At 48.2% G+C, this 461,373-nt stretch carries 359 protein-coding genes, 2 tRNA genes, 2 other RNA genes and 6 pseudogenes (1 of these 369 only partly in view); 165 read left to right on the top strand and 204 right to left on the bottom strand.

The window, feature by feature from the left end; translation table 11 throughout:
- Positions 1 to 193: 193 nt before the first annotated feature.
- Positions 194 to 580: a nitrogen fixation protein NifZ gene (locus tag MEALZ_RS21940; protein ID WP_014148830.1), complete on the top strand. Its 387-nt coding sequence runs from the start codon at positions 194 to 196 to the stop codon at positions 578 to 580.
- 274 nt (positions 581 to 854) lie between these two features.
- Here the strand turns inward: MEALZ_RS21940 and MEALZ_RS11620 are convergent, their stop codons facing one another.
- Together MEALZ_RS11620 and MEALZ_RS11625 are read right to left on the bottom strand one after the other, a co-directional pair.
- The gene (locus tag MEALZ_RS11620; RefSeq protein WP_014148831.1) at positions 855 to 1,688 is read right to left on the bottom strand and encodes a TOBE domain-containing protein; all 834 of its coding nucleotides are present in this window, start codon (positions 1,686 to 1,688) and stop codon (positions 855 to 857) included.
- 440 nt (positions 1,689 to 2,128) lie between these two features.
- Positions 2,129 to 3,658, bottom strand: coding sequence for an alginate export family protein (locus MEALZ_RS11625; RefSeq protein WP_014148832.1), 1,530 nt, complete (start codon positions 3,656 to 3,658; stop codon positions 2,129 to 2,131).
- Between the two features lie 266 nt (positions 3,659 to 3,924).
- Here MEALZ_RS11625 and MEALZ_RS11630 point away from each other — a divergent pair, with 266 nt between their 5' ends.
- The 5 genes from MEALZ_RS11630 (at position 3,925) to modC (ending at position 7,979) form a co-directional block, all read left to right on the top strand.
- A complete protein-coding gene (locus tag MEALZ_RS11630; RefSeq protein ID WP_046061557.1) occupies positions 3,925 to 4,323 on the top strand; it encodes a winged helix-turn-helix domain-containing protein in 399 nt (132 codons plus the stop codon).
- Between the two features lie 224 nt (positions 4,324 to 4,547).
- Positions 4,548 to 5,294 carry a molybdate ABC transporter substrate-binding protein gene (gene modA, locus MEALZ_RS11635; protein WP_014148834.1) on the top strand — a complete coding sequence of 249 codons (747 nt, stop codon included), beginning with the start codon at positions 4,548 to 4,550 and terminating at the stop codon, positions 5,292 to 5,294.
- Between the two features lie 24 nt (positions 5,295 to 5,318).
- On the top strand, positions 5,319 to 6,089 hold the full coding sequence (gene modA, locus MEALZ_RS11640; protein WP_014148835.1) for a molybdate ABC transporter substrate-binding protein: 771 nt from the start codon (positions 5,319 to 5,321) through the stop codon (positions 6,087 to 6,089).
- Positions 6,090 to 6,221: 132 nt separating this feature from the next.
- The gene (gene modB / locus MEALZ_RS11645) at positions 6,222 to 6,899 is read left to right on the top strand and encodes a molybdate ABC transporter permease subunit (protein ID WP_014148836.1); all 678 of its coding nucleotides are present in this window, start codon (positions 6,222 to 6,224) and stop codon (positions 6,897 to 6,899) included.
- Positions 6,900 to 6,902: 3 nt separating this feature from the next.
- Complete coding sequence (gene modC / locus MEALZ_RS11650) at positions 6,903 to 7,979, top strand: molybdenum ABC transporter ATP-binding protein (RefSeq protein ID WP_014148837.1); 1,077 nt, start codon at positions 6,903 to 6,905, stop codon at positions 7,977 to 7,979.
- 398 nt (positions 7,980 to 8,377) lie between these two features.
- Here the strand turns inward: modC and mazG are convergent, their stop codons facing one another.
- The 4 genes from mazG to gcvH form a co-directional block, all read right to left on the bottom strand.
- Positions 8,378 to 9,181, bottom strand: coding sequence for a nucleoside triphosphate pyrophosphohydrolase (gene mazG / locus MEALZ_RS11655; protein ID WP_014148839.1), 804 nt, complete (start codon positions 9,179 to 9,181; stop codon positions 8,378 to 8,380).
- Positions 9,178 to 10,110, bottom strand: a complete 933-nt coding sequence (locus tag MEALZ_RS11660; protein WP_014148840.1) for a carbohydrate kinase family protein — start codon at positions 10,108 to 10,110, stop codon at positions 9,178 to 9,180. The genes mazG and MEALZ_RS11660 overlap by 4 nt, the downstream gene beginning before the upstream one ends.
- A gap of 8 nt (positions 10,111 to 10,118) precedes the next feature.
- The gene (locus MEALZ_RS11665) at positions 10,119 to 10,481 is read right to left on the bottom strand and encodes a diacylglycerol kinase (protein WP_014148841.1); all 363 of its coding nucleotides are present in this window, start codon (positions 10,479 to 10,481) and stop codon (positions 10,119 to 10,121) included.
- 509 nt (positions 10,482 to 10,990) lie between these two features.
- The gene (gene gcvH, locus MEALZ_RS11670; RefSeq protein WP_014148843.1) at positions 10,991 to 11,374 is read right to left on the bottom strand and encodes a glycine cleavage system protein GcvH; all 384 of its coding nucleotides are present in this window, start codon (positions 11,372 to 11,374) and stop codon (positions 10,991 to 10,993) included.
- A gap of 124 nt (positions 11,375 to 11,498) precedes the next feature.
- Between gcvH and MEALZ_RS11675 the strand changes: the two genes are divergently transcribed.
- From MEALZ_RS11675 to MEALZ_RS21015, 3 genes are all read left to right on the top strand, one after another.
- Complete coding sequence (locus tag MEALZ_RS11675; protein WP_014148844.1) at positions 11,499 to 12,584, top strand: efflux RND transporter periplasmic adaptor subunit; 1,086 nt, start codon at positions 11,499 to 11,501, stop codon at positions 12,582 to 12,584.
- 45 nt (positions 12,585 to 12,629) lie between these two features.
- The gene (locus tag MEALZ_RS11680) at positions 12,630 to 15,716 is read left to right on the top strand and encodes an efflux RND transporter permease subunit (RefSeq protein ID WP_014148845.1); all 3,087 of its coding nucleotides are present in this window, start codon (positions 12,630 to 12,632) and stop codon (positions 15,714 to 15,716) included.
- A gap of 213 nt (positions 15,717 to 15,929) precedes the next feature.
- On the top strand, positions 15,930 to 17,462 hold the full coding sequence (locus tag MEALZ_RS21015) for a methyl-accepting chemotaxis protein (RefSeq protein WP_014148846.1): 1,533 nt from the start codon (positions 15,930 to 15,932) through the stop codon (positions 17,460 to 17,462).
- Positions 17,463 to 18,095: 633 nt separating this feature from the next.
- Here MEALZ_RS21015 and MEALZ_RS11690 read toward each other — a convergent pair.
- Entirely contained in the window at positions 18,096 to 22,499 is a 4,404-nt protein-coding gene (locus MEALZ_RS11690) for an ABC transporter substrate-binding protein (protein ID WP_223842298.1), read from the bottom strand.
- Positions 22,500 to 22,519: 20 nt separating this feature from the next.
- On the bottom strand, positions 22,520 to 23,575 hold the full coding sequence (locus MEALZ_RS11695; RefSeq protein ID WP_014148848.1) for an HD domain-containing phosphohydrolase: 1,056 nt from the start codon (positions 23,573 to 23,575) through the stop codon (positions 22,520 to 22,522).
- 392 nt (positions 23,576 to 23,967) lie between these two features.
- Here MEALZ_RS11695 and MEALZ_RS11700 point away from each other — a divergent pair, with 392 nt between their 5' ends.
- The 3 genes from MEALZ_RS11700 to MEALZ_RS11710 all read left to right on the top strand — a co-directional run bounded on the left by MEALZ_RS11700 (position 23,968) and on the right by MEALZ_RS11710 (position 30,295).
- Complete coding sequence (locus MEALZ_RS11700) at positions 23,968 to 26,766, top strand: bifunctional diguanylate cyclase/phosphodiesterase (RefSeq protein WP_052712524.1); 2,799 nt, start codon at positions 23,968 to 23,970, stop codon at positions 26,764 to 26,766.
- Positions 26,767 to 27,315: 549 nt separating this feature from the next.
- On the top strand, positions 27,316 to 29,553 hold the full coding sequence (locus MEALZ_RS11705) for a spermidine synthase (protein WP_014148850.1): 2,238 nt from the start codon (positions 27,316 to 27,318) through the stop codon (positions 29,551 to 29,553).
- A 1-nt stretch (position 29,554) separates the two neighbouring features.
- Complete coding sequence (locus MEALZ_RS11710; protein ID WP_014148851.1) at positions 29,555 to 30,295, top strand: DUF5020 family protein; 741 nt, start codon at positions 29,555 to 29,557, stop codon at positions 30,293 to 30,295.
- A gap of 86 nt (positions 30,296 to 30,381) precedes the next feature.
- Here the strand turns inward: MEALZ_RS11710 and nhaD are convergent, their stop codons facing one another.
- The 3 genes from nhaD to MEALZ_RS11725 form a co-directional block, all read right to left on the bottom strand.
- Positions 30,382 to 31,788, bottom strand: a complete 1,407-nt coding sequence (nhaD, locus tag MEALZ_RS11715; RefSeq protein WP_046061126.1) for a sodium:proton antiporter NhaD — start codon at positions 31,786 to 31,788, stop codon at positions 30,382 to 30,384.
- A 449-nt stretch (positions 31,789 to 32,237) separates the two neighbouring features.
- Positions 32,238 to 32,741 carry a glycine zipper family protein gene (locus MEALZ_RS11720; RefSeq protein WP_014148853.1) on the bottom strand — a complete coding sequence of 168 codons (504 nt, stop codon included), beginning with the start codon at positions 32,739 to 32,741 and terminating at the stop codon, positions 32,238 to 32,240.
- A 188-nt stretch (positions 32,742 to 32,929) separates the two neighbouring features.
- Positions 32,930 to 35,017 carry a cation:proton antiporter domain-containing protein gene (locus MEALZ_RS11725; RefSeq protein WP_014148854.1) on the bottom strand — a complete coding sequence of 696 codons (2,088 nt, stop codon included), beginning with the start codon at positions 35,015 to 35,017 and terminating at the stop codon, positions 32,930 to 32,932.
- A 353-nt stretch (positions 35,018 to 35,370) separates the two neighbouring features.
- Here MEALZ_RS11725 and MEALZ_RS11730 point away from each other — a divergent pair, with 353 nt between their 5' ends.
- From MEALZ_RS11730 to MEALZ_RS11740, 3 genes are all read left to right on the top strand, one after another.
- Positions 35,371 to 35,967, top strand: a complete 597-nt coding sequence (locus MEALZ_RS11730) for a hypothetical protein (protein ID WP_014148855.1) — start codon at positions 35,371 to 35,373, stop codon at positions 35,965 to 35,967.
- Positions 35,968 to 36,702: 735 nt separating this feature from the next.
- A complete protein-coding gene (locus MEALZ_RS11735; RefSeq protein WP_014148856.1) occupies positions 36,703 to 38,364 on the top strand; it encodes a putative transporter in 1,662 nt (553 codons plus the stop codon).
- A gap of 7 nt (positions 38,365 to 38,371) precedes the next feature.
- Positions 38,372 to 39,313 (top strand): zinc metalloprotease HtpX, encoded by a 942-nt coding sequence (locus MEALZ_RS11740; protein ID WP_014148857.1) that lies wholly within the window; start codon positions 38,372 to 38,374, stop codon positions 39,311 to 39,313.
- A gap of 259 nt (positions 39,314 to 39,572) precedes the next feature.
- Here MEALZ_RS11740 and MEALZ_RS11745 read toward each other — a convergent pair whose 3' ends face one another.
- The 10 genes from MEALZ_RS11745 to MEALZ_RS11785 form a co-directional block, all read right to left on the bottom strand.
- Complete coding sequence (locus tag MEALZ_RS11745; RefSeq protein WP_014148858.1) at positions 39,573 to 40,319, bottom strand: tRNA threonylcarbamoyladenosine dehydratase; 747 nt, start codon at positions 40,317 to 40,319, stop codon at positions 39,573 to 39,575.
- Positions 40,312 to 40,974, bottom strand: coding sequence for a TatD family hydrolase (locus tag MEALZ_RS11750; protein ID WP_014148859.1), 663 nt, complete (start codon positions 40,972 to 40,974; stop codon positions 40,312 to 40,314). The genes MEALZ_RS11745 and MEALZ_RS11750 overlap by 8 nt, the downstream gene beginning before the upstream one ends.
- 24 nt (positions 40,975 to 40,998) lie before the next feature.
- Positions 40,999 to 41,949, bottom strand: a complete 951-nt coding sequence (gene cysK, locus MEALZ_RS11755; RefSeq protein ID WP_014148860.1) for a cysteine synthase A — start codon at positions 41,947 to 41,949, stop codon at positions 40,999 to 41,001.
- A 129-nt stretch (positions 41,950 to 42,078) separates the two neighbouring features.
- On the bottom strand, positions 42,079 to 42,417 hold the full coding sequence (locus MEALZ_RS11760; protein WP_014148861.1) for a histidine triad nucleotide-binding protein: 339 nt from the start codon (positions 42,415 to 42,417) through the stop codon (positions 42,079 to 42,081).
- 10 nt (positions 42,418 to 42,427) lie between these two features.
- Positions 42,428 to 43,024 carry a recombination mediator RecR gene (gene recR, locus MEALZ_RS11765; protein WP_014148862.1) on the bottom strand — a complete coding sequence of 199 codons (597 nt, stop codon included), beginning with the start codon at positions 43,022 to 43,024 and terminating at the stop codon, positions 42,428 to 42,430.
- Between the two features lies 1 nt (position 43,025).
- Positions 43,026 to 43,349, bottom strand: a complete 324-nt coding sequence (locus tag MEALZ_RS11770) for a YbaB/EbfC family nucleoid-associated protein (RefSeq protein ID WP_014148863.1) — start codon at positions 43,347 to 43,349, stop codon at positions 43,026 to 43,028.
- Positions 43,346 to 44,974 (bottom strand): DNA polymerase III subunit gamma/tau, encoded by a 1,629-nt coding sequence (gene dnaX, locus MEALZ_RS11775; protein WP_014148864.1) that lies wholly within the window; start codon positions 44,972 to 44,974, stop codon positions 43,346 to 43,348. The genes MEALZ_RS11770 and dnaX overlap by 4 nt, the downstream gene beginning before the upstream one ends.
- Positions 44,975 to 45,015: 41 nt before the next feature.
- Positions 45,016 to 45,112: signal recognition particle sRNA small type (gene ffs, locus MEALZ_RS21200), an RNA gene on the bottom strand.
- A gap of 452 nt (positions 45,113 to 45,564) precedes the next feature.
- Positions 45,565 to 45,900: a hypothetical protein gene (locus tag MEALZ_RS11780; RefSeq protein WP_014148866.1), complete on the bottom strand. Its 336-nt coding sequence runs from the start codon at positions 45,898 to 45,900 to the stop codon at positions 45,565 to 45,567.
- Positions 45,901 to 46,006: 106 nt separating this feature from the next.
- Positions 46,007 to 47,350, bottom strand: coding sequence for an ATP-binding protein (locus tag MEALZ_RS11785; protein WP_014148867.1), 1,344 nt, complete (start codon positions 47,348 to 47,350; stop codon positions 46,007 to 46,009).
- Between the two features lie 643 nt (positions 47,351 to 47,993).
- Here MEALZ_RS11785 and MEALZ_RS11790 point away from each other — a divergent pair.
- From MEALZ_RS11790 to MEALZ_RS21020, 6 genes are all read left to right on the top strand, one after another.
- Positions 47,994 to 48,641, top strand: coding sequence for a response regulator transcription factor (locus tag MEALZ_RS11790; RefSeq protein ID WP_014148868.1), 648 nt, complete (start codon positions 47,994 to 47,996; stop codon positions 48,639 to 48,641).
- Between the two features lie 313 nt (positions 48,642 to 48,954).
- The gene (locus tag MEALZ_RS11795; RefSeq protein ID WP_014148869.1) at positions 48,955 to 49,569 is read left to right on the top strand and encodes a TetR/AcrR family transcriptional regulator; all 615 of its coding nucleotides are present in this window, start codon (positions 48,955 to 48,957) and stop codon (positions 49,567 to 49,569) included.
- Entirely contained in the window at positions 49,556 to 50,833 is a 1,278-nt protein-coding gene (locus MEALZ_RS11800) for a TolC family protein (protein WP_014148870.1), read from the top strand. The genes MEALZ_RS11795 and MEALZ_RS11800 overlap by 14 nt, the downstream gene beginning before the upstream one ends.
- 253 nt (positions 50,834 to 51,086) lie before the next feature.
- The gene (locus MEALZ_RS11805) at positions 51,087 to 52,154 is read left to right on the top strand and encodes an efflux RND transporter periplasmic adaptor subunit (protein ID WP_014148871.1); all 1,068 of its coding nucleotides are present in this window, start codon (positions 51,087 to 51,089) and stop codon (positions 52,152 to 52,154) included.
- Positions 52,155 to 52,165: 11 nt separating this feature from the next.
- Positions 52,166 to 55,216: an efflux RND transporter permease subunit gene (locus MEALZ_RS11810; RefSeq protein WP_014148872.1), complete on the top strand. Its 3,051-nt coding sequence runs from the start codon at positions 52,166 to 52,168 to the stop codon at positions 55,214 to 55,216.
- Positions 55,217 to 55,514: 298 nt separating this feature from the next.
- Positions 55,515 to 57,284, top strand: coding sequence for a DUF3300 domain-containing protein (locus MEALZ_RS21020; protein WP_052712525.1), 1,770 nt, complete (start codon positions 55,515 to 55,517; stop codon positions 57,282 to 57,284).
- Between the two features lie 658 nt (positions 57,285 to 57,942).
- On the opposite strand, the gene MEALZ_RS11825 is transcribed toward MEALZ_RS21020, so the two are convergent.
- Complete coding sequence (locus MEALZ_RS11825; protein ID WP_014148875.1) at positions 57,943 to 59,328, bottom strand: sensor histidine kinase; 1,386 nt, start codon at positions 59,326 to 59,328, stop codon at positions 57,943 to 57,945.
- Positions 59,315 to 59,995, bottom strand: coding sequence for a response regulator (locus tag MEALZ_RS11830; RefSeq protein ID WP_014148876.1), 681 nt, complete (start codon positions 59,993 to 59,995; stop codon positions 59,315 to 59,317). The genes MEALZ_RS11825 and MEALZ_RS11830 overlap by 14 nt, the downstream gene beginning before the upstream one ends.
- Before the next feature lie 1,481 nt (positions 59,996 to 61,476).
- Between MEALZ_RS11830 and can the strand changes: the two genes are divergently transcribed.
- From can to fae, 9 genes are all read left to right on the top strand, one after another.
- Positions 61,477 to 62,121 (top strand): carbonate dehydratase, encoded by a 645-nt coding sequence (can, locus tag MEALZ_RS11835; protein ID WP_014148878.1) that lies wholly within the window; start codon positions 61,477 to 61,479, stop codon positions 62,119 to 62,121.
- 43 nt (positions 62,122 to 62,164) lie between these two features.
- On the top strand, positions 62,165 to 64,480 hold the full coding sequence (locus MEALZ_RS11840) for a SulP family inorganic anion transporter (RefSeq protein ID WP_014148879.1): 2,316 nt from the start codon (positions 62,165 to 62,167) through the stop codon (positions 64,478 to 64,480).
- 301 nt (positions 64,481 to 64,781) lie between these two features.
- A complete protein-coding gene (locus MEALZ_RS11845) occupies positions 64,782 to 67,535 on the top strand; it encodes a cation-transporting P-type ATPase (RefSeq protein ID WP_014148880.1) in 2,754 nt (917 codons plus the stop codon).
- A 296-nt stretch (positions 67,536 to 67,831) separates the two neighbouring features.
- Positions 67,832 to 68,788, top strand: coding sequence for a beta-ribofuranosylaminobenzene 5'-phosphate synthase family protein (locus MEALZ_RS11850; RefSeq protein ID WP_014148881.1), 957 nt, complete (start codon positions 67,832 to 67,834; stop codon positions 68,786 to 68,788).
- Positions 68,789 to 68,861: 73 nt separating this feature from the next.
- On the top strand, positions 68,862 to 69,956 hold the full coding sequence (locus MEALZ_RS11855) for an ATP-grasp domain-containing protein (protein ID WP_046061129.1): 1,095 nt from the start codon (positions 68,862 to 68,864) through the stop codon (positions 69,954 to 69,956).
- A 14-nt stretch (positions 69,957 to 69,970) separates the two neighbouring features.
- Positions 69,971 to 70,954 (top strand): methenyltetrahydromethanopterin cyclohydrolase, encoded by a 984-nt coding sequence (gene mch, locus MEALZ_RS11860; RefSeq protein WP_014148883.1) that lies wholly within the window; start codon positions 69,971 to 69,973, stop codon positions 70,952 to 70,954.
- 12 nt (positions 70,955 to 70,966) lie between these two features.
- A complete protein-coding gene (locus MEALZ_RS11865; protein ID WP_014148884.1) occupies positions 70,967 to 71,887 on the top strand; it encodes an ATP-grasp domain-containing protein in 921 nt (306 codons plus the stop codon).
- Positions 71,884 to 72,744, top strand: coding sequence for a triphosphoribosyl-dephospho-CoA synthase (locus MEALZ_RS11870; RefSeq protein WP_014148885.1), 861 nt, complete (start codon positions 71,884 to 71,886; stop codon positions 72,742 to 72,744). The genes MEALZ_RS11865 and MEALZ_RS11870 overlap by 4 nt, the downstream gene beginning before the upstream one ends.
- Before the next feature lie 82 nt (positions 72,745 to 72,826).
- Positions 72,827 to 73,336 (top strand): formaldehyde-activating enzyme, encoded by a 510-nt coding sequence (gene fae, locus MEALZ_RS11875; RefSeq protein WP_014148886.1) that lies wholly within the window; start codon positions 72,827 to 72,829, stop codon positions 73,334 to 73,336.
- A 384-nt stretch (positions 73,337 to 73,720) separates the two neighbouring features.
- Here fae and MEALZ_RS11880 read toward each other — a convergent pair whose 3' ends face one another.
- A complete protein-coding gene (locus MEALZ_RS11880) occupies positions 73,721 to 75,019 on the bottom strand; it encodes a transposase (protein WP_046061100.1) in 1,299 nt (432 codons plus the stop codon).
- Between the two features lie 246 nt (positions 75,020 to 75,265).
- Between MEALZ_RS11880 and MEALZ_RS11885 the strand changes: the two genes are divergently transcribed.
- Positions 75,266 to 77,668 (top strand): penicillin acylase family protein, encoded by a 2,403-nt coding sequence (locus MEALZ_RS11885; RefSeq protein WP_014148887.1) that lies wholly within the window; start codon positions 75,266 to 75,268, stop codon positions 77,666 to 77,668.
- 292 nt (positions 77,669 to 77,960) lie between these two features.
- Here MEALZ_RS11885 and MEALZ_RS11890 read toward each other — a convergent pair whose 3' ends face one another.
- Positions 77,961 to 78,668, bottom strand: a complete 708-nt coding sequence (locus MEALZ_RS11890) for a HisA/HisF-related TIM barrel protein (RefSeq protein WP_014148888.1) — start codon at positions 78,666 to 78,668, stop codon at positions 77,961 to 77,963.
- A 291-nt stretch (positions 78,669 to 78,959) separates the two neighbouring features.
- Between MEALZ_RS11890 and MEALZ_RS11895 the strand changes: the two genes are divergently transcribed.
- Both MEALZ_RS11895 and MEALZ_RS11900 read left to right on the top strand, forming a co-directional pair.
- Positions 78,960 to 79,970, top strand: a complete 1,011-nt coding sequence (locus MEALZ_RS11895) for an ATP-grasp domain-containing protein (RefSeq protein ID WP_014148889.1) — start codon at positions 78,960 to 78,962, stop codon at positions 79,968 to 79,970.
- Positions 79,960 to 81,009 carry a hydantoinase/oxoprolinase family protein gene (locus MEALZ_RS11900; RefSeq protein ID WP_014148890.1) on the top strand — a complete coding sequence of 350 codons (1,050 nt, stop codon included), beginning with the start codon at positions 79,960 to 79,962 and terminating at the stop codon, positions 81,007 to 81,009. Before MEALZ_RS11895 ends, MEALZ_RS11900 begins: the two co-directional genes overlap by 11 nt.
- A 226-nt stretch (positions 81,010 to 81,235) precedes the next feature.
- On the opposite strand, the gene MEALZ_RS11905 is transcribed toward MEALZ_RS11900, so the two are convergent.
- From MEALZ_RS11905 to MEALZ_RS11920, 4 genes are all read right to left on the bottom strand, one after another.
- Positions 81,236 to 81,670, bottom strand: coding sequence for a DNA-binding transcriptional response regulator (locus MEALZ_RS11905; protein WP_014148891.1), 435 nt, complete (start codon positions 81,668 to 81,670; stop codon positions 81,236 to 81,238).
- 484 nt (positions 81,671 to 82,154) lie between these two features.
- A complete protein-coding gene (gene alr, locus MEALZ_RS11910) occupies positions 82,155 to 83,231 on the bottom strand; it encodes an alanine racemase (protein ID WP_014148892.1) in 1,077 nt (358 codons plus the stop codon).
- Entirely contained in the window at positions 83,228 to 84,622 is a 1,395-nt protein-coding gene (gene dnaB / locus MEALZ_RS11915; RefSeq protein WP_046061130.1) for a replicative DNA helicase, read from the bottom strand. The genes alr and dnaB overlap by 4 nt, the downstream gene beginning before the upstream one ends.
- 537 nt (positions 84,623 to 85,159) lie before the next feature.
- The gene (locus MEALZ_RS11920; RefSeq protein WP_014148894.1) at positions 85,160 to 86,173 is read right to left on the bottom strand and encodes a tryptophan--tRNA ligase; all 1,014 of its coding nucleotides are present in this window, start codon (positions 86,171 to 86,173) and stop codon (positions 85,160 to 85,162) included.
- A gap of 434 nt (positions 86,174 to 86,607) precedes the next feature.
- Here MEALZ_RS11920 and MEALZ_RS11925 point away from each other — a divergent pair, with 434 nt between their 5' ends.
- From MEALZ_RS11925 to MEALZ_RS11955, 7 genes are all read left to right on the top strand, one after another.
- Positions 86,608 to 87,018, top strand: a complete 411-nt coding sequence (locus MEALZ_RS11925) for a PilZ domain-containing protein (RefSeq protein WP_223842299.1) — start codon at positions 86,608 to 86,610, stop codon at positions 87,016 to 87,018.
- Positions 87,019 to 87,054: 36 nt separating this feature from the next.
- Positions 87,055 to 87,459 carry a 6-pyruvoyl trahydropterin synthase family protein gene (locus MEALZ_RS11930; protein WP_014148896.1) on the top strand — a complete coding sequence of 135 codons (405 nt, stop codon included), beginning with the start codon at positions 87,055 to 87,057 and terminating at the stop codon, positions 87,457 to 87,459.
- A gap of 6 nt (positions 87,460 to 87,465) precedes the next feature.
- Entirely contained in the window at positions 87,466 to 87,918 is a 453-nt protein-coding gene (locus tag MEALZ_RS11935) for a DUF1249 domain-containing protein (protein WP_014148897.1), read from the top strand.
- A 424-nt stretch (positions 87,919 to 88,342) separates the two neighbouring features.
- Positions 88,343 to 89,014 (top strand): CerR family C-terminal domain-containing protein, encoded by a 672-nt coding sequence (locus MEALZ_RS11940; RefSeq protein ID WP_014148898.1) that lies wholly within the window; start codon positions 88,343 to 88,345, stop codon positions 89,012 to 89,014.
- The gene (locus tag MEALZ_RS11945) at positions 89,002 to 90,399 is read left to right on the top strand and encodes an efflux transporter outer membrane subunit (RefSeq protein ID WP_014148899.1); all 1,398 of its coding nucleotides are present in this window, start codon (positions 89,002 to 89,004) and stop codon (positions 90,397 to 90,399) included. The genes MEALZ_RS11940 and MEALZ_RS11945 overlap by 13 nt, the downstream gene beginning before the upstream one ends.
- Positions 90,392 to 91,600: an efflux RND transporter periplasmic adaptor subunit gene (locus MEALZ_RS11950; protein ID WP_014148900.1), complete on the top strand. Its 1,209-nt coding sequence runs from the start codon at positions 90,392 to 90,394 to the stop codon at positions 91,598 to 91,600. Before MEALZ_RS11945 ends, MEALZ_RS11950 begins: the two co-directional genes overlap by 8 nt.
- A gap of 5 nt (positions 91,601 to 91,605) precedes the next feature.
- Positions 91,606 to 94,761: an efflux RND transporter permease subunit gene (locus tag MEALZ_RS11955; RefSeq protein WP_014148901.1), complete on the top strand. Its 3,156-nt coding sequence runs from the start codon at positions 91,606 to 91,608 to the stop codon at positions 94,759 to 94,761.
- Positions 94,762 to 94,833: 72 nt separating this feature from the next.
- Here MEALZ_RS11955 and MEALZ_RS11960 read toward each other — a convergent pair whose 3' ends face one another.
- The 3 genes from MEALZ_RS11960 to MEALZ_RS11970 all read right to left on the bottom strand — a co-directional run bounded on the left by MEALZ_RS11960 (position 94,834) and on the right by MEALZ_RS11970 (position 100,069).
- Positions 94,834 to 95,628: an adenine nucleotide alpha hydrolase family protein gene (locus MEALZ_RS11960; protein ID WP_014148902.1), complete on the bottom strand. Its 795-nt coding sequence runs from the start codon at positions 95,626 to 95,628 to the stop codon at positions 94,834 to 94,836.
- Positions 95,621 to 98,020 carry a Lon protease family protein gene (locus MEALZ_RS11965; protein WP_014148903.1) on the bottom strand — a complete coding sequence of 800 codons (2,400 nt, stop codon included), beginning with the start codon at positions 98,018 to 98,020 and terminating at the stop codon, positions 95,621 to 95,623. Before MEALZ_RS11965 ends, MEALZ_RS11960 begins: the two co-directional genes overlap by 8 nt.
- A 309-nt stretch (positions 98,021 to 98,329) precedes the next feature.
- Positions 98,330 to 100,069 (bottom strand): putative bifunctional diguanylate cyclase/phosphodiesterase, encoded by a 1,740-nt coding sequence (locus tag MEALZ_RS11970; RefSeq protein ID WP_014148904.1) that lies wholly within the window; start codon positions 100,067 to 100,069, stop codon positions 98,330 to 98,332.
- 307 nt (positions 100,070 to 100,376) lie between these two features.
- Here MEALZ_RS11970 and MEALZ_RS11975 point away from each other — a divergent pair, with 307 nt between their 5' ends.
- A complete protein-coding gene (locus tag MEALZ_RS11975) occupies positions 100,377 to 101,951 on the top strand; it encodes a PAS domain-containing protein (protein WP_014148905.1) in 1,575 nt (524 codons plus the stop codon).
- 1,087 nt (positions 101,952 to 103,038) lie between these two features.
- On the top strand, positions 103,039 to 103,635 hold the full coding sequence (locus MEALZ_RS11980) for an ANTAR domain-containing response regulator (RefSeq protein ID WP_014148906.1): 597 nt from the start codon (positions 103,039 to 103,041) through the stop codon (positions 103,633 to 103,635).
- Positions 103,636 to 104,089: 454 nt separating this feature from the next.
- Here MEALZ_RS11980 and MEALZ_RS21025 read toward each other — a convergent pair whose 3' ends face one another.
- The 5 genes from MEALZ_RS21025 to MEALZ_RS12005 all read right to left on the bottom strand — a co-directional run bounded on the left by MEALZ_RS21025 (position 104,090) and on the right by MEALZ_RS12005 (position 117,672).
- Positions 104,090 to 107,614: a bifunctional diguanylate cyclase/phosphodiesterase gene (locus MEALZ_RS21025; RefSeq protein WP_014148907.1), complete on the bottom strand. Its 3,525-nt coding sequence runs from the start codon at positions 107,612 to 107,614 to the stop codon at positions 104,090 to 104,092.
- Entirely contained in the window at positions 107,611 to 110,604 is a 2,994-nt protein-coding gene (locus tag MEALZ_RS11990; protein WP_014148908.1) for a chemotaxis protein CheB, read from the bottom strand. Before MEALZ_RS11990 ends, MEALZ_RS21025 begins: the two co-directional genes overlap by 4 nt.
- Before the next feature lie 651 nt (positions 110,605 to 111,255).
- Positions 111,256 to 111,801, bottom strand: a complete 546-nt coding sequence (locus MEALZ_RS11995) for a PAS domain-containing protein (RefSeq protein ID WP_162472951.1) — start codon at positions 111,799 to 111,801, stop codon at positions 111,256 to 111,258.
- A 4-nt stretch (positions 111,802 to 111,805) separates the two neighbouring features.
- The gene (locus MEALZ_RS21030) at positions 111,806 to 116,560 is read right to left on the bottom strand and encodes a PAS domain S-box protein (RefSeq protein ID WP_014148910.1); all 4,755 of its coding nucleotides are present in this window, start codon (positions 116,558 to 116,560) and stop codon (positions 111,806 to 111,808) included.
- On the bottom strand, positions 116,557 to 117,672 hold the full coding sequence (locus MEALZ_RS12005) for a response regulator (protein WP_014148911.1): 1,116 nt from the start codon (positions 117,670 to 117,672) through the stop codon (positions 116,557 to 116,559). The genes MEALZ_RS21030 and MEALZ_RS12005 overlap by 4 nt, the downstream gene beginning before the upstream one ends.
- Positions 117,673 to 118,652: 980 nt before the next feature.
- Here MEALZ_RS12005 and MEALZ_RS12010 point away from each other — a divergent pair.
- Both MEALZ_RS12010 and MEALZ_RS12015 read left to right on the top strand, forming a co-directional pair.
- A complete protein-coding gene (locus tag MEALZ_RS12010) occupies positions 118,653 to 119,594 on the top strand; it encodes an L-threonine 3-dehydrogenase (RefSeq protein ID WP_014148912.1) in 942 nt (313 codons plus the stop codon).
- Between the two features lie 140 nt (positions 119,595 to 119,734).
- Positions 119,735 to 120,958: an aminotransferase class I/II-fold pyridoxal phosphate-dependent enzyme gene (locus MEALZ_RS12015; protein ID WP_014148913.1), complete on the top strand. Its 1,224-nt coding sequence runs from the start codon at positions 119,735 to 119,737 to the stop codon at positions 120,956 to 120,958.
- A 215-nt stretch (positions 120,959 to 121,173) separates the two neighbouring features.
- Here the strand turns inward: MEALZ_RS12015 and MEALZ_RS12020 are convergent, their stop codons facing one another.
- Both MEALZ_RS12020 and cobO read right to left on the bottom strand, forming a co-directional pair.
- Complete coding sequence (locus MEALZ_RS12020; protein ID WP_014148914.1) at positions 121,174 to 121,539, bottom strand: hypothetical protein; 366 nt, start codon at positions 121,537 to 121,539, stop codon at positions 121,174 to 121,176.
- Between the two features lie 121 nt (positions 121,540 to 121,660).
- Positions 121,661 to 122,197, bottom strand: a complete 537-nt coding sequence (cobO, locus tag MEALZ_RS12025) for a cob(I)yrinic acid a,c-diamide adenosyltransferase (RefSeq protein WP_014148915.1) — start codon at positions 122,195 to 122,197, stop codon at positions 121,661 to 121,663.
- 379 nt (positions 122,198 to 122,576) lie between these two features.
- Here cobO and MEALZ_RS12030 point away from each other — a divergent pair, with 379 nt between their 5' ends.
- Positions 122,577 to 123,404, top strand: a complete 828-nt coding sequence (locus tag MEALZ_RS12030; RefSeq protein ID WP_014148916.1) for an alpha/beta hydrolase — start codon at positions 122,577 to 122,579, stop codon at positions 123,402 to 123,404.
- 267 nt (positions 123,405 to 123,671) lie between these two features.
- Entirely contained in the window at positions 123,672 to 124,175 is a 504-nt protein-coding gene (locus MEALZ_RS12035; RefSeq protein ID WP_046061132.1) for a hydrogenase maturation protease, read from the top strand.
- A 209-nt stretch (positions 124,176 to 124,384) separates the two neighbouring features.
- On the opposite strand, the gene MEALZ_RS12040 is transcribed toward MEALZ_RS12035, so the two are convergent.
- The 9 genes from MEALZ_RS12040 to MEALZ_RS12080 form a co-directional block, all read right to left on the bottom strand.
- Positions 124,385 to 125,131 carry a phosphate/phosphite/phosphonate ABC transporter substrate-binding protein gene (locus MEALZ_RS12040; RefSeq protein WP_014148918.1) on the bottom strand — a complete coding sequence of 249 codons (747 nt, stop codon included), beginning with the start codon at positions 125,129 to 125,131 and terminating at the stop codon, positions 124,385 to 124,387.
- The gene (locus MEALZ_RS12045) at positions 125,128 to 125,619 is read right to left on the bottom strand and encodes a PAS domain-containing protein (RefSeq protein ID WP_046061133.1); all 492 of its coding nucleotides are present in this window, start codon (positions 125,617 to 125,619) and stop codon (positions 125,128 to 125,130) included. The genes MEALZ_RS12040 and MEALZ_RS12045 overlap by 4 nt, the downstream gene beginning before the upstream one ends.
- A gap of 28 nt (positions 125,620 to 125,647) precedes the next feature.
- Complete coding sequence (locus tag MEALZ_RS12050; RefSeq protein ID WP_014148920.1) at positions 125,648 to 126,010, bottom strand: roadblock/LC7 domain-containing protein; 363 nt, start codon at positions 126,008 to 126,010, stop codon at positions 125,648 to 125,650.
- 256 nt (positions 126,011 to 126,266) lie between these two features.
- Positions 126,267 to 126,911: a hypothetical protein gene (locus MEALZ_RS12055; protein WP_014148921.1), complete on the bottom strand. Its 645-nt coding sequence runs from the start codon at positions 126,909 to 126,911 to the stop codon at positions 126,267 to 126,269.
- 1 nt (position 126,912) lies between these two features.
- Positions 126,913 to 127,449 (bottom strand): GTP-binding protein, encoded by a 537-nt coding sequence (locus MEALZ_RS12060; RefSeq protein ID WP_014148922.1) that lies wholly within the window; start codon positions 127,447 to 127,449, stop codon positions 126,913 to 126,915.
- Positions 127,436 to 128,695 carry a hypothetical protein gene (locus MEALZ_RS12065; protein WP_014148923.1) on the bottom strand — a complete coding sequence of 420 codons (1,260 nt, stop codon included), beginning with the start codon at positions 128,693 to 128,695 and terminating at the stop codon, positions 127,436 to 127,438. Before MEALZ_RS12065 ends, MEALZ_RS12060 begins: the two co-directional genes overlap by 14 nt.
- Positions 128,676 to 129,416, bottom strand: coding sequence for a type IV pilus assembly protein FimV (locus MEALZ_RS12070; RefSeq protein ID WP_014148924.1), 741 nt, complete (start codon positions 129,414 to 129,416; stop codon positions 128,676 to 128,678). The genes MEALZ_RS12065 and MEALZ_RS12070 overlap by 20 nt, the downstream gene beginning before the upstream one ends.
- Before the next feature lie 471 nt (positions 129,417 to 129,887).
- Complete coding sequence (locus MEALZ_RS12075; RefSeq protein ID WP_014148925.1) at positions 129,888 to 131,543, bottom strand: SPOR domain-containing protein; 1,656 nt, start codon at positions 131,541 to 131,543, stop codon at positions 129,888 to 129,890.
- A gap of 134 nt (positions 131,544 to 131,677) precedes the next feature.
- Positions 131,678 to 132,103, bottom strand: a complete 426-nt coding sequence (locus MEALZ_RS12080) for an LEA type 2 family protein (RefSeq protein WP_162472952.1) — start codon at positions 132,101 to 132,103, stop codon at positions 131,678 to 131,680.
- A 165-nt stretch (positions 132,104 to 132,268) separates the two neighbouring features.
- On the opposite strand from MEALZ_RS12080, the gene MEALZ_RS12085 reads away from it, so the two are divergent.
- The 3 genes from MEALZ_RS12085 (at position 132,269) to mtnC (ending at position 134,448) form a co-directional block, all read left to right on the top strand.
- Positions 132,269 to 132,889: a methylthioribulose 1-phosphate dehydratase gene (locus MEALZ_RS12085; RefSeq protein WP_014148927.1), complete on the top strand. Its 621-nt coding sequence runs from the start codon at positions 132,269 to 132,271 to the stop codon at positions 132,887 to 132,889.
- The gene (locus tag MEALZ_RS12090; RefSeq protein ID WP_014148928.1) at positions 132,886 to 133,446 is read left to right on the top strand and encodes a 1,2-dihydroxy-3-keto-5-methylthiopentene dioxygenase; all 561 of its coding nucleotides are present in this window, start codon (positions 132,886 to 132,888) and stop codon (positions 133,444 to 133,446) included. Before MEALZ_RS12085 ends, MEALZ_RS12090 begins: the two co-directional genes overlap by 4 nt.
- Before the next feature lie 327 nt (positions 133,447 to 133,773).
- On the top strand, positions 133,774 to 134,448 hold the full coding sequence (gene mtnC / locus MEALZ_RS12095) for an acireductone synthase (protein WP_014148929.1): 675 nt from the start codon (positions 133,774 to 133,776) through the stop codon (positions 134,446 to 134,448).
- Positions 134,449 to 135,006: 558 nt separating this feature from the next.
- Here mtnC and MEALZ_RS12100 read toward each other — a convergent pair.
- Entirely contained in the window at positions 135,007 to 135,624 is a 618-nt protein-coding gene (locus tag MEALZ_RS12100; RefSeq protein WP_014148930.1) for a FlgO family outer membrane protein, read from the bottom strand.
- Positions 135,625 to 136,518: 894 nt separating this feature from the next.
- Here MEALZ_RS12100 and MEALZ_RS12105 point away from each other — a divergent pair.
- Together MEALZ_RS12105 and MEALZ_RS21035 are read left to right on the top strand one after the other, a co-directional pair.
- Positions 136,519 to 138,174, top strand: coding sequence for a L,D-transpeptidase family protein (locus MEALZ_RS12105; RefSeq protein WP_014148931.1), 1,656 nt, complete (start codon positions 136,519 to 136,521; stop codon positions 138,172 to 138,174).
- Positions 138,175 to 138,200: 26 nt separating this feature from the next.
- On the top strand, positions 138,201 to 139,175 hold the full coding sequence (locus MEALZ_RS21035; protein ID WP_014148932.1) for a D-Ala-D-Ala carboxypeptidase family metallohydrolase: 975 nt from the start codon (positions 138,201 to 138,203) through the stop codon (positions 139,173 to 139,175).
- A 292-nt stretch (positions 139,176 to 139,467) separates the two neighbouring features.
- Here the strand turns inward: MEALZ_RS21035 and MEALZ_RS12115 are convergent, their stop codons facing one another.
- The 8 genes from MEALZ_RS12115 to trkA form a co-directional block, all read right to left on the bottom strand.
- Positions 139,468 to 139,758, bottom strand: a complete 291-nt coding sequence (locus MEALZ_RS12115; RefSeq protein ID WP_046061136.1) for a hypothetical protein — start codon at positions 139,756 to 139,758, stop codon at positions 139,468 to 139,470.
- On the bottom strand, positions 139,759 to 140,388 hold the full coding sequence (locus MEALZ_RS12120) for a MarC family protein (RefSeq protein WP_014148933.1): 630 nt from the start codon (positions 140,386 to 140,388) through the stop codon (positions 139,759 to 139,761).
- Between the two features lie 24 nt (positions 140,389 to 140,412).
- Entirely contained in the window at positions 140,413 to 140,829 is a 417-nt protein-coding gene (locus MEALZ_RS12125; protein WP_014148934.1) for a hypothetical protein, read from the bottom strand.
- Positions 140,830 to 141,068: 239 nt separating this feature from the next.
- The gene (locus tag MEALZ_RS12130) at positions 141,069 to 142,373 is read right to left on the bottom strand and encodes a TrkH family potassium uptake protein (protein WP_223842300.1); all 1,305 of its coding nucleotides are present in this window, start codon (positions 142,371 to 142,373) and stop codon (positions 141,069 to 141,071) included.
- 70 nt (positions 142,374 to 142,443) lie between these two features.
- Complete coding sequence (locus tag MEALZ_RS12135) at positions 142,444 to 143,097, bottom strand: potassium channel family protein (protein ID WP_014148936.1); 654 nt, start codon at positions 143,095 to 143,097, stop codon at positions 142,444 to 142,446.
- A 263-nt stretch (positions 143,098 to 143,360) separates the two neighbouring features.
- Complete coding sequence (locus MEALZ_RS12140; protein ID WP_017840250.1) at positions 143,361 to 143,675, bottom strand: hypothetical protein; 315 nt, start codon at positions 143,673 to 143,675, stop codon at positions 143,361 to 143,363.
- A 34-nt stretch (positions 143,676 to 143,709) separates the two neighbouring features.
- Entirely contained in the window at positions 143,710 to 145,164 is a 1,455-nt protein-coding gene (locus MEALZ_RS12145) for a TrkH family potassium uptake protein (protein ID WP_014148937.1), read from the bottom strand.
- Between the two features lie 11 nt (positions 145,165 to 145,175).
- Positions 145,176 to 146,543 (bottom strand): Trk system potassium transporter TrkA, encoded by a 1,368-nt coding sequence (trkA, locus tag MEALZ_RS12150; RefSeq protein ID WP_014148938.1) that lies wholly within the window; start codon positions 146,541 to 146,543, stop codon positions 145,176 to 145,178.
- Positions 146,544 to 146,745: 202 nt separating this feature from the next.
- On the opposite strand from trkA, the gene MEALZ_RS12155 reads away from it, so the two are divergent.
- Both MEALZ_RS12155 and MEALZ_RS12160 read left to right on the top strand, forming a co-directional pair.
- The gene (locus MEALZ_RS12155) at positions 146,746 to 147,882 is read left to right on the top strand and encodes a fused response regulator/phosphatase (RefSeq protein WP_014148939.1); all 1,137 of its coding nucleotides are present in this window, start codon (positions 146,746 to 146,748) and stop codon (positions 147,880 to 147,882) included.
- A gap of 266 nt (positions 147,883 to 148,148) precedes the next feature.
- The gene (locus MEALZ_RS12160) at positions 148,149 to 148,685 is read left to right on the top strand and encodes a putative metalloprotease CJM1_0395 family protein (protein ID WP_014148940.1); all 537 of its coding nucleotides are present in this window, start codon (positions 148,149 to 148,151) and stop codon (positions 148,683 to 148,685) included.
- A gap of 243 nt (positions 148,686 to 148,928) precedes the next feature.
- On the opposite strand, the gene MEALZ_RS12165 is transcribed toward MEALZ_RS12160, so the two are convergent.
- The 14 genes from MEALZ_RS12165 to gyrA all read right to left on the bottom strand — a co-directional run bounded on the left by MEALZ_RS12165 (position 148,929) and on the right by gyrA (position 165,807).
- Positions 148,929 to 150,593, bottom strand: coding sequence for an ATP-binding protein (locus MEALZ_RS12165; protein ID WP_014148941.1), 1,665 nt, complete (start codon positions 150,591 to 150,593; stop codon positions 148,929 to 148,931).
- 279 nt (positions 150,594 to 150,872) lie between these two features.
- Positions 150,873 to 151,094, bottom strand: a complete 222-nt coding sequence (locus tag MEALZ_RS12170) for a FeoC-like transcriptional regulator (RefSeq protein WP_014148942.1) — start codon at positions 151,092 to 151,094, stop codon at positions 150,873 to 150,875.
- Positions 151,075 to 153,399: a Fe(2+) transporter permease subunit FeoB gene (gene feoB / locus MEALZ_RS12175; protein WP_014148943.1), complete on the bottom strand. Its 2,325-nt coding sequence runs from the start codon at positions 153,397 to 153,399 to the stop codon at positions 151,075 to 151,077. The genes MEALZ_RS12170 and feoB overlap by 20 nt, the downstream gene beginning before the upstream one ends.
- Positions 153,399 to 153,632, bottom strand: a complete 234-nt coding sequence (locus MEALZ_RS12180; RefSeq protein ID WP_014148944.1) for a FeoA family protein — start codon at positions 153,630 to 153,632, stop codon at positions 153,399 to 153,401. Before MEALZ_RS12180 ends, feoB begins: the two co-directional genes overlap by 1 nt.
- 832 nt (positions 153,633 to 154,464) lie before the next feature.
- Positions 154,465 to 154,710 (bottom strand): lipopolysaccharide assembly protein LapA domain-containing protein, encoded by a 246-nt coding sequence (locus MEALZ_RS12185; RefSeq protein ID WP_014148945.1) that lies wholly within the window; start codon positions 154,708 to 154,710, stop codon positions 154,465 to 154,467.
- Between the two features lie 89 nt (positions 154,711 to 154,799).
- Positions 154,800 to 155,105, bottom strand: coding sequence for an integration host factor subunit beta (locus tag MEALZ_RS12190; protein WP_014148946.1), 306 nt, complete (start codon positions 155,103 to 155,105; stop codon positions 154,800 to 154,802).
- A 66-nt stretch (positions 155,106 to 155,171) separates the two neighbouring features.
- The gene (rpsA, locus tag MEALZ_RS12195; RefSeq protein WP_014148947.1) at positions 155,172 to 156,833 is read right to left on the bottom strand and encodes a 30S ribosomal protein S1; all 1,662 of its coding nucleotides are present in this window, start codon (positions 156,831 to 156,833) and stop codon (positions 155,172 to 155,174) included.
- A 109-nt stretch (positions 156,834 to 156,942) separates the two neighbouring features.
- Positions 156,943 to 157,599 carry a (d)CMP kinase gene (cmk, locus tag MEALZ_RS12200; RefSeq protein WP_014148948.1) on the bottom strand — a complete coding sequence of 219 codons (657 nt, stop codon included), beginning with the start codon at positions 157,597 to 157,599 and terminating at the stop codon, positions 156,943 to 156,945.
- Positions 157,599 to 158,918, bottom strand: a complete 1,320-nt coding sequence (gene aroA, locus MEALZ_RS12205; protein ID WP_014148949.1) for a 3-phosphoshikimate 1-carboxyvinyltransferase — start codon at positions 158,916 to 158,918, stop codon at positions 157,599 to 157,601. The genes cmk and aroA overlap by 1 nt, the downstream gene beginning before the upstream one ends.
- Position 158,919: 1 nt before the next feature.
- The gene (locus MEALZ_RS12210) at positions 158,920 to 159,795 is read right to left on the bottom strand and encodes a prephenate dehydrogenase (RefSeq protein ID WP_014148950.1); all 876 of its coding nucleotides are present in this window, start codon (positions 159,793 to 159,795) and stop codon (positions 158,920 to 158,922) included.
- Positions 159,788 to 160,900, bottom strand: coding sequence for a histidinol-phosphate transaminase (gene hisC / locus MEALZ_RS12215; RefSeq protein WP_014148951.1), 1,113 nt, complete (start codon positions 160,898 to 160,900; stop codon positions 159,788 to 159,790). Before hisC ends, MEALZ_RS12210 begins: the two co-directional genes overlap by 8 nt.
- A 107-nt stretch (positions 160,901 to 161,007) precedes the next feature.
- Positions 161,008 to 162,093 (bottom strand): prephenate dehydratase, encoded by a 1,086-nt coding sequence (gene pheA, locus MEALZ_RS12220; RefSeq protein ID WP_014148952.1) that lies wholly within the window; start codon positions 162,091 to 162,093, stop codon positions 161,008 to 161,010.
- A 10-nt stretch (positions 162,094 to 162,103) separates the two neighbouring features.
- Entirely contained in the window at positions 162,104 to 163,186 is a 1,083-nt protein-coding gene (gene serC / locus MEALZ_RS12225) for a 3-phosphoserine/phosphohydroxythreonine transaminase (protein WP_014148953.1), read from the bottom strand.
- Positions 163,186 to 165,807: a DNA gyrase subunit A gene (gyrA, locus tag MEALZ_RS12230; protein ID WP_014148954.1), complete on the bottom strand. Its 2,622-nt coding sequence runs from the start codon at positions 165,805 to 165,807 to the stop codon at positions 163,186 to 163,188. The genes serC and gyrA overlap by 1 nt, the downstream gene beginning before the upstream one ends.
- Positions 165,808 to 166,222: 415 nt before the next feature.
- Between gyrA and MEALZ_RS12240 the strand changes: the two genes are divergently transcribed.
- Positions 166,223 to 166,429 carry a hypothetical protein gene (locus MEALZ_RS12240; RefSeq protein WP_014148955.1) on the top strand — a complete coding sequence of 69 codons (207 nt, stop codon included), beginning with the start codon at positions 166,223 to 166,225 and terminating at the stop codon, positions 166,427 to 166,429.
- Between the two features lie 99 nt (positions 166,430 to 166,528).
- On the opposite strand, the gene hemN is transcribed toward MEALZ_RS12240, so the two are convergent.
- The 17 genes from hemN to MEALZ_RS12325 form a co-directional block, all read right to left on the bottom strand.
- On the bottom strand, positions 166,529 to 167,905 hold the full coding sequence (hemN, locus tag MEALZ_RS12245; protein ID WP_014148956.1) for an oxygen-independent coproporphyrinogen III oxidase: 1,377 nt from the start codon (positions 167,903 to 167,905) through the stop codon (positions 166,529 to 166,531).
- Entirely contained in the window at positions 167,905 to 169,110 is a 1,206-nt protein-coding gene (gene ccmI, locus MEALZ_RS12250; RefSeq protein ID WP_014148957.1) for a c-type cytochrome biogenesis protein CcmI, read from the bottom strand. Before ccmI ends, hemN begins: the two co-directional genes overlap by 1 nt.
- Positions 169,107 to 169,607 (bottom strand): cytochrome c-type biogenesis protein, encoded by a 501-nt coding sequence (locus tag MEALZ_RS12255; protein WP_014148958.1) that lies wholly within the window; start codon positions 169,605 to 169,607, stop codon positions 169,107 to 169,109. Before MEALZ_RS12255 ends, ccmI begins: the two co-directional genes overlap by 4 nt.
- A gap of 66 nt (positions 169,608 to 169,673) precedes the next feature.
- Entirely contained in the window at positions 169,674 to 170,435 is a 762-nt protein-coding gene (locus MEALZ_RS12260) for a hypothetical protein (protein ID WP_162472953.1), read from the bottom strand.
- Positions 170,436 to 170,524: 89 nt separating this feature from the next.
- Entirely contained in the window at positions 170,525 to 171,052 is a 528-nt protein-coding gene (locus MEALZ_RS12265; RefSeq protein WP_014148960.1) for a DsbE family thiol:disulfide interchange protein, read from the bottom strand.
- Positions 171,045 to 173,003 carry a heme lyase CcmF/NrfE family subunit gene (locus MEALZ_RS12270; RefSeq protein WP_014148961.1) on the bottom strand — a complete coding sequence of 653 codons (1,959 nt, stop codon included), beginning with the start codon at positions 173,001 to 173,003 and terminating at the stop codon, positions 171,045 to 171,047. The genes MEALZ_RS12265 and MEALZ_RS12270 overlap by 8 nt, the downstream gene beginning before the upstream one ends.
- Positions 173,000 to 173,449 (bottom strand): cytochrome c maturation protein CcmE, encoded by a 450-nt coding sequence (gene ccmE, locus MEALZ_RS12275; protein WP_014148962.1) that lies wholly within the window; start codon positions 173,447 to 173,449, stop codon positions 173,000 to 173,002. The genes MEALZ_RS12270 and ccmE overlap by 4 nt, the downstream gene beginning before the upstream one ends.
- Positions 173,446 to 173,613: a heme exporter protein CcmD gene (gene ccmD / locus MEALZ_RS12280; RefSeq protein ID WP_014148963.1), complete on the bottom strand. Its 168-nt coding sequence runs from the start codon at positions 173,611 to 173,613 to the stop codon at positions 173,446 to 173,448. The genes ccmE and ccmD overlap by 4 nt, the downstream gene beginning before the upstream one ends.
- Positions 173,610 to 174,362 carry a heme ABC transporter permease gene (locus MEALZ_RS12285; protein ID WP_014148964.1) on the bottom strand — a complete coding sequence of 251 codons (753 nt, stop codon included), beginning with the start codon at positions 174,360 to 174,362 and terminating at the stop codon, positions 173,610 to 173,612. Before MEALZ_RS12285 ends, ccmD begins: the two co-directional genes overlap by 4 nt.
- A gap of 124 nt (positions 174,363 to 174,486) precedes the next feature.
- The gene (gene ccmB, locus MEALZ_RS12290; RefSeq protein ID WP_014148965.1) at positions 174,487 to 175,164 is read right to left on the bottom strand and encodes a heme exporter protein CcmB; all 678 of its coding nucleotides are present in this window, start codon (positions 175,162 to 175,164) and stop codon (positions 174,487 to 174,489) included.
- On the bottom strand, positions 175,164 to 175,781 hold the full coding sequence (gene ccmA / locus MEALZ_RS12295) for a cytochrome c biogenesis heme-transporting ATPase CcmA (protein WP_014148966.1): 618 nt from the start codon (positions 175,779 to 175,781) through the stop codon (positions 175,164 to 175,166). Before ccmA ends, ccmB begins: the two co-directional genes overlap by 1 nt.
- A gap of 1,015 nt (positions 175,782 to 176,796) precedes the next feature.
- Positions 176,797 to 177,156 carry a Thivi_2564 family membrane protein gene (locus MEALZ_RS23460; protein ID WP_014148967.1) on the bottom strand — a complete coding sequence of 120 codons (360 nt, stop codon included), beginning with the start codon at positions 177,154 to 177,156 and terminating at the stop codon, positions 176,797 to 176,799.
- Positions 177,157 to 177,232: 76 nt separating this feature from the next.
- Positions 177,233 to 185,959: a GH36-type glycosyl hydrolase domain-containing protein gene (locus MEALZ_RS12305; protein ID WP_014148968.1), complete on the bottom strand. Its 8,727-nt coding sequence runs from the start codon at positions 185,957 to 185,959 to the stop codon at positions 177,233 to 177,235.
- Positions 185,960 to 186,229: 270 nt separating this feature from the next.
- Entirely contained in the window at positions 186,230 to 186,388 is a 159-nt protein-coding gene (locus MEALZ_RS21205) for a DUF3309 family protein (RefSeq protein ID WP_017838813.1), read from the bottom strand.
- A 69-nt stretch (positions 186,389 to 186,457) separates the two neighbouring features.
- The gene (locus MEALZ_RS21980) at positions 186,458 to 186,601 is read right to left on the bottom strand and encodes a DUF3096 domain-containing protein (RefSeq protein ID WP_014148969.1); all 144 of its coding nucleotides are present in this window, start codon (positions 186,599 to 186,601) and stop codon (positions 186,458 to 186,460) included.
- A 354-nt stretch (positions 186,602 to 186,955) separates the two neighbouring features.
- Positions 186,956 to 187,357, bottom strand: a complete 402-nt coding sequence (locus MEALZ_RS12315; protein ID WP_014148970.1) for a hypothetical protein — start codon at positions 187,355 to 187,357, stop codon at positions 186,956 to 186,958.
- Positions 187,358 to 188,525: 1,168 nt separating this feature from the next.
- Positions 188,526 to 189,185 carry a polysaccharide deacetylase family protein gene (locus MEALZ_RS12325; protein ID WP_014148971.1) on the bottom strand — a complete coding sequence of 220 codons (660 nt, stop codon included), beginning with the start codon at positions 189,183 to 189,185 and terminating at the stop codon, positions 188,526 to 188,528.
- An 885-nt stretch (positions 189,186 to 190,070) separates the two neighbouring features.
- On the opposite strand from MEALZ_RS12325, the gene MEALZ_RS12330 reads away from it, so the two are divergent.
- A complete protein-coding gene (locus MEALZ_RS12330) occupies positions 190,071 to 190,277 on the top strand; it encodes a hypothetical protein (RefSeq protein WP_014148973.1) in 207 nt (68 codons plus the stop codon).
- Positions 190,278 to 190,693: 416 nt separating this feature from the next.
- The gene (locus MEALZ_RS23060) at positions 190,694 to 191,122 is read left to right on the top strand and encodes a TRL-like family protein (protein WP_014148974.1); all 429 of its coding nucleotides are present in this window, start codon (positions 190,694 to 190,696) and stop codon (positions 191,120 to 191,122) included.
- A 53-nt stretch (positions 191,123 to 191,175) separates the two neighbouring features.
- Here the strand turns inward: MEALZ_RS23060 and MEALZ_RS22925 are convergent, their stop codons facing one another.
- Complete coding sequence (locus MEALZ_RS22925; RefSeq protein ID WP_046061140.1) at positions 191,176 to 191,400, bottom strand: hypothetical protein; 225 nt, start codon at positions 191,398 to 191,400, stop codon at positions 191,176 to 191,178.
- On the opposite strand from MEALZ_RS22925, the gene MEALZ_RS12345 reads away from it, so the two are divergent.
- Positions 191,399 to 192,292 carry an LpxL/LpxP family acyltransferase gene (locus MEALZ_RS12345; RefSeq protein ID WP_014148975.1) on the top strand — a complete coding sequence of 298 codons (894 nt, stop codon included), beginning with the start codon at positions 191,399 to 191,401 and terminating at the stop codon, positions 192,290 to 192,292. The two genes, MEALZ_RS22925 and MEALZ_RS12345, sit on opposite strands and share 2 nt — an antisense overlap.
- 292 nt (positions 192,293 to 192,584) lie before the next feature.
- Positions 192,585 to 193,334 carry a glycosyltransferase family 2 protein gene (locus tag MEALZ_RS12350; RefSeq protein WP_014148976.1) on the top strand — a complete coding sequence of 250 codons (750 nt, stop codon included), beginning with the start codon at positions 192,585 to 192,587 and terminating at the stop codon, positions 193,332 to 193,334.
- A gap of 89 nt (positions 193,335 to 193,423) precedes the next feature.
- Here the strand turns inward: MEALZ_RS12350 and shc are convergent, their stop codons facing one another.
- Positions 193,424 to 195,391: a squalene--hopene cyclase gene (shc, locus tag MEALZ_RS12355; protein ID WP_014148977.1), complete on the bottom strand. Its 1,968-nt coding sequence runs from the start codon at positions 195,389 to 195,391 to the stop codon at positions 193,424 to 193,426.
- 911 nt (positions 195,392 to 196,302) lie between these two features.
- Between shc and MEALZ_RS12360 the strand changes: the two genes are divergently transcribed.
- Both MEALZ_RS12360 and MEALZ_RS12365 read left to right on the top strand, forming a co-directional pair.
- The gene (locus MEALZ_RS12360) at positions 196,303 to 197,055 is read left to right on the top strand and encodes a Crp/Fnr family transcriptional regulator (protein WP_014148978.1); all 753 of its coding nucleotides are present in this window, start codon (positions 196,303 to 196,305) and stop codon (positions 197,053 to 197,055) included.
- A gap of 283 nt (positions 197,056 to 197,338) precedes the next feature.
- Entirely contained in the window at positions 197,339 to 198,052 is a 714-nt protein-coding gene (locus MEALZ_RS12365) for a Crp/Fnr family transcriptional regulator (protein WP_014148979.1), read from the top strand.
- 123 nt (positions 198,053 to 198,175) lie between these two features.
- Here MEALZ_RS12365 and MEALZ_RS12370 read toward each other — a convergent pair whose 3' ends face one another.
- The 3 genes from MEALZ_RS12370 to MEALZ_RS12385 all read right to left on the bottom strand — a co-directional run bounded on the left by MEALZ_RS12370 (position 198,176) and on the right by MEALZ_RS12385 (position 201,145).
- Entirely contained in the window at positions 198,176 to 198,754 is a 579-nt protein-coding gene (locus MEALZ_RS12370; protein WP_014148980.1) for a PAS domain-containing protein, read from the bottom strand.
- A 235-nt stretch (positions 198,755 to 198,989) separates the two neighbouring features.
- Positions 198,990 to 199,811: an alpha/beta fold hydrolase gene (locus tag MEALZ_RS12380; RefSeq protein ID WP_014148981.1), complete on the bottom strand. Its 822-nt coding sequence runs from the start codon at positions 199,809 to 199,811 to the stop codon at positions 198,990 to 198,992.
- A gap of 182 nt (positions 199,812 to 199,993) precedes the next feature.
- Entirely contained in the window at positions 199,994 to 201,145 is a 1,152-nt protein-coding gene (locus MEALZ_RS12385) for a PQQ-dependent sugar dehydrogenase (RefSeq protein ID WP_014148982.1), read from the bottom strand.
- Between the two features lie 52 nt (positions 201,146 to 201,197).
- Here MEALZ_RS12385 and MEALZ_RS22720 point away from each other — a divergent pair, with 52 nt between their 5' ends.
- Positions 201,198 to 201,731: a hypothetical protein gene (locus MEALZ_RS22720; RefSeq protein WP_198482300.1), complete on the top strand. Its 534-nt coding sequence runs from the start codon at positions 201,198 to 201,200 to the stop codon at positions 201,729 to 201,731.
- Positions 201,732 to 201,976: 245 nt separating this feature from the next.
- Here the strand turns inward: MEALZ_RS22720 and MEALZ_RS23465 are convergent, their stop codons facing one another.
- The 7 genes from MEALZ_RS23465 to MEALZ_RS12425 form a co-directional block, all read right to left on the bottom strand.
- Positions 201,977 to 202,255: a CsbD family protein gene (locus MEALZ_RS23465; protein WP_014148983.1), complete on the bottom strand. Its 279-nt coding sequence runs from the start codon at positions 202,253 to 202,255 to the stop codon at positions 201,977 to 201,979.
- A gap of 86 nt (positions 202,256 to 202,341) precedes the next feature.
- Positions 202,342 to 202,524, bottom strand: a complete 183-nt coding sequence (locus tag MEALZ_RS12400; RefSeq protein ID WP_014148984.1) for a CsbD family protein — start codon at positions 202,522 to 202,524, stop codon at positions 202,342 to 202,344.
- 856 nt (positions 202,525 to 203,380) lie between these two features.
- The gene (locus MEALZ_RS12405) at positions 203,381 to 204,430 is read right to left on the bottom strand and encodes an AI-2E family transporter (protein ID WP_014148986.1); all 1,050 of its coding nucleotides are present in this window, start codon (positions 204,428 to 204,430) and stop codon (positions 203,381 to 203,383) included.
- 407 nt (positions 204,431 to 204,837) lie between these two features.
- Positions 204,838 to 205,629 carry an OmpA family protein gene (locus MEALZ_RS12410; protein ID WP_014148987.1) on the bottom strand — a complete coding sequence of 264 codons (792 nt, stop codon included), beginning with the start codon at positions 205,627 to 205,629 and terminating at the stop codon, positions 204,838 to 204,840.
- A gap of 55 nt (positions 205,630 to 205,684) precedes the next feature.
- Positions 205,685 to 206,071, bottom strand: coding sequence for a DUF4398 domain-containing protein (locus MEALZ_RS12415; protein ID WP_014148988.1), 387 nt, complete (start codon positions 206,069 to 206,071; stop codon positions 205,685 to 205,687).
- A 1,034-nt stretch (positions 206,072 to 207,105) separates the two neighbouring features.
- Entirely contained in the window at positions 207,106 to 208,104 is a 999-nt protein-coding gene (locus MEALZ_RS12420; protein WP_014148990.1) for a sterol desaturase family protein, read from the bottom strand.
- Between the two features lie 574 nt (positions 208,105 to 208,678).
- A complete protein-coding gene (locus MEALZ_RS12425) occupies positions 208,679 to 209,359 on the bottom strand; it encodes a hypothetical protein (RefSeq protein ID WP_014148991.1) in 681 nt (226 codons plus the stop codon).
- Between the two features lie 1,994 nt (positions 209,360 to 211,353).
- Here MEALZ_RS12425 and glgP point away from each other — a divergent pair.
- Positions 211,354 to 213,090 carry an alpha-glucan family phosphorylase gene (gene glgP, locus MEALZ_RS12435; protein ID WP_014148992.1) on the top strand — a complete coding sequence of 579 codons (1,737 nt, stop codon included), beginning with the start codon at positions 211,354 to 211,356 and terminating at the stop codon, positions 213,088 to 213,090.
- Positions 213,091 to 213,515: 425 nt separating this feature from the next.
- Here the strand turns inward: glgP and MEALZ_RS12440 are convergent, their stop codons facing one another.
- The 6 genes from MEALZ_RS12440 to MEALZ_RS12465 all read right to left on the bottom strand — a co-directional run bounded on the left by MEALZ_RS12440 (position 213,516) and on the right by MEALZ_RS12465 (position 223,563).
- Complete coding sequence (locus MEALZ_RS12440) at positions 213,516 to 215,723, bottom strand: sensor domain-containing protein (RefSeq protein ID WP_014148993.1); 2,208 nt, start codon at positions 215,721 to 215,723, stop codon at positions 213,516 to 213,518.
- The gene (locus tag MEALZ_RS12445; RefSeq protein WP_014148994.1) at positions 215,707 to 218,346 is read right to left on the bottom strand and encodes a chemotaxis protein CheB; all 2,640 of its coding nucleotides are present in this window, start codon (positions 218,344 to 218,346) and stop codon (positions 215,707 to 215,709) included. The genes MEALZ_RS12440 and MEALZ_RS12445 overlap by 17 nt, the downstream gene beginning before the upstream one ends.
- A 400-nt stretch (positions 218,347 to 218,746) precedes the next feature.
- A complete protein-coding gene (locus MEALZ_RS12450) occupies positions 218,747 to 219,868 on the bottom strand; it encodes a DUF1207 domain-containing protein (RefSeq protein ID WP_014148995.1) in 1,122 nt (373 codons plus the stop codon).
- A complete protein-coding gene (locus MEALZ_RS12455) occupies positions 219,868 to 220,488 on the bottom strand; it encodes a BON domain-containing protein (protein ID WP_046061574.1) in 621 nt (206 codons plus the stop codon). Before MEALZ_RS12455 ends, MEALZ_RS12450 begins: the two co-directional genes overlap by 1 nt.
- Positions 220,489 to 221,414: 926 nt before the next feature.
- Positions 221,415 to 222,488: an OmpA family protein gene (locus MEALZ_RS12460; RefSeq protein ID WP_014148997.1), complete on the bottom strand. Its 1,074-nt coding sequence runs from the start codon at positions 222,486 to 222,488 to the stop codon at positions 221,415 to 221,417.
- A gap of 694 nt (positions 222,489 to 223,182) precedes the next feature.
- Positions 223,183 to 223,563 carry a hypothetical protein gene (locus tag MEALZ_RS12465; protein ID WP_014148998.1) on the bottom strand — a complete coding sequence of 127 codons (381 nt, stop codon included), beginning with the start codon at positions 223,561 to 223,563 and terminating at the stop codon, positions 223,183 to 223,185.
- Between the two features lie 111 nt (positions 223,564 to 223,674).
- Between MEALZ_RS12465 and MEALZ_RS12470 the strand changes: the two genes are divergently transcribed.
- The 9 genes from MEALZ_RS12470 to MEALZ_RS12510 all read left to right on the top strand — a co-directional run bounded on the left by MEALZ_RS12470 (position 223,675) and on the right by MEALZ_RS12510 (position 232,796).
- A complete protein-coding gene (locus tag MEALZ_RS12470) occupies positions 223,675 to 224,835 on the top strand; it encodes a baeRF3 domain-containing protein (RefSeq protein WP_046061147.1) in 1,161 nt (386 codons plus the stop codon).
- Between the two features lie 467 nt (positions 224,836 to 225,302).
- Positions 225,303 to 225,620 (top strand): HPF/RaiA family ribosome-associated protein, encoded by a 318-nt coding sequence (locus tag MEALZ_RS12475; protein WP_014149000.1) that lies wholly within the window; start codon positions 225,303 to 225,305, stop codon positions 225,618 to 225,620.
- Between the two features lie 942 nt (positions 225,621 to 226,562).
- Entirely contained in the window at positions 226,563 to 227,501 is a 939-nt protein-coding gene (locus MEALZ_RS12480) for a hypothetical protein (RefSeq protein WP_014149001.1), read from the top strand.
- 767 nt (positions 227,502 to 228,268) lie between these two features.
- Complete coding sequence (locus tag MEALZ_RS12485) at positions 228,269 to 228,682, top strand: BON domain-containing protein (protein ID WP_014149002.1); 414 nt, start codon at positions 228,269 to 228,271, stop codon at positions 228,680 to 228,682.
- A 17-nt stretch (positions 228,683 to 228,699) separates the two neighbouring features.
- Complete coding sequence (locus MEALZ_RS12490) at positions 228,700 to 229,215, top strand: hypothetical protein (protein ID WP_014149003.1); 516 nt, start codon at positions 228,700 to 228,702, stop codon at positions 229,213 to 229,215.
- A gap of 53 nt (positions 229,216 to 229,268) precedes the next feature.
- The gene (locus MEALZ_RS12495) at positions 229,269 to 229,712 is read left to right on the top strand and encodes a DUF2383 domain-containing protein (RefSeq protein WP_014149004.1); all 444 of its coding nucleotides are present in this window, start codon (positions 229,269 to 229,271) and stop codon (positions 229,710 to 229,712) included.
- A 587-nt stretch (positions 229,713 to 230,299) separates the two neighbouring features.
- Positions 230,300 to 230,716 (top strand): DUF2892 domain-containing protein, encoded by a 417-nt coding sequence (locus tag MEALZ_RS12500; RefSeq protein ID WP_014149005.1) that lies wholly within the window; start codon positions 230,300 to 230,302, stop codon positions 230,714 to 230,716.
- 165 nt (positions 230,717 to 230,881) lie between these two features.
- Positions 230,882 to 231,304 (top strand): EF-hand domain-containing protein, encoded by a 423-nt coding sequence (locus MEALZ_RS12505; RefSeq protein ID WP_014149006.1) that lies wholly within the window; start codon positions 230,882 to 230,884, stop codon positions 231,302 to 231,304.
- 151 nt (positions 231,305 to 231,455) lie between these two features.
- Positions 231,456 to 232,796: a DUF2254 domain-containing protein gene (locus MEALZ_RS12510; protein WP_014149007.1), complete on the top strand. Its 1,341-nt coding sequence runs from the start codon at positions 231,456 to 231,458 to the stop codon at positions 232,794 to 232,796.
- 212 nt (positions 232,797 to 233,008) lie between these two features.
- Here MEALZ_RS12510 and MEALZ_RS12515 read toward each other — a convergent pair whose 3' ends face one another.
- Positions 233,009 to 234,019, bottom strand: a complete 1,011-nt coding sequence (locus tag MEALZ_RS12515; RefSeq protein WP_014149008.1) for a YihY/virulence factor BrkB family protein — start codon at positions 234,017 to 234,019, stop codon at positions 233,009 to 233,011.
- A complete protein-coding gene (locus MEALZ_RS12520; RefSeq protein WP_014149009.1) occupies positions 234,010 to 234,273 on the bottom strand; it encodes a hypothetical protein in 264 nt (87 codons plus the stop codon). The genes MEALZ_RS12515 and MEALZ_RS12520 overlap by 10 nt, the downstream gene beginning before the upstream one ends.
- Before the next feature lie 550 nt (positions 234,274 to 234,823).
- Between MEALZ_RS12520 and MEALZ_RS12525 the strand changes: the two genes are divergently transcribed.
- Positions 234,824 to 235,072, top strand: coding sequence for a DUF2171 domain-containing protein (locus MEALZ_RS12525; protein WP_014149011.1), 249 nt, complete (start codon positions 234,824 to 234,826; stop codon positions 235,070 to 235,072).
- Positions 235,073 to 235,246: 174 nt separating this feature from the next.
- On the opposite strand, the gene MEALZ_RS12530 is transcribed toward MEALZ_RS12525, so the two are convergent.
- A protein-coding gene (locus MEALZ_RS12530) for an IS3 family transposase (protein WP_408607020.1) occupies positions 235,247 to 236,751 on the bottom strand; the annotation gives its coding sequence in 2 pieces (ribosomal slippage) (positions 235,247 to 236,313 and positions 236,313 to 236,751; 1,506 coding nt in all).
- Between the two features lie 375 nt (positions 236,752 to 237,126).
- On the opposite strand from MEALZ_RS12530, the gene MEALZ_RS12540 reads away from it, so the two are divergent.
- A complete protein-coding gene (locus tag MEALZ_RS12540; protein WP_014149012.1) occupies positions 237,127 to 237,771 on the top strand; it encodes a DUF502 domain-containing protein in 645 nt (214 codons plus the stop codon).
- A 100-nt stretch (positions 237,772 to 237,871) separates the two neighbouring features.
- Positions 237,872 to 238,444, top strand: coding sequence for a GGDEF domain-containing protein (locus MEALZ_RS12545; protein WP_223842301.1), 573 nt, complete (start codon positions 237,872 to 237,874; stop codon positions 238,442 to 238,444).
- Positions 238,445 to 238,978: 534 nt separating this feature from the next.
- On the opposite strand, the gene MEALZ_RS12550 is transcribed toward MEALZ_RS12545, so the two are convergent.
- From MEALZ_RS12550 to MEALZ_RS12565, 3 genes are all read right to left on the bottom strand, one after another.
- Positions 238,979 to 241,093 (bottom strand): catalase, encoded by a 2,115-nt coding sequence (locus MEALZ_RS12550; RefSeq protein WP_014149014.1) that lies wholly within the window; start codon positions 241,091 to 241,093, stop codon positions 238,979 to 238,981.
- Positions 241,094 to 241,539: 446 nt separating this feature from the next.
- Positions 241,540 to 241,770 (bottom strand): DUF883 family protein, encoded by a 231-nt coding sequence (locus MEALZ_RS12560; RefSeq protein ID WP_014149017.1) that lies wholly within the window; start codon positions 241,768 to 241,770, stop codon positions 241,540 to 241,542.
- A gap of 166 nt (positions 241,771 to 241,936) precedes the next feature.
- Positions 241,937 to 242,422 carry a hemerythrin domain-containing protein gene (locus MEALZ_RS12565; protein WP_014149018.1) on the bottom strand — a complete coding sequence of 162 codons (486 nt, stop codon included), beginning with the start codon at positions 242,420 to 242,422 and terminating at the stop codon, positions 241,937 to 241,939.
- Positions 242,423 to 242,862: 440 nt separating this feature from the next.
- On the opposite strand from MEALZ_RS12565, the gene MEALZ_RS12570 reads away from it, so the two are divergent.
- Positions 242,863 to 243,276, top strand: a complete 414-nt coding sequence (locus tag MEALZ_RS12570) for a BON domain-containing protein (protein ID WP_014149019.1) — start codon at positions 242,863 to 242,865, stop codon at positions 243,274 to 243,276.
- A 17-nt stretch (positions 243,277 to 243,293) separates the two neighbouring features.
- The gene (locus MEALZ_RS12575; protein WP_014149020.1) at positions 243,294 to 243,809 is read left to right on the top strand and encodes a hypothetical protein; all 516 of its coding nucleotides are present in this window, start codon (positions 243,294 to 243,296) and stop codon (positions 243,807 to 243,809) included.
- A gap of 378 nt (positions 243,810 to 244,187) precedes the next feature.
- Here the strand turns inward: MEALZ_RS12575 and MEALZ_RS12580 are convergent, their stop codons facing one another.
- From MEALZ_RS12580 to MEALZ_RS12595, 4 genes are all read right to left on the bottom strand, one after another.
- On the bottom strand, positions 244,188 to 246,542 hold the full coding sequence (locus tag MEALZ_RS12580; protein ID WP_014149021.1) for a phosphoketolase family protein: 2,355 nt from the start codon (positions 246,540 to 246,542) through the stop codon (positions 244,188 to 244,190).
- The gene (locus MEALZ_RS12585) at positions 246,539 to 250,162 is read right to left on the bottom strand and encodes an HAD-IC family P-type ATPase (RefSeq protein ID WP_014149022.1); all 3,624 of its coding nucleotides are present in this window, start codon (positions 250,160 to 250,162) and stop codon (positions 246,539 to 246,541) included. Before MEALZ_RS12585 ends, MEALZ_RS12580 begins: the two co-directional genes overlap by 4 nt.
- A 153-nt stretch (positions 250,163 to 250,315) precedes the next feature.
- Positions 250,316 to 251,086, bottom strand: coding sequence for a PRC-barrel domain-containing protein (locus MEALZ_RS12590; RefSeq protein ID WP_014149023.1), 771 nt, complete (start codon positions 251,084 to 251,086; stop codon positions 250,316 to 250,318).
- Positions 251,087 to 251,393: 307 nt separating this feature from the next.
- Positions 251,394 to 251,780 (bottom strand): DUF302 domain-containing protein, encoded by a 387-nt coding sequence (locus tag MEALZ_RS12595; protein WP_014149025.1) that lies wholly within the window; start codon positions 251,778 to 251,780, stop codon positions 251,394 to 251,396.
- Positions 251,781 to 252,369: 589 nt separating this feature from the next.
- Here MEALZ_RS12595 and MEALZ_RS12605 point away from each other — a divergent pair.
- A protein-coding gene (locus tag MEALZ_RS12605; RefSeq protein ID WP_408607020.1) for an IS3 family transposase occupies positions 252,370 to 253,874 on the top strand; the annotation gives its coding sequence in 2 pieces (ribosomal slippage) (positions 252,370 to 252,808 and positions 252,808 to 253,874; 1,506 coding nt in all).
- A gap of 618 nt (positions 253,875 to 254,492) precedes the next feature.
- Positions 254,493 to 254,693: a CsbD family protein gene (locus tag MEALZ_RS12610; RefSeq protein ID WP_014149027.1), complete on the top strand. Its 201-nt coding sequence runs from the start codon at positions 254,493 to 254,495 to the stop codon at positions 254,691 to 254,693.
- Between the two features lie 750 nt (positions 254,694 to 255,443).
- On the opposite strand, the gene MEALZ_RS12615 is transcribed toward MEALZ_RS12610, so the two are convergent.
- The gene (locus MEALZ_RS12615) at positions 255,444 to 256,277 is read right to left on the bottom strand and encodes a GGDEF domain-containing protein (RefSeq protein WP_223842302.1); all 834 of its coding nucleotides are present in this window, start codon (positions 256,275 to 256,277) and stop codon (positions 255,444 to 255,446) included.
- 750 nt (positions 256,278 to 257,027) lie between these two features.
- Here MEALZ_RS12615 and MEALZ_RS12625 point away from each other — a divergent pair.
- From MEALZ_RS12625 to MEALZ_RS12645, 5 genes are all read left to right on the top strand, one after another.
- Positions 257,028 to 257,342 carry a BON domain-containing protein gene (locus MEALZ_RS12625; RefSeq protein ID WP_014149030.1) on the top strand — a complete coding sequence of 105 codons (315 nt, stop codon included), beginning with the start codon at positions 257,028 to 257,030 and terminating at the stop codon, positions 257,340 to 257,342.
- Between the two features lie 11 nt (positions 257,343 to 257,353).
- Positions 257,354 to 257,590, top strand: a complete 237-nt coding sequence (locus MEALZ_RS12630; protein ID WP_014149031.1) for a DUF883 family protein — start codon at positions 257,354 to 257,356, stop codon at positions 257,588 to 257,590.
- Positions 257,591 to 257,656: 66 nt separating this feature from the next.
- Entirely contained in the window at positions 257,657 to 257,887 is a 231-nt protein-coding gene (locus MEALZ_RS12635) for a DUF883 family protein (protein WP_014149032.1), read from the top strand.
- A 10-nt stretch (positions 257,888 to 257,897) separates the two neighbouring features.
- Positions 257,898 to 258,341, top strand: coding sequence for a phage holin family protein (locus tag MEALZ_RS12640; RefSeq protein WP_014149033.1), 444 nt, complete (start codon positions 257,898 to 257,900; stop codon positions 258,339 to 258,341).
- A complete protein-coding gene (locus tag MEALZ_RS12645; protein ID WP_014149034.1) occupies positions 258,341 to 258,721 on the top strand; it encodes a hypothetical protein in 381 nt (126 codons plus the stop codon). Before MEALZ_RS12640 ends, MEALZ_RS12645 begins: the two co-directional genes overlap by 1 nt.
- A gap of 35 nt (positions 258,722 to 258,756) precedes the next feature.
- On the opposite strand, the gene MEALZ_RS12650 is transcribed toward MEALZ_RS12645, so the two are convergent.
- From MEALZ_RS12650 to MEALZ_RS12655, 3 genes are all read right to left on the bottom strand, one after another.
- Positions 258,757 to 258,978, bottom strand: a complete 222-nt coding sequence (locus tag MEALZ_RS12650) for a hypothetical protein (protein ID WP_014149035.1) — start codon at positions 258,976 to 258,978, stop codon at positions 258,757 to 258,759.
- 306 nt (positions 258,979 to 259,284) lie between these two features.
- Complete coding sequence (locus MEALZ_RS22730; protein WP_014149036.1) at positions 259,285 to 259,434, bottom strand: lmo0937 family membrane protein; 150 nt, start codon at positions 259,432 to 259,434, stop codon at positions 259,285 to 259,287.
- Positions 259,435 to 259,532: 98 nt separating this feature from the next.
- Positions 259,533 to 259,718 carry a CsbD family protein gene (locus MEALZ_RS12655; RefSeq protein ID WP_014149037.1) on the bottom strand — a complete coding sequence of 62 codons (186 nt, stop codon included), beginning with the start codon at positions 259,716 to 259,718 and terminating at the stop codon, positions 259,533 to 259,535.
- Positions 259,719 to 260,197: 479 nt separating this feature from the next.
- Here MEALZ_RS12655 and infA point away from each other — a divergent pair, with 479 nt between their 5' ends.
- Positions 260,198 to 260,416, top strand: coding sequence for a translation initiation factor IF-1 (gene infA, locus MEALZ_RS12660; protein ID WP_014149038.1), 219 nt, complete (start codon positions 260,198 to 260,200; stop codon positions 260,414 to 260,416).
- A 35-nt stretch (positions 260,417 to 260,451) separates the two neighbouring features.
- On the opposite strand, the gene clpA is transcribed toward infA, so the two are convergent.
- Together clpA and clpS are read right to left on the bottom strand one after the other, a co-directional pair.
- Positions 260,452 to 262,722 (bottom strand): ATP-dependent Clp protease ATP-binding subunit ClpA, encoded by a 2,271-nt coding sequence (gene clpA, locus MEALZ_RS12665; protein ID WP_014149039.1) that lies wholly within the window; start codon positions 262,720 to 262,722, stop codon positions 260,452 to 260,454.
- 12 nt (positions 262,723 to 262,734) lie between these two features.
- Positions 262,735 to 263,058: an ATP-dependent Clp protease adapter ClpS gene (gene clpS, locus MEALZ_RS12670; RefSeq protein ID WP_014149040.1), complete on the bottom strand. Its 324-nt coding sequence runs from the start codon at positions 263,056 to 263,058 to the stop codon at positions 262,735 to 262,737.
- A 134-nt stretch (positions 263,059 to 263,192) separates the two neighbouring features.
- Between clpS and MEALZ_RS12675 the strand changes: the two genes are divergently transcribed.
- From MEALZ_RS12675 to purB, 3 genes are all read left to right on the top strand, one after another.
- Positions 263,193 to 263,651: an NUDIX hydrolase gene (locus MEALZ_RS12675; RefSeq protein WP_014149041.1), complete on the top strand. Its 459-nt coding sequence runs from the start codon at positions 263,193 to 263,195 to the stop codon at positions 263,649 to 263,651.
- Positions 263,648 to 264,781 (top strand): tRNA 2-thiouridine(34) synthase MnmA, encoded by a 1,134-nt coding sequence (gene mnmA / locus MEALZ_RS12680; protein ID WP_014149042.1) that lies wholly within the window; start codon positions 263,648 to 263,650, stop codon positions 264,779 to 264,781. The genes MEALZ_RS12675 and mnmA overlap by 4 nt, the downstream gene beginning before the upstream one ends.
- Before the next feature lie 64 nt (positions 264,782 to 264,845).
- A complete protein-coding gene (gene purB, locus MEALZ_RS12685; RefSeq protein ID WP_014149043.1) occupies positions 264,846 to 266,210 on the top strand; it encodes an adenylosuccinate lyase in 1,365 nt (454 codons plus the stop codon).
- 447 nt (positions 266,211 to 266,657) lie between these two features.
- Here purB and queA read toward each other — a convergent pair whose 3' ends face one another.
- Positions 266,658 to 267,752 carry a tRNA preQ1(34) S-adenosylmethionine ribosyltransferase-isomerase QueA gene (queA, locus tag MEALZ_RS12690; protein ID WP_014149045.1) on the bottom strand — a complete coding sequence of 365 codons (1,095 nt, stop codon included), beginning with the start codon at positions 267,750 to 267,752 and terminating at the stop codon, positions 266,658 to 266,660.
- Between the two features lie 17 nt (positions 267,753 to 267,769).
- Between queA and MEALZ_RS12695 the strand changes: the two genes are divergently transcribed.
- The 3 genes and pseudogenes from MEALZ_RS12695 to MEALZ_RS23870 all read left to right on the top strand — a co-directional run.
- A tRNA-Leu gene (locus MEALZ_RS12695) sits at positions 267,770 to 267,856 on the top strand.
- Positions 267,857 to 268,053: 197 nt separating this feature from the next.
- Complete coding sequence (locus tag MEALZ_RS23175) at positions 268,054 to 268,380, top strand: transposase (RefSeq protein WP_223842303.1); 327 nt, start codon at positions 268,054 to 268,056, stop codon at positions 268,378 to 268,380.
- 113 nt (positions 268,381 to 268,493) lie between these two features.
- Positions 268,494 to 268,949: pseudogene (locus tag MEALZ_RS23870) on the top strand (transposase); the annotation flags it as partial.
- A gap of 159 nt (positions 268,950 to 269,108) precedes the next feature.
- On the opposite strand, the gene MEALZ_RS12710 reads toward MEALZ_RS23870, so the two are convergent.
- The 7 genes from MEALZ_RS12710 to MEALZ_RS12725 all read right to left on the bottom strand — a co-directional run bounded on the left by MEALZ_RS12710 (position 269,109) and on the right by MEALZ_RS12725 (position 274,744).
- Complete coding sequence (locus tag MEALZ_RS12710; protein WP_162472955.1) at positions 269,109 to 269,297, bottom strand: hypothetical protein; 189 nt, start codon at positions 269,295 to 269,297, stop codon at positions 269,109 to 269,111.
- 14 nt (positions 269,298 to 269,311) lie between these two features.
- Positions 269,312 to 270,181 carry a PDDEXK nuclease domain-containing protein gene (locus MEALZ_RS12715; RefSeq protein ID WP_198482302.1) on the bottom strand — a complete coding sequence of 290 codons (870 nt, stop codon included), beginning with the start codon at positions 270,179 to 270,181 and terminating at the stop codon, positions 269,312 to 269,314.
- The gene (locus MEALZ_RS23945) at positions 270,090 to 270,359 is read right to left on the bottom strand and encodes a DUF1016 N-terminal domain-containing protein (protein ID WP_198482371.1); all 270 of its coding nucleotides are present in this window, start codon (positions 270,357 to 270,359) and stop codon (positions 270,090 to 270,092) included. Before MEALZ_RS23945 ends, MEALZ_RS12715 begins: the two co-directional genes overlap by 92 nt.
- A gap of 228 nt (positions 270,360 to 270,587) precedes the next feature.
- Positions 270,588 to 270,962: a transfer-messenger RNA gene (gene ssrA / locus MEALZ_RS21210) on the bottom strand.
- 276 nt (positions 270,963 to 271,238) lie between these two features.
- Positions 271,239 to 271,409 carry a hypothetical protein gene (locus MEALZ_RS22740; protein ID WP_162472957.1) on the bottom strand — a complete coding sequence of 57 codons (171 nt, stop codon included), beginning with the start codon at positions 271,407 to 271,409 and terminating at the stop codon, positions 271,239 to 271,241.
- 31 nt (positions 271,410 to 271,440) lie between these two features.
- Positions 271,441 to 273,027 carry a GTPase gene (locus MEALZ_RS12720; RefSeq protein WP_014149048.1) on the bottom strand — a complete coding sequence of 529 codons (1,587 nt, stop codon included), beginning with the start codon at positions 273,025 to 273,027 and terminating at the stop codon, positions 271,441 to 271,443.
- Positions 273,008 to 274,744, bottom strand: a complete 1,737-nt coding sequence (locus MEALZ_RS12725) for a GTPase (RefSeq protein WP_014149049.1) — start codon at positions 274,742 to 274,744, stop codon at positions 273,008 to 273,010. Before MEALZ_RS12725 ends, MEALZ_RS12720 begins: the two co-directional genes overlap by 20 nt.
- 157 nt (positions 274,745 to 274,901) lie before the next feature.
- Here MEALZ_RS12725 and MEALZ_RS12730 point away from each other — a divergent pair, with 157 nt between their 5' ends.
- Positions 274,902 to 275,321: a hypothetical protein gene (locus MEALZ_RS12730; protein WP_014149050.1), complete on the top strand. Its 420-nt coding sequence runs from the start codon at positions 274,902 to 274,904 to the stop codon at positions 275,319 to 275,321.
- 318 nt (positions 275,322 to 275,639) lie between these two features.
- Here the strand turns inward: MEALZ_RS12730 and MEALZ_RS12735 are convergent, their stop codons facing one another.
- Positions 275,640 to 276,314 carry a DUF2959 domain-containing protein gene (locus tag MEALZ_RS12735; RefSeq protein WP_014149051.1) on the bottom strand — a complete coding sequence of 225 codons (675 nt, stop codon included), beginning with the start codon at positions 276,312 to 276,314 and terminating at the stop codon, positions 275,640 to 275,642.
- A 566-nt stretch (positions 276,315 to 276,880) separates the two neighbouring features.
- On the opposite strand from MEALZ_RS12735, the gene MEALZ_RS12740 reads away from it, so the two are divergent.
- Genes MEALZ_RS12740 through MEALZ_RS12750 form a run of 3 tightly spaced genes read left to right on the top strand, consistent with a single transcriptional unit; the run spans position 276,881 to position 282,654 of the window.
- The gene (locus MEALZ_RS12740) at positions 276,881 to 278,164 is read left to right on the top strand and encodes a TolC family protein (RefSeq protein WP_084685449.1); all 1,284 of its coding nucleotides are present in this window, start codon (positions 276,881 to 276,883) and stop codon (positions 278,162 to 278,164) included.
- On the top strand, positions 278,157 to 279,497 hold the full coding sequence (locus tag MEALZ_RS12745) for an efflux RND transporter periplasmic adaptor subunit (RefSeq protein WP_014149054.1): 1,341 nt from the start codon (positions 278,157 to 278,159) through the stop codon (positions 279,495 to 279,497). The genes MEALZ_RS12740 and MEALZ_RS12745 overlap by 8 nt, the downstream gene beginning before the upstream one ends.
- Positions 279,490 to 282,654: an efflux RND transporter permease subunit gene (locus tag MEALZ_RS12750; protein ID WP_014149055.1), complete on the top strand. Its 3,165-nt coding sequence runs from the start codon at positions 279,490 to 279,492 to the stop codon at positions 282,652 to 282,654. Before MEALZ_RS12745 ends, MEALZ_RS12750 begins: the two co-directional genes overlap by 8 nt.
- 516 nt (positions 282,655 to 283,170) lie before the next feature.
- Here MEALZ_RS12750 and MEALZ_RS12755 read toward each other — a convergent pair.
- A complete protein-coding gene (locus MEALZ_RS12755; RefSeq protein ID WP_014149056.1) occupies positions 283,171 to 284,067 on the bottom strand; it encodes a dihydrodipicolinate synthase family protein in 897 nt (298 codons plus the stop codon).
- A 28-nt stretch (positions 284,068 to 284,095) separates the two neighbouring features.
- Between MEALZ_RS12755 and MEALZ_RS12760 the strand changes: the two genes are divergently transcribed.
- Positions 284,096 to 284,422 (top strand): DUF1840 domain-containing protein, encoded by a 327-nt coding sequence (locus MEALZ_RS12760; RefSeq protein WP_014149057.1) that lies wholly within the window; start codon positions 284,096 to 284,098, stop codon positions 284,420 to 284,422.
- 311 nt (positions 284,423 to 284,733) lie between these two features.
- Positions 284,734 to 285,390: a pyridoxamine 5'-phosphate oxidase family protein gene (locus tag MEALZ_RS12765; protein WP_014149058.1), complete on the top strand. Its 657-nt coding sequence runs from the start codon at positions 284,734 to 284,736 to the stop codon at positions 285,388 to 285,390.
- Here MEALZ_RS12765 and MEALZ_RS23065 read toward each other — a convergent pair.
- Complete coding sequence (locus MEALZ_RS23065) at positions 285,344 to 285,706, bottom strand: hypothetical protein (protein WP_014149059.1); 363 nt, start codon at positions 285,704 to 285,706, stop codon at positions 285,344 to 285,346. The genes MEALZ_RS12765 and MEALZ_RS23065 overlap by 47 nt on opposite strands.
- 187 nt (positions 285,707 to 285,893) lie before the next feature.
- Between MEALZ_RS23065 and MEALZ_RS12775 the strand changes: the two genes are divergently transcribed.
- Positions 285,894 to 286,124 (top strand): hypothetical protein, encoded by a 231-nt coding sequence (locus MEALZ_RS12775; protein WP_014149060.1) that lies wholly within the window; start codon positions 285,894 to 285,896, stop codon positions 286,122 to 286,124.
- 313 nt (positions 286,125 to 286,437) lie between these two features.
- Positions 286,438 to 286,896, top strand: a complete 459-nt coding sequence (locus tag MEALZ_RS12780; RefSeq protein ID WP_014149062.1) for a hypothetical protein — start codon at positions 286,438 to 286,440, stop codon at positions 286,894 to 286,896.
- 1,065 nt (positions 286,897 to 287,961) lie between these two features.
- On the opposite strand, the gene MEALZ_RS12785 is transcribed toward MEALZ_RS12780, so the two are convergent.
- The 7 genes from MEALZ_RS12785 to MEALZ_RS12815 form a co-directional block, all read right to left on the bottom strand.
- A tRNA-Ser gene (locus MEALZ_RS12785) sits at positions 287,962 to 288,052 on the bottom strand.
- A 125-nt stretch (positions 288,053 to 288,177) separates the two neighbouring features.
- Positions 288,178 to 291,789: a hydantoinase B/oxoprolinase family protein gene (locus MEALZ_RS12790; protein WP_014149064.1), complete on the bottom strand. Its 3,612-nt coding sequence runs from the start codon at positions 291,787 to 291,789 to the stop codon at positions 288,178 to 288,180.
- The gene (locus tag MEALZ_RS12795; protein WP_014149065.1) at positions 291,782 to 292,513 is read right to left on the bottom strand and encodes an SAM hydrolase/SAM-dependent halogenase family protein; all 732 of its coding nucleotides are present in this window, start codon (positions 292,511 to 292,513) and stop codon (positions 291,782 to 291,784) included. Before MEALZ_RS12795 ends, MEALZ_RS12790 begins: the two co-directional genes overlap by 8 nt.
- On the bottom strand, positions 292,514 to 293,374 hold the full coding sequence (gene ttcA / locus MEALZ_RS12800) for a tRNA 2-thiocytidine(32) synthetase TtcA (protein WP_014149066.1): 861 nt from the start codon (positions 293,372 to 293,374) through the stop codon (positions 292,514 to 292,516).
- 455 nt (positions 293,375 to 293,829) lie between these two features.
- Entirely contained in the window at positions 293,830 to 295,050 is a 1,221-nt protein-coding gene (fabB, locus tag MEALZ_RS12805; RefSeq protein WP_014149067.1) for a beta-ketoacyl-ACP synthase I, read from the bottom strand.
- Positions 295,051 to 295,061: 11 nt separating this feature from the next.
- Positions 295,062 to 295,577 carry a 3-hydroxyacyl-[acyl-carrier-protein] dehydratase FabA gene (gene fabA, locus MEALZ_RS12810; RefSeq protein WP_014149068.1) on the bottom strand — a complete coding sequence of 172 codons (516 nt, stop codon included), beginning with the start codon at positions 295,575 to 295,577 and terminating at the stop codon, positions 295,062 to 295,064.
- 364 nt (positions 295,578 to 295,941) lie between these two features.
- Complete coding sequence (locus MEALZ_RS12815) at positions 295,942 to 297,846, bottom strand: lytic transglycosylase domain-containing protein (RefSeq protein ID WP_014149069.1); 1,905 nt, start codon at positions 297,844 to 297,846, stop codon at positions 295,942 to 295,944.
- Between the two features lie 73 nt (positions 297,847 to 297,919).
- Here MEALZ_RS12815 and MEALZ_RS12820 point away from each other — a divergent pair, with 73 nt between their 5' ends.
- The 12 genes from MEALZ_RS12820 (at position 297,920) to MEALZ_RS12875 (ending at position 315,384) form a co-directional block, all read left to right on the top strand.
- On the top strand, positions 297,920 to 299,719 hold the full coding sequence (locus tag MEALZ_RS12820) for an ABC transporter ATP-binding protein (RefSeq protein ID WP_014149070.1): 1,800 nt from the start codon (positions 297,920 to 297,922) through the stop codon (positions 299,717 to 299,719).
- A 149-nt stretch (positions 299,720 to 299,868) separates the two neighbouring features.
- Complete coding sequence (locus tag MEALZ_RS12825; RefSeq protein WP_014149071.1) at positions 299,869 to 300,711, top strand: PHP domain-containing protein; 843 nt, start codon at positions 299,869 to 299,871, stop codon at positions 300,709 to 300,711.
- A gap of 89 nt (positions 300,712 to 300,800) precedes the next feature.
- Positions 300,801 to 302,234: a hypothetical protein gene (locus tag MEALZ_RS12830; RefSeq protein ID WP_014149072.1), complete on the top strand. Its 1,434-nt coding sequence runs from the start codon at positions 300,801 to 300,803 to the stop codon at positions 302,232 to 302,234.
- Positions 302,235 to 302,245: 11 nt separating this feature from the next.
- The gene (locus MEALZ_RS12835) at positions 302,246 to 303,277 is read left to right on the top strand and encodes a M14 family metallopeptidase (protein ID WP_014149073.1); all 1,032 of its coding nucleotides are present in this window, start codon (positions 302,246 to 302,248) and stop codon (positions 303,275 to 303,277) included.
- The gene (locus tag MEALZ_RS12840) at positions 303,265 to 303,702 is read left to right on the top strand and encodes a YcgN family cysteine cluster protein (protein WP_046061151.1); all 438 of its coding nucleotides are present in this window, start codon (positions 303,265 to 303,267) and stop codon (positions 303,700 to 303,702) included. Before MEALZ_RS12835 ends, MEALZ_RS12840 begins: the two co-directional genes overlap by 13 nt.
- Before the next feature lie 278 nt (positions 303,703 to 303,980).
- A complete protein-coding gene (locus MEALZ_RS12845) occupies positions 303,981 to 304,745 on the top strand; it encodes an exodeoxyribonuclease III (protein ID WP_014149075.1) in 765 nt (254 codons plus the stop codon).
- Positions 304,746 to 304,747: 2 nt separating this feature from the next.
- On the top strand, positions 304,748 to 305,377 hold the full coding sequence (locus tag MEALZ_RS12850; RefSeq protein ID WP_014149076.1) for a uracil-DNA glycosylase family protein: 630 nt from the start codon (positions 304,748 to 304,750) through the stop codon (positions 305,375 to 305,377).
- A 600-nt stretch (positions 305,378 to 305,977) separates the two neighbouring features.
- Complete coding sequence (locus MEALZ_RS23950; protein ID WP_014149077.1) at positions 305,978 to 306,151, top strand: DUF4160 domain-containing protein; 174 nt, start codon at positions 305,978 to 305,980, stop codon at positions 306,149 to 306,151.
- Positions 306,111 to 306,377 (top strand): DUF2442 domain-containing protein, encoded by a 267-nt coding sequence (locus MEALZ_RS12855; RefSeq protein WP_046061152.1) that lies wholly within the window; start codon positions 306,111 to 306,113, stop codon positions 306,375 to 306,377. The genes MEALZ_RS23950 and MEALZ_RS12855 overlap by 41 nt, the downstream gene beginning before the upstream one ends.
- A gap of 117 nt (positions 306,378 to 306,494) precedes the next feature.
- A protein-coding gene (locus tag MEALZ_RS12865; RefSeq protein WP_408607025.1) for an IS3 family transposase occupies positions 306,495 to 307,999 on the top strand; the annotation gives its coding sequence in 2 pieces (ribosomal slippage) (positions 306,495 to 306,933 and positions 306,933 to 307,999; 1,506 coding nt in all).
- Positions 308,000 to 308,890: 891 nt separating this feature from the next.
- The gene (locus tag MEALZ_RS20775; protein ID WP_014149080.1) at positions 308,891 to 312,079 is read left to right on the top strand and encodes a PAS domain S-box protein; all 3,189 of its coding nucleotides are present in this window, start codon (positions 308,891 to 308,893) and stop codon (positions 312,077 to 312,079) included.
- Positions 312,055 to 315,384: an EAL domain-containing protein gene (locus tag MEALZ_RS12875; RefSeq protein ID WP_014149081.1), complete on the top strand. Its 3,330-nt coding sequence runs from the start codon at positions 312,055 to 312,057 to the stop codon at positions 315,382 to 315,384. The genes MEALZ_RS20775 and MEALZ_RS12875 overlap by 25 nt, the downstream gene beginning before the upstream one ends.
- Positions 315,385 to 315,770: 386 nt before the next feature.
- Here MEALZ_RS12875 and MEALZ_RS12880 read toward each other — a convergent pair whose 3' ends face one another.
- The gene (locus tag MEALZ_RS12880; protein WP_014149082.1) at positions 315,771 to 316,001 is read right to left on the bottom strand and encodes a sulfurtransferase TusA family protein; all 231 of its coding nucleotides are present in this window, start codon (positions 315,999 to 316,001) and stop codon (positions 315,771 to 315,773) included.
- Positions 316,002 to 316,243: 242 nt separating this feature from the next.
- Between MEALZ_RS12880 and cysG the strand changes: the two genes are divergently transcribed.
- The 3 genes from cysG (at position 316,244) to MEALZ_RS12895 (ending at position 319,848) form a co-directional block, all read left to right on the top strand.
- Positions 316,244 to 317,647 (top strand): siroheme synthase CysG, encoded by a 1,404-nt coding sequence (gene cysG / locus MEALZ_RS12885; protein ID WP_014149083.1) that lies wholly within the window; start codon positions 316,244 to 316,246, stop codon positions 317,645 to 317,647.
- On the top strand, positions 317,598 to 318,605 hold the full coding sequence (locus MEALZ_RS12890) for a WD40 repeat domain-containing protein (protein ID WP_014149084.1): 1,008 nt from the start codon (positions 317,598 to 317,600) through the stop codon (positions 318,603 to 318,605). Before cysG ends, MEALZ_RS12890 begins: the two co-directional genes overlap by 50 nt.
- Before the next feature lie 907 nt (positions 318,606 to 319,512).
- On the top strand, positions 319,513 to 319,848 hold the full coding sequence (locus MEALZ_RS12895; protein ID WP_014149085.1) for a c-type cytochrome: 336 nt from the start codon (positions 319,513 to 319,515) through the stop codon (positions 319,846 to 319,848).
- Between the two features lie 624 nt (positions 319,849 to 320,472).
- Here the strand turns inward: MEALZ_RS12895 and MEALZ_RS12900 are convergent.
- From MEALZ_RS12900 to cas6, 5 genes are all read right to left on the bottom strand, one after another.
- Positions 320,473 to 321,075 carry a hypothetical protein gene (locus MEALZ_RS12900; RefSeq protein ID WP_014149086.1) on the bottom strand — a complete coding sequence of 201 codons (603 nt, stop codon included), beginning with the start codon at positions 321,073 to 321,075 and terminating at the stop codon, positions 320,473 to 320,475.
- A gap of 233 nt (positions 321,076 to 321,308) precedes the next feature.
- Complete coding sequence (locus tag MEALZ_RS12905) at positions 321,309 to 322,520, bottom strand: argininosuccinate synthase (protein ID WP_014149087.1); 1,212 nt, start codon at positions 322,518 to 322,520, stop codon at positions 321,309 to 321,311.
- A gap of 80 nt (positions 322,521 to 322,600) precedes the next feature.
- On the bottom strand, positions 322,601 to 322,867 hold the full coding sequence (locus MEALZ_RS12910) for a GIY-YIG nuclease family protein (protein ID WP_014149088.1): 267 nt from the start codon (positions 322,865 to 322,867) through the stop codon (positions 322,601 to 322,603).
- Positions 322,868 to 322,873: 6 nt separating this feature from the next.
- Entirely contained in the window at positions 322,874 to 323,209 is a 336-nt protein-coding gene (locus MEALZ_RS12915) for an ASCH domain-containing protein (protein WP_017839251.1), read from the bottom strand.
- Positions 323,210 to 324,287: 1,078 nt separating this feature from the next.
- The gene (gene cas6, locus MEALZ_RS12925; protein WP_014149090.1) at positions 324,288 to 325,268 is read right to left on the bottom strand and encodes a CRISPR system precrRNA processing endoribonuclease RAMP protein Cas6; all 981 of its coding nucleotides are present in this window, start codon (positions 325,266 to 325,268) and stop codon (positions 324,288 to 324,290) included.
- Between the two features lie 441 nt (positions 325,269 to 325,709).
- On the opposite strand from cas6, the gene MEALZ_RS12930 reads away from it, so the two are divergent.
- From MEALZ_RS12930 to MEALZ_RS12975, 9 genes are all read left to right on the top strand, one after another.
- Complete coding sequence (locus MEALZ_RS12930; RefSeq protein ID WP_014149091.1) at positions 325,710 to 327,272, top strand: Re/Si-specific NAD(P)(+) transhydrogenase subunit alpha; 1,563 nt, start codon at positions 325,710 to 325,712, stop codon at positions 327,270 to 327,272.
- A 9-nt stretch (positions 327,273 to 327,281) separates the two neighbouring features.
- Entirely contained in the window at positions 327,282 to 328,673 is a 1,392-nt protein-coding gene (pntB, locus tag MEALZ_RS12935; protein ID WP_026130081.1) for a Re/Si-specific NAD(P)(+) transhydrogenase subunit beta, read from the top strand.
- 571 nt (positions 328,674 to 329,244) lie between these two features.
- Positions 329,245 to 330,309 carry a response regulator gene (locus MEALZ_RS12940; protein ID WP_014149093.1) on the top strand — a complete coding sequence of 355 codons (1,065 nt, stop codon included), beginning with the start codon at positions 329,245 to 329,247 and terminating at the stop codon, positions 330,307 to 330,309.
- Positions 330,310 to 330,383: 74 nt separating this feature from the next.
- On the top strand, positions 330,384 to 331,709 hold the full coding sequence (locus MEALZ_RS12945) for a serine hydrolase domain-containing protein (RefSeq protein WP_014149094.1): 1,326 nt from the start codon (positions 330,384 to 330,386) through the stop codon (positions 331,707 to 331,709).
- 13 nt (positions 331,710 to 331,722) lie between these two features.
- Positions 331,723 to 332,556 (top strand): substrate-binding periplasmic protein, encoded by an 834-nt coding sequence (locus MEALZ_RS12950; RefSeq protein WP_014149095.1) that lies wholly within the window; start codon positions 331,723 to 331,725, stop codon positions 332,554 to 332,556.
- A 7-nt stretch (positions 332,557 to 332,563) separates the two neighbouring features.
- Positions 332,564 to 333,352: a substrate-binding periplasmic protein gene (locus MEALZ_RS12955; RefSeq protein WP_014149096.1), complete on the top strand. Its 789-nt coding sequence runs from the start codon at positions 332,564 to 332,566 to the stop codon at positions 333,350 to 333,352.
- A gap of 8 nt (positions 333,353 to 333,360) precedes the next feature.
- A complete protein-coding gene (locus MEALZ_RS12960; protein WP_014149097.1) occupies positions 333,361 to 335,673 on the top strand; it encodes an ATP-binding response regulator in 2,313 nt (770 codons plus the stop codon).
- A 1,039-nt stretch (positions 335,674 to 336,712) separates the two neighbouring features.
- Positions 336,713 to 337,900, top strand: coding sequence for a polysaccharide deacetylase family protein (locus MEALZ_RS12970; protein ID WP_014149099.1), 1,188 nt, complete (start codon positions 336,713 to 336,715; stop codon positions 337,898 to 337,900).
- Between the two features lie 395 nt (positions 337,901 to 338,295).
- Complete coding sequence (locus MEALZ_RS12975) at positions 338,296 to 339,759, top strand: hypothetical protein (RefSeq protein ID WP_014149100.1); 1,464 nt, start codon at positions 338,296 to 338,298, stop codon at positions 339,757 to 339,759.
- Positions 339,760 to 340,917: 1,158 nt separating this feature from the next.
- Here MEALZ_RS12975 and MEALZ_RS12980 read toward each other — a convergent pair.
- From MEALZ_RS12980 to MEALZ_RS13000, 5 genes are all read right to left on the bottom strand, one after another.
- Complete coding sequence (locus tag MEALZ_RS12980; RefSeq protein WP_014149101.1) at positions 340,918 to 341,523, bottom strand: alpha-ketoglutarate-dependent dioxygenase AlkB family protein; 606 nt, start codon at positions 341,521 to 341,523, stop codon at positions 340,918 to 340,920.
- A gap of 34 nt (positions 341,524 to 341,557) precedes the next feature.
- On the bottom strand, positions 341,558 to 343,936 hold the full coding sequence (locus tag MEALZ_RS12985) for an EAL domain-containing protein (RefSeq protein ID WP_014149102.1): 2,379 nt from the start codon (positions 343,934 to 343,936) through the stop codon (positions 341,558 to 341,560).
- A gap of 92 nt (positions 343,937 to 344,028) precedes the next feature.
- Complete coding sequence (locus MEALZ_RS12990) at positions 344,029 to 345,330, bottom strand: M18 family aminopeptidase (protein WP_014149103.1); 1,302 nt, start codon at positions 345,328 to 345,330, stop codon at positions 344,029 to 344,031.
- On the bottom strand, positions 345,327 to 345,716 hold the full coding sequence (gene msrB, locus MEALZ_RS12995) for a peptide-methionine (R)-S-oxide reductase MsrB (RefSeq protein WP_014149104.1): 390 nt from the start codon (positions 345,714 to 345,716) through the stop codon (positions 345,327 to 345,329). Before msrB ends, MEALZ_RS12990 begins: the two co-directional genes overlap by 4 nt.
- Positions 345,713 to 346,237 (bottom strand): O-acetyl-ADP-ribose deacetylase, encoded by a 525-nt coding sequence (locus MEALZ_RS13000; protein WP_014149105.1) that lies wholly within the window; start codon positions 346,235 to 346,237, stop codon positions 345,713 to 345,715. The genes msrB and MEALZ_RS13000 overlap by 4 nt, the downstream gene beginning before the upstream one ends.
- A gap of 537 nt (positions 346,238 to 346,774) precedes the next feature.
- On the opposite strand from MEALZ_RS13000, the gene MEALZ_RS13005 reads away from it, so the two are divergent.
- Positions 346,775 to 347,038 (top strand): OadG family protein, encoded by a 264-nt coding sequence (locus tag MEALZ_RS13005; RefSeq protein WP_014149106.1) that lies wholly within the window; start codon positions 346,775 to 346,777, stop codon positions 347,036 to 347,038.
- Between the two features lie 572 nt (positions 347,039 to 347,610).
- Here MEALZ_RS13005 and MEALZ_RS13010 read toward each other — a convergent pair.
- The 5 genes from MEALZ_RS13010 to MEALZ_RS13030 all read right to left on the bottom strand — a co-directional run bounded on the left by MEALZ_RS13010 (position 347,611) and on the right by MEALZ_RS13030 (position 355,816).
- Positions 347,611 to 348,882, bottom strand: coding sequence for an O-antigen ligase family protein (locus MEALZ_RS13010; RefSeq protein ID WP_014149107.1), 1,272 nt, complete (start codon positions 348,880 to 348,882; stop codon positions 347,611 to 347,613).
- A 1,137-nt stretch (positions 348,883 to 350,019) separates the two neighbouring features.
- On the bottom strand, positions 350,020 to 350,940 hold the full coding sequence (locus MEALZ_RS13015) for a branched-chain amino acid transaminase (protein ID WP_014149108.1): 921 nt from the start codon (positions 350,938 to 350,940) through the stop codon (positions 350,020 to 350,022).
- Positions 350,941 to 350,977: 37 nt separating this feature from the next.
- The gene (gene glnE / locus MEALZ_RS13020) at positions 350,978 to 353,848 is read right to left on the bottom strand and encodes a bifunctional [glutamate--ammonia ligase]-adenylyl-L-tyrosine phosphorylase/[glutamate--ammonia-ligase] adenylyltransferase (protein WP_014149109.1); all 2,871 of its coding nucleotides are present in this window, start codon (positions 353,846 to 353,848) and stop codon (positions 350,978 to 350,980) included.
- 274 nt (positions 353,849 to 354,122) lie between these two features.
- The gene (locus tag MEALZ_RS13025; protein WP_014149110.1) at positions 354,123 to 354,887 is read right to left on the bottom strand and encodes an ABC transporter permease; all 765 of its coding nucleotides are present in this window, start codon (positions 354,885 to 354,887) and stop codon (positions 354,123 to 354,125) included.
- Positions 354,887 to 355,816 (bottom strand): ABC transporter ATP-binding protein, encoded by a 930-nt coding sequence (locus tag MEALZ_RS13030; protein ID WP_014149111.1) that lies wholly within the window; start codon positions 355,814 to 355,816, stop codon positions 354,887 to 354,889. The genes MEALZ_RS13025 and MEALZ_RS13030 overlap by 1 nt, the downstream gene beginning before the upstream one ends.
- A 371-nt stretch (positions 355,817 to 356,187) precedes the next feature.
- Here MEALZ_RS13030 and ppx point away from each other — a divergent pair, with 371 nt between their 5' ends.
- Both ppx and MEALZ_RS13040 read left to right on the top strand, forming a co-directional pair.
- Positions 356,188 to 357,687: an exopolyphosphatase gene (gene ppx / locus MEALZ_RS13035; RefSeq protein WP_014149112.1), complete on the top strand. Its 1,500-nt coding sequence runs from the start codon at positions 356,188 to 356,190 to the stop codon at positions 357,685 to 357,687.
- Between the two features lie 241 nt (positions 357,688 to 357,928).
- Entirely contained in the window at positions 357,929 to 359,179 is a 1,251-nt protein-coding gene (locus MEALZ_RS13040) for a hypothetical protein (RefSeq protein WP_014149113.1), read from the top strand.
- Positions 359,180 to 359,224: 45 nt separating this feature from the next.
- Here the strand turns inward: MEALZ_RS13040 and MEALZ_RS13045 are convergent, their stop codons facing one another.
- The gene (locus tag MEALZ_RS13045) at positions 359,225 to 360,229 is read right to left on the bottom strand and encodes a cytochrome-c peroxidase (protein WP_014149114.1); all 1,005 of its coding nucleotides are present in this window, start codon (positions 360,227 to 360,229) and stop codon (positions 359,225 to 359,227) included.
- 349 nt (positions 360,230 to 360,578) lie between these two features.
- Complete coding sequence (locus tag MEALZ_RS13050) at positions 360,579 to 361,061, bottom strand: flavin reductase family protein (RefSeq protein WP_014149115.1); 483 nt, start codon at positions 361,059 to 361,061, stop codon at positions 360,579 to 360,581.
- A gap of 716 nt (positions 361,062 to 361,777) precedes the next feature.
- Between MEALZ_RS13050 and MEALZ_RS13060 the strand changes: the two genes are divergently transcribed.
- A protein-coding gene (locus MEALZ_RS13060) for an IS3 family transposase (RefSeq protein ID WP_408607020.1) occupies positions 361,778 to 363,282 on the top strand; the annotation gives its coding sequence in 2 pieces (ribosomal slippage) (positions 361,778 to 362,216 and positions 362,216 to 363,282; 1,506 coding nt in all).
- Positions 363,283 to 363,573: 291 nt separating this feature from the next.
- Here the strand turns inward: MEALZ_RS13060 and MEALZ_RS13065 are convergent.
- The 8 genes from MEALZ_RS13065 to MEALZ_RS22030 all read right to left on the bottom strand — a co-directional run bounded on the left by MEALZ_RS13065 (position 363,574) and on the right by MEALZ_RS22030 (position 369,162).
- A complete protein-coding gene (locus tag MEALZ_RS13065) occupies positions 363,574 to 363,876 on the bottom strand; it encodes a chaperone modulator CbpM (protein WP_014149117.1) in 303 nt (100 codons plus the stop codon).
- A 1-nt stretch (position 363,877) separates the two neighbouring features.
- On the bottom strand, positions 363,878 to 364,831 hold the full coding sequence (locus MEALZ_RS13070) for a DnaJ C-terminal domain-containing protein (RefSeq protein ID WP_014149118.1): 954 nt from the start codon (positions 364,829 to 364,831) through the stop codon (positions 363,878 to 363,880).
- Positions 364,832 to 365,340: 509 nt separating this feature from the next.
- Complete coding sequence (locus MEALZ_RS13075; RefSeq protein ID WP_014149119.1) at positions 365,341 to 365,589, bottom strand: FAD assembly factor SdhE; 249 nt, start codon at positions 365,587 to 365,589, stop codon at positions 365,341 to 365,343.
- A complete protein-coding gene (locus MEALZ_RS13080) occupies positions 365,589 to 366,374 on the bottom strand; it encodes a succinate dehydrogenase iron-sulfur subunit (protein WP_014149120.1) in 786 nt (261 codons plus the stop codon). Before MEALZ_RS13080 ends, MEALZ_RS13075 begins: the two co-directional genes overlap by 1 nt.
- Positions 366,374 to 368,158, bottom strand: coding sequence for a succinate dehydrogenase flavoprotein subunit (sdhA, locus tag MEALZ_RS13085; protein WP_014149121.1), 1,785 nt, complete (start codon positions 368,156 to 368,158; stop codon positions 366,374 to 366,376). The genes MEALZ_RS13080 and sdhA overlap by 1 nt, the downstream gene beginning before the upstream one ends.
- Positions 368,159 to 368,160: 2 nt before the next feature.
- On the bottom strand, positions 368,161 to 368,541 hold the full coding sequence (gene sdhD, locus MEALZ_RS13090) for a succinate dehydrogenase, hydrophobic membrane anchor protein (RefSeq protein WP_014149122.1): 381 nt from the start codon (positions 368,539 to 368,541) through the stop codon (positions 368,161 to 368,163).
- Positions 368,542 to 368,550: 9 nt separating this feature from the next.
- The gene (gene sdhC, locus MEALZ_RS13095) at positions 368,551 to 368,931 is read right to left on the bottom strand and encodes a succinate dehydrogenase, cytochrome b556 subunit (RefSeq protein ID WP_014149123.1); all 381 of its coding nucleotides are present in this window, start codon (positions 368,929 to 368,931) and stop codon (positions 368,551 to 368,553) included.
- Positions 368,932 to 368,991: 60 nt separating this feature from the next.
- Positions 368,992 to 369,162, bottom strand: coding sequence for a DUF1674 domain-containing protein (locus tag MEALZ_RS22030; RefSeq protein WP_014149124.1), 171 nt, complete (start codon positions 369,160 to 369,162; stop codon positions 368,992 to 368,994).
- A gap of 490 nt (positions 369,163 to 369,652) precedes the next feature.
- Between MEALZ_RS22030 and MEALZ_RS13100 the strand changes: the two genes are divergently transcribed.
- On the top strand, positions 369,653 to 370,537 hold the full coding sequence (locus MEALZ_RS13100) for a GGDEF domain-containing protein (protein WP_014149125.1): 885 nt from the start codon (positions 369,653 to 369,655) through the stop codon (positions 370,535 to 370,537).
- A 208-nt stretch (positions 370,538 to 370,745) separates the two neighbouring features.
- Here the strand turns inward: MEALZ_RS13100 and MEALZ_RS13105 are convergent, their stop codons facing one another.
- From MEALZ_RS13105 to MEALZ_RS13115, 3 genes are all read right to left on the bottom strand, one after another.
- Complete coding sequence (locus tag MEALZ_RS13105; protein ID WP_014149126.1) at positions 370,746 to 371,279, bottom strand: REP-associated tyrosine transposase; 534 nt, start codon at positions 371,277 to 371,279, stop codon at positions 370,746 to 370,748.
- Between the two features lie 110 nt (positions 371,280 to 371,389).
- Entirely contained in the window at positions 371,390 to 373,189 is a 1,800-nt protein-coding gene (locus MEALZ_RS13110; RefSeq protein WP_014149127.1) for an asparagine synthetase B family protein, read from the bottom strand.
- Between the two features lie 185 nt (positions 373,190 to 373,374).
- Positions 373,375 to 374,580: a TIGR04063 family PEP-CTERM/XrtA system glycosyltransferase gene (locus MEALZ_RS13115; RefSeq protein WP_014149128.1), complete on the bottom strand. Its 1,206-nt coding sequence runs from the start codon at positions 374,578 to 374,580 to the stop codon at positions 373,375 to 373,377.
- Between the two features lie 763 nt (positions 374,581 to 375,343).
- Between MEALZ_RS13115 and MEALZ_RS13120 the strand changes: the two genes are divergently transcribed.
- The 4 genes from MEALZ_RS13120 to MEALZ_RS13135 all read left to right on the top strand — a co-directional run bounded on the left by MEALZ_RS13120 (position 375,344) and on the right by MEALZ_RS13135 (position 380,154).
- Positions 375,344 to 376,588 (top strand): hypothetical protein, encoded by a 1,245-nt coding sequence (locus MEALZ_RS13120; protein ID WP_014149130.1) that lies wholly within the window; start codon positions 375,344 to 375,346, stop codon positions 376,586 to 376,588.
- Complete coding sequence (locus MEALZ_RS13125) at positions 376,585 to 377,532, top strand: glycosyltransferase family 2 protein (RefSeq protein ID WP_014149131.1); 948 nt, start codon at positions 376,585 to 376,587, stop codon at positions 377,530 to 377,532. Before MEALZ_RS13120 ends, MEALZ_RS13125 begins: the two co-directional genes overlap by 4 nt.
- A gap of 484 nt (positions 377,533 to 378,016) precedes the next feature.
- Positions 378,017 to 378,922 carry an Rpn family recombination-promoting nuclease/putative transposase gene (locus MEALZ_RS13130; RefSeq protein WP_014149132.1) on the top strand — a complete coding sequence of 302 codons (906 nt, stop codon included), beginning with the start codon at positions 378,017 to 378,019 and terminating at the stop codon, positions 378,920 to 378,922.
- A gap of 563 nt (positions 378,923 to 379,485) precedes the next feature.
- Positions 379,486 to 380,154: a hypothetical protein gene (locus tag MEALZ_RS13135; RefSeq protein WP_014149133.1), complete on the top strand. Its 669-nt coding sequence runs from the start codon at positions 379,486 to 379,488 to the stop codon at positions 380,152 to 380,154.
- A 49-nt stretch (positions 380,155 to 380,203) separates the two neighbouring features.
- Here the strand turns inward: MEALZ_RS13135 and MEALZ_RS13140 are convergent, their stop codons facing one another.
- Positions 380,204 to 380,794 (bottom strand): Uma2 family endonuclease, encoded by a 591-nt coding sequence (locus MEALZ_RS13140; RefSeq protein ID WP_014149134.1) that lies wholly within the window; start codon positions 380,792 to 380,794, stop codon positions 380,204 to 380,206.
- Between the two features lie 409 nt (positions 380,795 to 381,203).
- Here MEALZ_RS13140 and MEALZ_RS13145 point away from each other — a divergent pair, with 409 nt between their 5' ends.
- The 6 genes from MEALZ_RS13145 to MEALZ_RS13170 all read left to right on the top strand — a co-directional run bounded on the left by MEALZ_RS13145 (position 381,204) and on the right by MEALZ_RS13170 (position 387,208).
- Complete coding sequence (locus MEALZ_RS13145) at positions 381,204 to 381,746, top strand: hypothetical protein (RefSeq protein WP_014149135.1); 543 nt, start codon at positions 381,204 to 381,206, stop codon at positions 381,744 to 381,746.
- Positions 381,747 to 382,307: 561 nt separating this feature from the next.
- Positions 382,308 to 383,228 carry an Rpn family recombination-promoting nuclease/putative transposase gene (locus MEALZ_RS13150; protein ID WP_014149136.1) on the top strand — a complete coding sequence of 307 codons (921 nt, stop codon included), beginning with the start codon at positions 382,308 to 382,310 and terminating at the stop codon, positions 383,226 to 383,228.
- A 237-nt stretch (positions 383,229 to 383,465) separates the two neighbouring features.
- A complete protein-coding gene (locus tag MEALZ_RS13155; protein WP_014149137.1) occupies positions 383,466 to 383,645 on the top strand; it encodes a hypothetical protein in 180 nt (59 codons plus the stop codon).
- Positions 383,646 to 384,224: 579 nt separating this feature from the next.
- Positions 384,225 to 384,527 (top strand): hypothetical protein, encoded by a 303-nt coding sequence (locus MEALZ_RS22755; protein WP_162472959.1) that lies wholly within the window; start codon positions 384,225 to 384,227, stop codon positions 384,525 to 384,527.
- 259 nt (positions 384,528 to 384,786) lie between these two features.
- On the top strand, positions 384,787 to 385,071 hold the full coding sequence (locus tag MEALZ_RS13160; RefSeq protein WP_223842304.1) for a nucleotidyltransferase domain-containing protein: 285 nt from the start codon (positions 384,787 to 384,789) through the stop codon (positions 385,069 to 385,071).
- Positions 385,072 to 386,296: 1,225 nt separating this feature from the next.
- Positions 386,297 to 387,208 carry a methyltransferase domain-containing protein gene (locus MEALZ_RS13170; protein WP_014149140.1) on the top strand — a complete coding sequence of 304 codons (912 nt, stop codon included), beginning with the start codon at positions 386,297 to 386,299 and terminating at the stop codon, positions 387,206 to 387,208.
- 195 nt (positions 387,209 to 387,403) lie between these two features.
- Here MEALZ_RS13170 and MEALZ_RS23475 read toward each other — a convergent pair.
- Positions 387,404 to 387,829 (bottom strand): annotated as a pseudogene (locus MEALZ_RS23475) (IS1595 family transposase).
- A 362-nt stretch (positions 387,830 to 388,191) separates the two neighbouring features.
- Between MEALZ_RS23475 and MEALZ_RS13175 the strand changes: the two are divergent.
- The 3 genes from MEALZ_RS13175 to MEALZ_RS13185 all read left to right on the top strand — a co-directional run bounded on the left by MEALZ_RS13175 (position 388,192) and on the right by MEALZ_RS13185 (position 390,793).
- The gene (locus tag MEALZ_RS13175) at positions 388,192 to 389,394 is read left to right on the top strand and encodes a prenyltransferase/squalene oxidase repeat-containing protein (RefSeq protein WP_014149143.1); all 1,203 of its coding nucleotides are present in this window, start codon (positions 388,192 to 388,194) and stop codon (positions 389,392 to 389,394) included.
- Positions 389,395 to 389,398: 4 nt separating this feature from the next.
- On the top strand, positions 389,399 to 390,211 hold the full coding sequence (locus tag MEALZ_RS13180; protein ID WP_014149144.1) for a formyl transferase: 813 nt from the start codon (positions 389,399 to 389,401) through the stop codon (positions 390,209 to 390,211).
- 243 nt (positions 390,212 to 390,454) lie between these two features.
- The gene (locus tag MEALZ_RS13185; RefSeq protein WP_162472961.1) at positions 390,455 to 390,793 is read left to right on the top strand and encodes a hypothetical protein; all 339 of its coding nucleotides are present in this window, start codon (positions 390,455 to 390,457) and stop codon (positions 390,791 to 390,793) included.
- 519 nt (positions 390,794 to 391,312) lie between these two features.
- On the opposite strand, the gene MEALZ_RS13190 is transcribed toward MEALZ_RS13185, so the two are convergent.
- Positions 391,313 to 392,656: a phenylacetate--CoA ligase family protein gene (locus MEALZ_RS13190; protein WP_014149146.1), complete on the bottom strand. Its 1,344-nt coding sequence runs from the start codon at positions 392,654 to 392,656 to the stop codon at positions 391,313 to 391,315.
- A 1,855-nt stretch (positions 392,657 to 394,511) separates the two neighbouring features.
- Here MEALZ_RS13190 and MEALZ_RS13195 point away from each other — a divergent pair.
- The 15 genes and pseudogenes from MEALZ_RS13195 (at position 394,512) to MEALZ_RS13265 (ending at position 410,687) form a co-directional block, all read left to right on the top strand.
- Complete coding sequence (locus MEALZ_RS13195; RefSeq protein ID WP_046061583.1) at positions 394,512 to 396,092, top strand: acyl-CoA ligase (AMP-forming), exosortase A system-associated; 1,581 nt, start codon at positions 394,512 to 394,514, stop codon at positions 396,090 to 396,092.
- A 159-nt stretch (positions 396,093 to 396,251) separates the two neighbouring features.
- Positions 396,252 to 397,487 (top strand): pyridoxal-dependent decarboxylase, exosortase A system-associated, encoded by a 1,236-nt coding sequence (locus tag MEALZ_RS13200; RefSeq protein WP_014149148.1) that lies wholly within the window; start codon positions 396,252 to 396,254, stop codon positions 397,485 to 397,487.
- 70 nt (positions 397,488 to 397,557) lie between these two features.
- Positions 397,558 to 399,111, top strand: coding sequence for a lipopolysaccharide biosynthesis protein (locus MEALZ_RS13205; RefSeq protein ID WP_014149149.1), 1,554 nt, complete (start codon positions 397,558 to 397,560; stop codon positions 399,109 to 399,111).
- Positions 399,080 to 400,318 carry a glycosyltransferase family 4 protein gene (locus MEALZ_RS13210; protein ID WP_046061156.1) on the top strand — a complete coding sequence of 413 codons (1,239 nt, stop codon included), beginning with the start codon at positions 399,080 to 399,082 and terminating at the stop codon, positions 400,316 to 400,318. The genes MEALZ_RS13205 and MEALZ_RS13210 overlap by 32 nt, the downstream gene beginning before the upstream one ends.
- Positions 400,319 to 400,374: 56 nt before the next feature.
- On the top strand, positions 400,375 to 401,142 hold the full coding sequence (locus MEALZ_RS13215; protein WP_162472962.1) for a methyltransferase domain-containing protein: 768 nt from the start codon (positions 400,375 to 400,377) through the stop codon (positions 401,140 to 401,142).
- A 9-nt stretch (positions 401,143 to 401,151) separates the two neighbouring features.
- Positions 401,152 to 401,919 (top strand): methyltransferase domain-containing protein, encoded by a 768-nt coding sequence (locus MEALZ_RS13220; protein ID WP_014149152.1) that lies wholly within the window; start codon positions 401,152 to 401,154, stop codon positions 401,917 to 401,919.
- An 87-nt stretch (positions 401,920 to 402,006) separates the two neighbouring features.
- Positions 402,007 to 402,291 (top strand): transposase, encoded by a 285-nt coding sequence (locus MEALZ_RS13225; protein ID WP_014149153.1) that lies wholly within the window; start codon positions 402,007 to 402,009, stop codon positions 402,289 to 402,291.
- 434 nt (positions 402,292 to 402,725) lie between these two features.
- A pseudogene (locus tag MEALZ_RS23480) lies at positions 402,726 to 403,410 on the top strand (IS3 family transposase); the annotation flags it as partial.
- 220 nt (positions 403,411 to 403,630) lie between these two features.
- Entirely contained in the window at positions 403,631 to 403,873 is a 243-nt protein-coding gene (locus MEALZ_RS13235; protein WP_162472964.1) for a hypothetical protein, read from the top strand.
- A 378-nt stretch (positions 403,874 to 404,251) separates the two neighbouring features.
- Positions 404,252 to 405,493 carry a glycosyltransferase family 4 protein gene (locus MEALZ_RS13240; RefSeq protein ID WP_084685459.1) on the top strand — a complete coding sequence of 414 codons (1,242 nt, stop codon included), beginning with the start codon at positions 404,252 to 404,254 and terminating at the stop codon, positions 405,491 to 405,493.
- Complete coding sequence (locus MEALZ_RS13245) at positions 405,490 to 406,890, top strand: glycosyltransferase (protein WP_014149158.1); 1,401 nt, start codon at positions 405,490 to 405,492, stop codon at positions 406,888 to 406,890. Before MEALZ_RS13240 ends, MEALZ_RS13245 begins: the two co-directional genes overlap by 4 nt.
- A gap of 239 nt (positions 406,891 to 407,129) precedes the next feature.
- Positions 407,130 to 407,741: a tetratricopeptide repeat protein gene (locus MEALZ_RS13250; RefSeq protein WP_014149159.1), complete on the top strand. Its 612-nt coding sequence runs from the start codon at positions 407,130 to 407,132 to the stop codon at positions 407,739 to 407,741.
- 363 nt (positions 407,742 to 408,104) lie between these two features.
- Positions 408,105 to 409,319 carry a pectate lyase gene (locus MEALZ_RS13255; protein ID WP_162472965.1) on the top strand — a complete coding sequence of 405 codons (1,215 nt, stop codon included), beginning with the start codon at positions 408,105 to 408,107 and terminating at the stop codon, positions 409,317 to 409,319.
- Positions 409,320 to 409,587: 268 nt separating this feature from the next.
- On the top strand, positions 409,588 to 409,845 hold the full coding sequence (locus tag MEALZ_RS13260) for a phosphopantetheine-binding protein (protein WP_046061158.1): 258 nt from the start codon (positions 409,588 to 409,590) through the stop codon (positions 409,843 to 409,845).
- 35 nt (positions 409,846 to 409,880) lie between these two features.
- Entirely contained in the window at positions 409,881 to 410,687 is an 807-nt protein-coding gene (locus tag MEALZ_RS13265) for a sulfotransferase domain-containing protein (protein ID WP_014149162.1), read from the top strand.
- Between the two features lie 316 nt (positions 410,688 to 411,003).
- On the opposite strand, the gene MEALZ_RS13270 is transcribed toward MEALZ_RS13265, so the two are convergent.
- A complete protein-coding gene (locus MEALZ_RS13270; protein WP_046061159.1) occupies positions 411,004 to 411,831 on the bottom strand; it encodes an AAC(3) family N-acetyltransferase in 828 nt (275 codons plus the stop codon).
- A gap of 49 nt (positions 411,832 to 411,880) precedes the next feature.
- On the opposite strand from MEALZ_RS13270, the pseudogene MEALZ_RS23485 reads away from it, so the two are divergent.
- The 4 genes and pseudogenes from MEALZ_RS23485 (at position 411,881) to MEALZ_RS20780 (ending at position 415,301) form a co-directional block, all read left to right on the top strand.
- Positions 411,881 to 412,497 (top strand): annotated as a pseudogene (locus MEALZ_RS23485) (oligosaccharide flippase family protein).
- Between the two features lie 105 nt (positions 412,498 to 412,602).
- A pseudogene (locus MEALZ_RS13285) lies at positions 412,603 to 413,436 on the top strand (oligosaccharide flippase family protein); the annotation flags it as partial.
- Between the two features lie 134 nt (positions 413,437 to 413,570).
- Complete coding sequence (locus tag MEALZ_RS13290; RefSeq protein WP_162472966.1) at positions 413,571 to 414,089, top strand: class I SAM-dependent methyltransferase; 519 nt, start codon at positions 413,571 to 413,573, stop codon at positions 414,087 to 414,089.
- Positions 414,090 to 414,122: 33 nt separating this feature from the next.
- The gene (locus MEALZ_RS20780; protein ID WP_084685462.1) at positions 414,123 to 415,301 is read left to right on the top strand and encodes a glycosyltransferase; all 1,179 of its coding nucleotides are present in this window, start codon (positions 414,123 to 414,125) and stop codon (positions 415,299 to 415,301) included.
- 97 nt (positions 415,302 to 415,398) lie between these two features.
- Here MEALZ_RS20780 and MEALZ_RS22055 read toward each other — a convergent pair.
- The 23 genes and pseudogenes from MEALZ_RS22055 to MEALZ_RS13395 form a co-directional block, all read right to left on the bottom strand.
- Positions 415,399 to 415,562: pseudogene (locus MEALZ_RS22055) on the bottom strand (transposase); the annotation flags it as partial.
- Between the two features lie 79 nt (positions 415,563 to 415,641).
- Positions 415,642 to 415,764 (bottom strand): hypothetical protein, encoded by a 123-nt coding sequence (locus tag MEALZ_RS23785; RefSeq protein ID WP_269844344.1) that lies wholly within the window; start codon positions 415,762 to 415,764, stop codon positions 415,642 to 415,644.
- An 811-nt stretch (positions 415,765 to 416,575) separates the two neighbouring features.
- Positions 416,576 to 417,871 (bottom strand): putative O-glycosylation ligase, exosortase A system-associated, encoded by a 1,296-nt coding sequence (locus MEALZ_RS13300; protein WP_014149169.1) that lies wholly within the window; start codon positions 417,869 to 417,871, stop codon positions 416,576 to 416,578.
- An 11-nt stretch (positions 417,872 to 417,882) separates the two neighbouring features.
- Positions 417,883 to 418,521, bottom strand: a complete 639-nt coding sequence (locus MEALZ_RS23490) for a phenylacetate--CoA ligase family protein (protein WP_014149170.1) — start codon at positions 418,519 to 418,521, stop codon at positions 417,883 to 417,885.
- Positions 418,522 to 418,530: 9 nt separating this feature from the next.
- Positions 418,531 to 419,223, bottom strand: a complete 693-nt coding sequence (locus tag MEALZ_RS23495; protein ID WP_014149171.1) for a capsular polysaccharide biosynthesis protein CapK — start codon at positions 419,221 to 419,223, stop codon at positions 418,531 to 418,533.
- 2 nt (positions 419,224 to 419,225) lie between these two features.
- On the bottom strand, positions 419,226 to 420,302 hold the full coding sequence (locus MEALZ_RS13310; protein WP_046061162.1) for a glycosyltransferase family 4 protein: 1,077 nt from the start codon (positions 420,300 to 420,302) through the stop codon (positions 419,226 to 419,228).
- Positions 420,289 to 421,446, bottom strand: coding sequence for a TIGR03088 family PEP-CTERM/XrtA system glycosyltransferase (locus MEALZ_RS13315; RefSeq protein WP_014149173.1), 1,158 nt, complete (start codon positions 421,444 to 421,446; stop codon positions 420,289 to 420,291). The genes MEALZ_RS13310 and MEALZ_RS13315 overlap by 14 nt, the downstream gene beginning before the upstream one ends.
- Before the next feature lie 130 nt (positions 421,447 to 421,576).
- Positions 421,577 to 421,816 (bottom strand): sulfatase-like hydrolase/transferase, encoded by a 240-nt coding sequence (locus MEALZ_RS23500; protein ID WP_014149174.1) that lies wholly within the window; start codon positions 421,814 to 421,816, stop codon positions 421,577 to 421,579.
- Positions 421,817 to 422,123: 307 nt separating this feature from the next.
- On the bottom strand, positions 422,124 to 423,833 hold the full coding sequence (locus MEALZ_RS13325; RefSeq protein ID WP_014149175.1) for a glycosyltransferase family 39 protein: 1,710 nt from the start codon (positions 423,831 to 423,833) through the stop codon (positions 422,124 to 422,126).
- A 103-nt stretch (positions 423,834 to 423,936) separates the two neighbouring features.
- Positions 423,937 to 424,545 carry a hypothetical protein gene (locus MEALZ_RS13330; RefSeq protein ID WP_046061164.1) on the bottom strand — a complete coding sequence of 203 codons (609 nt, stop codon included), beginning with the start codon at positions 424,543 to 424,545 and terminating at the stop codon, positions 423,937 to 423,939.
- A 35-nt stretch (positions 424,546 to 424,580) separates the two neighbouring features.
- Positions 424,581 to 425,093 (bottom strand): hypothetical protein, encoded by a 513-nt coding sequence (locus MEALZ_RS13335; protein ID WP_046061165.1) that lies wholly within the window; start codon positions 425,091 to 425,093, stop codon positions 424,581 to 424,583.
- Between the two features lie 91 nt (positions 425,094 to 425,184).
- On the bottom strand, positions 425,185 to 426,312 hold the full coding sequence (rffA, locus tag MEALZ_RS13340) for a dTDP-4-amino-4,6-dideoxygalactose transaminase (protein WP_014149177.1): 1,128 nt from the start codon (positions 426,310 to 426,312) through the stop codon (positions 425,185 to 425,187).
- Between the two features lie 45 nt (positions 426,313 to 426,357).
- Positions 426,358 to 427,326, bottom strand: coding sequence for a lysylphosphatidylglycerol synthase transmembrane domain-containing protein (locus MEALZ_RS13345; protein WP_014149178.1), 969 nt, complete (start codon positions 427,324 to 427,326; stop codon positions 426,358 to 426,360).
- 24 nt (positions 427,327 to 427,350) lie between these two features.
- On the bottom strand, positions 427,351 to 428,082 hold the full coding sequence (locus MEALZ_RS13350; protein ID WP_014149179.1) for a class I SAM-dependent methyltransferase: 732 nt from the start codon (positions 428,080 to 428,082) through the stop codon (positions 427,351 to 427,353).
- Positions 428,083 to 428,119: 37 nt separating this feature from the next.
- A complete protein-coding gene (locus MEALZ_RS13355; protein WP_014149180.1) occupies positions 428,120 to 429,313 on the bottom strand; it encodes an ATP-grasp domain-containing protein in 1,194 nt (397 codons plus the stop codon).
- A gap of 13 nt (positions 429,314 to 429,326) precedes the next feature.
- Positions 429,327 to 430,064: a WbqC family protein gene (locus tag MEALZ_RS13360; RefSeq protein WP_014149181.1), complete on the bottom strand. Its 738-nt coding sequence runs from the start codon at positions 430,062 to 430,064 to the stop codon at positions 429,327 to 429,329.
- Positions 430,065 to 430,068: 4 nt separating this feature from the next.
- On the bottom strand, positions 430,069 to 431,070 hold the full coding sequence (locus MEALZ_RS13365) for a glycosyltransferase family 2 protein (RefSeq protein WP_014149182.1): 1,002 nt from the start codon (positions 431,068 to 431,070) through the stop codon (positions 430,069 to 430,071).
- Positions 431,071 to 431,118: 48 nt separating this feature from the next.
- Positions 431,119 to 432,006, bottom strand: coding sequence for a glucose-1-phosphate thymidylyltransferase RfbA (gene rfbA / locus MEALZ_RS13370; protein WP_014149183.1), 888 nt, complete (start codon positions 432,004 to 432,006; stop codon positions 431,119 to 431,121).
- 1,667 nt (positions 432,007 to 433,673) lie between these two features.
- Positions 433,674 to 435,227 carry an ATP-binding protein gene (locus tag MEALZ_RS13375; RefSeq protein ID WP_014149184.1) on the bottom strand — a complete coding sequence of 518 codons (1,554 nt, stop codon included), beginning with the start codon at positions 435,225 to 435,227 and terminating at the stop codon, positions 433,674 to 433,676.
- A 193-nt stretch (positions 435,228 to 435,420) separates the two neighbouring features.
- Positions 435,421 to 436,023: a Uma2 family endonuclease gene (locus MEALZ_RS13380; RefSeq protein ID WP_014149185.1), complete on the bottom strand. Its 603-nt coding sequence runs from the start codon at positions 436,021 to 436,023 to the stop codon at positions 435,421 to 435,423.
- A gap of 1,226 nt (positions 436,024 to 437,249) precedes the next feature.
- Entirely contained in the window at positions 437,250 to 439,286 is a 2,037-nt protein-coding gene (locus MEALZ_RS13385; protein WP_014149186.1) for a sulfatase-like hydrolase/transferase, read from the bottom strand.
- A gap of 293 nt (positions 439,287 to 439,579) precedes the next feature.
- Entirely contained in the window at positions 439,580 to 442,642 is a 3,063-nt protein-coding gene (locus tag MEALZ_RS13390; RefSeq protein ID WP_014149187.1) for an SbcC/MukB-like Walker B domain-containing protein, read from the bottom strand.
- Entirely contained in the window at positions 442,639 to 443,784 is a 1,146-nt protein-coding gene (locus MEALZ_RS13395) for an exonuclease SbcCD subunit D (protein WP_014149188.1), read from the bottom strand. The genes MEALZ_RS13390 and MEALZ_RS13395 overlap by 4 nt, the downstream gene beginning before the upstream one ends.
- 284 nt (positions 443,785 to 444,068) lie before the next feature.
- Between MEALZ_RS13395 and MEALZ_RS13400 the strand changes: the two genes are divergently transcribed.
- Positions 444,069 to 445,373, top strand: a complete 1,305-nt coding sequence (locus tag MEALZ_RS13400) for an HD domain-containing phosphohydrolase (RefSeq protein WP_014149189.1) — start codon at positions 444,069 to 444,071, stop codon at positions 445,371 to 445,373.
- 413 nt (positions 445,374 to 445,786) lie between these two features.
- Here the strand turns inward: MEALZ_RS13400 and MEALZ_RS13405 are convergent, their stop codons facing one another.
- Positions 445,787 to 446,326, bottom strand: coding sequence for a response regulator (locus MEALZ_RS13405; RefSeq protein ID WP_014149190.1), 540 nt, complete (start codon positions 446,324 to 446,326; stop codon positions 445,787 to 445,789).
- A gap of 289 nt (positions 446,327 to 446,615) precedes the next feature.
- Here MEALZ_RS13405 and MEALZ_RS13410 point away from each other — a divergent pair, with 289 nt between their 5' ends.
- Complete coding sequence (locus MEALZ_RS13410; RefSeq protein WP_014149191.1) at positions 446,616 to 447,332, top strand: DUF6901 family protein; 717 nt, start codon at positions 446,616 to 446,618, stop codon at positions 447,330 to 447,332.
- Positions 447,333 to 448,233: 901 nt separating this feature from the next.
- Here the strand turns inward: MEALZ_RS13410 and galU are convergent.
- Positions 448,234 to 449,115 (bottom strand): UTP--glucose-1-phosphate uridylyltransferase GalU, encoded by an 882-nt coding sequence (galU, locus tag MEALZ_RS13415; RefSeq protein WP_014149192.1) that lies wholly within the window; start codon positions 449,113 to 449,115, stop codon positions 448,234 to 448,236.
- Positions 449,116 to 449,272: 157 nt separating this feature from the next.
- Positions 449,273 to 450,670 (bottom strand): mannose-1-phosphate guanylyltransferase/mannose-6-phosphate isomerase, encoded by a 1,398-nt coding sequence (locus MEALZ_RS13420; protein ID WP_014149193.1) that lies wholly within the window; start codon positions 450,668 to 450,670, stop codon positions 449,273 to 449,275.
- A 381-nt stretch (positions 450,671 to 451,051) separates the two neighbouring features.
- Here MEALZ_RS13420 and MEALZ_RS13425 point away from each other — a divergent pair, with 381 nt between their 5' ends.
- Positions 451,052 to 452,017: a DHH family phosphoesterase gene (locus MEALZ_RS13425; RefSeq protein ID WP_014149194.1), complete on the top strand. Its 966-nt coding sequence runs from the start codon at positions 451,052 to 451,054 to the stop codon at positions 452,015 to 452,017.
- A 20-nt stretch (positions 452,018 to 452,037) separates the two neighbouring features.
- The gene (gene cysC, locus MEALZ_RS13430) at positions 452,038 to 452,649 is read left to right on the top strand and encodes an adenylyl-sulfate kinase (protein ID WP_014149195.1); all 612 of its coding nucleotides are present in this window, start codon (positions 452,038 to 452,040) and stop codon (positions 452,647 to 452,649) included.
- A 395-nt stretch (positions 452,650 to 453,044) separates the two neighbouring features.
- Here cysC and galE read toward each other — a convergent pair whose 3' ends face one another.
- The 3 genes from galE to MEALZ_RS13445 form a co-directional block, all read right to left on the bottom strand.
- Positions 453,045 to 454,094, bottom strand: coding sequence for a UDP-glucose 4-epimerase GalE (gene galE, locus MEALZ_RS13435; protein ID WP_223842305.1), 1,050 nt, complete (start codon positions 454,092 to 454,094; stop codon positions 453,045 to 453,047).
- 102 nt (positions 454,095 to 454,196) lie between these two features.
- Positions 454,197 to 455,585 (bottom strand): TIGR03013 family XrtA/PEP-CTERM system glycosyltransferase, encoded by a 1,389-nt coding sequence (locus MEALZ_RS13440; protein ID WP_014149197.1) that lies wholly within the window; start codon positions 455,583 to 455,585, stop codon positions 454,197 to 454,199.
- Positions 455,586 to 456,140: 555 nt separating this feature from the next.
- Positions 456,141 to 456,938, bottom strand: coding sequence for a S1 family peptidase (locus tag MEALZ_RS13445; RefSeq protein WP_223842306.1), 798 nt, complete (start codon positions 456,936 to 456,938; stop codon positions 456,141 to 456,143).
- A gap of 330 nt (positions 456,939 to 457,268) precedes the next feature.
- Between MEALZ_RS13445 and MEALZ_RS13450 the strand changes: the two genes are divergently transcribed.
- Both MEALZ_RS13450 and MEALZ_RS13455 read left to right on the top strand, forming a co-directional pair.
- Complete coding sequence (locus MEALZ_RS13450; protein ID WP_223842307.1) at positions 457,269 to 458,150, top strand: exosortase/archaeosortase family protein; 882 nt, start codon at positions 457,269 to 457,271, stop codon at positions 458,148 to 458,150.
- 1 nt (position 458,151) lies between these two features.
- The gene (locus tag MEALZ_RS13455) at positions 458,152 to 458,772 is read left to right on the top strand and encodes a hypothetical protein (protein ID WP_014149201.1); all 621 of its coding nucleotides are present in this window, start codon (positions 458,152 to 458,154) and stop codon (positions 458,770 to 458,772) included.
- A gap of 585 nt (positions 458,773 to 459,357) precedes the next feature.
- On the opposite strand, the gene MEALZ_RS13460 is transcribed toward MEALZ_RS13455, so the two are convergent.
- Together MEALZ_RS13460 and MEALZ_RS13465 are read right to left on the bottom strand one after the other, a co-directional pair.
- A complete protein-coding gene (locus tag MEALZ_RS13460; RefSeq protein ID WP_014149202.1) occupies positions 459,358 to 459,582 on the bottom strand; it encodes a PA3496 family putative envelope integrity protein in 225 nt (74 codons plus the stop codon).
- A gap of 255 nt (positions 459,583 to 459,837) precedes the next feature.
- Positions 459,838 to 461,373, bottom strand: partial view of a porin gene (locus tag MEALZ_RS13465; protein ID WP_014149203.1) — the 3' portion only. Its footprint extends 15 nt past the window's final position; only the last 1,536 of its 1,551 coding nucleotides appear in the window; its start codon lies beyond the right edge, outside the window; its stop codon occupies positions 459,838 to 459,840.

Here is a 461,373-nt window from a genome sequence, read left to right on the forward strand (position 1 = left end):
ATTGAGTCTCCTGAACGATTTGGCATTGATTTTGTTAATGTATAAAGCAACGCTCATGCCATACCCAATTCAATATTTTAACCAATTGAAATTAAGAGAAGTTTTGTTACTCCCGGGGTGGCTTGCAGGCGCGATTAACGACAATCACAAATGCTTTGTCGCATTTACTACAAAACCCAGATAGGAGATGACAGTGAAAATAACAAAACTTGACATCGGCGATGTCGTTTATGCCGCAAACGATATCACCGACGACGGATCGATGCCCGATCACAGCGAAGGCGAACTCTTGGCCTTGGCCGGCGCACGCGGAATCATAGTCATGAAAGGCCTCATCGAAGAGGCGCCGCAACGGCAAGTATTTCTAGTCCGTTTCGAAGACGCAACCCTGACGTTGGGAGGAGGATTTGTCTTCCGAAGGAAAATAAACCCAAACCGGCTCAGCCGGACCAACCAAAAAACAATTCTTTTGGCAAGGAACGAGCATGAAATAACTTCTTCAAATGTCGGAAAGGGGTTCGGTGGCTCGATTGACAGGTGTCGGCGGCAGGGCAGATTTTTGCTCCTCGGCAATTGCTGAGTTACATGGATGTAATGAATGCAGAAAATGCAGGAGCATTTTTCTGCCCTGCATTGCCCTACTACACGTCATCCTTGGCGTAATGCAAAATCTGCATTCATGCCATCCATGGCAATCAGATTCCGCCGTCAAGACTACAAGGATGTATTTACGGCGTCCTGTCAAGCGAGTCACCGAATCTCCACAAAGCTTACTGTTTCTGGAAGTTATTTTGCGCATATTCCTAAAACGGTGCGAGGTTGGCCTGCAAACCTCGCACCTTATGCATTGTCGATCAAGAAGCAACCGCCAAAAACACCGCATTGGCTTTAAAGGCCGCAACGACGCCGTTTCCTTCGGCAAGCCCCAGCTCCTCGATGCTGTCGTTGGTCACCGTCGCATAGACCGAATTACCACCGGGGAGCCCAACGACGACTTCGGTATTCACCGCACCTTTTTGCAACCTCGACACCGTTCCCGACAATTGGTTACGCGCGCTCAGCCGGTACGGCCCCAAATCGGTCACGATCAGCACCTGCGGCGCCTTGATCAGCGCCACGACCTCGACGCCTTCCGCTACACCCAGGTTTTTCATCGACTCCTGGGTTATCGCGGCAACTAACGTGTCCCCGCCCTTCAATGCAATGACGATTTCGACATTGATACCGCCTTCGTGAATCTCGCTGACGGTTCCGAAAAATTGATTACGTGCACTGGCTTTCATCAACGTTCTCCTGATTAAGTAATTGAATTCTGTATCGGCTTCCAATTCGCGGTTGATGCGATCCAGAAATCGATCGTGCTCCTTACGCAGCCTGGCCAACAGTTTCAACAGGCTTTTTCCGGCGTCGGTCAAAACACTGCCGCCGCCGTGTTTGCCGCCGATTGCGGTCGTCACCAATAGTCGCGGCGAAAGATTGTTGGCGCGCTCCAAGATTTCCCACGCCCCCTTGTAACTCAACCCGACCTTTTTCGCGGCGCGACTGAGCGAACCGGTCGATTCGATAGCGCTCAGTAAATTACACAACTTCCAAGTAAATCCTCCGGCAATGCGTAACTCGCCCTCGACAAGCCGTTCGAACGGCTTTTCTTTCGCGATAGCGGAGGATGGTTTTTCTGTTTCTTTCATGGTCGACATCCCTTAATTTTGCTGTAGACAATTCGAATTTTAATTGGAAACGTCACAACGATTCCAAAAATAGAACGACGTAAGCGTTCGTACCGTCGGCTATACAGGTTGATACTGCCGCCCAAAGTATGAAAATTATTGTTTAGCAAAGTTATTTTGGATTTGGTCATAAATAACTTCTCTATTTTATGGAGGGTTCGGTAACTCGATTGGCAGGTGTCGGCGGCAGGGAAAGCCGCCGTCAAGCTTACACGGACGTATTCACAGCGTCCTGTCAAGCGAGTTACCGAACCCTCAACAAAGCTCATGGCTCCAGGACGTTATTAATAACGAAATCCTTTGTGCATATTCTTTAATGTTCGCATAAACCACCCACAAAAATAGTTACACCCTCTACTAGTGTAATTTCGGTGTATAACTCGTCAGGAAAAAGTCTGTTGTTACGGCTTGCCGTCGCCAAATGCGTTAAGCGCCACCTCGAAGTAAAAGAAATTGGTGGGCTCGGTCGTATAAGGGCCGGTGCCGGCCTTGGCTTGGGATTTGGTGAAATCGCCCGGCGTGAAGCGGGCATAACTCAAACTCCAATCGACATAGGGATTGAGATGATGCCGAATGCGGATGTCGAATTCATGCCCTAAAAAACTGCCGCTATCGCCGGTCGAATCGCGCAGGTTCGCCCGGTTCCAGGCGTCGGTTTCGCTTTCCAACCAATAGGCGTGGTAGCCGGTATCGATGCGCACATCCCGGTGCGGCGTCAATTCCAGGCGAAGCTTCGGCGCATGCATGTTGTCCCAAGCAAAATAATCATTGCGAGAAACCGGTTGATTGAATCCGTAAAAAATATCCATCCGTTGGTTGATATTATCGTCCGGACTCTTGTCGCCGGTACCGAAGCCGTAATAGATACTGGTCCTGGGCTTCCAATCATGCGCGAAGGTATAGCCCAGCTCCAGCGAATACGCGAGCGCATCGTGTTGTTGCAGGGTTTGAGTCGCGCTATTTCTCGGCCTCATGCCGAAACGGCCGAATTGCTTATTGATGTCGGCATCGAAATCGAAACCGCTATCTCCGAATAAACCGTAAACCCTTAGGCCCGGCGCATAAATGTCCATGTTGGGCCTGCGCTTGTGTTCGATAGGGTGATGGATATCGCCGTCGACTTTGCGCCCGAAGAAGTAAGGCTGTATCGTGATGATTTTCGACCACTGCCGCCAACTGAATACGCCGCCATAAATTATAGTATCCCCGTCGGCTCGATCGAAGCGGTTTTTGAAGCGCTCGACCGGATGAAACGCAAATGTTTCCAAATCCCAATTATTCTGTTTTTTACCGAAAAACAGCCGAATGCCTTCGAAGCTATTGGTGGTATTACGAAACTGATTATTGCCTATTAAACGCTTGTCCAACAATTCCAGATGCATCCTGCCCACGCGAATACTCAACGGCCGGTCGTCACCTAAGGCGTTTTTGAAATATAGCTCGCCGTAGCCTTGAATCAGCTCGAATTCGTTGACATCAGCGACCGATGTTTCATAAAGACCGTTGTAACTGCGCGCGTCCTCGAACTCGACCGCAAAGCGAAACGGATCGAGAATATCGTGAATGCCGACATAGGCCCGCGATCTCAGCAGCCATAGATTATCGGGATCGGGCCGGAATTTCTTTACCGGCGCACCGGAAGACTTATCCGTCCATGGACGATAATCGTTTTCGCGGTATTCGTAACGGGTACGAAAATCCAATCCGACATCCAACCAGTCGATATCGCTGTATGTTGCGAGCGGCGTATTACTCAGGTTATAGACATAAGCCGGCGGCTCGGGAGCCGGCTCGACGCGATAGCCCCGCGTCTTGACGTAGAAGTCCTCAGCCGCCGCAGGAACCGCCGAAACCGACAAGAACCCGATCGCACCGATCGACCGTTGAAGCGGCTTCAATCCGCTTTTAATTAGCCTAATTAAAATAGTCATAACCTATTCTTCCAACTATCGATAGCAATTAAACGTTATAACGAATCCGAGAACAATCTATGCAATATGTTCCATTTCATACCTGAATATCCGGCTTTGTAGGAAACACGACACACAGAAAGCCGATTTTTCATCTTTTCGCTATAACAATGAGTATACAACGTGAACTAAACGCTCCCAAAATACGTTCAGCAAAAAATAAGTCACATCTCTTTATTCGACACTTCTGCGTGACGATGCCGGCCGATTTTGATAGGCTGCCGGGCATGAAGACATCGACGAACAAACCGAACCTGGTGCGCCCGCGCATCTATATCGGTGACACCATTGCGCTGGGTCCCGGCAAGATCGATTTGCTGCGCTTGATCGATCAAACCCGTTCGATCGCCGCCGCAGCCAGAGCGCTCAAAATGCCCTACAAACGCGCCTGGCTGCTGATAGACAGCCTGAACCAAGGCTTCGGGCGACCGGTCGTCAGCACGGCGAGCGGCGGCAAAGGGGGCGGCGGGGCCGTCCTAACGACTTTGGGGCAGGATTTATTGGATCGCTACACCGCGCTGGAGGAACGCATCAACAGCGCATCCCACCGGGAAATCGAAGCGTTATGCGCCTTGGCATATCTACAGGAAGCTTCGGTTTTCGATGAAGAATCGCCCTCTTCGTAACCCTCTATCCGCCATCAAATGGCTGTTTGACTCGTAATCTTCGGGTATCACAGCTCTTCCGTCTCAAAAATTACGCATTGCGCGTTTAACTGCCAACAAAAAACATCGCCCGATACGCATCCTGCCTCTTTGGCATTTTGTTTGCTTAATGTTTATCGTTATGACATTTTTGACCTAACGATGTCCGGAATGCGACAATTCAACCGCCTATCAGGAGACTTCCCATGCTTAGCAAGCTTTTCACGCTGTTTGCTCTCTTTTTTATTCACTGTTCAAGTCAGGCCGGCGAAGTCAATGTCGCCGTTGCGGCCAATTTCACCGGACCGATGCAACACATTGCGCCGGCTTTCGAAAAGGTTACCGGTCATAAAACCATCATCGCCTACGGCACGGTCGGTAAGTTTTATGCGCAAATCCACAACGGCGCACCGTTCGACGTGCTGATTTCGGCGGACCGGGAAACGCCGGCTCGGCTCGAACATGACGGGCTGGCGCTTGCCGACAGTCGCTTTACTTATGCGATAGGCAAACTGGTTCTGTGGAGCGCCCGCTCCGGCTTTGTCGATGATCGAGGCGAGGTGCTAAAGCATGGCGATTTCAGACATTTGGCCATCGCCAATCCCAAAGTCGCGGTATACGGTGCGGCCGCGATCGAAACGCTCAGCAAACTGGGACTGAAGAAACATCTACAAGCCCGTTTCGTATTGGGCGAAAACATCACTCAAGCCTATCAATTCGTCGCCACCGGAAACGCCGAGCTCGGTTTTGTCGACTGGTCGCATATCTATGAAGAAGGCCGCGAAGCCCAAGGCTCATATTGGCCGGTTCCCGAGGATCTCTACCCGCATATCCGGCAAGACGCCGTTTTACTCATACGCGGCAAGGACAACGATGCGGCGAAAGATTTATTGACCTATCTAGGCAGCGATGCCGCTAAATCCATCATCCGCCGCTACGGCTACGACAACTAAGTTTCGGTACTCGGAGACAAATTGATGAACGCCATTAAATTTCTGTTATTGACCGGCCTATTGCTGACCGCTTCGGCAGCCTGTGCCGAAAAGATTCTCATAGCGGCCGCGGCCGACCTCAAGTTCGCGCTGGATGAAATTGCCGCCGAATTCCGCCAAGACCACCCCGATGACACGATCGAAATTGTCTACGGCTCGTCGGGCAAGTTTTTCACGCAGATTCAGCAGGACGCGCCCTACGATCTGTATTTTTCGGCCGACATCGGTTTTCCGAAACAATTGGCGCAAGACGATTTCGCGGCAAGCGAAGTCAAGCCTTATGCCGTCGGCCGTATCGTCTTATGGAGCGCTACGCTCGATGCCTCTATGCTGACACTGGAAAACCTGACCGATTCCTCGATCAAACGGATTGCCATCGCCAATCCGAAACACGCCCCTTACGGTAAACGGGCCGAGGAAGCGCTCCGCTCGACGGGAATTTGGGCGGCCGTGGAACCGAAACTGGTGTACGGCGAAAATATCGCGCATACCGCGCAATTCGTACAAACCGGCAACGCCCAGACCGGCATTATCGCGCTGTCGTTGGCCTTGAATCCCGAGCTATCCAAGCAAGGCGGCCATTATTTGATCCCGGACACGTTGCACGAACCGCTCGAACAAGGCTACATCATCACCCGGCGTGCTGCGAACAATGTCTTGGCCAAAAATTTTGCCGAGTTCATTGCATCGCCGCAGGCCCGTAACGTGATGACCCGCTATGGCTTTATCCTGCCGGATCAAATCGGTAACCCTTAGCAACAAGAACAGCGACATGTCTTACCTTTATCGCAACGGTCAAAGTTTTGCCACCGGTTCCGTCAGCGCTCTGAGCAGTTTGATACGTTACCGAAGAAGCTCAAATTCGTATCCCGGCACTCGAGGTGCGCAATGCTGTTGAGCGATAGCGACATTCAAGCCATTGTTTTGACGCTGAGATTGGCCTTCGCCGTAACTGCCATCTTGCTGGTCGTAGGCACTCCAATCGCTTGGTGGCTGGCACGCACGCCGTCGCGCTGGAAAGGCCCGATCGGCGCCGTCGTGGCTCTGCCGTTGGTTTTGCCGCCTTCGGTGTTGGGCTTTTATTTGTTGCTGGCGATGGGACCGAACGGCCCGGTCGGCCGGTTGACAAGCGCGCTGGGCATCGATCCGTTACCATTCACGTTTGAAGGTCTGGTGCTGGCATCGGTATTCTATTCGCTGCCGTTCATGGTGCAACCGCTGCAAAACGCCTTCGAAGCCATCGGCGACAGGCCCTTGGAAGCGGCCGCGACATTACGCGCCTCGCCGTTGAACGCGTTTTTTACCGTCGCGCTGCCGTTGGCCTTGCCCGGTTTCCTGACCGCCGGCGTGCTGACGTTCGCGCACACGGTCGGCGAATTCGGCGTCGTATTGATGATCGGCGGTAACATTCCAGGTATCACCCGCGTCGCGTCGGTGCAGATTTACGATCACGTCGAAGCGTTGGAATACGGCGAGGCGCACAGTTTGGCCGCAGTCATGCTGATTTTTTCTTTCCTGGTGCTGCTGACTGTCTACGCCTGGCGACCCGGCGCGGAAAAGGCTTGAACGATGACGAAAGACCAAATCGAAGCCCGCTTTTTATTGAATTGGCCGGGCTTTTCGCTCGATATCGACCTGACTTTGCCGGGACGCGGCGTCACAGCGTTGTTCGGACAGTCCGGTTCCGGCAAGACCACGCTGCTGCGCTGCATGGCGGGACTGGAACGCGCCGATGAAGGATTCTTGTCGTTCAAAGGCGAAATCTGGCAAAACGGCAAGACCTGGTTACCGGCGCACCGACGGCCGATCGGGTATGTCTTTCAGGAAGCGAGTTTATTTGAGCACATGACCGTGCGGAATAATTTGCATTACGGCCGAAAAAGAATTCCCGCTGCCCGGCAAACCGATCTCGATCCGATCATCGAGTTGTTCGGCATCGGCCATTTATTGGGCCGCAAACCGGACCGCCTGTCCGGGGGCGAACGTCAGCGCGTCGGCATTGCCCGCGCGCTCGCGGTCAATCCGCGCATGCTGCTGATGGACGAACCGCTCAGCGCCCTGGACTCGGCTCGAAAGCAAGAGATTTTGCCTTATTTGGAAAAGCTCCGCGATCGACTCGATATTCCTATCGTTTATGTCAGCCATTCGCCCGAGGAAGTCGCCCGGCTGGCCGATTATCTGGTTGCGATGAATAACGGCAAGGTCATGGCTCATGGACCGCTCAAAGAAACACTGGCGCGAATTGATTTGCCGATACGCCTCGGCGAAGAGGCCGGCGTCGTGCTCGACGCGGTCGTCGCGGAACGTGACTCAAGCTGGCATTTGGCAAAATTGGATTTTTCCGGAGGTAGTCTATGGACGCGGGACAAAGGCATTGCACTCGGCCGCCGCGTTCGCGTCAGAGTGCTGGCAAGAGATATCAGTCTAGCCCGCGACAATCGAGAACATTCCAGTATTCAGAACGTACTGCCCGGCGAGGTGGAAGCCATCGCGGACGACGAACATCCGGGATTGGCCTTGGTCAGCGTCAAAGTCGGCCCAAGCGTTTTGGTTGCACGACTGACCAAGCGTGCCGCGCACATGCTCGAAATAGCACCCGGACAAGCGATCTGGCTTCAGATTAAATCGGTGGCGTTGATGGAATAACATTTTGTCCACAGAAATGTCAAAATTGATCTATAAATTTCCTGGCTCCCTTACTCTTGCGCTGATTGTTACTAAGCCAATGCGACTTCGATACCATCTATTGCCGCCTAACGTTTGCGGCTTCGACATCGCGATCTGGGGATCGCTCCCACAGAGCTTCCCGTCCCTTGTAGCAGCAACGACTTCGTCGCGATTGCTGAAGCCACTGATGCTCAATATCTGCATATTTCGCGCATTCCCACACTCTTTGCTTGGGAAAGCAGTGAGAGAAGCTCCAGCTTCTCGAAGGCGGCAAGCTTAGAGTTTGCGGGAATAGTATCCCAATCCTGAATTTGAGGATCGGAGAATAGAGAATCGATCAACTCGCATGTCGGGTTGCGGCTTACGCCTAACCCGACCTACTTCTTTTTCAACGCCTGTTTCGCTTGGTTCCATAAGGCATCGAGTTCGGCCAGTTTGCAGTCTCTCAAATCGCGCCCGGATTCTTGAACGTGTTTTTCGATATATTGAAACCGCGCCGAAAATTTTTTCGTGCTTTCGCGGAGCGCGATTTCGGGATTGACTTTCAGATGCCTGGCCAGATTGACCGCGACCAAGAGCAGATCGCCGATTTCTTCCTGAATATGGGCTTGATCGCCCGACTCCCACGCATCCCTGACTTCCTCTAATTCTTCGGTAACTTTATCGAACACCGGCAAGACTTCGGGCCAATCGAAACCATGACTCGCGGCGCGGTTCTGGATTTTTTCGCATTGCACCAATGCCGGCAGATTTCCCGGAACGCCATCGAGCACACTGTCCGGTAATTCAGCGGAGCGTTTCGATTGACGCTCCTCTAGCTTAGCTTGCTCCCAGGCCTGTTTACGCTCTTCGTCGCTCTGATAGACAGCATCGCCGAAGACATGCGGATGCCGTCTGACCAGCTTTTCGGCGATGCTGCCCGCTACTTGTTCGAAGTCGAACAGACCTCGCTCCTCGGCGATGCGCGAGTGGAAGACGACCTGCAATAACAAATCGCCGAGTTCCAAGCGCAAGTCGTCCAAATCGCCGCGCTCGATCGCATCGGCAACCTCATAAGCTTCCTCGATCGTGTACGGGATCAAGCTGTAGAAATCCTGCTCGATATCCCAGGCGCAACCGCCGTCCGGCGAGCGTAGCTGCGCCATGATACCGAGCAATTTTTCGGTATTGCTTAAACTCAAAACGACGCCCCGAAGGTCTCGCGGTAACGGTCCTTAAAAGAATCGATGTCGAAGCTGTGATTTTGCGTGCCGTGATGCTCAATTTTAATCGAGCCCATCAACGAAGCGATCCTGCCGGTCGTCGGCCAACCCAAATCGTTCATCAAACCGTATAAGAGTCCGGCGCGGTAGGCATCGCCGCAACCGGTCGGATCGACAACCGCGGCAGGCTTAACCGGCGGAATCTCGATACACTCGCCGCCGACGTATATTTTCGAACCGTTACCGCCCAAGGTAACAATTAACGCCTCGACCTTATCGGCCATTTCATCCAAGGACAAACCGGTGCGCTGCTGCATCATTTCGGATTCGTAATCGTTTAGCGTGACCCAATTCGCCAGTTCCAAAAACTTCAGCAGCTCGTCGCCGTCGAACATCGGCATGCCTTGGCCCGGGTCGAATATGAACGGAATGCCCTGTTCGGCGAATTGCTCGGCGTGCTGCAGCATGCCTTCCTTGCCGTCCGGAGAAACGATGCCGATGCTGATCGAACCGTCGGTCGGCACCGAATTCAAATGCGAGAAATTCATCGCACCGGGATGGAACGCCGTAATTTGATTGTCTTCCTGATCGGTCGTGATGTAAGCCTGACCTGTGTAATTGTCGTCGAGAATGCGAATGAATTCGCTGGACAAGCCGCATTGAGACAACCACTGCGAATACGGCTCGAAATCGTGTCCTACCGTCGCCATGATCAAAGGCTCTTCGCCAAGCAAGTTGAGGTTATAGGCGATATTGCCGGCACAACCGCCGTATTCGCGGCGCATGACCGGCACCAAAAACGAAACATTAAGAATGTGGACTTTTTCCGGCAGGATATGATTCCTGAAATTATCATGAAAGACCATGATGGTATCGTAAGCCATCGAACCACAGATTAATGCACTCATTGTTTCTCCTAAAAAAATAAAATCAATATCCAGGTCGCCGCAGCCCAAACCAAGGAAAGCATGACAGCGGCCGAACCGATGTCCTTGGCCCGGCCGGACAGTTCATGATGCTCGAATCCGACTCGATCTACGACCGCTTCAACCGCCGAATTCAGTAGTTCCACCAATAAAACCAGGACCATGCTGCCGATAAGCAGCAATTTCTCAATGTTTGTCTCGCCGAGCCAAACGGCCAACGGCGTCGTGACTATAAACAACCAAACCTCTTGCCTAAACGCCTCTTCATGAAACCAAGTGGCCTTAAAGCCCGACAGCGAAAAGAAAAAAGCGTTTACGATGCGTTTAAAACCTTTTGCGTTTTGATTTGCCATAGTTTGATACAAGTTTCGGTAGATTAAAACGCCAGATTACACAAGCCTTTTGTCATTTTAATTACAATGATTTTACAGCGTCTTAATAAGCTTGATAATTTTTATAAGTCATTGTTTATTAATTATATTATATTCCGACCAATACTTGTTCGATTTGTAAAAACGCCTGCTAAGTCAAATTGTTGAGAACCTTCTCAAGACGCTATCCACAGAGTTATCCACAGATTTTGTGGAAAACTGACAAACGGACGCATCACTATACAAGCAAAGTACCGGCCAACTCACATCCTTTCTTTCTCAAGTTGCTATTCAAGTATGTAGCCGGTATGCAGCGTAGCGAAATACGGGAATGGCGTGGCCCCGAGCTACCCGGATTGCGCTTCGCTCCATCCGGGCTACGCTACTTGGACCCGCCGGAAGCGGTCGGTAGCGATTTAGCAACGGTGACCTGTGCTTAGCTTGAGCGTATGACCGCCTCCCCCCAAAACGCGTCAAACAACGCTTTCTGCTTATTCAGCGATTAATTGGCCATAGGCCGAAGCATCCAGCAAGGAATCCAATTCTGCCGGATTATCGGCCTTCACGCAAAACAGCCAAGCATCGTAGGCATCGTCGTTAACCTGCTCCGGCGCATCGGATAGCTCTTCATTAACCGAAACGATTTCTCCGGACACGGGGCTGAATAAATCCGAAGCGGTTTTGACCGACTCGACGACAGCGCATTGCTCGCCCGCTTTAACGACACGCCCGACTTTAGGCAGTTCGATAAAAACTAAATCGCCGAGTTCGGCTTGCGCGAATTCGGTAATACCTACGCGCACCACATTGTCGCTTTCCAGTTTTGCCCATTCATGGGTTTTTGCATACTTCAAATTTTCCGGCAAATCGCTCATCGATAGTTCTCCGTTCAATAGTGCCTAACGGCGCAAACCGTAAAGAATAACGCGATCAATTATAAAAACAACAAATAATTTCGGTTACGCCCCTTCCGGCCCTTATAATTTGCTCATGCCGCACATGAAATTCTCCTTTATTAGCCTCGTTAGTTATCCCATAACCTTGTTGGGCGGTTTGAAATGGCCGACTTTGATTACCGTAGCGCTTGCATTAAGCGATAACGGCATTGCCTTTGCGACGAATCAAGACAAAGAAGCCGCTCCCGTTCGAACCGAAACCGATGTTGACGACTACGGGAAGGAAGGCACTCTGAACATCGACTCGGCGTCCCAAACTCGCTCCGGGTTGCAAACAATAAAACTCGAACCTCATCGGTATCGTCCGGAACTGACTGCTTACGGCAATGTCGTTGCGTTACAACCGCTGCTGGATTTGAGAAACCGTTACCTCGCCGCACTCAGCGGGCATGAGAGTGCCAAGTCTCGACTAACGCTGGCTCAACAATCGATCGACCGAACCCGGCTTTTACACCGCGGCGGCGCCGTTTCCGGGCGCAGTCTGCAAGAACAACAGTCGCAATGGCAATCGGAACAAGCGTTAACTCAAGGCAGTCGCCTACAAATCGAAACCGTTCGCAATGAGGCGATACTCAATTGGGGCCAAGCGATTGCCGAATTGTTCCTTGATGCCAATACCGACACCCTGCTCCCCTATTTGTCGGGGCAAAAAAATTTATTGCATATCTCGTTGCCGCCTAATAATAAACCGGTCGATACGCTCGACGAAATCCGGGTCTCACGCTACGGCGATCGAAACCGAGCCGAACCGGCGCGTTTTATATCGCCCGCACCGCAAACCGACCCGCTCACCCAAGGGGAAAGTTATTTTTTCGAAACCGAACACGGCGGCATTCGAACCGGCATGCGCATCGCCGCCTTCATTCCATTGCAGGAAAACGCCGAAAACGGCGTCTTAATACCGGCATCATCCGTCATTCGCCATCTCGGTCAAGCTTTCGTTTACGTCAAAACGTCTCCGGAACATTTTCAACGACTGACTATTACCGGATTTATCGACACACATGCCGGCTATTTCGTCACGGACGGTTTGCATGCGGGTCAGGAATTAGTCGTAAGCGGTGCGCAAATGCTGCTTTCGGAGGAATTCAAAAGCCAAATTCCCGATGAAGATGATGACGATGATTGAATTGCAGAACCTTGAAACGCCGGGCGGCGGGAAATCCGTTTTAAAATGCTAAGCGCCTTAATCCGCTTTGCGATCCGTCAACATGGCATCGTGGTCGTCGCTGCAATACTGCTATTCGTCTACGGCTTTTATCGTTTCACCGTAGCAGGCCTCGACATTTTTCCGGAGTTCTCGCCGAAGCAAGTTGTCATCCAAACCGAAGCGCCCGGCTATTCCGCCGAGCAAGTCGAAACGCTGGTCACGCAAGCGATTGAAAGCTCAATCTCGGGGCTAATCGGCTTAAAAACGGTCCGTTCGGAATCGATACAGGGCTTATCGGTCGTGACCGCGCTTTTTGAAGAAAGTAGCGATATCCACCGTAACCGACAGATGGTCGGCGAACGCCTGGCCGGTATCGCCAATCGCCTGCCGCAAGGCATCGGCCCGCCTCTGGCAGTCCCCTTGTCTTCGTCATCGGCAACGGTTTTGACAATCGGTCTGCATTCGGATCGACAGGATTTAATGGCCCTGAGAAGCCTTGCCGATTGGACGATCGTCCCGCGATTAATGGCTGTCCCAGGCGTTGCCGACGTCAATGTATTCGGCGGTGAAATTCGGCAATTGCAAATTCAAGTCGACTCCGCCCGTTTGCAGCGCTTCGGCTTGGCGCTCGACGAAATCGTTCAAGCCGCATCGGAATCGACGAACCTTCAAGGCGGCGGTTTCATCGAAACCGACAATCAGCGTTTTAGCATCACGCTTTCCGGCCAAAATCTCAACCCGGAACGACTTCAAGACATTATTGTCAGGCATACTCAAGGCCGAAGTGTCAGACTCGCCGATGTCGCCGATATTCGCTATGGGCCGGAACCGCCGATCGGCGCCGCACAAATCATGGGCCATCCGGGTATCGTCATGATGGTCATCGGCCAATACGGCGCCAATACACTCACCGTTTCGAAACAAGTCGAAAAAGCCTTGAGCGAATTCAATACGCTATTCGCCAAGCAAGCGATCGATTTTTATCCGAACTTATTCCGTCCGGCCGATTACATCGAAACCTCGTTGCATAACCTATCGGGACATTTATTAATCGGCGGCTTGTGCGTTCTGATCGTGCTTTATCTATTTCTATTCGAAATACGGACCGCCTTCATCGCCGCGACGGCAATACCGGTATCGCTGATTGCCGCTGTTCTATTGCTACTCGAATTCGGCGTCAATTTGAACATCATGGTCTTGGGCGGACTTGCCATTGCGCTTGGAGAAGTCGTCGACGATGCGATCATCGATACCGAAAATATCTTTCGTCGGCTGCGCGAAAATCGGCTTTCGGCAGTACCGCGTCCGGTTTCCGAAGTCATCTACTCCGCCTCGATGGAAGTGAGGGGCTCGGTGGTCTATGCCAGCTTCATCGTCGCACTGGTTTTCGTGCCGCTGCTAACTTTGACCGGCGTCGCCGGACGTCTGTTTTCACCGCTGGGTATGTCCTACATTCTTGCCATACTCATGTCGCTAATCGCGGCATTAACGCTAACTCCGGCGCTGTGCTTCATGTTATTGGGCAAAAACGACTCAAGCGTTAAAGAACCGCCATTGATCCGGTACTTAAAACCGGTTTACCGGCGTTGGCTCAGTTTCGTTAGCCGGCATTTTAAACTAGCGATAGCGACTGCCGTGCTAATCTGTATCACCGGCCTGGCTGCTTTGTTTTTCACGAACAGCCGATTTCTACCGCCGCTGCGTGAAGGTCATTATATTGTGCATACCAGCAGTATTCCCGGCACGGCGCTGAAGGAATCGATCCGAATCGGTACGAAAATCACCGAGCAATTTTTAGAAATTGCGGGCGTCGTTTCGGTTTCGCAATGGGCCGGGCGCGCGGAGCGTGGGGCCGATACCTACGGCAGTCATTACAGCGAGTATGAAGTGCGACTGGCGCCGATGTCCGGTCCGGAACAGCAACAAGTCTTAAACCGACTGCGCAAGACTTTGGACGGCGTACCGGGCATCGTGTACGAAGCCAATACCTTTTTGACCGAACGGGTCGACGAAACCATCTCCGGCTATACGTCGCCTCTCGTGGTCAATGTTTACGGTAATGACTTAGCGTTTCTCGACAGGAAAGCCGAGGATATCGCGGGGCTGCTACGATCAATGCCGGGTGCGGCCGATGTAACGGTCCGTTCGCCTCCCGGCACGCCGATGCTCGAAATCCGGTTACAATCGGACAAGCTGGCGTTTTGGGGCTTGCGGCCGACTCACGTCATGAGCACCGTACAAAGCGCCTATGAAGGCCGCATCGTCGGCAAGCATATCGAGGGTAACCGTATTGACAACATTGCGGTTACCCTCGATGCCAATCTCCGCAATAAGCCCGAAGCACTTGAAAAACTGCCGATACGCGCCCCGGACGGTACGCTCGTGACGCTCGGGCAAGTCGCCGCTATCGAGCAAAGCTCCGGGCGATACAATATCCTGCATGAAGGAGCGCAAAGACGGCAGACCGTTACCGCAAACATTATCGACCGGGATTACGAATCGTTCGTCGCCGAATTAAAGCAAAGAGTATTCGACGAAATCCCATTTCCGGCCGATATGTATCCGGAATTTACCGGCGCCGCGATCGAACAAGCCGAGGCGCGCCGAGAATTGGTCTTGCATTCGTTGTTGGCCGGTGCGGGCGTATTGATGCTGATCTACATTGCGATCGGCAGCTTTCGTCACACAGCATTGACACTCGTGAATCTGCCGTTTTCGTTGATCGGCGGCGTCGCGGCGGTATTATTGACCGGAGCGTCACTATCGGTCGGTTCGGTCGTCGGTTTCATCACGCTGTTCGGCATCACCGTACGTAACAGCATTATGTTGATCGCCCATTATCGGCATCTGGTCCAAACCGACGGCAAAAGTTGGGATTTCGCCACGGCCATGCAAGGGGCGGAAGAACGCCTGCCGTCGATTCTTATGACTGCATTGGTCACCGCACTAGCGATGCTGCCTATCGCATTGAACAGCGATAATCCGGGACGTGAAATCATGGGGCCGATGGCGGCAATCATCATCGGCGGCTTGGCCTCCTCGACGCTACTCAACCTACTACTCATGCCGGTTATTTTGTTACGGTTCGGCAGATTTCAGGGGAAACCTTAAGCGATGAACCTAGAAAAAGCATTTCACCATGAAGATTATGAATATTCTCTTGAAATACTTCAAGAACATCATGTACTTGATGGCTAAATTACTAAATTTAGGATAAATCGTAAAAAACCTTACGGACTGCACGATTATTTTAATAAATAGCTGCATTAATAATTTTGTACGCTAAAATTAAATAACCCTTACATCCAATATCAAGCCTCATCCATGAAACTCAGAACGCAAATTTCACTTGGCTTCGCCGGCATCCTAGTTCTGTTATTACTGACATCCGGAATCGGTATTCAACGACTTATTTCGCTAGTCGACGAAACTCGTAATGTCGTCGAAGCCGATAATCTGCGCACCGATTTGGTCGAACGAGAGGTCGATCATCTAAATTGGGCCGCCCAACTCAATGCCTTTGTTTATGACGATCATGCTCATGATTTGAATATACAGTTGGATCATACGCAATGCGCCTTCGGACGATGGTTTTACGGTCAGGAAAGACGGCACGCCGAATCGCGCTTTCCTGAATTAAAACCGCTACTCGCCGATATCGAAGAACCCCACCGACTCTTGCACGAATCGGCGAAATTAATCCGGGATGCCCGAGTCAACATAATCCGCAACGAGGACCGGAGCGAAGATCAACAAACCGGCGCGCTTTATAAAAACGAAACCGTGCCCAATCTTCAGAGCGTGCAGCATTATCTTGGGCAAATGCGCGACATCGTCAATGCTTCGGCGGCAGCCATTCAACAAGCCATGGAAAACGACAGCACTCAAGCTCGTTTCGTTTTGATTGCAATCACACTCTCCGCGGTTTTGGCGGGTATCATTCTGGCCACGGTCATCGTCAGATACATTCTCAAACAGCTCGGAGGGGAACCGGCGGAACTGGCAGCGATCTCGAAACGCATGGCTACTGGCGACTTGACGATGAAATTAAATGTCAAATCCGGCGACAGGGAAAGCTTGTATGCATCGATGGCGGAAATGATCAACAACCTTAAGCAAACGGTTGAGGAAGTAAGAAACCGTGCGGATTACTTGACCAGTGCCGCGAATGAAGTTAGCGCGACCTCGCAGAGCCTTAGCCAAAGCGCCACGGAACAAGCCTCGGGACTGGAGGAAACGACCTCAAGTTTGGAAGAATTAACAGCGTCAGTGCAGCACAATAGCGAGAATGCCGTTGCAACCAGCAAAATCGCGACAGGAACGGCAGCGGAAGCGCAACAAGGCGGCGATGCGGTATCTCGGACCGTGCAGGCAATGCGCGAAATTGCCGATAAAATCGAGATTATCGAAGACATTGCCAGAAAAACCAATTTGCTTTCGCTCAATGCCGCAATCGAAGCGGCTCGCGCCGGAGAACATGGGCGCGGCTTTTCAGTCGTCGCATCGGAAGTTCGAAATCTCGCCGAAAATAGCCGCAAAGCCGCGGAACAAATCGGGGACCTGGCCACCGACAGCGTCGATATTGCCAACCAAGCCGGGCAATTGTTACAACAAATCGTTCCGGATATCGGCAAAACCGCGACCTTGATCGAAGAAATCACATCCGCTAGTAACGAGCAAGCATCAGGTTTGGCGCAAATCAACGAAGCCATGACACAACTGGACAAGGCCACCCAACAAAATGCCGCCGCGTCCGAGCAACTTGCGGCAACGGCCGAAGAACTTTCCGGCAATGCCGAGGAACTCCAGCAAGCCATGGCTTTCTTCAAAGTCGACGATGACGTCCAAAACCGTTGATCCTTAATTCTCCAGTTTAACCATGAAGCACATGAAGTCTTTCAACGGCTTGCCATAAAATAGTGGATAACGTTACTGTGAAAGTTCGTGGATTTGAAATCTTAATCTAGTTTTTCGATATTCAATACAATGCCGGTTTCGAAGAGGGTGCGGTCGCTCGACCGACCGACAGACGTCGGCGTCCTATCGGTCGAGTAACCGCGCCCTCCCCACCCGAGAACTTTCATTTGCCGGGGCGATGGCTAGCGCGTAGGTCGGGTTAGGCGTAGCCGTAACCCGACTATCCGGAAACGTCGGGTTACGCTGGAGCTAACCCGACCTACGCGGCTTAATCTAGTTTTTCGATATTCAATACAATGCCGGTTCCGAAGAGGGGGCGGTTGCTAGATCGACAGCCGCCGTCGAGCCTACATGGGCGTATTCACCCAGCACCTAAATTCCATAGCTCATTGGCTTTGGTAAACTATCTTGGATAATTTAGGTGCTGGGTTCACGGCGTCCTGTCGGGCGAGTGACCGCACCCTCCCTACCCCAGAGAGCTTTCATTTACCGGGGCGATGGCTAGGCCTTCATGAACGTTACTGTGAAAGTTCGCGGATTTGAAACGCGGATTCAACTAACAAGTGCAATACCTTACGAATCCCGCAATTGCTCGAGTAAAGCCGAGAACTCATTCAAACCTTGCTTAATTTCGGCAATATCGAAGCTATCGATATGCCGTTCGAGACGTTCGGCGTAGTCAAGGACCGGGGTAAACCGGTAACGCTCGCCGATTGCCGACACGTTTTCGGCAAATGTTTTCATAGTCGATATGTTATTACTGAACGCTGCCTGCTCGCATTGCGGACTTAATTTTTCCAAGGCTGCCAGTACTTCGGGCAAGACAGCCTGTTGCTCCGTCGTTAATACGAGCGGATATGGCTCGACTTGTGCCGTCTCGTCTCTATCGAACGGTAAAAACTTCGCAAGCTCTTCAATCAAGTCGGCTTTCAATATCGGTTTTCTCAGATAAGCGTCGAAGTGCGCGGTTTTTACTCGATCGTATTCGTCTTTCATAACCGACGCGGTCAACGCGATAATCGGCGTATCGCTAAACGATTTTATTATCTCGGCCGCCTCGTAGCCGCTCATTACAGGCATACGAATGTCCATCAATATCAAATCGACAGGCTGCCGTTTAACCAAGTCAACGGCATCAAGCCCGTTTTCGACCGTCAAGACAGTCAAAGCGGTTCCGGAAAAGTTCTCTTGCAATAAACGCCGATTATTTTCGATATCGTCGACGACCAAAACCGTTGCCGGGTGAAACCGGATTTTTTGATGACTCGTCCCGATTGGTATTTGTTCGGATTCGTCGATGGACGCGATATCGACATTGTAAAGTCTGACGGTAAATATGGAGCCTTCGCCCAAACGGCTAGCAACAGTAATCTCGCCACCCATCATTTCGACCAAACGGCGACTGATCGCTAGCCCCAAACCGGTACCCCCATATTTCCGAATATCCTGCCCTTCCGATTGCTCAAACTCCTGAAAAATGACTTGTTGATGTTCCTGTGAAATTCCGATACCGGTATCCTCGACATCGATACATAAATCCAATCGACTGCGAATATCGTCTTCATTAGCGGTACGCGCAATCAAACGAATATGGCCCTGATCGGTAAATTTGACGGCATTGCCGATCAAGTTGAATAACACCTGGCGCAAACGCGCGGCATCGAGCACCAAGCTGCGTGGAATTGCGGGATCGACATTTAAAATCAATGCCAAATTTTTTTCTCGCATTTTCATCGTAAAAATTCCGCCTAGCTCGGTAAATAATTCATGCGGATTGCAAGCTTGCTTTTCGATACTGAGTTTACCGGCCTCGATTTTCGATAAATCCAAAATATCATTGATCAATGCCAACAGGTTTTGTCCAGCGGTTTTGATCGTTTTCACGAAAGATTTGAGATGGGGTTCCTTGATTTGCTCGTCGAGCAAATCGGTAAAACCGATAATTGCATTCATCGGCGTTCGGATTTCATGACTCATGTTCGCAAGAAAACGGGACTTGGCTTGGTTTGCCGACTCCGCTTGCTCCTTGGCTTTAGCCAGCGCGATTTCAGCATTTTTGCGCTCGCTGATATCCCAACTCACGCCAATGATTTTCCCCGGATTATTTTCGTTGCCAGTAATCCGGCTTCCGCTGTAGAGTGTGCGAATGATACCGTCCGGACGAATGATCCGATATTCGTTATGAGCTTGATCATCGCGCAGGTGTAACTGACTGATCACCCCTTGAACCAGCGACCGGTCTTCCGGATGGATACGTGCTATCCATTCGGCAAAGGCAAGACTCGGCTGTTTGGGTAGGCCGTATATGTCGAACATCCTATCGTCGAACAGCAAATTGGGTTCTCCGGTCAAATTCAACTCCCAAACGCCGATCGATGCGATTCCGGCCGCAAGCGTTAGCCGTTCGTTTAATAATGCGGCTTCTTGCTCGCTCTGCTTACGCCGGACTACTTCGTCGGCCAAACGCCGGTTCCAAAAAAACACGAACGCCAATATCAGCAAAAAGCCCCCAACGATCCATGCGATCAACCGATAATCGATTTTCTCGGCAATACTTTTGCTTGCCCAAGTATCGCGTATCTTCTGCTGTTCGCTGGGTCCGATCGTATGTAAGGCACGATTTAAAAGCGGTGCCAGTTGCGCCTGTTTCTGTGCAATGGCGAACCCCAGATCGCTGGTAAATTCGGTTTTACCTACGATGCGGATATTATGGATGCCTTGGTCTGCAATTTGATAACCGGCTGCCGCCAGCGTACAAAGCAATGCGTCTACGCTGCCTGTCGAAACCGCAGTCAAACCTTCGGCGACCGAATCTACATAGTGAAAATCGATTTCCGGATAATGATCGGCAATGGTCGATGCATAGGCGTAACTCTGGACGATCGCCAATCGACGATGCCGGATTTCCCGGATATTATCGACATAGGGCTCTCGATCGCTCATCACGATTACAACCGGGCTACTGAAAAAAGATTCGGTAAGAACCAAGCGTTTATCGTCTAAACTATCAAGCGCCTCAAACATGATGTCGACTTCGCCGAGTTCGACTTTTTGTTTGGCTTCGCGCCACGATTCAAGCGGAATAATGTCCAACTCGATACGGAGTATTTTGGCGATCCATGCCAAATAGTCGGCCGCCATGCCGATATATCGACCCTGACGATCGACGCTTTCATAAGGTAACTTATTTCTCTTGACGGCAACTCGAATGACCGGATGCTCGGCCAGCCATTTTTGCTCGTAAGACGTCATAGCGACCGTTTGTCCCTTGAATCTGGCACCGAACCATTTATCTTGTACTTGCTGCTTCTCCTGTTCGGGAATCGCCGCAAGCGCTTTATTCAAGATCGAATGCAATTCCGGCAAATCCGTACGAACCGCCATGTGCAATTGCTGAGCCTCGCCAGGAGGCAATACCTTAAACGGCCGAATTGTTGTTATCGCATTACGTTTCAACCAATAAGTGATAACCGAATGCGCATCGACCAGTAAATCCGCTTTTCTCTCAATAACGCTTTGCAAAGCTCCCATCAGATCCTCGACTTCGAGAATACTCAGTTCCGGGAACATTTTTTTTATGGTTTCATCATGCAAAAAACCTCTCGGTATCGCGATCGTTTTACCGGCTAAATCCGCCAAGGACTTGGCTTGGACATCTTCATGAATGAAAAAATAATCCAACATCCACTGATAAGGCTCGGTAAAAAGCATATAGTCGGCCCGCTCGTCGGAATAATACAGCGATGGCAGTAAGTCGATTTCCCGTTGCCGGATCTTTTGCAGAAGATTATTCCAGTCGTCGATCTCGGCTTCGAAAGTCAGTCCGGTATATTGCCCGATCAATTGCAATATATCCCGGCTCAAGCCGTTATGAACACCGTTACGATCGACAAAATCGTAAGGCGCCCAATCCCGCTCTCCCCCGTAACGGACCACCGGGTTACGTTTTATCCAGGCTCTCTCTTTCGCCGAAAAAGCCAGTACCGGACCGGTTTCGGCATTCGGCAAACGGTAAAAAAAATCATCCTCGATGAGGCTGTGCTCGACAAATCCCAAACGTTGGTAATCCTCGGCCGTCAAACGATAACGCTTTGGATCGACCGATCCCAACTGTATCAACTCGGGAATAATCATCTGCCGGGTCATGCGCGCTTCGTACTCCAAATAAGCGCGGGAAAGCTTAGGGTTATAACGATCGATAATCAACTCGATGATTTCTTTCGGGTGATCGAGCGCATACTGCCAACCTTTGATCGTCGCCCGGCTGATTTTTTCGACTCGCTCGGGATGTTCGATGATTTCATTGCGGGTAGTGAATAAATTGTCTCCGTAATAATCGATTCCGTAATTTAGCGGATTGATGACATTGACTTCAACCCCTTGCTCTTTTAGAAGAAACGGTTGGGAAGTCGCATAGGCGGTAACGACATCGATCTTGCCGTCGCGTAAATCCTGATAGGAATCTCCGGTTGCCTTGATCCGTTGAACTTTATTCAGATCGCCGAGGGTTTTCAGCAGCAGCGCATTCAGCGCCGCATCGCCCCGGCTGGATAAGTCGAGCGCGACTTTTTTGCCGATCATTTCATAAGGACTGACGATGCCCGATTCGCGGCGGGCGATGAATACCAGCGGAGAATGTTGAAAAAATTGATTGATCAGAACGACCGGATCGCCCTGTAAATGATAGATCAGCAAAGTGCTATCGGTTACGCCGTATTCCGATTCTCCGGCAAGGACCTGCTTGACGAAGTCTTTCGAATAATCGATTTCTTTTAACTGAACTTCGAGCCCTTCGTCCCGGTAAAAACCTTTCTCGATAGCAGCATAATAACCGGCAAACTGAAAACCATGTTCCCAACGTAATTGAATGCTCACCGAGTCTAGGTCTAGCGCCGATTCGTCTACTGCCGCATGCGCACTGCTTAAAAATAGATAAAAGAAGCACAACAGAATGGCAATAGCGGTTTTTACAAGCATCGGCGGCATTGAACCGGCACTCACTTCAAATCGGCGATTGCAAAAAACTCATCGACATGGCCTAAGAAAATGTCGACCAATTCCGGGTCGAACTGCGTTTCGCGATGTCCCTCAATATAATCGACAACCCGATCGCGACTCCAAACGGCTTTATAACATCGAGCATGAGTCAACGCATCGAACACATCGGCTAATGCGACGATTCGGCCGTAAATATGAATATCATTACCCTTCAATCCGCGCGGATACCCGCTACCGTCCCATTTCTCATGATGTTCATGAGCGATGACGGCGGCGGATTTAATGATTCTTCGATCCGAACGGCATAGTAATTGATAACCGTTAGTGGTATGCGACTTGATGACATTAAATTCGTCCTCGGTCAATCGCCCCGGCTTATTCAATATTTCCTTAGGTATCATCATCTTGCCGATATCATGCATCGGGGAGGCATGATACAACATATCCATATCGTGAACGGAGAGGCTTTTATGATATTTAGCCAGCAATGCTGAAATCTCGGACAAGCGCTTGATATGCTTTCCGGTTTCATCCGAAGTCGATTCCATTAATTCGGTCAGCATAAATATCATTTCTTTTTGATTTTCTTCCAACTCCGTAAGTAAGCGGACCCGCTCATAGGCGACTTTCGCTTCCAATGCGATATTATGTTCGCGCAGTATTTTTTTTGCATGAAACAAATCGATATGCGTCTTGACGCGCGCCAACAATTCATCGGCATGAAAAGGCTTGGTTATATAATCGACGCCGCCGACGGTAAAGCCTTTCGCCATCGAATCGACATCGACACGGGCAGTCAAAAAAATAATCGGCACATCTTGATAACGCGGATTGTCTTTTAAAATTCGGCAGACTTCGAAGCCGTCCATGCCCGGCATCATAATGTCCAGCAGAATCAAATCGAACGGCGCCGGATTATCTCGAATCAACCGTAACGCTTCTTCTCCGCCGCAGGCAAACGAAAGATCGTAATTGTCTTCCTTTAAAAAGTTCATGGCGACACGAATGTTATCGATGACGTCATCGACAATCAGAATACGATTGGATGTAAGCATGGAGGTTGATTCAGTTGCTGGATGTATTGGATTTTCTAAGCGTAGCAATCAAATCCGGGATTGTCTAGAGCCTGTGCTAGGCAATCAATTACTTGCCGACTTGAATGATTTTTAAATTATACAAAGGATTTCCATTGCAAATCACGAGGGGATAACCTGGAATCAATGAGGCTCTCGCGGGCTATGCTATTGAAATAAAAATATTATAAATAATATCAAATTGAACCTTACACCGCCATGCGGCTTATTTTTCAATAATTTACGATCTATAAATGTTAAGGATAGGTTCCCGGGAACCGAACTGCCTAAAACTTGCCCATACTCAATACAAAACCATCTATAATTTGTTACAAATTACGGGCATAAAACGCTTTCCGTACTCTTACTCATTCATGAATCTCATTGTGCATCTGATTATTTTTTTTATTTTACTCTTTTTATCGATGCCGTCGGTTGCCTCTGATTTAAAGACCGACTCGGCTTCAGCATCGGTTCCGGCTCCGGTTCGCACTATAACTTTGAATCCAGAAGAACAAAAGTGGCTGGAAAAGCATAAAAAAATCCGAATCGCTTTTGACGGAGACTTTCCTCCCTTTAGCTTTGTTAATGATAAAGGCATTGTCGAAGGCGTTGCCGTTGAAATCATTAGCTTACTAAGCCAGCGACTAGGTATTGACTTCGAAATTTATCCGCACACCGACTGGAGCCGGATATACGAAGCGGCCGTCGCAAGACAAACCGATATCGTGGCAACGATGGTCAACAGACCGGAGCGTCGCACATGGTTTTTCTTTACTCAACCCTATCTCAACAAGTCGCTGGTCATCATTACCCGAAAAGACAATTTCACCATCAAGCGCCGCACCGATATCGCCGGCAAAAAAATCGCTCTGGTCGACAATTACCAATATGTCGATCGAGTTCGCGAAGAGTTTCCTTCGATCAAAATACACGCGGTCGATTCTTTCCTAGAGGGTCTTAAAGCGGTGGCGAATCGCCAAGCAGATGCCGCAATCACTTTTACCGGGACCGGTCATTTTTTAATCAATAGACACCAACTCAGCGACCTTAATATAGCGGCTTTCTACGATCACAACAGCGCAAACGAAAGTATCGCGATACGTAAAGATTGGCCGGAATTGGCTTCGATATTACAAAAAGGGCTCGACTCGCTCAGCTCCGAAGAAAAACAGGCGATCTTCGAAAAATGGGTTCCCAAAGTTGAAACCGTAGTCACCGACTATGTGCTGATCGGTAAAATTGTTGCAGCATTCGCATTCGTACTACTCGTCATGTTGCTATGGATTGTTCAAGTCCGCAGACAAAATCGCCGTATCGAGCAATCCAAGGATGAAGTGTTGCTCGCAAATCAACAATTAGTCAATCTACAAAACGAATTGGAAAACTTGGTCGAGCAAAGGACTGCCGAACTTAAAGCCAGCGAACAAAAATACCGTAGTTTGGTCGAGAATCTACGCCATGAATATTTTTTCTATCGTCAAGACCCTTCGGGTTTACTGACTTATGTGAGCCCTTCGGTCAGCAATATACTCGGCTACAGTACGGAAGAGTTTATCGCTAATCACCGCGACTTCCTGACCGACAACCCCGCTAACCTAAACATCGATAAAAACACGGATTTATGCTTAAAAGGCATGCCTCAACCGCCTTACGAAGTCGAAGTTTATGATAGCAACGGTTATATCCATTGGCTTGAAGTCATGGACTCGCCAGTATTTGACCAAAACGGCCAATGCATAGGCGTCGACGGTATCGCACACGACATTACCGAGCGTAAAGAAACGCATGAATTACTCACATCGCTTTCTTATTATGACGATCTGACCGGTTTGGCCAACCGGCGTTTATTCGCCGATCGCCTACAACAAGCAATCAATCTTGCTCACCGGAACAAAACCTCAATTACGCTATTTTATCTTGATCTGGATAAGTTTAAATCGATCAATGATACGCTCGGCCATGCCGCAGGAGACGAGGTTCTTAAGGAAACGGCGCAAAAAATACTGTCAGTCATACGCGACTCCGATATTGCGGCCCGCATGGGCGGAGATGAATTCGTCATACTCCTACCTGATTCCGACGCCCAAGCCGCCCTATCGGTTGCTAACAAGCTCATTAAGGTCTTGCAACAGCCTTATTACATCGGCGAACAAATGCTTAGCATTGGAAGCAGTATCGGCATCTCTGTATATCCGGACAACGGCACCGACGGCGATAGTCTAATCAATCATGCCGATACCGCGATGTATCACGCTAAGAAGGAAAAATTGGGTTATGCATTTTATTCCGAGGACATGCAACCGGCTTTCATAAGCTCCGAACAACTGACCGAAGACTTGACGAACACCGTTAAACATTGCCTACGAATAAGCCGAACAACCTCGGCAAGTTCGATAGAAAATACTCAAAATCCAGGCATGAACGGTCACTTTTTGATTTATTATCAGAGTCGACATGCATTGATCAGCAGCGACATCATCGGTTTCGAGAGTTTAGTCCGCTGGTATCATCCCGAACAAGGCATCTTATCGCCTTCGGAATTTTTACCGCTCGCCGAAAAATCCGGTTTAATCGATAAAATTACCGACTGGGTCGTCAGGCAGGTCTGTAGTCAGGCGCTGGCTTGGGAAAAGATGAACCTCAGACCCGCCAAAATCAGCATTAATCTTTCGGTCAATCAAATTCAACAACAAAGCTTGGTAGAAAGAATGCTACGCGATATCGATAACCTCGGAGTAACTCCGAACTGGCTGGAAATTGAGATTAAAGAGAGCACGATCATGCAAAATATCGATCATGCCGTAAATATCATCGATCAACTCAATGCTGCGGGTCTGTCGGTTGCAATAGACGATATCAATTCCGACTCGCCTATTTTGGAGCAACTCGATTCCCTTCCGGCGCAAACCATCAAAATCGATCGCGCACTGATTCGTACCCTTCCGATCAATAACGAAAATGCGAACAGCGTCATATCGATCATCAAAAAAGCGCATGCCCATGGCAAAGTTGTTACGGCGGAAGGCGTGGAAAGTGAAAATCAATTGGATTTTCTCAAAACAAACCGCTGCGATAACGTGCAAGGATTCTATTTCAGCAAGCCCTTAGCAGCAGCCGACGCAGAAAACTTTCTCAAGAGTTTGTCATGGTTTCTTGATAAAAACGACTAAATTATAACTATCCACACTTCAAATTTCGGAATTGACATATCTATCTTCCTGATTAGCAAGATGCTTCAGCTTGCCGAAGCCAAGTGTCCGAGCAGGGGCCAGTCGTAGTCGCAAAAACTAAAATATGCTATTACCCAAGCTCCAGCTTGGGTAATCTGTTCAGGAAGCTCTAGCTTCCCGACAATCAAGAAAGATTGAACGAGCGAGTCGGGGTTGATTGAGAATGTGCGAAGGTTGTGTCGGTCTCAAGAAGCTGGAGCTTGGGAAAGAGCGTGATGTGGGTTGGCTGTTTTTAGCTTGACGCGCATGGCTTGCGAACCCCGCCCTGCTAAGGATATGCTGATCTTTGGGCTTTAGCTGAAGAAACTTGCTAATCAGGTCTATCTTTGCCGAAATTTGATTAGCAATGTGGCGTATATTGACTCTGTTCATCAAGGCCACATCGAGCCGGCAAACCACCTCCATTGCAAAGACCAACACCCCAATTCCATTGAAAATGCTTTATCATAGCGCACTCGAAACAGCATACTCTTACAGACGATAATAATAATGAACACCCCGTCACTCTCCTTACAAGACCGCAGACTCTCGCTCATTCTGCTTTTCGCCGCGACGCTATTCACCAGCGCCACATTGATGTTTAGCCTACAACCGATGTTCGGCAAGCTGATTTTGCCTAAATTGGGCGGCACGCCCGCGGTTTGGAATACCTGCATGGTGTTTTATCAAAGCATCCTATTCCTAGGTTATATGTATGCGCATTTTTTATCGACACGCCAAGACACTCGGCGACAGCTTCAAATCCATGCCGCCGTCTTATTCATCAGTCTGTTGATATTGCCGGTCGCTTTGCCGGATAATCTATCGCCTCCAACCGAGACCAACCCGACGTTATGGCTGCTTGGCACACTTTTCCTTGCGATCGGCCTGCCCTTCTTTGTCGTTTCGGCCACAGCACCGCTGTTGCAAAAATGGTTCGCGCAAGTCGGCCACCACACCAGTCACGACCCTTATTATCTCTATGCCGCAAGCAATGCCGGAAGCCTGTTGGCCTTATTAAGCTACCCGTTTGTGATCGAACCGAATATCGGATTGGCTTCGCAACAAATCGCTTGGAGCGGAGGCTATGCAGCTTTATGTTTGATGATTGCCGGTTGCGGGTGGAGCTTGTGGAAAAACAAGCCTCGAACGGATGCATCGGCACAGGAAGACATACTATTGTCCCCTGAGCTCGACAACAAAACCCGCCTACATTGGCTCGTCTTGGCCTTCGTGCCGTCGAGCTTACTATTGGGCTTGACTAACTTTATCAGCACCGATATCGCATCGGTACCGCTGCTGTGGATCATTCCGCTAACGCTCTATTTACTGTCTTTCATCATTGTGTTTTCGAAATGGAACCTAAAAACACATCCGATCATGACGGCACTGCAGCCGGTAATATTGCTACCGTTCATCGCTTACTCGTTCATCAATCCGGCAATCTTACCTTATTGGCTCGACCTGGTACTGCATTCAACCGCTTTTTTCCTGGCCATCATGGTTTGTCACGGCGAACTAGCCAGACTTCGCCCCCACACGCGGCATTTGACCGACTTTTATTTGATCATGTCGTTCGCCGGCATGCTCGGCGGTATGTTCAATACCTTTGTCGCGCCGTTCGTTTTCAATGCGGTTTACGAATATCCAATCATGATCATTGCGGCATTACTGCTGCGCCCCGGACTGGATATCTCGACCGGTTATCGCTGGACTCTGCAAGCCGTTTTTCCGGCCATTGTGATTGCCTGCGGATTAATCATCTATTTAACGGTCGACGATCTGCCGCAATATCTAGACACGATCGGCACGGGCTTGATTCTATTGGCCGGCCTGACTTATGCGTTCAAAAATCAACCGTTATCTTTAGCTTTGCTCGCGGGAACATTAATCTTCTTTACACAGGGTCTGCATGGTTTGGTGTCCAACACGATTTTTCAGGATAGAACCTTCTTTGGCGTACTGTCGGTGCGTGAAAATGTTTTACTCGATGAACAAAACCGTCCGGAAAAATACCACGAGCTGTTTCATGGCACGACCAAGCACGGCGCGCAACGCTTAGCAGCTCATTTGGAAACCGTTCCGTTGACCTATTACAGCCGCCCCGGACCGATGGGTCAGTTATTTAAAAGTTACGACGAACAAAACGGCGAGTGGGTCGTCGGCGCGGTCGGCCTCGGCGCCGGCGCATTGGCTTGTTACGCCAAGGATAATCAGCAATGGACTTTTTACGAAATCGATCCGTTGGTTGTCGAAATTGCCGAAAACCCGGACTATTTCACTTATCTGAAACGCTGCGCCCGCAATTTGACCCATAATATCGGCGATGCACGCCTATCGCTGGCGGAAGAACCGGACCACAAATTCGATTTGTTGATCATGGATGCGTTCAGCTCGGATGCCGTGCCGACCCACCTATTGACTCGCGAAGCGCTCGATCTGTATTTCGAAAAACTCAAACCGAATGGTATTTTGGCGTTTCATATCACCAACCGCCATTTGGCCTTGAAAAAAGTGCTGGCCGACCATGCCAAACAAATGCAATTGGCCGCATTGATCCAAGAATTTAAAACGGACGGCTCGATACCATTGGTCACGGCCACCGATTGGGTCGTGATGGCGAAAGACGAGAAGATATTGAACCCGCTCATCGCCAGTCGGCTCGGAAGTTGGGAAAAAATGCCGTTGTATTTCGGCATGCGGCCCTGGACCGACGATTTTACGAATATCATCAGCATTTGGAAGTAACATGAAAAAATCGGCAGGTTACCTACCTGCCCTGCTGCTTTGCTGCGCCTTGCCCGTTCTAGCTATCGATTGGACCGCGAGTAATGTTCAACTGTTGTACGGAGGGGATTTCGAGTTCGGCGAGCCGAAGCGAACGACGGTCACAGTCGAACATGCCCATGGCTGGCAATACGGAACCAATTTTTTCTTTGTCGACGTCATGCCCCGCAACGATGTCGGCACCGAAGTCTACGCCGAAGTCTACACCTATTTAAGCTGGAATAAAGTAACCGGGCTCAATCTGACATTGGGTCCGATCAAGGACATTTCATTGGCGCTAGGCCTTAACATCAGCAATCTACCGGCACAAGACCACTTTAAAGCCTATATGTTCGGCTTGAGCTTCGACCTGGCGAACAGTCTATTCGATTATCTGCAATTCGACGTAACCGTCTATAAAGCGGACGATGTGAGCAGTCGCTACGGCTTGCAGTTTACACCGGTGTGGAGCCTGCCCTTTTCGATGGGCTGTGTGGACTTTAAATTTCGGGGTTTTACCGACTTCAGAACCGGCAATACCAATACATCGGGAAACTTCAACATTCTGGCACAGCCGCAATTATTGGTCGACATCGGCAATTTAACCGGTTGGAAAAAAGACACGATTTACATCGGCACCGAATATTCGCACTGGTATAACAAATACGGCGTCAAGGGTGTCGACGAAAGAGCGATTCAGGCCATGATCATCGGATTTTTTTAATGCTTACTCCGGCAGAGATGCAAACTAAATGTATGTGTCGAAGCGAAACAAAAGGTTTAGATTGCATCTCTACGGGTAAATATCGATCAACCGTTAATCAGCATATGCGCGCCGATACTGGCCGCATAGCCTAATGCGATCGCAGGCGTCCATTTCAGATGACTGAAAAAGGTATAATGGCCGCGCGCCTGACCCATCAACGCGACACCGGCCGCCGAACCGACCGACAACAAACTGCCGCCAACGCCGGCAGTCAATGTAACCAGCAACCATTGTACTTCAGGCATGTCGGGATTCATCGTTAATACTGCAAACATAACCGGAATGTTATCGACAATCGCGGACATCACACCGACAATAATATTCGCGTAAGTCGCACCCAATTCGCCGTAAATGAATTCCGAAGCGATGCTCAAATAACCGATGAAACCTAAACCGCCGACACACATGATCACGCCGTAGAAAAAGAACAGCGTATCCCATTCTGCTTTAGCAATCTGGCTGAACACATTGAAACCGCTGCCTTGTCCTTCGCTGCCCGGAACAGAATCGAAGCTGGAAAACTCGCGTCGATGCTTCATGCGCAGGTAATAACCGAAAAATTTCAGATAACCGAGACCGGTCAACATGCCGAACGCCGACGGCAGATGCAAAACCTGATGAAATAGTACCGCTGTTAAGATCGTCAATAAAAATAAACCCACAATTACCAAACCGCCATGTTTGATTTCGGCGCTATCCTCTTCCGGTAAAGCTGGTAAACCCACCGGAATAAAATAATGCATGATCGCAGCAGGCACGACAAAATTGACGATCGATGGAATAAACAGCTTGAAAAAGTCCCCAAAATCGATAATGCCTTTTTGCCAAACCATTAGCGTCGTAATATCGCCAAACGGACTAAATGCGCCTCCGGCATTTGCGGCCACTACAATGTTAACGCAAGATATCGCGACAAACTCCGGCCGGCTTGCACCAACGGTCATCACAACGGTACACATAATCAGCGCGGTAGTCAGGTTATCGGCTATCGGCGAAATAAAGAAGGCGAGAATACCGGTCATCCAAAACATTTGCCGATAACTGAAGCCTTTAGAAACCAACCAGAAGTGCAATGCCTGAAAAACATCCCGCTCTATCATCGCACTGATATAGGTCATCGCCACTAACAAAAAGAAAAATAGCTCGGCATATTCCAAAAAGTTATGGCGCAACGCTTCTTCGGTTGTTTCATTTAGACCGTGCGACGCATAAACTGCGGCGATCATCGCCCAAATGATACCGGCCGCAAGCAGCACGGGTTTAGATTTTTGCAAATGTGTTTGCTCTTCGAGTATGACTAATACATAAGCAACAGCAAATATCAATAATGCAAAATAACCGACTGCATGTTCGGTCAAATTGAGCGTTTCGAGTCCTGTAGCCGAAGCGAACGCGGATACCGGTAATAACAAGAAAAATAAGATTAAAGGAATAAATCGGATAGGCAACATTTTCTTCACAGAATATATCCTAAATGACGTGAGGAGAATCGCAAGGAGAAATCGAATTCGCTTGCACAAAAAATCGCCATTATCCAATAAGTCTTAGAACGATGCAAAGTAAACGCCCGCAAAAACAGACTTAGAACATCCTTTAAAAAAGATATTTTACTTATTTTTCAAAAATATAATAAATACCAAAAAAGCATTGAATCGATACTTTTTTGCATTCATAGCCTCGAATTCCGATTCTCCTAAAAAAATCAGTTGGGTTGTCAATATCCAGGACACATGAATGTGAAGCTACGCATTGCCATCCTTGGCACTGGATTCCGCCAATCCCTGACGGAATGACGCGTTCTTTCCTTAAGTTGGCGCTTATCCCTTTATACTGAAAATCGTTCAAGCTTATTGAAGGTACTTTGTAGGCTTGAAGCATCCCCGCAAAGTTGAATAATATTTCAGTAAGAAGGAGGCATAATCGGCTCAATGCCTTCGAACTCGGCGGTTGGATGGTGCTTTTTAATCAACCGACTAATTTCATCAATTTCATTTTTATTTATATCGACCAACACTAACAGCTGTCCTTCTTCTATAGCTTGCTCGAATTGCCTTAAGCGAGAATTACCCGAATTCATCCCCGAAAGCCCTCCCATTAAAGAGCCAATGGTCGCGCCGGCTAAAAGTACGCCCAATATAGGACCTCCGGCAATCGCAAAACCTGCAAACCGTAATCCCACCAACCCCGCCAGTACGCCTGTCGAACCGCCGAGCGCTGCGCCCCGCTCGGCAGCCGCAAGAAAATCCGTTTTTATCGTCACGCCCGCTTCCGGCAGCCCTTCGAGCGGAGTATCGCGTTTCGCCAAAATATGAATATGACACTCCTCGATGCCTTCGGCCTTAAGTTCATCGACAATTTTATGCGTGGTGGCAATATCCGGAACCAAAAAATAGATTCGTCTCATGATTTTCTCCGCAAAATTAGCAGGATAACATCCCAATCGATATAAAAACTTCCTTGTCTACATTGATACTAATTAACAAGTCTCGGTTCAACAATTATTCAAAGTTGACAATAGCGACCGATTAAGAATTACGGCCTGCTCCTAACTTAAATCTTAATTCGCTTCCCCTTTCACCTTTCACCTTTCACCTATTTCCTCCCCTCGCGTAATTCATTAAACAGCATAATATAAAGCTTCGCGCTAATTATCTCGTTTTTACTCAATTTAGCCAGCGTTTCCATTTGCTGGGCATCGAGCGTTTTTTGCCCGCTAACCGAATTGAAATCCGTTAACAATTCGTAATTCGACTCAATCATCTTATCGAGGTTTTGCTTGGTATTTGAGGCCAAGGCTTTGTATAGATCGATAGTTCGACACAATGCATCGGCGTCGTCGAAAATCTCGCCTAGACTGGTATTTTGTAAACCCTCCAACCTTCCGACCACCGTTTCGAGCATTTGATATTGAGTCCGGTAATAAATATAAAGCTCTTGAGGCTGCAAATTCTGCGACGACAAAAATAACAATCTTCGCACGCCATTGATGAGACGCTCTATTCCGTCCACCGGAAACTTCTCGTCCAACTTATTTAGCTGAGAATGCCCTTTTTCGATACGGGCCATTTGAATATCCAGTAAATTGAGAATTTTCTTATAAACCTTCTCATTAATATCGCCGCGATGATAGATTTCTTTCAATTCGCTCTTTTCCATGCCCAGCACAAAAATACGCAGTAACTTCTCAGTCAATTCCGCAGCATTCGGAAACTTGCCTTTATATTCGCTCAAAGCCTTATCATGTAAACGCTGATAACTATCGCGCATCGTCCGGTATTGTTCCTCGCTGATTTTTCTATCTTGAAACAAACGTTCCAGAGAGCTCAAGACTTCATCATATATCAATGCCTTACCTTTGTAATAACTGACTTCTTCATAATCCGTCAAAGCGTCGATACCGAGCGCGTGCATCACTTTACCGATCGTGGTCGCCTTGACCAACAAGGTAAAATAAATACAACCGATCGTGATTGCGGTAACGAAATCCTTAACCGAAAAGTCATAAGTCCAACCCGGCAAGGTCGCATCGTCAGGAATCAATAAGACCATGATGACCGCTAACGACCCTCTCAAACTACCCCAGGACAACAAATGCATCCAGGAAACGAGAATCGGCTCTTCCTTCCGAGTCAGATTCAACAAACCCAGCAACGGATAAATCGACAACGCACGCCCCAGCATCACAACAACAATCGCCAGTAATATAGGCAGAATCGCAACATGCAAATCGATCGATTGTTTGACGAACAACAAACCCATTAAGATGAAAACCAGCGAATTCGTCACGAAACCGAAATAACTCCAAAACTTTTCCATGTATTCTTCGACGCCGTGCGACATTTTGAACCGGCCGAAATTACCGATCACCATCGACGCGACCAAAGTTGCGATAATCGATGAGAAGCGAAGCTGCTGACCGAATAACACAATATGCTCGGAGATCACCTCGGTCAAAATGAACGTAAAATGCGCAACCAGCAATGTCAGCGTAATTTCTAAATGCTCATGACCTTTGACCCATTCGATTAGTTTCGCGAATACAAAACCCATTAACAAGCCGAACATAATTCCGCCGAACAGCATGATAAAAAAATTCAAAAAACCGTTCGCAACCGAAGTCGATCCGGCAAAACCATGCAGTAAAATTTCAAGAAAAACCAAAAAAATAGCGAACGCGGTACCGTCGTTAAACAAGCTTTCGCCTTCGAAAATCAACGTGAGCCTTTTCGGCGCTCCGTAATCTTTGAATAAAGACAATACGGCGACCGGATCGGTCGAAGATATGATCGCGCCGAATAACAAGGTCACGATAATCGGCACTTCAAAGCCAATCCATCTGAACACATAAAAACCGGCGATACCGATAAAAAAAGTCGACACCAACATGCCCGGTATCGCCAGCAAACTGATCGCCCGGATATTGTTAATCATGTCGCCGATTTTGATGTTATAAGCCGATTCGAAAATCAAAATCGGTAAAAATACGAAAAACAACAACTCGGGCGTCAGCTCGAAACTATTGATAAACGCGAAGGCTTCGACCCGCGACAAGGGCACCAATAACGAACCGACGATCACCAACAGCACGGTATAAGGGATGCGGGCCTTTTGCGCCGCCATGTATACACCCAACGAAATTAGCATCAAGCTAAACAACGCTAAAAATACTTCAAGATTCATTCAGAGGCCTCGAATAGAGAAGAACGGCAAATGCCGGTGAGCAGCTTTTCACAAACGATTTCGGACCGGCCGGCCATTTTAACGCCCAATCGGCTTTTTACATATACTTCGCGCGGTCATGTTTGCGGATTTTATGACAAGGCCATTTTGTTCGACGCTTACTGGGAAGTCAGAGTTAGACTGTGCGAAAACTGACAGTCGACAATATCCGCAACTGTCGAACAAATGATCACATCAAATTGCTCGATGGTAAAAGTCAGCTATGTTGACTATTACCGCTATCGCAGACAATGTTTTTAAAAACCCTATTTTGCCGTATATTAGCGACTACTCTAATCGTTAGGAACGCACTTATGAGCCGACATAAAAACCCTTGGAATATTGACGGCATTATCCGGAATATCTATCTCAATGAAATTATTTTTCTAGGCCTAATCGGATTGTGTTTTATCGGCGACCTGATCGGCTACTTATCCGAACGAGCGGTGCTTTTTTACTGGTTGACGATGACGCCGATTTTTTTTATTAGCTCTGTTATTAGCGAAAAAGCCGCCGCACTGCAAAGCGGAAGAGATACGCCGCATTTTCTAAAATACGAAGCGATTTTTTGGCTGAGTGCTTTCATTGCGGTAATGCTAATCATGCTACTTTGGCATGCCAGCATTATCGAAACCGAAGCAACCGGTTTGATTATTCACATCATTCTTGCTCATACCATGCTCCTAACCGGAACGCTACTCGGTATTCGCTTCTATTTAATCGGTTTTTTTCTATTTTTAACGGCAGGACTCACGATTGCGGTAGAAGGCGAAGTCGGACGCTCGGTATTCATCGCGGTACCCGTTATTATTTTAGGACTCTATTACGAAAAATATTTTTTGTTTCCTTCCATCCGAAACAAAATCGAACAGGCTTATCGAGGCGATGAAATTTACGAAGATGAAGAGTAAACCCTGTTCGACTTCGGCAAATTTTATTTGTCGACCGCCATCTTAAAAGGCCGTCCTCTAATAATAGGCCAACATAAGATCTGTTTTGCGAGAATGCCGGTAACATTCAAACTAACGCCAAGCCTCCAGCCATACCCATCGTAGATCAAAATTCGGCACCGGGGTGCACGTCAAAGGACGCCGTGAATACGTCCCTGTAGGCTCTATGCCAGCTCCATGCTGGCAAAGCCTTTGCAATCGCCAAGGATGACGTGAATGTCGATTTTGCATTACGCCATGGATGGCGTGTATTAGGGCAATGCAGGAGCAATTGCCGAGGAGCAAAAATCGACCTAACACCCCGGCGCCTCCTCAGGCACTGCCGAAATTTGAAGTGCGAGAGGTATACTAAATTCCAGAATCTCTTGGTAATATGCGGCCATATCCTTAATATACCCATCGCAGATCCAAATTCGGTACCGGGGTGTTCGTCAAAGGGCGCAGTGAATACATCCATGTAGGCTCTATGCCAGCATCCATGCTGGCAAAGCCTTTGCAATCGCCAAGGATGGCGTGAATGTCGATTTTGCAGGAGCAAAAATCGACCTAACACCCCGGCGTCCCCTTAAACAATACCGAAATTTGAAGTGTGAAAGGTATAACTATAAAAATTTATTAAATAGGCTCCTCGCCTGTCACACTCCATGCCTTTAACCAATTTTTTTAGTCGAGCATTTAGGGAGTCATTCGTTTTCTATGAATTGGTTTATCGAGCTCATCAGCGAGGAATCGGTCCCGCACAGCCTAATCGTCATCAGTCTGGTTTCCGCGTCGGGGCTAGCCCTAGGCCGGCTCAAACTATTCAACTTTAACCTAGGAATTGCAGGCGTATTGTTTACCGGATTGGCTTTCGGCCATTTCGAGGTCACCATTTCCTCCGAAATCCTGTATTTTTTGAGAGAATTCGGCCTTATTCTGTTCGTTTATGCAATCGGACTTCAAGTCGGTCCCGGCTTTATTCATGCGTTTTATCATCACGGCATATTGTTAAACATCTTGGCCGCGACGATCGTGCTGCTTGGCGCCCTAACGGCCGTGTCGATCGGGCTGATCGAAAATATTCCGATTGCCGCGATAGTCGGTTTATTTTCGGGCGCGACGACCAATACACCGTCCCTTGCTGCGGCTCAAGAAGTCTTAGGCGGTTTACCGATGATCGACGCCGAAACCTTAAAACTCCCCGGCATGGGCTATGCGGTCGCCTATCCGTTCGGAATTATCGGCATCATTTTATCCATGCTTCTGATCAAGCGGGTTTTCAACGTGATGATTCAGCACGAAGCCGATGTGTTCTCGCGCATTCAGCGGGCCAATACTCAAGCACCGGTCTGGAAAGATCTAACGGTCGAAAATCCGAATCTTAATAATATCGCGATCGGCGAGATTTCATTTTTCGAAGCAATGGGCGTCGTGGTAACTCGAATACTTCATGACGGGCAAGTCCATGTTGCCTCAATTGACAGCAAACTGCATACCGGCGACTCGATTCGTCTAGTCGGCAGCCCGAAACAATTGGCAAAACTAAAAATGTTGATCGGCCCGGAGGCTATCGTCAATCTTCATGATATAAGCAGTAACCTTCACACCGGCCGTTTCGTCGTCACTAACAAAAAGGCCGTCGGACAATCGATCGCGCATCTTCGCGCTTTATTCGGCGTCACGATATCGAGAATACATCGGCCTGATGTGGAATTTACGCCGACCGGCGCGATGCACGTCCATTTCGGCGACGAGTTGCTGGCTGTCGGCAGCAAGGAAGGCCTGGCAGGTCTCGAGGAACTGCTGGGCAATTCGCTCGAAACTTTGAATCATCCGCAAATCGTGCCGATCTTCATCGGCATCGGCCTTGGTATCTTACTTGGTAGTTGGCCGATCTGGATTCCCGGCATGCCTTCGGCGGTCAAATTAGGCCTGGCAGGGGGACCTTTGATTATCGCGATTATATTGAGCCGCATCGGCAATTGGGGCACGATGACTTGGCATCTACCGAAAAGCTCAAACATTATTCTCAAAGATATGGGAATCGTTTTATTTCTCGCCGCAGTGGGCCTTCATTCCGGCGACAGATTCATCGAAACGCTCATTCATGGCGACGGTTTCTATTGGATGGCCTGCGCGGCATTGATTACGCTATTGCCGTTGCTGCTCGTCGGCTTTTTTGCACGATTGTTTTTTAAGCTGAATTATTTATCATTGTGCGGCTTGTTGGCCGGCAGCATGACCGATCCGCCGGCCTTGGCTTTTGCTAACGGGCTTAGCCCTTCTCCTGCCGTCTCGATCGCCTATGCAACCGTTTATCCGTTAGTCATGATTCTCAGAATCATTGCCGCACAATTGATGATCATCTTGTTAATTTAGCGAATCCATGAAACGCCATACGATCGCCAACCGTTTTTACTCCTTGATTCTGCTCTTATCGATGGCAAGCTATACGGCCTTGTTGGGCTGGCTATTTGCCGGCTTGGATGGACTGATCGCATTATCATTGTCCTGCTTGCTGGTCGTCACTTTGAATCCGACGCTGTCTCCGCATTGGCTGATGAGCCTTTATGGTGCAATTCCGATCACACCGGACAGAGCGCCCGAACTTTATCAATTATTACTGCACATCGCCCAGCGCTCAGGCCTAAAAACGTTGCCGGTTTTATACCGCGTGCCGAGCAGCACGCTCAATGCCTTTACGACCGGAGGCCAAAACCATGCCGCCATCGCCTTAACCGACGGCTTGTTCGGTCAACTAAGCTTGCGCGAATTGGCAGGCGTACTGGCCCACGAGGCCAGCCATATCCGTAATAACGACATTTGGATCATGGGCTTGGCCGATTTATTCAGCCGCGGCACCAGCCTATTATCGTTGTTCGGGCAATTGATCTTATTGATCAATTTACCGTTTGTTTTATTGACCGAAGCCCGTTTTAACTGGCCGTTGGTTTTGCTGATGATTTTCGCACCCTATATCAGTGCATTGACCCAACTGGCACTCTCGAGAACCCGAGAATTCGATGCCGATCTATGTGCGGCCGAAGTCACGGGCGACCCTCGCGGTTTGGCCTCGGCGCTGACTAAAATCGAACACGCTCAATATTCGCTCTGGGAACGAATTTTCTTTCCCGGCGGGCGCGATTCCGCCCCCTCATTACTTCGCACCCATCCGCCAACCGAAGAACGCGTGAAACGTCTGCTCGAGCTCGAAACAGACCAGTCTTTCCAAGCCATGGCCTATCCGGAGTTGATCGATTATCGAGCCCGACTCGGCGACCGAGTTGCCAAACGCCCCCGGCGCCATATCACCGGCCTGTGGTTCTAATAACTTCCCCAAAGATTCACACGCTCTGCCTCACTACCATTAAGTTAACAGAATCCCTCGTTCCGGCATGGATTACCGGAATCCAGTTGCCATGAATGACAGGCTTTTCTCGTTCCCACGGTCCTGAGACTGTGAAAGTATTCAATATAACGAACTAACCATGAAGTCCATAAAGTGACATGAAGAATTAGTTCGATGATTTTTTTGCTTTTTTCTTCATTACCTTCATGCTCTTCATGGTGAAATGCTTTTTCTAGGATTAAGGCTTTTTCGAACCGAGTGCTTGTTCCTGCATCAAAGCACGTATCACGACCGATGCGCAGACCCCGCCAAAAGCCGCCGGCAAATACGAGATCGTTCCGTAGGCGGATTTTTTATAAGGGTTGCCTTCGCTCATCATCAAGGACTCCTTAATCACGGCCTCGGGCGAAAACACGGTTTTAAGGCCGCTCCGAATACCCATTTTTCGCAAGCGAATCCGAATGAACTGCGCGAACGGGCAATGATAGGTCTTGGAAATATCGACCACTTTGATTTGCGTCGGATCAAGCTTGCCGCCAGCCCCCATCGAACTGACGATTTTCATTTTGCGCCGCTTGGCTGCCTGTATCAACGTAATTTTCGGCTTCAAACTATCGATCGCATCGACCACATAGTCGTATGGCGTGTTCAATATCTCGGGCGCGGTATCGGGCGTGATGAATTCGTGCCTGACGTGCAGTTTCAAACCGGGGTTGATCGCAAGCAGGCGCTCGCCCATGATATCGGCTTTCGATTGACCATGCGTCGTCGCCAACGCCGGCAATTGACGATTACGGTTACTCGGCTCGACCACGTCGCCGTCTACGATGGTCATTTCGCCGACACCGGCACGGCATATGAATTCGGCCGCGAACGAGCCGACTCCGCCCATACCGACCACTAAAACATGGGCCTTCTGCAAGCTCTCCAGTTTGGCAGGTCCGATCAATAATTCGGTACGGGACAGCCAGCTTAAATCAGTCATGTAAAAAAACTCGGTTAAAATTATTTTCGAGGTGTTGTTGAAGTTCGGGCAAATCGATTTGCAAAATAGCCGCCGCAGTCCGGTATATACTATCGATAGCCAGACCGGAATCGTCGGTTTCCAAAAAAAACCGGTCTCTGGACACGGCGGGCAATACCTTAGCGGCATTGCTGCTAGGATGCAACAAAGCCTTTCCGAACGATAGATAACACCCCCGATCGACCAGGCACGCCGCGATTGAAGGCTTATTGTTGAAGCCATGCACGATCCAAGGCACCGAGGATTTTCGTTTCGATTTGATACGGAGTAATTCGCTGAAAGCGCGCACGCAATGAATCACGACCGGTTTCCCGCATTGCTCGGCAAGTTCTAGCTGCGCGATGAAGATCGATTCTTGCTCGGAAAAAGGCGCGCCGGTCAATCTATCGAGACCGCATTCGCCGAGTGCCAGTAAATTCTTATCGGCTAATGCGGACTCTAGAGTTCGCAGGGACGCTCTACAATCCTGCCGTTCGATAAACCACGGATGAATTCCTAATGAATAATAACCGGTTCGCGGTTCTTGGCCGGCCCATTCCGAGGTATCGAAATTGACAATGACCCTGCCCTCGCCTTTGCCATGCCTGTGAATATCGATAAAAACATCGGGCGGCATCGATAGACTGGATTCAAGCGTGATTTAGTGGAGGGAATCGAACAACACCGAACTCAAATAGCGTTCGCCGGAATCGGGCAATATTACGACGATGGTTTTACCCGCAAATTCGTCCTCTTCGGCTAACCGAATCGCCGCCACCATAGCCGCGCCGCAGGATATACCGCAAAGAATGCCTTCCTCTTGCGCTAATCGTCTAGCCATCTCAACCGCCTCCATACTTTCGACTTGTTCGATCCGATCGACGACTGATAAATCGAGCGTATCCGGAATGAAACCGGCGCCGATACCTTGAATTTTGTGCGGTCCCGGTTGCAATTCCTGACCGGCTAATTTTTGCGAAATCACCGGACTTTCCTTCGGCTCGACCGCGACGGACAAGATATTTTTGCCTTGGGTCTGTTTGATATAGCGCGACACACCGGTGATCGTTCCACCGGTACCGACACCGCTAACTAGGACATCGACACTGCCGTCGGTATCGTTCCAAATTTCAGGACCGGTAGTTTTTTCATGAATCGCGGGATTGGCCGGATTTTTAAATTGCTGCGGCATAAAATAACGATCCGGATCGCTTTGCACGATTTCTTCGGCGCGCTGAATCGCGCCCTTCATGCCTTCGGCGCCCGGCGTCAAAAATAATTGGGCGCCGAACGCGGCCAAGACTTTACGCCGCTCGATACTCATCGTGTCGGGCATCGTCAAGGTCAATGAATAACCGCGCGCCGCGGCGACATAAGCTAGGGCAATACCGGTATTGCCGCTGGTCGGTTCGACGATTTCGATGCCGGGTTTCAAGATACCTCGTTGTTCGGCATCCCAAATCATCGCCGCGCCTATTCTGCATTTAACCGAATATGCCGGGTTCCGGCCTTCGATCTTGGCCAATACCGTAGCCTTGTTGCCGGCGATACGGTTTAGTTTCACTAATGGCGTACGGCCTATCGATAATGAATTGTCATCGAAAATATTCATATCCCCTCCTGTTTTAATTAACTTGTCGAGGGCCTGATGATTTCATTTTTGTTCCTAAGCTGGCAAGTTTTTTCTTGCCGGTCGAATACTGACAACTTGGCATTATGCGAAGAGTTTATTGCTAACCCATCACCCCGGCGGCCAGCGCATCGAACGTCCGCCGAGCAAATGCAGATGCAGATGATACACTGCTTGGCCGCCATGCTCGTTGCAGTTAATGACGGTCCGGTAACCGTCCTCGGACAAGCCTTCCTGAGCCGCCAACTTCGCTGCTGTCAGCAATAAATGACCGGCCAAGCCGGCATCGTCGAGCTCGTTCAACGTGGCGATATGAATTTTCGGAATGATCAAGATATGAACCGGCGCTTGCGGATGAATATCCCTGAACGCCAAGACTTTATCGTCTTCATAAACCGTATCCGGCTTGATCTCGCCGCTCACCATTTTGCAAAACAAACAATCTGTCATCGTAAGCTCCTCAAACTTGACGGCGTCCGTTAAACGCGTGCGATAACGTGCCGCTGTCGATATATTCCAATTCGCCGCCCATCGGCACGCCATGTGCGATACGCGTGGCCTTGACTTGATATTTCTTCGCCATCTCGGCAATTAGGTGCGCGGTCGCCTCGCCTTCAACGGTCGAATTGGTCGCTAAAATAATTTCGCCTACATCGCCTGCCGCCAATCTATTTTCCAGCAAATTCAAACCGATTTCTTCGGGACCTATGCCGTCGAGCGGAGATAGGTGTCCATGCAACACAAAATAAACGCCCTTAAAGGTTGCAGCTTGCTCGACCGCCCAAACATCGGCCGGGCTTTCGACGACGCAAACCATCGATGAATCGCGAGATTTATCGGCACACAGCCGGCATAGCTTGTCCTCGGTCAAAGTTCTGCATTGTTCGCAATAAGCGATTTTTTTGCTGGCCGATAATAATGTTTCGGCCAAGCGCATAGCGCCATCCCTGTCTCGCTGCAACAAGTAAAACGCCATTCGCTGCGCCGATTTAGGGCCGACGCCGGGCAAGGCGCATAAATCCGTAATCAGTTGCCCGAGCAATCCCTGTCTGATCATATCAGAACGGCATTTGAAAACCGGGCGGCATCGGGAATCCGGAAGTGAAAGCGGACATTTTTTCTTCCTTCATTTTAGCGACTTTGTGGACCGCATCATTAACCGCTGCCGCCACTAAATCTTCCAGCATATCCTTATCGTCACCGACCAACGAGTCATCGATGTTGATTTTTCTTACTTCCCTTTTACCGGTCATCACGACCGTTACCAGACCGCCGCCGGATTCGCCTTGTACTTGCATCAGCGCAAGTTCTTCCTGGGCTTTTTTTAATTCTTCCTGCACTTTTTGGGCTTGTTGCATTAATGAGCCTAAGGCATTTTTCATGTGTTTCTCCTGTCTTGTTGAGCAACCGGTTCTATCGTTCCGGGCAAAATTCTGGCGTCGAATCGTTCTTTAAGGGCGTGTACCGTCTCGTCGTTTTCGATAGCCTCGACCGCCGAACGCTGTAAATCTTCTCGGTCCTTTTGCAATTGCACTGCGGGCGTATCGACTTCGGCTTTCTCGGTAATAATGTTCAGCTTTATCGGTTTACCGCAAAAGTCTTGCAACGATTTTTGTAATTTCTCTACCGTTCGGGCGCCGCTTAATTGCTTATGCCCCGGGTCGAGCAGCAATGTACAGACTTTATCATCAATACTTTGCAGCACACAATTATTCGCCAATTCGCGGGTCATACCACCGATCCTCATCGCGGCTATCATGTCGGCCCATTGGCTTGTATCCGATCCGGACGGACCGGGCTCAAAAGCGTCCGCGGGTTTTATAGCGTGTTCGGCACCCTTAAGCGATGCAACGGATTTATTTGTAGTGTTTTTTGCCGGCTCGCTATTTACCGGTTGCGGGGACGACGAAGTTGGCGTCTGTAACGTGGAAGGCTTAAAGGCAAGCATCCTCAACATGACCATTTCAAAACCGCTTTTAGGATCGGGAGCCAAATCTAAATCGCGCCGGCCGATCAATGCAATTTGATAATAAAGCTGAATATCCTCGGGGCTGAGCAGTTTAGCCAACTCGACAATCATCTCTCCATCGAACTCGTGTTCGATCGAGGCAGGCACCGCTTGATAGAGCGCAATCCTGTGCAATGCTTGCAAGATTTGTTGCAATACATCGCCGAAGTCGGGAGTCAAATCGGCCATTTCGCCGATCACTTTAAGCATTTCCTGCGCATTGGCAGCCGCCAAGGCGGTCAGCAAATCATTGACGGGATGTTGTGCAATGGTTCCAAGCATCAAACACACATCGTCGAGGCCAACCTTACCGTTGCCGTAAACAATCGCTTGGTCGAGCAAACTCAAGCCGTCACGCATACTCCCATCAGCCGCGCGCGCAAGCAATCTCAGCGCCGCCGATTCCGACTCGATGCCTTCTTGCTGAAGAATAAATTCCATTTGCTTAAATACCTGCTCCGGCAGCATTCTTTTCAAATTGAACTGCAGGCAACGGGATAGTACGGTTACCGGAATTTTATGGGGATCGGTCGTAGCCAGCAAAAACTTGACGTGCGGCGGGGGTTCTTCGAGCGTTTTCAATAAGGCGTTAAAGCTATGCCCCGACAGCATATGGACTTCGTCGATCAGATAGACTTTGTAACGACCGCTATTCGGCGCATATTGCGCATTTTCGAGCAAATCTCGGGTATCTTCGACTTTGGTTCGGGAAGCGGCATCGACTTCGATTAAATCCAGAAAGCGGCCCTGGTCGAGTTGAATGCAGACATTACATTCGCCGCAAGGATTATGACCTTGAAGGTTTTCGCAGTTGATGGCCTTGGCGAGAATTCGGGCTATCGTGGTTTTACCCACGCCGCGCGTACCGGTGAATAAATAGGCATGATGTAGACGATCATGTTGCAATGCATTGATCAGCGATTTGACAACATGTTCTTGACCAACAATTTCGGAGAAATTATGAGGCCGCCATTTTCTGGCGAGAACCTGGTAAGTCATTACAGACTCGGGGAGAAGGTTACTTTAAGATTGGGCGGTAACCTTGCCAGCCACATCCCGGCACACGAATCTGCTGCTACCGTTGCTCCCTTCCGGGCCTGGCGGGGTTTACAGCGTATCGTTGCGAGAGGACCGACACGGTTACCATAATTACTTAACAGCCTGCTTGGCTGAGAAGGAGTATTATCCTTGAATCACCCATTTAATTCAACCGTAATTTTGAATTTATTTTACTTGGCCGAACTAAATTCAATGTATACCTTTCGCACTTCAAATTTCGGCAGTGCCGGAGGAGGCCTCGGGGTGCTAGGTCGATTTTTGCTCCTCGGCAATTGCTCCTGCATTGCCCTAATACACGCCATCCGTGGAGTAATGCAAAATCGACATTCACGCCATCCATAGCGTTCATAAAGGCTTTGCCAGCATGGAGCTGGCATAGAGCCTACATGGACGTATTTACAGCGTCCTTTAACGGGCACCCCGAGGCCGAATTTTCATCTATGATGAGTATACTTGTCTCGCCACCCTATTCCTTCATCACATTCAATTATCGAAAAAGCATTATCGCCAAGAAGGTTAATGATGCAAACTTAGCGGTCTTTCAACAATTGCTCGATCAACTTCCTTTGTAAATCGATAATTTCATCCTTAGCCGCAATGGTTTTATCTTTTTCCAGCAGCAATTCGTTCAGCAATTTTTCTTTTTCATTCATCTCGGGAACGGCATATTCTTTCCAATCGACCGATTTGGCCTCAACTGTCGATTCGGGCGGGTCTTTTTTTAAAAACTCCGTAATATCGACCGGATTTTTATCCCAATTCATTTGCGGCTCTTTTTTAAGTCTCGAGTAAACCCCGCCGCTCCATTCCGGTTCATTGTCATTTTCAGTTAATTCATTAGGAAACGATAATTTAGGTTCGTTCATACGATGCCTCCCCCGGAGAAGCTCAATTTTGGCCAAAAAACATAGAAATTGTTTAAAGAAGTTTAGCTAACAGTATAAATTATTAACTGAAAACTACGTATAAATTTTACGGCAAATAAACCCTCCAGCGCATACCGCCCAAACTCTGGCTTTTATCGCCCAACAATTGCCCTCCCAACAAATCGATAATTTCATTGACCACCGCCATGCCTATCCCGTGCCCATCGGTATTTTGATCGGCCCGGACACCTCTTTTAAGAATATCGTTCAGATGGTCGATAGGAATCCCAGGACCGTCGTCTTCGATTTGCAATAAAAATGAAAAACCGTCTTGCTTGATTTGATTTTTATTCAAAATACTGACCTTAACTTTTTTATCGCACCATTTGCAGGCATTATCGATTAAATTACCGGCGATTTCATAAAAATCCCCTTGTTCGCAATAAATCTTAAATTTATCGGGCTTTTTGATCTCAAAAACAATTGGCTTATCGGCATGTACTTTTTTCATTGACGCTATAATCTTATCAATCCCCATAGCGGCATCCATTGTGCCGGTTATCTTCTTTTCACCCTTAGCCGCCGCACGTTGCAGTTGATATTCAACGATTTCGTCCATACGAGAAATCTGATCGTGCACAGTTTTTTTATCCAACACCAGCGAATCAATACTCCCCCTTAAAATAGCCAGCGGAGTCTTTAAACTATGCGCCAAATCGGCCAACGTATTACGATAACGCTCTAAATGCGCTCGCTCGCTGCTGATCAACGCATTGAGATTTCCAGCCAATCCTCGCAACTCGGTCACATAACTACCGTCAAGAAGAGACTTTTCTCCTCGTTCGATCGACTCCAGATCTCTCACGATCAAACGAAGCGGACTTAAGCCCCAGCGCAATACTAAAAATTGAATCAAAATTAAAATCAAGCCCATCGCCAACAACCAAGAACCTAATGCAGTTTTAAATCGATCGACTTGCTTAGCGACAAATAAACTTTCCTCGGCCACACTGAAAACATATTTGCGCTCCTTGCCCCGGTCGTTTTCCCAAATGACTTTGTAATGCAATACATAACGACCTTGTTCGTCGAGCAAAAATACAAATTGACCAGAATCCATGTCCGGCGCTGAAGAAGCGTTCAAACCGATTGCCGAAGGAGAAAACCACACGACGTCCGCATCAACCGGCTGTATCCAAGCATAAAGACCGGAACCCGGATTAGAAAAGCGCGGCTCTCGTAACTCTTTAGGCATTTTGATTTGCCCGGCTCGAGTCAACTCAGCTGCCGACAACAGCGAGTAAACTTGAATTTTTAAGTTTTCCCGGAGCGTTTGCTCGGCACTTTCACGATAACCTTGCTCCAAGACGATGGCAACCAATATAAAAAACGAGGCCAAAACGACGCCGGCGGAAACCAATAAACGAAAACTGAGCGATTTAGAATTCAAAGCAGACCACAGTAGTAAGTGACGGGAAGTAAGGTTTTATCTTAAATTTGGCAGATCAACCATGAAGCACATGAAGTTAATGAACCATTTCAAGAAATCAACTAAACATTCCAGCTAATCTACGGATGCTGATTCCAAAAAATGTCATTTTTTTACCATGAAGAGCATGAAGGACTTGAAGATACAGCGCTTTCAATCTAAATGAGTCATGTTTCGATTACCGATCACTGAGAAAGCATACCTTTCGCAGTTCGAATTTCGGCGATGCTTAAGGAGGCGCCGGGGCGATCGGCATAGGCTTTGCCAGCATGAATGCTGGCAAAGAGCCTACATGGACGTATTCACCCAGCACCTAAATTCCATAGCCCATTGGCAATGGTTAACTATCTTGGGTAATTTAGGTGCTGGGTTCACGGCGTCCTTTGACGATCACCCCGGTGCCGAACTTTGATCTACGATGGGTATAAAAATTAACCCATCGAATTGCATGAAGAAATCATAACTCGTACCCTATATTGTCATTCGCCGGTATAATCGAAACAAATTAATCCAAGCATCCAAGCCGATCGTAAGCTCTCCTAAACGCTCGAGCCATCACATAGGCAAATCTTATGCCGGCGATTAGTTAAGGAATCAGGCAAAAGTGGCACATATTATTATTTCATCCGAAACTCCAAATCAAGCCGAACGCTGGGCAAGCATCCTCAGTAAGGAACATAAAACCAAAGTTTTGCATGATCTGAACAAAGTTTCTGAAAATACCACTCACGAGACTATTAACTTGGTCGTTATCGATGCGAAACTTCTCGATTCGAATTTTTCCACGTTAGTTTCGCTTGCGCAACTAAATCTTAAAGTACTCGTTATAGGCCAAAATTGGTCCGACGACAACCAAATCGAAGCCCTGGCTTCCGGATGCTCCGGTTATTGCGAAATGGATACCGTCGACCAATTACTCCTGAAAGCTGCGAACCACCTACTGACAGGAGATATCTGGATACAAAGACATTTAATCCCTCGTTTAATCAATGCGCTGTCAGAGTTAAGCGGAGACTTAAGAAAAAACCGACATCACCAACAAGATATTGAAAATAAATTAACCCTGCTTTCTAAACGCGAATTAGATGTTGCCGAGCTTATAAAAACCGGAGAAAGCAACAAAGCAATCGCAGCCAAGCTAAACATATCCGAAAGAACGGTCAAAGCCCATTTAACCTCTATTTTCAATAAATTAGAGATACCGGATCGACTACATCTAGCATTATTTCTAAAAGAAATGAGTTCGCCATAATAAACCGTAAAAGCGCATAAGAAACTAGTCTTACCTATCCACAAACGTCAATACCATTAAGTTAAGTCGTTCGTGGTGAGCCTGTCGAACCATGGGCGGCTTAACTTATCGACCCGGACTTTTTTCCCCTTCGACAAGACTCTCTTAAGCGCAGCCGAAGGGCCAGGTCTAACGGAAATCCTTAATTTAATGCAGTGCCCCATAGGCATGGATGTCGACGGTAAAAAATCATCACTAAGACGACAATATCCTCTTCTAAAACTAAACTGTTTAGTTTAGTATCACCGCAATCAAATTAATTTTCAGTCTATCTATGTCGTCGGAATCTTGCGAACCCAAACGAGAAGCCATTATCGAAGGCGCGACCCGCATGTTTTTAAAACATGGCTTCCATCAAGTCAGCATGGACAGAATCGCCAAAGAAGCCCCGGTTTCCAAAGCGACTCTATACCAACATTTCGAGAATAAAAACGCGCTTTTTTCCGCGGTCATTTCTGAATTATGTCGATCCTTATTGGACACGATGACTGAGATTACCCCAGAGTCGAATGAACTCGACAAAAATCTCCGTCAAATTGCCGAAGCATTCATCGATTTAATCTATACCGAGGAAGCCTTGGCGATATACCGGCTCGTAATCTCCGAATGCCGAGACTTTCCTGAACTTGGTCAAGTCGTCTACGACAGCGCACCTAAAATTGCACTAACCCAATTGGAGCATTATCTCCATAATTTAAAATCTAGCGGGCACATTGATATTCCAGATATTAAATTTTCTGCCGATGCTTTTTTCAGCCTTCTCAAAGGCGATTTGCATTTTCAATGCTTGCTTGGCATCAGTGCACCGCCCTCCCCCGAACAAAAACGTCTCTTGATCGACCAAGTTATTGAGTTTTACCTGCGAGGTGTTTTGAATGCGACCGATTAGCATTAAACAATACATTGCATTGTTGGCAATATTGCCGGTTTTTTGCGCTCAAGCCGAAACACTTGAAGAAGCTTTCGAACATGCATTGAATCAAAATCACCTAATTAAATCGGCCAAGGCCGATACCGAGGCATCCGAACAACAACTATACTCGGCGCAAAATCAACGTTTGCCATCGCTCAACATCAAAGGGGGCTACACTCAATTGAGCGAAACCCCCGCCGCGAAAACCGAGATCGAAGGTCAAGCCGCACAATTTCCGATGTCACAAGCCGGTAGCGGCCAAGCCGAAGTGATTGCGTCGGTTCCGATCTTCACTAGCGGGCGCATCAGTCATGGTATCGATGCGGCCGAAGCCGCCCTATCGGCGACACAGCAGAATGAAGTCGCAACCGCATTGACGATTAAATTACAGATAGCCGAAGCCTTTCTGGCAGTATTACGTGCGCAAAGCGCGCTGCAAGTAACGGAAAGTCACGCCGAAACGCTGAAAGCTAACGCTGCCGATGTTGAGCGCTTGCATAGCCAAGGCATGGTTTCGAAAAACGACCGACTGGCCGCCGAAGTCGAATACGCCAATGCCCGGCAACTCGTCGTGCAAAACGACAATCGGCTTGATATCGCCAAAGCGCAATACAACCGGTTACTGAATCGCCGACTCGATAACCCTGTCGAACTGGAAGAACGCTTTCCGAGTTCCCCCGACGGCGCACCGGACGAATTATCCACCCAGGCACTCGCCCAACGCCCTGAACTTAACGCATTAAACAGCCAAATTACCGCCTTGCAAGAACAAGCCAGAAGCATTCAATCCGGCCTATTACCGCAAGTCGCTGTCAACGGCGGCTATCAATACCAGGAAAACCGTTACATGGCCTTCGAAGGCATGTGGATGGTCAATGTCGGCATGGAATGGAAACTCGACGGCGGCACGCACCATCAGAGTCAATCGCTCAACAGACAAGCGTTGGCCTTGCAGGCACAGCGGGATGACATGGCTAGCATGATCGGACTTGAAGTCCGGCGCGCCTGGCTGGATATTCAGGAAACCGAAAAGCGTATCGAGGTCAGCCAACAAGCGATCGCCCAAGCCGATGAAAATTTGCGGGTCAACCGCGAACGCTATCGGCAGGGCTTATCCACGCAGACCGAAGTGCTGAAGGCCGAAGAACTCAGAATCACAACTCACAACAACTTCAATAATGCCCGTTACGATGCGGCGTTGGCGAAATTGAATTTGCGCCGTGCGCTCGGGATTTTGTAATCCGCCCAACGCATCTCGAAATATACCTTTCGCACTTCAAATTTCGGCAGTGCCTAAGGAGGCGCCGGGGTGCTCGGTCGATTTTTGCTCCTCGGCAATTGCTCCTGCATTGCCCTAATACACGCCATCCATGGCGTAATGCAAAATCGACATTCACGGCGTCCTTTGACGGGCCCCTGGTGCCGAATTTTGATCTACGATGAGTATAATCATTATCTTGACACTCTACCTATCTTTGCAAAGGAATCGTAACATGGGGAAATCCAAATCGACCGGACATGCGGTTTTATTACTTGTTATCACGGCGTTGCTCAGCGCCTGCGGCAATAACGACGGAGAACCTGAACAAGAAATCGTCCGAACCGTGCGCATCGAAACGGTCAAGGTTACCGAGGCGCTTGCGCAGCGCCGCTTCGTCGGCCGCGTGGACGCGTTAAAAACGGTCGACCTGTCGTTTCAAGTCGGCGGACGCCTGGCCGAATTGCCGGTACAACAAGGTACCGTGGTCGCCAAGGGCGGCTTGATTGCTGCGCTTGATCCGACCGATTTTCGCCTGAACGAACAAGAAGCCAAAACACAATACGCCTTCGCACAACTCGATCTCGGTCGCAAACGCAATCTCGCAGCCTCGGATACGATACCGAAGGTCATGCTGGACGAAGCCGAAACCGCCTTTAAACTGCGTCAAGTTGCACTGGACAATGCCCGCCGTAACCTATCGTATGCCCGTATCGCCGCACCATTCGATGCGTTAATTACGCGCCGCTTGATGGATATCCATACCCATGTTGCGCCGCACCAAGCCGTAGTCAGACTTCAGGACGTCAGTGCTTTACACGTCAAGATCAATGTGCCGGAAGACCTGATCAGACTAATCGGCCTTGCCGACGCAATGAGTATCGAGGCGGAGTTTCCGGGTCAGCCCGGTAAACGCCTGCCGCTACGCTATCTGGAACATGCCACTGAAGCCGATGCGGTCGCGCAAACCTACGAAGTGACACTGGAATTGCAACGCCCGCACGATATGAAGATATTACCGGGCATGACCGTCAGCGTCTCGGTCGGCAGCCCTTTCGTCAACGGATCGACCGAAATCACGATCCCGCTCTCTGCGATCGATACCGATGAACATGGCAAGACCCGAGTTTGGCTATTTGATACGCAGACCGAAACCGTCTCGCCGCACGTTATCGAAATCGGCGCCGTCGCAGCCAGCCGCGTACCGGTATTATCAGGCTTGAGCGGCGGCGAACAAATCGTCACGGCCGGCGGACATTTGCTGCATGACGGCATGACGGTACGCCTTTTTACCGGATTTTAAGGACTATCGCCATGTCTATCGATATCGCACGCGCGGCCATCGAACGCCCGGTCAATACCTGGCTGATCATCCTGACTTGCCTGATTGGAGGCCTGTGGGGCCTATCCACGGTCGGGCGCCTCGAAGACCCTGCCTTTACCATTAAACAAGCCTTAGTCATTACGCCGTATCCTGGCGCGACGGCCGAAGAGGTCGAACTGGAAGTCACGGAACCCTTGGAATCGGCGATTCAACAATTACCGCAAATCAAACACATCACCTCGCGATCCAAACCCGGCATTTCCGAAATCGAAGTCGAAATCAAGGACACTTACGATGGCAATACGATGCCGCAGGTCTGGGACGAGCTGAGGCGCAAAGTCGGCGATGCTCAAAAAACCTTGCCGGAAGGCGCGAACCCATCGACCGTCAACGACGACTTCGGCGATGTATTCGGTATTTTTTATGCAATCACCGCACCGGGATTTTCGGATCGGGAAATTTTAGATCTGGCTAAATTTTTACGCCGCGAGCTGCTGACCGTGACCAATGTAGCGAAAGTCGAGACCGCCGGCATGCGCACCGAAACCATCTATGTCGAGGTATCGAATGCCAGGCTCGCGCGTTTCGGGCTACCGATGGCTGAGGTCTTAAATACCATTTCTTCGGAAAACAGGATCGCCGATGCCGGCGCGGTCACGATCGACGACCGGCGCATCCGCATTACCACTTCCGCCGGCTTCGATTCAGTCCCCGCGATCGAAGCGTTGCGCATCGGTCGTCCCGGAAGCACGGAACAAATCAGCTTGATCGATCTTGCCGAGATCCGCCGCGAACCGACCGAAATCCCGGACCATCTCGTGCACTTCAACGGCATGCCGGCCTTTACGTTGGCGATTTCTGGCGTCACCGACGCCAACATCGTCACGATCGGCCAGGCGGTCGAGGCGCGCCTGGCCGAACTGGCGCCGCGCATTCCTTTAGGGATCGAGATTCATCCGATTTACGAGCAACACAAAGTCGTTGACCAATCGATCGATGACTTCATCGTCAATCTAATCATATCGGTCTCGATCGTGATTCTGTCGCTGTGTCTGATGATGGGCTGGCGAGTCGGATTGATCGTCGGCGCGACGTTGCTTCTGACCGTTCTCGGCACGGTGTTTTTGATGCGCGTTTTTCATATCGACATGGAGCGCATTTCGCTCGGCGCGTTGATTATCGCGATGGGCATGCTGGTCGATAACGCGATCGTGGTTGCCGAAGGCATGCTGATTAACATGCAGCACGGCATGAACGGCAAGGACGCCGCGACCATATCGGTCAAACGCACGCAACTGCCGCTGCTCGGCGCGACCGTGATCGGCATCATGGCCTTTTCCGGCATAGGCCTGTCGCCGGACGTCACCGGCGAATTTTTGTTTTCGCTGTTTGCGGTAATCGGGATGTCGCTGCTGTTAAGCTGGATCTTAGCGATCACGGTAACTCCTTTGTTCGGTCATTTATTCTTGAAAGTCGAGCAAACCGGTGAGGACCCCTACCGTGCGTGGGTCTATCAAGCCTACCGCAAAACGCTAACCGCTACCTTAAAAGCCAGAGCCTTGACCGCTTTGATCATGGTCCTTTTGACTGCGACCTGCTTCGCCGGTTTCGGCTTGGTCAAGCAAGCCTTTTTTCCCGACGCCAACACGCCGTTGTTCTACATTCATTATCAACTGCCGCAAGGCAGCGATATCCGCTCGACCGAACGCGATATCGGCGAAATCGACGCAATTATCCGCGCCAAACCGGACGTTGTGTCAGTGGCAAGCTTCATCGGCCGCGGCGCCAGCCGCTATATGCTGACTTACGCGCCGGAACAACCGAACAGCTCCTATGGACTGTTTATTGTCCGTACAGAAAACCTCGACCCCATTCCCGCCTTGGCCGCGGAATTGAAAAACGAACTGAACGCCGCCTATCCTAATGCCGAAATCCGCACCGAACGACTGATGTTCGGTCCCGGCGGCGGCGCGAAAATCGAAGCGCGTTTTTCAGGTCCCGACTCCGCCGTGCTGCGCCGGCTCGGCAACGAAGCTTTGGATATCATGCGCGCCGACGGCAATCTCATCGATCTGCGCACGAATTGGCGGCAAAAGGAACTGGTGATGAAACCTGTCTATAGTCCCGAACGCGCGCGTATTGCCGGCATCGGTTTGAGCGACTTGGCGCAGGCCCTGCAATTCGCCAGCACCGGCATCCAAGCCGGTACTTACCGCGAGGACGACAAACAAATCCCCATCGTCGTTCGCCCGCCGGATGCCGAGCGGCGCGATGCCAAACAATTGCGCGACCGCTTGGTTTGGAGCAATGCCGACCAATCTTATATCCCGATCGCGCAAATCGCCGAACATTTCGAAACGGTCAGCGAGGATACCTTAATACACCGGCGCAACCGGGTGCGTACATTGATCGCGCAGGCCGACCCGTTACCGGAACTGACCGCCGATCAAGCCTTCCGCCGCATCCGCGCGCAAATCGAAGCCATTCCGCTACCGTCCGGTTATCGCTTCGAATGGGGCGGCGAATACGAAAGCTCGACCGACGCACAAACCGCGCTCAACGCCCAGATACCGGTCGGCTTCGTCGTCATGCTAGTCATCAGTATTTTGTTGTTCGGCAAAGTGCGTCAACCGCTGATCATCTGGCTGGTCGTGCCGATGTCGGTCTGCGGCGTCGTGATCGGTCTGCTGATTTCCAATCAGCCGTTCAGCTTCATGGCCCTACTCGGCCTGTTGAGCCTGTCCGGCATGCTAATGAAAAATGCGATCGTGCTGGTCGACGAAATCGACGCGCAAATCGACGAAGGCAAACACGGCCATGCCGCGATCGTCGACGCCGGCGTTAGCCGTCTACGCCCAGTATTCCTTGCCGCCGGCACGACGATACTCGGTATGATCCCATTGTTAACCGATGCCTTTTTTGCCAGCATGGCGGTCACGATCATGGGAGGCCTGGCCTTCGCGACTGTGTTGACCCTGATCGCCGTGCCGGTGTTGTATGCGTTGTTTTTTGGGGTAAAAGCCGAAGCGGCGGCGAAATAGCTCTCTGCGGGACGGTTGCAGACTTCGAAAAAAGACAACGACAACTTGAACGACGCCGGCCTCGACATCGCGACGAAGGCGTCGCTCCCACAAAAGATTTTTCTCCTGCGGGACGGAGTTGCAAACCCCGTCCCGCCAATGAACAAAATTGTGGCTTTGGTTGCGCTCCTTATTCAGCAGAGATTAAGCGTCAAATGCGACAATTATCCAAACACGGGGAAATTGTCCGACACCGACCGCCTTCGATGACATACCTCCCTGCCTAACCCGCCAAGGCCCAAGCCTGGAGGTATATTCGATGAAAACGATTATCATGCTGCTTGTCGCGTTGATGTCTTACATACCGACCGCATCCGCTCAACAAGAGAATCCGGCTTTCAGCCAAGCCGAACTCGATCAAATGCTGGCGCCGATCGCGTTGTATCCCGACGTACTATTGTCGCAAATACTGGTGGCGGCCACCTACCCTTTAGAAGTTGTCGAAGCGGCCCGTTGGTCAGCAGCCAATCCAGGCCTAGAAGGCGAACAGGCTGTAACTGCCGTCGAACATCAAGCCTGGGACCCCAGCGTCAAAGCCTTGGTTGCATTTCCGGGTGTCCTGGACCGAATGAATGAAGACCTGAATTGGACGCGCGCGCTCGGCGACGCGTTTTTATTTCAAGAAGCGCAAGTCATGGGTAGCGTTCAGAACCTGCGGCAACGAGCCTATGAGGCGGGAAATCTCAATTCGACAGACAATGCGCGAGTCGTACGCGAAAATCAAGTTATCGTTATCGAACCGGCCAACCCTCAAGTCGTCTATGTGCCTTATTACAACCCACAGGTCGTTTACGGTTCATGGTGGTGGCCCGGCTATACGCCAGCCTTCTGGGGCCCTCCGCCTGGTATTCATTTAAACTTGGGCTTTAATTGGGGATGGGGCCGAGGCGTATTCGTATCGCCGGGATTTTTCTTCAGCAGTTTCGACTGGTATCGACGCCAGACCGTAGTTGTACACCGCCGGCATAACTACTATCACAGGCCGCATTTCGTTTCAGGAAGACATATCCGTTACGCCGACTATCCTAGATGGCGGCATAATTCGAATCACCGCCGAGGCGTTGCCTATCGTCATGATTCGCTGCAGCAGCAATTCGGAACATCCAGACGTTCCGGTAGCGGCTATGCCGATACCGGCCGAAATAAGTTCGATCGCACCGATAACATAAAGCGGCCTCAATCCGGGCGACGCAACCATGGCTGGAGCAGTTATGCAGCCACGCGAAGTCATGACAATCGATCAACAGCCCAAAGCACCGGACGGAGAAATAACCGCTCCGACACCGACAGAGTATCAACAAGAGAGCCTTGGCGCGCTAATAGCACAACCCCAACCCCACCCGACCGGCGCAATCGAGACCGGAGCAGTTATGCAGCCACGCGAAGTCATGACAATCGATCAACAACCCAAAGCACCGGACGGAGAAATAACCGCTCCGATACCGGCAGAGTATCAACAAGAGAGCGTTGGCGCCAATCCAGCAATATTTCGCCAAACAGCTTGGCAAACGATTTAAATTCGCGCAATTCCGGCTCCACCGCTCAAAACGCTTCATCCGGCAATACTCGCGGGCAAAACAGTAGCTATAATCGTGACAACGCGCGGCGCCGAGAATCTTCTTCGCGGCGAACAACCTCCGATATCTCTTCAAACCGCAAAACCGGGAATTTTCCTGCGCAACGACGCTCTAGCGCCTCTAACCGTGAAGCGAATCGAAACCAAGATTCCCGGCGTCAAATGTCTAGTGGGACAACTCTTCAAAATAGACGTGCCAGCTCATCCGGCCCATCGTCTCCAGCTGTTTCACCAGAACGTCAACGAACCCGAACCCCCAATAGCGGACGCGTAACGAGATCCGAAAACCGACGTCAGAGTCCGTCTTTCTCAACGACTGTTAACCGCGATAGAGGCGGCGCATCGACAGGTGCGCGTTATCGATCCTCAAACAGTAACAATAGCCGCGGCAATTCAGGCAATTATTCCTCCGGCAGGTCATTCAATCGAAGAGAATCATCGAATTCACGCTGACATACTTCGTGAGTAAAATCTCGCATTTAGGTTTATTCTAAAGTAGCATTTCACCATGAAGAATAAGAAGTTATACCTTTCGCACTTCAAATTTCGGCATTAGCCAACCTGATTAGCAAGATGCCTCAGCTTGCCGAAGCCAAGTGTCCGAGCAGGGGCCAGTCGTAGTCGAAAAAACTAAAATATGCCTTCTGCGGGACGGGTTATTTAACCCGTCCCCAACGTTTCGGTTTGCCCTAAACATTTCGGCTGACTTCGGCCAAAGTCAAAACGTTTAGGACGGGGTTGCAAACCCCGTCCTGCTAGGGATATGCTGGTTTTTGGGCTTTAGCTGAAGAAACTTGCTAATCAGGTTAGCCAATGGAGGTGCCGGGGTGTTCGGCAAAGGCTTTGATAGCATGGATGCTATCATAGAGCCTACATGGACGTATTTACGGCGTCCTTTAACGGACACCCCGGCACCGAAATTTGACAAGCAAAGGGTATAATACAATAACGTGTTATTCGTTTATATAGAGCTTTCATTCACGCAAGAGGTTAGCAGGAATGTTTAGATAATCTCTTAAAATACGTCAACTGCTTCATGGTTAAACTACCGAATTTAGGTTTATGCCCAACAATTCATTGCTTGGCATAAACCTAATCCGTAAAAATCAACCTACTTCTCAGTCGACGTTTGCTTGAACACCACATCGGCTTTCGTCCCACCCTTGCCTGGCGAAGTGCCGAGAACTAGCTCCGCTTGATGTAAGTCGGCAATTTCCTTGACAATCGGAAGTCCTAATCCGCAGCCATCCCCAGGACTTCCCGGAATTCGATAAAAGCGCTCGAAGATTTTATCCATTTCGGATACCGGTATGCCCGGCCCATCGTCCTCGACAGTCAACGTAGGCGAAGAACCCGGCTTTAACCTTACGATTATGCTACCGTTCTCTCGTCCGTAACAAATCGCGTTATCGAGAAGATTGACCAACAACTCGCGAATTAAAATTTCGTTGCCATTGATATAAACCGGTTGTTTAGGACCTTCGAAACTGAGTTCGATATCATTTTGCAAGGCCTTAGGAACCCATTCGCTACTGACTTCCCTCACCAGCGTCAATAGATCGAACTTTGCCAAAAGTAGCCCGCTTTCAATTGCACCCGACTTGGCTAAAGCCAAAAGCTGAGAGATGATATGAGAAACTCTGTCGGCACTGCTTTGAATTTGCAGTAAAGCCGGCTTCATTGCCACCATGTTATCTTCCCGTAACGCTCTTTCCGATTGCAATTTCAGCCCCGCCAGCGGCGTGCGAAGTTGATGCGCGGCATTGGCGATAAAGCGTTGCTGAGAAGCGATCGCGCCGTCCAAGCGCTTCAACAAACCATTAATGGTATCGGTCAAGATCCGCACTTCGGCAAAAACATGTGCTTCAGGAATCGGGCTCAAGTCTTTCGGGGAGCGCATGGCAACTTCATCGGCCAATTCGCGTAAAGGGTTCAAGCCTCGATAAACAGCCTTGCGCATATAAAAACCAATAAAAATCGCTAAAACAATCGGCGGTATCAAATCGGCCAATAAAATATCCATCATCATGTTGCGGCGCTTGTTGAGCGTCTCGGCAACATGCACGAATACGATTTCCGGAAGGTCTTCCCGCGCGACAAGGATAGAGACTCCTCGTACCGACTCGCCTCGAACCGTATCATTGAAAAAAACCGGCTTCGACCAATCGGTCGATTCATCGAAAGGCTCGGGAACGAAGCTATCTCCGGCGATCATGCCTTGATTTTCAGCGATGATTTTAAAATAAGTCTTGTCTAATTCATCCCATTTAAAAATGGTTAAAGCAGCTGGCGGCAATTCAGCAACAATCAGATTATCATTCACTTTGATTTCCTGCACCAAAGAACCTGCAGAATCCAATAGCCATCGATCGTAAGCTTCATCGACATAATGCCGCGTTACATAATAGGAACTAACGGCTTCAAACACGACAAACAGCAAAACCGGCGTGATTAACCGAATCAGTATTTCGGTTCTTAGCGTTCTATTTTGCTCCATCGCTACCCGTCTCCAGCAAGTAACCTAAACCCCGTACTGTCCGTATAACGGCGTCGTAAGGTTCGATGCGTTTTCGAACGCGGTGTACATATACTTCGATCGCATTATCGGCCAATGCATCGCCGTCCGCCGACAAACGCTGCGCGATACGATCCTTGCAAACCACTTTGCCTGCTTGTAACAACAAAATTTCGAGAACCGCCGCTTCTCGAGCCGATAACACCAGTAACTGACCATCCGCGGAAACTTGGTTATTTTGAGTATCGAGCGAAAGACGACCCACTTCGATGGTATAGCTGAAGCCCCCATAACAACGCCTGATCAAAGCGTGAATACGCGCTTCCAACTCCATTAGCTCGAAAGGTTTGGTCATATAGTCGTCCGCACCTTGACGAATACCCTCGATGCGGTCGTTCATACTTTCCCGTGCCGTCAAAATCAATATTGGCAATGAAACCTTGCGGTTACGAAATTTGCGCAATAATTCTAAACCGTCCATATCGGGCAACCCCAAGTCGAGCACAATCAAATCGAAATCTTGTGCTTCTACCAATTGCTCGGCATAACGCCCGCTTTTGGTGGCGGTAACAACGTAACCGGTTTTTTTAAGCGTATGAATCAATCCATCGGTAAGAACGGAATCATCTTCGATCAATAAAATATTCATAATAGTTAAAGCATAAACAAAACGATAAACCTAAAAAATCAGTCGGAGCGCTTGGAATTCGTTCGTGTTGAGCAAAGAGAGCCCCTCATGGACGGGTTCACCCCGCACCTAAAATTATCTAAATACTCATTTACTGTGAAAGTTCGCAAATCCGAAGTCCTTATCTAATTTTTCGATATGCACAAATCTGCTGTAAAAATGCAACAATTCCCAGTTTGAGCATTTTCGCCGATCTTAGGGTGTGGGGTATGCCTGTCGAGGAACGCCGTAAACCCATCCATGGGAGCTTGGCGTTCTAGCCGCCGTCGAGCCTGCATAGACGTATTCACCCAACACCTAAATTCCATAATCTGTTGGCTATGGTTAACTGCCTTGGATAATCAGGTGCTGGGTTCACGGCGTCCTATCGAGCGAGTAACCGCACCCTCCGTCACGCCGCGAGCTTTCATTTGCCGGGGCGATGGCCAGGCTTTCATGAACGTTAGGCTATGGAACTTTGGTACTGAGTTCATATACCTTTCGCACTTCAAATTTCGGTAGCGCCCGAGGAGGCGCCGGGATGTCCGACAAAGGCTTTGCCAGCATGGATCTGGCGTAGAGCCTACATGGACGTTTTCACGGCGTCCTTCGACGGACACCCCGGTGCCGAATTTTGATCTACTATGAGTATAACGTTCTGTAATAAGCATACCCCATACCTAACAAAATTGAACGATTATTAAGTAAGAATGGACCAGAAATCAATGTCTGATACCAAACGGCATACTCAGACTAAATAGTTATACCCATCGCACTTCAAATTTCGGCATTGACGCATGGAGGTGCCGGGGTGTTCGGCAAAGGCTTTGACAGCAGGGATGCTGTCACAGAGCCTACATGGGCGTATTCACCCAGCACCTAAATTCCATAGCCCATTGGCTATGGTTAACTATCTTGGATAATTTAGGTGCTGGGTTCACGGCGTCCTTTGACGCGGACCCCCCGGCGCCGAAATTTGACCAGCAAAGGGTATACAATCCGGTTAAAAATAAACATCGTTGAATTGAAAGCATTTTGAAAGGTAGTGTCGATACAATACCTTCCAAACCAAACTATCGGTCCTCATTAGATTCGATAATCGCTAATTGATGCGATTGGTTTAAACCAAACAAAATTAATTTGTAACAATTCGGTTTTTTGCCGGACTGGTCTAGTGTATTGATTTAACAGGAAGCGTTTCACTGACATATAAATTCTTTTTCACTGTATCGAACTTTAAGAATTTAAGCGTCCGTTGCACCTCCTCTGAAAGCTCTAAAGCATGGACTCGCAGGTCACCGCCTCGAACAAAACGAAACGAAGACCAGTGAAGAGTATATGAAGAAAATCTGTCTTGCCATATTGTAAAGCCGACAAATCAATAAGCTATAACATCCAGATTAAACAGCTCGAAGCGTTACGATTTTTAACTATAGAAAATTGCAAACAGCAAGGCGGAAACTATGAAATCATTCGAAAAGCTGTTAATGGAAAACAAAAAATGGGCCTCTGACAAGCAAAGCATAGACCCCAATTTTTTTAAACATCTTGCAAAAGAGCAAAAACCCGAATTCCTTTGGATCGGATGTTCGGATAGCCGTGTTCCGGCGGAACTCATCGTAAATGCCGAACCCGGCGAAATATTCATTCATCGCAACATTGCCAATCAGATGGTGGCGACCGACTTCAACTGCTTAAGCGTCTTGCAATATGCGGTAGCTGTGTTGAAAGTCAAGCACATTATCGTTTGCGGTCATTACAACTGCGGCGGAGTTAAAGCCGCTTTATCCAAACAACACCCAAAATTGGTGCTAACCAATAAATGGCTCATGCATATCAAAGGCATCTATCGCTTACATAAAGATGAAATCGACAGCCTTCCCTCCGAGGAACAGCGCATTAATCGACTGGTTGAGCTCAATATTCTCGAGCAAGTCCAAACTCTCGCGCATACATCGATCATTCAACAAGCCTGGCATCAAGAGCAGCGACCGGTCATTCACGGCTGGGTCTATGGCCTGGAGAACGGCTTATTAAACTCGCTAGCGACGATTTATCCGGATGCCGAAATTGACCCGATATTCAAATACGATTATCAATATGCATGAATATAGAGCGGACAATACGTCCCAAATCACGAGGAAATGAACGATGATTTTGCAACGTTTACGACTATTTAACACATTTTTCGACAGTCGCTGGGAGGACCTGACCCGCGACACTTGGATGCAAACGACCTATCGAGATTTCAGCGCCGGCTTGATCGTGGCACTGACAGCAATCCCGATGGCCATGGGCTTTGCAATGGCCATGGGCTTGCGTCCCGAACAAGGCATTATCGCCGGAGCGTTAGCTTGTGCAGTCGGGCGAACCTGGGGCGGCTCAAAATATCAAGTTTACGGCCCTACCGCAGCCTTTATTCCCTTAATTGCCGCACTGATGATGAAGTACGGTGAAACCAATGGGGGCAGCGCTCAGGAAGCCCACGGCTTTCTCGTATTAGTCTCGATCATAGCCGGCGTGATACTGATGCTAATGGGCGTCTTCGGTCTCGGCAAATACGCCAAGCTGGTCCCGAACTCGATTGTCGTCGGCTTTACGGTCGGCATCGCAATCGTGATTGCGCTCACCAACGTCGAAGATATCCTAGGCGTGGAAAACTTCAAGGATATGCTCGGCCAAGATGAGGGAATCACCGGAGGTTTGACTCATAATATTGCAGCCGCGTTTAACAATCTCCACATGATCAATGGCTGGTCTGTCGCAATAGGCTTGGGTACATTTGTCCTGACAAAGTTTTTGCTGCGCATCTCGATTTTTATTCCGGCACCGCTGATTGCAATCGCTGCCTCGACTATCGTGACCGCGACACTGCTGAAAGATAAAGGTATTATTTTAGTCGGCGATATTTACGGTTCCATTCCCAACAATTTCTTCGTCTTTACCCCGCCGGTGATGCCGACGATGACTTCGGGTGTTATGGTCGATATCGTTTATTTCACACTAGCCATCGTTTTCGTATCGGGCGTCGAAAGTTTGCTGTGTTCGTCGATGGCCGACCGCCTTGCCGATAATCGTAAAACCCCGTTCAATCCCGATAAGGAATTTTGGGGACAAGGCTTGGTACAAGTTCTGGTCCCGATGGTAAACGGCTTTCCTTGCACCGGCGCCTTGGCGAGAACCGCGACCAGCATCAAGGCCGGCGCGGTGACGCCTTTGGCCGGTTATTTCAAAGCCGTTCTCAAATTGGCGTTGGCTTATTACATCGCCAGCTATCTGGAAGCCGTGCCCATGGCTTGCATCGGCGGTATTTTATTGTGGGTGGCAACCAACATGGTCAAACCATCCGAAATGAAAGAAGTTTTGGGGCACAATAAATTCCATGCCGGCTTGATGATTTACACTGCGGTAATGGTGCCGATGACCGACTTTTTGACCGGCGTGCTTTCCGCATTGGTTATTTATGTCTTGTTGTTTAAATTTCTGGACAAGCCCGTCAAGCGCGAAGAAGAGCACGTTGCCGAGGTGGTCGGCGCGGATCAAGCCATTATTTCCGCCCCAGGCCGTTTTAACAGGGTAACGATTCCTTTGGCGATGACCGCCGAAGACGCGGAATTACTGCATTACGCCGCCAAATTGGCGGAACGCGATATTGCCAAGGAATTTCATTTCGTCCATGTCATTCCTCCGCAAAAACAACCTATTAAACCGAATCAAGAAGCATCGATCAAACAAAGTATACGCGACGAAGTCGAGAAGTATTTCGATACCGATATCGAGCATGTGACTTTTATGTCGCATGTACTGAGCGGTCCATCGCGTCTCGATAAGTTGATTGAATATACTGTCGCCTCCAATTCGGACCTGATCCTATTAGGTCACCGGAAAAACCGTACCGGACAACGCTCGTTGGGCCGCCGTCTGGCAATGGTAACCAAGGCATCTGTTTGGATGGTTCCCGAAGGCACGAGCCGGGATATCAAGCGCATTATCGCTCCGGTGGATTTCTCGCAGCCTTCGGCCGATAGCTTATCTCATGCGACTGCAATAGCTAAATTGCATGGCCTGAATGAAGTTACAGCCTTGCATGTTTATTTCGATCCGTCGACGATTCGCTATGATGAACATATCGATGAAGTCAAGTGGCACGAACAACAAGCTTTCGAAGAGTTTTTAGCTAAAATAGAAACTCACGGCATCACCGTAAAACCGGAATTTGTCGAAAGCAGTATTCCGAGCAACGCGATTCTGCATAGGGCCAAGGAACTGGATGGCGACTTGATCGTAATGAGTACCCGCGGGCGAAGCAACACCGCGACTATTCTACTCGGCAGTGCAACATCGCAAATCATGATGGACTCTCCGATTCCGATTGTTGCGATTAAGCATTACGGCGATCAATTAGATTTGCTCGATGCCTTAATCGCCAGTCGATTCTGGGAGCGCTCGGACCCGAAAACGAACTAACTATTCGTCACAACCGGCCTGCAGCTCTATCGTTGCAGGCCGTTTTTGCAATTGAATCAAGTCGCCGAAACCAAATCATGGCCTTGGTTTCCGCCCCCCCCCAAAAAAAGAAGACGTTTCCTCTATCGTTATTCAAGCTCGCAATACTTGACCGCACAGCCGCCCGTTTCACTGTTATAATCATTGCATGGCTGAGTTATCAATCTTCCTGATCGCCGCCTGATACGACCATCATATAAGGACTTACCGCGTCCGTTGAAATGATATTGTCAGCATAAAATCAACCATAAAGGAGCTTTATATGGGCAAATCAAAGCAAAAAGTCGAGAAAATAGCGAAGATCGATTGGCACGCATCATCGACCGAGGAAGTCCTCAAGCAGCTCGACGGCAACCCGGACGGACTTTCCGAACAAGAATCCGTATCCCGTCTGCAGAAATATGGCGCAAATAGTTTACCTCCGCCCAAAACCCGCGGCCCGCTGCTGCGCTTTTTTTCCCAATTTCACAACTTATTGATCTATGTCTTGATCGGTGCCGCAGTCGTCACAGCGCTACTGGATCATTGGATCGATACTTACGTGATCATCGCCGTCGTATTCGTTAATTCGATTATCGGTTTCGTTCAGGAAGGCAAGGCCGAAAAATCGCTCGAAGCCATTCGGCATATGTTAGCGCCGCGCGCGACGGCATTGCGTGACGGTAATCGAATAGGGGTTCCGGCCGAAGAATTGGTTCCCGGCGATATCGTAATTCTCGAACCGGGCGATAAAGTTCCCGCCGACCTACGCTTGCTTTCGGCGAAAGGCCTCCAAATTCAAGAGGCGGTCCTCACCGGCGAATCGGTCGCGGTCGAAAAAACAACCAAACCGGTTGAAGCAAACGCCGATTTGGGAGACCGCTTTTCGATGGCTTATTCGGGAACCATGGTTGCGGCCGGACACGGCAAAGCCATCGTCGTTGCGACCGGCGCCGATACCGAAATCGGCCGCATCAGCGGCATGATCTCGAGTATCGAGGAATTGACGACTCCTCTGCTTAAACAAATCGCGATTTTTTCCCGCTGGCTGACCTTGGCGATCATCCTGATTGCCGCAAGCGTCTTTGCTTTCGGTTTTTACATCCAGGGAACCGATCCCTCGGAAATGTTCATGACTGTGGTCGGCCTCGCTGTAGCGGCCATTCCTGAAGGTTTACCGGCAATCCTGACAGTGACATTGGCCATCGGCGTCCAACGCATGGCTTCCCGCAATGCCATTATTCGTCGTTTGCCTGCCGTCGAAACGCTGGGTGCGGTATCGATCATCTGTTCGGACAAAACCGGCACACTGACGCGTAACGAAATGACCGTCAAATCCATCGTAACGTCATCTAAACTCTTTGAAATCAGCGGCGTCGGCTATGAACCTTCCGGCGATTTTTTCTCGGGCGGCGAACATGTCGCTATCGACAAGCGCCCTATTTTGCAGCAAGTCGTTAAATTCGGCGCCTTATGCAACGATTCGTCCTTGCGCCAAAAAGACGATCAATGGATTGCCGACGGAGACCCGATGGAAGGCGCCTTATTGACCGTTGCGATGAAAGCCGGTTTCGACCCCGCCGACCTGCATCGCAACAATGCTCGAGGCGATGTAATTCCATTCGATGCCCAACACCGCTTCATGGCCACCTTGAATCACGACCACGAAAACCATCAGTATATTATCGTCAAAGGCGCGCCGGAACGGTTGATCGAGCTATGCACCTTACAAAGACAAAAGGACGGCGATACAGCAATCAATTCTGGATATTGGAGCGGCTGGATCGATGAGGTCGCCTCACTCGGACAGCGCGTTTTAGCCATCGCGTATAAACCGGTCGAAGAAGGTAAAACCGAGCTTAATTTTTCGGATCTAGATGACGGTTTGATACTATTGGGGCTTATCGGCCTAATCGACCCGCCGCGCGAGGAAGCGATACAAGCCGTCAAGGAATGCCGCGCGGCCGGTATCCGCGTCAAAATGATCACTGGCGATCACGCCGCGACTGCCCGCGCGATTGCCGCGCAATTACACCTTGAAAATCACGATGAAGTCATGACCGGCCAAGACCTGTCTTCGATCGACGACGATGCATTGATCGAAGTCGCCGCACGCGTCGACGTCTTTGCCCGAACTTCGCCGGAACACAAATTGCGCCTGGTTACTGCAATGCAGGCCGGCGGCAATGTCATTGCCATGACCGGAGACGGGGTTAACGACGCGCCCGCCTTAAAACGAGCCGATGTCGGAATAGCAATGGGCAGAACCGGAACCGAAGCCGCCAAGGAAGCTTCGGAAATGGTACTGGCGGACGACAATTTCGCATCGATCGCACGCGCAGTCCGCGAAGGCCGTACCGTCTACGATAATTTAAAGAAAGCCATCATTTTTTTATTGCCGGTCAACGGCGGCGAATCGATGAGCATCATCGTCGCGGTATTGACCGGCCTGACTTTGCCGATTACACCGCTACAAGTCCTTTGGGTCAATATGGTCAGCTCGGTCGCCTTGGCAATGGCGCTGGCCTTCGAGCCGTCCGAGCCTAGCGTCATGCAACGCCCGCCGAGACCTAAGGACGAAGCAATGTTGTCCGGCTTTTTATTGTGGCGCATCACCTTCGTTTCGCTGCTGTTTTTCTCTGGCATCTACGGCATTTTCCTTTGGAGCCAACTGCACGGCTCGACGCTCGAAGAAGCACGAACTTATGCGGTCAATACGTTGGTTATGCTGGAAGTCTTTTACCTTTTAAATGTACGTTACCTAAGCAGTTCCTCTCTATCGTTCAAACACTTATTCAGCTCTAAAGCCGTTTTAATCGCAATTTTTGTCGTTATTACGCTTCAAGCCATATTTACTTATGCACCGTTCATGGAACACTTTTTCGACACACGTCCGGTCGACTTCATCCATGGCATGGAAATCGTCGGAATCGGCCTGCTCTTGTTCATCATACTGGAATTGGAAAAATTGATTAGACGCCTATTTTCTAACCGTCGGGCTAAAGACCTTAAAGCCCAACCGAAAGCCAAGAGGTAAATCTTAAGGAACGTGCATTTTCCTGAAACAGTTTCTATGCAGAGCATCACTGCTATTAAGTTAACGGAAACTCGTCATTCCGACATGGACTGGCGGAATCCAGTGCCATGGATGGCAAGCTTTTGAGGTGTATTAGAGCCTGAATGCAAGCATTATTTATTTCTGTGATGGCTTAACTTAATGGCATTGATGTAGAGACTGGGAACCATAGACAACGCCCATGACGCTCGGACCACATTCTCGTTTACATTTAGGTATAATACCTTTTTGTTTTCAATAGAATCAGCTCATTGAACGTGCAATACTCTAAAGTTAGCGTGATAGCCCCCGCCCGTCTGCATATGGGTTTTATCGATTTGAGCGGCGCGCTGGGGCGTCACTTCGGCAGCATCGGCGTCGCGCTGAATGAAATCAACACCCGCTTAAGTATTAGACCGGCCGATCATTTGACCGTAACCGGGATGTCCGCTTCTCGAGCCGAAAAATGTGCGCGCAAACTCTGTACGGCACTCAATCTTCCCGAGTCATTCAGCATCGATGTCGAAACGTCGATCCCGGAACATGTCGGATTAGGCTCCGGTACGCAAATGTCGCTGGCGGTCGGCATGGGCTTGAACCATTATTACGGCTTAAATCTGACGGTTCGCGATATCGCGCGATTAACCGATAGAGGCATGCGTTCGGGTATCGGCATCGGTGTTTTTGAACGCGGAGGACTGGTTGTCGATGGCGGACGGGGCGAGCGAACAGTGACCCCCCCGGTATTAGCGCACATGCAAATTCCCGACGATTGGCGCTTTATTTTAGCGTTCGACAAACGCGGACAAGGCTTGCATGGTAAACAAGAAGTTCAGGCTTTCGAAGCGCTACCCCCATTTCCGCAACAAGAAGCGGCCAGGCTTTGTTATTTATTGATGATGCAAGGATTACCTGCCGTTGCCGAACAAGATCTTGTCAAATTCGGCGAAGTCGTTACGCAATTGCAGCGCTCGGTCGGCGAACATTTCGCTCCGGCACAGGGCGGCATTTTCACCAGCCCGGAAGTTGCCGAATCCATGGCATGGCTGGAAGCGCAAGGTTGCGTCGCTATCGGCCAAACTTCATGGGGGCCAACCGGCTTTTGCGCTTTGCTGGGAGCCGAGCAAGCCGAAGCGATCACCGAACAAGCGCGCCGACAATTTTCACGCCATCCTCATTTGAGTTTTGTCACGGTCGGCGTCAGTAACAGCGGCGGCCAAGTATCGGCCGTCTAATTCGCTTATTGATTCCTAAAGCCGGCACATACTCGCTTAAGCGATAGACTTTTAACATCATAAACTGCCATTTTTGAATCCCAGCATTAACAAACCTATTTTGATTATTGCCAACTCCGGCCGCATGCTGGCCGAGGCAGCCTGCCGGTCGGGGTTCATACCGTGGGTAATCGATTTGTTTGCCGACCAAGATACCCTGAAATATTCCGAACGGGTATTTCGAATCGAAGCATTGGACGAACCCTTTTTAAAAGCCATTGTTGCCGATTTCAGCTCCCTGAACCCGATGTCTCCAGCGGTATATGGCAGCGGCCTCGAGCATTATCCCAAGGCGCTCGAGCTCATTAGCTGCGAATGCGAATTAGTCGGCAACGATATAAAAACCGTTCGACTGATTCAGCAAAAAAAATGTTTTTTCGAATTACTCGATCATTTGGAGATAAACTATCCGCGCGTCTCCTTCACGGAACCGAAAGGGGCTGAGCAATGGTTGGTCAAATCCGAAAGCGGTGAAGGCGGCCACGGTATTCGCCTGTTTCGAAACGGCATGCCGACCCAAAGAAATATGTACTGGCAAAAATATATCGAAGGGACAGCCTGCTCCGCTTTATTTCTTGCAGACGGAAAAAATATTCGAATTATCGGTTTCCATGCGCAGTGGTGCGAAAACCTGAATGCCGACCAACCCTTCCTATTTGCCGGCGTCATCAATCGCTGCCCCCTGTCCGCCGAGCAAGCCGATATCATTCATTCGTGGATCACCGCCCTTGTGCGGGCAATCCCGCTTAAAGGCCTCAACACGCTCGATTTCATTATCCAAGGTGAGCGAATTTATGTATTAGAGGTCAATCCCCGCCCATCGGCCAGCATGCAATTATATGATGGCGATTTATTCGGGGCGCATCTCAATGCCTGTCGGGGCATCTTAGACAATACGAACTTTACGAGTCGTACGGTTTGCGCTTATCGAATCATTTACGCCGACAGAAGCATCACTATTCCCGATGCCTTTTGCTGGCCGAAAGCCTGCCGGGATTTACCGATTGCCGGCTCGATAATTCGCAAAGGACAGCCTATATGCAGTATCATTGCCCGCGATATAAACGTTCGGAACGTTCATCGGCAATTGAACGAAATCCGGCAAACCATTTTTCAATCATTCAATTAAAGGTGTTTTAGGTCATGGCATCAAAAGCGAGCGTTAATAGACTAGCGCAGCCTCTGGTTAGAGAACTCATCGAAAATGCGGCTAAATTACGAGTCGGCGTAGAAAAATTGGCGAACGGCTGCACCATCATCGACGCCGGCATCGACATGCCGGGCGGTTTGGAAGCAGGCCGAATCATTGCCGAAATTTGTTTGGGCGGCATGGGCTCGGTCTCTATCTCGCACAGTTGTTACACCGCGAATTGGCCATTGACAGTCAATGTGCATACCGGTAACCCGGTCTTGGCCTGTCTCGGCAGCCAATACGCCGGCTGGAGTTTGTCGCATGAAAAATATTACGCGCTCGGCTCCGGTCCTGCACGGGCCATGGCGGTCAAAATCAAGGATGGCCAACAAGAGCCTGTCGAGGAGCTATACAAAGAATTGGCCTATCGCGACGATGCGGAAAACACCGTATTGGTGATCGAAAACGATGCGATCCCGCCGCTCGAAATCGTCGAAAAAGTAGCAAACGCTTGTCAAGTAGACCCTTGCAACTTAACCATCATCGTCACGCCGACCAGCAGCCTGGCAGGCGGCGTTCAGGTCGTCGCACGGGTTTTGGAAGTTGCGATGCACAAGGCGCATGCCTTGCATTTTCCGCTGGAAAACATCGTCGATGGTAGCGGCAGCGCGCCAATCTGCCCGCCGCATCCGGATTTTATCAAGGCGATGGGGCGCACCAACGATGCGATATTGTTCGCGGGGCAAGTTCATATTTTCGTCAAAGGCAGCGACGAAGCAGCCGAGAAGCTCGCAAAAGAGTTGCCTAGCTCGACTTCGAAGGATTACGGCAAACCGTTCGCGCAAGTCTTCAAAGAATACAATTACGACTTTTTCAAGGTCGATGCAATGCTGTTCAGCCCTGCAAGTGTCATCGTGACCGCAGTCGAATCCGGTAAGAGTTTCCGCGCCGGCAAACTCGACAATGCGTTGCTCGATCAATCGTTCGGCGCTTAAGAGTTTCGACACATGGGTAGAATTGCCGTTTTCACAGACGATCCGGGTTGGCACGGCAAAGCATTGCGTCTTGCATTCGCCGCTCGCGGCTATTCGGCGGACTATGTATCGTTAACTGAGTGCCGCTTGAATCTGGTTTCGGAAGGACTTCCTGTTTCGATTCCGGGTTTCGAGCATGCCCTGCCCGACGCCGTGTTTGTCCGCGGCGTACCGGGCGGCTCCCTCGAGGAAGTCGTGTTTTATCTCGACATCCTCCATGCGCTGAAGATCATCGGCGTTCCGGTGTACAACGACGCCGGAGCAATCGAACGCAGCGTCGACAAGGCGATGACCAGCTTCCTGCTTCGGCAAAACGGTTTGCCGACGCCTCCGACCTGGGTTTTACGCGATAGAAAAGAAGCATTGGCCATCGCCGAATGCGAACTCGCGCAAGGCCGCATGATCATCAGCAAACCTTTATTCGGCTCGCAAGGCGAAGGCGTCCGACGCATCGAAAAAATGCTGGATTTGTTTTGGTTAACCGGCAGCCGCGGCATCTATTATTTGCAACGCTTTGTCGATTGTTACGGCGAAGGTTATTCCGATACGCGAGTATTCGTTATCAACGGCCGCGCGGTCGCCGCGATGCGGAGGAAAGGTACATTTTGGTTGAATAATGTTGCCAAAGGTGCTAGTTGCGAACGGGTCCAATTGGAATCCGAATTATCGAAATTAGCTATCAAGACAGCGGAAGTCGTCAAAATGGACTATGCCGGCGTCGATATCATTCGCGAAAAAAACGGCGATTACACCGTAATCGAGGTCAACAGCATTCCCGCATGGAAGGGCCTGCAAAGCGTTTGTGATATCAATATCGCCGAATTACTCGTCGAGGATTTGCTGGACAGGCATGTCGGCGATCATCGCCCCGAATTGCAAACGGTTGCCTCATGATGACTATCGAAACGCTTGAAGATTTGTACCGACAAGCTTGCGAGATCGAATTACAGGCTTTTAAGCCGGGCAACGTCAGTGTTCATGCAGACGGGCACGACATGTCCGTCGATGATTTCAGAATCAGCGCAAAGGTCAGCGCACCGCATATCGCAAATCCAAATTACTCGCTTGGCGAAAAAATTTATTATGCGATCAAGGCCACGCGCGATGCAGTCGGCTGTAATACCAATCTGGGCATTGTTTTATTATGCGCGCCACTTCTTCAAGCCGCATTATTACGAAAACCGAATTCGACGTTAAGACAAGCTTTACACGACGTATTAAATAATACGTCAGTCGACGATGCCGACTGGGTCTTCAAAGCGATCGTTTTAGCCTCTCCGGGCGGTTTAGGCCACTCATCCGAACAAGACGTTTCAGAGCGGCCGGCTGTCAATTTGACCGAAGCGATGCGAATAGCGGCCGACAAGGATCGCATCGCTTTACAGTACTGCTCGGATTATAAAGATATTTTTGATTTCGGAGTTTTAAGGTATAATGCTTGGCTAACTCGATGGGCTGAAGCTAATTGGGCGGCTGTAGCAGTCTATGTCGGGTTGCTGAGCCTTTATCCCGATAGTCATATCGAGCGGAAATACGGCAATCGCTTTACGCTTTCGGTGACATCCAAAATGGACATGGTTAACCAAGCCCTGCAAGATTCTGATAATCCGAAAGAAATCGAACCTTTACTGCGTAGGATTGACGCGGAATTTAAATCCGAAGGCATCAATCCGGGTACGACGGCCGATTTAACGGTAGCGACGATTTTAGCGGTATTTCTGGAGGATCATATTAGCAATTCGAATTGCTAATGGGTCTTCAAAACGGATTTACACTTAAAGTAAATAAATTAATTCTCACTGTTCATATTATTCTTCAAAGGAGACAACTAGCATGGCTAAAATCAACAACCTGCGCGTAGGCGAATCATTGGTAGGTGACGGCAACGAAGTTGCGCACATCGACTTGATCATCGGCCCACGCGGCTCGGCTGCCGAAACCGCTTTCGCTAACTGCTTGACTAACAACAAAGACGGTTTCTCCAGCTTGTTGGCTGTTGTTGCACCTAACCTGATGGTTAAACCTGCAACTGTTATGTTCAACAAAGTCACCATCAAAGGCTCGAAACAAGCCGTTCAAATGTTCGGCCCTGCGCAACGCGGCGTAGCCATGGCTGTTGCGGATTCAGTTGAAAACGGCACCATTCCTGCCGATGAAGCTGACAACCTGTTCATTTCTGTTGGTGTTTTCATTCACTGGATGGCTGAAGACGACGCAAAAATTCAACAATACAACTACGAAGCGACTAAAGAAGCTATCGAACGCGCTGTTGCCGGCTCTCCAACAGCTCAAGAAGTTGTTGCTGCTAAAGCCACTGCAACACACCCATTCGCTGCCAACTAAAATTTAGCTCGGCATAGAATGACCAAAAACCCCGGCTAGCCCGGGGTTTTTTTTGCCTAAAATAAATTGGATAGCGGTTAGCAGTGAGTAGTAAGCGGCAGAATCAGGGCTTTTATCCTACTACTCCCTTTATCCTGAATTCGGCAGTTTTATACCATGAAGTTCATGAAGGACTTCAAGAAATTAACTAAATCTTCTCGCTAACCATTTTGGTGAGCGAAAGCTCTATTCAAACGCGTAATAAGTTATTGAATTAACTTCCTATTCTTCATGATCTTCATGGTGAAATGCTTTTTCTAGGTTTATACTCAAAAATGGCTAACTTTATGAAGGTATGGGGGGGGTGTGGCTCATAAGCGCCAACTTAAGAATCTAAGTATTTGATTAAGTAAGACTAACGCCACCTCCCCGACCTTCAATAATGAGCTCCAAAACACGCCCCGGCAAACCCTGAAGCTTTCTCTTGCGCGGACGCTCACAGAGGCTTTTTGTGCAGTCATCGATAAATCGCTTATTTATTGGAAAACAAGCCGTAAGTCCTGCCTTGATCTCATTGGCGATCGTGCGCCATAAACGCCAATGGGTAATCGAACGATCACCGTCCATTGTGGTGGCCGCCCGGCCGAATCGGCGCTGCGCTATTTTTTGAGTCACTGCAGCAAACAGTAACTTGCCATGCAAATATAAATCCGCCAGCTTGCTGTCTTTTCGGGCGCGTAGCCGGTCGATATCAAGCAAGCTCTTTAGCCGCTTTATGACCAGCTCCACTTGCCAGCGAACCCGGTAGAGCTCAGCGATTGATTTCGTGTCGAGCAGCGCTTCGGGGAGCGAAGTAAAAATCAACACCCAGCCGCTCAGCATCAAGGTCTTTTGGCTCGCCGTGCGACCTTTATCACGCGCGCGTTGTTTCGCTTTGCGGCGTGCTTGCGCCGCCTGTTCCGGCGGTAACGGCATCGCATGCACCACGCCTTCAATACGTTTGTCTTGATGGCACAGATAAACGGGTATCGCACCCGGCTGACCATTCAAATCGCGTATGCGCTGTTCCCAATCGATTTTAACACCTTTCGGTTCGTTGCACCGTTCGTAAAGGGTCATGCTGTGTGGATTGTAGCGCAGCACGACGTGGCCGCCGCGATCAATGACCGGGACTAAAGACTTCGGTTGGTTGTAGCCTCGATCAAGCAACGCGACATCACCTGCAGTCAACTGATAGTGATCCAAGCTCTCGCCGACTTTATCGGTCGTGACGTTGACCTCGCGGAGTGTCAAGCTCATCAAGTCGATCGCCACATGCAAGCGATACGTTGTTTCTTTCGCGCCGGGTTCTTGCACGGTCGAACCGTCAATCACAATGAAATTCAAGGAGCCATTGTTAATCTGTTTATCCAATCCGAACACACGCTTCAGTAACGACTTGATCCACGCCACGCAGGCCGCCAGTCGCTTGGTCACCGCCGTGTCGCTCAAATAGCCTTGAAGCTTGGCAACTTCGCCGGCACAGCTGCGCAACGACAAGTCCAGTCCGCAATACAACAGGACTAACTGTAATAATTGCAACGGTGATCGGATTTTCCGTGCCCGTGCAAACGCCTGTAATTCATAGGCCTGCTCCTGGAAATCTGCTGGAAGCTCTTGCAAAAAGTCATCAAAAAGGGTATCTGTTAGCTGTGGCTGCTTCATAGGGATTTTCACTTTCGTCGGTAAAAATACTCTATGTTGTGGCCACATCTTGATTTTTCAACTGTGAATCAAGGTCTTGCGTCTTAAGTTGGCGCTTATGGGGGTGTGGCTGCCGACATCTTCGCCGAACACGCCCCCATACTTTCAATGAAACTTAACTATTTTCAGCAAGATATCAATAGTATCCGTATTTTAGCTGGCTCGTTTTCAATGGAACATATATCCAACAAAAAGAACTAATAAGACATGAAAAAGATAAGAAGCATTGTGCTTTATTTGACGGCATTCGCATCGCTGACAGTTCTGATAGGGCTGGGCGGCACTTATTGGTTACTGCAAGAATCGATGCCGAAACTGGACGGCGAAATCGAATTGACAGGTCTTGTCGAGCCCGTTACAGTCGACTCCGATGAATTCGGAATACCCGCCGTACACGCCGAAAATCGCCTCGACGCGATTCGGGCACTCGGCTATCTAAGTGCGCGCGACCGCATATTTCAAATGGACTTGATGAGACGAAAAACTGCAGGACGTCTAGCAGAAATATTCGGCGAAATGGCCGTCAGTAGCGACACCAGAGCCCGAACGCTCGGTTTCAATCAAGTTGCCGAAAAAACGGTAACACAACTGCCGCGACGCCATAAGCGCTTCCTCGATGCCTATGCCGAAGGCGTCAACAGCTATATCGAGCAAACTAATGCCTTAACCTTTGAGTTTAGCGTATTGAATTATCGCCCCTCCCCTTGGCAAGCCGAAGACAGCATTCTGGTCATGCTCGGCATGTTCGATACGCTCACGGGTTGGACCGAAAGAGAGGAACGCATGTTGTCCGTGATGGAAAAAACCTTGCCTCCCGATCTGATTGCATTTTTGACACCGGACACCGACCGATTTACCGAGCAATTACAAGATTATCGCGAATCATCGCGACCGGCTCGGCCCATCCCTTTAGCCTCGATGACGGCGGCCCTTGATCAATATTCACCCGACGCCTTGAAAGTAGCCGGCGCCGTGCAATTACACGACACTCTGCCGGGATCCAATGCGTGGGCCGTCAGCGGCAAGAAAACTCAGGACGGACGCGCAATACTTGCCAACGATATGCACTTAGGCATTACCGTACCCAACTTATGGTATCGAATCGAAATTCATTATGCCGAAACTCATGCAAGCGGCGTGATGCTACCCGGCGTACCGATAATAATTGCCGGCAGCAACAAGCATTTAGCTTGGGGAGCAACCAATCTTTCCGGTGATTTTCTGGATCTGGTCAGCCTTGAAATCAATCCTGACAACTCAAATGAATATCGTGTTGACGGAGGCTGGCAACGATTTGAGCAACGGCGTGAAATCATCGCCGTGAAAGGAGGGGATTCTCGAGAAATAACAGTCAAACAAACGGAGTGGGGCCCGGTTGCCACCGAACCTCTGATAGATAACTTAGTGGCCGTCCGCTGGACCGCATTGGACCCTAACGCCATCAATATCGAATTAATCGACTTGGAGCAAAATCGAACGTTGGAACAAGCCATTCCGACGATCAACCAAAGCGGCGGGCCGCAATTGAATTTTTTACTGGCCGATAAGACAGGCCGAGTCGCCTGGACGCTGATGGGACGCATACCTAAGCGGTACGGCAACGACGGTTCGGTAAGCCGCTCTTGGGCGGACGGTTCCGTGGGCTGGAACGGTTATTTGGCCCCGGAGTCATTGCCGCGCACGATCGACCCGCCGGAAGGTATTTTAGTTTCGGCCAATGATCGTCGTTTCGGCAAAGACTATCCTCATATCATCGGACGACAGTTTGCCAACGGCTATCGAGCTTATCGGATCACTGAGCGGCTTGGAGAAATCGAAATACTGAACGAACAAACGATGTTCGCATTACAACTCGATAGCAGGAGCGAATTTTATCAGTTTTACCAGCAATTGGCGTTATCGGTTCTGACGCCGAAAAATTTCGAGCAAGAACCGGAATTGACAGAATTGCGAGGCCACCTCCAGGCCTGGGACGGTAATGCAGATAGAGATAGCTTAGGGTTTGCGTTATTGGTGGAATTTCGCAAGCAACTAGCCCATTCAGTATTCGCGCCTTTTATATCGGCATGCCGCAAATCGGATAAAAAGTTCAACTATTCTTGGACATACATCGACACACCATTACAACGGCTTTTAACTGAAAAGCCGGCTGAACTGTTACCTGACCCGGCGCGTTTTCAGGATTGGGATACGTTCATTCTAAACCAATTAAAAAAAAGCCTCGGTCGACTCAAAAACCTGTACCCCGAAGCAAGCTTTCCGGAACTGACTTGGGGAAAAATCAACCGAGCGCAATATCGTCATCCATTCTCAAGGGTATTGCCATGGGTCGGACGTTTCCTTGATATGCCGACGGACCCGTTATCGGGTTGCCCTTATTGCGTTCGAGTGGCCGGTCCCGATTTCGGCGCCAGCGAACGACTTGTGGTTTCTCCACGTCATATCGATGAAGGAATTCTACACATGCCAGGCGGCCAATCGAGCCATCCTTTATCGCCCCACTATCGCGACCAACAAGCATACTGGGTCGAAGGTTTACCGATACCGCTTCAGGCAGGAAAAACTGAGCATCGATTGATTTTGCAGCCGCGGAGGGATAGTGAACAGTAAATAGTTAGCGGTAAGCGGTAAGCGGTTAGCAGTAAATAGCGAATGAAGCGATATACCCCTATAAGCGCCAACTTAAGAAAATAACGCGTCATTCCGCCAGGGATTGGCGGAATCCAGTGCCATGGATGGCAATACATAGCTTCCCCCCATGTAACTTGAATATCGGCAATCCATGCCGATATGACGAATAATGCAGTAAATACACTATAGAGTGGGTGCTAAGTTAGCGCCTATGCGATATACCACTGTGTCGAACAAATTGACAGAATCTTCTACAGAATTAACAAACAATTTATTCGAATTCATTGTTAGCGATTTGTTTAATGTCGTTCTCCGACAATGCGCCGGAATGTAAAGCGCTGGCTATCAAGACATCGTTCACGCCGATTTTTTGTAGCTCGACTAGGTCTTGTTTGTGCCGAATACCGCCGGCGGCGATGATCCGTTTTTCAGGAAACTCTCGACAATAATAGTCCAGCTTCGCGAAATCCGGACCGAGCTCGCTACCGACTTGCGCTAGCGTCATGATAATAATAGCGTTCGGCCATAACTTAGGATTGTCGAAAATCAACGACGAGCCGAGCCGGCCGTTTGCCGAATAATCGAGCGAGAGTACAAAATCTTCCGACAATCGCTCGATATGCTCGACATCGTCATCGATCAACGATTCGGAGCCGATAACCGGCAAATAATTCGCAAAACCTTGGAAATAGCGCTGGACCGCATGATTTCCCGAGTCGACCCAAAACTGCCTATCCGGATAGCGTCTGAATACATCGAGTAAAAAGCTTTGATGAACCGATTCGCAAGCGGTAATGGCATTCAGGTCGGCGATATAAAACATCTTAAAATCGTATAGCGACAAAAACGCCTCGATGACGCGATCGATATCCGGCTCTTTGCATAATGAGGAACGAACCGGCACATATTCGGCCCGATTACCTTTGACGGCATGAACGACATGATGGTCTTTGAGATCAATGACCGGAATGATTTGCATGTTACGAAACCAACCTTCTGAGTTTGTAATTATTCAGCATAAGTCATGTATGAGAAGGTGTCAGGCATTGATTTATAAGGCTGTCTGCAACAGGACGTTGCAGTCAGAGCTTACAGGGATGTATTCACCCAGCACCTAAATACCATAATCCATTTGCTATGATAAACAATTTTGGATTATTTAGGTGCTGGGTTCACGCGCCCTTAGAAATCAATGCCTGACACCAACCTACCGCATGCGCTGAATAGTTACCTGAGTTTATAAGAAATAGTATGTATTATACTGTGCGCAATGAAAATACTCGTTTTTGAATATGTTACCGGCGGCGGCTTTAACCGCGAACGCATTCCCGATACGCTCGCCACGGAAGGCCTGTTGATGCTGAAGGCTTTATTACAGGATTTATCGGAAATAGCCGATATCAAGTTGATAGTGATGCTCGATACTCGATTTGCCGACTCAATATCGGAATATGCCGGAGCTATCGAAATTGTGCCGATTGATGCGCATCAATCGGTACTCGAAACATTTCAAAAACAAGTCGTGCGTTGTGATGCGGTTTGGTCGGTCGCTCCCGAAATAAACAATATTTTGTTCGACTTAACGCGCATGATCGAACGCCTTGGGAAAAGACTGCTGTCATCTTCGTCCGAAGCCGTCGCAATCACCTCGAATAAGCTCGAAACATTTCGTTATCTGACACAACACCGGATCGAAACCGTGCCATCGGAACCATTCATTCCGCATCGCTTCCAACCGATCGGTAGACAAGTAATCAAACCGGTAGACGGCATGGGTTGCGAACGAACATTCCGAGTCGATAACGCCGAGGATTGGGCGCTCGTCAGGCCGCAACTCGGTGAAGAACCTTATATTGTTCAGCCTTACATCGACGGGACGCCGGCTAGTTTGAGTTGTTTATTCAACCATGGCAAAGGGTGGCTCTTGTGCCATAATGTGCAACGAATCGAAATCAAGGACTGCCGATTTAAGTTGAACGCTTGCCGGGTCAACGAACCCGGCGTCAAAGAAAACTATCAAGTCCTGGTCAACCGTGTCGCACATGCGTTGCCGGGCTTATCCGGTTATGCCGGCATCGATATCATAGAAACACCTGAATACATTGCGGTATTGGAAATCAATCCGCGTTTGACAACGTCTTACGCGGGGATACGAGAGGCCTTGGGAATCAATGTCGCGGCAGAGGTTTTGCGAATGCCGCAAAACCAACCAAGCGTGAGTCCCATTATCAATCGAAGCATCAATCTACTCATCGACGGAGACGAAACCTATGCAAACTAACATTATCGGCTGGGATATCGGCGGCGCCCATTTAAAAGCGGCGCTGATTAACGAATTGGGCGAAGCTCTGGCAATCGTTCAACGACCCTGCGCGTTATGGCAAGGCATCGAACAATTGCAACAAGCCGTACAAGCCGTTACCGCCGAACTGCCGGAAGCCCGATACCGGCATGCGATTACGATGACGGGGGAATTAGTCGATCATTTCGAGAGCCGAGAGCAAGGGGTTCAACGTATCGTCGAAGCCATGTCGGTTTACTTTCCAGGCGATCCGCTGTGGATTTATGCCGGCTTGTCCGGATTCATTCGAGCCGGTTCGGTGCTGCCTGAGCATAGCGAAAGCATCGCGTCGGCGAACTGGTTGGCGAGCGCATCTTTTGCCGCACGCAACATAGACAGCGGATTATTTATCGACATCGGCAGCACCACAACCGATATCATTGCGATGGCAAACGGAAAAATTAATGCCAAAGGTTTTACCGATTATAAGCGGCTCATTTCCGAAGAGTTAGTTTATACCGGCGTCGTGCGCACCCCGGTAATGGCCATCGCGCAAACAGCCATATTCAAAGGCGTCAAAATCGGCTTGATGGCCGAGTATTTCGCGACGATGGCCGATGTATACCGCATAACCGGCGAACTGGACGAAGCCCATGATCAAAACGATACCGCCGATGGCGGCGAAAAAACCGTTACGGCCAGCGCCAGGCGTTTATCGCGTATGATCGGTCATGAAGTCGAACACGAGTTGCCGGAATGCTGGCGCCATTTCGCGCTTTATCTTCGCAACCAACAATTGCACAAAATACAAATGGGCTGCGAAAGGCAAATATCCAGAATTCGTTTACCTTCAGATCAGCCTTTTGTCGGCGCCGGTGTTGGCCGCTTTTTGGTCAAACAATTAGCCGCCAACTTAGGTCACCCTTATCTGGATTTCAACGATTTATTCGAACAGTCCTTGGTCTCCTCGCCAATGTCCGCTGCCGATTGCGCGCCGGCCATCGCAGTAGCGTATTTAGCGCTGGCGCAATTCAAATAAATTACGCCCTTTTGATCGAAAAACCGTCGAAGAATAAAAGGCATGGGATGTGTCTATCGAGGACGGCCGTGAACCCTTCCATGGGGCTTGACGGCAGCAATCGAACGCCAGGGATGGCGGGTATTAGGGCAAATTGCCGAGAAGCAAAAATCTGCCCTGTCGCTAACACCTGTCAATCGAGCCCCCCCCCTTCCAACAGTTGCCTAAGTTATTTCATGCTCGTTCCTTAGGTAAAACTACCCGAATTGCACCTTGTTACCGGGCCTTGAAGTTTTTCCAACATCAACGAGATAATACGGCGGGATACCCAAGCCTCTCCTTGCTGAATGACCTTGATCGCTTTCTTAAAAAACCTAGCCAAATCGGCAAACTGTAAATAGCCTTGGGCACCCGAAACCAAACAATCGATGACTTCGCGATCGGTCAATTCAGGTGCGATCAAAATTATTTTGCTATCGGGACTCGCCGCATTCAATAACGCAATATATTCGGCGGTTTGCTGTTCGCGAAGTTCATAGCGAAGCACAACGACAAGCGGCTTGTCTCTTTCAACCGCGATCAAGGCTTTTATTTCGTCATGATCGACTCGAATGTTTAGGCTCGGATCATCGATAAACCGCAGAATGTCTTCGTCATTATCAATTATGTGCAAATCAATCATAAAGTTACCGATCGTTTAAGTTATACCTTTCGCACTTCAAATTTCGGCATTGTCGGAGGAGGCCTTGGGATGCTAGGTCGATTTTTGCTCCTCGGCAATTGCTCCTGCATTGCCCTAATACACGCCATCCGTGGCGTAATGCAAAATCGACATTCACGCCATCCATGGCGTTCATAAAGGCTTTGCCAGCATGGAGCTGGCATAGAGCCTACATGGACGTATTCACCCAGCACCTAAATTCCATAGTCCATTGGCTATGGTTAATTGTCTTGGATAATTTAGGTGCTGGGTTTACGGCGTCCTTTGACGGGCACCCCAAGGCTGAATTTTCATCTACGATGGGTATATCCAGCTTTCAAAATACCAATCCCTCCCCTCTGTGTTTGTTTGAGTTAAAACCATCCACGTTTTCAACTTAGAACAGAGTCTAGTCTGTTTTAGGCAATTGTTAACTGTACCGAAGTACTAAATCGTTCAACCTAGATCACTCTTCAACAATCTGCACTCGCTGAGTAATGCCGCAAACCAGTGTGTACGGGATGGTTCCCGACCAAGACGCTACCTCTTCGATGGGCAACGCCCCTCCCCATAGCGTCACCGGATCACCGGGCTTGGCATCGTTTTGTCCGCTTAAATCAACCGTGATCATATCCATCGATACCCTGCCGATCATCGGGACACGCCTGCCGTTAACAAGAACCGGCGTGCCGGATCTTGCATGACGAGGATAACCGTCCCCGTAACCGATTGCGACAACACCCATTGTAATCGGTCGGTCGCAAGCCCAAGTAGCGCCGTACCCCACCGTATCGCCTTGCCGTACGGATTTAACGGCAATCAACCGGGAATGCAAAGCCATGACCGGTTTTAAATCGAAATCACCTCCTGTCGTTTCGGGAAACGGGGAAATCCCATACAACATAATCCCGGGTCTTACCCAGTCGGTCAAAGCTTCCCGCCAACCTAAAATCCCGGCTGAATTCGCGATACTTCGCGGCCCTGCAAAACCCGATAATGTCCTGTTAAATAAGTCGATTTGTTTCAATGTCATTGGGTCGGATCTCAGGTCGGCATTTGCCAAATGGGTTATAAAACCAACCGGTTGCTTGATCAACGAGCTCGATCTCAAACGCTGATGAACTTTTTCGACCTCGTCAGCCGAAAACCCCAAACGGTTCATGCCGGTATCGATTTTCAACCAAGCATTGATCCCGATAGAGCCGAATTTTCGATCAATGATATCCAACTGCCCGAACGAGTGAATTAAGGGATCTAAACCGAAATCGATCAAATCGTTTAATTCTTCAGAACACGTAAAACCTTCCATGACCGCGATGCGATGCGAAATACCGGCTTGGCGTAAGCGGATCCCCTCGTCGACGCGGGCCACGGCAAAGCCGTCCGCTTCGGTTAATCGTTCTGCGACGCGCAACAAACCGTGCCCGTAAGCATTGGCTTTAATCACCGCCATGACTTTCGAGTCTGGCGCGTAGCGTCTAACCACATGCAAATTATGACGTAACGCATCCAGGTTCAATTTGACATAAGCGGCCGGCGTCATTCGTAATCGTCTCCGCCGTAAGGATTTCCGGCAAAGTTTTCAAACCGAGTGTATTGTCCGAGGAAAGTCAACCTGACCGTGCCTATCGGACCGTTACGTTGTTTACCGATGATAATTTCAGCAACACCTTTCTCCGGACTATCCGGGTTGTAAACCTCATCCCGATAAACAAATACGATCACGTCGGCATCCTGTTCGATACCTCCCGACTCACGCAAATCGGACATCACCGGCCGTTTGTTGGGCCGCTGCTCAAGGTTACGGTTCAGCTGCGAGAGCGCGATAACCGGCACGTTCAGCTCCTTGGCCAAGGCTTTCAAGCCCCTCGAGATATCCGAAATCTGTTGAACCCGATTATCGCCGCTGGCCGGCGACTGCATCAATTGCAGATAATCCAATACGATCAAACCCAACTGGCCATGTTCGCGCATCAATCGTCGCGCTCTCGAGCGGACTTCAGTCGGCGTCAAAGCCGGCGTATCGTCGATGAACAATTTCGTTTCAGCCAATAAATTAATCGCCGAAGTCAAACGAGGCCATTCGTCGTCATCGAGTTTACCGGTTCTGATCTTATGTTGATCGATACGCCCCAATGAGGACATCATCCGCATCGCTAACGAGTCGCCGGGCATTTCCATACTGAACACCGCAACCGGCTTATCGCCTTTAATTGCGACATTCTCCGCCATGTTCATCGCGATCGTAGTTTTGCCCATTGACGGCCGACCAGCAACAATAATTAAATCGGACGGCTGTAGACCCGAGGTCATTTCGTCGAAATCATTGAATCCGGTGCTGGCGCCGGTGATATTGCCTTCCTGCTCGTAAAGCATTTCGATCTTATCGACCGCTTGCGCCAGCAACGACTTGATCGACGTGAAACCGCCCTGCCCGCGTTGGCGCTGTTCAGCAATTTGAAATACTTGACGCTCGGCATTTTCGAGCAACTCCGATGTATCGCGCCCTTCCGGACTAAAAGCCGAGTCGGATATATCGGTTCCGACATGAATCAATTGCCTTAAAACCGACTTATCGCGAACTATGGTTGCATAAGCGACGATATTCGCGGCACTCGGGGTATCCTTTGCCAAGGTACCTAAATAGGCCAGACCGCCGACCTCATTCAATTGTCCGGCGGAAGCCAGTGCCTCGGATAAGGTAATGACGTCGAAAGGATCTTGTTTTTCTGCCAATTTTTCGATGGCCCGAAAAATCATTCGATGATCTTTGCGATAAAAATCGCCTTCGACAACTTTATCGGCTATCGAATCCCAGGTTTGGTTATCCAGCATCAAACCGCCGAGTACGGATTGCTCGGCTTGTATTGAATGCGGCGATACTTTTAAAGCTTCGGTTGCGTAATCGCGGTCGAATACATATTCTTCAGACATAATTTCGGTCAAGGGAAATACTGCAAAATAGAAGTTAATTGAAAATCGGTACGGGTTCCGACGCAACGAATCCCTAAACAAGAAAGTCACTGCGATTCAGTTTTGAGAAAACTCGTTTACTCCGTTCGTACCGAAAAATCGCTGAGCTTCGTTAAACATGCGGGGTGTGTTAGTGGAGCGCCGTGAACCCAGCACCTAAATCCATAGGTCATTGGCAATGATTCAAAACCATGGCTTATTTAGGTGCTGGATTTTGGCATTGGGCTTGTCAAGCGAGTAAACCGAACAGCCAAAAACATAATTCTCGTACAAGATATACCTTTCGCACTTCAAATTTCGGTAGTGCCGGAGGAGGCCTCGTGGTGTCCGGTCGATTTTCGCTCCTGCAAAATCGACATTCACGCCATCCATAGCGTTCATAAAGGCTTTGCCAGCATGGAGCTGGCATAGAGCCTACATGGACGTATTTACGGCGTCCTTTAACGAGCACCCCGAGGCCGAATTCTCATCTACGATGAGTATATATTGTGAATATTCCTAAGCACCGATACGAGAAATCCCAACTGCCTCTCTCAATTGTTTCATAAAAGGCACGCTAATCTCGCGGGCCTTTTTAGCGCCTTCCTGTAATTCGTTTTCAATATGCTCAGGCGCCTGTAATAAGGCTTCATAACGCTCTCGGGCCGGAGCAATATGGTCGTTGATATATTCGAACAACAACTTTTTCATTTCACCCCAAGCAATACCGTCCGCATAGAGCTTTCGAACTTCATCGACTTCCGAAGGCCGGGCAAAAGCCTGATAAATTCCAAACAAGGTGCAGCCATCGGGATCTTTCGGCTCGCCCGGCTCCAAAGAATTGGTCTTGATCTTGTTTATCAGTTTTCTGAGTTTCTTCTCGGGTTCGAATAACGGAATCGTATTGTTATAACTCTTACTCATTTTCCGCCCGTCTAAACCAGCTAGCGTCGCGGCATTTTCGGTCACAACCGCATCCGGGATGACAAAATGTTCGCCATAAATATGATTGAAACGTCCAGCGATATCACGCGCCATTTCGATATGCTGAATCTGATCCTTGCCTACAGGAACCTTGTGTGCATTGAATATCAAAATGTCGGCCGCCATCAGAATCGGATAACTGAACAAGCCCATCGTAATGCCTTTGTCGGGATCGTTTTCGCCGCCTTGTTCATTTTCGGCAACCGCTGCCTTATAAGCATGCGCCCTATTCATGAGCCCCTTTGCCGTAACACAAGTCAACATCCAAGCCAACTCGGTAATTTCCGGCACATCGGATTGCCGGTAAAACACCGCATTCGACGTATCCAAGCCGAGCGCCAACCAAGTCGCCGCGATTTCAAGACTCGATTGTCTGACTTTTTCCGGATCCTGACATTTGATCAAGGCATGGTAATCGGCCAAAAAATAAAATGGACTCACGTTTGCATCTTTACTGGCGGCAATAGCAGGCCTGATCGCGCCTACATAATTTCCCAAATGAGGAGTACCGGTGGTCGTGATACCGGTTAAAACGGTCGCTTTTGTCATTATAAATTAATCCCCAAAACCCTGACGGGGTTCACATCGTTAAAATCTGCAAAATATTACATGATTTACAATCAATAGCCATAGTCTATGCGAAAACTTTTACGCACAAATGAGACCTAATTGTTCAGTCTTCTACATTCAAAACATGCGAGAACTTTGCGCCCCCCTTGAAAAGACTATGTTCGCGCTAACAGTGAAAGCAGATCTTATGTCTGTGAAACAAGGAATTTAGAAAATAATCAAAATAATAATATCTTTCCAACACATCGATCTCCTTTCAACCATCGACACGGAATTGAAAAAAGAAAAGTTATTTTATGGCCAAATCCTTAACAAAAAACCAAAGATTTCCAACACTATCTTTATAAAACCGGAAAACAATGCCGAAACAGAATCTCATAATATGAAGTTACGCAACTTTCAAGGTAATTTTCATGAACAAGCATTTTATTTATAGTAAACTTCGCGCAAACAGTCTGAAAGCAAACACGGGCACTGCCATTCACGGAAAAACAATTTATCCAATTATAAAGAAGAGAGTTGACATGCTGGAATACGATGAAAAACGTAATTACATCCGAATGAGCGTCGATTGCGAACTCACCTACAAGTTAGCCGATGCAAGCGAAAGTCATTCCGGAATTTGTACATCCATTAGCGGTTCTGGTGTCTCCTTCATTGCCGATCAATCCTTCGATCCCGGAAGCGCAATGGAGGTTAATATTACGCCCAAAAACACAATCACTCCTCCCATGACCGCATATATCGAAGTCGTCAGAACGACAAAACAAGATAATGGCCGCTACGAAATTGCCGCCGCAATCAAGAGCATTAAAGGGCATTAACTTACATTATTCCAAATCGGCCGAGATTGCTAACTCATGTATACGATTACTAAGGAAGTCTATTTTTGCTATGGACATAGACTGATGAACCACCCCGGCAAGTGCCGTCATCTTCACGGACACAGCGTTAAGGCTGCTATCACGATTAAACAAGAACATCTTAACGAGCAAGGTATGGTTTGTGACTTTTCGGACATAAAAGCGTGTGTCGAAGACTATATCAACGAACATTTGGATCATAATTTTCTATTGCATAAAAACGACCCGATTATTCCGTACTTAACCGAAACCCAAGAGCGATTCATGGCTCTGGACGAGCATCCGACCGCGGAAGTACTGAGTCAAATGATTTATCAACATATTAAAGAACAAGGGTTCGATGTCGATCAAGTGACCTTATGGGAAACCGCAAGCGCTCATGCCTGTTATCGGGAAGACTGATCTATCATGAGCAGAATTCATCCGCAAAACAAAGCGGCGTGCTTGGAAGCCATTTGTGCCTCTAATTACCGAAAGTTGTTAAGCTTAATTCCGAACATCAGAAATCTGGCACAATCGGCTGTCGGAAAAGCGTCGCAAAAGCCCGACCTGCAGCTTGAGGTGCTCGAGCGCTCGGCACACACTCTTACTGTAAAACTCAGCCATCGATTCGATCAATTACCCAACGATTTATGGGTGCCGGATGTCACAGTCCGCGTATATTTGGACGCGGAACTCGTCGAAGTATTGCGCGATCATGCCAGATCAGACGTCTCGCGCGTCTACAAAGACCCCGGCAAGATCTCTGAAATCTTGAATTATAAATGGCAATTAAATTATTTTTTGCTGAAATGGCTAGATCACTGCCTGAGCATTAATTATCAATTCACTGATCGAAAAGCCACTGAAGTTATAGCCTGATTTCCCCCATAGCCTCTATCAACCCCATACACCCTCGCTAGTCAAATTTCAGGATAAGAAAATCCTGTTTAATCCAGTCACGAATCTCCATAAAGCACGCTGTTTCGGGCATTACTGTGAAAGTAAGCGAACCGAAGCGGGTGCGGTTGCTCGACTGACAGGCGTCGGCGGCAGGGAGCCGCCGCCGAGCCTACATGGACGTATTTACGGCGTCCTGTCGGGCGAGTGACCGCACCCAGCCATCCCTCGCACTTTCATTTGCCGGGGCGATGGCTAGACCTTCATGAACGTTACGGTCAAAGTTCGTAGATCAAAACACTTGGGCCAGTCGCTCAGGTTCCTGCGTCACTGAACAAGACTGAAATTTGTCTAATGAATAATTTAAATGTATATTTGAAATTTGCTTTTGAATATCTAACCCGCGATGCCCGAACCTACAGCCAAACCGTTAAAAACTCGAACCCGCTTAATTATCGCGGCCAGCCAAATTTTTGCCGAAAAAGGTTTTCAGGAAGCAACCATTGCCGAAATCTGCGAACAAGCCCAAACTAATATCGCTTCGGTCAATTATCATTTTCGAGATAAGGAAAGTCTTTATCTCGAAGCCTGGCGCCATGCGTTTCTCAAGGACCTTGAAATTTACCCGTCGGATGGCGGCGTTGCGCCCAGTGCTTCCCCCGAAAAACGCCTAGCGGGCCGCATTCGCTCTTTGATCGCCCGCATCGCCGACGACGATTCGCATTTTTTCGCGATCATCAACAAAGAAATGGCGCAACCGACCTCGTTGCTGCCGGAAATCCTCGAAAAAGAAATCAATCCGCAGCGCCAAGCCATGCTTGAACTCATTTCCGAATGCTTGGGACCTAGTGCGGATGAACGAACGATTCATTTTTGTCATGCCAGCATCATCGGCCAATGCTTTCATCTCCTGAAAGTCAAACACATGCAAAGCCACTTTCCGACACGAAAACACACTCCGGAATTGGAGAACCCGGCAGCCTTTGCCGATCATGTCGTGCATTTTTCATTAGCCGGAATTAAAGCACTGCGCGACCGTCTCGAACCAAGCCGTGGAGACGAGACATGCGAGTCATAAATCCTTCGGTTTTACTCATCTTCTTTTTTCTCAGCGCATGCAGTATTGACATCAAAGAATTCAATCCGCCGATTCCAGTCCCGGAAACCTTCTCGATTACCGGCGGAGAATCCCTTCAAGACCGCTGGTGGCTTAACTTTAACGATCCTGCGTTGAATACTCTGATCGATACGGCGCTTCAGCAAAATCTCGATCTAACCGCGGCATTCGAAAGGCTCAAACAAGCCGAAGCCGAAGCTCGCAAAGCCGGGGCCGAATTAATCCCCGCCGTTAATGCTACGACTAACGCAAATCGCTTGATCGAAGACAACGCCAATACCGGTTCGCTGACTTTCGACAACTTTTCGCTGGGCTTGATCGCCAGTTATGAAGTCGACCTATGGGGCCGAATCCGCGCCGGTACTTATGCGGCCGAACAGGAAATCAAAGCCGCCGAACAAGACATCCATACCGCCGCGATTGCCTTGTCGGCCGAGATAGCGCGTATTTGGTATCTATTGACCGAACAAAAACTACAGCTGGACTTATTGAACGAACAAATCGAAGTCAATAAGCAATACGCGGACTTAGTCGAAGTCCGATTCAGAGGCGGCCAAGCAACTGCCGCCGACGTATTTCAACAACGGCAATTGCTTGAAGGCGTGGTCGGCGACCGCTATACAGTGCTCGCGAATATCGAGGTATTAAAAAATCAACTCGCGGTCTTGACCGGACAAGCCCCCGGCACGTTGGACATTGTCGCCGGCGATCGTTTTCCCGAACTCGCAGGTCTCCCCAAAACCGGTTTGACCTCGGATTTGATTCAACGCCGCCCCGATGTCATGAAGGCCTATTATCGCCTGCAAGCGGCCGATCTTCGTATTGCCGCGGCCGTGGCCGACCGCTTTCCGAAACTCGGCTTATCGGCCAGCCTCGACACCTCGGCGCCGGACTTACAAGCCTTCTTCAATAATTGGATGGCAACGCTAGCGGGCAATCTGGTGCTGCCCTTGATCGACGGCGGACGCCGGGTGGCGGAAGTCCGGCGCACCGAGGCTGCAACAGAAGAAGCACTGAATCTCTACGGTCAGAGCGTCTTGCAATCGTTGCAGGAAGTCGAAAACGCCTTGGCACAGGAAACGCGCCAGCACGAGCGACTCGACAGCCTCAAAGATCAACTGCGCTATCTGAACGAAGCCAATGAGAACATCCGCATCCGGTCCGCCTATGGGATTTTCGATTTTTTGCGGGTACTGTCGACATTGAACAGCTTACAAGCGATGCAGCGCACACTCATTCGCGCCGAACGCGAATTGATCGATTTCAGAATTCAACTCTACCGGTCGCTTGCGGGCGGTTGGCCGCTTACCGAACCGGTTTCGAACAGGAACGATATCTATGACTAATCCCTTCAAGAAATTCGCCACACTGCTGATTTCGCTGGCAATCATCACATTTGCCGGGGCACTGTCTTATTATTGGCTAAGCAATAAACCCCGCGCGGTCCGCGCCCCCGTTACGGCCGTGGCGCCATTAGTCGAAATCATCACGCCGCAAGCCATCGATCATCAAACCACCGTTTTCGCGCTCGGCAATGTAATCCCGGCACAAAGCGTCAATCTTAATTCGCGTGTCGACGGCATGGTCGTTTCGGTCAGCGACCAGTTCATCGAAGGCGGCTTGTTGAAAAAGGACGAAGAAATCGTCCGGCTCGACCCGACCGACTACGAATTACGCGTACGCAGAGCGCAAAGCGATCTCACCCAAGCCCGTTTCAACCTAAAAATGGAATTGGGCCAACAAGCGATCGCGCAACGCGAATATCAATTGCTCGGCCAGGAATTGGACGAACTGGCTCAAGAACTGGTCCAAAGAAAACCCCATCTTGAAGCCGCCAAGGCATCGTTAAATGCCGCCGAAGCGTCGCTGGAACAAGCCAAGTTGGATCTCGAACGCACCCGCACGATCGCGCCGTTCAACGCGGTCGTCACGGCCCGCAACGCCAATATCGGTTCCTGGGTATCGACCTTCTCGACCGGCACGCCGCTCGTACAATTGGTTGCAACCGATTATTTTTGGATCGACGTTTCGCTGCCGCTCGACAAATTACGATGGATCACGATTCCCGGTTTCAACAGCGATCAAGGCTCGCCGGTCACGATCAGTTACGAAAGAGCTTGGGGACCCGATGCATTCAGAATCGGTGCCGTCAAACGTCTGAAAGCCGAAGTCGAACCCGAAGGCCGCATGGCCAAATTATTGGTCGAAGTCGAAGACCCGCTCGCCCTGACGCCGGCCAAGAAAGACGCGCCGCGTATGATGTTAGGTACATTGGTTCGCGCGGCAATTACCGGAAAAACCCTCGTCGACGTACTTCCTGTCCCGGAAACCGCCTTGCACGACGGCAACCGGCTCTGGCTAATGAACGAACAAGACACACTGGACATCGTCAAAATCACCCCCGTCTGGACCGAACAAGGCGTCGTTTATTTGCATGCCTCGGAACTACCCGATCATCCGCGCATCATCGTCAGCGATCTTTCCACACCGGTTCAAGGCATGCGTATTCGCACCACCGAAACCGACCGCACTTCATCCGCTAGGTAAGCATCATGCAGTCACATCAAGACCCAAGCCACACCGGTCCCATTGCATGGATGGCAGGTCATTCGGTCGCGGCCAATCTCGCAATGGTCGTCTTCATCATCGGAGGACTGCTGTTTCTAAACAATATCCGCCAAGAAGTATTCCCTGACTTTGAAATCGACAGCGTCAGTATCAGTGTCACTTATCCGGGCGCCAGCCCGGAAGAGGTCGAACGCGGCATTGTCCTCGCGATCGAAGACGCGGTGGGCGGCTTGGACGGCATCAAACAAATCACTTCATCGGCAAAAGAAAACGCCGGCTCGGTTACCGTCGAAGCGCTCCGCGGTACCGACATGCAAAAGTTTACACAAGACATTCAAAAAGAAATCGACCGCATTACGACTTTCCCGATCGATGCCGAAAAACCGCAAATAACCTTGATCGCCAGCAAGCGTCGAGTAATCTCAGTTGCATTATACGGAGACGCGGAAGATACCGTTTTACACGAATTGGCCGAACAACTCCGCGATCAACTCCTGCAAGACCCGGGCATCACCCAAATCGATCTCGAAGGGGTCAAACCGCTCGAAATCGCAGTCGAAATTCCGCAGGACATGCTGAGACGCTACGGTTTGTCGTTAGGCGACATCGCTCAACGAATCGCATCGGCCAGCATCGATCTTCCGGCTGGCAGCGTCAAAACCGGCAGCGGCGAAATTTTGATCCGCATCAAAGAACGCCGCGATTACGGGCGTCAATTCAGTCAACTGCCCATTATTACCACCTCCGACGGAAGCCAGATTAAACTCGGCGACATCGCTCGAATAACAGACGGCTTCGATGAAAGCGATTATTACGCGACCTTCAATGACAAGCCGGCCGTGATGCTGCAAGTCTATAGCGTCGGAGAACAAACGCCGATACAAGTGTCTGAAACGGTTCGTAACCATCTCGATAAAATTGCTCCGGAACTACCCGAAGGCATCTACACCGATGTCCGGCGCGATGCCTCGGAAGATTATGCGCAAAGGATAGACCTCTTGTTGCGAAACAGCGCCATGGGTTTGTCGCTGGTATTTATCTTGCTAGCATTGTTTCTTGAGCTACGTCTGGCTTTTTGGGTCATGATGGGGATTCCTATTGCGTTTCTCGGGTCGTTTTTATTCTTACCCAGTATCGGCGTAACGCTGAACATGATCTCATTATTCGCGTTTATCATCGCGATCGGCATTGTTGTCGACGATGCGATTATCATCGGCGAAAATATCTATCATTATCGACAGGAAGGCCTGTCTCCGCTGCAGGCGTCCATTCAAGGCGCCCGCGAAATGGCGATGCCGGTTACATTCAGCATCCTGACTAACATCGCAACCTTCATGCCGCTGCTGTTCATTCCCGGATTTACCGGCAAAATCTTTTTTATGATTCCATTGGTCGTAATCACGGTTTTCTTGCTGTCTCTCGTCGAGAGCCTATTCATCCTACCGAATCATCTCGGGCACTTGAAGCCATTAAAAAGCAAAGGTTTTCAAGCCCGGATCCATCATTATCAACAACGCTTCAGCGATGGTTTTCGACGCTGGACGCTGCACCGCTATGGCCCATTTCTCGAAAGCGTACTCGAGCATCGCTATCTAACGGTCGCCATGGCATTCTCATTATTGATTGTAGCATTGGCCTATGCCGCTAGCGGACGCATGGGCATGACCTTGTTTCCGAAGGTCGAATCCGATTATGCACAAGTCACTTTAACGATGCCGTTTGGAACGCCGGCCGAAAAAACTGAAGCCATCGCCCGACACCTGTCGGAAGCGGCTCGTCGCGTTGCATCAAACGTTCCGAACGGCGACCTATTACTGAAAGGGCAATTTACCGAACTCGGCACAATCGACAGACAACAGACGCTCGGCAGCCACTTGGCTACCGTACGCACCTATCTGGCGCCTCCCGAAGTTCGCGACGACATTCTTAGTACCGAACAGTTTACCCGGCGCTGGCGCATCGAGGCCGGCGAGATTGCCGGCATCGAAGCGATTTTATTCGAATCGGACGCCGGCGGTCCCAGCCGGGGCCCGGCAATCACCGTCGAACTTAATCACCGCGATATACAAGTCCTGGAAAAAGCAAGCAAACGCCTTGCGCAAATGCTTAGCGCCTATCCTATCGTCAATGACGTCGACAGCGGCTTGACCAGCGGCAAGGAACAATTGGATTTTACGCTGTTGCCCGAAGGGAGAAGCTTGGGCCTAACGGCACAAGATGTTGCGCGGCAAGTCAGAAATGCGTTTTTCGGCGCCGAAGTGCTTCGTCAGCAACGCGGTCGCAATGAAATCAAAATCATGGTCAGGCTGCCCGAAAACGAGCGCATGTCGCTAAAAGACGTCGAAAGCCTAATACTACGAACGCCGGCAGGAATCGAAATTCCGCTTACCGAAGCCGTGCAAATCGAACGCGGCCGCGCCTACACCGAAATCAACCGCCGTAACGGGCGGCGCAATATCCAAGTCAAATCGGGCGTCACGCCGCGCAGCCGCGCAGGTGAAATCATTAACGACCTCAAAGCCACCGAACTGCCGCGCCTGCAAGAAGAATTCCCGGGCTTGCAATATAGCTTTCAAGGGAGTCAAGCCGAAATGGCCGATAATCTTAGCAGTCTCAAAATCAGTTTTGTCTTTGCACTGTTGGCGATCTATGCGATGTTGGCGATTCCGTTTCGCAGCTACATTCTGCCGTTGATCGTCATCGTCAGCATTCCGTTCGGCATCATCGGCGCAATATTAGGGCATTTGTTGATGGGTTACGATCTGAGTATCCTCAGCATGCTCGGTATCGTCGCCCTATCCGGCATCGTCGTCAACGATTCGCTGGTATTGATTAATTATGCGAACGAACATCGCATCGGCAGCGCCAAAACACCTTTACAAGTCATCAAAGCCGCCGGAATCCAGCGCTTCAGGCCAATACTGTTAACCACGCTCACCACTTTTTTCGGCTTAATGCCGATGATTTTGGAAACATCCCGGCAAGCGCGAATGTTGATCCCGATGGCGATTTCAATCGGTTTCGGGATTTTGTTTGCGACCTTGATTACACTCGTACTGATTCCGTCGTTATATCTGGTTGCCGAAGACGTTAGAGTCTTGTTTCACAAGTTGAAAATAGCTTTTTCCGCCAAAGATTAGCAGGCTACGAAATGCGCAGAAACCATGCGCATCGAAGGCAGTGTTTATGGCAGCAATGCTGTCAAGCCCGGCTTATGCAACTAATAACACCGGACAACCGAGCCGGTCGGCAAATAACGACGCAGCACTTTGTGAAGCCTCAGGGTCGGTTCTGTCGGCGCGCAGCACGACGATACTGCAGCCACGCTCTAAGACATATTGCATGATCGAATCGTAACTTCGACTAGATTGAATAAAAAAATGAGAAGCGAGATTGCTACCCGCGAGCAAAGCTTTAACTTGTTGCTCCATTTCGGCAATGCGGTTATCGGATTGCCTCTGTAAAATAATGTTGAGCCCCGATTTTTGCGATTCAGCAATATCGATAGCCAATTTAAATGCTCGTTCCGATCCTTCCATACCATCATAAATTGCCCAAACCGGAGGACTAAACTTTTTAACGGAAATTTTTTTAATCGTCAACGACCGATTACCGCGCGGCCTATCCAAAAGCAACAAATCCATGGTAGCGGCTGCCGCCATCGCCTCGGCCAGATAATGACCGCGAACGACTGTCAACGATATCGTCAATTCGGATTGTTTCGACAACTCCTCGAGCTGTTGACGAATTCGCTTGATCCGGCGAGCCGATGCCGAACCGATTCGGTCGGCATCGAACTTAAGTTCCGCACTGGTCACTCTATCTACTTCGGTTGCAAAAGGAAGCCCCGCCAAATGAAACAAATTAATGTCTTCGATAAACAAAGCTGTCAACTGTGCCCCTTGCGACCTGGCCAAGCTTGCCGCCAACTCCAACAAGGCCGAATCTTGCAGAGCATCGACAGCGATCAACATTTTTTTTGGGGTAACAACGTTAAGGTCAATCATGGCCGTTATTTTTCGACAAAAAGGCCTGACTGATTTCGGTAAACCGGGCTAATTGCGCATCGACCTTTCCGTTCACAGAATCCTGCGGAAACACGCCGTTTTCATCAGGATCGCCCGCTACCATTCCGGTCAACAACTCCAAGGCTTCATCGACATTTTTCACCGCATAAATATGAAACTGCCCGGATTGGGCGGCATGCACGACATCCCATCGCAACATCAAATGCTTGATATTCGCCGAAGGTATGATCACGCCTTGAGTACCGGTCAGTCCTTGTTTTTTACAGATATCGAAAAAGCCTTCGATTTTTTCATTGACTCCACCGATCGCCTGCACACGTCCTAACTGATTAACTGAACCGGTCATCGCCAAATCCTGACGCAACGGGATTTGTGTCAGCGATGAAAGAATTGAGCACAATTCGGCAAGCGAGGCGCTATCGCCGTCGACACCGCCATAGGACTGCTCGAACACCAGCGTCGCCGACATCGAAAACGGCTTGCTTCGGGCGTATCGGGAGGCGATGAAACCGGCCAAAATCAATACTCCTTTCGAGTGAATCGCGCCGCCCAATTCGGTTTCCCGTTCGATATCGACCAGTTTGCCGTTACCGAGGCGCGTCGTCGCGGTAATCCGGGAGGGCTGGCCGAAACTGAATTCACCGATCTGCAACACCGACAAACCATTGATCTGTCCTGCCACGCTGCCTTGCGTATCGATCAACACCGTACCGCGCTGAATATGCTCGTAGAGCCTTTCCCTAATCCGATCCAAGCGGTAGACCTTCTGATCGATCGCCTGCTGTACATCACTGGCATTAATGCAATCGTGTCCGTTTTGTCCGGCCCAATAATCAGCCTCTATCAGTAAATCTTTAATGCTGCGCAAATGTGTCGAGAGTTTTTCGGCATCGCCGGTCATCCTGGCGCTATGTTCGATCACTCGCGCGACGGCATCCCGGCTCAAGGACTGCAATTTTTCCTGCCTTGCAATCGTTGCCAAAACTTTTGCGTATTCGATCGCCGAGTCTTCTCGGCCCACCGTATCGTCGAAATCGGCCGCGACTTTAAATAAATCCTGAAACTCAGGATCGTAATAATTCAACAAATAATAAATCAGCCTATCACCCAACAAGATCAATTTCAATTCGAGCGGAATCGGTTCCGGTTCAAGCGCCGATGTGCTAATTAGACTGAGGCTTCGCTCCAGCGATTCGATGCGGATTTCGCCGGATTGCAGCGTCCGTTTCAAGCTTTCCCAGGCATAGGGCTGCATCAATAATTTACGCGCATCGAGTATCAAATAGCCGCCGTTTGCTTTATGCAATGCTCCCGGCTTGATCATCGTGAAATCGGTAACCAGCGACCCCATGAAAGCTTCATGATCGCAGCGTCCCATCAAATTGGCGTAATTCGGATGATCTTCATAGACGACCGGCGCGGTTTTGTTATCGTTCAAGTCGACCATTAAATTCACTTGATAACGCTTGAAAGGATCGGATTGTTGAGGCATTTCCATGAACGGCAGCGCCGATTCTCGGTGAGGAATGAAATCGCGTACATGACCGATAATATCGCGCTCGATCTCGTCCAGATAATCGAGAACGGTTTGCTGGTCACCGTAAGTCTCCTTGAGCTCATGGATCGAATGGCCGACTGCAAATTCGGCCACTTCGCGGTTCAGATCTTTGATTTTACGCTTGGTTTCCTTACGCCAGGCCGGAAATTTCTTCAATAATTTTTGTAGGCGCTGCTGCAATTCGATGATCGATTGCTGAATTCGTTGCTGCTCTTCCTTGGAGAGTTGATTGAAGCGTTCGGCATCGATCACTACATCTTTTTCATCGACCGGAGCGAAGGCATAGCCGGTCGGTGTTTCGGTTAGGATGATATGGGCATTCGCGGCCTCTTCACGCAAACGGTTGATTTCTTGAAACTCGCGATGCCGCGACTCCTCCTCGATTTCCTCGACTCGGGATCGGTATTCGTCGCCTTCGAACGACGCCGGTAAGGCAATTCGAAGCTCATCAATCAATTGCTCCATATCTTTTTGGAACAATTTGCCTTTTCCGGCGGGTAAAGACAAGAGCCGAGGCTTGGCCGGTTGATCGAAGTTGAACACATAACACCAATCCGAAGGAATTTTTTTATGTGCGGCTTCTTGCTCGACCAACTGCATAACGGTCGTCATCTTGCCGGTTCCCGAGGGTGCCAATGCAAAAATATTATAGCCGGCTTTATCGACTCGTATTCCGAACCGGATCGACGCAATAGCCCGCTCCTGTCCGACGATGATTTCGACATCGTTGAGTTCGTCGGTGGTTTGAAAGTTTAAGTCGCCGACGCTACAAGGTTTATAGAGTAATGCCGTCTCCAGAGGTGCAATTTTCATTTTATCCCTGCCTTATTTATATAACCAACAGCATTAGAACATAGACTTCTCGCAGCCACAATTGATACAGCAATTCCCAATTTTAGGATAAAAAAGGTGCGGGGTGTGCTTGGCGAGGATGTCGGCGGCAGAGCAGGTTTTTGCTCCTCGGCAATTGCTCCTGCATTGCCCTACTACACGCCATCCTTGGCGTTCGAGCCGCCGTCAAGCTCCCATGGATTGGTTTACGGCGTTCCTCGACAGGCATGCCCCGCACCCTGAATACGGCGAATTTTTTCAAACTGGGAATTGCTGCAATTGATAGGTCTATCAGATGTCGTCTCGGTCTAACGGCTTACTAAAATAATATCCCTGAAAACCATCGCAACCACATCTGTACAAATGCTCTAGCTGCTCCCATGTTTCGACGCCTTCGGCAATCAAATCAAGCTTCAAGTGCTTCGACATGCCGATAATGGTCTCGACGATCACCGCATCGCTATCGTTTATTCCCAAATTGACTACAAAAGTCTTATCGATTTTCAGTTGATCGATCGGCAATCGGGTCAGGTAAGACAACGAAGAATAACCGGTGCCGAAATCGTCTATTGAAAAGCGCAAGCCTAATTGTTTTAGCGCATGCATTTTTTCGATAATGCCCTTTACATTCTGAACGATCAGCCCTTCGGTAATTTCCAGAATGATATGCCTAGGATCGACTTTAGTCGATTCAACGATACCACTAACTAAATCGACAAAGCCTGGGGAGCTAAACTGTTTAGGACTGATATTGACTGAAATATGCGGCACATTCTTGCCTGCTCGGTGCCAAGCCACCCATTGCTGGCATGCCTTCGTCAGCACTTGACTACCGATTTGGGCAATTAAACCGGTCTCTTCGGCTAGCGGAATAAAATCCTGCGGCGAAATGACGCCTTGCTCGGGATGATGCCATCTAACCAACGCCTCGTAACCGAGCAATTGTTGATTGAAATTAAATTGAGGCTGATAAACCAATCCCAGGTGATCATGAACCAATGCATTTCTAAGCTCTTTCTCCAGTTGCAGTCTTTGATTGACTTTATCTTGCATATCGGGATGAAAGAAACAATAGGTATTCTTACCGCTGTTTTTAGCGGCATACATTGCCGTATCGGCTTGTTTCAGCAAATGATCGAAGGTATCCCCGTTATTCGGAAATAAGGTAATGCCGATACTCACCGAAACGCGCAGCTCGTGACCCTCCAGTAAATATGGCATTAATAATAGATCGAGGATTTTCTCGGCGACAACTTTAAGCTGGTTCGATGCGATTGTCTTATCATAAGAAAGATTGGACAACACGATAACAAATTCGTCGCCGCCCAAACGGGCAATCATATCCTCATCTCTAAGATCCCTTCTAAGGCGATCGGCTACTTGCCTAAGCAACAAATCCCCGACTTTATGTCCCAAAGAATCATTGATGGTTTTAAAATTATCCAAATCCAAAAAAAACAATGCACCGTAAATCTTGAAACGGATCGTGGTAGCCAACTCTTGCTTTATCCTCTCCTCAAGCAAACTACGATTGGCGAGTCCGGTTAGCGAGTCGTAATGCGCCAAGGTCCACAGATCGGCCTGTGATTTCTTGATTTGAGAAATATCGCTGAACACTGATATATAGTGAGCCGGCTTGCCTTCTTCGCCGATCACATTGATCGTTTGCCAGGCCGGAAAGATATCTCCGGATTTCTTCTTGTTCCAAATTTCACCTTGCCAACGCTTATTGGTCGTGATACTTCGCCACATTCGACGGTAAAAATGGATATCTTGTTTACCTGAAGAAAGAATCTTGGGGGTTTTACCCAGAACATCCTGTTCGGTATAACCGGTAATATTTGTGAATGCGGGGTTAACATAAAGAATGCGCGTCGATTCGTCTGCAATCATCATCGCGTCTGAAGTCGCTTCGAACAATGTTTTATAGATTTCCAGCTTGATTTCAATCGACTCGGCATCCACGCTCGATAAGCTCTTTTTGTCTCCTGAGCGTCTATTCGCCGGAAATCGATGTTCTCGTTCTTGCATGCAGCCCTCATAAATACCAGTGATTCGCAAGCTTTAAAATCCAACAAAAACCGGATCATGACTCTGAAAAAATTCGACACGCCATTGGAAAACGTTACTTGGCGGCACGGGGGCTGGGGGCCGCTTCAGGGTGTCAATAGTAAATGAATTTGCCCGTTAGTAAAACAGATTTGTTCCTTATCTCACAAGGATATTTATTTTTAAAGTATTAATTAATTCAAATAACTGAGTGACACACTTGGTTATAATTTGAACATTGTTTTGCTTGAAGGTCGGTTCGCAGCCGTATTATGTACTTGGAAAACCTATGACCGATTTTAATTATTTTGCCGCGTCAGGATTCTATTTTCCGACAATCCCGCTGAGCAGTTTTTTCGAAGCCGGGTACTTTACAATGTTAGTCGCAGCCATACCTATGTGGGGCTTTACGCATTATCACCGAAAATACCGCAATCTTCTCATTGAATATCATGACCAACAGCAAAAACTCAAACATCTAAAGCTAGCCACAAACAGTGTATTTTACGAATGGAATCTCGAAACCGGAAAAATCGAAGGCGATGAGGGTTTCACCAAACTATTCGGTTTTTCCGAACACGAATATGCTGTAAACCATGATCTTTTTCTGACAAAGCTTCATCCTGACGATCAAAACCGCATAAAACGTGTTTTCGAAGACGCATTAATCCATCTTGATACATTTTCCGCTCACTATCGCTTACAAACTCCGGAACACGAAGTCATTCCTATTCATCAACACGGCAAGATCATCAGGGATCCGAGTGGTAAGCCGTTAAAAATAGACAACGTAATTCAAAGAGACGATAAGTTTGCCGATAAAGCTTCGAGCGAAGACAAGCAACTACAGAATATTGTTACAACATCGGGATTAATCGGGGTTTTAACGATTTCTCCCGAAAGCCGGATTTTATCGGCTAACGAATATATCTTCCGACTCTCAGGCCATGACGAAACTACGCTAAAGAACGCCCCATTAATGACTTTGCTCAGACTTCCGGATTTGAACGAGCACTTTTTTTTCGCCCCAAACATCGACCATAGCGGTATCGTCAACGGTCAATTAATCCATAAAAACGGCACAGTCAGCAGCGTTAAACTGTCCGTCAACTCCGTTAACAACGATTCCGGTATGATCGATTATTTTGTCTTATTACTAACCGACATTTGCGAGCATATCGAGGAAGATAGAAAGCTGTTGGAACGGGAGCAACGGCATAAAAACACCCTAATCCGAGAGGTTCACCACCGAATCAAAAACAACTTACAAGGCATTTTCGGCCTATTGCAAAATAATGCATTGGAGCACCCCGAAGCCAAAGCGATTCTCGAACAAAGCATGCTGCAGATCAATTCACTGGCAATTACTTACGGTTTGCAAAGTAAGACAGAAAACGGCGAAATTTATCTATGCGACATTGTTCATTCCTCGACAGAATTTTGTCAGCGTTTATTTTTCAGCACCTATGAAACCATCGAACTGCAAATACCTTCCGATCATCCGATTCGCGTCGATCGGGACAATGCCGTTTCGTTATCGTTAATCGTTAACGAACTATTACTCAATGCCATCAAGCACAGCCCCGGAATAAACAAAAAAATCTCGGTTTCATTGGATTTTGACAAGAATCATGCGATTTTTACCGTCAAGAACGGACCGGCTTCGCTACCCCAAGGTTTCGATTTCGAACAATCGATTAAAATCGGCACCGGACTTTCGTTAGTTAAAACATTGATGCCGGAACAATCGCAATTGTGCATTTACCAAACGAACCACACAGTCACCGCACAATTAACGATGATGCCGCCATTGATTTTTCATAAAAGCCAAAGCAATCCGTTTTATAGCTCAAGCATCAAGTAAGCCTATGATTACAAAATGCCGGTCCAATTCTTTACATCTAGATGCTTTTCAATTAGATTACCGAAATAAATACAAACCCCAGACCCCGCTTTGTATTCTCTTTATCGAATTATTGGTGCATCTTGATCGAACCAATTATGTTCGTCTAAAAGTAGTTAAACTTCAAACTTTTATATTCAGATTCTGTCTTATCTTTTTTCAACTTCGCTACTCCGCCAAGACCCTAGCCGGATACCGCTATTGCGCGGAAATGACTTAAACAAGGTAGGAATAAGTTCGCTATGTTGAATGCATGATTCACCGTAATTATTCACATCCCCTATCGTTACCACGCTCCAGCGTGGCAATAAAGTCTAAGAGGCGGGAGCGGTACTCAGGCATTCCCATGTAGAGCGACACTGCCATTAAGTTAAGCCGTTCGTGGTGAGCCTGTCGAACCATGGACGGCTTAACTTATCGGCCCAGGATTTTTCCATTCACCCTTCGACAGGCTCAGGGCGAACGGAAAAATCCTCCTGATTAGCAAGATGCTTCAGCTTGCCGAAGCCAAGTGTCAGAGCAGGGGCCAGTCGTAGTCGCAAAAACTAAAATATGCTGTTACCCAAGCTCCAGCTTGGGTAACCTGTTCAGGAAGCTCTAGCTTCCCGACAATCAAGAAAGATTGAACGAGCGAGTCGGGGTTGATTGAGAATGTGCGGAGATTGTGTCGGTCTCAGGAAGCTGGAGCTTCCGGTGTGTCTTTCCCAAGCTGGAGCTTGGGAAAGAGCGTGATGTGGGTTGGCCGTTTTTAGCTTGACGCGCATGGCTTGCGAACCTCGTCCTGCCAAAGATATGCTGATCTTTGGGCTTTAGCTGAAGAAACTTGCTAATCAGGAAAATCCTTAACTTAATGGCAGTGATGTAGAGCGAGGGAACAATAATTGCCGGTGGACTAAATAGTTACAGCCAATAACCTATAGAATTTAGTTTGTAGGTTCACGGCTTCCTTATTGAACAAAAAACTGAATCACTTACAACCATATTTTCGAAACTATTTTTAGCGATTATCTAAGCGTTTACGGCCGCACCGGCCTAAATTTAACTATTAATGAATAAAACAATACTTCTTGCCGACGATGACCGGCTCATTCTCGGAACCATGAGCCGTGGACTCCGGCTATCCGGTTATAATGTCTTAGAAGCCGCATCGGGCGATACGGCTATTAAACTTGCTCAAGATCAAAAGCCGGACATTGCGGTTTTAGATATCCGCATGCCGGGAGTGACCGGTATAGACGTTGCCAAACATCTTGTACAAATACTCGACGTTCCAGTCATATTCTTGTCCGCTTATTCCGACGAAGACACAGTAAAAGCCGCCATCGCCTCCGGATGCATGAACTATTTGGTCAAACCCTGCAGTCTCGAGCAATTGATTTTGACCATCGAAGCGGTAATCGAAAGAAACAAGGAAATAATTAATCTGAAATACGAGAACAAGCAACTCGACAAAGCGCTATCCCAAAGCAGAAGCGTCTGCATAGCGATTGGCCTAATAATGAAGAATCAACTCCTCACCGAAGAAGCCGCATTTGATTATTTGCGCAAAAACGCCAGAGACCAGCGACGAAAAATAACCGAATTGGCCGAGGAAGTCATCCAAACCTTCGCCGGTCAAGACAATCTTAGCCAGACCCACTTATAATAGCTATGTTCGCGTTGATAGTTGATACCCATTGAATGAAACTCAAAGTCAGCAGAAACCAAAAGAAGCCATGAATGCAGATAATACAGGAGCATTTTTCTACTCTGCATCGCCTAAAGCGCCTACTGTTGGCGCCTTAATACACCAGCAATTCCCAGTTTGAGCAGTTTCGCCGATTTTAGGGTGTGGGGTATGCCTGTCGAGGAACGCCGTAAACCCATCCATGGGGGCTTGACGGCGTCCTGTCAAGCGAGTAATCGTACCCTCTTCCACGCTCAGCGTATTGGAAAGCAATCATTGACTATTTCCTAAGTGGTTTATTTAGTAGGAAAGAGAATCGTTTCAACTGCTAACGCGAACATAGCCTTTTTCAAAGGGAGAGGCTAAAGTTCCAGTTTATTTTAAAACAAGGGTCTGAATAATTACTTTCGCGATGTCTTAACCGACTCTATAGTTACCGTGACTGACTACTCAATAATTGCTGCATTGCATCTACTGATAACGGTCTGCCTAATAAATACCCCTGAATTTGATCGCAGCCTAATTGGCGTAAGAAATCCGCTTGCACTTGGGTTTCCACGCCTTCGGCAATACATTTAAGGCGTAAATTGTGGGCAAGATTCACAATGGCTTCGACCAATACTTCATCGTCAGCGTCACCTGGAATATCTCTTACAAAGGATTGATCAATTTTAAGTTTGTCCACCGCGAAGCGTTTGAGATAACTTAAACTGGAATAACCGGTACCAAAATCATCAATCGAAAATTGTACGCCTCGTTGGTTTAACGTATTCACCACCTGCAACACATACTCCGGATCGGTAACCAAAATGGATTCGGTTAATTCTAATTCCAAATGGTGAGGCGGCAAACCGGTTTCTTCCAAGATTTCGATGACCGTTTGCAATAAGTTATGCCGTAAAAATTGCACGCAAGACACATTGACGGACACTCGTAAATAATGCCCTTGTAGCAACCATTGTTGCATTTGCCGACAAGCTTGACGCAGCACCGACTGCCCTAAGGTAACAATCAATCCACACTCTTCCGCAACCGGAATAAATTCTGCCGGTGAAATAATCCCCAGTTCTGCATGATGCCAGCGCGCTAAAGCTTCAGCACCGACAATCTGTCCGCTTTTAATGTCAAATTGAGGTTGATAAACCACAAAGAAATCTTCGCGCTCCAGCGACAAACGCATGGCATTTTCTAAAGACATGCGGCGCATCACCGCCACATTCATTGATTCGGTATAAAACTTATAGGTATTACGTCCATTGAATTTAGCCTGATACAGTGCCGTATCGGCTTTTTGTAGCAACCCATCAAATTCCTCTCCATCATCAGGATATAAACAGGCACCGATGCTACACGATAACTGTAGTTTATTGCCCTCAATATCAAAAGGACGTAACAGCGCGGTTAAAATTTTCGTCGAAATATCAGCTAAATTATCGACATGATGCACATTACCTAGTAAGACGACAAATTCATCGCCGCCTAAGCGACTAACGGTATCGGCTTCACGCACACAGTCTCGCAGACGGCAGGCAACTTCCAACAACAGTTTGTCGCCTATCGGGTGACCCAAGCTATCATTAACGTTTTTAAAGTGATCTAAATCCAAATATAACAAGCCCAGCTTCTTACCTTGGCGTTGCACATAGGACACCGTTTGCTGAAAACGGTCTTTTAATAAAGTACGGTTAGGCAGTGAGGTCAAGGGATCATGATGCGCGAGAAATTCAATATACTCTCGGGCTTGTTGATGTTCGGTAATATCCATAAATACAGCAATGTATTCACTCGGACGCCCCTCGGGTGTCGTACGCGCAGCCGAAATACCAAGCCATTGCGGATAGATTTCTCCATTCTTACGCCGATTCCAAATTTCCCCTTGCCAATAGTCTTCAAGATTGAGTTTCGCCCACATCTGTTGGTAAAAACTATCATCATGCTTCCCTGACTTGAGCAAACGTGGGGTTAAACCCAGCACTTCGGTTTCCGTGTAACCGGTAATTAGGGTAAAGGCAGGGTTAACTGAGAGGATCCGTTGCTCACCGTCCGTGACGACTACGGCTTCTCGGCTATAACGAAACACCATCGCATCAAGTTCGAGTTTGCGTTGTTGCCGATTACGTTGTACTAAGGCCCATGCATTATTGGCCAACATTTCTAATATGGCCAAATCACCCGCATCATAAGAGTCTTGTTTATTACCTACCCCCATAATCATCACGACATTATCGTCTTCGATAACCGGCACGCTCACGTGACGTAATAAGGTCGCATGGCCTTCCGGCAACCCTTTTTTATTATCCAATGCCGGGTAATCATTATGAATAACCGGCCGACGCAAACGAAAACAATCCGCCCACACACCGGCATTCGCTAACGGGTAATGATTATCATGCACCGCTGCACAATTTTGCAGCGTTTTACCTGACCATACCCCTAAACTAATGGTATTTTGATCGCTGTTGACAAAATGTACATAAGCGAGGTGGCTATCGGTTAACGCCTCGGCATGCTCAAGGGCAAAACGCAGCAGAGACTGTTCATCCATTTTCGTAGCTTGCCTGGTTAAACTTAATAGGGCGGCATTGCGTTGACTGGTTAAATCTTGGACTTGTTCACTGCGTATACGCGTGAGAAATAAACCAATTAATTCCGCTATGCCCTCAATAAATTGTTTTTCATCATCAAGAAACGGTTTGTTGTTTGGCAAAATATGCGGATTCCTATAACCGACGCTAATTTTACCGACCACTTGCGCGTCAACCTGAATATCGCTTTCCAGCTTATCCATTGTGGCTGAAAAGGTATCGTTGCTATAAGTTTTGGAAGGTAAATTAATAGACACCGAGACATCGTCTGTGTAATTCATGCCCATGGGTAGCAGTTTTAACACGTCGGCAAAAAAAGCATCTTGATCGCTAATTAATTGTGACGCTCGAGAAATAGCATAAATCGCTTTTAGCTCCTTTATACGCTCGCGTAAGCTCAAGGACAGATTTTCGAGAGCCTGATCGCGTTCCAGCAAGGCAAGTTCTGCCTGCTTGCGAACGGAAACATCTTCGATAATGACCACTATATAATCAAGTTGGCCGATGGCATTACGCACCCCTTGTTTGATCACATGCACATCAATGATTTCGCCGTCACTGCGAATACACCGCTTATCCAGTGTATAACCCTCATGCTTACCTGTGAGTATGTCATTAAACTGCACTAATTCGGCGTCAAGATCGCCGGGATGCGTTAAATCCATCCAGGTCAGTTTAATCAGCGCATCGCGCGAATATCCGAACAAATCACAGAGTTTATCGTTGACTTCTAGCCATTGTTTATCGGCACTGATGGCTGCCATGCCGACCGGCGCCGAATCAAAATAAGCCTGAAAGTGTCGGTGACTTTCTTCTAGCAGCACCTGTTGCTTAACCGCTGCGGTTTGATCGACAATTAAAACGACAAAGTGCTGCGCATAATTTTCTGCTAACTCGGACAATAACGAAAGATGCATATCAGCTATAAACTGTTGTTCGTCGGCCGTTTTTAATTCAATACCGGTTACCCTCGCGGAACCTTCGCTTCGAGCCCTCTGCAATAATTCCCGCAAACGACCATGCTCTTTTTTAGGTAGCAGGCGAGGAAAATAATGTGAACGTAATTGCTTGCGACTTAAGGCAAACCGTTGTTCAGCTATCGCATTACACTCATGGATGACCACAACTTCATCGATAACTAAAGCCGGTACCGGCAAAGCCGCAAACAAACTGCTAAAGCGGCGCATGGCATTTTCGGTAATGATTTGATTTTGGCGTAATTCCTCATTTTGAATTTCTAATTCCGCATGATAGATTTTAAGGTCTTCGACTAAGCGGGAAACATCCGCTTCACCACGCGCAACATCTTGTAGGGCAAAATCAAAATCGCCGCGTTGCAATGCCTCGATTGCTAATTGCTTAATACTACTCATGCCTGCTCACCCTCTACCCATGCCGTGATATTGACATGACTGACAATGATGCCACCCAACGGATGCCTCACAGGCGTGGCGTGCATCAAAAACCAGCGACGTTCTGTGGGCGAATGACAAGGATATTTAATGGAAAAATGCGCTTGCTCGCCGCTAAGAATTTGGCTAATACCTATAAGCACTTGGTGGGCAACGGTATCATCGAGTACATGTTTAATTTTACAAACATCAAGATAATTGATACCCGGGCCAGTATGCGCGAGCTCACGATCACCATTGCTTTGGGCAAAATCCCGCCAGGCTTTATTTACCATGGTAATGACGCCTTTCGAATTTAACACGGCAATATGTTCGGGTAGGGAATCTAAAATGGCTTGGAGACGCTGCGCATCTTTGATTTGGGTAATATCGACAAAAGTTAATACTGCCCCACTGATGTTTCTCGGTCGATCGATATAAGGCAAGACACGAACCAAATACCAATGATCATTGCGAGTTTTGACTTCACGCTCCATCAATTGCGCCGTACAGATCACGCGACGCAAATCGTGCAGGAACTCCGGATATTCCATTTCGTGGGCAAAATCGTCAATCGGTCGCCCAATATCACCTTCCCGAATACGAAAAATAGAACCTGCTTCAGGCGTAAAACGGGTTAAATTCAGATCACTGTCCACAAATAGGGTAGGAATCAGTGCGGCACGCGTCATATTGTCTAAATCGGCGTTCAAACGGTTTAGAATATCTATTTTTTCCTGATTTTCGGCATTAACGGTATACAACTCCTCATTGACTGATTGCAATTCTTCATTCGTGCTTTGCAGCTCCTCATTCGAGGCCATTAACTCTTCATTAGTCGCTTGCAATTCTTCGTTGGAGGTTTCCAGCTCTTCAATCGTCGCTTGCAAACTATCACGGGTGGCCGATAACTCCATTTCCAAGCTTTGAATACGGTCATTAGAAACCGCCTCTACGTCAATATTATTACTACCTGCCAAGGATATTTCTTTGGGCGCCAACACCTCAAAAGACATTAAGAAATAACGCTCTTTCGGCGCATCCTCTATTAGCGACCTCAGTACAACCCGCACCCATTCGCTTTGTTTCTTAGCCGAATCAAGCAACTGAATTTCTGAATGTAGCGGCATATTGTCTTTAGCTACCTTATGCAGCAAGGCTACACATACCGGTGCCATTTTACCCACCAACAATTTGGAAATTTCCAAACTGGCGCTGCCTGCTTGAATTTGCATATAGCGTTGAACATCGCCATAGACATGCACCAATTCGCGTTCCTCATTAATTAATAACGCTGGCGGTGCGTAACTTTGCATCAATAACATCTGGCCAGATTCGATAATACTGCTTTCGGCATTCCGATGTTTTTCGCGGTACGGCTGACTCACGCGCATGCGGTTATCATTATGGTTGGTGCTATTTTTAAAATTAAGCGGTAACGAAACGGGCCGTAAGACGCGATAAATTTTATGTTTAGCATTGATGACACTGAAATCTTTATGTAACGTGCCCAAAGATTCACTAGAGCCGAGTAACAAATAACCGTTATGCGCCAATGCATATTGAAAACAGAGCAAAGCGCGTTCTTGTGCCGCTACATCGAAATAAATCAGCGTATTTCGGCAACTGACTAGATTCATGCGGGTAAACGGCGGATCATCGAGAATATTGTGCCGCGCAAACACGATATTCTGACGAATTTCATTTTTGACGATAAATTGATTGCCACTGCGGCTAAAAAATCGTTCGAGGCGTTCTGGCGACAATTCGTTGGCTATCGCTTCCGGATATACCCCGGCACTGGCAAACTCGATGTTTTGCTGCTCAACATCGGTGGCAAATATTTTTAACTGTGGCCAGCGACGCAATTTATCGAAGGCTTCAGCAAATAAAATAGACAGCGTATAGGCTTCCTCACCGGTCGCGCAACCGGCAACCCATACCCGTAACGATTGATTATCGGGGTTATTTTCCACCAAAGTCTGAATTACCGTTTTTTCCAATAATTCAAAAGTTTCTACGTCGCGAAAATAACTGGTCACCGGAATTAGAATATCTCGCTTCAGGGTGATAATTTCGTTACGATCACTTTCCAGCAGATATAAATAATTGCTCAAATCGCGCACATGACGCACCTGCATCCGTCGCTCAATTCGACGTTGTACCGTTGCCGATTTGTACTCCTTAAAATTAATACCGCCGACTTGATACAGCAAATGCAAAATATTTTCTAAAGGATCACCATGCGACGTTTGCCCAGTATCATTCAACTTTACAGTCGGTTGAATGCTATTGCTAACATGACCGACAATTCTGGCCGCCAACATTTCAGGCGGGATAACTTCATCGACTAAGCCGGTGGCAATGACGCTACGCGGCATTCCATCGAATTTAGCGGTTTCCGGGTCTTGCGCCAAAAGAAAACCACCGGCATCATTAATGGCTACCGCGCCTCGGGTACCGTCGGAACCGGTGCCGGAGAGAATCACGCCAACCGAATGCTTGCCAAACTCCTTGGAGAGGGAGGTGAAAAATAAATCAATCGGTAAACTCAAGCCGTGCGGATTTTTGGGCAACAACCGTAGCTGGCTTCCAGCCACTGTCATATTTTTACCCGGCGGAATCAAAAATACCTGGTTAGGTTTAATTTGCATGCCGTTTTCGGCCATCAACACCGGCATGGCCGTATGCCGTGCGAGCAAATTATCCATCATGCTTTTGTGATCGGGGGAAAGATGTTGGACAACCACGAAGGCCGCTCCCGAAGTTACCGAGAGCTTGTCGAAGAAACGCTCCAAGGCGTCTAAACCACCGGCGGATGCGCCAATAGCGACCACATAACCGTTAAACAGGCGAGTAGTTTTTGGTGAGGAATTGAGAGTAGGGATTTGCGATAAATCGAGCGGGTCTTCGATAGGCGTGGCAACGCCACTAGCGATGACTCGCCTGGAGTATTTTTTGTTTCGCGCCATGATGCGAAGAAACCTATTTTAATGTTAAGAGCAATTAAACCGGCACCATTCTACCAAGGATTATAAGCCTTGGTAGAATTTTTCAAACGTTAGCTTGGTGAGGATTGTAATTGTTTTCTTCTGCGGGACGGGTTATTTAACCCGTCCCCAACGTTTCGGTTTGCCCTAAACATTTCGGCTGACTTCGGCCAAAGTCAAAACGTTTAGAACGGGGTTGCAAACCCCGTCCTGCTAGGGTTATAAGCCTTCGTAGTATTTTTCAAACGTTAATACATAAGTCATGTATTACCCTTTTGCAGTCTTAGACAATGTGACCTCGAAGCCATTTATTGTAACTTGACATTCTCGGCCTCGATATCGCGATCTGGGGATCGCTCCCACAGTGCATTAGTCACCCTCTGTGGGAGCGACGCCTTCGTCGCGACTTTCGAAGTCACTGACGCTCGATACCCACGGCTTATATCGAAGTCCTCGAAGCGACCTAAATTCAATACAAGGGCGATTTTATCGCCCTAGGCGAATGAGAACTTGCCCCTACAAGAAACTTGAGAAAGTCAGGAAGTTAGTTTTAGCGACATCCTTAGCTTGATGCGTATGGGTTGCAAACCCAGTCCTGCTAGGGTTATAAGCCTTCGTAGTATTTTTCAAACGTTAGCTTGGAGAGGATTGTAATTGTTTTAGTTGATGTTGGCACTGCGGGCAAACACCATAGATCACCGACACCGTTAATGGTTCTTTATCTTTTAGCAAGCTTTCCGCTTCAACCCACTGCTCAGCTTGCTTGAGTAAATTGCAAATACTGCAACGCACTCGTGTGTGGCGATCACGCTGGTTGGAACGTATAAAAAAAATGGGCGCCACACGCGGCTCAGTATGCAATTGGTAGTTGCTAATTCGCACTTCGCCACGCTCATTCGCCATCAGCCGCATTTGTAAATAACGGCGCAAGTTTGGCGCATCGCACCGATAATCAAAACAGGCGCTAGTATTTTTTTGCCGGACAATATCGAGTAACTTTTGCACAAACTGGCGAGTAACATTGCCGCTAATGTAATCGAACAACGATTTACCAACGACGTGTTGCTTTTTGAGTTGCGGTGCGTCATTTGCGTCGGCAAACTCATCCCAGCTACCATTAATGGCGATAATGACATTATTGGCGTCAACGCTAAATTCTAAAAGGATTGTGTCTGTCATGGCCCTAATCATCGTGCCGCTCGAGTATATCGAGCGCTTTTTCCCATTCGAATATTGAAATCAGATGCAGCAATTCGTTGCCTTGTGTTTTTCCCAAAACGCCGCGTAATAACGCCGCTTCGCGTTCGGCGATATCGATGGCCTTGATATCGCCGATGCGAAGCAAAGCTTTAAGTGGTTCGATAATTAATTCGGCCCTATCCGAATCGATCTCGATTTCTTCGGTTTGACGAACCTCGAGAACTTCAAGCCATTGTTGCATCGCCTCTTCAAGCTGTTGCGCGAGATCCCGTGTCAAATCCGTAATGTTATCGCGTTTTGTACGCACCGCAATTTCGAGCTGTGAGGCTAGTGCCGACAACGATTGCGCGCCGATATTGCCGGCAGCGCTTTTCAATGCATGGGCAAGCTGTTGAAGCCTGTGCGTATCGTTGGCTTGAAGAGCGTCATGCAGTTTCTGTACATCGTCTCGATGATGCTCGACAAATAATGACAATAATCGCTGCGGTAAATCGGGCTGCAACATCGTGCTGAGCGGTACCGGATCGGTTTGAATATACGCGGAGCTAACTGTTTTAGTCGATGCAGGAAGCCATTTCAGCAAGGTATTGTAAAGTTGCTCCAAATCGACCGGCTTGGCGATAAAGTCATTCATGCCGACCGCTAAACAAGACTTTCGATCTTCATCGAATACATTAGCACTCATCGCCAAAATCGGCGTTTCGCAGTAGCCTGGTAATTCGCGAATGGCCAGAGTCGCGGCCAATCCGTCCATATTGGGCATTTGCATGTCCATCAACACTAAATCGTAGTGTTGTCGTTTCGCTTTTTCGACAGCAGCGATGCCATCTTCGGCGACATCGACCGACAGACCGACGCTATGCAGCAGTTCGAGCGCGACTTCGCGGTTGATCGGATTGTCTTCGGCCAATAACACGCGTTGCCCCCGGCGGGTATCGCGCAATTGTTGTTCGGCGTCTATTGGTCCGGTTTCTGCATCTGCCGGTAATACGCCGTGACCTTTTTGCAGATGGACGGTGAACCAAAACGTGCTGCCTTGTCCCGGCTCACTTTCGGCGCCGGCTTCACCCCCCATTAATTCGGCAAGCCGGAGGGTAATCGACAAGCCCAATCCGGTTCCACCGTATTGCCGCGTAATCGTTTCGTCTACTTGCGTAAACGGGCGGAACAAACGTTGCAATTGTTCCGCTTCGAGACCGATACCGCTGTCTTGCACTTCGAAACGCACCCGCAAATCGTCATCGCGTGCCTCGAGTAGTTTTGCCCTTATCTCAATGCACCCATGTTCGGTGAATTTAACGGCATTACTGGCTAAATTCAATAGCGCCTGGCGCAGCCGCGTTACGTCTCCATACAGCCACTCCGGGACTGAGTCATCGTCGAGCGTAATCGCCAAATTTTTCATGTGTGCGGATTCGGCGATCAAAGACCGAACATGATCGAGTACCGCCGATAAATGAAAATCGACATGATTAAGCTGTATCTTACCCGCTTCGATTTTAGATAAATCCAAAATATCATTGATGATTGACAACAGATGCCGACCGGCGATTTCAATTTTATTCAGACGGTCGCTTTGCGCGGCGGTCGCGTCGATGCGCATTAAATGCGCCAAACCGAGTATCGCGTTCAACGGCGTTCTGATTTCATGGCTCATATTGGCGATAAACGCGCTTTTAGCTCTATTCGCAACTTCGGCTTGCTGCCGGGCCGTTTGCAGTTCCGCCGTGCGTGATTCCACCAGGGTTTCGAGATGATTGCGATACTTGTCGAGTTCGGTCGCAATTCGCTTTCTTTCGGTAATATCTTCTTTGATTGCGACATAATGTGTAATCGTCCCGTCCTGTTGACGAAGCGGCGTTATGACCGCAAATTCGATGTATTCGCCGCCGTCTTTGCGTTGGTTGTAAAACTCGCCTTTCCAGGTTTCGCCGCGCCTCAAGGTTTGCCACATCGCTTCATAATTCGTTTGCGGCGTTTTACCGGAATGCAGAATACGCGGGTTTCGCAATAGAACGTCGTCGAGCGTATAACCGGTGTTAGCGCTAAAAGCCTGATTGACGTATTCGATTTGCGCGTCGGCATTGGTAATCACGATACTCTCGGGGCTTTGCTCGACCGCGAGCGCAAGTTTTTTTAACTGTTCTTCGGCTTTTTTACGTTCGGTAATCATTTCTGTGTAGATAATGATCCCGCCAATCGAGCCGTCGGCGTTATACCAGGGCCGGCATTCCCACTGAACCCATTCCACGCTTCCGTCTTCGCGCAGATAGGTATCCTCATCGGCGAAAGAGACAATGCCTTGCAACGCTTTTTGATGAGCGTCGCGCCATTTTTGCGGCAAGTTTGGAAACACCTCATAGTGGTGCCTGCCGATAATGTCGGGATCGGAAACGCGATAGTCATCGAGATAACGCTGACTAACATATAAGTATTTCAAATCGCGATCGTGAATCGCGATGCCGCCCCGGTTATGTTCGATGACATAGCGCATCAGTTCATACGAATGCGTTAGCTCCATCTCCATTTGAATGCGCGCGGTGATATCCTCTAAGGCACCGAATAGCACCGGCTGTCCGTCATCGGTATGTTTAGTTTCGACATAAGCCGCCGATTGAATATATCGTCGTTCGCCATTGCGATGTTTTATGCTCAAAACGACATGACTCGATTTGCCGGGTTCGAGCGCGGTAATGGACCTCGAAAACAGCATTTGATCTTCGGGCGCGACATAATGGCGCCAACAACCCTGTGCCATGAGCGCGTCATTGTCGTCACCGAATATCGCCTCGGCATTGCCGACAATCCAATCCAATCGGTAATGACCATCTCGCCCCTTTTTACAGGAGTACACCAAATCGTTCGCAATCGTCGAAGCGATGCGAAAGCGCTCTTCTCTTTCCTGTAATGCCTCTTCGATTCGTTTGCGTTCTGTTAAATCGATGTCCATACAATAGATTTCTTTACCGGCTGGACCTTCTTGCATGACGTGATTAGTAAAGACCGTGACCGGTGTGCCATCTTTGCGCCGCAACGTGAGTTCTGCAGCCGGAATGCCAGGGTCGCCGGCTATCCAGCTATTGATATGGGTAATAATTTCCTCATGCATCGGGTCGGGAATGATCAAGTCTTCCAAACGACGCCCCAACGCTTCTTCGCGCGTATAGCCATATAAGGCTTCGCTTGCCCGATTCCAAAAGGTCACGCGGCGCTCTTCGTCATAACCTTGCACAGCAATGCTTGGTGTTTGTTCGAACAAAAATCGAAAGCGACGTTCACTGTCGCGCAAGGCCAGTTCCGTGCGTTTTTTTTCGGAAATATCTTGAAATGCGCCTTGCACTTTAACAATTTTACCGGTGCCGTCACGAACGGCTTCGCCGATCGCGCGAACCCAAACCCGTCGGCTTGTCGCCGTAACGATTTCCATTTCTTCATCATAAGCGGTTCCTTGCGTGGCGCAGAGATTAAATACCTCGCGGATTTTGTCGTGCCATTCCGGCGCATAAAAGCTTATGCCTTCTTCGAGTGTCGGCGAATAACCGGACGGTTTGTCATGAATCGCCGCGACCGTTTCGGACCATTTGACCCGGTTGCTGCTTAGATCGACGCTCCAGCCGCCCATGCGACCTAAGCGTTCGGCGATGCGCAAAAGCGATGCATATTCTTGTAAGGACTCTTTTTGTCCCAGGTAACGTTGAATAAGCAAATAATGATGGGGTAGTATCGCGGCGATCAGTGTCAGCAGTAATGTCATACCGAGTCCGGCCAATGCGATCCATAAAGATTGATGCGACGCAGATTCCGTAGCGCATTCAGGCGGCATTGTTGCGGTCACGGTCCAGGTGTTTCCGGCCAAGGTCAAGCTGCGGCTCAGCGACCTAGCGTCCAATGCTGTGTCGCTGTTCTGTGCGTAGAGTAAATGTTCGGGCGTAGTCGTGATACCGTCATGTATTTTCAGAGACAGCGATGAACACAGATTGTATTGTGGACGCGACAGCAAATTTTGCATCATGTCGTTGATACGCACGGCGGAGAACACCCAACCGATAAATTGGCGGTTGGATTCGGGCAAGTCCGCATTGCCGGACGTAACCGGATTATAAACGGGCATATACAGAATATATCCGGGCTGTGCTTCGGCTGCGGGCTCATGAATGAGTATCGTTTTGGCCGTCATTGCCGCACGACCACTGTCTCGGGCCCTATCCATTGCCATACGGCGCAACCTTTCCGAATAGCTGTCATAACCTAGCGCTTGCCGGTTTTGTGCGTCGAACGGTTCGATATAGACAATCGGCGCATGCATGTCATTCGGCATTTCTGGCCAGACCCGATAGCCCGGTAAGCCTTCGGCCCTTACCGCTTCGATGTGCGCGTTAAGTGCGCTGCGTTCGATCAACGGAACAAACCCGAACGCGTTGACGCCGGGAAAATAGTTTTGGATGCCGAGCCCGGTAATGAATTGCTGAAACTCCTGACGGTCTACGTGTTCGCTACTCGCGAAGAGCCCCACAATGCTACGCAAGACTTGCTCACTGTCTTCGATTCTGTCTTGAATCAGAAAGACCAATCGCTCAAATTGATGTTCGAAGTCTTGCTGGGCGTTGCTTTCTTGATTGATCCGGACTTGTTGCCAATAGAGACCCGTCAGCGTCACTCCACTAATCGCCAATAACAACGGTAATGCGATGAAAAGCCGAAAAGTTTTTCGCTGAATCGGTTTTGTCGTTTTTTTCATGTCGCTGAAATTGCCGATAACGACGCTGCGGTAACATCGTCGAATCGTTTGGCGATCTGTTTGAATGTTGTGTAACAGTATTGAAAGGCGTCGATCATATCGGAGTCGAACTGACTGCCTCGGCCGGCGACGATCAGGTCTCTCGCTTCACCGAACGGCATCGGCGGTTTGTAAACGCGCTTCATCGTCAGTGCATCGAATACGTCGGCAACGGCCATGATGCGTGCAGAAAGCGGAATCGCATCGCCGCTCAACCCATCCGGATAGCCACTACCGTCCCAGCGTTCGTGATGCCAATGCGCGATTTCTTTGGCCAGCATCAGAAAGTCGACATTTATCGCGACATCTTGTTCGGCCAGCTCGATGGCTGCCGCCCCGCGTTCGGCATGGGTTTTCATGATGACCCATTCGTCATCGGTCAGCGGCCCCGGTTTCAATAGGATATGGTCTGGAATTGCGACTTTACCGATGTCATGCAGCGGCGCCGAGCGGGTCAAGAGTTCGATATATTGATCGTCTAAGATGGCGCTGAAACGCGGATTTTGTTTCAGTTGTATCGCCAGTTCGCGCACATAATGTTGCGTGCGCAGAATATGATTGCCGGTCTCAGGGTCTCGGGTTTCCGCCAAATGGGCTAATGCGCGAATGCTGACTTGTTGGATCAAATCGTTTTCGAGCATACGTTTTTTAACTTCGCTTTCGAGCCATTTGTTTTGGTCGAACAGACGATCGTGGGCGCTTTTTAATTCGATATGCGTTTGCACTCTGGCCAAGACGACCGGCGGCATGATCGGCTTGGTAATATAATCGACCGCACCCAATTGGAAACCGTTGACTTGGTCTTCTTGGCTGTCCAAAGCGGTAATAAAGATAACCGGAATGTTTTGGGTCGAAGGCTCGGATTTGAGCGTTTGCAGAACATCGTGTCCGCTTAGATCGGGCATCATCACGTCGAGCAAGATCAAATCGGGAACGGGTTCCGCTCGGGCCAGCATAAGACCGCGAAGACCGGAATTGGCGACCCGCACGCTGTAATCGGGCTTTAGAATTTCGCTGATCAGCGCCAGGTTGGAAGGCTCGTCGTCTACGATAAGAACAGTCGGTTGAGTCATAATCTTCGAGTAAAATGCCGAGAGCTGATGGATATCATCGAACTCACTACTTTTGTAATTATTTACATCCCACCTATCGTTCCAACGCTCCAGCGTGGGAACGAAGACCGAGACGCTCTAGCGTCAAGTATCGCTAAAGCGGTACTCAGGCATTACCACGCAGAGCGTCACTGCCATTAAGTTAAGGATTTTTCCGTTCGCCCTGAGCCTGTCGAAGGGTGAATGGAAAAATCCTGGGTCGATAAGTTAAGCCGTCCATGGTTCGACAGGCTCACCACGAACGGCTTAACTTAATGGCAGTGAGGCAGAGCGTAGGAACGATAATTGCCGGGGGTCTGAATAGTTGCCTTTTATGGATTAAAGAATAACATACCTTCGAATGATTACTTAGCGCATATGATCCAAAGGACTTACAACGTTTCTTATAGCTTGGGTTATACCCGTGTAGATCAAAATTTGCCGCCTGGGTGTCCGCTAGAGGACGCCGTGAATACGTCCATATAGTCTCTATGCCAGCTCCATGCTGCCAAAGCCTTTGCGAACGCCCCGACGCCTCCATAAGCTAATGCCGAAATTTGAAGTGCGATAGGTATAAAATTACGGCACCCCCTAAACTATCGGCCTTGCTGGAGCCGAAAGGCTACATAACTACAGCAATTCCCAGTTTGAGCAGTATCGCCGATTTTAGGGTGTGGGGTATGCCTGTCGAGGAACGCCGTAAACCCATCCATGGGGGCTTGGCGGCAGCTCCCTGCTGCCGACATCCTCGCCAAGCATACCCCACACCCTTTTTGATCTCCAAATTGGGAATTGCTGACATAACTACTACAATTGCAGTTATGACTTGAATCCAATAATTGATTTTAATGCGTTTGTTCCTGTTTGAACTTTAGCTGAACGGGACAATTCCAACCAATGCCGTTTATAATTCATTCGACTTCTCGGATTTATCGCCGCTGACCGCTATTTTTTAAAAACCGATGAAAACCATCCTCGTAACCGGCGCCACCGGACAAATCGGCTCGGAATTGACGCCAGCTCTCAGACAGCGATACGGCAATGATTCCGTTATTGCCGCCGGCCACCGCAAAAAAACCGATGCCGAGATATCGAACGCAGGCCCCTATTGCCGGCTGGACATTGAAGACGTCGCGGCGTTGGCCCGAATTGTCGAGGACTATCGCATCGATACGATCATTCACCTCGCTTCGTTATTGTCCGCAGTTGCCGAAACGGACCCGCAAAGAGCATGGTCGGTCAATATCGATGGCTTGTTCAATGTTTTGGAAATCGCACGCCAACACGCTTGCTCGGTATTTTTCCCCAGTTCGATAGGCGCCTTCGGCCCGAACACGCCGGCTTTCGATACGCCCCAGGATACGATTCAACGACCCAATACTCTGTACGGCATCGGCAAGGTAACCGGCGAATTACTGTGCGATTATTATCACAAGCGCTATAACCTTGACACTCGGGGGCTTAGATTTCCGGGATTGATTTCCTATAAAACACCGCCCGGCGGCGGCACGACCGATTACGCGATCGAAATATTCAACGCTGCCGCTCGATGGCAACACTACACATGCTATCTAAAACCCGATACGCAACTGGATATGATGTACATGCCGGACGCGATCGATGCGTTTTTGCAGTTAATGACAGCCGATCCCAAACGCTTGATCCACCGCAATGCCTACAATGTGACCGCGATGAGTTTCACTCCCGAGGAACTGGCCGCAGAAATTCGCCGGCATATCCCTAATTTCAAAATAAGTTATAAAATCGACCCGCTTAGGCAAGCCATAGCGGACTCTTGGCCGCGTCACATGGATGATAGCGCCGCCCGGCAAGAATGGGGTTGGCAAGCGCGATACGACCTAGCAACGATGGTCGAAGACATGCTAGAGCACATAGCCGAATAAACCGATAATGCCCTTTCAATAAACCAAACCCCTACTCACTATTCACTATTCACTATTCACTACTTACTGCTTACCGCTTACTGCTTACTGCTTACCGCTTACTGCTTACCGCTAACCGCTAACCGCTAAAAGAGGTCATCATGACACTTGCCAAACTCGACGCACAGTTAAGGGACCGACTCTCCGCGATACAAGACAAAGGTATCGCAAAAGGCAAGGAAAAAATCATCACCGGATTCAAAACTGCCGAAAACGGCCTCGGCCCCAGGGTATTGCTTCAGAATTACCCGGATCGGACATTTTTGAGAATGAATGCCAATGCCTACCTGGGTCTATCGAGCCATCCCACTGTCATTGCCGCCGAATCGAAAGCCGCCGAAACCTTCGGTACGGGCCCCGGCGCGGTGAGGTTTATCAGCGGCACCTATCAACCTCATATCGATTTGGAAAACCGCCTGGCCGAATTTCACGATCGTCACTCGGCCATGCTATTCAGCGCGGCCTATGCGGCCATGATCGGCATCTTACCGGCGTTGATCGATGAAGACACGTTAGTCGTCAGCGATGCACTCAATCATAACTGCATTATCAATGCGATTCGTTTGGCAAAAACGGCGCGAAAAGCCGTCTTTCCGCATCTGGACCTGAGCGAACTGGAACGCATACTGATCGATAACAAAGGCCAAGCGGAACGAGTAATCATCGTCACCGACGGCGTCTTCAGTATGCGCGGCGACCATGCGCCGCTGGATAAAATCGACGCGATACGCAGAAAACATGAAGCCGATTACGCACAAGGAATTTTGACGGTCGTCGACGATTCGCACGGCATCGGCGCGCTCGGATCGTCCGGGCGCGGCACCGAGGAAATCACTGCAAGCCGAGCGGACATTTTGATTGCAACACTCGGCAAAGCGCTCGGCGTCAACGGCGGATATGTGGTGTCCAGCCGGACGGTAATCGACTATTTAAGGGAAACATCGGCGAGTTATATTTATTCCAATCCGATTACCCCTCCGGAAGCGGGGGCAGCTTTGGCCGCATTGAATATACTGGACAGCGCCGAAGGCAAAGGCCTGCTGAACCATATCCGAATGCTGGCCTTCAAGCTCAGAAGCGGATTAACTCAATTGGGATTCGAAACCTTACCCGGCGAACATCCGATCGTGCCGATCATGATTAGGAATACCGATAAAACCGGGGCCTTAGTGCAACATTGCTTCGAGCACGACATATTGGTTACCGGCTTGAATTACCCGATTGTCGCGAAAGGCGAACAAGAAATCCGGCTACAGATTTCAGCGGCTCACACTGAACAAGACATCGATTATTTTTTGGATGTTCTAAGCCAATTTAAACATTAATCTAATAAAAGCATTTCACCATGAAGACCATGAAGAATAATAATTTAATTCAAAAACTTATTATTCATATGTAAATCATTTTTGCTCTCCTACTTCTTTTGGATTGACAAATCGTCTAAGAAAAAAAGGTATAGGATGTGTCTATCGAGGAAGTAATTTTTAACCAAAGGCTATGTAGGTACTTCCATGTACCCGGTCTGAACGTTTACGAGGTTCTAATTTTTTTTCTCTTTTTTGATGATGACTTTATCGTCGATGACCAAGTCGGAAATACCACCGAGCTCTAAGCGCAAGGTGCAAGAAGCGTTTTTGAATGCATCGGTTTCACCTTGATAGTTATAAGTTACGTATGACTCCTTGTCGCTTTTCGTTTCGGATGGAAAAAACACCTGCTCGCCGGTTTCTTTCATAATTGCGGCAGGGCATTTTTTAGATGCCATTTCCTGCATCGCTACATAAGTTCTAATCATTGCCGCCGACTCTTTTTCCTCGATGGATTCTTGTTTGCTGACACCCACGACAATAAATCCGACGACAAAAACGCCGATAACCGCAATTACAATTTTAGTTGTTTCAGTCATAGCACCCTCTAGGTTGTTTATTTTTATAAGTATGATACCGAAGACATTTCAAAACATTCGGCAATACCCCATGAATTCTATGCCAATACGCTTATCTCGGCAATGCTTCGCTTAGAGCCGTTTAAAACTCAACTCCCTGCTCTGCCTTGATACCCTGGGTATACGCATGTTTAACCAGCGTCATATGGGTCACAGTATCGGCGACTTCAATGACCTCCGGCGCGGCATTGCGCCCGGTCAGCACTAAATGCATCCAGGACGGCTTCTCATTTTTAATGAACTCGGCGATTTCTTGTCCGGTGATCCATTCATAACCGCAGCAATAGTTGATTTCATCGAGCAATACGAAATCATAGGCTTCAGACTTAATTTTTTCCTTACTGAACTCCCAAATCGAGCGACTGGTTTTAATATCCTGCTCGGGATTTTTCGTATCCCAAGTAAAACCGTCGCCCAAAGCATGCCATTCGATATTGTCGAAACGTTCCGCGGCTTTGTGTTCGCCCGTTTGCCATTGACCTTTAATGTACTGAATCACGCAAACCTTCATGCCCCAGCCGGCGGCGCGAAATACCATACCCAACGCGCTCGAAGATTTGCCCTTCCCTTCGCCGGTATTGACCAACACCAAGCCACGCCGCTTATCTCTCGCTTTCATCCAATCTCCTTTACAAGTTATCAAATGTCGAGCAGAGTAACACCTTCATTCGTGAACGCAAGTTTTACCGAGCCTTCAACATCGACACTATGACTTCGCTTTATAAAGGTCCTTTACCGTTTAAAATCGACACCATGTCAATCGAAATTTCAACTTACAGGATGTGTCGATCTTTTATCCTAGAAAGAGCAGTTGGTATATGTTGTAGACCGTTCGTGCTGAGTAAAGTCGAAGCATGAAGGGTCTACAACACTTTCACCGACCTGGTGAAGCCTCAAACTCCTGTTCACCCATCGACAGGGCTCTTCTGAGCGAAGCCGAAGGGCTCAGGGCGAACGGGAGTTTGAGGCTCTCAACTGATCTTTTTAGGTTTATAGCGATGTTAATTGTATTGAGTTGCTGCGGATGCTCCGGCCTATTGTTCTATCCGAATGAACGGCAGGTTCTCAAGCCCGTATCGCTGGGTCTTCACTATCGAGACGTCTATCTGAAGACTCCGGATGATCTCACGATTCACGGCTGGTTTTTACCGGCGCAGGGTGAACTCAAAGGCAGCGTTTATTTCTTGCACGGCAATGCGCAAAATATCAGCACGCACATTCATAACGTCAAATGGCTACCGGAACAGGGCTATCAGGTTTTGTTAATCGATTACCGCGGTTTCGGGCATTCCGAAGGCAAGCCAAACCTGCCGGGAATTTTTCTCGATATCGAAACAGGATTCGATTGGCTGATCGCAAAGTCCGAATCGAAACCGCTATTTCTTTTGGGCCAAAGCCTCGGCGCCAGTCTCGGCATCTACTTTGCCGCCCGGAACCCATCTGCCCGGCAACATCTAGACGGCATCGTTAGCGATGCGGCCTTCACCGGCTATTTTCAAATTGCCCGCGATGCCGCTGCCAACCATTGGCTAACCTGGCCATTTCAATACCTGTTTGCCTGGTCGTTAAACTACCCCTACAACCCTATCGAAGTCGTCGAACATCTCACACCAATTCCGTTGCTGTTTTTTCATAGCGCCGACGACAGAATCATTCCATTCGACCACGGCAGGCAACTTTATCGAACCGCCAAGCCACCTAAACGATTCCACCCAACTCAAGGCGGTCATATACAGACTTTTAAATTTCGTCAAAACAGGGAAGTCCTTCTGGATTTTTTTGCTACGATAAGCGCTAAAAACCAATTGATTAAGGAACGAACATGAAATAACTTAGACAACTGCTGGAAGGGGGGTCGGTGGCTCGATTGACAGGTGTCGGCGGCAGGGCAGATTTTTGCTCCTGCAAAATCTGCATTCATGCCATCCATGGCAATCTGATAGCCGCCGTCAAGCCTACAGGGACGTATTCACGGCGTCCTGTCAAGCGAGTCACCGAACCTCCGCAAAGCCTACTACTTGTAGAAGTTATTTTGTGCATATTCCTAACGCCACGCGGGTCGAAATAAAATTTTTTATCGATAGGATTGCATGATGAATAAAACCTTACCCATTCTGATTTTCGGCTACGGCAACCTGAGCCGGGGCGACGACGCACTCGGCCCATTACTGCTGGAAATGATTCAAGAGCGAATAGAATTGGATTCCGTCGAAATTTTGAACGACTTTCAACTACAGATCGAACATGCCCTAGATCTTGAAGACCGAAATCTAGTGTTGTTTATCGATGCCTCGGTCGCCTGCAACGGCGCGTTCGATTTCAGGGAACTCGAGCCCGCTCACGACAAAAGTTACACCACGCATGCGATGAGCCCGGCCGCCGTGTTGCAAGTGTATCAAACCATCAAGCACCAAACCCCTCCGCCTTGTTTCTTGTTGAGCATTCAAGGCGAACAATTCGAATTAGGCAGCGATTTAAGCCCGAAAGCGCGGAAAAATTTACAACGGGCCGACCAATATGCCGAACGATTATTAAAACGGCCGAATGTCAAAATTTGGCGTGAGCTAGCCGAAAAAGCATTTCACCATGAAGAATAAAAAATCGATTTATTGATTCAGCACCTAAATTCCATAACTCAATAGCCATGATTAATTGCCTTGAATAATTTAGGTGCTGGGTTCACGGCGTCCTTTGACGGACACCCCGGTGCCGAATTTTGATCTGCGATGGGTATATTATGAAATCCTTAGACGGTTTTTCGATCAAAAGGGAGTAATATCGTATCTGCGCTTCACGAAATTTCAGATTAAACATTCAGCGTATCCATCAAATCGATCATGAATTCCATTTCTTCCTCATCGACTTTTTCCCACCCTTTAAAACCCAGGCTTTCCAATACGCCAGCCCCTTTTGTTTCCTCGACCATTTTTAACAAACACTTTTCGAATAATTCTTTTTTGTCTTTGAGTTTTGGGCCTATCATCAAGGAGTGGTGAATCACGCCGATTTGGCTTCGCACTAGAATTCGCAAACGTTTTTTGATCATTTCGGATAAATCGTCGTAAGCTTCGGCCAAGAAAATTCCGACATCGGCATCGCCTTGCAGCAAATGTTTCGCAACTAAAATATATGTATCGCAAGGTACGCCTTGTATGTTGCCGACATCCAGATCGCCCGGTTCGAGCATGATCATGCCCATTAAACGCACATCCGGATCGTCGGTATAAGAAACTCTTGTACCGGGCTTTAAATCGGTCACACATTGAATTGCGCTGTCGGCATTGACGGCAATGATCGCTTCATCGGATTCGCCTTGCGGTTTCACTAAGGGCATAAATCCTTTTTCTCGTACCAGCATGGCTGCATCGAATGGATTGGCGTAAATCAAATCGATTTGATCATGTGCAATCGCCTCTCGCTGCAATTGAAAGTCGTCATACATTTCCAGATGTATCGCCGAATCGGTTTGCCTTTGCAACCAAGTGTTGAAGATATACCAACCGGATAGATGATCCGGTGTAAAATCCGGACTGACAGTGAATTTGAAAGTCATGCGCGCTCCTGTTGTATCATGGCAGAATAGAGTTTAATGCTTTCTTCCACCTTGGTTCGGGAAGGTTTTCTTCTAACCGAAGTATAACCGACGACCTTACCTTGCCGAACATTCGGGATCACGGTGGCCTTTACCCAATAATAGCCGCCGTCTTTACGCAGATTCTTAACAAAACCCTGCCATTTTTCGCCGCGATTGACGGTATCCCAAAGATCCTTGAAGGCCGCCGAAGGCATGTCGGGATGCCTCAGTATGGAATGCGGCGCGCCAATTAATTCTGCCTCGGTATAGCCCGACATATCGACGAACGATTGATTAACATGCGTGATTATGCCTTCCGGGTCGGTTGTCGAAACGATTAACTTGCCATCCGGGTAGGGTATTTCCGATTCGGTATATAACACTCTGCGACGAATACCGCCGTAAAGCTCAAGCATCATTTCCTGGTATTCGCCCTTGATAAACTCGGGTTGCATATCGTGTATCATATCGGTCACCTAATCGTTGCTTGGCGGTCTAAAGCATTTCGGAGATATGTTGAGCGGCTCGTTTGACATCGAGAAAAATCAACCCTAGCTTGGCATTGGGCTTTGCCAGTACGGTCAACACCGCCTCTTCGCCCGCATAAGTCATCAACACATAGCCTCTGTCGCCCTTGATCAATACTTGCTCGAGAGTGCCCCGCCCCAGTTCTTGGGCTGTTCTGTCGCCTAATGAAAGCATTGCCGCACTCATTGCGCCGACCCGGTCTTCATCCATTCCGGCCGGCAATACGCAAGCCATCATCAAACCATCGGTAGATATTACACCGGATGCTTCGATATCGGCTGATGTTCCATTTAACTCAGTTAACACGGAAGTCAACATATCTGCTCGCATAGCAGTCTCCTTAGATAATCATAAAAACGATTGATAATTTGTAATTATTCAGCATAAGTCATGTATGAGAAGGTGTCAGGCATTGATTTATAAGGCTGTCTGCAACAGGACGTTGCAGTCAGAGCTTACAGGGATGTATTCACGCGTCCTTAGAAATCAATGCCTGACACCAACCTACCGCATGCGCTGAATAGTTACGATAATTTCATCCTCCAACGATGCTTTTTGTCGCTAACGCTGGAATCGAGTAGTAGTTTTATTTTCGGTTAGCCGCATAACGACTGAATAAGGCCCAAACCAGCTCGACGAATTCGGGCCGATTAAAATGAGGCATGCCGCTGATTGCAACGATAAAGCGAGTTTCGCCTATAAATAAGGGCCAAAAGCCGACCTGGCTATTGCCTGCAGCATCGACAACGGCCCACGCATGACTATTCAAGCCCATATTATTGAATAGCAATCCGGAGCGCCGCTCATGTATCGAGGCAATTTCAGCACCGAGAGCCGACAATTCTTCGGCCGTTTCATGCGCGAAACCATGACAAACCAAATAAAAACCTTGATGATCGGCCAATAACACCTTGCCGCTTTCAGTAAGGCTCCCCAGCATGTTCGGCAAAATTTGTTCGAATGCACCGGACGGAGCCTCAATAGCTTCTTCGAGGCCTTGCACCAATCCAAGCCTCTGACAATGATGCAATCGTTCGAAACAGATGTGCGATTCGTCGTTTTCCATTAACGTAAGCAAGCTATCTTCTGTCAGCGCTGGGGTTCTTTGTTGCCGAAATAAACTTCTTAAAAATTGCCGGGCTTTGTCTTGTTCCCGCGAAGCAACCGCATAATATGCGCCCGCCGGCGTCGGCAACAAAAATAAGCCTTCCGACAGTTTATAATCGGCCATGTCAAGCCTCCAAGCCAGGATCCAACGAATACAGCAGTGCCTGTATCAATAATGAAACATCGTTTTTTACTCGGGCATCGACAGTAAAAACCGGAATATTCATGTCCATTTCTTTAAGTTTTTTATGATAATCATTGATTACCGGACGGCTACTTAAATCCATTTGTGTCACGCCAATCGCGACTTGCGTTTTCTCGATAAAGTCGGAAAATGCCTCCAAAAAAAACCTCATGTCCTGAAAAGGATCGGTGCGCGTATTATCCAATAGCAATATCAAGCCGATACCGCCCGATGTCAAAATATCCCACATGAAATCAAAACGCTCTTGCCCCGGCGTGCCATACAGATGTAATTTTTCTCCGCCGGCCAAATTCATTACGCCATAATCCATCGCAACGGTTGTCGCTGCTTTTCGGCTTTTGGTCATATCGCTGGCTGCTGCGTCGGTTTTAATCGGTGCAATATCACTAATCGATTGGATCGCAGTGGTTTTTCCCGCACCGACCGGCCCGGTAAAAATAATTTTATATTGGCTCATTACTGTCTAGTCCATTGGGCTTATTGACTCTAAGTTTATCGATGATGCGGCTCAGCAAGCTCTTGTTGCGGTTAGGCTTTAGCTCGGGCGGCTGAATGACGCTATCTGCATTCCTATCGCTTTGTTTGAGCAGTCCTAACGCACTTGCCGCGCTAATGAAGACAAAGACATATTCGGGTTTTATATGGAGTAACCCGGCAATTTTTATCGGAGCGACCGGTTTATCGATCAACAATGCGGCAATTCGAAGCGCATGCGGCGTGACAACTAAGCGGGTTAAATTGGGCCATCGTCTTAAATACACCGGGCGTTCGATATCGATATGTTTTGGGTATCGCCCTTTAGAAGTCCAGCAGGCAAGTTTCCATACAATCGCCTCCATACTTTGAAACTTATCCAAGGCACCGTTAAGGATTAACTTGGGGTCCGGCCAACTAATCGACATTTTTTTAGAGCTATTTTTGTTGATCGCCAAACCGGAAAAAGCGCGTAATTGTTTATCGTCAGCATCCAACCATATTTCGTTGCTACGAGGTAGTATCAACATTAGCTTCCATCCGGTGTGCAGTTGCAACACCTGATCCCTATCCTTTGCTACTTTGATAGCCGATTGCACGAAGCCTTGAAAATATTCTTTCGGATTATAAGCCGCGCGCTTCAGTTGCTCGATATTATTGATATCCAATGGCTCAAGCCCCGCCGATAACACTGAAAACCCTTTATCGCTTAATTGCATCGCGGTTTGATGTTTAGCCGATTTATTACGCTCGCTTGCATCGACATCAAGCCGTTTCTTAGCCGGCTCCGATATCTGTGGTTTAGTGATAGAAGATGTGGGAGAGTTGCTCGACGGCTCTTTCTCTTTAAGAAGAGCGGATTTAGCCGAAGCAATTGAATGATTCTGTTGTAATTGCCGAAGCTGAGTTCTAACCTTATCGAGCGCAGCCAACACCGACTCGACTTGTACCGGTTTTTTAATATAGAAAACCCCTTCGCGACTTATTTCTTGTAATGACAAAACGATCAGAGGCCGATGCAAAGTCTCGCTAAACCGTTTATCCAATAATGACCGACCTTCTCGCAAATCCGCATCGATAATTTCCAGGTCTGCCTCTAGAAAATCGACTATCGTAACACCGGCAGCCTTACACGGACCTTGGAGATATAAAGTGAGCGTTTTTCGCGTTCGCTCATCCATCCCGGAAAGCACGACTTTTAGCGTTTCTTTAGTTGATTTCTTTTGCATCGCTGAGCTCTTTGAAATAATCATTTAATGCGATCCACGCAGCAGGCACATTGGCATTTTGTTGTCGCAACGCGGCAAAAGCGCGCGCAAACCGGGAACGATCATGGGTAGAGCGGTATAATTCCAATAAGGCATCTTGTAAATCAATACGTTCGGGCTGTTCTGTCAGTGCTTGTTCCAATATTGCCATCGCCTCGCTTAGTTGACTATATTCGACGGCGTCTTGAGCTAACTGTAAAGGATCTCGATTGCCGCTATTCGATGAACTCATTTTTTCTATCACTTGAGTGCCGCCCAGTGCCCCTTCGGTTAAAAGGCTAAAACGATTGCCCGGTAATTTTGCAATGAATTCATTATCTTCGTTGATCGCAACCATGAGAATATCTCTCTGAGACGAAGTCAATTTCGACCGTGAACCTAGAATCATTCGCCGAGCAATGACCGCTCCCCGACCATCCAATACAATCAAAAAATCGACTAACGCCGCAAACAGAGCTTCTTGCCAATCCTTGCCATAGCAAAGATAAATACGCCGAATATGATTGCTGAGGTTTTGAGGTTTCCGAACTATTTCATGGGCTAGAAATTCAGCCAATGCATCTATGTCTTGTGCGATATAGTCGAATATGCGCTCCGGTAACCCCAATATAATGCGGAACCGGTCGTTCTTAGTAGCGGTTAAGCTTGATTCATGCTCATAAATAATGAGTCGACTCTTCATGATCGTATCTTGATATCAATAATTTCCACAAAATAATAGCGAAAATTAAACTTGATTTCTGAAGTCACGATCACATTTGTAGTAATCCTGCCGTAACTACAGGCTAATTATACTCATCGTAGATGAAAATTCGGCACCGGGAGGCCGTCAAAGGGCGCCGTGAAGCCGCACCTAAGGATCAATAACTTTCCTATTTTAATTCAAGGTAAGCAGGTTCGGGGGCTCGATTGGCAGGTGTCGGCGGCAGGGCAGATTTTTGCTCCTGCAAAATCTGCATTCACGCCTTCCATGGCGTTTGCAGATTTTTGCTCCTGCAAAATCTGCATTCACGCCTTCCATGGCATTTGCAGATTTTTGCTCCTGCAAAATCTGCATTCACGCCTTCCATGGCAATCAGATTCCGCCTTCAAGCCACGGATATATAGCTTCATGGGGCACCAAGACGATTCTTAACAAAGCAACGCTCAAGAATCAATCTTTTCCAATCCATACCGAATCGAGATTATGCGTTCCTTTTACTCTGGCTGCATAAGCGGATGCCTCATCCCGGCTCTTAAATCCGGAAACCGATAACCTATACCAAGTTTGACCTTTGACTTGCACCGGAATAACCTTTGCCGGGACACCCTGTCTTGAGAATTCAGCGGCTTTTCTATTGGCGTACCAGTCTTGCTTAAACGAAATCAGATTCACCGACCAACTGGCCTGCGATGCCTTGGGTTTTGGCGGACTTCGTTTGACCGGCGCTGACGTTTTGCTTGCCGCTTTTTTGACTGGCGGAGCGGTCGCCTTAGCAAGCTTCTTTTCCAATTCTTTGATTCTAGCTTCCAATGCCGCTACTTGACCTGTCTCGTCATTAACATCGGATACCGGCGGCGAACCCTCCTCTTGCTCGATTTTCTTTTCAGTATCGGTCGGTGTTGCCTCGGTTGTGCTTGTCGCTTGAGTTAATTGCGCTTCAGAAGAAACTGTTCCATTCGCTTCCGTTTCGGTAAGTTTTAGTGATAACGGTGTTAACGGAATAACCTCAGTCTTATTGCCTTCTATAGATTCATCTTGAAAAGCCATTGGCGCAGGGCTTGTTTGAGCGGCTTCCGGCAAATTATTTTTGATCAACAAAGCATTCAATTCGGTTTGATTTTCTTCCAACGTACCGATTAATTCAGTCAAAGACTCGATTTCATTATCGCTTTGCAAAACCAAATAGGCGAACACGCCGGCTGTTAATAAAGCCACAACAGCAATGGCTATGGCCACATAAGTAATCGTCGGTATGTTAGCGCCTTTGTCGAGTTGTTTTTTTAATTGGTTTTGCGCCTTAGACAAACGATCGATTTCTTCGGTCTGCTCTTGGCTCGTCGAAGCGCTCATTGTGGTCAATTGTTGCTTTAAAATTTCCTGTTCACTAAATAATTGACTGATTTGTGTCGTAATAACATCGTCGGCGACTGTTTTATGGGGCTCTTCCGCCGTCACCGCTTCAGGAAGCTCCGAAGCATCGTCATAGACCGCAAAGTCCGGATCCGCCAGATCCGGTTCTTGCTCTAGATCTTCTGGGTCTTTCATTGCATCAGGACTTTCTTCCTCTTCCTCAAATGCTATATTTTCGTCCTGAGTCGTTGCAAATTCGTCGATTTGATCTTCCGGATCGGAAATATCGAATTCCGCTAACGTAAAGTCATCGCTATCGAAATCCGTTTCCGCCTCTCCTTCCGGCGGTGAAGAAACAGGGACCGGTTCCGGCTCGGTTTCTGCAAACTCGTCGAAACCTATATCTGAAAACTCATCGATTTCGGCCATTGCCGAATCTTCAGAAGAATCGCCCGGCTCCTGGTCTTGAGCTGAATCGGCTTCAACCCCTGAGAGATCAGTATTAGCATCTAAATCATCGGTCAGTTGATCTCCGACTGTTGAATCATCGGCAAATAACTCTCCGAATTCGTCTTCGTCATCGGACAAATCTTGCTCATCAAAAGCGCTATCCATCAGTAATTTGTCGATAGCGTCATCATCATTCATTAACTCATCGTTATCGATTGACGAAGCCGCATCATCGAGCATTGAATCTAAATCATCGGCAAAATTTTTAGACGATTCTGACTTTTTTTTATCTTCTGAGTCGGCCATGGTCGAGCGGTCTCTTTATTAAAATAGTTGAATAATATTTATTATAGTGTTTTACACAGCTTTTGTGTGTTTGCCGCTTACGATAATTCATGCTATTCGACTATAATCCATTCATCGCTGATGCCGCATGCCCATCAAAACTCCAAATCAACCTCGCCTTCATAATCGAATGGAAGTGTTATCAGACTGCGCATTAAACCTAGATGCCCGGTCAATTGGTAGCGAATGGACGCGCTATCACGTCGAGTCAATTGACGTAAAAGCGTCTTTAATTTGACGTTCACAGGCAATTCGACAACATATTCGCCATCTTCGGGAATCGTAATTTCCTGATCGCTCATGCCTTGAGCAAAATCGACACCATTAAGTTTCAGCGCATAGACCATGTCTCTTATCGCCAATTCGGAATCATTCCTATTTTGCAGGCGCAAACGTATATTAAAACGTTGTTCGAATAAGCCGAATTGTGAAGGCTCAATAGCCAATAATTTAACCTTTGGCGCTTTGAAATCGGCATACATCCATGTGCATGCATTAAGCAGCGAGACAACAATAAGCATCGCTAAAATCTGAATCCATTTCACCGATTGAAAACCTACTGTGAAAAAAAGGACTAATCCTACCTCATCTATCACTAATGCAATAGCGTTTAGATATAATCGTTTGAGCATCCGGATTCGATTATCGGTAAAATAGGTTCTGACTCGGATCCATAAACTATTAGCATGACACTCGACGACGAATTTTCTGAAAAAGCCGTACAATTAATCGAAGCCGGACGCTTTATCGACAGCAAAGGCTGGGTACCGGCAACTAGCGGTAATTTTTCCGTACGCTTATCCAATGGCAATGTAGCCATTACCGTTTCAGGCAAACATAAAGGTCGACTTAGCGCAGAAGACATCATGCTGATAGCTCCTGACGGCACGTCCCTTGACGGTAAAAAACCGTCGGCCGAAACACTATTGCATACAGCGCTATATCAAAGATTCCCGGAGGTTCAAGCCGTTTTACACCCACATTCGTTAAATGCCACGCTCATATCCAAGCTATTTAAAACCGAGCTGGTACTCGATGATTATGAACTTTTGAAAGCGTTACCCGATATCGATACACATGAAACACGCATCAGCATTCCCATTTTCGCGAATGACCAAAATATGCATAGACTTTCAGCAACGATCGATGCTTATATGGATCGACGCGAATCAACTTATGCTTATATTATCTCGGGACACGGCTATTACACATGGGGCCGGAGTGTCGAAGATGCGCTAAGGCATGTTGAAGCGTTGGAGTTTTTATTTGACTGTGAAATACGACTGTACGGAGCCTTAAACCGATGAGCGCCTTGACTGTATACCCCGATAACGCCCCGAATAACGGCAATACTTATCTTGATTTCAGCGATATACAAGCACAACTGGAACCGCTGAATGTCCGTTTCGAACGTTGGAGCGCCGGCTTCGCGCTTCCGGACGATGCCGATCAGGATGCTATATTACAAGCCTACCGGCAACCGATTGACCGCTTACAAAAAGAATACGGTTTTCAATCCGTCGATGTTATCGGGATGAGCCCGAATCACCCCGAAAAAGCGGCATTACGACAAAAGTTTTTATCCGAACACATACATGACGATTTCGAAGTTCGTTTTTTCATCGAGGGCAGAGGGTTATTTTCCTTACATGTCGACGACAAGGTGTATTGCATTTTATGCGAGCAAGGCGATTTAATCAGTGTTCCAGCAGGGGCCAAACATTGGTTCGACATGGGCAAAAATCCGAATTTCCGATGTATTCGCCTGTTCACGACACCGGACGGCTGGGTCGCGAATTTCACCGGCAGCAACATTTCCGAACAATTTCCCAGTTTCGACGACTATGTTCAACAAATAGAGTAATATTCTTTGTAACTATTCAGCGCATGCGGTAGGTTGGTGTCAGGCATTAATTTCTAAGGACGCGTGAACCCAGCACCTAAATAATCCAAAATTGTTTATCATAGCAAATGGATTATGGTATTTAGGTGCTGGGTGAATACATCCCTGTAAGCTCTGACTGCAACATCCTGTTGCAGACAGCCTTATAAATCAACACCTGACACCTTCTCATACATGACTTATGCTGAATAATTACTATTCTTTTTCCCTTAGGAATGAGTACGAAATAACATAGGTTTACCTAATTTCTACCTTTTATACCCATAGTAGATCAAACATTCGACACTTATGATCACAACCATCGTCACCGATATTGAAGGTACAACCTCATCTTTATCCTTTGTGAAGGAAGTATTATTTCCTTATGCCAGAGTCCATATTGCCGAATTCATTCGCAATCATAGCCACGAACCGGAAGTTAGCGAATTATTGCAGGATGCCGCAAAGTTAACCGACGACCCGACGAATACCGAAGCATTAATCGAACAAATGATCCAATGGATCGATCAAGATCAAAAAGTAACCCCATTAAAATCTTTACAAGGATTGATTTGGGAAAACGGTTATCGTCAAGGCGATTTCAAGGGACATATCTATGCCGATGCTGCTCAAGCCATGCAGGAATGGCACAATCAGGGCATCAAACTTTATGTGTATTCATCGGGCTCGGTCTATGCGCAAAAACTTCTATTCAAGCATACCGAATTCGGTGACTTAACCACGCTATTTTCCGGCTATTTCGATACGCACATCGGCGGTAAAAAAGAGACTGCCTCTTATTCGGCAATCGCCGAACAAATCGAAACCGAACCGGAAAATATTTTATTTTTGTCCGATATTACCGAGGAGCTTGATGCCGCTTTAAAAGCAGGATTCAAAACATGCCGATTAGTCAGGGAAGGAAAAGTCGATTCCCCAAACGATCACGACACCGTATCTAATTTTTTTGATATCAAATTGTAGCTAGTCAGCATCATATCGGCATTGATTGCCGATATACTGGTTTGTACGGAGGTGAAGCTACGCATTATCCTAAATTCGGCAGTTTAACCATGAAGCACATGAAGTTCATGAAGGATTTTAAGAAATCACCTAAGCATTCTCGTTAACCTTTTGGGTGAGCGAAAATTTTCTACAAACGTGTAATAACTTATTGAATTAACTTCCTATTCTTCACGGTGAAATGCTTTTTATAGGATTATCATTCATCGCACTGGATTCCGCCACAAATTCGTATGGAACGGATTTGCATTTACCCGAAGGGCTCCGGGCAGGATAGCCCGGAGTGACAAATCCGTATGGAACGGATTTGCATTTACCCGAAGGGCTCCGGGCAAGATAGCCCGGAGTGACAAATCCGTATGGAACGGATTTGCATTTACCCGAAGGGCTCCGGGCAGGATAGCCCGGAGTGAATCCCTGACGGAATGACGCTTCGGCGCCTCTGGGGTTTGACGGCAACTCGAACGCTAAGGATGACGGTGAATGCAGATAGGGTATCAAAATGCTTGCCACCAAGGCTCATTCAAACAAATCGAAATCGTCCATCGATTCATCAACCATCGGCATAGGCTCTTCTTCCTCCTTTGGATCCTCTTCTACCGGCTTAGGTTTCAGTAAGTTTTTAGCATCGGGCCCCATCGCAATTGAATAATCGGTAGTCGCTACAAAATATCCGCTATCGATATCGACAACTCTTAGCGACACATAAGCATTTTTCTTACCCGGCGCAAAAGTGCCTACTAACAAAGCTTGCGCGCCAATTTCGGCCAATCCGGCTTTAGTTTCATCGGACAACTGCAAAATACCGGTGTCATTTTTGACGAAAATTTCGGTCGGTAACTCCATGCCCATGACACGATAACCTGAACGATGAAATGCCGATGCAATTTGATCGGAAACGATTCGACCGAACGAAAACGATTGACTCATATCGTCTACATTGACTAACGAGTTAACGACAACCAAGCTTCCTCTAGGCAATGGCTGTCTAAGATGTTTCAATAACTCATCCACCGCATCGTAGCTGACTTCCACCAAGTCATCATCGTCGACATCCTGGGCATAATAAACCCGATTACACCCGCTCAGTGCGGTTACAGCCGAAATCAGCAAAACAATTGCCTGCTTTTTGAACATTAGGATTCTCCTTTTTAAATATGCAAACCATAAAATCCGGACAGCGATCAATACTTGTCAATGCGTTAATCGTCAAAATAGCCCATTATAGGACAATCTCAATTACGGACTTCTATTCTGTATTTTTGCGCAATGGCAGAGTGCCTCGCTTGCGACTGCCTATAGTTATTCAGGCCTCTCATCATTTTTTAACTTCTTGGAGGAAAAGGTCCGAATACATTTTCACCGCCGAAATGATAAAACCTGGAAACGGCCATGCTATGATTTTACCAGGCTACTCCCTTTTAATCGAAAAACCGTCTAAGAATAAAAGGTATGGGATGTGTCTATCGAGGACCTCCGTGAACCCAGCACCTAAATTCCATAGGTCTTTGGCAATAATTCAAAATCATGGCTTATTTAGGTGCTGGATGAATTATCCCAGATAGTTAACATAACCAATAGACTATGGAATTTAGGTGCTGGGTAAATACATCCCTGTAGGCTCTATACCAGCTCCATGCCGCGCACACCCTGGCGCCTCCTCAGGCACTGCCGAAATTTGAAGTGCGAACGGTATAGCTATTTTTTTGAGTATAAAGGGAGTAAAAAACAAAATCCTTAGCAATCATAACTACACGTCACACCCTCGAGAAATAGTTTAATAGTCTATTCGAAAAATCAATCCCGCCAATCACCCCAACGCATTGATGCGCTAATGTCGGTACTTGAAGTCTAATAGCATAATTAATGCAATAATTTAGTTGATAATGACAACTTTAAGGCACAATACTTTCAAGCAATTATAAACCAGGTAGAACTGTTTCAAAAAATACTACTCTTTTATAATTGCCGAAACCGTGACAAGGTTATCCTAAAGACTCTATTAAGCCAACGCCATCCGATCCGAAGCCAATGAAACAACCCTTACATAAATTTTTAATTGCAGTAACGATAATCGCTTTATTCTTGCCGAAAATGTCGACTGCCGAGCATCTAAGCGTTGAAGAATCGATACGCGAGCGAATTGAATCCGCGGCTGAGATTCTTGATCTTTCAATCGATAACCAACCTTTAAACTCGCAAAAGGGCCTTATCAGCTTTTACTCTGACAGGCAGTTTTCTAAAGCTTGGCTTGCCAACGGTCAACCGACTCCGCAAGCTTATCAACTGATGCAAATACTGAATAGCGCGGATCAGCATGGTCTCAACAAAAGCAATTACCATGTCACGGCAATTAATGAACGCCTGGAAAGATTAAAAGCTCCACTGAATGAATCCGAAATCTTGATACTCTCGGTCGATTTAGACTTATTATTAAGCGATGCCTTTCTGACATACGGAACCCACTTATTACAAGGACAAGTCAACCCTCAAAAGCTCCAATCGAAATGGGATACCGGTCGACGTGCAACCGATATGGTCAAAATATTGTCCGATGCGATCGACACCAATTCGATTGAGCAAAGCCTCAATGAGTTAATGCCGAAACAACCGGGCTACCGCTCTTTGGTACGAGCATTGGCCGATTATCGTGCGATCAAGGATCGTGGCGGCTGGCCTTCGGTTACGGAAGGACCTAGCCTTCGCCCTAACGAGAAAAATCCTCGCATCATCGAACTCAGAAAAAGACTGGTCGCCTCGGGCGATTTAGCTAACGATGTTGCTCTTGACAACATAGAATTCGACCAATCACTCCAACAAGCAGTTAAATATTTTCAAAAACGCCACGGCTTAGAAACCGACAGCATTGTCGGAAGAGCCACGCTTGAGGCTCTCAATGTCAGTGTCGATCATCGAATCGCACAAATTCGCGCCAATCTCGAACGATGGCGCTGGCTTCCTGAGGATCTTGGCGCGCGCCATATCATGGTCAATATTGCAGGCTTCGCACTTGATTTTGTCGGAAACGGCGAAGTCTTGCTGCACATGCCGGTCATAGTCGGTAAAACATACCGAGAAACTCCGATATTTACCGGCTCGATGACTTATTTGGTCATCAACCCTTCTTGGTACGTACCGAACAGTATCGCCGTCAAAGACAAATTGCCTATTTTGGCCAGAGACCCCTATTACATCGAACGAAATCACATGAAGCTTTACCGTGGCTGGGGGGCCAATAGAACAGAAATAAATCCATTATCGGTCAATTGGCGGCAAGTAAACCCGAATAACTTTCCCTTTCGCCTGGTCCAAAAACCCGGCCCCAAAAATGCCATGGGTAAGGTTAAATTCATGTTTCCCAATCCGCACAACGTTTATTTACACGACACATCGGAACCAAGTTTATTTAATCGGGTCGATCGTACATTCAGTTCCGGCTGTATTCGTGTCGGCAAACCTTTCGCGCTGGCAAACTTAGTGCTTGAAAACAATTCCCGCATGACGCCGGACGCCATTCGAGAGGCTTTCGACCAAAGCGATCAAAAAACCGTCACGCTGCTTAACCCGATTCCCGTGCATATCTTGTATTGGACTGCTTGGGTTGATTTGGAAGGTGTCGTTCAATTTCGCAGAGACATATACAACCGTGACGACGAACTCATCCAAAAATTACAAAAATCCTTTTAGCTCCCAACCACCTCCCAAAAGCATTGATGAAATTAAGCGCATTCTTGATAATCGTATTATTGACTTACTCCAACCTATCACAGGCAGGACATCATCGCAGCGAACGAAACAGTTTTTCAGTCACGATTCATTCTTTTTCGAAACATAGCAATAAGGACGAAACCATTCCCTTTAATACTCTTGGCATCTCTTTATTACCTAATGAGCGATTTATTCTTCAAGTCAAAACAAACAAACCCTCTGTCCCTGTAAAGCTTCAAGCCGAACAAGGCAAAACACGGCAACTTGCCCAGCAACAATGGCAATGGCAAGCACCCAATAAGCCTGGTTTGACCGTTTTACGTTTGATTCATCCCATTAGCAAGGAAACCACAGAGCTGAACGTTTTTGTCATGGTACCGGCTAGCAACGTGAAAAATGGCATGTTGAACGGGTATCAAATCGGAAGCTATCCCCGCCTACCGTTTAAAAACATGACAACCTACGAAACGCCGAAAGGTTTTATCGAAGTCACCGAAGCCAATCAAGATACTAAGGTATCGCCGCATTTTACGATCGGCGACTTCCTTTCCCATCAAAAAGGCGGCTTTCCGAAATATCTGGTGCTGCGCGAACGATTGCTGCTCAAGCTCGAACACATTATTGAAACGCTGTACAGCAAGCATTTTCCGGTCGATTCGCTGCATATCATGAGCGGTTATCGAACGCCCTGGTATAACAAATCGCTCGGACAAGGCCCCTATAGCCAACACATCTATGGCGGTGCCGCGGATATTTACATCGACGTAAATCCCAAGGACGGCTATATGGACGATCTCAACAAGGACGGCAAACGAGACTATCAAGACGCCAAGGTTTTAATCGATATCATCGAGGAAATGGAAGGTCAATCTCTATACAACAAATTCGTCGGCGGCCTAGCGCGTTACCGAAAGACGCCACACCACGGCCCATTCGTGCATATAGACGAGCGCGGTTACAAAGCGCGTTGGAATGATTAAACCGATTGGCCGGAAAGTCTGATCGACAAGGATTTTGTTAAAAATGTAGGAAGCGGTGAGCGGTGAGCGGTGAGCGGTGAGCGGTGAGCGGTGAGCGGTGAGCGGTGAGCGGTGAGCGGTGAGCGGTGAGCGGTGAGCGGTGAGCGGTGAGCGGTGAGCGGTGAGCGGTGAGATGATGCTGAATTTAACCCATTTGTCAAGCCCCCTTTCCCCTTTCCCCTTTCCCCTTTCCCCTTTCCTCTTTCCTCTTTCCTCTTTCCTCTTTCCTCTTTCCTCTTTCCTCTTTCCTCTTTCATCTTTCATCTTTCCTCTTTCCTCTTTCCTCTTTCCTCTTTCCTCTTTCCTCTTTCCTCTTTCCTCTTTCCTCTTTCCTCTTTCCTCTTTCCTCTTTCCTCTTTCCTCTTTCCTCTTTCCTCTTTCCTCTTTCCTCTTTCCTCTTTCCTCTTTCCTCTTTCCTCTTTCCTCTTTCCTCTTTCCTCTTTCCTCTTTCCTCTTTCCTCTTTCCTCTTTCCTCTTTCCTCTTTCCTCTTTCCCCTTTCCCCTTTCCCCTTTCCCCTTTCCCCTTTCCTCTTTCCTCTTTCACCTACCCCACCAAACCACTCTGTTCGATACCGTCGAAAACAAACTGAACCGCCAATGCCGAGAGTAGAATCCCCGAAATCCGGGTAATGACTTGGATGCCGGTAACACCCAAGAATCGATGAATTTGACTAGCCATTAACAAGATCGACAGCGTCAGCAACATGATAATGAACAATGACGACAAAACGACCAATTGACGGGAGAAATCGCCGGCAGAATCGGCCATTAGCAAAATAATCACACCCATAGCGCCGGGACCGGCAATCAGCGGAGTCGCCAAGGGAAAAATTGAAATATCATGCCTCAAACGGGCTTCATCGGTTTCCGCCGACGTTGTCGTAAGCGCTCCCGAAGAGCGCGCGAAAACCATATCGAGAGCAATCAAAAATAATAAAATGCCGCCCGAGGTTCTCAAGGCAGCCAGCGAAATGCCCAAACTATTCAATAAAAAGTCGCCGGCAAACGCAAAGACCAATAAAATCATGGTCGCAATCGCGACTCCGCGAACCGCATAGACCTGTCGCTCCTTGGGCGTAGCCGAAGCTGTCATCGCGGTAAAAACGGCAGCCACATCCAATGGCCCGACCGTCGTAAATAAAGCGGCTAAAGCAACCGTTGCGGTATCTATCATAATGTTATCCGGGAAGGATTTACTTTAGTCGGTATAACTAACTTTTACCCCGAAATAATTCAACTCGGCTATCAGATTGAATTTCGCCGGCTTCTCTATATCAAGCAACTCGAAAATCTCTTTCAAGCGTCTTTGCTTTAGCTTTTCAAGATCCCCGTATCGAATCGTAAACAACATATTTTGCTTACCGGGCGAATAGTGTTTTTTGATTTCGTCTATTCGGCGATTTATCGTCAGCACCGCATTTTTCAATAAAACCGAAATTTCCTCAGCCAATTCAATCGTTGCATTTTCATCGGTTAAATCTCTCGATTTCTCGAAACACTGCGTTTTCGACTCCTGCTTCGCCAATAATGTTAGCCGAGTGCTTTTGACTTGCGGCACTAAAAGACTTGATTCGGTTAAAACAATCTTTGTAGAATTTTTACGGGTCGTCATCATTTAAATTTATGGCATCAAGGTAAAAAATGAAACTATGCCCCTTTTCCTCGTTCCCATCGCTCCAGCGTGGGAATGCATACCGATCTTGCCTCAGCAACCCCGGTATGGGTTCCCACGGAGGACCGTAGGAACCAGAAAATCCAATCTCTTAATAACGCCAATATTTCGGCGAAAGCAAGACCAAAATCGTTCCTCGTTCCCACCGCTCTAGCGTGGAACCAGAAAAATTTCAGCTATGCTTAACCTACTTGGATATCTAAACTAGGGTAGTTTATCCGTCTTGGCCTGGGCGTCGCTATGACATATACAAAAGTCAATGGGCCTAAACGCCCTACAAACATTAGAATCATAATGATCCATTGGCCGGTCACCGATAATTCGCCGGTAAGCCCTCTCGATAAACCTACCGTGCCTAAGGCGGAAACGACTTCGAATAAGACATCCACCAGCGGCGCTTGCTCCGACACCGATAATAAAAGCGTCCCGATGAATACCAAGACGATGGAAATCAGCGTAATCGCAAAAGCCTTCATGACAATATTCTGGGAAATTGACCGCTGCATTAATGTCACTTCGTCCCGCCTTCCTAGAAAAGCATAGATCGCCATAAAAATGACAATAAAGGTACCTAATTTAATGCCGCTTGCGGTACTCAAGGATCCGCCCCCGACAAACATCAGCAATAAAGTCAGCAAGGTAGTCGAGTCGCTTAGCGATTCGATCGGCAACGCGTTAAATCCTGCTGTGCGAGGTGTAACCGCCTGAAACCATGAAGCGATTAATTGACTGGATAAGTGAAAATTTCCAATCGTAGCGGGATTGTGCCGCTCGAATAACCAAACCATTAACCAAGATACCAGATTAATCATCAGAGTGCCGCCGATCATGGCTTTACTGTATATTTGCAGTTTTTTCCAACCCCGGATCTGCCACAAATCCAATAATACGACGAAGCCGAGCCCTCCAGTAATAAACAGCCCACTAACAACCAGGTTGACCGGAATATTATCGACATAACGCGTCAAGCTGTCTGCAGACAGGGCAAAGCCCGCATTGTTGAAGGCTGAGACTGTATAAAAAAAAGCCTCGTAAAGCGCCTTAACCCATCCATAATCGGTACTCCATAATACGGTCAGTAAAATTAATCCTACCGCTTCAATGACAAACGCAAAATAAATTACCGCAACAGCAACTTCCCAAATTTTGTTCATACTTGTTTGGTTCAGCGCTTCAAGTGCAAGGAGTTGATGCTTGATCCCAATTCTTTTTCCGAGATTCATCGCTGTCAAAATGGAAAACGTCATAAACCCTAATCCGCCGGACTGAATGAGCAAGGCAATGATGATTTGTCCGAACAAGCTAAAATCGGTGCCGGTATCAAGCACGACAAGACCGGTTACTGTAACGGCCGACGTCGCAGTAAACAGCGCATCAAGCCAACCAATCGCTTTATTGGTCGCGATCTCAAGTTTGAGCAAAAGAGTGCCCGCAGTGATTAATCCCAGATAACCCGCAACCAGAATTGCGGGGGGACTGGCTTTCAAAACAGCGTGAGAAAATTTTAACCGGTGTTTTTTAAAATGACGCTGCAATGTGAGCTTAGTACGCATCGAATTACATTAACCTCGGCACCAACTTTGTCAATGACGGCCTGTCTCCCGCCAAAATCAGCACATCGCCGCATTCGATAACAAATTGTTCGTGAGGGGAAGGATATAATTTCTCGCGCCGCTTGATCAAAAGACAAAATACCTGGTTTTTTACCTCTGATAGCAAGTCCGCCAACGATGAGCCTGAGAGTTTTTCAACAGCAGGAATTTCAACCACATACTGCCTGTCACCCAAAGTCATGTACTCCCGTACCATCGGATAATGAAGCGCTCGTGCCGTCCTTATCCCCATTTCCTCTTCCGGGTGAATAATTCGGCTTACGTTCAAGCTTTTCAAAATAAGGTGATGTTCTTCTGTCGTGGCTTTAACCCAAATATTCTTAATACCCAGGTTTTTTAAATGGACCACGCAAATCAAACTGGCCTGCATGTCCTCGCCGATTGCGACCACCACGGCATCATAGTAATCCAAACTCAACTCTTTTAAGACCCCTTCATCCGTTACATCGGCGATCATGGCATGACTAAGGGAATTCGCCACTCGTTCGATAACCTTTCTTTCGTTATCGACACCGATCACATCATTACCCATCTTCGCCAATTGCAAAGCCAGCGTCATGCCAAAACGGCCCAAACCAATGATTGCATACTGAGCCATAGGTTCTCCTCAAATGAACTTAAATTCGTTCGATCGTAAAAAAATGAAAGCGCGACTGATTACCTAAAGCGAAATTTTATCAACAGTAATATTGCTGCTCTATTGACAATCAGCAACGATCCCGTTTCTTTCGCGTGTTAGAAGCCGGGGCACCGGTTTCACGCAGGTTCTATGAGAGCCTTATTTGCTAAGCGATTCGGCGCCTTTTACAGCATTTTATGATTCGCATTAAGCCTCATTGGAAAGCCTGCGCTTTACTGAAATTAATACAGGAACGGCGGCATGGTACGTGCATTTCGGATTTTAATTTCGGAATCTCGCAATGCAACAATGAATTCCTGTAAGGTTTTTCTGGCGCTTTGCAGATTATATTCGTCTAATTCCGGTTCTTTCGTAGTCAATTTTGTCAAAAACCGTTCAGTATTTTGTTTCTTAGAGTTCAATACCGGCGCGCATTGATCAAAGGCCATTTTCGTACTGAGATTACCCTGCACAGATACATGCCGCAATTGCTCGTATTGCTTGCACGCATTCGCGAATTCCCTCTGAATATGCTCAATTTCGCTTCGGTTATTCATAAACTTAACCCTAATTTTGTAGCTATTTACCCGTCTAGTATCGCCAGTATTTCGGCGAAAGCAATACCAAAATCGTAAATATTTCCAAGCGACCCAGCAGCATCGCAAAACAAGCCAACCACTTGACCGGGTCGCTTACTGTTCTAAAACTTGTCGCAACATCCCCCAAGCCTGGGCCGACGTTATTGATACAGGCCGCGACAGCCGAAAATGCCGTCACTTGATCGAGCCCTCCGGCCATCATCAATAGCATAATCACTACGAAGGATACGACATATAAACCGAAAAAACCCCAAACCGCCTCGATAATGCGTTCTTGCTGCACCTCCTTGCCAACCTTAACGGGAATACGGGCATTCGGATGAATCAAGCGTTGAATTTCTCGGTCACCTTGTTTATAAAGCAACATTACGCGTATGACTTTCAAGCCTCCAGCCGTCGAACCCGCACAGCCGCCGACAAAACCGATAAACACCAGCATTACCGGTACCGGCCCTGGCCAGTTATAAAAATCGGTCGTGGAAAATCCGGCTGTGGTCATAAACGAGACGATTTGAAACATGCCATGCCGCATCGCATCGAACAACGAAAAATCAGAGATGCCTTCATAATACAAAATTCCTCCGACCACTGACCCCGATAAAATCATCAGTAGCAAATAGGTACGCGCCTCGCTATCCAATAGATAAACTTTCAACGACGCGCTTTGCAATGCAGCGAAATGTAAAGCGAAATTCATACCGGATACGGCCATAAAAAAAATCGCGACGATTTCTATCGCCGGATTTTTGAAAAAGCCGATGCTGTCATCATGCGTCGAATAACCGCCATTAGCCGCCGTCGAAAATGAATGCCCGATCGCATCGAACCAATCCATACCGGCAATTCGATAAGCGATCGCACAGATTATCGTAATCCCTAAATAGATCACCCAAAGCGCCTTAGCGGTCCCGGCTATACGTGGCGTCAACTTACTATCTTTGACAGGCCCCGGAACTTCGGCCCGAAACAACTGCATGCCACCGATGCCCAATACCGGCAAAACCGCCAACGCCAACACGATAACGCCCATCCCGCCGAACCATTGCAATAATTGCCGATAAAACAAAATCGATTTCGGCATATCGTCCAAACCTTCGAGAATGGTCGCGCCGGTCGTCGTGAAACCCGAAACCGATTCGAACACGGCATCGGTAATCGATAAACTAGGCGTATCGCCTAAAATAAACGGCACGGCCCCCATCGTCCCCAGAATCATCCAAAATAAAGCGACGATCAAAAAACCGTCGCGATGATAGAGTTGACGCTTTTCATTACGGAATGGAAACCAAAGCACGGCACCCGCAGTCAATAGGATCAAAAAACTTTGCCAAAACAATGATTCGGCTTGATCCTGGTAAATATAAGAAACCAACAACGGCAGGAACAGTGTGGTGCTGAACATCATCAACATCAGTCCGATGCTTCTTAAAACGACTTTAGCTTGCATATGATAGTCCGTTAAATGCGCTGAAAATAACTTTCAATATTTTTAACGAGTTTCTTATCCAGCGCGAACATCACGATATGATCGTTCTCTTCGAAAACCGTATCGTGATGAATCGGAACGACTTCTTTATTTCGAATCAAGGCGCCCAGCACGACACCTTCGGGAAGTTTCACTTCATCGACTCTAAGCCCCACGACCGATAATGAGCGGCCGTCTTCGTCCTTATGCGCTATTGCCTCGATAGCTTCGGCGCTCCCGCCGCATAAAGAGCTTACCCTGGCGACATCGCCTTTGCGAACATGTTTGAGTATATGCCCTAAGGTTTCCTGATTCGGTTGAACCACGACATCGATTTCACTGCCCGTCAATAACTTGATATACGAGCCATGATTGAGCAAACAAATCGTTTTTTTGACTCCCAGTTTTTTTGCCAAGGCGGCGGCAATAATATTGACGCCGTCGTTATTAGTAACTGCGCAAAACAAATCGGTCTTGGCAATTAGCTCATCGACGAGTAACGTTTCCTCGGTACAGTCGCCCTGTAGTACCACAGTATTTTCGAGTTCGTTGGCAATTTTCTTAACCCGTACCGGGTCATGCTCAATAACCTTAACCTGGTGATTATGCTCCAGCGCCATCGCCAAGCGTTTGCCTATGTGGCCGCCGCCGGCAATCATGATCGTTTTGACCGGTTCTTCCAAGGTATGAAGTTCGGTCAATACTTTGCGGATTTTATGCCGCGGAGAAACGAAAAAAACTTCGTCGCCTTCGAGAATATCGGCCTCGCCATTAACCTCCAATGACTCGCCCTGTCTGAATATCGCCACGACTCGAATCTTTCCATTAGCGAGTTTTTGTTTGAGCGCCTTGATTTTTTTGCCGGTTAAAAAACCCTCGGGCACGGCCTTGATCGAAAAGAGCCTTACCAGTCCATCCGCAAATGAAGAAATATGTAAAACACCCGGGAACTTGATTAAATTATGAATCGCTTCCATCACAATCTGTTCGGGACTGATCACGATATCGATCGCGATACCATAAGGATTGAATAATTCGGGATGCTTAAGAAAATCGATAGCTCTTACCCGAGCGATCGTTTTTGGCTTACTATATAAAGTGTTGATGATCTGGCAAGCCAGCATATTGGTTTCATCCCGGTCGGTTACCGCGATGACGATATCGGTATCGCGGACACCGGCCATCTCTAATATACTGGGATGGGCCGCATTACCGGCTACCGTGGCAATATCGTAGCGTTCCTTCAACGCCGCTAATAATTCCGGTTTTCTATCGATTACAACAATATCGTTTTCTTCGCTTGCCAAAGCACTGGCAACGGACGAGCCGGTCACGCCGGCGCCTAAAATGAGTATTTTCATTAAATCATAAAGTCGTCATAGTTGAGCTAGTTCATGGCAAGCTCGAATTAAACCGCAACATCAAGGTAAACCCGCTCATTTTATAGCAATTACCGGTCTGCTTCGAGCCTTAGATTCCTTATTTTCTTGCCGGTTTTATAACGCGCAACTATTATTGACAATTGCGTCACAATAGTTCAACTCACACGAATCACATCAAGCCATGAAAATATTGGTCGTAGACGACATAGAGCAAAACAGATTGATGCTGTTTAAGCTATTATCGCGAAAAGCGCATCAAATCCTATTTGCCGAAAACGGACTCGAAGCCATCGAACAATTCAATCACGAACAGCCGGACTTAGTACTGATGGATATCATGATGCCGGTCATGGATGGCTTTGAAGCGACCGCCAAAATCAGAGCCTTGAATATCGATAAATGGGTTCCGATTCTTATTTTGAGCGCTGTCGACGGCGAGGATAATGTCGTCAAAGGCCTTGAGGCCGGCGCCGACGATTATTTGCCCAAGCCCATCAATCCAGCGATTCTCTATGCGAAGCTAACAAGTATCGAACGGTCGATCGAGATGCAAAACAGCATCATTGAAGGAAAGCGCCAACTCCAAGCTTACCAAGACCAAAATGAAGTCGAACAGCGTTTCGCGCAGACGATCTTCGATCGTTTGATTCATCAAAACGACTTACAAGACCCGCAGTTGAATTATTGGCTACTGCCAGCCAGACGTTTTAGCGGCGATTTAGTTTGCGTTAAACGTATCAGCCCCGACCGTCTCTATTTTATGTTGGCCGATTCGACCGGACACGGACTCGCTGCCGCGCTGCCGACCATCATCGTCAACCAAGTCTTTCAAGGGATGACGAAAAAAAGATTATTGGTTTCTTGCATTGCCAGAGAAATCAACAATCGCCTAAAAAAAGAATTACCAGCCGGGCATTTCGTGGCATTAGCCCTAGGCATGGTCGATAACCGTAACCAATGGATTGAAATATGGAACGGGGGCTTACCCGACCAATGGGCTCTGGATCTTCAAGGCATTCCTATCCGTGCTTTCAAATCGCAACATACATTCGCCGGCGTACTGGACAATGACGAATTTGACGATGGCACAGAAATCTGGCAATGGCAGCAAGCGTGCGAATTATTTTTCTATTCCGACGGACTCGTCGACATTGAAGACCCTCTCTCCGAATGTTCCGGCCATGATTGGCTGCTGAAAACCTTAAAGCAATCCACATCGAGAGAACGGATACAAGCCATTCAAGCCCAATTATCCGATTACATGCAAAAAAATGAAATTCACGATGATATTTCTTGTCTATCTATTCAATGCCGTTAAGGATTTGGGCATAAATAACCTCCCTATTTTTAATGCAAGGTAAGCAGGTTCGGTAGCTCGATTGGCAGGTGTCGGCGGCAGGGAAAGCCGCCGTCAAGCCTACACGGACGTATTCACGGCGTCCTGTCAAGCGAGTTACCGAACCCGCTACAAAACTCATAGCTCCAGGAAGTTATTTTTCACGAAATCCTAACCGATAAGCGGAATTTTAAACCCCTATCGAACCGTGCAGGCAAACGAATGAAACATTGGCAAAAGGTGAGCTTATGCTGTCGGACTTAACCAGCATTCAACCCGCTTTTGTAGGATTTAATTTTCGAAATACGGTAGCTGCCGAACAAAATCCTAGCGCTGACGAAAACGACACTCAAATCCAAGGACGAGACACAAGCCTTGCGGATGATGCGCAATTTTCTATCGAGGAACAGCGTCAAATCGAGGCATTAAAGGCCCGGGACGCCGAAGTCAGGGCTCATGAGCAAGCGCATCTAAATGCGGCCGCAGGCATTGCCGTCAGCGGCGCAAGCTTTTCCTATCAAACCGGTCCCGACGGAAACCGCTACGCCATCGGCGGCGAAGTCCAAATCGACACCTCCCCGGTCCCCGGCGATCCGGAGGCAACGCAGAGAAAAGCCGAATCTATTCGCAGAGCGGCACTTGCTCCGGCGCAACCATCCTCTCAAGATTTCAGTGTGGCAGCCAACGCCGCCAGAATGGCAAGCGATGCCAGAATTGAACTTCTCAAACAAACGCAGGAAAACGCCGACCCTAAGTTTGGCACCGCCATCGATATCGCCGTTTAAACCAGAAAAGAACAGTTGGCATGTGTTGTAGACCGTTCATGCTTCGACTCGGCTCAGCACGAACGGTCTACAACACTTTCACCGGCCAGGTGAAGCCTCAAACTACCGCCCATCCTTCGACGAGAGGCTCTCCTGAGCGCAGCCGAAGGGCTCAGCGCGAACGGTAGTTTGAGGCTCTCAACTGCATTTTTTAGGTTAAACGCAGGTGTGGGCCAAAATTCACCTAGAGAGTAAAAGAAGACATTATTTTCGGGTTTGAGTGCGCCATAACTGCACAATTTGATCCACATCCAAATCGTCAGGGCCTTCACGCCAACCCGTATAATAATCCACGTCATTACTTTTCGGCTCGGGATTAGGGCGATAGATCTGCACGCGCGTCGGCAACGGCGCAGCCTCACCCAGCACTAACGCCTCACCTCTTCCGAGCGAGGTTAAAATATCGGTCAAGTCGCCTTCGGCTTCCGGAACCAATCCGCGTATATAAGCTTGATCGTCCGGGTTAGTGGTTCTCAGACAGAAAAACGAACTGCATTGGGCCAACATCGTTTCCGATAACTCGGTCGGCCTTTGGCTAATGACCCCGATCGAAACGCCGTATTTTCGCCCTTCTTTTGCGATACGCTCCATCATCCTTTTTGTTCCTTCGAACTGACCGCCTTTCTCACGCGGGATATAAGCATGAGCCTCTTCGCAAATCAGCGTAATCGGAAATTCCCGGCGTCTCGGATTCCAATAATTGAATTCATAGGCCAACCGGCCCACTTGTGCGGAAACCGCCGGCCGAACATCGGTCGGCACCGAACTCAGATCGACAACGGTAATATTGGCCTTGTTATCGCCCAATCCTATGAACTGCCGCAGTAAATCGGCCATGCCGGCAGAAGTATTGCGTTTTTTCGGCTTTAATAAAAAATCGTAACGCACATCGTTGAATCGACTCTGCATTCTGACTAAAAATTCGTCAAATTGACCAAATAAAGCACCCTTGCTTTTACCGAAATCCTTACGCTCTTCATTGGCATTTTTGAACTGCATATACAATTCGGCCAGCGAAAAATAGATCGGCGTATCGATCGAAACCACGCCTAAACCGATTTCCTTTGCTTCCTTCCGCTTGAGTTGTTGCAAGATTTCACGCATGAATGCCATCTGCATCGAAGCGCCGTTATCGTTGCGATCGATAAAGAGATCGACCAGCTCTGCATAACTCATCATCCAATAAGGCATCTCCATATCCATCGCATCGACATAGTTGACCATGTCGCTAGGAAAGGCAGATTGAATTGTGCCATTATCGTCCTTCCAACAATATTCCCCGTGTAAATCCAACATAATCAAATGCGCTTTCGGCATGGCCTTGATGGTATGTTGAATCAGGCTAGTGACGGTCCAGGACTTACCCGAACCGGATTGCCCGATGATCGCGAAGTGACGCCCGAACAAGGCGCGAGGATCGAGACTGAGATGATATTCCTTATGCGATGCCAATTGGCCGATAAAAAATTCGTACTCCCTAAAGGCAGAAAAAATAGCGTTAATTTCGCTTAAGCCGACAGCGTAAACTTTCGCACCGGGCGTCGGATAATGTCTAACGCCTCGAACGAAGCTGCCGTTTTCCTGGATTTCCCCGACCGGAATCAACGAAATAAAACGATCCGCCTTGCGTATCCCGACCGAATCGAAACGATCGCGCTCCCACATTTTAAAAACCAAAGCCAGAACGCCAATTGTTCCTTGCCTTATAACGACATACGAACCAATATGACCGGCAAGGATTTCTTCGTTACCAATTCGAATAATCGGCAAGTCGGAAGAATGCTGTTCGGCTATTCTGGCCTCCATGCCATCTCCGCGCACTTCGGAAAGATAGCCGATTAGAATACTATTTAAGGGTTGCTCGGACATTATATGCTTCCTATCAATTCAAAGATATTAAGCATTCTAGACGAAATTTAAATTTTAAACTTCGTTAGAAAGTTTTTTGGCGGTCATTTCAAATTTGGAGAAAAAGTATGCTGTCAAACGATAAGAATTTAATCCGATCGTGTTTTACGTGAAAAATAGCGCCCACCTTCCTTACTTCGCGAAGCTAGAGCTTCACGTACCGGTTTCCCAAGCTGGAGCTTGGGAAACAGCGGATTCACCTTTCACCTTTCACCTTTCACCTTTCACCTTTCACCTTTTTTAATCAACCCATTCATAAAATTCGGTCAATGCCGGGTCGCATTTACAGCAACTGGTCCCGCACGACCCATTCGGCGATGACGATTTAATTTTTCCTTTACTGATCCATTTACCTAACATGCCTCTAATCGCATCGGCATCCATATCGAAATGATTGACTAAATCCACCATCGCCACTTTATGCCTTTGCTTGATATAGTTTCTAAGATCGGACAGTATCACCGGTTTTCTCCTGTTGAACGGGATTGCTGTAGTTTCGCCCGGATAAGCGCAACACTAACAACACCAATAAAAAGAAAAGACTTAGCCCAATCAACCATGTCAACGAATAACTCGGATGATCGCTAAAGGTCGATAATTGATAGAAAAATGTTGCGGTCATATAGGCAATACCGGTCGTCCAAAAGACGACAAACAATGTCCAGCCCAGATTAGTTTCTCGATAGATCGCCGCCGTCGCCGCAACGCAAGGCGCATACAATAAAATGAATAATAGGTAAGCGAAAGCCCCGGCTTGACCGTCGAAACTGACTCGCATTGCCCCGTAAGTTCCTGTATCGACTTCTTGCTCATCGACCGCCGTTTCAATGTCGAGTCCCAATGGATCCAACAGATTACCGGCGACACTCAGTAAGTTTTCAGGAATCGTCTTCACCGCCTCACTCAGGGTTGCGACCAAATCGAAACCTTGATCGTCAGCCTCTTCGCCATCGAACGCCATTTGGCTGTAAAGAGCATTCAAAGTACCGACTACGGCCTCTTTAGCCAACACGCCGGTAAAAATACCGACCGTGGCAGGCCAATTGTCTTTCTCTATGCCCATGGGTTTGAATACCGGCGTCAAACCACGACCTATTTCGCTTAGTACCGATTGATCGCTGTTTTCACGACCGAAACTACCGTCCGTACCCATCGCATTGAGAAAGTTCAAAACCAATACCATCGGCACAATCACCTTACCGGCATTGAAAATGAAAGTTTTGAGTCGATCCCAAGTTCTAAGTAAAACACTCCGCAGACGCGGAATATGATAAGCAGGCAGTTCCATGATAAATGGCGTGACCTCGCCCTTGAATAAGGTATGGCGCATAATCAGGCCGGTAAAAACCGCCACCGCAATGCCGATCAAATACAATCCGAACACTAAATTTTGTCCGCCGACCGGGAAAAAAGCCGCTGCGAACAAAGCATAAACCGGCAACCGAGCACCGCAGGACATGAACGGGTTCATCATATTGGTTAGAATACGATCACGTTGATTTTCCAGCGTTCTGGTCGCCATGATTGCAGGTACGTTACAACCGAAACCGACGATCATCGGCACGAAAGATTTTCCCGGCAAACCGATCATCCGCATAAAACGGTCCATCACGAAGGCGGCACGCGCCATGTAGCCTGAATCCTCCAAAGCGGACAACACCAAAAATAGAAACCCGACAATAGGAATAAACGTCGCGACGACTTGCACCCCTCCGCCCGCGCCTTGAGCGATTAAAACCACTAACCACTCCGGCCAATTCATTTGATTTAATACAAACGCTAAGCCATCGACAAAAAATGCTCCGGTCACTTGTTCAAAAAAATCTATGAAAGCGCTACCGATATTAATCGTGAACATGAACATCATATACATCACCAGCAAAAAAATCGGTATGCCTAAAAAGCGATTCAACACCAAGGCATCAATTCGCTCGGTAGTATGCCGATTTAATTGTTGAGTATGGATCACGCAACGCTGAGTCAATGAATTAACGAATCCGTAACGAGCGTCTGCCGCGAGAATATCGATCTCGTCATCAGCTTCGGTTTCTATTTGTCGTTGCAGAGCCGCAACAGTCCCTTTGAGTTCATGACCGGCAATTTGTTTGGCTAAAGTATCGTCTTCGAGCAAACGAACAGTCAACCAACGCCGGTCGCAACGGTGCTGTTCGGCCAGCGGTTGCAATAACGGCGATAACTTGTCGATAGCTTGTTCTAAAGCCGGCGCATAAGGAATATCGAGACTCGGAACGGGCTTATCCTGCGCGGCACGATTAATGACTTCCTTTAAATGACTTATTCCTTCTCCGGTCGATGCACTGATTGGCACAACCGGGCAACCCAATAGATTGGAAAACTCATCGACATCGATCGCCACGCCTTTTAGTCGAGCGGCATCGATCATGTTCAATGCGATCATCATCGGCACTCGCATTTCCAGGAGCTGGGAGGTCAAATAAAGATTGCGCTCGATGTTAGACGCATCGACGATATTAATGATCAAATCCGCTTCCCTAGCCGCAACATAGTCTCTGGCCACTTTCTCATCGAGAGAAACATCGTCATCGGCAGCTTCCAGGGAGTAAGTACCGGGCAAATCGACCACACGGACGATTTTATGATCGAATCGATATTCGCCGGTTTTCTTTTCGACGGTCACACCCGGCCAATTACCTACATGCTGTTTAGAGCCGGTCAAAATATTAAACAGCGTCGTTTTACCGCAATTCGGATTACCGACGACGCCTATCGTAAAGTCGATTGCCATTAAATTTTCTCGATCAATAAGACGGAAGCTTCATCCTTGCGTAATGTCAATGAAAAACCACGTAGCTTTATCTCGACAGGATCCCCCATTGGAGCAAAGCGCGTCACGCAAAACTGCGTGCCGGGCGTCAAACCCATCGCCAACAAACGTTTTCGGTAGGCCTTTGCAGATTTATCGAAGCCGGTAATGCGGCCGCAATCGCCAACGATGAGGTTTTTTAAACTTAAGTTCATTTGCTTAGCCTCTTAGTCTTGGATACCCAAAACAATATAATAAGTAATAATGATTCTCATTAAATGAACTATATCATAACTAGACTTAACGTCAAACGATGGTTGTCGAGGCTTTAACCGAGAAGTTTTAAACTGTTGGCTCAATCGCAATAGGCGCCTTGTTTTGAGCTATTTGTGAATGAACGAAAACTCAATACGACAACGCTTCGCTTGATTATTAGAATAGAATCTATTTATCGTGCTTGAGAGTCCGTCGCAGATTAACGGATTCTTACTGTGAAAGTTCGCAGTTTTGCATTCCTTATCTAATTTTTCGATATGCAAAAGACAGCTGTACAAATGCCGGTACCGAGGCATAGGTATCTACACAAGTTTTCAGCTTTATAAAACAATTAGTTAAGTTAATTTTTCTGTAATCTAGGATAAAAAAGTAGACTAAAAACTTCAATTTTTAGTCCCTGTCTTCATAAAAAACCAGAAGAAACTTTATAACAACATGATTTTAAAAGATAAAGATATGTAGATACTTATGGTACCGAGAAGGGTGCGGTTGCTCGATCGACAGGCGTCGGCGGCAGGGAAAGCCGCCGTCGAGCCTACACGGACGTATTTACCCAGCACCTAAATTATCTATTTATCTATCATGGCCAATAATCTATGGAATTTAGGTGCTGGGTTTACGGCGTCCTGTCGGGCGAGTGACCGCACCCTCCGCCACGCCCCGCACTTTCATTTGCCGGGGCGATTGCCTGGCCTTCATGAACATTATTGTAAACGACTAAAATTCAGCATGAATTCTAAGTATTTTATGGTTGAATAGCCTGGGTTTAGGCTATTGTCCTTTTTCGATTTTCTTCATTAATTTTGCATATTGGCTTTTCCATTTAAACGAACTAATACCGGAAACCAATACGCCAATGATAATACCCGCCAGCAACTCTAACGTTAAAGCCAAAGTGAGCGGCATCGAAATAGTAAAGAAATAAAAATTAATTTGAACTGAATGAAAATTCAGAATGGAAAAGATCAACGCAACAATGAAAATACTGATGAAAATAACGATCGAAAGAAATTTCATTATTGTCCAATTGTTACGTTGACTGGGGGGATATAACTGTCATTGCCTGCATTATTAAACACTGGTATAGCAAACTAACGAAACGGCAATTAATCCGTTATTTTGCAATTTTCACGAGACATATCGACCCTGTCTCGAAGCTCCTTACCAGGTTTAAAGTGGGGTACATATTTTTTGGGTAAGGCCACCGATTCACCGGTTTTTGGATTGCGTCCCATTCTAGCTTCACGTTCACGCAACGAAAAACTGCCAAACCCTCTGATTTCTATTCTTTCATTGGAAGACAACGACTGACTCATCTGTTCGATGATGCATTTGACCGCCAACTCGACATCTTTTAAAGCAAGATGCGGTTGATGTTTTGCGAGTGCTTCTATTAATTCCGATTTTGTCACATTCTATCCTGCGAAAATGAATAAAATCAAAAGGGTGCGCACTAATGCGCACCCGTCTGCATGACTTTACTTTTCCATTTGCTTGAAGATATCGCCCAAGGTAGGCGTACCTGCAGGCTGTTGAGTATAGTCTTTGAGCGCTTCGGATTCTTCATCCTGATCCTTTGCCTTAATCGACAAGGAAATCGATTTGCTCTTTTTATCGACACCGATAAATTTCGCTTCGATTTGCTCGCCTTCTTTCAGTAAAGTCCGAGCATCTTCAACGCGATCCCGTTGAATCTCGGAAGCACGCAGATAACCTTCGACATTATCGGCTAATGTGATGACAGCGCCCTTCGCATCGACTTCTTTAATCGTTCCGTTAACCAGACTGCCTTTTTCATGCAGTGCCAGGTAGTTTTGGAACGGGTCTTGCTCAAGTTGCTTAATGCCCAGGGAAATACGTTCCCGCTCGGCGTCGACTGCCAAAATAACAGTTTCTACCTCATCGCCTTTCTTGTAATCGCGCGCGACTGCTTCAGTATCGTCGGTCCAGGAAATATCGGACATATGAACCAAACCGTCAATACCCCCATCCAGTCCGATGAAAATACCGAAATCGGTGATCGATTTGATTTTTCCGGAGATTTTGTCGCCTTTGTTATGAGTCGCGGCAAATTCATCCCATGGATTAGTTTGGCATTGCTTCATACCCAACGAAATGCGGCGACGCTCTTCGTCGATTTCCAATACCATGACTTCGACTTCATCGCCCAATTGCACGACTTTGGAAGGGTTGACGTTTTTGTTGGTCCAATCCATTTCGGAAACATGCACCAAACCTTCAACGCCCTCTTCGATTTCGATGAAGCAACCGTAATCGGTCAGATTATTGACTTTACCGAATACGCGAGTACCGGCCGGGTAGCGACGAGCAATATTTTGCCATGGATCTTCACCCAATTGTTTCATGCCCAACGAAACGCGGTTTTTCTCTTTATCGAACTTCAGAACCTTGACTTTGACCTCTTGGCCTATTTCGACACACTCGGAAGGGTGACGAACACGGCGCCACGCCATATCGGTGATATGCAACAAACCATCGATGCCGCCCAGATCGATAAATGCGCCGTAATCGGTCAAGTTTTTGACGATACCGGTAACTTCGGCACCATCATGCAGAGATTTGAGTAGTTCTTCTCTTTCTTCGCTGTATTCTTTTTCAACGACTGCACGACGCGACAATACGACATTGTTACGTTTTTGGTCGATTTTAATAACCTTGAATTCCAGGTCGCGATTTTCTAGAAAAGTCGTATCTCTAATAGGACGAACATCGACTAATGAGCCTGGCAGGAACGCTCTCAACGCGCCTACGGAAACGGTAAAGCCGCCGCGAACCTTGCCGGTAATACGACCGGTAATGGTTTCTTCATTTTCAAAGGCCTGTTCCAGTTCGATCCAAGCTTTGTTTTTCTTGGCTTTATCGCGGGAAAGAAGAGTGGCACCCAGGCCGTCTTCAAATAAATCGAGAGCGACTTCGATTTCATCGCCGACTTCTACTTCCAAATCGCCATCGGCATTCAAAAACTGCCATTTAGGGATCACACCCTCTGATTTGGCTTGGGTACTGACGATCACGAATTCATTTTCGATATCGACAACGGTACCCATTAACATTGCACCAGGACGCATTTCCGTCTTGGCTAAACTTTCTTCAAATAATTCAGCAAAGCTTTCGCTCATTGTTCTTCTTTCCCAAGCTTGTTGTAAATAGGCACAAGCTTCATATAAGTTATCAAGGTTAAAAAAAAAGCCGCTTAATACTGCTTGCGGCGTATGTAAATACTACTACTCAGCGAATCAAATTTATTATCTGCTCAATGACCGTCTCGATAGACATATCGGAAGAATCGATAAAAACAGCATCATCCGCCTGCATCAACGGCGCGGCTTTGCGCTGTTGATCGCGGCGATCACGCTCTTCAATCTCTTGAGTAATAGACGAAAGATTAGCATCAATTCCTTTTTCTTTCAACTGTTTATATCGGCGCATTGCTCTTTCCTCAGCACTAGCCGTTAAAAACACCTTATTTTGAGCATCAGGAAATACGACGGTACCCATGTCCCGACCGTCTGCAACTAAGCCGGGCGGCCTTCTAAAATCCTTTTGTTTTTGCAGTAGAACCTTTCTGACTTCAGGCAAAGCAGCAACCATTGAGGCTGCATTGCCTGTACTTTCAAGACCCAATTGACCGGTTATATCCTTACCATCAAGCTTAACGGTTAATTCCTCGGCGCATTCGAACTCCAATACCATCGCTTTGGCAACTTCCGCAACGACCGTCTCGTCGCTCAAGTCGACTCCTTCTGCAATGGCAGCAATAGCCAATGATCGATAGATCGAACCGCTGTCCAAATAGTGCCAGCCCAGTTTTCTCGCAATTGCTCGACTGACCGTGCCTTTACCGGCGCCGGACGGACCGTCGATTGTCAATACCGGAACCGACATTAGCCTTGCTCGGACTGCAATTTTAAACCCAAAGCCGGAGCAATCTCTATGAACTCCGGAAAGGATGTATTGACATTTTCGCAATCATTGATGACGATTTTTCCGTCGGCTCTGAGCCCGGCGATTGAAAAAGCCATCGCGATACGATGGTCGCCATGCGACTCGACCGAACCCGAACCGATTTTTCCGCCTTGAATGATCATGCCGTCCGGCGTCGACTGAGCATCGACTCCCAAAATTTGTAAGCCATCGGCCATGACTTGAATACGGTCGGATTCCTTGACTCTGAGCTCTTCGGCGCCGGTCAAGCGGGTTTGTCCTTCGGCGCAAGCCGCAGCAACAAACAATACCGGAAATTCATCGATCGCCAGCGGAACCAATTCCTCAGGAATATCGATGCCTTTCAATGGTGCCGATTTAACATGCAGATCGGCTACCGGTTCTCCACCGACGATACGCTCGTTCAATATTTCGATATTTGCACCCATCAGTCGCAGAATATCGATCACACCGGTACGAGTAGGATTGATACCCACATGATTCAGCACGATATCGGAACCTGGCGCAATGGATGCTCCGACCAAAAAAAACGCCGCCGAAGAAATATCGCTGGGCACATCGATATCGGCCGCCGTAAGTCTGCCTTCGGCAGTAATCGTCACCTTGGCCCCTTCCTTTTCGACCGGATACGAAAAACCGCTCAGCATCCGTTCGGTATGATCGCGTGTCGGCGCCGGCTCGGTAACGCGGGTCGCCCCTTCTGCATACATTCCGGCCAATAACAAACATGACTTGACTTGAGCGCTGGCCATTGGCATTTGATAATCGATACCTTTAAGTTTGCCGTCTTGCCCTTTAATATGCAGCGGTGCCGTGCCCTTTTCCGTCGTTTCAATTACAGCACCCATTTGCGCCAACGGATCGGTAACCCGTTTCATCGGCCTCCCGGACAAGGATTTGTCGCCAGTCAATATCGAGTCGAAAGCCTGCCCCGCCAACAACCCGGACAGTAAGCGCATCGATGTGCCCGAGTTGCCTAGATACAATGGTTTTTGCGGCGCCTTCAAACCGTGTTTGCCGACCCCATGAATCGTTAATTCGCCATTTTTCGGCCCTTCGATAACGACACCCATGTCTTTAAATGCCTGCAACGTCGCCAATGCGTCTTCGGCTTCGAGAAAGCCTTTGACATGCGTGACGCCATCGGCCAGGGAACCGAGCATGATAGAACGGTGAGAAATCGACTTGTCGCCAGGGACTCTTGCCTGCCCATTTAATGAACCGCCGGGTTGTACAGTGAAAGTTATCGTTTTAGCCATTTTAATTTATCAATTGATCGAGAAAACGCTGCCGGGCTTGACCCGCGTATGTGAAGGTTTGAAAAATCTGCTGGCTATCGTCGTTTTCGAGGGCCAGTTCCATCGTATCCAGTTCTTGCTTTAGCTGTTGAATCAGCGGTATTAATTTTTGCTTATTAGCCAAACAAATATCCAACCACATGGTCGGATCGCTTGAAGCGATGCGCGTAAAATCCTTAAAACCACCGGCTGCGTATTTAAATATTTCGACTTGCTCGTCCTTACGCCCGAGTAGATCGACCAGCACAAAAGCCAGTAAATGCGGCAAATGACTGGTCGCGGCTAGCACCGCATCATGATGATCGACTTCCATGATCGACACGATCGCGCCCAACTGCTGCCAAAACTGCTGCATTGTTGCCGTCGCCTTGGGATCGGTTTGCTCAACCGGCGTGATAATCAGCCGCTTATCATCGAATAAACCGTTCACCGAAGCCGTTACACCGCTTTGTTCGGCTCCGGCAATCGGATGGGCCGGAACAAAATTACTCGGCAGGTAACCGAATACTCGTCTAGCGGCATCGACGACATTGCCCTTGGTACTGCCGACATCGGAATAAACGGCTTGCTCGGACCAATAAGGCTTCAACTCGCCAAGTACCTTTTCGATTGCGCCAACAGGCGTCGCGATAATAATGCAATCGGCACCCTGCACGGCCGCTTCGAGGTTTATAAAATACTCGTCGATGACACCCAGTCGCCGAGCTTCTTTCAGATTATCGAGATCTATTTCACGACCGTAAGCGACAATAGTCGTACATAAGCCGCGATCACGCGCGGCACGAGCTATCGAGCCGCCGATCAGCCCGACGCCAATTAGACACAGCTTGTTAAACATCGGCAAGCACAGCCTTTAACGCCTCGAGACAACGGCTATTTTCGGCGGGCGTACCGATACTAATGCGTAAATAGTCGGGCATTTCATAATTCGCGACCGGTCGTACAATGACGCCTTTTTGCAACAAAGCCTGATAAACAGCCTCTCCCGAGCGTTTGACATCGACCGATACAAAATTGCCGGCCGACGGAATCCATTCCAGTTCGAGCTGACGGAATCCATCGATTAACTGCTGCATGCCATCGTTGTTGATCGCTATCGTACGTTGCAAATGCTCATGATCTGCAAGCGCCGCTTCAGCCGCCGCCAATGCGAGCATGTTATTATTGAAGGGCTGGCGTACTCGATTCAGAAAATCGGCAATCCCCGGATTGGAAAAACTGTAACCGACACGCAGGCCCGCCAATCCGTAGGCTTTGGAAAAAGTCCGGGTCACGATCAAATTGGGATGATCAACCAACCAAGCGATTGAATCGGCACGACTTTTCGGGTCGATGAATTCGTAATAAGCTTCGTCCAAGACGCAAAGCACATGACTCGGCAATGCCGCAATAAATCGGCGCAGCTCATCGGACGCCAACAGGGTGCCGGTCGGATTATTCGGATTCGCAATAAAAACAAGCCGGGTTTTATCATTGACAGCCGCCAACATCGCATCGAGATCATGGCCGTATGCGCGCGCCGGAATAACGACGCCGGTAGCACCGACGGCCTGCGTCACAATCGGATAAACCGCGAATGCGTGCTGCGAAAAAATCACTTCATGAGTCGATGTTAAAAAAGCTCTGGCCAGTAACTCCAGAATTTCATTTGAACCGTTACCCAATGTAATTTGCGACATTTCGACGCTAAATTTTTCGGCTAACGCGCGTTTCAACTTGAAACCGTTACCATCGGGATAACGCGCCAAATCCGGCAAGGTCGCATTTATCGCCGCCAAAGCCATTGGACTCGGCCCTAGCGGGTTTTCATTCGATGCCAATTTAACGATATCGCTTAGACCTAATTCGCGTTCGAGCTCTTCGATCGGTTTACCGGGCGTATAAGGAACAAGTCGCTGCACGCCAGGCGTGGCCAAGGAATAAAAATTGTCGGTTATGTTCATTAATAAATATGATTTTAAACGTTATCGGCACACGAATGACGCTGATTAAGCCGATTATCAAGAAGCTTCGACGTTCCGGCGTTTACGCAATTTACGCGTTTCATTTTTTATAGAACCGCCTTCGGGTACGATCCTAATATATTCAACATACTGACTCGGGCGCCCAGCATTTTTAACGCCGCCGCGACATTTTCGTCCTCGGCATGACCCTCGATGTCAATAAAGAACACATAATCCCACAGACCTTGACGCGACGGCCTCGATTCGATATGCATCATGCCGATACCGTGATGCGCGAACGGCTCCAAGACTCGATAAAGCGCGCCCGGCTGATTGCCGGTCGACACCAACAGCGAGGTTTTATCCTTACCGGTCGGACCTGAAATCTGGCGACCGATAATGATGAATCGAGTGGTATTATTCGACTCGTCCTCGATGTTGCGCTCGATGACCGAGAGCCCGTAAAGTTCGGCAGCGAATTTTCCGGCTATCGCCGCCTTATCTTTGGAACCGGCAGCCAAGCGAGCCGCCTCGCCGTTACTGTTGACAGCGGTGCGTTTCGCATCGGGCAAGTGCAGATCCAACCATTGACGGCACTGCGCCAAGGATTGCTGGTGCGAAAAAACTTCCGCGATATCCGCAAGACTCCCGGCATTGCCGATGAGATTATGATGAACCCGTAATTCAACCTCGCCGCAGATCTTCAGCGGCGAACTCACGAATCGATCCAGGGTATGATTGACCACCCCTTCTGTCGAATTTTCGACCGGGACTACTCCGAACTGGCAATGCTCGTTTTCGACCGCATTGAATATTTCCGCGATCGTCATAGCGGGCACTGCATTGACCGCATGCCCGAAATGCTTGATCGCTGCCTGTTGAGTAAACGTTCCTTCCGGTCCCAAAAACGCGACATCCAATGGCTTTTCAAGCGCCAAGCAAGCCGACATCAACTCTCTAAAAAAACGCATCGCGGTTTCATCGGCAAGCGGACCTTGATTGAGCGCCTTAACCCGTCTTAATACCAATGATTCCCTATCCGGTCGGTAAAAACATCCCGACTCGCCTTCCGCCATCTTGGTTTTAGCCACCTCGATGGCACAAGACGCGCGTTGATTGATCAACTGCAGAATCTGTTCGTCGATCGCATCGATTCGCGCCCTTAAATCGGCAAGAGGAGTAATTGAAGTCATGTTGCGGTACTCAGGCTCGGGTTCTTTCGAATTCGGCCATGAATTCAATTAACGCTTTAACGCCTTCCTCGGGCATTGCATTATAAATACTCGCACGCATACCGCCTACGGAACGATGCCCCTTTAATTCGGCGAATCCATTGGCTTCGGCTTGGCTTAAAAATTCTTTATCGAGCGATGCATCGGATAAGATGAAAGGCACGTTCATTCGCGAGCGAAATTCGGTTTGCACAGGATTGCTATATAACGAAGAACGATCTATTGCGTCGTACAAACTTGCCGCTTTTCTGATATTGACGGCTTCTATCGCCCCGACGCCACCAGCCGATTTGAGCCATTTCAACACCAAACCGACCAAATACCAATTGTAAGTCGCCGGCGTATTCAGCATCGATTGATTCTTGGCCTGTACCGCGTAATTGAATACATCGGGCAAGCGGGAGTCGGTCTCACCGATCAAATCATCGCGCACGATCACGACGGTAACCCCGGCAGGTCCCATATTTTTCTGGGTTCCGGCATAGATCAAGCCGAATTGGCTTACGTCGACTTTGCGCGACAAAATATTCGACGACATATCGGACACCAACGGTAATCCTTGCGCATCCGGAATAAACGGAAATTCAACGCCATGTATCGTTTCGTTGGAGGTGTAGTGCAAATACGCCGCATCAGGTTCAATTTGCCACTCGGCAACAGCAGGAATCGTTGTAAATTTTTCCGACTCCGAACTAGCCGAGACGACGACCTCGCAGAACCGTCCGCCATCCTTGATCGCTTTCTCGGACCAGGCTCCGGTATTGATATAGCAAGCTTTGGTCTTGCCGCGCAATAGATTCAAAGGAATAAATGAAAACTGCCCGGTCGCGCCGCCTTGTAAAAACAAGACCTTATAATTATCGGGAATCGCCATCAATTCGCGCAAATCGACTTCCAATTGTTCGGCAATATTCGAAAAATGCTTGCCTCGATGACTCATTTCCATCACCGACATGCCGCTAGCCTGCCATTCAAGCATTTCATCGCGCGCCTGCCGAAGCACCGCCTCGGGTAATGCCGATGGTCCAGCGCTGAAGTTATATATTCTGGCCATTATTCTTGTTCTCCCGAGTCCTGTTCTATCTCTGTTTCATTATCGACTTCCCCACCTAAATCGGAATCCGCGTCCATTACTGCGTCCTCGTCTTCGGCCAAACCTTCTATTCGATCGACCCCAACCACTTTTTCGTTTTTGTCGAGACGAATAACCGTAACGCCTTGCGTATTCCGGCCGACGATCGATATTTCATCGACGCGGGTCCTAACCAAGGTACCGCCGTTGGTAATCAGCATGATTTCATCACGCTCGGACACCAATACCGCCCCAACGACATTACCGTTACGCTCGGACGTTTGTATCGAAATCACGCCCTGCCCGCCCCGGCCTTTGCGCACGAATTCTTTCAAATGCGTCCGTTTACCGTAGCCGTTTTCGGTGATCGTCAATACAGTGCCTTCAGCCGATACGATCAGCGAAATAACTTTTTGTCCCGGCTGCAGTCTAATGCCGCGCACACCCGCCGCAGTCCGGCCCATTGAGCGGACGTCCTCTTCGTTGAAACAAACCGCCTTGCCGTCGGTCGAGAATAATAAGATATTTTGCTGACCGTCGGTCACGGCCACACCGACTAAGGCATCCTCTTCACGCAAATCGATCGCGATTTTACCGTTGGTGCGCTGACGCTCGAATTCGGGGAGCGGCGTTTTTTTAACGGTGCCGTTCGCGGTTGCCATGAAAATGAACTTATCGGCACTGAACTCTCTTACCGGCAGCAAGGCGTTAATATTTTCCCCGGCTTCCAGCGGCAGTAAATTGACGAAAGGCTTGCCCCGCGAAGCGCGGCTCGCGACCGGCAATTGATAAACCTTAAGCCAATAGACCTTGCCTAGCGACGAGAAACAGAGAATCGTATCGTGCGTATTCGCAACGATCAATTTGTCGATAAAGTCGGTTTCCTTCGTTGCCGTCGCCGATTTGCCACGACCGCCTCGCCGTTGCGCCTTATAGTCGTCGAGCGGCTGTGCTTTGACATAACCTTCGTGCGATACGGTCACGACCATATCTTCCTCGGTAATCAAATCCTCGTCGGTCAGATCAAGGTGATCCTGCAAAATCTCTGTGCGCCGCTCGTCGCCGTATTCGGCTTTAATCGCTTCAAGCTCTTCCTTGATAACCTCCATCAACCGAACATCGCTGCCTAGAATCTCTAGATATTCGTCGATGAGTTTAAGTAAATCCCTATATTCATTGACAATTTTTTCCTGTTCAAGGCCGGTCAGACGGTGCAGGCGCAAATCTAAAATCGCGCTTGCTTGCGTTTCGGACAATCGGTAGTACCCGTCGACCAAGCCAAATTCGGGCGTTAAATCTTCGGGCCTAGACCGGTCGGCATCGGCATGATCGAGCAAGGCATTGACCAAGCCGGCTTCCCAAGTCCTAGACAAGAGTCCGGCCTTCGCTTCGGCCGAGTCTTTAGCCGATTTAATCAATGCGATCATTTCGTCAATATTGGCCAAAGCGATCGCCAAGCCTTCCAATATATGAGCCCTATCCCGCGCCTTGCGTAAATTATAAACCGTTCTGCGCGTAACGATTTCCCGGCGGTGATCGATAAAGGCCGTGAGAATCTCTTTTAGATTCATGCAATGAGGACGACCGCCTAAAAGCGCAACCATATTGATACCGAATACCGTCTGCATTTGCGTTTGCTTGTACAAATTATTCAGTATCACTTCGGGAACTTCGCCGCGCCGAAGTTCGATAACCATACGCATACCATCCTTGTCGGATTCGTCGCGCAGACCGGAGATCCCTTCCAGCTTGGCTTCCTTAACCATTTCGGCAATTTTTTCCAACAGCCTGGCCTTATTGACCTGATACGGCAACTCGGTCGTAATGATCGCATAACGGCCGCTCTCGCCGATTTCCTCGAAATGACAGCGAGCGCGTAAATAGACCTTGCCTCGACCCGTGGCATAGGCGCTACGAATCCCAGCCGCTCCGTTGATCGTTGCCGCCGTCGGAAAATCGGGCCCCGGAATAAATTGCATCAACTCGCTAATCGTAATTTCAGGATTTTCAATTTGTGCAAGACAGGCACTGACGACTTCGGTTAGGTTATGCGGCGGGATATTGGTTGCCATGCCGACTGCGATACCGGACGACCCGTTGATTAGAAGCGTCGGTACCCGAGTCGGCAAGACTTTGGGTTCGGATTCGGATTCGTCGTAATTCGCTATGAAATCGACGGTTTCTTTATCGATATCGGCCAATAATTCATGCGCAATCTTGGCCATGCGAACTTCGGTGTACCTCATCGCCGCCGGAGAATCACCGTCGACCGACCCGAAATTGCCTTGCCCGTCAATCAGCATGTAACGCAGTGAAAAAGGCTGCGCCATCCTAACGATCGTGTCGTAAACCGCGGTATCGCCATGAGGGTGATATTTACCGATAACGTCACCGACTACACGCGCTGATTTTTTATAAGCTTTGTTCCAATCATTGCCGAGTTCGCTCATTGCATAGAGAACGCGGCGATGCACCGGTTTTAGGCCGTCCCGAACATCGGGGAGCGCGCGGCCGACTATGACGCTCATGGCATAGTCGAGATAGGACTGTTTCATCTCGTCTTCGAGATTGACAGGAATAATTTCTTTAGCAAAGTCCGACATTGATCCGTTTTTTACAAAAATAAAGCCCGTTACCTAAATCGGCAAACGGTTTCCTTCAATGGGATAATTCCGAAAAGACTTAAAAAACCCTTACATCCAATGGAATTACACGAGATACCAAAACCGGGTGATTATAACAAAATGTCGAACGAGAGTCGAAGAGCTTACAACTTTATCAAAGCTTCTCAAATAGGGCTAGCGCAACAAATGGCGCAAGACTGCAAAACGTTCAGCACAAACGCCATTTTTGACACAAAAGCGTCACAGACCTGCCGTTTCTGTCACTTTTTTTTACAAAAGCCTAATACGCTCTTTAATAACATATGACTAAATCATTGAAAATACTTATTTTGATTAGATGGGCCTTGATATTGCTTCATTTATTATGAAACAACATTGATCAGAGGTGACGACAATGGAAAATCAAACTATAGAAATCACAAGCCAAGCACAGTCCGCATTCATCGAAATGCTAAGCGCTGAATTTATTGCGCAAACCGGCGTTGGTGTTTATGCCTATCTAACACCGCTTGCGATCAACAGCTTATTCAGACAATATTTACAACACAGAGAGCCGCTAAGGGCATTCACGAAGCAATACGTAAAAACCGTTTTGGTTTAATTGCAACCAAAAACAGGAAACGAAGAACGCTATAATCGGTTTTTCTGGATTTCTTAGACACGGATTTGCAAAAAACGCAAATCCCATGTCTAACGGATTTTAAATAACTTTGGAAAACTGTTGCTTTTCAGTAAGATAACGATCAAATACCATACAGATATTACGGATCAGCAAACGCCCAGCCGGTCGCACTAAAATTTGGTCGGTATCGATCGTCAAAAGTCCGTCTTCGGCCATTTTCTGCAACTCAATCAATTCCTGCTCGAAGTATGTCTTGAAATCGATTGAGAACTCGCGCTCGAGCTCTCTGAATTTAAGCTCGAAGTGACAGATTAACCCGCTGATGACCGCTCGCCTTAGCTTATCGTCCCAGCTCAATTCAAACCCTTTGAACACCGGCAAACGTCCCTGCTCTATCGTTTGCCGATAAGTGTCAAGATTTTTTACATTTTGAATGTAGGCATCGCCCACTCGACCGATTGAAGTAATCCCCAAGCCAATCAAATCGCATTCGGAGTGTGTCGAATAGCCCTGAAAATTTCGGTACAGCTTCCCTTCGCGCTGAGCAACCGCCAATTCGTCATTCGGTTTTGCGAAATGATCCATGCCGATATAAACATAACCGGCTTCGGTCAAGCGCTGAATCACCATTTGCAAAATCGCCAACTTGACTTCCGGAACCGGTATGTCGGCATCATCGATCTGGCGCTGAGTTTTGAAGCGTTGCGGCAAATGCGCATAATTAAAGACCGAAAACCGCTCGGGAGAGACCTGAAGGATCTTTTCCAATGTTCGCGAAAACGACTCGACGGTCTGTAGCGGCAATCCGTAAATCAAATCGATACTGGTCGAACGAAAACCTTCGTTGCGCGCCGCCTCCAATACCGCAAAAGTTTCCTGTTCGGTTTGAATGCGATTGACCGCTTTTTGCACATCGGGTTCAAAATCCTGCAAACCCAAGCTAATCCGGTTAAAACCCAATTCCCGCAGCACGGCTATTGTCCGATCGTCGGTTTCTCTAGGATCGACTTCGATCGAGTACTGTCCTTCGTCATCCTCGCGCAGATTGAAATGCCGACGAGTCGACACCATCAGCCGCCGCATTTGGCTCTCACTTAAGAAAGTCGGCGTTCCGCCTCCCCAATGCAATTGATCGACGACACGGCCTCGATCGAACAAAGCGCCCTGCATTTCGATTTCGCGACAAAGATCGTTCAAATACGGCTCGGCATGCGCGCGATTTTTGGTCACGATCTTATTGCACGCGCAGTAGTAACAGACCGTATCGCAAAACGGAATGTGAAAATAAAGCGATAACGGCCCTCCAAGCCTATTCGATTGCTCGATATGACGTAAATAATCCGCTTCGCCGAAATTCTCGTGTAATTCCAACGCAGTCGGATAAGACGTATATCGAGGCCCGGCCTGATCGTAACGATGGATGAGATCGAGATCGAACGTTAAGGACTGATCCATTATTGAACCTTTTGATCGATCGTTATAGTAACGCCCTCTGTTTCAGCCGGTGCAACGCTCTCCACGATACCGATCCAATCGCCTGGACGTGACTCTGCCTGGCCCGACATCGAAATCCGGGCACTAATTTTAACGCGATCGAAGTTAGACAACTTCATCGCCGGCATCATCGCCTGCTCGTCGCTCAACACAACTGTTACCGGTAAATCAGCCACTTGCATCTTAACGATCGCTAGCGGCATCGGTGGGCCCTGTAATGCCTGAGCATAAACAAATACAGTATCGGTGGCGGAAACAACGCCTTGCAATTCGTCGGAGATAGCTACATTGACTTTAAGGCCTTTCACAATAGCTGCCGGCTGCTGCTCGACAGGCGCCGTACCTAGCCTCTCCATGACTTGCGCAATCAAACCCTGAACCTCACGGTATGGCTCGGAGCCTTTCGGCATTTGCGCGGCTAATTTTTGCCAATGCCGTAAGGCTTCGTCATATTTACCCGCTTCGGCTTTAGCCATGCCCGACAACCACAATGCCGTCGAATCATCCGGTGCCAATTTAAGTGCCTTCGCAACAAATTCCGCCGGTTTCCCGGCCAACCGACCATCATTAGCCATCGCCAACGCGTCGGCGTACTGAAGCAGCACATCGGCTCTATCACCCAACAGACGATATGCCTCCGAAAAGGCTTGCGCCGATTCGGCATAGCGGTTCATATATTTGTAAGAACGCCCAAGCATCAACCAACCTTCCGCATCGTCGGGTTGGCTTTGCAAACGCTGCGCCAATCCTGAAACCATCGCATTGATTTCATCGATCTGCTGAGCGGTTCTGTCCGCTTCCGGCAACAACGCATCGGCGTTACCTAAAGTGCGGTACAAAGTCACCGAAACCAACGGAATAACAATCAATGCCAGAACGATCAACCACCGACCGGAAGATTCCGATTGCCGCGAAACCGACTCAGTTTGCAAATCATCGGCCAGCACCGATTGCAATTCTTGGTATAAGTCTTCGTATTCATCAGCCGTAATCGTTCCGGCCGAGCGCTGTTCTTTTAAATCCAACAGACGCTGCTTAGCGATATCGACATTGAAACGCTCAGTTTCGATGTCTATTGAGCCCGGTCGACGCCATAGCGGCGGCAATAAAAACGCAAACGCTATCGCAATCAAAACGCTTGCGGTCAGCCAAAATCCTGTCGTCACCGATCATCTCCTTGTTCCAATAAGCGGCGAATTTCTTCCGATTGCGCGGAATCATGCGCAGACTCGGAACGAGTCGCCAAACGTTTTTTACGCACGACACTCCAAGCCACCAATAAACCAATCACTAAAAACAATAACGGCGCCAACCATAATAAACTGGTCTTAGCCTTCATCGGAGGATTGTACAATACGAAATCGCCATAACGCTGAGTCATAAAATCGACAATCTCCTGTCTTGATTTGCCTTGTTGCAGCATTTTGTAGACTTGGGCACGCAAATCCTTCGCCAAATCGGCGTTCGAATCGGCAATAGTCTGGTTTTGACAAACCAGACAACGTAACTCGGAAATCAGCGAGTTGTAAACGCGTTCCTGCTCGGGAGTATCGAAATTTTTGACCTCGACGGCCGCAGCATTGGCCTGAACGACCCATAATAAAAAAAAGGCTAAAAATAAAATACGCATAATTGCATTGATCGGATGATTAGTAACGTGCATGAATTAACCTGAATAAGCGCCTACTTTGCCCTTCGAGAGAGGTTTGGATCAAGGAAACACCTTAGGCTATATCCGCAATAGAAAAAAACGCATGACCCGATAAATTCCGTTCATGACGAATAGAAAACCCAGCATGAATAGCAAATTAGAAACGGTCAATAATTTGGGTAAATTGATGAAATATGCAAAAAGGCCTTCCGGCTCGGTATCATAGCGGCGATTATTGATCTCCGAGTCGGCATATTGCGCGGCCAGTTTTTTGAATTCGACAGCATGGTTATTAGCTTGAGAATTACCCTCAGAAAATTGATTATCAAAACCGAGATAACTGACTCCTTGGTAAACTTTATGCGTGACCTTTTCATTCAATGTATTCCAGGCCTCGTTAACATGAAGTGCCATAGCGACCGTATCGTCGACCATTTCTCGTAAGGCTTCATCAGTAACAAGCTCATCATCGATAATTTCCAGGCTCATAATAAACTCTTTCGATACAAGTAAAGGATTAAAACCGGATTGATGATCGGAAGCGGACTGTTTAAAAATATACGGCGAAACTTCAGTCTCGGCAAACGGGTTGAAATACAGAGGGGTTTCGGCTTCGACGGCTTTAAGAGTAGAGGATTTAGCGCCAAAATCACCTTGCTTTTTTTGGGGTGCCAATTGCTGCCGATCGCCCGTTTCACGGGAAGACAATTCGGATTTTTTTTGTATTTGCCTTAAGGCATCGGCAACAAGAGACCTTTCTTCAAGTTCGGCGCCATTACCAAACCGACTTTCGGATTCGATTGTATCGAGATTGCTCGCACCACCTTGAACCTCAAGCATAATGCTAGCCGCGGTAGCGAACAGACTATAAGCGCTCAACAAAAAAAGCAGAAATAACTTCGTCACATAACCGTACCATTTCTAGGAATTTATTCAGACAGCAAAGTATTCAACAGCGGTAAGAATGTCGTTTCAATATCTTTGTCAGTCACGGGCCCTGTATGCTTGTAACGAACTACGCCCTGCTTATCGATTACAAACGTTTCCGGAACACCATAGACTCCCCAATCGATTCCAGTCAAGCCTTCCATGTCTAAAACACTGACGTCATAGGGATTACCCAATTTGGCCAGCCAGTTTTTCGCATCTTCCGGTTCATCCTTGTAGTTGAGGCCAATAATAACAGCCAATTTTTGCTCCGCCAACCGATTAAGCACCGGATGTTCGGCACGGCACGACACACACCAGGAAGCCCAAACATTCAGCAACCAAACTTGCCCCTTCAAATCCGCCGTACTCAAGGTACGAGTGGGATCATCCAAAGTCTGTAGCGTAAAAGGCGGAGCCGGCTTATCGATGAAGGGCGACGGAATTTCACGCGGATTGAGATTCAAACCGATCGCCAAAAAAATCGCCAGTACTGCAAAAATTAAAAGTGGCGTCAAAAATTTAAGCATTTTTGCTGACTCGCTGTTTTTTATTGCCTATTCGATAACGTCTGTCGCAGACAGCCCAGAGACCGCCCAATGCCATGAAAACACCGCCGATCCATATCCACCGTATAAAGGCTTTATAATAAACGCGCATACTCCATGCGCCCGAATCGCCCAACGGTTCGCCGATCGCGACAAAAAGATCGCGAAACAGACCGGCATCGATCGCGGCCTCGGTCATCGGCATTTGTTGCACGCGATAAATTCTTTTTTGAGGTTCGAGTTTAGCCACCGTCTTATCATCGTAACTGACCGTCAAGTGGCCTTGTTGCGCCCGATAATTCGGCCCATCGACTACATCGATACCATGAAATTCGAACACATAACCGGACATTTCTAGCTTGTCGCCGGGGGCCATTCTAACGTCTTTTTCGATGCTATAAACCGAGGTCAAGGTAATCCCGACGATGAAGACCGCAATACCCAAATGCGCCAAGGTCATGCCGTAAAAGGCTCTCGGCACTTTCAGCAAGGCTGTAAAATCAGGCATTTTATGCCCTAAACGCTCCGAAAAGGCCAGTCCGGTCAGCGCCGTCGTCCATAGCGCCAACGTCAAACCGATCGCGGCAGCCCACGAATAAAAGGGCATCAACAACGGCAATGCCGCGCCGAGCACCAGGCAGCCCAGCATCAGCCACCGGATTCGTAGCGCGAGCGCATTGAACTGGTCTTTTTTCCAGCGCAGCAAAACGCCGATACCCGAGACCACGGCAAGCGGTGCCATCAAAGGAATAAAAATCGCATTGAAATAAGGGGGACCGACCGAAATCTTGCCCATGCCCAAGGCATCGATAAACAAAGGATACAAGGTGCCGACCAAAATGCTGGCCGCCGTCACGACCAGCAGCACGTTATTCAACAGTAATGCGGATTCTTTCGAAATCATTTCGAAACTGGCGCTGCTTTTAACCGCCGGCGCTCTAATCGCATAGAGCAATAAAGATCCGCCGACGACAATAGCCAAAAAAATCAAAATGAACAAACCGCGGGCCGGATCGCTGGCAAAGGCATGCACCGAGGTCAATACGCCGGAACGGACCAAAAAAGTCCCCAGCAGACTTAACGAAAACGCGAAAATCGCCAACAGCACGGTCCAAGTCTTGAACACACCGCGTTTTTCACTGGCTGCCAATGAATGAATCAACGCCGTGCCGACCAGCCAAGGCATAAACGAAGCGTTCTCGACCGGGTCCCAAAACCACCAGCCGCCCCAGCCTAATTCGTAATAAGCCCACCAACTGCCCAGCGTGATGCCCAAAGTCAGAAACATCCAGGCGATATTGGTCCAAGGTCTGGACCAACGTGCCCAGGCGCTGTCCAAACGACCTTCGAGCAAGGCCGCGATCGAGAACGCAAACGCGACCGAAAAGCCGACATAACCCATGTATAACATCGGCGGATGAATCGCGAGCCCAGGGTCTTGCAACAGAGGATTCAAATCGCGGCCTTCAGGCGGCGCCGGAATCATGCGCTCGAACGGATTCGAGGTCAGCAACAAGAACAGTAGAAAACCGATACTTACCAAGCCCATCACACCGAGAACCCGTGCAATCGTCGCGTCCGGAATACTGCGGCTAAACTGCGCAACCAAACCGGTCCAGATCGTCAAACTCAAGGCCCAAAGTAACAATGAGCCTTCATGCGCGCCCCATACGCCGGAGACTAAATATAGTACCGGCAAATGAGTATTCGAATTGTTCGCGACATAGGCGACCGAAAAATCATGCGTCAAAAACGCATACGTCAGACACAAATAAGACAAGCCGACAAAGAACAATTGCCCGAACGCGGCGGGACGCGCCACGGCAATCCATCCAGGAATCGCACGAAAACTACCGACGATAGGGACAATACCCAACATCACGGCCATGCACAAAGCCAGTATTAAGGAAAAATGCCCCAGCTCAGGAATCATATACCACCCTCTGCCGGAGGCTCCGGTTGTTTTTTCAGGCTATCTGCGACTTCGGGCGGCATATAATTTTCGTCATGTTTGGCCAAGACTTCCTCGGCAACGAACACACCGTTTTCGGACAAACGACCTTTTGCGACGATGCCTTGCCCTTCCCTAAACAAATCCGGCAAAATGCCGGTATATTCCACGGTTACTTCTTTATTGAAATCGGTCAACTTAAAGCGCACAAGCAAACTCTCCGCCGGGCGATCGACACTGCCGTCGACGACCATACCGCCAATTCGAAACAAAGCGTTTTCCGGCGCCTTGCCTTCTACGACTTCGGTCGTCGAGAAAAAATACATCAAATTTTCATTGAACGATTTCAGTGCAAAGGCGACGGCAAGCCCCATACCGGCCAGCATCAATCCAATTAAAATAAGTCGTTGTCTACGAATCGGTTTCATGATTTTTTCATCCGTTTCATTTTATGAGCCAACTCTTTTAAAAAAAGTTTACGTTGAATAACGGGCAAAACCGCAATCGCAAGCAACACGAGTAAAGTCACCCCATAAGAAGTCCAAACATAAAAGGCGTAACCGCCCATTGCAAAAAATTCTTGCCAATTCATTCTATTAAGCCTTTAACCCATTGACTGTTTCGTTCGCGCTGAATCAATTCGGTCCGCGCGCGCTGCAACATCGCAACTAGATAATAAAATTTGAAGGCGACCGCCATCGTCAACAAGGGAATCAACATGCTGACATGAATCGACGGTTTATCGATCTTCGACACGGTCGGGCCTTGATGCAAGGTATTCCACCACTCGACCGAATAATGAATGATCGGAATATTGACTACACCGACAATCGCCAGAATTGCCACCGCTCTCGAAGCTGTTCGTTTGTCGTCGATCGCTCCGTACAATGCGATGACGCCCAGATACAGAAACAGCAGAATCAATTCCGAAGTCAAACGTGCATCCCAAACCCACCAGGTCCCCCACATCGGCTTACCCCATAGAGAGCCCGTTAATAGGGCGATAAAAGTAAAACCGGCGCCGACCGAGGCGCTGCTGATCATGACGATTTCGGCCAATTTGATACGCCAAACCAGTCCGATGGCGCCGGCAACCGCCATCACGACATAGATGAACAATGACATCCAGGCGCTCGGCACATGGATATAAATAATCCGGTAGCTATCGCCCTGCTGATAATCGGCGGGCGCCAAAAACAAGCCGCCATATAGACCTACGGCGGTCAAAATAATAAAAATCGCCGTCAACCAAGGCAATAATCGGCCGGTAAACGCATAAAAATGCGGTGGCGAGGCCATGCGATGGAAAAAACGGCCTACGGAATCAGGAATCAAAAACATGCGATAAGCTTATAAAGTGATCTACGATAATGAGCAAAATTGATTCAATATCGAATAGTAAATTTAGAAGACCGGGCATTCGAATATGCCCGCATGGATGAATAGGACGCTATTTTACGAAAAATTATCCATTCATACTCATTTTTAATGCGGCGGCGGCCGGTAACGGCGCCAGCACCAAGGCCGCGAATAAAATCGCCGCCAGAATATTGAGTTGCGCGCCGACCGGCAAACCGCTACCCGCCATTTCGACGGCATTGCCGGCAAAGATCAGCACCGGAATGTACAACGGCAAAACCAACAACGCCAAGATCATCCCGCCTCGTCGTAAACCCACCGTCAGCGCGACACCGATCGAACCGATCAAACTCAATACCGGCGTACCAAGCAACAAGGTCCACAGCAGCACAGGCAAGGACTGTTCGGGCATGCCCAAAAATATTGCCAATAAGGGTGAGATCAACAATAAAGGCAAGCCCGTCACCAACCAATGCGCGACGATCTTAGCCAAAATCAGCACCGAAAGCGGATGCGGGCTCAAGATAAACTGTTCCAGCGAGCCATCGTCGAAATCCGACCGAAACAATGAATCCAGCGATAGCATCGCGGCCAATAGCGCGGCAATCCAAATGATTCCCGGGGCCATCGCTTGCAATAACTTAGTTTGCGCACCTAGCCCCAACGGAAACAAGGTAATGACTAAGACAAAAAATAACAGCGGATTGGCGACTTCGGCACGCCGCCGATAAGCCAGGACCAAATCGCGTCGAATGATGGCGGTAAATGCGTTCGACAATGTCATTAAGCTAACCTGATTGTTTGCACGTCGATGCCGTGCAGCGTGATATCGTGATGCGAGGTCAAAACGACCATGCCTTCTCTGGCAATATGGTCGACCATCAGCGCCTCGAAAATGGCTATACCCTCTTTATCCAAAGAGGTGAAAGGCTCGTCGAGAATCCATAATTTATTGTCGGTAATCAATAAACGAGCTAGCGACAAACGGCGTTTTTGCCCGGCCGACAAAGATTGCACCAGCACATCGTCGTAACCGGATAAATAGACCTTCTCCAGTGTTTCCTCGATCGAATAATAGCCGGGCTTACCCAGAGCCGTGGCAATCTTGAGATTTTCCAGAACGGTCAATTCCTTTTTGACACCGTCCAAATGACCGACATAGGCCATCTGTTCAAAGAAAGTACCGTTATTAATTTCTACACCGCACCACAAAACCTCTCCGGCATCCGGCTCCCGAAAACCGCATAAAATCTTCAATAAAGAGCTTTTGCCCGAACCGTTTTGCCCTTCCAGCAATAACGCTTGCCCGGAAGAAACATTAAACGACAAATTATCGAACAACACTCTATCGTCGCGAATGCAGCATAAGTTTTTAACTTCCAGAGATAACAAACGTTCCATCCTAAATTTAAAAAAAAATGATATCGAAAAACCTTCTCATCGTGTCGCATTTCGCGACAATCAAAAAAACTCCTGATTAGCAAGTTTCTTCAGCTAAAGCCCAAAAACCAGGATATCCCTGGCAGGACGGGGTTTGCAACCCCGTCCTAAACGTTTCGACTTTGGCCGAAGTCAGCCGAAATGTTTAGGGCAAACCGAAAAGTTGGGGACGGGTTAAATAACCCGTCCCGCAGAAGTCGCTGCGGTTACGACTAGCCCGCTCGGGCACTTGGCTCCGACAAGCTGAAGCATCTTGCTAATCAGGAAAAAACTTGAGCCGGATAAAACCAAGCCCGTTATACCCAAAATCCACCAACTCGAGTAAGCCTCAAACAATAAAAAAGAGCTTAGACTTTCATCTAAACCCTTGATCATAAAACCCTAAAACAAGGATTGCGGGCATGTAGATTTAATTAGAGCAAAAATCGACCAAACTAGCCGTAACTATTCAGTCCCTCGGCAATTATCGTTCCCACGCTCTGCGTGGGAACGCCTGAGTACCGCTCCAGCGGTACGAGACGCTAGAGCGTCTCGGTCTTCATTCCCACGCTGGAGCGTGGGAACGATAGGGACATGTGAATAATTACAACTAGCCGGCACATCAACTATTAATACCGAAATTGGAATGCGCGATGAATAGCAACGACTTTATAGCCGGCCTAGATTAGGCAAAACCCCGGCATAAATCAAGCGCTTCGTTTTCTTTGTTACGAAAATGATAAAGGGCGAATAAAATCGCCCTCTATGATTTTTACGCTATCATGATCCCAAACTTAGCTCTTTGCAAAACCAAGGCACTGCCCATAGATGCCGTGAACCCAGCACCTAAATTATCCAAGATAGTTAACCATAGCCAATGGACTATGGAATTTAGGTGCTGGGTGAACGGGCGGTCCTCGATAGACACATCCCATACCTTTTATTCTTAGACGGTTTTTCGATCAAAAAGGGAGTAAGTGCTAAACACAGCTACGGATTACCCCATGCGCATACGCGGGAGCCCGCTCAAAACGCCGAACACACTCAGCAGCCACAAAATCACGGCGATGATCACCACAATGTTCAATATCTGCTTGATACGCCCGTCCATCGGAATATAACTATTGACCAGCCACAACAACAAGCCGACGACAACCAAGGCGATCACTACCGAAACCAATGCCCTAGGGAACATACCCAAAATACCGAATATGCTCAGCAACCACAATACTACCGCGATGAGCACCACGATGTTCAGTATTTCCTTGATACGGCGCTCCATCGGCAAATACCTGTTGACTAACCATAAAAGCACGCCGACGACGATAAGAACGACCACTAATGAAATAATGTCCATTGTTTTTCTCCCATAAAGTTAAAAAATATATCTCTTTCATACTTCAACAGATTGAAAGAGCACAACAATACCTAACTCATTCCAACACACTGCTACCCAACACGACCCGCACCCGATGAACTTGTCCGTCATCCGTCAAGATAATGGAATTGCCGCTTGACTGGCGTTCGCCGTCCAACTCTATCGCGGCAATCCCGCGTGTTACGCCGTCCGGATTTTCCACGGCAATTTCGTAGCGGGAATTTCCGTGCCGATAAACGATGCTGTAACCGGACCAGTTTCTGGGAATGCATGGATCGAAACACAATGTATCGTTCCGGACTTGCAGGCCCAATACCCATTCCATGCCGGCACGATAAAACCACCCCGCAGCCCCCGTGTACCAGGTCCAACCGCCGCGTCGCACATGGGGCGACTCTGAATAGATATCCGCCGACAACACATAGGGTTCGACTTTATAGGCATAAACGCCGGTTCGAGTCGTCGTGCGCTTGATCGGATTCAGCATGCTTAGCAGTTCCCCCGCTTGGTCACCTTCGCCAAGCATCGCATAGGCGATAACGGTCCAAATCGCCGCATGAGTATACTGCCCACCGTTCTCCCGTATTCCCGGCGGATAGCTTTTGATATACCCCGGGTCCCGCTCGGTCTTGTCGAAGGGCGGGGTAAACAGCAACACCAAATCGTCGCCGTAACGGACCAAGTATTCCCGTACCGAACACATCGCCCGCCGGGCTCGCTCGGTCTCCGCGAAACCTGAAATCACGCCCCAGCTCTGTGCGATTGAATCGATACGGCATTCGGCATTAGCCGCAGATCCGAGCGGCGTTCCGTCGTCGAAAAAAGCGCGTCGATACCATGCTCCGTCCCAGCCTTCCGCTTCCACCGCAAGCTTGAGTTTATCGATATGGTCGCGCCAGCGGACGGCGCGCTCGTGATCTCCCCGCCTTTCCGCCAACGCCGCGAATTCGGGGAGCGTTGCCAGTAGGAACCACGCCATCCATACGCTCTCCCCTTTACCCTGGTTGCCGACCCGATTCATACCGTCGTTCCAGTCGCCGCTTCCCATCAATGGCAATCCGTGTGAGCCCGTCTCCAGGCTCAGGTCGAGTGCAAGCGCACAATGCTCGAAAAGACTGGCTTGTTGCGATGACCCAGTGGGTTCGTAATAAAGATCGTCTTGTTCCGGCCCCAGCACAGGCCCCTCCAGAAACGGCACCTGCACATCGAGTACATCGGCATCGCCGCTTACCTTGATATAATGAGACACCGCATAAGGCAGCCAAACACGGTCGTCGGAAAAGCGTGTCCGAACGCCACGCCCTGAGGGTGGATGCCACCAATGCTGTACATCGCCTTCAATAAACTGACGACCCGCGGCACGTAGCAAATGAGCGCGGGTTAAATCGGGTCTGCTGACAACAAAGGCCATACTGTCTTGCAATTGATCGCGAAAGCCGAATGCCCCGCCCACCTGATAAAATCCGGCCCGAGCCCACATGCGGCAACTCAAGGATTGATACAACAGCCAACCGTTCAACAGCAGATCGAGCTCGCGGTCCGGCGTTTTGACTTGAACCTTATCGAGTACTTGCTCCCACGATTGTTTGACGCGAGTAAATGTAGTTTCCACCTTGGTTTCCCGATAGCGTCGGACCAAATCGCCGGCATGGGCACGATCATTTCCTTGTCCCAACAAGAATACAAGCTCGGCACTCCCGTTGGGTTCAAGTTCGATCATCGTCTGCAGCGCCGCGCAAGGATCCATTCCCGCGCCGACTCGGTTTTTCAGCGTATGGGTTACCAACAAGCCGGCCGGAGCGTCAAGACTACCGTTGCGGCCAATGAATTCAGCACGATTACCAGTCCAACACGACTGTATCCCGGAAAAATCGGCGAAGGCTATCCGTTGGCCGAACTCGGCGTCCCAGTGATTGAATGCGAACACTGCGCCCGTTTCAGTATCCAGTTCGGTAATGACATGAGGCGCAGTCATGGAACGTGAAGCGCCAAGCACCCATTCCACATAGGCCGCGACTGTCAACCGGCGGGTTCGCCCGGATTTATTTGTTAACCTCAATGAAGAAATTTTGATCGGATCGTCCGGACTAACGAATTGTAACAATTCGCTATGAATCCCGTGCGAGGCATGCTCGAAGCAGCTATATCCCTGACCGTGGCGTATGACATAACTTGCATTGTCGACCCTGATAGGCAATGCGGTCGGGCTCCATAATTCATTCGTCTCATCGTCACGAAGGTAAAAGATTTCTCCGGGAGGATCGCTAACCGGGTCGTTCGACCAAGGCGTCAATAGGTTTTCCCGGCTGTTACCGCACCACGTACAACCGCTGCCCAATTCCGAGACGATAAAGCCGAATTCGGCGTTGGCGATCACATTGACCCAGGGAGACGGTGTCCACTGTCCCTTGTCGAGTACGATCACATATTCGCGTCCATCTTCGGCAAAACCGCCCAAGCCATTGAAAAACTCAAGCTTGGGTATCGTTAGCGTCGGTGCATCGGTTTCGGGAGCCGGCAATGCTCTCGGTTCGACAAAAGCGGCGTCCGGCCGAGTGCTTCTCAACAATTGTTCCGCCAAGGTCCCTCGGTTGCTAACCAGAACCGCGCGGGCGACCACCTGTAATTGGCGTTGTTCTTCTGCCGAAAGCTGATCGCCCCGTAGCACGAATATCGCCCCACGGTTTCCATATTCACGCTCAGCTGAACGCGCCAAGTTATCCCGCACCATGCCTTCCAGTAGGGTCTGCAAATCATCGATATAAGATGCCTTCTTTTCGTTCAGAATCACGATGTCCACGGTAAGACCTTTCATGCGCCAGTACTCGTGGGCTCGCAACAATTGTTCGACGAGGGAGCGATCCTCAAGCGCTGTTATCCGGAGCAATAGGATAGGCCTATCTCCCGAGACGCCATGCCGCCATAATCCTGCAACGTTCATGTTATTCATTCGCATCAACCTTCCTGACGACCGCAGCGATGAATCGGCATAGATCAGACGGTTAGCCAGAAACTGAAATAACTGAGCCTCATCGGGCATGGTACGCAAATGATGCAATTGCACATGAGCGTGAGTCCACGCCAGTGCGGATACACGATCCCACACAGCCATGTTGTGATACTTGTCCGCCAAATCCTCCACTGCTTGGCGTGATTCAGCCATTAAGGTAGTCAAAATGATATGTTCGGTCGCGCCCGACTCTATACGAATTCGTTTGCGCAGACTGAATATCGGATCGAGAACGGCTCCAACCGTATTGGTCAGCGGCCGGTCATCCATCACCGCAACCGGATCCCGAAGCGTTTGCCCGCGCCCGACAAAACGCGCCCGATCGGTTTCATATTGAAGTCCATCGCCGGGCCGCCCATCGGCCAGCACATGGGCAGCCCAAATGTCAGGATCGCCATCGGACCGTCGGCGCCGATGCGCGACCAGTCCTTGTACCTTAGGAAAGTATTCGGTCCGGACAAACAGATTGGAAAATACCGGATGCGCAATATCCGAAGGCATCGGAGCAAGCACTACCTCCGCATAGGAAGTAATATCGATTTCACGTGCCTGCGGACCGTCATTGGTCAAAGTCAAGCGTCGGATTTCGGCATCGTCCTCCGGTGATACAATGATCTCCAGAGTAGTGACAATGCTGCCGTCCGTTCGCGTGATGCGGGCACGGTCTTCAGCGAAGACGACATCGTAATGGTCGGGAACCGCCGACGTCGGTTGATAGCCGGCCGACCAAACCTGACCGCTTGCAACATCGCGCAGATAGAGATAGCTTCCCCAAGCATCCTTTGTTACGTCTTCGCGCCAACGCGTCACAGCCAGGTTCCGCCAAACGCTGTAGCCTGATCCGGCCGCAGTGATCATGACCGCGTAACGGCCGTTGGACAAGAGGTGCGCTGAAGGTACGGAAGACGTAGGCGATGGAACAAGGCGAACCGGTGGCTGCGCGGGTTCTTTTTCTTCGGCAAGAGCCTGCAACAACGGCGTGATCTTGGTATCCGCACCGTGCGGGATCCGTTCTTGCAACAATAAGTCGGCGGATTGTATCAGCGGCGCACGATGAAAACGATGGCGCATTTCCCCGTCATGTAGAACATTGGCAATAGCCACTAAGAACATACCTTGATGGTGCGCCATGTAGCAGCGTACCATCGCAACATTTTGACCTTCCGCCAACCGGATCGGCGTGAAATCGAGCGCTTCGTAAAAACCGAACAGGCCCAATGCGCCTTTTTTTTCCAAGCGTGCAAAGTTTTCCACGGCGGCATGCGGTAAATACATCGCCGCCAAAGCCGTGGCGTAGGGAGCAATCACCAATTCTTCGCTGAGACCCCGCTTCATTCCCAGGCCAGGCACGCCAAAAGCCGAATACTGATAGGTAAAATGAAGATCGCGACCATTAAAAGCCGACTCCGAAACGCCCCACGGCACATTCCGTTCATTGCCATACTCGATCTGCCGCTTAACAACCAGGCGGCAGGTCTGATCGAGCAGACTGTATCGTGGAGTGAAAGTCACCAGGGAAGGCATCAAGTATTCAAACATCGAACCCGACCATGATAGCAACACAGTGCCATGTGCGGCGCGTGTCACCCTACGGCCCAGGTGGAACCAGTGAGATCGCGGCACATCGCGCTTGGCGATCGCAATGAAACTTGCGAGACGTGCTTCGGACGCCAGCAAATCATAATAACTGGAATCAAAAGCACCTTCCGAAACGCGGTAACCGAGCGCGAAAAGATGACAGCCTTTGTCGTAAAGAAAACTAAAATCCATTTCGCGGAACAGTGTTTCAAACCGTGCGGCCATGTTTTCCAGTCGCTCGGTGACTGATTCAACGTGGGCTCCGGCGCTCCGTAATTGCATCGCCAAAGCATTACGATCCACAGTTGCAACAGACTGTTCGGACAATGCTTCGAGGTCAGCCAGGCACTGACGATAACAGCCGGAATAGTCACTCAGCGGAGACTCAAAGGTTAGATGAGTTTGAAACAGACGAGTCATCGCGGGTTCCATACCGGTCTCGTTACGGACCGCAAAATGAATCCAAGGAACCAAACACTCCACATCGTTCGCATGCGAACGAATGTCATTCCGCATCAACGTAGCCCATACGAGTACTTCGCTGTCATCCTCATCGCCACACTCGGCGACATAGGCATGAGCCAGATCCTGCAGTGTGTCGGCGCCGTCGGTCAGCTGTCGCCACTGACGGCTCCATTCGTCCGGATCAACAGGACTCTTGGCCAAAAGCTCCCCGAGCATGACGACATTTTGCCGCAGTTCTTTCAACGGAACGATGAGTGTTCGCCGGTCATCGCTAATTTTAGCGAGCGCGTCCATCAACAACCGATGAGTATCCTTAAGGCCTTCCAATGCAGAGCAAAACGCGAGCGGTCGATTCAGCGTTTCCCGGCAGAACTGCGCCAATACCAGCAAATGACCCGCTAAGTTACCGCTGTCAACGGTTGACACATAACGTGGTTCCAGCATTTGCAAGTCGCGGGTATCGTACCAATTGTAAAAATGACCGTGTAAACGCGGCAGTACATCGAGCGTTTTCAGCGTGGCTTCGAGTCGCTCTACGGTGTCGATCAACCCGATCCAACCGAAATCACGGGCGGATACGACGGACAACAAATAGAGTCCGAAATTAGTAGGCGAACTACGATGAGCGATGACGGGTTGCGGGTCTTCCTGAAAATTATCCGGCGGCAGATAATGCTCCCCCTCGGTCACGAAGGTCGTGAAAAAGCGCCAGATACGCCTGCCGATCAAGCGCAAGCGCACAATATCCTCGGCCGGTAAGGACTCGGCCAGATCAAGCTTCGGCGGAAGACTCAACCATCGAGCGATGATCGGTGACAATATCCATAATATTAAAAACGGCGAAGCAACATAGATTCCAATCGGATTTAATAGCAAAACTATTGTGCCCGCGCCAATAACGACTATGGAGGATCGCCCCATGGGTCGAATAAGATTCTTCAGCGCATGATCCGACTGCGCCTTTGCCTGCAGGGCGGTAACCCATTTCAACAATTGCCGCCGAGTAACGAACAAGCGTACCAAAGTGGTGACAATAGCATCCGTCATCAGCCAAGCGCGTTCTGCGAGTAAGGTCAACGCCACGAAGCTGTTGCCAATTGCCCATAACGTATTTTCTCCCACCGCACGCAGATGGGTGCTCAACGCGATGCCACGACGAGGTAATGTAAACCCGCCGATGATCGCCAAGATCGCAGGAAAGGCTAATGCCGTTAGTACGAAACCGGTCAGCACTAATACCGGTGCATTCGGGATGGCCCAGATTGCGACCAGGGAGGATAAAGCTGCCGGAGCCAATAGGGAGCGACGCAAATTATCCAGCATTTTCCAACGCCCGATCATCGGCATATCCTTGCCGCGACGTCCGAAAATCCAAGGTAACAGTTGCCAATCGCCCCGAACCCAACGGTGCTCACGTGAAGCCGCAACTTCGGTGTGGGAAGGAAATTCTTCGAAAAGCTCGATATCGCTCACCAACGCGCAACGCACATAAACACTCTCGAACAAATCATGGCTGAGCTGAGTGTTGTCCGGTACACGTCCGGCCAACGCGGCCTCGAACGAGTCCACATGATACAAGCCTTTACCGCTGTAAGTACCGAGCCTAAACAAATCCTGATAAAGCTCGGATACCGAACTGGAATAGGCGTCAATTCCGGAAGCCCCGGCAAAAATCTGGTGAAACATCGAGTGCTCCCGCCGATGCGGCAAGGTCGGTGTCACGCGAGGTTGCAGAATCCCATAGCCGTCTACGACACATTGGGTGTCGGGATCGAATACCGGCTGATTGAGCGGGTGAGCGGCGACACCCACCAGTTGCGTTACGGCACCCATCGGCATCTTGGTATCGGCATCAAGAGTAATGACATAGCAAATGCCGGGCGGCGCCACGACTGGCTTACCATCGACTGGAAGAAATGACGTATCGGCAGCGCCGCGTAACAGCCGATTAAATTCGTGTAGTTTACCTCGTTTGCGCTCCCATCCCATCCACTTGCCTTCGCTTGGATTCCACAAGCGTTTTCGGTGAAAAACATAGAAGCGTTGGTCTCCATACTTGGCATTGAGTGCGGCTACACCGGCAGTGGCTATATCCAGCAACGGTGCATCGTCCGGCATGACTTCCCGATCGGCATCCGACCAATCGGACAACAGCGCGAAGCGCACCGCACCATCCGAGTTGGACAGATAGCGTACTTCAAGCTGGTTGATCTGCTCCTTGACCCCGGCCTCGTTGACGAACATCGTCGGCACGACGACGAATGTGCTCAATGCCTGAGGCACGCCGTCTTTTAGATCGATCCTTGGCAGGTGCTGCGGCGGAAGATTCGCACTGATGAAATGGTTTACTAGGCCGACAGCTATATCCGATGCCGGGAACAATCCGAACAGCGCGAGCAGGAATAGCGGTAATCCGCTGATACCAGCGGCGAAGCTCAAGCTCAACGGCAGCGCGAGCAACAAAAGTGTCAACAGAACCAAACTACCCATATATGCGAGCCCGGCATGGGCGATATAGGCACGCAAGAACTTTTTTTTGAACGAAGGTCGAAACTTAACCTCCTTTTCGAATGCGTAACGGCCAGTACCGATCAAGTGATAACCCGGTTCTTGTTGTCGTTTGTCGGCAATGGCAAGTTCGCTTCCGCATCGAACTTTATCTATCACCTTGCGAGCGATCTCCAACTCTGAATACGGCGAGCGCTTGGCGAGGTCCTCGATCGCGTGCCGGTAACGATCGCGCGTCAAAAAATCGAAAGAACAATAGCTTTCATGAACACGCAGGCACTCGTCCACGAGACTCACATCCTCGACGAATTGAGGCCACTCAAATGCAGAGATGGCGCGCATGCTGATAATGATATTCCGCACCGTCCAGTTATCGGCGATCTGATCGGCGTGCTCCCGGCTCACGATTTCATCGAGTCCTACACCTTGCCGGTTTAGCCATTCATTAAGAAAATCAAGGGAAACCACTGCGCCCAGATGCGGGTCGTGCGAGCGTTGCAAGATTTGGACGGCGTATGCTTGAATCAAGGGCTCGGCGGGTAATACCGGCACCGGTAATGGGGCGTCCGGCTTATCGCTTTGGGCGATAATTTGTTCGCATTTATCGACGAACTCGTCGGCCATCTTGCGACCGGTTTGGGAATGCAAGATACGGATCGCGAGTCGCCGAAGATTTTCGACCAGCAAGACCCGCAATGTAATCGGAATCGCCCAGAGTTCGCCGAGCGTGAGAGGATCGACACTTTGATAGGCGCGCACAAAGACTTTTAGTAACTCCGGGTCGAAGCGGCTATCCAAATGCGCAACCAATGCCCAGGCAATACCGTAAACACGAGGAAAGCCTTCGAGCACGCCTTCGTCTAACTTAGGCAGTTCCCGGTAATAGCTTTCAGGCAAGTCAACGAGAATGTCACCGACTTGCTCTTCAATGACATGAAAATTATCCAGAAGCCATTCGGCAGCCGGCGTAATGGCGTGCTTGTCACGAACTGCCTTGGCGACTGCTTTATAAGCATTAAGCAGCACAAGAGAATTATCGCGCACCCGAGGAATCAGTTTTTGCCCCTTCTTGTGGCGACTGATTTTTTTTTGCGCTTGCGCCAAAGTGATCGCATGCTGTTCGAGCCGTTCGCGACTGAATAACTCGAACCGAATAGGCGATTCATCGCTAACCGGATGATCGACTCTAACATATCGTCTTTGTTCTCGCCGTTTGGCCATGATTTGACTCTCCTGTCTATATAATCGGCATAGCTGGTTTGCATTAGCCCGAAAGGCAATGCACAAGAACGCGCATCAGGAGTCCGGTCTCCGGATATAAAGCTAAACGTCTATGGCACTGGGATATCGGCTCTTGTGTCCTATGGGTATCCCGGGGGGAAATGACGATTACCTAAATCGAAGAGTGCCTTACACTGAAGCACGAATGTGACACCCCGCATAGAGTTACGGCGCATGAAGATCCATAACGAGCAAGCGGGGTATTACAGGCTAGATGATGCCCATTAAAACTAGAATCAATATGATAATCAAAATCGTCCCTAGCCCGCCGCTCGGTCCGTATCCCCATCCTCGGCTATGCGGCCAGACTGGAATGATGCCGACCAGCATCAGAATAAGAATAATCAGTACAATTGTGCCAATTGACATAGTAGCGCTCCTGTTGGATAAAAAGCATAAGCTTGAAAATTCATTTAGGTCTAGGAACCCAATCACCTACTACAACAGATTATTATGTTGCATTAGCCCCAAGACGCCTCGAACGATCAAATAAACAGCCACGAAGTAATTTAAAAATCTAGGCACCACCAAAATTAATATCCCTATCACAAGTGCCAACATAGGTTCGATTGCAATAGTCATTTCGATCCTTGTCGAGTTAAGAGATATTACAAACTAACGGTAATAATGAACTTAGTCTGTTCGGTATCGAACACATAGCTTCTTAAAACATGACATCCTTAATTCACCGCCGAACCTGATACACTGCTAGCCTATACTCATCGCAGATTAAAATTCGGCGCTGGGGTGCCCGTCAAAGGACGCCGTGAATACGTCCATGTAGGCTCCATGCTGGCAAAGCCTTTGTCGAGCACCCCGGTGCCTCCTTAGTCTCCCGCCGAATTTTGAAGTACGAAAGGTATACTTTCAAAACTTGAATATCTGGTTACGTTGAGCCATTCAGTGTTTTCCTTGTCAGCCGTGACCCGAAAAATCTCAAGGCCGCACGTCAGCTTCCCAAGAAACGCTTGCCGGACACCATTGCCAGATTCCCAGACTAATGATTCTTGTCAGCGCTGTTGGGAAACATGCGCCTCGACCGACGATCACTTTGCGGTTAATCAATTTATCGGAGTCGCCGCACCGACTGAGATAATCATCGGCATTAATCTCATTGAGGTCGGCGTGGGGCATAAAAAATGCCAGTACAGGAATCGGTATGACGGCGATGGAGGAGTCATCGGCACCTTCACTACCGGAGCAATGAATGGTGCCTGCTTCGTCCATTCGCGTGTCATCCTTGACAAGGGTTTGAGAACAGCCGGACAAAACCACGATGGCAATACCCAAGAGTAATAGCAACCGGCTAACTTTGGCTCTTAACATGATATTTTTCATATAACCTCCAACGGTTATGGCGTACTAAAATTCAGCTAAATTACACCATGCGAATTCAATTCCGTTCCTGATTAGCAAGATGCTTCAGCTTGCTGAAGCCAATTGTCCGAGCAGTGGCCAGTCGTAGCCACTTCTGCGGGACGGGTTATTTAACCCGTCCCCAACGTTTCGGTTTGCCCTAAATATTTCGGCTAACTTCGGCCAAAGTCAAAACGTTTAGGACGGGATTGCAAACCCCGTCCTGCTAGGGATATGCTGGTTTTTGGGCTTTAGCTGAAGAAACTTGCTAATTAGGATTCCGTTTGTCATTACGATGAGTCGAAACGCTCACGGTCGTTGATACAAAATCTAACACCATCATCAGCACAAGTCTGTACGGTAGCGAACACTCGATATTCAACCAAACGATCATGAAGAGGCTGTCATCACCCCGGATAATGAAAGTACCCAGGGTATGGTCCACTGCCATTAAGTTAAGGATTTTTCCGTTCGCCCTGAGCCTGTCGAAGGGTGAATGGAAAAATCCTGGGGCGATAAGTTAAGCCGTCCATGGTTCGACAGGCTCACCACGAACGGCTTAACTTAATGGCAGTGAGGGTATGGTCAGGGTGCGGTATTTTTACAGCAGAGTTTTGCATATTGAAAAATTAAATAAGGAACGAGCATGAAATAACTTAGACAACGGTTGGAAGGGGATTTGGTGGCTCGATTGACAGGTGTCGGCGGCAGGGATAGCCGCCGTCAAGCCTACACGGACGTATTCACGGCGTCCTGTCAAGCGAGTCACCAAACCGCCACAAAGCCTACTACTTGTATAGGTTATTTTGTGCGTATTCCTAAGCAATCCAAAACTGCGCACTTTCAAAGTAATATACCTTTCGCATTTCAAATTTCGGCAGTGCCTGAGGAGGCGCCGGGGTGCTCGGCAAAAGCTTTGCCGGCATGGAGCTGGCTAGAGCCTACAGGGACGTATTCACGGCGTCCTTTGACGGGCACCCCGGTGCCGAATTTTGATCTACGATGGGTATAACTGATGTTACGAAGAATCATCACTTTTCCCACCGAATGTAGCGGTAAGAGTTTCGGGGTTTGCTCTACATGCAGTAGCGGCGCGTAACATCGGCAAATAATTTGCACCATTCACGGCAAATGAGCGTTTGCGGTTGCATTACAATCGTTTGGGATCAAAATGCACCAGCCGAAAACCTTGTTGCTGAAGATTGGCGACAATTTCATCGAGATGTCGGTAGGTGGCGGGACGATTGTCATGGAATATCAGTAGACAGGGATGCGGCTTGCTCCATGCCGCCAAAATAGACTGCGTCTTTTGTTGAATCATGGCAACCGTTGCCCCCGGATTAGAATCGCCTACCAATTCCCCCATGACGATCTGATAGCCTAATCGATCAGCCGTTTCACGCACATGGTTATTGAGAATCAAATAGGGCGATCGAAATAAACGCAAGTCCGATTTACCTAATACCCTTTCATGAATAGCCTCCCACTCGGTAAATTCGGCGAGCACAGCCTTCTTCGTATCCAGCCAAGGCCATCGAAACCATGGATGATGAGTCGTATGATTACCGATAATATGTCCTTCCTGTTTGATTCTCCGGGTAATTTCCGGATATCTTGCGATACTGCCCTTTTGAGTCCAGAGTTCGTAGGGTGCGTAATAAAGCCGCCTTCGCCAAAAATCATCGGGCGCATCGGCCAGCAAGAAAAAACCGGCTTTTACCGGTGCCCCGTCAGAAGCCTTAAGTTTTGCCAAACTATCCAACACGCGCTCGGTTGTTTCGGGCAGCGGCCCATCATCAAAGCTGAGCATAAACTCGACACTTCTCGTTGGTGTGTATCCTCGCAGATAGCTCTCGTCCCATCCTGTCACACAGCCAAATAATAGACCCGAGACCACTAGGACTAACCAAATAATAGACTTCTTGATTACGTTGATTTTTTAATTACCTTTCAATCTAGAAAAAATCAGGCGAACACGTGAAATCCGTTCGTTCTGAGCCCTTCGGCTAGGCTCAGGGCGAACGGGATTTAGAATGCTCAACTGATTTTTTAGGTTCAATTCAATAGTCACCTCGCCTAGGCAGTCGTTCATATGCCCAACCTTTTCCGATCAGCAAATATCAATCTCAGAAAACGAATTCGCCCGGAAAAATAGTTAAATTAGCGGGTGGATATTATACCTTTCGCACTTCAAATTTCTTCGGTAGTGTCTGAGGAAGCGCCGGGGCGTCCAACAAAGGCTTTGCCAGCATAGATCCTACATAGATACATTCACGGCATACTTTGACGACCCCGGCGCCGAATTTTGATCTACGATAGGTATATATCGGAAAACTTTCGCCAGTATGTACGATAGCGTACAGACCAATAAGCATCCGATACTTCACTATATCTCTCAGAGCAGATATAAAAAGCGAACCGTTTCTTGCATCCCCAACCGGATCTAACGATCCAAGTCTTATGTAGATGCCTTACGTTAATCATGTATCCATCTAAGACCAAGACAGGCACGCCAAGAGATCACGCCGATTTAGAACAGGAATCCGGTATGCCTTCAATTTCTCCTCGAGGAAAGTTGACTAGACCAAGCTTTACCTTTGAATAATTTATTAAACTATTGAAACTATTTATATTCTTTAGATGGACCTTGATATTACTTTTTATTATGAAAAATCATTGATCAGAGGTATCGACAATGGAAAATCAACCGATAGAAATCACAAGCCAAGGGCAGTCCACATTCATCGAAATGCTAAGCGGTGAATTTATTTCGCAAACCGGCATTGGCGTTTACGCCTATCTTACACCGCTTGCGATCGACAGCTTATTCCAACAATATTTACAACACAAAGAACCACTAAGGGCATTCACAAAGCAATTAGTGAAAACCGTCTTAGCTTAATTGCAGCCAAAAACAGCCACCGAAGAACGCCGAAACCGATTTTCATGCATTGCTTCGGACATGATATACCCATCGATCGTAGATCAAAATTCGGCACCGGGGGGCCAGTCAAAGGACGCCGTGAACCCAGCACCTAAATTATCCAAGATAGTTAACCATAGCCAATGGACTATGGAATTTAGGTGCTGGGTGAATACGTCCCCGTAGACTCTATGCCAGCTCCATGCCGGCAAAGCCTTTGCGAGCGCCATGGATGGCGTGTATTAGGACAATGCAGGAGCGATTGCCGAGGAGCGAAAATCGACCTAGCACAGCAGCGCCTTCTAAGGCACTACCGAAATTTGAAGGGCGAAAGGTATATTTTTAAAAACGCTAATCCCACACATCACAAACTATCAAAATTTTGGAGAACAACGATGACTTTGGATCAAATTGAAGACAAATCGGTAATATCAAAAGAGAAATTCGGGGAAACATCGAAACTTGACCTGAGCCATTCGGGAGAGCAGATGCGGCCATCCATGAGAGCAGGGTTGACGCTTGGCGTGATGAGTCTCGTAGCCGGCCTCAGCGGTTGCATGATTGTCGATGCGCCGATTAAAGGCGTTTTAGGTACCGAAGTCATCTGGGGCGACATAGCGACCGGGGAAACTACCGACCCAGCCACTTTGAAGGAAGGCAAAGCCTGCGCGGAATCCATACTTGGCTTGCTGGCCCGCGGCGATGCTAGTGTTCGCGCGGCAAAGCAAAATGGCAATATCACGGAAGTCACTTCAGTGGATCACTCGGCGAGGAACTTACTCAACATCGTCGGCGAATGGTGTACGATCGTCAGAGGCCATTAACCCCCTTTTACGTGATGGCAACGAAAGAAAGGTCACTGCGAATGAACTCCGGTTCACATCCATCTGCGCAACACAGAATGAGGAGTGACATAGCCAATTCGTATACATCGATAAAGCCCCGCATCAACCGGCTTATGAGCAACAAAGGCAACACAATCGTCATTGCGGGGCAAGCCTACCGACTGAAACCCATCCATCGCAAAAACGATCCGGTTTGTTTCAGCTGCAAATTCCTCGGCCGCGAGCAAGTTTTCGGCCCCTTCTGCATCGCGTCCCATGAAACAGGCTTGGCTTGAAGTACCGGAGCGAAGCAGCCTGTTCTGGTTAAACACCATCAAATGGATCGCCTTGCGGGCCGGGCGATGGTTGTCGCGTCTCCTGCTTTACCCGATCACAATCTATTTCGTTGTGTTCTCGTACCGCGCCCGCTCGGCATCCCGCAACTTTCTACGAAAGGTTTTGGGCAGGGATTGCGGCTGGGCCGAGGTATTCCGGCATTACCACACCTTCGCCCACACGTTGCTCGATCGGGTTTACATGTTTGCCGGACAAGGTCAGCGATTGGATATTCGCATCAAAGGCCTGGAAGTGCTGGACGAATACGCCCGTTCCGGGCGCGGCTGTCTGCTCGTAGGCGCGCATCTCGGCAGCTTCGAAATCATCCGTGCGGTAGGCAAATTACAGAGCGGATTCCATATCAAAGCGCTCGTTTATGGGGAGAGTACGCCCCAAGTTACCGGCATATTCCGAAAGTTGAACCCGGCATTGTTCGAAGATATTGTCTATGTGGGCGATATCGGTTCATTGATTGGGCTCGACGAGCACGCGCGCCAGGGCGGTCTCATCGCGCTATTGGGAGACCGCAGCGTGCGTGCCGACAAACGGATACGCTGCGAATTTTTCGGCGAGCCGGCATGGTTTCCAGAGGCTCCTGTCTTGCTGTCTCGAATTCTCGACATGCCCTTGGTTACGTTCTTCTGCCTACATCGGAATGACGGAGGCTACGACGCCTGGTTTGAACACCTGGCCGACCCGCCGCGGGTCGGCCGAAACCAGCGGGAAACAGCGGCTCGTTGCATTATGCAAAACTACGCCAACCGCCTGGAATATTATTGTCGATTGGCGCCGTACAACTGGTTCAATTTTTATGATTTTTGGAAGGACGAATAGAAACGCGGCTAATGCCTTATTGCCTGACAACGATTCGCTAAGGAACGAACATGAAATAACTTCATCAAATGTCGGAAGGGGGTTCGTTGGCTCGATTGACAGGTGTCGGCGGCAAGGCAGATTTTTGCTCCTGCAAAATCTGCATTCATGCCATCCTTGGCAATCAGATTCCGCCGTCAAGCCTACACGGACGTATTCACGGCGTCCTGTCAAGCGAGTCAACGAACCTCCACAAAGCTTACTGTTTCGCGAAGTTATTTTGTGCATATTACTTATGAATGGAGAGATCAACATGAACGGAAGAGACAAATACGTACTGGTAATCCCAGCCTATAACGAATCCGCCACCATCCGCGAGGTAGTGCAAGGCGCCTTACGGCATCTCGGCACGGTGATTGTCGTTGACGACGGCTCCAACGATGGCACTGCGGACAAACTCTCAAATTTACCGGTGACATTGCGGCGCCATCCCGAGAATCAGGGAAAGGCGGCAAGCTTGTGGAACGGCATGCAGACCGCCTTGAATCTCGGCGCGAAAGGAATCGTCACCATGGACGGGGACGGCCAGCACGATCCGGCAGACTTGCCAAGGCTCTTGATGGCGGCAAAAGTCCATCCGGACAAACTGGTGATTGGCTCACGCCTCTGGAACCGAGACGTGATTCCAAAGGCGCGCTACCGGGCCAACCGTTTCGCCAACTTCTGGATCGCCTGGGCCGCAGGACAAACCATCGAAGACAGCCAGTCGGGTTTCCGCGTGTATCCGGCACAATTGATCCGACGCTGCCGTTTCGTATTGGGCCGGAAACAGAGCTTCGTTTTCGAAAGCGAGATCATCATCGAAGCCGCCCGACACAGATTTCCATGCGCCTTCGTACCCGTGAGTACAACCTACCCCGAAAATGCCAGACCCAGTCATTTCCATCCGATGAACGATATCGCTCACATCACCCGCATGGTGGCATGGCGTTTGTTTATTCAAGGCTTTTTTCCGTCCGGATTATGGCGAAGCCTTAATGGCAGCCAAAGTCTAAAACTGTGAAAATTATTGTGCTTTCACCTATCGAAGGTATTTCGACACTTTCGCGTAAAACGTCGGGTTACGCTATCGCTAACCCGACCTACGCAACTTTATGATATAAAGTCCCCGCATTCGTTGCGGTAGCGCCCTAGCGCCCAAAGCGGAAAGTATTTTTCGTAACCGTGATATTTTAAATAAAAAAACTTGGGAAAACCCGGCGCATTAAAGCCATCGTCTTTCCAAAACCCATCGTCTTGTTGGTTTTTCAAGAGATAATTAATTCCCGATTTAACTTCGGGGCAACCCGCCTCGCCGGCCGACATCAAGGCCAGCAGCGCGAGCGCGGTATGAAATGCCGAGCCGGTTTCGCTTTCGCCGCGAACCCCGACATCGTGATAACTATCATTGTCCTCCCCCCAACCGCCGTCGGCACGCTGCTTGGATTTTAGCCAAACCACAGCTTTACGAATGTGGGAATCATGCTTCGAAATACCGGCGCTTTCGAACCCGGTCAATACAGACCAAGTTCCGTAAATGTAATTTGTTCCCCACCGACCGAACCAGGATCCGTCGGCTTCCTGCTGATTGCGCAAATAGGTAATGCAGGTGTCGATAACGGCCCGGTATTCCGGCTGTCTATCGACCAGTTTGCTCAAAAACATAACGCAGCGTCCGCTGACATCAGCGGTAGGCGGGTCGAGCAAAGCGCCGTGATCGGCGAACGGTATATGGTTGAGATAGCTATGCGTATTGTCCGCGTCAAAAGCGCCGTAGCCGCCATTGGCGGATTGCATGCCGGCAATCCATACGCCTGCCCGTTCGATATTTTCGGCAAACTCGCGATCGCCGGACTCTATCATCGCCAGCGCAACCACCGCGGTATCGTCGACATCGGGATAATGACTGTTGCCGAACTGAAAAGCCCAGCCGCCGCCCGGCAGATTGGGCCGTTGCACCCGCCAATCGCCCGGTTCGTTGCTCAATTGCCGACCGGCCAGCCAATTTAAAGCCTTAGTGAGCGATTGTTCGGCAATCGGATCACGCTCGCGGCGATCGACTTCCTGCAGAACCAGCACGGCTAGACCGGTATCCCAAACCGGTGAAACGCAAGGCTGACAGTAGGCCTTATCCGGCTTGACGACTAGCAATCGATCGATCGCTTCCCTGGCGATACGCCGCCGTTCATCGTCGGCAGGAATCCCTAAATAATCCATGGCCTCATAGGCATTAACCATGGATGTAAAGATAGCACCCAGTCCATCGTACCCATTCAATCGGGACATAAACCAATCGCGAGCCTTGATCGTTGCCTTGCGGCGAACGAAACCGGGAATCAACGGTTCCATCAAGCGGCCCATGCGGTCCGCGGCCAATATGGACTTGCCTAGCGGTGTTTTAACGTGTGCAAAATAATTTTTTTCCGACTCAGGCTGCGTGATAAAGAGCTCTGAAATCCCCACGTTATTCGGATTACGAGCCTTGACTTTATAAGTACACAAGATGAATAACGGCACCATTACGGTACGGGACCAATACGAAACTTTATCGATATGGAACGGAAACCATTTCGGTAAAAGCATGATTTCGACCGGAATAAAAGGCACGCCGCGCCAAGGGATCTGCTCGAACATCGCCATCATGATACGCGTAAAGACGTTAGCCTTGGCGCCGCCGCCCCGAGCCAGTATCCAACGGCGCGCTTTGACCATGTGCTGCGCTTGAATCGAGTCGCCGGCCAATTTCATCGCGTAATAAGCCTTGATCGTGCAACTCAGGTCTCCCGGTCCGCCTTTATAAAGCGGATAACTGCCGTCCCGGTCTTGTTGTTCGTGGAGATATTGAACGATCTTGGCCTGGTGCGTTGCATCGATTTCACCCATGAAATGCATCATCAAGATGTATTCGGAAGGAATCGTGCAATCCGCTTCGAGCTCGAAAACCCAATAGCCTTCCTCGTTTTGCAGTTCTAAAAGCCGCGCCTTGGCGCAAGTTATCGCATCGTTCAAGCTCAAACGTGGATAGGACAGGCTAGTCGATGAAGCATCCTGATCAGGATGAAAAATGGTCTCTATTAGCATGGATAGTTTTTCTGACTTCCCTTTAGTATTAGCGGTATCAGACCTGAAATAAAGTCGGTGGTGCAGGACAAAAAAAACTGCAGCAATCAATTGCCGCAGCGAGCCGGGAGGAGCGCAATAACAAAAATGAGTTTTATGATGGATTAAGTTAAGCCAACCTTTCGGCAATCCGTACCGGAATATACCTTTCGCACTTCAAATTTCGGCATTAGCCAATGGAGGTGCCGGGGTGTTAGGTCGATTTTGCTCCTCGGCAATTGCTCCTGCATTGCCCTACTACACGCCATCCTTGGCGTAATGCAAAATCGACATTCACGCCATCCATGGCGCTCGCAAAGGCTTGGATAGCATGGATGCTATCATAGAGCCTACTTGGACGTATTTACGGCGTCCTTTGACGGGCACCCCGGCACCGAAATTTGACAAGCAAAGGGTATAACGACTTAACATAATGGCACTGTTGACCAGATATGTGCCGCTGAGTTATCACGCTGTATTGCCGATTTAAGCCATCCCGGTAACATTGCTTATATGTCTGCAAATTAGTTTTCTGTCGATACGTTACTTTGCGGTAATGATAACAGTGACTTTTAAATGTCGTCGGTACGCTGCCGCACATATAACCATTTCCGGTTTTTAAGAATGCTTCCTTCTGTACCCGTGGATCAAAGTTCGGCGCCTCTTCAGGTACAGCCGAAATTTGAAGTGCGATAAGGTATACATGCACTTGCCGACAATTACTCCTCTCCGTTCGCTTGCACCCCTTAAAGTTCTCTGCTATAAATTAGTTGCCTTTATTTCCATAAAAAATACCCGGCTTTTTCTATAAGCTTATCGAGGCTACGAACCGGTTCGCCACATAAACCATTCGTAGAATATCCCCTTCCATGACTATCTAGTTTGGATTACTTATGACCGATGCATGCGATCCTCGACAAAACCATCTGCTCAACTTGCTGCCCTCAAACCAATATGAGCGGATAATACCTCATCTTGAAGGCGTATCCATGCGACTTGGCGAAGTCCTTTACGAATCCGGGGGCGAATTGAATTATGTCTATTTCCCCACGAATTGCATCGTTTCGCTGCTTTATGTCATGGAAAATGGCGCTTCGGCAGAAATTGCCGTAACCGGCAACGATGGTATTATCGGCGTTGCGGTATTCATGGGCGGAGGAACCATGCCGAACCGAGCCGTCGTACAAAGCGCTGGACATGCTTACCGACTTCGAAAAAAGTCGTTCATGCAGGAATTTAACCGATCGGGCGGCCGCCGCTCGAGTGCTTTGCAACATCTGATGCTTCGTTATGCTCAAACCTTGATCACTCAAATGTCGCAGACTGCAGTTTGCAATCGGCATCATTCGGTGGATCAGCAGCTTTGCCGATGGCTATTGCTCAGCCTCGATAGACTGCCTACCAATGAATTGCGCATGACGCAGGAGCTAATCGCCAATATGCTTGGCGTTCGCCGGGAAGGTGTCACGGAAGCCGCCGGTAAATTACAGAAAGCCGGATTGATCGAATACAGCCGTGGACGCATCATGGTAATAGATAGACCCGGATTGGAGGAACGCGTCTGCGAATGCTATGACGTCGTAAAAACCGAATTCGATCGTCTGCTCCCCCCCCCCGATCTAAACGCTGCGCTCCTTTCTTACTGAATAATCGTCCAACTTGTTGAGATTTGATGAAGGCATTTATGGGCGCTAGCGTACAGACGCTAGAAAGCTTATCCGTTAGTCTAATTTCCACTTACGGAGCCATCCACTGACATCAACCGATGTGCCGAGCCTTAACCGGTTATTCATTTCGACTACGCTCACCTGCTCCGAAGCGTCGCGTCATTCTTATCGAACCTATGTTTTTCTAATTAAAGAACATAGGTTTTCAAAAAATGTAATGACTTGAGTGATGAAAATCTAAGAGTTCCAGGAGAGCAATCCCGTGCAGACCTCCAAAGCCGGCTCAACTACGAATCAACTGTTGACGGCACTACCCTGCAAGGATCGCAAACGGTTGCTCGCACATTGCGAACCCATCGATCTTATTTTTGCCGAGGTACTCTGCCGTCCAGGAGATCTCATTACACACGTTTATTTCCCGACCGGAAGCTTTATTTCCCTGGTAACATCCATAGATAGCTCCAATTTGGAGATAGGAATGGTCGGTAACGAGGGGCTTTTCGGAATTACTCTGATGCTGGAAGTCGACATCGCCCCGTTTCATGCAGTAGTCCAAGGAGCAGGCCCTGCGTTACGCATTACAGCGGAGGCATTTCTCCATGAACTCGAACAAAGTCCCGCATTACAAAAAGAGCTAAAGCGTTACCTCTGTGCATTGATGAGACAACTTGCGCAAACGGCCGCATGCTCGCAATTCCATAGGGTAGAAGCCCGCCTCGCGCGTTCGTTGTTGATGATTCATGACCGGGCGCATTCCAATACCTTCCATGTCACGCACGTAGGTCTTGCCTATATGCTAGGCGTAAGGCGCGTCGGTATCACCAGAGCTGCGAATTCACTACAGCAACAAAAACTTATTAGTTACCGACGAGGAAACGTTAGGATTATCGACCGACCAGGTCTAGAAGCCGTTGCTTGCAGTTGTTACCGAGCCGACAATGAAATTTATGAGCGAATGATGAGATGTAGACGCTAGACATTTTAACGAAATCTTTCGAGCCCAACATAAATTCACTAGCTTCCACCCCGCGGCCGCTAGAACCGATAAATGTCGACTTCAATAACATTTACCGATTGATCAGGGATAGAAGAACACCGGTCATTCGATCTGTTCGAAAGAGGCATCTTGTTGAGTAATATCGGTCAAAGCGACCCGCAACTTCGAAGAGGCATCCAAAGATTCGCGATGCAAACAATCGAGATAACCGGAAAAAAGAGTCCCATCGGCACGCATCATCGTTAAACCGAATCTTTGCTTTTCCCCTTCAGGTTTTTCCTTCATATTCAAAAACAGTCGATACCAACGGTCACTGTCCTGAGGAGAAACAAACTTAGAGAAACGGCTATTGATCAGTTTAGCGCGATCGACACCCAACAGTGCCGCCCCGGCCAAGTTGATTTCGCTAATCAAACCATCCCTGTTAACCGTAATGTAGGCAACCGGTGCGAACTCATAGAGATCGACATATCGATCCAGCGCATCTTCCAGTGAGGTGCGAGCTTTTCGTAACTCCTGATTTTGCAGCTCCAATTCAATCTTATGAATAATGAGCTCATGCATCAAAACTTCGGCAGGACGGGCCGATTTTTCATCCACTGATAAGCTAGCCACCATGGATTCCGCATCTTTTCTTAGCGATTTACGAATCTCAACCGCCTCCATCTTTTTCTTCATCATTCATGCCTCTTTGCTGACTCATCGTCGCTTATACCTTCAGCCATCGCTTGAACCGAAAAAAACGGCCGTTTATTTGCTTTGCCGACAATGCGGCGCGCATCCGGATTTTATCAGTTATCGCCAAAAAAACGCCAGGATTCTCGACTGGCCAGTCTAGAAGCGGCGACTTGCGGATGTTACCAAGCCGATAAAGACATCAACAAGTCAATTCTGCGTTGCAACTTACCCTGTCCGCTCAGATGTCGAGAAAGGCAAGCAAGTCGGTATTCAGTTGTTCTTTATGTGTTTCGGCCAAGCCATGCGGGCCGCCTGAATAAACCTTTAGAGTCGCATTTTGAACAAGTTTTAACGACGCGTGCGCCGATGCGTCGATCGGTACAATCTGATCGTCGTCGCCATGGATAATCAAAGTCGGCCTATCGCATTTCTTGAGATCCTCGGTAAAATCCGTTTCGGAAAACGCCCTGATACAATCCAGTTGATTCTTGAGGCCGCCCTGCATGCCTTGCAACCAGAAGGCTTCACGCACGCCTTGGCTAGTTTTGGCGCCCGACCGGTTAATGCCGTAGAACGGCACCGTGAGATCCATAAAGAATTGTGAGCGGTCGGCGGCGACGCCGCTACGAATATCGTCAAACACCTTGATCGGCAAACCAGTCGGATTATTGTCCGTCTTGACCATCTGTGGAGATACCGACCCTATCAGCACGACCTTAGCGACACGTTGACTGCCGTAACGACCGATGTACCGGGCAACTTCGCCGCCGCCGGTCGAATGACCTACCAAGGTAATACCGTTCAGGTCTAAGCTTTCAATAAGTTCCGACAAATCGTCCGCGTAAGTATCCATGTCGTTGCCGTTCCATGGTTGACTCGAACGGCCGTGACCGCGTCTGTCATGCGCAATGCAGCGGTAGCCGTGGGATGCCAAAAATAACATCTGGCTTTCAAAGGCATCGGCGTTGAGTGGCCAACCGTGACTGAAGAAGACGGGTTGTCCAGCACCCCAGTCCTTGTAATAAATCTCTGTTCCGTCTTGGGTGATAATAGTGCTCATGATGAGTTTTCCTAATCTGAGTGAGTTAAACAGTTATCGTCATTGTCGGACCTGATTAGCAAGATGCTTCAGCTTGCTGAAGCCAATTGTCCGAGCAGTGGCCAGTCGTAGCCACTTCTGCGGAACGGGGTTGCAAAGCCCGATAGGCTCATACTGCGTCCGAGCCTTGCCAGTTGCTATTCTTAGTGCGCGGCTTGCGATCGGGTTGGGGCAGTAGCCGTGGTTGGCGGCGCCGTTACACGCCAGATAGTATTGCCGACATCATCAACGACCAGTAAAGCCGATTGTTTGTCGAGCGCAACCCCCACAGGCCTACCGTAAGCTTCACCGGCTTCACTAACAAAACCCGTCAATACTTCGATGGGCTCACCGAAAGGCTTGCCAACACGAAAAGGGATGAAGATGACCTGATAGCCGCTGCGTGGCTTGCGGTTCCATGAACCGTGCTGACCGATGAAAACCCCATTATCGAATGGCGCCGGCCAAATGGTACTTTTTGAATATGCCAAACCGAGTGAAGCGGTATGAGAACCCAGCGCATAATCCGGAACCCTTGCCTCAGCGACTAAGTCGGGCCGCTGAGGCTTAACGCGTATATCCACATGTTGGCCAAAGTAACTGTAAGGCCAACCGAAGAAGCTGCCATCGGGTACCGATGTCAGGTAATCCGGAACCAAGTCGCTCCCGAGCTCATCGCGCTCGTTGACTACGGTCCAAAGCGCTCCGCCACCCGGCTCCCACGCAAGTCCATTAGGATTGCGCAATCCCGATGCGTAAATGCGGTAATTGCCGTTCCTAGGATCCACCTCCCAAATGGCAGCGCGACCGACTTCTTGTTCAATCCCACTTTCGGCAATATTACTGTTAGAACCCACTGTCACATAGAGCCTTGCACCATCTTCACTGGCCAAGAGGTTTTTGGTCCAGTGGTGATTGATTGGCCCAGCCGGCAGATCCAGAACCTTGGTGCCCGGTTGAGTGATTCGAGTTGCACCTTCGGTATAGTGAAACTTCACCAGCGCATCCGTGTTCGCCACGTAGAAATCGTTGCCGACCAGCGCCATGCCGAACGGCGAGTTGAGTCCCTCGATAAACACCGTTCGTATTTCCGCTACACCGTCGCCATCGCTATCTCGCAGCAAGGTGATGCGATTAGCGCTCGGACTAGCTGCGCCAGCCTTTTTCATCGCCCGCTTCATCATCCAGCCTTTGATGCTCCAACTATCGTCGGACTGTTGCGGCGCATTGGTCTCGGCAACGAGTACATCTCCATTCGGTAACACATAGAGCCAGCGCGGATGATCGAGATTGCCGGCAAAGGCATTTACGGTCATACCAGGCGCCGGCACAGGTTTTATATTTGATGGCCAGCCCACAGCCTTAGCGATGTTTACAGTGGGAATCAACGTCGGGTTGGGTGGCGGTAATTGTGGATTAGGACCGATACCCGCAGAAATCGGCAACAGTGCCGACTCGCCGCATGCGGTCAGCACTGTCGTCATTACCGAGCATAAAAAAACTATCCTTGGATACCACATGGCCTTAATGCTGAGCGCTTATCATTTTCCGGCAACTGTCGGCACATGCTTGACACGCTTCAACACATTCGTCCATATCGCCGATTTTCTTGCAATCGGATGCGCACGCTTCGCAAATCTCGGCGCAAACTTCGTGGAGGCGATGCTGGAAACGAGAGCTACTCAGTTGGAAATTCGCCGAGGTCTGGCAAATCTCGGCACAGTTCATCATCAGACGGAAATGTTTGGCCTCGACGTGCTTTCCGCCGGTTTCCAGGCAATGATTCATAGCGGTTTGCAAGCAAACCTGATGGCAACGCGTACAAGTCTCTATGCAGGCTTGCATAGCGGAATCGGTGTGGGAAGATTGATGCATGGGGTACTCCAAAGAAAAGTTAAATGAAAGTGTGTCGTCTTGATTGACACACTCCACGCTTTATGAAAGTTGTTTTATTTATATACCCTTCGTACTTGAAAATTCGGCAGCGACTAAGAAGGCTCCAGGCTGCTAGGCCGAATTTTGATCTTCGATGGGTATAAACCAAAAAGGAATAGTAATATTGCCGATGAGCAAAAATCCGTTTTTGGAGAACTGAGTAATCGCAGCAGGATTGATCAGGTCAGACGCTCTCTCATCAAAGCTGACATTTAATTGCCTTCCTTAATATCCTTTTTAATATCGCCATAGCCTTTCTGGATCTTGCCTTTATTCTTTTGAATATTTCCTTCTATCTCCATACCTTTGTCGTCTAGTAGCTTGCCGGTGCCTTCCTTGACTGTCCCTTTCATTTCTTCGACGCGGCCTTCTACTTGATCTTCGTTCATGGGGGCTTCAATTTTGTTATCTTCGGCATAAGCGTTTAAGGATAAAAGTGCCAAAATGAAACCAGCCGATAAAACGCTGAGTTTGTTGTGTGTATGTTTCATGATTATTTCCTGTAATAATGTTGGGAATCTTAGCTCCCTCGAACAGTTAGCCCGTCATTCAGGGCTCGCTGCGCGATTCGGTATTTCTAGTTATCAGTCGCCTTCTTAACATCTTCTTTAAGATCGCCATAACCCGACTGAACCTTGCCGCGGCTTTCATCGACCTTACCTTCTAACTCCATATCCTCGTCATCCATGACTTTGCCACTGACCTTTTTGACTTTACCTTTGGCCTGTTCGACTCGACCTTTTACTTGATCTTTGTTCATGAGAGTTCCCGATAGTTGGTTGAATGGTTATTGAGCAATTTCCGAAGTTATTCCGGCGCTCGAATATAATCATACTCATAATACTGAATACAGTCGGTACGTCACCGCACATTGAGTTTTATTATTAACGACTAGTGCTGGAAAAAAAGGGTAGGAGAGATAAGGTAATTGTTAAGACTCTGCATTTAAAACAAGTTGTTACTTTGCCTCCCCCTTTGAAAAAGGGAGATGTGCATAGTAAAGCCCTACTTTTATTTAAGGTTATGTTCGTGCAGCAATTCCCAGTTTGAGCATTTTCGCCGATCTTAGGGTGTGGGGTATGCCTGTCGAGGAACGCCGTAAACCCATCCATGGGGGCTTGGCGGCAGCTCCCTGCTGCCGACATCCTCGCCAAGCACACCCCACACCCTTTTTGATCCCCAAATTGGGAATTGCTGATGTTCGTGTTAATAGTTGAAAAAATGAATACTACGCCAATGTCGAAACTTTAAGATTGTAGGATACGCTGTGCGTACCACAGCGTAATTATTCACCCCACGCTCTAGCGTGGGAATGAAGACCGAGACGCTCTAGCGTCTCGTACCGCTGGAGCGGTACTCAGGCATTCCCACGCAGAGCGTGGGAATGATAATTGTCGGGGGACTGAATAGTTACTACCACAGCTGTCCCAACCGCAGTTTAACGTGCCCTCCATGCGGATGTCTTGCGCCGGGATTCGGTATGCTGACATTAGGTACGCGTAGCGTACCCTACGATTCACTTTGAATTTTTAAGTGCTGCGGAAAGTGGTGGATGTTTTCAACTATTACCGCATACAGCGTCTTATTTAAAACGCGGCAAGCGAATTCAATAATTGTTACCGTTGACTTGCGATATTTTCTTTTCCCAATATGTCCCAACACGTAACGAACAATGCCGCAATAATAGGGCCTAATACAAATCCTGTTAATGAAAACCAAGTTAATCCACCTAAAGTGGATACGAGTACCAAATAATCTGACATTTTAATATCTTTACCTATTAGCCGGGGCCTTAGAAAATTATCTATCGTGATAATAACTAAAACAAAGACTGATAATAATATGAGTGCTCGTATAGTTTCGCCCTGTAAAAATAAAATTAATGCAGCGGGAACCCAAATCAGAATGCTTCCCACGGGCAGCAAGGATAGAACGACCATGATCGTACCCCATAAAAAAGCCGTGGGAATACCAACAAACCAAAATACCAACCCTCCAATAACCCCCTCAATAATAGCCACTATTAACCCTCCTTTAACAGTACCCCTCGCTACGCTGGTAAAACGTTTAAATAACTCTATTTCTATCCTGTCGCCTATCGGAATTAGTGAAATGAGTTTTCTTATCAAATAATGACCATCCCGTAACATAAAAAACAGCATGTAAAAAGTTAACGAAAATTGAACGACAATACTCAATATGTTCTGAGTTAATATGGGGACTTGTTGTGCTAAATATTTTACTGCTTGAGAGAATATGTCTCCTACTGCCGATCCCATTTGCTCAACACTGACAGCCTCAACATATGGAATCTTATTGAATATTGGTAAAAAAAGCTCGAGATTATCTTGAAAATAAAGCTGTGGATTTATTTCTCCGCTTTCAATTTTTTTATAAAAAGTAGTGCTTTCTTCCGCAATCATTAAGGTTATCGTTAAAATTGGAATGATAAAAACTATAATAATCACCACCAAGGTCAGAAGCACAGGCAGTATTTCGGTATTTTTAAAATATTGTTTCAACTTTTTATGAATAGGATCAAAAACTATAGCTAGAATGATTGCCCAAAAACAAGCTAATAAGAAATCCTTGATTAAAATAAAAAAAGACACCGTTACTAGCAAAATAAATATCAGAAATAAAATATATGGGGTATTCTTTTGCATTGAAGAAACCTGTGTCAAAGTAGTTATTCACCCCCCCTATCGTTCCTACGCTCCGGCGTGGGAATGAAGACCGAGACGCTCTAGCGTCTCGTACCGCTGGAGCGGTACTCAAGCGTTCCCACGCAGAGCGTGGGAACGATAATTGCCGGGGGACTGAATAGTTACGTATCAAAGAGTAAGTATTCAGACCCAGTTGGCAAACTTTATGAAGGTATGGGGGTGTGGCTAGCGAAGATGTCGGCCAGCAGGGAGCAACCGTCAAGCCCCATGGAAGGACTCACGCCGGTCCTCCCTTTTTAGTCTTAGACGTCTGTTCAATCAAAAGGGAGCAAAATCTGTCCTGCTACCGACATTCTCACCCCCGTACTTGCTGATAATTAGACTTTAATTCTCTCAGATTGGATTAACTAGCGTTCTTTAACGATGCCTGTTTCATCAGAGATGACTATTTCAACTCTGCGATTTTGTTGCCTGCCAGAGGAAGTTGTATTGGTGGCAATGGGATAAGTCTTGCCATAGCCAATAGCAGTCATACGCGCATCATCGATACCCGCATGCCGCAGTGCTCTGTGAACGGCTTCGGCTCGGCGTTCAGACAACTGCTGATTGTAAGAATCGGAACCGACACTATCCGTATGACCTTCTATGCTAACTGTTATTTCCGGATGTTGTTTTAGGAATTCAGCCAATTGACTAATTATTCTCATGCCTCCAGCTTTGACATTGGATTTGTCGTATTCGAATAATACGTCACCCATCGTCACAATCATTCCTCTTTCACTCGGTTTAGCCTTTAATTCAGCGAGTTGTCGAGCCAAGTCATCTGCTTCACGCGTGCGCGCCTTGATCTGAATTTGTTGTCTTTCTGTTTCAGCTTGAGCGATGAAATCTTTAGCAATGGCGGTATTGGCTTTTTCGCGGGCAATTTTAGTTTTGATCTCCGTCTTATAAGCTACTCTTTTGATTTCCTTATCTTTGGCACCGTCTTCAACCATCCATTTTAGTTTTGCTAATGACTCTTCGGCTTCAGCATGAGGAATGGGAGCCTTAGCTGCAACTAAAGGATCGGCATTGATTTCGTCAAAAAGCCTCTGCGCACTGACCAAGTCCGGATTAGGAGACGTTGATGCGCATCCGTATATTAATCCAGCAATACTCAGTACAGTAATAAACTTCAAGTCAGTGATTAACTGCTTCATGATAGATTCCTTATTAAATTATTGAATGACGTAAATGATGCAAACGGCCCGATGTTCAACGGGCAGGATGATATCTTTTAAGTTCTTCTTTTAAGATACGATTACCATCCTTGATCTCTTCAGCTGATTTCTGGACTTTTAATGCTTCAGCTTTTGCTTTAGCGAGCTCCCCTTCCAATTCTGCTTGAGCCGCTAAATTACGCGCTTTTTGGTAATCTTTATCATCCATGGCAGCCCGTGCGTTTTCAAGAGTTTGGCTTGCATTTCTAAGTTCGAGTGGTGCAAGTTGCCTTGCACCATCAGCCTCCGCCTCTTTAATAACATAAGAACTGCGCGTAATTTCTTCATGAGGCGGGACTCCAGCACAACCCAGGATAAACATAGAAACTCCAAAGGCTAGCCCGAGCTTAATTGTTTTTGTAACGCTTCGATAATTTTTCATATTAACAACCTCATTTTTGTTGTAGTTGGGCCTGGCAATTTAGCCGATGACAAGTTTAATTGGCGACACAAAGCGTTTCTTAATACTGATGCAAGCCAGTGACCAACCGATTATCACATGCTAATAAATATTTCGCGCTTACCTCAAATCAATAAACCTTCACTGACATTATTTGAATCATCCTATGCTTAAAATTGCGAATAATATTAAAAAGCGAGGAAAAGATTTCGCTAGAATGTAATATTTTATTTTTAGTTCAGGCTCCCCAAAAATCCTCATTTATCACTTACAATCGTAATTTTTATAACCCCTGCATTGTAATTATTCCCCCCCCTATCGTTCCCACGCTCTAGCGTGGGAACGATAATTACCGGGGGACTGAATAGTTACCTGCATTTAAGACAAGCTAGAATTTTGCCTCTCCCTTTGAAAAAAATGATTGAGGAGGATATATTTAAATAATCACCCCATACCCCATATTTTTCAAAGAGGGGAACTGAATATTTACAAGTTGGATACTACTATATTACTTAGAATTTCTCTGTTCGTTATCGAACATAACATTCCCAATTTAAGGTTTGCTGAACATATGTAATGTAACTATTCAGTCCCCCGACAATTATCGTTCCCACGCTCTACGTCACTGCCATTAAGTTAAGGATTTTTCCGTTCGCCCTGAGCCTGTCGAAGGGTGAATGAAAAAATCCTGGGTCGATAAGTTAAGCCGTCCATGGTTCGACAGGCTCACCACGAACGGCTTATACCTTTCGCACTTCAAATTTCGGCAGTGCCCGAGGAGGCGCCGGGGTGTCCGACAAAGGCTTTGCCAGCATGGATACTGTCATAGAGCCTACATGGACGTATTCACCCAGCACCTAAATTCCATAGTCCATTGGCTATGGTTAACTATCTTGGATAATTTAGGTGCTGGGTTCACGGCGTCCTTTGACGGGCACCCCGACGCCGAAATTTGACGAGCAAAGGGTATACATGAGGTGAACAATTACGGCCAAGAGGTAAATACTTACCATTAATTACTCGAGGCAAAGGCGCTCCATGACCGAACGCCGGGTATATAATTTCCGGGCTATATCCTGCTCTGCTTCCAGCCAATCGTACATTTCATTGCCCGGCTCAAAACCGCGTTTCTCGGCTTTAAAATAAGCCGCCTCGGCAATCATCGGCATGGTCTCCTGCCCCCCTACATCAAAAGGAATTGCTTTGGGCCCCTGGGTTACACCGAACTTCAACAATTTTAAAAACGTCAACGGCGGCTTGCCATTGATGCCAATTTGATTGGGCTCCAATTCGGCCAAGGTCCCGAACAGACGGTCCCAAATCGAAAACACCGCGCCGTAATTTCTGTCGTGTTCGACTCGAACCGTCGAATGATGGACCCGATGCAGATAAGGTGTAATAAACAAATACCCTAGGTTTTGTTCACGGGAAAATGCAATATTTGCGTGATGAAACATGACAAACAGCATCATCAATAATTCGTAAGCCAATACGCTGGCTTTATCGAAACCGAAAATGACTATACTGAGTACCTTAATCAGCGTTACCGCCAATATTTCCAATATATGCACACGGTATGCGGTTGAGACATTGAGATGCGGCTCGCTATGATGGACTTTATGAAATAACCATAAGCCATCGAAATCATGGCATGCCTTGTGCCAAAAATAAAATACCAAATCCAGCAACAGTAATGACAGAGCGGCTTTTATTGCCGCATTCGACATCCCGCTCAAAATTCCCGCACCGGAAAAATGTTCGGCGACGATTAGCAACGAAGCAATCGACATTATCGACAACACTAAACTGTTAAACAAAAACAATGTGATATTAACCCGGTAAGAGTTTTTCAACTCATGTGTCGGTAACTTTTTTCTAGGGCGATGCGTTTCGATGATGAACAAAATGGTAAAAAACATCAATATTGAAAATCCCGCCAGATCGAATGATGTGATCATCGACCAAACAGCCACCGCATCAAAAAGATTCATGGAAGCATTCATTGTTAGAGTCATGACTTATCCTCACTGAAGTTACAAAAAATTGTCAAACAACCGGCTAGGATTACAACAATTCCCAGTTTGAGCATTTTTTGCCGGGTTTAAAGTATGAAGTATGCCTGTCGTGGAATATCTTGCCCCTTGATTATCGAGATTCGATCCAGCAGCTAATACATTACTGATTAGCAAGATGCTTCAGCTTGCCGAAGCCAAGTGTCCGAGCAGGGGCCAGTCGTAGTCGCAAAAACTAAAATATGCTGTTACCCAAGCTCCAGCTTGGGTAACCTGTTCAGGAAGCTGGAGCTTCCGGGGGGCTTTCCCAAGCTGGAGCTTGGGAAAGCGCGTGATGTGGCGGCCGTTTTTAGCTTGACGCGCATGGCTTGCGAACCCCGTCCTGCTAGGCATATGCTGATCTTTGGGCTTTAGCTGAAGAAACTTGCTAATCAGGACAAGTTATTGAATTAACCTCATATTCTTCATGATGAAATGCTTTTTCTAGGCTCATAAAATAGGGAAGTTATTCATGACCAAACCTTAAAAAGCAAGGAGCGTATTGAGGCCTAAACTTGAAATGAGAAAGGTATAATATTTATATGAACTGAACAGTTCTTAACCTGTTGCGACGACTCCACCCGAAACCAATCAGTCCAATGCTCAGCAACCAATAGACATCTAGCTCAGGAAGCGATAACGGTGATAGATTATTGACTACTACTTCATCGAATTCGGGAAACCCCAAGATATCGAAAGCCTCTGTTTTTTGAGTTTCTCTCATAAATACCGATACATGCGAATAATTGTTAACCGACTTGCCATTGGGGTTTGTCCAGAAATTATTGAAGCTGCCTGTAATGACTGAGTCTAATTCAATTCCGCTGAATAAATAAGCAATCGTGGAATTGGCTTGTTTTATCAGTAACGTCCAGTCAACAACTTTACCTTGCCATTCGCTTGGTACGACTAATTCATAATCAAACTGATATTGGCCCGAGCTCAAGGTATCAACCTTCAGTACATTTGATTCGACACCGTTACCCTCGAATTTACCGACAAATGAAAAGGGATCGCCAGAATCCTGGAAATTGTCATTGACATAGCTTGTTTGATTGGACTTGCTCGGATTGATCTTATTGGCTTCTATACAGAGATTTGCAGTTAAACCGTTGGCTGTTGCACTACAAGTAATCATTGCCGCATGAATAGGCAATGCTCCAAAAAGAAAACATGCACTAATGACTATAACTGTCGATGGAGCTTTGATGAGTTTCATTATTAATTTCCTAAGTGTGCATAAATTAGGGAGGTAATTCTATTACTCGTGCTTCATAGAAATTGAAAATAATTTTTATGCCCAGTAACGAAAACCTGATATTGAATACATAAGACGGCTAAACTGTCCATCAGAAGTGGCATTGCTGTCATGTATTTGGCGAGGATATCGGCAACAGGGACGCCCCCATGGACGGGTTCACGGCGATCCTCGATAGACACATACCATCCCTTTTTAGTCTTAGACGGTTTTTCAATCAAAAGGGAGTAACATAACTTAACGAGTCTATTAATAACTATACTATGGCTTTGAACGCCATTTTTCTGGGACACTGTCCTCTGGAAACTTCTTAATAGATTGCTCAAAGTTTTGAGTAATTATGGATTGAAGGAACTTATAAATACTGCCCGGAAGAATGGCGGCATACCTACCTACTGATGCGATCAATTTATTCATAATATTTGCTTTTATTGGATTGTTCATTAGTATTGATAGATACGAAAACATTAACCTATAATCAAGACTCACTGTAACTATCCAGACCCCCGGCAAGTATCGTTCCCACGCTCTGCGTGGGAACGATAGGTTGGTGAATAATTACTTATAAATCGACATCTCCCTTTAAAAAAGGGGGATTAATTTAATATATCTCCCCTCTCCCCTATTTATCAAAGAGGTGGGCTGAATACTTACTAGGAATCATGGTGCCAGTCTATTAAAAAACTTTCTAACAGTCGGTGCGGTAGCGCACTTTGAACCCAATCAGTTTTTATATATTCAAGTTACAGTATTTCAGTAATCATTTAGCCCCCACCACTTGTAAGTATTCAGCCCTCATAAACGCCAACTTAAGAAAATAACGCGTCATTCCGCCAGTGATTGGCGGAATCCAGGTCCAGGGATGGCAATGCTTAGCTTCACACTCATGTAACCTGGATATCGGCAATCCATGCCGTTATGACGAATAAAGCCACAAATACACCATAATATAGGCCCTAAGTTGGCGCTTATGACCGTTTAGCCCCCCTATATTGATATTTAAGCCATTGATTGTTATGTTCTATTTTTTGAGTGATCGCAGCATAAATTTAGGATGCCAAAACTGTTAATCTATAATTTTCAATACCTTGGAATTATTTGCTGTTTGATCGTATATTATTTATACCCTTTGCTGGTCAAATTTCGGCGCCGGGGTGTCCGCCAAAGGACGCCGTGAACCCAGCACCTAAATTATCCAAGATAGTTAACCATAGCCAATGGACTATGGAATTTAGGTGCTGGGTGAATACGTCCATGAAGGCTCTATGCCAGCTCCATGCTGGCAAAGCCTTTACGAGCGCCATGGATGGCGTGAATGTCGATTTTGCATTACGCCAAGGATGGCGTGTAGTAGGGCAATGCAGGAGCAATTGCCGAGGAGCAAAAATCGACCTAGCACCCCGGCGCCGCCTCGGGCACTGCCGAAATTTGAAGCGCGAAAGGTATAAATGGTAGCGAGGCCGAGCAGGGATAATGAAGTCGACCACAGACTTGGCTATGTCGTACTGTTGCGAAGACGGCTAGCATGCGCGGCCTTTGTCAATTCTATGTGCGTTAGCGAACAGAAAATCGCCACCTTTTTACGGTTAAATTGAAAAAAAATGTGCGGAAGTGGCGTCCATAGTCTATTCATAATCTATTGGCACCGTAATTTTGCGAACTGGTAGGTAGGTTTATATGGCAATAAATTGCTCTAGAGACAGGCACCACGGAACATTGCAGCAATTCCCAATTTGGAGATCAAAAAGGGTGTGGGGTATGCTTGGCGAGGATGTCGGCAGCAGGGAGCTGCCGCCAAGCCCCCATGGATGGGTTTACGGCGTTCCTCGACAGGCATACCCCACACCCTAAAATCGTCGAAACTGCTCAAACTGGGAATTGCTGCGGAACATTGAGCCGGCACGTTCGAGTTGTACTTCCATCAATAAATTAGAATCTTCTAAGAGAGCATTGAAATGAGCAAGGCACAGCAATTCAAAATCGAGGTGGATAGCGTTACGGACGAGGCACGGATAGCCTATTTCTCAATGGAGATTGCTCTGCACCCAGCGATGCCGACTTACAGCGGCGGATTGGGAATTCTTGCCGGCGACATGATCCGCGCCGCCGCCGACCGCGAACTACCGATGGTGGCAGTCACGCTATTGCATCGCAAAGGTTATTTTTATCAAAGACTCGATAGCGGCGGCATACAGACTGAGGATTCCGTCGAATGGGTGGTCGAGGATTTTCTCCAAGAATTACCGCAACGGGCCGCGGTCTCGATAGAAAACCGGACGGTCCATTTGCGTGCCTGGCGTTATGAGGTTCGCGGGTGTACGGGCGGCATAGTGCCGGTTTATCTTCTGGACAGTAATCTTGCCGAAAATGCGGAATGGGATCGTGGCTTAACGCATTGGCTGTACGGCGGCGACCAGCATTACCGACTGTGCCAGGAAGTCGTGCTCGGTATGGGTGGCGTGTCTATGCTGCGCGCACTCGGACACCATGGCATTGAGCGCTTTCATATGAACGAAGGTCATGCCAGTTTGTTACCTATCGCGCTGCTGGACGAACAAGCCGAACGAGCCGGTCACGATCGTTTCACTCAAGAAGATGTCGAAGTGGTTCGCCGGCATTGCGTGTTCACTACCCATACACCGGTACCCGCGGGTCATGATCGCTTCCCGTCCGAGCTCATCAACCGGGTGTTGGGCCGCGTCGAGACCGAAGCTATGAAGGAAGTATTGCTCTGGGACGACTATCTCAATATGACCTATCTGGCGCTCAATCTGAGTCATTATGTCAACGGGGTTGCCAAGAAACATGCCGAAGTATTGCGGCAAATGTTTGCTCAGTACCGCATCGATTCGATTACCAATGGCGTACATGCAACGACCTGGACCAGCCCGCCGTTTCAGGCTCTGTTTGATCAGCATGTGCCCGGTTGGCGCGAGGATAATTTTACGTTGCGCTATGTCTTAGGCATTCCACCGCAGGAGGTGTGGCAGGCCCATGATCAGGCTAAACGCCAGCTGATCGACCACGTCAATCGTGTTACCAATGTGGGCATGGATGCCCAAGATTTGACGATAGGCTTTGCTCGCCGGGATGCGACTTATAAACGTGGCGACCTGATATTTCGGGATATTGAACGCTTAAAGGCCATCTCCGCCGGCGTCGGTCGTTTCCAGATCATCTATGCCGGCAAGGCTCATCCGCAGGATCAGCAAGGCAAGGATCTGATTCAGCGCATCTATCAGGCGCGGGATGCGTTGAGAGGCCATGTCAAAATTGCTTATCTGCCCAATTACGATTGGCCATTGGCGCAGTTGATGACGGCCGGCGTGGATATTTGGCTGAATACCCCGCAACCGCCGCTTGAGGCATCCGGTACCAGCGGCATGAAGGCGGCCCTCAATGGCGTGCCCAGCCTGAGCATATTGGATGGCTGGTGGATCGAAGGTTGTATCGAAGGCGTTACCGGCTGGGCAATCGGCGAGTTACAGGCCGCCGTTAACATCGAAGAGGAACGGTCGGCTCAGGATGCAGCGGCGTTATACGACAAGCTGGAGCAAGTAGTCGTTCCTTTGTTTTATCATGACCGCGAACGCTTCATCGATGTAATGCGTCACACGATTGCGCTCAATGGCTCGTTTTTTAATACTCAGCGCATGGTGTTGCAATACGTCACCAAAGCCTATATCCACTGACTATAGGAACGTCATGAGAGCGATTGTAATCACGGCGGTCCTCGATAGCCACATCCCATGCCTTTTATTCTTAGACGATTTTTCAATCAAAAGGGAGTAGAGCGAAGCGAAACCCATCATGGAAAGTCATGAGAGCCATTGTAACAATGTTTCGCGAAATTATTGCGTGCAGCGCTTTAAGATAATAACTTCTCGAACTCTTCTGCGGGACGGGTTATTTAACCCGTCCCCAACGTTTTCGGTTTGCCCTAAACATTTCAGCTGACTTCGGCCAAAGTCAAAACGTTTAGGACGGGGTTGCAAACCCCGTCCTGCTGGGGATATGCTGGTTTTTGGGCTTTAGCTGAAAAAACTTGCTAATCAGGTCATGGAAAGTCATGAGAGCCATTGTAACAATGTTTCGCGAAATTATTGCGTGCAGCGCTTTAAGATAATAACTTCTCGAACTCCTCTGCGGATACCGCTTTCGAGACCAAATTCCCTTGTCCGTAATCGCAACCCGCTTGCCGCAACAAATCGAATTGTTCCTGTGTTTCGATACCTTCAGCGATAATTTTCATATCCAGTTTGTGCGCCAACAGAATCATCGCTTCGCATAATACCAACTCGTTGGAATCGGCCGTTAGATTGGCGACGAAGGATCTGTCGATTTTCAAATAATCGATATCGTACTTTTTGAGACTGTACAGCGACGAATTACCGGTACCGAAGTCGTCAAGCGATACTTGGATACCGGCGTCCCTGAATGCAAGCAATTTTTCAGATACGATGGCGGTTGCATTCAGCAATAATCCTTCGGTAATTTCCACCGCAATACAATCTCCGGATAGGCCTCGATCCTGCAAATAAACAAACCATTCGTTTAACTTGATACCATTATTTTGAAACTGCGCGGATGAAGTATTGATGCTAATTTGAAAATCCGCATGGTAATTGGCGCGCCAAATGGCGACCTGGTCGACCGCCTGATGAAAAACCCATTCGTCGATCTCGGTTATCATGCCGTTATCTTCTGAAACGGCTATAAAATCTAACGGATGAATCCAGCCTCGCGTAGGATGTTGCCAACGAATCAAGGCTTCGGCTTTTTGGATTCGACCGGATTCGAAATCCACGATGGGTTGATAAAACAAACTCAGTTGCCGATCGGTCAGCGCATGCCGCAAATCGTTGCCTAAGCGCAACCGCATCGCCGACGCTTCTTGCATTGCCGGCATAAAGTAACAATAACGACTTCGCCCCTGATTTTTCGCGGCATACATGGCTTGATCGGCATTCTTCAGCAATTCTTCTAGGGTTTCGGCATCGCTCGGATACAAGGCAATACCGATACTGACCGAAATATAACACCGTTCTTTTTTCACGATAAACGGCGCCATCATGCATTCAACCATGTTTTGAGCGACACGATCGATGCTGTTGAACTCGTCCAATTCATCCAAAATGATCGTGAATTCATCGCCGCCGGGACGTGCCAGCGTATCGGTTTCGCGCAGACAACCTTTCAAGCGCTGTGTAGCCTCCTTGAGTAGCTCGTCCCCCGCGTCGTGACCCAAGGAGTCGTTAACATCCTTGAAATGATCCAGGTCAAGAAACATCAGGGCCAACTGCCGCCCTGTCCGGTTGGATTTATTGATAGCCCGTTGCAGACGGTCGAGAAATAAGTACCGATTAGGCAAGCCGGTCAGCTGATCGAAATGGGCTTGCTGACGAATGATTTCCTCCGTCCGTTTTTTGTCGGTAATGTCGGTAGCCGTGGCGATTCGCCGGATGACCTCGCCGTTTTGACTATACAGCGTATTAATCGATAACCATTCGAGAAATTCTTCGCCGTTTTTACGTTTGGTCCATATTTCTCCCTGCCAATGGCCTGTCGAATTCAGGCTATGCCACATCGCCTCGTAAAAAACCTTATCATGACGCCCGGATTTAAGCAGCGCGGTCGTTTGGCCGACGGCCTCATCCGACAGGTAACCCGTCAATCGTGTGAAGGCCGGATTAATGGTGACAATCCGGTTGTCTTTATCAGTCACTATAATGGCTTCCTCGAGCGTCAGAAACACAGTCGCAGCCAGTTGCAATTCTTGCTCGTTACGTTTTCGTTCACTGATATCCGACACGGCAAGAAGACAAGAATCACCCGTTTTGTCGGCAATGCCCTCGACACGTACCCATTTTTGATCGTTACCGATTTGTAAAGTCATCTCGCAGCTGTGCGAATCGGTATTCGCAAACACCTTTGCCAGAAAATTTTTAAAGAGAAGTTGAAATATATTGGTTACCCAATGGGCAAAATTTTGCCCGCATAGAGCGGAGCGCTCAATAGCCAGTAATGACTCGCTACGAAAATTGGCCTGTTGAATGATGCCTTTGCAGCATAAACTAAAATAAGCAAGCGGCGCGAAGTCGAACAGTTCGGTAAACCGTTCCAGGGCTATTTCAGACTGAATACGCGCTTCCCGCAACGCTTCATTCTGCATTTCCAGCTCGATTTGATGGACTTGCAATTCGTGCACTAACCTTTTTTCGTCGATCGCCACTCCTGCGGGCGACGCTTGTTTAACAGCAAGCCGTTGTTCCGCGCGCCAGCGTAATTCATCTGAATTATCGGGTTGTTTATTCGGATTGATCATTGAGAGCCCTTAATTTCGCTTCCAGTTGCTTGGTTTCGGAAATATCGATAAAAGTAATCACCACGCCGTCGATTACGTTGTCTTGGGTTCGATAAGGCATGATACGCACCTTGAACCATCGGTTACCGGCGGCTTCGACTTGTTTTTCGGCAAAGACCAGAGTTCGCAGCACTTCGTGCGCATCTTCCTGAAGTTGCGGATAGTCCAGATCGGTCACGAGGTCGGAAAGCGGCCGCCCGACATCGCTGCTGATCAGCTTGAATATACGACTGATATGTTTGGTGAAACGCCTGATATTAAGGGCGCTGTCCAAAAACACCGTGGCAATATCCAAGCTATTGAGTAAATTATTCATGTCGTTGCTGACCCTCGACAGGTCGTCTACTTTTGCTTGAAGCTCCGCATTCACGGTTTGCAACTCCTCGTTTAAAGACTGCATTTCTTCCTTGGACGTGGTCAATTCTTCATTGGATGACTGCAATTCCTCATTGGTCGATTGCAATTCTTCATTGGCGGAGCGCAACTCTTCTTGAGAAGACTGCATTTCCTCGCGCAAGGTTTGTATATCTTCATTGGCATGTAGAAGTTCGATCTCCAGCGTTTTCTGTTCCTCACTCGTCGATTTACGGGAGCGTTTTCTGGCCGGCAACGGAGCCGCATCGTTAAATACGACGAATAACATTCCGTTTAACGCCACTGGCTTTCTGATTGCTTGAACAGCCAGATTAACTGTTTGCGTTCCGCCATTGGTGCCTACCGTCAAGCCTTGCATGTGAATGGCTTCGGTTTGGTTCTGCGCTTTTCTCAATGCGCCGGACAAAATATGGCGCAGTCCGTCACGGGCCATTACGTAAATATTCCAGTTAGCTTTGCCGGCGGCAGGCTCCAAATACTTACCGGTACGTCCGTTAATGTAAAGAATGTCTCCGTCAGCATTGACCAAAACGGCCGCCGGCGAAAAGTGTTGTAATAAAAATTGATCCGCCAACGTTTGCAGATTATCGATCACGGGCGGCTTATAGCCGCCAGGTGCTTGCGAAATTACCGAGGAATGCTTAGTCGGAAAATCGACGTCCAAATTCCGCCGAAAACTTTCAATACGGCGGTAAAGACGTGATTTATTGTCGACCACTTCATATAAATCCCTGAAACCGCTAATGGTTTCGGAATTACCGAGCAGCAAGATGCCATTTTCGGTCAGCGCATAATGGAACAGCGGGATCAGTTTTTTTTGCAATTCTGCATTGAGATAAATCAACAAGTTGCGGCAGCAAAGCACATTCAGTTTGGTAAAAGGCGGATCCATGATGACGTTCTGCGGCGCAAAGGTCACCATCTCGCGTATTTCCTTGTTGATGCGATAGCCGTTGCCGTCGATGCTAAAAAATCGGCTTAAGCGGTCTTCGGAAACATCGACGGCAATATTGGCCGGATAAAAACCTTGCCTAGCCTTATCGATCGCATCTTGATCGAGATCCGTGGCAAAGATTTGCAAGGTCATTTGACGTTTTGATTGGATTTGCGCCAAGGCTTCCTTGAACACGATGGCCAGAGAATAAGCCTCTTCGCCTGTCGAGCAAGCCGGCACCCAAGCCCGCAGGTCCTTGTTTGTCGAAGGATTGGCCAATAGCTCGGGAATCGTGTTGGTTTTGAGTATCTCCCATACCTCCGGATCGCGAAAGAAATTGGTTACACCGATCAATAGCTCCTTGAACAAAAGATCGAGTTCCTGCGGGTTTTCGCGTAGATACCGCACATAATGAGCTATCGCATTAATTTGATGCAAGCCCATGCGGCGCTCGACGCGGCGAAAAATAGTGTTTTTTTTGTAAAGCGAAAAATCGTTGCCGGTTCTTTCCCGAAGCAGAATCACAAGTTGCTCCAAGCCGCTTTGCGATTTTTCTTCCAATTTCGTTTCGTGCGCGGTCAATAAACCGCGCGGGTTATGCTTGAGATAGGCATAGATACGCCCCCACATTTCTTGTGCCGGCACAATGATGTCGGCCAGTCCTGCATCGATCGCGCTTCGCGGCATGGAATCGAACTGAGCGGAATCCGGGGATTGCACTAGGGTGAGACCTGCGTTTTCCTTGATGGCACGCATACCTAAAGTACCATCGGAGCCCATCCCGGAAAGAATCACACCGATTGCCCGTTCATGCTGATCGTCGGCCAAGGCTCGGAAAAAACTGTCGATCGGCAAACGCAACCCACGAGGCGCGACCGGATCCAGCAAATGCAGCTTACCGTGCAGGATGGACAAATCTTTATTGGAAGGAATCACGTACACCCAATTGGGTTTAACCTGCATACCATCGCCGGCCTGGGTAACCGTCATCGGCGTGACGCGCTGCAATAATTCCGGCAGAATCCCTTGATGCGTGGGGTCGAGATGCTGAATGACGACAAACGCCGCGCCGTTAATTGCCGGAATCGGCGTAAAGAATAGTTCCAGGGCCTCCAAACCTCCTGCTGACGTACCTACCCCGATGATAGGCGGATTAGTACTGCCGGTTTTGGCGGATACCTTTCTCGCCGGGGTGGTCGTGTCCGGTTCGCCGACGGGTGTATCGGTTAGTCTTGATGGAGTCGAGCTGGATTGGTCGGGAGTAGATTTAGTCATTGTTGTCTAATGGGTTAGATTAAATTGACTGTCAATCATATCACCGCATTTTCAGTCATCGGTGCAAAAACAGCGTTGTCTTAACTGCTTTCCTTATACCTTTCGCACTTCAAATTTCGGCATTGCCGGAGGAGGCCCCGGGGTGTGCGGCAAAGGCTTTGCCAGCATGGAGCTGGCATAGAGCCTACATGGACGTATTTACCCAGCACCTAAATAAGCCATGATTTTGAATCATTGCCAAAGACCTATGGAATTTAGGTGCTGGGTTTACGGCGTCCTTTGACGGGCACCCCGGGGCCGAATTTCAGCTACGATGGGTATAATTTAACTCCTCGAAACCGAATATTTTCATCCCTCAACCCCAATGGGTATTATTAATTACGTGCTGTCACCCGCCAGGTTAAAAATGATAATGTGCACCTATGCCGACATACTCCACTTTGTCATTGTAAAACTGCCCACTGGGCGAGTAACCATTAAAGTATTCCACAAGCAACTGAAGCTTCCGGCCCAAGACTTGTAAATTTTCAAACTCGACGCCGGCTCTGGCCGATACATCGGTATTCCATTTGTTTTCTTCAAAATTCTTCAGATCGACCGCAATGATGGGACGCATGTCGGCAAATTCCATGCGCCAAGGGCTTCGAAATTCAACGCCATATTGCGCGGACCATATTTTGAGGTCGTCAGGCTCTCTGTGAAACAGCCCGCCTCCACCGCCATAAATGCGCACGCCAAAAGGAAGCTCATAGGAAAGTCTCAAGTCCACACCTTCGTAACTAAGGTTTACGCGCTCGAATTTTGTGCCGATTTGTCGTAACAGAAATTCGTCGCCAAGATGAGAACTCTGATGGTAAATGCGGCCAAACGCTGAAAACTGGCCAACCCGCATACTGGAATAGAGCGACGCAATGAAATCGGTATTGACCAAATCGGTCGATTCGGCTCCCAAGTTGAAATCGCTAAACACCGAGGCCTGAATGCCCGTTTCCCATTGCGCGGAAGTTTCTCCGAAGTTTGCACGATAAAACGGGATAGTTTCACCGAAGCTGACCGATCCTATGTCCTTGCCGTCAAAATTGTCATTCTGGTAATTACGGTAGGCGGCTGAAAAATGCGCCCAGCGAGGATCGGCCAGCAACGGCTTGAAAAGATGACCGCTCGGCAGTAGTCCTGTCGGTAAAATAATCTTATCGGTTGCCGATACGGTCTCATCTCCCGGAACCTGAAATTCATCGGCAGGTATGCTAGCCTTTGCTTGCGATATTTTTACCGCATTGACCCCTGGAATTTCGGACAATAGTTGTACCGCTTTAGCACGATCTGCGGTTTTTAAATTCCCTACAGGCAATGTAATGACGCCATCGCGGACATTTAACGGCGGCATATCGATTTTTAAACCCTGTTTCAATACGCCGGCCGCATAACCGGCGATGTATGCGTCATTCTGAGCTGCGGCATTAGCCAGCGTTGTATGCAATACCATCAAGCCCAGAATTGCCGCCAATCGATAACTCTTCATTATTCCGCGCTCGGTGCAGTTTTAACAATCAGATCGCTTTGCACTGATTTGACATTTTGCTGATTGACTGCAATTTCCAATGCCCTGTCGACATCTTGCTGGGAACCCACCGTACCGCTCAACTTCACGATGCCGTTAACGGTTGTTACCTCAATTTGGGATGCCTGAAGCATCGGATCATTGACCAATGCGGCTTTGACTTTTAGGCTAATGACCGAATCGTCGATGTACTCACCGGCCGTTTGAGCTCTGTCGATTGCCGCCTCCTTTGCGCGTTCAAGTTCTTGTCCTGCCGCCTCTGTCGTTTGTTCAATTTCATCTCCGGCTTTTTCTAACGCTTCTTTAGACGCTTCAGTCGACTCTTCGATGTACTGCGTAGTTCGATCGGCTTGTTGATCCAATGACTCCTTGGCGGCCTCTAGCTTTTGCGTTGCATCGATTCGCGATTGTTCGATTTTTTGCTCTCCCTTTTCATACGCTCGATCGATTTTTTGCCCGGCTTTTTCAGCGCTTCCTTCTTCTTGTTGGCAACCGGACAATCCGAGAACAACGGCTAAAAAAGCCGGGATTAGAACTTGATCCGCCAAAGTCATACGTTTGTATTCATTGATTGTTTTCATATGTGAATCCTTTTTTATTTTTAAAGCAGTGTGCAACCGACATAGACGCACTCCAGCTTTATATTGAAAAAACGATTTAAGGCTAACATTAAAACTAGGCGCGGTCTGTTCGATATCGAACATAAAACTAGCTTGTCTAGCGTGAACCTGCTTTTCCATCGTTCCAACGCTCTGCGTGGGAATGCAGCCTGAACCGCTATGCGGTTCGGTGGCTTCGATAAAAACCATGGCAGCTGAGCATCATTGGCTTCGATAGTCGCGACGAAGGCGTCGCTCCCACTAGGGTTTCCGAAAGCTCTGTGGGAGCGATCCCCCAAGATCGCGATTTCGAAGCCGGGTGCGTTAGGTAACAATAAAGGGTATCGAGGTCACATTAGCCAAGTTGCCAAAACACAATTCATGTATAACGGCTAGCGCAGGGCGCTGCGAATCATTTGGGGCAGTTATTTTTTACCGTAACCTTAATACCTTTCGCACTTCAAATTTCGGCAGTGCTAGAGTAGGCGCCTGGGTGTCCGGTCGATTTTCGCTCCTCGGCAATTGCTCCTGCATTGCCCTAATACACGCCATCCGTGGCGTAATGCAAAATCGACATTCACGCCATCCATGGCGCTCACAAAAGCTTTGCCAGCATGGAGCTGGCATAGAGTAAAGTGGACGTATTCACCCAGCACCTAAATTCCATAGTCCATTGGCTATGGTTAACTATCTTGGATAATTTAGGTGCTGGGTTCACGGCGTCCTTTGACGGACACCCCGGTGCCGAATTTTGATCTACGACGGGTATAGCTTGAATCGGCTTTTTACCTACCACGGCAAAGGTTAAGATATACCTCAAATCTTATGATTGCATTAACAATAAAACCCGCTTTGATAACGGGTTTTTCGTTAATTAAATTTAAGATGCTTTGGAGAAAATACGTTTATTACTCCTCGACCCAAATCAACTCGACACGGCGATTTTCGGATCGTCCCGCTTCCGTGGCGTTATCGGCAATCGGTTGTGTTTCACCGTAGCCTTTCGCAATCAGTTTGTTGGCGACACCTTTTCTTTTGAGGTAATCGACGACTGAGGCCGAACGGCGTTGCGACAATGCCATATTGTAATCATGGCTGCCTTCGCTGCTGGCGTGTCCCTGTACTTCAATGTCATTGGATTGCGGATGAGCAATGAGATTTTGCGCGACGCCATCCAGAATTCCTTGGGCGGTTGGCGTCAGTTCCTCTGAATCGAACTTAAAACCGACTCCCTTCAATACGAGCCTGATTAAACAGCCTTTAGCGTCGACTACGCCGCCTTTGATAGTGTCGGGACATTGATCCAGGCAATCGTTTACGCCGTCACCGTCCGAATCGAGAGTCGCGCAATCCGTAATGGCAACCGGTTCGACCCGAGTATCGGCTCGCTGCGCGAGTGTTTTCGGCTTGTCGCCGAACGGAATGACAAAACCCACGTTAACCGTCATATCATGAAATTCGTCCGTACCGGGCTGTACATGGGCATTGAGATTATTGTTATATCGATAGCGCACATCGCTACGGACTAAAAGGTTGTCGTGCAATTCATAAGAAAAACCGACGCCGGCTTCGCCAATGATACCCGCTCCGCAATTACCTGAGACACAACTGTTCATACCGCCCACACCGACGACCGTATAAGGCGAAAATTTATCGCGAAAGAAATAGTACTGTAAGTCCGCAGTACCACCGGTAAGGCTCCAGGCGCCATTCGTACCGTTAAAGCCTTCATAGAAGCCTTTCAATTCGACATTGAAATGTTCATCGATGATTTTACCGAAGCCCATTCCGCCGCCCCAACCGTTGCTTGCATTTCGATCGCCACCGGTGTCAACGTATGATGCGAAAGGCGCGATATACCATCGATCGTCTTGATAGTGATCGTCCCAGCGATCGGATCGATAATGATCGTCGGCCTGAACCAGCGGCTGCATACTCATGCCGGCTAATAAAGCGATTGCGAATAAATTTTGTTTCGGCATGGCGTCTTCCTTATTGAAGAAATATGAATGAGAAATGATAAAACCCGTCAATGATTTGCCAAATTCCGTTAGAACATGGTGATTCAACGCTTCAGCAAATCATGTTGCTAATAAACCTTGTTAAGTAGCTTAATCGCAACATTCGGTTTTCGTCAGTTCGTTACCGTACATAGCGTCCTTTCCGAATAAAATATTTATTAAACCCGTATCGCGCATTCAGTTCATTGACTCCGATTGTCCCGCCCAGTCTAAATAAACAGTAACTCAAGTTCTTCTATTCGTTCAGCCCCTGTATTTAAAACACTTTAGAATTTGGCATCCCCTTGAAAAAATTTTGTTTGCGTCGGTAATTGAAAAGACTTCTGCGGGACGGGTTATTTAACCCGTCCCCAATGTTTCGGTTTGCCCTAAACATTTCGGCTAACTTCGGCCAAAGTCAAAACGTTTAGGACGGGGTTGCAAACCCCGTCCTGCTAGGGAAAACTCTTCATTCCCGCATGCCGACTCATTTCCTTACCTGATTAGCAAGATGCTTCAGCTTGCCGAAGCCAACTGTCCGAGCAGTGACCAGTCGTAGCCACATCTGCGGGACGGATTATTTAACCCGTCCCCAATGTTTCGGTTTGCCCTAAACATTTCGGCTAACTTCGGCCAAAGTCAAAACGTTTAGGATGGGCTTGCAAACCCCGTCCTGCTAGGGAAAACTCTTCATTCCCGCATGACGACTCATTTCCTTATGTACGCTAACGAACTGACTGTCTTCAGTTTTAAGGTTAGAGTTTTTCAAAGTTTGCGGCGTGCATAAGTCACCGAACATGTATTTCAACGAGATAGAACGCCCAACCGTTAATCGTATCTTTACACCGTGCGACTCCTGATTTGAGCGAAAAAATCGTCTAATAAACAAAAGGTGCGGGGTATGTTTGGCTAGGAGGTCGGTATCGCCGCTGCAAATGAAAGTATTTTGGGCATCTCCCAACATGACTTTCAGAGTAACGATCATGAAGAAGCTATCATCACCCCGGCAAATGAAAGCGCTGGGGTGCTTAGGGTCGGAACCGACATTGTTTTTCATATCGAAAAATTAGATAAAGAGTCCCAATCTACGAACTTTCAAAGTAACAGTTATACGATTTTTCAGTAAAACGGGAGTATATAGAGTGGATAACGAAAGAGAGGAGAAAAAGTGAACTCACTTGACAAAGACTTTACAGCGGGACTCATGGAGAATTGTACTCCTCCTTGCCTTTCGCTTTACCAACCGACTCATCGGAACCATCCGAACAATCAGCAAGATCCGATCCGGTTCAAGAACCTCGTGAAGGCACTGGAAGAGTCGCTCCTGCAACAATTCCCGAGCGACGAAATCCAGCCATTGCTGGAACCTTTCCTGGCACTGGCTGACGACCGCAACTTCTGGAACTGCACCCATGACGGATTGGCTGTGCTGGGCGCGAAAGGCATATTCCGAGTCTACAAGCTCCAGCGTCCGGTAGCCGAATTGGCTGTTGTGGCGGATAGCTTCCACACCAAACCTCTGGTGCGGATTCTTCAGTCAGCCGATCGTTATCAGATTCTTGCTGTGAATCGCCACAAGATCAAGCTCTTCGAGGGAAACCGTGATGCTTTGGACGAGATCGAGCCGGCACTGGGTGTCCCGCGGACGATAACCGAGGCGCTGGGAGAAGAATTGACCGAGCCACACCAGACCGTCGCCTCATACGGAGGTGTCGGTGGCGGGCACTCGCCCATGCATCACACCCACGGAGGGAAAGAGTCTGAGGTAGACAGCGACTCGGAACGCTTCTTCCGCGCCGTCGACCGCGCGGTCTTGGAGCACCACTCTCAGCCATCGGGCCTGCCGCTGATTCTGGCGGCGCTGCCGGAGCATCATCATATTTTTCACGACGTCAGCCACAATTCGTTTCTGATACCGGAAAGCATCGATATCCACCCGGATTCCCTGTCGTCGACCGATGAACTGCGCCAGCGCGCTTGGCAGCTTATCGAGCCTCACTATCTAACGCGCCTGACCGCACTCGTCGAGGATTTCGGCAACGCTAGATCCAAGGGACTCAGTGACGACGACCTGACCCAGGTCGCCAAGTCTGTTGTAGAAGGGCGGGTCGCCACGCTGCTGATTGAAGCCAGCCGTGAAATTCCAGGCCGGATCAATGCAACGACCGGCGAAATCGCATTTGACGACTTGGCACATCCCCAGGTTAATGACCTGCTCGATGATCTGGGAGAATTGGTCCTGAAGATGGGTGGACAAGTGGTTGTGGTCCCCAGCGAACGGATGCCGACGGAGACTGGAATAGCTGTGATCTACCGTTATTCTGACTGAAGTTTTGATAAACATTGAAGGAACCTGATTAGCAAGTTTCTTCAGCTAAAGCCCAAAAACCAGCATATCCCTAGCAGGACGGGGTTTGCAACCCCGTCCTAAACGTTTTGACTTTGGCCGAAGTTAGCCGAAATGTTTAGGGCAAACCGAAACGTTGGGGACGGGTTAAATAACCCGTCCCGCAGAAGTGGCTACGACTGGCCACTGCTCGGACAATTGGCTTCAGCAAGCTGAAGCATCTTGCTAATCAGGTGAAGGAATGGGCAGGATACCAAGAAGAAGCGTTCTTACACGTATAAGACTGAGAAATAATGCGCAGATACAGATAAAAAGCATTCTTCACCATGAAGGTAACGAAGAAAAGATTCAAGTAATTCATGTTCTTCATGGTTATTCACTATCTAATACTTTAGTCGTCTCGTATCTCCTCCCCCTAACAACTCATAAATATATAAGTAGGCAAACACATGCATATTCAGATCAACACGGATAGCAACATCGAGGGCAATGATGCGTTGACTCAACAAATTGAAGCCCTGGCCAGAGACACCCTTGATCGCTTCAGTGAACAGATAACACGGATAGAAATCCACCTGAGCGACGAGAACAGTGACAAGAAATCCGGCACTGGAGATAACCGCTGCCTGCTGGAAGCTCGTCTCGCAGGTCTCCAGCCGATTTCAGTGAGCGACCAGGCTGCGACTCTGGAGCAGGCTGTCGACGGTGCTCTCAAGAAATTGAAGCGATCATTAGACAGCACCCTAGGACGATTGAACAACCGCTAAAAATGGGTGCGCCCACTTAAGAGACGGGACGGATTGAAGTTAAGCCTCAAAGTTGCCCCATCTTAAGAACCAAGATCATCATCGGAACTGACGGCTGGATACACTTGAGCCGCGATGAAACCCGCATACCTGCTACCAACCAGCAAGCAAGGAGGAGCTGGGCGCCCCTAAGGCGAGTCTTGCCTCGTAACGTACCTCAAAAACTCGGGGTACCCGAGTCAACCCTCACTGCCATTATACCTTTCGCACTTCAAATTTCGGCAGTGCCTAAGGAGGCGCCGGGGTGCTCGGCAAAGGCTTTGCCAGCATGGAGCTGGCATAGAGCCTACAGGGACGTATTCACCCAGCCCCTAAATTCCATAGCCCATCGGTCATGGTTAATAGTCTTACTAATTTAGGGGCTGGGTCCTTTGACGGGCACCCCGGCGCCGAATTTTGATCTCCGATGAGTATAAGTTAAGGGTAACCCGTCATTCAGCCATGGACTGGCGGAATCCAGCGCCATGGATGGCAAGCTTTTGAGGCACATTAGAGCCTGAATACGAGCATTAATTATTTCTGTGACTGCTTAACTTAACCTGATTAGCAAGTTTCTTCAGCTAAAGCCCAAAAACCAGCATATCCCTAGCAGGACGGGGTTTGCAACCACGTCCTAAACGTTTCGACTTTGGCCGAAGTAAGCCAGACACCGACATGTTTAAGGCAAACCGAAACGTTGGTGACGGGTTAAATAACCCGTCACACAGAAGCCACTCATCGTAACTTTACACCGTGCTACTCCTGAATTGAGTGAAGCTCCGGCTAATAATAAAAAGATGTGGGGTATGGATGTCGCTGAACTTCTGAAGCGGCAAATTGCTTCAGCCGAATGTGTGATAGCGTACAGACTATGGTGCCGATTCGTACAATAATTTCTCTCACATAATTCAATAGAGACTCATTATGCCCCTGCCTAATAACTCAACTGCTGACGAATACGCCTTGTCCTTACAAACTTCAGCTAGCGCAGTATCGTGGAGCGCTATTTTGGCAGGAGCTACGGCAGCCGCTGCTCTGGCATTAATCCTTTTGATGTTGGGGACGGGTTTAGGTCTGTCCTCGGTATCGCCATGGGCGTACAGCGGCGTCAGCGCAACAACTTTCGGAGTATCGTCCATTCTATGGTTGACCTTCACGCAACTCGCTGCTTCGGGGATGGGGGGGTACCTAGCCGGCAGGCTGAGAACAAGGTGGATTGCAGTACATACGGACGAGGTCTACCTCCGTGACACCGCGCACGGCTTTCTGGCCTGGGCCGTTGCCGCGCTGTTGACTGCTGCGCTACTCACTGGGGCGTCTGGATTCATCGTTAGCGGTGGAGTTCAGGCTGGAACCGCTGTAGCTGCCTCTGTAGCTAGTGGAGTAGCCACTGGAGTCGTAGCCGAGGCTGCGAAATCCGACAGCGAAAGCGAATCGATGGGTTACTTCGTGGATTCGCTGTTCCGAAGGGAGATCGGCACAACTCCATACTCCTATACTTCTGCCGAAAGCGATTCAGCACAGAAGGCAAGGTCTGTCGGGTCCGCTTCCGAAATAACCCGCATTTTCATGAATAGTATTCACACGGGCCCCCTGCCTGCAGAGGATGTGCAGTATGTCGGACAGGTTGTCGCGTTGCGTACCGGCACAAGTCAACAGGACGCTGAAAAACTGGTGAGGGATACCTATGCTCGCGCACAGACGATGCTACATGATGCGGAAATTGCTGCGAAAGAAGCGGCTGACAAAATGCGCAAGACTTCCGCCTATATGGCACTGTGGTTCTTCATATCGCTACTCATCGGTGCGTTTGCTGCCAGCTACGCTGCAATATTCGGCGGTCAGCAACGCGACATGTACTAGCCACTACAACTCGTTAACCGTTAACAAAGGAGACAAGCAATGCGTTCAATACTTTTGTATTTTCTCGGTATTCCCATACCCATCATCATTTTGATTGCTCTATTCCTATAATAGTCGTCTCGTGAGACAGACGTCGTGATGGAACGGAGAAAGCAGCATCGAAATAAGACGGGTAAGTAACGCGCATGGAATAAATCAGGGATTTGTAGGTGCGAATTCATCCTCGCACTTGTGGAAGTTATTTTATGCAGGTTCCTAAATTCATCAATCCACTCAAGTTTGCACAGCAAAAACCGCTGACTCAAAAGGTGAGCAATTAAAAAATAAAACTGGCAGGGATACCATTCAATTATCGTGACTGTTCAGCATATGTGGTTGGGTAGGTTGTCGGGTATCGATTTATAAGGCTGTCTGTTGCAGTCAGGTCTTACAAGGACTTATTCACGCGTCCTTAGAAATTAATGCCCGACACCTTTTATATACCCATCGCACTTCAAATTTCGGCATTGACGCATGGAGGCGCTGGGGTGTTCGGCAAAGGCTTTGACAGCAGGGATGCTGTCACAGAGCCTACATGGACGTATTCACCCAGCCCCTAAATTCCATAGCCCATCGGTCATGGTTAATAGTCTTACTAATTTAGGGGCTGGGTCCTTTGACGGACACCCCGGCGCCGAAATTTAACCAGCAAAGGGTATATATAAATATTATGTTGAACAATTACCAATTATCTTGAAAAAGAAACACCCAAAAGCGAGGAGATTACAATGTCTACACGATTACCGTTAGTACTATTCACTTTAACCGGTAGCCTAATACTGATAACCGGTACCGTTCAAGCCGAACAGAATACCGCCATCTATTTGGCTGACGGCCCCAGTTCGTACTTGGAAAATACCGAGCGCAATGTTCGCGACAGGGATGATGCTAATTTAACTCCGGTAGATCAAAAGGAATCCAAAAGTGATATCGACATCACGGCTACCATCCGTCAAGCCGTCGTTAGGGATAAATCGCTTTCACTCAACGCACAGAATGCAAAAATCATTACTCGTCATGGAGTCGTGACTTTGCGTGGACTGGTTGAGAGTGGAGCCGAAAAAAATAAACTGCAACAATTCGCCACGCAAACACCCGGCGTAGTGCAGGTAGATAATCAACTTGAAATTAAAGCGCCGTAAAGGCTCAGGAGAACGTCATGAGTAAAGCAGTTTTTTGTATCGCCCAAAATATCGATCATGCAGAGAGCATTGTAAATGACCTGAATGCCGCGGGTTTTTCCCACAGCGACATATCGGTTTTGTTTCCCGACAAATCCACCACCCAGGATTTTGCCCATGAAAAGAACACCAAAGCGCCGGAAGGGGCTGCAATTGGGGGGACAGTGGGTTTCGGCACCGGCGGTGCGCTCGGTTTGTTAGCCGGGATTGGCGCTTTGGCTATTCCCGGTGTGGGCCCTTTTATCGCCGCAGGCCCCATTATGGGCGCCTTGAGCGGAGCCGCAGTAGGCGCTGCCGCCGGAAGTTTGACGGGGGCTTTAATCGGACTGGGTATTCCGGAGTATGAGGCCAAACGCTATGAAGGAAAAATCAAGGGAGGTAGTGCCTTGATTTCTGTCCATACGGGAAGCAGCGAAGATGTTGATAAAGCGAAAAAAATCTTCGAGCAGGCTCATGCAGAAGATATTTCTTCGACTGAGGAAGCGTCAGTTTAAGCTTGATGATGCTATGGCACGTAATCAAGAAATAATCAACTAGGAGTTTTATCATGCATAACATAGAAACACTTAACAAATTTCTGAAAGATGAATTGTCTGCAACGGAAACTTATCAACAGGCGCTGGACAAACTTCATGAAGATGTCGTCCTTAGCGAATCGGAGCATCTAAGGACCATTTATGAGGATCATAAAGCGTCAGCTTCCAGTTTACAGTCACTCATCATTCGACTGGGAGGAACTCCCTGTGAAGATTCAGGAGCCTGGGGAACTTGGGCGCAAATAGTCCAGGGAGGCGCTAATCTGCTGGGTAAAGAAACGGCGCTAAAGTCTTTACAAAGCGGAGAAAAAAGCGGCGCAGAAGCTTATGAGGAGGCGTTGCAAGAAACTGAGCTGCCTTCAGAAATTCGCTCTTTGATTGAAACGAAGCTACTACCTGCTCAACAAGAGCATATTCGAACTTTGGATCGGCTTATAGGCGCGGAAGCCGATTAGATTTTCCAGCCCTTAGTACGCAGTTGTTAAATAAAGAAGCCAGCGTGAACTCAAATTGATTCGCGCTGGCTTTATTTATCCTGATTAGCAAGTTTCTTCAGCTAAAGCCCAAAAACCAGCATATCCCTAGCAGGACGGGGTTTGCAACCCCGTTCTAAACGTTTTGACTTTGGCCGAAGTCAGCCGAAATGTTTAGGGCAAACCGAAACGTTGGGGACGGGTTAAATAACCCGTCCCGCAGAAGTGGCTACGACTGGTCACTGCTCGGACAGTTGGCTTCGGCAAGCTGAAGCATCTTGCTAATCAGGTTATTTATTGCGTTACCGGCTTTAAATATACCCATCGCACTTCAAATTTCGGCATTGACGCGTGGAGGTGCCGGGGTGTTCGGCAAAGGCTGTGACAGCAGGGATGCTGTCACAGAGCCTACATGGACGTATTCACCCAGCCCCTAAATTCCATAGCCCATCGGTCATGGTTAATAGTCTTACTAATTTAGGGGCTGGGTCCTTTGACGGACACCCCGGCGCCGAAATTTGACCAGCAAAGGGTATATAAGTTTTTGAAGTTTTTTATTGGAGTCACTTATGTCTATATTTAATGCTGAAGATTCAACAAGATCAAGCCTGGATCGCGTTCGTAGCTCCACCGCTGCCCATGTCAACGAAGAAATAGATCTTCAAACAGATTTAAATATTCAAGAATATAAGAGCAAAAGCAAGGCGGAAATTCTTGAGCGTATTCAAATGCTGGATAAGGAATGGGATGTAGAGCGAGTGCTTGAAGTCAATGCCTCTACTTTATCCCTAACCGGTCTGATTCTTGGTTTAACCAAAAATCCGAAATGGTTATTTCTACCCGGCATTGTTTTGCCTTTTCTGTTGCAGCATGGCTTGCAAGGATGGTGTCCTCCCTTACCCCTCTTACGCCGGCTTGGTATCCGTACCCGGGGAGAAATCGACCGGGAAAAATACGCGCTTAAACTCCGGCTAGAAAAAAACTGAGTTGAATGGAAGACTTTATGTACGATATCGCACCGACTTAAATCACGCACTAAGTTTATGATTAAATTAAATTGACTTGATGGACTCATATATAGATTTATGCTTGAGCCGTATCGAGTCAATATAAAGCTGATCGCACTTAGTAAATAAATAAAGGAACCTATTATGAAAACCGATAAAAACATCAACGAAATATCTAATGCTATAAATGCCGCCCCATCGAAGGCAACAGTTCGACAATGGTTTAATTTCTTCAGTCTCCCTATCTGGACGGCGATTGCCATGAGTATCAGCCTAGTCGCTGTTACCCAGACTGCAAAGGCTGAAAAAACTTCCGGCGCGCAAAACTCACAAATTGATAGAAAAAGTAAACCGGTTGCTAACTCTGAAGACGGCGCAGGGGCATTGCCCACATTTGCTGAGGCTGATGTCAATGGCGATAACTACATAACTAAAGATGAATTGAAAAATTATCCTGATCTATTGCAAGTATTCGACAAAGTCGACGCAGGTGAGGATGGCAAGTTGGAACAACATGAATACCAAAACCTGATAACTGAAACCAAACGTGAAGGTCAAGTTAGGTAAATCGCGGGATTAGCATATTTACCTGGCGTCTTAAAACAGGCTTTTATTTTTAATTTTCCAGGCCTAATAATTTCGAGTAGCCTGAATGGGATCTAAATTCATTATTTTATCTGATTAGCAAGCTGAAACATCTCGCTAATCAGGAGCAACCATGAAGCTGCAATTAATCAACATCCGTGACGCGGTAGTCGATACTTTTTGGTTTCTACCCGCACTGATGGCGTTGCTTGCCGCAGGCGCGGCTTTGGCTACCATTGCCATTGACTCTGCCGTAGGTGATGCGTGGCTACGCGATACGAGCTGGGTATGGTTGGGAGGACCTGAAGGCGCGCGTAGCGTGCTGTCGGTTATTGCCGGCTCAATCATGACGGTGGTTTCGATCGTGTTCTCGCTAACGGTGACCACCCTGGCGCAAACGTCATCGCATTATGGGCCGCGCGTACTCAGGAATTTTACCGCCGATCGCGGGGTTCAATTTACACTCGGTACGTTTATCGCCACCTTTATCTATTGTCTGATGGTGTTGCGAACCGTGCGTTCTATCGAAAATAGCTTCGTGCCGTATATTTCAGTGAATATCGGCATGCTGTTGGCGCTGGTTTCGATGGCCGTGCTGATCTATTTCATTCATCACATTTCGCAAAACATTCAAGCCGAGAATCTGATCGCCAATGTGGGAGAACAATTCCTGGAATCACTGCCGGTTTTATTCCCCGAAGGCATCGGCCGACCCAGCGACAATACCTGCTCAGAGCAATTGCCCGATGACAGTCAATGGCAAGCCGCGTATATTGTGCTATCCGCGGCCACTGGCTATGTGCAAGTCGTGGACGATGAACAGTTAATACAGTTAGCGACGCAACACGACTTGATGCTGCAATTGGCAAGGCGCCCCGGCGATTTCGTGACCACGACCTCGACGTTGCTGCGTGTGCTGCCGCGTGCGCATATAAATCCAGATATCGAGCTTCAATTACGAGACTGCTTTAGTCTCGGAGTCCACTGCACGCCTCATCAAGACGCAAAGTATATGATGCAGCAGATGGTGGAAATCGCTGCTCATGCGCTGTCGACGGGCATCAACGAACCTTTCACCGCCTTGGCTTGTATTGACTGGATAGGCGCATCGCTATGCGGCGTGGCAAGACGCGAACTCCCCAAGGCGTTGCGTCAGGATGAACACGGCCGGTTACGCGTGATTGCTTGCACGCTCGATTTCGAGGAGCTGACCGATACCGCTTTTGACCAGATTCGTCTCTATGGCGCCCGCAATCCGGACGTGATGCTGCACCTTCTTAAAACCATCGGCGACATTGCGTCCGATGTGCGCCGAGACAGTGACCGCAACGCCTTAGTCCGACATGCTCAGCTGGTTGGTGAAGACGCAAGCCAAATCGTTAACCTAACCGACCGCCGGCGCGTAGCCGACCGGCTTCAAGAAACATTGATGACTCTGGTCCAGAGCCTTAGGAACGAGCATGAAATAACTTAGACAACTGTTTTGGAAGGGGGGTTGGTGGCTCGATTGACAGGTGTCGGCGGCAGGGCAGATTTTTGCTCCTGCAAAATCTGCATTCACACCATCCTTGGCGCTTAGCTGCCGCCAAGCCCCCATGGATGGGTTTACGGCGTTCCTCAACAGGCATACCCCACACCCTAAAATCGGCGAAACTGCTCAAACTGGGAATTGCTGAAATAATCTCCCTAATCCCTCTTTTTCAAAGAGGGAGACTGAATATTTATATACCTTTTACTCGCTCCATTGCCATGATTTTCAGATATGGTTCTAAGTTGATCGCGCGGACGCAGGCTACCAAACCGCAAAGCAAATTGGCGGGTAAACTCGGCCCCAAAAAAGAAGATCTGCGCGGAATAATAGACCCAGAGTAACAAGGCGATTACTGATCCTGCCGCGCCAAAACCTGAGGTTACGCCGCTGTTACCCAGGTACACACCAATAACGTATTTGCCAAGAGTGAACAAAAAGGCCGTAAACAGCGCACCGAACCAGGCATCCTGCCAAGCCAACGGTGCCTCCGGCAGCATTTTATAAATCACCGCAAACAAGCTGGCAATAACCCCAAAGGAAATCAACGATGCCAATGGAGACAGCACCAGGGCAGCCAAACTCCAGAGCCCGCTGAACACATACTGATGAATCACCGCCAGAGCGGTGCTGATGACCAGCGAAACCAGTAATAAAAACGCTAAAACCAGCACTAGGCCAAAACATACAACCCGGGTTTTGAATAGTACGCTGAGAGAGGAGGCTTGAGGTTTATCGGTGCCCCACATTTCATCGAGGCTATCCTTTAATTCAACGAATACACTGGTAGCACCCAGCAGCAGTAAGAGCGTGGCAATGACCGAAGCGATAACTCCAGACTCGGAGTAGTGCGCGGCAGCCAGCACAGCACTGATAGCTTGGGCGCCATTGGGTCCTACCAACGCTTGCATCTGCGTAATAATTTCTCCTTGCGCCGCCTCTGCACCAAAGAAATATCCTGCCACGGCAATGGTCAACACCAGAATGGGGGTCATCGAGAACAGGGTATAAAAGGCCACGGCAGCCCCTTTACTAGCAGTGCGATGAGCCAGCCAGGCGGTCAGTGATGGGGACAACAGTACGTATCCGCGACGCAGACCTTTGATTACAGATGAAGAAGCCTGTTTTAATGAAAGCCCCTTGAAAAAATCGGTTATGTTCACAAGCATGAGACTTTACCACCTGACATCGGCCGAGGACTCTGCGGCCGCATTAGCTGGCCAGTGATTAAACCGATTACTTTATCTCGTCCCGCATCTTGTCGACCAAGCGCCTCGGCTATGCTCAATGAGGTCATCGGTTTGCCTTGCGCATAGGAGCGGCAATATTTGAGAAATCGCTCCTCCGTGTGTTTCATTTGTTGGCCTTTTTTACACAAGGTATCTACGGCGGTTTTGAAAAGATTTTCTGCGGTTACGGTCATATGGATTCATCATACATAAGCTTTTTATATTAAAGATCCTTCATTCACCAAGTCAGATAAGTTAAAGGCTCTAGGGCGTGGACAATATGGTTGCAAAATATATAAAGTAAAATAGTTTTAGTCAGTTCGGTAACACACACAAAGGCAATCGCAACTATATCCATCGTAGATTGAAATTCGGCCTCAAAACGAATCTGGGCGGCTCTTACCATGCCTTCGCTTTCTCGAAATACGGGACGTATGACTTAGCCGGGTTCCGTTTCCGACTTAGCCGACGCTTCCATCTTAATTAGCTCCCCAAGCGCCTTATCGTTGCCGCCGGCAATACCGGATCTCGTCCGGAAGCTTGGTTGCGCCAAGCTGAAGCATCTTGCTAATCAGAATACTTTGTAAATAATTTGCTATGTGCGAAGCCGTACAGACCGATACCATTACTTGTGTATATATTCAAAAACGGGTAATGCTTCTCAAACCTTACCTGAGCTACCGACTTTAGAATGATTAATTGAACCCGCTCAGACTTTCAGACTGGGCCAACCGGAGAAAAGCTATGATTAATACCGACCAAATTAAACCTGATATGCCCGTTGTCTGCTCCCAAGACGGTCAGTTTGCCACAGTCGACCATATGGAGGGACCGAGTACGATCAAGCTGAAGAAAGATAAAACCGGTCGGCACCATTACATTCCGGTATGCTGGGTAACCTCAACAGAGGACGGTAGGGTTAAAGTAGATCGTCCAGGAGACGAAGCGATGGCAGAATGGTCGACAATTTCGCCAAATTATATAGACGAATGACTTTGCGCCACAAAACAGACAAAAGTCGGTATGGCTATTTACTTTTGTTAAGACGCTAATATCTATAAACCTCAGGCACAACATAATTGTCAACGCTCAATGTGCAGGGCAGAGATCGGTATATGTCAATGATTTTGAGACACCCATAATAAAAAATTAGTGTAGATTGTGAGTTTAGTTTTCCTGGTCGAGAGCCTCATTTGCCGTCCGTGAAGGGGGCGGGTTAATCCAAGCGGCTTCAGGTACGGCTTGGGCATGGGGTTGGCGGTTTTTGAAGCGTTCCGGATTGCGCTCGAATGCGGCATGCAGGACTTGCGTGCGCTGCGTAACTATCTCGACGGCTTGGCCGCTGTGAACGCTGGCCGGGGTTAACAGTGCAATGCCGGAGTGATAGTGGTCATGGTTGTACCAGTCGAAGAACGTTCCGCAAAAGCTTCTGGCATCTTCGATAGCGCCGAATTGAGCCGGAAAGCCCGGTCGGTATTTCAAGGTCTTGAACTGCGCCTCGGAATACGGGTTGTCGTTGGAGACATGGGGCCGTGAATGGGTTTTGGTCACGCCCAGGTCAGCCAGCAGTTGCTCGACGCCTTTGGAGGTCATACTGCTGCCGCGGTCGGCGTGAATAGTCAATTGGCCTTCACGGATAGTTTGCCGAGTACAGCTTTCGCCAATCAGTCGCTTAGCCAGCTCGGTGGATTCGCGGTGCGCTACCATCCAGCCGACCACGCAGCGGCTGAAAATGTCGATAATGACGTAGAGGTAGAAATACGTCCATTTGGCCGGGCCTTTGAGTTTGGTGATATCCCATGACCATACTTGGTTGGGCGCAGTGGCGAGTAACTCGGGCTTGGTGTAGTTGGGACGACGAAGCTGGTTGCGGCGCTCGCGCACTTCCTGGTGGCGCACCAGGATGCGATAGAGGGTGCTGATGGAGCACAGGTAAACGCCCTCGTCGAGCAGCGCCGCATAGACCTGATAAGGCGAGCAATCCATGAAACGCTCGCTGTGCAGATGCGCCAGGACGTGTAGCTCTTCGTCCGTACTCAGTGCCAGCGGCGGGCGCGGACGTTCGACCGGCCACGAAGAGCGATCTTGTTGTGCGCGATAAAACGAGGCACGGTTGAAGTTGAGCGCCTCGCAGGCGGCCTTAACGCCAACCTCACGGCTGAGTTCAAGCGTGGCCTTCATGATGCTCTCCCGGTGTGGGCTGGAATCTCGCACAAGCCCAGCAGTTGCGAAAGTTTTTTTTGGACATCGATGATAGCCTCCGCCTGTGTTAGGCATGCCTGCAAACGCTGAATTTCGGCTTGCAGACGAGCATTTTCAGCGGCTAACGGATTCTTGTCCGAAGGTTTGCGGCCACGCGGCTTGGATAGACCGGCGCGGATGGCCTGCTCACGTTCGCTGCGCCATTTGCTGAGATGTGAGGAATATAATCCCTCTGTGCGCAGCAACTTGCCGATGCAGCCCGGTTCGCTACACGCATCAGCCTGGGTCAAGATGCGCTCTTTGTATTCGGCGGTAAACGTCCGGCGGGCGGCCTTTTCAAGCACTTCGCTGGTGATGCGGGAAGGTTCCGCGGCGAACGCGGAGGACACTTCAGCCGCCCTACGGGCGTCTTGCGTGTCCTCCGCGTTCGCCGCGGCATGAGGAATAGCTTGTACGGTTGTGTCAGTCATGAGATTTTCTCCGAAAATGTTCCCTAATTAATGCATGGGGCGGTGTCTCAGGTATATTGACACAGAGGGATTCTATAGTTTTTTTTCGGATGCAAAAAAGTACAAAACACACTAGGGTTTTATGAGAATGTAGCGGAATCGCTTTCGGGTTAAATTTGTTACGGAAGTTTCCCGGTTTTCTAGGAGTGTCCAGGCTTGTAGGGGTATTATTTAATCGGTTTGCCACCGTTTACGCAAACCCCATCGATGATTCCTGTGGCCCAGGCATAATGGCAGTCTTTTTTGAAATCATTGGGAAACTTCAGGTTTATTATATAAAGCATCATTATTTTAATTATTATCCAGCGTGCGGATTACGATAATAGGACAGTTAATATGAATCCAATCAATAAAATTTTTTTCAAAGGGCTAATCGCTGTTATTCCCCTTACCCTCACTCTTTATTTGCTTTTCTGGTTTGCCGACACTGTAGAGTTGTGGCTGGAACATATATTCAAATTTTTCTTCCCCGACAACTGGTATACAAGAGGCTTGGGGCTTGTATTAGGCCTTCCTCTTGTGTTTTTTTTCGGAGCCTTCCTGGAGTCTCTAACTTTCCAAAGACTATTCAATAATTTGGAAAAACTTATTATTCAAATCCCTATTGTTAAAAGCATTTATAAATCAATACGCGATATCAGTTCTCTTTTTTCCAGCAAAAGCAAAGGGCAATTTAAACAGGTAGTTTTGGTTAAAGCACCTCACGACACTGTTCAACGAATAGGTTTTATTACTCTTACAGATTTTGGAGATGTTTTACATCCCTTTATTCCCGATGACCAGATTGCCGTATATTTACCATTAAGTTATTCGATGGGTGGCGGCACCACAATCATCATATCACGGGAAAATGTAACAGAAATAGATATGTCTATTGAGGATGCTCTGCGTTTTGTTGCAACAGCGGGAGTTGTTAGCAGTGTTCCGGATGATAAAAAAATCATTGAAGAGTTTGATTTCGACCCAAAAGAAGTACCTTGAACTTGACTTTGGAGATTGATAACACTCTAAGTTATACCCATCGTAGATCAAAATTCGGCATCGGGGTGATCATCAAAAACCCAACACATTATCCAAGACCTTGGATTCAAAAGTTCAGGAGAGAACACAGGCATTAAGTAATGCCAATTTTCAACTAGAAAAAATAGCCATGACGGATGTATTGACCGAATTACCCAATCGTCGCTACGCCATGAGTGTTTTACGCCAACTTTGGAGTTCCGTCGATGCTAAAGCTTCAATATTGACTTGCATGATGATCGATGCCGATGGTTTCAAACAGATTAATGACAATTATGGCCATGAATCCGGCGACATTGTGCTGCAGGCTTTGGCTCGGGAGTTAAGTCATAGTGTCAGAAACGACGACATTGTCTGTCGGTTGGGTGGTGATGAGTTTATCATTATTTGCACTGATACACCGTTAAATGGGGCGATGTATTTAGCAAATTTAGTCAGTAAAACGGTTGCGGAAATGAGAGTCAAAGCTGGAATGGGGGTTTGGAAAGGTAGTATTAGTATCGGCGTTGCCGTTCGCGATCATACAATGAAAAGCCCAGATTCTCTTTTAAAGGCTGCGGATGATGGGGTTTATATGGCAAAACACGATGGTAGAAATTGCGTCAGAAGTATTCAGGTTGCAACTAAAGATTAGCATGTGTCTGTTGGGAGATTAGCTATACCTTTCGTGCTTCATATTTCGGCAGAGCCTAAGGATGTCGCTAAAATTATCGTCCTAATTTGCTCAAGTTTCTTATAGGAGTCAGTTCTCATTCGCCTAGGGCGATTAAAATCGCCCTTGTATTGAATTTTGGACGCTTCGAGGACTTCGACATAAGCCGTCAGTGTCGAGCATCAGTGGCTTCGAAAGTCGCGACGAAGCCGTCGCTCCCACAGAGGGTGACTAATGCACTGTGGGAGCGATCCCAGATCGCGATTTCGAGACCGAGAATGTCAAGTTACAATAAATGGCTTCGAGGTCACATTGTCCAGGATTGCAAAAGGGCAATACATGACTTATGTATAGCGATGAGGCCGGAAATTGGGAAAGCCTACAGGTTGGCCGTTTTAGCTTGATGCGCATGCCCCGGCGCCTCCTCTGGCACTGCCGAAATTTGAAGCACGAAAGGTATAAATGCCATACCCGCGGGAGTTAAAGGTGGAGTACATCCAGCGGGAAAAGTATTTTTCAAGCCAGTATCCTGATACTGGCTTCCCGAGCCCACTGACGGGTCTTTGCTGCAGCGATGAAATCATCCAGGCAATCGATGTTAACCACACCGGCGTCTGCTTCGATCCCCGCTGTTTTCAGCAAGGCATCCCCGCCCTCGTCCACGCAAACCGCTTTCAGATGACCGAAGGCGTCGCGCACGAAATCGATGGCGGCGGCTTCCTTGCCCAATAACGCGGCGGCTTCGTCGGAGAGAATGATGGCCACCGCGTCGAACATTACCGACGGCGTACCGGCTAATTGCCCGTCGACTTTCGAAAACGAGCCATCGGCGAGCTTCGCTTCGCCAATTTTAGCGGCGATAATCTTCACTTTTGCGCCGGCTTCAGCGACCGCCTCTTTGACAGCCTCGATGGTGGCCGCGTCCGACCCGTCCGCTATCAATATCCCGACTTCACGGCCCTCAAGCGTGCTCTTCATCTTGCCGATAAGTTGCAGCGCCGGGGATAGGTCTAAATCCTGAACGGCAACAGCAGTAGTAGGCGCTTGCGGCAGCTCGCCCATACCGAGCCAGTAGGCAACCCGTTGTGCGAGGCCGTCTTCGATATGGCGTAGGTGACCGACCATCGCCTCACGAATATGCGGATGCTCGACCTTCGATAATTCAAAGACCAACGCCGAGGCTATATGCGCCTGTTCATAGACCGATTGACTGCGATAAAACTGCCGTGCCTGACTGTAATGATCGGCAAAACTCTCCGCTCGAATCCTCCCCTTTACGCCGCTTTCGGCCAACGCCGCGCTGTAAAAGCCTGCCTCCGAATGTTCGCGCGGTGAATCTGCCGCTAGGGTATTCGGTTCGTAGGACACGCGTCCGGTCGGCTGCGCCATTTGCATATGACCGTCGCGCTGGTGATTGGCGAACGGACACTGCGGTGCATTGACCGGTATCTGGTGAAAATTCGCCGACCCCAGACGGGATAACTGTGTGTCCAGATATGAGAACAATCGCCCCTGCAATAACGGATCGTTCGAGAAATCGATACCTGGCACGACATGGGACGGACAAAATGCCACCTGTTCAGTCTCCGCAAAAAAATTGTTCGGCCAGCGGTTGAGCACCATGCGACCGATAACTTGCAACGGCACCCATTCTTCCGGTATCAATTTGGTCGAATCGAGATGATCGAATGGGAAGGCATCGGCCTCTTCCTGGGAGAACAGCTGCACCGCCAATTCCCATTCCGGAAAATCCCCGACGCTGATCGCTTCAAATAAATCACGGCGATGAAAGTCGGGATCGGCGCCGGCAATCTTGACCGCCTCGTCCCAGAGGGTCGATTGCAAACCGAGTTTCGGCCGCCAATGGAATTTTACGAAGGTCGATTCGCCCGCGGCATTCACCAGACGAAAACTATGTACGCCAAAACCTTCGATCATCCGTAGCGAGCGCGGCAAGGTGCGGTCGGACATGATCCACATCACCATATGCATTGCTTCCGGTGTCAGCGAGATATAGTCCCAGAAAGTGTCATGCGCCGTCGCTGCCTGAGGAAAGCCGCGGTCGGGTTCCATTTTCACGGCATGAACGAGGTCGGGAAATTTGATGGCATCCTGAATGAAAAACACGGGGATATTATTGCCGACCAAATCCCAATTGCCCTCTTTCGTGTAAAATTTGACGGCAAAGCCGCGAACATCGCGGGGAGTATCTCGCGAGCCGGACCCGCCTGCTACGGTTGAGATGCGTGTGAACAGGGGCGTTTGTTCGCCAACTTCAGTCAGCACTTTGGCGGTCGTATATTGCTCCAAGGATTGGGTCAGTTCGAAAAAGCCGTGTGCGCCGGTACCGCGGGCATGGACGATACGCTCGGGAATTCGTTCGTGGTCGAAATGGGTGATTTTTTCCCGTAGGATGAAATCTTCCAGCAGCGTCGGACCGCTCGGATTGGTTCTCAGGGAGTTCTGATTGTCGGAAATCGGCAAACCCTGATTGGTTGTCAACGCCGGTTGATCGCCGGTGGCCGTCTGATGCCACTCTCCGCCGCTGCCGATTGAAACGGTTACTTCTTCCGGCCCGGACTTTGCCGGTTTGCCCTTGACGGGTTGAGACCCTGTATTTGCTTTAGTCATTATGAATCTCCAATTGATTTTCTGCGACGGCAGCGTGTTGCCGCGGCGCTGTGGGTAATAAACCTAAAAAGTCACTTTTAAAAAACGGTCTCGCATTGGAAGATTAAGTCCGAGCAGCAAATGCAAGTAGTATAGCGCTACTCGTAGCCACGACGTTATGATCAACGAGTTCAAGCACGGCGGCGGCCATGAGTCTTAGCCAGGCACCGATCAGCAACACACCAACCATCACTCCAGCCACGACCATGTCCACCAAGCCATTGCTCACCCGCTACGTCTCCGGCATAACAATCCGATAACGATCGTGGGTTAGCCCGCGCAGCTCATGTTATAGCGATTGCGCATCTTCCAGCATGCCGGAACCGCTCACCGTATCATCGCGCGCTGCAGCTTGCCCGGAAGTTTCATCCCCTATTATGGCACCCGGATTCATAAAGTTTGACGGTCTAACGGCCGCTCACCAAGCGGCTCAGCACAAAGCCTGCCGCTACCGCGATACTCGCCGACGTTATGGGGTTCTCACTGATATATTCACGCAAATTTTTCATCAATTGCTGCTCGGTTTTTTTCAGTTGCTCGCCTTTTTCGCCAAGCGTTTCCGCAGCCTGGCTGGTTGTATCGGCGATCTTATCGTAAGCCGCATGTGCGGAATCGGATACTTTGTCTTTAATTTCCATTGTATTTTCCTCGTCTATTTAAGTTGTTTTTCATTCTTGTCTGTCTTCGCGACTCCCGCGCCAATGCCAATATCGGCTCGGGAATTCATCAAGCCGCTGGGTGGCCTAAGCAGGATGCGCTGTCGGCAACACTCAACGCGATTGGGCTTTCTTGGCCTTAACCGGGCTATTCGGCTTCGCCTCTCTCCGCCAGTAACTCGTGCTTGCGTTGCATCAATGCTGCACCTAGAGCGTCTATGTCCACCTTGGCTTTCTTTGCCTTGGGAAACATTTTGTCCTCTACTTCCTTTACATGATGATCGAACATTTCGCCGAGCACGGTAACCGTTGCGTCGTAGTGGTCGTGTGCCGGTTCCATAGCATGTAATTGCGCGATGAGGCTCTTGACTCCGGCATGCTCTACGTGAGCTTCGTCCATCAAATCGTCGTCCTTGATGACGGCGCGAACCGCCGGGTAAAAGATTTTTTCTTCGGCTTGGGCATGGATGGTCAGCGCCAGGCATATCGCCCGAACCGCTTCTGCTTTTGCTTTATCGGTGCCGTCGCCCTTGGCGAGTTTGGCAAAATCCGCAAACAGTTTTTTTACTTTCTTGTGATCTTCAGTGAGTAACACGATGGCGTCATCATCGAGTTGCTTCGCGGGGTTAGTCATAAATTTGTCCTCAGAAATTCTAAAGGTCTGACATGGGGGGATAAAGTCACGCGGCTCTATACGGCAGCGAAATGTAGCGGGCTGTCAACCTCGCAGGACTGGCTCGGAAGTATGTCTCCGGGCGATAGTTCGTTTCGTTTGCCGGTATATTAGGACTATCTGTCCGCTAAGTCTGTTCGTTATCAAACATATACCCATCGCAGATAAAACAATCATCTTCAATGTGCGACACCGCACCGACTTTAAGACCATTTTCCCGGAAACTTTATCCTAGCTTGCATCATGATGTCTTCAATCAGCCTATTTGAATGTAAGCCAGAGTCGATGAACGATGCCGTTTGTTGTTAGGTAAAGTGGTGATCATTCGTTAAATCAGTGAGATAAAGCCGATTCCAAACAATTATTTCGAAAAAGAAACAGTCACTACTTAGGAGCTTACTATGTCTACACGATTACCGTTAGTACTATTCACTTTAACCGGTAGCCTAATACTGATGACCGGTACCGTTCAAGCCGAACAGGATAGCGTCATCTATTTGGCGGCCGACTCCAGTTCGAAAATGGACAATACCGAACGCAATGTTCGCGACAGAGATGATGCTAATTTAACCCCGGAAGATCAAAAAGAATCCAAAGGTGATATCGACATCACGGCTACCATCCGTCAAGCCGTCGTTAGGGATGAATCGCTTTCACTCAACGCAAAGAATGCAAAAATCATAACTCGTCATGGAGTCGTGACTTTGCGTGGACTGGTTGAAAGTGAAGCAGAACGTTTGACACTGCAACAAATCGCCACGCAAACACCCGGCGTAGTGCAGATAGATAATCAACTTGAAATTAAAGCGCCGTAAAGGTTCTGGAGAACGACATGAGTAAAGCAGTTTTTTGCATCGCCCAAAGTACAGAGCAGGCGGAAGGCATTGTTAATGACCTGAATGCCGCGGGTTTTTCCCACAGTGACATATCAGTTTTGTTTCCCGACAAATCCTCTACCCAGGATTTTGCGTATGAAAAGCACACCAAATCTCCGGAAGGAGCTGCTATTGGTGGGTCAGTGGGTTTAGGCACCGGCGGTGTGCTGGGTTTGTTAGCCGGAATCGGCGCTTTGGCTATTCCAGGAGTGGGCCCCTTTATCGCCGCCGGACCCATTATGGGCGCCTTGAGCGGAGCCGCAGTAGGCGCGGCCGCTGGGGGGTTGACGGGGGCTTTAATCGGACTGGGTATTCCGGAGTATGAAGCCAAACGCTATGAAGGAAAAATCAAGGGAGGTAGTGCCTTGATTTCAGTCCATACAGGAAGCAGCGAAGAGATTGATAAAGCGAAAAAGATCTTCGAGCTGGCTCATGCAGAAGACATTTCCTCAACTGGGGAAGCATCTTGCTAATCAACCTTAGTTCGGGATATACCCTTTACTGGTCAAATTTCGGCGCCGGGGTGTCCGTCAAAGGACCCAGCCCCTAAATTAGTAAGACTATTAACCATGACCGATGGGCTATGGAATTTAGGGGCTGGGTGAATACGTCCATGTAGGCTCTGTGACAGCATCCCTGCTGTCAAAGCCTTTGCCGAACACCCCGGTGCCTCCATACGTCAATGCCGAAATTTAAAGTGCGATAGGTATAAAAATACAGTATTCCAAATAGTTAAGGTGGTCTCAGGTAGCGCTGAAAGAAGTGTGCGCAGCGGGATGCTGCGCTCAAGCCTTGTATGATTAATTTGAATGAATCGTAGCCAGGAAACACTTTTCACACCACTCTCACGATCATCCTTTCCATTTCCAGTGACGAATTTCCGGCATATCCTCGCCATGCTTCCTGATGTATTGTTTGTGTTCGATGAGCTTGTCTCGCATGGCTTGCTTGGCGTAGGCAGCCCGAGCTCCCAATTGCGGGAGGCGGTCAATGACATCGCCAACCAAATGAAACCGGTCCAGGTCGTTCAATACCGTCATGTCGAAGGGCGTAGTGGTGGTGCCTTCTTCTTTGAAACCGCGCACATGCAGGTTCGAGTGGTTACTGCGACGATAGGTCAACCGATGAATGAGCAATGGATAACCGTGGAAGGCGAAGATGATCGGCTTATCCTTGGTAAAAAGTAAATCGAAATCTTTGTCGCTCAGACCATTCGGGTGTTCGCTTTGGGTCTGGAGTTTCATCAAATCGACTACATTAATCACCCTAACTTTCAGCTCTGGGAAATATTCCCGCAACAACTCGACGGCGGCCAAGGTTTCTAGCGTCGGTACGTCGCCGCAGCATGCCATGACAACATCCGGTTCGCCATCCTGATCGTTGCTGGCCCACGGCCAAATACCCAAACCAGCAGTACAGTGTTTAATGGCCTCATCCATGTCTAACCACTGCGGCGAGGGTTGCTTGCCGGCAACGATAACGTTGACATAATTGCGGCTACGCAGGCAATGATCGGTTACCGAAAGCAGCGTATTCGCATCGGGCGGCAGAAAGACACGAATGACTTCCGCCTTTTTGTTCACGACATGGTCCATGAAGCCTGGATCCTGATGACTAAAACCGTTATGATCCTGTCGCCAGACGTGCGAAGAAAGCAGATAGTTCAAAGATGCAATCGGGCGGCGCCATGGAATCTGATTCGAGACCTTGAGCCATTTGGCATGCTGGTTGAACATCGAATCAATGATGTGGATAAACGCTTCGTAGCAAGAGAAAAATCCGTGACGCCCAGTCAGCAGGTAACCTTCGAGCCAACCCTCGCACTGATGCTCGCTCAATATCTCCATCACCCGGCCATCGGGGGCAACGTGATCGTCGCCGGGCACAATTTCCGCGGTCGAACAACGGTTCGTCACTTCGAACACAGCGCCCCAGCGGTTTGAATTCGTTTCGTCCGGACTAAAGATACGGAAGTTTTCAGGGTTCCGTTTGATCACGTCGCGGATAAATTCCCCTTGCACTCGGGTGGATTCGGCCTCCACGTTTCCCGGCTTGGACACCTTAACCTCGTAGTCGTGAAAATCAGGCAGATGCAGTTGCTGTAACAAGAGCCCTCCGTTGGCGTGTGGATTGGCACTCATGCGCCGCTCTCCAGCCGGCGCCAATTCAGCCAATTCGGCAACCAATTTCCCGGTCTTGTCGAACAATTGCTTCGGATGGTAGCTTTTCAACCACTTTTCCAGAATCTTCACATGCCCCGCTTCACTCATGTCGCCCATCGGAACCTGATGCGATCGAAATGTTCCCTCGGTAGGTTTGTCATCGACTTCCTTAGGGCCGGTCCAGCCTTTCGGTGAGCGCAAGATGATCATAGGCCAATTCGGACGTTTCTTGAATCCGTTGGCGCGGGCTTCAGTTTGGATGCGTTGGATCTCGCCGACCACAGTGTCCAGCGTAGCCGCCATCAGCTGATGCATCGCCATCGGATCCTCGCCTTCGACGAAATACGGCGTGTAACCGAGGCCACGAAACATCGCGTCCAGTTCGTCATGCGGAATGCGCGCCAAAACCGTGGGGCCGGCAATTTTATAGCCATTCAAATGCAGGATGGGCAACACGGCACCGTCGTGGACCGGATTGAGAAATTTATTCGAATGCCAACTGGCAGCCAGAGGACCGGTCTCTGCTTCACCATCGCCGACGACACAAGCAACGATCAGATCGGGATTGTCGAACGCTGCCCCGTAGGCATGCGACAGCGAATAACCCAGCTCGCCTCCCTCGTGAATCGAGCCCGGTGTTTCAGGTGCAACGTGACTCGGTATGCCGCCGGGGAAGGAAAACTGTTTGAACAGCCGTTTCATCCCCGACTCATTTTGGGCGATATTGGGATACACCTCGCTGTAGGTACCCTCTAGATAGGCATTCGCCACCAGCGCGGGTCCGCCATGCCCCGGCCCGGTAATGTAGATTACGTTTAGATCATGCATCTTGATAACACGGTTCAAGTGGACGTAGGCAAAGTTTAGCCCCGGCGTCGTGCCCCAGTGCCCAAGCAGGCGCGGTTTGATGTGCGCCTGCTTGAGCGGCTTCTTCAACAGCGGATTGTCATAGAGATAAATCTGACCAACCGATAGATAGTTTGCTGCACGCCAATAGGCGTCAATTTTCCTCAGCAATTCAGGATTCAGAGTTTGTGTATTCATGGTTTATTGTCCTGTGTTAAGCGCGCCATAGGGGGATCCTCGGTGCTACGTTCTTCGGCCTGAGCGGCGCACAAGCAAGCGCCGAAGATGAAAATGCACCCGAAAAGGTAAATCCACAGCAGTAAGGCCATGATCCCGCCGAACACCCCATAGACCGCGTTCAACGTGGCGAAATCCTTGAGGTAAACAACGAAGAGATGTTCCGCTGCGTACAAAAATGCCGTAGCGCACAAAGCGGCAATCCAGACTTCGGCAAAGCGCGTGGGTCGGCTCGGAGCCAGCTGGTAAAAAAGACTTAGACTGAGAAAAACCACCAGCGAAGAGATGAAAAAGTTTCCCAAGGTATAGACCCAAGAATTGAAATCATAGATTGGAATGAGCCAATCCTGCGTCAATTTCGCCAGCACCGGCACCGCGACGCTTAAAAGTACCACGCAGACCATAATGACAAGAAAAACCAAGCTTTTAAGTGGTCGCCGCCACCAATTGGAGGTCTCGCTGCCCCATGCGCGGTTGGTGGCAGAGATCAGTGTGGTGAAGATTTGCAACGCTGCCCAAGCAAGCATGAGAAATGCCACCACTCCCATCTGACCGCGCGCTTCGACTACACCGGTCATCGCGTCAAAAATGTAACTTTCCTTATCGCCACTCATCGGAACATAAGTTTCTACATAAGCAATGATTGCTATTCCGGCCCGGTCTTGGTCAATGAAGATCGAGGCAATCGTGACAAACAGGATAACCAAAGGAAATAGCGAGAAGAATGCATAGTAGGAGAACGCTCCGGCCCACTGCGCTCCATCTATAACCGAAAACTTTTTCAGGGCAAGCCAGGGTATGGTCCAAACTCTGCTAGTCTTTTGATTGAGCCGGGTGGCAGATTCAAACGGTGCCGTCTTCCTTTGCTGTCCTGCGAGCCGCACCACCTTCACTATCTCCAAAATCAACAATGGAATGGCGCCCAAGGCGAGCAAAAGTAAACTATCGCTGAACGGCATATATGACGTCTTCAGGAAGCGACCCAGCGTTTCGTTATGCTGGCTCCACACCTGGAGGCCGAATGAAACGGCAACCACAAGCATGAGATTGATATTCGTGAATAGAGAAATACGCCACACCGGCTTGCTTTCGCTGCGAACGCCGAAGGACCGCAATAATTCAGCGAAGACCAGTACAGAAAAAGCGTAGGTGCGCGCAATTTCCGTGGTTTCCACTTTCAACATATACCAGTAAACCACGAACGCCACACCTGCCGTGAGTATACCCGTGAAGGCCATCGTACGGAGAAATTTGGGAGTCGTAATGCGCTCTGAGTGAGGGCGCGGGCTGCGATTCATTACGTCGGAATCGATGGGATCGGTAGCCAGACAAAGCGCAGGCAGACCGTCGGTCACGAGATTAATCCAAAGTAGGTGAATCGGCAGCAGCGGCGTCGGCAGGCCAATGATTACGCAGACGGTCATCAAAAGCAATTCGCCGGTGTTACCCGCCAGCAAGTATTGGAGCGTCTTGCGGATATTGTCGTAGATACCGCGCCCCTCTTCGACGGCGGCGACGATGGAGGCAAAGTTGTCATCGGTGATGATCATGTCTGCCGCCTGCTTGGTAACTTCCGTACCGGCTCGCCCCATGGCAATACCGATGTCGGCGCCTTTGATGGCCGGGGCGTCGTTAACACCGTCGCCGGTCATCGCCACGACCGCATCATTCGTTTGCCAGGCGCGAATAATGCGTAGCTTGTGCTCAGCGGTAACGCGGGCGTATACGGCTATTTCGGGCGCGTGCTGAAGAAGATCCCGGTCGGACATTTTGTCCAGCTCGATGCCCGAGACTGCTCTGTCTTCGTCTGATGCGATACCGATTTCCCGCGCAATGGCCGTTGCAGTATCGGGATGATCGCCGGTAATCATCACCACGCGAATGCCGGCTGCGCGGCATTTTGCAACAGCGTCCTTGGCTTCTTGGCGGGGTGGATCAACCATTCCCGACAGGCCCACGAATACGAGATCATGCTCCACATCGTCAGCTGTTAAGTCGGCGGCTACCGTCTTATCCAGGTCGCGATAAGCCGAACCGAGCACACGCAGGGCTTGCTGCGCCATCGCGGTATTTTGTGCGACGATGGTCTGTCGATCTTCGTCCGTCATCGGGCGAACTCCAGTGCCGGCATAAAGGTTTGTGCAGCGTTCTAACAGTACATCGGGCGCTCCGTTGATGAAGGCACGCAGTTTTCCGTCCTGCATTTTACGTATCATCGTGCTGAGTTTGCGATCGGAGTCGAAAGGTATTTCTTGTTGCTTGGGCAGTTTTCGTTCAATGCTCTCATAGTCACCGCCAGCCTTGGCGCCGGCCGCCAACAATGCACCTTCGGTGGGGTCGCCAATAACTTTCCAGTTCTCCTTTTCCTGAACCAAATGGGCGTTGTTGCAGCCAAGGATTATAGTCGCAAGTTCGAGCAACGGCGCCGCGTGCTCGACTTCCGCCTTCTTGCCCTCAAAACGTACTTCGCCTTCCGGTTCATAACCAAGGCCAGTGACCTCGTAACTTTGGTTTGCGACGTAAAGCGCACGCACGGTCATTTCGCCCATCGTCAAAGTACCGGTTTTGTCCGTGCAGATGGTCGTGGTCGATCCGAGCGTCTCGACTGCGGCCAGTTTGCGTACGAGCGCATGGCGACGGGACATGCGCAATACGCCGAGCGAGAGCGCCACCGTGACGACCGCAGGTAGTCCTTCCGGTACTGCGGCCACCGCGAGACTCACCGAAGTCAAGGATAACTCGAACAGATCCGTGCCGCGCAGCAATCCTAATCCGAACAGTAGTGCAACAATGCCCAGCGCCGCCCAAATCAGCATTTGCCCGAAAGACTCGAGTTTTTTCTCCAGCGGAGTTTGTTCCTCCTCTCCGGCCTTTTCAATCAGACCGGCAATACGGCCCAACTCGGTCTGCATGGCTGTGGCCACGACGACGGCCTGGCCAGTACCCATCGCGACGCTGGTGCCCATGAACACCATATTCTCGCGGTCGGCAAGCGGGATATCGCCTTGACCTAAAGTCACAGTCCGCTTAATCACCGCTAACAATTCACCGGTCAGCGTCGCTTCGATACACTTGAGCGAGGCCGCTTCCAAAAGCCGGGCATCGGCAGCGATCAAGTCGCCAGCTTCTAGCGCTAGAATGTCACCGCTGACGATTCCCGAAGCCGGAATCGACGTGACCTTACCATCTCGCAACACCTTGGCCTCGGGCGCGGTCATTTTCTTGAGCGCCGCGATGGACTGCTCGGCTTTGAATTCCTGGTAGAAGCCGATGACGGCGTTGAGGACGACGATGGCGAAAATCGCAATAGCATCCATCATTTCGCCCAACAGGCCAGAGACGACGCCGGCTGCGATTAGAACCCAGATGATCAGACTTTTGAACTGGTCGAAGATAATCTGCAACGGACTGATGCGCTTGCCTTCCTTCAACGCATTCGGGCCGTTGGCGGTGAGGCGAAGGCCCGCTTCCTGTACCGTTAGTCCAGCTTCTGAAGATTTGAGCTGTGCCAGCGTTTCCTCGGCGGACTGACTGTACCAGGCCTTGCCTTTTGGTAGTTCGGTGATGGGTGCTGGGGTCATGTACAGGCCCCTTCAACTGCCAGGCTTGCCCTTGGCGGGGCTTTCCTTTCGGACACTGTTCTCTCTAAGCGCGTAGCAAAACAGTACGACTGGTTCAGCCACATTCGAAAATTCCGCAACCGTAACGATAACCGCACGGAGTATGTATTTACTTCAGCGGCAATGCTTCTTGGTAACCGATTCATCTATCCAGTATCCTTGGCGATCGTAATGTTGATGCAGTTCTGTCTCATAATCTCTGGTTAGCTGAGATTCCTCCGTATATTCCGGTGATTGTTTGATGGCCTCACAGGTGAGATTAATGAAGACTGTCGATTCACTCCAACTAACCCGCTCGATCCATTTCGGTGAAACCAGGACCTTTTTTCCTGGCCACCAGTTTTGCGTATCGATGATTAAATAACGAATCGCCCAGGTCTCATCATCGATGACGAAATCCTCGACATGCCCAATATTTCCGTCAGTGGCTTGAATGTTATGCCCCATCACATCGTAAGTGCTGCGCAAATTGGGATCCCACTCTTTTTCATCTTGTTTTAGTTCTTTCCATATTTCAGGGTCATGCACAAGGTAGGGATAAGATCCCCACATGTATGTGCCGCTCCAATACATCGGCCATCCATAATACCCGTAGTAGCTCTGTTCGAATTGTCTCGAGACAGGCTTGTCACTGTCTAAGGATGGGCTGTCCTCAATCTGCTTCTTGGTCAAATTAATGGTGATGAACTGTTCTTCTTTATTCACTGCGGCCAACGCATACGGAGAGATCAAAACCCGTTTGCCGGTAAGCCAGTTGCCTGTGTCGGCGACCAAATAGCGAATCGTCCAGTACCGGTCATCGAAGTAGAATTCTTCCACTTCCCCTATTTCCCCATCGAGGCTGTGCAATTTGTAACCTTTTAGTGTTTTGACTTTGTTGAACATGGGGGTACTCCTGGTTTTTTGAGTTTGATTTTGCAATCTATTGTCGTCCGACTGACAGTCGTATTTGAAAAACCGCTACATTTTTATCTACAGTTAGCGGTCAAAGCGAGTAATCCTAACAAGAGCAGCTGGCATGTATTGAAGCCGTTCGTGCTAAGCCAAGTCGAAACATGAACGGTCTACAACACTTTCGCCAGTTTGGTGAACCTCAAACTACCCACCCTTCGACAAGGCTCTCCTGAGCAAAGACGAAGGGCTCAGGACGAGCGGTAGTTTGAGGCACTCAAATTGCTCTTTTTTAGGTTAATCAGTTTGATGCCGCTTCTTTCATGATTTTGACAAGGGTGTTTTCCACATCCCGCGCAACTATTTCCAATTGCGGCACGTTGAACATCCCCAGAAGCGTGGTCGGCTTCAATGTTGCCAGAATGGTTTTACCGCCCTCCTCGTAAATGGAAATTCGGCATGGCAGTGCGGTGGAAATACTCATGTTTTCATCGAGTACCTTCTTCGCTTGTTGAGGTTGACACACCTCAAAGATCAGACATTCGCGCGCGAACTCCACACCTTTCTTGGTCATAGTCTCTTTCAGGTTATAAACCTGCATTACGCCGAAATGATTCGCTTCAACGGCGCTCTGCAAAGCAGTAGCAGTCTCATTCACGGTTTTGTTCGTAGCTAATTGGACCAACATAGTGGTTCTCCTTTCAGGGCTAATCGTTTGCTTTCTGGTTTGTTCAATCTGTACATTAATGATCCCCTCGTTATGGCCGAACCCACCCGCTACAAACCGTTAACCAGATAATGGCCGTATTGCATCAATCGCAATCAATTGACCAGCCGCTCCGGCTAGGTTAGTTAACGCAAGAGGACTTATTTTTATTACCACATGATAATTACTCCTTTTTGATCGAAAAACCGTCTAAGAATAAAAGGTATGGGATGTGTCTATCGAGGACCGCCGTAAATCCATCCATGGAGGCTTGACGACAGCTCGAACGCCAAGGATGGCGTGTATTAGGAGCAATTGCCGAGGAGCAAAAATCTGCCCTCCTGCCGACATCCTCGCTAGCTACACCTCATACCTTCATAAAGTTAGTCATTATTTGATTATAAAAGGAGTAGTTAGCCACGATCGGATAACTATATAACTGAAGCAGAGAATGACATTGCCCACTATTTGAATTAATACACTCAACATTGAACTAGGTCGGCCCTCTGTGTCAATATACCTGAGACACCGCCCCATGCATTAATTAGGGAACATTTTCGGAGAAAATCTCATGACTGACACAACCGTACAAGCTATTCCTCATGCCGCGGCGAACGCGGAGGACACGCAAGACGCCCGTAGGGCGGCTGAAGTGTCCTCCGCGTTCGCCGCGGAACCTTCCCGCATCACCAGCGAAGTGCTTGAAAAGGCCGCCCGCCGGACGTTTACCGCCGAATACAAAGAGCGCATCTTGACCCAGGCTGATGCGTGTAGCGAACCGGGCTGCATCGGCAAGTTGCTGCGCACAGAGGGATTATATTCCTCACATCTCAGCAAATGGCGCAGCGAACGTGAGCAGGCCATCCGCGCCGGTCTATCCAAGCCGCGTGGCCGCAAACCTTCGGACAAGAATCCGTTAGCCGCTGAAAATGCTCGTCTGCAAGCCGAAATTCAGCGTTTGCAGGCATGCCTAACACAGGCGGAGGCTATCATCGATGTCCAAAAAAAACTTTCGCAACTGCTGGGCTTGTGCGAGATTCCAGCCCACACCGGGAGAGCATCATGAAGGCCACGCTTGAACTCAGCCGTGAGGTTGGCGTTAAGGCCGCCTGCGAGGCGCTCAACTTCAACCGTGCCTCGTTTTATCGCGCACAACAAGATCGCTCTTCGTGGCCGGTCGAACGTCCGCGCCCGCCGCTGGCACTGAGTACGGACGAAGAGCTACACGTCCTGGCGCATCTGCACAGCGAGCGTTTCATGGATTGCTCGCCTTATCAGGTCTATGCGGCGCTGCTCGACGAGGGCGTTTACCTGTGCTCCATCAGCACCCTCTATCGCATCCTGGTGCGCCACCAGGAAGTGCGCGAGCGCCGCAACCAGCTTCGTCGTCCCAACTACACCAAGCCCGAGTTACTCGCCACTGCGCCCAACCAAGTATGGTCATGGGATATCACCAAACTCAAAGGCCCGGCCAAATGGACGTATTTCTACCTCTACGTCATTATCGACATTTTCAGCCGCTGCGTGGTCGGCTGGATGGTAGCGCACCGCGAATCCACCGAGCTGGCTAAGCGACTGATTGGCGAAAGCTGTACTCGGCAAACTATCCGTGAAGGCCAATTGACTATTCACGCCGACCGCGGCAGCAGTATGACCTCCAAAGGCGTCGAGCAACTGCTGGCTGACCTGGGCGTGACCAAAACCCATTCACGGCCCCATGTCTCCAACGACAACCCGTATTCCGAGGCGCAGTTCAAGACCTTGAAATACCGACCGGGCTTTCCGGCTCAATTCGGCGCTATCGAAGATGCCAGAAGCTTTTGCGGAACGTTCTTCGACTGGTACAACCATGACCACTATCACTCCGGCATTGCACTGTTAACCCCGGCCAGCGTTCACAGCGGCCAAGCCGTCGAGATAGTTACGCAGCGCACGCAAGTCCTGCATGCCGCATTCGAGCGCAATCCGGAACGCTTCAAAAACCGCCAACCCCATGCCCAAGCCGTACCTGAAGCCGCTTGGATTAACCCGCCCCCTTCACGGACGGCAAATGAGGCTCTCGACCAGGAAAACTAAACTCACAATCTACACTAATTTTTTATTATGGGTGTCTCAAAATCATTGACATATACCGCGGTGCGGCAGCGAACATATCCAAGCACGACCACAGTGTGGTTTTCCAGTTAGCCCATTTATCCGATAGCTGCGTTACCTTCCGAAGTTCAGGTAAAAGCAGATATATACTCTTCGGTAAATGTCTTTACTCAATGATGCAGTCTTATGTTCGATAACGTACGGACATTATTTGATATTTGGGTTAACGTAAATTTCATGTTTGTATAACATCGCACCCCGTTAATGCTCAATCATACCAAGCTACAAATCGCTTTTAAGGAATTGGGCGAGAGTAGGAAAGCATTATTTCCTGTTGTAGCCGTATCTGTTTTTTGTGTACGACACTGGCAAATAACACCAGTGCGGCTTACATACAGCGTCTGTCGCTTGATCCTGAGTGTGGTAAAGAGGTCTATATGTTATCGTCATCTGTGGTGGGTTTTGTTGGAGGGCTAGCTTTTGCCGTTTCCCAGCAAGCCGCACCATTCGACTGAAGCTAGCCCCTAATGGGGAATGGAAAAAACAATAACGCTGATTGAAATAGCGCGAAATTATCATAAACCAAGTGGAGAACTAAAAATGAGCTGGAATCGAATAGAGGGTAATTGGAAGCAATTCAAGGGTAAGGTTAAGGAAACATGGGGCGATTTGACTGATGATGAAATCGATCAAATCGCCGGTAAACGCGATATTCTTCTTGGCAAAATCCAAGAGAAATACGGGATTGCGCAAGACGAAGCTGAAAAGAAGGTCAAAGACTTTGAGGATTCGCTCGATTGACCTTGATATGCGGCCACTATAACATTAACCGCATTCTGCGATAACTCAACAACCACCGGCTAAAAGCCGGTGGTTTCGATTAACAAATTGAAAATCCGAATACGGCGTCAATGCAGTATAAGCGAGCCAAGATTTTTCGCGAACGCTGAAATGGGTTCGTCCCATTTCAGCAGTGAAAAAGGTGAACAAGGATGCCCAGGATCACAATTACCGGCTAAAAGATTATAAATACTCAGGACGGATGATGAACTCGCTCCTGTATCCGAAAGGCTATCACCCAACACATATAAACTGGAAAAAGATGCCGCTCCGGCAGAGCCGCTTCCAAAAAATAACATCCATATTATTGTAATAACATACTTTTTGTTGTTTATTGTTATAGCTCCGGTAGAAATAACGGTGATTTAATTAAGTGCTCGATCAATCTTTGTAAGCCAAGAAAAACATCGTCCCTCGGTAAAATTGTTCTAAGCTCCTAATGTAGGAAAAAACAGGGGAAATTATTCTAAAAAAGCGCTATTTAAAACTTAAGAAATTGAATTTAAAGGGATTTAAACGACTATGCCGAGCAAATTTCGACTTTCATCCAAGAAGACATATAAATATTTGATTTTATTTGTGCAATGTTTACTTCACTGAATCAAGAAACTCTCCCAAAAAAAGTTTCATACTCGGCTTATCCGACTTAGTCTGAGCGCTACATACAAAAAATCGACCTCTGACACTGTACGCTAACCAATATAGCCACTTTCACTGTGCAAATGCATAGCTAGACTTTGTTCGTTTTGCTACGTACATCGCCTCATCGGCGCGCTTGATCAAATCGAATACGGTGATACCGTCTTTCGGACAAATCGAGATACCAATACTCGGTTTGATGATGAGTTCCCCTATGCTGAGCTGACAAGGTACTGCAATAACATTCGTGATCTTTTCCGCAATGATCTTGACGTCATTAATGTCTCCAAACTCCATCAGCAAATACAAAAACTCGTCCCCCCCGTAGCGGCTAACTGTATCGACTTCGCGAGTACCCTGTTCTAACCGTTGGGCAATGATTTTTAACACGGCATCCCCGATTTCATGTCCGTGCGTATCATTAATGTCCTTGAAATTATTAATATCGACGAACATCACTGCTAAATTCCAACCATGGCGTTTGGCCTGGGCTAATCCATGCTCCAGCCGGTTGACAAACAGCTCGCGGTTTGGCAAACCGGTCAAAGGATCATGAAAAGCCGCATGCCGTGCGGCTATCTCATCTTGGGTGACCATGTTCAGCCGTTGTTTCAATAGGTGGTGCACATCAACCTCTACCTCCAACGCCTGATTCACTGCTGATAACTCGTCTACTGCTTGCCCCATCTTGGCTTCTGTCGCTTCGTTCTTTTCAAGTAGATCTCCAACATCTGTCGGTTGATTATGAGTACCGGCTATTTCCTTACGAGTTGTGTTGACTGACGACAATTCTTCGACACACTCCTCTACCAAGTCTTTTATGTCTTCGCTTTGCTCGAGCAGTCCGGTCAGAGACTTGGTCTGTAATGCCTTTTCAGGAGTTTTTAACTTTGGGTTGGTTTTCATGGTCGATATTTCTTTTCGGCTTGTTGTGTAATGATTGGTTATGCCGACCGGTAGCCTTTCAGTCAGACTGGAAACGATCAAGTTTTTTATTGTGTGCAAATAAGTCAATGCCGTCTGTACGATAGCAAACATAACTGAATTGAGCACAACTTCTATAGTTCTCATCGAACTAGCGACCTATCAACTCCTTTTATCCTGAAAAATCGTTCAACATAATTGAAGGTGCGGTGTGTGTTTGGCGAGGATATCGGCAGCAGGGCAGATTTTAGCTCCTCGGCAATTGCTGAGTTACAAGGATGGTGTGAACGCAGTAAATGCAGGAGCATAAGAAGCCCGCCCGATTTTTTGAGCAACGATTCTTTTAGTATGTTCGCTAACGAACCGACACTAGCAAGTTTTACGATTAGGATTGGCTTAGGGTTTTGGTGAACATACATCCTTACCCTGCAATGATGATAAGGAAAAACGCCACCGACGTTTAGCAAATCCTTCTTCATTTAAATTTTTCAGCTTCTATACCTTTCGCACTTCAAATTTCGGCAGCGCCTAAGGAGGGACTGGCATAAGAGCCTACAGGGACGCATTCACGGCGTCCTTTGACGGTTACCCCGGCGCCGAATTTTAATCTACGATTAGGTATAACAGCCTCAATAAACCATTCACAACCGAGACTGCCGATAAGTGTGTAGACGATTATCACGTATGTGATTCAAACCCATCGCTTAAGGCGGATAATTTGGAGATTTAGCCATGAAACAATTTATTAGATTATTTACCGCATCTATTTTGGCCCTGACATTATTGTCAGCGGTCGGTTGCGCGACGACAGAAAAACGTTCAGGAACCGGTGAATATTTTGACGACAGCGTCATCACCACTAAAGTCAAGGCACAGTTATTAAATGAGCCCAATCTGAAATCCGCCCAGATCAATGTTGAAACCTTCAAGGGCGTCGTTCAACTTAGTGGTTTCGTGAACTCCCAGGCCGATATTAATAGAGCGGTCGAAATTGCACGTAGCGTCAATGGCGTACAGTCGGTTAAGAATGACATGAGACTGAGATAAGGAGCTCTAACATGGAAACATTTGACAAAGTATCACAATCAGCTCATGAGGCTTTCGACAAGATGGCCGATGCAACCAGCCATGCGGCAGAAGCAATCGGTGAAAAAGGAGAGCAATTTAAAAATGCTGAGCAGCAAATGGTCAAGAATTGCCGCGGTTATATCCGCGAGTATCCGATCATGTCAGTGGGTATTGCGGCAGCGGCTGGCTTTTTGCTAAGTCGGCTATTAAGCAAATCACCCTATTAACCCATCAAGTATCATGAGCCAACAAACCACAAACTTATGTCGATTCAAATTCAGGAGTAATCCATTGTGGAAACCATAGACAAAGCAGCCAGTTCAGCGCATGAGACTGTCGACAAGATCGCCAATGCAACCACGCATGCGGCTGAAGCCCTTGGCGATAAAGGTCAGCAACTGAAAAATGCAGAACAGCAATTACTCGAAAATTGTCGATGTTATGTCCGCGACAATCCAATAACTTCTCTGGGTATTGCGGTAGCGACCGGTTTTTTGTTAAGTCGCGTCATTAGCGGCCGTTAGATCTCTTTTCATGAACGCTAATGCAAAGGATGAGGCTATAGAACAACAAACTTCCTCGCGCGCCTGCCCACCTCCAAGTGAAACCGCCATTCTGGAAGACACTCAATCGCTATGGCATGAATTACATGGGCTTGCGTATGATCGTTTAAGACTCGCTACGCTTGAGACACAGCGGGCGGGTCAGAGTCTGGTGACCATGATCATTTCAGGAGTGATGATTGCTCTTTTTCTGAGTAGCGCATGGCTGGGAGTCATGGCGGTAGTGGTAGTGGAACTAATCGAAAAAGATGTCACGTTGAGTAACGCCATTCTCCTTGCCGTCGTTGTCAACTTGCTGATCGCGTTGGTTCTCTTTAACGTGATACGCCTGAAGGCACGCGATCTGGGATTTCCAGCAACTCTCCGCAGTCTTCAACCGAGACACAAGCCATCGGGGAAAGGCGTGGAGTCATAATGGTTGTCTATCGTCAAAAACAAAGTGTGTCTAGATCGCTGAAGCATCGGATCAGAGATGCGGAGGCGCAATTATTGAATCGTCAACGGAAAATCGATACACGCTCTGCAACGCTTATCCGGGATATCCGCCTACAAATAACCGCTCCGTCAACCTTGCTGTTGGCGGGCGGCATCGGCTTTATCATTGGCGAACTCACCAAGCGTCAAGACCTGAAATGCCGAGACACCACCGACAAACCGGTCGCTGCCGAGACATCACCGCTGAAAACCGCGCTGAGCCTTATGGGTTCGATGCGCACTTTATACACGGCCCTATTACCTTTAGCATGGATAATAAAATCCTATCACCAACCGGGCGAAACCAAGTCACGGGAATAGCCTAACGCTTCGACGGGATACCCAAATGATTGACGCTAACTCTTTTTGCCCGCGTAAAGCAACAATACTCCGCCGACTACAATTGCCGCCACGCCTGCCCAAACCGGTACATTGACCGTTTCGGTATCTTTAACCGTTAGCTCCAAAGGGCCAAGCTTGGCCTGCTGGGTTTCCTTGGTATAGCTGAACTGGCCATACGCTAAACCCAAGATTCCGGCTATGACCAGCACGATTGCGATTATCTTGATTGAATTCATTTCGCCCTCTATTCATACTAAAATATCGTTCGACTTCGTTAATAAATCCTAGTTATACCTTTCGCACATCAAATTTCGGTAATGCACGAGGAGACGCCGGAGTGTCCGACAAAGGCTTTGCCTCAGCATGGATCTGGCATAGAGCCTAAATGAACGTATTCATGGCGTCCTTTGACGGACACCCCGGCGCCGAATTTTGATCTACGATGATGATATATGGACTCCTCACTCTGTATCAGGCTCTGCCATAGCTTGGTTTCTTTTAGACTTTCGATAAAACAGGGTTTCCATTACGATGGCTGCAGCCTACAAGACTCTTCGGCCTTGTATGACGCGCAACACGATCAAAACAACCGCGAGTACGATCAGAATGTGAATGAATCCACCCATGGTATAAGAAGAAACCAGACCCAATGCCCAGAGGATGATTAAAATAATCGCTAGTGTTTGAAGCATTGTAATTCTCCATTGAAATTAGTTATTTGTCGGCGATAAAAATTGAAATCGAACCAACGTTTCGGTAAGCCGCCATTTTCCGGCTTATTGTATTCGTATCAATCGTCATCAAGCTCGTCCTTAACATCTTCCTTTGCATCGCCATAACCCGACTGGACTTTGCCGATGTTCTTTTGAACTTTTCCTTCAATCTCCATGCCTTCGTCGTCAAATACCTTGCCGGCAACTTCTTTGGCTTTGCCCTTGGCCTCTTCGACTCTGCCTTTTACTTGATCTTTGTTCATGAGTGTCTCCTTATTAAAATAATATAGCCATGAATAAAGCCCAGTATCGAAACTTTATATGACTGAATATAGATACTACCTATAAAAACGAGAATAGTCGGTGCGGTAACGAACAGATAGTTATCTCTACAAGATAGATAATAAAAACTTGGCATGTAAGATATCCAATGATGTACGCGCCGTAATATTATGTTAAATCTAATGCTTACCATCAAAATCTGTATCCTCTACCTAAAAAAACGAGAGGAGCTAAACGGTTAACAAATGGTTGTGATTGGTTGCATGAATTTAGAAGTTTAAAAAATCGATTATCGACGGATCGACTTGCTAACCAACAACTAACGACAGAGTTAGTCGGATCATGAAACATTGATCCGTTATCACTTACCATAAACCTGCCGCGCATTCACACACAGAATTCTGTTATTAAAAAGCTGTCTGTGCTATTATTCGCGTTTTTTAAATTTAGGACCAAGTACATGGCAAAAGAAGATCAAATCGAAATGGAAGGCAAGGTTGTCGAAACCCTACCGAATACGATGTTCAGGGTTGAACTCGAGAATGGGCATATCGTCACCGCACACATTTCCGGAAAAATGCGTAAACATTACATCCGTATTCTGACCGGAGATAAAGTTAAGGTAGAAATGACGCCTTACGATTTAAGCAAAGGAAGAATTACCTTCCGTATGCGCTAATCCCGCGCAAGTGCGGGATTAGCGAACGATAACCGCTAACTTTTTTCAGAAACAGTCAATTCCTTACTTTCTATTGCAAAAGCCAGCTCATTGTTTTCGACATAGATTCGGACATTCCCGCCCCGCACCAATTTACCAAACAATAAATCATTAGCCAGCGGTTTCTTGATTTTCTCCTGAATCAAACGCGCCATCGGCCTTGCACCCATTTTCGGATCGCAACCGTTTTCGGCAAGCCATAATCTCGCTTCAGATTCCAACATCAGCGTGACATGCTTCTCGGCCAACAAAGCCTCCAGTTCGAAGATAAATTTATCGACGACATGACCGACAATCGAAATATCCAGCGGCTTGAACTGAATCACTGCATCCAATCGATTACGGAATTCCGGAGAGAAACTTTTTTCGATCACCTTCATGCTATCCGAAGCATGATCCTGCGAGGTAAACCCGATTGATGCGCGACTTCCCTCTTCAGCACCGGCGTTTGTGGTCATAACCAATATTATGTTACGAAAATCGGCTTTGCGACCGTTATTGTCGGTTAGCGTGCCATGATCCATCACTTGCAACAGCAGATTGAAAACATCAGGATGCGCTTTCTCTAACTCGTCCAATAAAAGCACGGCGTGAGGATGCTTAGTCACTTGCTCGGTTAACAATCCGCCTTGATCGAAACCGACATAACCCGGGGGCGCACCGATCAGCCTCGATACGGTATGGCGCTCCATATATTCGGACATATCGAAACGAATTAACTCGACGCCCAGTACTTTGGCTAATTGACGAGTGACTTCGGTTTTACCGACGCCGGTCGGTCCTGCGAACAAAAACGAACCGATCGTTTTTTGCGCATCCCTAAGCCCGGCACGCGACAGCTTAATAGCTGAAGCGAGTGCCGAAATCGCCTCGTCTTGACCGAAAACCAGCATTTTGAGATTCTTTTCCAGCGCCTCAAGCTTTTCTACGTCATTGGATGAAACCGATTTAGCCGGTACTCTGGCCATTTTCGAAACGATTTCCTCTATTTCCGGCGAATCGATAATCGGTTTACGCTGATCGGTTGAAAGCAAGCGTTGACGGGCTCCTGCCTCATCGATGACATCGATGGCTTTGTCTGGCAGATGCCGGTCGGTAATATAACGGTCCGATAATTCGGCGGCCAAACGTAAAGCATCCGCAGTATATTTAATATCGTGATGTTCCTCGAAACGCGACTTCAAACCTTTCAGAATCAGGATGGTATCTTCGACCGAAGACTCGACAATATCGATTTTCTGGAAACGGCGCGCCAATGCATGATCTTTTTCGAAAATTCCGCGATATTCCTGGTAAGTTGTCGAACCGATACAACGCAACTGGCCGGAAGCCAATACCGGCTTAATCAGATTGGACGCATCCATAACCCCGCCGGAGGCAGAACCCGCGCCGATGATCGTGTGTATCTCGTCGATAAATAATATCGCTTCCGGCTGCCTTTTTAGCTGATTAACTAATGCTTTCAAACGTTTTTCGAAGTCGCCTCGATATTTGGTGCCGGCCACCAATGCGCCTAAGTCCAGTGAATAAATCACATTACCCATGAGCACATCAGGAACCTCTTCCTCGACGATTCGTTTTGCCAAGCCCTCGGCAATCGCGGTTTTTCCGACGCCGGCTTCTCCAACTAACAATGGGTTGTTTTTACGCCGGCGGCATAGCACCTGTATGGTTCTTTCAACCTCGAGTTCGCGCCCAATCAGCGGATCGATCTTACCGAGCCTCGCTTCCTCATTCAGATTAGTCGCATATTTTTCCAACGGACTTTCGGATGTATCGCCGGCCGCACTGCTCGTTTCCGGATCTCTTTCCATATCGCGCTCTCGCTCCGTCTCTAGTTTCGAAACACCATGGGCCAGATAATTGACGACATCGAGACGGGTTATATTCTGTTTATTCAACAAATAAACCGCTTGCGAGTCCTGCTCGCTAAACAATGCAACAAACAAATTGGCACCGGAAACTTCTTTCTTATCGGTCGCCTGGACATGGAACACCGCCCTCTGCAATACCCGTTGAAAACCGAGTGTCGGTTGCGTCTCGCGCTGCACTCCTTCGGGAATCAACGAAATCGTATCATCGATAAACTGCGTCAGTTCATCGTGCAGCTTTTTGAAATCGCACCCACAGGCCCGTAGCACCGCGACGGCACTGGCATTATCCAACAAGGCCAACAGTAAATGCTCGACGGTAATAAATTCATGCCGCTTTTCGTGAGCATTCTTAAAGGCGAGATTTAAAGTAATCTCCAACTCTTTGCTTAACATATTTCCTCCGACCTACGCGATTTCCATCGAACACATTAAGGGATGGTGATGTTCCCGAGAATATTCGTTGACCATGCATACTTTTGTTTCCGCGACATCCTTAGAATAGGTTCCACACACACCCACTCCCTGAGTATGCACCTGTAACATAACTTGTGTCGCTTTCTCCTCGGACATATTAAAAAACTCCATTAACACTTCAACGACAAAGTCCATCGGCGTGAAGTCGTCATTCAATAAAATAACCTTATAAAGGGGCGGCTTTTGCAACTGAGGCTTAGTCTCTTGAAGAGCCAGTTCGCCATCATTGTCTTTTAACGGGTCAAAATCAGACATACTTTTAACAATTCTAAAAGAATCAAAACGACTTAGAGTTTACCATAGTGAGCGCGCCTGTAAATTTCAATCTTTCACAACATAAATTCACCAAATAAAGTAAAATGTAGCGCTTTTTATAAACGAGTTTGCCGATGGTCTGGAAACCCCATGTCACCGTTGCAGCGATCATTGAAAACGACCGACGTTTTCTGCTCGTCGAGGAAGAAACATCCAACGGACTCGCATTCAACCAACCCGCGGGGCATTTGGAAAAAGGCGAGGACTTAATCAACGCGGTTAAACGTGAGGTTACCGAAGAAACCGCCTGGCAGTTTGAACCTGAATACATCGTTTCAGTTCAATTATGGCGAAGAAACCCGGAAAGCCCCAGTTTTCTGAGGGTTTGTTTTGCCGGCCAATGCCATTCTTTCGACCCCAATCAACCATTGGATGAAGGCATCATCGCGACACACTGGCTATCCCGCGCCGAAATCGCCGCCAAACACGATCGCTTACGCAGTCCGCTGGTCATGATCGGCATTGATGAATTCCTCTCGGGGAAACGCCATCCATTAACTTTATTAGAATCCTTTATCGATTTGGATGCATGAGTAAACACATTATCGTAGGCATGTCAGGCGGTGTCGACTCTTCCGTAACCGCTTTGAAACTGCTTGAAGAAGGCCATCGAGTCACCGGCCTATTCATGAAAAACTGGGAAGAAGACGACGGCACCGAATATTGCACCGCAATGGCTGATTTGGCAGATGCTCAACAAGTCTGCGACAAACTCGGCATCGAATTGAAAACCGTCAATTTCGCGGCCGAATACTGGGACGAAGTGTTCGAAGTCTTTTTATCCGAATTCAAGGCCGGACGCACGCCGAATCCGGACATCCTGTGCAACAAGCATGTCAAATTCAAGGCCTTTTTGGATTATGCGCTCGAAGACCTCGGCGCCGAACATATCGCGACAGGTCATTACGCGCGCGTCCGCGAACAAGACGGCGAGTTCCAGTTATTGAAAGGCTTGGACCCTAACAAGGAACAAAGCTACTTCTTGTATGCGATGGGCCAGAAAGCCTTGTCCAAAACATTGTTTCCGATCGGTCATCTGCACAAACCGGAAATCCGCGCCATCGCCGAAAAGGCTGGGTTCGCGAACAGCCGCAAGAAAGACAGCACCGGCATTTGTTTCATCGGCGAACGTAAATTCAAGGACTTCCTGCAGCGCTACCTGCCGGCCCAACCCGGCGAAATGCGCACGCCGAAAGGCCAATACATCGGGCGGCACCACGGCCTGATGTATTACACGATGGGACAGCGCCAGGGACTCGGCATCGGCGGCGTCAAAAACGCGCCGGACGAACCCTGGTTCGTACTGGACAAAGATCTCGACAACAACGTACTGATCGTCGGCCAAGGCCACGAACATCCCTTGATGATGCACACCACGCTCGAAGCCGGACAACTCGACTGGTGCGGCAACACGGGGCTGACCGAGACGCTACGCTGCGCCGCGAAGACCCGTTATCGACAGCCAGATCAGGACTGCGTCGTCGAACCGCTGGACGACGGAAACCGCGTCACAGTCCGTTTCGATCAGCCGCAACGCGCGATCACGCCGGGCCAGTCGGTCGTGTTTTACGACGGCGAAGTCTGTCTAGGCGGCGGCATCATCGAGACCAGAAAGATGGAACGTAACTATTCAGCGCATGCGGTAGGTTGGTGTCAGGCATGACTTATGCTGAATAATTACGATGGAACATTAATTTTTTGAGTTTTATTTTCAGGATACATCAACAATGACCCATACCGCCCTTACCGCCATTTCCCCGATCGACGGCCGTTATGCCGGCAAAGTCGAAGCCTTGCGCCCCATCTTCAGCGAATACGGCCTGATCCGTTTTCGCGTGCAAGTCGAAGTCCGCTGGCTGCAAGCCCTGGCCAAGCACCCACAAATTCCGGAAGTTCCCGCTTTTAGCGAGAACGCCGACAGAATACTGAACGATTTCGTCGAACAATTTTCCGAAGCGGATGCACAGCGCGTCAAAGACATCGAAAAAACGACCAACCACGACGTCAAGGCGATCGAATATTTGCTCAAAGAAAAGATCGCCGGCAACGCCGAACTTGAAAAAGTCAGTGAATTCATTCATTTCGCATGCACATCGGAAGACATCAACAACCTCTCCTACGCCTTGATGCTTAGCGAAGGACGTCAATTAATCATCGGCCAAATCGACCAATGTATTGAAGCGATCCGCAGGATAGCACACGACACGGCCGCACAACCGATGCTATCGCGCACACATGGCCAATCGGCCACCCCAACCACGGTCGGCAAAGAATTCGCGAATGTCGTTGCGAGAATGCTGCGCCAAAAAAAACAACTGGAAGCAGTCGAACTGCTCGGCAAGATCAATGGCGCGGTCGGTAATTACAATGCGCACTGTATCGCCTACCCCGACGTCGATTGGAGCGAATTTTCGAAGAACTTCGTCGAATCGCTAGGCCTAAGCTTCAATCCGTACACGATACAAATCGAGCCGCACGACTACATCGCCGAATTCTTCCATGCGCTGTCGCGTTTCAACACGATCTTGCTCGACTTCGACCGGGACGTTTGGGGTTATATCTCGCTGGGCTATTTCAAGCAAAAAACCATCGCAGGCGAAGTCGGCTCGTCGACGATGCCGCACAAGGTTAATCCGATCGATTTCGAAAACTCCGAAGGCAATCTCGGCATCGCGAACGCTGTATTTAGCTTTCTTGCCGAAAAACTCCCGATTTCCCGCTGGCAACGCGACTTAACCGACTCGACAGTACTGCGCAACATCGGCGTCGGCATCGCGCATACCAGTATCGCGATTCAATCGACGCTGAAAGGTATTTCAAAGCTAGAACTCAATAGCGATGCGCTCGAGGCCGACCTGAACGCGAATTGGGAAGTGTTAGCCGAACCGATTCAAACCGTGATGCGCCGTTACGGCATCGAAAAACCCTACGAAAAACTGAAGGAATTGACGCGCGGTCAACGCATCACGCAGGAACAAATGCGCACGTTCGTCGAAGGACTAGATATACCGCAGGATGCGAAAAATGCGCTGCTTGAATTGACGCCGCGAGCGTATACCGGTTACGCCGAGCGATTAGCTCGAACTATTTGAAATTCCGACCTCAAGCTGAGCGATCGGCAATTGCTCCTGCATTGCCCTAATACACGCCCTCCATGGCGTAATGCAAAATTTGCATTCATGCCATCCATCCGCCGTCAAGCCTACATGGACGTATTCACCCAGCACCTAAATTCCATAGCCCACTGACTATTATTATACCCATCGCAAATCAAAATTCGGCACCAGGGCGTCCGTCAAAGGATGCCGTGAATACATCCCTGTAGGCTCTCGGCCCCTCACCTAGCGTTAGGTGAGGGGCCGCACACCCTGACGCCTCCTCAGGCACTGCCGAAATTTGAAGCGCGAAAGGTATAACTATTTTGGGTAATTTAGGTGCTGGGCCTGTCAAGCGAGTTACCGAACCCGCTACAAAACTCATAGCTCCAGGAAGTTATTTTCACGAAATCCTAATTTCGGGACAACTGGCATTTTTTAAAACTACCTCATCAAAAGCATCGCATCTCCGTAACTGAAAAAACGGTATTCTTGTTCTATGGCATGCCGATAAGCCTTCATAATATTGTCGTAACCGGCAAACGCCGAAACCAGCATCAATAAGGTCGACTCGGGTAAATGAAAATTAGTCAGCAAAACATCGACTGATACAAATCGGTAACCCGGCGTAATGAACAAATCGGTATCGCCAAGACCGGGCTCAAGTCTGCCGGTCTTCGAAGCCGATTCCAATGCCCTTACCGCAGTCGTGCCGATCGCGATGACTCGACCGCCTCGCGCCTTGACTTGCTCGACTGCTTGGACCGTCTCAGGCGAAACCGCATAATATTCCTTATGCATTAGATGCTGAGACAAGTCCTCGACTCGCACCGGCTGAAACGTACCGCTTCCAACATGCAACGTCACAAACGTTTTATGCACACCCTTTGCCTCTAAACGATCGAGAATAGCCTGGCTAAAATGCAAGCCGGCGGTCGGCGCCGCCACGGCACCGGCTTCCTTCGCAAACACCGTTTGGTAGCGCTCCAAATCGACAGCATCGTCAGCCCGGTCGATATAGGGCGGCAACGGAATATGACCAATGCTTTCCAGAATATCGAGCACGCCGGCGTCGCCATCGAAGCGAAGCCTAAACAAGTCATCCTCCCTACCCCATACTTCGCAGCGATAATCTCGATCCAGCTCGATAATCGTCCCGGCTTTGGGCGATTTACTCGCCCGCACATGCGCAATGGCTTCATACCGATCGACGATGCGCTCGATCAAAATTTCCACCTTGCCGCCGGTTTGTTTTTGTCCAAATAGGCGCGCGGGAATCACCTTGGTATCATTAAACACCAATAAATCATCAGGCTCGACCAGATCGATAAAATCGCTGAACTGCCTATCGCGCAAATTCCCGTTAGCGCCATCCAAACACAACAATCGACTGCTAACACGGTCGGCCAAGGGGTATTGAGCAATTAAATGCTCCGGTAAATGATAATTAAAGTCGCTTTTTTTCATGGCGCGCGATAATACCAGGTTGTTCCGAATAATGACACTTAAAAAAACATTGGACAATTGAAAAAAATTCAATATAATATCCCTTCTTTGCCGGGGTGGCGAAACTGGTAGACGCGCTGGATTCAAAATCCAGTGGTAGCGATACCGTGCCGGTTCGATTCCGGCCCTCGGTACCAAAGAATAGTTCAACAAGGTTTTATAAAATAAAAAAAGCCCGCAAGTTTCCTAGCTTCGCGGGCTTTTTTTATGCCTTTTTTGTTCATTTAGGTTTGGCTCTTAATGTGTTCCGGGGAGCTCGAAATAACGTAGTAGAAGACTTGAAAACACAGCACAGACTCCCCATGTCAGCAGGATGATAACAATACAACACCTGGTGGATAACGCCAAATGCTATGAAAAGATTCGTGAACTGCGATGGCCCGACGACGTTTTTTGCCCTCACTGCGGTTCGAAGGCCATTACCAAACAAGGTAAAGACGAGAGTCAGCCAGATCGTCAACGTTATGATTGTAAAGACTGTCACCGCAAGTTCGATGATTTAACTTATACGATTTTCGCTGGACATCATCAACCGTTGAAAACCTGGATACTCTGCTTATACTTCATGGGGTTGAACATGTCGAATTCCGATATTGCGCGCGAATTGGACTTGAATGAATCGGACGCGCAACAAATGACACGCCACCGGTATTGTGGCTAAAAAACCGACGGTGGTTCTAGAAGGCGAAGTGTAATGCGATGAAGTCTATGTGGTCTCAGGCCACAAAGGGCAGCCCGCTAAAGTAAAAAAAAGGGCGTAAAGGTCGGCGTAACCGATTAAAAGGCGCGCGTGGACGCGGGACTTTGGCCAAGGAAAAGCCGCCAATATTCGGCATGATTCAGCGAGGCGGACAAGTCGTCATTCGCATGGTCGAGAATGTTCAGCAAGCTACCATCAAACCTTTAGTGCAACAAACGATTGCTAGCGGTACATTGATCTATACCGATGAATACACGATTTATGATCGCCTTGAACAATGGGAATACATTCGAAAAAGTGTCTGCCATGGGGCCGGAGAGTATGCGCGCGACGAGGATGGCGATGCTTTCACGAAGTCCATGTCAACACCATGGAAGGGTTCTGGTCTTTGTTACGCTCCTGGTTGCGACCTCATCGCGGTATCTCTCAAGAATATCTACCGCTCTATCTGGGCTTTTTTGAATTTATTCATAACACAAAAACGCGGCAAAGCGTTATTACAATCTCTGGTTGAATTGTTGGCGGCTTGAAACAGCACCCCGGATTCCACCATGAGCTATCGCCAATATGAGTGTATTCTGACGTAAAACCTCGAAACCCGTTGCCACCATAAACCGGATAGTCACCCGTGTCGGAAATTATTGATTCAGCCGTTATTGTCTCGCCGCTCTTCAAGGAAGTGACATACTTCAGCTTCTTTGTCTCCCAATGCGCAGGTATATCACCCAACTAACGAGTCCAGAGGATTTTAGCGGCTCATCGGGATTCAAGCCGCGAGTGACGGCGCGACTAATCAGCGCGGCGCGCTTTTCTTCCAGCAAGGCCAGCATTTTTTCCTTTTCCGCGACCAGCGCGTCAATACTCGCGATTTCGCTCAACCGCGTAGGTCGGGTTAGCGCAGCGTAACCCGACATTGCACCCGGCACCACCGATTCGGCATCTGTTCATCAATAAAACGCTGCATGGCTTGCTTATCCGGTAATTCCAGTAGATATTTAGAGACAAACAAATGATTGCCCATACCAGCCAGGGCGTATTCGGCCAGAGCATGATTCTTGTCGGTGCAAAGCAGAATACCAACCGGCGGATTGCTGTCCTCAGTCATCATATGCCGGCGATACCAGTTCACATAGGTATTGAGCTGGCCTAGATTCTCGTGGCTGAACTTTTCCAGCTTCAACTCCACTAACACATGACATTTTAAGATGCGGTGATAGAAGACCAGATCAATAAAAAAATGCTCATCGCCGATAAGAATGCGTTTCTGCCGCGCCTCAAAGCAAAAGCCGTGACCGAGCTCGAGCAGAAAAGCCTGTAATTTTTCAGTGATTTGCTCTTCTAGGTGAGATTCACTCATGACTTTGGCGAATTTCAAGCCAAGAAACTCGAAGATATAGGGGGCACGAATGTGGAGTGTGGTTTGTGTCTCGACGCCCTGCTGGGCTAGGTCGGCGAGTTTGTTTTTGTTTAGCGACAAGCCGAAACGTTCGAAGTAGAGACTGCCGACCTGACGCTTGAGCTCACGCACCGACCAGTTGCCGCGAATACTCTCGACCTCGTAAAAGCTACGCTTGGTGGAATCGTCGATGGCGATGAGTTCGACAATATGTGAAACGACAGCCTCGAAAGAATGGTGTTGGCAGTCGCTGCGGATTGTGACGACGTTGCCCCTACAATCTGGGAGACATCTCCCGAATCTGCGGGTAGGCCCGATAAAACTGACGGTAACGCCGAAGCTCGCGCTCTTTGCTTCTAGCCACATCGAGTCGTTTCAACGCCTTCGCTAATTGAGTAAACAGTTTCTCCCCGTACTCGGCCCTATCCTTGCCATTCAACTCATATTCGATAATGTAACAGCCAATTAGCCAATTGCGCAGGGTCAGGCTTATGTTAACGGTCTTACTTGCCTGTGTCGCAAGCTCACGGTGAGCGGTTTGGATACTGTCGACTAATTAGGCGAAGTGTGTTGCTTTATTCATTCCGTCACTTCCCGCAACCTCATTTGTTTTCTAAAAGATACATTTATACCCAAACATTGGCCATGTAATTAGAGATCGTAGAAACAGTCCGTAATTTGTTCGAGCAACATTAGGGGAAGCATAAACGAAAAAAGCCCGCGTTTAGCGGGCTTTTGGATGTCGATAAAGATTTATCGGCCTATAAAAATTTGGTGGAGGCGGCGGGGATTGAACCCGCGTCCGCAAGCACTCCGCCACAAGCTCTACATGCTTATCCTGATCTTTTGATTTAACCGCCGGCTACCCGTCAGGCCAAGAAAACCGTCGGCGATTCCGTTAGGATTTAGTGCGTCAGCTCCGGACAGGCATCGGCACGATCTTATGTGCTATGACCCCTGAGTGATCCGAAGATCCTACCCGCATAAGCACAGGTAGTCAGAGGAATGGTGGCTGTTTTTATGCAGCCAAAGCCATTGAGTAGTTTTCGTCGTTTGCGAATACTTTATTTCAGTAGGTTTTACGAGCTGTACTGTGCTCGGCATGCACTCAAGGTTTTGCTACCCACGTCGAAGCCATGTCGCCCCCTTTAGTGTTGCGCGATATTATCAATTAAATTCAGCATTAGCAAATGTTAATTTATTATCGCGCTTCGAACTCGCATTTTTCTATTTTTGCATCGTTCGCATATAAAGACCGTCTTAATGACCTACAGTTCCTTAAGTTTAAATTTAATTTTGGATATGTTTGGGTGAGCGGTGAGCGGTGAGCGGTGAGCGGTGAGCGGTGAGCGGTGAGCGGTGAGCGGTGAGCGGTGAGCGGTGAGCGGTGAAATGATGCGGCATTTAACACATTTGTCAAGCCCTAATTTCCTCTTTCCTCTTTCCTCTTTCCTCTTTCCTCTTTCCTCTTTCCTCTTTCCTCTTTCCTCTTTCCTCTTTCCTCTTTCCTCTTTCCTCTTTCCTCTTTCCTCTTTCCTCTTTCCTCTTTCCTCTTTCCTCTTTCCTCTTTCCTCTTTCCTCTTTCCCTGCTCACCGCTTACAACTTACTGCTTACCAAAAAAACTTTAATCAACCAACATTCTAGCTAAACGACTATCATTTCGTATCGTTTCGATACTTTCCCGACTGCTCTCGCATTGTCGTATTATTTGCTCGGCTTCTGCCGCAATTTCGCTACGCTGTTGACAAAGTCTCTCGATGGCATTGACGATTTCCGCTTCGATTTGCATCAGCGCTATCGCCGCACCTTTTTTCAAACCTTTCAATGCGGCTTTTTCGAGGGATGGCTTGAGTTTCTTCAAGATAAAAAACGGAATCAGCCAACTGAGGCCTACAAACAAACTGCTATGGATTGCAAAGTTCGCCCCCAGGTAGTTACGGTAATCCAAACTGCTATGATAATAACCGGAAAAAACCTGGTAACCGACAAAACTCATTGCACCAAGAGGAAGTACGATTTCGCAAAACCGCATACCTTTTAAAAAAGCACGATGCGCGGCATGTCCAGGATTGGCCAAGGCTCGCCTAACCGCGAGTTCGGTTTGGTCATACATGATTTTTTCGGCCTTGCCGCGTAATTGCAATAATTCGCGTTTTAACGCAGCTGTCGCCAACCCGTTGGCATCGGCATGAAGAATCAAGTCGTCGAGCGCATCCTCATAACGGCTTTGCACCCACGCGTCCCATAACTCGCTTTGTTGCTGTTTCGACGCTTTATCATGTTCGGCATAATAGCCGGCCAACTGTCGAAGCGGCCATTCGAATCCTTGCTGCAAGGTTCGACCGGCGTCCTGCCAGCTCCGACGCCAGCGCTCGGACAGCTTTCGATAATCCCGGTCATTACCGACAAGTTTCAAGCAATCGACCAAACTCGTTTTCAATACATCCTTTCGAGCCTGAGTATTTCGAGATTCTAATTGCTTGACTGTGGTTTCGGTCGCAAGTGTTGCAATCGTCTCAGCCAAGTTTTCAAATTCGTCGGGGAAATCGGGCTCGCCGCAGGCAGTCTTGAAAATAATCGGGGCGTCAAATCCGGCCACGCTTAACTGCTCTTTAAAGTCGTCGTATTGCACCGCCTCCCCGCGATCCCATTGATTCATCACAAACAGCCAAGCATGACGCCCGCCTTCGGCCAGCAATAAACGCCAAGCCTTGTTATCCCGGTATCGTTCGGGACTGACGACATAGATCAACACATCGATATGCGGCAGCCATTGCCGCACGATTTCTTGATTATGCAAGGCTGTACTATCGAAATCGGGCATATCGATCCAGATGACATTTTTATTGGTTTCGTCATCGTGCTCGGCCTGACGGATTTCATCGAACGGTAGGTTTTCCGGCAATTTCGACAATTGCACTGCGCGATGGCGGTACATCGTCACTTCTCGCGACGTCGGACGCTCGATGCCGGTTCTTGCGATCGCCTGACCGGCCAAACGGTTCAATAATGTGCTCTTGCCGACACCGGTTCCGCCCATGAATGCGACGATCAGGGGCCGGGATGACGAACGGTCGATCAGCGATTCCGGCGTTCTCGAGTCGATCGCCTCAAGTTGTCTCGCCGTATGTTGGTCTATCCATCCGGCCGCTACTGCTCGTTCGGCCCAACGTTTGGTGTTTGCGACTAAATCAGAGTAATCGTAATCCATGTTTTTTATTCTTGAGTTGCTGCTCGGCTTGTTCTAATTGCTCCGGGGTAATATTGAAATAGCTGTCCGAGGACAATTGCTCGGGCAGTTTGAACAAGGCCTCTCTAAGGCATTCGATATAAAGTTTTTGCCTGACAATTTGCAATTGCCGTTGTTTGAGTTCCGCTTCGACCTTATTCAAATAACTCCCCATCGCGCTCTCGGTCAAAAACGAAGTCACCGATAACATCGCCGGGGCTATGATTAAATCATGCAAACCCAATCCGCCGGCCTGAAGAGAAATGGCAACGGCCGCCGCATCGGTAGTCGCGCGGGTGGCTCTGAGACCGTTCAATACATAGGGCTGTTCCTGTAATTTTGCGTAGAGCCGGAAGGCCGCGCTTTCGACTTCCTGCTGAAAATCATTATGATAACGCAGCACGGCATCGTTGAATTCTGCCAATAACGTATACCGCCGATTGCGCAACAATCCGATACCACCCCGCCACCAAGCGCTATCGCCATTTTGCTCTGTTTTTTCCAGCAAGGCATCCATGATGCGAATCAATAAATGTTCTGCCAGATGATTCAATAAAGCGACCTCATGACTGCTGTCGGTAATACGAGACCTCTTCATTCCTATTTTCATGACTTGCCTAATCGGCCAGGTTAGGGCCTTGCGAGTACCGACCAAAACTCTTGCAAACCCGGGAATCTCCAATAAACTCAATAATTTCGCCAAGGCGCTTTGAAATGTTTCATAATAACGAGGATGATTCAAGTAATCGTTCTGATACTGCGTTAACGACTGTTTAATCGAAGCATCGACAAGGCTTCGCCATTCTTGCAACGCCATGTGTTCCGCGCGAACAGGCTCCAGCCATTCCTGCCAGTGCTTAAGCAGAAACTCTTGAACCACCTCATTATTACGGCGGCGATTGACTTGACGAAACAATTTCCGGACCGCCGACCGCTCGTTTTCCGGCCATGTCGGTGCGGTTTGTTTTTGATAGAATAACGGCACGATAGTAGGGCAATCGTCGCTTCTCGATTGTCGCCATTTTTCGGTTAATGAACGGATTACGATATGTTCGCTACCTTCGGCCAATTTATTCACGCAAATTAAGGTCGGTTGACGCAATGTTTCAATCGAACCCATCAGCTCCCATACCGATTGGTCGGCATATTTCTCTTTGCTGACGACCAAAATCACAATATCGGCCAATGCAATCGAACGCATTAACGCTTCACTGTAACCAATCGCGCCGATCGAATCGAAATCGGGAGTATCCCAAACCAAGCACTCGGGCAATAAATCGGATGCTCCTATATTCTCAGTCAAGGCATAACATTCGAGCCTGTCCTTACGTAATTCGTCTTGGCGCACTTGTTGAAAACGTCCAAAGAAATGCTGTACGCTTTCACAGTCTTCAAGTTTGACCGCATTACAAAAACCTTGCGCATGCACGGTAAAGCCGGCCAACGGACTCACACCAGCCTGAGAGCTGTTCAGCAATAGATTGACCAAGGTACTTTTTCCGGCTTGCGTGGGGCCGACTACGGCTACTTGCAACGGTTGAAAAGTAAAGCGTTTATGCATAGCGGCCTTGCGAATCGATGCTTCGGCCAATATTTGCCGATCGATGCGTTGCTGATACACTGCCTTGACCGCATCGCTTGCGGTATGCGAAGAAACCGTTTGATAGCGTTGCTTTAGTAATTGAATAAAATCCAGCATATTGATGTGGCTTAGGTTTATAATCGCCGAGTAATTCGAGCGTTCGACTTTACGGCGGACACCGAACAGGAAAATGGTATTTCCGAAAAATTAATTAGCTAATTAACATTATTATAAGAATAGTACACCAGACACTATAACGATTGAGGTTAACCCTATGAGGATTCTATCAGCCCTTTTGCTCTCCGTATTGACTTTATCGCTAACCGCCTGCGGTAGATCGGAACAGATTAACGGGCGAAGCAGTAGTACCGCTTACCGGTCGGTTAAAATGCTGAAGGAACGCTTGCCCCCGGAAAAACGGATTGAATTCGAAATCTCGTTCTGGACCATTCGAGACGCTTACAAAGACACCAAAGAGTTTTTGTCTCAAGTCGACGGCAAAAACCCGGACGAAATCATCGAAACAGGCCGCGAAATTTACCAGCAACGTAAAAACCAAGGCTTCAGAGAATACCAGCAATACAGTTCTTGGGAAGAAATGATCGACAAATACGCAAGGGAACGCCGCGAACAAGACCGACACATTAAACCCGATAAAAGGGATAAAGCCAACGACGTACTTTACAAATTGTAAAAGGCCGTACAAGGAAACATGTAGGGCGGATTCGTACCACGGATCCGCCCTTGCAGCTTATGTACCTTCTCGCACCTCAAATTTCGGCAGTGCCTAAAGGAGGCACCGGGGTATTCGGTCCCTCTCTTAATGCTAGACGATTTTCGTAGGGTACGCTGTGCGTACCATGGTAACCCCGCGATGTTCATGTGCCAACCGAACCGCTAGGACACGGATTTGGTACGCGCAGCGTACCCTATAATTTATGTATAACGATGAGCGCTCTAGCGTGAGATCGATAATTGCCGGGGAACTGAAGTTACATTTAATGACCGTATCTCAAGCCGCGGGCAAGGCTTTTTGCTCGACTAAACCGGCGATAAAGCGATTCGCTTCGAAAATAGTCTGCTCCATCGCTTGAACCAACTGCGTCATATCCATGCTGATTTCTATAAACTCATGCTCTATAGCGGCAATCGCCTGCGCGTTGAGATTGTGCTTCAAAAACAATACCTGATCCTTGAATGCCGCCAATACCGGGTTGATTTTACTTTCGGCTCTGTGCATCGTTTTGATTAATTTAGCGTAATGCTGCTGGGATTGTCTTAATTGCTGTCGACTTTTAGTCTTCAACGAGCGATTAGTATACTCGTCGAGCTCGGCTTCCCATTCTGTAAACAACGCACCAGTGACTTCTTCGATCGCGCGAATACGACAACCGAGCTCATCCGACTTCGCCTTACAAAAATCGTATTGTTGTTGCAATAAACGATATTTGTTTTCTAGCGTCGAATCGTCAACGACGACAATCGTTTTAAATCGATCCAGAGCGTTTTCGAAATGAATTTTGGTTTCTTGCAAGCTACCGCAGGCTTGTTCGACATGCCTCACCACCATATCCCGTTTCGGGTGCCCCATCGACTCCTTGGCCTGATAATAGGCTTGACGAGCTATCTTGCTCACTAAACGGCCGACCGAATTGAGAGTTTTTCGGGTTAAATTGTTATCTGCCATTAGAATTTATCTTTCTTGAATTCAAGCCGCCATGCGTAATAACACAGCGACCAACGAGTTTTTATAAGATTACCGGGTTTGTAGCAAACCTTATCTATACCTTTCGCGCTTCAAATTTCGGCAGTGCCTGAGGAGGCGCCGGGGTGTGCGGCCCCTCACCTAACACTAGGTGAGGGGCCGGCATGGAGCTGGCATAGAGCCTACAGGAATGTATTCACCTAGCACCTAAATTCCATAGCCCATTACCATTGTTAATGGTATTGGATAATTTAGGTGCTGAATTCACGGCATCCTTTGACGGACACCCCGGTGCCAAATTTTCATCTACGGGGGGTATGCAATCAAAAGGGAGTATGATCTCTCACCTAGCAATTAAATTCCATAGTCAATTATGATTAACTATCATATACCTTTCGCACTTCAAATTTCGGTAATGTCCGAACACCCCGGCGCCGAATTTTGATCTCCAACGGGTATAGATCCATAAATTAAACTGGACTTTTGCCATGTACCTCAGCTCTCATTATGAACCACCTACCGCTTTTTAAAGAACATAAGAGATTCTGATGCCAGCTCGAAAATTCATAATAATAAACTGCATTGCTATGGCGCTAGTCGCGGCATCTTACCTTGTAAAAGCGGAAAACGTTTTGACGCTCGAAGCGGCGCTTGCCACGGCCCTTCAAAACAATCCCAATCTGGCTCGAATCAAGGCCGCCGCAGAAGCATTGGCGGCCGTTCCCTCACAAGCAGGAACCCTGCCCGATCCTGTCATCGGTTTCAATGTCATGAATTTACCGGTCGATCATTTCGATACCCGGAAAGAACCAATGGCGCAAATCGGATTCGGTATTTCTCAGGCTATTCCGTTTCCGGGCAAACTGGCCTTGCGCGAACAAGCGGCAACTTATGAAGCGCAAGCCGCTGCCTACAACGAAGATGAATGGCGCTTGAGCCTGCTGAGTGACGTCAAAACCGTCTGGTGGCAAATGTTTTATTTGGATCGCTTACTTGAGATCACCGATAACAATCGAATACTGTTGCAGCAATTAGTCGATATTGCCGGAACTAAATACGAAGTCGGCGAAGGTTTACAGCAAGACGTCTTGCTGGCGCAACTCGAATTGTCGAAATTATTGGACCGGAAAATCAAGATCAACGGCATGCGCGCCAATGCCTCTGCAAGCTTGAATGCCCTACTGAACCGGCCAAGCAATGACGCCGTGAAACTGCCCGCAAAAGTACCGTTACAATTGCCCGAGATTTATGACGATCGAGTGCTTTATCAATTGGCCGAAACCAACAGACCCTTATTGGCAAGCGAACGGGAAAGGATCAACGCGGCAAGATCCAAGCTAGACTTGGCCAAAAAAGAGATGTTACCGGATTTTAATGTCAATGCCGCTTACGGCGCTCGCGATAATATGCCCGACGGCACCCGGCGCTCCGATTTGCTCAGCTTCGGTATCAGCATGAATGTGCCGATATTTTACGCGCAAAAACAGGCTCAGGGCGTAAGCCAGTCTACGAGCGAGTTGATGCGTGAACGATACGCGCTGCAGGATCAATGGAACGGCGTCCGCAAACAAATATCGCAAGCCGGCAACGACTACCGGCGAGCCAAGGAACAAGTGCTCTTGTATGAAACGGGCATCCTACCGCAAGCCCAGCAAACGGTCGCATCGATGTTGGCCGGATATCAGGTCAATAAAGTCGACTTTCTGAATCTGATACGCAGCCAGATCACAGTCTACGACTACGAAGCGCAGTATTGGCAGGCCTTTGCCGAAGCTAACCAAGCCTTGGCGCAACTGGTCGCCGCAACAGGCAAGGAAGACATTTATGAGTAGACGCTTATTGATCACGGGCTTATCGATGCTCGCTTTAGGTCTCGGCGCAGGCTATTGGTTGGCGGGCCGTATCGACAACCTACCCATTGAAGCACACTTACCCGAACATCGACTCGACGATAAAAAGCCGGAACACCGTCAGCCATTGTTTTACCGCCACCCGATGAACCCTGAGATTACTTCGCCGGTGCCGGCCAAGGACTCGATGGGCATGGATTACATTCCGGTTTACGCGGACGAACAAACCGCCTCCGAGCCCGGAACGGTTAGAATCGATCCTGTGACGGTACAAAACATCGGTGTGCGTACCGCAAGAGCGTCGCGTACCACGCTTTCTCGAAACGTGCGCGCGGTCGGCCGGGTCGATTACGACGAAGAGCGCATCGTCCGCCTGCATCCGAAAACGGCCGGCTGGATAGAAGCCTTGTATGTCGACAAAACAGGCCAATGGATCGGAAAAGACACCGATCTGTTGAGCATTTATTCGCCGCAACTAGTCTCTGCCCAGCAGGAATATATTCTAGCGCTGCAAAACCAGAAAATTCTGTCTGATAGCCCGTTCGAAAGCATCCGTCAGGGTGCGGACGATCTGCTGGCAAGCTCTCGGAAACGCCTGCAATTACTCGACGTGCCGGCGCATCAACTCCACGAATTAACCGTCACAAAGCGCATCTTCAAGAGCCTGCATATTCATGCGCCGACCGACGGCATCGTGATACAAATCGGCGCCCGCGAAGGCCAGTATGTCACGCCGGATACAGAAATCTTCACGATCGCCGATATCGCCAATGTCTGGGTTTATGCCGATGTATATGAATACGAGTTACCTTGGATTAGGCCGGGTGATCGAGCCGAAATCCGATTAGCCGGTGTTCCGGGACGAGTTTTCGAAAGCCGTGTCGAATTCATCTATCCCTATGCCGAAAAACGAACTCGCACAACACGAATTCGTTTGGTTCTCGATAACGCCGAAGGCTTATTGAAGCCGGATATGTTTGCCGACGTGACAATAGCCACTCAAAGGCAGATGGAAACACTAGTCGTTCCGACTGAAGCAATCATCCGCTCCGGTACCCGGAACCAAGTATTCGTGGTCAGGGAACCCGGCAAATTCGAACCCCGCCGGGTCAAACTGGGCTTGGATTCGGATGGACAAGTGGCGATTCTCGACGGTCTCGACGAAGGCGAAGAGATTGTCGTCTCGGCTCAATTCCTAATCGACTCCGAATCGAAACTGCGCGAGGCGACGGCGAAAATGCTGGGAGCACCGACGCAGCCTCAAGCCGAATCGATACCGGCGCTTCACGGTGCAGAGGGTCACAAGCATGATTGAAGCGATCATCGGCAGCGCCTTGAACAATCGCTTTCTGGTTTTACTAGCGGCGGTGCTGCTGGCCGTGACCGGATTTTGGTCGCTCAAGACCATCTCGCTGGACGCGATCCCCGATTTATCCGACGTGCAAGTCATCGTATTCACCGAATATCCGGGACAGGCGCCGCAAGTCGTCGAAACCCAGATCACTTATCCATTGACCACGGCGATGCTGGCCGTACCAAAGGCCAAAGTCGTCAGGGGCAGTTCCGATTTTGGATTATCGATCATCTATATCATTTTCGAGGACGGTACCGATATCTATTGGGCCCGGTCGCGAGTCCTGGAATATTTGAACTATATCCGCGACCGTTTGCCGCAAGGCGTCAATCCGTCGCTGGGGCCCGATGCGACCGGAGTCGGTTGGGTCTATCAATATGCCTTGGTGGATAAAACCGGACGGCACGATTTGGCGCAGCTGCGCTCGATACAGGACTGGTATTTGCGTTATCCGCTGCAAACCGTGCCGGGCGTTGCCGAAGTCGCGTCGATCGGCGGCTTTGTCAAGCAATATCAGATCGAGATCGATCCGAATGCGCTGGCCGCCTACGGCATTTCGTTGGCGCAAGTCAAACAGGCCGTCAAACGCAGTAATAACGACATCGGCGGCCGCTTGCTGGAAAAAGCCGAAACCGAATACATGGTGCGCGCGCCGGGCTATATCCGCTCATTGGAAGACATCAAGACGATTCCGCTCGGTGTCGACAATAACGGCACGCCGATCCGCATACAAGACGTGGCGCATGTACAGATCGGCCCCGAATTGCGCCGGGGCATCGCCGAGTTGAACGGCGAAGGCGAAGTCGTCGGCGGCGTCGTGATCATGCGTTACGGCGAAAACGCCCGGGCGACGATTCTCGGCGTGCGGGAAAAACTGAAAGAACTCGAACAAAGCCTTCCCGAAGGCGTCGAAATCGTCTCGGTTTACGATCGGGGCGACTTGATCGAACGTGCGGTCGATACGTTATATAAGGCCTTGTCCGAGGAGCTCATCATCGTCTGCGTGCTGGTCGGCTTGTTTCTGCTGCATCTGCGTTCGTCGCTGGTGATCGTAATCACCCTGCCGCTGGCCGTGCTGATGGCCTTCATCGTCATGAAAATGCAAGGGTTGAACGCCAACATCATGTCGCTGGGCGGCATTGCGATCGTGATCGGCGACATGGTCGATGGCGGCATCGTGATGATCGAGAACGCCCATAAGCACTTGGCCGAAGCCGCCGAAAAAAAACAGGCCGAACTGACGCAGCAAGAACGCTGGCAAGCCATTACCGCCGCATCGAAGGAAGTTGGGCCGTCACTATTTTTTTCATTGCTGGTCATCACCGTATCGTTCCTGCCCATTTTCGTAATGCAGGCGCAGGAAGGTCGTATGTTCAGCCCCCTCGCCTTCACCGCAACTTACGCGATGGCGGCCGCGGCGCTATTGACGATTACGGTCGTCCCGGTCTTGATGGGTTATTGTATTCACGGAAAAGTCATTCCCGAGCACAAGAACCCGGCCAACCGTTTTCTGCATTTCCTCCACTCGCCGGTCTTGAAATGGGCGATGCGCTATCGCGGTGTCAGTTTACTCATTGCGTTACTGATGCTGGCTAGCACGATGTACCCGCTGTCTCGGCTTGGCAGCGAGTTCATGCCGCCGCTGGATGAAGGGGATATTCTATACATGCCGACCACGTTTCCGGGTATTTCGATCACCAAAGCCAAGGAACTGCTGCAACAAACCGATAAAATCCTGAAAACCTTTCCCGAGGTGCATCATGTGTTCGGCAAGGTCGGGCGCGCCGAAACCGCGACCGACATGGCCCCGCTGTCGATGATCGAAACCATCGTGCATCTGAAGCCGCGAACGGAATGGCCCGATCCAGGCAAGCCCCAACAGGAACTCGTCGCCGAAATGGACCGGGCGATTCGCTTTCCCGGCATGGCCAATGCTTGGACCATGCCGATCAGAAACCGTATCGATATGTTATCGACCGGCATCAAAACCCCGGTCGGCATCAAAGTATCCGGCCCCGACCTGACCGTTTTACAGTCCATCACCGAACGCATCGAACAAGAATTGAAAACCTTGCCGGATACCCTATCGGCGATGGGCGACCGCGCGGTCGGCGGCTATTATCTGGACTTCATCATCGACCGCGGCGAAGCGGCGCGTTACGGTTTGACCGTCGGCGATATACAAGACGTGATACAAAGCGCGATCGGCGGAGAAAATATCACGCAAACTGTCGAAGGCTTGGAGCGTTATCCGGTCAATTTGCGTTATCCGCGCGAATTGCGCGACAACCAGGAAAACCTCAAACGCGTCCTGATACCGACGCCGCAAGGCACGCAAATCCCGTTGGCACAGGTCGCCGCGCTTGAATTGAACCGAGGCCCGCCCGGAATTAAAAGCGAAGACGCTCGACCCAACACCTGGATCTATGTCGACATCAAGACTTCCGACATCGGTGGATATGTCGAACAAGCCAAAAAAATGCTGGCGCAACAGATCGAGATACCCCAAGGTTACACTGTCAGTTGGTCGGGCCAGTTCGAGTATATGGAAAGGGCCGCCGAACGGTTGCGTATCGTGATTCCTTTGACGCTGTCGCTGATTCTGTTGCTGCTGTATTTTTCGTTCAAGAATTTCGTTGAACCGGTCCTCGTGATGTTGACGATTCCGTTCGGTCTGATCGGTAGCATCTGGATGATCTACTGGTACGACTTCAATCTGTCGGTGGCCGTCTATGTCGGCTTTATCGCGCTGGCCGGCACCGCCGCCGAAACCGGCGTGATGGTATTGAATTTCATCGATATCGAAATAGCCAAACTGCGCGCGCAAAAACAGACATCATTGACGGCTGCGGAAATCAGGGAGGCGGTCGAATCGGCCACTGCGTTGCGTGTTCGCCCGGTCGCAATCACCGCGTTCACGACAATGTTGAGCCTGATTCCGTTCATGGTGGCGACCGGCGCCGGCGCCGATGTGACCCAACGCATCGTCGTGCCGACCTTGGGCGGCATGCTGACCGTGCTGGTACTGACGCTGCTGGTGTTTCCAGTGCTTTATAGCTTGGTGTTGCAAGGCTTGGAAAAGCGAAGAGAGAAAGCCTTGGCTGCCGAAATACAATGATTCGATCAATGCTTCGTTAAACTTAGGAATACCTGATTAGCAAGTTTCTTCAACTAAAGCCCAAAAACCAGCATATCCCTAGCAGGACGGGGTTTGCAACCCCGTCCTAAACGTTTTGACTTTGGCCGAAGTTAGCCGAAATGTTTAGGGCAAACCGAAACGTTGGGGACGGGTTAAATAACCCGTCCCACAGAAGTGGCTACGACTGGCCACTGCTCGGACAATTGGCTTCAGCAAGCTGAAGCATCTTGCTAATCAGGTAGGAATATGCACAAAATAACTTCTACAGGTAGTAGACTTTGTGGCGGTTGAATCCGTTATGCGGGCGCCGATAGAGCCGGCGCCTGCAACTAACGTTGGTTTTCGCTCGTTCCCAAGCTCTTTGCTTGGTAACGCAATTCGAGAAGCTCCAGCTTCTCGAAACCGGAGTTTGAAAAAACAGCCGAGAGGATCTGAATACTTACAATTAAGCTGGTATCTCGGGCCGGATCACCAAATAATGCCCCGCCTAAGGCATTAATTTAACAGTCTAAAATCGTTCAAGCAGTTGTAAATGACTTTTCGAATTCGATCAATTACTTCAACTGGAACTGGAGTCAACGGCGGGCGAACATGCACCGGAAAACTATCGATTCGAGCGCCCATGGCCGCTTTGACCAAAGAAATTTCAGAATAGCCGCCGGTATTCCGAAACCGGTTCCAAACATCGAGACAACACTGCATCGATTGCGTTTTGCTGGCGGATAATCGGTATTCCGTTTGCATCGCGATCAACAATTCAGGCATCGGATTCGCCGCCCCAGTGACCGAACCGGATAAGCCTTTTTGCAAGACCTCGAAAACTTTTGCGTCATTGCCCAAAAATACAGCCAATTCGGGAAAATTCGACCGGTATAGCTGGGCATTGTCTATATCGCCGCTCGAATCCTTGATGCCGACTATCGAAAGACCCTGATCAAGTAGCGTAGTCACCAGATCGATACCGAGATGATTGCCGGTATGCTGGGGGAAATGGTATAGCATCGCCGGCAAAGGGGCGCCGGATATCGCGTCGATGAAAAATCGAGAGAGCCCTCTGTCCTGGCAGGCGGAATAATAATAAGGCGGTAATAATAGTATGTAGTCTGCGCAGCCTTTCGTTCCGGCGATCAGCTTGCGAACATCGCTGACGCAGGTCGCGCTGACGTTGTTGATTATAGTACCTGCGAAATATTCTCTAACGAATTCGACAACCTGCCGGCGTTCCCTTATCGTGATCGACGGGAATTCTCCGGTCGTACCATTGGCAATGACCGTCCGCACTCCCCAGGAATACAAAGACGATAAATAAGCTTTAAAGGCTTGCCATTCGATTTTTCCGCTTGCATCAAATGGTGTCAATAACGCTACAATAGGGCCATGAAGTTGAATCATAAAATCCAATGAGTTTCAGTAAAATCAAATGTTAGTAACATTCAGTTGTGATGTATACCCCAACACCACCTATTTCGGCGATATCGCGCAAACATTGCTGAAAATGATGGGAAAACGCGGCAACGTGCCGGGCGCTATTCTGGCGAAAGATGTTCCGATAGCCCTGGAGCAATTGCAAAGCGCCCTTGAAAAGCAGAAGACGCAGTCGTCGGTAAATTCAGACGATGAAACGGACGCCGGACAAAAGCACTGGAAAGAAAAACCGGTTCCTTTGGCTCATCGGGCATTGCCGCTGATCGAATTACTTACTGCCGCCGCAAAAGCCAATTGCAATGTCATGTGGGACCGGAATTAGAGCTACGCGAAGGAGTTATACCCATCGTAGATCAAAGTTCGGAGCCAGGGTTTGTGCGGCCCCTCAGGCACTGCCGAAATTTGAAGTGCGAAAGGTATAACTGATTTTTTAAGATTATTGCTTGTTTCCGTCCGTTAAGCTAAAACCATGCCGCTTATCAGATATTTGACTAAATTCCTTCCGTCAGGCACGACATGACAACGCTACACTGAACTTAATCATAGTGGAATCAAATGCCCAGGTTTTTGTTTTACCCTTCTGGAAAGGTTATGGCAGAATAAGCCGGAGAGCAATTTTGAGAGAACCGTTTAATGACCGATTTATACAGTGAACAGCACCGTCAACTGCAAGACCTTCATGATACGCGCAATCTGGCCGACCGGGTACAGGAGCTCATCGTCGAAAATCAAATAAACGAACAGCATCAGCCTTTCATCGAAAGCAGAGACTTTTTCTTCTTAACCACAATCGACCACCGAGGCTATCCCACCTGCTCCTACAAGGGCGGCAACCCGGGTTTGGTTCGCGTAGTGGACCCTCAAACGTTAGCCTTCCCTAGTTATGACGGTAACGGCATGTTTCTGTCAATGGGCAATATTCAAGGCAATCCCAAGATTGGTATGTTGTTCATCGACTTTGAAACGCCGCACCGTATCCGAGTGCATGGCGAGGCATCGATTCAAAAAGGCGACTCATTGCTATCGGAATATCCCGGTGCAGACATGATCGTCAGAGTCGAAATCGGCGAAATATTCATCAATTGCCCGCGCTATATCCATCGCATGGAGCGCATTGAAACGTCAAAATACGTCCCTCAACCCGACAATGAAACACCCATTCCACAATGGAAACGCATCGATGCGGTACAGGATGCACTTCCCGCTTCAGAACAAGGTCTTGCTGAAAAGCTGGGCGGCACGCTCACGCCGGAAGAATACGGCGCGAAGGTGATGATGGGCGAAGGATGATTTCACAATTCAAGAGCCCTGTCTTCATATCTTCAAATCCTAAACAGTTTATTCTCAGCTTTAAGAAACAGCCCCAGACCTTCGCCTTCAGTTCCAGCGTGTGCCAGTTCAGACCTTGAACCTTGACGAATTCGCTGTAGGCGATATCGAAATCCTTCAGAATCTGATGCACGTCGACGCCCTGGATGCTGGTCATGTCGATCTGGATATGCGACCAATAGCCACCCAGGACCGCCCAAAAGCCCATCGGCCAGACGAGATACAACGGCGAGACCAGGGCTGCGAGGACGCCGACGCCGACCCGGCCGGCAAGCACAAGCTGAACCTAATGCTGGAGACCGAGCGGCCAAGTTCGCGTATTCAAAAGACTGGATGCGGCGGTGGGGTTTTTGTTTGAATTGGGTTTTGGGGAAATAACGATTGTTCGGTAACCGGAGACAACGCGATGAGCGACATTCCAAACCACTGGGCACAAGGCCGGGCGTTTTTTAAATCCGGCGGCGATGGCCGATTACGACTTGGAAGGCGAATACCCGAGCCTTCAAACCACCCCGCTCGATCATGGCATCGATGCGGATTTGCTGACGGAATGTTTAAACGCGGCCGAAAGAATCCTCGCGGAACCGGAATTCAACCGCTGGCCGTCGGTGCCGGTGCGGGGTTATGGCGATGGGAACCTTCGGGCCGGGCCGTTTGTGGTGGTTTTGCCGAATGCGGCGAATGATGATCATTAGACGGGTAACGGCCAAACTCAGGCTATCAAATTCAAATCTTGCTTTGAGTCAGCCAATAGTAAGGTACTTTTGTTAAAGTCCTTAAGCTGGAATGAGAACTAATCTTTACCATTGAACTTCAAGAAATCATGACAAAAAAGCCGTATATCAAGAACCAAGACACTGGTATTCCTTGTATATCAAACAGGTATTGGAAAACTTGCATAGTTTATCCACTCAACAAGCCCAGGAACGTCTTAATACCAGTGTTCCGAACCGTTTGCCATCGCTAAAACGCCAGGGCCTTTACTTCGTTTTCTACTAGGAGAAAAGCATGAACCAAAGAAATCGCTTGCAGTGGACGGTTGCGCTCTTAAGTGGCGCTTTGGTTGTCGCTCTAGTCGTGTGGCTCTTTGGCGAGGTTTGGCGCTATGCCGGCGAATATGATAAGAATCCGTCTCACCGCAACTTGAAGAACCAATTGATGCGTCGAAAGTCAAACTCGATGCAAGATATCCTTGATGCGATCGTTCGGGGCAGACTCAACCGTGTCAATACCGCAGCCGTGGACATGGAAAGGTACGCCGCCGCGATTGATGGCTATCTGTCCACAGACGTCTACGAGAAGCATGGCAAATCCTTCAATGAAGCCATATACGACCTGAAACGAGCATCTACACAAAACGATGCAGAACTGGCCAAGGAGGCAGCGCTTAGGCTCGAGCGAGCCTGCTTGGAATGCCACATGCTGATCAACGCGCACAAGGGCCAACAGGTGCAGGGCAACGAATGAGTGAAGACCAAAATATAGGAAGTTTAAAGGCATTTTCGAACCTACTCCCTACTCCGTGGGAAAACGCCACTCCAAGCAGGCCTTTTTGGCAAGATTTTTCCTGATTAGCAAGATGCTTCAGCTTGCCGAAGTCAACTTTCCGAGAAGTGGCCAGTCGAAGCCACTTCTGCGGGACGGGTTATTTAACCCGTCCCCAACGTTTCGGTTTGCCCTAAACAATTCGGCTGACTTCGGCCAAAGTCAAAACGTTTAGGACGGGGTTGCAAACCCCGTCCTGCTAGGGGAACTTTGACAGCGACTATACGAAATTGAATTTCCTGATTAGCAAGATGCTTCAGCTTGCCGAAGCCAAGTGTCAGAGCAGGGGCCAGTCGTAGTCGCAAAAACTAAAATATGCTGTTACCCAAGCTCCAGCTTGGGTAACCTGTTCAGGAAGCTCTAGCTTCCCGACAATCAAGAAAGATTGAACGAGCGAGCGAGTCGGGGTTGATTGAGAATGTGCGGAGGTTGTGTCGGCCTCAGGAAGCTGGAGCTTCCGGGGTGTCTTTCCCAAGCTGGAGCTTGGGAAAGAGCGTGATGTGGGTTGGCCGTTTTTAGCTTGACGCGCATGGCTTGCGAACCCCGTCCTGCTAGGGATATGCTGATCTTTGAGCTTTAGCTGAAAAAACTTGCTAATCAGGTTAAATTTCAAAAGCTTCGTTAATCAATTTGCTGGATTATCAAACTTACCAACTCGGATAATCGGTAATCAATTACATTTATCCAAAAATTTAATATAGCTTCTTGTTGTTGGACATTGGAAAGGATGAGACTTCTGGACCCGATCCAGAATTATTCAACACGAATGAAAATTTTCCGAGAGAATGCTTTTTTGATAGGAATTTATTGACTTGTTCTATGGATAAAAGCAAATCAGAACAAGGATTAGATAAGTTACCTAAAATTGATAACTGGCTAACTAACTGTAAGATTTTTATCTTTAGATACGCAGACTACGGTAGAAGCTACGGCACGCTTTAAGCTAACAATTCTTTTATATATAAATCAATAGCTTGCGAGATGAATTGGCGGAGAGACAGAGATTCGAACTCTGGGTGGGCTACAAACCCACGACGGTTTTCAAGACCGCTGCCTTAAACCACTCAGCCATCTCTCCGTGAGCCGCATATGATAACGGATCGAATTTATTATTCAAGCTTTTTTTCTATTTTTCTGCCCTTCTTTTAAAGACTTTCTTTTAATGGAAGCAGTTAAGACGCCTTCATTTGGCCTTACCATCCATCAAACCACTTTACTACCGTACCCGCCGCCGCCGGGCGTTTCGATTTGCAGCACGTCCCCGGCTTGCATTTCGACTTGGGCGCAACCGCCTAAAGACTCGACGGACCCGCTTGCCCGCCATAGGCTATTTTTGCCGGCCGCGCCGGGCTCGCTGCCGTGCAGTCCGAATGGAGCAGTTGCGCGATGGCTCGACAAAATGTTAACGCTCATCGGTTCGAGAAACTTGATTCTGCGCACGACCCCGTTCCCGCCGTTGAACGCGCCTTGGCCGCCGCTGCCTTGGCGTATCGAAAATGTTTCGAGCAAAACCGGAAAACGCCATTCCAGCACTTCTGGGTCGGTAATGCGCGAATTAGTCATGTGCGTATGTACCGCGCTGCAGCCGTCGAAACCGTTGCCGGCGCCGGCTCCGCCGCAAATCGTTTCGTAATATTGATAACGCTGATTGCCGAAGGTCAGATTGTTCATCGTGCCTTGCGATCCGGCCAATACGCCCAATGCGCCGTACAAGGCGTCGACGATGATTTGCGAAGTCTCGACATTGCCGGCGACGACTGCGGCCGGGTATTTCGGATTAAGCATAGAGCCTTCCGGAATGACGATATCGAGCGGCTTGAGACAACCGGCATTGAGCGGAATGTCGTCCTGCACCAAGGTTCTGAAGACGTACAATACCGCCGCCTTGCAGACGGCCGACGGCGCATTGAAATTACCGGACTGCTGCGGCGAGGTGCCGCTGAAATCGATACGCGCGGACTCGCGTTCGCGATCGACAGTCACGTGCACGGCGATTTCGGCGCCGTCGTCGAGCGCATAACGAAATTGTCCATCCGGCAGATTGGCCAAAATCTTGCGCACCGAGGCCTCGGCATTATCCTGCACGAAGCGCATGTAGGCTTGTACGACCGCCAATGAATAATGCGCGATCATTTTATGTAGTTCTTGAGCGCCTTTTTCGTTCGCGGCGATCTGGGCCTGAAAATCGGCAATATTCTGATCGGGATTGCGCGCCGGATAGTCTCCCGACAGCAGCCATTGCCTCAAAGCCTCCTCGTTGAAACGGCCTTGTTCGACGATTTTGATGCCTGAAGTCAACACGCCCTCTTCTTCTATCGTGCGACTATGCGATGGCATCGATCCCGGCGTGATGCCGCCGATATCGGCATGATGACCGCGCGATGCGGTAAAAAACAGCAGCCTATCCCGATCGAAAACCGGCGTGATAATCGTGATATCGGGCAGATGCGTGCCGCCTCGATAAGGCGAATTGACCAGAAAGACATCGCCGCGTGCCATCGTGAAATCGCTGTTTTGCAGCAAGCATTTGACGGTCTCGCCCATCGAGCCAAGATGCACCGGAATATGCGGCGCGTTCGCGATCAACTCGCCTTGCGCATCGAACAGCGCGCATGAAAAATCCAGCCTTTCCTTGATATTGACCGAGTGCGCGGTGTTTTGCAGGACGAAACCCATCTGCTCGGCGATCGATATGAACAGTTTGTTAAAAATTTCCAACATGACCGGATCGGGCGACGCACCGGTCGCCAATGCAGCATGTTCGCTGCCTTGTTGCCGCGTCAGAATCAGATTTTGTTCCTGATCGACCGAGGCACGCCAGCCTGGGTCGATCACGAGGGTCGAGGTCGACTCGATGACGATAGCCGGCCCGTCGATGACCCTGTTCCGGTTTAACTGTTCGCGCCGATACACGGGCGTTTGCCAATGCCGTCCACGGAAAAAAACCGATTCGATCGTCAGTGGCGCGATGTCTTCGAAATCTTTGTCCTCTGCCGGTATCGATGCATCTTGCCCGCTGAGTCCGATGACTTCGACGGCCATCGATTCGATAACGAGCGGCTTGTCGGCATAGGTAAATCCGAATTGGCGCAAATATTGCAGTTCGAAATCGGCCAGCATGACCGACTGTTCGGCAAATTCGACCGCCAACGCGGTATCGGTGCCCTGGTAGCGTAAAAACAGGCGGCGAACCGCTTCGATGCGAACTTTTACAACGCCTTGCGCGGCAATCTCGGCATGCCCTTCTCGTTCCAACGCATCGAATTCGAGTCGTAAAGCGTCCAACGAAACCTTGCCCCACGGCCGTTCCAAGGCTTTTTGTCGAACCGTGCGCAAGTCTGCCAGACCCATGCCGTAGGCCGACAAGACGCCCGCGAACGGATGCAGGATAATACACCGCATCCCCAAGCGTTCGGCCACCGAGCAGGCATGTTGTCCCGCCGCCGCGCCGTAACAGCACAAGGCATATTCGGAAACGTCGTAGCCTTTTTGCACCGAGATAGTCTTGATGGCCGCCGCCATGTTTTCGACCGCGATATCGAGAAAACCTTCGGCGACTTGTTCGGGACTTCGGCTATCGCCGGTCGCCTCTTGTATGCGCTGTGAAAGTTCGGCGAACAAAACTCCAACCCGGTCCCGATCGAGTGGCAAATTGCCTTCGGTGCCGAAAACGGCCGGAAACAGCGGCAATCTCCCCAACATGATATTCGCATCGGTCACGGTCAACGGACCGCCTCGCCGGTAGCCGGCCGGCCCCGGATTCGCGCCGGCCGAATCGGGACCGACCCGGTAGCGCATGCCGTCGAAATGCAGAATCGAGCCACCGCCCGCCGCGACGGTGTGTATCGCCATCATCGGCACGCGCATTCTAACGCCCGCGACCTCGGTTTCGAAGCGGCGTTCGTATTCGCCTGCGAAATGCGCAACATCGGTCGAGGTGCCGCCCATGTCGAACGCGATGATTTTGTCGAAACCGGCCTGTTGCGCGATCGCGACCGCACCGACGATACCGCCTGCCGGGCCCGATAAAATACAATCGCGGCCTCGAAAACGCTTGGCATCGGTCAAGCCGCCGTTCGATTGCATGAACATCAAGCGAACTTCATCCGAGCGCTCGCCGCCCAAACCCGAGGCAACCTGATCGACATAGCGCTGCAACATCGGCGATAAATAGGCATCGACGACGGTCGTATCGCCGCGCCCGACGACCTTCATTAAAGGACTGACTTGATGCGAAATGGAGATTTGCGTGAAGCCGACCCTTTCGGCGATTTTCTGCAAGCGGATTTCATGCGCCGGATAACGCCAGGCATGAAGCAATACTACCGCGATCGCGCGCAAGCCTTGGTCGTAAAGCGCTTGTAACTGCCGTTCGGCAAGCTGCTCGTCCAAGGTTTTAAGCACGCTGCCTTGCGCGTCGATACGCTCGTCGATTTCAACGACGGTTCGATAAAGCTGTTCGGGCAGTTGGATATTCAGCGCGAAGATATCGGGCCGGTTCTGGTAAGCGATGCGCAAACAATCCTTGAAGCCTTTTGTGATTATTAGCGCGACGGGTTCGCCTTTGCGTTCGAGCAAGGCATTGGTGCCGACCGTCGTGCCCATTTTGACGATTTCGACGGCATCCGCCAACGGCTCTGCTGGACCCACATTCAGGATATCGCGCATGCCTTGCAACGCGGCATCCCGGTAACGTTCCGGGTTATCCGACAGTAATTTATGCGTAAGCAGGCGTCCGTCCGGGCTTTTCGCGACAACGTCGGTAAAGGTGCCGCCCCGGTCTATCCAAAATTGCCAGCGTTTGACTTCATTCATAAGCGACCTTCATGCCGATCCGAAGATCCAATTGCCGTTCGGCATGGCCTTGATTGACGGCGATTTCGACCAAGCCGCATGAATTGCAATACCAAAACGGCTCGCCTACCCCGACTTCGCTGAAGGTGCCGGCTTGCTCGAGCCTGCGTCCGTCGAACATTAACTTCCGTCCATCCAGTTCGGAACGGTAACGCAGACCGGTAAAGGCATTGCCGTAGCCGTCGAAATAAATAATTTCGGTAAGATCTTCAGGCCAATCGGCGATATCGACATGGTAAGGTTTTAAATCGTCTGCCGCTTGACCCAGAGCGAGGCGTGCCGCGACCGGCGCGAACAAATCGCGGCCGTGAAAACTCATCGAGCAATTTTCGGGACGCCAGACGATTTCAAACCAATCGCGGCGTTCGGCATGTTTGGCGACGGTATTCAACAAGCCGTTATCCGGGCCGACGAATGTTTGTCCATCCGCCTGCAATACCACGGGCTTACGCGCCCCGCCGACACCGGGATCGACGACGCAGAGAAAAACCGAATCTTGCGGAAACTGTTGCCGCAACGCGGCCAATAGATAGGCGGCAGATCGGGGATTGCCGCACGGCGCGTTACTGACGAGGTGAATGACGGGATGGGACGGCGCAAGCTGTCGAAGCACGACTTCGACCTGCCCGAGATAAGGGCCGGCCGGCCCGAAATCGGTGAACAGTGCGATAGCTGCGCCGGTCATTCACATGGCCAAGACCGACAACCCGGCGTCGACATCGATCGCTTCGCATCCGTTTAGCGGGTTCGGGTTGGCTTTGAGTCCGGCGAAATCGAACAGTTGAGTATCGGCCAATTGCGATGGCGCGATGTTTTGCAGGCTCGTGAAGATCGTCTCCAAACGCCCCGGAAACTGTTTGTCCCAGGTCTTCAGCATGATTTTCATCGCCTGGCGCTGCAGGTTTTCCTGCGAGCCGCACAGATTGCACGGAATGATCGGGTAATCGCGGAACGCGGCGAAGCGTTGTATTTCTTTTTCGCGGCAATAGGCGAGCGGCCGGATCACGATGTTTTTCTTATCGTCGCTCAAAAGTTTGGGCGGCATCGCCTTCAGTTTGCCGCCGTAAAAAATATTCAGGAAAAAAGTTTCCAAAATATCGTCGCGGTGATGGCCTAGGGCGATCTTGGTAATGCCGTTCGCCTCGGCAAAACCGTATAAGGTACCGCGCCGCAACCTCGAACACAGGCCGCAGGTCGTTTGGCCTTCGGGAATCACGCGCTTGACCACGCTATAGGTGTCTTTCTCGATGATGTGGTAAGGAACGCCGATGGATTCGAGGTATTCGGGCAAGACATGCTCGGGAAAACCCGGTTGCTTCTGATCCAGATTGACTGCCAGCAGTTCGAACTTGACCGGTGCGGTTTTTTGCAGATTCATCAAGATGTCCAGCATCGTGAACGAATCCTTGCCTCCGGACAGGCAAACCATGATTTTATCGCCGTCCTCGATCATGTTGTAATCGGCGATCGCATCGCCGACCGCATGACGCAAACGTTTCTGCAGTTTATTGAATTGGGTTCGGGATTTTTGAATCGGATGAGTCATACGAAATAAATTATAGGCTACGCATCGCGTACCCTTTTCGGGGCGCGGAAAATAATTTCAGGTTCCTACGCTGGCGAGACTGTGAAAGCATTCAATATTACGAAATAACCATGAAGCGCATGAAGAACTAGATAGTTGATTTTATCGTCTTTTAGGATTTGGTCGTAAATAACTTCCCTAATTTTACGGAGGGTTCGGTTGCTCGATTGGCAGGTGTCGGCGGCAGGGAAAGCCGCCGTCAAGCCTACACGGACGTATTTACGGCGTCCTGTCAAGCGAGTTACCGAAATCTCAACAAAGCTCATAGTTCCCGGACGTTATTTATACTCGTCGTAGATCAAAATTCGGCACCGAGGGCTCGTCAAAGGACGCCGTGAAACATCCCTGTAGGCTCTATGCCAGCTCCATGCTGGCGCCTCCTCAGGCACTGCCGAATTTGAAGTGCGAAATGTATATCAACCGTTATAACGCTGGAATATCAAAGTCGCGTTGGTGCCGCCGAAACCGAAACTATTCGACATGATCGTATTCAATGTAACGTTGTCCTTAAATTCGCGCACGATAGGAATATCGGTTGCATCGGGGTCTAGTTCGGTAATATTGGCCGAAGCGCTTAAAAAACCTTCTTCCATCATCAACAATGAATAAATCGCCTCATTGACGCCGGCAGCGCCGAGCGCATGACCGGTCAGCGACTTGGTCGAACTAACCTTAGGCACATTACCTTGTCCAAACACGGTGCGCAACGCCTCGAGTTCTTTGGTATCGCCGACCGGCGTGCTGGTGCCGTGCGCATTGATATAATCAATTTCGGCATCGACAGTCGCCATCGCCTGCTGCATACAGCGGATCGCACCTTCGCCGGAAGGCTGCACCATGTCATAACCATCCGAAGTCGCGCCGTAACCGGTTAATTCGGCATAGATTTTAGCGCCGCGCGCCTTGGCATGTTCGAGCTCTTCGATCACAAGCACGCCGCCGCCGCCGGAGATCACGAAGCCGTCGCGAGTTGCATCATAAGGGCGCGATGCAGTTTCGGGAGCGTCGTTATATTTCGACGACAATGCGCCCATGGCATCGAATAATAGCGACATTGTCCAATGTACTTCTTCGCCGCCGCCGGCGAATACGACATCTTGCTTACCCATTTGAATCAATTCCATCGCATGACCGATGCAGTGCGCGCTGGTCGCACAAGCCGAACTGATCGAATAATTGACGCCTTTAATCTTGAACGGCGTGGCCAAACAGGCGGTGTTCGTACTCGACATTGTTCTCGGCACCATGTAAGGACCGACTTTTTTAATGCCTTTTTCGCGCAAAATATCGGCAGCATCGACCAAATTCGATGTCGACGGACCGCCGGACCCCATGACTAACCCCGTTCTAAAATTAGAGATTTCAGACTCCTCAAGTCCCGAATCCTCGATCGCCTGTTGCATAGCTACATAATTGAACGCGGCGCCATCGCCCATGAAACGTTTAACTTTTCGATCTATGAATTCATTAAGATCGATATTAATCGCGCCGCGCACATGGCTTCTAAAACCAAGCTCTTGATAATCATTGGCAAACGAAATTCCGGAACGACCTTGTTTCAAGGAATCGACTACCTCTTCGCGATTATTTCCGATGCTGGAAACAATACCTAAACCGGTTACTACGACTCTTTTCATCAATTACGCCCCTAAAAATCTTCTGTTGAAGTAAACAGACCCACTCGTAAATCGGTCGCTTCGTATATTTCCTTACCGTCGACTTCCATCGTGGCATCGGCAATGCCCATGACTAATTTTCGCATAATCACCCTTTTTAAATGAATACGATATGTCACTTTTTTTGCGGTGGGACGAACTTGACCTGTGAATTTAACTTCGCCGACTCCCAATGCACGGCCTTTACCGGGCCCGCCCAACCAGCATAAATAAAACCCGACCAATTGCCACATTGCATCCAAACCGAGACACCCCGGCATGACCGGATCGCCTTGAAAATGGCATTCGAAAAACCACAAATCGGGTTTAATATCTAATTCAGCAATGATTTCACCCTTACCATACTTACCTCCTTCGTCGGAAATATGAGTGATGCGATCCATCATTAACATATTCGGTAATGGTAATTGCGCATTTTCCGGCCCGTACAACTCCCCCCTGCCGGACATTAATAATTCTTCGCGCGTAAAACTATGCTGCTTCCCCATTATTAGTACCTAAGCTTAATTTTTATTAAACGGCGTATTATCCATTAGATAACAAAAAAAATCAGCTCAATTTTTCATCCGAAATGGCGATAAGGAACGAGCGTGAAATAACTTCGACAACTGTTAAAAGCAGGTCGGCGGCTCGATTGGCAGGTGTCGGCGGCAGGGATAGCCGCCGTCAAGCCTACAAGGACGTATCCACCCAGCCCCTAAATCCCATAGCCCATCGGTCATGGTTAACAGTCTTACTAAGTTAGGGGCTGGGTCCTGTCAAGCGAGTCGCCGAACCACCGCAAAGCTTATACTTGTAAAAGTTATTTTGTGCATATTTCTAAGCCACCTTATCAATTCTTCCCGACAAGCATCAACCGGGCTGTACATCTTTCATGACATCGCCGAGCCGAATCGAATCCCGTTCCATAATGAGCTGATAAATTATCGCATAACCTAAAACCGCAGCGACATATTCCCGAGTTTCCTTAAACGGGATCGTTTCCATCCAAATATCGGCCGGCAACGTTTGATACCTCGGCAACCATCGATCGACTCTTCCCGGACCGGCGTTATAAGCGGCAGCGGCAAGGGCAAAATGACCGCCGAAACGGTCGAGCATTTGTTTGTAATAATGCGTACCATACTTAACATTTACATTGGGCTGATACAAGCTATTTTCCGATTGCCATCTTTCATTAAGTTTTCGCGCGATTTGCCGACCGGTTTGCGGCATGATTTGCATCAAACCGCGCGCGCCGGCCGGCGACCTTGCCCTAGGGTCGAAAACGCTCTCCCGACGAATCAACCCTAAGACAATAGCCGGGTCTAAGGCTTGTTGCCGCGCCTGTTTTTTGATGTCGTCGAGATAATCGAGCGGAAAGCGCAAACCAACATCGTCCCAATATTCCGCTTTCGCAATCGTAAATACCGCGGTCTGCGTCCAGCCCCACTGCTGCGCTACTTTGGCGGCAATCTGAATTTGTTGCTTATCGAGCCTACCCAGCAAATACCACCATTGCCGAAGACCGTCCTGCTCCCGACCCATGGACTTTAGTTCGGCAACGAGACTCACGGCAGGCAAGCGTTCAAAATTTGCCAATTGCTCCGCTGTCAATGCCAACGGCCGATCGGAGAGCGTCGGCGCCTTATTCAAGATTTCCGCCGCGAGAAACCCGAACAAACTGCGATCCCCGGCCAATGCTTCGAATACTTTGCGCCCTCGTTCGCGTTGTCCGGTTTCGTTTAACGCACGGGCCAACCAATATTGCCAACGGGGTTGGTTTTTTTCCTGTTCGCTTAACCCGCTCAAAGCCTCAATAACATGAGGCCAGTTTTGTTCGAGCAAGGCCGCCCTAACACGCCACTCCCTAACTACATTATCGGCATTGTTAACCCTGCTCAATCGCTCATAAGCCCCCGACCTTCTATCAAAAACCAATGATAACCCTAGCTTACGTTCGACGTTATCGACAGTCTCGACCGACATTCGATAACGATCTTTATTGGCGTCCCAAACGCTCAACGCAGCATTCACATCGGAACCGGCCAAGCGCTCGATGCCGTATGCGAAAATCGACCCAAGCATTCGATATTCTTTTTGCCATTCGGATGACTGCTCAACCATGCGAGACGACTGATGTACCCTGAGCCAAAAGTCTGCCGCCGACTGCTCGTTCGGATTGAGCAATTTTTTGACATAACTGGCCAACGAAACCCTGTTGTTTCTCAAAGCCAGCTCGAATCGCCGCCAAATCATGTCTTGCGTAAATTCATCCGATGCCATCAATTCGTTTAATAAAGCATCGCAAGCTTTTGGCTGCGAATAACCGACCGTCCAAAGTTTTTTGGCTTCCCTCAACGCGTCATCCCGAAACCCGGTTTTTAATCTGGCCCATTGATAATGACATGCCAACTCGGCATTATCAGTCGGCCGATAATGCTCGACCAACTCCTGCCATCGCTTGCCGTCCGCCAAATACTTTAACCATTCGCGTCTCAACAAGGCCGAATAGCGCATGTCCGAATAATCGTTTAAATAACGTTTAATCTCTTGATCGCGGTCCAAATTATTTTTAAGCCATTGATACTTGAGTAACGGATATAAGGGATAATCGCTGAGCGCTTCGGCACTTTTAGGAAAAGCACCGCGATTAATTGACGCAATTTGTTTCTCGGCATCTAAAAATGCCTGGCGCCGATCGTCTATATTCATTGCCGATGCGACTGAAAACGGGCTTAACAGCCCTATCAGGCAAATAATTAATTGAACATTCATTGGGTTTAGGGTTTTTAAAAAATACGACACGGCTTATAATTTTGGTTATTAATCTCAGTCAACGCGGCGGAACGTGCATAGCAAAAAGCTCAATCAAAACCCATCACTATACACTTGGAATTATATTTATCGCATCGCGCTGCTGCATAAAAAAGAATTGCTTGTTGCCCATATCATAGCGATTCTGGGAACGATTGCCAGTGTTCCCGTGCCTTTACTTATGCCACTGCTAGTCGACGAAGTGCTACTCGACAAACCCGGCCTAGTCATCGCCACGATAAATCGTTTCACGCCGGAAGCCTGGCAAGCCCCCATTCTCTATATCGTTACGATTCTATTGCTCAGCCTATTGCTGCGTATCATCTCTATCCTGTTTCACATCATTCAAGGCAAACAATTCACCTGCATCGCCAAGGATATCGTTTTTAGAATTCGCCGTAACCTGATCGACCGCCTGCAGACCATATCGATGTCCGAATACGAAAGCTTGGGCGCCGGCACGGTCGTCACGCACCTGGTCACAGACCTCGATACGATAGACAGCTTTATCGGCACCACGATCAGTCGCTTATTGGTTGCCGTGCTGACCATTCTCGGCACGGCTGCAATTTTGCTATGGATGCATTGGCAATTGGGTCTCTTTATTTTGCTGTTGAACCCTATCGTTATCTATTTCACGCGCGCGGTCGGTTCCAGAGTAAAGGACCTCAAATCGAAAGAAAATGCTTCTTACGGAGTCTTTCAACAAGCCTTGACCGAAACGCTCGAAGCGATTCATCAAATCAGAGCGAGTAACCGAGAGAAGCATTATTGCCTGCAACTGATCGACGCAGCGCGCTCGGTCAAAGACTATTCGACCGCCTTTGCCTGGAAAAGCGATGCGGCAACCCGCTTGAGTTTTTTGATTTTTTTATTCGGGTTCGACATATTCCGCGCACTGGCAATGCTGATGGTGTTTTATTCCGACCTCAGTATCGGCCAAATGCTTGCGGTATTCGGTTATCTTTGGTTCATGATGGCGCCGGTTCAGGAAATTTTGGGCATCCAATATGCCTTTTATGCCGCTAAAGGCGCGTTGAATCGAATCAATAAACTCAACGCGTTGCAACAAGAGCCCCATTATCCGCATATTAAAAACCCTTTTAGCCATAAAAAAACCGTCTCGATCCGCGTCGAAAATCTGAATTTCGGTTATAGCGACGAAAAGGTTTTGAACAACATCAAACTCACCATACCTGCAGGCGAAAAAGTTGCTTTGGTCGGTGCCAGCGGCGGCGGCAAATCGACTTTGGTACAAACCTTAATCGGCCTGTACACGCCCGATAGCGGCACCATTTATTACGACGAAGTCCCGGTCGAACAGATTGGACTCGAAGTTATCCGTGAGCATGTCGTCACGGTATTGCAGCATCCGATTTTATTTAATGACACTATTCGAACGAATCTGACGCTCGGTAAACCGGTGGATGATAGTGAACTCTGGAAAGCCCTTGAGATTGCTCAATTGAAAAGCGCCATCGACGAATTGCCCAAGGGACTCGATACCATCGTCGGTCGACAAGGCATGCGCCTGTCGGGCGGACAACGGCAAAGAATGGCGATCGCCCGCATGATCGTCGCAAACCCGAAAGTCGTGATACTCGATGAAGCCACCTCGGCGCTCGATTCCGAAACCGAACACAATCTACATCAAGCCATGGCCCAATTTCTCGAAGGCCGAACGACGATCATCATTGCGCATCGCCTGAGCGCCGTTAAACAAGCCGATCACGTCTACGTATTTGAGGAAGGCGGCATCTGCGAACAAGGCCGCCATGAAACCTTAATCGCCCAAAAAGGTCTCTATGCCAAACTCTACGGTGAATATCAATGAGAAAAGCAGGGGAAAGGTGCAAGATAAAAGGTAAAAGGTAAAAGGAATTAAAATCACCTTCAACCTTTAACCTACAAACCTTGAACCTTGAACCTTGAACCTTGAACCTTGAACCTTGAACCTTGAACCTTGAACCTTGAACCTTCATCATGCCAGAAAACTACGATCTACACAGCCATTCCACCGCATCGGACGGCGCATTGTCACCTAGCGAACTGATTCAGAGAGCTAAGGATAAAGGCGTTACATCCCTTGCATTGACCGACCATGACACGACCGATGGACTCGCCGAAGCAAAGCAAGCGGCAACCGAGGCCGGTATCGATCTGATTTCGGGCATCGAACTATCGACCTCCTGGCATAAACACTGCTTACACATCGTCGGTTTAAATATCGACACGGAAAGCCCGCGCTTGAAAGAAGGCATATACAAACTGCAAGCGATACGCCGCGAACGTGCCGAGCAAATTGCCGGAAAACTGGAAAAAAAACGTATTCTCGGTGCGCTCGACGCAGTCAAAACCGCCGCAGGCGCCGGCATGATTACTCGCACGCACTTCGCGGATTTTTTGTTATCGGAAGGCCATGTCACGACGCAACAAGAGGCTTTCGACCGATACATCGGCCAAGGTAAACCCGCCTATGTCTCGACAGAATGGGCCGGACTCGAAGAAGCTATCGGTTGGATCAAGGAATCGGGCGGGGTTGCGGTATTGGCGCATCCGATGCGTTATAAACTCACCGCTTCTTGGATGAAACGCTTATTAACCGCGTTCAAAGAAGCCGGCGGCGACGCGATCGAAGTAGTCTGCGGTCGCAACGACCCGACCGAAATTCAAACCTCGATGCAATACGCGCAAAAATTCGATCTGGCCGGCTCGAAAGGCTCGGATTTTCATAACCCCAAATACGTTTGGGTCGAACTCGGGCGCCTAAACCCGTTACCCGATCGTATCAAACCCGTTTGGGATTTGTTCGAAGCGCACGCCTAAATATTGAGCTTCAGTCACAATTACCACTATCGGTTGACGTGTTAAGCCGATTGAAATTAACATGACTCCAATTCAACCGGATAACAATTATGGGTCAGGAAATCTCAGCGTCGCATTACGATTTAGGCGATTTCGACCGGTTCCATCGAAAATTGACTCAGGAAACCTTACTCCTCAGTAAATTATTCGACCGACAAGCCTTTTCGACCCGCCATCCGGTCGCCGGTTTCGAGATTGAAGCCTGGTTGGTCGACGATAACATGGCTCCCGCACCTATTAACGATCGCTTCTTGTCCGGCTTAAACGATCCATTAGCTTGCGAGGAGTTGGCAAAATTCAATATCGAACTCAACAGCGTACCGACACCATTGGCAGGCAATCTCGGCAGCCGCCTTGCCGAACAATTGCAAACAACCTGGAATAAGGCGCGCCGTCAGGCAGAAAGCTGCAATGCTCACATCATCATGATCGGCACGCTTCCGACACTGAAACAAGCCGACCTTAACCTCGGCAATATGTCGGATCTCAATCGCTACCGCGCGCTGAACGAACAAATCCTGCATTCCCGGGGCAAACCGATACATCTCGATATCACCGGTATCGAACATCTAAAAACAGACCATTATGACGTGATGTTGGAATCGGCCACGACGTCATTCCAAATCCACACGCAGGTGCCGCTTACTATCGCGCATCATTTTTATAACGCATCGATTATCGCTTCGGCTCCGATGGTCGCGCTATGCGGCAATGCGCCGTATTTATTCGGTAAAAATCTTTGGCATGAATCGCGAATTCCGCTGTTCGAGCAAGCCATCGAAACGGGCGGCTACGCCGGCGCCGCGCAAGGACCGGTCAAACGGGTCAGCTTCGGAACCGGTTACGCTAGAAAAACGATCCTAGAATGCTTTCAAGAAAACCTGGATCATTTCCCAATCTTACTGCCCGAAGACTTAGGCCCCGTCTCGGAAATTTTCGAGCATTTAAAATTGCATAACGGGACGATTTGGCGTTGGAATAGACCGTTGATCGGTTTCGACGACGACGGAACCCCGCATATCCGCATCGAACATCGAACACCGGCAGCCGGACCGACCGTGATCGACGCAATCGCCAATGCCTTATTTTTTTATGGATTGACTAAAAATCTATGCGATGAAATCATCGACAAAGGCATCTCGGTTCCGTTTAGCCAAGCTAAAGATAATTTCTATCAAGCGGCACGATACGGCTTAGAAAGCCCGATCGTCTGGCTAGACGGCACCAAACATCGAATGCAGTCATTATTCATTGCCGAGCTCGTCGCACGCGCGGTCATAGGATTAAAATCTCTCGGCATCAGCCGCTGCGATATAGAAGACTTTCTAGGCATCGTACAGCACCGTATTGCAACCAAACAAACCGGTTCTCAATGGCAACGCGACTTCATGACGAGCAATCCGGATGATTTTACCGCGATGACCCGGCAATATCTCGACAATCAAAACCGAGACAAGCCGGTCAGCGAATGGCTAATAATGTAAACTCTATTTCAATGAATACTGCTCCATTAAATCCTGTGCAACTGAATCAATTAGACTATTTACCGGAAGGCCTATTAACTGCCTCCTCCGAAACCCTGCATGAGATACTGCCCAACCCGACGCTGATCCATTTAATAGGGAAAGACCCGGCGCCCTTGTTCATATCAGTGCTATTGCATGGCAATGAGCCGACCGGCTTACTCGCAGCACAGACCTTACTAAAAAAATACCAAGACCGCGCGCTGCCACGTTCGGTATCGATATTTTTCGGTAATACGCAAGCCGCCCGACTCGGCTTGAGAAGACTCGACCGGCAACCCGATTTCAATCGCATCTGGCCTGGTACCGAATTACCGGACTGTCCTGAAACCCGAATGACTCAACAAGTTGTCGATTCTATGCGGGCTAAAAATGTATTCGCGAGTATCGATATTCATAACAATACCGGATTGAATCCGCATTACGCCTGCGTCAATAAACTGGATGACAAATTTTTACAACTGGCCTCGCTATTCGGTCGCCTAATCGTTTATTTTACGCGTCCGAAAGGTGTGCAATCGGCCGCCTTCGCCGAACTCTGCCCATCGGTCACGTTGGAATGCGGTAAACCGGATCAACAACACGGCATCGAACATGCTTTCGAATTTCTCAATAGTTGTTTAAACTTGAGCGATTTCCCGGAACACCCGGTTTATCCGCAAGACATCGATCTTTATCATACTGTCGCACAAGTTAAAATCCCCAAATCCATAACCTTCAGCTTTCAAGAAACAGCATCCGACTTGCTGCTCAATAAAGATCTCGACCATATGAACTTTAATGAAATACCTGCGGGTACCGTTTGGGGATCCGTAGACGGCCTAAAAACTCTGCCGATTCTTGCCTTGGACGACAATGCGCAAAATATCAGCGATCGATTCTTTAAGATTCAGGACGGCGAATTGCGCATAACGCGCAAAGCCATGCCGTCCATGCTGACACTGGACGAAAAAGTCATCAAACAAGACTGTCTCTGTTATTTGATGGAAAGATTACACCCATGAGCTTCTGGAAAACCAAAAAGCTGATCGAAATGAGCGTTCAGGAATGGGAATCGTTATGCGACGGCTGCGGCAAATGTTGTTTAAATAAATTGGAAGACGAAGACACCGGCGAGATCTATCTAACCAACGCCGTTTGCGACCTGATCGACCTAAAAACTTGCCGTTGTACTCGTTATCAGGAAAGAACCCGGCTGGTGCCCGACTGCGTCGATTTAAAACAATCGACGACATGGACGGCTTTCGATTGGATGCCGGAAACGTGCGCTTATCGGCTGCTGGCAATAGGCGAAGACTTACCCGATTGGCACCCTTTGGTTAGCGGCAATCCAGACAGCGTCAAAGAAGCCGGCATATCGATTTCAAGTTTTGCGATCAAAGAATCCGAAGTCGACGATCTAGAAGATCATGTGATCGATTGGCAGTAAACAGTTATTCTTCAAACATGCCCGATAACCCTAAATTCGGCAGTTTAACCATAAAGCACATGAAGTCCGCTGCTGGATGGGATTTACAGCGTGTAGCCCGTATGCAGCGCAGCGGAATACGGGAATGGCGTTGCTCCGAATTTCTGGTTCCCACGGTCCTCCGTGGGAACCCATACCTTGACTGCAGAAGCAACATCGGTATGCATTCCAACGCGGGAGGCGTGGGAACGAGTAAAAAATAGCTTTTTAAATTCATTATTCTTTCGGACTATTCATTCATGAAAATCATCTCTTGGAACGTCAACGGCATTCGAGCCGTGATGGGCAAAGGCTTTGCCGAATCCCTGGAAAAACTCGACGCGGACTGTATTCTGTTACAGGAAACCAAGGCACAGGACGACCAAGTCCAAACGGCCCTGGAAAGTATCGACAGTTATCACATTTATTCCAACTCGGCAGGACGAAAAGGTTATTCCGGCGTCGCCCTATTAACCAAGCAAGAGCCAATACAAATTCTGCAAGATATCGGCATCGACGAACACGACCAGGAAGGTCGTGTCATCGCGGCCGAATTTGAAAATTTCATTCTGCTTAATGTCTATGTCCCCAATTCCGGCGAAAAACTGGTGCGCCTCGACTACCGAAAAATCTGGGATAAGGAATTGTTGGCCTATTTTCAGCAACTCAATAGCCGAAAACCGTTAATCGCTTGCGGCGATTTCAATGTCGCGCATCAAGAAATCGACATCGCCCGCCCGAAAGCCAATTACAATAAATCGGCCGGCTACACCCAAACCGAAATCGATGGCATAAGCCGAATGTTGGAAGCGGGTTTCGTCGATACCTTCCGGCATTTACATCCGGAAACCGTCGCCTACAGTTGGTGGAGTTACCGGGCCGGTGCGCGCGCAAAAAATATCGGTTGGCGGATCGATTATGTATTGACGAGCCAAGCATTGATCGGCAAAGTCAAGAACGCATTTATCGCGCCCGACATCTTCGGCTCGGATCACTGCCCGGTCGGCATCGAGATCGACCTTTAAGCATGACCTCATTTCAACTACGCGAACATCTCATGCGCGAGCATCGTTCGGCACTGGCCCAATGCAAGGACTGCCCGGAAATGACCGGACCGGTCGTATCGGGCAGCCAGGTCTTGTCGCCAATATTGCTGATCGGCCAAGCGCCTGGGGACAAGGAAGGCGGTTTCGGCAAACCCTTTGCCTGGACAGCCGGAAAAACCTTATTCAAATGGTTCGAAAGCATCGGCCTGAATGAAACCGAATTTCGCCGGCGTGTATACATGGCTGCAGTCTGCCGCTGTTTTCCGGGCAAGAACCCGAAAGGCGGCGACCGCGTCCCGAATCGGCAGGAAATAGAAAACTGCGCGAAATGGCTGCAAGCCGAAATGGACTTATTGAAACCCGAATTAATTCTCCCGGTCGGCAAACTTGCCATCGCTCAGTTAATGCCGGTCAAAAGACTCAACGACGTCGTCGGAGACATTCACAGCGTAAACTTTTACGGCCACCGAACCGACGCGATTCCCCTGCCCCACCCGTCCGGCGCCTCGACCTGGCACCGAACCGAACCGGGCATGGCTTTGTTAGAATCGGCCTTGGATAAGATTGAAAGCCATTCGGCTTGGAGGAAGGTAGTGAGCAGTGAGCAGTGAGCAGTGAGCAGTGAGCAGTGAGCAGTGAGCAGTGAGCAGTGAGCAGTGAAATGATTGGGTATTTCTGCTTCTTGTCAAGCGTCAACTTCTGCATGCTTTTCAAAGAAGCATCCCATTTAGCTTCTTTCCATCACTCGTGAAACTTCATGGATGGTATTTGCAACAATGCTATCTAACGAATGAGCAGCTTGCAAAACATCGTGCATAGATTGACAATGCGGAATTGAAAACGAAAGATGGCCGTAGGTCAACGTAACTGTAACGTTCATGAAAGCCCGGTCATCGCCCCGGCAAATGAAAGTTTTCTGATGGGGAGGGTGCGGTCACTCGCCCGACAGGAGGCCGTGAATACATCCATGTAGGCTCGACGGCGGCTGTCCTTGCCGCCGACGCCTGTCGATCGAGCAACCGCACCCTCTCCGGAGCCGGCATTGTGTTGAATATCGTAAAATTAAATGAAGGCATTTATTCCTCAGAATACGCTTCGCTATTCGGAGTTACGCGAACCGTGGACGTTATGTGTAGATTGAAATTATGAGTCCAACGGTATTTAGAGAAAACGGTTACAGGTTCTTCTTTTTCTCAAGAGAAGAAGAGCGAATGCACGTCCATGTAATATCTAGCGAGGGTGAGGCAAAATTTTGGTTAGAACCCGAGATTGAATTGGCAAAGAACTATCGTTATTCCCGAAAGCAACTGAAAGAAATCGAATCACTTGTGGAGGTTCACTACAATGAGCTCATTAGCGCATGGCAACAATACTTTAGAAGTTGAAGTAACAAATATATCAACACATGGTATATGGCTGCTTGCTCATGATAAAGAGCTATTCATACCATACGACAAATTCCCTTGGTTTAAGGATCAGGCAGTTAAGTCAATAATCAACGTGGAAGAGCAATCTCCCGGGCATTTTTATTGGCCGGATCTTGATGTTGATTTAACAGAGGAAATCATCAAACATCCAGCACGCTTTCCGCTTAATGCCAAAAACACATAGCAATGCTGTAAATTCGGAAGCATTTGTTGTTCATTGAGCAGTGAGCAGCCCTCTGTGTCAATATACCTGAGACACCGCCCCATGCATTAATTAGGGAACATTTTCGGAGAAAATCTCATGACTGACACAACCGTACAAGCTATTCCTCATGCCGCGGCGAACGCGGAGGACACGCAAGACGCCCGTAGGGCGGCTGAAGTGTCCTCAGCGTTCGCCGCGGAATCTTGCCTCGTTTGTAGGGAAGTGCTTGAAAAGGCCGCCCGCCGGACGTTTACCGCCGAATACAAAGAGCGCATCTTGACCCAGGCTGATGCGTGTAGCGAACCGGGCTGCATCGGCAAGTTGCTGCGCACAGAGGGATTATATTCCTCACATCTCAGCAAATGGCGCAGCGAACGTGAGCAGGCCATCCGCGCCGGTCTATCCAAGCCGCGTGGCCGCAAACCTTCGGACAAGAATCCGTTAGCCGCTGAAAATGCTCGTCTGCAAGCCGAAATTCAGCGTTTGCAGGCATGCCTAACACAGGCGGAGGCTATCATCGATGTCCAAAAAAAACTTTCGCAACTGCTGGGCTTGTGCGAGATTCCAGCCCACACCGGGAGAGCATCATGAAGGCCACGCTTGAACTCAGCCGTGAGGTTGGCGTTAAGGCCGCCTGCGAGGCGCTCAACTTCAACCGTGCCTCGTTTTATCGCGCACAACAAGATCGCTCTTCGTGGCCGGTCGAACGTCCGCGCCCGCCGCTGGCACTGAGTACGGACGAAGAGCTACACGTCCTGGCGCATCTGCACAGCGAGCGTTTCATGGATTGCTCGCCTTATCAGGTCTATGCGGCGCTGCTCGACGAGGGCGTTTACCTGTGCTCCATCAGCACCCTCTATCGCATCCTGGTGCGCCACCAGGAAGTGCGCGAGCGCCGCAACCAGCTTCGTCGTCCCAACTACACCAAGCCCGAGTTACTCGCCACTGCGCCCAACCAAGTATGGTCATGGGATATCACCAAACTCAAAGGCCCGGCCAAATGGACGTATTTCTACCTCTACGTCATTATCGACATTTTCAGCCGCTGCGTGGTCGGCTGGATGGTAGCGCACCGCGAATCCACCGAGCTGGCTAAGCGACTGATTGGCGAAAGCTGTACTCGGCAAACTATCCGTGAAGGCCAATTGACTATTCACGCCGACCGCGGCAGCAGTATGACCTCCAAAGGCGTCGAGCAACTGCTGGCTGACCTGGGCGTGACCAAAACCCATTCACGGCCCCATGTCTCCAACGACAACCCGTATTCCGAGGCGCAGTTCAAGACCTTGAAATACCGACCGGGCTTTCCGGCTCAATTCGGCGCTATCGAAGATGCCAGAAGCTTTTGCGGAACGTTCTTCGACTGGTACAACCATGACCACTATCACTCCGGCATTGCACTGTTAACCCCGGCCAGCGTTCACAGCGGCCAAGCCGTCGAGATAGTTACGCAGCGCACGCAAGTCCTGCATGCCGCATTCGAGCGCAATCCGGAACGCTTCAAAAACCGCCAACCCCATGCCCAAGCCGTACCTGAAGCCGCTTGGATTAACCCGCCCCCTTCACGGACGGCAAATGAGGCTCTCGACCAGGAAAACTAAACTCACAATCTACACTAATTTTTTATTATGGGTGTCTCAAAATCATTGACATATACCGCAGTGAGCAGTGAGCAGTGAGCAGTGAGCAGTGAGCAGTGAGCAGTGAGCAGTGAAATGATGTGGCATTTCGAGTTCTTGTCAAGCTCCACCATTCCCCCGGTAAATGTCGACGTAGTTGTCGCATGAGTTGAAAATCAAGGTACGGTAATATGATTTTAAAATCGCAAGAAATTCTGCGGGAAATGGAATTGTGTGACAAAATCCCTTATAAAAAGTAGCCTTATTATTGACAGAACGTTTTTTATTATTAAGAAGCATCGTCGGCAAACCCATAACTGATGTTGCGCAGGATCCCAAGAAGCCGATTATGTTATTTGATCGACATATACCTTTCGCACTTCAAATTTCGGCAGTGTCTTAGGAGGCGCAGGGGTGCTCGGCTAAGGCTTTGCCAGCATGGAGCTGGCATAGAGTCTACATGGATGTATTCACGGCGTCCTTTGACGGGCACCCCGGTGCCGAATTTTGATCCGCGATAAGTATAATTGAAGCTGTCCCGGCGAGCGGCGCATCAGCGATGGTAGAAGACATGCTCTATGGCTTTTTGACGGCGCGCGCCAAAAAAAATCCGGACGGACGGTAACGAAGTCATGTGTTGGCCGTATGATCATTGCAGTAGACGCTCGGCATGCGGAATCGACTTGCTCAATGCCCTAGACTAGGCAAGTCAAGGCGTTTCGCCAATCTATGAAACCCACAGCGGCATTGGCTTCTCTTAACCCGATCGAAAAATCGCCAACAAAGTTGAACGACTTACAAAGATAGCCCGACAACTGCAAGCTCTCCGGGCAGCATAAAATTTAGTTCATAAAAATTGAAACACAAGGGATTATGAAGCTTTTCAATACAAGATTTTGTTTGGATATATTGTCGATTTTTGGACTTTATTTCTTCTTCGTCAAACTGAGCGATTTGTTTGCCGGCACCTTTGCAAATCAAGAAATGATTTGGTTTCCTTCGGGTTTTGCATTGGCCTATATGTTGATAAGAGGTGCCTCTTCGGCAGTCTTGATAGTTTGCAGCGCTTTCGTAACCCACATCGTTTCTGGTGCCGATATTATACCTTCGCTCTTCTGGGCTTTAGGAAACACACTAGAGCCATTATTAGGCTTGGCCTTGTTAAGGCGCATAAACTTCGATCCGCGATTAGTCGACATTAAGTCGTATTACGTCTTGCTAATTTTTGGAGCGGGAGTCGCGTCGATATGCGCAGCTTCACTGAATATATTGGTTTGGATAGTCCTTAACGGCCTGACACTTGAAGAGTATGGCGCCTGGGCCTCATCGACTTGGTTGAGTCATACGCTTGGCATTATGTTGCTTACACCATTGATCCTGATTTTTTATTATCAACGACATGGCTTTACGCTAAAGCAACGTAAATTGGAATTCGTATTGTTCTTGCTGTTAACGCTAATTCTTGAGCGACTTAGCGCCTTTAGCCTTACGCAACATTGGCAAACGGCTCAGTTCGAGAGCTTTTGGATGTTTTTGTTGATGATCTTTACCGCGTTGCGTTTGGGACGACACGGTGTCTCGATAGGTTTGCTGATTATCGTTCTATCGTGCGGCTTGCGAGTCGAAAGTCACCACCCTATAGATTTGTCTTATTTGGATTTTTGGCTTCATCACATGGCCTTAGTCATTTGTAGTATGACACTGGCAATCGCCCTCTATGAGCAACGCTTCACCGAAAAGAAATTCGACTCCGAAGCGATCAAGTACAAAACCTTGGTGAATATGCTGCCGGACATGGTTTGGCTCAAAGATCCGCAATTGAATTATTTAGCGTGCAATCAAGCTTTCGAGCGTTTTTTACAAAATTCTTGCGATAGCATAATCGGCAAAAACGATCATGCTTTGTTCGAGAAATGGCTTGCCGATCATTACAGGGAAAGCGATCAACGAACATTGACGATGCGCGAACCGTTATTTCTGCAAGAGCAACTGCAACACAGAGAACAGGGCGACGAACGTCATCTCGAGATCGTGAAAACACCGATTTTCGGGACCGACGGAAAATTAATTTCGCTGTTGGGCGTGGCGCGCGATGTTACGGACTTCGTCAACACCAGCAACGAGTTAAAAGCCAGTGAGGCAAGAGCGCACGCCATTATCGAGGCGACGCCGGTGCCGATGGCCCTCAGTGGCGACCGAGGCCGAATCCTCTATGTCAACCCGGCTTTTAAACGAACTTTCGGATACGATCCGAGCGATGTTCAGACAGTTGACGACTGGTGGGCCAGGGCAATTCCGGACGAGGCAAAGCGGCAAGAAGCGATCGGCAAGTGGCGCAATTTACTCAACCGAACTGAATTCGAACACTCGGATGTAATCGATCGGGAGATTTCCATACAAGACAAATCAGCCGCGACACATCAAGTTTTACTGACGGTCAGTCGAGTCAATCGGAATGATTGCTTGATGGTGCTATTCGACATTACCGAACATAAACGTTTGCGCAAAAACAACAGTCGTTTTTATCGTAGCATCGCCGCCAGCATCAATGAGATCTATATATTCGAAGCCGAATCCTTGCGCTTCAGCTTCGTCAATGCAGGAGCGTTAGCTAATTTAGGCTACAGCATGGCTGAGTTGAAGAAAATAACGCCGCTGGATATCAAGCCCGCCTATTCGCTGACCGATTTCAACCGATTAATAGAGCCGCTCAAACGTCACGAGAAGCCGGGACAACTGTTCGAGACGGTGCATCGACGCAAGGACGGCAGCTTATACGACGTCGAAGTACACTTGCAATTGTTCGAACCGATTGATGAGCCGCCGTATTTTTTGGCGATCGTCTTGGATATCACCGAAATAAAACAGCTCGAAGCAAAAATGAGCACGTTGGTAGATGCCGTCAACGCCATTATTTGGTCGATCGATGCCGATTTAAGGATCGACTATGTATCGCAACAAGCTTTGCAAATATTGGGATTCGATACGACAGCAATTATTGGAAAGCCGATTATTTCGGTGCTGGAATCGGATCGGTTTCATGCAGCGGAACGGCCGGTTCTATTAAAGGCTTTCCAAGAACTACTCGAGAAGCATGTTCCAATCAAAAACCTAGAACATCGAATCAAAGACGCCAATGACCAATGGAAATGGATGGCAGTCAGCATGACGCCAATCCTGGATGCCAATCATGCGCTGCAAAAGATCGTCGGCGTCGTCCATGACCTGAGTTTGCAAAAACGGGCCGAGGAACAATTGCGCTCACTCAATTCCGAATTGGACCGGCGTGTCCGGCAAGAGGTTTTCGCTAATCGGAAAAAAGATCTGTTGCTGCAACAACAAAATAGGATGGCGGCGCTGGGCGAAATGATTGGCAACATTGCTCACCAATGGCGCCAGCCTTTAAATGCTCTGGCCATCATCCTGATGGATCTTGAAGATGCTTTCGTACATGGCGAAGCAACGGCCGAAACCATCAGACATTCTATTGACCGATCGAACGAGTTGTTGTCCAAGATGTCCTCGACCATCGACGATTTCCGCAATTTTTTTAAAAACGACAAGACACTCGAGAAAACAGAAATTTCACAAGTCGTCACCGAAACCCTTGGTTTGCTCGAGGCGACATTGACCCTTAGCCATATTCAATTGCATGTGACAGAGAAAATCCCCGGCATCACCGGATATATCCATGCCGGTGAATTATCTCAAGCCATTTTGTGCCTGATCAACAATGCCAAGGATCAAATAGTCAAAAAGCAAATGGTTCAGGGGCTTATCTATGTTGAAATCGATACTGATGACGATTGGTGCATCATACGCGTCGAGGACAATGGCGGCGGTATCGCTGAGCACGATTGGCCGAAACTATTCGATCCTTACTTTACGACTAAACCCCAAGGAAGCGGCTTGGGGCTCTACATTACCAAGTTGACGGTCGAGCAGTCGATGCATGGTAGGGTTCTTGTTGAGAATACCGACCTAGGCGCTAGGTTTAGCCTGTTTTTACCCAAACATCCCAATATGGAGCTATTCAGATGGACAGAACCGAACAACCCTTGAGTAAACCGGCATTATCGTTGAACAACGTATCGATCTTATGTGTCGAGGATGAACACGAGCCGCGCAAAGTGCTAGCCAATTACTTAAGAAGGCGAGGCGCAACGGTTTTCGAAGCCGAAAACGGACAAGAAGGTTTACGCTTATTCGAGTCCCATCGGCCGGATATTGTGGTTTCCGATATCCGTATGCCGGTCATGGACGGCATCGCGATGTGCCAAACGATCAGAAAGCTCGATGCCGACGCGGCGATGCTTTTTTTAACGGCTCACAGCGATACGGGGCTACTGCAGAAAGCGATCGATTTGGAGACGATTCAATACATCATCAAACCGGTTAATGCCGATTCGTTGAACTCCGCATTTCGAACAGCGCTGGATAAACTTCATAAAAAGCATAGCCTTAACGAAACGTTGAATCAATTGCATACGACAATCGAACTGCAGCAAGAAGAAACAGAACGACTGCAAGGTTATGTCTCTCAAATGATAGGCAATGATCGAAATATTGCCGTACACGCAATAACCCGGCCCAGGGATAAAATTAGCGGCGACTTTTACACAATCGAGCATACCGAAACCGAGCTGTATGTATTGCTTGCCGACGGTATGGGACATGGCTTGTCGGCGATTTTACCGGCGCTCAACATTCCCAAGAAATTTCGAGAATTGGCTGGCCGGGGATTCAGCTTGAGTCGAATAGCCGACGAATTGAATCAAGCCTTGTATGATCAGCATTTATCGGGACACTTTTTGGTCGCAACACTGATAAAACTCGATCCGCGACAATGCCTAATCGAGGTGGTCAATTGCGGCAATCCGCCGGTTTTACTGACGGACAGTAATGGACGGATCGTTCATACTTTTCCATCCAATCATCTGGCGTGGGGAATCGTCGGAGGTGACGATTTTCTACCTGAGGTACAAGGGTTTCATTGCGATACAACAGCGAAGTTATATATATTCAGCGATGGTTTGACCGAATTATTAGAGCATCAAACTCAAAAGCAAGGTCTTGAGACACTCATCGAACAAATAGCCGAGACCGGCCATAACAGTTATTTGAATCGAATCGACGGCTATTTGAAAAGTATCCCGAAAACGCTCTATCACGATGACATCACCCTACTCGAGATTGCGTATGGCCCGGAGTTACTGGACCAACAAGACAACAGGGTTAATGACTCCGTATTACACCTCCCTCGACAAAAAAACGATACGACCGACGATTTATCGCCGCTCAAATGGATATCGGTACTCTATGTCGAAGATGATCCCGACTCGCTAGCCTGCTTATCGAAATTTTTGCAGCGCCGTGTCGGCGTCTTATACACTGCTGAAAATGCCGAAACGGGCTTGCGCTTATACAAAAAATACCGTCCCAATTTGGTGATTTGCGATATTGTCTTGCCCGAGATGAATGGTTTGCAGTTGGTCGAACATATTCGCGTATGCGACCCCAACGTGCCCATCATCCTTATCAGCGGCATTGAACCGGGACCTGGTCGTGTCGCGCAAGTCGAAGCAATGCTTGATCTGGAAATCAATAAGTTTCTCGCCAAGCCTCTAACTGAGGACAAATTGGTTAGTACGATTCTTCAATGCATCAAGCACCTGAAATATATCAACAGCTTGAAGTTGTCGGCATCGGTTTTCATGGCTTCGCCGTTGGCGATATCAATCACAGACCACAACCGAAACATCATTGCGATCAACCCGGCTTTTACCGCGATTACCGGCTATACGTTCGCCGAAGTCGAAGGCTGTAATCCTAGAATTCTCAGTTCCGGAAAACATGACTCCGAGTTTTACCGGCAGATGTGGAAATCCTTGAATACTACCGACCGATGGTCCGGAGAGATATGGAACCGGCGTAAAAATGGCGAATTGTTTCTCGAATGGATCACGGTCAATGCTATTCGGGATGAAGAAGGCACTCTCACGCATTATGCATCGGTATTTTCGGATATTACGCAACGAGCCGTCGCGGAAGATAAAATCCGCTATTTGGCTCATCACGACCCATTGACCGGTTTACCTAATCGCGTATTGATGCTGGATCGATTGAATACCGCGATATTACAGGCGCAAAGAGATCGCAGCCAATTGGCGGTCATTTGTCTGGATATCGATAATTTTAAAACAGTCAACGATACCTTAGGGCATGGCTTTGGCGATGAGTTAGTCAAAGATTTCGCGCAATCGGTGCTGTCGTCAATCCGTGAATCCGACACACTCAGCCGCTTGGGAGGTGATGAGTTCGCGATACTGTTGCCGCGAATCAGTTCCAGGGAAGCCGCAGCAAGACTAGCCGATAAAATTTTCCACGCGGTCAAAAAAACCTATCGTTTAGCCGAACGGGAATTGCACATCAGTTTCAGCATGGGGATTAGCTTGTTTCCGGACGACGGCGACAATACCGAAGCCCTTCTGAAGCATGCCGATAGCGCGATGTATCTGGCCAAGAATAAAGGCCGCAACAATTACCAGTTTTTCAACCAAAAGCTCGAAAGCCAAGCCGAAAGGTACATGCTGATACAACATGGTTTGCATCGCGCATTGAAGTTGAAAGAGTTTTATATTCACTATCAGCCAAAATTCGCGCTCGATAGTTCCTTAATTGTCGGTGCCGAGGCATTGCTGAGATGGCGCAGTCCGACTCTCGAAGACATAACGCCCGCCGAATTTATTCCAATCGCCGAAGAGACCGGCTATATCGTCGATATCGGGTGCTGGGTGATTGAGCAGGTCTGTCAAACATTAGCCGCATGGAAGGCTACAGGTATCAATTTGGTGCCGATCGCGGTCAATATTTCGCCGATACAATTTCATCGCGGCAACATCAAGAAGGCATTGTTGAAATCGACGATCAATCACCGTTTGGATCCGTCATTGCTGCAAATCGAATTGACCGAAGGCGTAGTCATGAGCGGGCAGCAAAAAACCGTACAGCAATTGCAAGAACTCAAGGACTTGCGCTTCTCGATATCGATAGATGATTTCGGTACCGGTTATTCCAGTCTCAGCTATTTGCGAGAACTGCCGATAGACGAGCTCAAGATCGATCGCTCGTTCATCATGGAAATATCCGACGAATCGAGCTTTAATAATCCGCACTTGACCGCCATCCCTTGCGCCGTCATCGATCTCGCGAAAAATCTGGGTTTGAATCTAGTAGCCGAAGGCGTCGAAACCGAAATACAAAGCCGTTTTCTCATGCAAAAAGGTTGTAATGTCATTCAGGGGTATTTGTTTAGCGCACCAGTGGACAAGGACAGGATGTGGGAATTGTTGAAAGAGTATTCGTGAAATAGTGAGCGGTGAGCGGTGAGCGGTGAGCGGTGAGCGGTGAGCGGTGAGCGGTGAGCGGTGAGCGGTGAAATGATGCAGTATTTAATTCGCTTGTCAAGCGCCGATTTCACCTTTCACCTTTCACCTTTCACCTTTCACCTTTCACCTTTCACCTTTCACCTTTCACCTTTCACCTTTCACCTTTCACCTTTCACCTTTCACCTTTCACCTTTCACCTTTCACCTTTCACCTTTCACCTTTCACCTTTCACCTTTCACCTTTCACCTTTCACCTTTCACCTTTCACCTTTCACCTTTCACCTTTCACCTTTCACCTTTCACCTTTCACCTTTCACCTTTCACCTTTCACCTTTCACCTTTCACCTTTCACCTTTCACCTTTCACCTATTTCTTCCTTATATAAAAAATCTGTTTATTTTCTTCTTTTAAATAATCGAGAATCCGGTGCCCGGTTTGATCGGAATAAACCCCGATATCCAAATGCGCGGCGGGGTCGGTTGCGATGACTTTGACCACATGGCCGCTCATCATTTGCTGCAGAGCTTTTTTCAAACGCAACAAGGGCAATGGGCAATTTAGGCCGGAGGCATCGACTTCAATATCGTATTCAATCATGATTCAGTTTAAATTTTCAGTACAATCCGAGGAGTCGCTATAATATACTTCGCGCGGTCAAACTTGGCAGCTTTCTGACGCGCTCTTTTGTCCAGTAGCTGCGTTGCGAAAACAGTTTCATAGCTCGCTATGCGCCTGTTTTCGCGCCTTGCTACCGAACAAAATAGCATTGCCATAAAAGCCGCAAATATGGCCGTGCGAAGTATATCACTCTCGAACCCATACGCGAATCGCCAAACCCAATGGACTATTTTCCGATTTTTTTCAAATTGACCGGCCAACCCTGCCTGGTCGTCGGGGCCGGAGAAATTGCCGCCCGCAAAATCGATCTGCTCGCTAGAGCCGAAGCCGACATTACCGTCATCGCCGAAGACATCGGCGAAACGGTCGCCGCAATGGCCGAACGCTGTCAATTGACGATCAAACAAAAATCTTTTCAACCCGAAGACCTTGAAAACTTTACATTGGTCGTTTCGGCAACTAACCGGCTTGAAACCAACCAACAGGTTTCAAAATCCGCACACGAACGCAACATACCGGTCAATGTCGTAGACAGCCCGCAGCTTTGCTCGTTCATTTTTCCAGCCATTATCGATCGTTCACCGTTGATCGCAGCCGTATCGTCAGGCGGAGCCGCACCGGTGCTAGCACGTCTACTTCGCGCAAAAATCGAAACCTTGATTCCGTCAGGGTACGGCCGCTTGGCGCAACTGGCTGAGAAATTCAGACCCTTGGTTAAACGGCAAATCGACTCTCCGGCTCTGCGTAAAATTTTCTGGGAAAACACCTTTCAAGGAGCGGTGGCGGAACTCTTGTTTGCCGGAAAAGACGAAGAAGCCGAACAACAACTGCAAAAATCCTTGCACGAACATCAAAGCGCCAAGCCCCAAGGCGAAGTCTATCTAATAGGCGCCGGCCCGGGCGACCCTGACCTGCTCACATTTAAAGCCCTGCGCTTAATGCAACAAGCCGATGTCGTCGTTTACGATCGCCTGGTTGCGCCGGCCATCTTGGATCTAGCTCGCCGCGATAGCACCAAAATTTATGTCGGCAAACAGCGTAGCGAGCATAGCCTGCCGCAAGACCAGATCAACGAATTGCTGGCCGATTTAGCCAAACAAGGCAAACGCGTGGCGCGGGTTAAGGGCGGCGACCCCTTCATCTTCGGGCGCGGCGGCGAGGAAATCGAAACGCTGATGGAGCAAGGCATTCATTTTCAAGTCGTCCCCGGTATTACCGCCGCATCGGGTTGCGCATCTTATTCGGGCATTCCTTTAACCCACCGGGATCATGCGCAATCCGTTACCTTTGTCACCGGCCATTTGAAAGACGACACCATCAACCTTAACTGGCAACAACTCGCAAAACCGAATCAAACGCTCGTCATTTACATGGGCCTGGTCGGCCTACCGATTATTTGCCGCTCGCTGATCGAACACGGCGCCAGCGAAAATTTACCGGCCGCATTGATTCAACAAGGTACAACCGATCGGCAGCGCGTTTTTACCGGTACGTTGAGTACCCTGCCCGAAATTGCCGCAAAACAAGATATTACACCGCCAACATTGATCATTATCGGCACTGTCGTCTCCTTACATGAAAAACTTCAATGGTTTACCGGCAATCAAGCCGCAACCGTCTTATGAGAACGCCGATATGATCATCCGGGCTATCCTAGCACTCTGGTTTGTCGCAATATCGACCGGGTGCGACCGAACGCCGAAAGCCGATAAAACGGTGGTATTGGCTAATGACGGCATTTTTTCCGCCGCACTGACCGATCATTATGCGTTAATCGGAAGAACCTCGGGACCAGCCGAACTATGGCAATTAAAACCCAGAGCGCTATTACATAGCTGGAAGCACCTCGAAGATGAAAGCGGCATCGTCCATGCCGCCATTTCAGGAAACGAACGCTACGCCGTCACCGCGCAGCGCGACTCGATTGCTTGGTGGCGAATCGCAGACGGCGCACTGCTGAATGTTTGGAGCCTACCCGGAATCGGTTCGCTCAGCTTATCCCATGACGGCTTTCACGCCTTGATCGGACTGCCGGATAAAGCTGTCTATTTTGCATTGAATCAAGGACTAACGCTTTACGCCTTCCCGCACGACAAGGCCGTTTTAACTACCTCGCTGGACCGAATCGGTCACTATGCATTAACCGGGTCGGAAGACAGCACTGCAAAATTATGGGACTTGACCAACGGCACGCTAAAATTCAGTTGGCCGCACCACAATAAATTGGCAACTGTGGCATTAAGCGATGACGGACAATACGCATTGACCAATGCGGCCTTGAGTCAAGTTCATATTTGGAAAACATCAACCGGCAAAGTGCATAAAGACGTCGGCCCCAAACTGCTAACCTTATCCGCCGCGCGCTTTTCCCGCGATAGTAAATATGTAGTTACCGGCCGCACCTCGCAACGCATCGATCTTTGGCGAGTCAGTACCGGCAAACTCGAAAAGCTTTGGCGCCCCAAAAAAGAAGACGCCTGGCGCCCTTCGGCCGCAACTATATTGTCTCTTAGCTTTACCGATAATGAATCGAAAATATGGAGCATCGCCGCCAACGGCTACCTCCAACGCTGGAAAAAATAAGGCTGTGTCGCGTTAATATATACCTTTCGCACTTCAAATTTCGGCAGCGCCAGAGGAGGCGCCTGGGTGTCCGATAAAGGCTTTGCCAGCATGGAGCTGGCATAGAGCCTACATGGACGTATTTACCCAGCACCTAAATTCGATAGCCCATTGGCCATGGTTAATTGTCTTGGATAATTCATCCAGCACCTAAATTAAGCCATGATTTTGAATCATTGCCAAAGACCTATGGAATTTAGGTGCTGGATTTAGGTACTGGGTTTACGGCACCCTTTGACGGGCACCCTAAGGCCGAATTTTCATCTACGATGAGTATAAATAATGATTCCGGTTCAGTTTATATTCAGCCGCAATAAGAATAATACACCCCAACAAAGCGATATTTTTCAATTGAAATGCCAAAGAATCAGCCCTGCTGACTTAAATCTTTAGCATGAATTGGACAAGATCCGTTCTTTGTTTCAAAACCATACTATTATCCTCCAGCCGAAGGCAATGGCTAACCGGAACACGGAAGTACCGGAACTTTTTGTACAACGCGTTATTGCTTAATAAACTCATAGCGAATCAGTCAACTTTTTACGAGGCTCAAACCTATGATTTACGATTACCCGTATTCGCTTCATTATCGGCGATTGAGTTTGACTTCAAAACCCAGCCACATGCATTCATAGGTCGTTATAAAGCAACAATCTACAAATACATTCTTCAAATACACCGAATAGTTACAGAAACGCAACCACGCTTATCTCGGAACTCAAGCGAAGCATTTCAGGAAATAATCCTAATAAAACAAACAAATTGTATTTGAATTTTTACGTTAAATCCCCTATTCTTTGCGGCTTTAACTTTTAATCGAACCGTAACCGGGTTATGGTTCTTTTTTAATCACCAAGAGAGGTCAAAAATGAAAAAATCCTTAATCGCAGCAGCAGGTTTCGCAGCCCTGGCTTTAAGCAGTCAAGCATTCGCAGCCAGTGACGTAAAAGTCGGCAAAAAAATCTATGATCGCGCATTCGGTCGCGGCTGCGGTGCTTGCCACGATATTTCATCAAATCCGCAATTACGTGAACTAATCAAAAGCGGAGCCTTAGACCGTGCAAAATTCGGCACTGTATTGAAAGAAGGCAAAGGCGGTATGCCGAAAGCAGTCGATCAAATCATGAGCTTGGGCCCTGTCAAAAAATCAGGCATGAGCGAAGAAGAAGCAATCGATTCTGTTTACGAATACCTGAGCAAATAAATAACAATAATCGTCGGTCAAACTTAAACGTTTGACCGATTTGCTTAAAAAAGCCGCTAACAATTACCCGTTAGCGGCTTTTTTTATACATTGGATTCGACACATTGCCCTCGCTCCCATCGCTCCTGCGTGGGAATACACACCGATTTTGCCTCGCCAGCCAAGGTATAGGTTCCCACGGAGGACCGTGGGAACCAGAAAAGTTGCGCTTTTTTTGGGCGGGGGATTCGCTCTTGCTTGTTTCATCGGTCACTGGGGACGCAAAGCGTAGGAACGACGAGTAATCGGTAGGAAGCGCAGGAGTCGGCCTTAAATGCCATCCACTGGTGCCGAATTTTGATCTACGATGGATATAAACAGCCGAACTTAGGATTTCGTGTAAATAACCACCTGGAACTATGAGCTTTGTTGAGGGTTCGGTAACTCGCTTAACAGGACGCCGTGAACCCAGCACCTAAATTCCATAGTCCATTGGCTATGATTAATTATCTTAGATAATTTAGGTGCTGGGTAAATACGTCCGTGTAGGCTTGACGGCGGCTTTCCCTGCCGCCGACACCTGGCCAATCGAGCAACCGAACCCTCCATAAAATAGGGAAGTTATTTTCGACCAAATCCTTAGAATTAATGCTTACCTAAAAAACCGCGCCGGTCATTTTGGTGAACCAGCCTTCTGCGCGTTCTAAACCAAACGCCGGCAATTGCCGCAAGCATCAACCCGCAGGAACCTAAAGTCAAATAGATCAGATTCTTTAATTGCGACATTTCAGCCAACAATTGTTCGTTATTGGCTTCAGAAGGGTTGGGTTTAGCCGCATCGGAATAAGAGCGCAACATCTTGACATCGTTCTTAAGATCCGCAATCGTCCCCAAAGAATAATTGACACTACCTAATTTCACGCTCTGCTCGAGCGTTGTCAATTTACTTTCTATCGAACCGCTAATCAAGCCGATCAACTGCGCTTTGAGAGTATCGATTTCAGCGGACATGGCAGGATTCTTAGTTTTAAATGCCTGCTCCACTTGAACGGCCTTTAAATGGTTGATAGCGTCCTGAGAAGGCATAAGAAAAAAACCCATCAGAAACACCATAGTTGTTAAAAAAAACACCGCATAGATCAAAACCCGGTTCACCTTCACCAGACTCTGATGCGACGGAATTCTTTCCACAACGATCAAACCACTGTCCCGTCCATTACCAGAGTTCGAATTTAGCTTTTCGCTCATTATTTCTTCCTCTCGATACGGAAATTCCTTAGCTGACAGCTTCCCCACCGAAATTTTTTATTATTGACAAAATTGACCCGCATAAATCGCTTTCATCCGATAACCGCGCAATAATGCCTAACACTCAGCGGTTTGAGATAAAAAATTAACCTGGCAATTATACAAGTTTAAATGAAATTGTCCTTCTTTTTATCGGGATCGCCAGCCAATCGGAAAGACAACCCCTCATCGGTTCAACGGCCTTTTTTTGCTGCAATACGCATTCTCAATGCATTCAATTTGATAAAGCCTTCGGCATCCTTTTGATTGTAGGCGCCCGCGTCGTCCTCGAAAGTCGCAATCGACTCATCAAACAAACTATCGGTATCGGAAGAACGGCCGGCCACAATGACATTGCCTTTATAGAGTTTGATTCTAACGGTACCGTTAACATTGACCTGCGATGCATCGATCATTTCCTGCAACATTTTCCGCTCAGGACTCCACCAATAACCGTTATAAATCAAACTGGCGTAACGCGGCATCAACTCATCCTTCAAATGCGCGACTTCTCTATCGAGCGTCAAAGACTCGATTGCTCGATGCGCTTTGAGCATGATCGTACCCGCAGGCGTTTCATAACAGCCGCGCGACTTCATACCGACATAACGGTTCTCGACAATATCGAGCCGACCGACGCCATTGGCGCCCGCGACTTTATTCAATTTCTCCAACACTTCGGCGGGCGAATGAGGCACGCCGTCGATCGCGACGATATCGCCGCCTTGGTAAGTCAATTCGATATAAGTCGGCTCATCGGGCGCCGCTTCCGGCGAAACCGACCAACGCCACATCGACTCCTCGGGTTCCGCCCAAGGATCTTCGAGAATACCGCCTTCATAAGAAATATGCAGTAAATTAGCATCCATCGAATAAGGCGAAGCCTTGCCGCGTTTCATTTCGACCGGAATACCGTGCTGCTCGGCATAGCTAAGCAATTTTTCGCGCGAGGTCAAATCCCACTCGCGCCACGGCGCGATGATATGAATATCGGGACGCAACGCATAAGCGCCCAACTCGAAACGAACCTGATCGTTGCCCTTGCCGGTCGCACCGTGAGAAATCGCCTCGGCGCCGGTTTCATTAGCGATTTCAATCAAACGTTTCGCAATCAACGGACGGGCAATCGACGTACCGAGCAAATATTCGCCTTCGTAAATCGTATTGGCGCGGAACATCGGAAACACGAAATCGCGCGCGAATTCCTCGCGCAGATCATCGATATAAATTTCCTTGATGCCCATGGCCTGAGCTTTTGCTCGCGCCGGCTCGACCTCTTCGCCCTGGCCGATATCGGCGGTAAATGTGACCACTTCGCAAGAATATACATCCTGCAACCATTTCAAAATGACCGACGTATCCAAACCGCCGGAATAAGCCAAAACCACTTTATTAATATCGGACATATCGCCTTAAAATACCTTGAGTTGAAAAATGCCGTGAATTATACCGTAAAAAAGCCGTAACAATAGCATCGAATCCTGCGTTAACCGGTTAATTGGTTAACATCCGAACGCAATAAGAGCAGTTTATGCGCGCGTTTCAATCGCTTGATGGCGATCTCGCGTTTCGTTGCGGAACTTCGGTCGTGCCCGCCTTCCAAATAAACCAGACGCGACGCTTGCCGCCCGCGAAAATATTTGGCGCCCAGCCTACCTTCCGAATGCTCCCGAAAACGCCGTTCAATATCATTGGTAATACCGGTATAAAGTGATTCGTCGCTACACAGAATCATATACACGAACCACTGCATCGCTGATTAATCGTCCTGCTTGATCTTGAAACTATGCACCCAAACCAAATGCTCCGGCTCCCAAGTCATGCCCGGATGCATCGACAGAATCAACGCGCGATAGCTTTCCAAATTCGGATAACCTTCCGCCTTGGCGTGCTCGTCGGTCATATCGCCTAATCGCTCGCGCTGCAAATCGGTTACGACGAATGCCGTGCCGTCCAACTCGAAAACCTCTCCCGGCCAAGCATAAACGCCGTCCCGGCGTTGTTGAGTTTTCACACCGGACTTAGCGGTCTCGATAAGCTTCGGATGACGAATCAAACGATCGATGGAACAGGTTTTCTCAGGGTATTGGGACATAATGACTAATTTCCAAAAACTCGAAAGTATAGCGGACCTGTCGTTATACACAAGCACAGACGACCTGCCGTGTAAAAACGGCAACCGGGCAATGGATACCATTGAGCGTTAGTACTGATAGGGGTAGGGAAGATTTCTCTCCCCTCCCTCCGAACCGTGCATGCGGTTCTCCCGCACACGGCTCTCCAGTCGGTGGTTTCCTCATCGGGACAAGCTGGTGAGCAATGGTGTTATTAATTGGTGAACCCCATTACTCCGCGTTACCACGTCAGCCCGCAAACTCGGTTTGATTCGTTACCTTCGGCTCCCTTCAACGGCTGAGCCTCTTTAAGCCTTTTACCTGAGGTTGGCTTAATGGCCGTGACACCGAACGCTACCTCGTTTCCACCTTCCTACCCTTCTTTCCTATGGCCGGTTTTGCTAGCCGGCTTTTACCATCTTTTCCCCTCTCGGTTTAGGCTCGTGTTTGTTTTCTCTGTTTCCGCCTGGTTTCCCAGCGGTGCCACACTATCCTCGCCTTGCCTTGAGCTTCCTCGACTTACGGTAATATAAGGGTTCTGACTCCTGCCACGGTCACCTCCGTAACAGGTCTCCCCAGTTTCTTCACAATACCTTCTGAACATTCCACTCCCAACCACAAGGTAGGCCCATTTATCGTTTTATCTGCCACAACAACGTAAATGATGGTTTTCAGGCTTCGTCGACTCCCAGGGGACTCGCCGCCTTACCCTGCCGAATCGGATTCGCTTTACTGCGGACTGCTCTTTTGCCTCCAGTTGCTCTCCACCCCACCTCGCGGTGACGCAGTTACTTTCAGCTACGACGTTATGGCTTACGCCGACAGGGACTTACACCCTGCTGATTTTGTGCCCTCCTGGGCGCACTGGGAGCGACGCCTTCGTCGCGATATCGAGGCCGATGTCGTTAAACTCCCGTTGTGTTTTTCGAAGCCTGCAACGCTTAGCCGACTCTTTTTCAAAGCATTGGCGTTGCGACTTCGATTCCGTTATTCGTTTTTCGGCATTTTCGGCTTCGACGATCGCGATCTGGGGATCGCTCCCACAGGGGATGTTTGGGTTTAGTCGATGCTACTCCACTTCGTTGACTTTTCTTCACCTGGCAAGCTTGTCGGGATAATCCTGTAAGCACCAAGCCCCATGCTGGACGCCTTGCCGGCATGCGTCCATTGGCCTAGCCAAAGGTAGGGCCAAAAGGCTTCGTTGTCTTGCATCTCTAGGCTGAATCGGCCGAGCAGTCCGCCCATGTTCATTTCGGTTTGCTGTCTCGATGAGTAGCGCGTCCAGTCGTGCCATTGGAGCTTGGTTTCGGTGCAATGTGTTGCCGATGCCTGTTTGGTCAATCCGGCAAAGTCGGTTTCAAGCGGCGTGTCAGTATGAAAGTAGCTGAGCATGGATTGACGGCGCAGCAGGTTGGCGAAGAATTTGCCGAAGTTAAAATAGTCCGGCGTCAGGTTTTTTCCTTCTTGTTTGATGCGAAGAGGCGTCTCCAGAGAGATCGTAATAGATTCAGGCGGATCGGGTATCTTAGGCATCGATGCCGGCGGCCTCGGTTGCAGTTCACCCTCCCGATATAGGGTTTGTTCGCCCTCCATGGCGTCGAGGTAATCGATATGATGCAGTTCGAAGCGCTGCCTGTGCCCGCCAATGCCGTCGAGCCCGGCTTTTTGCAGGGCATGAACGATGTACGGAAAGTAGCGTTCGGCATGTCCGAACAAGATTATATCTAACGCATAGCTCGTGTCGATGGCATCTTGCTGTGGAAAACGTAATACGAAGGGATGCGGCGCTGCATTGTATTTGCGCATTTTCTCGCTACCCGGTGGCGGCGGCGTTTCGAACACGACGCTGTAGGCGCAGGCGTTTTTTAATAGACATTGCGCGCAAGGCGTATTACGAACGACGCAGACGGTCTTTTTTAAGGCATGGCCGAATGCGCCTCGCCAAGCAGAGCCGGGAAAAACCGGCAGACGAACCGGATGTTCGGTTTCGAAATGGAATCGGTAGTGATTGAACGGAATGGTGAGCGGTGTTGAATGCATGTAAGACCTCCTTGTGTGCAAGAGTAACGAATCTAACGGCTTTTGCCAGTTTCGGCAAGCTTTTCAGGTTCGTTTATTTTCATTTTCATTGCGCAGCCGACAGTTTTTTGTTCGGAAGAAAACCGGCTTTTACCTTCCTGATCTAAAACGATATCGAAGGCACTTCGTTTTACCCCAGCGACGAATTTCCTTAGCCGAAACTCCTATTTCCTAAAATTCGACTCGATTTTTCTTTCTCGCACTTATTGTCGATAGTTATTGAAATGCACTGGCGAATTGCCTATGCTCCGCTAGCGGAGTTTAATTAACTTCGTATTTCATAACGCTCGACTCGATTCACGGCACATCAACAACGATATCGCCCTATAGGCCCACAGGTCTAATCGGTCACTGGCCCTCTACCGGGACGATGTGCTTAAACAAAAACAAAAAGGAAGCACTATGAAAATTGGTATACCTAAAGAAATACACGAAGGTGAAAAGCGCGTCGCGACGACGCCCGAGGCCGCCGAAAAAATCATCAAGCTCGGTTTTTCGGTCGCGGTCGAATCCGGCGCGGGTCTCGGTGCCGATATTTCGGATGAAGCCTATCGAAAAGCCGGCGTTGAGATCATCGAAAGCCCCGAAATAATTTGGCGGGACTGCGATGTGGTCATGAAGGTACGTCCACCGCAAAAACATCCGAAACTCAAAAAAGACGAAGCCGAATTGCTCAAGGACGGCGGTCATTTAATCAGTTTCATCTGGCCCGCACAAAATGAAAAATTAATGCAGAAGCTGGCTGCGAAAAACGCTACGGTACTGGCCATGGACAGCATCCCTCGGATCTCCCGCGCGCAAAAAATGGATGCGCTCAGTTCGATGGCCAACATTGCCGGCTACCGCGCAGTGATCGAGGCGGCTCAACATTTCGGCCGCTTCTTTACCGGCCAAATCACCGCGGCCGGTAAAATTCCACCCGCCAAAGTCTTGGTCATCGGCGCAGGCGTTGCTGGGTTGGCCGCGATCGGTGCCGCGAAATCGCTCGGCGCGATCGTACGGGCTTTCGATACCCGCCCCGAAGTGAAAGAGCAAATCGAAAGCATGGACGCCGAATTCTTGATGCTGGATTTCGAGGAAGAAGGCTCCGGCACCGGCGGCTATGCCAAAACCATGTCCAAGGAATTCATTGAAGCCGAAATGGCGTTATTCGCGCAACAAGCCAAGGATGTCGACATCATCATCACGACCGCTTTGATTCCCGGAAAACTGGCACCGAAATTGATCACCAAGGCAATGGTCGAGTCGATGAAATCCGGCAGCATCGTCGTCGATCTAGCCTCGGAACAAGGCGGCAATTGCGAACTCACGCAAAAAGACAAGGTCGTTGTCGAGCATGGCGTCACGATCATCGGTTACAGTAATTTGCCCAGCCGTTTGGCCAATCAATCCAGCCAGCTCTATGCCACCAATTTGAGGCATTTATTGACCGATCTTTGCCCCGAGAAAAACGGACAGCTCAATATCGACATGGAAGACGAAGCGATACGCGGCGCCACGGTCATCAAGGAAGGCAAGATTACTTGGCCGCCGCCTCCGCCGACATTGTCTGTCGCGCCGAAAACAACGGAAGATACTAAAGTCCCGGCCGTTATCGAGAAGCCTTCAGGATTGCCGATACCGCAACCGGTCAAGCAACTGCTTCCGCTGATTCTCGGCGGCCTGGCGCTGTTCAGTGTCGGCTCGGTCGCACCGGAATCGTTCATGTCGCATTTCACCGTATTCGTACTGGCCTGCTTCATCGGCTATCAAGTGATCTGGAATGTCTCGCCATCGCTGCATACGCCGTTGATGAGCGTTACCAATGCGATTAGCGGCATCATCGTGATAGGCGCGTTGATTCAAGTCTCGGCGCCGGGCTTTTTGATGACGTTATTGGCGGGTCTCGCCGTGTTGGTCGCGTCGATCAATATCGTCGGCGGCTTTGTCGTAACGCGCCGTATGTTAGAAATGTTCAGGAAATAGGAAGGTCCCATGTCTCAAAGTCTAGTTTCAATGTCTTACATCGCGGCGGCCGTTCTGTTCATCTTGAGCCTGAGCGGACTCAGCAATCAAGAGACCGCCCGTCGCGGCAATTATTACGGCATGGCCGGCATGACCATCGCGATCTTGGCCACGGTGCTGAGCGATTCGGTCACGGCCTATGTCACGCTGATCATTGCCTTGCTAATCGGCGGTACTATCGGCGTCAAAGCCGCTCTGAAAGTCGAAATGACGCAAATGCCGGAATTGGTTGCGATCATGCATAGCCTGGTCGGGCTAGCGGCGGTTCTGGTCGGCTACGCGAATTTTATCGAGGAAGGCACTTCCCTTTTCGGAGTCGAAAAAACGATACATGAAATCGAAATTTATGTCGGCGTGCTGATCGGCGCGATTACGTTTTCCGGTTCGGTGATCGCATTCGGAAAGCTTAGCGGCCGTATCGACGGAAAACCGCTAATATTGCCCGCTCGGCACTGGCTTAATCTTAGTCTGCTGATCTTGGCTATTTTGTTCGGCAAATGGTTTCTCGCGCAAGCCGAAACCGGCGGCGGCATGCTTCCGTTACTGTTGATGACGGTTATCGCGCTGGCCTTCGGTGTACACATGGTCATGGCGATCGGCGGCGCGGATATGCCGGTCGTCGTTTCGATGCTGAACAGTTATTCCGGATGGGCCGCGGCCGCGACCGGTTTCATGCTTAGTAACGATTTATTGATCGTTACCGGCGCGTTGGTCGGTAGCAGCGGCGCGATCTTGAGCTACATCATGTGCCGTGCGATGAACCGGCATTTTCTCAGCGTGATTGCCGGCGGTTTCGGTACCGGTAGCAGCGGCGCGGCGGCTGAAATCGTCGGCGACGTCAATCCGATCACACCGGAAGAAACCGCGCAATTGCTAATGTCGGCAGGACACATCGTGATCGTTCCGGGCTACGGCATGGCAGTCGCACAGGCGCAGCATACCGTGTTTGAAATCACAAAACTGCTCCGCCACAAGGGTAAGAATGTGCGCTTCGGTATTCACCCAGTCGCGGGACGCATGCCCGGCCACATGAATGTACTGCTGGCCGAAGCCAAGGTCCCTTACGACATCGTCTTTGAAATGGAGGAAATCAACGAAGACTTTCCCCATATCGATGTCACGCTGGTGATCGGCGCAAACGATATCGTAAATCCGTCGGCGCTCGACGACCCGAACAGTCCGATCGCCGGCATGCCGGTTCTTGAAGTCTGGAAGGGTCAAACGACGATCGCGATGAAGCGCAGCATGGCCTCGGGCTACGCCGGCGTCGGCAATCCCTTGTTCGTGATGGAAAACACCCGCATGCTGTTCGGCGATGCGAACGACACGCTACAGGCGGTTTTGAAAGCGTTGAGCGCTTAAAAAGGTGCCTAGCTCCTAGCCGGCACTGCCATTAAGTTAAGCCGTTCGTGGTGAGCCTGTCGAACCATGGACGGCTTAACTTATCGACCCAGGATTTTTCCATTCACCCTTCGACAGGCTCAGGGCGAACGGAAAAATCCTTAACTTAATGGCAGTGGCTCCTAGCCGGACAGAGTCTTTGCTCCGTCCGCTTCAACCGAAGACGGCATGATTTTCCGCGCCTACTGTCGAAGCAACATATGATGTCCAATAGAATTATTTTGTCACTCCAGTTCATCTTCCTCGTTCGTTTCGATCGCGATGATTTACGAAGTGGAATTGAGCACTCGATCACATTTATTTTAAACCACTAGACTGCTGCTTGTTTGTTAGAATAATGCAATATAAATTGTAACTATTCAGCGCATGCGGTAGGTTGGTGTCAGGCACCTTCTCATACATGACTTATGCTGAATAATTACTATAAATTAAAACTTCTTGCAAAATAGACAAACGGCCTCCCCTGCTTGCATTAGGATTATTTGCTTAGCTCGACGCTCCCTTAACAAATTAAGGTTCAAGGTGATTTATCATGGACGTGAAGAACGTAGATATATTAATTGTTGACGATACCCCCGCCAACCTACACTTATTGGCCAGCATTTTAAAAGAAGAAGGCTATAAAATCAGACCCGCCGCGAATGGTGAAATGGCCTTGGCGGCGATTGCTAGCAGGGCCCCCGACTTGATCCTTCTGGACATCAAAATGCCCGGCATGAACGGCTTTGAAGTTTGCGCACGCTTGAAGTCCGACCCGTCCACTCGTAATATTCCTGTACTATTCATCAGCGCCCTAACCGACGTAAACGATAAACTCAAAGCCTTCAGTGTCGGCGGACTGGACTACATTAGCAAGCCCTTTCAGTTCGAAGAGGTCAAAGCGCGCGTTTCCACGCATTTGCAATTGAAAGAACTGCAAAATCAGATGGAACGAAAGATCGAAGATGGCGTGCGAAGGATTCAACAACTCAACCGGGAAATTATCGACACGCAACGCGAAGTCATTTTAACTCTGGGCGAAATTTGCGAAACGCGCTCTCACGAAACGGGCCTGCATGTCAGGCGCGTGGCCGAGTTCAGCTATTTGCTCGCGCAACTGCGCGGCTACGAAGAAGCGGAATTGATCAAACACGCCTCGCCGATGCACGACATCGGCAAGGTGGCGATTCCGGATTATATTCTAAACAAACCCGGCAAACTGACCGCCGAAGAATGGAAGATCATGAAAACCCATAGCGAATTGGGCTTTCAAATGTTATCGGTTTCTAATCGACCGCTATTGCGCATGGCGGCAATCATCGCGCAGCAACATCATGAGAAATGGGATGGCGGCGGCTACCCCCTGGGCTTACAAGGCAAAAATATTCATATTGCAGGCCGCATCACCGCGATCGCCGATGTCTTGGATGCCCTTGGCCACGAGCGCTGCTATAAACCGGCTTGGGCAATAGACGACATACTGGATTTTTTTAATGAACAAAGAGGCAAACACTTCGACCCGGTACTAATCGATTTGTTTATGGAAAATCTCGATCAGTTCTTGGCCAAGATAGAATTTTTTAAACAATTAGATCGATTCGACGCGACCATCGTTTGAGGCCGAAGCATGCCTTTCACACTTCGGCACCGACACTCCATACTCTGAACGCACAAAAACACAAGAGAAACCTCATGCTTTCAGCATTAAGACTATTGATTGCCCTACTCCTAACGCAAACTCCGGCTTTCGCTAAAGAAATCGCACTCCCCGTTCCTCCCGAATCTGTCGGTCTATCTTCGCCGCGATTACAGCATATCAGCCGTTTAATCGACCGGCATATCGACGAGAAAAAGATCGCCGGCGCCGTCGTACTCGTCGCGCGTAAAGGCGAGATCGCCTATTTTCGCGAAGCGGGACAAGCCGGCACCGACCAGGCCATGCAAAAAGACACTATTTTTAGAGTGGTGTCGATGACCAAACCGTTGACTAGCGTGGCGACGATGTTGCTGTACGAAGAAGGCAAGCTATTGCTGTCCGATCCCGTTTCTAAATACATCCCCGAATTCAAAGATCCCAAGGTATTGGAAATGCAACCGCCCGGCTCGGCATCCGAATATAAACTGGTGCCGGCAAAACGGGAAATAACCATTCGCGATCTACTTAGCCATACTTCCGGCTTGCTATATCTGTTTCCTAATAACTATTATCATGAACGAAACCGGCAATTAGTGGTCGACTTCTATAAAGAAGCGGGGATTACCGACGGTTTTTGCCGGCCGAACGAAACCATTGGCGACATGGTCAAACGACTTGCGCGCTTGCCGCTTTATCAGCATCCGGGCGAACTTTGGGAATACAGTCTCGCCAGCGACGTGTTGGGTTATCTGGTAGAGGTCGTATCCGGCATGCCGTTCGACCGATTCATGCAACAACGCATTTTCGATCCGCTAAAAATGCACGACAGTCATTTTTATTTGCCCAAGGAAAAAATGCACCGCCTGGCTTCCGTTTGGAAAAGCGATTGGCAAGGCTCCTTGGCTCCCGCCCCCGACAAGATGCTTGACGGCGATCTAGCCCTATGTCCATCCGATGCACTGGCCTTATCCGGAAAATACCTTACCGGCGGCGCCAATGTGCTATCCACGGCACATGACTATTACCGTTTCGCGCAAATGCTGCTCAACAAGGGCGAACTGGACGGCGTGCGCCTGTTGAGCCGTAAAACGGTGGAGTTGATGACCGCTACCAACCATATCGGCCATTTCGATGCGGACTTCTTACACGGGCCGGGCTGGAAATTCGGCTTAGGCTTCGCCATTCAGCAAGACCGCGAACATGATGTCGATTCCGGCGATCCGGGCGTATTCGAATGGGCAGGCATCTATTCGACCCGCTTTAGCATTAACCCGAAAGAAGAAACCATTACGATATTCCTGTCGCAAACCTCGCCGTTCAACTTGCATTTCGGATTGTGGGATACCTTGCTGGTGTTGACCAACTCGGCCATTATCGATTAAACGAAGGACTGACATGAAATTCACTAAAAATCCGTTTCGATTGAGCATTGCGTTAATCGCAATCTTATTGTTTTCCGCCAACTCCTCAGCGACGGGACCTCGCATCAAACTCGACATGTTCACCGACAGCGCCAATGTCATTTACGCGCTTGACGGCCCGCCCTTGATCACGACCCAGCTTAGCGGGGGCGGAGTAGCGCTCGAACTCGTCAACACGATCATGGAAAGACAAAATATCCAAGCTCCGATCAATACCCTCCCTTTATCGCGCATGCTGAAATATTACATGTTTCAAGAAAACGCCTTGGCCTTGGTCGGCTCTCCGCTTAGCTTTACTAAAGACCAACAAAAATCACTGATTTTCATTCCGCTATTGCGCTTACAGGATCATTATTTTATTTACCGCCCCAATCAATCCGAAGGATTTCCGTGGTCGGGCGACCTTACAGCCCTAGAAGGACGCGTCTATGGCGCGAACCCGGAAGAAGATGTCAGCGCTTACCGGCAAGCCGGTATTAAAACGATAACAGGCAACACACTCAATCTATTGGAAAGGTTGAAATCCGGTTCGGTCGATTTCATCGGCGATACGGAATTGACCGTCGATTGGTTTCTCGATAAAAACTTATCGACCGAAAAACCGCGTTTTATCAAGCTGGAACCCGCTGCGGGAGAGCGCAACTTATCCATTATTTTCAATAAAAAGCACCCGGAAGGCGAATCCTTGGCAAAGCAATTCAGACAAGGCCTCGATGCCATCATCGCCGACGGAACCTACCAAAAAATACTCGAACAGGCATTCGGCGAAAATAAAGCCGTAAGCACGTCCGTCTTACCTCTCAAGTAGATTGTCGATGCGTTGGTTTTTGTTATCGCTTTGGCTAGGCATCGCGATCGCGCGTGCCGATACCGATTTCGTCGTCATCGATGCGAATGAAAGCGTCCCCTATTGGTGTCGATTCACCCCCGAAGGAGGCATGGGCAGCGAGTTACTGCAAGCCATGTCGTCCGCCGCGGGCTTAACCACGCAAATTCGTTTCGTACCGCTGTCGAGAATGATTGAAGACCGGTCCAATAACGACTCGGGTAACCCCGAGTTTTTCATGTGGCAACAAGAGTTTGCCGCGATCATCCCGATCGCGATTTCGGAAATGTCGCTATTTTATTATCGCCCTCATCACTCAAAACCGCTGAAAGTCAAAGGCTTTAACGATCTTAAATCCTATAAAATCGGCGTTTTGAAAGGCATTTTGATTAATCGGAAAGCCTTGGAACAAATGGGGCTCACTTTTGAAAGCAGTTATACTCAAGCCTCCTTATTCAAAAAACTTAAAGTAGGCCGTATCGACTTGGTCATTGAAATCGATTTAGTAGGCCGGCAAATGATTAATCAACTTTATCCGGAACTTGCCGATGATTTCGTCCGCATGCCGCTATCCAATACCGTTTCGCCGATCGCGATCATGATCGATGCCAATTATCCGAACGCCGACAGTATTGCCGAACGTTATCGAGAAGGCTTAGCAAGCATTATCGCTAATGGCGAGTATCAACGAATCGTCGAACGTTATTATCCTGACGGAAAACTGCCGGATGGTTGGTTTGACAGTTTGAGCCGTTTTCAACAAATGTATGCCTATTAAGGCTCTGCATGAAATTCCGCTTAAAAAGCATCAAGTCCAGACTCACCCTCTTACTGCTGACCATTGCCGTAATGGGTTTCGGCCCTTACGAAACCTATAACTATATCCAGACAAAGCAGCGTCTCCATGATGAACTGGAAATTTCGGCCGATAGGCAAATAAGGCGCTTGAAAGAAAGTCTCATCATTCCATTATGGGAAATGGACGACCGTTGGATCGACAAATTAATCAACATCGACATGCTCAACGAGGATACCTATGCGATACAAGTATCCGGCGATGAACAATTATGGGTCGCCCGAATCCGAAATGACGAATGGCAAACCATTCCGGGAAATCGTCAACCGATCGACGGCAACTTTGTTTTTCGCGAAGGCTCGGTGAAACAGGATGATGTCGAAATCGGTCGAATAAAGCTTTATCTCAGTAAAAAGCGCTTAGATGAGCAATTGCAAGAGGCTCGATTGGTCACCACGATCAGGGGGCTAACGCTCATTTTTCTAATTGTGTTTTGCCTTCGTCTCGCTTTGGAACTGATCGTCGTCAAACCGCTGTTACAGTTGCTTGACGTAGTCAAACGAATTGCCGCCGGCAATTACAACGTCACTTTTAACCAGAGGCTACATGGCGAGTTAGGATTATTGGCGCGCGGCATTCTGCAAATGATGCAAAATCTGCATCAGCGTGAAACGGAACGCGATATCGTTACCGCCGAATTACAACAAACCAACAAAAAACTGGCTCACGAATTACACGAGCATGCCAAGGCGCAAATCGCTCTGAAAGAACTGAACGAAACCCTAGAGCAGCGCATCGATGAACGTACCAATGATTTAAATCGCAGCAATCAATCCTTACGGGAAATCAGTCTTGCCTTCGAAAAAGCCAAAAATGACGCCGAATCGGCCAATAAAGCGAAAAGCATTTTCCTAGCCAACATGACTCATGAACTGCGTACGCCAATGAATGCCGTATTGGGATTTTCCAGGTTGATGCAAAGCGATAGCGACCTAACCGCCACGCAACGCGAAAACCTCGACATCATCAATCGAAGCGGAACTTACCTGTTGGAATTAATCAATCAAGTGCTGGACATGGCTAAAATCGAATCGGGGCGCATGATCGTCGAAAACGCACCTTTCGATTTAGGCTCCGTAATCCGCAACATCATCGACATGATGCAAGAGCGCGCCAAGTCGAAAGGCTTGCAACTACGTATCGACCAATGCTCGACCTTTCCCCGGTTTATCGATGCCGACACCGCAAAATTTCGGCATATCCTGGTCAATCTTTTGAGCAATGCAATCAAATACACGAAACAGGGCGAAATCACCTTAAGGCTCAATGCGCACCGCCAAACCGACCGAGACGGTTTGATGTTGGTTTGCGAGGTTGAAGATACCGGGATTGGCATAGCCGCCGAAGACATACCCTATATTTTTGCCCCATTCGTACAGCTAGGTTCTTTATCGGATCAACAAGGTACGGGCTTAGGCCTTGTCATTACCAAGCAATATGTCGAACTCATGGAAGGCGTGATTAGCGTTCATAGTCAGCCGGGAAAAGGTTCGCTATTTCGCGTCGAGATTCCGGTCGGCGATGTCGCCGAATCTACGATCGAAGACTTTCATGACTCCATCAATAGCCGCGTTATCGGTCTGGAACCCGGCCAACCCGACTACAAAATACTGGTCGTCGAAGACAAAGCGGAAAATCGCTTGTTGTTGAAAAAAATATTGGAATCGGTCGGCTTTAACGTTATGGAGGCAACAAACGGACAAGAAGGCGTCGAGGCATTCAAACAGTGGCATCCAGATTTTATTTGGATGGACCGTCGCATGCCGGTCATGGATGGAATCGAAGCGACTAAAACCATTCTAGCCTTGCCGGAAGCCGACAAGGTCAAAATCGCCGCGGTCACGGCATCGGTTTATTTGGAAGATCGGCAAGCTTTTTTCACGGCCGGAGTCTGCGACATCGTCAATAAACCGTATCGTAACGAGGAGATTTTCGATTGCATGGCCAAGCATTTAGGGGTACGTTTTTTATATGCCGAAGACGAAGACTTAAATAAACCTAGCGATGTGGCGATGCAGGAAAATGTACTTGACCGACTCAAACATCAGTCATCAAAATGGCTCAAGTCGTTCGAACATTCGGCAATTGAACTGGACGTAGAGGGATGCTTGGAGCTAGTCAAAAGCATCGGCGCGGACGATACCGAATTAGCGGAACAATTATCGGTCATGATTAATCACTTCGAATTTGACCTTATTCTTCAGCTATTATCAACGGTCCAGCAAACTATGAAAGAAAGTTAGGATTGGATCACACTCCTTTCATACTGAAAAACCGTACGACTTGATTTATACCTTTCGCACTTCAAATTTCGGCAGTGCCCGAGTAGGCGCCGTGGCATACGCATCAAGCTAAGGATGTCGCTAAAATTAACTTACTGAATTGCCAAAGTTTCATTTAGGCCGCTTCCCCAAATATGCTGTTACCCAAGCCCCAGCTCTCATCGTTATACATAAGTCAAAAATTACCCTTTTGCAATCTTAACCAATGAGACCTCGATACCATTTATTGTCACTTCATATTAGCGGATCACCTAACGCTAGCCGAACCGCGTAGGGTACGCTGTGCGTACCATGGTAACCCCGCGATATTCATGTGCCAACCGAACCGCCAGGGCACGGCTTTGGTACGCGCAGCGTACCCTACAATTTATGTATAACGATGAGAGCCCCAGCTTGGGTAACCTGTTCAGGAAGCTCTAGCTTCCCGACAATCAAGGAAGATTGAACAAGCAAGTCAGGTTTGATTGAGAATGTGCCGAGGTTGCGTCGGTCTCAGGAAGCTGGAGCTTCCGGGGTGTCTTTCCCAAGCTGGAGCTCACTGCCATTAAGTTAAGCCGTTCGTGGTGAGCCTGTCGAACCATGGACGGCTTAACTTATCGACCCAGGATTTTTCCATTCACCCTTCGACAGGCTCAGGGCGAACGGAAAAATCCTTAACTTAATGGCAGTGCAAGCTGGAACTAGGGAAAGAGCGTGATGTGGGTTGGCCGTTTTTAGCTTTATGCGCATGGGCGCCGGGCCGAATTTTTATCTACGAAGGGTATATTTACAGGGCTGTCAATCGCATCCCTGCCCTCAAAATCATCGAACAATTTTTCAGAATGAAGGGCGCAATGAGGAACCCAAGCCTTATTCTAAACATAAGGCCGTCAAGGTTGTTGCTTATTTCGAAATGCCGGTGTTAAAGTACAGATAAGATTGATTGAATCAAGTCGCATGGCGTCTTAATAAAGGTTAGTCACATCAATTAACGGTCACACCACTTTTTACGGTTACGCTTATGATCCATCATGCCCTAGCCTTACATTTTCACCAACCAGCCGGTAACCTTGAGTTTCTTTGGGAACATGAGCCCTGGGAAGCGGAAAAAATTCTCTTCGCGCTTGACCGGATTCCGAGAACGCTTTGGCCATATCAAGGCTTGGGTAAAGTCCATATTTCATTATCGGGAACTTTGCTCGAAACCCTGTCGAACCCGTTTTTCCAACAGCTCGTATACGGAAAAGTCGACTGCGGTACGTTGCTATGGTATCTCCAAAATGAAGAGATCATCCGAGTACTCGGCTCCGCATATTACCACCCTGTTCTGCCTCTGATTCCCGTAGCCGATCGCGAGCCTCAGGTGGAGCGCTGGCTGGGTATAGGAAAACACCTTCTCAACCGCGAGAAATTTCCAGGTTTTTGGCCTCCGGAAATGGGTTTCACGATGGAGTTGATTCCACTACTCAAACGATTCGGCTACCGATATGTGTTTGTCGATAGCGAACATGTGGAGGCATTAACACCGATGAGTTGGGAAGAATTGCACTATCGGCCTCACATAGCCCGTAACGGCAACGATAGCATCGTAGTGATCGTCAGAGACAGAGACCTATCGAACGCTCAAGAGTCGGGAATGGAATACGCTTGGTTTAGCCGCGAGGTTCACGATAGAACGCGTTGGTGCCATTTTGAACCGTTAGTGACAACCTGCTCCGATGGGGACAATGGCGGCTGGTTCCGCGACACCTCACCTCATAACAACTTCTGGGGCGTGTTTTACCAAGAGTTCATGGCTCAAGCCCAAAGCGGCACCGACGATATTCGACCCGTATTTGTGGAAGATTATTTGGCCAGACACGGTACCTATGGCGAAGTCTACGTCCGCCCCGGTGCTTGGAATACCGGTTGGCATCACGGCCGCGACTTTCAACAATGGACCGGCTCGCAAGCTCAAAAAGACGCCTTGTCTCGTGTCCATGCGATAAGCAAAATCGTTCACGAAGCCCACTGGCAGAATTTAGAACAACAAAATACCGACTCTACATTGGAGGATTTACTGGAATCCACGATGTGGCACTTACTTCGTTCGGAAACCAGTTGCAACTTCTATTGGGGAGAGGACTGGGTTCATCGTTGTCATGAAGACCTTAACGACTGTGTATCGACCTTGGAAGCCATTCACGAACTTATTGCCAACCCGAGATGATTGATTAAAATAAGATCACACATAATAATTAATTTTGATAAGCAAGAGCATTAAGCCGATTGCCAAGAATAAACCTACCCAATTGACTCAGGATTTTTGTTCGACTACAACATCCGGAAAGGAGCCTAGAGTTGCGCTCTGTAACCCTTTCCGGCTTGCAGTAGTAGATGAGCCGAAAGACCATCAGTTGAGTATGTTTTTCGCCGGAAATCGCTTAAACCAACGTTTCTCGTTGGAATTCCACCCCCATCATCCCTATCGGCCGGATACCGTCGTCAAGCTTTCAAGGAAGTTAAAGCCCATTGCTATCCACGATGTCACCCCGGCAGCCTATGCCCGAGCGATAATTAACGCATATATAATCTAATGTAAACTCAACCAATGAGGAATCTCAAATGGATCAACTTCCGGAATATGTCGATGAATTTCCCAATTTTTGCGGTGCCGAAGAACAAGTCTTGAAAACCGTCCGACAAGGACGTAGTCAAGAACTCTTTCGAGAAGCCGGGAAAATAGACTTCGCCAATACTCGCGCCGCCTGCGCGATTGCACTGCACATGCATCAACCGTTGATTCCTGCCGGTGGAGACGACTTGTCGACTGCTGCCATTATCAGCAATCTGCAATATATGATGGAACACCCCGATATCGGCGACAACCACAATGCCGGCGCGTTTCATTATTGCTACAAAAGGATAGGCGAATTTATCCCGCAACTAATCAGTGAAGGCAAAAACCCTCGCGCGATGCTGGAGTATTCCGGCACGCTATTCCATGGTCTGCGTAAGATGGGCCTTCACGATGTTTTCGATACGCTCAAAACCGTCACCTGCAATCCCGAATTCAATCACGCGGTCGAATGGTTAGGCGCGCCATGGGGGCATGCCGTCGCCCCGTCGACACCGGTTCAGGATTTTCGTTTACATGTATTGGCCTGGCAACAGCATTTCGCGGCTATTTTCGGTTGGCAAGCCTTAGAGCGCGTCAGAGGCTTTTCGCCATCGGAAATGGCATTGCCCAATCACCCGGATGTCGCTTATGAATTCGTTAAAACACTTGTCGATTGCGGTTATCAATGGGTGCTCGTGCAAGAACATAGCGTCGAACATCCCGAAGACGGCAACAACCCGCGTCAGCCGCATTTACCGCATCGTCTGGTTTGCACCAACTCAGCCGGCGAAACCGCGAGCATTATCGCTATTATCAAAACTCAAGGCTCCGATACCAAACTGGTAGCGCAAATGCAGCCTTGGTACGAAGCACAAAGCCTATCGACGCTAACGCTAGCCGGACACGAGGTACCGCCATTAGTAACGCAAATCGCCGACGGCGAAAACGGCGGCGTCATGATGAACGAGTTTCCCGCCAAGTTCATGGAAGTTGCCAGAGAATCTTCTTGGAGCGATGTGCCGATGATGAATGCCAGCGAATATCTGGAGCATCTTTGGTCGATCGGCATAAAAGAAGATGACTTGCCGGCGATTCAACCGGTTTTTCAACGGGCTATTTGGCAGCGGATGAAGCCGGGAGACGGCTCGGATCGCTTAGCTAAAGTCATCGAAGAGATTAAAGGCGAAGACCATCGATTTCATATGGATGGCGGCAGTTGGACCAACGACTTGTCCTGGGTCCACGGTTATGAAAACGTGCTGGGACCGATGGAAGAAATCAGCTCGTTGTTCAATGAAAAAGTCATTAAAACGAAAATACCAAGTTCCGATGCGCGTTATCGCAACGCCCTCTTTCACTTACTTTCCTCGCAAACCAGTTGTTATCGTTACTGGGGTCAAGGCCAATGGACCGACTACGGACGGGAAATTTGCCGGCGCGCAAAAAATGTATTGGAATACGATTTTTAATCTTTCAAGCTAGAAAAAGCAGTTGGCATGTGTTGTATACCCGCCGAATTTCACGCTGTTTCCCAAGCTCCAGCTCTCGCCGTTATACACAAGTATCGGTAAACTTGCTAAACAGAACTTGGAAGCGGTGCTGTTTGATAAATCTGCGGATATTGGACATCAGTGGCTTCGAAATCGCGACGAAGGCGTCGCTCCCACAAGGGGCCGGAGGCTCTGATAGGGGTAGGGAAGATTTCTCTCCCCTCCCTCCGAACCGTGCATGCGGTTCTCCCGCACACGGCTCTCCAGTCGGTGGTTTCCTCATCGGGACAAGCTGGTGAGCAATGGTGTTATTAATTGGTGAACCCCATTACTCCGCGTTACCACGTCAGCCCGCAAACTCGGTTTGATTCGTTACCTTCGGCTCCCTTCAACGGCTGAGCCTCTTTAAGCCTTTTACCTGAGGTTGGCTTAATGGCCGTGACACCGAACGCTACCTCGTTTCCACCTTCCTACCCTTCTTTCCTATGGCCGGTTTTGCTAGCCGGCTTTTACCATCTTTTCCCCTCTCGGTTTAGGCTCGTGTTTGTTTTCTCTGTTTCCGCCTGGTTTCCCAGCGGTGCCACACTGTCCTCGCCTTGCCTTGAGCTTCCTCGACTTACGGTAATATAAGGGTTCTGACTCCTGCCACGGTCACCTCCGTAACAGGTCTCCCCAGTTTCTTCACAATACCTTCTGAACATTCCACTCCCAACCACAAGGTAGGCCCATTTATCGTTTTATCTGCCACAACAACGTAAATGATGGTTTTCAGGCTTCGTCGACTCCCAGGGGACTCGCCGCCTTACCCCGCCGAATCGGATTCGCTTTACTGCGGACTGCTCTTTTGCCTCCAGTTGCTCTCCACCCCACCTCGCGGTGACGCAGTTACTTTCAGCTACGACGTTATGGCTTACGCCGACAGGGACTTACACCCTGCTGATTTTGTGCCCTCCTGGGCGCACTGGGAGCGATCCCCTGATCGCGATTTCGAAGTCGGGCACGTTGGGCGACAAAAAATGGTATCGAGGTCTCATTGGCTAAGATTGCAAAAGGGTAATTTTTGACTTATGTATAATGATGGGAGCTCCAGCTTGGGAAACAGCGGACAGCGCGCCTCCTCGCGAGTTGAATTTTATTTTAAAAACCCCTGATTTTCCTAAACGTCAAATTGATCCGGGGCGATTTCAATTGCCCGATTTTTGGAATGGCATGGCGCCAATGATGCTGAAGCGAACCGGCCATGACCAATAAATCTCCATGACCCAGCACCAAGTCCAACTTCTCCTTAGATTTATTATGAACCAGTCTGAACAATCTTTCATCCCCCAAACTCAATGAAGCAATAGCAGGATTCATACCCAGTTCTTTTTCGTTATCGGCATGGTAACCCATCGAGTCCTGTCCGCTTCGATATAGATTCGCCAGTACGCTATTGAAAGTAAATGCAAAATCCGATTGGATTCGTTGCCGTATCGCATTCAGTTCAGCCGTCCAAGGCAATGGTTCATGCTTGACGCCGGAATAGGAATAAACCGCTTCAGGATCGCCGTACCAGCATGTCAAACGCGGCACGTTAACCGGCTTACCAAACATCAATATCGACTCTTCCTGCCAAGACAGCCTATCGAGCAATATAGCAAACAGTTTGTTCGCATCATCTGACGAGTAATATTGCTTGAGCAAAAAAACCTCGCCATCCCGAGGCGCTAAATTGTTGAGGGCGAATGAATCGAATGACGGCATTTGTTTGACGGAATGAAAAGCCAGTGATCGTTTTCTATTGAGCCTTAGCGGCCAAATCGATCAACTGAAGATCTTGTAACAACACCGGCTTGCCGATTCCGTAACCTTGCGCATAATCGACACCCAGCTCACTTAGCAGCTTTAAAATGCGCTCGTTTTCGACAAACTCGGCAATGGTTTTCTTACCCATCACATGACCGACCTCATTGATCGACCTGACCATCGCCAAATCGACCTCATCGTCAATAATGTCCTTGACGAATAAACCGTCAATCTTGAGAAAATCCACCGGTAAATTTTTCAGGTAGGCGAATGAAGACAGACCGCTACCGAAGTCATCCAACGAAAACAAACTGCCCCGATCTCTCAGCGCATGAATCGCACGCGTTGCGTTCGATAAATTGGCAATCGCGGCAGTTTCGGTGATTTCGAAACAAATTTTATCTGTCGGCACTTCCCATTGCTTAAATTGATTGGAAATATATTCCAGCATCGTTTCGTCGGATAACGATAACCCCGACAGATTAACCGAACATAACGACATTTTATCGATAAACCTGGGGCGCATCGCCAGCCATTCGAATAACGAAGCAATCACCCACTTATCTAAGGCGGCCGCCAAATTATAACGTTCCGCGGCCGGTAAAAAAGCACCTGGCGGTACGATATGCCCGGCGTCGTCTTGGTATCGAATCAAGGTTTCAAAATGTAAACCTTCATTGTTATGGCCGATAGGCACGATCGGCTGTCCGTACAAACGGAATTGATGATTTGCGATGCCTCGTTGAATTTTCTCGACCCACTGCATTTCTCCCTGCCGGGAAGCCAATTCTTGATCGTTCGGCCGAAAAATATGTACCCGGTTTCGGCCTTTTTCCTTAGCCGCATAACAAGCCGCATCGGCATCCTTAAGCGATTCTGTGCTATTGCCGCTAATACTATTGATCCCGGCAATGCCAATACTAACGCCGATCGAAAAAGTTCGATCTTCCCAAGCAAAACGAAACTCTTGTATCGCCTTTCGGATTTTTTCACAGGTAATCGCGGCCTGCGTCAACAAACAACCTTTCATCAAAATACCGAACTCGTCTCCGCCCAAGCGCGACAATAAATCATCTTGGCGGATTTGACTTTTGATCAATACGCTCAATTGCCTCAATAACTCGTCTCCGGCCACATGACCGCATGTATCGTTTACGACCTTAAATTGATCTAAATCGAGATAGCATAAGGCATATTCAGTTCTCGAATTACGTGCGGAACGCAAGGCTTGTTGTATTTGTTTATCGAATTCGGTTCGATTAAGCAGACCGGTCAAGCTATCGTGTTGCGCTTGATAGGTAATCTGCTCGGACAATTTACGCGCCTCGGTTATATCCTCGCACACCAATAAAATATTCATTTTATTTTGAGCTTGAATTACCCTCGCCGCACCTCTGACCCAAATAATACTATTGTCCTGACAAATCATACGAACTTCGATTTTATTGACCCGGAGCGGGTCCTTCACACAAAGTCCAAACATCTCCTCCATCAATTCGCGATCATCGAAATGAATGAAATTAAAAATCAACTCGCCTTGCAAGCGCCGGTCGCTATGAATTAATTGTCTCGCTCCAAATTTATTGACGGAAATAATGCGTCCGTCCGGTTCGACATTAAAAATAATCGTCGGGTTATCGTCATAAAGCAGTAAATAGCGATTCTTCGCTTCTATCAGCGCTTTATTCTGCGTTTGTACGGTCTCGATCATCGCATTGAAAGTATCGGCTAACACCCCTAACTCGTCGTCCGCAAACTTTGTTGCCCGCAACGAATAATTCCTTCCGACATCGATTTTCTTTACGGTATCGAGCAAATGATTGATCGGTGCGACGATGAATCGAGACAGTTGGATTTTCAATAGTAACGTCAACAAGATACTTGCCAACACTGTGATCGAGAACCAACGGAATAAATGAATCCGCTCCCAAAACAAGCCCGATACATCACCCGCGAGATATACCAAGCCAACAGTCTCCTTATTGGCTTTGATCGGAATACGGGCAATCGTTTGAAACCAATGATATTCTTCTATCCTATGTAAATCCGGGCATTGGTTCGAACCGTTTAAACTCGAAAAAACACTTCCCTGATTATCATAAACACACGCCAAGTTGATGGCGTTCAGTCGACTAGCCGTTTTCAATTCATGCTCGATAGACCCATGCCGACTCATTGATAAGGCCATTGCACTACGCTCGCTAATCGTCTCGGCTGCTGAAACCAGTGCAGTGGAAGACGTCTGTTTTATTGCGACCAGTTCAAAAAATGCCCACAACAGAGAAATGCATAAGCCGAGACAAAGAGCGGCGAAAAATGTCGCCATCGAAATTTTATGCTCAAGCGACAAACTACGTATCGAGCGCATCATAATGGCCTATATTGTTTGGCAGCGCTGATGTCATGACATTTCCAGCACATCCTCAGAGCAAATCTCAATCGACAACTTCGATCATAACCGAATCAATATTGAAAAAAACATTTGAACGCATCGATCATGTAACCGTGATCCAAAACACCGGCGCTTTCGCGAATACTGTGCATCGCCCACATCGGATTACCGACATCGACCGTACGGAGACCCAACTTGGCTGACGTCATCGGGCCGATGGTACTACCACAGGGCAAATCACTTCGATGAGAATATTTTTGATACGGTACGCCGGCTCGCTCGCACCAGCCCGCGAACATCGCCTCGGAAAGGCTATCCGAGGCGTAGCGTCGATTGGCATTGACTTTAATAACCGGCCCCTTGTTGACCAATACCTTATGATCGGGTTCGTAGAACATCGGAAAATTGGGTTGATAGGCATGCGCCATATCCGCGCTGATCATGAAACTTTGCGTCAATGCGCGTTGATAATCTTCGCCTTGCAATCCGGAAATCGTTGCAATCCGGCCCAACATATCCGGTAGAAAACTACCATCGGCGCCTTTGCAAGTCGTGCTGCCGATTTCTTCATGATCGAAAAACGCGCATACCAAAGTTTTACCCGATGTCAGCACCGTTTCGTCCAACAAAGCCGTTAACGCGGCATGACAAGAGGCTAAATTATCCAGCTGGCTGTCCGCATAGAATTCATCGTCCGCTCCCCAAAACGCACCTTTCTGCGTATCGTAGACGTTTAATTCAAAAGCCAGCAATTGCTCCGCCCTGATATCGGAGACTTGTTCGAGTAATTCCGAAAAATAGGTCGGCGGCAACTGCTGTTCGGCGAACAACGAGAGTATTAACGGTAGTTCGAGTTGCTTGTTTAATTTCAAGCCGTCTTCATTGACGCCTCGATTCATATGAATCGCCAAATTAGGCAAGCGCAGCAACGGCCGCTTGAAATCGATCAATTCAGTATGTATGCCATCGCCGGACTTATAACTAATTCGGCCCGCCAAACTTAAATCCCGATCGGTAAACGTAGCCAGAATCGGTCCGCCATACACTTCGACGCCAACTCTGATATAGCCATCCAATAAATTCGCGGCATTCGGCTTGACTCGAAGCCCTGGAGAATCGGTATGCGCACCGATAATCTTGAAACCGGTTTCATCGAGCGATTGATGCCCTTGTACAAACACGACGACCGATGAATCGTCGCGAACGACATAGTAGCGCCCGCCGGACTCCAGGGACCATTTAGGAGTCTCGTCCAGCTTGACGAACCCGTAAGGCAGCAAGGCTTGTTCAACCGTGCTGACGGCATGCCACGGACTCGGGCTCGTATCGATAAAATCCAGTAACTGTTGAACCTGTAGATGTGAATCGATCATTTCTTTTTCAACTCCAATGCAGCCGAATTGATGCAATAACGAAGGCCGGTCGGTTCGGGACCGTCCTCGAAAACATGCCCTAAATGCGCATGACATGATTTACACGTCACTTCGACACGGCGCATGCCATGACTGCTATCCTCCGATTGAATTAAGCTGTCGGCGGAAAAGACATCCCAAAAACTGGGCCAACCCGAACCTGAATTGTATTTAGTATCGGAATCGAAAAGCGGATTTCCGCAGCAAACGCAATGATAAATCCCCTCCTCCTTACAATCGGTATATTTTCCGGTGAACGGCGGCTCGGTCCCTTTATTCCAACAGATGTTGTACTGTTCCGGCGTCAGTTTTTCTCGTAATTTTCGATCTTGTTTAGGCTCCGTCATAGCACACCTTTAATGCAGTTAAATTGCTCATGATAAGCCTTAAGTACCGGTTCGGCAAAACAGACCAAGTATACCGTTTCCAAGTCGACACAATTTTGCAAATTATCGGCTATCGAATTAATCGCGATTGCTGCAGCCTGATCCGCTGGATAGCCGTATACGCCGCACGAAATCGCAGGAAAGGCCATCGACTTGAATCCGTGTACGGCTGCGATATCCAAACAAGAGCGATAGCAAGAAGCCAACAGCTTCGACTCATCGTTGTCGCCTCCCGACCATATCGGCCCGACGGTATGAATCACGAAACGGGCCGGCAAACGAAAGCCGGGCGTTATTTTTGCCTGACCGACTCGACAGCCATTCAGTTTTTTACAGGCTTCGAGTAACTCCGGACCCGCGGCACTATGAATCGCGCCGTCGACGCCGCCTCCGCCCAATAACGAAACATTAGCCGCGTTGACGATCGCGTCGACTTTCAGCTGGGTAATATTATCCTGGATGATTTTTATCGTCGCCGTCATAGTGCTCTCCGAATAATTTAACCTAACGTTCATGAAGGCCTAGCCATCGCCCCGGCAAATGAAAGTTCTCTGGTGGCGGAGGGTGCGGTCACTCGCCCGACAGGACGCCGTGAATACGTCCATGTAGGCTCGACGGCGGCTCCCTGCCGCCGACGCCTGTCGATCGAGCAACCGCACCCTCTCTGGAACCGGTATTGCCAGAACAGAGTTTTGTATATCGAAAAATTAGATAAAGTGTCCAAATCTACGAACTTTCACAGTAAAAAGAGCAGTTGAGAGCCTCAAACTCCCGTTCGCCCTGAGCCCCTTCGGCTACGCTCAGGAGAGCCCTGTCGAAGGGTGAACGGTAGTTTGAGGCTTCACCAGGCCGGTGAACGTGTTGTAGACCCTTCATGCTTCGACTTTACTCAGCACGAACGGTCTACAACACATGCCAACTGCTCTTTTTAGGTTTAACGCTAAAACTTTGTCCGCGCCGTGTCGCTTGGCCTTATGATACAATTTTGCGATAGTAACTTTATAGATAAATCACAAACTATGACTGAAATATTAATTAGGGGCGGTGAGTTAATGGCGATAGGCATGGGAATTGTATTTCTGTTCCTTGTGATGTTGATTTTTGCCGTCAATTCGATGTCGACACTAATCGCGCGCTTTATCGATGGACCGACAATTAATGCAGACAATACCAAACCCGCTCCCGCACCTTCTCAAGGGGACATCGATCCCAGTCTAATTGCCGCTATTTCATCCGCGGTTCATCAATATCGCAATAAAGGTCCTCAATCCACTCTTTCTTGATCGAAAAGCGTCTCACTATTTAAAGGTACGAGATATGCCTGGCGATCTCGCCTCGGCAATTGCTACTGCATTGCCCTGTACCCTTATATATACCCATCGTAGATCAAAATTCAGCACCGGGGTGTCCGTCAAAGGACGCCGTGAACCCTGCACCTAAATTATCCAAGATAGTTAATCATAGCCAATGGACTATGGAATTTAGGTGCTGGGTGAATACGTCCATGTAGGCTCTATGACAGCTCCATGCTGGCAAAGCCTTTGTCGGACACCCCGGCGCCTCCTCGGGCACTGCCGAAATTTGAAGTGCGAAAGGTATAACAAAAAATATATGCTGTTACCCAAGCTCCAGCTCTCATCGTTAAACATAAATTGTAGGGTACGCTGCGCGTACCAAAGCCGTGCCCTGGCGGTTCAATTGGCACATGAATATCGCGGGATTACCATGGTACGCACAGCGTACCCTACGCGGTTCGTCTAGCGTTAGGTGATCCGCTGATGTTAAGTGACAATAAATGGTATCGAGGTCTCATTGGTTAAGATTGCAAAAGGGTGATTTTTAACTTATGTATACTTTAATGACCTATCGTTTTCGTTTTGGTCGATGTTTTGTTTTGGTAACGGTATTCCACTGCAAATGCGATAAAAAGCAGCATCCATAACCAGGCAATGGACCGAACACCATAGAATTCCCAATGCATATTGAAAGGTAACATCATCGCCCCAGCCGCCAACCAAAACGGAAAAGCCTTGGTTTCATACCAAACCGAAACCGCAGCTTTCCAAAAAACCAAGCCAAAAGCGACTAGATAAGCAATCAAACCGATAATACCGGTCACCATCAACACATCCAGCCCGTAAAAATGAGCATGCCCGAAAGGAATAGACGTATAGCCTCTTTGAAAACCCAAATCGCCCAATGCTTTAACTCCGACACCGGTAACCGGGTAGTCGAGAAACAATTGCCAGGCGCCCTGCCATGCCTCGATTCTCAATGAAGTCGCCGTATTAATGGCTTCCGGATCGGTCGATAAGCCGCTCAAGGTTTGTTCAAGCCGGTTTTTTAGCTTATCTGAAACCAACATACTTGTGCCGATTGATACGGCCAATATCAGCAAAATTTGCCCAATGGTTTTAATATCGCGACGCCGTAAGAGAATCACGGCATATACGAACCACACGACCAACAATGTCAACCAAGCGGAACGGCTACCCGATAATAAGACGACCGCAAAATAAGGCGCTAATAATAGCCAATGCCAATTTTGCCCTGAACGCAATGACAAGCGACGGCCCGCTTCAATCAAAAACGGCGACAAATGAGCAAAGACAATGCCGATTCTTATCTTAGGATGAAAAATCCCGGTTAAACGATAGCCGTTATAGGGCCACCCAAAAAGATTATGACCAACGAAATATTGTATCAACGCATCGAATGTCCAAAACATCAAGATCGCGGCAATCCCGTAAAACAAAAAATCGGAGCTGAAGTCTTGCGCAAACCGGCGAATCACATAGACCCCGGCTACTGTATACAACATAAAATACAATACAGTAATGAGCGTTTTATCAATTTTATAGGCGCTAACGCTAGCAATCAGTAACGGTACCGTAAGCAATAAGGCGACACTCATATACAGCGATAAATCCGGTAGGCTCCGAATACCTTCCCGATAAAAGCCGTTCAGGCTAAGCAATAGTAAAATAATAACCGGCAAATAAAAGCTTTCGCCAAACGGCTGCACAACCACGAAAAGAATGACCAGCAATTCGACATGACGGCGCACAAGCCAATCCCGCCAAAATGAAGTTGACGGTGAATCCGTAAAACGGTTTTCTGGTTTCATAAGGATATGAATAGATCAAGATAACAAGATTAAATGGCCGCAAAATAGACTTATCTGACTTTTCTGGTTCCCACGGTCCTTCGCTCATCGTTATACATAAGTCAAAAATTACCCTTCCTATCGTTCCCACGCTCCGGCGTGGGAACGAAGACCGAGACGCTCTAGCGTCTCGTACCGCTGGAGCGGTACTCAGGCGTTCCCACGCAGAGCCTGGGAACGATAATTGCCGGGGGGACTGAATAGTTGCCTCGTCGTTATATACCTTTCGCACTTCAAATTTCGGCAGTGCCTAAGGAGGTGCAGGGGTGTTCGGCAAAGGCTTTGCCGGCATGGAGCCTACATGGACGTATTCACCCAGCACCTAAATTCCATAGTCCATTGGCCAAGCGCGCCAAGATTTTTCGCGAAAGCTGAAATGGGGTCCGTCCGATTTCAGCAGCGAAAAATGACTTGGCGATTATTGCCTTCGGCGGCCCCGATTCGCCCTGCGTCCGTGCCACTACGCCACATCATCGTATACTCGATGCGGCTCCGTAGCACTCCCACAAATGGCTTTACGCCGTGTCGCGATGCCTTGTATTTTGCCTCCGCCTGCGCTATTCGCGCAGACTCCGGCAAAACACCCGGCGCTACGGCTATCGGGGACTAAAAATCTTCACTTCGCTAACGCTCCGTTTCCAAGATTTTCAGCGTATGATTAACTATCTTGGATAATTTAGGTGCAGGGTTCACGGCGTCCTGTCAATCGAGCCACCACCCCCCCTTCCGACAGTTGTCTAAGTTATTTCATGCTCGTTCCTTAGCTAATGTGACTTCGGTACCATTTATTGTTACCTAACGTACCCGACTTCGAAATCGCGATCTGGGGATCGCTCCCACAGAGCACCCTACCCCCTTGTGGGAGCGACGCCTTCGTCGCGATTTCGAAGCCACTGATGTTCAATATCCGCAGATTTATCAAACAGCACCGTTTCCAGGTATACGGCGACCTCTGTTTAGCAAGTTTACCGATATTTGGGTATAACGGCGAGCGGTCCTCCATGGGAACCCATACCTTCGCTGCCGAGGCAAGATCGGTATGCATTCCCTCGCAGAGCGTAGGAACGGTAGCGAATAGGGAAGTTATACAGCCATATCCTAAACGTAACTCAACCACTCCTGATGGTCGGCGCGCCTGCCATGCACGTAGTCGAAATACAGCGTTTGCAGTTTTTCGGTTATAGGTCCTCTAGTACCGTTACCGATGGACCGGCCGTCCAATTCGCGAATCGGCGTCACTTCGGCGGCTGAACCCGTGAAGAAGGCTTCATCGGCGACATAGATTTCATCGCGCGTAATACGTTTTTCCGACACTTCCAAGCCCTGCTCTCTCGCAATCGTGATTACCGTATCGCGGGTAATGCCTTCGAGTGCCGACGTCGTTTCCGGAGTATAAATTTTACCGTTACGAACGATAAACAAATTTTCTCCGCTACCTTCCGCCGCAAAACCTTCATGATCGAGCAATAAAGCTTCGTCATAACCGGTCGCCAAAGCTTCCTGGAGAGCCAAGATCGAGTTGATATAATTACCGTTAGCCTTGGCTTTGCACATCGTACTGTTGACATGATTACGCGTGTAAGATGATGTCCTGACGCGAATGCCGCGCTCCATGTTTTCGACGCCGAGATAAGCTCCCCATTGCCAGGCCGCGATCATGACATGCACTTGCAAGTTATCGGCTCGAAGTCCCATGCCTTCCGAACCGTAAAAACACATGCTTCTGATATAGGCGGTTTCCAAATTATTCTTGGAAACAGCTTCGCAGTGCGCTTGATTGAGCTCTTCCTTGGCGTAAGGAATGGTCATGTTGAGAATTTTTGCGGAACGAAACAACCGGTCGGTATGTTCGGCCAATCTAAAAATCGCCGTGCCTTGCTCGGTCTTATAAGCGCGTAAACCCTCGAAAACGCCGGCGCCGTAATGCAGCGTATGCGTCAACACATGGACTTTGGCCTCCCGCCATTCCACCCATTTGCCGTCCAGCCAAATCAGCCCGTCTCTATCGTCCATCGTCATTATCGTGTCTCCACTTCAACTTGAAAAATGCTTGTCATTAATCCATCACCTGTTGCCATATACGTTCCACTTGAGCTCTCGATTGCGCAAAACTTTCTTCCGAAACCACGGCTTTATCGCCTTGTAGCGCTTGTTTGTGACCGTAGTCGCGATAGCAGCAATAAGCCTGTTTGAGCTGCTCGGTCACCGGCTCCGATAAAGTCCCGATTTTCGCCAACCCGTCCAACAAACGGATATTATCGGTATAGGTTACCAAGGACTCGTTGGCTGCCGCCTGATCTAAAACGCAGAATTGTACTATAAACTCAATATCCGCAATACCACCTTTGCTTTGTTTTAAGTCGAACTCGCCGGCTTTGGTCGTATCGAGATTTTCACGCATTTTTTCGCGCATGTCGCGCACTTCTTTTTTCAAGACATAATGATCCCGGGGCATGCACAGAATTCGTTTGCGAATCGCCTCGAACTCGGTTTTTATCGTCGGGTCGCCGGCGATGAAGCGGCCTCTAACCAAGGCTTGATGCTCCCAAGTCCAAGCATTATCGCGGAGATAGTCCTCGTAAACATCGACATGATTGACCAGCAAGCCGGCATTGCCGCTTGGCCGTAAACGCATATCGACTTCATACAAAATGCCGGACAACAGACGCGTATTGAGCATCTGCATGACTTTTTGCCCGAGCCTCCCGTAAAAATGCGAACAACTGATCGGTTTAGCACCGTCGGTCAGCGCATGCGTATCCTTGCTGTCATACAAAAACACCAGATCGAGGTCGGACCCGTAGCCGAGCTCGATGCCCCCCAATTTACCGAAACCCAGCACTCCGAAACCGATCGAAACATTATCGGTATTCGGCGGAACGCCGTGCTTGTCGGTCATGATCCGCCAACATAGCGAGACGGTGTGCTCGACAATTGTTTCGGCGATATAGGTCAAATAATCGCTGACCACCATGATAGGGATAATGCCCATGATATCGGCGGCGGCCACCCTAAGCAGATTGATATGCTTAAACTTACGCAGCACCATCATCAATTGCTCGGTATCTTGAATGTTGATATCGGTCAGCATCTCGGCAAGATCGGCTTGCAAGGCTTGCTTTTTCAGAGGTTCGTACAACGAACGGGTATCGAGCAACTCGTCGAATAACACCGGATAGTGAGCCAAATAATCGCAAATCCACGGGCTTGCCGCCGACAATTTAACCAATTGCGTCAGCGCTTCGGGATTTTCATAGAGCAACGATAAGTAAACATTTCGTCCCGCTACCGCTTCGAATAAACGTAAAATACGTTTCAAGGTTTCATCCAGATTTTCGACTTGCCGCACCGACTCCAGCAGTTGCGGCATCAAGCGATCCAACACGGCTGCTCCTTTGGCGGTGAGCCGCTTGACGGCCGGGGATTTTTTGAATTCACGTATTTGAAGCAACATTTCTTCGGCGCTATTAAATCCTAAATCCACCAATTGCGAACAAAGCTCTTCGTCATCCGTATGTGCCGCCCAAATCGATTCGGCCTCAAGATTTTTTTTATCTTGTTTGGACAGCGAAAACACCAGATCGAATTCGTCATGAACTTGCCCGCGAATATCATCCAACTTCGCCTTGAAACTCGGCCAGTCCGAAAAGTCCATCGAATACGCCAGGATGAGTTGAGCCTGGGGATCTTGCGGCAAATCATGAGTTTGCCGATCTTGATATTGCTGAATGTGATTTTCTGCTTCGCGCAGAAACCGGTAATGACCGATCAATTGCTCGGCATCCTCCGGCGCCAATAACTCCATCTCGCCTAGCCTCTGTAAAACTTCGACGATACGTCGATTTTGCAAAGACTTTTCCTGGCCGCCGCGGATTAATTGAAAAGCTTGTCCGATAAATTCGATTTCGCGAATGCCGCCGGGACCGAGTTTAATATTGTCGAGCCTGTCCTTGCGCTGCAACTCTTGCGTGATTTTATACTTTAACGAACGCAGTTCCTCGAACGCGCCGTAATCGAGATAACGGCGATACACAAATGCATGCAGCATCTTCATCAATTGCGGACCGGTGTATTCATCCCCTGCAACCTGACGGGCTTTGATCATCGCATAGCGTTCCCATTCGCGCGCCTGGGTCAGATAATAATTTTCCATGCCGTCGAAGGTCATGATCACAGGACCGCTATCGCCAAACGGCCGAAGCCTGATATCGGTTCTGAACACAAAACCGTCGGCAGTGGTTTCATCTAACATTTTGACCAGCTTACGGCAAATTTTGCTGAAAAATTCGCCATACGTGGTTTGTTTTCTATCGTTTAAAACCCCGTCCTCGGCGAATGCGAAAATCAAATCGATATCGGAAGAATAATTCAACTCATAGGCGCCAAGCTTACCCATGCCCAGCACCACTATTTGCTGGGCTTGGCCGTTTGCAAGCATTGGCGTGCCGAATTTATCGCAGGCTTGCCGGTATAAAAAATCCAAGACAAAACGAATGCAAGCTTCGGCTAGCCATGTCAACTCATGCAAGGTTTCTTCGAGTGTCGCCCAACCAGCCAGATCGCGCCAGGCAATACGGACCATTTCCCTATTACGCAAGCGTCGCAGCGACACCATCAATTCGGCTTCGCTCTCATCCGTCAATTTCGATAGTTTTTCGGCATACTGCGTCTCGGCATAAGCCTTAAACAACTCGTCTGATTCGATCAAATCAAACAACATTTCGGGGCGGCGAATGCAACTATCGGCCACGAAAAGGCTCGATGTCCAAACCTTAACCCACGAAGCCAATAAGGGTTCGGGATAATCCGGGCCAGTCGTGAATGATGCGGTTTTCTCGCCCCATTGCTGCAATTTTACCTGCACGTTTTCAACAAGTTCCGCAGGCAAAGTTTGCAATTGCGATTGAAGTTGGTCGATTAAAGTCATAAATAGTCGAAGAATTGAATAAGGCGGATGCACAAGAGCTTTTTATCCTAGAAACAGCATTTCACCATGAAGATCATGAAGAATAAGGGAGTCAATTTAATAACTTATTACCTGATTAGCAAGATGCTTGAGCCTGCCGAAGCCACTTCTGCGGGACGGGGTTGAAAACCCCGTCCTGCTAAGGTCTCCTGGTTTTTGGGCTCTAGCTGAAGAAACTTGCTAATCAGGACTTGTTATCCGTTTAGTATTAATTTCAACTTTACGCGAACACAGCCTAATTTTTTATACCGACACCTTTATGCAACAAATACAGACTGAATAGCGTGAGAAAAACGATAAAACCGCCGGTTATCGCAAACGCTATTTGAATATCGACATCGGTCACGTTGATCAGGCCGTAACGAAATGCATTGATCATATAGAGTATCGGATTACCCAACGAAATTTTCTGCCAGATGCCGGGCAGCATCGATACCGAATAAAACACGCCGCCGAGATAACTTAGCGGCGTCAACACAAAACTGGGAATGATCGCAATATCGTCGAAGCTCTCGGCAAATACCGCATTGATAAAGCCGGCCAACGCAAACAAAGTTGCGGTCAACACGAATACGGCAACAGTAATCCAAGGGTGCGCGACATCGATTTGAGTAAACAACAATGAAATTGCAGCGACCACCAAACCAACCATGATGCCTCTAACGATACCGCCGCAAACGTAACCGGCCAAAATCACCCAATTCGGAACCGGCGCCACTAACAACTCCTCGATATGGCGCTGAAATTTAGTCGAATAAAACGACGACACGACATTCGCGTAGGAATGACTAATCACCGACATTAAAATAATGCCGGGTACGATGTATTCCATATAACTGGCCCCATCGATCGGGCCGATACGATCGCCGATCAATTTACCGAAGATCAAAAAATACAACGCAGTCGTCACGGCCGGCGGCAAGAGTGTTTGCGGCCAAATTCGCGTAAATCGGCGCACTTCTTTCACCACGATGGTTTTGAATGCAATAGCGCTATTCATTAAGTAGCTCCTTGCTGCTTAGTCGAATCGATCAGATCCATAAACAATTGTTCAAGCCGATTCGATTTATTTTTGAGACTGGCGACCTGAATGTTTTGTTCGGACAGCAATGCAAATAATTTATTCAAACCCTCTTCTTTCGGCACCCCGACATCCAACGAAAAATCGGATAGGCGTTCGATGTGATATCCTGGTATCACCGGCACCGATACCAGTGGAGCGGCCAGATCCAAAACGAAATGATTGACATGCAAACGGGCCAATAAACCTGCCATGTCGGAATTCTCGACAATACGACCATGATTGATAATTGCAATGTTGCGGCACAGGCTTTCGGCCTCTTCGAGATAGTGCGTCGTCAAAATTATCGTCGTGCCCTGCCGGTTGACTTCCTGCATCATTTCCCACATAGAGCGCCTGATTTCGATATCGACACCGGCGGTCGGCTCGTCCAAGACCAACAACTTTGGCGAATGCACCATCGCTCTGGCAATCATTAATCGTCGCTTCATGCCCCCTGACAGACGCCTAGAAACATCGTTGCGTTTATCCCATAAATCCATTTGTTTCAGACAAGTTTCGGTGCGACGGATCGCTTCTTTCTTCGGCATGCCGTAATAACCAGCCTGATTTAGTACAATTTGCTGCGGCGTTTCGAATTGATTGAAGTTGATCTCTTGCGGCACGATGCCGATACAGCTTTTCGCGAGATCGCGTTGTTTTCTTAAATCATAATCGAATATCGTCACATCACCGCTAGTTGCGGTGACCAGAGAACTGATAATACCGATTGTGGTAGATTTACCGGCGCCGTTCGGCCCAAGCAGCGCAAAAAAGTCGCCGGCTTGTACATCCAGATCGATGCCTTGCAACGCCTGAAAACCGTTATTATAAATTTTAGTGAGATTACGAATGGATAGGGCATTCATCGGAAAAGTAAGACTTAACGCAAACCAGCAAATAAGTTAAATTAGGCGCCTGCCCACCGTATATACTTCGCGCGGCCACATTTTCGGTAAGCTAACGCGCTCTTTTGTCCGGTAGCTGCGTTACCTACATGGATGTAGGTAAGGGGCGTGAGCAGGAGCGGAAGCTTTGCGAAAACAGTTACATAGCTTAGCTTAACGCCTGTTTTCGCGCCTTGCTACCGAACAAAATAGCATTACCATAAAAGCCGAAAACATGACCGCACGGAGTATATGACGATACGCGCGTTCGGCGTCGATATTTCGATTTGGCAGAAAAAACCATGCAATTCTATCAGAAACCCAACCTTTTCGCCGACTAAACTGGAAAGACAGTGCCTCAAAAAATACCCGAAATCGTAGCCGCCGTGGACCTCGGTTCCAACAGTTTCCATATGATCGTATGCAGCCTAAAAGACGGCAAAATGCATATTATCGACCGAATCAAAGAAATGGTCCGATTGGCGTCCGGCCTCGATAAAAAAAATCATTTGGATTTGATCACACAAAAAAGAGCGCTCGAATGCCTTGAGCGATTCGGTCAACGCATTGGCAATCTTCCCTCCGAAAGCGTTCGTTGCGTCGGCACCAGCACCTTACGCAACGCGACGAATTCAAGACAATTCATTCTCAAGGCCGAGCGCGCTTTAGGCCACCCGATTCATGTCATTTCCGGCGTCGAAGAAGCGCGCTTGATTTATCAAGGTGTCGCCTACAGCTTAAGCAGCAGCGCCACCAAACGATTCGTAATGGACATCGGCGGAGGCAGCACCGAATATATCATCGGCACCGACGATAAACCGCGCATCAAGGAAAGCTTGAATATGGGCTGCGTGTCGGTCAGCAACTTGTTTTTCCCGGACGGAAAACTGTCCGCACAAGCGGTCGATGACGCACTGCTGTTTGCCCAGCAAAAACTCGATCCGCACCAAAAAAATTACAACCATAAGAACTGGGATGAAGCGATCGGCGCTTCGGGTAGCTTAAGAGCCATTCAAAAAGTTCTGGAAGCGACCGGTTGGAGCAATAACGGCATTACCTTAGAAGGCCTCGACAAACTCATGGAGCGCATCAAGTCGGTTAAGCATATCAATGACTTGAATTTACCGGAACTCGACCCGGAGCGCTTGCCGGTATTCCCTGGCGGCGCCGTGATCGTCGCAGCCACCTTCAAAGCCTTGGGCATCGAACAAATGACGGTATCCGACGGCGCATTACGCGAAGGTCTGGTCTATGATTTATTGGGGCGCATCTATAACCGGGACATCCGTTCCGAGACCGTGCAAATGCTAAGCGATCGCTATCACACCGATCAAGCTCATGCCGACCGCATCAAAAAAACATTACATACGATGCTGAAACAAATCGAACTTTTTTCGGATGACGATAACAAAGAAAACGGTATCAACTTTTTAGATTGGGCTGCCGACCTACATGAAATGGGCCGCGACATCGCTCACAGCCAATACCATAAACATGGCGCCTATATCATCGCAAATGCCGATCTGGCCGGCTTTTCCAAACAGGATCAAGCTATAGTGTCGGTTTTAATTAAATCGCATCGCAGAAAATTTTCAATGAAACGCTTCGAAGGACTGTCTGAACCATGGCAACAATATGCGCCGTTCATGACAATATTGCTGAGACTTGCGATATTGCTCCACCGCAACCGTAATGACATTGAATTACCCGAATTTTCAATAACAATCGTTAAATCCAAACTGAAATTAACCTTCCCTGAAGGTTGGCTCGACCAGTCGCCGCTGACCCGTGCCGATTTAAACAAAGAGGCCGATTATTTAAAGGCAGCCGGATTCAAACTATCCTGTTTCTAAGGAACATGCACAAAATAACAATTACAAGTATTAAGCTTTGTGGCGGTTCGGTGACTCGCTTGACAGGACGCCGTGAATACGTCCCTGTAGGCTTGACGGCGACTATCAGATTGCCAGGGATGGCATGAATGCAGATTTTGCAGGAGCAAAAATCTGCCCTGCCGCCGACACCTGTCAATCGAGCCACCAAGCCCCCTTCCAACGGTTGTCGAAGTTGTTTCATGCTCGTTGCTAACTTTTAATGTTACTGCTTACCCGTTTTTTATTCGCCTTATTCACCGCACCGCCGGTACTTTTGGCCTTAGTCATGCTGTATGCCGTAGCACCCGAACCTTCGGTTCAAGCCGATTGGCAAATGAATGACGAGGATATCGAACGGGCTAAACAAATTTTCGAAGGCAGCCCGGTTAGCGACAACATCAGAACCATCGAGCTGAACGAACGGGATTTGAACATAGCGCTGAACTACATTCTCGATAACTATCTAAACAGCAATTCAATACTGACACTTGATGATACATCGATCGGCTTTAAAATATCGCTGCACTTACCGAAGAATCTTTTCGGCAATTATCTTAATCTGCAGTTCAACTTAGCTAAGACGAACGGCTCGACACACATTCACTCATTAAAGATCGGACGCGTCGATGTCGCCGACGAGCTTGCCGGATGGCTAATTAAGAAAACGATCAAATATGCCCACCTGAAACAACACTATATATTGGTAACCGAGCAAATTTTGGACTTTCATTTCGACAAAGAAGGCCTAAGACTCACTTATTTCACCGACCCCGCTTTCGCAGAACACACAGCCGATTTATTGCATCGCGCCAAAGACCGTCAGTCGATGATCTTTTATCAACAAAAACTGACCGAAGTGATCAATACTCACGACCCTGACTGGCTTTTATCGCTCGCGGATCTAATTCAACCGCTGTTTAAACTCGCCTACCAACGATCTAGTCTCAAGACGGCTGTCAAAGAAAACCGGATCGTGATTTTTACGATCAATAGCTATGTCAACAAACATGAAACAATGCCCTATCTGCCTAGAAACATCATTGCCAAGCCGCACACTGAATATCCGGTATTTTTATATCGAAGAATCGATCTAGCAAAACATTTCATCGCATCGGCAACGCTAACGGCGACCGGCGGCGGTCATTTGGCAAATATAATAGGAATGGAGAAAGAATTGAGCGACGCAAGAAGCGGCAGCGGATTTAGTTTTGTCGATTTGGCCGGCAACCGGGCCGGCATGCGTTTCGGCCAATTGGCCGTATCGAGCCCGGAAAATGCGCGCCGTCTGCAGCAGGCGATGACTGAAATTAAAGACTATACGGCGTTCATGCCGGATGTCAGGGATTTTCCGGAAAACCTTGACCGTTCCGCATTCAAAAAACAATACGGATCGGTTTACAGTCCGAAATATCAGGAAATGTTGATGGTGATCGATAAGCGTATCGATCAACTAGAGATCTATCAAAATTAGCGAACGTCTAGCGCAACAAGCTAGACGTTCGAGTTAAATAAAAGCTTATTTTGCAACACGCCCCGGAGTACCCGGTAAAGTCGGCATGCTTTGTTTAGGAAATTGACCCGTCAGCCCATTCAAGAACGCAACGATATCTTCAATATCCTCGTCCGGTAAATCTTTGTCCAACTGCAATTTGCCCATCAATTTAACGGCTTTATCCAAAGTATCGACCGAACCGTTATGGAAATAAGGCGCGGTTAACGCTACATTGCGCAAAGTCGGTACTTTCCACATATGTTCGTCTTCTGGTTTATTGGTAACTTCGGCGCGGCCTTTGTCTCTTTTGAATTTATATTGCGCTTCAAAATAACCGTTGCTGTTGACAGGAAATTTTTGATAGGTGCCTGCACCGTTGAATGCCGGGCCGCTATGACAAGCGGTACAACCCAATTCGGCCATTTTATTCATGCCGCGAACTTGTTGCTCGGTGAGGGCCGATTTGTCGCCATTGACATATTTATCATAAGGGCTGTTAGGCGTGATCAATGTTCTTTCATAAGCCGCTATCGCTTTGGTTACGTTTTCTTGGCTGATCGAATTTTCACCGAACACCTTAGTAAACGTCTCCTGATAACCCTCGATGGCTTTTAAACGGGCAACCACATCGTCCCAGTTTTTCATGCCCATTTCGATAGGATTGGCCACGGGTCCTGCCGCCTGCTCCTCGAGACTGGCCGCACGGCCGTCCCAAAATTGAACCTTGTTGAAGGCCGCATTCCAAACGGTCGGCGCGCTTCTGCCGCCGGTCTGGGCGTTTACGCCCATCGAATTCGGGCGATTGTCATCGCCGCCGAGCATGGTGTTGTGACAAGAAGCACAAGACACAGTACCCGTTGAAGACAAGCGAGGGTCATGATAAAGCATTTGACCTAATGCCACTTTTTCAGCAGTCGTTGGATTATCGGCTGGCTCCGGCGCCTTCGTAGGTAATGCCTCCCAAGCATAAGCACCCGATACCGAACCGGCTAAAACCAGAGCTGTCACCAGCGAACGAATTTTAAACATACTATCCTCCTAATTATTATTAAACTTATTAAACGACATAAGTCGACTATACTTCGCGCGGCCACATTTTCGGCTTTCTGACTCGCTCTTTTGTCCGATAGCTGCGTTACGAAAACAGTTACAAGCTTGCTATGCGCCTGTTTTCGCGCCTTGCTACCGAACAAAATAGCATTGCCATAAAATCCGTAACCATGGCCGCGCGAAGTATAACCGGAACATCAATTCGCTATGAATGATCGAACCGGCTTTGCACACTGCACACGAATTGTATTCCAAGCAATCAGTTAGGTAAAACCGAAATCGTTACATCGCGCCAACCGCATAACGTAGCGCGCTCAATGCCTTAACCTTATTCCGACAAACCGCGATAAGCCGACCGGAAATAAAGCAACGGCGAACCTGATCGGCACACGACATCCTGTACTTCGCCAATCATAATCCAATGAGTGCCCGCTTTGACTTTTTCGACAACCTTGCATTCCAGACTTGCGAGGCAATCGTTTAAAATCGGCATACCGCAAATGCCATTTTCCCACGATACATTCGCAAAACGCTCTTCTTGACTGGCGCCGCCGGCAAATTGATTGGAAACCTCTTCTTGTTCCGCAGTGAGAATATTGACCGCGAAATGCCGACTTTCTTCAATACCGTCACCGGTATCCGCATTTTCATTGATGCAAACCAAAATTTGCGGCGGCTCCAGCGAAACGCTGCAAAAAGAAGTTGCCGTCATGCCTTGCGTGCCGTAGCGTTCGGTATTTGTTGTAATAACCGTCACACCGCTCGCCCAAAGTTGCAGAGCGTTTTTAAATTCATTTGCTTCAACAGCCATTTTTTTCTTTGTATCCTTTTTAAGTGATTGGACAGATGCCGATTGAACATAAGGCCGATCATTATAGGGTAAATTGTTTTGATGTTGAAAAACTAAGTCGGATTTCGAGACAACATGCCAACGAAACGAGGCAAATATAAACGCAAAAAATGGCTAAGGATTTCGTGAAAAATAACTTCCTAGGGAACGAGCATGAAATAACTTAGACAACTGTCGGAAGGGGGTTTGGTGGCTCGATTGACAGGTGTCGGCGGCAGGGATAGCCGCCGTCAAGCCTACATGGACGTATTCACGGCGCCCTGTCAAGCGAGTCACCAAACCGCCACAAAGCCTACTACTTGTATAAGTTATTTTGTGCATATCCCTAGGTAACTATTCAATCCCCCGGCAATTATCGTTCCCACGCTCTGCGCTCATCGTTATACATAAGTCAAAAATTACCCTTTTGCAATCTTAGCCAATGAGACCTCAATACCATTTACTGTCACTTAACACTCGCGGATCGCCAAGCGCTTGGCGATCCGCGTAGGGTACGCTGTGCGTACCATGGTAACGCCGCAATGTTCATGTGCCAACCGAGCCTGCCAGGGCACGGCTTTGGTACGCGCAGCGTACCCTACAATTTATGTATAACGATGAGCGCTCTGCCCTCTGTGTCAATATACCTGAGACACCGCCCCATGCATTAATTAGGGAACATTTTCGGAGAAAATCTCATGACTGACACAACCGTACAAGCTATTCCTCATGCCGCGGCGAACGCGGAGGACACGCAAGACGCCCGTAGGGCGGCTGAAGTGTCCTCCGCGTTCGCCGCGGAACCTTCCCGCATCACCAGCGAAGTGCTTGAAAAGGCCGCCCGCCGGACGTTTACCGCCGAATACAAAGAGCGCATCTTGACCCAGGCTGATGCGTGTAGCGAACCGGGCTGCATCGGCAAGTTGCTGCGCACAGAGGGATTATATTCCTCACATCTCAGCAAATGGCGCAGCGAACGTGAGCAGGCCATCCGCGCCGGTCTATCCAAGCCGCGTGGCCGCAAACCTTCGGACAAGAATCCGTTAGCCGCTGAAAATGCTCGTCTGCAAGCCGAAATTCAGCGTTTGCAGGCATGCCTAACACAGGCGGAGGCTATCATCGATGTCCAAAAAAAACTTTCGCAACTGCTGGGCTTGTGCGAGATTCCAGCCCACACCGGGAGAGCATCATGAAGGCCACGCTTGAACTCAGCCGTGAGGTTGGCGTTAAGGCCGCCTGCGAGGCGCTCAACTTCAACCGTGCCTCGTTTTATCGCGCACAACAAGATCGCTCTTCGTGGCCGGTCGAACGTCCGCGCCCGCCGCTGGCACTGAGTACGGACGAAGAGCTACACGTCCTGGCGCATCTGCACAGCGAGCGTTTCATGGATTGCTCGCCTTATCAGGTCTATGCGGCGCTGCTCGACGAGGGCGTTTACCTGTGCTCCATCAGCACCCTCTATCGCATCCTGGTGCGCCACCAGGAAGTGCGCGAGCGCCGCAACCAGCTTCGTCGTCCCAACTACACCAAGCCCGAGTTACTCGCCACTGCGCCCAACCAAGTATGGTCATGGGATATCACCAAACTCAAAGGCCCGGCCAAATGGACGTATTTCTACCTCTACGTCATTATCGACATTTTCAGCCGCTGCGTGGTCGGCTGGATGGTAGCGCACCGCGAATCCACCGAGCTGGCTAAGCGACTGATTGGCGAAAGCTGTACTCGGCAAACTATCCGTGAAGGCCAATTGACTATTCACGCCGACCGCGGCAGCAGTATGACCTCCAAAGGCGTCGAGCAACTGCTGGCTGACCTGGGCGTGACCAAAACCCATTCACGGCCCCATGTCTCCAACGACAACCCGTATTCCGAGGCGCAGTTCAAGACCTTGAAATACCGACCGGGCTTTCCGGCTCAATTCGGCGCTATCGAAGATGCCAGAAGCTTTTGCGGAACGTTCTTCGACTGGTACAACCATGACCACTATCACTCCGGCATTGCACTGTTAACCCCGGCCAGCGTTCACAGCGGCCAAGCCGTCGAGATAGTTACGCAGCGCACGCAAGTCCTGCATGCCGCATTCGAGCGCAATCCGGAACGCTTCAAAAACCGCCAACCCCATGCCCAAGCCGTACCTGAAGCCGCTTGGATTAACCCGCCCCCTTCACGGACGGCAAATGAGGCTCTCGACCAGGAAAACTAAACTCACAATCTACACTAATTTTTTATTATGGGTGTCTCAAAATCATTGACATATACCGCTGCGTGGGAATGCCTGAGTACCGCGCCAGCGGTACGAGACACTATTGCGTCTCGGTCTTCATTCCCGCACTGGAGCGTGAAAACAATAGGGGTGTAAATAATTACCTTCCTGGAGCTATGTGTTTTGTAGCGGGTTCGGTAACTCGCTTGACAGGACGCTATGAACCTCGGTGCCGAATTTTGATCTACAATGGGTATCGATCAAAAGGGAGTAGATTGAAAGCTTCCAAACCTAGCTTTCGTAGCGTTGCCTCAACATTTCGACTTCTTCGAGCAACTCCAGCACCAATGCCGCACCGGGGAGATTTATGCGAAGATCGCGCTGAAGCCGTTGAACGGCTTGAAGCCTTTTCAGCGCGTCCGCCCCGAAACGCCAGTCGCCGATTTCAGAACCTTCCGGCTCCAAAACGCCCTCCTCGACCAGTTCGATAACCCACTCGGCGCTGGTTTGTCCGAGCCGGCACAATTCAAGCAACGTAAAACGGGTATTATCATCCAGAACGGTTACGCTGCTTATGATGACTTCATTGCTCATACTAGACTCCCATCCCGACTCTCGGATTCAGCGGCATCGCTTTTGCCATTTGTTCGTATATCGCTTTATCGGCATCAGACTTGGCTGGAGGCACGACAACTTTCAAAACGGCAAACTGATCGCCGGGCGGATTGCCGGGTAAGCCTCGCCCTTTCAGCCGCAGCTTATGGCCGGTTTGCGAACCGGGCGGTATTTTTAATTCGACCGCGCCGCCCAGCGTCGGCACGGCAACCGTTGCGCCCAAGGCAACCTCCCAAGGCGTTACCGGCAGTTCCAAATAGATATCGAGCCCTTCGGCATGAAAAAGACGATGCTTTCTGAACGCAATTTCGAGATACAAATCGCCTTGCCGACCATTTCCGATGCCGGGCCCGCCTTGACCGGTCAATCGGATTTGTTGCCCGGTCTTCACGCCTTTGGGAATTTTGACGTTCAATGTGCGCGTTTTATTGATCATGCGCCCGGCTTCATCGAGCTCAGGGATTTGTAGACTAATTAAGCGAGAAGCGCCATGATAGGCATCTTCGAGATCGATCAGGATTTTAGCGCGATGGTCTTGTCCTTGTGCCGAAAACGACCGGCTATAGGCTTGCCTGCCTGCACCGAACGGCCCGCCTCGCCCGAACAGCGATTCGAAAAAGTCGCTGAAACCCGACGTGTCGCCGCCGGTAAAGCCGCCGCCGGAAAATTCGAAACCGACATCCCAATCGGGCGGCGGCGTAAAAGGCTGACCTTCGCGCCATTGACTGCCGATGCGGTCGTAGGCCGCTCTTTTTTGAGGATCTTTCAGGACTTCATAAGCCTCGCCGACTTCCTTGAATTTTTGTTCGGCATCGGGCTCCTTGCTGACATCGGGATGATATTTTCGCGCCAGTTTACGATAGGCGCGCTTAATCTCGTCTTGAGTCGCGGTTTTTTCGACGCCCATTATTTTGTAATAGTCTTTGTATTCCATCGATAAACCTTTCCTTATCTGTTTCTATGCTTCAGGTTTCATGGCTCCGGCGTATGGAGATGGGACGAGTACTTGTGTAGGATGGGTAGAGGCGGAAGCCGAAACCCATCCTACGTCTACAATTTATGTATGATAATGAGTTGAGTGCCGCTCCCGCGGCACGGGACGCAGAGCGTCCCGGACTGTATTCCCACGCCGGAGCGCTCGCCGTTATACATAAGTCGTAGATACCGTCTTGCCATCTTGGCGAATGTGACCTCGATACCCTTTATTGTTACTTAACGTACCCGACTTCGAAATCGCGACGAAGGCGTCGCTCCCACAAGGGGGCCGGATGCTCTGTGGGAGCGATCCCCAGATCGCGATTTCGAAGCCACTGATGTTCAATATCCGCAGATTTATCAAACAACACCGTTCCCATAGGTATACGATGAACTCTGTTTAGCAAGTTTACCGATATTTGTGTATAACGAGAGCGCCGGAGCGTGGGAACGATAATCGATAGCGCCTCAACGACTGCCTTGCATCAAGCCCCGAATTTTTGCGACCAACTCCGCTTGCATGCCTGGCGCGGGTTCGCAATCGCCCATCAATAACGGCAAAAGCAACGAATCTTCCAAGTTCAGCAAGGCTAGAAACGTTTTTTTTTCGTCGTCCCCGGCGGCCAGATAACCATACTCGAGATAATTGATCAGCATGATATCCAGCTCCAGCGTGCCGCGTCGGCATCTCCAGCGAAGTTTGGCCAATTCGCTCATTACCCCAGTTTTCGTTGCACCAGCAGTTTTTTAGTTTCCGCTATCGCCTTGGCCGGATTCAAGCCTTTCGGACAAGTATCGGTACAGTTCATGATCGTATGGCAACGATACAGCTTGAATGGGTCTTCCAATTCGTCGAGGCGTTCGCCGGTTCCTTCATCGCGGCTGTCGACTAGCCATCGATAAGCCTGCAACAAAATGGCCGGACCCAAATAGCGCTCGCTGTTCCACCAATAACTCGGACAACTGGTCGAACAGCAAGCACACAGCACACATTCGTATAGCCCGTCCAGTTTTGCCCTATCCTCCCGGCTTTGGAGTCTTTCGGAATCGGCCGGCGGCGGTGTTTGCGTTGCCATCCACGGTTTGATCGAGGCGTATTGCGCATAGAAATGCGTCATATCGGGAACCAAGTCTTTGACGACCGCCATATGCGGTAACGGAAAAATCTTGATCGTGCCCTTGTATTCGTCGATCGCCTTGGTACATACCAAGGTATTTTTACCGTTGACATTCATCGCACAAGACCCGCAAACCCCTTCGCGGCACGAGCGCCGGAACGTCAAGGTGCTGTCGATCTCGTTTTTAATCTTGATAATGGCATCGAGCACCATCGGGCCGCAACTGCCGACATCGACGTCATAAGCATCGATGCGCGGATTTTCACCCGAATCGGGGTCCCAGCGGTACACTTCGAATCGCCGGACATTCGTTGCGCCGTCGGGAGCCTTGAAAAATTTGCCCCGGGTCAACTTGGAATTTTTCGGCAGTGTAAACTCAACCATCAGTAAACCCTCTCTTTCGGCGGAATGGCTTCGACTTCATCGGTCAAGGTATATAAATGCACCGGCCGATAGTCGATTTTGACTTCATTATCGTTTAACCAAAGCAAACTATGTTTCAGCCAATTCGCATCGTCGCGCTGACTGAAATCCTCTCGGGCATGTCCTCCCCGGCTTTCGGTTCGATTCCCGGCCGCTGCCATCGTCACGACAGCCTGACTCATCAAATTATCCAATTCCAAGGTTTCGACCAGATCGGTATTCCAAATCATCGACTTGTCGGCCACGTTGACATCGGCAAAGGTTTCCCTAATGGCTTTCAGTTGCGTCAAACCTTCCGCCAATGTCGAACCGGTTCTAAATACGGCCGCCTTGCTTTGCATGACGCGCTGCATGTCGAGACGGATCTCGGATGTCGTACGGCTGCCGTTGGCATTGCGCAATTTGTCGAACCGCTCCAAGGCCTTGTCGCATGCATCATTCGCGAGCGGTTTATGAGCCGTGCCGGGCTTGATCAATTCAGCGCAGCGAATCGCCGCCGAACGCCCGAAGACGACTAAATCGAGCAGCGAATTGGAACCCAAACGATTGGCACCATGCACCGACACGCAAGCCGCTTCGCCGATCGCCATCAAACCCGGTATCACTTTGTCGGGATCGCCGTCTTTCAACGTGACGACTTCGGCTTTGTAATTGGTCGGAATACCGCCCATGTTGTAATGCACGGTCGGCAAGACCGGAATCGGTTCCTTGGTGACATCGACGCCGGCAAATATTCGTGACGTCTCGGCGATTCCCGGCAGACGTTCGTGAATGATCGCCGGATCCAAATGTTCGATGTGTAAATACACATGGTCCTTGAGCGGACCGACACCGCGGCCTTCGTTGATCTCGACCGTCATCGCGCGGCTCACGACGTCGCGGGATGCCAGATCTTTCGCCGACGGCGCGTACCTTTCCATGAAGCGTTCGCCTTCGGAGTTGGTCAGATAACCGCCCTCCCCGCGCACGCCTTCGGTAATCAGACAACCCGAACCGTAAATACCGGTCGGATGAAACTGAACAAACTCCATATCCTGCAATGCCAAACCGGCCCGCAGCACCATCGCGTTGCCGTCGCCGGTAACGGTATGCGCCGACGTGCAGGAAAAATAACTGCGCCCGTAACCGCCGGTTGCCAACACCGTCATGTGTCCCTTGAAAAGATGCAACGAACCGTCATCCAAACACCAAGCCAATACGCCGCGGCACTCCTCGCCTTCCATAATCAAATCGAGCGCTATATATTCGACGAAAAATTCGGCATTATGCTTCAAAGACTGCTGATACAAGGTATGCAAAATCGCATGACCGGTCAGATCGGCCGCCGCGCATGTGCGTTGCGCTTGCCCTTTTCCGAAATGCGTGGTCATGCCGCCGAACGCGCGTTGATAAATCTTGCCTTCCGGCGTTCTGGAAAACGGCACGCCGTAATGCTCCAACTCGATCACGGCCGGAATCGCTTCACGGCACATATATTCGATCGCATCCTGATCGCCCAGCCAATCCGAACCTTTGACCGTGTCATACATGTGAAAACGCCAATCGTCCTCGCCCATGTTGCCGAGCGCGGCGCTGATGCCGCCTTGAGCGGCCACGGTATGACTACGGGTTGGAAAGACTTTCGAAATACAAGCAGTCTTCAAGCCTTTTTCAACCATCCCGAAAGTCGCACGCAGTCCCGCCCCTCCTGCGCCGACCACCACCACGTCGTAACTGTGTTCGATAATCTTATAACTTCCCGTCATGTTTAGCCTGCTAGAGATATTTGTAAAACAGCGAACAATGCCGCGACAGCGATTGCCGTAAACAGTAAATGGCACGTCCAGACCGCAATGATTTTAGCGCCTTCGGCGGAAACATAATCCTCGATGACCACTTGCACGCCCAATGCCGCATGGAAGCATACCGCTAAAATCCATAGCGCGATAACAACCGCATTAAGCGGCGCCGACAACCAGGCAATCGTTTCCTGATAGGTCGCTGTGGTAGCCAGCTTAAGCAACATGATCAACCAATACGACAAAGGGATTAAAGCCGCGGCGGTAACGCGCTGCATCCACCAATGTTCGGTTCCGGATTTTGCCGAACCCAAACCGCGCGCTTTCGAAATCGGAGATCGATAGTCCATGTTTGACTCCTAGAGAATAAAAAATGCAAAGGTGGCTGCTGTCAAAACCAGCGAAACGAAAAGCTCGATTAGCGCATACCGGTTCAAGGTGTCGTTCTCGAAACTGCAACCGGCATCCCAAATCAGATGACGAACACCGTGACATAAATGAAAAAACAGCGCATACATAAAGCCCCAAAGTACGATTTGCAGCAAAATCGAATCGGTCATCGCCTGCATTGCCGCGAAGGCTTCGGCGCCGCCGGCAATCGCATAAAGCATGCATAAAAATAGGATCAAGCCTAAAGAGAGCATGACGCCGGTCATGCGATGGGTAATGGAAATGAGGCCCGTCAAGGGCAATCGGTAGACTTGTAGATGAGGGGATAAAGGTCTGTTAGTACTGTTCATAACCGCCGCCTGCTGTTATTGAAAGCCACATACTACCCTTAGCATAGGGAATTTTCCAGGTTAAAAGTCGATACACCGGCCTTTCTTTTCCCAATCGCCGTATCGGGTCGGTTCAGGGCCCGGCGTACCTCCTATTTCGGGAGTAGAATTCGATTGCGTGGAATCCGGCTCTACAGGCCTTTCTTTGTCTTGCTCGTTGGTTTGGCGTTCTTTATTCGGGTCGTTTTTCATGTCGTTTACTCCTAAATTATATAGCGACTTAAGCCAGGTTCATGGCAGAGCGGGTTGAATAACCATACGCATCAAGCTAAAAACGACCAACCCGCATCCCGCTCTTTCCCAAGCTCCAGCTTCCAGAGACCGAAACAACCGCAACCAAACCCGACTTGCTCGTTCAATCTGCCTGATCGTCGGGAAGCTAGAGCTTCCTGAACAGGTTACCCAAGCTGGAGCTTGGGTAACAGCATAAAAGTTTCGACCGTGGCCAAAGCAAGTCGGAACGTTTGGGGCGGGTTGAATAACCCGCCCCGCGCTAGACTTACCGTATTATTCGATTTCCGATTCTTAAACCGGCCTGCAGATAGGGGCGGCAAGATTTTGCCATCGATCCCGTCATGTTATTGACGCAATTAATTCATAACATTGATATAAAAAGATTTTTTACGTTTTGGCACGATCATAGCTGTAATCCTACAAACAAATCTTTATCGAGGATTTAGCCATGCAAAAAAAAGCCGCCAATCTTGCCGTTGTCACTAATAACACATTCGAAGCCTTCAAAGCGGATAATTTGACTCATTATGACATTAGCAGCGCCTTGCAAACCACACTGGAGTTCGATGAATTGGTTCATATCTTCAGCAATAAAATCCAAAATCTGATACCACATAGCGGCTTTGTTTACAGCAACGAAGAATTCGATCTCGAAATCAAAAACGGCATAGTCACTCGAAGCTCATGCTCTTATGCAATGAAAGTCGAAGAACAGCAACTCGGCGAACTAAAATTGATGCGTCGTCAGAAGTTTTCCGAACAAGAATTAACAATGATTGAAACGTTGCTTTGTTGCTTAATTTATCCGCTCAGAAACGCGACCTTATTTCAACAAGCAATGAATCTGGCATTTACCGATGTGCTAACGCAAACACGAAACCGTTCCGCCTTCAATGACATCGTTCGCCGCGAAATACGTCTTGCGCATAGAAACGGCAACCATTTATCGGTGATATTTATCGATATCGACCATTTCAAAAGCATCAACGATAATTATGGACATCAATGCGGCGACCTTGCGTTAACATCTGTCGCCAAATGGATCAATGAAAGCATTAGAAGCAGCGACATCGTGTTTCGTTATGGCGGCGAGGAATTCGTCGTTCTTCTCAGCGAGACCGATTTAGACGGCGCCGAATTGTTGGCGGAAAGAATTCGGCAAAACATCGAAAATCATATCTTCGCTTACGGACTGGAAACAATACGCATGACCGCAAGCCTCGGCACCAGCACATTACGCGGCGACGACACGCTAGATAAATTCATCGACCGTGCCGATCAAGCCATGTACCGAGCCAAACAAACCGGCAGAAACCGAGTCGTTACGGCTTAGTGATGATTTTTCGCCTGAAACCAAAGCGCCAACATCACCAACAAGCTGTTTCCCAAGCTCCAGCTTCACTGCCATTAAGTTAAGGATTTTTCCGTTCGCCCTGAGCCTGTCGAAGGGTGAATGGAAAAATCCTGGGTCGATAAGTTCAGCTGTTTCCCAAGCTCCAGCTTGGGAAACCCAACCCGGAAGCTCCAGCTTCCCGAGACCCTCACCATTGCCGAATCACTTCGATCATCCCTTCTTGACCTAAATAATTTCGCGCACTGGAATAACGCCAATGTTCCGGCTTATCTACATAGCCGCGTTTAACGGGGTTTTGATGAATATATTCCAGCTTTTGACGCATAACCTTCTCTGACTCTATTATTTGCGGATGGCTGCCTTCTTCCCAAACCTGATAGTCACTCTCATGCTTATGTACTCGTTTAAATAATGCCAGTAATTCCAATAACCTATTTGAACGATGCTGTTCAAGATGGGCAATGAGTTGTTTTGCCGTGTATGACTTAAATCGCTGGATATCACGGCTTAAATTTTCGGAAGCGGCAATCAGATGTAAGTGATTTTCAAGGATGACATAACCGTATAGTTGAAAATTGTCATTGCGCTGGAGATAACGCCAGGAGTCAAGCACGATATCGACTAACTTTGGATTTGTGAACAATGGCAGCCAGTGGTTTATTGTTGCTGTCAGGAAATGCGGGCAAGGGTTGGTTAACACTCGATAACTGCTTCTTGGCATGTTTTTGCACCTTAAGTAGAACGGGAAGCTAGAGCTTCCGGAACCGGTTTCCCAAGCTGGAGCTTGGGAAACAGCAAAAATCTGGAGCTTGGGAAACCGCGAATTACGGCTTAGTGATGATTTTTCGCCTGAAACCAAAGCTCCAGCATCATCAAGATCCAAATCAATTCGCCGTAATAGGCCGCATGTATGCTTTGGTGCATCTTAACGGCATGATCGAGAAAATCGGCGCGAAAATAATCGCGCTTTTTCAAGGCGCCGATACTATCGTATGCCAGCTCTTTCAACGGTTGATGGTCCTGCAACCAAATCCCGAACGGCAAACCGAAACCATGCTTGGATTTGTTGATGATGGCTTCGGGCAAAAAACCGCGCATCGCTTGCTTATAAAACCAACGCAATTGCCGTCCTTTCAACTTTTCCGAAGACGGTACCCGACAAGACAAATCCACGATCTCGTTGGTCAGCAACGGATAACGCACCTCGACACCGACCATCTCGCACATTCGGTTGACCTTGACCAGATCATTGTCATGCAAGGTCGTTTTCCAGTCCATGTACAACATACGGTTTAAAGCCGATGCATTTTCAGGACGGTGATAACAATCCCGCAGACTCTGAATCGGCCGGTCGATATCGATGCCTGCCAGAAAATCGCCGGTAAAAATCTCCTGAGCCGGATGTCGGTTCATGAAGTTATAGTCTTGCAAGCGGTCCGGTAACGGCACTTCGGCTTGCTCGACATAGCGCTTGGCTTTAAAAAGAACTTTATTTTTCAGCAGCGCATCGGGCGCATTGTACAGACCGGTTCTCAGAAACGTTCTGGCAAAGCCCGGAATACGATAATAACGGTCGAACAACAATTGTTTCGCATAACGCTCATTGCCCGCGAACAACTCATCGCCGCCGTCGCCGGCCAGCATTACCTGAATGCCGTTCTCTTTAGCCAATTTGGCGCAATAATAAGCCGCCAACGCAGACGAATTACCGAACGGTTCGTCGTAAAACGCGGCAATTTTCGGCACGGCTGCCACGGTATCCTCCGGCGTCACATAGTACTCATGCGGCCGGGTTTTGAAACAATCGACCGCAATACGCGCATACTCGATCTCATCGTAGCCTTCGACCGGAAAACCCATCGTAAAAGTTTTGGCTTGCTCCGGATACACTTTAGACAACGCACCGGCAACGCTCGAACTGTCCAGGCCCCCACTCAAAAACGCGCCGGTCACATTCGAATCGGCAGCCGACTGCCGGACAGCTTCGATGATTTCATTCCGTAACTCTTGTCCCGATTGCTCGAGCGAATAAGCCCCTTGTTCGGAAAAAACCGGCATCCAATAATACTGCAGAGCGATTTTTCCATCTTGATAAGTCAATACTTGCCCGCCCTCCAATTTTTGGACTTGCCGATAAATCGTATGCGGGCTCGGACAATGATGAAAATAAACATAATCGTAAATCGATTGGCGGGAAATCTCCGAACTGACTTCGGGATGCGCAACGACACTATCGGCCGTCGAACCGAACACGATTCCGTTCAGCGTTTGCGCATAATAAAGATTGTTTTGCCCTAGGCGGTCTGTCGCCAACAACAAGCGTTTCTCGTATTCATCGAACAACATCAAGGTAAATGCGCCTTGCATATCCTTGATAAAATCGTCACCTTTAGTTTTATAGTTTTCGACAATCGCTTCTAGCGGACCGAAACCGTGACCGGTAAGCGCAAGCCGGCAATCCCCCTGTTCAAGCGACCGTTTATCATCGGAGACTAAAGCAAGCGATTCGGCTATGCGTATGCCGATCGTTTTTTTAGTCGACTCGGGCGCACAACCTTTCAGCGATTCGGCAAGCTCAGACGCTTGATTTCGATCGATACCGGTACCATACCAGCCAGCAATAAATCCCATTTTTCACCCTTTAATCGATTTCTGTTTTTTCTATAATCTGCTTAAATTCGGCAACCAAAGTATCGACACGGTGATGCCACGCGTTCTGCTCGGCATAATGCCTGATCGCCTGTTTGTCCGGTATTCTAATAAACCCCTAATCGACAAAAAAAGACGAGGCGAGGAGTTTTATGGGTCATGGACAATCATTTTTGAAGCAAACGCTGATAGACATTTTGATAACGGCTTACGCTATAGGCCCAATTCCGTTTTTCCTCGACAAAACGGCGCCCGTTAGCACGAATCGCATCCCATTGGGAACGATTATTCAACAAGCGCAGAACCGTTTGCGCGAGACTTTCAGCATTTCCCGCTGCAAATAAATAACCGGTCTTTTCATCGTCGATCAATTCCTTATGCCCGCCGACATCGGACGCTACGACCAATCGCCCTTGTGCCATCGCCTCCAACGGTTTGAGCGGCGTAACTAAATCAGTCAAACGCATCGACAGGCGCGGATAAACGAAAATATCGACCTGATTGTAATAGCCTTGCACTTGATCGTGCGGCACTCGCCCGGTAAAAACGACCTTGTCCTGCAAACCCAAATCGCGGGCCTTTTGCTTAATCGCGGCATCCTGAGGGCCGCCGCCGACCAACAATAAACGGACATCCGGAATTTCCTTCAGAATCGCGGGCAAGGCATCGAGCAATAAAGGAATGCCTTCATAGGCATAGAACGAACCGATGAATCCCAATACCACCTTATCCACCAATCCCAGTTGTTCGCGCAATGGCAGGTCCGGCTCGACTCCGTAACTGAATTTATCGATATCGACCGCATTCGGAATCACGGTAATTTTGCTATCGGCAACGCCCCGACCGATAATGTCGTTTCGCAGGCCCTCGCAGATCGTCGTCACGGCATCGGCATTTTTAAACACATGGGTTTCCAGAAAATGAGTCACGCGATAACGCAAACTGCCTTCGGTCGTCGATCCGTGATCGACCGCAGCGTCTTCCCAAAACGCGCGGCATTCGTAAACCAATGGAATATTGTGTTTTCGTGCCGCTTTCAGAGCGGCCAATCCGTTCAACGCGGGGGAATGCGCGTGCAAAACATCGGGTTTAATTTCAGGAATGATTTCATCCAAGCGTTTACCGAGCGATTTTACAATCGCCCATTGGTTTACAATCGGCCAATCGGCCCAAAAAAATCGCGGCATCGGCGACCGGTAAAAAAGCAGCCCGTCGACTTCTTCAACCGCTTGCTCGGCGATTTTATGTTTGGCCGAAGTCACATGAAACGTTTGCCAACCGAGTTTTTTTTGTTGTTCTAAAATAGCACGGGTTCTAAAAGTGTAACCGCTATGCAGTGGAATCGAATGATCAAGTATGTGCAGTATTTTCATTTTTTGTTGTTATTCAAACTGGCTTCCCACTTAAAGAGGGACAAAAGCACTAAGGAACGAGCATGAAATAACTTAGACAACGGTTGGAAGGGGATTTGGTGGCTCGATTGACAGGTGTCGGCGGCAGGGATAGCCGCCGTCAAGCCTACACGGATGTATTCACGGCGTCCTGTCAAGCGAGTCACCAAACCGCCACAAAGCCTACTACTTGTATAAGTTATTTTGTGCGTATTCCTAAGGATTAACCTTAAACTATCCCGCGTTAAGTGAGTAGCCTTCAAACTCGACACGGCCATCGATAAGTTTGGAATTTTTTATTAAGTTTAGCCCGAAAATTGCGTCAATATACACTATCTTTTTTAGCAACGAGTCACTTGCACCACAATTTCAAACAAAACTCTCATGAACTTACTATTATTAGGTAAAAACGGACAAGTCGGACGGGAACTTCAACTAACACCTCTGCGGGACGGGTTATTTAACCCGTCTCAACGTTTCTATTTATCCCAAACACCTCTGTGTGCTTAGACATGGTCCTAACGTTTAGGACGGGGCTGTAAGCCCCGTCCTGCCAAGGTAAAATACTTCTGTGGGACTTACCATCCCTGACGGAATGACGCATCATTTCCTTAGATTGGCGCTTATGGTTGCAAACCCGGGTTTGCCAAAAATCCTTATCCTATTAGAGTGAAAAACACCAAACCCTTTCCCAGTAAAATTACAATCAAACCATGCTAATCATCATCACTGCACTACTGACACTATGGATTTTACTAGCCACAATCCTTTTTGTTTGGAAGCGCGATCTATTCCTAAAAACCTGGCAAGAACCTTATTTCGCCGATACGCCGATACGCCGATATTAATCGAAAGCGACGACTGGGGGCCGGGCGGCGATTTTCATGCCAGCCGCCTTGAGGCCCTGTTAAATGCCTTATCCGAACAACAAGACAGCACCGGACGCAGCGCCGTGCTGACCGCAGATGTCGTGCTGGCGGTACCCGATACCGCTGCGCTAGAAAAAGCATCCGGCGGAGAATACCCGAGAAAAATACTCGACCGCGATTTCCCCGGCATTTATCAAATGATGCAAAAAGGCATCGAGAACGACGTATTCGTCCCGCAATTACACGGATTGGAACATCTGAACGGCGATGCCTTCGTTAAACTCTGCCGAAATAACGACCCGCGCACGGCAAATGCACAAGCCGATTCTCACTGGTGGGACTGGGAAACTCTCGACTCGCCTTTGCAAGGGCATTATGTCGATGGCAGCAGCTTACCGACACAAGCGGTCGGCACGGAAAAAGCGCGTAAAATCATCGAAACGGCCACCGAAACCTTTCAACGCTTGTTCGGTTATCCCACTTTAACGACCGTCGCCCCTTGTTATCTCTGGGACGACGACATCGAAGCCGAATGGAGCCGCCATTCGATACAAGCGATTCAAACGGCCGGCTACCGCTGTCCCGAAAGAGCGCACGACGGACGCTATATTCAAGACAAGCAATTGATCAGAACCGGCGATATCAATGCCTTCGGGCAAGTTTATTTAGTCAGAAACGTCATGTTCGAACCGGTCGACGGTAAAAACACGCCGGACAGCGCCTATCAAGAAGCGCTACAAGCCTACCGACAAGCCTTACCCGTTACGATTTCGACCCACCGCTACAACTTCACGCGCACTGAAAACGAATTCGAATTTTCGCTCGCGGGACTGAAGATTCTGTTGAATAAACTGACGGAAAACTTACGCGGAACACGCTTTTTATCCTCGGCCGAATTGGCCGAAGTTCTTCTTGCGCCAAACAGCCCCGTCGTCAATCGCTTCAATCAAAAAACCCTGCTCCCGATTGAACGAATCGAAGGCCCCGCCAAACTCGGCCCGTTTTTATACCGGCTTTATTATCGGCACCCGAAACTTGCCATGATCGGTAAAATAAGCGGTTTAATAGTGCCCGGCTGGCTAATTTGCCAATACACCCCAAAAAAATCCGTTAACTCATGAAAATCAGCGTCGTCATTCCCGCCTATAACAGCGCCGCATTCATTGCAGACGCCGTCCGGAGCATCCTGAACCAATCTCAGCCGGTTGATGAAATCGTCATCGTCGACGACGGCTCGACAGACGATACGCAAACCGTCGTCGAATCGCTATCAGGCCCTATTATTTACATCAATCAGCCAAATCAAGGCCCTTCGACCGCTCGAAACACAGGCATCGATACCGCAAAAAACGATTGGATAGCCTTTCTCGATGCCGACGACCAATGGACGCAGCAAAAGATCGAACGACAATTAAATGTCCTACAAAATTATCCCGAGTTAGTCTTGATCGCCGGCGACATGGCCGAAATCGACAACAGCAACCGGATCATCACCGAATCGGTATTAAACAAACACAATCTGTTGAGCAAATTTCAAGCACTCGAAAACCGCCCTATTCCGAACGCCTTGGCCGAACTCGTCACCAAAAACTTCATCCCGACCGGCACCGTGCTGGTCAAAAAATCGGCGTTGATTGAAGCCGGTTGTTTCAATCCAAACATACGTTTCGGCGAAGATTTGGAATGTTGGAGTAAAATCGCCGCGAAACATCCGATCGCCTGTATGCCCGACATTCTGATGCTGCGCCGACAACAAGGCAACAACGCCACGCAACTAACCGCGCCGCTATTCAACGATCTGGCGAGAGTCATGACCTCGATTCGAAATTACGCGGCAAAAGACCTGTCATTACAGAATATCGACCCCGACCGGCTCGTCGCCGATGCCTATGCCTATGCCGACTTAGGCTATTGGCATTTTAGCGAGTACGATTTGATCACCGCCCGGCAAGCATTTTCGGCCAGTCTCAAAGAAAAGCCCAGTAAACGCGCCCTGCTCTATTGGCTAGCCTGCTTAATGCCAGAAGGAATAATCAAGATGTTGCGCAAAATAAAAAATCTATGACCGACCAAACCAATCAACCTAAAAATCAGTCCTGATTAGCAAGATGCTTCAGCTTGCCGAAGCCAAGTGTCCGAGCGAAGTCCAGTCGTAGCCACTTCTGCGGGACGGGGTTGCAAACCCCGTCCTGCTAGGAAGTCCAGTCGTAGCCATTTCTGCGGGACGGGTTATTTAACCCGTCCCCAACGTTTCGGTTTGCCCTAAACATTTCGACTGACTTCGGCCAAAGTCAAAACGTTTAGGACGGGGTTGCAAACCCCGTCCTGCTAGGGATATGCTGGTTTTTGGGCTTTAGCTGAAGAAACTTGCTAATCAGGACGTTTTTTAATATGTTTACCCTGGTTTTAAGCGCCTTTCTCATAGAACCGGGTAGATACGCTCAGCGAAAATCAGAGGACGATGTCGAGTTCATCTAAAGCTTGAAAAAACCGAGCAATAGATATGCTAAACTCCGCCATAATATCGCGTATTAAGCTCAAACCGTGCCGTGAAAGAAAAATATATCAACCTGTTTACCGACTTCGGTTTCAAAAAAGCGTTTGGCGAAGAGGCCAGTAAAGAGCACTTGATCAGCTTTTTAAATACCCTGCTGCCGGAAAAACACCAAATTCAAGAGTTGCAATTCAATCAAAATGATCGTCAGGGGGCTTCGGCTTTAGACCGCAAAGCGATTTTCGACCTCAGCTGTGTCAGCTCGACCGGCGAATACTTCATTGTAGAATTGCAAAAAGCTAAGCAGAACTTCTTTAAAGATCGTAGCGTGTTTTATGCCACTTTTCCCATTCAACAGCAAGCCGAGCGAGGTGACTGGAATTTTAAGCTGGCTGCGGTTTATACGATCGGCATCCTGGATTTTGTCTTTGATGAAGACGAAAGCCAAGGCCGTCACGAAGTCGTGCATCGGGTCCAATTGAAAAACCAGCATCATCAGGTTTTTTACGACAAATTAACCTTTATTTATTTGACCCTGCCCAATTTTACCAAAACCGAGGATGAACTGGACACTCTGCAAGATAAATGGTTTTACGTGTTCCGCCACCTGCATGAACTGGACGAAATTCCGCCAAGGCTGCGCGAAAGGGTCTTCCTGAGCCTGTTCGAAAAAGCTCGGATCGCCCGCTTTCAACCGGAAGAACGCGACGCCTATGAATCCAGTCTGAAATACTACCGCGATCTAAAAAACGTGATCGACACAGCGAGGGATGAAGGAAGAGAAGAAGGTCGTCTTGATGAAAAACGCAACTTAGCGATCAGAATGATCCGCCGGGAGATGAGCGATGAAGACATAGCAGAATTGACTGGGCTCAGCATCGATGCCATTGCCGAAATACGTGCTAACCCTGCGCATTTCATTTCAGATGAACCTTTAAAAAATCGTGGTCAAGCGCATTAAAATAACTACCAATTAATAAGTAAAAGGGATCGGGTTACTTTTCTTACCGTCGGCGCAATAAAGAATAAGAAGAGTATCGGCGCTTTGGAATGACTGGAAAGATTAGCTTACTGTAAGGCTGACCGCATTCCAATCGCTCCCCATTTGGTGAGCATTCTCAATCCCGCCCACCCTTCGACTAGAATCAGGGCGAACGGTTAATCATTAGTGCTCTTGTCCCGCCTTAAGTGGGAAGCCGAATTTCGGCAGTCGCATAGATCGGGTTAGCGCTAGCCTAACCCGACGTTTTATCCATCGATAATCGGGTTACGGCTCCGATTAACTCGACCTTCCCGGCTTCAGATACACCAGAACAAATAACCGCGTAGCCCAGATGGAGCAACGCGCAATCCGGGGCAATCGAAGCCACGAAAGCTCGTATTCCGCTAACTCTGCATACGGCTACGCAATGCCGGTATGATAGTTTTCGGCGCCCCTTGCGCTATGCTAGACTATCGAATCGACCGGCTTTAACGAATAAATCCGGTTTAAAACACATCCCCCGGAATACCAGGAGCAAGACCATGACCACCGTAACCCGTGATGAAGTTTGGGAAATGTTTCGCGAAGTGGCACGCCGCTTCGAAGAGACCGATAAGCAATTCAAAGAAACCGATCGAAAATTTCAAGAAACTACTAAGCAATTCAAAGAGACCGATCGGAAGTTTCAAGAAACTACTAAGCAATTCAAAGACACCGACCGCAAGTTTCAAGAAACCGACCGTAAATTCCAAAACACCGAACGCCTAGTTAAAGAAGTCAGCAAAAGCATCGGCGACCTGGGCAACCGATTAGGCGAATTCGTACAAGAAATGGTCCGTCCGGCACTCGTGAACTTATTTCGCGAGCGAAACATCGATGTGCATGAAGTCCATCCGAACATCTATGCCGAAAGAAACGGCGAATCGGCCGAAATCGATCTATTGGTCGTTAACGAACAAACCGCGATTGCCGTAGAATGCAAAAGCCAAATGACCATTGACGACGTCAACGAACATTTGAACCGACTGGAAAAATTGAAACGCTTATTGCCAAAATACCGGGATGTCGAACTGATGGGCGCAGTTGCCGCAATGGTCATGCCGAATGACGTTGCCCGCTATGCATACCGCAAAGGCCTATACGTACTCGCCCAAAGCGGCAACACCGTCTTGATCCGCAACGACGGCAAATTTTCACCGAAAATTTGGTAACCATTCAGTCACTGCCATCAAGTTAAGACTTTGGCGGAGGAGGAAGGCTTCATGAAAGCGCTTGTTTTTGCAAATAAGCAAGCATATCGGGATTCTGAACACGCCGATACATATCGGCAACCGACAAAGTCAATCCTACGGATTCAAGCATAAATTCATCGCCTAAAAAATAATGCCGTGACAACCAATCGTTGCTGCGTCTGCAAACTTCGACATCGACAAAATCCTGCTCGATCAAAACCAACTCTTGTAAACATGGAATCGATTGGTAAGCCAAGCGCTTTATCGTTTGATCCATGCGGCGCGTCGATGAAGACAACACTTCGACTAAAACCGTCGGAGACTCCGTGTAATAAGGGTTTTCGGAACGATCCTCACACACCACCATGGCATCGGGATAAAAAAAATTTTCGCCGACTTTAACTTTGACGTTACTGCTATATGCTTCACAGGACGAATTTTGCAATAGTGGTAGTAACTGTGAAAAAACATTAATAATGATGCGCTCATGATTCTTACTGGCACCCGCCATCGCATAAGCAACACCATCGATCAACTCATGCTTGATTTCCGAAGACAGCTCACCCAGCAAATAGTCGTCTTCACTAATGCCCTGTTTAATAGCAACGTTTGATGCCATGACTAACCTCAGGTAATTATTCACACCCCCCCCTATCGTTCCCACGCTCCAGCGTGGGAATGCAGCCCGAGACGCTCTAGCGTCTCGTACCGCTGGAGCGGTACTCAGACATTCCCACGCAGAGCATCACTGCCATTAAGTTAAGGGAAACCCGTCATTCCGCCATGGATTGGCTGAATCCAGTGCCATGGATGGCAGGCTTTTGAGGCACATTCGAGCCTGAATGCCAACATTACTTATTCTGTGACGGCTTAACTTAATGGCAGTGACGCAGAGCATGGGAACGAGAATGGTCGTGGAACTGAATACTCACAACCTCAGTAATTCCCGCCATATCTAAAAAACAATTATAAACACGGCATTAGATCATTGATAAAATGCTTATGTCAAAAGTATCACGAGAGCCGCAATGACCACCGTAACCCGAGATGAAGTCTGGGAAATGTTTCGCGAAGTCGCCCGCCGCTTCGAAGAAACAGACCGAAAATTCAAAGACACCGAACGCCTAGTTAAAGAAGTCAGCAAAAGCATCGGCGATCTAGGCAACCGATTGGGCGACTTCGTACAAGAAATGGTTCGACCGGCACTTGTTAACCTGTTTCGTGAACGCGGCATCGACGTACACGAGGCACACCCGAACATCTATGCCGAAAGAAACGGAGAATCGGCCGAAATCGATCTATTGGTCGTCAACGAACAAACCGCGATTGCCATGGAATGCAAAAGCCAAATGACCATTGACGATGTCAACGAGCATTTGAACCGGCTGGAAAAACTAAAACGATTATTGCCCAAATATCGGGATGTCGAACTAATGGGCGCAGTTGCAGCAATGGTCATGCCGAATGACGTTGCCCGCTATGCTTACCGAAAAGGCCTATACGTACTCGCCCAAAGCGGCAACACCGTCTTAATCCGCAACGACGGCGAATTTTCACCGAAAATTTGGTAACAGATCCATCCACTGTGGAAACTATCGCCAGCTGTAGGATGGGTAGCAGCGAAGCGGAAACCCATCGCTTTGTTTGGGCGCAGGTAAGATTTTAGTAACGCCTTTGGGGCAGATTATTCCGCTGTTTCCCAAGTTCCTGCTTGGAAAACCGATACGTGAAGCTCTAGCTTCGCGATATCAGTAAAAAAGAGGCTAATGTTCCTTCGCTGGCAGCGATTTTATGTATCCAACGAATTTTTAATATGTTTGCCCTGGTTTTAACCGCCTTTCTCATAGAACCGCGTAAATACGCTCAGCGAAAATCAGAGGAAGATGTCGAGTTCATCTAAAGCTTGAAAAAACCGAACAATATATATACTTCGCACGGCCACATTTTCAGTTTTCTGGCGCGCTCTTTTGTCCGGTAGCTGCGTAGCGAAAACAGTTACATAGCTTGCTATGTGCCTGTTTTCGCGCCTTGCTACCGAACAAAATAGCATTGCCATAAAAGCCGAAAATATGACCGTGCAAAGTATATGCTAAACTTCACCATAACAACTCGCATAAAGCTCAAACCGTCCCGTGAAAGAAAAATATATCAACCTGTTTACCGACTTCGGTTTCAAAAAAGCGTTTGGCGAAGAGGCCAGTAAAGAGCACTTGATCAGCTTTTTAAATACCCTGCTGCCGGAAAAACACCAAATTCAAGAGTTGCAATTCAATCAAAATGAACGCCAGGGTGCTTCGGCTTTAGACCGTAAAGCAATTTTCGACCTCAGCTGTGTCAGCTCGACCGGCGAATACTTCATTGTAGAATTGCAAAAGGCTAAGCAGAACTTCTTTAAAGATCGTAGCGTGTTTTATTCCACTTTTCCGATTCAACAGCAAGCCGAGCGAGGTGACTGGAATTTTAAGCTGGCTGCGGTTTATACGATCGGTATCCTGGATTTTGTCTTTGATGAGGACGAAAGCCAAGGCCGTCACGAAGTCGTGCATCGGGTCCAATTGAAAAACCAGCATCATCAGGTTTTTTACGACAAATTAACCTTTATTTATTTGACCTTGCCCAATTTCACCAAAACCGAGGATGAACTGGACACGCTGCAAGATAAATGGTTTTACGTGTTCCGCCACCTGCATGAACTGGACGAAATTCCGCCAAGGCTGCGCGAAAGGGTCTTCCTGAGCCTGTTCGAAAAAGCTCGGATCGCCCGCTTTCAACCGGAAGAACGCGACGCCTATGAATCCAGTCTGAAATACTACCGCGATCTCAAAAACGTAATCGATACAGCGAGGGATGAAGGTAGGGAAGAAGGAAGAGAAGAAGGAATTGAAAAAGGAAGAGAAGAAGGCCGGCTAGATGAAAAACGCAACTTAGCGATCAGAATGATCCGCCGGGAGATGAGCGATGAAGACATAGCCGAACTGACTGGACTCAGCATGGATGTCATTGCCGAAATACGGGCTAACCTTGCGCATTTCATTTCAGATGAACCCTTATAAAAGTCGTGGTCAAGCGCATTAAAATAACTACCAAGTTAATAAGTAAAAGGGATCGGGTTCTGAGGTATCCCCTCAAAACGCTCGTTCCCATGCTCTGCGTGGGAATGCCGCTTTAGACGCTCTGCGTCGACTGCGGCGGGCAATTGGACTAAGGAATATACTTGCTCTTGTCGGGATTATCGACCTCTGGGGACGCAGAGCGTCCCGGGATGCATTCCCACGCAGAGCGTAGGAACGATGAAAAAACGATTATTGCCCAAATATCGGGATGTCGAACTAATGGGCGCAGTTGCAGCAATGGTCATGCCGAATGACGTTGCCCGCTATGCTTACCGAAAAGGCCTATACGTACTCGCCCAAAGCGGCAACACCGTCTTGATCCGCAACGACGGCAAATTTTCACCGAAAATTTGGTAACAGCTCCATCCACTGTGGAAACAATCCCCAGCTGTAAGATGGGTAGCAGCGAAGCGGAAACTCATCGCTTTGTTTGGGCGCAGGTACGATTTTAGTAACGCCTTTGGGGCAGATTATTCTGCTGTTTCCCAAGTTCCTGCTTGGGAAACCGATACCTGAAGCTCTAGCTTCGCGCTACCAGTGAAAAAGAGGCTAATGTTCCTTCGCCGGCAGCGATTACAGGAAAGCCAAATTCAACCGGTCGAGTAGGTCTCGGGAAGCCAGAGCTTCCGGTTTTGCTCCAAGCTAGAGCTTGGGAAGGAGAAAAATGAGATGGATTTCGCTCGTTCCCAAGCTCCTGAGACTGTGAAAGTATTGGCGAATACATCGTAAAAAAATTATTCACCATGAAGAACATGAACCTAAAAAGAGCAGTTGAAAGCTTCAAACTACCGTTCGCCCTGAGCCCTGTCGAAGGGTGAACGGTAGTTTGAGGCTTCACCAATCCGGCGTGAGTGTTTTAGACCCTTCATGCTTCGACTTGGCTCAGCACGAACGGTCTACAACACTTATCAACTGCTCTTTTTAGGATGAAGTAACATGAAGAAAAAAGCATGGAATATCAACGAGCTAATCCTTCATGTCACTTCATGCACTTTATGGTTAGTTCGTAATATTGAATACTTTCACAGTCTCAGGGTAAGTATTCAGACCCCGTTGGCAAATTACCGCAATTCAGGCGTATTTGTTGCCCTCATAAGCGCCAACTTAGTGCCTATTCTATGGTGCGTTTATGGCTTTATTCGTCATATCGGTATGGGTTGTCGATATCCATGTTGCATGGATGTGGTGCTACGCATTGCCATCCGTGGCCCTGGATTCCGCCAATCCCTGGCGGAATGACGAGTTCCTTCCTTAAGTTGGCGCTTATGTTTGTTGCCCTCCCCCTTTGAAAAAGGGGATTGAGGGGGATTTATTTTAAAAAATCTCCCCTAGCCCCTCTTTTTCAAAGAGGGGGACTGAATATTTATGTCTCAGGAGCTAGGGAAACAGCGGATTTAAATAGTCGCTTGATGCGGTAACCTTGAGGCCTAAGGCTAAAAAATAAAAGAGGTTAAGCCCCTGAAAAGCTGGAGTTTATGATATGCGACTTACCACGCAAATGATTAAAGTGATTGTCGATAAAGCTAAATCGATTGTAGGCGATGATGTTGCAATTTGGGTGTTTGGCTCCAGAGTCAACGATGAATTGCGTGGAGGAGATATCGATCTGCTAATCGAAGTGAATCGTAAATTAGAGAATCGAGTGGCTTCAGCTTGCCAAATAGGCGCAAAAATTCAAATGGTCTTAGGCGAACAGCGCCTGGATATTCTCGTTAAAGACATCGATACCGCAAATTTGCCAATTCATGATGTGGCCAAGAAGCAGGGAATCAGATTATGTTGACCGATGATATAGAGCCCTTAGTTAATTAGAATATGGCAGCACCTTGCTAGCCTGAGCTGAAGTGCAATTTATGTAGCTTTATTAGCTACCGGCTCTATAAAGTTCTTAAGCTACGGACTCTAGCGAGCATCGTATCAAAAGAATGTAAACACCTAGAACAAACTACCAGTCGGCTGTTTGCTCAAGATGATTGGAGCTGGATTAGCCGTTTAGAGCAAGATATAGATCTCTCTGAAAGAGTCGAGCATTCGTCGGTCGATTCGGTCGTCTCCAAGATACTTTAGGCGATAAGTTGATTCCTTTAGTGTTGGTGATTGAAGAGGAAACCTTAGGCACTGCGCTTGATAATTTGGGCCGAGCTGAACGTTTGGGCTGGCTGCCTAGCGTGGCCGATTGGTCTGAGGCGCGAGGATTGAGAAACCGAATGGTACATGAATATATGACAGATCCGGAAGAATTTCGGTTAGCGTTGGCACGCGGCAGGGACTTAGTCCCGATGCTTCTAGAAACAGCAACTAATACTCTGTCCTTTTTGAAATCTAAAAATTATATTAGCCACGCGCCGCAGGATACATAACCATTGTGTATACTTCATCCTTAAATTTTAATAACGGTCATTATTGTCTGCTTGAATTGCGGTGATGATCTTTCGAAATGTCCGGACAGCCCTCGTCATTCCGCCATGGACTGGCGGAATCCAGCGCCATGGATGGCAGGCTTTTGAGGTACATTCGCTCGTTCCCAAGCTCGTTGCTTGGGAACGCAGTTCGAGAAGCTCCAGCTTCTCGAAACCGGTAAGCAAAAACTAACGTGAAGACTTACCAAACCCAAATTTAAGAAACATCACCTCTTACACACAAAACACCATCTACTAATTTCGACTACAATAAAAACCGTAAAAAAATGACCGAATGGCGAATAAAACATGCCAACCCTGCCCCCAGACAAATGCAAAATACCCAACTCGGAGCACTGGCCGACCAATTATGGGAACAGGATAGCCTTGATAAACTGCAGAGGGGAGTGGCTTAAACATACCGACTTGTAAATGTTTCGCAAGAAATGAACGGTATTAACTTCAGCTTAGATCGCTAAACAACCCAACGGCAAAACATCAAAACATCAAAACATCAAAACATCAAAACAATTGAGCTATACGGTGCCATTCAAACACAGAATCTAATGCCAAATATGACGAACTTGCCAACTAACCGAGAAACCGATCATGCCGACCATAACATCAAACATCACGCGCGTGAGCAAAGCTATACTGACCAATATTTTTGCGGGATTAGCGCCAAAAGCCTACATGCGTTATACCCATGAAACAGGGCGGGGTTTGCAAGAAGAAGGCAGTGGCGATATCACGACCTACTTTTTTCAATGTTATGAAGACTATCTGCGATATCTCGATCTAACCGACGATTCAATCAAAGACTATCTCAACAATAAAGTATTGCTAGAATACGGCCCCGGCGACCTGCCCGGCATGGCCTTGATTTTTTATGCCAAAGGTGCCAATAAAGTCTACTGCGTCGACCGCTTCCCTCTCCTTTCGTTCTCAGCCTTCAATAGCGAAGCACTGCAAACCATTATCGATAAACTGTCACCGGACGAACAGCAAAGAGCAAAAAACTGTTTCAAGGAATTCGGCAATCCCGGTTCCGGCTTAAAACCGGAATGCATCGAGTACATCACGCACAAAAAAGGCTTGTCGCAACTCGACCAAGCCATCGATCTGATCTACTCCCGAGCAGTACTTGAACACGTCAATAGCTTGCCGGAAACCTTTCAAGACATGTATCGTGCATTAAAACCATCCGGCATCGCATTGCATAAAGTCGACCTGAAAAGCCACGGACTGCACCAAGAAAATCCACTGGATTTTCTGACTTGGCCGGACTACCTTTGGAACATCATGTATTGCAACAAAGGGGTACCGAACCGTTATCGAATCGACAAATATAGAAAAGTCATCGGTCAAACTGCTTTCAAAATCGAACTGCTGGAAGCCGTTGAGGAATGCGACGAGGAAACAGCGCAAAAAATCAAACCGAAGCTTGCGAAAAAATTTAGCGATATTAGTATCGTGGATCTCAAATGGTTAAGCTTCTGGATGCGGGTAAAAAAGCGATAACACCGATAGCTAACTAGGCAAAGCTTGATACCATGCAACCAAAATATCAATAACCTCATCATGACAACATTCGTTCATCAACTGCTAAGAGAAAGCGCCAAAAACACCCCTACTGCGTCGGCCCTGATTACCAAAAAGCTTCAGCCAATGGCCAGGTTAAGAACACTACCCCGAAGCGGTAATTAAACAGGGCACTCATTTTTCTAATTGGAAACTACGGTTGAAGCGGTATTCGAACTCAGCCATATAGCGGGGTAAATGTTTCGGGTTCAGTGTGTGATATGTACCATGCAAGGCATTTTTAATATTACCCAGCATCGTGTTGATCCAATAAAACGCCAGTAGCTCAACACTGCCAGCACCACCGCCCGTCACAATGACCTCATGTTAGAGGCCGGCTGCATCAACGCCGTTGAAAGCCGTTAACCCATCGGTGATCAGATGACTGCCCTGTTGGATCTGCTGTTCGCTCCAACGCTTGATTTCCCGTTTTTGAGAGCCTTTGACAGGGTTCATTTTGATGCAAACAGGTCGCCCCGCCTCGGTCGTTACAACAGCCGCCACGAACGGCGTTTTGTTTTCAAGGCTTGGAATTCTGTCAAACTGATGGCTTTTTGAAATTGGACTTTGTTCTTGTTCATCTCTGCCTCATTGTATTTCATAGTCTTAACTAACCCGATCAACTCCTGATTAAGCTGATGGTTCTACGTAATCAGATACAGAAATTAATTTGCTCGACGAGATTCCGCCGGAAGCATCGAGAAAAATCAGACAAACCGTATCAAAAGTTCAAGCCGTTTTTTGAATTTGGTACTAAAATAAAAGAGATAATTAAGACGACCAATGTCCAAACAGCAACGAAGACATCGCTCCCACAACAGATATCAAGAACTGTCTGTGGGAGCGATCCCAAAATCGCGACTTTCGACAGATAACCCTATCTATTAGCACAGTGTGGACTCAATAAATCATAATAAAAACCAATGGCAAACATCCTCCAAAAACTGATCGCCCTACCCTTCAGATACAAACCCTGGTACCCGGAACATCTGAGCATCATTATCGACGACCTGAAAGGATTGAGCAAACAGCCGGTACACTCGGATGAAGTTTCTCTGAAAGCCGTAATCGAATGGTTGTGCAGAGCGCAAGACAAACGCATCGGACACGCCGATGAAGGCGGCGTTTCGGCGGGCTGGAGTTTCGAAGACGGCTGGCTGCCCAGTTACCCTGAAACCAGTGGTTACATCATCGAAACCTTTCTAGCCGCCGAAAAAATACTAGCCCAACCGGAACTTGCCCAGCGAGCGCAACGCATCATCGACTGGGAACTTTCGATACAAAATCCGGACGGCTCGTTTCCGGGCCATTTCGGCGAATCCGGCAGTAAACCGGTCATCTTCAACACCGGGCAAATTATGCACGGCATGCTTGCCGGCTATCTGACATTCGAGCGCAACGAATGCCTCGAAGCCGCCGTCAATGCCGGCCGCTGGATGGTATCGAAACAAGACGAAGACGGCTGCTGGCGACGCTCGGTACACAACGACACCCCGCATACCTATAACACCCGGGCTGCATGGGCCTTGCTCAGAACCGGTTTGCTCGCGAACGAGTCGGACTTAGTGAATGCGGCGATAAAAAATATCCGTTGGGCCTTAACCCAACAAACCAGATCGGGCTGGTTCGAAACGAACGGTTTTACCGCCGGTGGCCTGCCCTTTACGCACAATATCGCTTACGCAATCCGCGGGATTCTCGAGTGCGGATTGCTATTGCAAGACCAAGCAATGCTCGACGCCGCGATCAAAGCCACCAAAGCGCAAGCCGAGCAACAACGTCCAGATGGCTGGCTGGCCGGACGCTATGCCGAAAACTGGAAAGCACAAGCCGGCTATTGCTGCCTGACCGGCGTTGCGCAAATGGGCATTATTTGGCTGAGACTGTCACAAGCCTGTGACCTGAAAGCTCTGGAACAAAACGCCGATGCCGGCATTCGGTATCTAAAAACCAACCAACGAATTACCGGCAAAAAAGATCATAGAGACGGCGCAATTGCGGGCTCCGCGCCGATTTGGGGGCGCTACTCTATGTTCGAATACCCCAATTGGGCCGCCAAATTTTACGCCGATGCCTTGATGATGAGGATGTCGGGTAAAACCATTCCCGAAACACCGAGGAGTTGACACGATGTCCAACCTATCAGTCGTAATCTTATGCGGTTCCTCGGCGAGACATATTTATTTCGCCAATGAATTGTGCCGCCATTGTCAGCCGAAAGCGATCATCCAAGAAACGGGCTGCCACCAAATCCTCGGCAAGATTATCAAGCTACTAAAAGATCCAAAAAAACTGTCGCAAAAACTCTCGCGCTGGTTGCGTGATCGCAAACGTTACAGTGGCAATCCGGAAGCCAAATACTATTTCGGCGACAAAACACCTGAGCTCGAACGGCCGGAATTGCGTATCGAAGTCCCCTATATCAACGACGAACAAGTTCTTTCGATCGTCGACCAACACCAACCCGATGTCATCGCAGTATTCGGCACATCATTGATCAAAGGGCCGTTACTGGAAACAGGGAGACTCGGTATTATCAACCTGCACGGCGGACTTTCACCCGAATACCGGGGCGCCGACTGCACATTCTGGGCGCTTTATAACCAAGAACCCGAAAAAGTCGGTTGCACGATCCATTACATCAACGCCGGCATCGACACCGGCCATTTAATCGCTCATGTCAGCCCGGAAGTCAAAGCAAACGACACAGAGCTTCAACTCTTCTGGCGAGCGGTAAAGAGCAGTACCAAAGCATTTTGCGAATTACTCAACCGTTTAGAAAAAGGCGAACAATTCGGAGTCGTTCAAGAGAGCAAGGGCAAGCTTTATCAGGTCAAAGACCGGAAAGTCGAACATGAGCAACAATTAACTCAATTACTAAACTACGGCTTATTAAAAGACATCAATTTAGAAGAGCGCATCGAATGGTTTAAAAAAACATAATCGGTAGGGCCCTAACCCATCCTTAACATACTTAGAGTCAAAATCTAAGTTGCATTTCTTTGAATAAGTCATAAGCTATTGATAATATTTGTTTATGTTTTAGGCTTTTCGTGGACGAATTATAGTGTCATATTAATTACTTCCCTTGCGCACCTTATCCGCTTGCGGTAAGTTGGCGGGCATGTATATTCGACAAACCAAATTTCCTGCTCCGCTACGGACGAGCAGTATTACGCCTATCGCTTGATTCACTGTGAACGGCCGGCCGGTGCGTTAGTTGGGATGGATGCCTGCATCGCCACGGAAGCCGACACTGCGATCCCCATCGGAACCGCTTTGCATATGCAACGGGTCGACGAAGTCGAACAGCAGGAAGCCCGGTTGTATTGCTATTCCGAACAGCACGAACAAAAAGAACTCGGTATCAATCAACATTTGTGCGAGCGCTTAAATGCCGGATTGCAAAAGATCGCCGACGCCCCCGCCACAAGCCACGTGCCGAAAAGCGTCTCGACCAACTGCAACAGCACTACGGCCGGCTCCAGAAAAATACCACGGTATCGGTCAACATTACACGATTGAATTGCCCCCCCCCCGACAAGACCGACACAAAAGTCATCGATCTGAACCGGTCGAAATAGCCCAAAACCGGCAGCCGCCTCGCCGACGCCAGCACTTACTGCCTGCGCACAACGAAACCCAATGGGACACCGAGCAACTGTGGCGCACCTAATATCATACTCACCGACCTGGAAGCGCTATTTCGTATCTTGAAATCCGAACTAGAGCTACACCCGTTCTACCGTCGCAAAGAAATCCGCGGTGGGATAACGCCCATCCATGGTCGTAACCAGTTCCTTCCGGCGCGGCGACCGGCGGTACCCTGCACATCCGTAAAACCGCCGAGCAGGCACACATCTACCGCATCCTGATTATTGACCCGTTACCGGAGGCGTGCAAACAACATTCATCTAAATCAAAATCGCGAAGAAAACGCGTTTGTAGTGCCTAACGACAACTTTTGAATCTACAGCATATTGATTTGTATAACATTCTAAATCTAAGTGTCGACCATATTTAAGTATTGGTGCTGGTTTCAGCTCACGACTCATCTTGTCCCTGCAACCAATCATTTTTGATAATCAGCAGTTTATCATTGCGCGACAATTCCGGCTTATCCCAAATAATTTTCCAGGTGATTTCATCGGTAATTTTTTTCCTTAAAAAATCAATTACATCGGCTTCGCTTAATGTAAAAGCTTTGCCGCAGTCCAAGCGGACAATAATTGTATCCGCCGCCGATTGAATGAATTGATACTGCTGTAAACCGTCCAGCCAACGCATGACCAAGGTCAATCCTGGCATAGCAATACGGCGACCACTCGGCAATACCAAAACATCACCGGTACGCCCATCCACCGGACCGATACGCGGCCAGCTAATCCCCGATGACGCTGGTTGCTGGCTGTGCCAATGAACGATGTCGCCGGTTTCATAGCGAATGAACGGGGTAGCCCAATTGCTTAGACAAGTTGCGATAGCGCGCCCACTTTGCTTCAGAGCATAAATGGGCTGGTTATCGTCGTCTAGTATTTCCAATATGCCACGATGGAAAAATAAATGTAGACCGTCGTGTTCAGGACCTTCGGCGGCAAACAAACCGCCATCGTTTAAGCCATACAGATCGAACACGCTTGCTTTTAAAGTATCCTCGATACGTTGCCTTACTTCTTGACGCATTACTTCCGCGGTACAGACGATGCCTTTGAGGTTAGGGAAAGTTTCGCCAAGCTCGGCCAGCAGTTCTCCAAGTTCGCGTATTGCGTTAGGATAACCATAAATAAAGCGAATTTTTTGAAAATGCGACGATTGAGTTAAAGTTTTAACCCGCGCCAAGGTTAAATTAGAGCCGCTAAATACCCAACGGTTGATGATGCGGTCTTTCCAGGTTCGCTTGTCGGTTAATCCGGTCCCCACTGATTCGCCGCCGACGACCAGAAAGGGATCACTGAGTTGCCATCCTGCCCAATGCCATGCCGTGTACAATTGTGCCCACATGGACTCTTGATCTTCCTTGGTCATTCGAAAAATGACTGGTTGTCCCGTACTGCCGCCGGTTCTGGCTTCGACGCTTTTTATCCATGGCGCTGTAGTAATGAAGGTCGGCAATTCTGCGCGAAGCTCTTCTTTGCTCAACAATGGTAATCGTGTTAAGTCCTCAATATGCTGAATGTCTTGCGGGCTGTCGATAAAGCCTTGCCAGCGCGAGCGATAAAATGGGACATATTGCCAACAATAGTGAATCAATTGCTGTAATTTTTCTTCTTGAAATTGCTTTATTTGCTGAACCTGCCAGTTTTGACGGCTTTGTATGTCACGCATAATGCGCACCCTTTGCGGCGCCAACATACTGATGAGTGTTTGATGAAAAATTCTGGAGGTCATAGTATTTAATTCGTTAAACGGATATTGCTAATTGAGTCTAAGGTTATTTAGCGACGCAACGCGGGAATTTGTTGTTTTAAAGCTTATAAATTTTTTAATGCATCGCGTGCGTTTGCGTGATGTAAGATAGATGAGGAAGATTCCGCAAAGATGCGAATGAATATTACGAGTGCTTCATTTAAGGTGAGCAGTTTAAACAGTTGCAAGAGTTTCGTTTGATAAGTGTTGCTCATAAAAAATCGCCTATTTGGAAGAAATTAAAGGCTCTTCCGGATTTCCCGTGGTAATTTGAAAAATTAGCTGTAAAGCAAATTCTTAATGAATAAATTACATTTAATATCAGTTGCTTAAACAAAATCTTATTTTCTTATTCGGTGTCGATCCGCTATTACCACGGCAAGTACGGAAGAGCCGAAATTAAAAATTAGTAAATATTTTCCTTCTGCGTTACCAATGCCTCTTAATCACCACATCTAGTCTAAATGATTTTGAAATATTGATAAATTGTTTTGAGTATAGGATGGCGTCCTATGGCGATTAATTTTTTCAGTCAAGCCTTTATTTAAAATATCTAATTCCAAAGTCTCAAGTAATTACCCCTATAAAAACTTAGGGAGTAGTCAATTAGCGCCTCCTGATACAAAATATAGTGGTATCATCAAACCAAAACAACTCCGATTTTAGAAGCAGGGCGAGATTACCCGCGCGCATATAAATGGGTGGAGGCGCTAACTGACTACCCCCTAAAACTTATAAACAGCCTGACAGGTTTTTAATGCCTAAAAATTGAAATTGTGCAGCCCTGAATTAATTGCGGCCCATGTTTTGACCCCAAGTACAGCATGAGAGTGTTGCAAGCGCGCCAAGATTTTTCGCGAAAGCTGAAATGGGGTCCGTCCGATTTCAGCAGCGAAAAATGACTTGGCGATTATTGCCTTCGGCGGCCCCGATTCGCCCTGCGTCCGTGCCACTACGCCACATCATCGTATACTCGATGCGGCTCCGTAGCACTCCCACAAATGGCTTTACGCCGTGTCGCGATGCCTTGTATTTTGCCTCCGCCTGCGCTATTCGCGCAGACTCCGGCAAAACACCCGGCGCTACGGCTATCGGGGACTAAAAATCTTCACTTCGCTAACGCTCCGTTTCCAAGATTTTCAGCGTATGAAAAAATCAGAAAGTTTATAGGTCCGATGTTTCCTAAGTTGCGGGGGCAACGTCGGAGGACGATATTGGAAGGGAATAGGTTGCAAGATCATGTGCACATGGCTGATACAGATTTCGCCGAAGATTTCGGAAACGGAAGTGGTCGGATACATCAAACAAATCTACACCTATTTCACTAAAACCGAACAGCTCTAATACGTAAAACACACCTAGTTAGGAATTGGCATGAAATAAGTAAGGCAACCGACACAGGATTTTTGTTCGTATTCAAGGCGCGCAAACAGGCGCATATCAGGCTATGTAACTGTTTGCGCAAAGCTTCCGCTCACGCCCCTTACCTACATCCATGTAGGTAAGGCAGAAGACGGACCAAAAGACCTGTCGGTTGCATAACTTCTAAAATGCATGTTACTTAATTTAGGCTACAATGAACACGTTGTCAAAAAACCAAACGACCCAGGAGAACCAACATGTCGGCACAGCCCCCCTATATGCATTCTATATGTTGAAAACGGCTTCAGCTATGGCGGCGCATTTATTTGTCTTCGTCATCTGATCAGGAACCTGGATTTCACTCGTTACAGACCGATAGTCGTAACCGGAAAAGAAAATAAGCCACACACCTTATAAATTGAAGAATTACGAGTGTAGTAATATCATGCAACCCAATCATAGAAAAAAAATCACCATGGTTACATTCGTTCATCAACTGCTAACTGAAAGTGCCAAAACCGCTCCTTCCTCGCCAGCCCTGACCTACAAACACGACTGCTGGACCTATCAACAACTCAACGACCTCGTCGATCGACAAGCCAAAGCCTTGCTAGGCATTCATTTAGCCCCTCAACAACGTGTCGCGATTTATTTACCCAAGCAAATAGAAACCGTTAGCAGTTTCCTGGCGGTTTCTCTTGCCGGCGGCGTATTTGTTCCGGTCAACCCTGTACTCAAAGCCCCTCAAGTCGTTCATATCTTGAATGACTGCAACGTCCAGATACTGATCACGTCAAAAGCCCGTCTACAAGCACTCGAGCCCGAATTACAAAACTGCCCGGATTTACATACCATCGTTTTAGTGGAGAACGAGCCGGCACAAGCACCGAACGATCTGCCGATCAAGATCTGGGGATGGCAAGACTTCGAGCGACACGCCGAAAACCAGTCTTTCCCGAGGATGATCGACACGCACATGGCCGCGATACTCTATACCTCCGGCAGTACCGGCAAACCCAAAGGCGTCGTGCTTTCGCATCGCAACATTGTCGCCGGCGCAAAAAGCGTCGCCGAATACCTTGAAATCAATGCGAACGACAAGCTGTTGGCCGTTTTGCCGTTCAGTTTCGATTATGGCTTGAATCAATTGATGACATCGTTATTGACCGGCGCCAGCTGCGTGCTGCTGGATTACTTGCTGCCCAAGGATGTCGTCAAGGCACTGGCTCAACATCGCATCACCGGCTTGGCGGCGGTTCCACCGCTCTGGGCGCAATTGGCCAACATCGAATGGCCGGACGGCATTAACGAACATTTGCGCTACATGACCAACTCCGGCGGTAAAATGCCCAAAAGCGTTCTGGACAGCATTCGGCAGAAATCCCCAGGATCGCAATTTTTTCTGATGTACGGCCTGACCGAAGCCTTTCGCTCGACCTATCTGCCGCCCGATCAAATTGATTTGCGCCCCGACTCGATGGGTAAAGCCATTCCCAATGCCGAAATTCTGGTCGTCAGGGACGACGGCAGCCGGTGCGCGCCGCATGAACCGGGGGAATTGGTTCATAAAGGCTCGCTCGTCGCGATGGGCTACTGGAACGATCCGCAAAAAACGGCCGAACGCTTCAAGCCGGCGCCGGATCAACTAAATGAACTGCCGATCACGGAAATCGCGGTTTGGTCCGGTGATCAGGTGACATACGATGAGGAAGGCTATCTGTACTTCGTCGGACGCAAGGACGACATGCTCAAAACCTCGGGTTATCGCGTGAGTCCAACCGAAATCGAGGAAGTGATTTATGCCAGCGGGCTTGTCAAAGAGGCCGCCGCCATCGGCATCGAACACGAAACACTGGGCCAGGCCATCATTGTCGTGGTCGGCGTCGATAATCCGGATGCATTCGACAAGCAAGGCTTAATCAATATTTGCCGAACTCAGCTACCCAATTTCATGGTTCCGGAAAGAATCGAAACACTACCGGAATTACCGAAAAACCCCAACGGCAAAATCGACCGAAAATCGCTCAGTCAACAATTCAACACACAACCCCGATAACCGCATGAATCGTAACTATTCAGTCCCTCGGCAATTCTCGTTCCAACGCTCTGTGTGGGAACGCCTAAGTACCGCTCCAGCGGTACGAGACGCTAGAGCGTCTCAGTCTTCATTCCCACGCTGGAGCATGGGAACGATATGGGGGTGTGAATAATTACCATGAATCCGACAGCACCCAAGCATCAATTCGTCAATCCGTTCAATATCGAAGATACGGAACTCGTCATTGGCGGGCTAAAACTTTCCCGACTCGCTCAGCGCGTAGGCCAAACCCCTTTTTATGCCTACGACAGACAATTGCTCAACGCACGCATCGCGGAATTGCGACAAAACATGCCGCCCGAATTGAAGATTCATTATGCGATGAAAGCCAACCCGATGCCGGCGATTGTTCAGCACATGGCGACTATTGTCGACGGTTTCGATCTCGCTTCGGCCGGTGAAATGAAGGTTGCGCTCGATACCGTCATGCCGGCAACGCAAATCAGCATGGCAGGCCCCGGAAAACGCCCTGCGGAACTCGGCCAAGCCATCGCGGCCGGCATCACCATCAATGTCGAATCGCAACAAGAACTGAACGTCATCGCCGCATTGTCCGAACAAACGGGCATACAAGCGAATGTCGCGCTGCGCATCAATCCGGCTTTCGAACTCAAGGCCTCCGGCATGAAAATGGGCGGCGGCCCCAAGCAATTCGGCATCGACGAAGAATTGATACCAACCGTGCTGCAACACATCAAGTCGCTCGATCTACATTTCAAAGGCTTTCACATCTATAGCGGATCGCAAAACCTGAAAGCCGAATCGATCATCGATGCGCAACAAAAAAGCATTCAATTGGCCGTTAGCCTAACCGAACACTGCCCTAGCCCGATCGAAAAGCTCAATATCGGCGGCGGTTTCGGCATCCCCTATTTCCCGGGGGATGTGCCGCTGGATACCCGTCCCATCGGAGACGCCTTGGCCGAAGCCATAAACCAATCAAAGTCCCAACTCCCGGAAGCCGAAATCATCATTGAATTGGGGCGCTATTTGGTCGGCGAGGCCGGCATCTATGCCAGCCAAGTCATCGATAAAAAAATATCGCGAGGACAAATCTATCTGATCGTCGATGGGGGGCTGCATCATCATCTGGCCGCATCCGGCAATTTCGGCCAAGTCATTCGTAAAAACTATCCGGTTGCGATCGGCAATAAAATGGGAATCGAAGAAATGGAAACCGTCAATATCGTCGGCCCGTTATGCACACCGCTTGATATACTGGCCGATAAAGTTCCGCTGCCCAAAGCCGAGATTGGTGATTATGTCGTGATTTTTCAGTCGGGAGCCTACGGTTTGACTGCGAGTCCGACGGCTTTCCTGACACAACCTAATGCTGAAGAGATATTAGTGTGATAACCAACAATTATGTTTTCTTAAACTGGTCCAATAAATACGATTTAACCAAGCAGTATGGATTAACCTAATGGCCTCTATTCGCAAATCTCTAGCCATATCTGTTTTAAATAAATATATTCAAATTACCTTACAGCTTGTTTCATACTTTGTTTTAGCTCGCCTTTTAACGCCTAACGAAATCGGTCTATTTTCCGTAGCTTCATCAGCTATCGGCATCGCTCAAGTTTTTAGAGAATTTGGCGTTAGCAGTTATTTGATCCAAGAAAAAGAACTCACTGAAAATAAAATAGCAACGGCTTTTACCATTACCGTCATTGCTGGCTCTTTGTTATTTTGCTTGTTATTTCTGTTAACGCCTTGGTTGGCCTCATTCTATAATGACGAACGCTTAATTTTAGTTTTTCATCTATTATCTATAAATTTTTTAATCATCCCTCTCAATTCGACATCACTCGCCTTATTGCGTCGTGAAATGCGCTTTGGCGCGCTTTTTTGGATCAGTATACTCGCATCGTTAACCAGTTTTACCGTAGCGGTCTCGTTATCCAGTTTGGGCTATGGTTATATGAGTTTGGTTTGGTCTTCCTTGGCAAATGGCTTAGTGTCATCGTTATCTGTCAGTTTTTTCTTACGCGGCGGTATGTTTCATCGCTTAACCCTGTGTGAATGGAGAACCGTTTTATCGTTTGGATCGCAAATGACAATTATCAGTATCACTGGTCATATTTCAAGCAACGCAAACGACTTGATTACCGGCAAGCTGCTGGGTTTTACGGCAACCGGCATCATCAGCCGCGCTCAGGGCGTGATGTACCTATTCCACCGGGATATTACCGCAACGCTTAGAGAAGTGGCCTTTCCCGCCTTTGCCAACTCGCACCGCGAACAACGCGATATTGAAGCCGACTATATTAAAGCAGTCACCATCTTGACCGTCTTTGCCTGGCCGTTTTACGGCTTTTTTAGTTTGTTTCCGACAGAAGCCTTACGCTTGTTATTTGGGCCGCAATGGGACGCGGCAGCCCCCTTGGTGCCTTGGTTTTGCGCCGGCGGCGCGGTGGCCGCAACCTGCTCGCTCATTCCAACCTTATTACCTGCACTGGGTGGCGTGCGTTACCTAGTTCGCTTGCATGTACTAATTGATCCATTACGTATTGTTACCTTCGCCATGACTATTTATTTTTTTCGCACCATGGAAGCATTCGCCATCGTGTTTGTCATTTTTTTCACAATTTCCATGCCTTTGCTCTATTATTTTAAAAACAAACTGCTGCCAACTCGCTATAAACTACTGACTGTCGGTCTGTTAAAGAGTGTGGGCGTGTCCTTGTGCGCATTGGCTATGCCAGCTAGCCTGGCCAGCATACCCTACTTGGATGTGGATAACACCTTACTCAGTGAGTTATACCTTCACTACGCGAGCTGGTTATATAAAACCCCTGATGCGCCTTATCTCAAAGACTGGCTGCTCATTCCCCTTGGCTTGCTGATGCTGCCTTGCTGGATTTTAGGGTTAATTCTGTTTCGCCACCCTTTGGCGGACGAGCATTGGTTTCAAAAAATCGTTTATTATCGAATTGGAGGACGGCGTGAACCAGTTACCGAACAAAAACTCTCCTAATACCAACAAGCTTAAACAAGTTTGTTACGTCGTCACCGGTTTTCCAAAGGTCAGCGAAACCTTCATCGCCGAAGAAGCGCTATCATTAGCCGATTTTGAGGTTGATTGTCATATCCTCGCGCTCATGCGAGGCAATTTTCAATTAGTCCATCAAAGCGCCCAAGCATTGATCGATCAAAACATAATCACTTATCTTGATCCGCCAACAAAAAGTCAATCGCTGTTGGCTTTATGCTATTTGCTCATCAAAAAACCCAATGCGGCATTCAAAACATTATTGAAAGCCTTAAAGCATCCACTGCGCTGGCGCTATTTTCAGTGTTTACCCTTTGCTCAACAATTAATTAATGATTCAGTAAATTATCTTCATGCCCATTTCGCCGATGATAACCTGCGTGTTGCGGCGATACTCTCGGAATGGACAGATATTCCTTTTGGCTTTACCGCGCATCGCTACGATATTTTTGATGATCCTCTTCCAGTTGAAGAATTCACATCCTTGGCAAATAACGCTCATGCAATTGTCACTGTCAGCGAATACAACAAACAGGTAATGCTAAAAAGATACCAACTCAAATCAGAACAAGTTTATGTCGCTTACAACGGTATCCGTACCGAATTATTTCAGCCCAAGCATCAGGCAGATGCAGACAAAAAATTACGTTTACTCAATGTCGGTCGCTTAGTACCGATTAAAGGACAAGACCTATTACTTCATGCCTTAAAAAAAGTTTGTGATCAAGGGCATTCGGTACATTTACGCATCATTGGCGAAGGCCCGGAACGTGAAACTTTGGAATCGCTGATACAACGCTTAGGCTTACAAAATTATGTCGAATTATTAGGCGCGCAACCTCAAGAGACGGTTTGCGAATATTTGAATAAAACAGATGTTTTTGTGATGCCTAGCCGAAGTGAAGGCTTCGCTGTTGCTTGCCTTGAGGCGATGGCGATGGAACTGCCCGTGATTGCCAGTAATGTAACCGGTTTTCCTGAAGCAATAACGGATTATAAAACGGGAATTTTAGTAGGATTAGAAAATATTGATCAACTCGCGGAGGCCATCATTTGGATGATTGAACATCCTGAACAGCGTTTGACCATAGGAAAACAAGGTAGGGAAACTGTATTAGCTAGATTTACCCGTGAAAAAGTGACCGCAGGTTTAATCGATTACTGGCAAAAATCCATTCAGAAAAAGGTTTAATATGAACCTAAACCAAAACCAAAACAAACTTTAGCCATCTCCTTCCAAAAGTAAACTTGGTTCATGCCCGCCATCCTTTTATTGTTGACTACTGCATTGGAAAAAAAGTGCTCCATATCGGTTGTGTTGATGCTGGTTTAATGGAAGAGCAGTTTAAAAAAAATGAGTTGCTACACCAAAAGTTAGATGAGGTAACAACATTATTGTATGGGGTGGATATTGATATGGATGGAATATCCTTTTTACAAGAGAAAGGGTTTAATAATCTCTTTTTTGTTGATATTTGCGATGAAGGCCAATGTAAAGTGTTATACGGATTAGATTTCGATGTCATTATCTTAAGCGAAGTCATTGAACATCTCATGAATCCAGGCTTAATGCTTGAATCAATCAAAAAATTGATGAATGAGAAAACCGAACTTTTAGTCTCAGTACCTAATGCGTTTAATGCAACAAATATTTTGAACATGCTAAAGGGCATAGAATTTGTACATCCAGACCATAATTATTATTTTTCTTATGTCTGTTTAAATAATCTTTTGAAAAAATCAGATTTAACGATTAAAAAAAATTATGTTTATTCATTTAGTGAATATGCGCCTTTTAAATCTGAATACAGCACAATTAAATTAATATATTGGAATTTGGCTAAAAAATATAAAGCCGCTTCTGGTTGGTTACAATTTAGTAAAATTATCAGCGGTGATTTTTTGTATTGGTTAACTCATTTTTTTGAAATACGGTTTGTTAAGTTCTTATATTCAAAGACTGTTTTTTTTGGTGATGGTTTGTTTGTTTGTTGTATGTGTATTACAGTCAAATGAGTAAAAATTATGCGTAATCAAAACCTTTCGCAACCCACTAAATTTTTGTACGAACAAGGGCAATTTCGTGCCAGTCGAAACCCTAACGAAGTTTCAGTATCGTCACGTTTAGTCACCGACGCGGTTGCAGATTGCTTTGCACGCTATATCCCACAATATAGCGCAGGCACACTATTGGATCTTGGCTGTGGCAAGGCACCTTTATATGGGCTCTATAAAAATTATACAACCGATGTGATTTGTGTAGACTGGATAAATAGCCCACATGAATTATCATTTATCGATATTGCCTGTGATTTATCAGAACCACTGCCTCTTGCAGACCAGCAATTTGATACGTTCATTCTATCGGACGTCCTAGAACATATACCGGAACCCAAAATACTTTGGCAGGAAATGGCTCGTATCATCAAACCCAATGGAAAGTTATTCATAAGCGTTCCATTTTATTATTGGCTACACGAACGACCTCATGACTATTATCGTTACACACAATATGCTTTAGAACGTTTTGCTGAACCATCAGGTTTCGAAATTTTGGTATTCGAGCAATACGGCAGCGCATTAGCCATAATAACGGATATCACCGCTAAAAATATTATTAATTTGCACTGGAGATTAGGGCCATTATGTGCGGATTACCTTCAAAAAATAGCAGCATGGTATCTATCAAAACGCAAAAAATCACCAAAAGAATTAACTGCTTTCCCATTAGGATATTTTTTAGTATTATCAAAAAATACCCGTAATAATTTAGGGTTTAGCACTTACCACTAAAATAAAGCCTGCCAACCCAAAAACTGAACAACTAATTAAGGTGGTAAACTGCATGCATAAACCCGAGAAAGTGAATAAAACAAGATCATGCAGAGAAAGAAACACAGTGCCGAATTTAAAGCCAAAGTGGCGCTAGAAGCCTTAAAAGGCGATAAGACCATCAATGAGATAGCCGGCGAGCACCAGGTCCACCCGAATCAGGTGTCGAACTGGAAAAAAGAAGCGCAAGCCGGGCTAATCGAGTGTTTTTCCGTAAAACGAGGGCGAAAGAACTTGCAACATGAAACCGACCAGGAAGCGCTGTATAGCCAAATCGGGCGGTTGAAAGTCGAGCTGGACTGGCTTAAAAAAAAGTCCGGACTGTCCCTGTAAGCGAACGGTATCAGTGGCTGGAACCGGCCCCGGAACTCTCGTTGATTCAGCAGTGCGCGTTAACCGGTGTGCCGCGTAGTCGCTATTACTACCGAAGCGCGCCGGAAGACGCGCTCACGATCGACAAGCGCGCCAAGATTTTTCGCGAAAGCTGAAATGGGGTCCGTCCGATTTCAGCAGCGAAAAATGACTTGGCGATTATTGCCTTCGGCGGCCCCGATTCGCCCTGCGTCCGTGCCACTACGCCACATCATCGTATACTCGATGCGGCTCCGTTGCACTCCCACAAATGGCTTTACGCCGTGTCGCGATGCCTTGTATTTTGCCTCCGCCTGCGCTATTCGCGCAGACTCCGGCAAAACACCCGGCGCTACGGCTATCGGGGACTAAAAATCTTCACTTCGCTAACGCTCCGTTTCCAAGATTTTCAGCGGCTGATGCATCGGATCGACGCGCTTTATACCGACTATCCTTTTTACGGCAGTCGGCGGATGACGGCAGCGCTGAGAAGGTTAGGCTATCGGGTCAATCGTAAGCGCATCCGGGGCCTGATGGCGAAGATGGGCCTGGAAGCCATTTATCCCAAGCCCAATACCAGCCAAAGTCACCCGGAACACCGGATCTATCCGTATTTGCTGAACGGCGTTAAAATCGATCGAATCAGGTGTGGAGTACCGATATTACTTATGTTCGGCTCGCACAAGGCTTTGCCTACCTGGTGGCCGTGATCGATTGGTATAGCCGCAAGGTCTTGGCTTGGCTTTTGTCCAATACGATGGACACCAGTTTTGCCTGGACTGCCTGGAGGCCGCGTTACGACACGGACAACCGGATATTTTCAATACTGACCAAGGCAGCCAGTTTACCAGTCGGGAATTGAACGGGCGCTTGAAAGAGGCCGGGATACGGATCAGCATGGATGGGCGGGGACGGGCTTTAGACAGTGTCTTTGTGGAACGCTTATGGCGGAGTGTCAAGTATGAAAACATCTATGTCAGAGGTTATGATACCATGACTGAAGCCCAAACCGGACTGGCCGATTATTTTCAGTTTTACAACGAAACGAAGCCTCATCAAAGCCTAAATTACGCGACACCGCAAGAAGTGTATGGTGGCTAGCAGCCATGAACCGAAAGAGGGTGATGAAAACGCCTGAGGCGCAATAATAGCAAATGGCATTTTTTTAAAGAGCAGGTTCCACCTTAAATTAGAACATTTTCTGTATTGACCTTGGGGGCCACTTTAATCAGAATGACTGTTCAGATTGAATCAGAATCGGTGCTCAGGTTGGGGCAGAATATGCATTATTGAAGCTGGTGCGTTGGTTTTGGTAGCGCTGATGTCGGCGCAGATTGTACAAGTGGCCGTTGGAAATGCTGGCCAATCGCTCGAAACGCGGAACACCAAAGACCGAGTACATCCGTTCGCAAAGTTTGCGGGTGGCTGGGCCAGACAGCGTATTGTGGAGGGTGTCGGTTTCGGCCAACAGACGGATGTCCGCGTCGGTGTAAAACTTCCCGAACGGCTTGGTCGGTCCGCTGCGGCGATCTTCGATGCGGCCTGTCTCGGACTATTACCGTAGCAGCCGGGTGATTTGGGCGCGCGACAAGCATGTTACTTAGCCAGTGATAAGTCGAGTCGCGTTCGGTAAGTTGGTAATCGACCGATTCGTTACCTGCGAGAAAGGTTTCGACATCAGCCAGGGTTTTGATTTTGGTAGTTTGTAGGATCACGATCATCTATCCTTGATCCCAACATTCGCACTTTTAGGCTCAACTCAGTTTGGAAATACGTTTCCTCGTTCAGGCACATGTGTCATTGTACAAAGCTTTGGATTGCTGGATCTAGGTATAATTCGAAAAGATCAAATGCTCTCACCTTGGAGATTCACTATTTGCTTAGCAAAAATGCAGATCACATCTAAAATGAAACCATTGTCCCAGCTGTTTTAATACAAACCATGAATAATTCCCAACCTGTTCGCTGTCTTTTCGTTACCAGCATTTTTCCACCAATCAATGGCGGCTCTGCCGTAGTATATGAAAATCTATGCCGTTATGCACCAAACGGAACAATGATGGTATTGGCTTCGTGGAGGGATTACGCCACTGGCAAGCCTATCGAAAATTGGAAAGAGCTTGATAATGCCGCCCCTTATTCTGTGGAACGAATCGAATTACTCCGCCCTATTTCAATACAATCAAAATCGAAGTTGCATTCGTTATGGCTATTAGTGACCCAAGATTTACCTTTAAAAGCCAAGGTACTTTATAAAGCAGTAGAAATTATTAAGGCTCGAAATGTCAATGTTATTTGTATAGGCGAACTAACTGCAGGTAGTTGGCTGGGGCTATTGTGCCGCTGGCTATTCGGATGCAAAATCATCAACTACATTCATGGAGAAGAAATCACTACTCGCATGAATTATTTATTTTATGGAAAAAATCGAAAATTTTATCTTCGAAAAGCCGATGCCATCGTTGCTGTCAGTCAATTCACTCGAAACGCTTTGATCGATATCATGGAGGTCAACCCCATAAAAATACACGTCAACGAAAACGGCGTTGATACTAAAAGATTTTTTCCGGGCGTCAAAAAAGATGCCATTCTCAAAAGACATAAAATCGAAGGAAAAAGAATACTTTTAACAGTAGGGCGCTTAGTGCAACGTAAAGGGATAGATAAAACATTGCAAGCTTTACCCGAAATTATCAAAAAAATCCCCAATATTCATTATCTCATTGTAGGCTCTGGTGAATTTCAACCCAATTTAGAGACAATCGTCAAAGAACTCGCATTGGAAAATTTTGTAACCTTCGCAGGAAGGATCGCCGAAGAAGATCTCGTAAAGTATTATCAGAGCTGCGATCTTTTCGTGATGCCCAATCGTGAACTGGCTGATCATGACACCGAAGGTTTTGGTCTGGTCTTTCTGGAAGCCAATGCCTGTAAAAAAGCCGTCATTGGCGGACGAGCCGGGGGCGCAGTTGAAGCAATCAGTCATGGCAAAACCGGATTACTTGTTGACGGTAACAACCCTGAAGAAATCGCTTCTGCAATCATTGAGTTGCTAACCGATGAAACTAAGCGAAAAGAAATTGAGGAAACGGGGTATCAATACGCATTAAACGCAAATTGGGAAAGCAAGGCGCATCGTTTTTACGAGCTTTGCAATAATTTATTAAAGGAAACCGCTCAATGAACGAAATCACTGATAATAAAGTTTTAATCATAGCGGGCGAATTTCCGCCGATAAAGACAATAGGCCGTATCAGAACCGCAAAATTCGTTCAGCATATCAAAACACTTGGCTGGACACCTATCGTACTGACATTAGGTATCAATAAGGAAAATCATGACACTTCATTAGATGGAGAAATACCTCCAGATGTGAAAATATATCGAGTTGATAAACCAGACCTCGAAAAGATTTTAGTTAAAAAAATCAAAAAGCTTTTAAAAAAAGAAACAACTAACGATTTAGCCGGAAAAAAAACAATATCACAAAACTCAATCACTCTCGCAAATTCTGCCCCCACCAAATCGAAAAAACTCCTAGACTGGCCGATACAATTATTTAAAAACACGCTGAAATACCTTGTTTATATACCGGACGACTTCAACCTTTGGGCCATGAAAGCCGAACAAACTGCAGAGCAAATATTAAAAGAGCACAAAATTGACCTTATCTATACCAGCCTGCCTCCTTTCAGTGCTTGTCACATCGGTTACAAAATCAAAAAAAAATATCACATACCCTGGGTAGTTGATTATCGAGACTTGTGGCATGGTGATGTACTCCGCGAATGGGTTCCTATTATCAGGCAAAAGTTGGAACTTCAACTCGAAAAATTCTACATGCGCCAAGCCGATGTAATCATTTCGGTGTCAAAACAAAAAACTGAATTTTTGAAAAAGCTCCACCCGAAGAGTAAAGCAAAATGGGAGACGATTACGAACGGTTACGATACGGAGATATTCGAACCATTGCTCTCAAAATCAAGACAGACAGACAAATATATAAATTTTGTCTATACCGGACGGCTCTTCAAAAATCGTAGAGGCTATGCGTTTGCAGAAGCCTTAGGACAATTATGCAAGGAAAATCCTAATTTAAAAGATGAAGTTAAAGTTCATATACTCGGCGGAGTTTCACCAGAAATACAAAATAGATACAACGAACTGCTGAATGAATACGATATAGTGGATATGTATAACTTCACTGGCGACATTAGTTATCAAAAAGCTATGGAAGCACAAGTCAATGCCGATTATCTATTACTAATCGTCGATACTGGAACCACCTCTGATGGTGTAATACCAGGCAAGCTTTTCGAATATATCGCGTCAAGACGCCCAATATTTGCCCTCACAGACCCAGGTGCGACGCAAGAAATCATTGAAAATGCGCATGTAGGCGTAGTCGTACCTGCCGAGTCTGTCGAAGAATGCAAATTAAAACTAAATGAGCTACTGAAAACAAGCCCCCCTGAAAAATTAGAAGCCAATGAGACGTATCTAATGCAGTTCGATAGAAAAAAACTAAGTGAAAAATTAGTCTTAATATTTAATAACATATATAAATCTTATTTTGGATAAAAATATTTCCTACTATAAGGTTCATATATCGAAAAAAGGGTACTCTCCATGCGCGAGTCAAAAAACAAAAGGTACTTAACTTTAAAAATTTGAAATTATAATAAGACATCAAACCCCCCAATCAAAATATGGCTGGAAAAGTTTTATTATATTTTAACCACATTTCCCAAAAAAATAATTCCTTATGTTTTTGACCAGCATATTGTATTTAATAAAATAATATTTTAAAAATTACTCATATGATTGCAAATAATAAATCAATCACTACATTTTTATTTTTTACTATTGCTTCATTGATAGGCTTGTTGAGTCCTATTGCATATGCAACCAAATATACAATTTATAAAATGAATGAGCTAGAAATATCCAGACTACCGCCATTCTGCCAGGTTTGGGCAAGAGGCGACACTGAACAAACTGATCAATGGGTCGCAAAATTAAAGATATCAAATATTCATCATCTTTGTAAAGGATTAAACCATGTCAATCACGCCAATTTAAGAAGTTACAATAATAAAGATAATACCCTTGGCTATCATATAAAATCAGGAATAGGTGAATTTTCTTATGTTTTAGCACATGCAAAAGGCCAACCATTTCCATTAAGATCGTTTGTTTATTTAAATCGAGCAAAATTACACGAGATATCAGGCGATATTATTAAGTCTATTGAGGACTATTCATTTTCAATTAAAAGCAATCCTAAATATGTAAAAGCATACGTCGGATTAATTGACTTATATATTAAAATAGGAGATAAGGAACAAGCAGCTATTACACTAAAAAAAGGATTACATAATGCTCCTAAATCCAATATACTATTAAAGAAGAAAAAAATGCTAAATATGTAGCCAAACATGCCTAGTAAAATAATTATTAAATACTTTTAAAATTACTTATCTAAGTATTTTATATTCTCGACAGTAACATTTAAAATACCAGGCCAATAACAACGAAAACAGTACAATGGCAATTAATTAATTATTCCTATAATACTTATAATCCAATATATATTATAAGCGTATAACCAACGTGATTCTAAGTTAGACTTTATATGAAAAAGATATAGGCTATTATGCAATTAATTTTTTCAGAATAAAGAACAAATTTAATTAAATAAATATACGTTTTAATTATGATCTATCATCACTGTCTCTGTCAGACTTGTCAAACGCTCATATGCACAGCAACACGCTACACTTATTACTTAAAGCTTGTTAGATTACCAACTTATCATAAACCATAAAGTTTTAAAATTAGAAAATATGAACCTCAATCATAAAACACGTGTTTTAAAAGAGCTATTCAGACTTGGTAAAACACCCTTGCAAGATGCCTCTGTACATTTGAATGCTACAATTGATTGGCTATGTTATGCTCAAGATTCAACACCAGACGCAGGAGTCTCGCAAACTTACTTGGTCAAAAACCAACATTGGGCTAACTCTTATCCTGAAACAACCGGGTATATTATTCCTACATTCTATAGCTATGCTGCCTTAACCGGCCGAGAAGATATTCGCGAACGTGCTCGACAAATGACTGAATGGGAATGCGATATTCAAACAAAATCTGGCGGTGTACTGGCAGGCGCTTTAGGGGATTGCGACAAGCCGACTATTTTTAATACCGGACAAGTACTTTTTGGTTGGGCAAGGGCTTTTGAAGAAGAGAAAAATGAGCGATATAGAGAATCTGCAGTAAAAGCTGCTAACTGGTTATGTGATGCGCAAGATGATGATGGTTGTTGGCGTCGTTATGGTTCACCGATGACCAATAATACTGTCAATACCTATAATACCCGTTCAGCCTGGGGATTATTGCGCGTTTATCAAATCACACAAGAAAATAAATACCTAGAGGCCGCACTTAAAAACATTGACTGGTCACTAAAACAAAGCTTTGATAATGGCTGGCTGCCCAATAACTGTTTACAAGATGATAAACAACCTTTTGTTCATACAATAGCTTACGCTATGCGAGGTTTTTTAGAAGTTGGAGACTATGCTAAGCGCGATGATTTTATCAAACAAGCAATTAAAATTGGAGATGCTCTACTAACCGCATTGCCAAGCAATGGAATGTTATCAGGACGATTCGACTGTAACTGGCACTCTACTGTCAAGTGGTCTTGTCTCACGGGGGATGCTCAGATTGCAATAAATTGGGGACGTTTATACCAAATTACTGGCGATGAAAAATATAAAGAGGCCATGCAGAAAATTTTGAAATTTGTAAAATCAACGCAAAAACTTACTGGGGATATACGAGAGCAAGGTGGCATTAAAGGATCTCACCCGATTAATGGTGACTATCATCCTTGGCAATATCCTAACTGGGCCGCTAAATTTTACGCTGATGCATTAATGATAGAATGTACGATTTTCAATAAACTAAAAACTGGTCAGAGGTTTATTAATGATGGTTAAAGAAATTCAAGAAAATTACCGCGACTAACAGAGGCCTGGCCATTCTTGTACAAACCTCCGGAATCCAGATTATTAATATATAAAATCTATTGCTCATTACCCTATGCAATAAGCATTAAACCAAGAAGAAACATGAGTCGTTTATAATAAAAGAACAACTTTGTTTAACGACCTATTAACTTTTATTAATTTACTAATAATTAAAAAATATAAATCCAGAAATATTTAACTAATGAATTTATATTATGAAAAAAATCGATTAATATATATGAATATTCCAGATAAAGTTATTTCATCAATATACCAGGCATTGAATCTGAACAAGGAACAACGAAACCTAAATTCTGATTCTATATTGTTAGGCGCGATACCTGAAATGGATTCAATGGCTGTTGTTACTATTATTACAAGCTTAGAGCAAGAATTTGACTTTATTGCCGAAGATGATGAGCTAGATGCAGAGATGTTTGAAACAGTCGGCAGCGTTATTAATTATGTTCTAAGAAAAATCAGAGAGAAAGAATAACTCAATGACATCCAACTGTGGGAAGCAGGTATCATATGATTGAAAAAAAATTTAGAATTAACGATCCTATTCGCAACTTTAAGACTATACTCAGGCGGTTATACAAAAAAAAACCATACACAGGCGACAAAAAATTAATTATACATTGCGGTTATCACCGAGGCGGAACCACTTGGTTTAATAATGTTCTAAGCGCAGTAGCCGGAAACCTTGGGCTGCGATACCAACTCTGCGAACCTGAAAATATAGCCCCAAATACAGAGATATATCTTTGTAATGATAGTAAAATAAAGCTAACACATTTATCTAATTATGTCGGAACACACATGATTAGAGATCCCCGTGATTTAATTGTTTCAGGCTATAACTATCACAAACATACACATGAACCTTGGGCTCATATTCCTAGAAAGGAGTATGATGGCAAATCTTACCAAGAACAGTTGAATTCATTAAATCAATATAATGGACTAATGCTGGAGATTGAACGTACCTCTCCATCTATTATTCGAATGGCCAAATGGGACTATTCTAATACAAAAATTTTAGAGCTGAAATATGAAGAAGTAATCCAGAATGAAAAAGAATGGTGGCGAAAAATTTTTACTCATTATGGTTTTTCCAATAAAGCCGTAGAAGATGCTATCTCAATCGCAATGCAATACCAAATTAATGCTGTAAAAGGCAAACAGGTTTCAAGGTTTATGACCGACAAGCATATTCGATCAGGCAAGGAGGGGCAATGGAAAAAGATGTTCCAACAGGAACATAAAGAATATTTTCATGAACTCTTCGGCGATATTCTTATAAAGCTTGAATATGAATCAGATTTCGATTGGTAAATCTGGAATTCTTTATAGTGAAATATCCAAAAGCAGAAATATATTATAATCAAAATATTGCCGCATTAATACCTTTAATTTACATAACTCATAGCAAACTAATTTAATTCTTGGGTTAAATTGTTTAGGTTTTTGTCGTAATGTTTAAATTAGGCCCGATAAACTAATTACACTGGAAATATGGGAGAGTCGATTTTATTAAACCAAGGCAAAATAACGATTATTATAACTGACTAACTTCAATCACCCATACTCAAGGCAAAGATTGAGTCCCTAAAAATACATTACAAGCAAAACAACAGAATTTATAGACTTCCTAACGCTCACAAGACAAATCAAAAAAAACTTCACCCTCTTTAACCATATCGTCGACACAATCAGCCATAGTTTTGCATTCAATTAACATCAAATGAGTATTACCTATTCGCTTATGCTTCATCGCGCCGCACCTATTTAATCTATCAACTAACCGTTGCTCACAACGCGCCGAATTAGCAATTTCACTTATTACGTTAACCTGAACCTCCAGCAATTTTTTATCATAGTCAATAACCTGCCCCGTCATCGGACTAGGATCATAGAGCGGAAAAGGCAAAAAAGATGCTATTCTATCCTCCAAATAATGAGTAAAAGTAATCGTTGCGAAAGGCGCATCGATGGTTAATATTTTACCGTTACATTGCAAAAGCTTCTCAAAAGGCGATCCCACACCAAACGGAACCAAGCATGACTCATGCCCCTGAACAAACTCATCTCTTTTGTCGCCCCAAACCGCAAGAGGATGAGTTGGACTTAAGCTACGCGTTACATCCTTTCCACGGCGAAAAACCTCACTCAAAAGTCCCATCATCGAAGGAGAACGTGTAACATCCATTGGCGTACTACTTAAAAGGAAATCACGAGAACTTTTATTTTGATATGTTAACGTTGGCATAATTAAAATACCGGACTGACCCGCCACATCTTTCAATGCACTAACCATATCGACCGGACGTCCTTTAAAACCATTTAGCGGTAACCATGATGAATGCACCATTAAACAATCGCCAGTCTCTAACCCTAACTTATTAAGAGCATTACAAAGATCCTCTTTCTTATAGCTCATTAAGTGCTTAACTATGAGTGACTTTATTTTACTTTTCATTTTTTCCTAGCTAATATTTTTTATTTAATAATCGCGCTATAATAAATATATGTCGGAATTAAAAAAATCACTGCTTATATCATTTTTCAATAAATATAGTATTCTTGTTACTACAATTATAAGCAGCATGGTTATTGCGCGCCTATTAACGCCTGAAGAAATTGGAATATTTTCCGTTAGTGCATCATTAATTGGCATTGCTCATACACTCAGAGATTTTGGAATTGCTAACTATTTGATACAAGAAAAAGAATTAACCGATGATAAAATAAAATCCGCTTTTACAATTACGGCAATAATGGCATGGACAATAGCTTCGCTTTTATTCATAACTAAAGATATTATTGCTGATTTTTACAATCAACCCGAACTAACAACTATCATTCAAATCTTATCATTAAACTTTGTTATTTTACCGTTTAGCTCAATAAAAATGGCTATTTTAGGCGTTACATGAATTTCGGAAAAATCTATAAAATAACCGTTATAGCCGCCTTAGCCCAAGCCTTAATCACTATTGGTTTAGCATGGAAAGGATTTAGCTTTTATAGTTTAGCATGGGGTGGTTTCGCCAATGTTCTCATAACAACTATTTCAGCGCAAATTGTTCTACCGGGCTTTCATTATTTCATTTTTTTCAACCAAAAACATAAAGCCTATTATTAATTTTGGCGGCCAAATGAGCATATCATCTTTAGCATACGAAACCGGAAACTATGCTCCAGACTTAATTATCGGTAAAGTCATAGGTTTTTTTCCGCCGGACTATATAGCCGAGCAATTGGGTTCGTATCAATTATCGAACATACTTTAACTGATGCTCTTCGCCCTGTTTTATTACCATACTTCTCCAAGGCCAATAGAGATAACAAAAATGTAAAAGAAATATTTCTCACAATAACCAACTACTATCTAGCAGTGACCTTACCTTTACTAGGGTTAATTTCTTTAATCGCCTATCCATCAATAAGGCTCTTATATGGCACCCAATGGGATCAATCCATTCCAATAGCACAAATACTTTGCTTGGGTATGGCTTTTAAAAGTGTAAATTTTTTAATGGCAGCGCTTATACTATCACTTGGGCATGCTAATCGAATCATGACTACACAGATCACTTATCAAGTGTTGCGATTAATTGCAATATGGTATGGCGCTCAGCAAAGCTTGCTGGCTATTGCAACAAATCTAGTTACCGTCGAGTTTATTGGCTTTTTTATATTTTATTCTATGTTAAAAGATACGAACATTAGTTTTTTTGATATAGTTAATATAGTTTTTAAAAACACTTACATACTTACTCTCGTCATTTTTCCAACTTTCATTACTTATATCGCCACTATAAATTTTTTTATCATTAAAGATGCATTGATAAACGAGCACACAATTCAGACCGCTCAATTACTATTTATCCCTGAATCAGACTCATCATTTTATAATTTCAAATTAGTATTAATAACTTCAGCTATTGCATTTGTAAGTTGGTTATTAGCAATTTCATTGAATCAAAAAGAACTGTGGATAGAAATAAAGATATTTTTACATAGTCTAAAAAATAGAAGGCACAAATATGATAAAAAAACCTCAAATCAGCGAGACATATAACGACATGTTCAACTCAGGAGGAGAAGATTTTTCCTACTCTCTTCCCTACAACCTATCGCCCTATTATCCAATGTACAAGAAAGTTTTGTATTACCTAAAAAAGTATAAATCCTCTGATGTTCTAGAGGTGGGCTGTGGCACCGGCCCAATTTGCAAAAATGCTATCTGAGAAAACTAGAATAAAATACAATGGCTTTGACTTCAGCGATGCCGCAATTCAAAAAGCCTCTAACCTCTTAGGTACCAATAAAATATTTGCAATTGGCGATGCAACAAAAGCAACAAGCTATCCAAGCACATATACTACTATAGTATGCACTGAAGTACTGGAACACCTGAATGATGACTTAGGTGTAATAGACAACTGGAAACAAGGGGCACTATGTATCTGTAGCGTACCTAATTACGATTCGGTTTATCATACTCGTTTTTTTCAAACTAAGGATGAGGTTATTTCCCGTTATGGCAGAAAAATTAATATTCTTGAACTTTGTACAGTAAAAAAGCCTATATTAACAAACCTAAGCATTTCTAATTATTTTCGAGAATTACGCTGGAACCGTTACAAACCTAAGCGCCTAATGGAAATAATGGGCTTAGGCGATTTCAATAACATCGGCGGATGGTTCATATTTATAGGATATAAATTATAAAAACTTTCTATCAATTACACACTGATTAAACTTATGAAAAAACTCCCCATTATCGCCTTTGCACCGCACCCTTGGCATGAACCTCAATGGATGAATAGACAACAACTATTATCGAGACTAGGAAAGCGTGGTTGGCCTGTAATTTACAGCGATGGCGCACTTAATATCTGGCAGAGAAAAAGTAACCGCTGGCTTCAAGCAACTTGGTTCGGCGCAATCGAGCAAACCGATAATATCTCACTTTATCATAGCTGTAAAATACTCCCTCGATGGGAAAAATACAGACTAGTTGATCAGCTCGCTATTCAAAAACATAGCTTATCTTTAAAAAAAGCGATAAATTTAGGTAGCAAAGACAGCTCATTTATTAGTTTAGCATTTCACCCTTTTTTTTGGCCCTATGTTGAAACGCTAAACTCGGATTTTGTTGTTTTTCATATCTATGATTTATTCTCAAAAATGCATGCCTGGGATAGCAACATTGAATTAATGTATCAGAATTTATTGAATCGAGCTGATTTGATTACTGCGTCTTCTGAAGCCATGGTCCAAGACTTATCCGAAAAGCAACTTAATAAAGTAAAAATTTTACACAACGGCGTTGATTTAGATATTTTTAATAATGATATCAAATATCCATGCCCGGATGATCTATCTGAAATACCTCATCCTCGAATTATGAATACCGGCAATATCGGTAGAAAAATCGATCTATCTCTCATTGTAGATATTGCCAAAAAAAGGCCCGAATGGCATTGGGTATTAGTCGGTAATGTCATGTTAAATAGCCTCGAAACAGACCCTTATTCACAAACTGCATTAAATGAATCTAAAAATCTTTCCAACATACATTTTTTAGGCGAGAAAAACCGATTAGAAATTCCAGCTTATGCACAACATTCCGATATAAATGTTATTTGTTATAGAATTAGAAAAGACGAGTGGGTATCGGCCGTCTACCCTTTAAAATTAAATGAATACTTAGCTATCGGAAAACCGGTGATTTCATCACCTATTGAAACAGTAATTAATCTATTTTCTTCAGTTGTAGATATTGCATCGACCCCTCAGGAATGGGTAAACGCTATTGAAAAAGCCTTGAACCAAGGGGGGGTTGGCACTAGTTGCGACAGAATTAACATAAGCAAACAAAATAGCTGGGACAATCGCGTAGATAACTTAGAAACTTGGTTATTTGAATTACTAAACTGACTCACTATACAACCACCTGCTAAAGCGGGTGGGTTCTAATAAAGGACTGAAAGTCCGAATGCGCACCGACTAATCGACAAATCTTAATCGGGTTCCATCTTAAAATTTCGTTTATATTAGGTTGGAAATGATGCTCCAAATAATGCCTGACCATTTCTCCTGTCATCTGACCAACAGTGGCACAAAAATACCCGAGCGACCGAAAATCACTTCCCCCCAATATTGCTTTTTCAAGTGCGGAAACTCTTCGAACAAATAACTGCGGATTTGGGCTGGCTTTTACACAGATTTCCCGTGGTAGAAGGAGAAATAGTCAAGTTTGGTGTATGGCTGATTTGAATCAGGCGGACCTCTGTTGAACTTCTTCTGTGTTTTCCGGCACCGTGACGACGGCAATGCCATCCTGAAAACGCACGCCGTCTATCACACCCGGCAAGCGTTTGAACCCACGTACCTGCGCCATCCCTTTTCGGCGGTCAGCGTAAGCTGAAACACCAGACCCACCAACGTATGAGTTATCATTAAAATATTACCTGATTAGCAAGTTTCTTCAGCTAAAGCCCAAAGATCAGCATATCCCTAGCAGGACGGGGTTCGCAAGCCATGCGCGTCAAGCTAAAAACGACCAACCCACATCACGCTCTTTCCCAAGCTCCGGCTTGGGAAAGACACCTCGGAAGCTCCAGCTTCCTGAGACCGACACAACCTCCGCACATTCTCAATCAAACCCGACTCGCTCGTTCAATCTTCCTTGATTTTCGGGAAGCTAGAGCTTCCTGAACAGGTTACCCAAGCTGGAGCTTGGGTAAAACAGCATATTTTAGTTTTTGCGACTACGACTGGTCCTTGCTCGGACACTTGGCTTCGGCAAGCTGAAGCATCTTGCTAATCAAGAAATATTAATAGTGTTTTGATGTGACAAAGACAATGAAAATCAACTTATTTTATCAGCAACTTAAATCTATTCTAATTTTGCGAATAGTTATTATTACTTGGAATCAAGTTATAAGTGCAATCACAGTAGTCATGAGGCTTCGCGCTCTAGTTGTTCAAAAAACGCCGATGTGGTAATCCGATAGTCCACCGCTATCTCCTTGACCGTAAGTATATTCAGACCCCGATGGCAAATTATTCCAATCAAGGCGAAATTGTTGGCCTCCCCCTTTGAAAAAGGGGGATTGAGGGGAATTTATTTTAAAAAAACCTTCCCCTAGCCCCTCTTTTTCAAAGAGGGGGACTGAATATACTCGCCGCTAAAGTTGATTGTTTCTGCCTTATGATGGATTGTTGATATACAACTGTCTTTTTTTCATATTTTCTTGACTTAGACTTTTTGCTTTATGCTGATCAGCCAAATATCGACATAATATAGTAATTACGACCAAATGATAGTATAAATCAAAATAAGGTAAACTTAAAAAAGCACCGCCAGTCGCATACGCTAAAAGACTTACCTGGGTCATTCTTGCTAACATATTTAAGTTTTCCAATTCTTTTATTCCTCGAGTTCTTTTGATCGTTTTTGATCCGGTTGTCCAGGTTAAAAACCCTAATAATAAAAAAAGAAACAATCCCACAAAACCATGGTCACCTAACACCTGAAAATAAATACTGTGTGCAACTAATTTTTTACTATTTTCAGGGGCGTATTGATGAAAAACAGGACCAATCAATATTCCATTAAATCCCGCGCCCATAAACCGGTCTTTTGCCAAATTATAACTTGCAATCCACGCATTGATTCTTCCCATAGCGGATGTATCTTCTTGATATGTTTCAATCGTACCCATGCGATTATGCCAAGTATCCGGCATAAAACTAATTAATGTAATAGCAAGGATTACCGCAAATATACCAGTAATAATTTTGCTTTTTGATTTCCACCAAAACAATAGAAGCATTGCAGAAGCAGCCAGTAAGGCACCTCGTGATTGGGAACCCAGAGATGATGCAGCCATCAAAACCATAGCCACAATTAACCCTTGTTTTATCCATTTGTTTTGATTAATGAAACGCAAATAATTCATAAACGGTATAACCATCAATATCGCTAAAGCTAATTCATTGTTTCCTTCAATAAAAGTCCCAGGAGGCCCCCATACAATAAAACTCCCACCATGACTAATTGTAAATAAACCACCTTTAACACCGAAGTAGCACAAAGATAAAGCGATAACCCAAATTAACTTAGTCAAGCGTTCTAAATCGGCAAACATAAGCATAGTCAAAACAATAAACAATTGTATTTTGGCAACTTTTTCTAATTGTATCAAAGAAATATCTGTTGAAATGGCTGTTATGGTGGTCAAACCCATCCAACCTAGAAACATAAACCAAACATAAACGATTCCGTATTTAGGAAATGTTTTCTTTTCTTTATTAAACAAAAAAGAAACTAAGGTAACTATTGCAACCAAATAAGCGAATGGAAAATCTCTTGCAAACCCCCAGCCCAAACGATGAGGATTCATGTAGCCAATCCAAGACCAAACCAAAACGCCAATATAGGTATGTTTCAACGTAAAGGGAAATGATGAAAAAATAATTATAGCTGTTACAAGATCACGCATTTTTCTGATGACTATGGGTTAACATGACTGATGACAGACCGAAACTTACCCGATTGCACCTTCGGAATTTCGTCAACGAACTCGACGCCAATTTCAACCCCCTTCCCTTGCCGTTTTTTAAATTCAGTCGTTATTTTCTGTATACTTACCTCGCTATCGAATTTCTTGCCGGCAACGACTTGTACGAGCGTGTGCTCTAAATCCAGTTGAATGATCTTGAAGGACTCGACTCCCTTCATATCGCGCAAGACATAGAACAAGGCCAACCCATGAATGACCGTGCCGTCTTCGTCCACGACAAAATCGGTCGTCCGGCCCCGTATTTCTTTCAACAGTGGCAACCCTCTTCCGCAACGGCACCTTTCGTCCGACAAGGCGCCGATGTCGCCGGTCCGGTAACGGATGAAGGGAAAGTCGTGAGTGGCCAAATGCGTAATCTTGATTTCCCCCGCTTCGCCGACCGGTAACGGATTGCCGTCGTTGCCGATAATTTCGACGATGATGTCTTCGGAGGTAATGTGCCTACCGCCCTCAGGACATTCATGCGCGATGAACCCGGCATCGCGGCCACCGTAGGCATTGGCTACCGGGCATGCGAATACCTGCTCGATTATTTCTCGTTGATGAGGATAGAGTCTTTTCGATGTCACAAAGGCACCTTAATGCCGAGATGATCCAGCTTTTGGCTTGTTTTTTTTCGCTTGCGTGGCGATGTGTGCCAATGCCGAGGGATAGCCAAACAGCAGCATGTTTTGAATCTGCCTAATGAATCCGTTGACTTTTTCGACAGACATTTCGCATGGCGGCAATAATTTTGTTCTTAATAATTTATCCCTGAAAAGCCGGATTTTGTCTTGAGCCCCCAGTTCAATAGGTGATCCCCAAATGACGACTTCTGGATCACCAATGTCGACATTCCACCATCGAGTAGCCCCCCATTTCGCGGCCACATCATGGCTGATCCGTTTTTTGCCGATGAAAAAAATAAGCGGCTCGCCGGAAGAACCGGTATTTAATCGCGCCAATCCGTACGCGTCGTTTGCCTTGAGCTGGTCGGCATGTTTTCTGATAAATGGCTTGTCAGTTAGTGAAAGCTGTCTTAAATCGTCCAATGAAGTGATCGACTCAGGAGAGAAACCTTGCATCTTGAATTGTTGTTGATAGTAGGAAACGTTTTGGCCGACATCGGTAAGGAACATTTTTAAGCGCTCTAATTGCAGCTTTTTTATTTCTTCCGGCCGATACCATTGCGTTTTTTCCATTTCTTTTCGGATTTTAACGGTATCGTGTTGTTTCAGCCTTTCATGAAAGGGAAATAAAAGGCTTGAAACGGTTTGAGTGTAGAAATCCATCTTTAATAAATCTCGGAATATATAGATAATAACTTAGCAACTGTTTTCTCAATACCAAATTGCTCCTCACAACGAGATCTAGCCAAGCTACCCATACGTAATCTTAGCGCCTCATCTTTAACTAGTTTGTTTATGGCGTTTGCAATTCCTTCTATATCACCCGCCTCAACAAATATTCCTTCATGATTATTTCTAACTACCGAAGGAATGCTTCCAACGGGTGTAACAATAACCGGCAAGCCCATGGCCATTGCTTCGAGAAGGGATATAGGCAGTCCTTCTGCGTAAGAAGGCAGTACAAAAATATCGGCTTTTACAATGAATCTATTCTTTTCCTCTCCGTATTGAGGTCCATGAAAGGATATTTTATCCTCTAGATTAGATGCATTGATTTGCTCCGAAATTTTTTGGATAACACCAACGTCTTCCTCACCTCCCACTAGATTTAACACTGCACCATCGACATACTCCATAGCCGAAACTAAATCAAAAACCCCTTTACGCTGACAAAGGTTACCTAAAAAAAGAATATCTACTTTACCAGTATGATCTAATCGTTCTGGTAACTGTGAATAAATCGGCACCCCATTTTGTACAATTCTAAACTGATAATTCCCTATGATTTTCTTTAATGTAGATTCCCAATACTCTGATAGCACAATGATTTTGCTGCAGCGAGCAAATATCCATCGTACAATCATTAATAAAAAAGGGTTTAAATTTTTCAAAAATTGATCAAATCTTGCTCCATGTATATGAATTACAACCGGCACAGACAACATTTTTGACAAACAGACTAAAACACCATCTAAAAAAAAAGTAAAACCGCTGCAGGTATGAATATGAGCAATCGATTTATCTCGATTATTTAGTAATACACACCATTTTTTCCAAAGTGATAGTTTACTTTTTATTGCGACAAAAAGACTTCGATCTTGTGGCGTCGTTTTATATGTATTAAAGAATTCTAGCTCAAATAGTTTTGATAAACTGGAATTTTGTAAATCCTGCAACACGGTTGCCATACCACCTATAGCTGGTGGCATAGGGCCCGCCATAATTATTCTAATTTTTGACATATTTTTCTATTATTTGATCATATAAAGACATATAGTCCATTACCATTCTATTTAGACTGAATTTTTCTTCACATAATCTTCTAGCATTCTTTCCATGCTGCATCCTAATTTCAGGATTGTCCAGATAAAATTTAATTTTTTCAGCCATCGTCCCAATATTTTGCTTCTCTACCAAAAATCCCGTCTGATTGTCTAGAATCAATTCAGTGTTTCCGCCTACTTTAGTCGCTATTACAGGCAATCCAGATGCCATAGCTTCAAGGATGGTATTTGAGATGCCTTCGTTTAAAGAAGGCAAAACAAAGATATCGAAATGTTGTAATAATTGATCGACATCACTTCTATCACCGGCAAACCAAATAAGCTTATCGACATCATTTTGTTGTGCAATTAACTTTAATCTTTCATGTAACGAACCCGTCCCTACAAAAACCAATCTAATTGTTTCCTTTTCTTCAGGAAATAATTTTATCATTTCAATAAAAGAATTAAGCAACATTTCAGGGGCTTTTACAGGCTCTTGCCTCCCGACCGTTCCAATAACAATTAACTCACTGTCTTGAAAGGAATTTGGTAATAAATCGCTTCTTTTTTGTTTTTTCGGATGAAATTTTTTTTCATCTACTCCATTATAAATATGAGATACTTTTTTTTGAGAAACTTTAATATGATCGACTAACCATCGTTCTAAATCACGTGACATAGGAATATAGCACTGAATAAATAACCTATAAAAACGGCGTAATAACGTATATCGAAAATGCCTACCATCGAGATCGTCAACATCTCGCCCATGCTCGCCATGTACTCTTCCTTTTATTCCTGCTAAAAATCCTGGTAGTTGGGCTTCTAACCCTGATAAATTCCTAGTATGTAGGATATCAGGTTTTATAGAACAAAAAAGTTTATATAAATTAAAAAATACCTTTAAATCTTTACCTTCTTTTTTATTTAAGCAGTATATTTCTACATCATCTCGCAAAATTCGATTTTTGAAATCAGTATAATTTGTCATACATATGATTGCATGTCTATATTTATTTTTAGGAATTGTATTAATCAAATTAACAAGGCCATTTTCCAAACCGCCTGTAGTTAATTTATATATTACATGAGCAATTAATGGTGATTCTACAGATTTCATTAAGTTGATTTGTTAGCTAATAATTAAAAATATGGTTTATAGGTTTATTATTACCGCCATACTGCACTTTCAATGTTGATGAATGCAATATTGAACACTATTAAATTTATGTCTTTGTCTAAATTCAAATTCATGCCACTTTAAATTTTCCCATTCGCGAATGATAGCCGTCATGCGCTCTTTTTGCTGAGGATCTTTCAGCGAATATGTGAGGCATATGCGTTTGCGCATCGTTGATCGCATGGCCGTGCCCGATAAATTCGTCTTCAAATAATGATTCACCGTGATCTCCTAGTATAACCAAAGTCGTCTGATCGTAGACATTATGTCTTTTTAGATCTTCGACCACACCTGCCCGCCCAATCGGCATTAGCTATTGCATTCCAATAGGTTTCGGCGACTCTTTTGCGATTTTCCGACCGCGGAATGAAATCGTCGATTAAGATTTTCTGCATATTCGGATGCGAATACGGAAAATGCGCCGCTTGAAATAAATAAATAAATTGCGGCTTATTGAAATCCAGTTCGGTAAAACGCTGTAGAGATTGATCAACGACGCGTTCCTCGCCTAAGCCTTAAACTGCCCGAAACTTTGCTTAGAATCAAGCCGACCGCCCCAACGATGCGTCGCCATTGCAACTCATAAAAAGGCATTCGTTATACTCTCCAACAAAAATTTAATGATTGGTCATGCTTCTATTGGGGGCAGGAGATTCGTAAATCCATAGATTGAAGCCACCCCTGCGGGGTTTGTAAGGAAAAAATATTGGCTCACCATTATGAGCGACCAAGCCTTGCACATCACAATAGGTCACCAACAAGTCATAATGATTTTTATCAAGCGCTTGCCTGAGGTCATCTTCCTTCGGGTCATGATCCTTCAGGCAGTTTGAGTTGATGTGCGTTACTAAATAGGTAGGTTGATACATCGAAAGGTAGGTGTCGTGGGCTACATGATATAAGTCCACATAGTGTTGGTGCTTGGTACGTCCATACATAAAATATTCACCAAATACTGCTTGAACGTCAGCTCTTTGGTCTATAACCCGAGGCAAATATCCGGCCATTCCATAGATTAGAATTCGGGAACCACTCGGCGCATGAGACTCAATCCATTTTTTGCTGGACAAGCTTGCATGTGCCTGTTCACCTTGTTGGCGAAACGCTGCATCCGAGACGAGTATGGTAACAGGTTGGATTAATACAGCTCCCAGTGCTGCAAACACAAAATATGATTTCATGTTGTCTTTATTTAAAAAGGCATCCGCGAAGTCAATAATCGCTTTAGACAGAAAAACTGCAATTAAGAAAATGATCGGTATGTACCAGTACTCGCGGGAAGAGCCAAAGGCAAAGGCCAGGAAATAGATAACTGGGTAGCTTAATAGAATAGCAACTCGTGCATCTCGCCTGACCAAAGCATAGCCCAATATGTAGAATACGCTCGCTGCTCCAGCAATGACGAAGACCACACCAAGATCACCAAAATAACGGGTCAAATCTATACCCAAGCCATATCCGCGTCCGCCTTCACTTGATAAAATCCTAATTTGACTCCAATAAAAATGTTTGATCTTAATTAACGAATACGGATTGGCTATGGTATGGGCCAGGAATGCCGCAAGACCGGCGTACCAAAGGTTCTTTGAGATCAGCGATTTGAAGACTAATTTGCCAAGCAATTTTGGATGTAAATTTGATTTCAAAGACTCATCAGATCGGAGGGTACGGGACTGGCTCAGTAAATGTGCAAGAGCTAATGTGGGTAGTATAAGTATTGCGGGTAAGGGTTTGGTGGCAACAGATAGACCAAAAAACACGCCCGCAAATAAATACCACTTTAAATCTTCTGTTTCGTAACCTTTAATAGCAGCTAGTAAAGTAGCAGTCGCTAGAAGCGCAAGCAGACTATCAACGCGTACTGTATAATTTGTCAGTAAGTCTGCGAAGGGAAAAACGAGTAAGGGTAGAGCAACCAGTGCGGTACGCCATCCGAAGACTAGTTTGGCAAGATAAAAAACAATCCCTGCCGTGGCCAAGTGGATAGTCATGTTGAAGGTACGTGCCAGTATATAGTAAGAAGTTGGATCAAAAAAAATATTGATGGAATAATCCACAAACGACTGCCTGGAAAAAAAGCTAACGACCCAGTGGAGTAAGGCCAAGAGGTAGGAATAAAGAGGGCCATAACCATAACCACCAGGTTCGATGCCTCCACCGAAAACTACGATAGACGGTTCGACTACATCATTCTCATCGATAAAGTAGTGGGGTAACCAAGCATCCAACAGCCATAGCCGCAGTATCAGAGAAAGAAAAAATATTACTATAGAAAAAACAACCAGCATGGTTGTCAATGGATTGCGTGCAAGATGGAAGCGCCACATATTAAAACCCTAGTTACGAAAAATTAGTAAATTCTTGGGTTCTTGTATTAAAGCGGCGATCATTGCTGTAATGCCACCGAGTAGATACAAAATTCCAGAAATATCATGGTTGGAACTTAGATGGTGAAGGCCGGTACTGGCGCGAAAAGAGCCAGAACAAGGGCCACCGCCGCCGTTTTTTTCCTGCGATCAGCCGCGTGCACCAGTAGATGGTGAGTGCGGCGATTAAGGAAAACAGGAGGTTCCCGATTTTGAACCCCAGCGCCGAACCACCGGCCAGAAAGGTTGCCGGCAATAGAAAAGGTGTAGTGCGAATTTCTTGGATCGATGCAGCAAGCAATGGACGCTCGCCGTTAAGAACGGCGAGCGTGAAGTCCCACATGGTCCGGTAGTCACTGCTAAAGTTGTTATCGATCGCTATTAAGTAAAGGACACGCAACAGGAGTGCTGCAATCATTAAGATCGTAAGATGCGGCCACGGCGGCGGTGCCGTGCATCTTGCCCAATAAGCAGCGAGCAACCAGGGCATTACCGCCAATGATCCCCAGGAAAGCGCAGCTCCAAGGGTAAGAGGGCCATCCGCCAGCAAAACTGGAGCATAGTGCAACCTGAACCAGAAGGCCAGCATCAACGGCAGGATGACACCGATGAAGACCAATAGGCCGCTCCCCCCAACGATGAAACGCCGACATTGCAACTCAAAATAAGGCATACGTTATACTCTGCTAACTAAGTTTATTAATGTAACTATTCAGACCCCAAGCCACTGGCGGTCCAGGCGAGTTCGACGATATCGAACCCGGTGTAGGTTTGGTGGAGGTGGTTCGGTTTGAACCCGGTGCCGCAACACGCGCCAGAATTCAGGACGATAGGCTCGATGGGCGTACAATGGGAGAATTTGCTGTCTTCCGAAGCCCTGCGCACCGGGCTGTTTGCCGGGTTGACGCGCACCATCCGGCGTTTGAGACGCGTCGATTGGCGAATCTTGCTCGGCTTTTCTAGCGGGAGATAAGTATGAGCTTTCATCCGTTTCCTTCTTCGGTGCATTGTCAACGGCATCGCTGACCGTACGCGCGCTTTATCCCAAGGAGCTTCATTACTGGCCAACCAGGAGCTGTTGCGCGAGTTTTGCTTTAAGCGCTCGCGTACTTCTTTGAGATCGTTGAGTAGGCGTATCGAAACACGACGCAACGCTTCTTCCGGCAAGTCAAGAAGCTTGTCTTCATCCAATTGGTTTAGGTCGTGATCACCCAGTTGCATGGTGCACAGGATAAGTCTTGGCGACTTCAAAATACATTTTTAGTGGCTGAGTATTTGGTTTCTTTGACTTGTCTTTTGTGACATACGATTATCAGTGATAGGCCAAACCGATTGAATCAATGACCTTATCGAGCCCTGGCTCCATGCCTATCCATAACGGCAAACGCAACAATCGATCCGACAGTTCGCTGGTATTATGCATATCGCCAACCGCTCGCCCATATCGTAAACCGGCCGGCGAACTGTGCAGCGGCACGTAATGAAATACCGCATAGATTTCTTGCTCTTTTAATCGGACGATTGTCTCGGTGCGTTGCTCCAGGGATTCGAGAAGAACATAGTACATGTGGGCATTATGACGGCATTCTGCCGGGATTATCGGGCGGCGCAGATTGCCGGACGCCTCCATTGGGGCCAGTGCTTCGTGATAACGGTCCCAAATCGCCAAGCGTTTATGCGTAATTTCTTCTGCCTCTTCCATTTGCGCCCATAAAAAGGCAGCGATGACCTCGCCCGGCAAATAAGATGAGCCGGCATCGACCCAAGTGTATTTGTCGACTTGGCCTCGAAAGAATTGACTGCGGTTCGTACCTTTTTCTCTGATGATCTCGGCGCGCTCGACGAAACGCATATCATTGACCAACAGTGCGCCACCTTCGCCGGAAATGATGTTCTTGGTTTCATGAAACGAGTAAGCGCCCAAATGCCCGATCGTACCGAGCGGTCTTCCCTTGTAGGTCGACATGATACCTTGCGCGGCATCCTCGATGACTAATAAATCATGCCGTTCGGCAATCTCCATAATCGCGTCCATTTCGCAACCGACACCGGCATAATGCACAGGAACGATCGCTTTGGTGCGCGGCGTAATGGCCGCTTCTATTAGCGTTTCGTCGATATTCAGCGTGTCCGGACGAATATCGACAAATACCGGCACCGCGCCGCGTAAAACGAAGGCATTAGCAGTCGAGACGAAAGTGTAGGACGGCATGATCACTTCATCGCCCGGCTGAATATCTGCCAGAATCGCTGCCATTTCCAATGCCGCTGTACACGAATGTGTCAACAACGCTTTCCGAGTGCCGGTTTTCTGCTCCAACCAAGCATGGCATTTTTTGGTGAAACTGCCGTCGCCGGATAGATGCCCCATCGTATGCGCTTGAGCGATATACCAAAGCTCGCGGCCGGTCATGTAAGGTTTGTTGAAGGGGATTTTCATTTATTGACTTCACTAAATATTAATTAAGAGAATCATTTAACCGCTCTATTTTGAAATATCAACTGCTCTACGAGTAATAATTTCCCATAAAATCAACATCCCCCCTAAGGTCGCAGGAACAAGAATTAATATAATGTATTGAACGATCGATACGCCCATGGCAACGGAAGGAGGTACACCTACAAGAGCATAAAAATAGACAAAAAATCCTTCGCGTACACCAAATCCGCCGATTGTTATCGGCACCATACTCAAGATTGCTATGACAGGATAGATTGCAACATGTTGAACGAAAGGGATATCGTAACCATAAGCACAAAATACAAGATAAATGGTAAAAACTGTAGCAAGCTGAAAAGCGGCGATCCAAACAAGAGATAAAGGTAATACCTTCCTATATGGAAAGTACACAATGGCTCCGTGAAACGTTTCGATATAGTTAAAGAGACGGGTAATTATCTTGTTTTTGAAATTATATCCAGTATAGAACCCGTGCAAGGTCTTACTTAAAATTAGGCCTAGCCCAAGAAATACCGCGACAGTAATTGCAATAATCGTCAAAAATAATGGCTGAAAATCGCGTAATTTCGCCACAGACATTATTGCAACGATACTCAGCAAACAAAGTAAAACAAACCCAATCATACGCTCAATAAAAACCGTACTTCCCGCCCGGCCTCGATGTTTTGGATGACGTTGATCGATATAAAATATCCTAAGCACATCAAAACCTTGCGTCGATGGAATTATTAGCCCTTGAAACAGCGCTTTTAAATTGATATGCCATAAAGTAAAAAAGCTTTCTACAATACCTGAAACTCTTAAAAATAATTTCCAGCGATTTATTGATATAAATGGAATTATAGTTAAAGGCATGCTGGCAGCTGCCGCAAGATAACGCCAGTCTTTTATTTCTGTAACGAGGGAAGCTATCTTGACGTTAAATATTTGAAAAAGTAGTAAAAAAAAAGCGGTAGTTATAACAATTTTTAGAGCCGTTATTAAAAATTTCATTATAATTGAAATACTTATTATAAATCACGCCTTAGCCCTAACGACCCAATAAGCCGGATTTTCCGGCACCAAGTCGCCCGACTGGCAAAGCGCCCAAAGAATTGAATCGGGCAAGGCCCGCATTTGCTGATGTGTAATCGGCTTTAAGCCCAGCGGTATCACCTCCGTAATCGAAAAACCGGCTTCTATCAAGTGATCCTTCAGCAAATCCAGTGTATAAACTCGTCTGTGCCCAACTTTCAAATCGCTTGTAGACAACTCATCAATATCTCCAATCAATCCAGCTCGTTTGGCGATAACGCGATGAATTGACGAGGCATTTGGGACAGCGACAAAAATGGAACCATCCTGATCGCAGGCTTTTCTTGCCTTGGTAAGAATATCAATGGGGTCTTCCACATGTTCAAGCAACATTGTTAGGTATACATGTTGCCAAGTCCGGCTTGTTGATTTTAAGAAATCCTCGATCAGGCTCACATGCCCATGAATCACAGCCCTCTTTCCCTTGAATGCAGAGACAACTTGTTCAACGAGATCTGCGGCAGCATCGACGACATCAACTTCCTGATAACGTTCACATAAAACACTAGTCCATCGACCACTGCCGCAGCCTAGCTCAAGTGCCGAACGCCCGCCATCTTCAGGAATCGTAACATCTCTTAAATAAAGATGAAAATGATCCACTGCCTCTGCTGCCTCGGACGAATGATAAAAACCGGCGATTTTATCCAAACGATTTTTTTCGTGTTCAATCATGATTTTTCCTTTTGGCTAGAATATTAACTACCATAAATTACACAAGCACGATTTCAATCATCGCAGCTAACTTGGCAGCTAATCGCTCCGCCTCAGTCGCTGATGGTCCAGTTACTATCACATCACCGATGCGATCGGGGCCAACCCGAAACCGACGCACGCTGTCACCCGGTTTAACGTAGACAGACAACTCATGAAGATTTGGATGTAACCGTACGATATCTGGAACGCGAATTTCCTGTATTACACCATCACGCGGGCTTTCAATAAGTCGTGAGGCATTAGGCACTCCTTGAGAGACATCGGAAACAGATACCGATTCCCCTAAAGCCAACGACAAAACACAATCATAAGCATTGAAATCGCCGTAGATCGATACGGTCTCCGGAAGTCGGGTCGCTCCCATACGCGCTCCGATTTCAATAATGAAAGGTGTATTTCCGACCAGCATTAAATCTACATTGGACACCGTATCGCGGATTCCCAAAGCATTGATAGCCGCTATTATTTCAGCTCTCGAACGCGCTTGTTGCTCCGGACTCAGGCAACAAGGAATCGAATGGCCGACCGGCGCGTGATCCGGCGGCGGTGTCAGTTGGTCATTATGCAGGAAAATTGCCTTTACCTGATTTCCCTCTATGACCACCTGAGCGCCAAATTCAAGACCTTCGAGATACTGCTCCAGTACGACTCGCCCAGAGGAGGAAGCTTGTTTCGAAGATTCCCAGGCTTCATGTAACTCTTCAATCCGGTCGACTCTAAATACACCCTGACTGCCCGACGAATCGACGGCCTTGCTCATCAAAGGAAAGCCCACTGATTCAGCGGCTAATTCTAATTCATCTGGCGAATCGCAAAGCAAGCCTCGTGCAGTCATTACGCCATGTTGTATCAAAGCCTGTTTCATTAACCATTTATCGGAACATGTAATGGCTGTCTTATAACCGACTCCGTGAAGACTCAGATCATCGACCACACGAGCAATTGTGGGTACAACTATATCGGTGCCTGTGCAGGCGATTCCGTCGATAGCGTAATGTTTAGCGTATTTGAGAACAGTTTCCGTGTCGCAAAAATCACAATGCACCTGATAATCAGCAATATCCAACCCTTTGTAATCGCCAGGAGGGCTAACAACTATCGTCACAAGACCACGCTTTTTTGCTTGCTCGATTAGTGGGAAGACCGTATTGCCGGCACCTAAAATCATAATTTTTTTGGTGTCATTCACAAAAAGTCCTCGGTTAAAGAGATTCGTAGACAAAAGGTATCTTTGTGTTTATTTCAGCATGCTTACGATCCCAAATATACCGTGGAGCTTCCGGGCCTACATTAAACAGTAAGTCCAATACCGAAACCCCCCCTTCGAATGCCCCATATTGCTGAGGGTACTCGGGATAATCATAATACATATATTCTAATGTAATTCCAGCCCGTTCAAACTTATCGGATTCGATATATTCCTGCGCAGAAGGACCAGAAATATAATGATCCGCGCCGACTTTTTGAAGCACATCCAACAATCGATCGGTTTTTTCGCCAATTGCGTTCAATTCAGAGGAGCGGATAAAACGCGTATGTTCGATACCCAAAGTTCTAGCTATTTCGATTGTGGAAGCGCAAGTCAAGTCAGCAAGTTTTTCCGTATCGTTTGCATAAATGCTTTCTACCAAAGGTTTATATTGAGACCAATAGGGAGATTTGCGGTAATTTTGCTCTATAGAGGCCAAGTGTTTCCGGCGCCATGAATTATCCTTGGCAATTGTCACCTCTTGAATCGACAGACCTTCATAAGATCCCGACGCACTTGTAGGAATCGTCAGCCATTGGGTTCCTAGCGGTGTTTTGATTTTATTGCGGTTTCTCCATCCGTGTTTGTCATATTGAACACAATCATAAAAAACGAAAATATCAGCTATTTGAATTTGGTGAAAATAACCTCTCCATGGAATAAAGCTGGGCTGGAGTATCACGCACTTCATTGAATTAATCTCTCTGTGGAATATTATTTTTGTTGTCTGAAAGATCAGCGTTTGAAATCGAAATCATGCTTTCGTTCTCCGGAAATCCAACAGTCTTTCTAATCGCGGTAACACTTGTACTTTGTAATTCGCGTAAAACTCGAACCAGGTATTCACCGATCACCCCGAGCGACAATAGAATCAATCCGGAAAAAAAAGCGGTCAGTATCATTTGGCTGGTCCAGCCCGGCAATGTGATTCCACCTGTAAAATATTCGAATAGAAAAAAACAAATCAAAAACCCGCTCAAAGTAGCGGCTATCAGACCGGTAGCGGAAATCATGCGAAGCGGTAGCATGCTAACGCTGCAGATGTTGTCGAACGCCATTTTGATCTGTTTGCCCAATGTGTAATTGGATTTCCCGGAAAATCGCTTGTTATGTTGGATAGGCACATATTTGATCTTGGAGGCGTTGGCCAACATAAGGCCGCCGACAGTAGCGCTGGCCGAGTGGTTTTGTCGAACGATATCCGCCAAGTAACGACGCATCAGGCGAAACGAGGAAATTTTAAGTTCTTTAACGCCAAATGCATGCGCGTTGATCCATCTGATTAGCTTAGACCCCACATTACGATAGGTGGCATGTTTTTTCTTTGGGAAATAGGCAAACACGCCGTCATAACCGCCGTCCTTTTCCATCTCTTCCAATAGATGAGGAATTAACTGAGGGTCATGTTGCAGATCATCGTCCATTGTAATGACGACATCACCTTTGGCAATTCTAATACCCGTCATCGTTGCTCGGGTTTGGCCTGAATTTTTTAGTAATTGCACTCCTTTGAAATGAGGATGAGTTCGTGCAATTTCGGTTATGACACTCCAACTTTCATCGGGCGAGCAATCATCAACCATAATGATTTCATAATCATTTTTTAATTCTTCGAATACTTTTTTAAGTTGGTTAGCCAGCTCTGGCAAACAGTTGGCTGATTTGTAAACGGGTATTACTACGCTATAGGTCGTCATGATTGAGGCTCTTAGCAATGTTTTTTAACATCAATATTTTGTTGTCTGTTATCTAAAGCTTATTTCAACATCGACTAATTCTTGCAAATATTGTCCATAACTGTTTTTCGATAAAACGGCCGCCTGTTTCAGCAATTCCTCATCGCTCAACCAGCCGTTGCGCCAGGCGACCTCCTCAAGACAAGCGACTTTGTAGCCTTGGCGTTTTTCAATCGTTTCGACGAATTGTGCGGCTTCCAGCAAACTTTCGTAAGTTCCGGTATCGAGCCAGGCGAAGCCGCGTCGCAGCAGTTGGACATTGAGTAGCCCACGCTCCAAATATATTTGATTGACGCTGGTGATTTCCAGTTCGCCGCGATGCGAGCGTTCGACCGATTTGGCGATGTCGATGACCTGGTTATCGTAGAAATATAGCCCGGTAACGGCAAAGTTGGATTTCGGTTTTTTGGGTTTTTCTTCTATCGATAGCGCTCTAAGGTTTTTATCGAATTCGACGACACCGAAGCGTTCCGGGTCTTTGACTTGATAACCGAATACCGTGGCGCCTTCTTCGCGGGCCGCCGCATTTCTTAAATAGGGTGTAAATCCTTGTCCGTAAAATATGTTATCGCCAAGCACCAAGCAAACCGGATCGTTGCCGATAAACGATTCGCCGATTAGAAAAGCTTGCGCTAAACCGTCCGGGTTGGGTTGCACGGCATAGGTAATAGAAACGCCGAATTGGCTGCCGTCTTTAAGTAAGCGTTGGAAGGGTACCTGATCTTCTGGCGTTGTGATGATCAGTATATCGCGTATACCTGCCAGCATTAGCACCGACAACGGATAATAGATCATCGGTTTGTCGTATATCGGCAAGAGTTGCTTGGAAACGCCCATCGTGATCGGGTACAGGCGTGTGCCGCTGCCGCCTGCGAGTATGATGCCTTTTCTGCTCAATGTGCCGCCTCTTTCGATTTTGTGGTTCTATGATAGCTCAAGTTTGTTTGTTCAACCCGAAAATCGAATACAATCCGGTCTCGGCTGTATTTGACATGTCCGATGGTAACTATTCAGTCCTCCGGCAATTATCGTTCCCACGCTCTGCGCTCATCGTTATACATAAGTCAAAAATTACCCTTTTGCAACCTTAACCAATGAGACCTCGATACCATTTATTGTTACTTAACACTTTCGACCTCGAGATCGCGATCAGGGGATCGCTCCCAGTGCGCCCAGGAGGGCACAAAATCAGCAGGGTGTAAGTCCCTGTCGGCGTAAGCCATAACGTCGTAGCTGAAAGTAACTGCGTCACCGCGAGGTGGGGTGGAGAGCAACTGGAGGCAAAAGAGCAGTCCGCAGTAAAGCGAATCCGATTCGGCGGGGTAAGGCGGCGAGTCCCCTGGGAGTCGACGAAGCCTGAAAACCATCATTTACGTTGTTGTGGCAGATAAAACGATAAATGGGCCTACCTTGTGGTTGGGAGTGGAATGTTCAGAAGGTATTGTGAAGAAACTGGGGAGACCTGTTACGGAGGTGACCGTGGCAGGAGTCAGAACCCTTATATTACCGTAAGTCGAGGAAGCTCAAGGCAAGGCGAGGACAGTGTGGCACCGCTGGGAAACCAGGCGGAAACAGAGAAAACAAACACGAGCCTAAACCGAGAGGGGAAAAGATGGTAAAAGCCGGCTAGCAAAACCGGCCATAGGAAAGAAGGGTAGGAAGGTGGAAACGAGGTAGCGTTCGGTGTCACGGCCATTAAGCCAACCTCAGGTAAAAGGCTTAAAGAGGCTCAGCCGTTGAAGGGAGCCGAAGGTAACGAATCAAACCGAGTTTGCGGGCTGACGTGGTAACGCGGAGTAATGGGGTTCACCAATTAATAACACCATTGCTCACCAGCTTGTCCCGATGAGGAAACCACCGACTGGAGAGCCGTGTGCGGGAGAACCGCATGCACGGTTCGGAGGGAGGGGAGAGAAATCTTCCCTACCCCTATCAGGGCGTCCGCCGCTCTCTGTGGGAGCGACGCCTTCGTCGCGACTATCCAAGGCAGTAACGCTCAAACACCAATAGCCTTTCCGGACAACACAACCATTTAGCGCTCGATCGCTACTTTTTGCACAATTAGGTATATTTATACTTATGCGTTGGAGCGTGGGAACGATAAGGGGGATGTGAATAATTACGTCCGATGAGTGCCGGTGGTTTTAAGTTGCCTGCTAATTGAGAGACCGTTTTTTCTTGGTCGAGCCATGCGTTGTTTCACTAGTTCTCATCGTTGTTCATAACTCGTTGATTCCGACTTGCCATTTTAGCTAATGTGACCTCGATACCATTTACTATGCAGGATGGGGTTTGTAAACCATGCGCGTCAAGCTAAAAACGGCCAACCTGCATCCCGCTCTTTCCCAAGCTCCAGCTTGGGAAACACATCCAGGAAGCTCCTGCTTCCTGAGACCGATACAACCTCAATCAACCCCAACTTGCTCGTTTAAACTTCCTTGATCGTCGGGAAGCTAGAGCTTCCTGAACAGGTTACCCAAGCTGGAGCTTGGGTAACAGCATGTTTTAGTCTTTGTGACCTTGATGCCATTTATTGTAACTTGGTATTTTCCCACTTGAGTTCATCAGCTTGTCGCTTGTTCGACTTCAAAGCCTACCACCGAACGGCTGTCTTTGCTGAATTCTACGCCGATCAGGTGGATCGGTTGATTTAAGCTGCGGTATTTGTCGGCATAGCGTTTATCTTTTAGTTGCTGTAAGGCTTTTCCTTCCGGGACTAATTCGACTACTTTGAATTCGAACAGATAAATTTGTTCGTTGAAGCGGACTGTCATGTCGATGCGGCCTTGGTGGGTAACGTCTTCCAAGACGATGTCTAAACCCAATGCAGCAATGTGGCTGTAAAACACGCTCGCATAAAAACCTTCGTATTGCGCGATCGGGTTGTTGCGGTACCAATCGTTCGGGATGCTGGCATAGAGGCTTTCAAAATGGGTTTTTAGGCCGGTGAAGTCGTTGGCGCTCAATAAATCATAGAATCGGCTTTGGGCTTGTTCGGCCAACATGCCGTCGTTGACCAGGCCTTTCAGTAAGGCATCGTTCAATGCGCTTTTGACTTCGAGATTAGGGTATTTCAGCGCATATTCGATTCGCGCGCCCTGTTGTCGGCTGCCGTTCAGCGTTAAATAACCGGTCTGCCAGAGCAGAGCCACGGTGGCGATGTTGTTGACGTCGAAGGTCGACAGCAGTGCTTCGCTGGCGTGAAGGCGTTCGAAATCCGGTGCGAAAAAGCCGCGCTCGGTCAATACATCGATCAAGAACGTCGGCGTGCCGGTTTCAAACCAAAACGGTTTGAATTCTCGGGTGCTGAATAACAGCAACAAATCGAACGGGTTGTAGACCGCCTCCCCCATCCAGTTGTAGCCGTTATACCACTCGCGCATCTGTTCGCGGTCGAGCCCTTCCAGTTCCGGCGCAAATACCGTGTCGACATCTTCGGCGGTGTAGCCGCAAAGGGCCGAGTAGCGTTTGTCTACAGTGATGTCTTGCAGATTGTTCAGTCCGGAAAACAAGCTGACTTTGCTGAATTTCGACACGCCGGTTAGAAATGCAAAGCGTATGTGGGCGTCCGAGTCTTTGATTACCGAATATAAGTTGCGCAAGCCATGGCGTATTTCGGCGGCAAGTGCCGGGTTAGTAATGTTATCCAATATCGGTTTGTCGTATTCGTCGATCAACACGACCACCCGTTCACCAGCGGCTTTGGCAGCACCTTGTATCAGTTCGGCAAAACAGCCGGGTATATCCGTTTCGTCGCTGCAACTGAGCCCGAGATTTTCTCTATTGGTACGCAATAAGGCGAGTATGCGGCGCTCCAAGTCCGCTACACTTCGCACCACGCCGCCGCCAAAGCTGATGCGAATGACTGGATTTCGTTTCGACCAGTCCCAGCGGTCATGGCAGTACAGTCCCTGAAACAGCGTTTCGTTACCGGCGAACAGTTCGCCGATCGTGTCTAGCAGCAAGGATTTTCCGAAGCGGCGCGGGCGGGATAGGAAATAATGCGTGCCTTCGTCGATTAACTGCAATATAAAGCGCGTTTTATCGACATAGTAATAATCATCTTCGCGGATTTTCTCGAAGGTTTGTATGCCGATGGGGAGTTTTTTTCGGGTCATGTGCTTGATTTCGGATTTTGAATGTGTTTTGGCAGAAGCCGTAGGTCGGGTTAGCTCATTAGGCTTCGATACCGTTTAGTTTTACCTGGCCTTTCGGGCCTCGAAATCGCGACGTAGGCGTCGCTCCCACATACAAACGGCGAATTACAAACCAGCCTCTCCCTTTGTAAAATGCGGATTGAGGGGGGTTAGTTTAATTTTCATTCTGCATCGCGCTGGCTTGCTGCTCTAGATAATTCAGCACATCTTCGTTTTCGACTCGTTCGTAAATCATTTCTACCGGTATGCGGCAATCGATTGTTTCTAAGTGTAATTCATCGCCCATGAAATAGTGTTCCGATTGCCAATGGTTTTTTTGTCGGCATATTTCCACGTCGACAAAGTCTTGTTCGATCACGACGTATTCTTGCAGACTTTCTAAGCTTTGATAAGCCTGTCTTTTTAGCGTTTGATCGATTTTTCGCGTGGCTTTGGATAAGACTTCGACGATGAGTATCGGTGCACCGGTAACGCCGTAGTCGTTGCCCTGATGATTGCATACAACCAGCACATCGGGATAATAGAAATCGTCGGCTACCCGCACTTTCATATCCGATGCGAACGGCTCGCAGGGTGTTTTTCTTAATTTAGCGTGGAGAGCGCTGAGTATATTGGCGACGATACGATTATGATTGGTGCTCGCGCCGGCCATCGCATAGACTTGACCGTCGATGTATTCGTGTTTGATTTCGCTTTGCAGCTCGCCTTCCAGATAATCTTGTATCGATACTGAGTCGATCTTGTATTTCACGTTCATCTTCGTTGTACCTCTTTTTACGAAAGTATTCAGACCCCGTTGGCAAATTACCGCAATCCAGGCGTATTGTTGGCCTCCCCCTTTGAAAAAGGGGATTGAGGGGGGGGTATTTAAAAAATCTCCCCTAGCCCCTCGGCAATTGCTCCTGCATTGCCCTACCTCCTGCATCCGTGCAGTCGTCTTTTTCAAAGAGGGGGCTGAATACTTATCTTTTTCCTGATTAGCAAGTTTCTTCAGCTAAAGCCCAAAAACCAGCATATCCCTAGCAGGACGGGGTTTGCAACCCCGTCCTAAACGTTTTGACTTTGGCCGAAGTCAGCCGAAATGTTTAGGGCAAACCGAAACGTTGGGGACGGGTTAAATAACCCGTCCCGCAGAAGTCTCCTATCGTTAGCAATACCTATAAACTGAGTAGTGTAGGTCGGGTTAGCGCTAGCGTAACCCGACATTTTATTCATCGATAGTCGGGTTACGGCTCCGCCTAACTCGACCTACGCGGCTCTTTTAGCCCATTAGGCCTCGATACCGTCATGGACGTATTCACGGCGTCCTTTGGCGGACACCCCGGTGCCGAATTTTGATCTACGATGGGTATAAAAAAAGGTAATTATTCAGCCCCGTTAGCAAATTACCGCAATTCAGGAGTAATTGTTGGCCTCCCCCTTCCTCTCTTTACCAAGCTCCAGCTCTCACGTTATACATAAGTCAAAAATTACCCTTTTGCAATCTTAACCAATGAGACCTCGATACTTTTTATTGCCATTTAACACCCTCTGATCTCCCTCACCTAACGCTCACTGCCATTAAGTTAAGCCGTTCGTGGTGAGCCTGTCGAACCATGGACGGCTTAACTTATCGACCCAGGATTTTTCCATTCACCCTTCGACAGGCTTAGGGCGAACGGAAAAATCCTTAACTTAATGGCAGTGTCACCTAACGCTAGGTGATCCGCGTAGGGTACGCTGTGCGTACCATGGTAACCCCGCGATATTCATGTGCCAACCGAACCGCCAGGGCACGGCTTTGGTACGCGCAGCGTACCCTACAATTTATGTATAACGGCGAGCGCAGAGCGTGGGAACGATAATTGCCGGGGGACTGAATAGTTACAAAAAATTAGACTATTGATTTTTTATGTGTCTTTTACTTCATTTCCTTCATGTTCTTTATGGTGAATAAATTTTTTCATGATATACGCACCATTACTTTCACAGCTTCTAGGACCTTCAATGCAAATGCATATAAACCTGAGCGCTTGGAAATTTCGTCCGTTGCCGGTATTCAAACTCATGCCATTTTAAATTTTCCCATTCTCGAATGATAGCCGTCATGCGATCTCTCTGCTGCGGATCTTCCAACCAGTTTTGATAGGGCTTCCATTGCTGTAGATCGCTCAAGAATGCTTGCTCGCTTCGAAAATCGAATACGATCCGGTCACCGCCGTATTTAACATGCCCGATTAGTGCCGGCAGTTTTAAGTTGCCGACTAACTGAAAGACGGTTTTTTCTTGGTCGAGCCATTGATTCGGCAATCCGAATGCCGAACGAATCGCCATTTCGGCGACATCGATCTGCCCTATCGCTTCTTTTACTTCTATATTGGGGTCGTTGAATACAAGCGGTATATGCGTTTGCGCGTCGTTGATCGCATGGCCGTGTCCGAGAAATCCGTCTTCAAATAACGATTCGCCATGGTCGCCTAGTATGACCAATGTGGTTTGGTCGTAGAGATGATTGCTTTTGAGCATTTCGACCACCTTCCCGACCGCCCAATCGGCATTGGCGATGGCATTCCAATAAGTTTCGGCGACTCTTTCGCGATTTTCCGCCCGGATTTCCGACCGTGGAATGAAATCGTCGATTAAGATTTTCTGCATGTTCGGATGCGAATACGGAAAATGCGCCGCTTGAAAGTTGATGTAGATAAATTGCGGCTTATCTAATTCAAGCTCGCTGAAACGTTGTTGAAATTGTGCTACGACGCGCTCTTCGCTAAGCCTTAGACTGCCGGGGTCTTTGCTGGGAAACACCCGGTCTTTGATGGCCGTGCGCGCATCGAAATAATAGACCCCTTCGTTGGTCATGCCGGTGTTTTTGGCGATATCGCCGAATGATTCGTCTTGACCGGAAATAATTGAGATCCCGTAACCGGATTTTTGCAGATAATCGATCAAACGTATGCGGTGATCGTGTTGTATCAGCTCTCGATTAAACAGCGCCGTTAGCGATGTGACTGTATAGCCGGTATGACTGTAGGCATAATCGACCGAGGTACCGGTTTGCGCTATTTCGCGTATAACCGGTGCGACATATCGCCCGTTGATTTGCTGTTCAAGCAAATCGAATCGAGCGGTTTCCAATACGATCAAGACAATGTGTTTTCCCGCCCGAGGTTCGATCGCTCGCAAGGGGTCGGTTTTAAGCGGCATCAATACGGCATCGCCCATGATGCCGTCTTCGTCGACTTGATTGCCGGGAATATCCATGGCGCCGGGATAAATACGCGAATCGAATAATGCCGGATCTTTAGGATAATTGAAGAGGCCGTAGCCGTCCCGGTCGAAGTCGGTCAACGTATCTAAGACCGAGCTAACGAGGTGATAAGAGGTCTTTTTTTGCAAGCCGTAGCGAAGAAAATGGTTTTCGGAAATAAAATAGGTCAAGAAGGGGGTGATTACTCCGAGAGTTATTAATAAACGTTTGAATGTTTTGATTTCGTTGCTTTGCTGGTGGTAATCCCGTACAAATTCATGATGGGTTAACAACCTGGCAATCGCGATAAAAACGATGATAATAACGGCCATGATGCCGACAAACAAAGCGATTTCGTTAGAGGCATAGAGCACGCCCTCCCTAAGACTGCCCCCGCCCAAGTTTCTGATGATTTGGTAATTAATTGTGTCGTTGAAATAGGACAGGACTTTGAACTTGAGCCCGAGCCAAATCCCCATCGCCAGCAATACGATAACCGTGAAGCCGTAATAAATAATGATGCCGAATTTATTGAGTCGGTCGGCGGTATAAAACCAAAGGCTCGCCAGTATGCCGCAGAGAAAGAAGTCGTACCAAAGTGTAAGCAGTAAAAAAATAGCTCTTTCGGGTAGCGATCTGTAGGAATAAGGCTGTAAGAATCCGCCGGTAAAAATATCGTATTTAACGTGCAATAATGCCAGTTCGAAAAATTGAATGATCACAACAGAAAAAAGGACGACAAACGGTCTTCTGTGTCGCCAAATGAATTCTTCGATCTTCAGGAAGGGCATGGATTGTTTAGTTTAATTATTTTGTTGGGATTTTGTGATTAGGATTTTAGGTTATTTCTTTGAATTCATCTGATAAAGCGTCATTACATACCGTTATGCCGGCGCTAAAGCCTAAGTTATTTCGTGCCTATTCATAAGGAATGAGTATTATATTCGCCGCTTCCCAAGCTTCTAACTTGGGAAGCAAAAACCGGAAGCTTCGGCCCTACCCGACCAATTGAGTTTGGCTTAGCGGTAACCACTGTCTGCTAAGGAACATTAGCTTTCTTTTACTGATACCGATGATTTCCGTGTCAAACCGTTATGGTGCGCACGCTGCTACCGGTTCTGGAGCCGATGACATCGAGCCTTAGCGCCATTTGCTCCTTCAATTCGGTCACATGCGAGATGATACCGATCATTCTACCTGAGGCCTGTAAATCGATCAGCGTTCTGATCGCCAAATCCAGCGACTCGGGATCGAGACTGCCGAAACCCTCGTCGATGAATAAGGTATCGAGCTTGATGCCGCCGGCATAGGACTGCACGACATCCGACAAGCCCAGCGCCAACGCCAGAGCCGCCATGAACGATTCGCCGCCCGACAAGGTCGCGACCGGACGATTTTTACCGGTATAAGCATCTTCGACTTCCATCTCCAAGCCTGACGCTTTATTGCCTTTGGCTCGGTCTTCCTTGCGCACCAGTCGGTAACGACCTTTGCTCATCAGAGTCAAGCGTTCGGACGCCTGAATCAGCACATCGTCGAGCAAGACGCTCAACACGAAACGCTGCAGGCTGATCTTATCGCCGGTTTGGCCATTGGCGACATCGCTAAGCGTGCCGAACACCTCGTAACGCGCCTCGAGTTCGGCTTGCGTGGCGCGTGCCTGGGTTAATTTGCCTTTGACGCGGGCCAACTGATTAACGCGTTCTTCAAGTTTACGCCAGCTTTCCTCGACTTTTCGGTACCATGCGGTCTGTTCGGTCAGTTGCCCTTCGATCGCTTCCATGTCGGGTGGGGCATGTCCTGCCAAATCGGCTTGAAGTTGCTTGACGACTTCTTGCAAGCCGACCAATTCGTCTCGATAGGCTTCGATTTCGGCTTTGAGGCTGTGCTGTTCGGGGTCGGTCATCAACGCTGAATGAAATGCGTCGGCATCGGGAAAAGCGCTGCGTGCGAGCGCATCGTGCCATTGCGCTTCGGCCTCGTTATATTGGCATTCAAGCGCCTCGCGCTGCTGATGTAAGGCTTCCAGTTTGCTGCTTGCCTTATCCAGGTTTGAGTGCTTTGCAGCATAGTCGGCTTCCGCTTGAGTCAATGCATCGCTCAATGCCGTGATACGCCGATTCAACTGAGACAAGACTTGTTCAAGCGCTTTCGGCTCCCGATAGTCTTCGGGTATTAATTTTTCTAACTGCTCTGTGTTTGATCGGGCTTGAATGAACTGTTCGTTGACGCTAGCGGCACTTGCTTCAAGCTCGGCAAGCGTCTCGGTCATGCTTGAGAGCAATCCTTTGATCGTATCGATTCGCGCGCCTAAGGTCTTTTGTTGCACTTGCCGCTCAACGAGCCGATCGACAGTCTCGCTTACGTTAGCGAACGTATCGACAAGCGCTTGCAAGGGTTGTTCGGCCAGTTGTTCTAATTGCCGCGCCAATTGTTCGATATCTTTTCGATTGACGGCCAACTCATTCAACGCGGCATCCCATTTTTCCTTGGCGTTTTGCATCTGGTTACGCGCTTGACTTTCATCGGCGCGCGCCTGATCGACTTGCAGCTTGGTCACGAGCGCCTCATCATTTGCCGCTACCGCCGGCTCCGGATGTTCCTTACTCCCGCAAACCGGACAAGGCTGTCCGATTTGCAATGCTTCGGCCAACAACGCGGCCTGTCCGAGATGCCAATGCAACTCGATTTGACGCGCTTCATTTTCAAACGCCTCGCAGGCGGCTTTTTGCGTTTCGAAGGCTGCGGCAAGCTGGCTTTCATTGCGTTGTAGGCGCGCTTGCGCCTTGCGCAGATCCTCTAACTGTTGGCGTTGCTCAAGATTGCGGCGCTGCACTTCCCATTCGATCCGCATCGTCGCGAAAGATTCCAATTCGCGGCTGATTTCGACAAAAGCCTTGTCTTTGTCCGCCAATTCGTTAATCAGCGCTTGTTGTTCGAGTTTTCGAGCATCGAATGTTTTTCTCGCGGCGGTTAGCTCTTTTTGGCGATTTTGGAGCGTCACCCTGGCCTCGGCCAGCTCCGCAATCCGGTCTCGATATTGCTGAAGTTCAATGCGCTTATGCTTCAACGCCTCGACCTCGGCGTAAGCCTGTTTAGCGGCATCGACGTTTTGTTTGGCTTCTAGCTCGTTTGCAGCGGCTAATTGAAGCGCTGTTTGGCAGGCTTGAATCTGCTCGAGTAATTTCGCCTTCTCTTTCGTCTTGGCCCGATGATTATCGTAGAGATACCGAATTTTTTCAGCTTGCAATGCGCTGTCGAGCCGATGCTGTTGCTTATCGATTTCCGGTTTTTGTGCGGCTTTGTCGGACAGCGCTTTTTGCTTAGTGTCGAGATTATCGAAACGTTGCTTCAATGCTTGCGCTTGGTCTCTGACGCGCGCGGCCTGCAACATTTTCTGATTGGCTTGTTCCTTCTCCTCCGAAGCGGCAACAAGTTCGGGTTGCAGAGCCTCGAGCGCTTCATCGACTTCTGCTTCGGATGCCATTTCGGCGCTGTGCAAAATCCCTTTGATCTGGTTTCGATGCCGTTCGACTTCTTGGCGAATACCTGCCGCTTGATTTTTTAACGCCTCTTCGATGCGCTTGTAAATTCCGGTTCGAAATAGCTGTCCGAAAATTTGTTCCCGCTCTTTCGAATCGGCCATTAGCAATTCGCGGAATTTTCCTTGCGGCAATACCATGACTTGACGAAATTGTTCGACATCCAAACCAATCAATCGTTTGACTTCGTTCGTCGCATCGGTCACGCTTTTGGCAACGATGAGCTTGCCTTCGTCGGTGCCGTCGAGTTGCCACAGCTGAGCTTCGGCCTGTTGCGTCGTGGTACCTTCGCCCTTGCTCTTAGGCCGCTCTTGAACAGGAATGCGGCGGATACGGTAGTTTTTAGTCCCCAGATTAAAATCCAAGATCGCCTCGGTCAGCATGTTAATATCGGCATGATCGCAGCGCATCTGCGACGGTTCTCGCTCCGCGCCGGTACTTTGACCGTACAATGCAAAACAAATCGCGTCCAAGATCGAGCTTTTACCGGAACCGGTCGGGCCGTTGATCAAAAACAAAGGGCTGGACCCAAGCAAACGAAAATCGATGCTTTCATTACCGGCAAACGGTCCGAATGCCTGAATCGTCAGTTTTACTGGCTTCACGCACGATCACCGTCTTGTTTATGAATAAGCGAAATCGTATGACGGATCGCCTCATCTTGTTCCGGCGTTAATGTGCTACCGAAGACTTGCTCGAAGAAGTCCCGAAACATTTCCAACTCGCCTTGTTTGAGTTTATCGCGATTGACTTGTCGCTCGCCGGTTTCCAGCATGCCCGGTTTTTCCAAATGCAAGACATTCGGGTAGACTTCTCGCAATTTCCCGATAGGATCGAGAATCGCGTGCCGGTCTGTCAGTCTAATCAGTAAATAGTCGTCATTGTTCGGGTCGGTCTCGCCTTGTTCCAAAATCGTTTTCAATTCGCCTTCAATCGTCCGCATATCGCGTTGCGGCTGTAAAGATAGATGCGCGGTCGATTTTAGTCCGTCAACATCCAACTCGATCAAGGTCACGCCTTTCTGTTGCCTTTGTTCCGAAAAGCTATATTTGAGAATCGATCCGGAATAACGAATATGCTCCTTGCCTTTATACTGCGGACTGTGCAGATGCCCGAGCGCAACATAATCGAAATCGGCAAACGGCTCGTAATTGACGCGGTCCGCGCCGCCGATCGACAAAGGCCTTTCGGATTCGGACGCTTCGGCGCCGTCGATGAAGCAATGGCTTATTAATACATTTGAAGTTTGATCCGATGCTGCCGCCTTGATTTGTTCGACCAGAAAAGCGTGCGCTTGGTCATGAGTGGATACGTCGACGCCGAAGTGATTGCGCACCGACTCGGGATCGTTATAAGGGATTCCATAGAAGCAAACCGGGCCGGCCTTGCCTTGCAAGATCACAGGTTCGGTGATTTGCGTCAATTCGCCGATGATATGAAGACCCGCTCGGCTCAGTTGCCTGGCCCCGAATCGCAGCCGTTCGGCTCCGTCATGGTTGCCCGGAATCATGACGACCGGAACCTCTAGGTCGTTACAGATGGTATTGAGCACGTCATCGAGCAATTGCACGGCCGAAGCCGGCGGAACCGAGCGGTCGTAGATATCGCCGGCAATGATCAGCGCATCGACCGACTCACGCCTAATATGTTCGATCAGTTGTTCGAGAACATAATGTTGATCATCGAGCAACGAAACATTGTGAAACTGCCGGCCGATATGCCAATCCGATGTATGTATGAATTTCAAAAAATCTCCTGAGTTATTTCTCTCGGGCTAAGATTAGTTAGCAGTTAGCAGTTAGCAGTTAGCAGTTAGCAGTTAGCAGTTAGCAGTTAGCAGTTAGCAGTTAGCAGTTAGCAGTTAGCAGTTAGCAGTTAGCAGTTAGCAGTGAAATAATAAACCGAACTTTTTTGGCTATTCTACCTTAGAAGCTCACAACTTACCCTTAACGCTATCGTCAATGCTAAGCTATATTAACTTAACAAAAAATATCTTAACCAACGACAGTCAACTTGCCCAGGATTCATCCTATGAACGCCCCATCAACGGATGCAAAAATTCAGCCCGTGTTACTACTCGTCGACGATGAGCAGAATATACTCAAGGCGTTAAAGCGCTTGTTCCGTTCCTGCAACTATACGATTCATATCGCTGAAAACGGTTCGGAAGGCTTGGCGCTATTAAACCAAGAGCCGGTCGACTTGATCCTGTCCGACATGCGCATGCCGAAAATGGACGGCGCGGAATTTCTAGCCAAGGCGGCCGAGCAATGGCCGGAGACGGTGCGTATTTTGTTGACCGGTTATGCCGACATCGAATCGACGATCGCAGCTGTCAATAAAGGCAAGATATATAGCTACTGCAGTAAGCCTTGGGACGATAACGAGCTCAAGATACTGGTGCATAATGCGTTGGAGCAAAAATTCATTCGCGATGAACGTAACCGCTTATTCGCCATCGTTCAGGATCAAAACGAACAACTCAAGGAACTCAATGCACACCTTGAGGACAAGGTTGAACAAAGAACCCAGCAATTAAAAAAATCGTTGGCACAAATCGACAAAGCCAACAAAACCTTAAAAAAACAATATACCGACTCGATTAAAACCTTTGCCCGAATTATCGAAATGCGGCCCGGCATCAAAAGCGGTCATGCCAAATTTTTTGCGGAAAATGGCCGAAACGTCGCGCGGCTGTTGCAATTGAGCGATGAAGAAATCAACGACGTGATGTATGCGGGTTTACTATTGCAAATCGGCAAAATGAGTTTGCCCGACGAGCTCTTGAATCAAGCGTTGTTTTCATTATCGTGGAACGATAAAAAGCGCTATTACAAACATGCCGAGGAAGGGCAAATGATGCTAAAAGACATCCGGCAGCTCCAAGAAGCCGCCTCGATCATTTATCACCAATATGAACATTACGACGGTTCAGGCATGCCGAAAGGCTTGATCGGCACGGAAATACCGATCGGCTCGCGTATCCTCGCGGTAATCCGGGACTACATTTCCTATCTCGACGGCACGCTAACCGGCGAATCGTTACCGATCGTTCAAGTCAAAAAGCATATTGAACTGAAAAAAGGGAGTCTCTATGACCCCGATGTCAGCGATATCTTTCTGCAATACTTGCCTGAATCGGAAGAGGACGATAGGCCGGTAATCGAAATGTCCTGGACTCAATTGCAAGCAGGAATGGAAGTCGAGGAAGTGTTATGCAATGATCTACTGTATTTAAAAGACCGGATACTAACCGAAAAAAACGTAAACGATATTTTCAATTTACGAGAAAACGGGGGGCAATTGTCAATCAAAGTCCGATTAGGCAATAAATAGGCTATGTTCGCGTTAATAGCAGAAATTCATACGACGCCAATTTCGAAACTTGAAGACTGTAGGGGACGCTGTGCGTACCATCATTCTAGAAAAAGCATTTCACCATGAAGATCATGAAGAAAACATTTAGGTAATTTCTTGAAATACTTCATGTGCTTCATGGTTAAACGGCCGAATTTAGGATCATTGTGCCTTGCGCCGACATAAGGTACGCGCAGCGTACCCTACGATTCGCTTTAAATCTTCCTGATTAGCAAGATGCTTCAGCTTGCCGGAGCCAAATGCCCGAGCGGGCCAGTCGTAACCGCTGCGACTTCTGCGGGACGGGGTTGCAAACCCCGTCCTGCCAGGGATATCCTGGTTTTTGGGCTTTAGCTGAAGAAACTTGCTAATCAGGTAAATCTTTAACTCCGTTATTCATATTCATCTTCATTGATGATGATCGAACCGTCTGCGGCCCAATTGACCTTCGTAATACCGGGCTCTTCGGCTTCCAATGCTCTGAGTATAGTATCTTGGTCTTTCAAAAGCGCTTGCTGCCTTCGGACCTGATCGGCTAAGTCCTTATTTTCTTGTAATATTCGTTTATGCTCTAGCGCAACTGCAACCGCATTGATTATTTCGAGATTATTCCAAGGTTTATTCAGAAACCGGAATACGCCTGCTTCATTGATCGCATGCTGAGCGCTTTCGAGGTCGGCGTAGCCGGTCAGAATCATCCGCATGGCATTCGGTTGCAACTTAATGAACTTCTTTAGAAACTCAACACCGTCCATGCCCGGCATTCGATAATCCGAAATCACTAAATCGAATTCGATTTCTTTGGCTAATAGTAATGATTCTTCCCCACTCTGCGCGGTCACTAAATGATAATCCCGCAAAATCCTGGATAAAGCCTTGAGAACATTTTGTTCGTCATCCACCAATAAAATTTTTGCCGCATCCTCGTTCATAATCCACCCGTTAAAATCATTCTTTGCCAAAATCAAGCAATGCTTATATAAAGTCTAATCGATAAAGTAAACTTATACCCATCGCAGATCAAAATTCGGCGCCAGGGTGTCCGTCAAAGGACGCCGTGAATACATCCCTGTAGGCTCTATGCCAGCTCCATGCTGGCAAAGCCTTTGCCGCACACCCTGTCGCCTCCTCAGGCACTGCCGAAATTTGAAGTGCGAAAGGTATAGAAACCGAAGCACCACTGAATATCAACGACAAGACGGCTTCATATTGGAAAATCGCATGACCGATCAAAACTTACATTTTCTCTATCGTTTTTCGTTCGCCGACAATAAAGTTATTGAATTCGCGATTGAAATCGATCAAACAACGATGACCTTTACCCGTCCCCAGCTCACGGAACCGCCATTCTGGACCGAGCTCGAATACCATCAATGCAGCAATTGCACCTTGGCAAAGGAGGATTCACCGCAATGTCCCGTTGCGGTCAATTTGCAACCGCTTATGGAATTATGCGGCATGCTGGTTTCTTATGAGTCGGTGGCACTAGACGTTATCACACCGGAACGAACGATCAGCGGAAAAACCACGATGCAGCGGGCATTAAGCTCGTTGCTAGGTTTAATCATGGCCACTAGCCCCTGCCCTCATACCGAACATTTAAAGCCGATGGCACGCTTTCATCTTCCCTTGGCCAGCGACGACGAAACGATTTACCGCAGTACATCGATGTATTTGCTGGGGCAATATTTCAAGTATAAGCAAGGTCTTGATCATACCTTCGAATTGGATGAACTGATGCAGCGTTATCAAAACCTGCAAATCATCAATAAAGCCCTTGCCAACCGTTTTAGAGCGGCAAGCACCGAGGATGCCACCGTCAATGCCATCATCCTGCTCGATCTGCTATCACGCTCGGTTAGCTGGTCTATCGAAGATGGACTCGAAGAAATTCGTTCTTTGTTTCAAGGCTATGGGATCAACATCGAAACGGATTAAATCAAAGCTTTTTCGGTTTCCCCGGTCATCCGATCATCGTTATACATAAGTCAAAAAATACCCTTTTGCAATCTCAGCTAATGAGACCTCGATACCCTTTATTGTCACTTGGCACTCTCGGCTATCCCTCACCTAGCGCTCACTGCCATTAAGTTACCTGATTAGCAAGTTTCTTCAGCTAAAGCCCAAAGATCAGCACATCCCTAGCAGGACGGGGTTCGCAAGCCATGCGAGTCAAGCTAAAAACGGCCAACCCACATCATGCTTTTTCCCAAGCTCCAGCTTGGGAAAGATAATCCGGAAGCTCCAGCTTCCTGAGACCGACACAACCTCCGCACATTCTCAATCAACCCCCACTCGCTCGCTCGTTCAATCTTTCTTGATTGTCGGGAAGCTAGAGCTTCCTGAACAGGTTACCCAAGCTGGAGCTTGGGTAACAGCATATTTTAGTTTTTGCGACTACGACTGGCCCCTGCTCGGACACTTGGCTTCGGCAAGCTGAAGCATCTTACTAATCAGGTTAAGTTAAGGATTTTTCCGTTCGCCCTGAGCCTGTCGAAGGGTGAATGGAAAAATCCTGGGTCGATAAGTTAAGCCGTCCATGGTTCGACAGGCTCACCACGAACGGCTTAACTTAATGGCAGTGTCACCTAGCGCTAGGCGATCCGCGTAGGGTACGCTGTGCGTACCATGGTAACCCCGCAATGTTGATGTACCAACCGAGCCGCCTGGGCACGGCTTTGGTACGCGCAGCGTACATTTTATGTATAACGATGAGCGGCCCTCCTTGGGAACTCATAACTTGGCAGCCGAAGGCAAAATCGGTATACGTTCCCACGCAGGAGCGGTGGGAACGAGGAAAATCCTGGCGTCAGTTGCCTAACTTATTTCGTGCCCGGTCTTAAATCCGAGCCGCGAGATTTTTCAGATAATCGGCAAAATCGTTTTTCAACTCTTCATGCAATAAGCCATGCTCGACCGTCGCGATTAAAAAGCCGAGCTTGGAACCGCAATCGTAGCGCTGCCCTTCAAACTCATACGCCAAAACCTGTTCGTCGGCCATCAATGCGGCGATCGCATCGGTGAGCTGTATTTCTCCGCCGGCGCCTTTTTTGGTCCGTTTGATTTTATCGAAAATCGCCGGCGTCAAAATATAGCGGCCAACCACCGCTAAATTCGACGGCGCTTCCTCCGGCTTAGGTTTTTCAACAATCAATTTCACATCGCTTAATTTCTCCGAGACCGGTTCGGTCTTAACGATGCCGTAACTACCGGTTTCCGACGGATCGACTCGCTCGACTCCTAAAACGCTACTGCGTTCCTGATTGAATACGCTAACCATTTGTCGCATACATCCACGGTGTTTGTCTTCGATTAAATCGTCGGCTAAAATAACCGCAAACGGTTCGTCGCCGACGATAGGCCGCGCGCAGTAAACCGCATGTCCCAACCCCAGTGCTTCGGACTGCCGAATATAAACGCAGGAGACATGCGGCGGTACGATATTTTGTATCATCCGTAAAGTTTGAATCTTGCCTTTCGCTTCCAGCTCGGTTTCAAGCTCGTAGGCTTTGTCGAAATGATCGACAATCGATGTTTTGTTCCGGCCAATCACAAAGATCATCGTATCGATTCCTGCGGCGACTGCCTCGTCGACTGCATATTGAATCAACGGTTTATCGACGACCGGCAACATTTCTTTCGGACTAGCTTTGGTGGCCGGTAAAAACCGGGTGCCTAAACCCGCGACCGGAAATACGGCTTTCGTGATAATTTGTTTCATCGATATCTCCTGTTAATGAAATTAAGATCTGAAAGTTTTGGATGGGGGGTTATAAACGCTATCGCATCGATATACTCATCGTATATCAAAATTCGGCACCGCCGAAATTTGAAGTGCCAAAGGTATAACCGGCAGGTCGGTCGCCCTACAATGTTAGTCAAACCCTACCATATTGATCTTGAAAACGCACAATATCGTCCTCGCCTAGATAGCTACCCGATTGTACCTCGACCATTTCGAGAGGAATTACGCCGGGATTTTCCAAACAATGAACGGTCCCTAGCGGGATATAAATCGACTCGTTTTCGGCCAATAGAATCTGTTGATCGCCCTTGGTGACCAAAGCGGTACCTTTGACAATGATCCAATGTTCGGCCCTGTGATGATGTTTTTGCAAGGATAATTTAGCGCCGGGTTTGACCAAAATACGTTTGGTTTGATGGCGCTCCCCATTATCGACCGAATCGTAATGCCCCCACGGACGATATACCTTGCGATGTAAATCGGCTTCACTGCGTTTTTGGCTTTTCAAAAAATCGACGATCGCTTTGACTTCCTGCACTTTGTCCTTGGACGCAACCAATAAGGCGTCGTCGGTTTCGACAATGACCAGATCCTGAACGCCGATGGCGGCAACCAATTTATCTTTGGAATACAAATAAGAATTTTCGGTATCGACCGCCAAAACATCGCCGAAGACTGCATTGCCCGCGTCATCTTTCGGCGTTACATCCCAAAGAGCCGTCCATGAACCGACATCGTTCCACCCGGCATCGAGCGGGATAACAACGGCATTGGCGGTTTTTTCCATCACGGCATAGTCGATCGAATCGGCCGGACAGGTCGAAAAAACCTCCTTGCCGATACGGGTAAAGTCCAAATCCTGTTGCGCCGATTGCAGTGCTTCTCGGCAAACCTGCAACATCTCGGGGTTGAATTTCGCCAATTCGTCGAGATAAACGCCGGCTTTGAAAGCGAACATGCCGCTGTTCCAATAAAAATCGCCGCTTTCGATATAACGCTGCGCGGTTTCCGCATCCGGTTTCTCGACGAAGGCCGCGACCTTGAATGCCTCGCCCTGTTGCGACTGCGAACGTTGAATGTAGCCATAACCGGTTTCAGGCTTTGTCGGCACAATACCGAAAGTCACCAATTGCCCTTGCCTAGCCAAGGTATCGGCGGCAATGACGGCTTGATGAAACGCGGCGCAATCGGCAATGACGTGATCGGCCGGCAAGATCAAAAGCACGTCGTCGGACGCAACCGATAAAGCCGCCATCGCGACAGCAGGCGCGGTGTTTTTGCCGACCGGTTCCAAAATGATGGAGGCCGGTTTGACGCCGATTTCCCACATTTGCTCGGCCAGCATGAAGCGATGATCTTCATTACAAACGGCGATTGGAGGTTTGATATGTTTGAGTCCATTGAGCCTCAGCACGGTTTCCTGAATCATCGTTTGCTCGGAAACCAGCGGTAGAAATTGCTTAGGATATTGTCCGCGAGACAACGGCCACAACCGGGTGCCCGAACCGCCGGATAAAATAACAGGTATCATAGGAAAATCCTTGGTAATGATAAATTTTTAGTAACTATTCAGCGCATGCGGTAGGTTGGTGTCAGGCATTGATTTCTAAGGACGCGTGAACCCAGCACCTAAATTATTTAAGATAGCTAACCATAGCCAATGGCCTATGGAATTTAGGTGCTGGGTGAATACATCCCTGTAAGCTCTGACTGCAACGTCCTGTTGCAGACAGCCTTATAAATCAATCCCTGACACCTTCTCATACATGACTTATGCTGAATAATTACAATTTTTACAGACAACGATAAAGATTATAGCGGGTTTATCTAACCTTTTCTCTTAGGCAGTTGGTATCGCGCCGGCTTTTGCCTATACTTTGCCTTCCATTGTTTATTATTTAAGGAAAAACGCATGCGCTTCGATGTTTTCAATGGCGATGCCGACGGCATTTGCGCCTTAATTCAGCTTCGGCTTGCAGAGCCCGCAGACGCGCTATTGGTGACCGGAATTAAGCGCGACATCGATTTGCTCGAGCGAGTCGACGCTCGAGCCGGCGACAAAGTCTTGGTCCTGGACATTTCATTGGAAAAGAATCTGCTCGCGCTCCAGCGCATTCTGGATCAAGGCGCCGAAGTATTCTATGTCGATCATCACCGGCCCGGGGATATCCCCGATCATACCGCATTAACCGCTCTGATCGATACCGATGCCAATGTCTGCACCAGTTTACTCGTCGACCGTTTCTTACAAGGACGCTACCGGGAATGGGCCATCACGGCCGCCTTCGGGGATAATCTGGACCAACCGGCCACGCAACTAGCCAATGAACTATCCTTGTCCGAAGCCCAAACCGAACAGCTCAAACAACTTGGCGTGTGTATCAATTACAACGGTTACGGCAGCTGCATCAAGGATCTGCATTTCCCGCCCGGCGAACTGTATTTAGAAATGGCCGGATACTCGTCTCCGTTCGATTTTATCAATGACAAAGCCGTGATTTATAATCGTCTTTCAGACGGTTATAACAATGATCTGGCGCACGCCAAAAGCATTGCGTCGGAATACAGCACGACATCAGTGGCGGTTTATATCTTGCCTGACGAAGCTTGGGCCAGACGCATCAGCGGCGTTTTCGCCAACGAGCTAGCCAATGCTCATCCCGACCGCGCGCATGCGATACTGAGCCATAACCGCTCGGGCGGCTATTTGGTCAGCGTCAGGGCTCCGCATACTCATAAAACCGGCGCCGACGAACTATGCGCGATGTTTCCTACCGGAGGCGGACGCAAAGCCGCGGCCGGCATCAATCATCTACCGATAGAAACTCTCCCGCAATTTATCGATCGCTTCGAAACGCATTATTCATCCTTTCGTTAATTCATTCCCATCAAATCAATATGACTCAAAAAAGCACCGATACCGTTTGGCATAACGCCACCATCACCCGTAACGACAGAGAAAAACTACATAAACATAAAAGCGTGATACTGTGGTTTACCGGCTTGTCCGGTTCGGGAAAGTCGACATTGGCTCATGCCGTCGAAGACTATTTGCACCGTTATGGTTGTTCGACCTTCGTTTTGGACGGCGACAATGTCCGACATGGCCTTTGCAGCGATTTGGGCTTCAGCGATGAGGATAGAGTAGAAAACATCAGAAGAATCGGCGAAATGGCCAAATTAATGATTGAAGCCGGTGTGATTACATTAACGGCTTTTATTTCACCATTCCGCGCAGACCGAAGTTCCGCACGGAAATTGGTCCCTCACGGCGATTTCATCGAAATCTACTGTCAATGCCCGCTGGAAACCTGCGAACAAAGAGACGTGAAAGGGTTGTATAAAAAAGCGCGTGCCGGCAAGATTCCTTTTTTTACAGGTATCGACTCGCCTTACGAGGAACCCGAAAAACCCGAGCTGATAGTCAATACGCATGCACTCTCGCTGGACGAAAGCGTTCAAGCCGTTATGAAACTGTTGTTGCAACGGAGCATAGTAAGGCCCGGTTAACGCTTAGGACTTCATGGATAAATAACATCTTGAAGCTATGAGTTTTGTTAAAGGTTTGGCAACTCTTTGGCAGGACATAATTATTCAGCTCCCCCTTATCGTTCCCACGCAGAGCATGGGAACGATAAGGGGGAGCTGAATTGTTACGGCTGGACTGGGTTTGTTTACAACCCAGTCCGAAACGTTTCAACCATGGCCGAAGCAAGCAGAAACGTTGGGGACGGGTTAAATAACCCGTCCCGCAGGATACTCATGTGCCTTTAATACTTTGCCTAGTCGCATCCATTCAATCTGCCCCCCTGCAATCCCTGCTTAGGTGACGATTAACAGCATTCATGGGATCTGTTACGTTCCGATTTTAGCTGAAGCTTGTTAGTAATCAGGAAACGAATTGATTAAGCATACCCTTGCGGATTTCGGCTTTGCCAACGCCAAGTATCTGCAACCATATCTTGCAGATTTTTTTCGCTATGCCACCCGAGTTGCTGTTGCGCAAAAGCCGGATCGGCATAGCATTCGGCGATATCGCCGGCCCGTCTTGGAACGATTTTATAAGGCACCTTTTGACCGGTAACCCGCTCAAATGCTTGAACCATATCAAGAACACTGTAGCCCTTGCCGGTACCCAAGTTAAACGCCGTGCAAGCACCATGATTTGACGGGTAAGCAAACAAGGCTTCAAGCGCTTTCAAATGACCCTTCGCCAAATCGACTACATGGATATAGTCCCTAACCCCGGTGCCGTCCGGAGTCGGGTAATCGTTACCGAATACCGACAACTCCGTCAATTTACCGATCGCCACTTGCGCAATATAGGGCATGAGATTATTCGGTATACCGTTAGGATCTTCGCCGATCAGGCCGCTTTCATGCGCGCCGATCGGATTAAAATACCGCAACAAAGCAATTTTCCAGGGAATACCGGAATCTTGCAAGCGATCGGCTGCCGATAAGTCCCTCAAAATTTCCTCGATAAACAGCTTTGTTCTTCCGTACGGATTAGTCGCCGACAACGGGAAGCTTTCTTCGATAGGCACTTTATGCGGATCGCCGTAGACCGTCGCCGAAGAACTGAATACCAGATTTTTGACCCCGGCCTCCGCCATCGCTTCGGTCAACACCAAAGTACCGTAAATATTATTGTGGTAATACTCCAAAGGTTTACTGCACGATTCCCCAACCGCCTTGAGTCCGGCAAAATGAATCACCGCATCGATGTTGTACTCATTGAAAACCCGGTCCATTCCGCTTCGATCTCTAATATCGACTTGATAAAACGCAAGGGATTTACCGGTAATTGATTCGACTCGGTGCAACGCTTCCAATTTACTGTTCGATAAATTATCGACCACGACGACTTCAAAACCGGCCTGAAGCAACTCCACACAAGTATGACTACCGATATAACCGGCACCGCCGGTCACTAAAATACATTTTTTATTCAAATCAACCTCTCCAAACTCCTCACCCTTCACCTTTCACCTTTCACCTTTCACCTTTCATCTTTCATCTTTCATCTTTCATCTTTCATCTTTCAATATAAATTCTCACCTAGCCCCCTTCCCCCAAACAACAATTTCAATCGTATGTAGAATGATGCTGATATCTAAAAATAAACTGTAATTTTTGACGTAATAAAGATCGTACTCGAGCTTCCTAACCGTATCGTCTTCGCTAGCACCGTATTGATACGATATCTGCGCCCAACCGGTAATGCCCGGCTTAACACGATGTCGTTCGGCATAATAATCGATCCGTTCAACAAACCCTTCGACGAATTCGGGCCTTTCCGGCCTAGGTCCGACGAAGCTCATGTCGCCTGTTAACACATTAAATATTTGCGGTAATTCGTCGATACGGCATTTCCTAATGAAAGCGCCGACTTTAGTGATCCTATTATCCTTTTCTTGAGCGAATTGCGCGCCGTTCTTCTCGGCATCGACGACCATGCTGCGGAATTTAATGACTTCGAAATTGCGATTATTTTCGCCGACCCGGACTTGCCGATAAAAAATCGGCGCCTTGATTCCGCTTTCTATCAAAATCGCGATCGAAGTCATCAACATGATGGGCCAGGCCACCGCCAATAAAATCAAACTCACCAAGATATCGAAAAGCCTTTTACCTATTGACCTTAAACCGCTGACCGCGAAACCATCCGAAAATAAAAACCAACTCGGATAAACGTTTGTAAGAGAAACAATCCCCCTTTCTCGTTCGTAAAAGGTAACCAAATCGATCACATCGAAACCCGACATTTTGCAATCGAGTAGCTTAGTCAACGGCATTCCCCGACGTCTATCGTCGATCGCCAAAACGATCTCATCAATATTCAAATCTTGAGCAACCTCGTTAAGCGACTTATCTTGCTTGATCAACAGCGCTTCATCGATGCAACACAATTCATCGGGCAAAGCCACGAAACCGGCAATATTGAAAGACTTATGTAAATAACCGGCATTTAATTCGACCAATTCTTTTGCCTTATTACCGCTACCTACGACCAGTACTTGTTTTTTAATCCTATCGATTTTGGAATAACGATAAAAAAAATACCGAATCAACATCATGCCTAAAAAGGCAAAAACGATAGAAACGCCCAATACGCTCCGCGCAATCAGAAAATTGGGAAAAAGGTAATAAATCGAAACCACGACAAAGATGCCGACGCCGAAGCTAAAGCTGACCCGCGCCAATAAGTCGTATTCTTGGATACCCAAGTTTCGCCGGTACAGTCCTAGCGAGATATTGCATAAGGTAAAAATAGCCGCAAAAATCAGACTAGCATTAACAATATCGGCTTCCGAGTACCAAGAGGGCTGATAAAGAAAACGTACCTGACTGCCCAGATACATCGCGAAATAAAAAATGACCGCTTCGAAAACGAGCAACCATAAAAACGCGCTAGAAATATAATGACGAAAAATCCTGATCATATCGATTGCCGATAGTCGGTTTCAAAACGGAGAGTTATAGAGAATTTATTCACAAGCTTAAAAACTTCAAACCATAATGGTATAGGGGGTTAAACAAATTTACACGAAAGACTCGACGCAACAAGTGTAGCCCCATAAACCGGCAACGGCAAAATATCTTCCACCTTCACCGGGACAGTGGGCGGTAAGCGGTGAGCGGTGAGCGGTGAGCGGTGAGCGGTGAGCGGTGAGCGGTGAGCGGTGAGCGGTGAGCGGTGAGCGGTGAGCGGTGAGCGGTGAGCGGTGAGCGGTGAGCGGTGAGCGGTGAGCGGTGAGCGGTGAGCGGTGAGCGGTGAGCGGTGAGCGGTGAGCGGTGAGCGGTGAGCGGTGAGCGGTGAGCGGTGAGCGGTAAAATGATCCGGCATTTTAACCACTTGTCAACCCCTAATTTCCCCTTTCCTCTTTCCTCTTTCCTCTTTCCTCTTTCCTCTTTCCTCTTTCCTCTTTCCTCTTTCCTCTTTCCTCTTTCCTCTTTCCTCTTTCCCCTTTCCCCTTTCCCCTTTCACCTTTCCCCTTTCACCTTTCCCCTTTCACCTTTCCCATCAACTGCCTCAAATAGACCACAGGTATCGCATAGGTAATACCGCTCGGCTGGGACAGCACCTGTTCCTTGCTTTCCTTGACGAAAACTTTGTTAATGATACCGACTACTTCGCCTGATTCGGGATCGTATAAAGGACTACCGCTATTTCCCGGATAAGCCGTTGCATCGAGTTGGAACACATCATAAGGGTTACGTAAGCGCTTAAGCATTTTTGTGTTCAATTGCCTAGACTGGATAACCGGAATCGCCATCGGCGTAATAGCCGACACGATACCTCGATGCGTTACCGGAAAAAGCCCAAGCACCATACCTATCGGATAACCGGTAAAGGCGTACAACTCTCCTTCTTTCACTTTACTGGAATCGCCAAGCCTCATCGGCGGCAGCCGGGCATTACCGGACAGCTTGAGAATGGCCAAATCATGCTCCGGATCAGTCGCAACCTGTCTTGCCTGAACCATTTGATCCTTGCCGCCGCGACGAATAAAAACCGCTAACGACTCCAAATGCCCTTCATCCAATTGCTTTGCTACCACATGTGCGTTGGTAACGACTAAACTGCCATCGCCGATGGCAAAACCGGTTCCTAAAAACAGCCCCCTGGGGCTGCGCGTTCGTTGAAAAGTACCGACAACGACTATGCCGGGCTTAATTCTTTCTATCGTTGCCGGTAAAGAATCGGATGCAAAACTTGAAGCCGAGCACATCACACCGAAAAACACCGCTACAACAACCCCAAAAAAACCATAATTTCGACGCCGACTATTCAAATCAATTCTCCAGTTCCACTCAATGTCCAATTTATCATTTTCGCCCATATCCAAAAGCAGCCCTATTCACTATTCACTGCTAACTGCTAACTGCTAACTGCTAACTGCTAACTGCTAACTGCTAACTGCTAACTGCTAACTGCTAACTGCTAACTGCTAACTGCTAGAATACTAACAGCGCTATCACAAACGTCTACTAAAAAATCGAACTTATCAACAGAAACGACAAACAAATTACCCGAAGCTTGGTGGCGCTTCGAGAATTCTGCTAGCATGTGAAACGCTTGGAACATCATGATCGGAAACCATCCAACAACCCGGTTACAAAATATGATCAGTTATCCTCCTCATTTATCTAAATCGACTCATGCAACAGACGCCCTCGCATTGAGAGAAACATCAATGCTTTGGCTATGCACTAGCTTGTTGATTTTGGTTTTTACTCCGACAATCTTCTGGCTTATCGAACGCTGGACGATGAGTGTATGGCATAACGGGCACGGCATTCTAGTCGCCTTACTGGTTATTTATCTAGTCTGGGGAGAATTAAAAAAACGCAAGAACTTGCCGAGAAGCACCAATCCTTGGGGATTTGCGATACTACTTCCGGCGCTAGCGGCGCATATGCTGGATACCGGCATGCATACCCAACTATTATCAGCCGCAGCACTTTTTTTGGCGCTACCGGGACTCGCGCTGCTGTTTCTAGGCACCGAACGCAGCAAAGCCATTATTTTTCCGTTGGCGACACTCTTCCTCACTCTGCCGATCCCATTGGTATTCACCGAATCGATACACATGACATTGAGAATCATCGCCACGAAAAGTGTGGCATGGTTACTCAAATTATTCGGCGTTCCGGTTTATTCGTACGGAACAGTTCTGCAAGTCGAAAACGGCGTACTGCAAGTCGCCGACGCCTGTAGCGGCTTTTCTACGCTATATGCGGCAATCACGATCGCGATTTTAACGGCGTATTTCTGCAACAGCATTCGCCGGCGAATCTTACTGCTACTCATTGCCGCGCCGCTGGCCGTTGGCGTTAATATCGTTAGAGTGCTGGTGCTGACTCTGCTTGTCAACTGGTTCGGCTTGGATGTATTAAAAACCTCGGCACATGAAATTTCCGGCTTAATGACCTTCATGATTGCATTACCGATTATTTTCATGATCGGCCAAAACCCTCCCGAAACTCCGCAAGCAGAGAATTGACATGCTATCCGCCCGTTATGCATTGCCTGTCTCGTTGATTCTTTCAATTGCCTTGATACCGACCGTCATCCACAATTATTTCGGCTTAACGGATCTAGACAATCGCTCGGTTCAAGCCATAGAACAGGAGTTGGGCCGGTTCAGCTCGTATCCAACCAAAAGAAATCCTAACTGGGGGGAGCTGACCTTCGGTGCCAGCGAGTGGATTGAACGCAGTTACCAAGACGACGTAAGCCGACCTGTACGCCTATTTGCCGCACGGGCCTTCGATCATAAACGCCTCTATCATCATCCCGAACTGGCGCTGTCCTATGGCGGCGACTTCGAAAACCAAGGGCTAGTCATTCTTCCGGGAGAACCGCGCATTCCGGTTAGGATTCTTAGAAGCAGAAGCGGAAAAGGATTGGTCGCTTATGCATTACATTATCAAGACAACTTTATCGACAACCCGATTCTGCATCAGATTCAAGAATCGTTGAAACTACTGATAAGCCCGAGAAAACCGATCACCCTCTTCTACGTCTCCGATGTCCATACGCCTATCGATATGGATTTTCAAGACACGCCGGCAGCCTTGTTGCTGCAAAAGACTATTGCCGACTTTTTAGCTCAGCCTGAATAGAATTGAGCTTTAAAACCGTTTGAAGCTTGTTGTTTTGAATTATAGATAAAGATCATGCCGTCCTTGGTATGGTGAGGTTGAGCCGGCATTCACGTCACGCCGGCCCAAAAAGAAGAGATTTACTGGTAAACAGGCTTTCATTAGTAGGATTTGGTCGTAAATAACTGCCCTATTTTACGGAGGGTTCGGTTGCTCGATTGGCAGGTGTCGGCGGCAGGGCAGATTTTTGCTCCTCGGCAATTGCTCCTGAATTGCTCTACTACACGCCATCCATGGCGTAATGCAAAATCTGCATTCATGCCATCCTTGGCACTCAGATTCCGCCGTCAAGCCTACACGGACGTATTCACCCAGCACCTAAATTCCGTAGCCCACTGGCTATGGTTAACTATTTTAGGTAATTTAGGTGCTGGGTTCACGGCGTCCTGCCAAGCGAGTTATCGAACCCTCAACAAAGCCCATAGTTCCAGGACGTTATTTCTCACGAAATCCTAAACGGCCGAATTAACCATCTTGCCTGAAGGCCATGAGCCTATTCGATCTCCCCTTGGCAAGTCTTCTAGGCCTACTTTAATTGCCTTACGGTTAAAAATCCAAATCAAAGTCATCGATGTCGCCGAACTCCTCTTTCAATTTACGTTTTTCCCAATAAAGCTCAATTTTTCTGCGCGCATCTACTTTGTCATAAGCCGATTTAGCTTTTTTACCGGCAATCAATTCATCGGAATCATCGATGCTGCCAACCTCATCCTCATCCTCATCTTCAAAATCCATATCATCCGACAAAACGTCCGACGTAGATCCTGCCATAAATAATACCCTCAAGAAAAAAGTTGCTTTTTATCGCGATAATTTTCAAATGTAAAGTATTTTTTAACCACCGAATGGCCGGTATTTTTCAGTGAACACTACTTGTACCGTAACCATTCGGATTTTAATGACTTTCTTAAGTCGGCACGCCTAGGGAGAAATACGTAAAGAATGCCCTGCTAACTGCTAACTGCTAACTGCTAACTGCTAACTGCTAACTGCTAACTGCTAACTGCTAACTAAGATCAGCCTTGATCAGTAGTAATTCCATTGCAACTGTGCCCGAACGACATCGCCCGAAGCTTGGCCAAACGCGCTGTTGTTCATATTGGTTCTATTCATGTGCGAATAGTTTACGACCAATTCCAACGCTTTCATGACCTGCCACTCAACACCGACCTCAATCTCATCGACAGCCATTCTCGGCATATTCGAATTGGTCTTCCACATGCCGCGATAAGTCTGCCATTTTGCATAAGGAATCCAGGTACCGTAAAAATCGTCGATCTTATACATCGCTTGCACATAGCCGCCGCTGAGAGACGTTTTTTCAATCGTTGCAGTATCGACATTCAAAGCGCCAGCATTACCCCAGTTCCATTCGGCTTGGAAACCAAATGGTTGAGGGAATAGGATCGCATGAACGGCTACTCGCTCTTCGGTGAAGCTCTTATTGGCGCCGGAATTATCTCTAATCGTATCTCCAGATATTTTGATGGACTCATCAAAAGCTGTGAAACTCCCGAAAGTCGGTTTGAATTTTCCAATCATCGCATCAGCGCCGACTTCAAGAACCTGCCCGCTTAGACTATCGCTCATGAAGCCCAAATCGAACGGATAAGTCGAATGAGCAACGAAGGTCATATCGTTATTTTTTTCAGCCTTGTTTAAACTTTGACCGTTATAGACACCGACACCGAGAATACCGTAGTCGCCCGAAGTTTTCAGGCCTTTCTTGCTCATGTCTTTCCAAAGCTCCTGAACATGCGTCGGCGTATAGTAGGCAAATACACCCAAATCTCGTTCGCTCGGCACCGCACTATTAAGCGCATCGGCACGATCGAGTGCTAGACGATTTTGCGACGATTGTAAATTCTCCCATCCAAACGGCACTTTCGATTGGCCGACACGGAATCGGTACTCGTGATCCTTGGTCAAATAAATATCTGCATAAGCATCGCGTAATTGCGCGAAATGTAAATTATCTTCGCCGCCGCTTTGATTACGTACGCTCGTCGCAAAATCAGGCTGAATATAGAAATACAAATAATCGCTGATATCGCCGTAAATTACTAACCGCACCCTACGGAAAGAAAAGTTTTGATTATTTCTGACAGAACTATCCATAACGGAGCGTAATTCCGGAGTATTAGCTCCACCCACCCTGTCTCCTTCGAAGGTATGGTTATAGCGCAACTGCGAATAGCCTCTCAGATTGATCCGATCGTACCATTTGCTTTCCGGCTTATGAACCGTACGAGGCGTATGTATGCCGGCGCGTGTATCTACTTGACGGTCGTTATCGACAGCAGCCACTTTCGTCGACTCCATGTCCTCCTTGAGTTCTTGTCCGTTTTGCTCCGGCGCCTTTCCGGCCGCTATCTGCCTATCAGAAGATTTACCGACTTTTAACGACGCCTTATCGTCAACTCTTTCAAAATCGCCTAATTTCGTCCGATTAGGCCCCGGCTCTGCATACAGTTGTTTCGTTTCGTTATCGACATAGAGCTCGAGCGCCGAAGCGCCGGGGGACGCCGTTACTCCCATTACCGACAAAATTGCAATCGTTAA

The sequence above is a fragment of the Methylotuvimicrobium alcaliphilum 20Z genome, assembly GCF_000968535.2.
Taxonomy (GTDB): Bacteria; Pseudomonadota; Gammaproteobacteria; order Methylococcales; family Methylomonadaceae; genus Methylotuvimicrobium; species Methylotuvimicrobium alcaliphilum.

Excerpts from the sequence above, each read along its gene's own strand:
- cysK (WP_014148860.1), bottom strand. The coding sequence starts at position 41,949 with ATGAATATTTTCGATGACAATTCATTATCGATAGGCCGTACGCCATTA.
- MEALZ_RS12735 (WP_014149051.1), bottom strand. The coding sequence starts at position 276,314 with ATGGCAGATAACAATTTAACCCGAAAAACTCTCAATTCGGTCGGCCGT.
- MEALZ_RS13455 (WP_014149201.1), top strand. The coding sequence starts at position 458,152 with ATGCTATCCGCCCGTTATGCATTGCCTGTCTCGTTGATTCTTTCAATT.
- MEALZ_RS11840 (WP_014148879.1), top strand. The coding sequence starts at position 62,165 with ATGATTTTGCAACGTTTACGACTATTTAACACATTTTTCGACAGTCGC.
- aroA (WP_014148949.1), bottom strand. The coding sequence starts at position 158,918 with ATGGCTAAAACGATAACTTTCACTGTACAACCCGGCGGTTCATTAAAT.
- can (WP_014148878.1), top strand. The coding sequence starts at position 61,477 with ATGAAATCATTCGAAAAGCTGTTAATGGAAAACAAAAAATGGGCCTCT.
- MEALZ_RS13425 (WP_014149194.1), top strand. The coding sequence starts at position 451,052 with ATGCGCTTCGATGTTTTCAATGGCGATGCCGACGGCATTTGCGCCTTA.
- MEALZ_RS20780 (WP_084685462.1), top strand. The coding sequence starts at position 414,123 with ATGAAAAAACTCCCCATTATCGCCTTTGCACCGCACCCTTGGCATGAA.
- MEALZ_RS12265 (WP_014148960.1), bottom strand. The coding sequence starts at position 171,052 with ATGCTTAAATTTTTGACGCCACTTTTAATTTTTGCAGTACTGGCGATT.
- clpA (WP_014149039.1), bottom strand. The coding sequence starts at position 262,722 with ATGTTAAGCAAAGAGTTGGAGATTACTTTAAATCTCGCCTTTAAGAAT.
- MEALZ_RS23950 (WP_014149077.1), top strand. The coding sequence starts at position 305,978 with ATGCACGTCCATGTAATATCTAGCGAGGGTGAGGCAAAATTTTGGTTA.
- MEALZ_RS13005 (WP_014149106.1), top strand. The coding sequence starts at position 346,775 with ATGACTGAAATATTAATTAGGGGCGGTGAGTTAATGGCGATAGGCATG.
- MEALZ_RS11720 (WP_014148853.1), bottom strand. The coding sequence starts at position 32,741 with ATGAGACGAATCTATTTTTTGGTTCCGGATATTGCCACCACGCATAAA.
- MEALZ_RS13325 (WP_014149175.1), bottom strand. The coding sequence starts at position 423,833 with ATGTGGCGCTTCCATCTTGCACGCAATCCATTGACAACCATGCTGGTT.
- MEALZ_RS12420 (WP_014148990.1), bottom strand. The coding sequence starts at position 208,104 with ATGACTCTAACAATGAATGCTTCCATGAATCTTTTTGATGCGGTGGCT.
- gcvH (WP_014148843.1), bottom strand. The coding sequence starts at position 11,374 with ATGAGCGATTTGCCGGAAAATTTGAAGTATGCAAAAACCCATGAATGG.
- MEALZ_RS11905 (WP_014148891.1), bottom strand. The coding sequence starts at position 81,670 with ATGATTGATTTGCACATAATTGATAATGACGAAGACATTCTGCGGTTT.
- MEALZ_RS12730 (WP_014149050.1), top strand. The coding sequence starts at position 274,902 with ATGAGGATTCTATCAGCCCTTTTGCTCTCCGTATTGACTTTATCGCTA.
- MEALZ_RS13190 (WP_014149146.1), bottom strand. The coding sequence starts at position 392,656 with ATGACCTCCAGAATTTTTCATCAAACACTCATCAGTATGTTGGCGCCG.
- MEALZ_RS11885 (WP_014148887.1), top strand. The coding sequence starts at position 75,266 with ATGAAAAAGATAAGAAGCATTGTGCTTTATTTGACGGCATTCGCATCG.
- MEALZ_RS13170 (WP_014149140.1), top strand. The coding sequence starts at position 386,297 with ATGCCGACCATAACATCAAACATCACGCGCGTGAGCAAAGCTATACTG.
- MEALZ_RS13245 (WP_014149158.1), top strand. The coding sequence starts at position 405,490 with ATGAACGAAATCACTGATAATAAAGTTTTAATCATAGCGGGCGAATTT.
- MEALZ_RS12495 (WP_014149004.1), top strand. The coding sequence starts at position 229,269 with ATGCATAACATAGAAACACTTAACAAATTTCTGAAAGATGAATTGTCT.
- MEALZ_RS12140 (WP_017840250.1), bottom strand. The coding sequence starts at position 143,675 with ATGAATAACCGAAGCGAAATTGAGCATATTCAGAGGGAATTCGCGAAT.
- MEALZ_RS13365 (WP_014149182.1), bottom strand. The coding sequence starts at position 431,070 with ATGACGACCTATAGCGTAGTAATACCCGTTTACAAATCAGCCAACTGT.
- MEALZ_RS12035 (WP_046061132.1), top strand. The coding sequence starts at position 123,672 with ATGAATAAAACCTTACCCATTCTGATTTTCGGCTACGGCAACCTGAGC.
- MEALZ_RS12520 (WP_014149009.1), bottom strand. The coding sequence starts at position 234,273 with ATGACCGTAACCGCAGAAAATCTTTTCAAAACCGCCGTAGATACCTTG.
- ccmD (WP_014148963.1), bottom strand. The coding sequence starts at position 173,613 with ATGAATTGGCAAGAATTTTTTGCAATGGGCGGTTACGCCTTTTATGTT.
- MEALZ_RS12780 (WP_014149062.1), top strand. The coding sequence starts at position 286,438 with ATGAACCAAAGAAATCGCTTGCAGTGGACGGTTGCGCTCTTAAGTGGC.
- MEALZ_RS12720 (WP_014149048.1), bottom strand. The coding sequence starts at position 273,027 with ATGGATTACGATTACTCTGATTTAGTCGCAAACACCAAACGTTGGGCC.
- sdhC (WP_014149123.1), bottom strand. The coding sequence starts at position 368,931 with ATGAACAGTACTAACAGACCTTTATCCCCTCATCTACAAGTCTACCGA.
- MEALZ_RS23785 (WP_269844344.1), bottom strand. The coding sequence starts at position 415,764 with ATGGCGCAGGTACGTGGGTTCAAACGCTTGCCGGGTGTGATAGACGGC.
- MEALZ_RS12065 (WP_014148923.1), bottom strand. The coding sequence starts at position 128,695 with ATGCAAAAGAAATCAACTAAAGAAACGCTAAAAGTCGTGCTTTCCGGG.
- MEALZ_RS12105 (WP_014148931.1), top strand. The coding sequence starts at position 136,519 with ATGAAACAACCCTTACATAAATTTTTAATTGCAGTAACGATAATCGCT.
- ccmB (WP_014148965.1), bottom strand. The coding sequence starts at position 175,164 with ATGACATTGTCGAACGCATTTACCGCCATCATTCGACGCGATTTGGTC.
- MEALZ_RS13235 (WP_162472964.1), top strand. The coding sequence starts at position 403,631 with ATGTCGGCGCAGATTGTACAAGTGGCCGTTGGAAATGCTGGCCAATCG.
- MEALZ_RS23460 (WP_014148967.1), bottom strand. The coding sequence starts at position 177,156 with ATGGACATTATTTCATTAGTGGTCGTTCTTATCGTCGTCGGCGTGCTT.
- MEALZ_RS12505 (WP_014149006.1), top strand. The coding sequence starts at position 230,882 with ATGAAAACCGATAAAAACATCAACGAAATATCTAATGCTATAAATGCC.
- MEALZ_RS13115 (WP_014149128.1), bottom strand. The coding sequence starts at position 374,580 with ATGAAAATACTGCACATACTTGATCATTCGATTCCACTGCATAGCGGT.
- nhaD (WP_046061126.1), bottom strand. The coding sequence starts at position 31,788 with ATGTTGCCTATCCGATTTATTCCTTTAATCTTATTTTTCTTGTTATTA.
- MEALZ_RS12650 (WP_014149035.1), bottom strand. The coding sequence starts at position 258,978 with ATGAATTCAATCAAGATAATCGCAATCGTGCTGGTCATAGCCGGAATC.
- MEALZ_RS13155 (WP_014149137.1), top strand. The coding sequence starts at position 383,466 with ATGAAAAAACGATTATTGCCCAAATATCGGGATGTCGAACTAATGGGC.
- MEALZ_RS13420 (WP_014149193.1), bottom strand. The coding sequence starts at position 450,670 with ATGATACCTGTTATTTTATCCGGCGGTTCGGGCACCCGGTTGTGGCCG.
- MEALZ_RS21025 (WP_014148907.1), bottom strand. The coding sequence starts at position 107,614 with ATGAGTAGTATTAAGCAATTAGCAATCGAGGCATTGCAACGCGGCGAT.
- cobO (WP_014148915.1), bottom strand. The coding sequence starts at position 122,197 with ATGAAAGCGAGAGATAAGCGGCGTGGCTTGGTGTTGGTCAATACCGGC.
- MEALZ_RS12440 (WP_014148993.1), bottom strand. The coding sequence starts at position 215,723 with ATGATCAATCCGAATAAACAACCCGATAATTCAGATGAATTACGCTGG.
- MEALZ_RS21980 (WP_014148969.1), bottom strand. The coding sequence starts at position 186,601 with ATGACTATTGCAATCGAACCTATGTTGGCACTTGTGATAGGGATATTA.
- MEALZ_RS12410 (WP_014148987.1), bottom strand. The coding sequence starts at position 205,629 with ATGAAGCAGTTAATCACTGACTTGAAGTTTATTACTGTACTGAGTATT.
- MEALZ_RS11890 (WP_014148888.1), bottom strand. The coding sequence starts at position 78,668 with ATGCAAATCATTCCGGTCATTGATCTCAAAGACCATCATGTCGTTCAT.
- modB (WP_014148836.1), top strand. The coding sequence starts at position 6,222 with ATGCTGTTGAGCGATAGCGACATTCAAGCCATTGTTTTGACGCTGAGA.
- MEALZ_RS12560 (WP_014149017.1), bottom strand. The coding sequence starts at position 241,770 with ATGGAAATTAAAGACAAAGTATCCGATTCCGCACATGCGGCTTACGAT.
- MEALZ_RS23060 (WP_014148974.1), top strand. The coding sequence starts at position 190,694 with ATGACTTTGGATCAAATTGAAGACAAATCGGTAATATCAAAAGAGAAA.
- MEALZ_RS11660 (WP_014148840.1), bottom strand. The coding sequence starts at position 10,110 with ATGAGTGCATTAATCTGTGGTTCGATGGCTTACGATACCATCATGGTC.
- clpS (WP_014149040.1), bottom strand. The coding sequence starts at position 263,058 with ATGTCTGATTTTGACCCGTTAAAAGACAATGATGGCGAACTGGCTCTT.
- rffA (WP_014149177.1), bottom strand. The coding sequence starts at position 426,312 with ATGAAAATCCCCTTCAACAAACCTTACATGACCGGCCGCGAGCTTTGG.
- MEALZ_RS23500 (WP_014149174.1), bottom strand. The coding sequence starts at position 421,816 with ATGCCGATTGGGCGGGCAGGTGTGGTCGAAGATCTAAAAAGACATAAT.
- MEALZ_RS22755 (WP_162472959.1), top strand. The coding sequence starts at position 384,225 with ATGAAGAAAAAAGCATGGAATATCAACGAGCTAATCCTTCATGTCACT.
- MEALZ_RS11970 (WP_014148904.1), bottom strand. The coding sequence starts at position 100,069 with ATGCAAGAACGAGAACATCGATTTCCGGCGAATAGACGCTCAGGAGAC.
- MEALZ_RS22030 (WP_014149124.1), bottom strand. The coding sequence starts at position 369,162 with ATGAAAAACGACCCGAATAAAGAACGCCAAACCAACGAGCAAGACAAA.
- MEALZ_RS13000 (WP_014149105.1), bottom strand. The coding sequence starts at position 346,237 with ATGACGGCGACGATAAAAATCATCCAGGATAATATTACCCAGCTGAAA.
- MEALZ_RS12020 (WP_014148914.1), bottom strand. The coding sequence starts at position 121,539 with ATGACTGAAACAACTAAAATTGTAATTGCGGTTATCGGCGTTTTTGTC.
- MEALZ_RS12415 (WP_014148988.1), bottom strand. The coding sequence starts at position 206,071 with ATGAAAAATTATCGAAGCGTTACAAAAACAATTAAGCTCGGGCTAGCC.
- MEALZ_RS22720 (WP_198482300.1), top strand. The coding sequence starts at position 201,198 with ATGTTTACAGTGGGAATCAACGTCGGGTTGGGTGGCGGTAATTGTGGA.
- MEALZ_RS12380 (WP_014148981.1), bottom strand. The coding sequence starts at position 199,811 with ATGAGCACTATTATCACCCAAGACGGAACAGAGATTTATTACAAGGAC.
- MEALZ_RS13225 (WP_014149153.1), top strand. The coding sequence starts at position 402,007 with ATGCAGAGAAAGAAACACAGTGCCGAATTTAAAGCCAAAGTGGCGCTA.
- MEALZ_RS12575 (WP_014149020.1), top strand. The coding sequence starts at position 243,294 with ATGAGTAAAGCAGTTTTTTGCATCGCCCAAAGTACAGAGCAGGCGGAA.
- MEALZ_RS12185 (WP_014148945.1), bottom strand. The coding sequence starts at position 154,710 with ATGAAATTTCTTTCGATCGTTATTTTCATCAGTATTTTCATTGTTGCG.
- MEALZ_RS12070 (WP_014148924.1), bottom strand. The coding sequence starts at position 129,416 with ATGAAGAGTCGACTCATTATTTATGAGCATGAATCAAGCTTAACCGCT.
- MEALZ_RS12715 (WP_198482302.1), bottom strand. The coding sequence starts at position 270,181 with ATGTGGCTAGAAGCAAAGAGCGCGAGCTTCGGCGTTACCGTCAGTTTT.
- MEALZ_RS11965 (WP_014148903.1), bottom strand. The coding sequence starts at position 98,020 with ATGAAAATTGCACCTCTGGAGACGGCATTACTCTATAAACCTTGTAGC.
- fabB (WP_014149067.1), bottom strand. The coding sequence starts at position 295,050 with ATGAAAAGAGTCGTAGTAACCGGTTTAGGTATTGTTTCCAGCATCGGA.
- MEALZ_RS12960 (WP_014149097.1), top strand. The coding sequence starts at position 333,361 with ATGAAATTCCGCTTAAAAAGCATCAAGTCCAGACTCACCCTCTTACTG.
- fae (WP_014148886.1), top strand. The coding sequence starts at position 72,827 with ATGGCTAAAATCAACAACCTGCGCGTAGGCGAATCATTGGTAGGTGAC.
- MEALZ_RS11940 (WP_014148898.1), top strand. The coding sequence starts at position 88,343 with ATGCCCGAACCTACAGCCAAACCGTTAAAAACTCGAACCCGCTTAATT.
- MEALZ_RS12630 (WP_014149031.1), top strand. The coding sequence starts at position 257,354 with ATGGAAACATTTGACAAAGTATCACAATCAGCTCATGAGGCTTTCGAC.
- MEALZ_RS11735 (WP_014148856.1), top strand. The coding sequence starts at position 36,703 with ATGAATTGGTTTATCGAGCTCATCAGCGAGGAATCGGTCCCGCACAGC.
- MEALZ_RS11925 (WP_223842299.1), top strand. The coding sequence starts at position 86,608 with ATGAACAAGCATTTTATTTATAGTAAACTTCGCGCAAACAGTCTGAAA.
- MEALZ_RS12485 (WP_014149002.1), top strand. The coding sequence starts at position 228,269 with ATGTCTACACGATTACCGTTAGTACTATTCACTTTAACCGGTAGCCTA.
- dnaX (WP_014148864.1), bottom strand. The coding sequence starts at position 44,974 with ATGACTTACCAGGTTCTCGCCAGAAAATGGCGGCCTCATAATTTCTCC.
- MEALZ_RS13360 (WP_014149181.1), bottom strand. The coding sequence starts at position 430,064 with ATGAAGTGCGTGATACTCCAGCCCAGCTTTATTCCATGGAGAGGTTAT.
- MEALZ_RS12550 (WP_014149014.1), bottom strand. The coding sequence starts at position 241,093 with ATGACTAAAGCAAATACAGGGTCTCAACCCGTCAAGGGCAAACCGGCA.
- glnE (WP_014149109.1), bottom strand. The coding sequence starts at position 353,848 with ATGACTTTAATCGACCAACTTCAATCGCAATTGCAAACTTTGCCTGCG.
- pheA (WP_014148952.1), bottom strand. The coding sequence starts at position 162,093 with ATGACTTCAATTACTCCTCTTGCCGATTTAAGGGCGCGAATCGATGCG.
- MEALZ_RS12305 (WP_014148968.1), bottom strand. The coding sequence starts at position 185,959 with ATGGCCAAACGGCGAGAACAAAGACGATATGTTAGAGTCGATCATCCG.
- MEALZ_RS12080 (WP_162472952.1), bottom strand. The coding sequence starts at position 132,103 with ATGCTTATTGTTGTCTCGCTGCTTAATGCATGCACATGGATGTATGCC.
- MEALZ_RS12060 (WP_014148922.1), bottom strand. The coding sequence starts at position 127,449 with ATGAGCCAATATAAAATTATTTTTACCGGGCCGGTCGGTGCGGGAAAA.
- MEALZ_RS11895 (WP_014148889.1), top strand. The coding sequence starts at position 78,960 with ATGAAAATACTCGTTTTTGAATATGTTACCGGCGGCGGCTTTAACCGC.
- MEALZ_RS13220 (WP_014149152.1), top strand. The coding sequence starts at position 401,152 with ATGCGTAATCAAAACCTTTCGCAACCCACTAAATTTTTGTACGAACAA.
- feoB (WP_014148943.1), bottom strand. The coding sequence starts at position 153,399 with ATGGCAATCGACTTTACGATAGGCGTCGTCGGTAATCCGAATTGCGGT.
- MEALZ_RS12815 (WP_014149069.1), bottom strand. The coding sequence starts at position 297,846 with ATGAATGTTCAATTAATTATTTGCCTGATAGGGCTGTTAAGCCCGTTT.
- MEALZ_RS12450 (WP_014148995.1), bottom strand. The coding sequence starts at position 219,868 with ATGAAGAGTTATCGATTGGCGGCAATTCTGGGCTTGATGGTATTGCAT.
- hisC (WP_014148951.1), bottom strand. The coding sequence starts at position 160,900 with ATGAACATAACCGACAATTTTTATTCCTTGGCCACGCCTGGCGTGCAG.
- MEALZ_RS12120 (WP_014148933.1), bottom strand. The coding sequence starts at position 140,388 with ATGATAGATACCGCAACGGTTGCTTTAGCCGCTTTATTTACGACGGTC.
- mch (WP_014148883.1), top strand. The coding sequence starts at position 69,971 with ATGGCATCAAAAGCGAGCGTTAATAGACTAGCGCAGCCTCTGGTTAGA.
- MEALZ_RS12540 (WP_014149012.1), top strand. The coding sequence starts at position 237,127 with ATGAATCCAATCAATAAAATTTTTTTCAAAGGGCTAATCGCTGTTATT.
- MEALZ_RS12845 (WP_014149075.1), top strand. The coding sequence starts at position 303,981 with ATGAAAATCATCTCTTGGAACGTCAACGGCATTCGAGCCGTGATGGGC.
- MEALZ_RS23495 (WP_014149171.1), bottom strand. The coding sequence starts at position 419,223 with ATGGATTTCTACACTCAAACCGTTTCAAGCCTTTTATTTCCCTTTCAT.
- MEALZ_RS13100 (WP_014149125.1), top strand. The coding sequence starts at position 369,653 with ATGCAAAAAAAAGCCGCCAATCTTGCCGTTGTCACTAATAACACATTC.
- MEALZ_RS12825 (WP_014149071.1), top strand. The coding sequence starts at position 299,869 with ATGCCAGAAAACTACGATCTACACAGCCATTCCACCGCATCGGACGGC.
- MEALZ_RS12090 (WP_014148928.1), top strand. The coding sequence starts at position 132,886 with ATGAGCGCCTTGACTGTATACCCCGATAACGCCCCGAATAACGGCAAT.
- fabA (WP_014149068.1), bottom strand. The coding sequence starts at position 295,577 with ATGGGGAAGCAGCATAGTTTTACGCGCGAAGAATTATTAATGTCCGGC.
- MEALZ_RS11745 (WP_014148858.1), bottom strand. The coding sequence starts at position 40,319 with ATGACTGATTTAAGCTGGCTGTCCCGTACCGAATTATTGATCGGACCT.
- MEALZ_RS11955 (WP_014148901.1), top strand. The coding sequence starts at position 91,606 with ATGCAGTCACATCAAGACCCAAGCCACACCGGTCCCATTGCATGGATG.
- MEALZ_RS12985 (WP_014149102.1), bottom strand. The coding sequence starts at position 343,936 with ATGATGCGCTCGATACGTAGTTTGTCGCTTGAGCATAAAATTTCGATG.
- trkA (WP_014148938.1), bottom strand. The coding sequence starts at position 146,543 with ATGAAAATACTCATTTTAGGCGCCGGCGTGACCGGCTCGTCCGTTGCC.
- MEALZ_RS12425 (WP_014148991.1), bottom strand. The coding sequence starts at position 209,359 with ATGAAACTCATCAAAGCTCCATCGACAGTTATAGTCATTAGTGCATGT.
- serC (WP_014148953.1), bottom strand. The coding sequence starts at position 163,186 with ATGGCCAGAATATATAACTTCAGCGCTGGACCATCGGCATTACCCGAG.
- MEALZ_RS11935 (WP_014148897.1), top strand. The coding sequence starts at position 87,466 with ATGAGCAGAATTCATCCGCAAAACAAAGCGGCGTGCTTGGAAGCCATT.
- MEALZ_RS11630 (WP_046061557.1), top strand. The coding sequence starts at position 3,925 with ATGAAGACATCGACGAACAAACCGAACCTGGTGCGCCCGCGCATCTAT.
- ttcA (WP_014149066.1), bottom strand. The coding sequence starts at position 293,374 with ATGACTCATCCGATTCAAAAATCCCGAACCCAATTCAATAAACTGCAG.
- modA (WP_014148834.1), top strand. The coding sequence starts at position 4,548 with ATGCTTAGCAAGCTTTTCACGCTGTTTGCTCTCTTTTTTATTCACTGT.
- MEALZ_RS11750 (WP_014148859.1), bottom strand. The coding sequence starts at position 40,974 with ATGCCGCCCGATGTTTTTATCGATATTCACAGGCATGGCAAAGGCGAG.
- cysC (WP_014149195.1), top strand. The coding sequence starts at position 452,038 with ATGACTCAAAAAAGCACCGATACCGTTTGGCATAACGCCACCATCACC.
- MEALZ_RS13385 (WP_014149186.1), bottom strand. The coding sequence starts at position 439,286 with ATGCCCTTCCTGAAGATCGAAGAATTCATTTGGCGACACAGAAGACCG.
- MEALZ_RS11930 (WP_014148896.1), top strand. The coding sequence starts at position 87,055 with ATGTATACGATTACTAAGGAAGTCTATTTTTGCTATGGACATAGACTG.
- MEALZ_RS13145 (WP_014149135.1), top strand. The coding sequence starts at position 381,204 with ATGACCACCGTAACCCGAGATGAAGTCTGGGAAATGTTTCGCGAAGTC.
- MEALZ_RS12345 (WP_014148975.1), top strand. The coding sequence starts at position 191,399 with ATGAAACAGGCTTGGCTTGAAGTACCGGAGCGAAGCAGCCTGTTCTGG.
- MEALZ_RS12005 (WP_014148911.1), bottom strand. The coding sequence starts at position 117,672 with ATGACTCAACCGACTGTTCTTATCGTAGACGACGAGCCTTCCAACCTG.
- MEALZ_RS12015 (WP_014148913.1), top strand. The coding sequence starts at position 119,735 with ATGACACTTGCCAAACTCGACGCACAGTTAAGGGACCGACTCTCCGCG.
- MEALZ_RS12045 (WP_046061133.1), bottom strand. The coding sequence starts at position 125,619 with ATGATACACGATATGCAACCCGAGTTTATCAAGGGCGAATACCAGGAA.
- MEALZ_RS12765 (WP_014149058.1), top strand. The coding sequence starts at position 284,734 with ATGACCGATTTATACAGTGAACAGCACCGTCAACTGCAAGACCTTCAT.
- MEALZ_RS11700 (WP_052712524.1), top strand. The coding sequence starts at position 23,968 with ATGAATCTCATTGTGCATCTGATTATTTTTTTTATTTTACTCTTTTTA.
- MEALZ_RS13045 (WP_014149114.1), bottom strand. The coding sequence starts at position 360,229 with ATGTTTAAAATTCGTTCGCTGGTGACAGCTCTGGTTTTAGCCGGTTCG.
- MEALZ_RS12675 (WP_014149041.1), top strand. The coding sequence starts at position 263,193 with ATGGTCTGGAAACCCCATGTCACCGTTGCAGCGATCATTGAAAACGAC.
- pntB (WP_026130081.1), top strand. The coding sequence starts at position 327,282 with ATGTCTCAAAGTCTAGTTTCAATGTCTTACATCGCGGCGGCCGTTCTG.
- MEALZ_RS12915 (WP_017839251.1), bottom strand. The coding sequence starts at position 323,209 with ATGTCCCAATACCCTGAGAAAACCTGTTCCATCGATCGTTTGATTCGT.
- MEALZ_RS13260 (WP_046061158.1), top strand. The coding sequence starts at position 409,588 with ATGAATATTCCAGATAAAGTTATTTCATCAATATACCAGGCATTGAAT.
- cas6 (WP_014149090.1), bottom strand. The coding sequence starts at position 325,268 with ATGCATTCAACACCGCTCACCATTCCGTTCAATCACTACCGATTCCAT.
- MEALZ_RS13240 (WP_084685459.1), top strand. The coding sequence starts at position 404,252 with ATGAATAATTCCCAACCTGTTCGCTGTCTTTTCGTTACCAGCATTTTT.
- MEALZ_RS12240 (WP_014148955.1), top strand. The coding sequence starts at position 166,223 with ATGGAAAATCAAACTATAGAAATCACAAGCCAAGCACAGTCCGCATTC.
- MEALZ_RS13440 (WP_014149197.1), bottom strand. The coding sequence starts at position 455,585 with ATGATCAGGATTTTTCGTCATTATATTTCTAGCGCGTTTTTATGGTTG.
- MEALZ_RS13175 (WP_014149143.1), top strand. The coding sequence starts at position 388,192 with ATGGCAAACATCCTCCAAAAACTGATCGCCCTACCCTTCAGATACAAA.
- MEALZ_RS13030 (WP_014149111.1), bottom strand. The coding sequence starts at position 355,816 with ATGAATGCCCTATCCATTCGTAATCTCACTAAAATTTATAATAACGGT.
- MEALZ_RS12835 (WP_014149073.1), top strand. The coding sequence starts at position 302,246 with ATGAATACTGCTCCATTAAATCCTGTGCAACTGAATCAATTAGACTAT.
- MEALZ_RS12475 (WP_014149000.1), top strand. The coding sequence starts at position 225,303 with ATGCATATTCAGATCAACACGGATAGCAACATCGAGGGCAATGATGCG.
- MEALZ_RS12945 (WP_014149094.1), top strand. The coding sequence starts at position 330,384 with ATGCTTTCAGCATTAAGACTATTGATTGCCCTACTCCTAACGCAAACT.
- MEALZ_RS12255 (WP_014148958.1), bottom strand. The coding sequence starts at position 169,607 with ATGCACGTTACTAATCATCCGATCAATGCAATTATGCGTATTTTATTT.
- mtnC (WP_014148929.1), top strand. The coding sequence starts at position 133,774 with ATGATCACAACCATCGTCACCGATATTGAAGGTACAACCTCATCTTTA.
- MEALZ_RS11795 (WP_014148869.1), top strand. The coding sequence starts at position 48,955 with ATGTCGTCGGAATCTTGCGAACCCAAACGAGAAGCCATTATCGAAGGC.
- MEALZ_RS12315 (WP_014148970.1), bottom strand. The coding sequence starts at position 187,357 with ATGAAAAATATCATGTTAAGAGCCAAAGTTAGCCGGTTGCTATTACTC.
- MEALZ_RS11740 (WP_014148857.1), top strand. The coding sequence starts at position 38,372 with ATGAAACGCCATACGATCGCCAACCGTTTTTACTCCTTGATTCTGCTC.
- MEALZ_RS12515 (WP_014149008.1), bottom strand. The coding sequence starts at position 234,019 with ATGCTTGTGAACATAACCGATTTTTTCAAGGGGCTTTCATTAAAACAG.
- MEALZ_RS12465 (WP_014148998.1), bottom strand. The coding sequence starts at position 223,563 with ATGAAAAACAATGTCGGTTCCGACCCTAAGCACCCCAGCGCTTTCATT.
- MEALZ_RS12400 (WP_014148984.1), bottom strand. The coding sequence starts at position 202,524 with ATGAACAAAGATCAAGTAAAAGGTCGAGTCGAACAGGCCAAAGGTAAA.
- MEALZ_RS11780 (WP_014148866.1), bottom strand. The coding sequence starts at position 45,900 with ATGAACGAACCTAAATTATCGTTTCCTAATGAATTAACTGAAAATGAC.
- MEALZ_RS22730 (WP_014149036.1), bottom strand. The coding sequence starts at position 259,434 with ATGCTTCAAACACTAGCGATTATTTTAATCATCCTCTGGGCATTGGGT.
- MEALZ_RS11990 (WP_014148908.1), bottom strand. The coding sequence starts at position 110,604 with ATGGCGCGAAACAAAAAATACTCCAGGCGAGTCATCGCTAGTGGCGTT.
- MEALZ_RS12510 (WP_014149007.1), top strand. The coding sequence starts at position 231,456 with ATGAAGCTGCAATTAATCAACATCCGTGACGCGGTAGTCGATACTTTT.
- MEALZ_RS13080 (WP_014149120.1), bottom strand. The coding sequence starts at position 366,374 with ATGGTTGAGTTTACACTGCCGAAAAATTCCAAGTTGACCCGGGGCAAA.
- MEALZ_RS13315 (WP_014149173.1), bottom strand. The coding sequence starts at position 421,446 with ATGAAATCTGTAGAATCACCATTAATTGCTCATGTAATATATAAATTA.
- MEALZ_RS12370 (WP_014148980.1), bottom strand. The coding sequence starts at position 198,754 with ATGATGAAGAAAAAGATGGAGGCGGTTGAGATTCGTAAATCGCTAAGA.
- MEALZ_RS11870 (WP_014148885.1), top strand. The coding sequence starts at position 71,884 with ATGATGACTATCGAAACGCTTGAAGATTTGTACCGACAAGCTTGCGAG.
- MEALZ_RS12655 (WP_014149037.1), bottom strand. The coding sequence starts at position 259,718 with ATGAACAAAGATCAAGTAAAAGGCAGAGTCGAAGAGGCCAAGGGCAAA.
- MEALZ_RS12610 (WP_014149027.1), top strand. The coding sequence starts at position 254,493 with ATGAGCTGGAATCGAATAGAGGGTAATTGGAAGCAATTCAAGGGTAAG.
- MEALZ_RS13375 (WP_014149184.1), bottom strand. The coding sequence starts at position 435,227 with ATGACCCGAAAAAAACTCCCCATCGGCATACAAACCTTCGAGAAAATC.
- MEALZ_RS13125 (WP_014149131.1), top strand. The coding sequence starts at position 376,585 with ATGAAAATCAGCGTCGTCATTCCCGCCTATAACAGCGCCGCATTCATT.
- MEALZ_RS13335 (WP_046061165.1), bottom strand. The coding sequence starts at position 425,093 with ATGCAACTGGGTGATCACGACCTAAACCAATTGGATGAAGACAAGCTT.
- MEALZ_RS22925 (WP_046061140.1), bottom strand. The coding sequence starts at position 191,400 with ATGGGACGCGATGCAGAAGGGGCCGAAAACTTGCTCGCGGCCGAGGAA.
- MEALZ_RS12830 (WP_014149072.1), top strand. The coding sequence starts at position 300,801 with ATGGGTCAGGAAATCTCAGCGTCGCATTACGATTTAGGCGATTTCGAC.
- MEALZ_RS11620 (WP_014148831.1), bottom strand. The coding sequence starts at position 1,688 with ATGAAAGAAACAGAAAAACCATCCTCCGCTATCGCGAAAGAAAAGCCG.
- MEALZ_RS12980 (WP_014149101.1), bottom strand. The coding sequence starts at position 341,523 with ATGCCGTCATTCGATTCATTCGCCCTCAACAATTTAGCGCCTCGGGAT.
- MEALZ_RS12030 (WP_014148916.1), top strand. The coding sequence starts at position 122,577 with ATGTTAATTGTATTGAGTTGCTGCGGATGCTCCGGCCTATTGTTCTAT.
- MEALZ_RS12270 (WP_014148961.1), bottom strand. The coding sequence starts at position 173,003 with ATGATTCCTGAGCTGGGGCATTTTTCCTTAATACTGGCTTTGTGCATG.
- MEALZ_RS12180 (WP_014148944.1), bottom strand. The coding sequence starts at position 153,632 with ATGAACTTAAGTTTAAAAAACCTCATCGTTGGCGATTGCGGCCGCATT.
- MEALZ_RS12595 (WP_014149025.1), bottom strand. The coding sequence starts at position 251,780 with ATGTTGGTCCAATTAGCTACGAACAAAACCGTGAATGAGACTGCTACT.
- sdhA (WP_014149121.1), bottom strand. The coding sequence starts at position 368,158 with ATGACGGGAAGTTATAAGATTATCGAACACAGTTACGACGTGGTGGTG.
- rpsA (WP_014148947.1), bottom strand. The coding sequence starts at position 156,833 with ATGAGCGAAAGCTTTGCTGAATTATTTGAAGAAAGTTTAGCCAAGACG.
- MEALZ_RS12050 (WP_014148920.1), bottom strand. The coding sequence starts at position 126,010 with ATGCGAGCAGATATGTTGACTTCCGTGTTAACTGAGTTAAATGGAACA.
- MEALZ_RS13350 (WP_014149179.1), bottom strand. The coding sequence starts at position 428,082 with ATGATTGAACACGAAAAAAATCGTTTGGATAAAATCGCCGGTTTTTAT.
- MEALZ_RS13405 (WP_014149190.1), bottom strand. The coding sequence starts at position 446,326 with ATGAACGAGGATGCGGCAAAAATTTTATTGGTGGATGACGAACAAAAT.
- MEALZ_RS11945 (WP_014148899.1), top strand. The coding sequence starts at position 89,002 with ATGCGAGTCATAAATCCTTCGGTTTTACTCATCTTCTTTTTTCTCAGC.
- mnmA (WP_014149042.1), top strand. The coding sequence starts at position 263,648 with ATGAGTAAACACATTATCGTAGGCATGTCAGGCGGTGTCGACTCTTCC.
- MEALZ_RS12640 (WP_014149033.1), top strand. The coding sequence starts at position 257,898 with ATGAACGCTAATGCAAAGGATGAGGCTATAGAACAACAAACTTCCTCG.
- MEALZ_RS13010 (WP_014149107.1), bottom strand. The coding sequence starts at position 348,882 with ATGAAACCAGAAAACCGTTTTACGGATTCACCGTCAACTTCATTTTGG.
- cysG (WP_014149083.1), top strand. The coding sequence starts at position 316,244 with ATGGACTATTTTCCGATTTTTTTCAAATTGACCGGCCAACCCTGCCTG.
- MEALZ_RS11900 (WP_014148890.1), top strand. The coding sequence starts at position 79,960 with ATGCAAACTAACATTATCGGCTGGGATATCGGCGGCGCCCATTTAAAA.
- recR (WP_014148862.1), bottom strand. The coding sequence starts at position 43,024 with ATGATCAGACAGGGATTGCTCGGGCAACTGATTACGGATTTATGCGCC.
- MEALZ_RS13105 (WP_014149126.1), bottom strand. The coding sequence starts at position 371,279 with ATGCCAAGAAGCAGTTATCGAGTGTTAACCAACCCTTGCCCGCATTTC.
- MEALZ_RS11665 (WP_014148841.1), bottom strand. The coding sequence starts at position 10,481 with ATGGCAAATCAAAACGCAAAAGGTTTTAAACGCATCGTAAACGCTTTT.
- MEALZ_RS13270 (WP_046061159.1), bottom strand. The coding sequence starts at position 411,831 with ATGAAAAGTAAAATAAAGTCACTCATAGTTAAGCACTTAATGAGCTAT.
- MEALZ_RS11825 (WP_014148875.1), bottom strand. The coding sequence starts at position 59,328 with ATGGAGCAAAATAGAACGCTAAGAACCGAAATACTGATTCGGTTAATC.
- MEALZ_RS13380 (WP_014149185.1), bottom strand. The coding sequence starts at position 436,023 with ATGAACGTGAAATACAAGATCGACTCAGTATCGATACAAGATTATCTG.
- MEALZ_RS12385 (WP_014148982.1), bottom strand. The coding sequence starts at position 201,145 with ATGACCGTAAATGCCTTTGCCGGCAATCTCGATCATCCGCGCTGGCTC.
- MEALZ_RS13135 (WP_014149133.1), top strand. The coding sequence starts at position 379,486 with ATGACCACCGTAACCCGTGATGAAGTTTGGGAAATGTTTCGCGAAGTG.
- MEALZ_RS11625 (WP_014148832.1), bottom strand. The coding sequence starts at position 3,658 with ATGACTATTTTAATTAGGCTAATTAAAAGCGGATTGAAGCCGCTTCAA.
- MEALZ_RS12875 (WP_014149081.1), top strand. The coding sequence starts at position 312,055 with ATGGACAGAACCGAACAACCCTTGAGTAAACCGGCATTATCGTTGAAC.
- MEALZ_RS21035 (WP_014148932.1), top strand. The coding sequence starts at position 138,201 with ATGAAATTAAGCGCATTCTTGATAATCGTATTATTGACTTACTCCAAC.
- MEALZ_RS13265 (WP_014149162.1), top strand. The coding sequence starts at position 409,881 with ATGATTGAAAAAAAATTTAGAATTAACGATCCTATTCGCAACTTTAAG.
- MEALZ_RS12585 (WP_014149022.1), bottom strand. The coding sequence starts at position 250,162 with ATGACCCCAGCACCCATCACCGAACTACCAAAAGGCAAGGCCTGGTAC.
- MEALZ_RS12040 (WP_014148918.1), bottom strand. The coding sequence starts at position 125,131 with ATGACTTTCAAATTCACTGTCAGTCCGGATTTTACACCGGATCATCTA.
- MEALZ_RS12990 (WP_014149103.1), bottom strand. The coding sequence starts at position 345,330 with ATGATCGATTCACATCTACAGGTTCAACAGTTACTGGATTTTATCGAT.
- ccmE (WP_014148962.1), bottom strand. The coding sequence starts at position 173,449 with ATGAAACCGATTCGTAGACAACGACTTATTTTAATTGGATTGATGCTG.
- purB (WP_014149043.1), top strand. The coding sequence starts at position 264,846 with ATGACCCATACCGCCCTTACCGCCATTTCCCCGATCGACGGCCGTTAT.
- MEALZ_RS13250 (WP_014149159.1), top strand. The coding sequence starts at position 407,130 with ATGATTGCAAATAATAAATCAATCACTACATTTTTATTTTTTACTATT.
- MEALZ_RS13205 (WP_014149149.1), top strand. The coding sequence starts at position 397,558 with ATGGCCTCTATTCGCAAATCTCTAGCCATATCTGTTTTAAATAAATAT.
- MEALZ_RS12940 (WP_014149093.1), top strand. The coding sequence starts at position 329,245 with ATGGACGTGAAGAACGTAGATATATTAATTGTTGACGATACCCCCGCC.
- MEALZ_RS12445 (WP_014148994.1), bottom strand. The coding sequence starts at position 218,346 with ATGACTAAATCTACTCCCGACCAATCCAGCTCGACTCCATCAAGACTA.
- dnaB (WP_046061130.1), bottom strand. The coding sequence starts at position 84,622 with ATGTCTGAAGAATATGTATTCGACCGCGATTACGCAACCGAAGCTTTA.
- MEALZ_RS12880 (WP_014149082.1), bottom strand. The coding sequence starts at position 316,001 with ATGATTGAATACGATATTGAAGTCGATGCCTCCGGCCTAAATTGCCCA.
- MEALZ_RS13180 (WP_014149144.1), top strand. The coding sequence starts at position 389,399 with ATGTCCAACCTATCAGTCGTAATCTTATGCGGTTCCTCGGCGAGACAT.
- MEALZ_RS13075 (WP_014149119.1), bottom strand. The coding sequence starts at position 365,589 with ATGAGCGAATTGGCCAAACTTCGCTGGAGATGCCGACGCGGCACGCTG.
- MEALZ_RS12460 (WP_014148997.1), bottom strand. The coding sequence starts at position 222,488 with ATGCCGAAACAAAATTTATTCGCAATCGCTTTATTAGCCGGCATGAGT.
- modA (WP_014148835.1), top strand. The coding sequence starts at position 5,319 with ATGAACGCCATTAAATTTCTGTTATTGACCGGCCTATTGCTGACCGCT.
- MEALZ_RS12970 (WP_014149099.1), top strand. The coding sequence starts at position 336,713 with ATGATCCATCATGCCCTAGCCTTACATTTTCACCAACCAGCCGGTAAC.
- MEALZ_RS11960 (WP_014148902.1), bottom strand. The coding sequence starts at position 95,628 with ATGATTGACCTTAACGTTGTTACCCCAAAAAAAATGTTGATCGCTGTC.
- MEALZ_RS12615 (WP_223842302.1), bottom strand. The coding sequence starts at position 256,277 with ATGAAAACCAACCCAAAGTTAAAAACTCCTGAAAAGGCATTACAGACC.
- MEALZ_RS13040 (WP_014149113.1), top strand. The coding sequence starts at position 357,929 with ATGTTACTGCTTACCCGTTTTTTATTCGCCTTATTCACCGCACCGCCG.
- MEALZ_RS12260 (WP_162472953.1), bottom strand. The coding sequence starts at position 170,435 with ATGCTTGAGGTTCAAGGTGGTGCGAGCAATCTCGATACAATCGAATCC.
- MEALZ_RS12755 (WP_014149056.1), bottom strand. The coding sequence starts at position 284,067 with ATGATTCAACTTCATGGCCCTATTGTAGCGTTATTGACACCATTTGAT.
- MEALZ_RS12855 (WP_046061152.1), top strand. The coding sequence starts at position 306,111 with ATGAGCTCATTAGCGCATGGCAACAATACTTTAGAAGTTGAAGTAACA.
- MEALZ_RS21030 (WP_014148910.1), bottom strand. The coding sequence starts at position 116,560 with ATGAAAAAAACGACAAAACCGATTCAGCGAAAAACTTTTCGGCTTTTC.
- MEALZ_RS12745 (WP_014149054.1), top strand. The coding sequence starts at position 278,157 with ATGAGTAGACGCTTATTGATCACGGGCTTATCGATGCTCGCTTTAGGT.
- MEALZ_RS11830 (WP_014148876.1), bottom strand. The coding sequence starts at position 59,995 with ATGAATATTTTATTGATCGAAGATGATTCCGTTCTTACCGATGGATTG.
- MEALZ_RS12055 (WP_014148921.1), bottom strand. The coding sequence starts at position 126,911 with ATGGCCGATTATAAACTGTCGGAAGGCTTATTTTTGTTGCCGACGCCG.
- MEALZ_RS12645 (WP_014149034.1), top strand. The coding sequence starts at position 258,341 with ATGGTTGTCTATCGTCAAAAACAAAGTGTGTCTAGATCGCTGAAGCAT.
- MEALZ_RS12975 (WP_014149100.1), top strand. The coding sequence starts at position 338,296 with ATGGATCAACTTCCGGAATATGTCGATGAATTTCCCAATTTTTGCGGT.
- MEALZ_RS12590 (WP_014149023.1), bottom strand. The coding sequence starts at position 251,086 with ATGTTCAACAAAGTCAAAACACTAAAAGGTTACAAATTGCACAGCCTC.
- MEALZ_RS13025 (WP_014149110.1), bottom strand. The coding sequence starts at position 354,887 with ATGAATAGCGCTATTGCATTCAAAACCATCGTGGTGAAAGAAGTGCGC.
- MEALZ_RS12775 (WP_014149060.1), top strand. The coding sequence starts at position 285,894 with ATGGCCGATTACGACTTGGAAGGCGAATACCCGAGCCTTCAAACCACC.
- MEALZ_RS11865 (WP_014148884.1), top strand. The coding sequence starts at position 70,967 with ATGGGTAGAATTGCCGTTTTCACAGACGATCCGGGTTGGCACGGCAAA.
- MEALZ_RS12760 (WP_014149057.1), top strand. The coding sequence starts at position 284,096 with ATGTTAGTAACATTCAGTTGTGATGTATACCCCAACACCACCTATTTC.
- MEALZ_RS12010 (WP_014148912.1), top strand. The coding sequence starts at position 118,653 with ATGAAAACCATCCTCGTAACCGGCGCCACCGGACAAATCGGCTCGGAA.
- sdhD (WP_014149122.1), bottom strand. The coding sequence starts at position 368,541 with ATGGACTATCGATCTCCGATTTCGAAAGCGCGCGGTTTGGGTTCGGCA.
- MEALZ_RS12795 (WP_014149065.1), bottom strand. The coding sequence starts at position 292,513 with ATGACCGGCGCAGCTATCGCACTGTTCACCGATTTCGGGCCGGCCGGC.
- MEALZ_RS11760 (WP_014148861.1), bottom strand. The coding sequence starts at position 42,417 with ATGACAGATTGTTTGTTTTGCAAAATGGTGAGCGGCGAGATCAAGCCG.
- MEALZ_RS12950 (WP_014149095.1), top strand. The coding sequence starts at position 331,723 with ATGAAATTCACTAAAAATCCGTTTCGATTGAGCATTGCGTTAATCGCA.
- MEALZ_RS12910 (WP_014149088.1), bottom strand. The coding sequence starts at position 322,867 with ATGCAGTGGTTCGTGTATATGATTCTGTGTAGCGACGAATCACTTTAT.
- MEALZ_RS12135 (WP_014148936.1), bottom strand. The coding sequence starts at position 143,097 with ATGGCTCAGTATGCAATCATTGGTTTGGGCCGTTTTGGCATGACGCTG.
- MEALZ_RS12750 (WP_014149055.1), top strand. The coding sequence starts at position 279,490 with ATGATTGAAGCGATCATCGGCAGCGCCTTGAACAATCGCTTTCTGGTT.
- MEALZ_RS13330 (WP_046061164.1), bottom strand. The coding sequence starts at position 424,545 with ATGCCTTATTTTGAGTTGCAATGTCGGCGTTTCATCGTTGGGGGGAGC.
- MEALZ_RS12125 (WP_014148934.1), bottom strand. The coding sequence starts at position 140,829 with ATGATGACGACCCGTAAAAATTCTACAAAGATTGTTTTAACCGAATCA.
- gyrA (WP_014148954.1), bottom strand. The coding sequence starts at position 165,807 with ATGTCGGACTTTGCTAAAGAAATTATTCCTGTCAATCTCGAAGACGAG.
- galU (WP_014149192.1), bottom strand. The coding sequence starts at position 449,115 with ATGAAACAAATTATCACGAAAGCCGTATTTCCGGTCGCGGGTTTAGGC.
- MEALZ_RS11690 (WP_223842298.1), bottom strand. The coding sequence starts at position 22,499 with ATGCTTGTAAAAACCGCTATTGCCATTCTGTTGTGCTTCTTTTATCTA.
- MEALZ_RS11725 (WP_014148854.1), bottom strand. The coding sequence starts at position 35,017 with ATGAATCTTGAAGTATTTTTAGCGTTGTTTAGCTTGATGCTAATTTCG.
- MEALZ_RS12330 (WP_014148973.1), top strand. The coding sequence starts at position 190,071 with ATGGAAAATCAACCGATAGAAATCACAAGCCAAGGGCAGTCCACATTC.
- MEALZ_RS12350 (WP_014148976.1), top strand. The coding sequence starts at position 192,585 with ATGAACGGAAGAGACAAATACGTACTGGTAATCCCAGCCTATAACGAA.
- MEALZ_RS12625 (WP_014149030.1), top strand. The coding sequence starts at position 257,028 with ATGAAACAATTTATTAGATTATTTACCGCATCTATTTTGGCCCTGACA.
- MEALZ_RS11920 (WP_014148894.1), bottom strand. The coding sequence starts at position 86,173 with ATGACAAAAGCGACCGTTTTAACCGGTATCACGACCACCGGTACTCCT.
- MEALZ_RS13345 (WP_014149178.1), bottom strand. The coding sequence starts at position 427,326 with ATGAAATTTTTAATAACGGCTCTAAAAATTGTTATAACTACCGCTTTT.
- MEALZ_RS12155 (WP_014148939.1), top strand. The coding sequence starts at position 146,746 with ATGAAAATATTGGTCGTAGACGACATAGAGCAAAACAGATTGATGCTG.
- MEALZ_RS12740 (WP_084685449.1), top strand. The coding sequence starts at position 276,881 with ATGCCAGCTCGAAAATTCATAATAATAAACTGCATTGCTATGGCGCTA.
- MEALZ_RS13160 (WP_223842304.1), top strand. The coding sequence starts at position 384,787 with ATGATTAAAGTGATTGTCGATAAAGCTAAATCGATTGTAGGCGATGAT.
- alr (WP_014148892.1), bottom strand. The coding sequence starts at position 83,231 with ATGACGCCGGCCGCTTATGTCAAATTGAACCTGGATGCGTTACGTCAT.
- MEALZ_RS12100 (WP_014148930.1), bottom strand. The coding sequence starts at position 135,624 with ATGTTCAAAAAGCAGGCAATTGTTTTGCTGATTTCGGCTGTAACCGCA.
- MEALZ_RS11845 (WP_014148880.1), top strand. The coding sequence starts at position 64,782 with ATGGGCAAATCAAAGCAAAAAGTCGAGAAAATAGCGAAGATCGATTGG.
- msrB (WP_014149104.1), bottom strand. The coding sequence starts at position 345,716 with ATGACGGAGCCTAAACAAGATCGAAAATTACGAGAAAAACTGACGCCG.
- MEALZ_RS12075 (WP_014148925.1), bottom strand. The coding sequence starts at position 131,543 with ATGGCCGACTCAGAAGATAAAAAAAAGTCAGAATCGTCTAAAAATTTT.
- MEALZ_RS11880 (WP_046061100.1), bottom strand. The coding sequence starts at position 75,019 with ATGAAGCAGCCACAGCTAACAGATACCCTTTTTGATGACTTTTTGCAA.
- MEALZ_RS12405 (WP_014148986.1), bottom strand. The coding sequence starts at position 204,430 with ATGCAAAAGAATACCCCATATATTTTATTTCTGATATTTATTTTGCTA.
- MEALZ_RS13300 (WP_014149169.1), bottom strand. The coding sequence starts at position 417,871 with ATGCGTGATCTTGTAACAGCTATAATTATTTTTTCATCATTTCCCTTT.
- MEALZ_RS13310 (WP_046061162.1), bottom strand. The coding sequence starts at position 420,302 with ATGTCAAAAATTAGAATAATTATGGCGGGCCCTATGCCACCAGCTATA.
- MEALZ_RS11810 (WP_014148872.1), top strand. The coding sequence starts at position 52,166 with ATGTCTATCGATATCGCACGCGCGGCCATCGAACGCCCGGTCAATACC.
- MEALZ_RS11675 (WP_014148844.1), top strand. The coding sequence starts at position 11,499 with ATGAAATTCTCCTTTATTAGCCTCGTTAGTTATCCCATAACCTTGTTG.
- MEALZ_RS13400 (WP_014149189.1), top strand. The coding sequence starts at position 444,069 with ATGAACGCCCCATCAACGGATGCAAAAATTCAGCCCGTGTTACTACTC.
- MEALZ_RS12490 (WP_014149003.1), top strand. The coding sequence starts at position 228,700 with ATGAGTAAAGCAGTTTTTTGTATCGCCCAAAATATCGATCATGCAGAG.
- MEALZ_RS12455 (WP_046061574.1), bottom strand. The coding sequence starts at position 220,488 with ATGAAAACAATCAATGAATACAAACGTATGACTTTGGCGGATCAAGTT.
- MEALZ_RS12285 (WP_014148964.1), bottom strand. The coding sequence starts at position 174,362 with ATGTTTTTGATTCCTGATTCCGTAGGCCGTTTTTTCCATCGCATGGCC.
- MEALZ_RS12500 (WP_014149005.1), top strand. The coding sequence starts at position 230,300 with ATGTCTATATTTAATGCTGAAGATTCAACAAGATCAAGCCTGGATCGC.
- MEALZ_RS12850 (WP_014149076.1), top strand. The coding sequence starts at position 304,748 with ATGACCTCATTTCAACTACGCGAACATCTCATGCGCGAGCATCGTTCG.
- MEALZ_RS12955 (WP_014149096.1), top strand. The coding sequence starts at position 332,564 with ATGCGTTGGTTTTTGTTATCGCTTTGGCTAGGCATCGCGATCGCGCGT.
- MEALZ_RS12930 (WP_014149091.1), top strand. The coding sequence starts at position 325,710 with ATGAAAATTGGTATACCTAAAGAAATACACGAAGGTGAAAAGCGCGTC.
- MEALZ_RS13070 (WP_014149118.1), bottom strand. The coding sequence starts at position 364,831 with ATGGAATACAAAGACTATTACAAAATAATGGGCGTCGAAAAAACCGCG.
- MEALZ_RS12725 (WP_014149049.1), bottom strand. The coding sequence starts at position 274,744 with ATGCTGGATTTTATTCAATTACTAAAGCAACGCTATCAAACGGTTTCT.
- MEALZ_RS13195 (WP_046061583.1), top strand. The coding sequence starts at position 394,512 with ATGGTTACATTCGTTCATCAACTGCTAACTGAAAGTGCCAAAACCGCT.
- MEALZ_RS12085 (WP_014148927.1), top strand. The coding sequence starts at position 132,269 with ATGACACTCGACGACGAATTTTCTGAAAAAGCCGTACAATTAATCGAA.
- MEALZ_RS13120 (WP_014149130.1), top strand. The coding sequence starts at position 375,344 with ATGGATTTTACTAGCCACAATCCTTTTTGTTTGGAAGCGCGATCTATT.
- MEALZ_RS12325 (WP_014148971.1), bottom strand. The coding sequence starts at position 189,185 with ATGCTCAGCTTTGATGATGGGCCGCTGCCCGAAACAACCGAGCGCGTG.
- MEALZ_RS12145 (WP_014148937.1), bottom strand. The coding sequence starts at position 145,164 with ATGCAAGCTAAAGTCGTTTTAAGAAGCATCGGACTGATGTTGATGATG.
- MEALZ_RS11695 (WP_014148848.1), bottom strand. The coding sequence starts at position 23,575 with ATGCTTACATCCAATCGTATTCTGATTGTCGATGACGTCATCGATAAC.
- MEALZ_RS11730 (WP_014148855.1), top strand. The coding sequence starts at position 35,371 with ATGAGCCGACATAAAAACCCTTGGAATATTGACGGCATTATCCGGAAT.
- MEALZ_RS11950 (WP_014148900.1), top strand. The coding sequence starts at position 90,392 with ATGACTAATCCCTTCAAGAAATTCGCCACACTGCTGATTTCGCTGGCA.
- MEALZ_RS11975 (WP_014148905.1), top strand. The coding sequence starts at position 100,377 with ATGACCGATTTTAATTATTTTGCCGCGTCAGGATTCTATTTTCCGACA.
- MEALZ_RS13015 (WP_014149108.1), bottom strand. The coding sequence starts at position 350,940 with ATGACGATGGACGATAGAGACGGGCTGATTTGGCTGGACGGCAAATGG.
- MEALZ_RS21015 (WP_014148846.1), top strand. The coding sequence starts at position 15,930 with ATGAAACTCAGAACGCAAATTTCACTTGGCTTCGCCGGCATCCTAGTT.
- MEALZ_RS13140 (WP_014149134.1), bottom strand. The coding sequence starts at position 380,794 with ATGGCATCAAACGTTGCTATTAAACAGGGCATTAGTGAAGACGACTAT.
- MEALZ_RS11680 (WP_014148845.1), top strand. The coding sequence starts at position 12,630 with ATGCTAAGCGCCTTAATCCGCTTTGCGATCCGTCAACATGGCATCGTG.
- MEALZ_RS13410 (WP_014149191.1), top strand. The coding sequence starts at position 446,616 with ATGACCGATCAAAACTTACATTTTCTCTATCGTTTTTCGTTCGCCGAC.
- MEALZ_RS12210 (WP_014148950.1), bottom strand. The coding sequence starts at position 159,795 with ATGTTTAACAAGCTGTGTCTAATTGGCGTCGGGCTGATCGGCGGCTCG.
- hemN (WP_014148956.1), bottom strand. The coding sequence starts at position 167,905 with ATGGATCAGTCCTTAACGTTCGATCTCGATCTCATCCATCGTTACGAT.
- MEALZ_RS12165 (WP_014148941.1), bottom strand. The coding sequence starts at position 150,593 with ATGTCCGAGCAACCCTTAAATAGTATTCTAATCGGCTATCTTTCCGAA.
- MEALZ_RS12905 (WP_014149087.1), bottom strand. The coding sequence starts at position 322,520 with ATGTCCGATATTAATAAAGTGGTTTTGGCTTATTCCGGCGGTTTGGAT.
- MEALZ_RS21205 (WP_017838813.1), bottom strand. The coding sequence starts at position 186,388 with ATGTCAATTGGCACAATTGTACTGATTATTCTTATTCTGATGCTGGTC.
- MEALZ_RS11770 (WP_014148863.1), bottom strand. The coding sequence starts at position 43,349 with ATGAAAAATGCCTTAGGCTCATTAATGCAACAAGCCCAAAAAGTGCAG.
- MEALZ_RS23465 (WP_014148983.1), bottom strand. The coding sequence starts at position 202,255 with ATGAAACATACACACAACAAACTCAGCGTTTTATCGGCTGGTTTCATT.
- glgP (WP_014148992.1), top strand. The coding sequence starts at position 211,354 with ATGAGCAAGGCACAGCAATTCAAAATCGAGGTGGATAGCGTTACGGAC.
- MEALZ_RS13110 (WP_014149127.1), bottom strand. The coding sequence starts at position 373,189 with ATGGGATTTATTGCTGGCTGGTATGGTACCGGTATCGATCGAAATCAA.
- shc (WP_014148977.1), bottom strand. The coding sequence starts at position 195,391 with ATGCTAATAGAGACCATTTTTCATCCTGATCAGGATGCTTCATCGACT.
- MEALZ_RS21020 (WP_052712525.1), top strand. The coding sequence starts at position 55,515 with ATGAAAACGATTATCATGCTGCTTGTCGCGTTGATGTCTTACATACCG.
- MEALZ_RS12565 (WP_014149018.1), bottom strand. The coding sequence starts at position 242,422 with ATGACTAACCCCGCGAAGCAACTCGATGATGACGCCATCGTGTTACTC.
- MEALZ_RS12790 (WP_014149064.1), bottom strand. The coding sequence starts at position 291,789 with ATGAATGAAGTCAAACGCTGGCAATTTTGGATAGACCGGGGCGGCACC.
- MEALZ_RS20775 (WP_014149080.1), top strand. The coding sequence starts at position 308,891 with ATGAAGCTTTTCAATACAAGATTTTGTTTGGATATATTGTCGATTTTT.
- MEALZ_RS11980 (WP_014148906.1), top strand. The coding sequence starts at position 103,039 with ATGAATAAAACAATACTTCTTGCCGACGATGACCGGCTCATTCTCGGA.
- MEALZ_RS11705 (WP_014148850.1), top strand. The coding sequence starts at position 27,316 with ATGAACACCCCGTCACTCTCCTTACAAGACCGCAGACTCTCGCTCATT.
- MEALZ_RS11800 (WP_014148870.1), top strand. The coding sequence starts at position 49,556 with ATGCGACCGATTAGCATTAAACAATACATTGCATTGTTGGCAATATTG.
- MEALZ_RS11995 (WP_162472951.1), bottom strand. The coding sequence starts at position 111,801 with ATGACAGACACAATCCTTTTAGAATTTAGCGTTGACGCCAATAATGTC.
- modC (WP_014148837.1), top strand. The coding sequence starts at position 6,903 with ATGACGAAAGACCAAATCGAAGCCCGCTTTTTATTGAATTGGCCGGGC.
- cmk (WP_014148948.1), bottom strand. The coding sequence starts at position 157,599 with ATGTCGGTTCCGGTATTGACAATCGACGGTCCGTCCGGCGCCGGTAAA.
- infA (WP_014149038.1), top strand. The coding sequence starts at position 260,198 with ATGGCAAAAGAAGATCAAATCGAAATGGAAGGCAAGGTTGTCGAAACC.
- MEALZ_RS11805 (WP_014148871.1), top strand. The coding sequence starts at position 51,087 with ATGGGGAAATCCAAATCGACCGGACATGCGGTTTTATTACTTGTTATC.
- MEALZ_RS12900 (WP_014149086.1), bottom strand. The coding sequence starts at position 321,075 with ATGAGCGAAAAGCTAAATTCGAACTCTGGTAATGGACGGGACAGTGGT.
- MEALZ_RS12360 (WP_014148978.1), top strand. The coding sequence starts at position 196,303 with ATGACCGATGCATGCGATCCTCGACAAAACCATCTGCTCAACTTGCTG.
- MEALZ_RS12160 (WP_014148940.1), top strand. The coding sequence starts at position 148,149 with ATGCTGTCGGACTTAACCAGCATTCAACCCGCTTTTGTAGGATTTAAT.
- MEALZ_RS13065 (WP_014149117.1), bottom strand. The coding sequence starts at position 363,876 with ATGAGCAATGAAGTCATCATAAGCAGCGTAACCGTTCTGGATGATAAT.
- MEALZ_RS13200 (WP_014149148.1), top strand. The coding sequence starts at position 396,252 with ATGAATCCGACAGCACCCAAGCATCAATTCGTCAATCCGTTCAATATC.
- MEALZ_RS13450 (WP_223842307.1), top strand. The coding sequence starts at position 457,269 with ATGATCAGTTATCCTCCTCATTTATCTAAATCGACTCATGCAACAGAC.
- MEALZ_RS12890 (WP_014149084.1), top strand. The coding sequence starts at position 317,598 with ATGAAAAACTTCAATGGTTTACCGGCAATCAAGCCGCAACCGTCTTAT.
- MEALZ_RS11710 (WP_014148851.1), top strand. The coding sequence starts at position 29,555 with ATGAAAAAATCGGCAGGTTACCTACCTGCCCTGCTGCTTTGCTGCGCC.
- MEALZ_RS13050 (WP_014149115.1), bottom strand. The coding sequence starts at position 361,061 with ATGGCTGTTGAAGCAAATGAATTTAAAAACGCTCTGCAACTTTGGGCG.
- MEALZ_RS12480 (WP_014149001.1), top strand. The coding sequence starts at position 226,563 with ATGCCCCTGCCTAATAACTCAACTGCTGACGAATACGCCTTGTCCTTA.
- MEALZ_RS12895 (WP_014149085.1), top strand. The coding sequence starts at position 319,513 with ATGAAAAAATCCTTAATCGCAGCAGCAGGTTTCGCAGCCCTGGCTTTA.
- ccmA (WP_014148966.1), bottom strand. The coding sequence starts at position 175,781 with ATGGAACGTTTGTTATCTCTGGAAGTTAAAAACTTATGCTGCATTCGC.
- MEALZ_RS12580 (WP_014149021.1), bottom strand. The coding sequence starts at position 246,542 with ATGAATACACAAACTCTGAATCCTGAATTGCTGAGGAAAATTGACGCC.
- MEALZ_RS12525 (WP_014149011.1), top strand. The coding sequence starts at position 234,824 with ATGATTAATACCGACCAAATTAAACCTGATATGCCCGTTGTCTGCTCC.
- MEALZ_RS13460 (WP_014149202.1), bottom strand. The coding sequence starts at position 459,582 with ATGGCAGGATCTACGTCGGACGTTTTGTCGGATGATATGGATTTTGAA.
- MEALZ_RS12570 (WP_014149019.1), top strand. The coding sequence starts at position 242,863 with ATGTCTACACGATTACCGTTAGTACTATTCACTTTAACCGGTAGCCTA.